This window comes from Aquifex pyrophilus, from assembly GCF_054656935.1.
Genome location: NZ_BAAHXJ010000003.1, coordinates 1 through 405,349, shown reverse-complemented (window position 1 = coordinate 405,349; position 405,349 = coordinate 1). Strand labels below are relative to the sequence as shown.

Sequence of the window (405,349 nt, the reverse complement as noted above, 5' to 3'; positions counted from 1 at the left end):
CCCCTGGCACCGACCTACTTTCCCGTGCCGCTGCCGGCACAGTATCATCGGCGCTGGGGGGCTTAACTGCCGGGTTCGGAATGGGACCGGGTGTTTCCCCCCCGCTATGGGCACCAGGGGCAATCGTCAACAGAATAAAGCCCATACCTCCACCCACCGGCGTGCAAGTCGAACGGGCGATTAGTACCGCTCGGCTTCACCCCTTGCGGGGCTTCCACCTGCGGCCTATCTACCTCCTAGTCTCGGAGGGCCCTTCAGGGAGCCCTTATCTTGGGGTGGGCTTCGCGCTTAGATGCTTTCAGCGCTTATCCCGTAGCAGGGTGGCTACCCGGCGCTGCCCCAGTCCAGGGACAACCGGTACACCAGAGCCTGCCCCGTCCCGGTCCTCTCGTACTAGGGACGGACCCCCTCAAGGCTCCTGCGCCCGCGGCGGATAGGGACCGAACTGTCTCGCGACGTTCTGAACCCAGCTCGCGTCCCCCTTTAATGGGCGAACAGCCCAACCCTTGGGACCTGCTTCAGCCCCAGGATGGGGGGAGCCGACATCGAGGTACCAAACCGCCCCGTCGATGTGGGCTCTCGGGGGCGATTAGCCTGTTATCCCCGGAGTAGCTTTTATCCGCTGATCACCCGCCCTCCCACGTGGAGCGGGTGGGTCACTAGGCCCCGCTTTCGCGGCTGCTCGGCCTGTCGGCCTCACAGTCAGGCCCCCTTCTGCCCTTGCACTCTTCGGCGGATTTCCGACCCGCCTGAGGGGACCTTTGGGCGCCTCCGTTACCTTTTAGGAGGCAGCCGCCCCAGCTAAACTGCCCACCTAGCACTGTCCCCGCGGGGGCTTCACCCCGCTGGGTTAGGACTCCAGCCTGTCCAGGGTGGTATCTCACCGGCGCCTCCACCCCCGCCGGAGCGGGGGCTTCCCAGGCTCCCACCTATCCTGCGCAGGACAGGCCAGAGCCCAATGCCAGGCTGCAGTGAAGCTTCACGGGGTCTTTCCGTCCTGCCGCGGGTAGCCGGCATCTTGACCGGCATTACAATTTCGGCGGGACTCCCCTCGAGACAGTGCGGCACTCGTTGGGCCATTCATGCAGGCCGGAACTTACCCGGCAAGGAATTTCGCTACCTTAGGACCGTCATAGTTACGGCCGGCGTTTACCCGGGCTTCAGCCCCCAGCTCATCACCGGGGGCCTTCACCTTCGGGCACTGGCCAGGCTTCAGACCACATACATCCCCTTTCGGGTTTGCGTAGTCCTGTGTTTTTGGTAAACAGTCGGCACCGCCCTGTCACTGCGACCCGCCTCGGCTTCGGCCGCTCGGGCCTACACCTAACGCGGGCACCCCTTCTTCCGAAGGTACGGGGCCAACTTGCCGAGTTCCTTGAGGGGAGTTCCCCCGACGCCTTAGGCTCCTAACCCAGCCCACCTGTGTCGGTTTCCGGTACGGGCAGCTCGGCCTCTCAGCCGGCGCCGTTGTTTCTTGGCAGTGTGGCGTCGGCCGGCTTACGGCATCGGCTCTCGGGGTTTGACGGAACGGATTTGCCTGTTCCGTCCCCCTACTACCTTACACCCGCATTCCATAGCGGGCCCGGCCTAGCCTCCTGCGTCACGACACCGGCTCCACCGAGCTGGCGGGGGAATGTTGACCCCCTTCCCATCGGCTACGCCTCTTCGGCCTCGCCTTAGGGTCCCGGCTAACCGGCGGCTGATTTCCATTGCCGCCGAACCCTTGGGCTTCCGGCGGGCCGGCTTCTCACCGGCCTTCGCTCCTACTCATGCCGGGATTCTCACTTCCCAGCGCTCCACCCCGCCTCGCGGCTTGGGCTTCAGCGCGCTGGGAACGCTCCCCTACCGCCACACGAGCCCGGAGGCTCGTGTGACCCGCGGCTTCGGCGCCGGGCTTGAGCCCCGCTAAATTTTCGGCGCCCCCGCCCTCGACCGGTCAGCTGTTACGCACTGTTTAAAGGATGGCTGCCTCTAAGCCAACCTCCCGGCTGTCTTAGGGCGGGGACCTCCTTTACCACTTAGCCCGGACTTTGGGGCCTTAGCCGGCGGTCTGGGTTGTTTCCCTCTTGTCCTCGGAGCTTATCCCCCGAGGACTCACTGCCGCCCTCCCTTTCCCGGCATTCGGAGTTTGCCAGGGTTCGGTACCCCTTTCGGGGCCCTAGCCCTAGCAGTGCTCTACCTCCGGGAAGGAGCGGGCGACGCTGCACTTCGATGCATTTCGGGGAGAACGAGCTATCCCCGGGCGCGATTGGCTTTTCACCGCTACCCTCACCTCACGGGACGGTTTTGCAGCACCGACCCCTTAGGGCCTCCAGCCGGTGTTACCCGGCCTTCACCCAGGGCAAGGGTAGATCGCCCGGCTTCGCGTCTGCCCCCAGGGACTTTGCGCCCTATTCGGACTCGCTTTCGCTACGGCTTCGCCTGTCGGCTTAGCCTCGCCCCTGAGGACAACTCCCCGGCTCATTCTGCAAAAGGCACGCAGTCGGGGATGGCAGAGCCACCCCCTTCCACTGGCTTGTGGACCCGGGGTTTCAGGTTCTATTTCACTCCCCGCCAGGGGTTCTTTTCACCTTTCCCTCACGGTACTATGCGCTATCGGTCTCCCGGGAGTACTTAGCCTTGGAGGGTGGTCCCCCCTGATTCCCGCGACCTTTCACGTGGGCCGCGGTACTCGGGATCGTGCCTCAGGGAGACCCCTACCCTTTCGCCTACGGGGCTTTCACCCTCTGTGGCGCCCCATTCCAGGGGACTTCGGCTAGGGTGGGGTTTTGTAACTCCCCGAGGGGCCGGCGGACCCCTCCAGGCACGTCCCGCTACCCCCTGTGGGCTAAGGCCGCCGCCATGGCACCCACAGGGTTTAGGCTCTGCCCCTTTCGCTCGCCGCTACTCGGGGCGTCTCGGTTGATTTCCTTTCCTCGGCCTACTAAAAGGTTTTGCTTCGGCCGGTTCCCCTCCCGCCAAAAGGCGGGATGGCAGGCTTGTCGCCTGCCGGGTTTCCCCATTCGGGCATCCGGGCCTCACAGGCTCTTGCGCCTCCGCCCGGCTTTTCGCAGCTTTGCACGCCCTTCGTCGGCTCCGGGAGCCGAGGCATCCACCCCGGGCCCTTACTAACTTGCACACCGGCAGGTGGAGGTACGGGCTTTATTCTGTTGACAAGAAGCCTTTTGTGGAGGTGGTGGGACTCGAACCCACGACCTCCTGCTTGCAAAGCAGGCGCTCTCCCAGCTGAGCTACACCCCCTTGCTGTGCCCCTAATATGGGCCTCCCAGGACTCGAACCTGGGACCTTGCCCTTATCAGGGGCACGCTCTAACCAGCTGAGCTAGAGGCCCTGCTTTGCAAGAGAGCAACTAAATAAAGGGTGAGCCTCCCCTCTTTTTATGCACTATACAGTTTTTGGCTCCCCCCCTTTTTGGGGAGGAGCTTTTTCTCCGTTTAAAGGAGGTGATCCAGCCGCAGGTTCCCCTACGGCTACCTTGTTACGACTTCGCCCCAGTCGCCGGCCCGGCCATCGGCCCCTGCCCCCGGCCCAAAAAGGGCCGGTTAGCTCGGGGACTTCCGGCCGGACCGACTTCCGTGGCGTGACGGGCGGTGTGTGCAAGGCCCGAGAACGTATTCACGGGGACATCGCTGATACCCCGTTACTACCGATTCCGGCTTCATGGGGGCGAGTTTCAGCCCCCAATCCGCACCATGACCGGGTTTCTGGGATTAGCTCCCCCTTGCGGGGTCGCTTCCCATTGTCCCGGCCACTGTAGCGCCTGTGTGGCCCCGGGCATAAAGGGCATACTGACCTGACGTCATCCCCCCCTTCCTCCGGCTTATCGCCGGCGGTCCCCCTAGAGTGCTCCCCTCTCGGGGTAGCAACTAGGGGCAGGGGTTGCGCTCGTTGCGGGACTTAACCCAACATCTCACGACACGAGCTGACGACGGCCATGCACCACCTGTGCCGGGGGGAAGTCAGAGACTTCCACAACTCCGCTTTCGCGGAGTCTCCCCGGCATGTCAAGCCCGGGTAAGGTTCTTCGGTTAGCATCGAATTGAACCAGACGCTCCACCGGTTGTGCGGGCCCCCGCCAATTCCTTTGAGTTTCAGGCTTGCGCCCGTACTCCCCAGGCGGGGCGCTTAACGCGTTAGCTGCGAGCCTGCCCCAAAGGGACAAGCCCTAGCGCCCATGGTTTACGGCCGGGACTACCCGGGTATCTAATCCGGTTCGCTCCCCCGGCTTTCGTCCCTGACCGTCAGGACAGCCCCAGCAGGCTGGCTTCCCCTTCGGTGTTCCTCCCGAGATCTACGCATTTCACCGCTACCCCGGGAATTCCGCCTGCCCGGGCGTGCCTCAAGTCGGGCAGTTCGGGATGCCATTCCACGGTTGAGCCGTGGGCTTTGACATCCCGCTTACCCGACCGGCTGCGGACGCTTTACGCCCAGTGACTTCGCGCAACGCTCGGGACCTACGTATTACCGCGGCTGCTGGCACGTAGTTAGCCGTCCCTTCCTCTGGGGGTACCGTCAAGACTGTGGGCTATTAACCCACAGTCCCTTCGTCCCCCCCGACAGGGGTTTACACCCCGCAGGGCTTCTTCCCCCACGCGGCGTCGCGGGGTCAGGCTTTCGCCCATTGCCCACGATTCCCCACTGCTGCCCCCCGTAGGGGTGCGGGCCGTGTCTCAGTCCCGCTGTGGCCGGCCACCCTCTCAGGCCGGCTACCCGTCATAGGCTTGGTGGGCCGTTACCCCACCAACTACCTGATGGGCCGCGGGCCCATCCCCAGGCGGGAGCTTGGGCAGAGCCCAGAGGCCCCCTTTGGCCGCCTCGCCTTAGTGGCGGGCGGCTTTATGGGGTATTAGCCCCGGTTTCCCGGGGTTATCCCCCTCCTGGGGGTAGGTTACCCACGTGTTACTCACCCGTTTGCCGCTCAGCACCCGCTCCCAGAGGGAGCGAGCCTGCGCACGACTTGCATGTGTTAGGCACGCCGCCAGCGTTCGCGCTGAGCCAGGATCAAACTCTTCAGGGAAATAGGCGCAAGCAATCTATTGGGGAACCACTTGGTCAGTCGGGACCACCTGATGCTGGACCCCACTGAGCCTTGAGGGGAGGCTCACCCTTTATTCAGTTGCCAAGAAGCCGGCGGGGCCTCATAGCCCCGAGCGTCCACATTATTCTTATTATATCCTTCCCTTCGCCTTTGTCAAGTCCTTCCTCACATCTCACGTGTGTATTTCTCCATTCTATTCACCTCCACTCCTTTTGTCAAGGGGTATAATACTCCCATGGAAACGCCTCTTTTTGAAACTCATAAAAAGCTCGGGGCAAAGTTTACGGAGTTTGCGGGCTGGAAGAAGCCCCTCAATTACGACACGATAATAAACGAGGTGAAAGCGGTAAGGGAGAGTGCGGGTGTTTTTGATATATCCCATATGGGAAGGCTTTTAGTTGAAGGAAAGGGGGTTAAGGATAAACTCCAGTATCTAACGACCAATAACCTTAATAAGCTCACTCCCGGGAGGGTTCAGTATAACCTGCTTACAAATGAAAGGGGAGGTGTTAAGGACGATATAACGGTTTATATGATTGATGAAGAAAGCTTTTTCATATGCGTGAACGCTGTAAATCGTAAAAAGGTTTACGAATGGCTTAAGAATTTCGTAAACGTTACAGATGTTTCTGATAAATACGTTCAGATTGCACTTCAGGGACCAAGGAGCGAGGAAATTTTAAATGAGTTTTTTGATGTAAAGGATATAAAGTATTATCGCTTTAAGATGTTCGGAGATACGATAATCTCCAGAACGGGATACACGGGTGAGGACGGGTTTGAAATATATATAAATCCGAAGGATGGAGTGGAGCTTTTTGAGAAACTTGTAAAGGAGGTAAAGCCCTGCGGTCTTGGGGCAAGGGATGTTTTGAGGATAGAGGCGGGATTTCCCCTTTACGGGAATGAGCTTTCTGAGGATATAACTCCTATTGAGGCTAACCTTGATAGGTTCGTTAATTTTTCAAAGGACTTTATAGGAAAGGAGGCAATTCTGAAAAAGGAAGTAAAGCGGAAGCTTTTCGGCCTTGAGATGCTTGAGAGAGGTATTCCGAGAAAGGGCTATAAAATTTTCAAGGGAGATAGAGAAATAGGTATCGTATCAAGCGGGACCTTTTCCCCGACGCTGAATAAGGGAATAGCCCTCTGCTTTGTTGATGTCGGAGAGAGAAAGGAAGGGAATGAGGTTGAAATTGATGTCAGGGGAAAGAGATTAAAGGCCTTTTTAAGAAGTTATCCCTTCGTGAGGAGGAGGTAGATGGAGGTTCTTCTCTTTATCTGGGGGATAGTTATAGGTGCTGTTTTCTCAACGGTCGGGGCTGCGGGAGGCATACTTGCGGGTTTCGGGCATATATCCCTCTTCGGGATAGCATCCGCAAACACCGTTAAAGTGATGAATCAGGTTCTCATTCTTCTCTCAACCTTTATCTCCGTTCCCAATTACTGGAGACAGGGAAGGGTTATCTTTATTCTGGGCGGACTTCTGGGGATAGGAAGCATACTGGGTGCACTTGCGGGCTCAACGCTTTCCTATAAATACCTTACAAATCTCAGGGATTACAAGTTTATATTCGGAATACTTACGCTTGTCGTAGCCCTAAAGATTTTTTACGACGTCTTTCATAAGGAAAAGGAGAGGATAAAGAAGATTGATACGGGAATAAGAGGAGAGGGGGAGAGAAAGGTAAAGATAGAATCCCGTTCTCTTAAAAAGGTTGTTTATAAATTCTTAGGTGAGGAGCACTCCTTTAATCCCCTTTATCCCTTAATTGCGGGTTTCGTCGTTGCGGTTATTTCCTCCGCACTCGGCGTTGGAGGGGGTTTCTTGCTCGTTCCCTTTATGGTTTCCGTTCTTAAAGTGCCCATGTACCTTGTTCCAGGAACGAGTGCCTTCTCAATTCTTATAACGTCTCTTGTGAGCATTCTTAATTACATTAACCTGGGTGTGTCTGTTAAGTGGTATTTCGTGTTTTACGAAGCACTCGGTGTTGTTATAGGCTCCTTTATGGGTCCCCATATCTCTCACATTCTCGGTGAAAAAAGGCTGAGAATAATCCTCGGGGTTATACTCTTTGGTATAGGCTTGAGGTATATCTTTATTTGAGATATGGAGGTTAGGATAAATAAGTTTCTTTCCGAAGCAGGAATAGCGTCAAGGAGAAAGGCGGAAAGGCTGATTCTTGAGGGTAGGGTAAAGGTAAACGGAGAGGTTGTGAGAAGTCTGGGGACGAAGGTAAATCCCGAGGTTGATATAGTAGAGGTTGACGGAAAGCCCGTAAAGCCCCAAAGGAAGAGATACATAATCCTTAACAAGCCCTGCTGTTATTTGACTCAGCTTGGAAAGTCAAGGGACGGAAGAAAAACGATAGAGGAGCTCATTAAGGATATTCCCGAAAGGGTTTTTCCCGTGGGGAGGCTTGATTACAATACCGAAGGTTTATTAATTCTCACAAATGACGGGGAGCTCGCAAACAGGATTTTACATCCGAGGTATAAACTTCCTAAGGTTTACTTTGCCCTCGTTGAGGGAAGGGTATCCCAGAAGACGTTAAGGGAGATGATGAGAGGGACCGAGCTTGAGGACGGCTTTGCGAAGCCAGACAGCGTGAGAATAGTGAGGTATGAGGGTAGGAATACACTCCTTGAGATAGTTTTTCACGAGGGGAGGAAGCACCTCGTAAAGAGGTTTCTCGCAAAATTCGGACATAAGGTAAAGAGATTAAAAAGGATAGCAATAGGTCCTATAAAGCTCGGTAAGCTATCTCCGGGAAAGTGGAGGGAGCTAAACAAAGGGGAACTTGCCCAGCTCTTTAGGGCGGTGGGGCTAAATTATAAATCCTATGGTAAGGGAAAGGGTAAAGGAAACACTGAAGGAGTTAATAGCCATTCCGAGCGTATCGGGAAAGGAAAGGGAGGTTCTTGAGTATATTGAGAGAAGGTTAAACTCCGTTGGGCTTGAGTTAAAGAAGCAGTTTGTTGAAGAAAACAGGTATAACCTCATTTACGATAATGGTTCTGACTTTCTCATATCCGTTCACGTTGATACGGTTCCCCCCGCGGGTTTTAAGAAGGCTTACAAGCCCGAAGAGAGAAACGGGAGGATTTACGGGAGGGGAGCGAGCGACGTTAAGGGAGCTGTTGCGAGTTTAATAACCGCGGTTGAGTGGTTCAAGAGGGATTTCCCCGATAGGGATATTCCCGTATCCCTTGCCTTTGTTGTGGACGAGGAGCAAAACACAGCCCTTGGTTCGGAAAAGCTCCCCGAGTTTCTTGAGGGTAAAAAGAGGTGTCTCGTTCTTGAGCCCACATACGGACTTCTTTGCACAAAGCAGATGGGAGCGGTTGAGTTCTCGGTAAAGGTGATGTGCAGGTCCGCTCACGGAGCAGAGTTTGAGAAAGTGGAAAATCCCACAAAGGTTTTTATAAACTTCCTGAAGGAGCTTGAGAAGGAACTCGGAAGGGAAGTTAACGTAATAATGATAAGGAGCGGTTCAAGGGTTTACACCGTTCCGAAGGAGTGCGAAGCTCTCCTTGAGTTTAAAGTTTTTGAAGGGGAAAGCCCTGAAGAGCTAATTGGGAAGATTGAGAAGGTTAAGGAAAGACTGAATACGGAATGTGATTTAAGCGTGAAGGTTGAGGATACGGAGGCTTTCCAGGTTTTTAATACGGACGGGCTTCTTCCCATCCTGAAGAGGGTTCTTGAAAAGGTTGAGGGGGAAGCAAAGGAAGGGGTTATGCCCTCCTGGACCGATGCGAGCAATTACCACAAGGCGGGCTATCACTGCGTGGTTTTCGGATACGGAAGCCTTCTTGACAGCCATACCGACAGGGAAAGCATATCCGTTGAGGAGCTTGAGAAGTTCACAAAATTCTTTTACGAGCTTTTTAAGGAACTTTCAGACTCTTAGGTTTTTTCTTCTTACCACCTGGAGGAGGTTGTGGGCGAGCCTTGTGGGTTCAGGTATGCGGTATATTGAGGTTTTTAAAACAAGCTCTATAGCGGTTTTAAGGCTTATGCGGTGTCCCACTGATACGTAAACGGGGGCGGTGTTGTCCTTCGTTCTCACGATAGCTCCTATAATCTTTGATTTATACCTGAGGTATGTATAGCTTCCCCTTTTCGGAGGGGGTTCTTTTCCGTATCCGAAGAGCTTTGATTTTGCAACACCAACGCTTACCTCTCCCGTCTCAACGCCGAAGTGGGAGGCTATCCCGCATCCCCTCGGATGGGCTATTCCCTGTCCGTCTATGAAGTAAGCGTCGGGCTTTACTTTTGCGGTTTCGTATAGCTTGAGAAGTAAAGGAAGCTCCCTGAAGGCAAGAAATGTGGGTATATACGGAAAATCAACGATATCCTCAACAACGTGTTCGTAAACGGGCTTTAAGGTTTTCAGGTCTATCACCACGAGAGAAGCCCATGCACGGGTGGGGTTTTCCTTAATATTCTCAAAGGTTAAGTCCATTCCACCTATGGTTTCTATCTTCTCAAAATCGTCCCTCGCTATTACCTTTTTTGCACACTCTATCTGAATTTTCTTGAGCCTTTCAAGGGTTTTTTCGTCTACTTTGATTTTACTCCCTCCGCTATCTCAAGGAAGTTCTTCAGTATATCCATTCCGTATTGGGAAAGAACCGACTCGGGGTGAAACTGAACGCCGAAGACGGGATAATCTACGTGCTGTATGCCCATAATCTCTTTATCGTCTGACTCCGCTGTTATCTTCAGAACTTCGGGCAAGCTTTCCTTTTCTATTACGAGAGAGTGATACCTTATCGCTTCAAAGGGTGAAGGTATGCCTCTGAAGACTCCTTCCCCCGTGTGGAAAATCTTTGAGCTTTTCCCGTGCATAAGCCTTTTCGCATTTACTATTTTTCCCCCGAAGGCATAACCGATGGATTGGTGTCCGAGACATACACCGAGAATGGGGTAATCCCTGTAATATTCCCTTATGAGGGGAACAGATATTCCCGCCTCCTTTGGGGTGCAGGGTCCAGGTGATATAACTATTGCGTCTGGGTCTATCTGTTTTACCTCTTCAAGCTTTATCTCGTCGTTCCTCCTTACAATCACCTCCGCACCGAGGGAACCGAGATACTGAACGAGGTTATAGGTGAAGCTGTCGTAGTTATCTATCATTAAAACCTTCATCTGTCCGTTTCTCCCACAACGGGGTCTATGCTTGCGAGAACCGTAACAGCGTCGGCTATATACCTGTCCTTCATGAGGTGGGGGTATATACACAGGTTGTAGAAGGAGGGCGGTCTTATCTTAACTCTGTAAGGTGTAGTTCCGCCGTTTGAGACCACGTAAAATCCGAGCTCTCCCCTCGGGTTTTCTCCGGAGGAGTATATCTCACCTACCGGTGCCTTTAATCCTATGCCGTCAAGAGAGAGTTTCAGCTTTCCTTCCCCTTCGTAAAAGAAGGGTTCGTTTTTTGACATCTTCTCAAGCTTTGCGACGCACTGCTCTATTATCCTAACGCTTTGCTTCATCTCTTCTATTCTCACGAGATACCTGTCGTAGCAGTCTCCAACCTCACCAACAGGTATGTCAAACTCAACCTCGTCGTAAGCGTCATAGGGCTCAAACTTCCTTATGTCGTAGGGTATGCCCGAACCTCTTATTACGGGTCCCGTAACGCCGTGGTAGTATGCCGCTTCTTTCGTTATAACTCCCACGTCCTTGTTTCTCCTTAGCCATATGCGGTTTCTCGTGAGTATGGTTTCCCAGTCCCTCAGCTCCTCGGGAAACTTCTTTATGAAAGCCTTTATAACCTCAAGGGCACCTTCGGGCAGGTCCATTCTCACACCGCCTATTCTGGGATATGAGATTGTGAGCCTCGCTCCCGTTATGCCCTCTATTATGTCCATTATCTTTTCCCTTTCCTTGAAGGCGTAAAGGAATATGGTGAGCGCTCCGAGGTCAAGGGCGTAGGTTCCGAGCCAGAGAAGGTGGGAGTTAATCCTCTGGAGCTCCGACATCATCGTTCTTATATACTTTGCCTTCGGGGGAACTTTATCGTGTATGCCCATAAGCCTTTCTATCGCAACCACCCATGCCTGATTTGAGCAGAGGGCTGAGAGATAATCCATCCTGTCGGTGTAAACGAGGAACTGGTTATACATCTCGTTTTCCGCAAGCTTTTCAACTCCCCTGTGGAGTTGTCCGAGAATTACGTCCGTTTGGACAATTCTTTCCCCCTCAAGGTCAAATAAGAACCACATGGTCCCGTGAGTTCCGGGGTGGAGGGGGCCCCAGTTGAGAACTATCTGGGCTTTCTTCTTTAACCTTTTCTTTTCCGTAACCTCAAGGTCCTCAAGGGTGGGAACGCGGGTATGCATACGCTCGTAATTCATCGTTCCCTCAAGGTTGTCCCCGAATATAACCTCGTTAAGGGAGGGAAGCTCCTGCTCGGGAATTCCCTCAAGGGGAAAGTCCTTTCTCAGGGGGAAGTAGGGGTATGTATCCCACATGAAGGCCCTAACGAGATTCTCGTGCCCCTCATACTGAATGCCGAACATATCATAGCATTCCCTTTCCGCCCACTTTCCCGCGAACCAGAGCTTCTCTATCGTCGGGAGTGTTCCGTTCGTCCTTGTTTTTACGATTACCCTCTTTTTCTCATCAACGTTGTAAAGTATATAGAAAGCCATAAACCTTGATTCTTTATCCTCGGGAAAGGCTATTATGTTTTCCTTCACAACCTTGTTGTATTCCTTCTCCTTCTCAAGTAGGTCCTTAAGGTCAACTACCGAGTGCTCAAGGAAGAGTTTAAAACCGAGCTTATCCTTTAGATACTTAAGTAGCTCTATGAGTTTATCCTTGGGGATGTGTATTGAGGTAGCGTTGCTCCCTTCCACCACCTTAGCTTCGGGGAAGAGCTTTAAGAGTTCCTGAAAATCGCTTTCCTTTGCCCAGGGCATACTTCTCCTCCGCTTAAAACTTTTTATTAATATAGCACCTCGGTGCTATCTTATATATGTAGTTATGCAGTTCCTGAAAGGGGATAAGGTCTTTAACTTTCTCCTTGGCCTCATATACGGATACAGAACCGTAAACATGGATATGAAGATAAGACCCCTCTCCGAGTTCAGAGAAGAAGAGTATAGGGATTTCACCCTTTATTACTTAAATAAGGAAAGGGGAGAGGTGAGCAAGGAAAAGCCCCTTGAGGATTGCAGTCATATAGTCGCCATAAAGGAGGACCACGAGGAGAAAAAAGTAAAGATTGTTATTTTTAAGAAATAGGTTTATAATAGAGCTTAGGGACTAAGAAGTCCCTTATGGCTTCTTGGCAAAGGAATAGGAAGTGTGCATCGGGATATAAAGATGCATTGATATTTTGATGATACGTTTATTTCCATTTTGAATAATGCGGAGAAGATAGGCCTGAATTTTTGAGCCTTTTCCCGCACTCCGAATTTCCGAAAATTAAGTGGAGTTTCTTGAATTCGGAGATTTCGTAAGTTATTGATAGAGCTTTATAATCTTTACAAAGGGTGCGGGGTTCCTAATTAACCGTGTGGAGCTCAAATAGAATGGAGATATGTCAGATTTCTGAAGCCATTTCAGTTAAAATAATTAATGGGAGGGGTTATGGAAAGGTTGAGATACAATTTAAAGTTTATAACGGAGGGATTTTTAGTAGGTGCGGATAAAAGTATTGCGGAGCTAAGAGCCCTTTCCCTCGTCGGAGTTCTTCGTTGGTGGTTTAGAAGCCTGCTTTATCCCCACGTTATTAATTCTTCTAAAGAACTTTATAAGTATGAGAGCGAACTTTTCGGAAACACGGAGAAAGCTTCCCCAGTGAGGGTAAGATTTAAAGAGAGAAACTTTAAACAGAAATCTGAAACAATAGATAAAGAAATAAAAGATTTAGATAGTTCAATATCTTATCTCGGATTTGGGAACTTTATGGGAAAAAGACAGAAGAAAGCCCACCTTCAGACGGGAGATTACAAACTTGAGTTTATTCTTACAAACGGTAATTTAAAGGAAAAGCTTGAGCCTTTGCTTTATATCTTTTCCCAGCTTGGTAGTATAGGAAGCAGGAACAGGCGAGGGTTTGGAAGCCTGGTCTTAATTCCTCAAGGAGAAAGCGTATATAAGGATTGGGGAAGATTCCATAAAGGAGAACTATTAAAGGCCTACAGGGATTTTTTAGAGCAATTTGAAAAGGAAAATAGCCACGATTTCCCCTTTGAGATTTATGAGTTCAGGAGATTCAACGAGCCTTTAGAAGCTCTTAAAACAATAGGTGAGTGTTACAGGCAATTCAGAAGGAAGCTTGATAAGCTTTCTAAAAATAACTTAAGAAATTATTTAAGGGAATACGGTCTGAAAAAGCCCTATTTTGGGCTTCCTATTATGTATAAGAGGGGAAAAATAAAAGCAAATCTGAAAATAGAAGAAAACAAAACCAGATTCCCGAGTCCTGTGAGGTTTAAGGTGATGCCCTCAATTCAAGGTTATACTGTTTTAATTATTCATCAGAAGTACTTATTTGAGCCTTCGGAAAATTGGGAAATTATTGTTGAGGGATACGGAAAACAAATTTATACGTTTAAGTCATTTAACAGAAGAGTTTTCTACGACTTCATAAAAAGCATAGGAGCAAGGGAGGTAATTAAGTGAATCTCCTTCTGTTTTCTTTCTCTCCCGTGCAGGGGTTCCTATCAACCTCAAGAAAAACAAAGGATTTATTTGCGGGCAGTTATATAATTTCTTACCTTACGGAGGAGGTTATAAATAGACTTAAACTAAAAGATAAAGTAATCTTTCCCGTATAAAGAAAACTTATAAGGCTCTTGCAAACTATCCCAACAGGTTTGTAGCTGAAGTGGCCTCCGAAGAAGTTAAAGAACTTGCGGAAAAAACATTCAGAGAAGTCTGGAAAGAGATTTACCAAAAGGTCTGGGAAGAGCTTATTAGAAAGGATTCTTCCCTTTCAAAGGTTGAAGGGCAGTTCAAGAAACAGATTGAAAGTTATTTCTCCACCTTTTCCGTCGTAATTGACATTAATGGAAGAGATTATTCATCCGCTTATGCTTCTCTTGAAAAGAAGCACGGGGCTTTAAAGTCTTTCAGGCCTTATATACCTCGCAGAGGAGTTTATTAAACTTTCTGAAGAATTCATAAAGGAAAGCCTAAAATACTTTAATGAGGAGAGTAAAGCCCTTAACAACTACATGAACATGCTATATGTAGCGAGATTTATAGCAAATAAACTGGGGGAGGAATATGAAAATATTTAAAGTTATTTCGAAAAATCCTTTATGGTTTGGCGGATTAAAACACTTTACAACTGAAGAACACTACATATCCGGTATAAATCCACCGAATATAATGAGGTTCTTTCATTTAATTCCAAAAAAACGAGGGTATACTTGGTGTGTTTCTATGGGATGAAAACGAGAAGGACCTCCTCTTTACAGCTCCTTCTGATATCCTTGAGAGGGGGATAGTAGGAGGTAGCTACAAACTGGCAAAATATGACGAAAATCTCGGATACCCTTACGCTCAAACGGAAGGGGCTTACGAAAGTGTAAAGGGAAAGCTAATTTACGGAGCTCCTTTCAAAAACTGGATTTTGGGAAAGGAAGAGGGACTACGTATTGAGAGCATAGATAGATTCATAAAAAAGGAACCGAGAGTTGGGATAGCCCTTGACCGAAAAAGCGGAACCGCAAGGGAAAAACATCTCTACTTTCACGAAAGGCTCAGATTCGGAGAGATAAATAAAGATATAAAGCTTTGCTTTATTTCGGAAAAAGTGGAAGTTTATGAGGGCTTTGTGGGAGGGGAAAGAAATCCATGTGAGATTCAGGAGGAATTACTGCTGGAGCATATAGAGGAAATACTTTTTCAGAATTTAGATATACTTCCGGAAATAACCTACAAGTTTTATATATTAACCCATACGTATATAAGCGATAATTTAAACTATCGCTCAAAACCGGTAATAAGTTTAAAGGATAAAGAAGGGAAGTTATGTAAATTTAAAATCCTGTGGCTTTTTTCCGCAGGAACTGAAATCGTATCGGGAAGAGGTAAACCTTTCATAAACACAATTAAACCGGGAAGCGTGTTTATTTTAAAGGCTCTTGAGGAATGTAATGATTTCCGTTCTCCCTGTCAGATTTACGACTATCCGAACGTTTTAAATACAGGTGAGCAATTTTTAAAAAGGGGGTGGAATACGGGCATTCTAATAAAAGAGGGAGGTGAAAAGAAATGAAAAACACTGAAACCTCCCTTCTCAGGGTTCTAACGCCACTGCATATAGGAACGGGGCAGGGAACGGGATACGTTGACCTTCCCATATACAGGGAAGTTCACACAGGGTTTCCCGCAATTCCCGCAAGCTCAATAAAGGGAAACGTAAGAACGGAAAAGATATACGAAGTTGCCCAAAAGCTTAAGAAGAAACCCGATGAGGTTGATAGGTTGGTTGAGAAAGGAGAGGATGAAAGCGTAAGAGAGCTTTCTAAGCTTTTCGGCTCAAAGAAAAACGAGGGCAAGGCGGTCTTTACCGACGGGAGAGTTCTTCTCTTTCCCGTGAAGTCCCTGAGGGGTATATTTGCCCTCATAACTTCTCCTTACGTTATAAACAGGTTCTTAAAGGATATAGAAAAGGGCGAATTTAGAATAAGCCTTGAAGATAACAGCTGTATAGCTCTCTCGGATACGGTTAAAGTGGATAACAGCGTAGTTCTTGAGGAGTTCGTATTCAGGTGCGTTAGGGGTGCTTTCCCCGAAGAATTGGAAAAACTCCCCCTTGAGGAGGAGTATAAAAACAGAATGGTTATAGTGAGCGATAACGTGTTTTCCCATATGGTTCGCAACTACACAGAGATACAGACCCACATAAAGGTAAACCCCGAAACGGGAACAGTGAGCGAGGGACACCTCTGGACAGAGGAATACGTCCCGTCGGAAACGGTTTTTTATTTCCAGTTAATCAACGGAGAAAATCTTCTTAAAGGCGTTAATACGCTCCAGCTTGGAGGAAATACCACGACGGGGAAAGGCGTTGTGGAGGTGCTGAAGTTATGAAGAACTTGGAACAGTTAAGGTGTAAAGTAGCTTACGAGTGCGTTAAAGAGATAAAAGATATGAATAACGATAAACTGGAGGAGAAATACAGCTCTCTTGCCAGAAGACTGCCCGCAATGATAGCCCAGAACGGTCTTCTCACCACAATAGCCTTCATACACTCAAAAGGAGAAGAAGAGCACGAAAAAGTATTAAATCACCTCTTAAAATACGTTGAAGAAAGATTTGGAAAGAAATACAATACCAATGAATTCATAACCGAGCTTTACAACATGAAAACCGAGATATATCTCTTTTACACCAACGATTTGTTAAACTTTGCGGTTTGGTTAAAAAGAATGGCAGAAGGGGAGTTAAAACATGAGGATAAAGAATATTAAAAATTTACTGGAAAGAAAAGTTTCAAACTCAGCTTTATTTTTTTATAAGCTCGGAACGATATATATGCTTTCTGAAGAAGATATGAAAAAAGGAAAGGAAATAGATAAAAAAAGTTTAAAAAGAAGTTTTTGAATGAATTTTTAAAGGTTCTGGACGATACAGAACTTGAAAATGGAAGAAAACTCCTGGAGAGAAGTATAAAACTGGCCTCTCAGAGGTATAAGAGCGTTTCCTTTAAAGGTGAGCTGGGCTTCAGGTTAGTCTCTGGAATGGGATACCCTTCCCCTATAGAGAACGGATTTCTTTTTCACCACACCTACGGAATTCCCTACATTTCCGCAAATGCTATAAGAGGCTTAACAAGATACGTTTATCTATTAAAAGAGCATAAAGAAGAGCCAACGGAGGAATTAATAAGAAAATATGAAAGCGGAAGAATTGAGGATGAAAAGTATGAGATTATTTTCGGAAACCAGAAAAAAGAGGGAAAAGTGGTTTTCTTTGACGCATATCCGGAAAGTTTAAAGAGAGAAAACTTCGTTATAGACGTTATGAATCCGCACCTTTTTAAGTATTATGAGTCAAAAGGGGAGAAAAATCCATCGGATTGGTATAATCCCGTTCCAATTCTTTTCCTTTCCCTTGAAGGTGTTTCCTTTGTGTTTACAATAGGCGTAAAAGAGGGAATTTACGAAGAATATCTGGAAGAGGTTAAAACTCTGCTGAAGGAAGGGCTTGAAACTTTTGGTGTAGGGGCAAAGACGAGGAGGGGATACGGATGGATGGAGGTAAAGGATTGAGGAAAGGGAACGGAAAGAAAAAATATATTTAAGAATCAGGGAAGATAGGCTGGGGGAAATTATCAATAACCTTACTTAGCTATATTTGAAAGCACGAACTTCGCTATGCCCACACCTCCTGCGGAAGCGAGCTTCTCGCTCACCCCTTCAAGGAATGCGTCGTAATACATTCTCGTCGTGAAACTTTTTTCGGAAAGCATGGATTCAAAGGCTACTTTTAATATTTCTTTTATAAAGATAGCCTCAAGCTCCTTTGAAAGCTCTTCGGGATTTTTCTCGACGAGCTCCCTGTACGTTAATGAGGAAGGAGGGAAGTAAACCTTACTCAACCTTTATCCTCTTTGACTTTGCAGGTTTTCTCTCTGTTTCCTTAATCCTCTCTTCAAGAACCTTTATCTCGTAATCAAGTATGGTCTTGAATATCTTCAGAACCGAGAGGGGTATCGCATAAAGGTTTTTCATAACCTCTTCCCTTACCTCTTTGGGCGGTATGCAGAACTCCATAATGTGGAAGAACTCCCTCCTCATCTCCTCAAGCTCTTTTTCCATCGTGGGGGTTTTTAGCTCTTCCGTTTGAACCGCTTCCTTTTTTTGCTCCATAGAATATAATTTAAGCACTTGGATAGAGGATAAAGCGATGATTGGAGCGGTATTTGAAAAGCTATGTCCCAACTGCGGTGGAGAGATTACTTCATATAGACTCCTTAGGGGTCTTCCCTGTGAGAAATGCATTCCGAATGAGGTTAAGAGGGAAAGGGTATGTTCGGAGATAAAAGAGGGGAAGTTTAAGGATTTTTGCAACCTTCTTGACGAGCTGAGGGAGTGGGAGGTGTTTTTCAAGGAAAGACTCGGAACTTCTCCTTGGAGTTTACAGAGGTCCTGGGCTCGGAAGGTTTTCCTTAACCGCTGTTTTGCGATGCTCGCACCGACGGGCGTAGGCAAGACCACCTTCGGGCTCTCAATGGCCTCATACCTTGCGGGTAAAGGTAAGCGTTCCTACATAATCCTTCCCACACAACTCCTCGTTGAGCAGGTTTCCGAAAGGCTGAAGAGGTTCGGGATAAAGGAAGAGGACCTAATAGTCTGGGGAAAGCTCACAGAAAAGAAGAAAAAGGAGTATAAGGAACGAATAGCGAGTGGGGATTTTAAAGTTCTCATATCAACCTCTATGTTTCTTTACAAGAACTACGACATACTTCCGAAGGATTTTGACTTCATATTCGTTGACGACGTTGACAGCTTTCTCAAGACCGCCAGGAACGTTGATAAGGTTTTATACCTCCTCGGGTTTTCGGAAGAGGATATAAATAAAGCCTTTGAGCTGATAAAACTTAAGGAAAAACCGAAAAAAACGGAGGAGGACTGGGAGGAGATAAGGAGAAGAACGGAAGAGTTAAAGGAGATAGCAAAGAAGAGAAAGGGGGTTATAGCGGTCTCCTCCGCTACGGGAAATCCCCGTTCAAACAGGATTAAGCTCTTCAGGGAGCTTCTTGGCTTTGAGGTAGGAAAGCCCGTTCTCTTCCTCAGGAATATCGTTGACCTTTACGAGGAAGTGAATAACCTTGATAGCGTTCTAGTTGAAAGGGTGAAGGAGCTCGGAAAGGGCGGGCTCGTTTTTGTATCTTCCGATTACGGAAAGGAGAAGGTTGAGGAGATTAAAAAGCTCCTTGAGGAGAACGGAATAAGGACACTCACTTACGAGGAAAAGTTAGAACCTTTTGAGAGGGGAGAGGTTGACGTAGTCATAGGTATTTCCTCTTATAGGAATCCCCTTGCGAGGGGTGTTGACCTTCCCCACGTTGTGAGGTATGCGGTATTTTACGGCGTTCCTAAGATAAAGGTTTCCCTCAAGGTTGAGACCTCCGTTTCCCATCTCCTCTGGGCGCTCCTTTCCCTCAGACCGCTCATAACCAAGGATAAGGAGCTTAAGGACTACGTTAAGAAGGTTGATAATTGGATACAGAGGCTGAGGAGATACTCCTTCCTGAGCGAGGAATTCGTGGAAAACAACGTTGAGTTAAAGGAAAGGATAGAAAACCTAACGAAGGAGATAAGGGAGTTCTTACTCAGCGAGAGCTTGATAAAGAAGATTAAGGAGTCGGACGAGATAACGCTCAGGATATCCGAGGGAGGGTATGAGCTTGTAGTTGCGGACGTGACCGGATACCTCCAGGCAAGCGGAAGAACCTCCCGCATGTATGCCGGTGGTCTCACGAAGGGGCTCAGCCTCGTTCTCGTTGACGATAAGAAAGCCTTTAGGAACCTTGAGAAGAAGGTAAGGTGGTTCAATCAGGATATAAGCTTTAAACCTTTATCCGAGGTAAACCTTGAGGAGATATTAAAGGAGATAGACGAAGACAGGAGAAAGGTGAGGGAGATACTTGAGGGAAAGGTAAAGCCCGAATACAAGGAACACGTAAAGCCCGTTCTCGTTGTTGTTGAAAGCCCGAACAAGGCAAGGACAATAGCCAACTTCTTCGGAAAGCCCGTAAGCAGGAAGTTGGGGGGCATAGACGTTCTTGAGGTCATGGTGGGAGACCTTTATTTGATGATTACAGCGTCCCTCGGGCATATACTTGACCTCATAAAAAACAGGGCGTTCCACGGGGTTATAGTTCAGGACGGGGAATACATTCCCGTGTATGAGATTATAGAAGGAAAGGAGAAGGTAATTGAGGGATTGAGGGAGGTAGCCCAGGAGGTTGATACCGTTCTCGTGGGAACTGACCCGGATACGGAAGGTGAGAAGATAGGGTGGGATATAGGGGCGCTTCTCAGCCCCTTTATGGAGAATATAGAGAGGATAGAGTTTCACGAGGTCACGAGGAAAGCCATAAGGAACGCTATATCAAATCCGAGGGATTTTAACGAGAACCTCGTAAAGGCTCAGCTCGTGAGGAGGATAGCGGACAGGTGGGTGGGCTTTGAGGTTTCCCGTATCCTTCAGCAGACCTTTGATAAGAGCTGGCTATCCGGGGGAAGGGTTCAGATTCCAGTTCTGGGATGGATAATAGAGAGGGAGAAGCTATACAGGAAGAAGAAACACGTCGTCCAGATAACCTTTAAGGAAAACGGAAGGTGGTTCAGGCTTGAGTATGAGTTTACAGACAAGAAATCCGCAAAGGAGTTTTACGAAAACCTTAAGGAGATAAATGTTGAACTTCTTGAGGAGTGGGAAGAGGAAAGAAAGCCCCTTCCCCCCTTCACAACGGACACGATGCTTAAAGAGGCCTCCGACAGATACAGGCTTCCCGTCCCCAAGGTTATGTCCCTTGCCCAGGAGCTCTTTGAATATGGCCTTATCACTTATCACAGAACGGACTCAACGAGGGTCTCGGACGTCGGTATAAACGTGGCAAGGGAGTGGATAAGCGAAGAGCTCGGGAGCGATTACTTCACACCGAGAACCTGGGGAGAAGGAGGAGCCCACGAGTGTATAAGACCAACAAAGCCCCTTGACGTTGAAGACATAAGGTCTATGATTTATGCGGGACAGCTCCAGAACCTGACGAGGGAGCACTTACTCCTTTACGAGCTCATATTCAAACGCTTCATGGCTTCCCAGATGAGACCTGCAAAGGTAAAGGTAAGGAAAGTGAGAATAAAAGCCCTTGATAAAGAAACGGAATATAAACTCAGCGTTGATATTACCCAGGACGGCTTTAACAGGGTTTACGGCATAGAGCTGAACCCCAACCTTGAGGGAAGGATATACGTTGAGGACAAGAAGGAGTTAAAGAGCGTTCCTATGGCTTACCTCTACACTCAGGGAAGTCTCGTTGAGGAGATGAAGAGAAGGGGTATAGGAAGACCCTCAACCTACGCAACGATAATATCAAAGCTCCTTGAGAGGGGATACGTTATAGAGCGGAACGGCTTCCTCATACCGACCAAGCTCGGAAAACAGGTTTACGAGTTCCTAAAAAGTAAGGAGAAGATAATTCCCTTCGTTTCTGAAGAGTTCACGAGAAGGCTTGAGAAGCTCATGGACATGGTTGAGGAGGGCAAGGAGGATTATAGGAATATACTAAGGGAACTGTATAATGAGGTTAGGGAGTTTGAGAAAGCGGTTGTGGAGTGAGGAGGTAAAAAAATGTTTGAGGTAAGGGAAGAGGAGATTGTTGCAAGGAGCGTAAGAATAGAGCCTATTGGAAAGCCCGAGCGTTGCAGGGATGCGGAAAACTCAAAGTTCTGGTGTATGAAGGTGAAAATAGTCTTTGACAACGGAGAGGAGAGGGAGTACACACTGAAGGGATACAGCGAGATAAAGGAGCTTGAGAACTTCCTAAACAACAAGAAGAACATACAGGACATACTTAACCACGGATACGTTCTCCTGAAGAACGGAGAGATAAGAGTTTACTATCCCACGGTTGAGGAACTTTCAAAGAAGTATGAGGAGCAAAGACCCAAGAGGAGAACCGCAAGGAAAAAAGAAGGCTCTTAAGGACCTATGTGTCTTATGAATGCGGGAATTTCTTCCGTCCTGAGCCATCCCGCACGCTCAAGCCTTTCGTCTATATACTCCTCGGGCTTTCCGAGTTTCTGAGCGAGATACTTAACGAAATCCGCCCTCCTTCCCTTGAACTTCTCTATTTCTTCTTCCGAAACCTCAGGGAATATGAAGGTTACCCTCCTCTTTATCTCGTTCCAAACTTTACTGCTGTCGTATATGGAGAAGGTCTTATCCCTCACTCCTGTAACAACCGTGAGCTCCTTGAGAAGCTTTATGTTTTCGGGGTCGTTTATGAGTATGGCTTCCGCCATCACGGGGTCAACGGTGTAATAAAGTCCAAACAGCTTTCCGAGGAGTCTTCTCTTGGTTCTCATAAAGAGGTGTAGCTTATCGTGAACTTCGGGAACCTTGTCGTGAACGAGCTCGTAGTAATTGAGAAGCTCAAGCTCCCTTCCGCCCAGATACCTTATATGGGATGCAAGACCGAGAATATCGTATTTTTCCGCGGTTATCTGGGGTTTCTTTTCCTCTTTTTTCTCCTCTTCGGGGTATTTGACCTCAACGTCCTCGTGTATGGGTGGAACTATATGCCATCCGGGGGCTTCCCATCCCGCCTTCCTGAGAATCTGCTCAGCTCCCGATTCGTCTATGTTATACCTCTCCATGAGGAGCTTCTTCAGTCCTTCCCTGTTTTTGTAATACTTGTCGAGCTCCTCGTCGGGTATATCAACCTCAACGTAAACGAGCTTTTCCTTTCCCGTATCGGGGTCCCTTATTATTATGTTTTTCCTACCTTTTAGGTTTCTCTTTATGAAGGACCACTCCTCGGGAGTCATCACGGGGTCGGGGTGAACGCCTGGAGAGAACTCGCTCTCAAGCTCAAGATAAGGAACGCTTTCATACCAGGTTGCGAGGTTAAGCTTGTCCTCTATCATCTCCTCGGGCTCTCCGAGCCTTTCCTTCACATATTCTATGAACTCCTTCCTCTTGAACTTGAACCTGTCTATCTCCTCAAAAGTGAGCTGTGGGAAAAGGATTTTTAGCTTATACCTTATGTAATCCCAGTTTCCGAAGAGGTTCTGGGGCTCAAGAACGTCCTCAAAGTAGGGATGCTTTTCCATAAACTCAAAGAAGTAGCTTACGAAGGTTCTAACCTTGGGGTCTGTTGACATCAGTATCTCTATAAACCTGGGGTCGTAAAACTTGAGAATGGTCAATAGCCTCGCTATGTTTATCTTCTTTATGTTGTGAAGATGGCAAAACTCAATTCTGTAATCCTTGGGAAACTTGTGGTTATTCTTGCAGTAATCGTTTAATAAATCCATCTCCCTCTTTATGAGCTCCCTGAAAATGACCGCCTTCTCGGTTCCGTTTATTTTTTCTTTTGTTACGAGTGTTCCAAGTAAATCCATCTTCTCCCACCTCCTTTAACTTTTACTTTATCCCTTCTTCCTTTCCCTTTCAATTCAGAATTCTTATAACTTGCTCAAAAATCTTTATAGGACTTATATCAAGACACTTGTAGTTTATCGGACACTTTCCCTTGCCGTGTATATCGCAGGGCTGGCAATCAATGCATTTGCAGAAAACTATCCCCTCATTGGGGTAAAGGGAAAAACCGAGGGTTGGATGAGTTCCCCCGTAAATCTGAACAGCCTTCGTCCTTACAGCCCTTGCACAGTGAAGAAGTCCGCTGTCGTTTCCTATAAAGAGCTTCGCCCCCTTTATTACCGCAAGAACGTCTATTAGCTCAAGCTTTCCGCAGAGGTTTATTCCGGGAAAATCCCTTGATAGCTCGTAATCCCTTTTATCCCCGACTATTACGACGTTAAAGCCTTCCTTTATAAGAAGCTCAGAAAGCTCCCAGTAATGGGGATACCTCTTTTTTTCATACTTCGCCCCCGGTGCTATAACCACGTAATCCCCGTAAAGCTCCCTGAACCTCTTTACCCTCTCCTCGGAAACCTTTATAAACGGTCTCGGGTTTTTTATCTCGGCTATTCCCTTTAAGCTCTTTGCGTATGCCTCTGGAACGTAGTAAGGCTTCCTGAAAAGCTTAAAGTGAACGGATAGCCTTCTCCTTATACTTTCCTTTGGGTAGCTTCTCCAGCTTCCGCCAAGAATTAGCCTCACGAGATAGCTTCTTAAGTTCTTATGAAGGTCTATCTTAAGCTCGTAAGATTTTTTTAGCTTCTTTAGGTCCTTCAATAAATTTTCTTTCGTCGTTTCTATAACGTTTACCCTGTCATCGTCAAGAAATAAATTTCCGTAAGGTTTGAATGTTAGAAGGTCAATTTCATACCCCTTTTCCCTGAGGGGCTCAAATAAGCAGGAGGTTAGAACGACGTCCCCCAAAGAAGAAAAACGGAGTATTAAAGCCCTCATAACACCCCACCGATAAAGGAAGCGACAATCGGTATTAACAGGTTATCGTCAAGGGGAAGCTTTAAGCTCTCAACAAAAGCGGACACAAGGGATATTAAAAATGCCTTTTCAAGCTCGGTGATGAAAAGGAGTGCTATAAAGCTTGAGAGGAAGAAGGCAAGACTCCCCTCAAGGCTCTTTTTAGGATTGTAAAAAAGTCTCCTCTTCCCGAAATAATGTCCGATTAGTCCCGAAAATCCGTCTCCCACAGCGAGGACGACAATCCCGTAAACCGCATCTTTCCCAAAAAGAAGGTAAGATATAAAGATACCGAGAAGAGCGTAAAGGGATTGAATTCCGGGCTTTTCAAGGTTCTCCTCCCTTTCAAATAGGTCTATAAAAAGCTTAAAAAGGGGGTAAATCTTTTCATTTTTTAAAACTAAAAGAAGGTTCAAAAGGATGCCTGAGGAAAAAATAAAAATGTTCAACCAGAAGGGAAAGTATAAAACGGGGATTATAAGGAGGAGGAGTGAACATATGTGAAAGAGCTTTCTCCTCAGCTCAAGCATTAAACTTAAAATTATGACACCCTGCGAGCGTTTAAACAACGTTCTTGAAAGGATAGAAAAGGCCTGTGAGAGAGCGGGAAGGGGAAAAAATTGTGCGAGACTGCTCGGAGCCTCAAAAACCGTTCCCCCCGAAAGAATTAAGGAGTTTTACGAGTGCGGGCTTAAGCTTTTCGGAGAAAACAGAGTTCAGGAGTTCCTCAAAAAATACGAGGCTCTCATGGAGCTTGATATTGAGTGGCACTTTATCGGACAGCTCCAGACGAATAAGGTTAAGTATTTAATGGGGAAGGTGAGGCTCATTCACTCCCTTGATAGAAAAAGCCTCGCGGACGAGATACAAAAAAGAGCGTTCAAGAACAACCTCGTTCAGGACGTCCTGATAGAGGTAAACGTGGGGGGTGAGGAAACAAAAGCGGGCGTCTCCCCCGAACACTTAAAAGAGCTTTTTGAGTATACCCTTGAGCTTCCCAACCTGAGGGTCCTCGGACTTATGACAATACCGCCCTACCTTGATAATCCAGAAGATGTAAGACCTTACTTCAGGAAGCTCCGTGAACTTAAAGAAGAGCTTGAGAGGGATTTTAACGTTTCCCTTCCCCACCTTTCCATGGGAATGTCTCACGACTTTGAGGTTGCCATAGAGGAAGGGGCTACAATAGTGAGAATAGGAACGCTTCTGTTCGGAGAGAGGAAATACTGATGGAGCTCAAATATAAAATTTGGTTTGAGGAAAAGGGAGAGCCCGTTCTTACCGAGCTGAAATACAGAATCCTGAAGGAGATTAAAAACACGGGTTCCATTAAAGAGGCTTCAAAAAGGCTTGGGATATCCTACAAGAAAACCCTTGAACACATAAAGGTTATGGAAAAGAGGCTCGGGAAGAAAATAGTTGAGAGGGAAAGGGGAAAAGGTGCCAGGATAACTCCCGAGGGAGAGAAACTCATAAAGGAATACGAGGAAGCCAAAAGGCTATTTGACAATATAGTTAAATCCTTATACAGGTGAGTTAAAATAGAACTAAAAATCCCGAAGGAGGTTCGTTAATGCAGATGGATTCCGACTTCAAGATAGGTTATGAGCTTCTTCAAAAGTTTAAGGAACAGCTTGAAGCCCTTGCAAACGCAAAGAACGAGATGGAACTTCTTGAGACTATAGAGGCTATTAAAGAACCAATTAGGAACGCTACATACAGGATTAAGGTCGGTAACGGTCCCCTGAAGGAAGAGCTTTTCTCAGCTTTATCCGTGATTGTGAGGGAGATAAGGGAGTTTAACAATCCCGAAGAGCTCAAAGAAAATGCTAAGAAAGTCCTTGAACTTTTAAATAACCTTGAAGCTCAGGTGTCCGCTTAAATAATTTTGGGAGGGGAGAACCCCCTCCCTTTTGAAAATTATTCGTTGAGAACCTCCCCAACTCTTCCGACGAGTTCTTCGGAAGGCTTGAGTGTCTTCTTTCCGGGTTCCCACTTTGCAGGGCAAGCTTCTTCGGGGTGAGACATGAGGTATACGTTTGCCTTCATCTTCCTTAAGAGCTCGTCCGCGTTCCTACCTACGTTGTAGTAGTTAACCTCGCTTCCTACGAGCATTCCTTCGGGGTTAATTATGAAGGTTCCCCTCAGTGCGAGTCCCGTGTTCTCGTCGTAAACACCGAAGAGTCTGGATATCTGTCCCGTGGGGTCAGCTCCCATGGGATACTTCACGTTCTTGAGAAGGGGTTCATCCCTGTGCCATGCGAGGTGAACGAACTTCGTGTCCGTGGATACGGATATAACCTCACATCCGAGTTCCTTGAGCTCGTCATACTTTTCCGCAAGGTCCGCAAGCTCCGTGGGGCACACAAAGGTGTAGTCAGCGGGATAGAAGAAGAGTATTACCCACTTCCTTTCCTTTAGGAGGTCCTCAAGAACTATCTTTCCGAACTTACCCGTGGAAGGGTCGTAAATCTCCATCTCAAAGTTGGGAACTCTGTCTCCTACCCTGAGAGGGCACTCGGTTATTATTTTCTTAGCTATCTCCTTTACATCCATGGCTCACACCTCCTTTGAAAATTATTTTCAATTAAATATTATACTCAGATTTCAAACTTAAACAAGTTCCTTAACCTTGTTTACAACCTCGTCGTAGTTGGGCTCCTGGGTTATCTCGGGAACGAGCTGTATGTAGGCTATCTTTCCTTCCCTGTCAACTATGAAAACAGCCCTTGCAAGAAGTCCCTTAAGGGCTCCCTCTCCTATGAGAACGCCGTATTTCTCCATATCCCTGTATCTGAAGTCGGAAGCTATGGTTACGTTCTGGATGTTAAAACTCTCACAGAACCTCTTCTGGGCAAAGGGTAAATCCATGGATACAACGGTGACGTCAACGCCCTGCATTCCTGCCATTATCTCGTTGAACTTCTTCGTTTCCGTTTCACAAACGGGTGTATCAAGGGATGGAACGGTGATTATAACCTGAACCTGGTCCTTTTTTCCGCCTATTGCCTTTTCCTCAAGGTCCTTGGTGACGACAATAGCCTCTGGAGCTCTATCCCCGACATTCAGGGTAGGTCCAACGAGTGTTACGGGATTTCCCTTTAAGTTAACCGTCTGTGCCATCTTTACAACCTCCCTTTAATCATTCTTTACTCAAGGATTATAAATTGAGAAAGATTTTTAATTAATGATTAAGGTCAAGGTCACTTGAATTTATTCGTAATGGGCATTCTCCAATCCTTGCCGAAAGCCCTCGGTGTTATCTTCGTTCCGATAGGTGCCTGCTTTCTCTTATACTCGCTCTTCCTTATCATCGCAATGGTTTTATAAACCGCATCTTTCGGAAGTCCCTTCTTTATTATCTCCTCTGGAGAAAGCCCTTCTTCTATGTAAAGTTTTAGAATTCTGTCAAGAACCTCGTAAGGGGGAAGTGTGTCCTGGTCCGTCTGGTTTGGTCTCAGCTCCGCGGAAGGGGGTTTTTTGAAAACCCTTTCGGGAATATCAGGGCTTTTCTCGTTCCTGAACCTTGCGAGTTTATAAACGAGGGTTTTATACACGTCCTTTATGGGGGCAAATCCCCCCGCCATATCTCCGTATATCGTTGTGTATCCGACCGCGGTTTCGCTCTTGTTTGAAGTAGCGAGGACTATATAACCGAACTTGTTTGAGAAGTAAAAGAGTATATTTGCCCTTATCCTCGCCTGTATGTTTTCGTCCGCAACGTCAAACCTAAGCTCACAAAGCTCCTTCTCAAACTCGGAAAAGTAAGTCTTATAAATACTTTCTATGGGTATTACGTGAAACTCTATACCAAGGTTTTCCGCAAGCTTTTTTGCGTCCTCATAACTCTCCCTTGAGGAGAACTGAGAGGGCATGTATATTCCGACGACCCTTTCCTTTCCGAGGGCGTCAACCGCAAGGCAGGCAACGAGGGAGCTATCTATACCTCCCGATAGCCCCAAAACAGCCCTCTTAAAGCGGTTTTTATTTACGTAATCCTTAAGACCGAGCTTTAATGCTTCGTATATCTCCTCAAGCCCCTCGGGTGAAGGCTCAACCCTCCCCTCAAGGTAAGGCCTTTCCTCAAGGTTTATCTTCGCTTTTACCTCAACCCTTTTAGCTTTTGAGCTTGCCTCTCTCCAACGCAGGTCCGTAAGTCTCTTTCTCCTCACCTTATCAAGCTCAAGGCTTACCGTGAGAATGTCCTCCTCAAAGGCTTTTGCCCTTGCAACAATCTCCCCGTCGGGAGAAACTACGAAGCTCCTTCCGTCAAAAACGAGCTCGTCCTGCCCTCCGACGAGGTTTACATAACAGACGAAAGAGAGGTTATCCTCCGCCCTCGCCTTTACAAAACTTTCCTTAAAGGAGTATTTACCCACGTGGTAGGGGGACGCGTTTATATTAACGATAAGCTCAGCCCCCGATAGGGCTGTTTCCCTCTCAACACCGTCCGGATACCATATATCCTCGCATACGGAGAAGGAAACCTTATAACCGTTTATATCTATCATTAAAGGCTCTTCCCCCTTCCTGAAGTATCTGTATTCGTCAAAAACGCTGTAGTTGGGAAGGTGGTGCTTCTTATAAACGCCGAGAACCTTTCCCTTATAAACAACCGCGAGAGCGTTGTAAAGGTCAAACTCGTAATAAGGAGTCCCGAAGACAATAACAACGTCGTAATGCATACTCTTGTTAACCACGTCCCTGAAGGCTTCCATACAAGCCCTTAAAAAATACTCCTGGTGGAGAAGGTCTTCGGGCGGATAGCCCGAAAGGGAAAGCTCGGGGAAAACTATGATGTGGGATTTCTCCGAATACTCCTCAATTACCTTAAAAATCTTCTTTTTATTTCCCTCTATATCACCTACGGTGAAATTCAGCTGTGCGAGGGTAAGGTTTAACATTCCTGTATTATATTTAACATGAGATTGAGGATATACGTTTACGGAATCGTTCAGGGAGTGGGCTTTCGGGCATACGCGAAAAGGATTGCGGACAGCTACGGGCTGAACGGATGGGTCAGAAACCTCCCCGACGGAAGGGTTGAGATACTCGTTGAGGGGGACGACGAACTCATAGGATACTTCCTGAAAGATATACTGAAAGGTCCTCCCGCTGCAAGGGTTGATAAGATAGAGGTAATAAAGGAGCAATCCGATGAACCTCTTTACGGTTTTGATATTAGGTATAGTTAGTCTGCTCAGCTGTAGCTTCTCCGCGGATTACTGCAGGACCTATTACGAAGTTAAGAAGGGGGATACCCTCTGGGAGATATCAAAGAAATACAAAATAAGCATTAAGAAGTTATACGAGCTGAATCCCAAGCTAAAAAAGAGGAAATACCTAATTCCCGGGGAAAAGATATGCTTAAAGGAAAGTGAGAGATACGTAATATACAGGGTAAAGAGGGGAGATACCTTAATTGAGATAGCCAAGAAATTCGGGGTAAGCGTTAATGAAATAAAAAAGGCGAACAACTTAAAGGGAAACGTTATAAGGGTAGGACAAAAACTCAAAATTCCTGTTAAAGGGAAAGTTAAAAAAGAAAGGAAAAAAACAAAGAAAAAGTTCATCATCTACCGCGTAAAGAAAGGCGACAGCCTCATAAAGATAGCGAAGAAGTTCGGGGTAAGCGTTAGGGAGATAAAGTTTTTAAACAATATAAAGGGAAACAGGATTTACGTGGGACAAAAGCTGAAGATTCCCACAAAAAGGGCTTACCTTTACGAAGAAATAAAGAAGAAGTATGAAGAAAAAAAGGGAAGAGTGGTTCTCGACAGGGTAAAAAAGGTCGTTTACCTGAGGTATAGAGTAAGAAAGGGGGACTCCCTCATAAAGATAGCGAAGAGGTTCAGGACGAGCGTGAAAGCCATAAAGAGGGCAAACAGACTTAAGGGGAATTTGATAAGGGTAGGTCAGGTTCTAAAGATTCCCGTTTATAAATATGTATTCATAGAAAGGGTTGCGAGGATTCCTAAGATTTCCTTAAAGGAACTTCCCGTTGATGGAAAGGTTGTTAAGAACGATAAGGGAGTTTACATATACACCGATTGCGGAAAGCCCGTAAAAGCTGTAGCGAGCGGTAAGGTGGTTTACAGCGGGAACGACCTTCACGCTTTAGGAAATATGATTATAATTGAGCATGAAAACTTCATAAGCGTTTACGCTCACAATGCAAGAAATACGGTGAGGCTCGGACAACGGGTAAGAAAGGGGGATATAATAGGATACGTAGGTATCGTTCCGACGGAAGGGAGATGTGCCCTTCACTTTGAGATAAGGAACCTAAACGGTGCAATTTTAAATCCCTCTTACTATCTTTCTGAAAAGAAATGATTTTAAAGGAAGAGGAAGTTCTCTTAAAGGCTAAGGAAGTTCTTGAAAAAGGTGGAATAGTTGTAGCCCCTACGGACACCATTTACGGAATGCTTGCGGACGCAACGAACGAGGAAGCGGTGAAAAGGTTGTATGAGATAAGGCGACCTTCGGGAAAGCCCTTCCTCGTTCTCATTCCCGATGAGAGCTGGATAGTAGAGCTGTGTTTAGACCTTCCCGAGGAGTATAAGCCCCTTCTCCATAAGGAAGGTATAACGCTCGTTCTTAAAAAGAGATGCGATAAGCTCTCGTATATAAGTAAAGACAGCTTGGCTGTGAGGATTCCGAAAAAGGGATTCGTTAGGAAGCTCCTTGATGTTTTTAAAAAGCCCCTTGTCGCTCCCAGCGTAAATCCCGAGGGAAAGAAGCCGGCGACAACAATTGAAGAGGCCTACAGATACTTCGGGGATAAGGTTGAGCTTTACGTTGATGGCGGAAAAATAGAGGGTGAGCCCTCAACGCTCGTTGATTTAAGGGAAGGCTTAAAAGTCTTGAGAGAGGGAAGGGTAAAGAAGGAAGAAATAGAAAGGATTATTGATAAACTTTAACAATGTTATAGAAGGTGTCCCGCTCAGCGGGTATCTTGCCCGCGTCTTTTATGAGTTTTACGAGCCTGTCTATGGAATGTCCGTAAGCGGACCTCGTTCCCGCAGCGTGGACTATCTTTTCTTCCTGTATTGTTCCGTCAAGGTCGTCCGCCCCGAAGTTCAGGGCTACCTGTGCAACCTTCTCGCCGAGGGTTACCCAGTAAGCCTTTATGTGGTCAAAGTTATCAAGGTATATGCGGGAGATGGCTATGGTTTTGAGGTCATCAACCGAGGAAGTTCTGTGCCCGCCGAGCCTCGTTCCTTCGGGCCAGTAAGCGAGGGGTATGAAAACCTGAAAACCTCCCGTCTCGTCCTGGAGTCTTCTGAGCATCTCCATGTGCTCTATCCTTTCCTCTAAGGTCTCCACATGTCCGTAAAGCATAGTTGCATTAGTGGGTATGCCGAGCCTGTGGGCTGTTCTGTGAACCTCAAGGTATTCCTCAGCATTCGCTTTGTAGGGGGCTATTATCTTCCTCACTCTCTCGGAGAATATCTCCGCTCCTCCCCCGGGAAGTGCGTCAAGTCCTGCATCCTTTAGCTCCTTTAAGACCTCTTCGTAGCTCTTTCCCGATATCTTTGACATGTGGTGAATCTCAACCGCGGTCCATGCCTTAACTATTACCTCGGGGAACCTTTTCTTTATCTCCCTTACTATCTCAATGTATTTCTCATAACCCCAGTATGAGGGAATACCCCCCACTATGTGAACCTCTCTCCCTCCCATTCTGTATAGCTCCTCAACCTTTCTCAGTATCTCCTCAAGGCTCATCTCGTAGGCTTTGGGGTCGGATTTCTTAACGCCGAAGGCACAAAAGTCGCATTGATACATGCACACGTTTGTGGGATTTATCTGTCTGTTTACTATAAAGTAGGCATACATGCTGTTTTTCTGTCTGTTTATGTGCTCCGCAAGGATTCCGAGAGCGGTAAGGTCTCCGTTTCTGTAGAGGTATATTCCCTCTTCCGGGGTTATCCTCTTCCCTTCAAGGACCTTTTCCGCAATCCTTAAAAACTCTTTATCGTCAACGGTCTCAAAAATCGTCTCTACGGGAAGCATAATAATAAACTATACCTCGGTAAACTCATTCCTTACAGGTTCTATCTCATTAACCTTGTCTATTATTCCCTTATCCGCAAAATAAACGCCGTATCTCTTATCGGTTTTCTCTATGTGTCCGTAAAGCCATCCTATTACTACCGCCTGGAAGTGCTTTATAACCTTGTCCTCCCCCGCCTCAAGGGGTTCCATAAAGCCCATAAAGAGCTTCTCAATAGCTTCGTGGGATTTGGTGTGAGTTTCCCCTTCGGGATAACCGAACTGCTTGAATACCTCTTCCTCATGCCTAAGGTGGTTTCTCAGGTAGGGTATGAGAACGTCAACGATAAAGGAAGAGGCCTCCTGCCTTCTTTTGTTCTGGAGGAGCTCCCTCATGAAGTTAAGCATATTCAAAATGGTTTTATGTTCCTCGTCAAAGCAAAAAACGCCTGTATTTAACCTTTCTTCCCACTTTAGCTCCATGGTCCGCTCCTTAAATAATTAATTACCTATATAGTAATACTCTAATACAATGGGCTTTAAGATTCTATTAATTTCTTCCTCCCCGCACCTGACGGAGCTTCCCGTAAGGATAATAGCCCTGGCGAGATTATCGCTGAGGTAAGAGAGATTCTTAATTTTAAGAGCTTTAAATCTCTTTTTCTCTTTGCTCCCTACGATAAAGCCCCACTCGCCCATTGAGGGAATGTTTACGACCAAAGGCATTGTGTAAAATCCCGCTTCCCTTATCGTTTTCAAAATTGCGCAGAAAACCTTTCTCCTGAAAAAAACATCCCCCGCCTGGGTTATAAAGACTCCATCCCTTTTTAGAACTCGTTTTAGTCTTTTGTAAAACTCAAGGGAGTAAACCCGTGCACTTGAGTAGGTTCTCGGGTCTATAAGGTCAATAACAACGAGGTCAAACTTTTCATTTGTTTTGAATACGAAGTTAAAGGCATCATTCAAAATTACTTTTACCCTCGGGTCTTTAAAACTATCTTCGTTTATCTTCCTCATTATCGGGTTTTTCCTTGAAAAATCAACGAATTTTCCGTCCAAATCAACAAGTGTTATGCTCCCGAAGGGATACTTCAAAACCTCCCTGAGGGCGAGCCCGTCCCCTCCTCCGAGTATGAGGGCTTTTTCGTAGCTTTTTATGAGGCTTGCAGGTATGTGAACGAGGGTTTCGTGATACCTTTTCTCGTCAAGGGTTGAGAACTGGATGTGTCCGTCAAGGTAAAGGGAGTAAATATTTTTATACTTCGTGAGAACGACCTTCTGGAAGGGCGTTTGGATGAAACTCACAATTTGCTCCCCGTAAAATCTTTGTTCCTCGTATAGGATAATTCGGGAAGCGAAGAATCCGTATAGGGCAAGGATTAGACCAACGAGTAAGGGAAGGACTTTTAAGGTCAAGCGAACGGGAAAGGAAAGGGAAAAGAGAATCGCTACCGAAAGGTTTAAAAGACCTGCGATAAGGGTCGTGTAAGGGAGTCCGAGCTTTGGAAGGAGAAAGTAAGCGTAAAGGAGTCCCGCTGGAAGGGAGCCGAGATAATCCTTCTCAAGTATAGAGGATAGGTTTACCTTTAGCTCTTCGTATCTGTTGTTTATCCTGACAGCGATAGGAATCTCAAGTCCTATGAGCGTTCCTATGAGTGCGGAGAGGGAGTAAATTACAACTCTTAGCTCAAAGGGGTAGCTCCCGAAGTGGTAAGCAATCAACGGGGAAAGGGATACGAGAAGGGAAAGGGAAACCTCAGCAATTACGAAGATATCAACGAGCTTATTGTCGGGTATGTATCTCGTAAGCCTTGAACCTATGCCCATAAAGAGGAGAAAGAGGGAGATTATAACGCTCCACTGAAAAACCGCATTTCCCAAAAGATAGGTTGCGAGGGTTGCTACCGAGTATTCCGCAACGAGCCCCGAAAAACCCGTAAAGAATATGCAGAGCTTTAAAACCGTTGATTTCCTCATCCAACGACGATTAAGGTAAGGAGCGCACTCGCAAGGAATACACCTCCCAGGGTAAGGGAAGCGCTGAGGTTATTCTCAAGAACTGCTGAAGAAAGGATAATCTTCCTGAATATCACATACTCAAACAAGAGGTAAAGTATAACCATAATTACCTGAGAGATGAGGAAGTAAAGAGAGGTTGTGAGTATATCCGAGAGTAGATTCCCTACAAACTCCCCGGAGATTGCGTTAAAAACGACTAAAGAAACGGAGAAGGATATCATTCCAAGAAGCAAGGAGGCGGACACGTTTCCCTTCCTTACCTCTTCCTGAAAATCAAGGGAAAGAATGCGGGAGAATATAAGGGTAGTTATGTATAAGAAGAGCATACCCAGGAAGGTGTAAATAACCGAGTATAAAAGGGTGAGGAGAATGCTATCAAGCATCCAGTAGGCTCCCGAAAGTATGAGTCCGACCGAGAGGAAATAAAATGCCTGTGTTATTCCCGCGGAAACATTTCCCTTGAGGATTTCTTCTTTTAAGTCAATCTTCCTGAGAAATAGAAGGTCAAAGAGATAAACCCCTGAGAAGAGGAGAAGAGTTATAAAAAGGAGCGTAAAAAGTTCTTTTAAAGGACTTTCCGGGGAATAGGTCATATAAAGGACGAAGGAGAGGGAAACAAAGAAGCCCGCGAAGGAAATACCCACCGCGTTGTTTCCCCTTGAGAATATTTCATCTTCCACCTTTACGTTTCTGAAAAATACGAGGTCGTAGATGTATTTAGAGAGTATTATCCAGAGGATTAAAAGAATCAGGCTCATGCTACTTACCTCCGTATCCTCCTCCGGGAAGGGTGTATCTCCCGTAGTCAGAACCTCCCCAGGGCATAGGCAGGAATATTATCCCTCCGCCACCTCCGCCTCCGCCAGAGGCTTTCACCCTTTCCGTAATCCACAGGTATAAACCATTTCTCAGTTTAACGCTATTCACAACCCTCAAGCCTGAGGGGGGGACGAACCTCTCTCCCGCAACCTCAAGGAAGCGATTTTCCGAAAATAGCTCACAATAAATCCTTTCCCCGAGAAGGTATCTCTCAATGTAGTGAAGCGTATAAAGTTCAAGCTTATACTCCTTTCCCTTTATTAAATCCTTGAGAACAACCTCACACCTCTCGTTTCCTTTTCCTTTAGTTTCCTCAACCTTATACCTGTATATGCCTTTTTCGTAGTTCTTTATAAAGAAATCTACGGGATTTTCCTTTACCTCAACGGGTCTTGAACAGGAAAGGAGTATTAAAAAGAGGCTAACGAGGAAAAACGCCCTCAATTTCCCACTCTTTTAGCTCCCTTCCTTTAAAGGCTTCTATCTCGTAATCGTCCCATATCTCAACGTCTATTATCTCTCCGTCCTCGGACCTGAACTCCCAAATGGTGACGGGATAGCTCTCAAAGTTCTTCCTGTATTTTGCCTTTCCCGCATACTTCAGTTTATACCTTTTTCCCTTATAGATTATCTCCTCGGGTGGCTTTCCGAACTTTCTGTAGTGCTCTCCAACGTCGGGCTGTATCTCTTCTGGGTCTATCTCGGTGAAGAAGTATATCTTCCCCTCCTCCAGGCTGAGAAAGCCCTTTCCCTTTGCGGACCTTATCTCCCACTCCTTTTCCTTCGTAGCCCCGTAGTCGTAAAGGGCTACATCCTCAACCTCCCAGGTTTCCCCTTCAAGCTCAATTATGTCTCCCTTTTTTAGCCTCTCAAGGGGATTCCCGAGAAGTTCAATCTCTTCCTTTTCTTCTTCTTGTTTAAAGAGCTTCTTTATCCTGTCAAGGAATCCCATCTTTAAGAGAGTCCCAGTCTCTTTTTGAGCTCCTCAAGCTTTTCCTTGCTCTCAAGGGTTTTCAGTTTTTTCTCAGCTTCTGTTTCCACATCTGTCGCTATCTCCTGTTTTGCGAGCTCCTCATAGGCTTCAGCCATTGCCTCCTCTTCCTCAACCTTTTCCTTCATCCTCTCAAGCATAGCTATCGTATCGGAGGGGTCAACCTTCGCTATCTCCTTGTTTACCTTTTTCACCGCCTTTGCAGTAGCCATTCTCGCCTTCAGGGTTTTCAGTTCCGCCTCGTATTTGGCTATTAAAAGCTTAAGCTCGTCAATCTTCGCCTGGAGCTTAAGAGCCATCTCTTTCTGCTTCTTTGCCTCCTCCTCAAGCCTTCTTGCGTTTTGCTCGTGAAGCTCTGCCTTTTGTATGAGTTCGGACGCAAGTTTTTCCGCCTCTTGCGGGGATATCTCCCCTTCCTGGGCACTCTTGAGGAGTGCCTCCGCCTTCCTTATAAGGGCTTTTGCCCTCTCCTTCTCGTTTCTCGCCTCCCTCTCAAATCTTATCTGGCTCGCCTTTACCTGTGCGAGGGATTCCATAGCCTCTTTTAGCTGTTTTTTTAGCTCCCTTATGCCCTCCTCGGTTATCTTTATGGGGTCCTCAAGCTTCTCAACAACCGAGTGGGCTTCCGCCTTAACAACTCTCAGAAGTCTCTTAAGTAGTCCCATTATCTTGCCTCCTTAAGGATATTTAAAAGCTCCCCTCCCCACTCCGCAAAGAAAAGCTCAAGAGAAGCTATACTCGCCTCAAGCTCTTCGTAATCAAGAGTTTCAAGGTTTAAGGTCTGTCTGTATAGGATTACCTTATCCTCCCCGTCAAGGGCAAAGGCACCAAAGGGGAGGTCCCTGTTTCTTTCAAGAAACCAGCCGTAATGTTTTTCCGAGACCTTTCCTATGGGCTGTTCAATGATAAGGAGGTCATCCTCGCAGTCAATTACCATGTTCTTTATTCCCCTGTCTTCGTCCTCAACGACAAGAAGCTCCTCCTCTTTATCTTCCTCCTTAATCTCAAGACCGAGGTCAAGAACCATCTTTTTCACTTCTTCAAAAGTAGCCATACTTTAAATTAAATAACATGAGAGTTTTAAGTAAAGAGGAAGTGGAAAAGGCTCTCTCCGAGCTTGAGGGCTGGAAGCTCGGGGATAACTTCATATACAGGGAGTTCAACACAAAGAACTGGAAGACGACCATATTCGTCGTTAACGCAATAGCGGGACTTGCGGAGGCAAGGTGGCACCACCCAGACCTTGAGGTAAGCTTCAAGAAGCTGAAGGTAAAACTAACAACCCACGAAGCGGGCGGGATAACCGAGAAGGATATAAACCTCGCAAGGGAGATAAACGGGCTCGTTGAGGAAATCATGAAGCACTAGGAACCATAAGTATCTCGCTGTACCTGTCCTCCTTTATATACCTCTCAAATATCTTCATAACGTCAACTCTCCTAACCCTTGAGAGGTTCTTCTCAAAGAACCTGTAAAAATCAAGGTCCTTCACAACCGTGTAGGAGTAACCTATGTCAAAGGCCTCGTTCTCAACCTTCTCCTCTTCAAATATACGGGAGTTTATTATCCTTTGCTTTGCCTTCTCAACTATTTCGTCATTTAAGTTCTCATAAGTTTCTTTAAGTAGCTCAAAGACCCTCTTTTTTACCTCTTCGTACCTTGAGGGGTCAAAGCTCGCACTTATAACGAAGAGGTTATCCCTGGGTCTTCCGAGGTCTCCGCACCAGTAGGAGTAAACGAGTCCCTTTTCTCTTAGCTCTTTGTAGAATACCGATACCCTTCCCCCGCAGAGAATCTCGCTAAGGACGAGAAGCCCCTTATACTCGTTCTTCCCGATGGCGGGAACCCTCCATCCTATAATCCAGTAAGCCTTCTCAATCCTTTTGTCCTCAAGCTTCTTAAACCTTATACCTATCTGCTCGGGCTCCGTGGGTATCTGAACCTTGGGAACGGGTCTTCCCTCCTCGCTACCGAAGGTTTTTAAAACTTCTTCCTCAACCTCCTTCGGGTTTACGTTTCCAACGACCACAACAGCCATATTCCTGGGCTGGTAGAAGGACCTGTAAAACCTCAGGAGCTTTTCCCTCGTGAACTTCCTTATGGTTTCCTCAAAGCCTATTATGGGAAACCTGTAGGGCGATACCTTGTAAACGAGCTTCTCAAACTCCTCCCACAAGACGGTTGTGGGGTTGTCCTTCCCCCTTCTCAGCTCCTCTATCACTATCTCCTTTTCCTTCTCTATCATCTTTTCCTCAAGGGTCGCCTTTAGTGTGAGCTGGTATAAAACCTCAAGAGCCTGTTTCCAGTATGGGGAAGCTATCTCAACGTGGTAATAGGTGTAATCCTTTGATGTTCCCGCGTTTATGTTCCCTCCGAGACTCTCTATTATCCTGTCTATCTCCCCGTATTTATACTTTTCCGTTCCGTTAAAAAGCATGTGCTCAAGGAAGTGAGCCATTCCCTTTTCATCGTATTTCTCGTAAACCGAGCCGACCCTGAACCAGACGTGTATGGCAACCGCCTTCGTGTCTTCTCTGGGCTTTATTATGAGCTTCCCACCGTTGGGGAGATTTCTTATTATAAGCTCCTGAGCAGTTAGAACCTGAACCATTATCAAGACCCCCAGAATGAGAAACCTAAGCATTTCTGAACCTTCCCAGTATTTTATCCCTGTACCAGTAAGCTACGTTCAGGGAAAAGATAAACAGGGTAAGCAGAAGGGAAAGGGGAAAGGCTAAGGGCTTTACAACTCTAAGGAATGTGTCGTAAAAGAACAAAAAGAGAAGGTAGTAGCCGTATAAAAGGAGAAGGTTTGAGAAAACGGTCCAGGTCTTTTTCAGAACTCTCTTCACCATAAGAGTTATACTAAATCATCTCTGTTTATGAATACCGCACCTCTTAATAGCATCTCCTCAATAGCCCTCTCAACGTCTCCTGGATTTACGTCCACACCTTTTATAGCATCCTCAAGGACTATTGCCTCAAACCCGAGGTTCAGTCCGCCTATCACCGTGTTCTTTACGCAGTAATCGGTCGCCACGCCTCCAACGAATATTCTCCTCACGCCCCTTTCCCTCAGAAGGGACTCAAGTATCGTTCCCTGAAATCCCGAGTAAGCGTCAAAGTCCTGAGATGTTCCCTTTGAGATGATAAACTTGTTATCCTTCGGGATGTATAGCTCCTCGTGAAACTTTGCGCCTTCTGTGTTCTGGACACAGTGGGGAGGCCATATACCCCCGTGTCCCTTAAAGGATATGTGGTTCGGCGGATGCCAGTCCCTCGTGAAGAAAACGGGAAGTCCTTTCTCCTCAAATAACTTTATGTATTCGTTAAGAACGGGAATTATCTTATCCCCGTCCGGAACGGGAAGGGCTCCTCCGGGCATGAAGTCCTTTTGCATATCAACGACTATAAGGGCGTCCCTGTCCGTTATCTTTACCTTCATCGTTCTACCTCCTTAAATAAATTTATCTTTATGAGCTTAATTCTAAAGTATCTTCCCAGATACACTATAAAGGATTACGAGAGCTGGGAAGGGAAGTGGGAGCTTGTGGAAGGCATACCCTACGCCCTTGCCTCTCCCACCTTTAAGCACCAGAGAATTGTGGGAAAGCTTTTCAGGTATATTGATGAACAGCTTGAATAGATTTCTCAAAAATCTGGGAGCCTTTTCCATAAAACGTAAGTTTCTATAAAGCTGAGGGAAAGCTTACACAGCTTGTAATCCGAGAGCCATTCCCTTTTTATTTCCCTTCCCTTCACAACGAATACGTATTCCCTTGAAAGTCTCTCCATAATTTCCTTTATCTCTTCAAACTCCCCGAGTGCCCTTGAGATGCTGACGTCAAACTTCTCCTCCACTTTTTCCGCTCTCGTGCATAAAACTCTGTAATCTTCCCCTATTTTCGTTTTCAAGTATTCAAGAAAGGCACACTTTTTTGAGACCGCTTCTATTAACGTAAGTCTTATACTCCCGAGGTAAATCTTTAGGGGAACGCCGGGAAAGCCCGCCCCGCTTCCAACATCAACGAAATGTTTTCCCTCCCATTTCAGCCCGGCCTCCTCAAAGCACCTCACGAGGCTCACGCTCTCTATGAAGTGCCGTTTTATTATCTCCTCCTCGTTTCTTATGGCTGTTAGGTTGTGAACCCTGTTCCACTTTTTAAGCTCCTTCAGGTATATCTCAAACTTTTCCGCCTTATCATCGGACAAGGGAAAGCCTTCCCTTTCAAAGAGTTCCTTAATCTTCTCTCGCATCTTTCAGCTTAAGATTTAGGCTTACCTTTCCCTCAATTAATATCTCTTTCGGAACACCTTTTCCGTAAAGGATAACCCTCTTCACTCTCTTGCTCTTTAAGGGTATAACGACAAGCCTACCTTTTTCCTCCTTCACTTTAAATAGTTCACTCTTCCTTACCTTTCCGTCTCTTAGATACTCAACAATCAGAGGAATCCAGGGCTTCTTTTCGTAAACCTTTTCTCCTTTTAAAACCTTCTCCTTTCTTCCCTCCCTCTCGTAAAGGGTTATCTCCTTTCCCCTTTGAATAAACTTGAAGTTGTAATCGTAAAGCCACCTCCAGGTCTCGTAAGTTTTGCCCTCCGCAAGAGCTTTGTCCTTCTCTACGTGAACTTTTATCTCTCCCACTTTAAAGAAAAAAAGATAAACCTCGTAGGTAGCTGTTAGAGGAAAGGTAAAGGAGATTAATAAAAGCAAAAGAAGAAGCCTCATATCTCACCCATCATCTTTAGAGCTCTTTCAACCACGTAAACGGGGTTCTTGCTCTCGGTTATCTCCCTTCCTATAACGATTATGTCCGCTCCCCTCTTTTTTGCCTCCGCGGGTGTTAAAACCCTCCTCTGGTCTCCCTTTTGCTTCTTTATCCTTATTCCGGGAACGACCGCTATGAAATCCCTATCCAGATTTTTCTTTAGAAACTCAACCTCCTCTCCCGAACACACTATTCCGTCTATCCCCTTATCCAGCCCTATCTTTACAAGGTGAAGAACGAACTCCTTTATATCCCCTATTGTGGTTTTAAGAAAACCGAGGTAGCTTTCGTCATGGGAGGTGAGGAGGGAAACTCCCAAAATTTTTGTATTTTCCTTCCTATTTACAGCCTCTTCAACCATAGCCTCACCGCCGAGGAGGTGAATAGTGGTGTAATCCGCACCGAGATTGCTTATCTCCTCAACCGCTAGGCCTACCACGGAAGGTATATCGTGGAGCTTAAGGTCAAGAAAGACCTCGTAGGGGAACTCCTCTTTCAGTTCCCTTACCGCATCTCCTCCCTTCTCAAGGTATATCTTGTGTCCTATCTTCATTATTAAGGGATAGTTCTCAAAGAAGTCGTATAAGTCCCTTACAATCTTTAAAGCTCTCTCCCAGGGAACGTCAAGGGCTACACATATTCTTGTCATACTAAAATTAAACTATATGAACGGATACTACGTCGTTTTTATTACCGCACCCGTTGATAAGGGAGAGGAGATAGCAAATTACATAGTTGAGAACAAGCTCGGGGCTTGTGTTAACGTGGTTCCAGAAGTGAGCTCCGTTTACTGGTGGAAGGGAAATATAGAGAAGGATAAGGAAGCTCTTCTTGTGGTGAAGACCTCTGCGGAGAAGTTCGGGGAGCTCGTATCAAAGGTGAAGGAGGTTCACCCTTACACCGTTCCCGAGATAATAGCCCTGCCGATAGTTGCGGGAAATCCCGACTACCTTAATTGGATTGACGAGAGCCTGAAATGAGACCCCTTAAGCTTGAGCTAAAGGGCTTCACTGTTTACAGAAAGCCTCAGGTGATAGACTTCTCAAACCTTTCCTTTTTCGTCATACAGGGAAAGACGGGAGCGGGAAAGACGAGCATAATAGACGCCATAACCTACGCCCTTTACGGGAAAGTTCCGAGATACGGAAGCAGTGTAGCGACTAAACATGTCCTCTCAAGGGGAGAAAAGGAGTTAAAAGTCTCCCTTGATTTCTCAATAAGGGGAAAGAAATACAGGGTTGAACGCTTTTACAGAGCCTTTCCCGAAGACTCCCAGGTAAGGGTTTACGAAGAGGGAAGAAGGCTGAACCTCAAGGGAAGGGACGCAACGGAAAAATGGCTCACCCAGATAGCGGGGCTTGATTACAAGACCTTCACAAAGGTTATTCTCCTTCCCCAGGGGGCTTTTGACACATTCCTGAAAGATGCTTCCGAGAGGAAGAAGATTCTGGTTAACCTTCTCGGACTTGAGGAACTTGAGAAGATAGCCCAGCTCGCGGGAGAGGAATACAGAAAGCTTGAAGGAATAAGGGAGACCCTAAAGAGGGAGCTCATAACCCTTAAGGATTACGACGAGAAAAAGGAAGAAAAATTAAAGGAAGAACTTAAAAGAAGCAGGGAAAAATTAACAAAGCTAAAAGAAGAAGAGGAAAGAGTAAGAGAGGAATACCAGAGAGCAAGGGAAAAATACGAGATTGAAAGGGAACTTTCGGAGGTTGAGGAAAGATTAAGAGCTTACGAAGAGAGAGAAAAGGAGATTGAGAAGCTCAAGGAGAAACTGAATCTCTCAAGGAGAGTAGCACCCTACGTTCCCGTGGCGAAAAGAATTGACGAGATAGACCTCAAGCTTTCCGAGCTCAGGCTTAAGAAGGAAAAGCTTATAAAAGAGATTAAAGGACTTACCGACGACCTGAACCTTTTAAAAAAGAAAGAAGCGGAGCTTGAAGCCAGAAAGGAAAGGGTTAAGGAATACATAGAAAAAGAAAAGGAGCTTGAGATAAAGCTCAGCAAATTAGAGGAGGTAAAAAATATTAAAAAAGAAGTTGAAAAACTGAAAAGCGAGCTGAAAAACATTCATGAGAACCTAAAAAAAGCGGAACTAAAGTATGAAGACCTAAAAGAAAGAGTTAATAAAGGAAAAAAACTTATAGAAGAAACCGAGAAAAGACTCAGAGGAATAAAGAAAAAATTTTCCGAGGAAAAATATACAGAGCTAAAATCAAAGGAGAGACTCGTTGAAGAGCTAAGGAAAAAGGAAAGGGAACTGAAAACTAAAAGGGATGAAAAAGAAAAAATAGAGGAAAGGTATAAAGATGCAATTTCTGAACTCAACAGGATAAGGGATGAGCTTACAAAGAAGGAAAGGGAGCTAAAGGAGAAGGAGCTTCTTTACCACGCTCATATGGTTGCCTCTTATCTTTCAAGGGGGGATAGGTGTCCCGTATGCGGTGGTATTTATAGAGGCTCCCATATACCTTCCGGGGATTTTTACGAGATAAGCGAGCTGAGTGCTCACGTTGAGAACCTCCAGAAGAAAGAGAGAGAACTTGATAAGTTAACCGCTCTCCTTAAAGAAAAGCTTGGGAACTTCACTCAGGACATAAGAAAGCTTGAAGTAGAGATAAAGGAGCTAAAAAGAGAGCTTCCCGAAAACCTCAAGGAGGAGATAAGGAAACTTGAAGCTTTAAAAAGTAAAAAGGAAGAACTTGAGGAAAAGCTTGAGAAATACAGGAAAGCCCTTGAGATACGCGTAAACGAAAAGGAAGAGGCATACAGAAATCTCGTTAACCTTCAGGAAAAACTAAACTACGTTAACACCGCTATAAAGGAAAAGAGTGAAAGGTTAAAAGATTACCTCTCACTTCTTGAGTGTGGGGATATAAACGAGTGTGAAAGGATAATTAAAGAGGAGATAGAAGCCATAAGGAAATACGTTAGGGATACAGAAGAGAAAGAAAAGATTCTGAGGAAAAAACTTGAGGAAGTTTCCATAAAAAAATCAAAGCTTGAGGGAGAGCTCGGGGAACTGAAAGAAAGCATAGAAACCCTTGAGAGGGAAAAGAAGGAAAAGCTTGAGAAGCTCGCGGAAATTTACGACATAGCTAAATCCCCTTCGGAGGTGTTAGGTGTTTACCTCGGTGAGAAGGAAAAGGAGGTTGAGGAAACCATAAGGGAGTACGAAGAAAATCTTAGAGAGTTGAGCTTTAAAAGAAAAGAACTGAGGGAGAAACTAAAAGAATACGAGGATACAAGGGATTTAAGGAAGACTGAGGATATATACCTGAAGGTAAAGGAAGAGATTGAGAGACTCACAAAAGCCATAGGTGAGCTTGAGACAGAGCTCCAGCATGTAAGGGAAAGGATAAAGAGAAAGGAGGAGATAACAGAAGAGCTTAAAGCCCTTGAGGAGAAACTGAGGGTTTACGGAGTGATAAAGAACGACTTCAGGGCGGACCGATTCCAGAAATACGTTGCGGATATAATGCTCTCGAAGGTAATAGACAGGGCCAGTGAATACTTCTACAAGCTTACCGGGAATTACTTCTTTGAGCTTGATGAGAGGAAGAATATAACAGTAAGGGATACCACGACAAACCAGCTCAGGCCCGTAAACAGCCTGAGCGGAGGAGAGACCTTCCTCGCGAGTCTCTCTTTGGCCTTCGGAGTGAGCGATATACTCTCGGGAAACGCCCACCTTGAGAGCCTTTTCATAGACGAGGGATTCGGAAGCCTTGACGAGGACACCAGAGAAAGGGTGGGAGAGATTCTTGAAGCCATAAAGACGAACGTAAACAGGATGATAGGTATTATCTCCCACATTCCAGACCTTGCGGAAAAGTTCTCCCAGAAAATAATTGTTGAGAAAAAGGGAGACTTCTCGGAGATAAAGGTTATTTATTAAGCCAGTAATTTTCAAGAAGGTCGTAGAACTTGTTTACAGCTTTCTTTACGAGGTGGTATGCCTCCCTCTTGTTCTGGAGGTTGAAGTCCCTTTTTACAGTATCAAGGGAAGCCTCGTAATAGCGTTTCTTTATCACGGTTCTGTAGGGCTCTTCCATTCTCTCAAGTATGTTTTCAAGGTCAACGATGAATATAACGTATCTCGTAAACTTTGCTTCTTTCCTAAAAAGCTTTAACCTTCTCGGGGGTGCTTTTATTACGCTTCCCTTTGAAAGCTCAGCCGTATTTTTACTCTCCCTTGAAATGTAATACCTGTCCATAATATCCCTTACAACGCTCAGCTTATACTCAAATAGGTTCATATCCTCCCTCCTATAAATTCTTGGTGTCCAGTATTATAGTCACGGGCCCCCAGTTTTCTATAAAAACGTCCATCATAGCCCCGAATATGCCCGTCTCAACCTTGAGCCCGCTCTTCCTGAACTCTTCTACCGCCTTCTCGTAAAGCTCTTTAGCCCTCTGGGGCTTTTCCGCCTCCTCAAAGCTCGGCCTTCTTCCCTTCTTCACGTTTGCGTAAAGGGTGAACTGGGAAACTATTAGGAGCTCCCCCTTTATATCCATAACCGAGTAATAAAACTTTCCCTCCTCGTTCTCAAATATCCTGAGGTTCAGAACCTTATCAACGAGCTTCTTTATATCTTCTTCGGTATCCCCCTTTCCTACACCGAGGAGTATGTTTAGCCCCTCTCCTATCTCTCCTACCACTTTACCATCTACAACAACCTTACTGCTCTTTACCCTTTGGACAACAGCCCTCATATCACCAGATAATTACTTTTTCCGCTTCCTCAATCATTTTAACTATATCGTCGTAGCTTTTCAAAACTTCTTCCTTAAACTTAAGCCCCCTCGCCTCCGCATCCTCCTTGCATACGTACCACCCTTCCCTTGAGGGATACCTGAGAACTCCGTCCTGAATAAGAACTACAATGTCCCCGTCGTCCAGGTAGTCGGAAGAGAAATCCCCCAGCTTTCTAACGAGCCATAAAGTTTTTATACCCATGAATTAAAATTTTATACGGGAGGGATATGCGATTAGCGTTGATAAGTACGTAATACTGCTGTTTGCGATAATTTACGCGGGATTGATGCTTGCGGTAAAAGATATTCTAGTAAAGTATCTCGCATCCCTCTACTCCGTATCCTTCTTGCTTTTCTTTACCTCTTTTCAATTGGAGGGAAAACTACCAGATGTATATATTTACGCCCTCAGGGTGTCCGGCATACTCTTTCTGGCTTACACTTTCTTTGAGAACTTGAAACTCGTAAAGCTTATAAGAAGACTTGAGAGTAAAGCCTATATAGACCCCCTTACAGGAGTTCACAACAGGAAGTATCTTGAGGAAGTTTTCAGATTTGAGATAGAAAAGTTTAAGAGAATTGGAAAACCATTCTGTATGCTGTTTCTTGACTTAAACAACTTCAAGTACATAAACGATAAGTACGGTCACGCGGAGGGAGATAAAATCCTTAGAAAAATTGCTCAGGCTATAAAAGAGAATGTGAGAAAAAGTGATTTCGTAATAAGATATGGGGGAGATGAGTTCATAATTCTTACAGATGCGGGACCGGAGGAGATACTTAAGCTCATAGAAAGGCTTAACAACGCTTTAAGGTTTACCTATAAGGATATAGAGATTTCGGTTTCTATAGGAAGCTCCTGTTACCCCTCAGATGGAAAAACGTTGGAGGAGCTTATAAAGGTGGCAGACGAAAGAATGTATAAGATAAAGAAACTCCAGAAGAAATTACTCCAGGCGGATAAAAGGTAGTATATCCTTGAGGTCTATATATCTGTCCGATGCGTTTACGAGTTCAAGGGAAGAACTCTCTTTCGTTGATACGCATATCACTTCCTTTCCGAAGTTTCTCAAGGTGTAAACAAGCCTCTCAAAATCGCTATCCCCCGAACACAGGATTGCGGTATCGTAGTTATCCTTTGTGAGGAGCATATCTATCGCTATGTCAACGTCAAGGTCTCCCTTTAAGGTTCCGTCCTTGAGCTGTTTTACGGGCTTTTTTACAACGGTAACACCGCTGAAAGCGAGGAGCTTTAAGAACTTCTCCTGCTTCTCGTCCTCCTCCTTATAAGCGAGGTAAAAGAAAACGTTGTATATGTCGTAATCTTTTTTAAAGTAGTCTATAAACTTTATTATGTCTATTTTTGCGTTTAAAAAATTCTTCTGAATGAAGTATAAATTCGTCCCGTCTATGAATATTCCCGCCCTTCTTCTCATTCCTCATCACCGACTATATACCATACCCTTATCCCCGCGGAAACGTGGGCGTTTCTCTGCCATATTGTCTCAACGTTTATAACCTTAACCCTGTTCAGCTTTATCCACTCGTTCACCTGTTTTTCCAGTAAATCCTCAAGAGTCTCGTCTATAAAGGGAGCGGTTTTTCTATAAAAATCCTTAAACCTTATCTCCATAACTTACCTCCTTCAGGTTATTTCCTCTCTTTCCTCTTCCTCTTCCTCGGGCGGAACCGCAACCGCAACCCTTGCGGGTCTCAGAACTTTGTCGTGTATGAAGTACCCCTTCCTTATCACCCTTACGACGGTGTTGGGAGGAGCTTCTTTCGTTTCCACTCTTTCAACCGCTTCCGCAACGTAGGGGTCAAACTCTTTGCCCTCTATCTGTATCTCCCTTATTCCGTATTTCTCAAATATCTTCTTCATTTCCGAGTAAATCATCTCAATTCCGAGAATAAGGGATTTAACATCTTGGGATTTCCTCGCAAACTCAAGAGCCCTCTCAAAGTTGTCCATAACCTCAAGGAGGTCGTAAGCGAACTTCTCGTAACAATACTTTCTCTGTTCTTCCAAATCCCTCCTGTATCTCTCCTTTAGATACTCAATCTCTCTCTGGAGCTCAGCAACCCTGAGGTTTGAGTTTTTTGCAACGTTTTCCAGTTTTTTCACCTTTTCCTCAAGTTCTTTTTCCCTTTTCTTTAACTCCTCAAGCTCCTTTTCAAGCTCCTTTCCCTCTTCCTTTTTAACTTCCTTTTCTTCCATTTCTTACCTCCTTCAGGATTTGTTAATGACTTCCCACTCGGTTATGAGCTGTTTACCCCTTACGAAGTGACTCCTTAATCTTAAATGTAATAAATTCTTCAGTTTTTTAAATCCTTCTCCTCCCACGAGGGTGGGAACGTTTTCACCTCCAACTATGACGGGAAGGTGTATGAGTCTAATCTCGTCAACGTATCCCCTCCTTACGAACTCCCAGTTTATTGAAGCTCCCCCCTCAACCATGAGCGACCTTATTCCCCTCCTGTATAGTTCGGGAAGAAGAAGGTCAAAATCAACGAGCTCGTCCCCCGCAATTATAATCTCAACGCCCTTCTCTTTAAGTTTCTCAAGCCTTTCCTTCGGAGCTCTCTGGGTCGTTGCTATTATCGTTTTTGCTTCCTTTACGTTCAAGACGTTTGCGTCTATGGGGACGTTTGCGGTTGAACAGGGTATCACCCTTACGGGATTTTTTCCCTTTGCATATCTTACTGTAAGGCTCGGGTTGTCCGTTCTCACCGTTTCGCAACCTACCATTATCCCGTCCACCTTTGCCCTTATCTCGTGGAGATACTTGTAAGCTTCCTCGTCCATTAGACTCATGAGCTCCTTGGAAGAGGCACCCCTGTAGAGGGTGAGTTTTCCGTCAACGCTCACTTCCGAGACGATTATCACGTAAGGTCTTTCCATAATGAAACATTTTAAACCGACAAAAATTTAAGACCTTTTGTGTTGATTTGTTAACATGTTTACAAAAATGTAAAACATTCTTAAAAAAGTCTTTAGAGAATGATGGAAAAATTTTTCGGCACACTTCTTGCATAATAGAGTTAGGAGGAGGTGTGATGAAGAAGATAGAGGCGATTATTAAACCTTTTAAGCTTGACGAGGTTAAAGATGCCCTCGTTGAGATAGGCATTGGCGGTATGACCGTAACAGAAGTCAAAGGTTTCGGTCAGCAAAAGGGACACACCGAGATTTACAGGGGAACGGAATACGTGATTGACTTCCTTCCCAAGGTAAAGATTGAGGTTGTCGTAAAGGACGAAGACGTTGAGAAAGTCGTTGAAACGATAATGAAGACAGCCCAGACGGGAAGGGTAGGGGACGGAAAGATATTCATAATTCCCGTTGAGGACGTTATAAGAATTAGGACCGGAGAGAGAGGTGAGCAAGCTATTTAAAAATTCCAATAAAGGAGGTGTAGTAATGCCTAAGTACACACCTGAGGAGGTTCTTGACCTCATTCAGAAGGAAGGCGTGCAGTACGTGGACCTAAGATTTTCCGACCCTTTTGGCCAGTGGCAACACCTTACCATTCCCGCTTACGAGATTTCAAAAGATACCTTTGAGAACGGAAGGGGATTTGATGGCTCTTCTATAAGGGGATGGCAGTCCATAAACGAGTCTGACATGCTCGCAAAGCCCGACCCAAACACCGCATTCATAGACCCCTTCATAGAACCCAAGACCCTCGTTATGATATGCGATATTTACGACCCCATTACAGGAGAGAGATACGGGAGGGATACCAGATACATAGCCCAGAAGGCGGAGCAGTATCTGAAGCAGACCGGAATAGGTGATACCGCATACTTCGGTCCCGAAGCGGAGTTCTTTATATTTGACTCCGTTGAGTTCGGAACATCCGCCAATTACGCATTCTGGAGGGTTGACTCTGAAGAGGGATGGTGGAACAGGGAAGTTCCCTCAACGGGATACAAGATACCCCACAAGAGAGGATACTTCCCGGCACCTCCCGTGGATAAGATGATGGAGCTAAGGAACGAGATGGTCTCCATAATGTCCGACCTCGGTATAATCGTTGAGCTCCATCACCACGAGGTTGCAACAGCGGGACAGGGAGAGATAGATATAAGGTATGACTCCCTCGTAAATCAAGCAGATAAGCTCTTCCTCTACAAGTACATAGTTAGAATGGTGGCGGCAAAGCACGGAAAGTATGCTACATTCATGGCTAAGGTTCTCCCCAACGACAACGGCTCGGGAATGCACACCCACTTCTCCATATGGAAGAACGGGGAAAACCTATTTGCAGGAAGCGAGTATGCGGGACTTTCAAAGACAGCACTTTACGCAATTGGTGGAATTCTCAAGCACGGACCCGCAATAGCAGCCTTCACGAACCCCACGGTTAACTCTTACCACAGACTCGTTCCCGGATACGAAGCTCCTGTAAGGCTCGCTTATTCTGCAAGAAACAGGTCCGCGGCAATAAGGATACCCATGTATTCCCAGAATCCCAAGGCAAAGAGAATTGAGGTAAGATTCCCCGACGCGACATCTAACCCCTACCTTGCCTTTGCGGCGATACTTATGGCCGCAATAGACGGAATAGAGAACGAGATAGACCCCGGAGAGCCCTTTGATAAGGACATATACTCACTTCCCCCTGAAGAACTTGAAGGAATACCCCAACTCCCAGGTTCCCTTGAGGAAGCCCTCAAAGCCCTTGAGAACGACTACGAATTCCTTCTGAAAGGAAACGTGTTTACCGAGGAGTTTCTCCAGCTCTGGATAGAAGCAAAGAGGGCTGAAATAGACGAGCTCAGGTTCATACCTCACCCCAAGGAGTTTGAACTTTACTGGGATATCTAATTCCCGGGGGCTTTTGCCCCTTTTAAAACTTTTTAAAAAAAGAAAAAAGGAGGAACAAAGATGAGGCTCGGTCTATTAGGTATTAGTATACCTCTTTTAGCAAGCATTCCCGCCTTTGCGGGAGAAGGAAAACTTGATACGGGAAACACAGCCTGGATGCTTACCGCTTCCGCGCTCGTTGTATTCATGACGGTTCCAGGTCTTGCACTTTTTTACGGAGGTCTTGATAAGGCCAAGGGCATTCTGAACACGATAGCGATGTCTTTCAGCGCTTTTGCGGTTGTCACGCTCACGTGGGTTATCGTAGGCTACTCCATAGCTTACGGGGACGACATAGCAGGATTTATGGGAAATCCCTTCCAGTACATTTTCGCTAAGGGAATAAGCGGATTAAACAATGCGGGATATCCCGCACTTCTTGACGTTATGTTCCAGCTCACCTTTGCAACCATAACGACCGCACTCATAAGCGGTTCATACGTTGGCAGGATGAAGTTCTCCGCATGGCTTCTATTTGCACTCCTCTGGAGCATAATCGTTTACCCTCCCGTCGCTCACTGGGTATGGGGAGGAGGTTTTCTTGCAAACGACGGAGCCCTTGACTTTGCAGGTGGAACGGTTGTTCACATAAACGCGGGAATAGCGGGACTCGTGGGTGCTTTAATCCTCGGAAGGAGAAAGGATACTGCTCTCATTCCCAACAACGTTCCACTCGTTGCCCTCGGTGCGGGAATACTCTGGTTCGGATGGTTCGGATTTAACGCAGGTTCCGCCCTTGCCGCTAACGAGACCGCCGCGTGGGCTATGCTGAACACGACCGTTGCAACATCAACCGGGGCACTCGCCTGGATGATTGTTGAGTGGATTCACGCAGGAAAACCTACGGTCGTAGGTATATCCTCCGGAATAGTAGCGGGGCTCGTTGCGATAACACCAGCTGCGGGATTCGTGAACTTAATAGGTAGCATATTCATAGGTTCTATAGCCTCAGTTCTCGCATACCTTGCGGTTGCGGTTCTCAAGCCGAAGTTCGGATACGACGATGCCCTTGACGTCTTTGGCATTCACGGCGTTGCGGGAATAGCTGGTGCCATACTAACAGGTGTTTTTGCAGACCCGAATGTTGGAGGTTCCGCGGGACTCCTTTACGGAAATCCCGGGCAGGTCATCGTTCAGATAAAGGGAGTTCTTGCAACGATGGTTTATTCGGGCATTCTTACAGCGATAATACTTCTCGTAATCAAGGCCATTGTAGGTCTCAGAGTATCCGAGGATGAGGAAATTGAAGGTATTGATTCAACACAGCACGGTGAGAAAGCCTACAACATTTAAAGGAGGTAGTAATATGAAAAGGTCTCTCTTGCTCCTTTCCCTCTTTTGTGTTTCCACACTTTCCTTCGGAGAGGAGAAGAAGTTTAACGTAGTTTCTTCAGTTCCCATTGAGCTCCACGGCGGTGCTTCCGGAGCATACTTCTGGACGAATAACACGGGAACGAGCAGTGACGAAGACGATAAGATACAGCTCTCAAACGGGATACTTCAGCTCAACGGAGAGTTCGGAAACAAAATAAAGCTCAGCTTTGACCTCGCTCTGGGAACCGTTCTCGTCCCGACACTCTGGGACGGGGGACAGAATGACCCAGTTAGTTACAGTTTCAGCGATGGCTCTGTAAGTAAAGACGGCTTTGGACTTATATGGGGATATGCGAGCTTCCAGCCCTTTAAGGGAATATCCGTTGATGCTGGTGTTCTGCCCACAAACGTCGGGTATGAAGTTGCAAACACATACGCCAATCCCAACATAACGCTCGGAACCATCTGGTATGCCCAGCCGGTAATATACGAAGGGATAAGGCTGAGCTTTGACCTAAACGAAATTGCTAACATTCCCTTCGGCTTTTACGCCGAGTATAACCAGGAATTCAATACCGATAACTACGCTTTGGGTGTAAACGGAGAGTTTTCCGGCGTTAGCTTCGCGCTAAATTACTACGATTACAGGGCTAACAAGAACCTTATTGACGTTGTTCTCGGATACACGATATCTAATGTTGACCTCGGATTGAACTTTGACTGGCAGTGGCTTGACGACAGTGCAAAACAACCCGGTCAGGACGATAACGCCTGGGGCGTAGCCCTTTACTTCATCCCAAAGTTTGAAACCGCAAGGGGTGAAGTAAGCGTTCCCGTAAGGCTTGAGTACTTTGACGAAGGAACGAGCGGTATATACAGCGGAAGCGAACAAGATAACAATGGATGGAGCATAACGGTAACTCCCACATATAGACCGACTCCCAACACCTTCGTGAGGGTTGAATACGCTTACCTCAATACAGACAAGAAGGTTATAAACGGAGAGGATAACAAGACAACCCTATCCGCGGAAATAGGCTTTACCTTCTGATACAGCCCCTGCACGCCTTCCTTCTTTTACGCTTTTTTCTTTAATCTTATACACGTAAACCCTGCGTTTTCAACAAATCCCGGAACAATTTCCTTGTTTTTTATCGGTTCAGTATCTTGAGGCTTTTCTATTACAGTACTCCTCATCTCCTCAAAGGAAAAAAGTTCTTTTGTAAGCTCCTTTATCTCAAAAAAGGAGTAAAACCTCGCGTGTTTATAAAGGGGATGTCCCATCTTTGCCTTTTCCCTGTAAAATCTTGCCCAGGAGCTTTCGGAAAGAACGAGTCCCAGGTATAGATTTCCATCTCTTTTAAGAACCCTGTGGCTTTCCTCAATCACCCTTTCGGGATTTTCCACAAAACACAGGGTTACAACTATAAAAACTCCATCAAAGACTTCAGACCTGAAGGGTATCTCTTCTCCCCTTGCGAGGGCAACCTTTATGCCCCTCTCCTTTGCAACCTTTAGCATGTTAAAGGAGGTATCTATCCCGAAATCTATTCCGAGCCTCTGGGCAAATCTTCCTGTTCCTACACCCACTTCAAGAAAGGTTCCCCTTTCCTTTATAAGTCTCTTTAAACACGCAACCTCAAGTTCGTAGGCACTTTTCCCGAAGGGTTTTTCATACCACTCGTCGTAGCGTTTGTAGTAGGCATCAAAGGGAGTCATATTAAAATTTTATTAGTAGCGGGTGTGGCGGAACTGGCAGACGCGCCGGACTCAGGATCCGGTGCCCGCAAGGGCGTGCGGGTTCGACTCCCGCCACCCGCACCAAAATTTTTACTTGACAAGCTGGTTTTGAGATTGTATCCTAATTTCAAAGGAGGATTAAAGATGGAAAGCCTAAAGGAACTGAAAGAGGGGACAGAGTTCGTAGTTCTCGGATTTGATAACGAAGAGGACCCCATAGTCTCAAAGCTAAAATCAATGGGTCTCAGGAAAGGAAAAAGGGTAAAGGTTCTTATGAAAAACGGTAGGGTTTACCTTCTCAAGCTTGACAACTCAAGGATAGTCCTTGATAGAAATCTCCTCTCAAGGATAAAGAGGGAAACCGCTTAATGCCGATTCCCCTTGAGAAGCCCCTCCAGGAGCATCTAACGAAGGATATTGAACATAAATTTCACCTCTTCTCAACGACCGTTTATCAGAGCTCCAATCTCGGAGGAGGAGCTTACAACGCAAACCACTTAGTTTTTGAGCTAAACAGTTCTAAAATAAAGCTCTTTACAAATCTTTCCCTCTCCTTCGGAAACGGCATAAATGACCTTTTTGAGGAAAAGGGATTTTCCTCCCTTCCCTCAGCGGACGACCTAGAGAGACAAACGAAAAACGTAAACGGCTCGGGAAGGAAGTATTTATTTGAGGCGGGAGTTGGCTATAAAGAGAAAAATCTTGAGCTGGTAACAGGACTCATAGATACAACGGGAACCTTTGATACCTCAAACTACGCAAACGATGAGCTTTCCCAGTTTATGAACACGGACCTCGTAAATAACCCTTTGAGTTTATTGCCCTCTTATAATCTAGGAATGATACTAAATCTCAATTATAAAGCTTTCAAATTTTCCTTTGGAGTATCCGAGGGAAAGCCCGATACTGAGAGCGTTTACCTCCTTCAGGGGGAAGTAAACGGAAAGGCCCTTCACCTTTCCCTTCACTACTTTTACGCTCCTCACGAAAACATAAGCGGTGTTGGTATCACGGGAGACTACACGTTAAAAACGCTGGGCTTTTTCTTCAGACTGGGCAAAAACTCGGAAGATAATTACGAATACTTTATTAGTTCGGGGCTTGTTTACTTTTTTGGAAAACAAGAAATTGGTTTAGGGGGGGCTTTCAGGAAGGGAGATAAGGAAAAGAGCGTTTCCGTTTGTGAGATTTACTACAAGTATGAACTTCCCTTCTCTTCCCATATCACCTTTGACCTTCAGTATGTTGACGATATCAGGAACGCTTACGTTATGGGGGTGAGATTCCACTATGAGTTCTAAGGTTATAAAGGTTGCTGTTGCGGGAAATCCAAACGTCGGGAAAACAACGATTCTAAATGCTATAGCCGGAACATCCCTCAAGGTGGGAAACTGGCCGGGCGTTACCGTTGAGAAAAAAGAAGCCTTCGTAAATTACGGGGGCTATAAGATACACTTCGTTGACCTTCCGGGCATATACACCCTTGAGCCCATATCCGAGGACGAGCAGATAGCGGTTGAGTTTCTGGAAAAGGGGGACGTTGACGTAATTCTTGACGTTATAGACTCAACGAATCTTGAAAGAAACCTTCTCCTCACCGTTCAGCTCCTTGAATTTGAAAAGCCCACCGTTCTTGCACTGAACCTTTACGACGAAGCCCAGAAGCTCGGAATAGAGATAGACGAAAAAAGACTTGAGGAGCTTCTCGGAGTAAGAGCGGTAAAGACCATAGGGAGAAAGGGAATAGGCGTTGATAAGCTCCTTAAGGCCATAGTTGAGGTTTACGAAAAAAGAATAATACCGAGGATTGAGTATTCCACCCAAATAGAGGAGTTTTTAAGGAAAGCGGGGGAAAAGTATAAGAGCCTGAAAGCGGAGCCCTTTACGAAGCACGAGCTCATAAAGCTCGTTATGAAGGATACGGAGCTCCTGAAGGAGTTTGAGGAGAAGTACAGGGAGAGCTTTAAGAAAGCCCTTGATGAGGAAAGATACGGATACGCTCACGGTGTTTACGAGGAGGTCGTAAGGGAAAGGGAAGCTCTTACGAGAAATCTAACCGACCTTTTTGATACCTTCTTACTCCATCCTGTCTTAGGTATCTTTGCGTTCATTTTTATTATCTTCATGCTCTTTAAGGTTGCCTTTGACTTCTCAAGCCCACTTATAGACTGGATAGACGGATTTTTTAACGACTTCCTAAATCCGCTGTTTCTGAACTTTTTTAACTCTCTCGGTGCTCCGGAGTGGCTGGGCAGGTTCTTTTCTGAAGCTGTTGTCGGGGGTGTTGGATTTGTTCTCACCTTCGTTCCCCTCATATTTGTTCTCTACCTTCTCATAACATTCCTTGAGATGTCTGGATACATACCGAGAGTTGCCTTCCTTATGGACAAGGTTCTCCACAGGTTCGGACTTCACGGAAAGAGCGTTATTCCACTTATTTTAGCCCTCGGTTGCAACGTCCCGGCCATAGTAGCGACGAGAACGATGGAGTCCTGGAGGGAGAAGTTAATCGTAATAGCGATGATACCTTTCATAAGCTGTCCCGCCCGTCTCGTCGTCTTCTCTTTCTTCACCCTCATATTCTTCCCTCAAAATGCGGCACTCGTTATAACGGCTCTTTACCTGCTCGGGCTGGTTGTTGCCCTCTTTACCGCTTTCCTTCTCAGGAAAACCCTCTTCAGGGGAGAGGCTCTCCACTTCGTTATAGAACTTCCCCCTTACAGGCTTCCCTCTCTCGGGACGCTCCTTAATATCTCCTGGCTTCACACAAAGGACTTTATATATAGGGCGGGAACACTCATATTCGGGGCTTCCATACTCGTCTGGTCCCTTTTAAACCTTCCTCCCGGTGTAAATAATCCCAAAGACAGCCTTGCGGGATATATAGGAAAAGCACTCGTTCCCGTCTTTGAACCTATGGGCATAGACGACTGGAGGGCGACAACCTCATTAATTCCCGCATTCCTCGCGAGGGAGATAGTGATAAGCTCAATGGGCGTGATATACTCAAGCACCGAAGAAGAGCCTAAAAAAGAGAGCTTTAACTTTAAAGAAGAACTGATAAACCAAGCTAAGGGACTTCTTCAAGCACTTGAGGACGGAATAAAGGCTGTATTTACCTTCAAGCTCCTTGCTCTGGAAGTGGAGGAAGAGGAAGGGAGCCTGAAGGAGATGATAAGGAAGAGCTTTACACCTGCTTCCGCCCTCTCCTTCATGGTTTTCATACTCATATACACCTCTTGTCTTGGGACCTACGCGACGATGGGAAGGGAGATAGGATACGGGAAGGCAACCCTCTTTCTCCTGTATAGCTTTGTTCTTGCGTGGTTTGTTGGAACAATAGTTTACAACCTCTTTTCTTAATCTTTCTTTTCCTCCTCTTTCTTCTTGTAATCGGGCTGGTAGGCAACTATAGCTTCCTTTGAGAAGGTTATTTTCGTGTTCGCATCAACCTTGAGAGTTATAGTTCTCTCTCCTATGTCCGCTACCGTTCCCCATATCCCCGATGAGGTTATAACCCTGTCCCCTTTCTTCAGGCTTTCAAGGAACTTCCTGTGCCTTTCTCTCTCCTTCTTCTGGGGCCTTATTATGAGGAAGTAAAACATAAGGAATATAGCGAGAAGGAATATTATCTGGAATAGCAGTGCTCCCATAGGACTCTGGTGCTCCATACAGCTTCACCTCCTTTAAGCTAAAAGTATTTTAGAATATTTAAGTATTATGAAAAGGCTTTTTACACTTCTCATTATTTTAATAGCCTTCGGTTTTTCCGCTCCGAAGATACTCGTTAAACACCCCTGGATAATGGAACCTCCCCCGGGACCAAACACAACGATGATGGGAATGGTGATTGAAAATCAGGGAGATGAACCCGACGAGCTTCTTAAGGTTGAAACGGACATAGCCGAAAGAGTTGAGCTTCACAAAACCGTGATGGAAAACGAGGTTGCTAAAATGGTTCACCAACATTCCGTAATCATTCCCCCTCGTTCAAAGGTTGAGTTCAAGCACCACGGCTATCACGTAATGCTGATAGGATTGAAGAAACCCATAAAGAACGGAGACAAGGTAAAGGTAAAGCTCATATTCAAGAAAAGCGGGGAGATAGAGCTTGAGGTTCCCGTCGTGAAGATGCACCACATGCACCATTGATGAGATACCTTTTTATCTTTTTTCTCTTACTTATTTCCTGTTCTCAGGAAACCATATACGATATAAACTTCTTTAACCTTTCGGGAAATCCCGTAAAGATTAAAAGGGAGAATAAGAAACTCCTCCTATACGTATGGAGCGGAACCTGCACCGGACACACCGAGGACCTAAGAATTTTAAACGAAGTTTATAAAAAGCTCTCCGAGAGGTATAACGTCGTTTCGGTTGCGGTCTTTATGACGCCAAAGGACGTGAGGGATTTCCTAAAGAAAGAAGGGATAAATCCGAGGTATCCCATACTTTCGGACCCAAAGGGAAAGCTGACGGAACAGGTTAAGCTCATATTCCTTCCCGCAACCCTCATATTTGACGAGAGCGGAAAGCTCCTCGGGAACTTCCCCCGTCTGCCTCTTGAAAAATTATAACGGTGTTTTAAAATTCTTATATTATATACCGATAAGGGAATATAATTGACTTCTTAAAGAAGTTTAATAACTTAATAAATGAAGTGTCGTTCAGTTTTGAGTTCTTCGTCCGCCTTTTAGGTCTTCGTGATGCTTATACGAGGGGGCATACCGAAAGGGGAGTTTTTTACGCCCTTGAGATTGGGAAGGCCCTCGGGCTGACGGAAAGGGAGTTAAAGTTTCTTGAGCTCGGTGGATACATACACGACATAGGAAAGATTGCAATTCCGGACGTAGTTCTTTTGAAACCCGGAAAGCTAACACCCGAAGAGTATGAGGTTATGAAACTCCACGTTGAGCTCGGCTACGAGATGGTGAAGGACCTGGATATCCCTCCCGAGAGCCTTGACGTTCTCCTATACCATCAGGAGAAATACGACGGTAGCGGTTATCCCTTCGGACTTAAAGGGAATGATATACCCCTCCTTGCGAGGATTTACACGATAGCGGACTCCTTTGAGGCTATGACCGCAAGGAGGATATACAAGAAGGCAAAAAGCTGGGATAAAGCCCTTCAGGAGCTTGTAGAACTGAAGGGAAAGCAGTTTGACCCGGACATAGTGGATTACGCTGTTAAGGCACTCTCAAGGATATCATACATTCCTCTGGAAAACGACTTTTTCCCTGAAAAGCTTGAGAAGATAAGGTGGAGCTTTTATTACCTTGATTTCACAGGTGCGATAAAGGGAGACCTCTTTCTTCCTGCCCTTGAGGGATTCATAGCGAGGGGAGAGCCCTTCTGTCTCACCTTCTTTGATATAGAGAACCTTTTTGAGATAAATAAGAGATACGGCTGGGAAGAGGGAAACAGGGTTCTGAAGAAGCTCGTTGAGCTTATAAACGTTCAGTGTTGCGGTATGCTGGATGTGAAGGAAATAATTATGAAGCTTATGAGAACGGATGTGAAGGAAATACTCCAGCCCGTTGTATTCAGAGTGGGAGGAGATGAGATAGCGGTTATAGCTCCCTACATACCCCCTGTTGAGAAGGTTCTCGGAGTTGTAAATGCAATGAAGGAGGAAGAGGTAAACGTGAAGTTCGTCCAGATGAGGTATCCAGAGAACTTCAGGAGCGTTTCCGAAGTGCTTGAGGTGATGAGGAACTTCTTCAAGAGGAACTTCCTCAAAGAGATTCGTAAAGCTCAAGAAGCTTAGCTCCCGTAAGTATAAGGGTGAAGTTAAAGTTAAGCCAGAGGAAGAAAAGGAAAATCCCGCTGAGAGAACCGTAAAGGACGCTTCCCTTAAATATGTAAATCGTGTAGTAAGTAAAGAGCTTCTGTAGGGTAAAGCTCCCGAGAAAGATAAACAGAAAGAGCAGTCCCAGATTTCTCTTCTTACCTATCCTTAAAAAGAACACGTAAAGGAGTATCACGAGACTTGAGAAGGAAAGGGCGGATAAAACTTCGGAGAACTTAACAATATTTTCGGGAAATAATCTCTTCAGAATAAGGAGTGCTGATACGAAAAGGGGGTAAACCACCGAGAAGATTACAAGGCCGAGGGGCAGGGCTACCCACATTAAGAGTTCCTTCGTTGACCTCGTTTTATCCGGAACGACCCACTTAAAGCTTCTGTGGAGCTTCTTCAGGAAGTTTACCGAGAAGTAGTAAGCGAGAACGACCGATACACCGGAGGCAACGGTTCCGTATTTTTTAGCCTTTAGGAGTTCGTCAACGAGAACGTGGGTTCTTTCGGGAAGTTCCTTCTTCAGGAACTCTTCCACAACGGAAACGTCAACGAAGGGAAGGTAAACGGATATTGCGGTAAAGAATACGAGCATGGGAGAGAGAACGAGGAGAAAGTTAAGGCTTAGTGCGGAAGCGTGATAGGAGTAATCCTCCTTAAAGGTGTAGTAAAGGGAAAGGAGAAAAGCCCTAAGAAACTTCATTAACTATGGATTTTATAAACTTCTCAAGCCTTTCCGCGTTCACTCCCGCAAGGGATACGTCCGCATCGGGGTGTCCGTAGAGGGTGCATAGAGTTATTATCTTTGTATCCGTGTATTTCCTTAGCATCCTTATGGTGAAGTCCGTCCTGTAGCAGTGAACCCCTATCATAAGCGTAACGTCGTGGTTTCCATGGAGAACCGAGAGGTGGGGATTCGGGGGGTCAACCTCCCTTGAGAAATCAACCCTCTTGTTTTTTGGCTTGTAGTCGGGAAGTATATGAACGTTTAAGTTCAGAAAGAGTTGTTTAAGCTCCCTTATGAGCTCTCCCTTCTTTTTGGCTTCCTCGTTCCAAGCCCAGAGAACGAGGGGACCAACTATAAGTGTCGGTCTTTCCGCATTCCTTAGAAGCTCAACCGCTTTTTCCATAGCCTCTTCAAGGGATACCTTCTCCCCGTTTATAAAGCCGATATCCTTAGAGGTTTCCTTCACTATGGGAAGCCTGGACATGTCCTCCTGGGGACCAGGTGCAACCTTCGGTATCTTATAGTGAGGGGGTATGAACTCCTTTAGGGTTTCGTTGGGAACGGGTTTCTGAGCGCTCTTTCTTTTCGGGATAGTTCCCGAGTTTTCCTTTATTGAGAGGAGCTTTTCGCTGTCCTCAACGTAGAGGTCAAGCTCAACCTGAAATTCGCCGTGGTAAGCCTTCTCCTCCTCCTCCACTCCCAAGGAGTAGCAGGTTATACCCTCTATGTCTATCAGAACGCCGTTAGCACCCCACTCTTTCGCTTTCCTGAATATCTCGTATCTCTTTTCGTAAAACTCATAACAGCAGTGTCCTATATAGGTGTATCCGTTCTCACCGCACCACTGGAGAACGTCCCTCAACATCTCAAAACTCGTTATCGTTATGGGTATCATTCCCTTCTCGTAGGCCATCCTGTATAGGTCTCCCACGGTGCAGCCCCCGCACTCCCCGCAGTCGTCGGTGTGCCTGTAATCGCACCAGGCGGGCTTAGCACAATAGGGGAGGAGCATAACCTTTGCCTTCTTTATGTTTTCCTTGAGGCCTCCTCCTATGCTTCCTATTACCCTATTCAGTTTTTTTTTATCTATACCGAGCTCTTCAGCCTCCAGTTTCCTTAAAGGGAACATTACCGCCTCAACAAAGTCGTCAACCGTGAGATTTACACTCTCAAACTCCCTGTTTCTGAAGAACTCCCTTATTCTCTTCTCAACCTCGTTGATGGGTGTGTGCTTGAGATAAGCCTCAAGGTCGTATATTAACCTTTTGGGGTTTATAAATAGGTCTCCGTTTATTATCACCTGTTGAAGGACCTTCGTCTGGGGGTCAACCTTTACCGAAACCCTGAAGGTTCCTCCGGGACACCTGTATATCCCGTATAAAACCTCATCTCCCGTTATAGTCTTCTTAACGTGGTAAACCCACTCATCGCTCTTGAAGTAATCCTTCTTCTCCTGAAGAAGCTCAAGCTCTTCCTTTGTCAGCTCTCCCCAGTAGGGCTTTATGCCGAGTTTTTCCTCAAAAGCCTCAAGGAGTGCGTTAAATACCTCCTCCTTTGAAGGCATTCTTCCGAGCTCCCTCTTTACCCAGGTTATCCTGTCTTCCGCGGACTTTATACCCTTTGATGTGAGCTTCTCAACGGGAATCTGCAGGGACTTTAGCATTCTCTCAATGTTTATATCCATTAAAACCGTTCCCTGATAGAGGAATGCATTCCCCTCAAAGACACCTCCCGTTCCCGAAATCTTCTTCCCGTTCACCTCTATGTCGTTTCTCGGCCTGAATGATGCATTTATCCCGAGCCTTCTCAGACCTTCCGCAGCGGCCTCGCATATAGCCCTTGTTATCTCCTCGTAGCTCATATTCCCGAAGCTTTCCCTGTCCGCTATTATCTCCCATCCTATCTGGGTCTCGTCAAAGTATATAGCTCCTCCTCCCGTTATCCTTCTGTTAACCTCTATGCCTTCCCTGTTTACGTACTCAAGCCTAACTTCCTGCTCAACCGCCTGGTGATAGCCTATTAGGACGCACTCGGGTTTAAACTGCAAAAACCTTATGGTATTGGGAATTCTGCCTTCAGCTTTTAACTCAAGCATGATGCTGTCAAGGGCTATATTCTCATAAGCTGGCCTCTGACCTGTATATATAACTCTCCACATGCTTCCACCTCTCAAAAGGTTTTTACTAAAATCTTTGTGTAAAAGTTCTTCTGCTCCATAAGAAATTTTTATCATAGAATAAGAGAAGGCTAACCCTAAAATCATCTCTATGAAAGAGGAGTTTGAATTTCCCCTTGACCTGGCCCAAAAATGCGTGAAGTGCGGGCTCTGTAAGTCCGTCTGCCCCACTTATCCCTTTAAGGAAGAGGAAGGTGCCTTTGCCCGCGGAAGGCTTGCCCTCGCGGAGATGGTAATAAAGGGGGAGCTTCCCCTTACAAAGGAAGTAGTTGCCCAGTGGAACGAGTGTGCTATGTGCAGAAGGTGCGAGTGGATATGCCCTAACGACGTCCAGTATAAGGAGATACTCACCCGTGCGAGGGAGATACAAAACAAAGAGATGGGCAAAGATTTCATCTCTGAAGCAGGGCTAAAAAGCCTTGAGCTTATGCAGTCAAAGGTGGGAAGGGTAGCCCTTAAGGTTGCGGGAATTTTATCAAAACCCCTTCCCAAGGAGATAAAAGTTCCCCTCCCGACAGGAGGCGTTAAGTTCTTCCCCAAGCCCTACGGAAAGCCTTTCGGCATAAGGGGAAAAACCTTTAAGGCTGAAAAGGAAAAGATGAGGCTCCTCTTCTTTACGGGATGCATGATAGACGTCTTTTACGGAAAGACGGGGGAAAACGTTATAAAGGTTTTAAATAAACTGGGGTACACGGTTATTGTCCCGAAAGATATTAAGTGTTGCGGTGCACCCCATCTTTACCACGGGAATACTGAGGCCTTTGAGAAGTTAAGGGAGCACAACCTTAAGGAGATGGAAAAATACGAGTACGACGCTATCGTCGTTGCCTGTCCGACCTGCGGGGGTGCCCTGAAAGAGGATTACCAAAAGGACTGGAAGGTTTACAGCTTTACCGAGCTTCTCTCCGACGAGAGGATAAAGTTCAAAGGAAAAGGTGAGAAGGTAACGGTTCACGTCCCCTGTCACTACTATACCGCCATGAAGCTCAACCCAAACAACTTTTATAAGGTTCTTGAAAAGGTTGAGAATGCCCAAACGGTAAAAGCGGAGAAAGCCCAGAGCTGTTGCGGATTTGCAGGACTCTTTTCTATAAAGAACCCCGAGCTTTCGGAGGAGATACAGAGGGAGAAGATGCTTGACTTCAAGAAAACGGAAGCGGACTACGTTGTTACCGAGTGTCCCGGATGTGTCCTTCAGCTCAGGGACGGAGCGAAGAAGTTCAAGAATAAACAGGAGGTCAAACATATAGCGGATTACCTTGCGGAGAGGATTTAATAAAGTTATGGCGGAGCTGATTATGATGTGGGGGAGAATCTCGGAAAAGGATTTCTCCCCCGAAAGGGTGTTCTTTCTCGTTTCCGAGCCTTATTACCACTGGGTTGAGACAACGAGGGAGAGGCCCAAATACGATTTTAGAGAGAGCGGTTTCAGGCAGTTCGTTGACCCTTCCTCCCAATACATAATAACCGATGCCCTTCTCATGTTCGGGCTTCAGTATGCTAACAACTACGAGGAGCTTATAGAAAGTCTAAATCCCGTAAGATTGATGGTAAGAATGGAGCCCGGAAGCTTCCTCGGTATGAGCCACCATTTCCTTGGTGCACCCTTTGAGATAGAAAAGGACGAGGTTCTCAGAGAGTTCCTGAACATGGCGAGAAGGAAGCTTGAGGAAAACGGATTTAAACTTGACGTTGTTGTGAACGCTTTTAACAAATCCCTCGGTGAGAAAGCCCTATCAAACCTGAGAAGGATAACAAACCTTGAGTTCAGGTTCTTTGAAGCCTTTTGAATTTATTTCTCTTTTTTTGTCTCTACTTCCAGAACTTTATAAAGAAGCTGTCTGAGTTCTCGGACGTCTTGTTCAAGTGCGGAAAACCTTCTGTCCATTTCCTTTTCAAGCTTTTCAAACCTCCTGTCCATGTCTTGTCTCAGGTCGTCAATTCTCTTGTTTACCATTTCAATTTGCCTGTTAATCAATAGCATAAAAATGGACATAAAACCAGCTATCCCGAAGATAATTGTGAGAACTTGTCCCCAGTCCATACTGTTTTAGATGGTAGGCGCGGGGGGACTTGAACCCCCGACCTCCGGCGTGTCGGGCCGGCGCTCTCCCACTGAGCTACGCGCCTTTACAAAAATAATATTATACAAGATATTAATTTCTATGCCAGAGGAGCATAAAACGGAAAGAGCAACACCTTACAAAAGGAGGAAGGTAAGGGAAGAGGGAAACGTCGCAAAGAGTCAGGAGATAGCCTCCTCGCTCGTCGTTTTATTTTCTGTAATACTCCTCTTCTTTCTCGGTGCTTACATTCTAAAGGAGATTGTTAAGGCCTTCCTGATAATAACGGGTTTTGTTCAGGGAGATATACCAAGCCTTGAGGGAATATTTAAGAACATTTACCTTGACCTTCTTAAGGTTTTACTTCCACTTTTTTTCTTATCTCTGCTTGTAGTTTTTCTCTCCCACGTTGCCCAGTTCGGTTTTATTTTCACATTAAAACCTTTATCTTTCAAAATTGAAAGGATAAACCCCTTTGAGGGTATTAAGAGGCTCTTTTCTCTTACCACCCTCTTTGAGGCGGTAAAGAGCACCCTGAAGGCTGTTCTACTCATAGGTATAGCCCTCTTTATTCTTAAGGGTAGTTTGTGGTTCTTTCTTGAGTCAGCGTCTGTTCCCGTTCTTGAGGCCATTAACAGGTTTCTCAACATTACGACGGGCGTCTTGATAGTTATGGGCGTCGTTGCTTTTTTCATAGCCCTTCTTGATTACGCCTTCAGAAGGTGGCAGTACGAGAGGAAAATAATGATGTCAAGGAGGGAGCTAAAGGAGGAGTATAAACAGCTTGAGGGACACCCCGAGGTAAAGGGGAGGCTAAGGGCACGCATGAGGGAGCTTGCAAAGAGCAGGATGATGGCGGAGGTTCCCAAATCAACGGTGATAATAACGAACCCCACGCACATAGCTATAGCCCTGAGATACGACCCCGAAAAGGATAAAGCTCCCGTTGTTGTCGCAAAGGGAAAGGGTGTTATAGCGGAAAAGATTGTTGAGATAGGGAGGGCTTACGGGGTTCCCGTTGTGAGAAAACCGGAGCTTGCAAGAGCCCTTTATCCTGCGGTTGAGGTTGGGAAAGAGATATCCCCGAAGTTTTACAAAGCGGTTGCTGAGGTTATAGCTTACGTAATGTTCAAAAGAAAAAAGGTTTACGCCTGAGAGCGGAGAAAACTCTCAACCTTTTTCGCAACCCCTTCCGATGCCTTTATAACACTGTTCATTGAGACTCCGTAAAGCCAGTTTCCCGTAAGGAAAAGTCCGGGATAATCCTTCTCCATTTCTTTTGCAAGCTCAAGGAACTTCCCGTATCCTACGTTATACTGGGGTATTGCCCTCTTCCACCTGTCTATCCTTATGTAGTGTATATCTTTTATGGGAAGTATCTCGTGAAGCTCCTTCTCAACGATTGCGGTTATCTCCTCGTCGGAAAGCTCTATTATCTCCCTGTCCGTTGCACCACCGAGGAAGACAGAGAGCAACTCCTTCCCTTCGGGTGCCCTTCCGGGGAATAGCTTTGACATGAACATGGCACCCAGAATCCTCTTTCCTTCAACCCTCGGAACGAGAAAGCCGAATCCGTCCGGGATATCTCCGTCAACACCTACGTTTACAACCACAACGGGTGGATAATCTATCTTGTCAAACTCCTCACTCGCACTGAAGGAAATCTCCTTAAGAAGGTAAGAAGAGGTGTAAGCGGGGGACGCAACAACTACGCTTTTAGTCTCTATTTTTTTACCCCTTACATCAAGCTTGAACTTATCCTCAAACTTCCTCATTCTGAGGACCACATTTTCAGTATGAACCTCAAGATTTTCGGAAAGTTTTTCAATTAGCTGGGAAAGACCTTCGGGAAAGGAAACGAGCTTTCCCTTTGGCATGAACTTTTTTTCCTTAAGGAATGCCTTTAACAGACTTCCGTATCTCTTCTGAATTTCGTAAAGTTTAGGCGTTGCATACTTGAGGGATAGCTTTTCGGGGTCCCCCGCATAAACGCCCGAGAGAAAGGGAGCAACGATGTAGTTTAAAAACTCCTCACCGAAGTGTTTCCTTATAAAATCCGCAACGGATACGTCCTCCTCTGTTCCTTCTTTAAAGAACTCGGTAAGGACCTTTAGCTTTGAACCGAAAGAAAGAAGGGGAGTTGTGATAAACTCAAGGGGAGACATGGGAAGAGGAATGAGCTCTCCGCCCTTGTAAATGTATCTGTATTTTGAGGAAGGGCTTGCCTCAACGGGTTCTAAGTTAAGCTCTTTGAGGAAGTTGAAAACCTCCTCATCCGCGAGGAGCGTCTGGGGACCCGCCTCCATCAGGTAGCCGTTTTCCTTTACCGTTTTTATGGTTCCCCCTATGCGGTCGTCCTTCTCGTAAACGACAACGTTAAAGCCCTTTTTCTTCAATCTATATGCAACGGAAAGCCCCGAAATTCCCGAACCGACAACAACAACCTCTCGCATATAGAAATTTTAAACGAGAAAAGGTAAGGAAAAATCACTCCACCCAGTAATTGGGGGCTTCCTTAGTTATCTGAACATCGTGGACGTGGGACTCCCTGTATCCCGCCCACGTTATCCTCACGAACTTTGCCTTTTCCTGTAGTTCCTTTATATTCCTTGCACCCACGTATCCCATACCTGAGCGAAGACCACCTACGAGCTGGTAAACAACATCTGCGAGCTTGCCCTTGTAGGGAACTCTTCCCTCTATCCCTTCAGGGACGAACTTCTCAAGCTTCTCCTGTCCGTATCTGTCTGAGGATATTCTTGAGCTCATAGCACCGAGGGAGCCCATTCCCCTGTAAACCTTGTAAGCCCTTCCCTGGTAGTAAATCGTCTCCCCGGGTGCCTCTTCCGTTCCGGCAAGGAGGTTTCCGAGCATAACCGCATTCGCTCCTGCTGCAAGAGCCTTAACTATATCTCCCGAATACCTTATTCCCCCGTCCGCTATAATGGGAATGCCGTATTCCCTTGCGACGCTTGCACACTCCATAATTGCTGTGAGCTGGGGAACGCCTACGCCCGCAACTATCCTCGTTGTGCATATGGAACCTGGACCCACACCGACCTTTACAGCATCCGCTCCGGCTTCTATTAACGCCCTCGTTCCCTCACCCGTTGCAACGTTTCCCGCTATAACGTCAAGGTCCGGGTACAGACTCTTAATCTTTTCAACGGTTTCTAAAACCCGCTTTGAGTGACCGTGAGCGGTATCAACGACTATGACATCCACACCCGCTTCAACGAGAGCGGATACCCTATCAAGGGTCTCCTCACCCGTTCCGACAGCAGCACCTACCCTTAGCCTTCCGAGCTCATCCTTGCAGGCGTTGGGATACTTCCTCCTCTTTACGATGTCCTTTATCGTTATGAGCCCCTTTATCCTTCCCTCGTCGTCAACTATCGGGAGCTTCTCTATCTTGTATTTCCTGAAAATCTCCTCCGCATCCTCAAGGGTTATACCCTCCTTTGCGGTTATGAGGTTCTCTTTCGTCATGAAGAGGGAAACCTCTTTTCCGTAATCCTCGGGTCTTATGAACCTGAGGTCCCTGTTTGTAAGTATTCCTACGAGCTTGCCTTCATCGTCAACGACAGGAACACCCGAGATTTTATACTTAGCCATTATATCGAGGGCTTCCTTCACCTTCGTGTTCGGTTTAACCACGACGGGGTTTACTATCATACCGCTTTCGGATTTCTTTACCTTCTCAACCTCTTCCGCCTGCTTCTTAACGGGAAGGTTCCTGTGGATTATACCAATTCCCCCTTCCCTTGCGAGTGCTATGGCGAGCCTTGCCTCCGTTACTGTATCCATAGCGGCGGAAACGATTGGAATGTTCAACTTAATACGCTTTGTCAGATAAGTGGATACATCTACCTCATGAGGTAAAACCTCAGAATACTGGGGAACGAGAAGAACGTCGTCAAAGGTTAAACCTTCCTTTATTAACTTCTCAACTTCTACCATAAATATATTATCTTACATTCTTTCCCTTCTGTGTATAAGCTTAAACACCTAAGAAATCAACAGCCTTCCACAAATCTTTTGAGAGCTCAAGAAACTCAGTTATGTTTTTAACGGATTTAAAGTTTTTCACCTCTTTTTCTTCTCCCTTCAAAGGCTCCTTAAAGAGGAGATTACCCTCCTCTGGATTAAAGATAAACTCAAGAATTTCCACCTTTTCGGTATACTCGGAAAGTTTATCCTCCTTTACGTGGATTAACGTATTTCTGAATATAGTTATACCTTCATCGGAAAAGGGTATCCCGAGGAGACTACACAGCTCTTTTATATCCTTAGGACGTTCATTCAACCTTTTTAGCTTTCCCCGTGAGGAACTTTTTCCTCTGTATATAGTTCCCTTTTCTATATATACCTGAAGCCCTTCTTCCGAAATTTTTACAGAAATTCCGAACTTTTTTATAAACTCAGGAACTCCGTTGAAAAGGATTACATTTACGTTTTTAAATACTTTTGAGAATTCCATAAGAGTAGTGGTGTGCCCGGCGGGACTCGAACCCGCGACCTCGAGATTAGGAATCTCGCGCTCTATCCACCTGAGCTACGGGCACTACCCTATAATTATTATAATAACTTTTTCCGAAAGGAGGTAATGAATGGCAAAGATATACTATGACTCCGATGCGAGCCTTGATATCCTGAAGGATAAAGTGATAGCCATTCTGGGATACGGAAGTCAGGGACACGCTCACGCTCTTAACCTCAGGGACAGCGGTCTTAACGTAATCATAGGCCTCCACGAGGGAAGCAGGTCAAGGAAGAAAGCTCAGGAGGACGGCTTTGAGGTTTACACCCCTTCGGAAGCTACTAAAAAAGCGGACATAATTATGTTCCTGATACCCGACACGGTTCAGCCCGAAGTTTACGAAAAGGAAGTAAAGCCTCATCTTGATTCCTCAAAGACCCTCGCCTTTGCCCACGGATTTAACATACACTTCAGACAGATTGTTCCCCCTAAGGACGTTGACGTCTTTATGGTCGCACCAAAGGGTCCCGGACACCTCGTAAGGTGGATGTATACGGAAGGGAAGGGTGTTCCCGCACTCGTTGCGATACACCAGGATGCTTCGGGAACGTGTAAGGAAAAGGCTCTTGCCTATGCAAAGGGAATAGGTGCTACAAGGGCGGGAGTTATAGAAACGACCTTCAAGGAGGAAACTGAAACGGACCTCTTCGGTGAGCAGATGGTTCTCTGCGGGGGAGTTACCGCACTCATAAAGGCGGGATTTGAGACCCTCGTAAATGCGGGATACCAGCCGGAAGTTGCATACTTTGAGTGCTTGCACGAACTTAAACTTATAGTTGACCTTATATACGAACATGGAATTTCGGGAATGAGATACTCAATCTCTGACACCGCAAAATACGGAGATGTAACGAGGGGAGAAAGGATATACGAGGTCGTAAAGCCCGTTATGGAAAAAACCCTTAAAGAGATACAGAAAGGTGAGTTCGCTAGGGAGTGGATACTTGAAAACAAGGCGGGAAGACCCGTATACCACGCACTCCTTGAGAGGGACAGAAACCACCTTATAGAAAAGGTTGGTGAAGAGTTAAGGAAGATGATGCCCTGGCTCGGAAAGAAGGAGCTTAAATGAACCTGACGAGCAAAAGGGATAGCTTAAAAAGGCTTTATCATCCCCTCGGGGAAAGCCTCGCAAGGACGGGGCTTCCCCCCAACTTCATAACCCTTATATCCCTTTTTCTCGGTAGCGTTTCCGCATACTTTTACTTCCACCACAAGGTTTTGAGCGGAGCTTTATTCTTAGCCCTCTCGGGCTTATTTGACCTCCTTGACGGAGTTGTAGCGAGAACAACGGGAAAGACGACCAAGTTCGGCGCGGTATTTGACTGGATTGCGGATAAGTGGGTTGACGGCTTTGTCTTGGGAGCGGTCGGATTTGCTTACGCTTCCCCCTTTGTAGCCATTACCGCTATAACCGTTTCCATGCTCCACTCCTTCATAAAGCCCGTTGCTTATGCGGAGATAGGATATTCGGAAAGACAAAAGGGCAAGATTATAGACCCCCTTGAGGGTGTCGGATTCTTCGGAAGGCCTGAGACCCACATAACCTTGATAATATTCTCGTTCCTTGAGAGGCTTCACTTTCCACTCGGGCTGGGCTTCGGTATAAAGCTCATAACTCTTTTAACCCTTGCCTCTCTCATAATGAGGGTCTTATACCTTTACAAGAGATACGGAAGGGAGTATGAGGATTAAAACTTCATGCCGAGGGCAAAGCCTACGGTGAAGCCTCCCAGGGAAGCAATAGGTGCTTTAATGCTGTCCATGAAGTTCTTAAATCCCTGGAACAGGTAGTTTACCCAGGACTGGAGACTCTGCCAGTCAACCTGAACTATTCCTTTATTGCTAAGATAAATAAGGCCTATAAGGTAGAGTCCGAGGAGTATAACGAAGAACTTAAATAGGTGCTTGAAGGTATAACCGAGTGTGAAACCGATAAGAACTCCCGTTCCGAACTCCTTTACCGCTTCGTTTTGAAGTAGCTGCTCAATACTCATACCTCAGCTCCTTCCAGAACTTTTTCGCACTCACATCCCCTTTCCTCTGGAAGTTTCTCTATGAAAGATATTAAGATATCCCTCACCTGGTCCTCCTTTTCCTTCATAAGACTTATAACCTCGTCGCTTGTGAGTCTATATCCCGCTATTCCCGCGGCGGGATTTGCAACAACACAAAGCCCTGCGTAGCACATGGTAAGCTCCCTCGCAAGAACAACCTCGGGATAACCCGTCATGCCTACGACGTCCGCCCCGAGCCTATCAAGCATCTTTATCTCGGAAGGAGTTTCAAACCTCGGACCCTCGGTGCAGGCGTAAACACCCTTTTCGTGAAATCTCAGTCCCTTTTCCTTTAAAACTTCCGAAAGAATACTTCTCATCTCGGGACAGTAAGGAGAAGAAACGTCTATATGGACGACCTTCTTTTCGTTAAGGAGCTTTGCCACTTTATCCTCTCCCTCAACGTCGGGCGAGTAAATTCCCTCGTAAAAGGTTGATTTCCTCATTTTTGTAAAATCCATAAAGTCATGAATTATTACAAAATCCCCGGGAAGAAGTAGTTTATTTATGCCCCCTACCGCAAAAATCCCGAGAACCCTGTTTACCCCAGCTTCCCTGAGAGCCCATAAATTAGCCCTGTAGGGAACGAGATGGGGAGGGTAGGAGTGTTTTTTCCCGTGCCTTGCTAAAAAAACTATTTTTTTTCCCTTTACCTCACCGATTATGAGGGGAGAGGAGGGCTTTCCGAAGGGCGTATCTATCTCTTTTTCTTCAATTACCTTCAGGCCGGGAAGTTTGTAAAGACCGCTACCACCTATAACTCCCAGCATAAGATAATCTTAACAGGATGGCTAAAGTAAGGGAGATGAGAAAGGAGGACCTGGATGAGGTTTACAGGATAAACAAGGAGAGCTTCACAACGGATGCGTGGAGCAGGTTTTCCTTTGAGAAGGAGTTTGAGAATAAACACTCCCGTAAGTTCGTTCTTGAAGAAGACGGAAAGGTAATAGGCTTCGTAATATTCTGGGTGATAAAAGATGAGGCAACGGTTATGACCTTTGCGATAGACAAAAGATACAGGGGAAGGGGATACGGAAAGCTTCTTCTGAGGGAAGGAATTAAAGCTCTCGGAAATAGGGTTAACAAGGTTCTCCTTGACGTCAGAAAGAGCAACATAAGGGCTATAAACCTCTACAAGGAGCTTGGCTTTAAGGTTGTAAGGGAAAGAAAGGGGTATTACTCGGACGGAGAGAACGCACTACTCATGGAGCTTGAGCTTAATTAATAAACAATGTTAAAAATAAAATAAAATAACGATAAATGTAAACGTTGAATTCACTTTATTACCAAATAGATTAAACAACAAAGGGTATAATAGGTCTTTATTGCTTTGGAGGTATAAATATGATTTCAAGAAGAGATTTTATTAAAGGTTCAATCACGTTAGGTGCTGCTTATAGTTTAGGGAATATGTTTTACTCTTTTGCATATCCTCCGAAAAGTGCCGATAAAGGCATAGAAATAGGTGATTATAAAAAGAAAAATGGAAAGATAATTTACGATTTTGTTATTAGAAAAAGTCCTATAGAATTTGATGGAAAGTTAGGATGGGGTATAGCGATAAACGATAACCTACCTGGTCCTCTTGTCAAGCTAAAGGAAGGATTGTGGGCGGAACTTAACATATACAACGAACTTAACGAGATAACGTCTATACATTGGCACGGCATACTCTTACCTTATCAAATGGACGGTGTTCCAGGAGTTACCTTTCCTGGCATAAAACCGGGTGAGAAGTTTACGGCTAAGTTTAAGGTAAAGCAATACGGAACTTACTGGTACCACTCCCACGCAGGACTCCAGGAGCAACTTGGACATTATGGCCCTCTAATTATAGAACCCGAAGAACCCGAGCCGTTTACCTACGATAGGGAATACGTAATAGTCTTATCAGACTGGTCCTTTAAAGACCCACATTGGATTCTTTCAAGGTTAAAAAAAGAGGATGGTTATTTCAACTATAACAAGAGAACCATTTTTGACTTTTTTAACGACATAAGAACGAAAGGTTTAGCTCAAGCCCTTAGGGAGCGTATGATGTGGGCTTCTATGAGAATGTCACCGAGAGACATAGCTGACGTAACTGGGGCTACATACATATTCCTTATGAACGGACACACACCCGAGGAAAACTGGACCGCTATTTTTAAACCCGGTGAAAAAATAAGGCTCAGGTTTATAAATGCATCAGCAATGACTTACTTTGACGTTAGAATCCCCGGTCTCAAGATGACCGTTGTCCAGGCTGACGGACAAAACATTCAACCCGTTGAAGTAGACGAATTCAGGATAGCGGTCGCCGAGCGTTACGACGTTATAGTTCAACCTACAGAGTATAAGGCATACACCATATTTGCTGAAGCTATGGATAGAAGCGGTTACGCAAGGGGAACACTGGCTCCAGAGCCGGGTATGGAAGGCCCTATACCTCCCAGGAGGAAGCCTCCGGAAAGAGGGATGGAAGCCCACGGCGGGGCTCATATGAAACATATGCAAGGAAAAATGCACCATGGTCATATGAAAGGTAGTAAATGTGGCATGTGTGAACCGAAGCTTAAAAATTTCGATTTCGGTCCGACGGCAGCTATGTTAAACACGGACCCATTATGCAGGATTGATGACCCAGGGGTTGGTTTGAAAGATGTGAAGCATAAGGTACTCACATACGCGGACCTAAAGAGCTATACACCTTGGGAGTTTCTCTATAAGAGAAAGCCCGATAGGATTATTGAGGTTCACTTTACGGGCAACATGGAAAGGTTCATATGGAGAATGTGGACCTACGACGGTAACAGGTGGACCTCTGATATAAGAGATTTCATAAAGTTACGTTACGGTGAGCTCGTGAGAATGGTTTGGGTAAACCACACCATGATGGACCATCCGATACACCTTCACGGTATGTGGATGTACCTTGACAATGGGTCCGGCGAGTATAAACCCAGGAAGGACACAATAAACCTAAAACCAGGAGAAAAATTATGCGTAGATGTTCTTGTAGACGCAAAGGGTTATTGGGCTTTTCATTGCCATCTTTTGTATCACATGCATACGGGAATGATAAGAGTTGTTGAAGTAACCTAAGGAGGTACAGTTATGAAAAATCTCTCAATAAAGCTAAAACTCCTGATAATACTCTATCTTCTATTTACATTTGGGACACAAGCTCAGGAGGAGGAACGTGTAAATTTACCTAACTACAGACCTGACCCGAATATAATAAGGAAAGTCCTTCTTCCCCCTGCGAGGTTTGGCAAGTTACTTTTTGACCTTTTTGAATACCGTCGTAATTCTGATGAAAAAGAATTTGTATACGATGTAGAGTTTTGGTATGGCGGAGACTTTAGGAGGCTTTGGATGGAAACGGAAGGTGAACATTCACTCAAGAATGGAAGTGGAACCGTTGAAAGGTTTGATATTTATTACTCTCAATTAATAACAGCTTTCTGGGATTTCAGGTTAGGAGGTGGTGTTGCTTCGGTTTATGGTGATAACTCAAAGAGTAGAACGTATGGAGTTGTTGGCTTTCAGGGCCTTGCCCCATATTGGTTTGAGGTGGACGCAAATGTCAGAATTGATACGGAAGGAAAAGTAAGTGCAGATATTGAAGTGGAGTATGACCTTCTTTTTACTCAGCGTCTTATACTGCAACCTAGACTTGAAACGGTTGTAGCCTTTTCGGATATAGAGGATGTCGGAATATGGAAGGGTGTGAACTACCTAGAGCTGGGTGCGAGGTTAAGATACGAGATAAGAAGGGAATTCGCCCCTTACATAGGTATTAGCTGGATTACATACCTCGGTAAAGCAAAAGATGTAATGGAAGCGAGCGGAGAGGATACGGATAGATTTGACCTTATTTTTGGTTTAAGGATGTGGTTCTAAAAATTGAGTTATTTATTGAGCACAGCAAGAAAGTTTAGATATATCCTTTTTAAAGCTTTGAGCACATAGCTTTATACACTCGGAAAGAGTTGGATAAACGTCAACCATATTAATAACATCGTTAATTGTCAAGCCGTACTTCACAACAGGAACAGCCCTGTGAATTATTTCCGCACCGTGAGGTGCAAGAACGTGAACACCTAAAACCCTTCCGCTACCTTTTTCAACTACCATTTTGACAGCACCATTCGTTCTGAAACTTATTTTTGCTCTTGGAACTTTAGATAATTCAAGGACGCGAACATCAACTTCAAATCCCTCTTTCTTTGCTTCTCCTTCTGTTAACCCTACAGAAGCAAGTTCAGGGTCCGTAAATATCGCTCTGGGAATAGAGTTGTAATCTATTTTCAGATTGTTTCCCTTAAGGGCATTTTCGGCTGCAACGCTACCCTCTAAGGCAGCAACTGTAACAAGGAAAGGAGTGTCTACACAATCACCTGCCGCGTAAACCCTTTCGTTACTCGTTTGGAGATACTCGTTTACTTTCACAAAACCTTTTTCGTCAAGCTCAACGTCCGCCTTTTCCGCTTTGATTTTATCGGTATTTGGGACCCTTCCGGTAGCTACAAGGAGGTGAGTTCCTTCAAGCTCAAGCTCTTTACCTTCTTTCTTAACTACAAGCTTTATCCTATTTGCTTTTCTCTTCACCGAAACCGCCTTTGTTCCCGTCAGCAATTCTATGCCTTCTTTTAGCAGATACTCTTTGAGGTAGTTTCTCAGTTCCGGTTCAGCGTTAAGAAGTATATCCTCTCTTGCTTCAACAATAACAACTTCTGAACCCATTCTCAGGAAGGCCTGTCCCAGTTCTAAACCTACAGCTCCTCCCCCTAAAATTATTAACCTCTCGGGAAGTTCTTTAATGTCAAATATATCGTCGCTGGTAAAGTAATCTGTTTCTTCAATACCCCGTACAGGTGGTATGAAGGGGCGGGAACCCGCTGCTATAACAGCACGGTAAAAGCTAACTTCCCTGCTTCCCACATAAGCTCTATCTTCAGCGGCAAAGCTTGCACTTCCTTGTATGTACTCTATTTGGGGATAAGCTTCAAGAACGTTCCAATACTTTTCCATTCTAAGTTCTTCAAGGAGTTTATCCTTTGCGGAGACAACCTCCTCAAGATTAATTTCTGCTCCCTTGATTTTAACCCCAGGCATTTCTGGATTTTTTGCCCGATAGAAGAGGTTTGCCACATCAATGAAGTACTTTGAGGGAATGCAACCCCTGTTCAGACACGTCCCACCTATAATATTGTCTTCGGCTATCAATACCTTTTCGGCACCCAGGTCAATAGCCCTTATTGCTGCGGCAAAGCCTGCAGAGCCTCCACCTATTATGAGGAGGTCATAAGAGTTCTTAGAAGGTATAAAAGCTTCCGGAGAAGTAATCTCCTCCGCTCCGTAACCGGCTTTTTCTACAGCTTCTATAAGTTTTTTAACGTCTGCCTCCCCTTCAACCTCTGCATAACCCTGCGGGAAATAGACTTCTGCTCTCTTAACACCTTCAACACTTTCCAAAGCTTTCTTAACTGTTAGGGCACAGTGATGACAGGTCATTCCAGTTATTTTTAACCTTATCATCTTGATACCCCCTATTTATCTTCAGGAGGAGAGTAAAGGAAACCTATTTTATAACCCAAACATCAGCCCCTCCTAAAGTTTAAAAAAAATTTAACTTTTGTAGTAAATTCTGCAAGTACTTACTTGGAAGTTATATACTATACTTTTTGATACTAATATTCCTAAAAGGAATTATTTACATCTCCTTAAGCTCAAATCACCCGATAGAAACTCCCTAATGCCTTCATCGGTATAGATTAGAGCACCTCCTCTCTGGGAGAGACCGACAAACTTCCCGTAAAAGCTCCTCTCCTCGTCAAAGAGCTTAACCTCTTCGTTTACGTAAAGAAGCCTTTTCTCAATCCTATCTTTAAAAGCTTTAAATCCTTTTTCTTCAAATTCCCTCAGGTTTTTGGAGATATTCCCGAGAATTTTGAGGAGGGCTTCCCTTCTCTCCGTTTCCCTTCCCGTTATGAGGTAAAGGGTTGTCGCCCTTTCCTTTATCTCCTCGGGAACATTTTTCTGGTTCAGGTTAACACCTATTCCCGCTATCAGCTTCTCCCTGTAAAGCTCACAGAGTATACCCGCAACCTTTTTGTTTTCGTAATAAACGTCGTTCGGCCACTTTATCTTAAAGGAAATACCTGTTAAATCCTCAAAGGCTTGAGAGAGGGCATACCCCAGAATTAGGGGAAGCTGTATTAGGTCCCTATACCTTTTGGGGTCCAGCAAGAAGCTGAAGTAGAGCCCCCCTTCCTGGGAGACCCACTTCCTTCCTTTCCTTCCCCTTCCTTCTTTTTGTATGTCCGCAACGATAACCGTTCCGTAGGGAAGATTCCATTCCTTTAACCTCTTCTGGGTTGAATCGGTCTCCTTCAGCCACAACAAGCGTTCAAACATCACAGAGCCCTCAAGAGCCTCTTTGTGTATTCATGCCTCGGATTATCAAATATACTGAATACGTCTCCCTCTTCAACTATCCTTCCATCTTTGAGGACTATAACCCTGTCCCCGACCTCAGCAACAACTCCAAAATCGTGGGTTATTATCACGATACCCTTTCCCTCTTCCCTGAACTTCCTGAAGAGGTGGAGAATTCTCTTCTGAAGAGAAACGTCAAGGGCGGTAGTTGGCTCATCCGCGAGAATGAGGGGAGGCTCGCACACAACGGCGACAGCTATACAGACCCTTTGTTTTAAACCTCCCGAGAGCTGGTGGGGATACATGCGGAACTTTTCTTCAGGCTCTGGTATGCCCGCCTTCACCATCGCCTTTATGGTTCTCTCGTATGCTCCTTTCTTTCCGAAGTGTTCCGTGTATGCCTCCATAATCTGAACTCCAACGGTGAAAAGGGGGTCAAGGTATAAGGAAGGCTCCTGAAAGACCATACCTATATCCTTTCCCCTTATACCTCTCATCTCCTTTTCGCTAAGCTCAAGTAAGTTCTTCCCTTTAAAGATTATTCTCCCCTCAACTCTGGCGTAAGGGGGTAGAAGCCCCATTACCGCGTGAAAGATTGAGCTCTTTCCCGAACCGCTTTCTCCCACTATACAGAGAACTTCCCCGCTTTTTACTGAAAAGCTAACATCGTGAAGAACCTTCTTATCTCTATACCATAGGTTAAGTCCCTCAACCTTAAGAAGCTCCATAAAAACATTATTAACTTCCTTTTACAGCTTATAAGAAATTCTTTAACCTTATATAAGCTATTTGTAATATCCTTACTCTGATGGAGCATATTATAAGGGACTTCCTTCTCACCTCCGAGATGCTCTCAAAGGAAGGACTCACTTACTCCTACACGGGAAATATGGGGAGAAAGAGGGGGGAAAGACTCTTCATAACCCGAACGGGTTCAAACCTACTTAATTTGAGCAAAGAGGACATAATATCTATTCCCCTGAAAGGGAAAAGTATCCTTGATGAAAGGGCTTCTTCCGAGCTGAGGGTTTACAGAGCTATTTTAAACGAGTTTCCTTACAGTTCCCTCCTCCACGTTCACGCTCCCTATACCCTTTGTGTTTCCTTCAAAAGAAAGGAGATAACTCCCCTTGACTCTGAAGGTAAAGAAGCTCTCGGAAGCGTTCCCGTCCTCTCACTAAGAAGCCCCTCCGCAAGCGAGGAGCTATCAGAAGCCTTAAAAGAGAGTTTTAAATCCCATAGGATAGCGGTTATAAGAGGGCACGGGGTTTTTTGTTTGGAAAACTCCCTTTATAGGGCTTACGAGCTCGTTTCTCTTTTAGAGAATTCCTGTAAAATTTTGTGGAGGTGTGAAGATGGCAAAGGTTGAGGAATACAGGGGTTGTGTAATACCGGCGGACCTTTACTACGATATTGAGAACCAGGTTTGGTTCAGGGTGAACGAGGACGGAACTGTTACGGTAGGCGTTACGGACATAGGTCAGGCAAGGGCGGGAAAGATAATAAACATAAGGATTAAGGCTCCCGGAAAATACGTGAAGAAGGGAAAGCCCGTTGCAAGTCTTGAGAGCGGAAAGTGGGCGGGCCCCGTTCCCGCGGATATAGAGGGTGAAGTTGTTGAGAGGAACGAGAAGCTCTTTGACAAGCCCGACCTCATAAACGAGGACCCATACGGCGAGGGATGGATAGCAAGGTTAAAGCCTGCAAACCTTGAGAGGGATTTAAAGGACCTCGTTACGGGAGAAGAGGCCATTCAGAAACAGAAGGAGTATATAGAGAGGGAAGATGTCAACTGCAGGGAGGAAAGGGCACAGATTAGTAAGAAGTATTACAAGTGAATTTTAACTGTTAAGATAATAATTACTTTCCCACTAAACCCGCGGAGGGCGTAATGCTGCGAAAAAAGACACTCAGGGATGTTGACGTAAAGGGAAAGAGGGTTATCGTAAGGGTTGATTACAACGTCCCTATAGACGACCAGGGAAACATAGTTGACGACACGAGGATAAAGGCCTCCCTCCCGACCGTTGAGTATCTCCTTGATGCAAATGCAAAGGTAATTTTAATGTCCCACCTCGGGAGGCCGAAGAACAGGGACCCAAGATACAGCCTCGCGCCCGTTGCAAAAAGGCTCTCAAGGTATGTGGGAAGGGAGGTTAAGCTCGCGCCCGACTGCGTGGGTGAAGAAGTCAAGGAGATGGTTTTCTCTATGAAAGAGGGGGATATAATCCTCCTTGAGAACCTTAGGTTTCACAAAGAGGAAACCGAATGCGACGAGAACTTCGCAAGGGAGCTTGCAGGCCTCGGAGAGGTTTACGTTGCGGACGCCTTCGGAACCTGCCACAGGAAGCACGCAAGCGTTTACCTCGTTCCCAAGTTTTTAAAGCCCGCTGTTATGGGCTTCTTACTTGAGAAGGAAATAAACTACTTTGAGAAGGCTATGGTCTCTCCCCAGAGGCCAGTCGTTGCCATTCTGGGGGGTGCAAAGGTATCCTCAAAGCTTGAGGTTATTAAGAACCTCATAAGAAGGGTTGATAAGCTCTTCATAGGCGGAGCCATGGCCTTCACCTTTTTAAAGGCTATGGGATACAGAGTGGGAAGCTCTCTCGTTGAGGAAGACCTTGAAGACGTTGCGAGGGACCTCATAGATGTTGCCAAGAAGCTTGATATAAAGCTTTACCTTCCCGTTGACTTCGTTATAGGAACTGAGGTCTCCGAAAACACGCCAACGAAAGTGGTCCCCTGGCAGGAGATACCCGACGGATGGATGGGACTTGATATAGGACCCGTTTCCGTTGAGCTTCTGAAGGAGATACTTTCGGATGCCCAGACTATAGTCTGGAACGGACCCATGGGGGTATTTGAGATAGACAAGTTCAAGCACGGAACGATAGAGCTTGCAAAACTCCTTGCCCAGTCCCCAGCCCTCACGATAGCGGGAGGAGGAGACACGGACCACGCCATACACAAAGCGGGCGTTTACCACGCCCTTGATTTCGTCTCAACGGGAGGAGGTGCATTCCTTGAGCTCCTTGCGGGCAAGGAGCTCCCCTGTCTCGTAAATCTTGACGATAAGGAGGCTTGAGTGCCATTGGTTCCCACCTCTAAACCCCTTACCGTTAAGGATTTTGATAAAGCGGTATGCGGTGTTTGTAGCGGGTGTTCCGCTTCCTGCGGTTATATAGCTTACCTGAAAGGGGAAAAGCTCGTTGACCTCTACGGACACCCCCACGACCCCAACGGGATAGGGAGCTTCTGCACAAAAGGGATAACCTACATACAGGAAATTCCCCAAAATCCCCTCAGGATAACAAAACCGCTCATAAGGGAAGGAGATAACTTCAAGGAGATAAGCCTTGAAACCGCAAAGAAGCTCCTCGGGGAGCTTATAAAGGGAAAGGTCGCCTTCTTCCTTGACAGGTTTTCGGGCATTGAGGAGTACCTGATAGCGAGGAGCATAACCGAAGAGATTTTCACCGATTCGGTTTACCTTCCCTTTCTCCAGACAAGCATTAGAGCTCAGGAATGGGTCAATAAAAAAGCCCTTTTCATATTTGAGGCTGAGCCTACATTCTCGGAAGTTATGCTTACCCGCTGGATAGTGGATGCCTTTGAGAAGGACGCCTTTATCTTCACCGCGGGAAGCCGTTACACAACGGTATTTCAGAAATCAACCCAGAAGGTTTTAACGAACCCCAAAGAGGTTATCAAGATTCTTGAAGCCATATCGGAAGAAGATTACGAGGAGAAGATTTTAAACTTCCTGAAGCTCCTCGGAAGGGATACGGTTCTGATAGTAGGGGAGACGCTCCTAAAGAGTCCCTTCAAAAACAGAGTATTAAGAGCGGTAAAGAAAATAAGGGAGAAGTTCGGCTCAGATTACTCCTTCGTAGGGAACATAACCCCCCTTCCCCACAAGAGCTTAAAGGAGTTCATAGAAAGGGCTGAGGAGTTTGATACCTTAATACTTTTCGGAAACCCCTTTATATACCTTCCCGACGAGAAGATAAAGCTCCTGAGGGAGAAAAACGTTATAAACTTCGCATACTTCCCTACGATTACCGCAAACAACAGCCTTTTAATCCTACCGAGAACACTTTTCTGTGAGAGGGAGTTTATAGGAAAAGGCTTCGGTTTCCTAACGTATTCTCCGAAAGTTCTTGAGGCTCCCTTCCCCAATCCCCACGAGTTTTTTGAGGGGAGTTATAACATTGAGGAGTTCTTAAAGGAATACGGGATAAAGCTTGAGGAGTTGAAGGAAAAAGAGGGAGGAGTTTCCCTTAAGATGAGGGATATAAAGGATTACGAGGTAGAGGATTGGGAAGAGAGGGAAGAGGGGGATTTATGGCTTGTTTGCGATAACACCCTCGTTGAGGAGCTCGGTCACTGGAATCCCTGGACGCACGCAATAGAGAGGGAGCAGTTCGCACAGGTAAACTCAAAAACTTTTGAAAAGGTTGGGGAAACCCTGAAGCTGGGAGAGGTAAGCCTTAAGGTCCAGATAAACGAGAATATAGCTGAGGGCGTTGTGTTTGTTCCCAACGCTTACGAGGAGTTTCAGCCCTTTGACCCGGGAGTTCGCGTAGGGAGAATAATGAGGAAGCCTTACCTTAAGGTTGAGCGGTTAAAATTATAAACCATGAGTGTTAAGGTCGGCTGGGACATAACCCATCAGGAGTTTACCATTACCGATTACTACTACTTTTCCATACTCCAGAGGGAAGCGGAAAAGGCGGGAATTGAGATAGATGAGGTGAATGACTGGGAGAGCTTAAATAAGTATGACGTTATAGTTTTCAACTACCCCGAGATTCCCTTTACAGAAAACGAGGTTAAGGACGTTGAGAGATGGGTGTGGAAGGACGGAAAGAAGGTAATCCTCGCGGGATACTACAAAAACGAGGACAGAATAGCGGACACCTGCAACACCCTCGCAAGGGCCTTCGGAATGGAGCTTAACCCCGATGAGGTCACGGACGAGGTTAACAATCACAACGGGGATAAATACTTCCTCGTCACATCAAAGATAAGGAGGTATAACAAGAACGAGAAGAACGAGGTAAATGTTGAAAAAATCGTTCTCGCCTGCACAGCATCCATAAAGCCCATAATGCCCGATACGAAGATAGTCGTAAGGGCGGAAGATACCGCAAAATCAAACATGGGATTTTACACCCTTCTCATAGCGGAACAGATAGCTCCCCCGAGCGGGGGATACTTCTGTCTTGCGGGGACGTGCGTCTTCTGGGATAACTACTCAATAACCCTTTACGATAACCTAAACTTCTCCCTGAACCTTTTAAGACACGTTCCCCCATCAAAGGGAACCAAGTTAACGATAGGTCCTTAAATGGTTCCCCCCTCCTGGCTTCATTCCGCAAAGCCCTTCCTGAAGGATATAGATAAAGCTTTCTCTTACTTTGAGGAGCTTCTCAAGAACCATCCCGAGCCCTCAAGCCTCCTCAATTACCTGAACGAGAGACGCTTCACCCTCCTTTTAATGATACTTGAGCAGTCAAGATGTTTGAGAAAGTTCCTTCTCAAGCACCCCACGGAGTTTCAGAACACTATCCCTAACCTCTGGTATCTAACAAAGGAAAAAGAAGACTACCTGAAGGAGATAGAGAGTCTCGTTTCCGGCGTTCACGAGGACGAGAAGTTTTCGGAAAGGCTTGCCTTTTACAGACACAGGGAGCTTATGAGGATATTCTCAAAGGAGCTCCTCGGAACGGCGTCTTACGAGGATATACTCAGGGAGTATTCATACCTTCCCGATGCACTCGTTGAGGCCTCCTTAAAGAGGGCTTGGGAGGAAAGCGTTGAAAGATACAGAGAGCCTAAAGAGGAAGAGGGAAAACTGGCAACCGCAACGGTTATAGGACTAGGGAAACTGGGAAGCGAGGAGCTCAATTACTACTCGGATATAGACCTCATCTTCCTCCACTCCTCGGATAAAGGCAATGCGGGAAGGCTCAGCCTGAACGAGTTCTTTACGAAGCTCTTTCAGAAGGTCGTAAAGCTTCTTACCACCCAGACGCCCGAGGGCATTCCCTACATCGTTGACCTTGACCTGAGACCCTTCGGGAAGTCCGGCCCCCTTTCCATGTCCCTGAGGAGTGCGGAACTTTATTACGAGAGCTACGGGAGGATATGGGAGCGTTTTGCCCTTTTGAGGGCAAGGCACGTTGCGGGAGACAGGGAGCTCGCGGAAAGGTTTATGAAGGAAGTCGTAAAACCCTTCGTTTTTGCCCCCTCGGACTATAAACTCATAGAAGAGATAAAGCTTATGAAAAAGAGAGTAGAGGCGGAGGCGAAGAAGAGGTTTATAAAGGGATACAACGTAAAGACGGGAGAGGGGGGAATAAGGGAGGTTGAGTTCAGCGTTCAGGCTCTCGTTATACTCCTCGGAGCCAAATCACCCCTTCTCAGGGAGAGCAACACCTACAGGGCGATATATAAGCTCATGCAGAAAGGCGTTTTCTCCTCCGAGGAAGCCCAAAAACTTGAGGAGGCATACACATTCCTGAGGAAACTTGAGCACAGGATACAGCTAAGGGAGTGCCTCCAGACACAGGTTCTAAGGGAGCAGGAAAAGGAGACAATAGCAAAATACCTCGGATACGAACCCGAGGCGTTTGATAAGGAGCTGAGTAAACACAGAAGCGTTGTGAGAAGCGTTTTTGAGGGCATACTTCCCGAGGAAAGGACCGAGGAGTATGAGGAGATTCAGGAGGCTGTTATATCCGAGGATACCGCTTGGGGAGAGGAGATACTGAAGAAAGAAGGCTTTAAGTTTCCGAGGAGGACCTTCCTCACGCTCACAGAACCCCTTTACGGCTCAGAAAACGTGAAGTTCACCGAAAGGGAAAAGAAGCTTTACATTAAGTTAATCCCTAAGATAATCGAGCTATCAAAAGAAACACCAAGCCCGGATGACACAATTAAGAACTTCTTCAAGTTTTTCCTTAATCCTACGGGAAGGAGAGTGATACTTTCCGAGGACAAGAGGGAGGAGTTCCTTGAGAAGCTCTTTAAGGTTTTTTCCCTATCGGGCTACCTCTCCCACATAATAGCAAGAAATCCGGACCTCGTTGAGGATGCCCTTACCCTCTACAGGGATTTCCCGAGCTTTGAGAACCTTGAGGAGGAGTTCAAGAAATACAGGGAAACCCTGAACCTCTCTCCCGAAAATCTATACAGAAGATTTAAGAACGTGTGGGAGGTAAGGATTGGGCTTTTATACCTTCTCAAAGAGGAGGATAAATATACGAAGCTGAAAAAGCTCCTTTCCTCGCTCTCACTCCTTGCGGAGTTCATACTCAAGAATCTCTGGAGGGATATCGGACTTTCGGAGAATAACGCTCTCCTTTACGCTCTCGGGAAGCTCGGAAGCAGGGAGCTGAGCATTGGCTCTGACCTTGACCTCGTTTTCTGCGTAAAGAGTCAGGAAGAAAAAGAAGAGGTTCACGAGAAGGCTAAGAAGCTCGTTGCGTTCCTCACCGCACACACACAGGAGGGATACCTGTACAGCGTTGATTTTCGTCTGAGACCTATGGGAAGCAAGGGAGAGCTCGTTCCCACTTATGAGTTTTATAAGACTTACTTTGATAGGGAAGCGAGAACCTGGGAGAGGCTCGCGTGGACCAGGGCAAGGGCTATTGAGGGAAAGGAGGAGCTTATAAACAGCTTTGAAAAGTTAATACGGGATTTCCTCTTTAAGAAGCCCTGGGGAGAGAAGGAGAGGAGGGAGGTTTACGATATGAGGATGAAGCTTGAGAGTGCGTCAAAAAGAGGGAGAAACCTCATAGACATAAAGCTCGGAAAAGGGGGGATAGTTGACGGGGAGTTCCTCGTTCAATACCTGCTGATAAAAGAAAAGATAAGGGAAAGCTCAATGATAAGGGGATTTGAGATTCTTAAAGAGAGATACGAGGACCTGAATGATGCTTACGAGAGCTTTATGTTCCTTCGGCTCGTTGAGACCCACCTGAGACTCATAAAAGAGAGGGGAACCTCAGTGATAAAGGAGGAGGACATACCCGCCCTCAGCCTCTCCGTCGGAATGAGGGAAGGGGAGTTCAGGGAGAAGCTCCGCGAGAGCATGAGAGTTTTGAGGGAAACCTTCAACAGATACCTATCACCTCAGAAGTCTTAAGGTATTCAGAACCACGCTCACCGAAGATAACGCCATCAAGAGACCCGCATACTCGGGCTTCAGGTATAAACCCTTATGGTGAAAGACACCCGACGCAACGGGAATAAATAGGGCATTGTAAATAAATGCCCAGAAGAGGTTTTCCTTTATCTTCCCGTAAACCTTCCTTGAGAGCTCGTAAGCCTGAAGTAGTGCGCGGAGTCTGTGAATTATCACGTCCCCCGAAATCTTAGCTATGTCCGAGCCCTCGGAGACCGCAACGCCGACGTCCGACCTCGCAAGTGCGGGGGCATCGTTAACCCCGTCCCCCACCATGCACACAACCCTTCCTTTCCTCTGGAGCTCTTCAATTACCTTCAGCTTCTCATCGGGCTTCACTTCCGCGATTACCCTATCAATGCCAAGCTCTTTCGCAAGACTAATCGCCTTTTCCCTTTTATCTCCCGTGAGGAGAACAATCTCAAGCCCCAACTCCTTCAGCTTACTTACCACTTCCCTGCTTTCTTCTCTCACCCTATCCCTAAGGTAGAAGACCGCTAAAGGCTTCTCATTCTTTGAAAGGGCAACGACGTTATACCCGTTTGAGGATATTCCCAAAACCTCTCCCTTCGTTATTTTATACTCCCCGCACTCAACCCCGACCCCCAGAACCTCTTTGCAGTTTTCAAGCCTTACCCTTTCCTTTACCTTATCCCTCAGGTAATCCCTTATCGCCTTTGCAACGGGATGGTTTGAGAACTCCTCAAGGCTGTAGGCTATATCAAAGGCACTATCCTCGTAAACCTCAACTTTCTCAACCTTAAACCTCCCCTCCGTGAGCGTTCCCGTCTTATCAAAGACAATCGTGTTAACCTTTGGGAAAACCTCAATTACGGAGCTCTTTTTGAGTATTATTCCCTTCCTCAGTGCCTTGAATATGCCAACGGATACCGCAAGGGGAACCGCTATCCCGAAAGCACAGGGACAGGATACGACAAGAACCGCAAGGGAGAACTGAACAGCCTTCTGTATATCCCCCGTCGCGTAATACCATAAAGTGAAAACGAGAACTGATAAAAGAACGACAAAGATAACGAAGTAATGGGCAACCCTGTCTGAAATCCTCTGTATCCTTGGCTTTTCCTTTAGGGCTTCCTCAACGAGCTTCCTCACCTTATTTATGAAGGAGCTCTCAAAACTCCTTTTGACTTCCGTTATCAGGAATCCCTCTTCAAGGATAGAGCCCGAGAGAACCTCATCTCCCTTTTTCTTCAGAACAGGCGTGCTCTCGCCCGTCAAAACCGATTCGTTTACGAGCGCCTCCCCCTCAAGGACAACGCCATCCAGGAGAATCTGGTCCCCCTTTCTGTAAACAACTTTCTCACCCCTCATAACCTCAAGGGCGTTCTTCTCAACCTCCCTGTTTCCTTCAAGAACCTTAACCTTCCCGAGGGAAGCGGTAAGGAGCTTTTTCAGTCCCGAGGTTGCCCTCTCCCTTGCCTTTTCCTCTATGAACTTACCGAGCCTTACGAAGGTTATTAGAAAGGCGTTCGTCTCAAAGAAGGGACTTGTGCCAAGAAATCCGAGATATGCGAGTAAGCTGTAGAGGTATGCACCGGTCGTTCCGAGGGCAACGAGCGTATCCATGCTCCCGACTCCCTGTCTCAGGGAAGAGAGGGCTCCCCTGTAGAACTTCAGTCCCGCTGTGAACTGAACAAGCGTTGAGAGAACCAAGGGAATTTCTAAGGGGAGTTTAAGGAACATTGATAGGGCTATTCCCGAGGAAGCGAAGAAGCTAAAAAGAAGAAGGTAAAGCTCTTTATTGCTCTTTCTCTCTTCAACCCCGTAGCCGAGCTCCCTTATCTTTGCGATAATCTCCTCTTCCGATATCAGGTTCTCGTCCCACTCAACGTAAACCCTTCCCAGCTCAAAGGAAACGTTAACCCCCTTCACACCCTTTGTTTTTTTGAGGGCTATCTCTATATTCCTCGCACAGTTTACGCAGGACATTCCCGATACCTTAAAGCTCTTCTTCATAGCTCTCTAATCTACACCTCGGTTAGCGTTAATTCACCGAAAAATTGAAGATAATATATAACCATGTTTACACTTCTCATAGATATGGACGGCGTCCTTACCAAGAATAAGGAGCTTGACCCCTTTGAAGATGCAAAGGCATTCATAAACTTCCTGAGGGAGAAGAGTATCCCTTTTCGTGTTGTATCAAACAACTCAACCCGTCCCCCCTCTCTTATAGTGGAGAAGCTGAAGGAAAAAGGGCTTGACCTGAAGGAGGAGGAGTTCATCTCTCCCGTTGCTGTTCTTCCGGACTACCTAAGGGAGAAGGGAATAAAAAAGGTATTCGTAATAGGAACGGATATGCTGAAGGATTATCTGAAATCCCAGGGATTTGAAGTGAGGGAGGACCACAAGGTTGAGGGAGTGGTTATAGGGCAGGACAAGAGCGTTAACTTTGAGAAGATAAAAAACGCCACTTCGGCGGTTTTCCTTGAAAAGGCAAGAATAGTGCCCGTAAACAGGAGCAAGATAGTGAAGGACAGCGACGGGCTTTACTTCCCGGGGGCCGGTTCTTACGCAGAGATGTTGAGGCACGCAACCAATTACGAGGGAGAACTTCCGAACCTCGGAAAGCCCTCAAGGGAATTCATAGAGCTCTCATTAAAAGGTCTACCCAGGGAAAAGGTTTACCTCATCAGCGACGATATATACACGGACCTGATGGGAGCAAAGGAGCTCGGAATAGGAACAATATTCATGACAACTGGAAAGTATAAAAAGGAGGAGCTTAAAAAAGCAAACTTTAAGCCCGACTACGTCTTCAACAGCCTGACGGAGCTTATGAAAGAGCTTGAGAAGTGGCTCTCTTCCTGATTTTTCTTCTTTTAATCGGCTTCCTCTTTTCCGAAGAGCTCGTGGTTTTATCGGAAAAACTTACAGCGGTTGGGAAAAAGATAATAGCGGAGGGGAATGCGGAGCTCTTTTACGGGGACTGGTATGTAAAGGCGGACAGGATTGAGTTCATAAGGGAGGAGAAAAAGCTATTTGCGAGCGGAAATGTAATTATAAAGAACCCAAAGAGAAACTTTGAGGTAAAGGGGAGTTATGCATACCTAAACCTTAAGAAGGATAAGGGATACTTCCTAAACGCTGAGGGAAAGTTCAGGGAGTTTAACTTTCAGGCTGAGAAAATTGAACAGCTTGATAAGGATACTTTTAAGGTTTACGAGGCAGAGTTAACAACCTGCCCCCTTGATAAAAAGGAGCTTTACCTTTGCATATTCAGGGCAAACGTGAATAAGGAGAGGGCGTTAGTTATTCATAACACCCTCAGGTTCTTCAAAGTTCCCATATTTTACCTTCCCATATACTCCTTTCCCCTCGGGGGAAGAAGGACGGGATTTCTGTTTCCGACGATAGGTTCAACGACCTACTCGGACCTCGTTTACATTCAGCCCTTCTTCTGGGCAATAAGCCAGGACAAGGACATGACCTTTTACTTTGATTACAGAAAGAACCAGATGAAGGGAATAGGGATTGAATACAGGCAGGCTTTTACGGAAAAAAACGGAATTGAGCTCTTAACACGCTTTTACAGGGAGGATAAAGAAAGGGGAAACTGGTGGGAAGGGAGAAAAATGCACAGGAAAAACAGATATAGCTTTATGCTAAAGCAAAGGCTTGAAAACCTCAGAATAAAGATAGAGGAAGTGTCAGACCCATACTTTTACGAAGATATCTCCCTCAAGGATAAGGAGAGAACTAAACCTTATACCGTGAGCTCAATAACCTATGAGAGGGAGGGAAGGCTTTTCAGAACATACCTCAGGCTGGCGAAATACAGGGACCTTACTTCCGAGGAGAACAACGCAACTCAGCTCTTTCCCGATATAAGTTTATTTCTCAAGCACCTAAACGTAAAAGGATTTGACCTTTCGGGAGATTTTTCCTATACAAACTTTTACAGGAATAAAGACGGAAGTTACCAGAGATTTGTTTTAAATCCCTTCTTAGGAAGGTATTTTGAGATATTCAGCATAAGAAATTATTCTTCGCTCACTCTAATAAACCATTACTATCCAGATAGTAAAGCGAAAAAACTTATAAACACCTACAGGTTTAACCACACAATTCCCCAGTATTTCTCCGTGAAGTACAGAGGCTTTAAAATGGAGAACTTCTTTGAGCTTGGATACAACTACTCACCGAGAAACTATACAATAGAGATTTACGACTACCAGGATGAGATAGTTAAGGAAAATAACGTAAACTTTACCTTAATAGGTAAGCTTAAAAAAGAGAGGGAGTTCCTTTCCCTTTATATGAATACGGGATACAACCTTCTGGGTTCTTACAGGTTTCCCACAGACGGCGAACTTATAAAGAAAAAACTTTTACCCTTTTATTACAATGTTTCTATTTATCCCTTTGAAAATGTAAAGCTATGGAATGACGGAATATACGACTTTAACCGGGGCGTTTGGGCAAGAAGCGTAACGGGAATAAACCTTCAGGTGTGGAAGGTTAATTTAGGAGCTTCAAACACACTCTTTAAAAACAGCAAAGGAGATAGGATACTGGACCAGCTATCGGGCTATCTAAATTACGAGAGTGATAGGTTAATATTTGGAATAACAACGAGTTATGACCGCATTGAGAAAAAAGAGCTATCAAGAGGGATAAATATGGGATTTAAGGGACCCTGCTGGAAGCTCACAATTTCCTACAGCAGGCGTTATTACTCGGATAAGGAGAAGTATCTATCCCAGATATTCCTGAGGTTTAACATCTTCTTCAAGGAAGAGATAGAGATACCCATAAAGCGTTAAACGGAAACAGCTTCAAGCATGAGGTTTTTTAGCTTTCTCGTCTGGGCTTCTATATCCTTTGCGGAAAAGATGCCCGAACCCACCACGACAACGTCCGCACCGGCAAGAACAACCTCTTTTATGTTGCTTTCCTTTATACCCCCGTCAATCTCAATGAGACATTCGGGGTTTATCGCGTCTCTCATCTCCTTTAAAGTTCTCAGCCTCTCAAGGGAGCGTTCTATGAACTTCTGACCGCTGAAGCCCGGATTTACCGACATTAGAAGAACGTAATCAACGTAATGGAGTATTTCCTCTATGAGTGAGAGGGATGTTCCCGGATTTACAACGACTCCCGCCTTCGCTCCGAGCTCCTTAATTAACTGAATCGTCCTGTGTATGTGGGGGTTGTTCTCTATGTGAACGCTTATCCAGTTGGCTCCGGCTTCAACGAACTTCGGAATGTATTTATCGGGATTCTCTATCATGAGATGTGCATCTATGGGAAGGGAAACCCTTTTCCTTATCTGGGATAGTATCTCGTAGCCCGCTGTTATGTTGGGAACGAAGTGCCCGTCCATGACGTCGTAATGGAGGAGGTCAGCTCCTCCCCTTATCGTTGCCTCTATCTGCTCTCCGATGTTCCACCAGTCTCCGGCGAGGATTGAAGGGGCAAGCAGTTTCATAATAGTTATATGTTAATCTCCTTTGAGGGAATTGATGGCTCGGGAAAGACGACACAGGCGAGAAAGCTTTGCGAGTTTTTGAAGTCAAAGGGGAAGAAGGTAAGTCTTTACAGGGAGCCCGGAGGAACAGAGGCGGGCGAGAGGATAAGGGATATTCTCCTTGGGGAGGATTTAACTCCCAGGTCGGAACTTCTCCTTTTTGAGGCATCAAGGGCGGAGCTTGTGGAAAAGAGAATAAAAAGAGAGCTAAAAGAGGGCTTCATCGTCATCCTTGACCGTTATACACTCTCAACACTTGCCTATCAGGGATACGGGAAAGGTATTGAGTTGAAAATTGTTGAGGAGCTGAACCGGTTCGCAACGGACAGCATAGAGCCGGACTTAATCTTCCTTCTTGACGTTCCCGTTGAGGTTGCTTTAAAGAGAAAAAAGGCGAGAAACCGCTTTGAGGACAGGGATTTCCTTGAGAGGGTTAGGAAAGGATTCCTTGAGCTTGCAAAAGAAAGAAAGAACGTTTTTGTTATAAACGGGGAAAGGAGCGAGGAGGAGGTTTTCAGGGATATATTGAAAGTTTTAAGTGGTGTACTCCGCATTTAGTTTTATATATTCATACCCTATGTCGGAGGAGTAGTAGGTCCACTCGTATTCTCCCTCGTTTAGCTCAACGGTTATCTCAACTTCCCTGTCTTCAACCATGTGTTTCTTTGCCTTTTCCAGGTTTTCGTTCCTCGGCTTTCCGTCGTAAAGGAGGTATCCCCCTATGTATATCTCCATTTTGAAGGGGTCTATGGGAAACTCGGTGCTTCCCGCGGCGGCGGCAACCCTTCCCCAGTTAGGGTCTCTCCCGAAAACCGCGGTCTTGACGAGGAGGGAGTTTGCTATAGCCTGGGCTATTGCTCTCGCCTTTACTTCGGTTATCGCACTTCTTACCTGAACCTTTATTATCTTTGTTGCACCTTCCCCATCTGCAACTATCTGCTTTGCGAGGCTTTCGGAAACCTTCGTAATCTCAAACTCAACGGTTTCAGGCTCCGCCTCCACCTCCCCCAGGGAAATAATACCGAAGGCGTCGTTTGTGCTCTCACAACCGTCAACGGTTATGGAGTTAAAGGTTCTCTCCGCCACCTTTTCGTGTATCCTTCTTAAAGTAAGATAATCAAGCTTAGCGTTTGTGAAAACGAAGGCGAGCATCGTAGCCATTGAGGGATTTATCATCCCCGCACCCTTTGCAAAACCGAAGGTCTCTATATCTCCCGCTTTCGCAAAGTCGTATTTTGGAAAGCGGTCCGTCGTTGATATGGTTTCGGAAGCCCTCTTGAGGTCTAAGGTCTCAAGGTTTGAACAAGCCTGCTCTATACCTTTGAGAACCTTCTCTATGGGCAGGTATCTCCCTATTATTCCCGTTGAGAATACGAGAACCTCCTCCTTCGGTATATCAAGGAGTTCGGCGGTTTTTTGTGCCATCATCTCCGCATGCTTTATTCCCTCCTCCCCCGTTCCGCAGTTTGCGTTCCCGCTGTTTATCACGAGTGCCCTGAAGGTCTCCCTTTCCTTCGCGAGACCTTCCGAATAAATTACAGAACCCGCCTTGAAGTAGTTATCGGTAAACAGGAATGAGGAGACGCAGGGATAAGGGAGGAAAACGACGAGTATATCGGGATTTCCCGACTCCTTCAGTCCCGCATTTCCTACGCCCATTAAAACTTCCGCCATAGCTCTATTTTAAAAGAACACTCCGTATCTCATTAAACGTCTTTTAGCGTCTTCATACCACGGCTCTTTCCCCGTGGCAAGCTTTACAGCCTTCCTGTAGTTTTCCACAGCCCTCTTTACGTATCCCAGCTCCTCGTAATTCCTCCCGAGGTAGTAATAAGTTCCCCCGTAGGTGCTTACCCTCCTTTTTGCCTCTTCAAGGGCTTTTATGCTCTCCCTATAACGCTTTAGCTCAAAGAGGGAAACTCCTTTAAGATACCATCCCCACAGGAGGTATGGGTCTATTTCCGTAATCCTTTGAGCGTAATTTAGGGCTTCCTTGGGCTTTCCCTTTTCAAGGTAAATGGCGGATATGTAAACCATCGCAACCTGATTTTTCGGGAAAATCTCAAGGGCTTTCTTGAACTTCTTTAGGGCTTCACCTTTAAATCCCTTTTTATATAGTTTCTTTCCCTCCTCGCATAAGTCGTATGAGGGCTTTGTGGCAAGGAGTTTGTTTTTTATCCTGTGAAAGGTCGGGGAGTCCTTCTTTAAGTTTTTCGGGAGGTTCATTTTTTTGATTATCTTGTTTACTTCCTTTATGCGGGTTTCAGGAAGAGGGTGTGTGGAGAGCCACTCGGGAGGTCTGTTTTTTTCAAGCTTCTTAAACTTTTCAAAGACCTTTATCAAACCCCTCGGGTCGTATCCCGTTGCAACCGCATATTTTATGCCGTAGAGGTCCGCCTCCCTTTCCTGGTCCCTGCTGAACTTGAGTGCCAGTAAAGTGGCACCTATTGATGCGAGCTGTAAAAGAGCCTTCTCTTTCAGGTCCTCCCCGCCTATGAGGAGTGCCCCGACCTGGAGCAGGAGACTGAGTCCCAGAACCTTTTCAAGATACTTGACGTGATGTCTTGCGTTAACGTGGCCGAGCTCGTGCCCCAGAACGCCGACGAGCTCGCTTTCACTTTCAAGCTCCAGAAGTAAACCCCTCGTTACGAATATCTTCCCACCGGGGAGGGCAAAGGCGTTAAGAACGCCCGAGTTAACCACGAAAAACTCGTAAGGAAGTTTTCTTTCCGCATGTTTTGCTATTTTGTTTCCGAGCTCTCTTACGTAGGATTGAACTTCCTCATCGGGATAAAGCCCTTCAAACTGGGTTATTGATTCGGGAACGAGCTTCTTCCCGAGAACAATCTCCTTATCCGTCGGTAGGAGGAAGGACTCACCAGTTAAATGGGCACAGGAAAGGAAGAATATAAAGAGAAAAGCAAAAAGCTTCTTCATCTTGCACTCATATAACAACTTAGTTTATTGTTCATTGCGTATCTCACCTTCTCCTCCGCAAGTATAAGAACGGGGATAAGCCTTTCTTTAAGCTCCATCAGCTTTCTTTTGTCAGGTTTTTCCTTCATTAACTCAATGGAAATAAGGTTAAACAAGGCCTCAACCTTTCCGTAATCCTTAGGGGCACAATACTTTGCGTTGTTTCTCCTGAGGAACTTAACTCTTTTTCGGAGGGAAAAGTAATCAAGTAGTTCTAAGAACTCCTCCTTTTCGTACTTCTCCTCATAAAAGCACTCGTCAAGGATGCCGTCACAGTATTCAGCGAAGAATATCCTCGGCTCAAAGGTGATAAGCTCGGTCATGGGTTCCCTGTTTGTGTATGCTCCCCTTACGGCTTTGTATGCTGTTTCCTCCATAAGTTTGTAAGCCCTCTTTGTTCCTTCTTTATCTCCGAACTTCGCGTAAAGCTTAATGCCCTCGTAATAGCCCACAGCTTTCCAGTAAAGGTAAGGGGTCTCTTCCTTCGCGTTTGCCTCTTTCATCTCCCTTATGAGGTGTTCTCCCTTTGTGAGGTAGTCGCTTATGTAAGCCCCGAATAGGAAAGAAGTAAAAACCAAAACTATAAAGACCATTACCTTCCCCCGATTATTAGTTTAACACTATAGCGTCAATACACTTCAGATACAGGCTCTCGGGAAAGGTTGGAAGGTAAGGGTGGTCAAGGGGCTGGAGGTTAACGCTTTTTATGAAAATCCTCCTCCCGACGTCCGTTGAGGCGAGCCTCAGCTGTCTTACCATCTCCTCAACGCTCATCTGGTAGGTGCAGGTGCATATGAAAAGTCTTCCGTATCTTTTCAGCTTCCTGAAGGAGTGGTAAGCGAGCTTCCACACAGCCCACTTTACGCTTTCCTTTTCCTTCTTCGTTTTCGCTATTGCTGGCGGGTCCGCTATTATGAGGTCATAAACTTCTTTTGTTTCCTCAATAAAGTTAAAGGCGTTGTATTTGAGGAACTCCGCACTCACCCCATTTATTCTTGCGTTTTCCCGTGCAAGCTCAAGGGCGTCCTCGTTCAGGTCAACCCCGAGAACTTCTGCTCCCTTACTCCCAGCGTAAAGGGAAAAACCACCCGTATAACAAAAGAGGTCAAGAACCTTCATGCCCTCTTTGACAATACTCTGTATATACCTTCTGTTTTCCCTCTGGTCAAGGTAAAAGCCCGTTTTGAGTCCCTTCACAACGTCAACGAGAAAACGAAACTCCCCTTCTCTTATCTCAATCGGGTTTTCAAGCTCCCCGTAAAGAAGTCCCTTAAAGGGTCTAAGCCCCTCTTCTTCCCTTCCCTTGAAATCGCTCCTCTCGTAAACGAAGGTAGGTTTTATAACCTCAAGAATGGCATTTAAGACTTTTTCTTTTAACGATTCCATGGGATAACTTCTTACCTGAATGACCACCCCTTTGGAATACTTGTCAATTATGAGACCGCTGAGTAGGTCGCTCTCGGAGAAGGCAACCCGAAAGGCGTCCGAGTCTATACCCCTTCTCAGGGAAAGGGCTTCCTCAATTCTCCTTTTAAAGAAGTTCTCGTTTATCTCCTCCTTTTCGTATGAAAGAACCCTGAAGGCTATGCGGGATTTTGGGGAATACGTTCCAAGGGCGAGGAAGTTTCCCTCCGAGTCGTAAAGCTCCGCTATTATTCCCGTACCTTCCTTTTTCTTTATCTCGTCCCTGAACACCCAGGGGTAAAAGTGTTTTATCTTCTTTTCCCTTCCCTCTTTCAGGTATATTCTCATCAGGAGAATACGAAGCTCCTCACGAGCTCTTCGGCCCTCTTCTGGCTGAACTTGTAATAGGTCTCAACGGTAGTTTTTACGCTTGAGTGTCCTGCAAACTCTTTAACAACCTCAACGGGAAAACCCGAGTTTATAAGGTTCGTTATGTATGTGTGCCTGAAGCTGTGAATGCTGAAGTCTATATTCAGCCTCTTTGATAACCTGTCGGTGTAAACCTGAAGGACTCCCCTCTTTACCTTAAAGTTCTCCTCAAAGTCCTCTATCCACTTCAATAGCTTCTCGGTAGCCCTGAGGGTCTCGTCCTTGTCCGAGGCAAGTATGGGAACGAGCCTCCCCTTTCTTCTCTTAGTCATCTCGGGGGTAAGCCTAATCCAGAGTATTCCGCTCTTATCAAGGTAAAAGTTTTCCTTCATGAGTTTTTCATACTCCCCGAGCCTTATACCGCTGTAGAGGAATAGGGAGTATATCTTTTCGTACTTCTTTCCCTTTACCTTTTCAAATATGGCTTTAATCTCCTCCTTCGTTAGAGCTCTCGGGTATCTGGGTGTTTTCTTTGCGTTCAGCTCCTCCCTTGCCTCCTCTATTGCGGACTCAAGACTCTCAAAGAGCTCCTTGTCCAGATATTCCCTTCTCAGGAGAAACTTGAGAAAGTATCTCAGTGCGGAAAGGGTTGTGAGAAGGGAGCTTGGGTTCAGCTCACTCTCGTCTATATACCTGTATATGAGCGAGGGCTTTATCTTATCAACAACTTCCTTTTCGGAAATATCGTGAAACTTTAAAAACTCCCTCACGAGCATTATGTAGGTTTCCTTAGTTCTTTCGCTTTTCGTTTTCTCAAGGTGCTTCTCCCAAGCCTTTATTATTCCCATCAATTCATAATTTTATAATCCTTACTTATTATGGAAATAGTTCAGGAAGGAAAGGCTAAGGTTCTCGTTCCCGAAATTCCCAAAACGGTAAGCTCCGATATGCCCGTTTTTTACAATCCGAGAATGCGTGTAAATAGAGACCTTGCGGTTCTCGGGCTTGAGTATCTGTGCAAAAAGCTGGGAAGACCCGTAAAGGTTGCGGACCCCCTCTCCGCAAGCGGAATAAGGGCTATAAGGTTTATCCTTGAAACCTCGTGCGTTGAGAAGGCTTACGCAAACGATATAAGCTCAAAAGCCGTGGAGATAATGAGGGAAAACTTCAAGCTCAACAACATTCCTGAGGACAGATACGAGATTCACAGAATGGAGGCGAACTTCTTCCTCAGGAAGGAGTGGGGCTTCGGTTTTGACTACGTTGATTTAGACCCCTTCGGGACTCCCGTCCCCTTCATAGAGAGCGTTGCCTTATCAATGAAAAGGGGAGGAATTCTCAGCCTAACCGCTACAGATACCGCTCCCCTTTCTGGAACCTATCCCAAAACCTGTATGAGGAGATACATGGCAAGACCCTTAAGGAACGAGTTTAAACACGAGGTTGGTATAAGGATACTTATAAAGAAGGTTATAGAGCTTGCGGCTCAATACGACATAGCGATGATTCCCATATTTGCATACTCCCACCTCCATTACTTTAAGCTCTTCTTCGTAAAGGAGAGGGGAGTTGAGAAAGTTGACAAGCTTATAGAAAACTTCGGATACATTCAGTACTGCTTTAACTGCATGAACAGGGAGGTCGTTAAGGACCTCTACAAGTTCAAGGAAAGATGTCCCCACTGCGGTTCAAAGTATCACATAGGGGGGCCCATGTGGGTGGGCAAGCTGTGGGACGAGGAGTTCACAAACTTCCTCTATGAGGAAGCACAAAAGAGGGAGGAAATAGAAAAGGAAACGAAGAGAATACTAAAGCTCATAAAAGAGGAGTCAACGCTCCAGACGGTCGGATTTTACGTTCTCTCAAAACTTGCGGAGAAGGTTAAGCTACCCGCTCAGCCCCCCATAAGGATAGCGGTTAAGTTCTTTGACGGGGTGAGAACCCACTTCGTTGGTGACGGATTCAGAACAAAACTATCCTTTGAAGAAGTTATGAAGAAGATGGAGGAGCTAAAGGAGAAGCGGATAGAGTTTTTAAAGACGAGGGGTCAGGGGTAAACCCTTTTATACTCCTTTCCCTCCTTCTTGTATATGGCTTCAACCGCAACGTCCTTTTCCTTTAAAAGCTCGTAAATCTTTCTTGCCTCTTTTTCTCCCTTTACTCCGAGAACAACTCCGCACCTCGGGTCTATCTCGTCGGGAATGGGAAGGAGAACCGCGTTGTCCTTGTTTTCTTCCTTGAGGAGCTTTTCCGCTCTCGTTCCCTCGGAGATTGCGGTAAAGGTTATGAAGTGGTCGGGCTTCTTTGAAAAGGGGTTAAGCATTATGCAGAACTGCCTTAGGTGTAGCTTAACACCCAAGGAGTGGAACTTTATCCAATACCAAAGAGAGGGCTCGTGGGCTTCTCCAGCCTTCTTTATGTATGCTATCGTCTTTCCGTCAACCTTCTCGGTTTTCAAGAGAATGTTTCCGCTCTGTTTTGCCCAGCTCCATATATCCCTCTCAAAACCCGGGTCCGTAGAAATAACCTTCAGAACTTCACCTTCCTTCATCTTTCTCATCGTTTCCGAGGTCATAACAACGGGAAGGGGACAGCTCAAACCCGATAAATCCAATACCTTATCTTCCTTAATTTTTTCCATAGAATTATATACTAAAGATGTTTATCCTGTTGTTAAGTCTTTTATTACTGGTGGGGGGATGCACGCCCAAAACCAAGGAAGTAGTCTTCAGGGAAAATTACGTTGTTCTTAAGAAAGGAAGTTTCGGACTCACGGAAGAAGACCTTTACTTTGTTAGGGTGAAGGCAAGAATCCTTCACGCAAACAGCGTAAAGAGGCGTGAGGTTGAGGAAGCACTAAACTACTGGCTATCAAGAAAGGAGAGTCTTACGTATGCCTTTTACCGTATGAAGAAGTATGAGAAATACATAGTATCTGTCCTGAGGAGGTTCGGGCTTCCCGAAGAGCTTAAATACCTGCCTATCGTTGAGAGTATGTATAACCCCTTTGCGGTCTCAAGGAGCGGTGCTGCGGGCATATGGCAACTCATGCCCTTCACCGCAAGGCGCTACGGCCTCAGGGTAGAGAGGCATTACGACGAGAGGTTTGACCCCTTAAGGTCAACGGTTGCCGCCGTAAGATACCTGAGGGATTTATACGAGGAGTTCGGAAATCTTGAGCTCGTCCTTGCAGCATACAACTGCGGTGAGGGCTGTGTAAGGAGAAAGGCAAGGGGAAGCTTCTGGAGCTCAAAGAATAACCTCCCTGAAGAGACGAGGAATTACGTTCCCCTCTTTCTGGCACTCCTACACGTTGCGAAAAACCCAGATAGATACGGCATTCACGTTCCCAAAAATGCCCAAACACTCCAAAGGGTAAAGGTTAAAACCACGCTCCCCGTAAAGACCTTTATAAAAATCTACGGGCTTAAGGAATCTGTCTTCAGGGATTTAAATCCCCACATAAAGGGAGAACTAATACCGAAAGGGGCATACGTTTATATAGAAGAGAAGTATGTTGCGGAAAGAAATCCCCTGCTACATACTGGCGGGAGGTAAAAGCAGACGCTTCGGAGAGGATAAACTCTTATACAAAATAAACGGAAAAAGCGTAATAGAGAGAGTCCTTGAAACCGCAAAAAAAGTTTTTAAGGAAGTATATATAGTTGCAAAGGAAAGGGAAAAGTTTTCCTTTTTAAAGGTTCCTGTAATTGAGGACGAAAGAAAGGAACAGGCTTCCATAATAGGGCTATATACAGCTTTAAAACATTCAAAAAGGGAGGAATGCTTCATACTTTCGGGAGACCTTCCCTTAATTTCGGAAAGAACCTTAAATTTTCTCCTAAAAAGATACAATCCACCTATAACGCTTGCAAAAACGGATAATGTTCACCCATTGGTAGGCATATACTCAAAAATTGTTCTTAAACTTCTTGAAGAGTTTATAGAGAAGAAGAACTTTAAAATTTACGAATTTATTAAAAACTTTAACTATAAAGCTGTTGAACTTCCTCCGGAACTGGAAAAAACGGTTACAAATCTGAACAGAAAGGAGGAACTGGAAAAAGTTATAATTTATTTAAGATGATATTACTGTTTTTGTTAGCTTTGTTCGTATTTTTATCTTGTGCTCCGAAGATAAATTTTGCGGAGTACACTATTACGCCCCAAGATACACTTATATCAAAATCTGAACTTCCCGATTTTGTAATTACTAAGAAGGAAATAAAAGTTGCCGTTTTAACACCAAAAGTAGATAGTACTCTGGGAAGCAATTGTGACTTGTCCCACACGGCAAAGGAAATTATTAAATCGGTTCTAAGCACACACAGCAGAAATTTAGTGAAAAATAATGACAATTTTAAAGATGTTGATTACATTATTACACCATACATATACCGCGCAGATGTCATTGCCAGCTTTAAAAGGGGTAAGGTTTATTACGATAAAAACAATAAATTGCGGGAGGAACCTTCATTATGCATTAGAAAAGCAACGGTAATGCTAACTATAAAGGTTATAAATCCGAAAAATGACTTAGTCATTTCCTCGGTAAATATATCTAAAACTTTACAAGAGAATCTAAAAAGTGTTTCCTACTGGTATTGTAAATACGAAGGTATTTGTGGATTTTTAAAAGAAGCTCTAACACAAGCTGTAGAGCAAAGAAGATATGCCCTAAGGAATATGTTTCCCGTTTACGGATACATATACAGACTCATGACTCATAAAAAGGAACCGGGGAAACGTATAGCATTCATAACGCTCGGAAGGGAAGACGGTATAAAACCGGGCGATACGCTCAAAATAGTGGAGTTTAAAAGGGTAAAGGACCCCGTAACGGGAAGGTATTTCTACGAGGAATACGAAATAGGTGAGTGTAAGGTAAGCTCCACAAAGTTTGAAGTGGATAAGTCCATCTGTGTTATAGACGATATGGAAACCGCAAAGAAGGTAAGGATTAAGCACGCTGTAAAGAGATGAAGGAGACGAGAATAATCAAATACATAAAGAGTCTCATAAGGAACCATAAGTATTTAACGACTGAGGATATAATGCTCTTGCTTGAGAAGTACTATAACCTTCCTATTAACGTTCCCTCCGTTTACTACAAGTATAAGAAGATAATAAGGCAGTGTAGACAGGAAGTATATAAGGAGAGGAGAAGGGCTAAGCGTAAAAAACGTGAAGGTGAAGGTTAAACTCCTTCCTCAACTTATCCGCAAGGCTAAGGGCAAACTCAACAGCGTTCTTTTTCTCCTCAAAGAAACCAATCCTGAACCTGTCAAGGCTTACCTCAAAAGGCCTTTCTTTGTTAACGGGATTTGCAAACTTCGGCTTGTTGTATTCATAAACGTCAGCCCATAGGTTCAGAGGACTTATGAGTATAACGTAGCCCCTTCCCTCAAGCTGGGTGCTCAGGTTATCCTTGACCTTCTTGAAAACCTTGAAGTCTTCTTCGTTGTAAAGTTCTTCTTTGCAGAAGTTTTTAAGCTCCGTTCCGTAGTAGTTCAGCTCTTTGTCCCCTTCAAGTATGTAAAGGCTAACTCCCTTTTCCTTTGAGAGCTCACAAAGGGCTTTCAGTATCTTTCCCCACGCTTTCATGTTTAAGATTATAAAGGAATATGAAGCTCATTAGGGAGTTAATAATAAACGGCGAAGAGGAGATGTTTAAGTTTGCCCAAGAGTTCGCAAAAAACTTAAAGGGAAAGGAGGTTATATGCCTAAGGGGGGAGCTGGGAGCGGGTAAAACGACCTTCGTTAAGGGACTTGCAAAGGCACTCGGAATAAAGGAAGGATACCAAGTAAGAAGTCCTACTTTCACACTCGTGAACGAGTATCCGACAAAAAGGGGAAAGCTAATTCACATAGACCTCTACAGGGTTAAGGATTTTGACTACTCGGAGTTTATAGGTGAAGGTATATTGGCGGTTGAGTGGGAGGAGAGAAAAGAAAACTGCGACTATGTTATAGAGATTGAACATCTGGGTGAAAACAAAAGGAAGGTTAGAGTATTCTCACGTGTAGAGGCGTGAGCACCTCTCTACTCCTTCAACACTCTTAATTCTTTCACACACTTCGTTGAGGTGCTTTCTGTCCTTTACGCTTATCGTGAAGTCCATAACCGCATACGTATCGTTTGTTCTCGTTGTTGAAAGGTGTATATTTGAGTTCGCCTGGGATATCGCGTTCGCTATATCCGAAAGGAGGCCTATCCTATCCCTGGCAACCACCCTTATATCCGTAAGGAACCTTCCCTTTCCTTTCCACTCAACTTTTCTAACTTTTTCCGGATTTACCTTTAGAACATTTTTTAGGTTAGGACAGCCCGCTTCGTGGAGAACAAGTCCCTTAACCCTCGTTATAACACCGTAAACCTCATCTCCCGGAACCGGCTTACAGCACTTTGCGACTTCATACTTAATGTTGTTGAGCTCCTCAAGGTAAACAACGCTCTCGTCTCTTTCCTCCTCATGTACGCTTTTCTCCTTAGGAGCTATAAGCTTAAGGAGATTAGTAAGGGATATCTTTCTCTTTCCAAGGGCGAGGAAGAGCTCCTCTTCCCTCTCAAATCTCACCTTTTCCCTTATCTTTTTAAGAAGTTCCTCATGGGATACGCCGAGCCTCTGTCTTAACTTTTCAAAAAGTCTCTTTCCTTCGCTTATATACCTTTCCTTTTCCTGCTGTTTTAGAAACTGCTTTATCCTATTGCGGGCTTTTGGCGTTTTTACAAAGGCGAGCCACTCGTAACTGGGTGTCTTATTCGGATTTGTTATTATCTCAACTACGTCCCCGTTCTGGAGCTCGTAATTCAGGGGAACTATCTTTCCGTTCACCTTTGCTCCTGCACAGTGGTTTCCAACTTCCGTGTGAATCTTGTATGCAAAATCAACGGGCGTTGAGCCCTTCGGGAGGACTATGAGGTCACCTTTGGGAGTGAATACAAATACTTCCTCAAAGAATAGATTGTTCTTTAGATTTTCAAGAAGGTCTGAAGGGTTAGAACTTCCCTGGATGCTCTCTACGAGCTCCCTCAGCCAAGCGTAAACCTGAGAGTCGTTTATTCCCTTTCCCTCCTTGTAAGCCCAGTGGGAGGCTATACCCTTTTCCGCACGCTCGTGCATCTCGTAGGTTCTTATCTGGAACTCAACCAGCTTCCCTTTATCAGCGACAACGGTAGTGTGGAGGGACTGGTAGAGGTTTGGCTTGGGAAGGGATATGTAATCCTTGAACCTCCCGGGAACAGGCTTAAAGAGGCTGTGAATTACACCGAGAACTGTATAACACTCGGGAATCGTATTTACGATTATCCTCACACCAAGTATATCGTGAACGTCCTCAAGTTTAATCCCCTTTCTCTTCGTCTTTTCCCATATGCTGTAGTAATGCTTCGTTCTGTACTGAATCTCCCCTTTAATGCCCTGCCTCTCAAGGGCTTCCTTTACCTTCGGAATTACGTATTTCTTCAGATACTCCTCAAGTTCCTTTCTTGACTGCTGAACGAAATTCTTTACCTTTTCATACTCCTCGGGATACAAATACTTAAAGGAGAGGTCTTCAAGCTCGTTCTTTATCTTCCATACACCGAGCCTGTGGGCGAGGGGCGCGAATATTTCAAGGGTTTCTTTCGCTATTCTCTTTCTCTTTTCCTCCCTGAAGACCCAGAGAGTTTTCATATTGTCAAGCCTGTCCGCCAACTTCAGAATTATCACACGGGGGTCCTTTGCGGTTGCGAGGATTAACTTCCTGTAGTTCTCCGCCTGGTCAGATTTATACTTTATCTTTCCTATCTTCGTCACGCCCTCAACAAGCTGTGCAACGTTCTCCCCGAACAGCTCCCTTATTTCCTCATAACTCGTCTGGGTATCCTCAATAAGGTCGTGAAGGAATCCCGCAATAACGGTTTCAGTATCCATACCCAGCTCCGCGAGAATTAGGGCAACGTTCAGGGGATGAACAATGTAAGGCTCTCCCGTTTTTCTCTTCTGTTCTCCGTGTCTCTCCTTTGCAAACTCGTAAGCCCTAACAATCTCCTCCCTTTTCTCCTCTGGCTGGAGGGATAATATTCGTTCCAGAGTTTCTTCAAGAACGGAGTGTTCAACTTTCTGCATCTACAGTTTAATATAGTTTCTTAAAGGAGTTTAAACATGGTATTGGGAAGGTTATTGGGTGCATTTTCGAGCAATATCGGAATTGATTTGGGGACCGCAAACACCGCGGTTTTCGTGGAGGGAAAGGGGATAGTCCTTTACGAGCCTTCAATTGTGGCAATTGATACGAAAACGGGAAAGATACTGGCGGTAGGAAAGGAAGCGAAGGATATGGTGGGAAAGACACCGGAGAACATTCAGGCCATAAGACCTCTCAGGGACGGTGTGATAACGGACTTTGAGGTAACACAGGCCATGCTCACATACTTCATCAAGAAGGTGATGGGGAGGATACTTTTCAGGCCAAAACCGATAACGGTTATCGGCGTTCCCACGGGCATAACGCCGGTTGAGAAGAGGGCGGTAATTGACGCAGCAAAGAGTGCGGGAGCAAGGGAGGTTTACCTGATAGCGGAGCCCATGGCCGCGGCAATAGGTGCGGACCTCCCCGTTGAGGAACCCGTCGGAAACATGATTGTGGACATAGGAGGGGGAACGACGGATATAGCGGTAATATCCCTCGCGGGAATAGTTGTATCAAACTCCCTCAGGATTGCAGGGGACGAGATGAACGAAGCGATAATCCAGTATATAAAGAGGAAGCTTCACCTCCTCATAGGGGAACAGACCGCGGAGAGGATAAAGATAGAGCTGGGGAGTGCCATGGCTGAAGAAGAGGAGAGGGAACTTGAGATAAGGGGAAGGGATATGACGGGACTACCGAGAACTGCGGTTATAACGAACCACATGATAACGGAAGCCCTTGAGGACACCGTAAACTCAATAATAAACGCCGTTAGAACAACCCTTGAGAGAACACCTCCCGAACTCGCCTCCGACATAGCGGAAAGGGGGATAGTCCTCGCGGGAGGTGGTGCACTTCTCAGAAACCTCGATAAGAAGATAGAACAGGAAACGGGAATAAAAGCGATTTATGCGGATGAGCCCCTAACTGCGGTTGCGAGAGGTCTCGGAAAGGTTCTTGAAAATATAGACCTCATAAGGAGAATATCTATGGAATGAACCTGAGGAGTTTAAACCTTTACTTCTTTTCGTTGCTCCTTCTAACTCTGTTTATAATACTCGTCCAGAAGTTTCACTCTCCCGTTGAGCCTCTCCTTCGTAAAATCTCATACATCATTTTTACACCCTTCTTGAAAACGGAGAGGGAGATAGAAGAGGAGGTGGAAAAGGCACTCCTTTACATAAGGGATTTGAAAAAAGCCATGAAGATGATAGGTTCTTACAAGAAGTTAAAGGAGGAACTCCAGGCCTACAGGGAGAGGGTAAGCCAGTACGAAGAAATTCTCACAAAACTTGAGGAAGACTTGGACTTTTACTTTCCCCCAAAAGCAAAATACGTTGTAAGTAAGATTATCTATTACGACCCTTCGGGTGAAGACAGATTTTTCATAATAAGGGACGGGAAGAATAAGGAGATAAAGAAGGGAGATATAGTAGTTTCAAAGGGTTACATAATCGGAATTGTAGATGAGGTTTACCCATCAACGAGTAAGGTGATAACCCTTTTTAACGAAAAGACCGCACTCCTCGTTTCCGTTGAAAATTTACCGAAGGCTTACATCTACAGGGGGGGCAGACCTTACGGAAAGCTTATGTATGTGGAGATAAAGGATAACGTAAAGGAGGGAGACAGAGTTCTCTACAAGGACCTCACGATGAGAATACCTCCCTTTCCCGTTGGTGAGGTAATTTATACGGGCTTCGGGGAGGACCCATTCTTTAAAGAAGTTATGGTAAAACCTTACGTATCTCCACGCTCCGTTGAGTTTGTTGTAGTTTTTAAAGAATGAAGAAAATAGTGGTTTTATTCAGCGGAGGTGTTGAGAGCACCGCACTTATCGTTCATTATGCCCTTAAAAACTACACCGTTTACCCCCTCTACGTTAAGTTCGGCTTTCCTTGGGAAAACTACGAAAAGGAGGTTGCAAAGAAGGTTTTAAATATCCTCAAAGGAAAGTTTAGGGGGATATTGAACCTAAAGGTTGATATTGCTAATGCGCCCTTAAAACGCTTTGAGAAATATCCATCTTCCGAAGGAGAGCTTGAGATTCCCCTCAGGAACCTCATACTCTGCACAAGGGGGGCGATTTACGCCTTTAAAAAAGGTATAGATAGGTGTGCTATCGGAAGCCTCGGAATATACCCCTTTCCCGACAACAAGAGGGATTACTTTGATAAACTTGAGGAGTTGATAAGTTCGGGACTCGGTAAACCTTTCGTTATAGAAACTCCCTTCTTCGGTATGGAAAAGGAAGAGGTGATAAAGAGATACGGAATGTACATTCCTCTGAGTATAACGCTTTCCTGTATAAACCCTGTTAACGGAAAGCCCTGCGGAAAATGTATAAAGTGTAAGGAAAGGGAGGAGGCTACGAAGCTCCTTTAATATCCCTTTTCTTTTCTATATACTCAAGGGATATAAATGCGAGTTCAAGAGAAAGTGTATAGGGAATCAGAAAAGCAAGGGGTATCGTTACAACAAATAAACTCAGAAAAATGATTCCCAGAAATCCTACGGTAAATAAAAAAGACCAAAGTATACCTACACTTACATAGTGACTTGAGAAGCTCTCTCTGACGAAATTGGGAGTTAGCATCTCAAGGGTGGACTTCAAAGTTTTAATAAAACTTCCCCTTCCTCTTTCCAGAACCCTTGAGAAAAGTAAAGGCATAACATACACTTCCCAAATAAGGAAAAGAATAACTAAGGCAAGCAGGACAAAAGCAAGCTTATTTGTGTGAACCATATTCCAGTTCGGAATGCTGTTTGCATATACAAGAAGAACAGCAATTAGAACGGAGAAAAATATTACGTTTACCAGGAAAATCCCGAGGGATACTCCCAATCCGCTCTTAAAGAACTTCGTAAAAGTTTCCTCAAACTTTATACCCTTGAATACCTTTTCCAGCTCTTTTTTATCGTTGTAGTCCGCATACTTTAGTTTATCAATCACATGGAGTATAAAGGCGTTTAAAAAGGCATTCAGGGAAAAACCGAAAAGCGTTCCGAGATAAGGAAGTGTGGAGAGTATTGATAGGACTAAAAGGGCAATGGACCAGGATATGAGAAGGCCCACGTTTGATTTTACCGCTGTGTAAATCCTTGAAAAAAGTTCCCCCACGGATTCCTTCTCAATTTTTATCTCAATTATAGAAGCGTATTTATCTGCGATTTCCTGTATCCTTCCCAGCAAAACCGGGTCCCTTATATAAACGGTTATTGAACCGTCATCTTTCCTTATTCTTTCGTAATCCCCTCTATCAATCCCCAGAACTTTGTTAAGAAGGTTAAACAAAAACTCTTCCGGGACTTCACTCTCCTTCAATCTTATGCGAACCCTTGCGAGCATTAAGAATATTAAAAATCACTTTGTCGCCTTCATATACTCCTGTATCTTCATTTCTATCATATCCTTGTAGCGGAGCTTTTCTTTTTTAAGCTTTTCTATCTCCATCTCAAGGTCGTGGGTCATGGGATGATGCTTCTCAAGCTTCCTTATTTTCTTATCAAGCTCCTCGTGCTTATCCTTAAGCTCCCTGAACTCGGGATCTTTCTCGTAAAGCTCCTTAATGATTTGTTCTCTATCCATTCATCACCTCCCTTTATTATTTGAATTTAGTAAAAAGCTCACCTTTTAACACCTCTCCGCCGAGGTCGTAATCCGCGGACTGGTTTATCCTCACCCTCACAACCTCCCTGGGCTTTATCTCATCAAGGGTTTCAAGGTAAATAACTCCATCAACCTCGGGAGCCTGGAAGTAAGCTCTTCCCCTGGGAACGAAGGAAAACTCCTCATCGTATCCGTCAACGATAACCTCAAGCTCCTTTCCTATAAACTCCTCGTTTTTCCTCTTCGTTATCTCCCTCTGAACCCTTAAGATTTCCTCTTTTCTTTCCTCTTTAACCTCTTCGGGAATCCTGTCTCCGAAGCTGTAAGCGTACGTTCCCTCCTCGTGGGAGTAAGTAAAGACACCCAGCCAGTGGAAGTGTCCCTCCTCAACAAAGGAAAGAAGCTCCTTAAAATCCTCTTCGGTTTCCGCTGGAAATCCGACTATGAGGGAGGTTCTGAAGACCGCCTGGGGTATCTTCTTTTTAATCCTCTCAAGGAGGTTTCTCACGAACTTTCCGTCATATCCTCTTCTCATGTCTTTTAAAACCTTGTCGGATATGTGTTGAACGGGGATATCAAAGTAAGGGACAACCTTCTCGGAGTCCGATACGAAATTTATGAGCTCCTCGCTCACCTCGGTGGGATAGAGGTATAAAAGCCTTATCCACTTTATACCTTCAACCTTCTCAAGCTCCCTGAGGAGCTCTATCAGTTTATACTCCCTGTATAAATCCTTACCGTAGTATGTGGTATCCTGAGAGACTACGCAGAGCTCTTTTATGCCAATTTCCGCAAGTTTTTTAGCCTCTTCAACGATTTCTTCAATTTTTCTTGAGCGGTGTCTCCCCCTTATTGAAGGGATTGAACAGAAGGAACAGAGTCTGTTGCACCCCTCCGCTATCTTCAGGTATGCGTAAGAGCGCGTTGTGAGAAGCCTGAAGCCCTTTTCTTTTTCCTTCAGGTTTAGGTATTTGAGAATTTCGTCCCAGCTCTCGGTTCCGAAATAGGCCTTTACTTCGGGGATTTCCTTTTTCAGCTCTTCCTTATACCTCTCAACGAGACAGCCCATAACGATTACTTCCTTCCCGCTCTCCGCAAACTCAAGTATAGTTTCTATACTTTCAAGCTTTGCGGGTTCTATAAAACCGCAGGTGTTTATTATTATCACGTCCGCCTCTTCGGGATTGGGGGTTATCTGGGCTCCCGCACTTTTCAGCTTTCCGAGGAGTATCTCACTGTCAACGAGGTTTTTAGCACATCCCAAGCTAACGAGTCCTACTTTCATAAAAGAACATTTTAGTTCTCAAAATCCCCGTATCCATGATGTTCGGAGTTTTTAATAGGGAACTTAAAAGTATCCCTTCTTTTATAAAGGGCATTTCAAGCATACATAATTAAAACTGTAAAACTTGATTACCACATGTTGCAATCCCTTCTTTTATTAAGGGCATTTCAAGTGTCAAAATCTACTCCTTGAAAATCAATAGGAAAAATTAAAGGATTGGCCTTCCGAAACCCCTCGTTGCGGGAAATCGTTGGAAATCAAGCCATTCCTCGCCAGCCCTACAAAGTCAAGGCCGAGAGCTGAATTTCTCTATTCAGTTGACAAGGAGCCAAAAAGGGCTATCCCTTAGCCCTTGATTTTCAAAGATATCATAAACTTCAGTTTTATTTTATGATTTTCGTCAGGGATTACGATTTTTCTTGCATTTTTATTAAGAATTCTTTAAATTAAATAGATTTAAATTATTTTCAGGGCTCCAGTAATCTTCGTAAACCTCAAGGGGGACTTTTTGAGCCTGTTCAAGGAGAGGCTCGGTTATTTTCCAGAGGAGTTCGGCTTCCTCTCCATCAAGGAATAGAGTTCTGTCCCCCTCTATAACGTCAAGGAGGAGGGACTCGTAAGCGTCGGGAATCTCACCGAGGGCTTCTTTGAGGTAAAGCTTCCATTCCTTGCTCTGGGCACAGCTCAGAAATCCGTAAGGTGAGATGAGGTTAACCGAGAAGGAAACCGCATTCTCGGGATATATATTGAACGTAAGTATATTCTCCTTAGGGACACATCCTATTATCCCTTCAAGGGATTTCAGGTTTTTAAAGCGAATGCTTATCTCGGTTCTTTTTTCCCTTAACTTTTTGCCCGTAATTATGTGGAAGGGAACGCCTTCCCACCTTTCGTTTTTCACCGAAAGTCTCACGTGAACGAAAGTCTCAACATCACCCCTGTAACTTTTATACTTTCCCCTTCTGAGGCTTTCCCTCACAAACTCAAAGAACTTGAGCGTTCGCTTTATCTCGTTGTGAAACTCCTCGGGAGAGCTCGGTAGCTCCATAGCGGTAAATGCCGAGAGCATTAACATATGGTTCTGGACCATATCCCTGATAGCTCCCACCCTATCGTAATAGGCTTCCCTTCCCTCAACGCCTTCCCTTTCAAGGGCTAAAACAAAAACCTCCTCAACGTAATGTCTGTTTAAAAGCCCGTAAAATACGGGATTTGAGAACTTGAAGGAGAGTATATTCTGAACCTGCGGTTTTCCGAGGAAGTGGTCTATCCTGTAAATCTCCTCTTCCCTGAAGTATCTTTTAACGATATCGTTTAACTCCCTTGCATCGTTCAGATTAAGGCCGTAAGGCTTCTCAATCACTATCCTTTTTAACGGAACGTTCAGAAACTTCCCTATCCCCTCAAGGGCTTCCCTGAATAAATAGGGTGGAAGTGCAAGGTAAAACACGTTCAGAACATCTTTGTTGAGGAGCTTTCCGAGCTTTTTATAGCTTTCTTCGTCGCTCACATTAAACTCAACAAAGTTCAATTTCTCCTTTAGATTCTCAGATACCTTACTCTTAATCTCCTCAAACTTCTTTTTCTTTCTTCCGAGAATGAAAACCCTTCCCAGATTAACCTTTTCCTTTATCCTGTCTATTGCGGGAAGGAGCTTCTTCCTTGATAAGTCTCCCGTTCCTCCGAAGATTATAAAATCAATCTTTCTTTCTGAAGGGATGCCTTCCGAACTCATACCTCAGGACCGCAAGGACTTTATTCCTGAATATATCCTTTTTCCTTGAGTCAAACCTTCCGAAGAGGGAGTTCGCAATAACGTTCAGGGAAACGCCCCTGTCAACCGCCTCCTTTACGCACCACCTTCCCTCTCCTGAGTCCTCAACGTACCCCTCAACCTCCTCAAGGTTTCCGAACTCCTGAAAGGCTTTCTCAAGAAGTTCCATAAGGAAAGAGCGAATTATACTCCCTTCCTTGTAAACCCTCGCAACCTCCTTCAGGTCGTAATCGTATGGGGACTCTTTCAGGAGCTCAAAGCCCTCTCCAATTGCCTCCATTATCCCGTATTCTATGCCGTTGTGAACCATCTTCGCGTAATGCCCAGCCCCGCTTTTTCCGAGATAGGCGTATCCCTTCCCTTCGTAAGCCAAGTCCCTGAACAGGTGCTCCCACTTTCTAAAGGCCTCCTCATCGCCCCCAATCATGAGGGAAAATCCCTTTCCCTTGCCAAGAACTCCCCCGCTCACTCCCACATCAAGGAAGTTAACGCCGAGTTTTGAGAGCTCCTCATACCTCCTTACTGAGTCTTTATAAAAGGAGTTTCCCCCGTCAACAACGGTATCCCCCTCTTTTAACAGGAGCTTCAAGCGGTTTAAAACCTCATCTACCGCAGTATGGGGAACCATAATCCAGAATAGCCTTTCCCCTTCAAATCTACCGAACTCCTCATAATCTTCAATAACTTCTATGCCGAGCTCTTTTCTTGCCCTCTCCCTTGACTCTTTTGTTTTTGCATAGCCTACAACCCTCCAGGAAAGGTTTTTAAGGCGGTGGGCAATAGCCCCTCCCATTCTCCCGAGGCCTATTAATAAAACTTCCTTCTTCACAGAGTTCCACCCTCGGCGGTTATACCCAGCTCTTCGGGAGTGAGGCTCTGTATGGCCTCTTTCAGGTTATCAAACACGGTGTAGAAATCCTCACCCAGGAACTTAACGCCCCTTCCGTATAGCTTCTGGAATGCGTAGGAAACCATTCTCTGCTTATCGTAGGACATCGTTACGCCGAGCTCTTCCGCCTTCTGGTTCAGAACTATCTTAACCTCCTCAAGCTTTCTTGCTCTGTTTTCCCTTTCCTTTTCCGCCTCCTTGAGGGGCATGTCAAGGAACTCATCAACCTTCTGGAGAATCCTCTCAAAGTATGAGCCCGGGAACTTTTTGTCTCCCAGTCTTTCTATAACGAAACCTATCGTTATGTAAAAGGGATACTGGATAAAGGGCTCAAGCTCATACTCCTTCATATCGGGATTTTGCTGAAGCTTTTCCATAAAGAGGTTGTAGGCCTGAACCGCTTTCTCCTTCAGCCCCGGTGCTTTTTCAATGTTGAAGCTGAGTATGTAGTTTCTCAAATCCTTCGGAAGAACAAATGCGGGTATCCTCTCAAGCCCCACTATCTTTGCCGCTTCCAGTCTGTGCTGTCCGTCTATCACCTCGTAGTATCCCTCGCCGTTTGCGGGAACGACCATTATGGGGTCTATGAAACCGAGGGTTTGTATTGAGTTTATCAACCTCTCTATCAGTGTGTTAGATAGAGGTCTCTCTATCGGGGGAATTATTACCTTATCCACATCTACTTCCTGAAAGATAATCTCATAACCCTTTACGGGTTCAGTGTACTTACATTTATCCATTTTTGCACCTCCCTTTTATAAAACATCTTATTAAGATTTTTGAGCTTCTTATTATAAATTTTAGTCTCTCTTCAGTTTATTTCAAGGCTTGAAAATCCTTCCCTCCGCAAAAACCCCGCTGAGACATCCCGTAAAATCCGCCCCTCCCCTGCACACCTTAAAGCGAATTTCCCTATCGTTTATAACCTCAAGGATACCCGTCGGCGTTTCCTTCGTTATCCCCTTTTTTCCGCTAACCGCGTAATCCTCTCCGTCGTAGCTTATGACCCCGAAAAAAGCCCCCCTACAGGAGGCAACAACTTTTAAACCTTCCTTTATACCGAACTTATTTCTGAAATAGCCCATAACTTCTTTCACCTCAACCCTGTGAACCTCACAGCAGAAGGGTTTTATTTCCCTTAAGCTCCCGTCGTAGTTTTTATAAACTCCCGTAATGCAAACTTCCTTTGCAGTTTTCCACCACTCGGTAAAGGGCTCACTCCCAAACAGAAAGCCGAGAAGTAAAAGAAGAACTATCAATCCCTCTTATACCTCCCCATAAGCTCACCGCTTCCGAGGATATGCCCCTTCATTCTCTCTTCAACTTCCCTTCTCGTTGCCTCCGGAGGAAGTCCTAAACTTTCAACGTCAAGGGCGTAAACCTTAAAGAAGTATCTGTGATACCCGTGCCCCCTCGGAGGGCAAGGTCCCCCGTATCCCACCCTTCCGAAATCGTTAACACCCTGTTTTATTCCGTTTACCTCTTTACTTTTGGGGAAGTTTTCGGGAAGCTCGTTAACGTTGGAAGGAATGTCGTAAACGACCCAGTGGGTAAAGGTTCCTATCGGAGCATCCGGGTCGTCCATTATAAGAACGAAGGACCTCGCTCCAGACACTCCCTCCCACCGAATAGGAGGAGAGATATCCTCTCCCTCACAGGTATACTTCTTGGGTATAACCTCTCCGTATTCAAAAGCTGAGCTAAACACCTTCATAACAGCCCCTCCCATTGATATTAAACCGAGGCCCAAAAAGAAGCCCAAAACTCTATTCATATAGTTTATTTTATTTTCGTATGAGAATTCTCTTTTTATGCTACAGGTTTAACTCCCTCTCCCAGAGGCTCTACTGCGAGCTCACCGAAAGGGGACACGAGGTATCTGTAGAGCTTGACGTTCACCCCGAACTCACAATAGAAGCCGCCGAACTCTACAAGCCCGACCTAATTATAGCCCCTTTCCTCAAAAGAAAGATTCCCCCAGAGGTCTGGAAAAAGTATCCCACCCTTATAGTTCATCCGGGACCTCCCGGGGATAGGGGACCTCACGCAATTGATTGGGCTATACTTAACAACGTAAAGGAGTGGGGCGTTATACTCCTTGAGGCTTCAGAGGAATACGATGCGGGAGATATATGGGCTTTCAGAACATTCCCCATAAGATTTGCGAGAAAATCAAGTCTATACAGAAATGAAATAACCGAGGGGGCGGTTGAGTGCGTTCTTGAGGCTATTGAGAGCCTTGAAAGGGGAAAGATAAGTAAAACACCTCAAGGTGAGAAATACAACTGGAACAAAATTGAAAAAGAAAGAAGAAGGATAAACTGGGAAGAAGACTCAACAGAGGATGTTCTAAGAAAGATTTACGCATCGGACAGCCAGCCGGGTGCAACCGCAACCCTTCAAGGGGAGGAGTATTACCTTTACAACGCATATCCCGAAGAGGAGCTTAAAGGAAAACCCGGGGAGATAATAGCCATAAGGGACGAAGCTATTTGTATAGGAACGGGGGACGGGGCTATATGGATTACCCATTTAAGGGAAAAAAGGAAGGACTCTATAAAGCTTCCCGCTGTCAGAGTTCTCAAAAATATAAAGGCTCCCGAAATCCCTTTAAAGCCCTGGGAAAAGGTTGATTTCAAAACTTACAGGGAGATAGTTTACGAAGAAGAAAAGGGAGTAGCTTACATTTACTTCAACTTTTACAACGGTGCTATGTCCACGGAGCAGTGTTACAGACTACTTGAGACTATAAGGTATGCCAAGAAAAGACCTGTAAAGGCTATAGTCCTCATGGGACAGGAAGATTTCTTCTCAAACGGAATGAACTTAAATACTATTGAGAATGCGGAAAGTCCGCCCGACGAGAGCTGGAGGAATATAAACGCAATAGACGACGTATGTGAGGAAATTCTTAAAACTCCTGACAAGCTCACCGTTGCGGGAATGCAGGGAAATGCGGGAGCGGGAGGAGTCTTTATGGCTCTCAACTGCGACTTCGTTTTTGCGAGGGAAGGGGTGGTTCTTAACCCCCACTACAAGAATATAGGAAACCTATACGGCTCGGAGTTCTGGACCTACATACTTCCCAGGAGAGTTGGATGGGAAATGGGAAAAGAGGTTATGGAAAACAGAATGCCCATAAGCTCAAGAAAGGCAAAGGAGATAGGTTTAATTGACGACGTTTTCGGGAAAACACCTAAGGAGTTCAGAAAGCTCCTTAAAGGAAAACTTGAGAAGTTTATAAACTCAAGGGAGTATTACGAGTTTATAGAGAGAAAGAAAAGGGAGAGAACCTCTCCCAAGTGGGAAGAGGAGATAAGGAAGGCAAGGGAGCACGAGCTTGAGAAGATGAAACTGAACTTTTACGGCTTTGACACGAGCTATCACATAGCCCGATACTACTTCGTCCACAGAAAGCCCCACTTCAGAACACCTCCTTATCTCGCAAAGCACAGGAGAAAGATAAAGCTTTAATAAATAATTTCTGGAATATAAATTATTAGTTATTGATTCATTAAATTAAGGAGGGGTAGTTATGAAACTTTTCAATGCTTTTCTTCTTCTATTAGGATTTTCTTTGTTTTTTTTTAGTTGTGCTCCCACTGCTCAACAAGCAAAGACTTCACAGGGGGAGTATGCGAAGGAAATGAAAACGAGAGAGCCCGAGTTACCTAAATGTGACAAACCCTTAGGTACAATTGTGGCAAAAGGCTTTAAGTGTAAAGCTGCAGCTTGTGTAGGAGATAGGCTTGTTTTCGGGCCTAACTATACGGTGGAAGTATCCCCTACAGTCCTCGGGGAAGGTCTTTCCGATATGCTCGTAACAGCACTTGTACAAACCGGATGTTTTAAAGTTCTTGAAAGGGAAACACTCCAAGAGATAAAAGAAGAGCTGGAACTTATGGGTGTACAACCAAAACAAACGCTAAAAGGTGCAGACTTTCTTCTGACGGGTGCGGTTACGGCTCTTGAAATGAACGCAGCCGGTATAGGTGGAGGTGGCGTTATCATTCCACTTCCCTTTATCGGTGGTGCGGGTGTAAAGGCGGGAAAGCAAAAAGCCCACATAGCTTTAGACTTAAGAGTTGTTAGGGTAAGGGATGCGGAGATACTTCTGGCTAAAGCTGTGGAAGGTAAGTCTGAAAGATGGAAGTTTGGTGTTGGAGGAGGTGGTATCTTTGGAACTACCATAGCAGGGGGATGGTTCGAAGCCTTTAAAAATACACCAATGGAAGAGGCAACAAGGGACTTAATCTATCATGCTGTTAAGCTTATAGTAAGCGAACTAAAGCAGTATGGGCCTGTATCACAAGAAGTATCGTATCCTGCTAAATCTGTTGAAAAAAAAGAAGTCGGAAGTGTTCCTTCGGCAACCGGATTGAAAAGGGCAACAGTTATATTTAGGCACGGAGATAGAATTCTGTGGGAGGAAAATTTTTCTTCTTGTGAGGTAGTTCCAAAAACCATCAGGATAATCCAGGGAACCGCTGAGTGTGTCGAGTTTCAAAATAAAATTTGGCTCGCATCCATAAAGGGATGGACTAAAGTTGAAAAACATATACACAATTGGAATCTTTCAAAAGATTGGTCCCTCGAATTTACAGTTCACCTAAGAAATGGGAATGAAGCAGTTTTACAAGAACTGCATCTATTTATAGGAAATGAAAAGTCTCCTTTATTTTTAATTTACAGAGCGGACAAACTTCTACAGGTAAACAAAAGAAACCTTCCCGCAGTGCAATCAAACGGTGTTACTCACACAATAGGATTAATGAAAATAGGAGATACCGTTCACGTATTCGTTGACGGAAATAGATGGAGTTCCGTTCCAGTTGAAACCGTTTCTCTTGCAAGACTGAAAGGCAGAGTTCTAATAGAACTTGGGCCTGGGGATATAGAAAAAGGTTCCTATGCATTCATAACGAACTTAAAGGTTTCTCAGTTTTCGAAATAAAGCTCCTTCAGGGCTTTTTCTTTTTCTTTCATCCCTTATAGTTGAAGCTAAAATAAATTCTCAATGAACCTTGAGGTAGAGCTTTTCGGAATAAGGTTTAAAAACCCCGTATGGGTGGCGAGCGGGACTTTCGGCTACGGGCTTGAGGCAACGGATATTTACGATGTATCAAAACTGGGCGCGGTTGTAACGAAAGGGCTTTCCCTAAAGCCGAGGCTCGGGAACGACCTTCCGAGAATAGTTGAGACCCCCTGCGGTATGCTAAACTCCATAGGTCTCCAGAACCCCGGCGTTGAGAAGTTCTTAAAGGAGCTTTATCCCAAGATAAAAAACATAGATACCCACTTTATAGCGAACGTTTTCGGGGAGAGCGAAGAGGAATACGTTGAGGTATGCATAGCCCTTGAAGATGCGGAAAAGATAGTTGCCTACGAGCTTAACGTTTCCTGTCCCAACGTAAAGAAGGGGGGCATAGTTTTCGGACACGACCCCCTAATACTCGGAAATCTCGTTGAGAGCATTAAAAAGAGGATAAAAAAGCCCCTTCTCGTTAAACTCTCCCCCAACGTTACCGATGTTACCGAGTTTGCAAAGGTATGCATAGAGAGCGGGGCGGACGGGCTCGTTCTTATAAACACCCTTCTCGGTATGAAGATAGATATAAGAAGAAAGAAGCCCGACCTCGCTACAAAAACGGGTGGACTCTCGGGTCCCGCAATTCTTCCCATAGCGGTGAGGATGATTTATCAGGTTTACGAGAAGTTCGGGAATGCTATTCCCATAATAGGTGTCGGGGGAATAACGACATACGAGGATGCCCTCGAACACGTAATGGCGGGAGCGAGTGCGGTTCAGGTTGGAACCGCAAATTTCTACGACCCCCTTGCACCCCTTAAGGTATTGGAGGGAATAGAGAACTATATGAAGGAAGAGGGAATTAAGGATTTTAAAGAGCTTGTAGGCGTTGCTCATAAAAATATTTAGGGAATTAATAACAATATTAAGAATTTCTTATATATGATAAATGTAAGGAATCCCTTATAATTTAATGCTATGAAAAAAGCCGAGGAGGTTCCCGCCATTACCATTTCCTTCAGCATAAAATTTCCCTTCATAATGTGGTTCAAAGACTATGACAAGAGTAAGTTCATAAGGGACCTGATAGCGGGAGTCACAGTTGCAGCGGTTTACGTTCCCCAGTCAATGGCTTACGCCATGCTCGCCGGAATGCCCCCCATCAACGGACTTTACGTCGCCTTTATAGCGACCATTGTTGCTGCAATCTTCGGAAGCTCAAGATACCTGAATACGGGTCCCGTTGCTATGACCTGTCTCCTTTCAGCGTCCGTTCTTTACGGTATAGGTCTTGAACCTCAAACCCCAGACTGGATTAAGTACATGTCCCTTCTCGCTTTAATGGTGGGATTGATAAGGCTAACGGTTGGTTTACTTAAGCTGGGTTTTATAGTTGACCTCATATCAAACAGCGTTGTTATCGGATTTACAGCCGCGGGTGCTATGGTAATAGCTCTGTCCCAGTTCGGACACCTTTTCGGATATAAAATAGAGCGTTCAACCCATATATTTGACGTTGTTACGGACCTCATAAGCAAGATAGAGATGACAAATCCATACACGCTCAGCATAGGGATACTTGCCTATCTCCTCATATGGATATCAAGGAAGATTAGCGTATACATTCCCGGAGCCCTTATAGCGGTTATAGTTACATCCCTTCTCGTTTACCACTTCAAGCTATACAACTTCGGTGTAGCTATAGTCGGTGATGTTCCCCAGGGTCTTCCCAATCCCGAACCTCCCCCTCTTGACTTTGCAACCATGAGCAAGATGTGGGGAGGTGCTTTTGTCGTAGCCTTCTTCGGTCTAATAGAAGCGGTAGCCATAGCAAAAACCCTTGCAGTGAGAGTAGGGGACAAGTGGGACCCAAATCAGGAGCTCATAGGTCAGGGGCTTGCAAATGTTGCGGTATCCTTCTTTAAAGGTTTTCCCGCCGGAGGTTCTTTCTCCCGTTCATCCCTCAACTATACGCTGGGGGCGGTTACACCCCTTGCAAGCGTAATATCTGGCGCACTCGTCGGACTCACCCTATTCCTCCTTGCACCAGCCTTTTATTACCTTCCGAAAGCAACCCTTGCATCAATAGTTCTCTCCGCGGTCATAAACCTCATAAGACCGCAAGACATAATAAAGCTTTACAGGATTAACAAGATTGACGGGGTGGTTGCAGGTCTTACCTTTGCGTCGGTCTTCTTTATGGATTTATGGGTTGCTATAACCCTCGGCGTTCTTTTATCACTTGGAAGCTTCGTTTACAAAACTATGTATCCCCGTATCGTCACCTTAACAAGGGACCCCGTAACGAGAACCTTTGTGAATGCGGAAAAGAGGGGCCTTCCCGAGTGTCCTCAGATAATGTTCATAAGGCCTAATATGTCTATATACTTCGGGAACGCTCAATACGTTTACGACTACATTATGGAAAAGGTTGAGGATGCCCTCTTTAACGGAAGACCCTTAAAGTTCGTCCTCATAGACATGGAAGCGGTGAACTACGTTGATGCAACGGGTGCCCAGACCATAGTAAGACTCGTTAAAGACATAAGAAGTAAGAATGTAGAAGTTGCCTTCGCGAATATAGGTTGCGATGTTTACCCCATTCTTGAGAATGCGGGATTTGATAAGGTTGTAAATCACGAACTTGTGTTTAACGCAAAAGGAGAGGCCATAGGGGAACTATTCAAACGCCTTGACCACGAATACTGCAGGGACCGGTGTCCTTATGCCGTATTTGATGAGTGCTTTACGGTAAAAACGCCGGAAAAAGCGGAAGAGCTGAGGAGAAAAGTTGAGGAGCTAAAGCGGAATGTCGCTTGACCGCTTCTTAAAAACCTTTTTTATATCACTTATAAGGTATATAGAACCTATAACGAGAATGTCTTCGTCCCTGTTTACGAGCTCTTCCGGGATTAACCTCTTTGTCCTTAGCCCAATATCTCTGGCAAAAGATTCAAGGTTTTCAGGATTTTCCGCCCTGTAGTAATCTATCGGGAGTATGTATATCTCTTCAAAGTAGTTCTTGATAAGCCTGAGGCTGAGCTCCCACTCCTTTCCTTTTAGGCTTGAGAATGCGAGCTTTAGACTCGGGAAATGCCTCTTTACCTCTTTAACAACCTTCGCAACAGCGTAAGGATTGTGGGATGCGTCAACCATGAGGAGTGGCTCTTTCCTCAAAACCTCCATTCTTCCCTCCCAGACGGTTTCCGAAAGGGCTTTCCTTACCTTATCCTCTTTAAGCTTTGTAAATAAAGAGCAAAGAGTTATGGCGGTAGATGCGTTATCTATCTGCCACTTTCCCCAGAGGGATAACTCAGCTCTATTGAGGGAAAAACGCTCTGAGATATATCTCTCAAGGGTTGTTTTTGAGCCATCAACTTTACCGAGGTATTCGTAATCAATCCCCGCAACGAACAGATTTCTAAAGCCGAGCTCCAGAGCCTTCGTATATAGGGGATAACGTGCGGTTCCGAGAACGAGGGGCTTACCTTCCCTGTATAGCTGAAGCTTCTCAAGGGCTATCTTCTCAACGGTATCACCGAGCCACTTTGTGTGGTCCCTTTCCACGTTCGTTATGCCTATCACTTCCGCATTTACCACCTTTGTGGCGTCCCACCTTCCCCCCATGCCCACCTCAAACACTCCAACGTCTACCTTCTCGTCCTCAAAGAACTTAACCGCTATGAGGGTCGCAGCCTCAAAGTATGTGAGATTAAACCTTTCAAAAACTTTTTTAAGCTCTTTAACGTAATACCTTAACCTCTCTTCTTCAATCTCCCTTCCGTTAATTCTCCACCTCTCGTTTTCCCTGATTAAATGAGGTGAGACGAACCATCCCGTTTTGTATCCGTGCTCTCTTAGTATCCTTTCGGTAAAGGCACAGGTTGAGCCCTTCCCGTTAGTCCCGCCTACGAGAATGGCGGGATAACTCCTCTGGGGATTTCCGATAAACTCACAGGCTTTTTTTATTCTCTCAAGGGTGGGTTTCACGTCAAAGTCCTTTCCCCTGTATAGCTCCCATAAGATAGCCATAAGAGTATTTTAAGGATACAATTAGAAACAAAGCCCTCTCGGAGGTAAGGGAATGGAATACGACTTGATAATACTCGGTGCGGGAAGCGGAGGATACGAAGCGGGACTTTACGCCTTCAGAAGGGGCATGAAGGTGGCCTTCGTTGAGCTATCCCCCGAAACGGTCGGCGGGAACTGCTTGAACAGGGGTTGTATTCCCTCAAAGTATATGAGGCACGGAGCCTACCTTCTTGACAAGTTTGAGAAGATGGAGAAATACGGGATACTTCCAAAAGGCTACGACCTTGACTATAAAAAGCTTAAAGAGGGAAGGGACGACGTAGTCGTAACAATTAGGGAGAACTTCAAGAAGTTTGCCCAGCAGTTGAGAATTCCCATATACTACGGAAGGGGCGTTCTGAAGGACCCCAATACCGTTTTCGTTGAAGGTGCGGAGAAAGAGCTCAAAGCCAAGTATATACTCGTCGCAACGGGCTCCTCTCCGACCTCAATAGGAAACCTCGTTCCCGACGGGAAATACGTTATAGACACAGACCAGATATGGGACATAGACTACATACCAAAAAAGGTTTTAATAGTGGGCGGTGGTGCGGTAGGTGTTGAGTTCGCATACATATTCCGAAAATACGGGAGCGAGGTTGTTCTCGTAGAGATAAAGGAAAGACTTCTTCCCTCTCCCGACATTCCCGAGGATAGCGGAAGGTATTTAGCGAGGAAGTTAAGGGAACTCGGCGTTGATATAAGAACGAGGACATCGGTTGAGAGCTGGGAGAAGAAGAACGGAGGTGTAAAGGCAAAGCTCACCGATGGAAGCGAGGTTGAGGCGGACTTCATACTGCTTGGTGTTGGAAGGAGACCAAATACAAAGGGAATAGGTCTTGAGGAAGTCGGTGTTGAGCTTGACGAGAGGGGATTCGTAAAGACGAACGAGTATTCTCAGACAAATGTTCCGAACATTTACGCCTGCGGTGATATAACCTCTCCCCTTATGCTCGCCCATAAATCCATGTATGAGGGGAAGATAGCGGTAGCTCACATGCTCGGAGAAAGGGACTGGAAGAAGAACGAGAGGATAATCCCAAAAATCATATACTCCGCCCTTGAGGTTGCGTCGGTGGGACTCACGGAAGAACAGGCGGAAGATGAGGACATAGAGGTGAGGGTAGGCGTTGCCTCTTTTGTATCCAATCCAAAGGCGATGGACGACGGGGAGAACGAGGGCTTTGTAAGGATAGTAGCGGACGACGAGACGGGAGAGATTCTCGGATGCCATATAGTTGGACCTCATGCGGGAGAGCTTATACACCAGGTTGTTCACATGATTAAGGACGCAAAAACCGTTGAGTTTGCATCAAAAACCATGTATTCCCATCCCTCCCTCTCGGAAAACATAGGAATAGCCTCCTCCGAGATTTATTACGGGCCCATATCTTGGGTAAAGAGAAGGTAAGAACTAAATTTAAAACAAGGAGGTAAAGAAATGGCGGTTCAGGATATCATAGAAGCCCTCAAAAAGGAAACCCTGCAGGATGTAGGTATAGATAAAAATCTCGCCCAGCTTGTTAAGGACATAAAGATGAGCGGGAACGTTTTAACCATAGTTATGGAGCCCCCGAGGGAGGGACTTGAGGACCTCATAAGGGCTAAGGCCATAGAGGTTTTGAGTGAGCTTCCGGAAGTTCAGAAGGTTGATATAAAGTTCTCAAAGCCACAAGGAACTCAGATTCCCGTAAAGCAAACACCTCCCCAAGGTCAGCCCCAGCACCCGCCCCAGCAACCCATGTTCACGAGAAAGCAGGTTCCCGGCGTAAAGCACATAATAGCTGTGGGAAGCGGAAAAGGCGGAGTGGGTAAATCAACGGTCGCCGCAAATCTCGCTTTAGCACTTGCGAAGCTCGGTTATAAGGTTGGTCTTCTTGACGCGGATGTATACGGTCCGAGCGTTCCCACCCTTTTCGGGCTCAAGGGGGAGAGGGTTACCGTTGACCAGTTCCAGAGACTCGTTCCCATAGAGAAATACGGCATAAAGGTCCTCTCCATAGGATTTATGCTTCCTTCGGAAGACACTCCCATAATCTGGAGAGGTCCCATGCTCATGAAGGCTATAACGGAGTTCCTCTTTAGTACCAAATGGGGAAATCTTGATTACCTCATAATGGACCTCCCGCCGGGAACGGGAGACGTTCAGATAACGCTCGCTCAGAACGTTGAGATGACGGGAGCGGTTGTAGTAACGACTCCCCAAGATGTGGCACTTGCGGACGTGAGAAAGGCGGTTTCTATGTTCAGGGAGGTTAACATACCTGTTCTCGGAGTTATTGAGAATATGGCTTACTTCATATGCCCCAGCGATAAACAGAAGTATTACATATTCGGAAAGGGCAAGGTTGCGGAGTTTGCGAGCGCTTATAATCTCAAGATACTCGGCTCAATACCGATAGACCCCGAGGTTGCGGAGAAGTCCGATAAGGGAGAACCCATAGTTGTATCCCATCCCGACTCGGAAGTCGCAAGGGCTTTTATAAGCATAGCGAAGATGCTCGCTCAGGTCGTCCACGAAAGGGCTTAAGTGAATCTTTATCAAGGTTTTTACGGAAGGGAGGCATATCATTAAGAGAATAGTAAGGAGGTAAAGGGATGTTTAAAACGAAAGCGGGAAAGAGAGTGGTTTATGCGGACCACATAGCTACCACACCTGTTGCGGAAGAAGTTCTTGAGGCTATGCTTCCCTACTTCAGGGAGATATTCGGAAACCCCACATCCCTTCACAGCTTCGGACAGGAGGCTAAGAAGGCGGTTGAGAAGGCAAGGGAGCAGGTAGCCCAGCTCATAAACGCAAACATTCCCGAGGAGATAATATTCACCTCGGGCGGTATAGAGGCAAACAACCTTGCGATAAAGGGAATAGCAAAGGCTTACCAAAGAAGGGGAAGACATATAGTCACAACCGAGATAGAGCACCACTCAATACTCCACCCCTGTAAAACCCTTGAGAGGGAAGGATGGGAAGTTACATACCTCAAGCCCGATAAGTACGGGCTTATAGACCCAGAACAGGTAAGGGAAGCGGTAAGGGAAGACACCGTTCTCGTATCCATAGGACACTCCAACAGGGAGATAGGAACGATACAGAATATAAAGGAGCTTGTAAAGGCTGCGAAGGAAAAGAACCCCAAGGTTATATTCCACACCGATGCAGCACCGAGCCTCGGACACTACCCCGTTGATGTTAAGGACTGGGGAGTGGATGCGGCATCTTTTACCGCTCACCTTATGTACGGACCAAAGGGTGTGGGAGCCCTATGGACCAGAAAGGGTGTTAAGGTAAAGCCCCTTATAGAAGGTGGAACGCAGGAAAGGGGAGTGAGAGCGGGAACGGAGAACGTCCCCGGCATAGTAGGTTTCGGAGCTGCCGCAGAACTCGCTATGAAAGAGCTTGACGACAGAATGAAGAGACTCTCCCACTACAGGGATAAGCTGAGAAAGGGACTTGAGGAAAAGGTTGATTACATTGAGTTTACGGGACACCCCACCCAGAGACTGCCTCACCACCTTTCTATAATCGTTCACTTCGTTGAAGGTGAGGCTATGCTCCTCAGACTTGACCTTATGGGCATAGAAACAGCTTCCGGCTCCGCATGCGTATCCCTCGCACTGAAGCAGTCCCACGTTCTCAGTGCAATAGGCGTTCCCAAGGAAGTTTCAAACGGCTCGGTCGTATTCTCCTTCGGAAGGGAAAACACGGAAGAGGACGTTGACTACATACTTGAGGAGTTCCCCAAGGTGATTAACTGGCTGAGAGAAGTTTCTCCCTTCAACCCCGAAAACTGGGAGAAATACGTAAAGTCAAGGGGATAAAATAAAGTAGGTGGCCGGTATACACTTCTTCGTATACCTCTTTTTCTTCCTCTCTTTACTTGTTCTGTTTTTATACACAATCTCGTCTTTTGTAAAGCCAATACTCTGGGCTGTCGTTTTCGGAATAGTTATATACCCCCTTCACGATATCCTAAGGAAAAAGATAAAGAACGATACCCTTTCTTCCCTTCTCCTCACAGCTCTGGTATTTTTCGTGGTTCTAATTCCCTTAACGATAATAGCCTTTATAACTACTCAGCAGATATTCCTTTTCTCGGTAAAGGTAATAAACTTCATTCAGAGCCACAACATTAATGATTACATAAGCATAGTAAAGGAACACCCATACGTTAAGAACAACAGGGAAACCTTAGAACCGATAATTAATTACATACAGAGCGAGGAGTTCAGGAGGGCTATCCTAAACACCGTGAATACTGTTATAACCTTCATAGGGGATAAGCTGAGGAATTACGTTTACACCGCGGGGACGAGTATCTTCAACGCCTTCGTATTTCTGCTTACCCTTTTCTTCATACTCAGGGAGGGAAACAGACTTCTCCACGAAGCTATAAAGCTCATTCCCATGAAAGAAGAGGACCTTGAGGTAATCCTGAAAACTATATATAAAACAGTTCTCGCGGTCATTTACGGAACCGTAGGAACAGCCATAGCTCAGGCCATAATGAGCTTTATTGGATACTCCCTTGCAGGTGTAAACTTTGCCCTTATATGGAGCATTCTCACCTTTCTTGCTGCATTTATCCCTCCCTTTGGTGCAGCCTTCATATGGGTTCCCATGGATATCTATCTTTTTATGACGAAGGGAATAAAGGAAGGACTTACACTCCTCATCTTTGGGACGCTCTTCATATCAACTATGGACAACATAGTGAGACCCCTCGTTATGAAACAAGGTATAAAACTCCCCTACGTTGCCCTTTTCTTTGCAACAATCGGAGGACTTATAAAGTTCGGTTTTATAGGTATATTCCTCGGGCCCATTATTCTCACGACCCTTCTCGTTTCAACGAAGATATACAAAAGGAGAGTGTTGGGGGATTAAGACTCCCCCTTTCTCTTTAGCTCCCTCTCGTGTTCTTCAATCTTCAGGACCACCTTCCACATACCGAAGGGTATGAATATGTAAACGAGTGTTGCTATCGCTATCAACCACTTCCAGAAGGGGTCAAATATGCCGTTTGTCGTGAGAATGTAGGAGGTGTATAACATGCCCGCGAGGAATGCAAATATTAACTGCTTGTAAATGTTCCTACCGCTCATCTTAAAAACGGTGTAAGAAAAGGCATAGGCACCGGCAAAGAGTATGTAAAAGAAGCCGGCACCCAGAACGAAAAGCACCTCGAAGGGATTATTCATCATGCCGGTTTCACCTCCGTGGCTTCAGCTTTCCTTCCTATTGTAAGCATATCGTAGACCAGGACGAAGTAGAAGAGGAAGAAGAGTATTCCGAATCCGAGCCTCCAGTACATGGGTATCTTTACCCAGGGGTGCATCTGGGTAACTATGTAGTCCTGCCAGGTAGCACCGCCTACAGCCCTTTCAAAGAAGGTTTGGGCAAATCCCGCAACGAGTAGGGCTCCCACCATACCGACCATCGTAACGATCATACCTACGTAGGCTATACGCCAGAGCTTGCTGTCAAGAATGGGACCCTGAGGAGCTCTAATGTACTGGAGCGCTATATACATTAGAACGAGGTTTGTAGCAACGTAAGCTCCGAAGAATGCGAGGTGTCCGTGAGAAGGTGCCAATTGTGTCCCGTGGGAATATAGGTTAATCTGGGGAAGGGTGTGCATAAATCCCCAAACACCGGCTCCGAAGAAGTTTCCGAATGCCTGGAGGAATATGAAGAATAAAGCGGGTCTGTTTACCGCCTGGAGCTTATGAACACCCGCATCGTAAACCGCGTGAACAATCATAGCAACCAGAGGTAGAGGTTCTAAAGATGAGAAGAATCCGCCTATACCGAGCCAGTATTCGGGCGTTCCAATCCAGTAGTAGTGGTGTCCCAGTCCAAGAATTCCCGTTCCGAATACGAGCAGAACCTCAAGGTATAGCCATCCCTCTATTATCTTTCTGGGCGTTCCGAGAACGTGCATCAAAGCCCATCCCATAAGGACGCCTACGAGAACTTCCCAGGTGGCCTCAACCCATAGGTGAACTACCCACCACCAGAAAAACTGGTCAACGGTTATGTTAGGGGTAAAGAACATACCCGCTATGTATAAACCCGCAAGGGCTATGAGGTCTATCAGGAGAACTCCGAGAAGCCCCGTTATCTTCCTTGCCTTCAGAACCGTTGCAAGGACGTTGTAGTATATAATGCCCATTACTGCAACTATGCCGAGGTCAGCCCACCGTGGAGCTTCTACGTATTCCCTTCCCTCGTTGATAAACCACATCGTGAAGAAGTTTCCCTTACCCATCTGGACCAAGATGTAAACGAGAACCACTATGCCTACCGCTCCCGTAAGGAGGTAAAAGCCTATCCTTCCGAGCTTTGCTCCAACGACGTCCCTTCCCGTCTCATCGGGAAGTAGCCAGTAAATACCTCCTATGAAGCCCATTATGAGCCATACGACCATGGCGTTTATGTGGAGCATTCTCGTTATGTTGAAGGGCATAACCGTGTAAAGGAAGTCAGGATTAATGTACTGGTAGGCTGCTATAACGCCGAAGAGGAGTTGAGCACCGAAAAGAACTATGGCAACGGTCCAGTACATAAGGGCTATCTTTTTACTCTCGGGGAGACCCGAGATATCTCCCCAGAGCCTGGTCAAGAGCTTCTCCATAGCTCACACCTCCCTTTATCAGAACTTCACAAGTTTTGACTCACCGAAGTGGTCGGGAAAGCCGTTCGTATTTATCGCGGCCATCCACTTCAGGTATGCGACAACCGCCTTCGCCTCTTCCTCGTCAAGTCCGAGGTTCGGCATTCTTCTGGTCCAGGTTGCGTATTTGTCGGGATACATGAGGAACTTAACCATAGCTTCCTCTTTCGTCTTTGACTCGGTTGCGGGAACCATTATCTTTTCCCACTTGGGGTCAAGCCAAGCCTTTGTGAGGTCTGGAGCGTAGTAAGCCCCGTTTCCGAGAAGAGTATGGCAGTTCATGCAGGCCCTGCTCTGAATGACGAGCTTTCCCTTAACTATGAGCTCCCTTGCCTCTTCTTCCGTGTACTCCTTTCCGAAGAGGAGCTCCTTCTCGGGGCCTATTACGGGCTTGTAATATCCCTTTTCAGGGTCAAACTTGTAGTCAATCTTGTAGTTAATCACCGCCGGAGATGGAACCCTTTCGCTTCCCATCTTCACCTGGGATAGGGTGTCAAAGGTGAGGACTATAAGGGCTATGAACATAATTGAAGAGCCTATAATGGCGTAGCGCTTCCAGAACTCGGGGTCAAGCCAGTTCCTTCCCCGGGTCCATATGGCCCCGAGAACGATGGTTAAGAAAAGAGTTGCAACGGTAACCTCAAGCCAGCCGAACTTCATCTTTCACCCCTCCTAACTATGAAAGTAAGCATTTATTTACAAAAAGTCAAGTTTTTAATAATGAACTCATAAAATTTGATAAAAAGGGGACTTAAACCCACTTTGGGACCCTCCCCTGATACTTTATGTCTTCCGCCTTAACGTTCTCGTCGTTCAGTATCTCGGGAACCCTTTCCTTATTCCTGTCGAGGTATTCCTTTGCCATTGCCCACTCGTCGCTGTAAGAGAATATGAGCTCCGCGGAAAGGACCTTAGGAAGGCTCTGGATGGCCTTCATCTTAAAGACCTCCTCCTTTACGTCCTCCGCTTCTATTACTACGACTATCTTTCCCGTCTCGTCGTGAAAGTAAACGTCGCACATTCCGGACTCCTCAAGGGAACGAAGGACCTCCTCCAAATCTTCGGGCTTACACCTTACAACTACGCTTGATATATTCATCTCTTCACCTCCAGTATTTTTAAACTTCCGTCTATACAACCGACCGCGAGCTTATCCTCACTTATAAACTCAAGGGCGTTTATAAAGCAATTGGCGTTCAGGGAAAACTCATAAAAGTCAGAAAGTCTAACAACCTTGACAGTTCCCCTGTCGTCGGGTGTATAAGCCGCGTAATGCTCTTCGGGAGATAGGGCTACCGCGAAAACCATAAAGTCCGTTTCAAAAACCTTTTCGGGAAGAAGTATGAACTCAATCTTCCTGTTTATGAAAGGAGTTTTCAGGTTCTTGAGGAGTGAGGGGGCGTCAAGCTTTTTCCTCCAGGTTTCCCTGTTAATTACCTTCTTTCCGAGGTCATAAAGAACCGCTCTCTTGTCCCTTCCTCCCGAGATTACTTTACTCCTTGAAAAGCTTACTTTAAAAATTTTGTCCTTATTCCCTTCCGTGGCAACACCTATTAACCTTCCGTCTTCAGGGTTTATAAAGAAGACCTTTCCCGATTCGTCCCCCCAGGCTATGAGATTTCTTTCCTCGTTCATATCAAAGTCCGAAAAAACGAACCTGAAGACGAGATACCTGTAAAGGGTTTTCCCCTCCTTCAGGTTGTATCTCCACACCTCGTTTGATATGGTTCCGACAATAATATCGTTATCTCCGTAAAACATGGCCTTTCTCGCATCGGTGAGCTTCAATACGGGTTTCAGATTGTTGTTTTCGTAAAGGTAGACGGTGCTCTTACCGAGGTTGTCCTCGCACACAGCGAGAGCCTTCCCCTTGTAGAGGTCCACGCTGAAGACCTTTGGCTTCTGTTTCTCTCCCATGAAGTCCGTGAACTCGGGAAAGCTTACTTCGGAGAGAACTTTAAGATTTTTGGAAAGAATGTATAGCTTTCCCGACTCCGTCCCGACCGCTATTTTCTCTTCGTAAACGGAAATGTCCGTTATTGCACCCTCAAGCTTAACGCTCAGGGAAAAGGCTATAAGGGGGATGAGGAGGAGGAGAATCATTTCTCTTTCCCCGTTCCTTCAAAGATTACCTCGTGAAGCCTTGAGCTTTCCTTTGCCTGAGGAACTCTGTATTCGGGTTTAAAGAGATTCTTTACGACGGGCTTTACGTTTGCCTGGGGTCTGTGGCAGAGGAGACAGTTCCACCTCGCTTTGTCAACGTCGCTCAGCTTGAGAATCTTTCCCTTGGGAAGGTGGTAAAAGTCTATGAAGTGAGAGGGCGGAAGGGGTGTCGCTCCTATCTGTTTTGCAACGTCGGGCATATGACAGCTGAGACATGCGTTGTTCTTGAGGGTTATGGGGAACATTCCCTCTATGCTGTGGGGTATTTGAGGGGGTGCGTTCTCGTAGGCTCTCTGGAACCTCTTGGAAGCTCCGGGGGGAGCTTTCGGATACTCCGCCTTCGGAGGGTTGACGACTTCCTTCTCAAGGGGTGCCTTCCTTATTCCCAGCTCCTCGGGAGAGATAGCCTCCTTTGCAAAGAGAACAAAGGAGGAAACAAGAACAAGGTAAGCAAACTTTTTAAGACGCATCTTTATCACCTCCCGACTTTTTGAACCTAAAGGTGTAGAAAAGGGCCTCCTCGGGGCAGACGTCTATACATCTTCCGCAGTTGGTGCACTCCCCGGAAAGGACGGGCTTGTTCTCCTTTCCTATCATCCAGAGGACCTGAACTTCGGGACAAACCCTCTTGCACTCCATACACTCGGTGCATTTCTTTAGGTCGTATCCCACCCTTACGAGGGAGGCGGGCTTTGAGAGGAGGGAGTAGAAGGCCCCGAGGGGGCAGACGTGCCCGCACCAACCGTTCTTAACGACAAAAAGGTCAAAAAGAAATATGGCAAGTATAACGCTCCAGCCGAGCCCCATTCCGAAGATTATTCCCCTATGGGTTATGGAAACAGGGCTTATAAACTCAAAGGCGGGAACACCGAGTATGGGAGAGAGCAAAAGTCCGAGTGCCAGAAACCAGTACCTTATGCTGCGGGGGAAGGGAATTCTCTTTTCCTCCCTGTGGAGTCCCGTCTTTACCCTGAGCCAGTTCGCTATATCGGTGAATATGTTAGCGGGACACACCCAGCTGCAGAAAGCCCTTCCCGCTATGAGTCCGTAAAATACCGCTATTATTATCGCCCCGATTATTACGTCCGTTCCTACGATTGTTCCCGCGAGGAACATCTGGAGGACAGCGTAAGGGTCCGAAAGGGGAACAATTTCAAAGAGCTTTGAGGTGCTCAGGTTCCCCTGGAGAATCTTCCATCCGAGGTAGTTTCCGCCGAGGTAAAGTCCCAGTATTGTGAGCTGGGATACCCTCCTGAGGATGAGGTATCTATACCTCAGGAGGAAAGCCTTTTCTTTCTCCCCTTCCTTTCTTAAAACAGCGGTGCTACTCATTTAAAAGGTCCTCCGTATTCAGGTATTCCTCGGGACTCTTTGGTTGCCAGCCTTTCAGCTCCCTTTCCCTTTCCTTTATTTTTTCTTCAATGTTTTCCTCGGTTTCCATCCATCCCCTTATGTAGTGCTTTCCTATCTTTCCGAGGGCTATATCCCTGGGAAGAACGTATATAGCCGCTTTATCCGTAGGACATGCGTGTTCACACAATCCGCAACCGGTGCAGTAGTCGGGGTCCACGACGGGAACGAGCATCGCGTGTTTTCCAGTTCTTCTGTTCCTCCTCAAATCCGCGTATATCGCCTTATGCATAAGGGGACAGGCCCTGATGCAGGCGTCGCACTGAAGACCCCAGTAAGCTATACAGCTGTTGTAGTCTATTACCGCAACGCCCATTCTTGCCTTGTTTACGTCCACCTCTCCCTTTTCGTTTTTCAGGAGTTCCGTATCAAGGGCTTTCGTGGGACAAGCGTAGGTGCAGGGAACGTCCTCGCACATATAACAAGGAACTTCCCGGGGAATGAAGTAAGGTGTTCCCAGAGGTTTCCCGTCTCCGGGCGTTGCGAGTCTGAGGGTTACGAGCTTGTTTCCCCTTTTGTCCTTCGGGACGTTTTCCCTGTTTGCACAGGCAACCACACAAAGCCCGCACTTTATGCATTTTTTTAAGAAATCCTCCTCCTTATGGGCCCCGGGAGGTCTCAGAACGAGAGGGTCGTTCTTATTCTCGTAAACTATAGCGGACCAGACGACACCCCCTATTAAGGAAAAGCCAAAACCCTGCAGGAAGCCCACGAGGAGCTTCCTGCGTTTGGAGTCGGGTTTTTTATCAGCCATAGCTTACCTCACACGGGGTAAATCTTTACCGCACACTTCTTGTAGTCGGTCTGTTTGGATATGGGACATCTCGCATCAAGGGTTACCTTGTTGATGTAAACCCTTTCGTCAAACCAGGGAACGAATACGAGTCCCTTGGGAGGTCTGTTCCTTCCGCGGGTTGATACCCTTGCCTTTATCCTTCCCCTTCTTGACTCTATCCATACGAGGTCTCCATCTTTTACGCCTATCTTCTTCGCATCTTCGGGGTGCATGTAGCAGAAGGCTTCGGGCATAGCCCTGTAAAGCTCAGGAACTCTCATGGTCATCGTTCCCGAGTGCCAGTGTTCAAGAACCCTTCCCGTGCAGAGCCAGAAGGGGTATTCTTTGTCGGGAACTTCGGGAGGCTCCATGTAGGGCCTGAAGAATATCTTCGCTCTGTTCGTGAGGTCAACGATTTCACCGAACTCCACCTTCCACTCCCCGTTCTCAAGTTTGGGAAGGGTTCCCTTAGGTATCTTCTTCAGAGCAGGGCCGTAGAAGGCGAACTCCTTACCTTTTCCGTACTTTCTTGCGTAGGGGTCGTACTTTGCGTTAAACCTCCAGGGTGTTTCCTTTCCGTCAACGACCGGCCACCTGAGTCCCCTTACCTTGTGGTAGGTGTCAAAGTCCGCAAGGTCGTGCCCGTGTCCGAGACCGAACAGCCTGTATTCCTCCCAAAGGGCTTTCTGAACGAAGAATCCGTATCCCTTCCAGGGTTTTCCGTCAACGCCTATTACTCTTCTTCCGTCTCCGGCAGCGGTAGTGTTGGGATGCAGTTTTCCGGTTTCGGGGTTGTAAGCGACGGGCTGGGGCCATCTCAGGTCAACGTGGGGTATCGTTCTCTTGAAGGCTTCTTCGGAGAACAGAACGTCGTAAAGGGTCATTTCGGGGTCGTATCCCATCTTCTTTGCCTCTTCAAGGACGTTCGGGAGAACCGTTCCGTCCCTGAGCCTCCACTCTTTCCATACCTCTTTCAGCTTGAAGAATTTTGAGAACTCAATAATCTGCCACTCGTCGGGCATAGCTTCCCCGGGAGGTGTGACCTGCTGTCTCCAGTGCTGGGTTCTCCTTTCGGAGTTTCCGTAAGCTCCCCACTTTTCGTATATCATCGCCGATGGAAGTATGAGGTCCGCAACCTTTGCGGATATGCCGGGGTATGCTTCCGAGACTACGATGAAGTTGTCCATCTCCCTCGCTGCCTTTATCCAGTGGTTTGCGTTTGCGGTGTCCTGCCAGGGGTTGCAGACGTGAACCCAAGCCCACTTAATTTTTCCGTCTTCCAGGTCCCTCATTATCTGGACTATGTCGGAACCCACCTTGGGGTTTATCGTCCCCTTGGGAATCTTCCATATCTTTTCAGCAATCTTCCTGTGCTTGGGATTGAATACAACCATATCCGCGGGGAGCCTGTGGGAGAACGTTCCCACTTCCCTTGCCGTTCCGCAGGCGGAGGGCTGTCCCGTTAAGCTGAAGGCTCCGCTTCCGGGCTTTGCGTGTTTCCCGAGGAGCAGGTGTATCGCGTAAACCTGTTCGTTTACCCACGTTCCCCTCGTGTGCTGGTTGAATCCCATTGTCCAGAAGGAGACTACCTTTCTTCCCTTTTCTATGTAGAGCTCAGCGAGGGTTTTTAGCTTCTTCTTGAACTCCTCAAGGGGTTCGTCGGGGTCTCCCTTTGCAACTTCCGCAACGTAATCAAGGGTGTAGGGTTCTAAGGCCTTCTTGAACTCCTCAAAGGTGATTACCCAGTGCTTGCCCGCCTGTTTTCTATGTTTCATCTCAAGTTTATCTCCCTCTTTGAGTCCGTAAATGCTAAGGGCCTTTGCCTCATCTTTGGAGATTACCTTCACAACTTCCTTTATCATCGTCTCCCTTTCCTTTTTGCTGTATTTGGGGTGGTTGGGGTTGTCCCTCATGCCGTAGCCTATGTCTATGTATCCCGTTGCGAAGGCGCAGTAATTGTTCACGAAGTCCCAGTCTATGGCCTCTGGATGGTTGTAAACTATCTCCCTGAGGATGTAGTTCTGTATGAGGAGGTCCGTCTGGGGTTTGAAAACTATGTCTATATCCGCTCCGTCCATCGTCATGTGTCTGAAGGTTGAGAGAACTACAATCTTAACCCTTTCGGGGTCAGAGAGCTTCCTGTCAAGAACCCTTGCCCACAGGACCGGGTGCATTTCCGCCATATTGGAGCCCCAAACGACGAAGGTATCCGTAAGCTCTATGTCGTCGTAACATCCCGCGGGCTCGTCTATACCGAAGGTCTGTATGAACGCTGCAACCGCGGATGCCATGCAGTGCCTTGCGTTAGGGTCTATGTTGTTGGAGCGGAATCCCGCTTTCATAAGCTTTGCGGCCGCGTAGCCTTCCATAACCGTGTATTGCCCGGAGGCGAATATAGCTACACCTTCGGGTCCGAGCTCGTTATAGGCTTCCTTGAACTTCTTCACCATAACTTCGTAAGCTTTCTGCCAGCTAACGGGTCTGAACTTTCCCTTCTTGTCAAACTCTCCCTTCTCGTTTACCCTGAGGAGGGGCTTAGTGAGCCTGTCCTCACCGTACATTATCTTTGCTGTAAAGTATCCCTTTATACAGTTGAGTCCCCTGTTTACAGGGTTGAGAGGGTCCCCCTTCACGGCGACTATTCTGTCGTTCTTCGTGGCAACCATTATTCCGCATCCCGTTCCGCAAAATCTGCAAACCGCCTTATCCCACTGCCATCCGCTCTGGGCTTCTCCCGCGGCCGCTACAACCTCTTCGGGAATGGGAATTCCCACCGCAGCCGCAGCGGTAGCTGCAGCGGTGAGCTTTAAAAACTCCCTTCTGCTCACCTGAACGCTTTTATCCTGCTTCATCTTCCACCTCCACTGACAAAGGTCATCTGACCTACCTCATATAACTAAATATTACGTTAAATTGACAAATAAATCAATTTTCATGAGTTCATTCAAATGACTCCTTCCTTTAGCAAAAGGGGGAGGAGAAGATATATTTATCTTTCATGGATATAGAGATAGTTTCCTCGGGAAAGCACACGCTCCACGGGCTCAACTTTTACCTCTCCTACTTTGACGATGTTGCCAAGGTTCTACCCAGAGAGGATTACTGCTTCATAGTGGGAGGCTGGGTGAGGGACAGGATACTGGGAGAGCCCGTCGGCTACAACATAGACGTTGATTTTTTAACAACCGCGGACCCAGTTGAGGTTGCCAAAAAACTCGCCGAAAGAATAGGGGGACACTTTTTTGTATTTGAAAAAAGAGGCTTTCTTATAAAGAGACCCGTAATAGCCACGGTTGTTCTCCACCTTCCACCTTACAGGTATCGTTTTGATTTCTCACCCCTCAAGGGGAAGGACCTTGAGAAGGCGTTAATTGAAGACCTAAAGGAGAGGGACTTTACCGCTAACGCTATAGCGGTTAACCTTGATGACGTTCTCAGCATAGGTGCAAAGCAGACGATAGTATTTGACCCTACGGGGGGAATTAAGGACCTTGAACAGGGACTCCTGAGACCCGTATCCCTTGAGAATTTAAAAAAGGACCCTGTGAGAATACTGAGGGGATTCAGGATAGCCGTTGAGAAAAACCTTAGACTTACGGAGGATTTTTACGCTTTCGTCAAGGAAAATCCCTCTCTCGTTCTTAAGTCCGCACCCGAGAGGATAACCCACGAGCTTTTTAAGATAATGAAGGAGAAAACCTCTTTTAAAGTCTTCAGGGAGCTTTACGATTACGGCGTCCTTCAGGCAATCATTCCCCAGTTTGGAAGGCTGAAGGAGATAAAGGACCAAGGGGAACACCACATATACCCCCTTGACGAGCATACTTTCAAGACCCTTGAGTTTCTTGAGAAGGTTATTGAAGAGAGGGCAAGGTATCTGAGCAGTGAACTTCTTAAGGATTTCGGGAGGAAACGCTACCTCGGTGAGTTCACGGACGTTGAGCTTCTAAAGTGGGGAGCACTCTTCCACGATATAGGAAAGCCCTACACCTTCAAGATAAGGGAGGGAAAGGTAACCTTTTACGAGCACGATAAGGTGGGGGCAAACATAGTAAGGGAAGTGGGAGAGAAGCTGAGGTGGGGAGACGAGGTAACGGAGTTCATAGCGAAGCTCGTGAGATACCACTTGAGACCCTTTTACCTCAGGGAAGCCTTCAAGAAGGGAGAGCTCAAAAGGAGAGGTATGGCAAACTTCTGGAGGGAGTGCGGAGATATAGCACCCCACTTATTCCTCCTTTCCATAGCGGACGCTTACGCAAGCGGGGACGAGGAGGAGGACATAAAAGCCCTTCTTGAGACCATCTCGGAGCTTGAGAGCTTCAAGCGAAACGAGTACGATAAGAACGTTTTAAAGCCCCTCCTTGACGGAAATGAGATTATGAAGATACTCGGCATAAAGCCCGGGAAACTCGTAGGGGAGTTAAAAAGAGCCCTTATAGATGCCCAGATAGAGGGAGAGGTGAAGACAAAAGAGGAAGCGGTTAATTTCGTTAAGAGAAAATATAAGGAGCTCAAGAATTTATAATTTTCTTACATGGCTAAATTTATCTTCGTAACGGGCGGTGTTCTCTCTTCCCTCGGAAAGGGAATAACCTCCGCATCAATAGCCACAATCCTTGAGGAGATGGGATACAGGATAACCCTCCAGAAGCTTGACCCCTACCTGAACGTTGACGCGGGAACGATGAGCCCCTACCAGCACGGAGAGGTTTACGTCACGGAAGACGGGGCTGAGACGGACCTTGACCTCGGACATTACGAGAGGTTTACGAATGCGGTTATGACGAGGGATAACAACGTAACCGCGGGCAGGATATACTACAGCGTTATAAATAAAGAGAGGAGGGGAGATTACCTCGGTGCTACCGTTCAGGTAATACCCCACATAACCGAAGAGATAAAGGAGTCCATTAGAAAGGTTGAGAAGGATAACGATATAGTCCTCGTGGAGATAGGCGGAACGGTCGGGGATATAGAGGGACTTCCCTTCCTTGAAGCGGTTCGTCAACTTTCCCTTGAGCTCGGAAAGGAGAATCACGTATTCATTCACTTAACTTACGTTCCCTATATAAAAGCTGTAGGTGAGCTTAAAACGAAACCAACCCAGCACTCTGTAAAGGAGCTGAGAGCTATAGGAATACAACCCGACATAATAATCTGCCGTTCCGACAGGGAGATACCCAAAGGTATAAAGTCAAAGATAGCCCTCTTTACGAACGTGAAGGAAGAGGCGGTAATATCCGCTCCCGACCTTGAGTCTCCTTACGAGGTTCCCCTAAAGCTGAAGGAACAGGGAATAGACAGGATAATCACCCAGAGACTCGGTTTAAAACATAGGGAGGTTAACCTCGGGAGGTGGAAGAAGGTCGTAAACATACTGAAGCACCCGAGAGACGAGGTGAATATAGCGCTCGTGGGCAAATACGTTGAACTGAAAGATTCCTACAAAAGCGTTATAGAGGCCCTCATACACGGAGGAATAGCTAACAAGGTTAAGGTTAACGTAATCCTGAAAAACTCTGAGACCCTTGACGTTAAAGAGCTTGAAAAGGATATCCACGGCATTATCGTTCCCGGAGGATTCGGGGAAAGGGGAGTTAAGGGGAAGATAGAAGCTCTCAAGTTCGGGAGGGAGAATAACGTCCCAACCTTCGGTATATGCCTCGGTATGCAGTTAATGGCTATAGAGTTTGCCAGAAACGTTCTTGGCCTTGAAGGTGCAAACTCAACGGAGTTTGACCCAAACACACCCCACCCCGTAATAGACATAATGGAGGAACAGAAGAATATAGACAAACTCGGTGGAACGATGAGACTCGGAGCCTACCCCTGCAGGATAAAGGAGGGGACACTTGCATACAGGATTTACAAGAAAGAGCTTGTTTACGAAAGGCACAGACACAGGTATGAGTTTAACAACGATTACAGGAAGCCCTTTGAAGAAAAAGGTGTTATTTTCTCGGGCCTTTCCCCCGACGGAAAGCTCGTTGAGATAATGGAACTTGAAAACCACAGGTGGTATCTGGGATGCCAGTTTCACCCCGAGTTCAAGAGCAAACCCTTTGAGCCCCATCCCCTCTTCACATCCTTCATAGGTGAAGCCTTGAGCTACAAAGAAGAACTATGAGCCTTAACATTGTTCAGATTTTTAAGGTATTTTTTTATTAATGCTGGAAAAAGTTAAGAAAGATATATTCTTCGTATCACGGCTTTTCGTCTCCCTTTACCTCTCACTCTTCTTAATTATCTCTTATAAGAATATAGATTACCTCTCCGCCTTCCTCCTCGGATTTTACTTCCTCACAAACGTTTACATATACATATTCACGAGACCGAGATTTCTCAAACTTGTTTCGCTCCTCTCAGACCTAATCTTGGTCCCCGCCTTTATATTCCTCTCGGGGAGTTTCCTCACTCTTTACGCCCTAAATATCCTCATAGCCCTGTATTCCTGGAGGAAGCCTTTAGTGGCCTTCCTTATCGCTCTATCCGCTTTTGGACTCTCCTTTTACTACTTTCTGTCTTTGCCCCTTATACTCACAGCCCATCTTCTCTTATTCCTGGGGGTTTTCTTCAGCTCCTACAACTTTGAGTATGCGACCGTAATAGGAAAGGAGAGGAGGAGAATACTGAAACTCAGAAAGGATTACAGAACATTACTTAATGAGTTTTCCCGATTTGAAAGGGAAAGGAGGATGTTCAACAATCTGAGAAAGGTCTTTAAGCTCCTCAGGGAGAGCAGGGAACCGAGGGATTACCTGACAGGGCTCAAAAAGGAGTTCAACCTAAGGGGCATAAAGGTTGTTCCCGTAAGGGAGATATCAAATGAGGTTGAGAAGGATTTTGATAAGGGAACGCTAAGCGTTAACGTTAAGCTTGAAGAGGGGTATGCAAAGGTTATATACGAGTTTCCCCTTCCCTTTATGCTGAGGGATGAGGTTCTAACCTACACGTTGGTTGAAGCTGCAAAGATGCTGAGCGTCCTCGTTGAGGGATTTGAAGAAGGTGAGGAAGGTAAGGAAGCGGTCGTTATAGCCTGATTAGTTGCTCTTTTCCTTTTGCTTTTTCCACTTTAAGTAGCTCTCTATAAACTCGTCAATCTCCCCGTCCATTACCGCATCAACGTTTCCCGTCTCGTATCCCGTCCTTAGGTCCTTAACGAGCTTGTAGGGGTGGAAAACGTAGGACCTTATCTGGTGTCCCCAGCCTATATCCGTCTTCTCACCCTCATACTGCTTCTTCTTTTCCTCAAGTTTTTGAAGCTCGAGTTGGTATAGCTTTGCCTTTAAAAGCTCAAGGGCTTTTCTCTTGTTCTGATACTGGGACCTTTCCTGCTGACAGCTTACCGTTATACCCGTCGGTATATGGGTTATTCTCACCGCTGTATCGGTCTTGTTAACGTATTGACCGCCCGCACCCGAAGCCCTAAAGGTTTCTATCTTTAAATCCTCAGGCTTTATCTCTATGTTTATCTCCTCGTCTATCTGGGGCATAACCGAAACCGCGGCAAATGAGGTGTGCCTCCTCGCGTTTGCGTCAAAGGGGGAAATTCTAACGAGTCGGTGAACGCCCTGTTCGCCCTTCAGGTATCCGTAAGCGTAGGGACCCTTTACGAGCATAGTGACGCTCTTTATTCCCGCAACATCGTCGGGTGTTATATCAACTATCTCAACCTCAAAGCCTTTTCTTTCAGCCCACCTCTTATACATCCTGAAGAGCATATCCGCCCAGTCGCACGCCTCCGTTCCTCCCGCTCCCGCCTGTATCATAAGGTAGGCATTCTTGTGGTCTACCTCTCCCGAAAGGTAGGTCTTCAGCTCAAGCTCCTTTAAATCCTTCTCTATCGTATTCACTTCTTCGTCTATCATTGCCCATGTTTCCGTATCCTCTTCGGGTGTTATCTCTCCGAGTTCTTCAACGTCCTTTATTGAGCTTTCAAGCCTTTCTATCTTCTCAAGGGTTTCCTCTACCCACTTTCTCCTCTGCACCGTTTCCTTTGCCTTATCCTGGTCGTTCCAGAAATCGGGAGCGGACATTCTCTCATCAAGTTTCTTGAGTTCCTCCCTTAGTTCCTCGGGTTTTAAGACTTTCTTTACGTCCTCAAAGCGTTCTCTAAGTTCCGAAATCTTACTCTTAAGCTCCAGCATGACCAATTTTAAAATTTATATCAATTGAGAATAATTTTCAATTACTCCACCACCTTATATCCCCACTCCTCTACAGCACTTTTCAGTGTCTCGTATGGAACTTCCTTTTCCAGCTTTACATGAGCTTTCTTTTCTTCCAGCGATACCTCAACCTCGGAAACCCCTTCAATGTTCTGGAGTGCCCTCTTTACCGTGTTTACACAGTGCATACAGGTCATTCCCTCTATCTTTATTTCAAGTTCTTTCATATGAATAAATTTAAGCAGATTTCTCCACCGCCAAACTGACGTTTTTAAAGCCAAGCCCGTTCAAGAGGTCAAGAACCTTTACTAGATTTTCTACCTTTGCGGACCTGTCCGCCCTTATTTCAACAGGAACGGAGTTTTTCAAGATTTTTAGCTTTTCCCTGAGTTCCTCATACGACACCTTTTCGGAGTTAAGGTAAATAGTACCTTCAAAAGTTATCGTTATAATAATTCCTTTTTCCTGAACCGCTTTCCCGCTTTCAGCCTTTGGAATCTCAACGGGAATATCACCCCTAACTATGAAGGTTGCGGTTGTAAGAACAATCGTAAGAAGAACTAGCATAATATCAACGAGGGGTATTACGTTTATCCCACTGAACTCTTTTTCTTCCATATTAAGTAAGTTTATTTTATAAAGCCCAATACCCTTAGGAGAAACTCAAGGGCATTCTGGTTTAGAAAGATAATCAAAAAGATAACTATAAGGAAAAGAACGGTGAACTTTTTATCAAGGCGGTGGATTTCTTCTCTTATAGATTTGTCTGTCTGTTCTATTTTTACATCAAGTTTGTAAATAGCCTCCCTGAGTTCCTTAACTTCCTGTCTTATCTCTCTTACTTCCTGCCAGAGTTCTTTATCCTCTTTTGTTTCCGCCATGCTTAATAATTTACCTCTTTTAAGCCCTTTCCACGATACTTCTCACGATTTCCTTCTCAAGGGGTGAACTTATTTTCGGAATTATCGTCTCTATTACAACCTTCTTTGCATCCCCGTATTTCTTCAGTCTTCTGGCGCACCTTATTGTATCCCTTATGGAGAATACGAACTCAACGGGCTCTTCCGATTGCTGAGTCTGGTATGCCCTGTATGCCTTTCTAATCTCGTTGGCAATCTTTAGAAGCTCAAAGAGAAGTCTCACATCCCTTTCCCTTTCGGGAGTTCTGAGTTTTTCTCCGAGTTCGGTCTTTACATCGTTCACCACGTAATACCAGAGGTATGTAAACTCCTCCTTGTTAAGGGGAGCGAGCGTATCCACGTAATCCCTGAGGATTAGGGCCTCGTCGGGATAGTAAAAGCCCTTCTCGTCCTCAAAGGGAGGGTAATCAACGTACATTATATCCGCCCTTGATTTTATGTCCTGGGGAAGCTCGGAAACACCGAGGTAGTTCTGGGGATTCATACCACCGACGAGTATAACGTCGGGTCTCGCCTTCACAACCTCCCCGTAAGAGAGAACCAAATACCTCCTGTAGTCAAAGAGGGGGTTGAATATCTTAACGAGTGAGGGGGGAAGGGTGTTTATCTCGTCCAGGTATATAACGGCTCCTGGGGTCTTGAGAGCCTTTACTAGGTCCGAGTAAACCCTCTTTGTTCCCCTTTTGGGGTCAAACTCGTAAACGAAGGTTATGTCCTCTTTTTCCATCTTTGAGTTGCAGGGGATTATAAATAGTGGTCTGTTCGTCAGGGCGGAGAAAACCTCAACGAGGAAGTTCTTACCTACTCCCGCATCACCCTCAAGTATGAGTATCCCTTCCTGATAGGTTAGCTGTTCCTTAACGAGGGAGGTAAACCTCTCGAGGTTCTGAACGAACCAGGGGGTTTCCTCAAAGGAAACGAAGTCGGGAACGCGGTAGGGTTCCGTTGAACAAAGTCCGTTCAGATGCTTTAAATACCTTCCCACCCATTCGGGGAAGTGTCTTACGCTATCCTGCTCAACTACGTTGTTATACCTTTTGGGCTCAACGAGGAGGCCATCTTCCCTCTCAAAGGCTATCTTCGCATAAACTTTTCCGTCCTGGACAAACTTGTCCTCAACCTTAAGGTGCCACCTATACCTTACAGGTTGAGGCCTGAACTTCTCTACCTCTTCCCTTCCAAAGATGACCTTATCCTCAAGGAGCTTTATGGAGAATGTCTTTAGCCTGTCCTCTATTATCCTTTCCTGAAGGGTTTTGAGAAGCTCTTCGTTTGCGTAGTTTGAGAACTCCCTCGGGAGGGTTGATATGAACTTTCTCGTTTCCTTTACCTCGGGGAGTCCCTCCATATCGGTGAAGCTTGTTACTTTTGCCTTCGTTATTGCCTCCCTTACCTTTTTGAGGTGTTCCCTCAGCTTTTCGTCAAAGAACCTTTCCGCTTCCTCCTTCAACTCCTGGAGCTTTTCCTTCCAGTCTTCGCTTACCTCTTCAAGCTTTTCCTTTAGCCTCGCGTAATCCTGACCCGTGAAGCTTCCTTCCCTCAGCTTTTCCCTAAGAGTATTTATGAATACTTCAAGCTTTCTCCTTGATAGCTCCTCCCTCGCCTTCAGGATTAGGCTTCTTACTTCTTTCAACGGGACGTTTATGCTTTCAAGCTCCTCAAGGGGCTTTACCCTTTCAAGCTCTTCCTCCCTTTTAGCTTCACTTATGTATTTTTTAAACTCCTTGTATATGTTTTGAGCGTTCTTTATTATCTGCTTTTGTCTCTCCTTCGGATAGACGAAGTCTATAAGGTTTGTCTCAAACTTCTCAAGGTAGTAATACCTTTTTCCCTCAGTGTCTTCATACCTTGAGGTGTATACGCTTCCGTCGGGTGCCACCCTAACGACGCTGTATCCGTATCCCTCCACGAAGTCAAGGAATGTATTTTCTTTCAGGTTATAAATTCCGAGTCTGTTTTCTTCCTCGTCCGCGGTGAAGAGATAACCTCCGTCGGGGGAAACGTCTATCCTTCCCACCCTGTGAACGAGGTCTATCTCTCCTTCAACCCTGTCAAGGGTTGAGTCGTAAACCGCTATCTTTTGCTTCTCGTTGTCCGCTATGTAAACCTTATCTTCGTAAAGGGCTACCGCCCTTCCTCCCGCATAGGGAATTTTCCTGAGGAGATTTCCCCCTATGGAGAAAACACCGCTTCCCTGAGTTCCGCTCAGGAAGAGCTTCCCGTTAGGAAGTATCTTTATAGCCCTCAGGTCTCCAATTTCCGCATCCCTGTATATGAAAGTGCTCTTAAAATCAACGGTCGTCTGGGTGAGGTCTCCTGTTAGGTCTATTACGTAAACTTTCTCTCCTACGACTCCAAAGGCGAGGGTTCCCTTCCTTATATCAAGTCCGCCGGTGGGTCTCAGTCCCTCCTGGGATATTCTTACGCTCTTCCAGGTTTTGGGGTCCTTTGGGTTTTCAAGGTAGTAGATAACGAGGTAAGGGGGTGCAACTATACCGAGGTATTTGCCCCTGAAAACGATATCGGTTACCGATTGAGCGGGGGGCTTTGAGGGAAGCCTGTGGAGGTTTCCTGCCCAGTCGTAGAGCTGAAAAACCCCGTGCCTCCTTCCAACGAGAACCCAGTAAGCGTCCTCGGATACGTCAAGGGTCTCTATCCAGTATTCCTCTATCTTTGCATCGGGGTCCCTCTTTACGGGAACGTGCTTGAGATGTATCTCACCTACGGTAAACTCTACGGAGCTTTCCTTTTCCTCCTCTTTCTTCTTCAGAATTTTGTCAAGAATACCCATTAGATAATGATATTAAAGGCAAAGAGAAGAGTTATCCGTTGATTAAGGTCATAAAGAGGTTATGGATTTCCCCTCCTTTATCATCTTTGCTATCTCTTCGTAGTTATCGTTAAGATGTCTGTCTATCTTCTCAACTACAAGTTCAACGTTTTCAGGTATGGATATCCAGAGCTTTCCCCTCTTTTCGGGGGCAAAAAGCTTAACGCACTTCTTCAGGAACTTGTAGTAATGCTTTGGAAGTCTATAAACCGCGTGATGAACTATATCGGGTGTCTGCCAGGGGCAGACTTTATACCCTTGATTTACTTTCTCAAGCAGTCCCTTCGTTCCGTGGAGTGCCCGGTTCAGAGCCATAAGGAAAGTTGGAACTCCTTTCAGGAAGGCATCGGTAAGCTCCTTGTTCTCATGAATGGTTGCGTCATACATTATCACCTTCTTCTCCTCAAGGAGGGCTTTTATGAGGTCAACGGGAACCGCAAACTCGGGAAAGTAAAGGGGCGTTCCCGCAGCGGTGTAGGAAGAGGGGAAGTAAACGATGTAGTCGTAGTCTGGATAGACGATGAGTCCGTTCGTCATGTTCGCAACGTGGAGAACTTCCTTCTCCTTCATCAGAATTAAATTTTATTCCTCAGAGAGCTTATGTATTCCTCCAGAATTACAACCGCGGAGATAACGTCCTTCAGCTCCTTCTTTTTCTTCGGGGATAACCCCTCAAGCCTTGAGAGGGCTTCCTTTGTGGTCCACCGCTCGTCCCATAGAATTATTTCAACGTTAGGAAGTTCTTTTTTCAGTTTTTCCACGAATTTCTTAACGAGCTTTGCCCTCTGGCCTTCCTTCCCCCTTAAAGTCAAAGGGTAGCCTACGATAACTTTCTTTATATTTCCCTTCTGAACGAGCTCCTTTATCCTCTCAACTGCCTTCTCGGTTTTTACCGCTTCCTTCGGTGAGACAATCCCGAGCTCCTCGTCCCCTACCGCTATGCCCACCCGTTTCGTTCCGTAATCAACCCCGAGTATCTTCAACCCGTTCTAAAGCCGAGTATCTTGTATAGGGGACAGAATCCTATAGCGGATGTCACTATAAACACTATTCCTATTATCCCCAGAATCCAGTAAAGTCCTCCGTTCGTAATGGCAAGGTAAAGGAAAACGATAGCAAGGATAACCCTTATTACCCTGTCCCAGAGTGCCATATTCTTTTCCATAACTTCCCACCTCCTAATATTTAATTTTCTCATATAAAATTCTTCCTTTAAACTCCGATTAAATATCTTGTATGGAGCTGAAGGAGAAGCTAAAGGCTTTAAAGGATAGGCTTAAAAATCCCTTTGATTACGAAGGACTTGAAAGGGAGTTTATGGAGCTTGAGAGCTTAATAAAGAATGCTAAACCTGAAGAGGTGAGGGAATCCCTAAAGGATTACGAGGAGGTTAAGAAACTCCTCAGGAGAAATCTTGAGCTGTTTGCGAGATTATATGGAGTGGGGTGATGTTTGCGGGAGCTTTTAACACAATAGCCCAGGCACTTGATGTTTATAAGAAGGCTGTTGAGGTAAGGGATAGAAACGTAGCAAACTCCCAGGATGAGAACTACGTAAGGGAAAGCCCCTTAATCCAGAGTGACCTTTACACGGGAATAACTCTGCAGGAAGTTAGAAGGATTCAGAACTTCAACTTTATAAATCTGAGGAATGAGAAGCTATCACTCGTTAGCTCCCTTGAGGAGAGGAAAGAGGTTCTTTCTCAGATTGAGTCCCTCTTTCAAGCGGGAAAAGGTCTTGAGGATTACGTAAACGATTTCTTCAAGGCCTACGAGGATTTTCTTAAAGAGCCTACAAACGAGGGGGCAAAGTCGGAACTCCTTTCCTCCGCAAATGCCCTCGTGAATGCGGTAAAGAGCAGGTATAAACAGCTCACGAACCTATCCCAGAGCCTTGATAACGTTCTTCAGAAATACGTAAGAAGGGTTAACGAACTGCTTAAAAAACTCTACAACGTAAACATGGAGATAACACTCGCTTACGCACAGAGCGGGGGAAAGGATTATAGGACACTCCTGAACCAGAGGGACGCATACCTGAAGGAGCTATCCCAATACCTTTACGTGAGGGCCCAAGAGGACGAGCTTGGCAGGGTAAAGGTTATAACCGATAAGGGCTTCGTCCTTGTTGATTTCGGAAATGCTTACTATACTCTCGGTGTTGAAAACGGAAGGGTAAAATACAAAAGGGACCAAAGTGATATAACCGAACTTTTGAGTGGTGGAAAGATAAAGGGATTGATAGATTCAAGGAATGATATAAACACCACCCTTAATAACCTTGAGAGCCTTGTAAATACCCTTTCGGGTCTCAAGATACCCCTAAACGGCGGGACGGAGAAGAACGTGTTTTCCGTGAATTCATCCCTTGATATAGATACCTTTAGTGTGAATATAACGAGGAATGACCTTGATAACGTTGATTTTGCAAGGGCTACCGATTACGCCGAAAACGGACTAAATGTATGGGAAAACGCAAAAAAAGACGTAATAAGACTTACCGACTACATAGGGAGCGAGAAGAAGAGTCTTGAGAGTGAATACGATACGGAGAAAGCCCTTTACGACTCCCTTGAGAGGAAAATCCTGGAAAGACAGGGTGTTTCCGTTGACGAGGAGTTTATGGAGATAATTAAGCTCCAGAGAACCTACGAAGCGGTAGCAAAAATACTTCCGAGAATAGACGAGCTTATGCAGACGACGATAAATATGATATGAGGTGAGAAGAATGAGAGTTCCCGACCTTATTTTTTACCTCTTCTTCCAGAAGGAAAACGAAAGGGTAAGGGAAAGTATTGAGGAAAAATACAGAGAGATAATAACGGGAAAGAGAATTGAGAAGCCTTCGGACGACCCCGTTTCCTTTGTGAAAATTCAGGAGCTGAAGAAAGAAATAAGCTCCCTTTCCCAGTTCGGTAGAAACAGGCTTTTTGCGGACACGGTTCTCACCTATGCGGACACGCTTCTATCTGGAATAGAGGACAGGCTAAAATCCCTTTACTCCTCTCTTTTAAGGGCTTCAAACGGGACGCTGAACCCCGACGAGCTAAAAGCAATAGGGAAGGAGTTTGAGGAAGCCCTGAAGGTGCTCCTAAACGTTGCAAACGAGAAGATAGGGGAGAGCTATCTCTTTTCCGGAGCTTCCCTGAATACGAAGCCTTTTGATGAGAACACTCTTAATTACAACGGAGGCAATACCGATTTTGAGGTTCTCGTGGAAGAAAATTACAGGGTGAAAACATTCATGAGAGGGGATTACGTTTTTGGGGTGACGACCTCTGACCCTACTATTAACAATATATTCAAGGTTATAAAGAGTATAGCGGATAAGCTGAAGGGCGGAAACAGCCCCGACCAAACCGACATAGAAAACCTGAAAAAATCCTACGACCAGATAGTAAAGGTGAGGAGCGAGATAGGGAGTGTTCTTAAGGAGCTAAGGAACGTTCAGGAATACCAGGAGGAGAGAAAGGATACCCTTGATAAGATTAAGTCGGATAACGAAGATGCGGACCTCGCAAAGTCCATAAGCGATTACGAAAGGTTCAGGCTAACATACGACGCGGTTATGAAGCTCTTTGTAAACCACAGAGGACTCAGCATACTTGAGTATATCTAAACGAGCATTCTCTCAACGAAGTTAACGTCGTGCTTTCCTTCTATAAACTCCTTCTGGTTCAGGACTCTCTTGTGAAACTCAATATTCGTTTTTAAGTTATGTCCCTCAATCTTGAACTCCTCAAGGGCTCTTTTACCCCTTGCTATGGCCTCCTCTCTCGTCCTTCCCCAGACTATCAGCTTGGCTATAAGGGAATCGTAATAGGGAGGGATTGCATACCCCTGGTATATATGGGTATCAACCCTTACACCGGGTCCCCCGGGAATTCTTAAGGTCTCAATGAGTCCGGGGGAGGGCATGAAGGTATCGGGGTCCTCCGCATTTATGCGGAACTCTATCGCAAAGCCGTTTATCTTTATCTCCGGAAGCTTAATCTCCTCACCCATTGCGGATATAATCTGGAGCTTAACTATATCGTATCCCGTAACCATTTCCGTAACGGGGTGTTCAACCTGTATCCTTCCGTTCATCTCCATAAAGTAAAAGTTTCCGTCTTCGTCCATTAAAAACTCAACCGTTCCCGCGGAAGTGTATCCGAGGGCTTTGCAAAACTCCGCAACCTTTTGGGATATTTCTTTCCTCTTTTCCTCGCTTACCGATACACTTGGGGCTTCCTCTATAAGCTTTTGGTGTCTTCTCTGGATTGAGCATTCCCTCTCCCCGAGAACGTAAACGTTTCCCCATTCGTCCGCAATTACCTGGAACTCTATGTGTTTTGGCTTCATAACGTACTTCTCAAGGTAGAGCCTCCCGTCCCCGAAGGAGGTCTCGGCCTCCTTTTTCGCGACGGGGAACTTCTCTCTCAGCTCCCTTTCGTCCCTTATTATCCTTATGCCCCTTCCTCCTCCTCCCGCGGCGGCTTTTATGACCACGGGATAACCTATTCTTGATGCGAGCTTCAGGGCATCGGTAAACTCAAGGGGTTCCTCACTTCCGGGAACGAGGGGAAGACCGACCTCCTTTGCAACCTTCTTTGCGAGAACCTTATCCCCTATCTTTGCAAGTACCTCCGAAGAAGGACCTATGAATTTTGCTCCGCTCCTCTCAACTATTTCCGCAAACTTGGGATTCTCCGATAAGAACCCGTATCCCGGATATACCGCGTCCGCCTTGCTAACCTCAAGGGCTGCCATTATCTTTGGAATATCAAGGTAGCTCTCCGAGGGATTGGGAGGGCCTATACATATGGCTTCGTCCGCAAGCTCAACGTGTAGGCTGTTTTTGTCCGCTTCCGAGTAAACCGCAACGGTTTTAAGACCGAGCTCCCTGCACGCCCTTATAGCCCTTACCGCTATCTCTCCTCTGTTTGCTATTAATACCTTTTTAAACATTAGAATAAATTTTAAATCTCGGAGAGGAGTTTATCCGCAAGCCTTACCAGCTCCCTGAGATACTCAGCGGACCTGAGAAACTCCCTCTTCTCATAACCGCTCAGGTTAACAAGCTCGTAATCCTCCACCCCATTCCTTCCCAGCACTACGGGAACGCCTATGCAAATGCCCTCCGCCTCGTAGTGCTTTGCTGCTTCACCCTCAAGGTAAACGGAACAGGGGAGAACCCTCTTCCTGTCGTTTAGTATAGCCTCAACCATGATGACCACGGAAGCGGCGGGGGCGTAATAGGCGGAGCTTCCCATAAGGGAAACTATCTGAGCCCCTCCCTTTCTCGTTTTTTCAATCAGCTCGTCTATCTCCTTAGCCTTGAAAACCTCCTCTATGGGCTTGTCACCTATGAAGCTATGGGACATTACGGGAACCATTAAATCCCCGTGGGTTCCCATAACGAGCGTCCTTATGTCCGCATTTGATACGTTGAGCTTTTCCTTTACAAAGCTTTTAAACCTTGCAGAATCAAGAACACCTGCCATACCTATTACTCTTCTCGGCTCAAAACCCGTAAGCCTTATCGTTGCATACGTGAGTGTATCAACGGGATTGGAAACCACTATAACTATGGCGTTTTGGGTATACTTCTTTATAGCATCGGTAAATCTCTTGAGTATTTTCAGGTTCTCAAGGAGTAAATCCTCCCTGCTCATTCCCTCCCTTCTTGGTATGCCCGCTGTTATGACAACAACGTCTGAATCCTTAAGCTCATCAAAGCCCTCCCTGTCGTAGGAAACACCCTTTACGTTTATGTCCAAATCCATAAGAACCGCCATCTGTTTAAGGTCCAAAGCCTTAGCCTTTGCGGGTTCAAGCCCCTCCTTATACCTCGCAAAGAGGTAAATGTCCGCTATGCCGAGTATCGTAAGGAGGTAGGCTACGTTCTCACCTACCCTTCCCGCACCTATTATGCTTACTTTAGGTTTTTTCATAAAAGAGATTTTACTCTTTCTTCAGGAACTCAAGCATATCCCTGACCCACTCGTAAAGCTCTTTCGTTATTTCCTCGTAGCTCTTTGCATCGGGATATACGGGCTTTCCGAACATAACCTTTATTTTTTTAGGTTTAGGAAACTTGTCGTATATGGACCATGCCTCATACGCCCCGTGTATGGCTACGGGAACCACGGGAACCTGTAGCTCCCTTGAGAGTATGGCAACACCCTTTTTAAACTCCATAAGCTCCCCTGTTCTCGTTCTCGCACCTTCGGGAAAGATAACGACCACCTTTCCGCTCTTTAACGCGTAAGCGGTCTTCTGCAGAGACTCCTTCAAACCCCTGTTTAGGTTTACCGTTATAACGTGGGCAAGCCTTCCGAAAAGTGCGGTTATGGGATTCCTGAAGTATGCCTCCTCACCGAGGAAGTAAGTTATTTCCGCTGTATCTCTTGGGAGAACGGAGGCTATGAGAAAGGCGTCAAGGTAGCTCTGATGGTTTGGCGCTATTATGAAAGGAGGATTCGGAAGGTTTTCAAGACCTCTTACGTCAACTCTGTGGTATAGCTTGAAGTAGAGCTTGAGCAAGAGCCTCCCGAGGTTATATATGAGGGGATAGTGGGGAAGCTCGTAGGGTTTTGCCTCCTCAAGTATATCCTTCCAGGAAATTTCCCTGTATTCCGCCTTTGCCCTTTTTTCCCTTACGAAGTTTATAAGCTCCCTCACAAGCATATTCTTTGCGAGCTCTTCCTCGGTTATGCTAACTCCGAAATTCTTTTCTATGAAACCTAATAGCTCAACCTTTGCGAGAGAATCAAGACCGAGGTCAACCTCAAGGTGGTCCGAAGGGAAAACTTCCTTTCCGCTTATCTTCTCAAGGAACTCCTTTATAATCCTTCCTTCCTCGGTATTGAATACCGAGAGGTCCTCTTCCCTTTTTCCGTATTCTTCCGCCTTTTCGTATATATCCGGAAGCAGGAATCTCCTTAGTTTTCCGAGTCTCGTTTTTGGAAGCTCCGTATGAACTATCTTGAAGCCCGTTATCCTCTTCCACTCGGGAAGGGTTCTGTTTACCTTGTCTATGACCTCCCACTTTATCGTCTCGTAAATGTTAACCGCTCCTATTTTCTTCAATTTTTCAAAGTCGGGGTATATTAATGCGTATAGCCTTCCGTTTTTTTCAAAAACTCCGACCTCCTTAACGAGGTCCGACACCTTTAAAATCTTCTCCTCAATCTCTTCCGGAAATACGTTCTTTCCGCTTCCGAGGACTATAATCTCCTTCTTCCTCCCCGTTATGTATATGTATCCCTCCTCGTCTATATATCCCAGGTCTCCCGTGTATAGCCACCCGTCTATTATCACCTTTGCGGTTTCCTCCGGTTTATTCCAGTATCCCTTCATTACGTTATCCCCCTTTACGACTATCTCACCCTCGGGGGTTGTGTTTACCCTTACCCCTTCTATGGGAACCCCTACAGAACCGAGCTTTATCCTATCCGGTGGATTGAAGGAGACTATCGGTGAGGTTTCGGTGAGCCCGTATCCCTCTATAACGGTAAAACCGAGTGTTGTCAAATCCCTTGCGACATTAAGGGGGAGTTTAGCCCCACCGCTCACCATATACTTAATCCTTCCCCCGAAGGCATCGTGAACTCTTTTAAAAACCTTTCTTCTTATACTTTTTGAGTTAATTCTTGTCATCACTTTAAACAAAACCTTAGCAGGTAGATTTTTCTCAATCTCCTCCATTATCCTTCTGTGGAAGAGCTGATAAAGCCTTGGAACACCAACGAGAATGGTTATCCGATATTTATTCATTTTCTCAAGGATATCCTCGGGGGTGAGCTTATCGAGGAAGACTATCTTAGCGCCCAGGTAAAGGGGAAGGAGAAGGGTGGTCATCAAGGGATACATGTGGTGAAAGGGAAGTATCGCAAGGGTTGAGTCCTCTTCGGTCGCTATTCCCACCGATACAACACCTTTTATATTTGAGATGATGTTTTTATAGGTGAGCATAACCCCTTTCGGGTTTCCGGTTGTCCCCGAGGTGTAGGGGAGAAGGGCTATATCCTCCTCGGAACGTTTTACCTCCCCTTTCCAGGGAGTGGGGAGAACAAGGTTTTCAACGTTTATGAGTTCTATATCCGTGTCTTTTACAGCGTTTCTTACCTTTTCTTCCGTTTCCTTTGAGCAAAAAACGAGGGAGGGTTTTGAGTCGTTGAGTATGTATTTAATCTCCTCTGGTGTTGACATAAAGTCTATGGGAACGAGTATTCCTCCCCTTTTCCACGTTCCGAAGAGGGTGTAAACCCACTCTGGTCTGTTTTCCATTACAACTGCTACCCTTTCGTCGGGAATTATATCTATAAGACTTGCAAAGGAGTTGACGTTTTCTATTAGTTCTCTATAGCTTATCTCTTTTCCCCTATAAATTAGCGCAGTTTTATCTCTTTCCTTCAGAAACTCCATTCTCCTTTTTAAAGTAAATCACAATCTCAACCCTGTTGTTCCTTTCCATAAGGATATTCTGTCTCCATCTGTAAAGGGGCCTTGTATCTCCGTAGGCTACCGCTGTTAACTTTGTATGGGGAAATCCCCTGTTTTTAAGGTATCTCAATACTTCCGTTGACCTTCTTCCCGAAAGCTCCCACCTGTCTTTAATCAATGGATTTTTCACCTCAACGGTGGGGCTAACGTGCCCCTCAATTCTCACAGAACTTATCCTTTCCTCAATCTCTATTAATGAGGGTGCTATCTTCTCAAGGGTTTGTATTCCCTTGGGAGTTAACTTGTAGTCTCCGTTTTCAAAAAATATCTTGTCAAATATGCGGAGCTTAAGGTACTCTTCGGAAACGACTATCTGGTAAGCCCAGGGAGGTAACACCCTGCTTATTTTTTTCTTTATCTTTACCGCGTAATCCTTTGGGTGGGTTATAGGTTCAACCACAGAGGTTCTTTTCGGGTAAAACTCGGGATTTTTCCTGAAGTAAGAGAGAAATTTCTCAAGGGCGGGAATCTCAAGGGTGCTCATTGCGTAAAGAAGTATGAAGAAGGTAAGAAGAAGGGACATCAAATCGGAGAAAGACGTGAGCCATGCGGGCGGTTTGGGACATTCCTCCTTTTTCTTGAAGGCCATAGCTTCACCTCACGGGGTTAGCTTTATACAGAACTCAACCCTTCTGTTCTTTCTTCTACCCTCCGGTGTTCCGTTATCCGCTATGGGTTTTGTGTCAGCGTATCCTACCGCGGAAAGCCTATCGGAGGGGTATCCGCAGGTCTGTGTGAAAATCCTAACAACGCTTATGGCTCTGCTTATTGAGAGTTCCCAGTTGCTCGGATATCGGGGCGTTGATATGGGTCTGTTATCGGTATGCCCTTCCACATCAACGGGAAGGGAAAAGGGAAGCAGTCTCTCACAAAAGGAGAGAATTAAAGCTCTTGCCTCGGGGTAAAGCTCCGCGCTCCCCGGAGGAAAGAACCTGTCGGTGTTTACTCTGACTCTGAGACACTCCCCCGTTATGGCGTAATCGCTCCATATTCCTCTTTTTGATAATTCATTCTTAAACTCTTGAAGAACTTCCTTTAACTCTTTGTGTTTTATCTTTCTGAAGTAGAAGTTCTCCATGGGGATGTTTATCCTTCTTCCCTCCGGGAGATTTCCCTGTTCAAAAACAACGGATTGGGCCCCGAAGGCTGAAACTATCCCCTTAAGAACCTGGTAAAACTTCTCAAGGGAGATGATGCTCATTGAGTAGAGGAGAATGAAGAATGTGAGAAGCAGGGACATCAGGTCTCCGAAGGACGTAAGCCATGCGGGCGGTTTCGGACATTCTTCCTTTTTCTTGAAGGCCATAGCTTACACCTCTTCGGGTAGCTCCACACCGAGCATAATCGCAACTTCCTGTTTTATGACATTCGGATTTTCCCCTTTCTGAATCTTTTCTATTGCTTCAACGTATATGCTCTTTACGAGGAGTTCCATATCCTTTGCCTTCTTCAGCTTGTTCGCGACGGGTATAGCGAAAGCGTTCGCAAGAATAGCCCCGTAAAGGGTCGTTATGAGTGCAACCGCCATACCGGGGCCCAGGGCGGAGGGGTCGTTTAAGTTCCTAAGCATCTGAATGAGACCTATGAGCGTTCCAATCATACCGAAGGCGGGGAAGAGGTCCGCAAGCTTTTCCCAAACCGCGACTTCCGTTGAGAGCTGTTCGTCAAGCTGGGCGAGGGCTGTTTCCGCGGTTGCCTTTATATCGTTAATGTCTATGCCGTCCACAAGCATTCTTATCATATCCCCGAGAAGGGGGTCCTTCTGGTAGTAAAGCTCTATATCCCCCTCAAGGGAGAGAATTCCCTCCTTCCTTACCTTTGTAGCTATCTCGCCTATGGTCTCTATAACATCGTTCAGGTCGGGAGGCTTCCAGAGGAACGCCTTTTTTATTGCAAGAACTCCCCTTATGAAGTCCTTGAGGGGAAAGGCTCCCATAGCGGAAGCCATACCGCCGCCGACAACGATGAATATTGAGGGAATGTTAATAAACGCCGTTACGCTTCCCCCTATGAGTATGGATATGAGTATCAACAGGAATGCGGCAACTATACCAATAATCGTTCCAACATCCATTTCTTTTATAGTTTATCGGTTGGTATGGTCTTTTTTGAAGAGCTTAAAGCTTCTTTCTCACAAGAAATATACCATCTCTAACCGTTAGAAGAACCTTATCAACCCTCGGGTCCTCCTTTATCATCTCGTTCATACGCGCTATCGCCCTGCTTCTGCTATCTTTCGGAGCAAGAACTTTTCCCTCCCAGAGGGCGTTATCAATTGCCATAATCCCCCCCTTCTTCAAAAGCTCCAAGCACTTCTCGTAATAGTAAGGGTAGGAGGATTTATCCGCATCTATGAAAACGAAGTCAAAGCTTTCTTTATTAAACTCTTCGAGAACTTCCTTCGCATCTCCTACAACAACTTTAATTTTCCTGCCCCAGGATGCACGCTCTATAAAGCTCTTTGCCATCTCCGCATATTTCGGATTTATCTCTATCGTTATCAGCTCCCCCTCCTCGGGAAGTCCCATAGCCATCATTAATGCGGAAAATCCCGTAAACGTTCCTATCTCCAGAACCCTTTTGGCTCCCGATATTTCAACGAGCATCTTTAAAAAGTTTCCCTCAACCCTTCCCGTAAGCATCTGGGGAAGGTCTGTATTTTTGTAGGTAAACTCTATCAACTCCTCAAGTAAGGGATGAAGCTCAGAAGAGTGCTCCTCAACATAGGCCTCTATCTCGTCGGGACAAATATAACCCATTACTTACAGTATAACTTAAGGATTTTCTCTATTATCTTCGTGGTTGATACGTCATATGTGAAAGGTATCGTTAAAACCTTCCCCCCGTAGCTCTCAACGAAATCCTTTCCCACAATCTTTTCAAGGGGCCAGTCCCCTCCCTTTACGAGAACGTCGGGCTTTATGGCCTTTATAAGCTTTTCGGGAGTATCCTCTTCAAAGATGACAACGTAGTCAACGGGCTTTAACGAAGAAAGAACCTTAGCCCTGTGTTCCTGAGTATTTACGGGTCTCTTCTCTCCCTTTATGCGTCTTATTGAGTCGTCCGAGTTAAGTCCTACGACGAGTATATCCCCGAGCTTTTTTGCCTTCTCAAGATAATCAACGTGACCTGCGTGGATAATATCAAAACACCCATTCGTGAAAACGACTTTTTTCCCCTTTTTCCTTTCCTCTTCAAGAATTCTTAAGAGCTCTTTGAGGCTTACGAGCATCAGGTAAGGTCAAATATAACGGTCTTTATCTCCGTGTAGTCCTCTATGGCAAACTTCGGTCCTTCCCTTCCTATGCCCGAGTACTTCACTCCTCCGTAAGGCATATGGTCCGCCCTGAAGGTTGGACCTTCGTTTATGAGAACTCCTCCCGCTTCTATCTCCCTTATACACTTCCAGGCCACGTTTATGTCTTTTGTGAACACTCCTACCTGAAGTCCGTAATCGGAGGTGTTAACCCACCTTATCGCTTCCTCTATATCCTTATAGGGATTTACCGCAACTACGGGAGCGAAGGCCTCCTCTTTAAAGAGTTTTGTATCTTCAGGAACTAAGGAAATTATAGTCGGCGAGAATACGGTCTCGTCCTCAGCACACCTGAGACCTCCCGCCTCAATTCTTGCCCCCTTCTGAACCGCCTCGGATATCCACTCCTGTATTCTCTCGAGCTCGGAAGGTGCTATCATAGGACCAAGGTCCGTACTCTCGTCCATCGGGTCCCCGACCTTAAGCTTACTTACTCTTTCCTTTAACCTTTCCATAAACTCTTCGTAAAGTTCTTCGTGAACGAATACCCTCTGGACGGATATACAAACCTGCCCTGCTATCGCATACCCGCCCTGAACCGTTTTCTCAACCGCTTTATCTATATCCCCGTCCCTGTGGAGTATAATTGCGGAGTTTGAACCAAGTTCAAGAACGAGCTTCTTTATACCAACTTGACGGGCTATTATGTCTCCCACCTTTCTGCTTCCCGTAAAGGAAACAACCCTAACATCGGGGTGGGTGGTCATGGCTTTCCCTACATCACCGAATCCCGGGATTATGGATAAAGCCTTCGGGGGAAGACCCGCCTCAAGGAGTATCTCTCCGAGCATAAGGGGAGTAAGAGGAGTCCTCTCGGAAGGCTTTAAGATTACAGCGTTCCCTGCCGCAAGTGCGGGACCTACCTTATGCATTGATAAGTTCAGTGGAAAGTTAAAAGGAGTAATTGCGGAAACTATACCCACGGGAACCCTTATGTAAAAGCCAACCTTTCCCCTTCCGTTGGGATGTGCATCTATGGGGAAGGTCTCTCCGTTTATTCTCTTTGCCTCTTCTGCGGAAAATATGAGCGTTTGTATGGCCCTCTGAACTTCCGTTCTCGCTTCCCTTATGGTTTTTCCAACCTCAAGAACGAGGGTTTTTGCAAAATCTTCAGCCCTTTCCTTCAGGAGCTGGGCAGCCCTCATTAAAATTTCGTATCTCTCGTAAGCGGTGAGAGAGGATATTTCCTTAAAACCTTCTTTTGCCCTCTCAATAGCCCTTTCAACGTCCTTCTCATCTCCCTTCGGAACCCTTCCTATTACCTTTCTCGTGTAAGGGTATATGACCTCTATCTTTTCCTCCTTATCAACCCACTCACCGCCTATGAGCATCTTCTTTTCTATCATCCTTCCCACCTCAAAGTATGTATCTGCTTAGCTCTTCGTCTTTTACTAGCTCTCCCAGTTTAGCCCTTACGAACTTAGCGTCTATTATTATAGTTTGACCCTGCATATCGGGAGCGTTAAAGGATATATCCTCAAGGAGCTTTTCCATAACGGTGTGAAGCCTCCTCGCACCTATGTTTTCCGTCTTCGTGTTTATCTCTTCCGCTATTCTCGCTATCTCCTCTATCGCATCTTCGGTAAACTCAAGGTAAACGTTTTCCGTCTTCAGGAGTTCTATATACTGCTTCGTTAACGCATTTTCGGGTTCTACGAGAATTCTCTTGAAGTCTTCCTTCGTCAGAGGTCTTAGCTCAACCCTTATGGGAAACCTTCCCTGGAGCTCGGGAATGAGGTCCGAGGGCTTTGCCATGTGAAAGGCACCGGCACCTATAAAGAGAATGTGGTCCGTTCTGACCGGGCCGTATTTCGTGTTAACGGTTGTTCCCTCAAGTATGGGAAGGAGGTCCCTCTGAACTCCCTCCCTTGATACACCTGGTCCGTGCCCGGGAGTCTTTACCGCTATCTTGTCTATCTCGTCTATGAAGATAATCCCGAAGTTCTCCGCCCTGTATATAGCCTCCCTTGCCACTTCCTCCATATCTATAAGCTTTTCAGCCTCCTCCTGTTCAAGTATCTGGAGAGCTTCCTTCACTTTCACCCTTCTTCTCTTCCGTGAGGGAATGAGTCCCGAGAGCATCTCCTTGATCTGGTTCTCAAGCTCTTCAAGGCCGGGAGGCCCCGCTATCCCCACCATGGGGACAACTTTTTCTTTTACCTCTATCTCAACAGTTCTGTCGTCAAGCTCCCCCTTTCTGAGCTTCTCCCTGAGCTCCTCCCTCTTTGCGGTATCCTGAAACTCCCTTATCCCGAAGCTCGTGAACTGCCTCGGTATTAAGTAGTCAAGAATTCTCTCTTCCGCCAACTTTCTCGCCTTCTCCCTCACCTCCTCCATTTTTTCCTTTTTAACCATCTGGAAGGAGACTTCCACGAGCTCCCTTACCATACTCTCTACGTCCCTTCCCACGTATCCTATCTCGGTGTATTTCGTTGCCTCAACCTTTATGAAAGGCGCGTTTATAAGGTTTGCGAGCCTGCGGGCTATCTCGGTTTTACCCACACCCGTCGGTCCTATCATCAGTATGTTCCTCGGTATTACCTCGTTTCTGAGCTTTTCGGGGAGCTTCTGCCTTCTCCAGCGGTTTCTAAGGGCTATGGCAACAGCCTTTTTTGCCTCTTCCTGTCCTACAACGTATTTATTCAGTTCCTCAACGATTCTTTTCGGTGTTAGCTCCTCAAGGAGCTCAGAAAGGGATTTCGTCGTCATCTCTGCCCTCTTTTGTGGGTTCCATAAAGGTCTCCTTAACTATCCTGTCCAGGAACGCATCAAGGTCCTCGGGAAACTTCTCAAACTCATACTTCTCGGGGTAAACCCTCTCAACAACTTCGGGAGGTGGATTCCCGAAGCCTATTGCGGGAACTATTCTCTTTGCTCCCCTTCTTACCGCCTCTCCTATAGCGGTTCTGTAGGCTTCCCTAAGAGCGGTCTCAATATCCTTAAACCTATCTATCTCCTCACCAAGCTCGTAAAGGGTTATGTCGTAAGCCTCTTCTTTAAACTTTTCCCAGTCCTTTACCTTTCTTATGTAATACTTTCCTTTCTCTCCCGTCACCTCAACGGACTTAAGGGAATCAAGCCTGAAGGTTAAGATATAGTAATCTACAAGCTCCCTGTCCGCGTAAACGTCAATAAAAAAGAAAAACTCCATATTAAGAATTTATAATATCCTCCACAGGGGAAAAAGCAAAGTATACTTAAAATTAATAGCTTATCCTATGAGCGGGGCTTACATAGAAAAACTTGTGGTTGAGGGGTTCAAATCTTACGGAACTAAGAGGAAGGAAATACCAATAGGTGAGGGATTCGTAGCGGTTGTAGGTCCCAACGGAGCGGGAAAAAGCAATATAGGAGACGCCATTTCCTTCGCTCTCGGCTTGAGCACCGCAAAAACCTTGAGGGCAAAGAATCTCTCTTACCTGATATTTTCAAAAAACGGAAAAAAGGGGGAATTTGCGGAGGTTGAGGTTCACTTCAGAAATCTCGGGGCTTTTCCCGTTGAAGAGGAATACGTAGTAATTTCAAGGAGGGTAAACAAAGAGGGAAGAAGCGTCTTTAAAGTAAACGGAAACGTTGTGAGGGAGAGGGATTTAAAGGACTTTCTCGCAAAAGCGGGCATATACGAGAACGCCTACAACGTGGTTTATCAAGGGGATATAGTAAAGTTCCTCAAGCTCACTCCCCTTGAGAGGAGAAGGATAATAGAGGAAGTTGCGGGCATAGGGGAATACGAAAGGAAGAAAGAAAAAGCTTTAAACGAGCTTGCGGAAGTTGAGATAAAAATAAAGGAGCTTGATATAATCCTTGAGGAGATAGAAGCCCATCTCTCAAAGCTAAAAGAAGAAAGGGATAAACTCCTGAAGTTCAGGGAATTAAATAAAAAGAAAAGGGAGTATGAAGCAAAAATCCTTATAAAGGAAAGGGAAAAACTCCTTAAAGAGAGGGAAAAACTAACAAGCGAGCTTGAGAGCTTAAAAAAAGGGCTTCAAGAAGTTTTAAGCGAAATAAATAAAAATAAAAATAAACTCAACCTTAAAGAGAAAGAACTTAAAGGTTTAAACGATAGAATTCTCCCCTATAAGGAAAACAGGGGAAAACTCCTCTCGGATATAGAACACATAACGAAAAGCATAAAAGAAAAGGAGAGGGAGAAAAGGGAGCTTGAAGAGAAACTAAGAGAAACGGAAAATCTGGTTTCGGATTTAAAAAAGGACCTTGACAAGCAAGAAAAAGAACTAAAAGAGTTAAGAAATTCTTATGAAAAACTCCTCGGGGAGTATGAATCCTTAAAGAAACTTGAGGAAGAGAAGCTGAAAGAGCTTGAGAGGGAAGAGGAAAACCTTAAGATAACGATAAACGAGGTTAAAAAACTTGAAGAGGAAAAGGAGTTAATCCTTAAGAAACTGGAAGAATTAAAGGAAAAAAGGGAAAAGCTCCTTAACGAGCTAAGGGATTATAACTATAAAATTGAAAAAACCGAAGAGGAAATAAAGAAACTGGAAGAAGAATTTAGATTAAAACTGGAAGAAGCAAAGACAAAGGAAGAAGAGCTCTTAAGGTTAATAGAAATAAAAAGGAGAGAAGAAAAGGAGTTAAAACACTTAAATGAAGAGTTGAGAATTTACGAAAAAAGACTCAAAGAAGTAAGAACAAAAATTGAGGACGTCATTAAGAAAAGGGGAGCTATTGAGGGAGAATTAAGCGAACACGTCAATCCCTCTGACGTATTTAAGGATATTAAAGGGGTTCACGGAAGCGTTTCGGAGCTGATAAGCGTGAAAAATCCCGAGCACATTACCGCAATAGAGGTTGCAGCCGGGGGGAGGCTGAGATACATAGTCGTTGATAACGAAGAGGTGGCAAAGGAGTGCATACAGCTCTCAAAGAGATTAAACCTCGGAAGGTTCAGCTTCATTCCCCTGAACAGGATAAACCCGGAGAGGAAAACGCTAAGATATCCCAGAACAAGGGGAGCTGTTGACTTTGCGGTTAACCTTGTTGAGTATGACCCCATTTACGAAAAGGTTGTGTGGTTTGTTTTCGGGGACACGCTAATCGTTGAAGACTTTGAGAGTGCAAAGGCTATAGGTATAGGAAATTATAGAATGGTAACCCTTGATGGTGAGCTCTTTGAAAAGAGCGGTGTAATAACGGGCGGGAGCTACAGAGTTAGGGGAGAACTGGGGAGGAAAATAAAGGAAGAAAAGTTAAGGGAACTTAAGGAACTGGAGGAAAAACTTAAAGGGGAGGAGGAAATAATCCAGAAGAAGATAAGGAATATACGCTCCCTCTCCTCAGAGAAGTTTGCCATTCTTAAGGTGAGTGAGAAAAAGATAGAAGAACTTAAAAGTTTTTCTATAGAAAACCTTGAGAAGAAATACAGAGAAAATATAAATAAAGCTAAAGAATACATAAAATTTATATCCGAAAAAGCGGAAAAGGTCAGAAAAAATATAAACGAGATTGAAAGGGAGATAAAATACTACGAGGAAAAACTTAATAACCTGAAACTTAAAGAGGAAGATGTAAAGAGACATTACACGAGGAGCGGTATAGAGGAAAAGAGAAGGGAATACAGCAAGGTAAGGAAGAAACTTCTTGAGTGCGAGATAAAGCTTAAGGAGGCGGAAAAGGAGCTAAATACGAAGGAAAATGAGATAAACTATCTGAAGAAAGAGTTAAACGCAAAGGAAAAGGAAATCCTTTACCTTAGGGATAAGATAAAGGAAGTTGAGAGGGAGTTAATTAATCTTACAAAGGATAAAGAGAAGAAAGAGGAGGAGATAAGGAGAAAAGACAGGGAGTTTTACGAATTAATGGAGGAAAAAGAAAGGACCGATAGGGAAATAAAAGAGATAAAGAGCAAGCTCGGAAGCTTAACTATAAAAAAGGAGGAAATTGAAAACAGCATTCACGAGATTGATAAAAAACTTTACGGAGTGAATGAGGAAATAAATCGTATAACTGACTCTTTGAGAGAATACGAGGATTTACAAATAGAAAATGTAGAAGGAACTATAAACAAAATTAAGGAAAAACTTAAAAAAATTAACAGAGAAATAGAGCTTCTCGGGAATGTAAACTTTAGTGCGGAGGAGGACTATAACGAGGAATTGAAGAGGTATAACGACTACAGGGAAAAGAGGGATAAGCTAAGGCGGGAAAGCAAGGTAATAAAGGAGATGATTGAGGAGCTTGAGAAGAAAAAGAAAAAGGTATTTATGGACGCTTTCAGGAGTATAAACAAAAATCTTAAGGAGATTTTTTCCTTTCTCTCCCCGGGCGGAAAGGCAAGCATGAAGCTTGAGAACGAGGAGGACCCCTTTAACGGTGGCATACAGCTCACGGTAAAGCCCCGCGGAAAGGACGTTCAATATCTTGAAGCCATGTCGGGAGGTGAAAAAACCCTCGCTGCTTTGTCCTTAATATTTGCAATTCAGGAATATAGGCCTTCTCCCTTTTACTACTTTGACGAGGTTGATGCCCATCTTGATGAGGCTAACGCCAGAAAGATAGGAGAGCTCATAAAGGAAAAATCAAAAAAGGCCCAGTTTATAGTTGTCACTCTAAGGGAGGTTGTCGCCTCCTTTGCGGACAGGATAATAGGGGTAAGCTCAAGGGGTGGAGTTTCTGAAGTTTTCTTCCTTGATAGAGAAAAAATAGCTTAACCGCCCGCGATAGCGGGCACAATGGAGAGCGTATCCCCGTCCTTTAGCTCCGTATCAAGACCTTTTAGGAAGCGAATATCCTCGTCGTTAACGTACAGATTTACGAACTTCCTAAGCTCTCCGTTTTCGTCTATCAGCCTTTCCTTAAATCCGGGGAACTGCTCTTCCAACTTCTCTATAGCTTCTCTTACGCTCCTCGCTTCTACCTCAACCTCACCTTGCCCGTTTGTAAGCCTCCTTAGGGGTGTGGGTACCCTAACTATAACAGCCATCTTCTACCTCCATACAAAATTTTAAACACCTTAAAACGAATAAAGGGAAGAATAAAAATAATACTATATTCTAAAGTCATTATATAAGCGGAAATCAAAGGAAAATAAGGAAAAACTATGAAAAATAAGCGGTAAAGAATTTTTAATAAGCCTTAGGAGGTGAAAGGGGATGAAAAAAAGTCTGTTAGCTCTCGGTTCAATTTTAGCTATATCCCCACTTGTATTTGCTACCAACGGTGATAACCTCATAGGAATAGGGCCCGCATCAAGGGGAATGGGAGGAATAGGAACGGGAATGCCCGTAGGCCCTATAGACTCCATATTCAGAAACCCAGCCTGGATACCCTACTACAATACGAAAAAGTTTTTCCTTAGCTTCGGCGGAATACTCTTTATGCCTAATGTTAAGGTAAGCTCTAAAGGACCAATGTCCACAGATGGAAGGGTAAAAAGCGATGCGGACACCTTTATAGTTCCCGAGGTTGGAATAGTTCACAAGATTAACGAAAGGCTTGCTGTAGGTATAGGTGCTTTTGGTGTCTCGGGTATGGGTGTGGATTTCAGGGACAAACAGCTTATAAATATAAGTCCTGACCCTAACAATCCCCACTATGCAAACGCTCTCGGAAAGATGCACACTACATTCCAGTTTATGAGAATTACACCGACAATAGCCTATAAAGTGAACGAAATGATATCGGTGGGCGGAGCTCTTCACATAGCTTGGGGTTCACTTGATGTAGGTGCGGAGCTTTGCTATCCTCCCACTTCTCCAAACTGCTGGAACGCAAGCGGGGGACAAGCTCAGGACTTCGGAATAGGATTTAGCGTAGGTGTTGCTTTAAATCTCGGAGACTTCATATATGGCGGTCTTTATTACCAGTCTCCCGTATCCATGAAGTATAAGAACGTTTTTGACAGTAACGGAGATGGTAAGTTTGAGGATATGAAACTCCAGCAACCTCAGGAAGTGGCTGTTGGTGTAGGTGTAAAGCCTCTTGAAAACCTTAAGGTTGGTATTGACGTGAGGTGGATTGATTGGTCAGGGGCGGACGGATACGGGGATTTTGATTGGGAGGACCAATGGGTCTTCGGAATAGGTGGTGAGTATAAACCCGTAAAGAATCTTGCTCTAAGAATTGGTTGGAACTACGGAAAATCTCCGATAAGGAGCAAGGATAACCTTGACGCGACAAATCCCAAAAATAGAGTTCCAGATTTTGATGCTAAATTCTCGGACTACCAGTTATACTGGTTTAACCTCGTAGGATTTCCCGCTATAGCGGAGCACCACTTAACCCTCGGTCTTAACTGGAAGGTAACGAATAACTTTGACATAGACTTATCCTACGTTTACGCACTTCCGAATACGGAAACTGCAAAAATGGCTGGAGGTGGGGCGGAGGTTTCCGCAAAAATGGTTCAGCACTCCATAGGCATAGGGCTCAACTGGTCCTTCTGAGCCCTTCCTCTTTTCCTAAAACTTTTTCCAAAGCTTCTTTAAGGAATTTTAAATCTTGTTCTGTGTAGTTCAAAGAAGCTGTAAGCCTTAATCTCGCTTTACCTTTAGGAACAGTCGGATACCTTATAGCCTGAAGGAAAATTCCTTCCTTTAGCAATTCATTCCTGATTTTAAGGGCTTCCCCTTCATCGTAAACAAAGATGGGAATTATAGGCGTGCCGTGATATCTGAAATCCAGATTCAGGCTTTTAAAAATCTCTGTAAGCTTTTTCTCTATAGTTCTTAATTCCTTTATAAGTGATTGGTTTTCTTCAACTATTTCTATAGCCTTTTTAACGCCCGCACATACGGAGGGAGGAAGAGAGGTGGAAAATATAAGACTTCTTGCTTTGTTAATTATGTATTCAATAAGCTTTTCAGAACCGCATATAAATGCTCCATATCCCCCCAACGCCTTTGATAGTGTTCCCATAACTATTACGTAATCCTTAAAGGGAATCCCAAAATAATCAAGGCCTCCCCTTCCTATCGTTGCGGTTGCGTGTGCTTCGTCTATGTATAACATGCAGTCGTATCTCTCGCATATCTCCGTAAGTCTTTTCAGGTTTGCTATATCCCCATCCATGCTGAAAACGGTATCGGTGACTATTAAGGCTTTTTTGTATTTCCCCCGGTTTTTACTTAAAAACTCTTCAAGTTCTTCATAATTAAGGTGTTTGAATACGTATTTATCCGCTTTAGATAAACGAATTCCGTCTATAATTGAGGCGTGGTTTAGCTCATCGCTCAGAATTATGTCTCCCTTTTCCACTAAAGAAGGTATAACTCCAACGTTTGCAAGAAAACCACTCCCAAAAAGAACGCACCTCGGAACCCTTTTAAAATCCGAGAGCTTTTCCTCAAGCTCCCTGTGATACTTTGTATAACCAGAAACGAGCTGAGATGCGCCCGAACCGATACCCGTTTCTCTTAAGACCTTTACGCTCTCCTCTATAACCTCCGGATTTCTTCTGAGACCGAGGTAATCGTTAGAACAGAAATCCCTTAATCCTTCTAAAACTATCCTTTCCCTGTATAGGTTTTCCCTTTTTAACTTTTCAAGTTCTTCGTCAATCCATCTCATTTTAAGCCTATGATACTCCTTAAGTCGGAACAGGTTGTATGGGGTTCCGTTCCCTTGACAAAAACCATATCAACCCCTTCGCATGTCTCGTCCGCGAGCACCAAGTCCTCCGGATTAATCTTAACAACTATGTTCTCAGGGGGAAGATTAAAGTCCTCGTCGGGATAAAGCTCGGTGACGAAACGCATATAGTTTATCCATATTGGTAATGCCACCCTTGCCCCGCTCATGTGCTCTCCCAGGGACTTTTTAACGTCGTAACCGACCCAAACCCCTGTAACGATGTGGGGGGAGAAACCCACGAACCAGGCATCCTGGTAATCATCCGTAGTTCCTGTTTTTCCCGCGACAACCTTCCTTAAAATTTTTGCCCTCCTGGCGGTTCCCTCAAGGACAACAGCTCTTAACATATCAACGAGAACCCGCGTCTCGGGAGCGGGAAGAACCTCCTCACACTCGGGTTTGTTCTCCTCAAGGATGTTCCCGTTTTTATCCTCAATTCTCTTTATGAGAAAAGGCCTGCACCTCACACCCAGATTTGCAAAAACCTGGTATGCGGATGTAAGCTCAAGGGGTGTCACCTCAACCGTCCCGAGTGCCAAGGAGTAGTAAGGCTTTAGTTTATCAAGTCCCACTTTTCTTCCAACGTCAAGGACGACCTTGAATCCGACCTCATCAAGAAGATTTACGGAAGCGGTGTTTATGCTGTGTGCCAGGGCAAACCTCAATGTAACCCTTCCGTACTCTTCGTTATTATAGTTTTTTGGTATCCAGTCCTCTCCCTTTGAGGGGTCGTAGTAAGGTTTTGGACTTGCGTCCACTATGGATATCTGGGTCATACCTTTAAGAAGTGCCCCAAGGTATATAACGGGCTTTATTGCGGAACCCGGTTGTCTCAGGGCTTTAGTAGCCCTGTTGAACTGGGAGTATAGATAACTCCTTCCTCCCACGAGTGCCTTTATCTCCCCGGTCTTTACATCTATGCTTACAATACTCCCTTCAAGGTCGGGGATTATCTCAACCTCCTTACCTCCGAGATAGCGAACGAAGATGTATTTATGTCCCTTTATTGGAAGGTTCTTTATCTCTCCGTAAAATTTTCTTCCGTGAATTTCAACCTCCATCTTCTTTCCGTCGTAAGAAAGGATTTTCGCAACGTAAATCTTATTTACCCTAAGGTTTTTAAGCTCTTTTTCCTTTTCGTAGGCTTTTTTCATATCCTCCTCGCTTTCGGGCAGGAACGGAATGCCTATCGTTTTTGCGACGTTCAGCAGTCCCTCCTTTAAACTCTTTACCGCAAGGTTCTGAAAATCCTTATCAACGGTTATGTAAATCTTTAGGTTTCCCTTATAGGCGAGCTCCCCGTATTTTTTGAATACGTATTCCTTAACGGTATCAAGGACGTAGTCCGAAAACCTGTATTTGTTGTGTGTATTTACGTTCAGTGGCTTGTTTACAGCCTCCTCAAACTGCTCCCGGGTTATGTAGCCCTCCTCAAGCATTGCGGATAAAACCAGGTTTCTCCTCTCAAGGGCTCTTTCGGGATGGTAAAAGGGGTTGTAGTATGCCGGGGCCTTGGGAAGAGAGGCAAGGAGTGCACCTTCCTCAAGAGTAAGCTCCCATACGTGTTTCCCGAAGTAAACCTGCGAGGCAGCTTCAACTCCGTAAGCACCGCTACCCAGATAAATCTGGTTAAGGTATAGCTCAAGAATCTTCTCTTTACTGAAAGTTCTCTCAATCTTTACCGCAAGGAGTATTTCTTTTATCTTCCTCCACACGGTTCTCTCGGGAGTTAAGAATAGGTTCTTTGCGAGCTGTTGGGTTATCGTGCTCCCCCCCTGAACTATCCTCCCTGCTTTGTAGTTAACATAGGCTGCCCTCAGGATTGCTGCAAGGTCAAAACCTTTATGCTTCCAGAAATTCCTGTCCTCTATCGCTATAAAGGCATCTATAACGTGCTTCGGAATTTTATCAAGGGGAACGTAAAACCTCTTCTGGAAGCCTATCGTTCCGTATAATCTTCCTTTTACATCGTAAACCTCGGAGGCCTGAGGGGGTGTCCACTCTTCAAGAAGCTTTGGGTCGGGGAGGTTTCTGTAAACCGAATACAGAAAACCTCCGATAAATAAAAAAAAGAGAAGGCTTAAACCCACAAGGGTGATAAAAATCTTTTTAACCATCGTAAATTTTAAATATAATAAACCCTTACAGGAGGTAAGGAGATGGCAAGCAAAGCGAGCGGTGGTTCAACAAAAAACGGAAGGGATAGCATATCTAAAAGGTTAGGTGTTAAGAGATACGACGGTCAGTTCGTAAAGGCTGGAAACATTATCGTAAGACAGAGGGGAACGAGGATATACCCCGGAAGGAATGTAGGAATGGGTTCCGATTATACACTTTTTGCCCTAAAGGACGGATACGTCCATTTTGAAACGAGAAGGAAGAAGAAATTCGTAAGCGTCCTCTCCCCCGAGGAGTGGGAAAAGCTAATGGAGCAGAAAAACGGAAAGGTTCATTAATCCACTCTCTTTTTAATCATCTCAAGGAGTTTTCTCAGCTCTTCGCTCTTCCTTAAAATTTCCTTCTCAAGTATTACCCCGTATAGTTCTTCTATATCTTTTTTTAACTCCTCTCCTTTCAAGGTATAAAAACCGTCCTTATCAAGGTAGTCGTCAACCATCTGGAAAAGGAGTCCTACCTTTCTTCCCGTCTCTTCAAGTTCTCCGAGTATATCCCTTCTCCCTGCAACTATCCCACCGCACACAAAACATGCCTCAAATAAAGCACCCGTCTTTTTTATGCTCACTTCATATAGATTCTCGTAGCCTTCTATGTCAAGAACCTGACCTCCCACCATACCGTCAGAGCCCGATTTTTTAGAAATGACGTTTATTATCTCAAGTATCTCCCCCTCTCCGAGGGTTTTGAAGTTATTTTTATCGGATAAAACCTCAAAAGTGTAAGTAAGGAGAGCGTCTCCCGCGAGTAGTGCGAGGGCTTCTCCGAACTTTATGTGGCAGGTTGGCTGTCCCCTTCTCCAAGCGTCGTTATCCATGCAGGGAAGGTCGTCGTGAATGAGTGAGTAGTTGTGAATTAGTTCTATCGCACAGCCAACGGTTATGGCGTCCTCCTCGTTTCCCCCGAGCGTGCTCGCAACCGCTACGGTAAAAAGGGGTCTTATCCTCTTTCCCTTCTGGAGGGGGTAGTATTTTACCGCTTCCTTTAGCGAAGGGGGTCCCTGAAGCTTTTCCAGTATATCAGAAAGTCTTTCCTCAACTCTTTCCTTCCATAGGGAGAGCTTATCCATAATCTTTTAGGATATTAAAATCCTTCCCAGACCTCTTCAATTTCATACTCAACCACCTCTCCCGTAAAGCTCTCAAACCAGAACTTATTTCCCTCCCTTTTTCTTACGTAATTGGGAAGGAGAGGAACTTTCCCCTTTCCTCCCGGGAGGTCAACCGCGTAGGTCGGTATCCCGAAACCGCTTATCCTTCCCCTTAAATACCTCATAATCTCAAGTCCTTTATCCACCGTTGTTCTGAAGTGAACCGCTCCCTTTATGGGGTCGCAGTGAAAGAGATACTGGGGCTTTACCTTTATCTTTAGTAGCTCCCTGAAAAGCTTTAACATGGTCTCGGGGTTGTCGTTCACTCCTTTCAGGAGAACGGTCTGGTTGTTTACGGGTATGCCCCTTCTGAGAAGTCTATCAACCGCTTCCGCTGAGTACTCGGTTATCTCGTTTGGGTGGTTAAAGTGGGTGTTTATCCAGATGGGGGAGTATTTCTCAAGAATGTCAAGGAGTTTATCGTCGTAAAAGCGCTGGGGTGCGAGAACGGGAAGTCGGGTCCCGAAACGTATTATCTCAACGTGCTTTATCTCCCTGAGCTTCTTAAGTATATACTCAATCTTTTCGTTTGAGAGGGAAAGGGGTTCACCTCCCGATATGAGGACGTCCCTTATCTCCTCGTGTCTCCTTATGTAATCAACCATTCGGTCTATCTCTTCTTTCGTTCTCGCTCTTTCCCCTTGGGAGAATATCCTCTTTCTCATACAATGCCTGCAGTAAACCGCACAAAAGGTCGTGACGCTCAGAAGAACTCTATCTGGATACCTGTGGGTGAGTCCGGGAATTTCCCCCTCTTCTTTCAGGGCATCGGGCTCTCCGTGGGCCTGAACTTTTGGGTCAACTTCCACTGCCCTCGGTATGGCTTGGAGTCTTACGGGGTCCTTTGGGTCCTCCGGGTTTATAAGGGAAAGGTAGTAAGGGGTTACCGCAAAGGGGTAAAGCCCCGCGGTTCTCTTTATGCCTTCCTCCTCTTCTGGAAGGAGTTTTATATACCTCTTTATCTCCTCAAGGCTCTTTATCCTGTTCTGTATCTGCCATCTGTAACTTCTCCAGAGATTTTCGGGAACCTCTTTGAAGAAGTATCTCATATAGATTTATTATTTCTTCCGTTCCTCCTGAAACGCTTAATTCTCTCGTAATTCCTCCTCTCTTCGGGGGATACGAGGTTTAGGGCTATTCCGCTTCTTCCCATTCTTCCCGTTCTACCTATGCGGTGCAGGTAAACCTTGGGGTCCTCCGGAAGGTGGAAGTTAATTACCGCTTCAACTTCCCTTATGTCAAGCCCCCTTGACGCTACATCTGTTGCCACGAGAACCTTTATCCTCCCTTCCCTGAAACGCTTCAGAACCTCTTCCCTTCTCCTCTGGGGAAGGTCTCCGTGTATCGCGTTCGCGCTTATCCTCATATTCCTAAGGTATTCCTCAAGGAACTTTGCGTCCCTCTTCCTGTTTACGAAAACGATTACCTTATCAAGTCTCTTTAATACCTCTACGAGGTTGTCAAGCTTCTCTTCATGGGAAAAAACCTTAAGAACCTTTTCCTCTATCTTTGGTTCAAGCTCCTTCGTCTCAACCTTTATAAACTCCGCGTCCTTTGTATACTCCTCGGAGAGCTCAACGACTTCCGGCGGGAAGGTTGCGGATACGAAGAAAACCTGTTTTTCCTCAGGGAGCCTTGAGTATATAAAGTCTATGTCCTCCTTGAAGTTCATATCAAGCATAACGTCCACTTCGTCAAGGACGAAATACCTCACGTTATCAAGTCGGAGAGCCTGCCTCTCTATGAGGTCCCTTATCCTCCCGGGAGTTCCTATCACAACGTCAACTTCCTGAGAGGATAAAACCTTCAGGTTTGAGAAAACCTTCATTCCTCCATAAAAGGCGTAAATTCTCTTTCTCAGATACTTTCCGTAATCCCTGAGGTTATCCCTTATCTGGAGTGCGAGCTCCCTCGTTGGCGCGAGTATGAGGGCTCTCTCCCCTCTTGATAGGTTGTTCAGAATGGAAAGTCCGAAGGCTCCCGTCTTTCCCGTTCCCGTTCTTGCCTGAATAAGGCAGTCCTTTCCTTCAAGGGCTACGGGTATCGTCTTTTCCTGAACGGGTGTAGGCTTTTCGTAGTTAAGCTCCTCAAGAGCTTTTCTTATCTCTTCTCTCAGCAGTGAAAACATCATTCCTCCTTAATCTTTTTTCCCTCGGAAGAACGCAAGCCCTCCCGATGGGTCTATCTTTATTCTAAAGATTTTTCGGAAAAAGGCAATATAATATTAATTAGTTAGGCGACGTGGCCGAGCGGTTAGGCGGGGGACTGCAAATCCCCTTTACGGCGGTTCGAATCCGCCCGTCGCCTCCACTTAAACCTTTTCCCCTACAACGAGGTAAACAAGTCCCATAAATGCAGTCTCAACCTTCAAAGTTTTAAAGCCATTTTTCTCAAGAATTTCCTTCGTTTCCTCAATCGTGAAGCTCTTCTCAAGGGAGTGGATAAAGAAATCCCACTTATCCTTCCCGAAAATAAGTATCCCGAAGGGCAGAAAAATCGTTCTCATAAGGAGGGATAAAACTCTATTTCCCCAGAACTTCCTCAGGTCAAGAATGCCTATCCTCCCCCCTTTTTTCATAACTCTGTATGCTTCCTTGAGGAAATTATCCTGACTCGGGAGGTGTCTGAAAACGAGGGAGAGGGATATTCTCTCAAAGCTCTCGTTCTTAAAGGGCGTATTTTCCGCATCCGCCAGAATGAAATGACAATCTCCGCACTTCTCCTTTGCCTTTTTAAGCATACCGAAGGCTATATCTATTCCTACCTTTAGCCTTGAGCTTTTCAGCTTCAGAAGGACCTCTCCCGTTCCCGTTCCCACGTCAAGCCACGCACTTTCTTCCCCCATAAGCTCTATTAACCTTCCCTGCCACCTGTGTATTCCTCCTAAGGTTATCCCCGAAAGAAATGTATCGTAAACCTTCGCAACGCCCGAAAACACTTGAGCCATTATCCTCTTTTCGTCCATAAGATAATTATCCTAAAGATGGATATAAGGATTAAGGAAAAGCCCGAGGACTTTTACGTTAAGGAGATAAAAAGTCTTGAGCTAAAAGAAAAGGGAAGGTATGCCTACTTCCTTTTAAGGAAGGTAAACAGGACGACGATAGAGGCACTCAGGGAGATATCAAGGAGATTCGGAATTCCGCTGAGAAATATAAGCTTTGCGGGACTCAAAGACAAAAAAGCGATAACGGAGCAGTATATAGCGATTGAGAACCTGAGTGGGAAAATCCTTGAAAGGATGCAGGATTACGAGGGGGAAGGCATATCCCTTAAGTTCCTCGGTTTTTCAGACGAGCCCCTGAGCCTCGGGGATATTGAGGGAAATTACTTTGAGGTGAGAATAAGGGGAATTACGAAGAGACACAGGAAAGTCTTTGAAAACATGCTTGAACTCGTAAAGGAATACGGATGTGAAAACTACTTCGGAGAACAGCGGTTCGGTTCCGTAAAGCATGCGGAAGAGTTCGTTATAAAGCATCTCATCAGGCATAATTACGAAGAAGCCTTAAAGGAGTATTTAACGTCCTTAAAGGATAAAAGGCTGAGGAGAATGTTGAGGAAGGCCTGGAGGGACTGGGATAGGTTTCTCAAACTGATGCCAAAAGGCTCTGAACCGGAGGTGGAAGTGGTTAAAGCCCTGAGGAGGGGAGAGAGCTTCAGGAACGCCTTTATGGTTCTCCCCAAAAATGTGAGACTGATGTTCGTCTTTGCATACCAGAGTTATCTCTGGAATAGGTATCTTTACACCTTTGTGGTTCGCTACCTTAAACACTGTAAAACTCCCTTCCTGAAGTGGGAGCTCGCCTTTTTCAACGAGATGAGCAGAAGCGTATGGGAAGAGATAAAGGAGCTTGAGATTCCCTACCTCGGAGTTGATTATCCCCCAAAAAACAAGAAGGTGGAGCTCATTATAAAGGAAGTTCTCCAAGACGAAGGCATAACGCCAAAAATGCTTATGGCGGAAAGGATAGGGATAAGGCTTTTCTCCGACGGAGTAAGAAAGACCTTTTTTAAACCTAGGGACTTGAAGGTTCTAGAGGATAAAGGAAGAAGCATGAAGCTCTCCTTCGTTCTTCCCCCGGGAAGCTATGCAACAATACTTTTGAGGAAGCTTTACTGCTCGGATATAAAAGATTAAAGGAAAGAAAGGGCTACATGCCCAGGTCCGAAGCCTGTTCGTCGGTAAAGGTGTGGCCCTCTTTAACTTGCTCCTGCTCTTCTAATGACTTTGATTGGCATTTATCAAGGAGCTCCTTGAGTCTTACGGGAGCTTCCGTTAAGGGAAGTGCGGAGTCGTAAATCTCTCCCTTTATTCCGCACTCTTTGAATGCCTCATAAAGCATTCTCAGCCCCTTTTCCGCTTCGGGTCCGTTTCTCCTCACGACGAATATCCAGTTGGGGTCAAGCTTTCCTTCCTTCTTCAGGTCCCTTAGAGCATTTGCAACTCCTTCTCCTAAGGTTACGTCTATTCTCGTGTTGTTTGCGGTTCCTCCCGCTATGAGAACCGCTCTTATGCCCGGCTTTGAGAGTATTATCCTCGTTATCTTATACATCTTTTCCGCGGGTGGATTACCGCCTATGTCCGTTAGGTTTGCGGGCTTCAGTCCGAGCTCGTAACAGGTTTCTATAGTAACCGTTGAACCACCTCCTCCGAAGGTCATCATGGCTATATCGCCGTCAAGCTCAACGTATGAACCCGCCTTACCTCTGTGGTCGTCCTTATCTATTTCCGCAGCGGCTATCTCCCTTTCCGTTGGAGGTCTCTTCATAGCGGTTCTGACGCCGTATATCTTTGCGGGAGGTATTGAAGCGTCGTCGTCTATCTTCGTGACCGCGTCAAGGGCCATAACGTCAAGCTTTCCGCCCCTATCAACTATCGCAAGGGGGTTTATCTCAAGGAGTCTTGCCTCCGCTCCCCAGAAGGCTTCCCACATCTTTGCTATAACTTCGGAGAGCTTCCTCAGGACCGACATATACTCGTGGGGGAATCCGAGCTCAAGGAGGTAGTTACGAACCATATGGGGATAGAGTCCCTTCAAGGGATTTATGGGCCACGTCTTTACTTTTTCGGGGGGAACTTCCTCTATGTCCATTCCGCCCTCAAGGCTTAAGGTAAGAACGGGTGCCCTGTAGTCGGTTGAGTACATAATGGAAGCGTAAAGCTCCTTAACGATATTTGCCTTTTCAACGACGAGAACGCCTACGGGCATCTCCCCGTAAACGGGCATCCTGAGGAGCGTTTCTATCTCTTCCAGAGCCTCTTCGGGGGAGGAGCATACCCTTACGGCTCCTGCCTTTCCTCTCTTTCCGACGAGAACCTGAGACTTTACGACGCACTCACCAAGCTGGTTTACAAACTCAACAACGTCGTCCGTTATGTGCTCAACGAACATATACTTAGGGGTCGGAATCCCGTACTTCTTAAAAATCTTATCGTAAGCCTCGTACTCGTATAGGTCCATCCTCTTTCCTCCTTAAAGGATTATTTTAAAACAGTATTTTAATAGGTTTTATCGTTAAAATTTAAGTGAGTATGGGACTCGTTGAGGACCTTTATGCGGAGATACTTGAGAACACCTACATATCCGGAAGGCTGTACAAACTCGTCTTAAGGGTCCCGGACAAGATAATAGACAGGATACAGCCGGGGCATTTTGCTATGGTAAAGCCCTCCGATACCTACGACCCTATGGGAAGGAGAGCCCTCGCGGTGGCGGACATAGAGGAACACAGACTCATTTTTTATTACGAAGTTTTCGGAAGGGGAACTGCACTCCTCAGCAGGAGAAAGGTCGGGGAAAAAATAAAGGTTTTGCTTCCCCTTGGGAAGAGACTCTTTAATTACGAGGGGGATAAACACCTTCTCGTGGGAGGCGGTGTAGGACTTGCGGGCTTAACGCTCCTCGCAAAGAAGTTAAGGGATATGGGAAAGAAAGTTTTCATAGCATACGGAGGGAGGAGCAGGGAATACCTCGGCATGGTTGAGTGGCTTGAAAAGGAAGGATTTCCTTACGAGCTTTTTACGGACGACGGAAGCCTCGGAAGGAAGGGATACGTGACGGAGATTTTAAAGGAGTTTCCGAAGGACTGGGTCGTTCAGGCATGCGGACCAAAGCCCATGCTAAAAACTATAAAGCGTATGGGAACGGGTCATAAAGTTTACTTTTCCCTTGAAGAAAGAATGGCCTGTGGCTGGGGCGTATGTCTCGGTTGCGTTGTAAAAACCGCAGGCGGAATGTTCAAGAGGGTCTGCGTAGAGGGACCCGTCATGCCCATGGAGGAGGTAGTTATTTGAGTTTAAAGAGCTTTGTAATTCCCGCAATTGACCTTATGAAAGGCAAAGCTGTAAGGCTTTATAAGGGAGATTTCTCAAAGGTTAAGGTTTACTCGGAAAATCCTCCCGAGCTCGCAAGAAGGTTTGAAGAACTCGGATTTAAGAAGCTTCACATTGTTGACCTTGAAGGTGCGAAAGAGGGAAAGCCAAAAAACCTGACAACCATAAGGGAAATCCGTAAAGTCTTTTCCGGTGAAATTGAAGTGGGGGGAGGCATAAGGGATTACGAAACAGCAAAAACGCTTTTTGAAGAGGGAATTAACTACGTCGTTATAGGAACTCTCGCGTATAAAAATCCGAAGGAATTTGAGAAAATTCTCGGGGATTTTCCCAACAGAGTTATACTTGCCATAGACTCAAAAGGCGGAAAGGTGGCTATAGGAGGATGGAAGGAGGAGGTTGCTCTAAGTCCCGAGAAGTTTGCGAAAAGGTATGAGGAATACCCCCTCTGGGGCTATCTATACACGGTTATAGAGAGGGACGGAAGCCTTGAAGGTGTGGATGTAAAGCCCTACGAGGAGATTAAAAAGGTTTTAAAAAAGTCCCTCCTCGCATCGGGAGGGGTTTCCTCGGTTGAGGATATAAAAAAACTTTACGGCATTGTTGAGGGCGTGGTTGTAGGAAAGGCGATATACGAGGGAAGGATAAGGCCGGAGGAGCTATGAAAGAGTGGCAGGCAGCACTTCTGGGAGTTGTTGAGGGACTTACGGAATTCTTACCCGTCTCATCAACGGGGCACCTCATACTCACGGCCCACATACTCGGAATAAAACACACCGAGTTTGTCAAAAGCTTTGAGATAGCTATACAATTAGGCTCAATTCTTGCGGTTGTATTTCTCTATTTTGAAAGATTTTTGAAAGACGCTGAAACCTGGAAAAGGATTGTTGTCGCCTTTATACCTACAGGTGCTGTCGGCTTTCTGCTATACAAGCTCATAAAGGGATACCTCATAGGTAATGATAAGGTAGTCGTTTTCACCTTGATTCTGGGAGGAGTTATTCTCATTCTCCTTGACAGGTATTACGACGCAAAGGAACACATAGACGATATAAGGGAACTCCCCCTTTCAAAGGCTTTTATGATAGGAGTTTTTCAGAGTTTTGCGGTAATTCCGGGAGTTTCCCGTTCGGGTGCAACTATATCTGGGGGTTTAATAGCAGGACTTACGAGAGAGAAAGCCGCGGAGTTTTCCTTTTTGCTCGCAGTTCCGACGATGCTCATGGCAACAGCCTACGACCTCATAAAGAGCGGCGGAAATTTTGAAAAGGGAGAGTGGGGAGTTTTGGGGATAGGTTTTATAACCTCCTTTATAACCGCTTTAATTGTTGTTAAACTCTTTCTTTCTTACCTTAAGAAGCACGGACTCTGGATTTTCGGCGTTTACAGAATATTCGTGGGAATCCTTTACGCAGCCTTTTTCCTCTTTTGAAGAATTCTGTTTATCAGATAAAGGAGGTAAACGCTCGTTCCAGCAACCCCTACCATTCCCACTATAAAGAGGTAGGACCTGAACTTCTCTGGAAGTGCAAGCTCTCCCCTTGCTATCCTGAGGGCATTTGCAAGCTCAAGGTAGCTGTAATTAACCCCGTAAAGGTAGTCCTTTATCTGAAGTTCCGGAGATAAAACGACTATTAAGTTGGGATGGATAAACTCCTCTCCTGCGGTCATAAACCTGAAGTCTATTGCATCAAGAAGTTTAAAGAGGTCTTCCGTCGTCTTTGCCTTCACAACCTTCCAGCCCCTTCCGTCAATATTGTATTTCTCCCTGTATCTCCTTATGTCTTCAAGGGTATCCTTAGGGTCAAAGGTGAGTGTGAGAACCCAGAAGTCCTTTCCCGGCTCTCCTACCTTCGGAATAACCTTGAGCAAGTTCTTCGTTATAAGGGGACAGGCGGCTTTACACCTCGTATATATGGGGCTTATTATTATGGGCTTTCCCTTCAGGTCCTTAAGCTGAAACTTATTCCCAAAGGAGTCAACTAATCTGATATCACCGGGAACGTATGTGTCTATTGTTTTTGATTCGTTCGGGGGAATGCCGGTACTACCCGTTTGGGCAAATAAAAGGGTTATAAAAAAGAAAAGAAGGGAAAGAATCACTTTTTGGCAACCTCCTTCTCAGCTTTGGAAATTTCTTTCTTCTCCTTCTTTTCAGCTCCCTGAAGCTGTTTCAGGGGCATCGGGAACTTCTCGTTGTATGCGGGAGAGTTGAAGAATATACCCCTTACTGATGCATCGTATAGAGGCGGTATGTAGGACAGAACCGCGAGTATTATCGCTGCAACGGTCCAGGTCTTGAGGTTATTGAGAACTGGAATGTTTTCATCGTGGTAAGCGTCCGCTATGGGGAACTCAAGGGTGCTTTCCCTGACCTTAGGTGCCAGGAGTGTTCCTATCAGGGATATGAAGAAGAGGATAAATCCTATTCCGAGGAGAACTCCTCCTACAACCGAGAGCTGAGCGTATCCTACCCATTCAGGCCTGTAGAGTGGAGAATCGGGGTTTAGGTATGTGAGTCCCGCGTTCGTCCTTCTGGGGAATCCCTCAAGTATTCCGCCCACCATCATAGCGTATGAGAACATGAACATTCCCTGCATCCAGAAGTAAGGTGCGAGAACCGCAAGTCCCTTAAACTTAACGTCCGTTCCCCTCAGCTTGGATACCATGTATAGGGCAAGTGCGAAGAATACGAGGAGAACGAGTCCTCCAACGGTTGTGTGGAAGTGTCCGGGGACGTATGCGGTATTGTGAACCGCAAGGTTTACGTTGTAAGAAGCGTTAACAATTCCAGTAATTCCGCCTATGAAGAACAGAACGAGTCCTGCAAAGAAGTAGGAGAACATCCACTTATTACCCTCAAGCCTCATGTAGGGGAGGAAGGTCCACCAGTAGAACTTGGAGTTCTTAAGCTCGGGGTGTTCCGCCTTCACGCTGTATTCAAGGGATGCAGCAACCGTGAAAGCGGTAATCATACTGGGGAGAGCAACACCGAAGGTGAAAAGTGCATGTATAAGCTTCCAGGTGTTCGTTATACCGGGGTCGGTGAACTGGTGGTGGAGTCCAACGGGAAGTGAGAATATCAGGAAGAGTATGAATGCGAGCCTTGCAGCAGCATCGGAGTAGAGCTTTCCTTTTTCAGAAACTATCTTGGGAAGAATCGTGTAGAGTGCAACGTATGCGGGAAGTAGCCAGAAGTAAACTACGGGGTGTCCGAAGAACCAGAAAAGCGTTCTTGCAAGCAAGGGGTTAATCTCATCAACCCATCCCAGAGAAAGGGGAAGAAGCTGGAACAGAATCTCAACAGCTACGGGGATAATCATTATGGTCCAGAGTATGAAGTTTACGAAGGTTCCGAAAACCGCAAGGGGGAGTTTCTGGTCTGGATTTTCCCTCTTCCACTCTATTGCGGAGGGAATCCAGTCAAAGAAGAATGGCACCAGTGAACCGAGAACCAGCAGAACCGCACCCAGGTAGAAGGTCCAGTGAGCTATCAGGGGAGGATAGAAGGTGTATAGAACCGTAGCCCTTCCCGTGAACATCGCCCAAGCGGCCATAAGAGTTCCCACAACCATCATTCCGAGGGCTATCCATTGAACCTTTTCCCTGAGGGGTTTCTTGAGCGTGTACATAACTATTGCGTTTGAGAATCCGACTATGAATATCGTCGTGAATACGATTACGTTTATAACGCCGTGGAGCGTCAATCCTTGGTAGTAGTCAATTCCGAGGAAGCTTTCCGCCTTTATAATTCCAGCCCTGTAGAGAACCTGCATTACGCCGTGGTAAATTCCGAACGTAAGGAGTAAAATAGGAAAGACTATTTCAGTCAGGATTATAAACCTCAGTGCTCCGCTCACCTGCATTTTTTCACCTCCTTTTTTTATTCAACGATTATTTTTCCTTGCATAGCGTGGTGACCTACACCGCAAAACTCGTGGCAAACAACGTGGTATTCACCGGGCTTCTCAAACTTAACCCTCATGTAACCAACGGTTCCGGGAATAGCCATAACGTTAAAGTTCGTATTGTTGATGTGAACTCCGTGAACAACGTCCTTTGAGGTTACGAAGATGTCAACGGTTGAGCCTGCAGGTATCTTTATCTCGGTAGCCCCCTTGTTGAAGTCAAAAAACCACATCCTTGCGAGTATGTGTAGCTCGTATCTTTTGTCTCCGTGTTTTATTAGCTTCCCTTCTTGGAAAGGTTCTACATCCGTTACGCACGTGGGAACGTCAATCTTTAAGCCCTTAGCCGCGTAAACTATCAGGCTGAAGAACGTAAGAAGCATTATTAATGCTAAGGTAAGTCCGGTTTTTTCAGCTTTGTCCATCTCTCCTACCCCCTTTCAAGTAATACCGCATAAGCTAAAAACCATATGAGTGCGTAAAAAGCTATCATGAAAAGGAAAAAGTAAATTGACCCCGTCGGGAAAAAGTCAGTGTGTTTTTCCTGCATCTTCCTCACCTCCACAAGTTTTTAACCACACTAATAAATTTTCAACCTGAAAAATTTTATTGTCAAGTAGTGCTTACTCACTCACACCAATAAAATGCTTGATTTTCAAGTAGAAAGCATGCTTTATGTTATAAATCAAATTACAATAAAATTAATAAAATGATAAAAAAATCATAAATTTGGTTTAAGAAAAAAAAATTAAAGAGGAGAAAGAGAGAAAACTACCTGAGTATCTCTTCTTTGTCGTATCTGTAAGGATGCCAGTCGGGCTCTACCTTGGGAGGATGGTCTCCGTGGCCGTGTGCCCTTGCGGGAACACCTACCTTCCACTCAAGAGAGGGAGATTTCCAGGGGTTTTCGGGAGCCTTTTCACCGCTCATGAGTCCTTTGATTATTCCATATGCGAAGATTACCACTCCGACACCGAGTATAAGAGCACCTATCGTTTGGAGAACGTGAAGAGTTGTCCATTCGGGTATGGGAGGATAGTCAGGATACCTTCTGGGATTACCGAGCATACCAACAACCATTTGGAGGAAGTAGAAGATGTTAGCACCTATGAATATAAGCCAGAAGCTGAGTCTTCCTATGTTTTCGGGATAGAGCTTTCCTGTAGCGAGGGGGAACCAGTGTATTACAGCTCCGAGAATTCCGAGAGTTATAGCCATTCCGAGAACGTAGTGGAAGTGTCCCACTACGAAGAGAGAGTCGGATACTCCGAGGTCAATCGCAACCATACCGAGGGGAATTCCCGTAAGACCACCTATGAGGAACATGAATATACCACCGAGTGCGTAGAGCATTTGAGACCTGAAGTGTATAGCACCCCTGTAGAGGGTAAACATCCAGTTGAATATCTTTATTCCCGTGGGAACAGCTATAAGGAGCGTCGTGTAGGAGAAGAGAACTCTTACCCAGTTGGGAACTCCGGAAACGAACATGTGGTGTATCCACAGGAAGAAGCTAACAGCGGTAATTCCCCATATTGCAAAAACCATTGTGTGGTATCCGAATATGGGTCTTCTTGCAAATACGGGAACTATCTCGGAGTAGAAACCGAATACAGGCAGAACCTGAACGTAAACAACGGGGTGGGAGTAGAACCAGAATATGTTTTGGTAGATGAGAGGGTCTCCACCCTTTGCGGGATTGAAGAAGTTCGTTCCGAGATACTTGTCAAGGAAGAGCATCGTAACAGCGCCAGCAAGGGAGGGAACTCCTACGAGCTGTATTACGTTTGCGGCTATAAGGGTATGAACGAAGAGGTTTGTCTTGAAGAACGTAACACCGGGAGCCCTCATCGTGATGTAAGTAACGAGGAAGTTAACCGCCGTAGCTATAGATGATGCTCCGAGGAGATGTATTACGAATACGTAAAGAGCTGTTATTCCAGCGTCGTTGTTAAGTGAGAAGGGAGGATATCCGGTCCACATCGTCATTATGTGGTTTCCGGGTATGAGGGTCATAAGGAATAATACGTTTGCTGCGAAGAATGCCCACCAGCTGAGTGCGTTCAATCTGGGAAATGCAACGTCCTTTGCCCCTATCATCAGGGGAAGAAGGAAGTTACCGAATCCACCTATGTGAGCTGCTATAGCCCACCAGAACAGCATTCCTACACCGTGCCCGGTGAGTAAGTAGTTATAAGTCTTGAAGTCAACAACCTGCATTCCGGGCACGGACTGCTCAAACCTTACGAGGAGTCCGAAGACTCCCGCTATTAGGAATACGAGGAAGCTGGTAACAAAGTATAGAATTCCAATCTTCTTGTGGTCCGTTGTAAAGAGCCACTCCCTTAAAGTCCCAAGGAAGTATGGCTTCTCTACGTGAATAGCTTCCCTCATTGCACTACCTCCTTAGTTTTCAGATTTTATAGCAACAGCGTTATTTTTACCATAGAGCCAAGCTGTAAATTGGTCGGGAGGAACAACCTTAAGTATGCTGAACATGTGAGAGTGTCCCGTTCCGCAGTACTCCCTGCAGAATACCCAGTACTCCCCAGGCTCGTTAATCTGGAACCAGAGGTATGTCGTTCTTCCGGGGACTGCGTCCTCGGTTATCCTCGCAGGTAAAACGAAGAAGGAGTGTATAACGTCCATAGAGGTTAGGAGAACCCTAATAGGCTTTCCTGCGGGTATTACAGGCTTTTCAAACTCCTGGAGTTTGTAGTCGTTTGCGTGATATCCAGTAACAACAGTTTTTATGACCTTTCCGTTTTCATCAAGGTAATCAAACTGCCATCCCCACATGAATGCGGTTACCTTTATCGTCATAGCGTTATCGGGAACAGTCCTAATCTTCCTGAATATCGTGAAGGAGTAAGTTGCGAGGAATATAACCGTAAGTAGGGGGATTATCGTAAGGAGTGCTTCAAGTCCCGCGTGGCTTTCAAAGTCGTGGTCTCCCACTTCCCTTTCTCCGGGCTTGTAGCGATACTTGTAGATGAAATACAGCCCCGGGACAGCTACAACCAAGTAAATGATTACGGCAACTATTAACCAGACGGTGACCGCCTCGGACCACCACTTATAAGGCAGTGCGATGGTATCCATGACGCCTTCCATAGCTTACACCTCCTTTGACCTAAGTTTATTGAGTAAGATAGCTGAAGATACCACCAAGAAAAGAGCGGAAAAACCTATTCCTCCAAAGAGAAGTGTTGGATTTACAACATACCTACTCCTTGAGGGGTCGTATGTGAAGCAGACGAGCAAGGCAAGGTCAACCACAGAGTTAAGGGATATCTTGTTCTGGGTGCTTTCGGCGAGGGCTATTCTTATGTCCATCTCTGAGGGCTTAACGCCGTAAAGATACCTCGTTATCCTTCCTTCCGGTGAGAGGAATATGTAAACGTTAGGATGGACGAATGTTTTATCCCTCTCTACAAAGAAAAACCTGAATCCTACCGAATCTGTTAGCTTCCTTATCTCTTCCTTTTTTATGAGACCGAAAACCCACTGCTTCGTAAAGGGACCGTGAATCTCCTTGAACTTTTTGAGGGTCTCAAGGTTATCCTTCTCGTCAAAGGATAAATTTAAAACGATAAAATCCCTATCTTTTAACCCCGTTTCCTTTATTAGCTTGTTGAGGTTATCAACCCTTACGGGACACGTCCCACCGCAGGTGTAGTAAGAGAGGAGAAGTATCGTAGGCTTTCCCTTAATCAGGCTGTATAGATTTGTGTTTTTACCGTTTTCAAGTATTACGTTTACGTCGGGAACGAAGTTTCCTAAATACTTTTTCTCGTCAATTTTCAGTATTTCAGGGTTAAACATATCGTTATCGTCAAAGGCCTTATTTGAAGGCCCCATCACACCGCTTCCAAAAACAAAAGTAAGTAAGAAGAGCAAGGAAAAAAGCAGCCTCATCTTATATACCCATAGTTCCTATTACGTATACCGAACCTGCTACGAGAAGCCACATGAAGTCAACGAAGTGCCAGTACGCGGACGTTGCCCTCAGAACGGTAGGCCTTTGCTGGGAAAGTTTTCCGGTCGCGAGTAGCCACATGCTGTAAAGATGCATGAGAAGTCCGAGAAGAACGTGTGAGGTGTGGAGTCCCGTTAATGCGTAAAAGCCCGTTCCATACATGTTGGAACTGAGGGTGAATCCTTCATGCCAGAGGTGCATCCACTCATTAACGTGGAGCACTACGAACAGTGCGCCAAGGACAAAGGTCATAAACACCCACTTGAGGGCTTTTCCATTATCCCCTTCGTTTTCAAGTATCTCCTCCGCTCTCCATATCGTATAACTTGATGCCCACAGGATTAAGGTTAGCAGTCCCGCCATGGGAAGGCTTATTCCTTCGGGGACCCAGTTAGCCCATTCGTGTGCGTGGCCTACTCTTGCGGTGTAATAGGCTGCGAACATCGTTCCGAATATGACCGCTTCGGTGATGATGAAGAAGTATGTTCCCATTGCACCAAGTCCGTATTCGGGGTCCTTGGAGAAGTGTTCGTTAGCCCATCCCGCGGCACCGAACAGAATAAAGAGGAGAGCAAGTCCTCCCGTTACGAGTCCTACCATCTGGTTCTGCCACGCAAAGTAAGCGGTAAGAGAAATAGGAGTAAGTAGCATACCTATACCTATCACAAAGGGCCATACGCTTACTTCCTCGTGGTGGTGGTGAGTTCCTTCAACATTCGCCATTCTTTCACCTCCTTACCTTTTATAAGCCTTCTAAATATTTTGAGAACTCCTATTTTCAGTGGTTATAAGTAGAGCTAATAAAAGTATTAATAAATGTTAATAATAAGCAGGCTTTATACTTCCTTCACAACTTATAATAGTATGTTTGTAGGTTAGTATTAACAAATGGAGGTTGGAAATATGGCAAAGCATGTTGTAGTAATAGGAGGAGGAATAGGAGGTATAGCAACCGCTTACAACCTCAGGCACCTAATGCCCGAGCTGAAAATTACCCTCATCTCGGACAGGCCCTACTTCGGATTTACCCCTTCATTCCCTCACCTCGCGATGGGATGGAGGAGGTTTGAAGATATCTCAATACCCCTCGCACCCCTTCTTCCAAAGTTCAACATTGAGTTCATTAACGAGAAAGCCGAAAGCATAGACCCTGACAGGAACGAGGTTACAACCCAATCGGGGAAAAAGATTGAGTACGACTATCTCGTTATAGCAACCGGGCCTAAGCTCGTTTTCGGTGCCGAAGGACAAGAAGAGAACTCAACCTCCATCTGTACCGCGGAACACGCTCTTGAAACCCAAAAGAAACTCCAAGAACTTTACGCAAATCCTGGACCCGTTGTAATAGGTGCTATTCCCGGTGTGAGCTGTTTCGGTCCAGCTTACGAGTTTGCTTTAATGCTTCACTACGAGCTGAAGAAGAGGGGAATAAGGTATAAAGTTCCCATAACCTTCATAACATCCGAACCCTACATAGGACACTTCGGTGTTGGCGGAATTGGACCTTCAAAGAGGTTTGTGGAGGACCTCTTCGCGGAAAGGAATATTGATTGGATTGCGAACGTTGCGGTTAAGGCAATAGAACCCAATAAGGTTATATACGAGGACCTGAACGGAAATACCCACGAGGTTCCCGCAAGCTTTACGATGTTCATGCCCAGATTCCAGGGACCAGAGGTTGTAGCCTCCGCAGGGGACAAAGTGGCAAACCCGGCAAACAAGATGGTTATAGTAAACAGGTGCTTCCAGAACCCCACCTATAAGAACATATTCGGTGTCGGAGTTGTAACCGCGATACCTCCCATAGAAAAGACTCCCATACCCACGGGAGGACCGAAAACGGGAATGATGATTGAACAGATGGCTATGGCCGTGGCCCACAACATAGTTAACGACATAAGAAACAACCCTGACAGGTTCGCACCGAGACTTTCCGCGATATGTATAGCTGACTTCGGAGAGGATGCGGGATTCTTCTTTGCGGACCCCGTAATACCTCCGAGGGAAAGGGTGATAGCGAAGAAAGGAAAGTGGGCTCACTGGTTAAAGAGCGCCTTTGAGAAATACTTCCTCTGGAAGGTAAGGAACGGAAACATAGCTCCTTCCTTTGAAGAAAAGGCCCTTGAGATATTCCTTAAGGTTCACCCCATAGAGCTGTGTAAGGATTGCGAAGGGGCACCCGGAAGCAGGTGCTAAGCCCCTTCCCTTTCTATTACTTTTTCTTATAACTTAGGTAAGTTAGTAAATATTTAATTTCCACAATTTTTCATTAATATTATTCCTATGGTAAAGACGAGGGATAAGATACTAAAGGTTGGGGCGGAAATAATAGCTCAGGAAGGTTTGAGAAAATTTACCGCAAAGAATCTTGCCCAGAGGATAGGAATAAGCGATGCCGCTATCTTTAAACACTTCTCATCAATGGACGAGATAGCGGAGGAGATAATAAGGCGTTACACAAACGAGTGCATACTCAGAACGAAAGAAGCTGTAAGCCTTGGAAAGACGCCTACCGAGAAGGTTGAGAGAATACTTGAGGGGCATATGGAGCTTCTTGAGAAAACGAGGGGAATAATTCCGGTTATATGCTTTGAGTTCTCGCGAAGCGACAAAAGAAGCATAAAGAGGAGGATTCAGCTCTTCCTTGAGGAGTATGCAAACATTCTCAAAGAAGTTATAAAGGAAGGAATGGAAAAGGGAGAGTTCAGGGAAGATATAGACCTTGATGAGGTTGCCTTTTCTTTAATAGGCTTTATGCAGGCGAAAGCCTTCCAGTGGTTTCTAAAGGGAAGAAAGGGGAAGATAATAAAGGACCCGGAAACCGTTAAAAAGATAATCCTTAACGGCTTAAGAAAGTGTTAACCTCCGACTTTAAACATCTCTACTTTTTTACTCTTTCTTAACTCATTCCTGAGCTCCGAGTATCTGTCTTCTCTGTTTTTCCATATATCCCTTAAAAGCTCTTCGGGATTTTCCGAATTCCTTATATCGTATCCCTCTTCAGCAAAAAGACAGGTGTAAACCTTCCCGTCCGCGGAAAGCCTAATTCTGTCACAGCCCTTGCAGAAGGGCTTCGTCACGGAAGCTATTATCCCGAACTCTCCCCCATCGTCGTAAACAAATCTTAAAGCAGTCTCGTTCGGTTTTCTAGGAAGAGGTCTGAAACTGAAGTATTTAGCAATGTCCCTTAGTATTTCATTCGCTGTATACACCTTATCGTAATCCCACCCGTTTAGGGTTCCTACATCCATATACTCAATAAACCTTATCGTTATCTTTCTCTCCTTAAAGTATGAAGCAAGGGGGATTACCTGGTCCTCGTTTACCCCCCTTATTATTACGCTATTCACCTTAACCTTAAAACCGAGTGTTTTTGCCTCTTCCACAGCTTCAAGAACCTCTTTGAGGTTTACGTTTCTGTTTGTTATTCTTCTGTTTACTTCTTGGTCAAGGGCGTGAACACTTACCGTTATCCTTTTGAGCCCGGCTTCTTTCAGTCCCCTTAATTTCTTCCCGAGAAAAACTCCGTTTGTTGTTAGGGCTATATCCTCTATTCCTTCTACATTTTTAATTCTTTTTATTATTTCTACGATATCCTTCCTTAAGAGTGGTTCTCCGCCCGTGAGTCTTACCTTCCTGACGCCGAGTTTTGAAAATATCTTTACCGTTTTTTCTATCTCCTCCGGTGTCATCAGGTTATCGGTAAAGTTATAGGTCCTGTCTGGGGGCATGCAAAAACTGCACCTGAGATTGCACCTGTCGGTAAGGGATATTCGCAAAACCCTTAAGGGTCTTCCGAGTTTATCCAGTAGCATCTTTCTTCTCTCCTAAAACCCATTCTCCCTTACCATCTTTGAATATCTCCTTTTTCCATATGGGAACGCGCTTCTTTGTTTCGTCAACCGCATACCTGCAGGCCTTAAAGGTCTCTTCCCTGTGTCCCCCAACAGCAAGAACCAGGAAGGAAGGTTCTCCGACCTTTACGAGCCCCAATCTGTGGTGAATAAAAACTTCCTTTACGCCGAACTTTTCTATCGTCTCTTTTCTTATCTTTTCCATCTCCTTTATTGCCATCTCGGGGTATGCTTCATACTCAAGGGCTTCTATATCCCCGTCTTCGGGAGCACTTCTCGGGATACCCAGGAATAAAACCTGAGCACCGCAGTCGGGAGGAACTTGATACTCAGAAAGGATTTTCTCAGCCCCGAACCACTCGTAGCCTACATAGACTTTAGGTATCATGTTTCCCTCCATATGACAAACTTGTCATATTTAAATTTAGTTAAAAAGCTCCTAAAGTAAAGCCCTCTTTAATGCTTGAGTAAGCTCCCTCTTTATCTCGGGTGTTTTATACTTTAGAAACTTCCTCTCTTTAAAGATGAATACCCTCTCAACGCTTCCCGTTATCATCGCAAGGGCTATCTCTGGATAGGTCTTGAGCTTTCCTTTGGCTTTCAAGTTGTTCAAGAACTTAAGAATGAGCTCTCCGGGGAGGTTCGTAACCTTAGGTGAATCCTTTAGAAGATGGTAAAGGTTGAGAAACCTGAAGGATTCGGGCTTTGAGAATGCGTAATCTATCAGACTGTTAATTATATTCTCAAGGATTTCCTCCTCTTTATCCGAAGAAGAAAGGGCTTCGGAAATAATCTCCCTCATTTCCTTCGTTATACTCGTCAGAAGTTCCTGTATTATCTCATCCTTACTCGTAAAGTGTCTGTAAATGGCTCCCTCCGTAATACCTACATCTTTAGCTATATCTTTTATCGTAGTTTCCCTAAAACCCTTTTTGGAAAAAAGCTTTAAAGCAGATTCAAGTATTTTCTCCTTGGTATCCGACCTCTTCTCTCCCATATAAGCAAATATATACTTATACCTCTTGTTTTTCTAAAACTTTGATAATTGAGCTTTCACACGGTTAATTAGGAACAGAATACGAGAAGGGGATACTGGAACGGAGGTATTCCCCCTAACTTTCAACTCCACACGGTTAATTAGGAACCCCCGCACCCTTTTGTAAAGATTATAGAGCTCTATGAATAATTTACGGAATTTCCAAACTCAAGAAACTCCACATAATTTTCGGAAATTCGGAGTGCGGGAAAAGGCTCAAAAATTTAGCCTCATTTTCTTCGCTTTACTCAAGGTGTAAATAAACCTATCATCAAAACATCAATGCACCTTTATATCCCGATGCACACTCTCTATTCCTTTGCCAAGGAGCCTTAAAGGGCTTTTTAGCCTCGTTCTTAAATAAATTATACTACTTAATTATGAAAAAGGTAGGTTTCGTTTACGATGATATTTACTTAAAACATGACTGGCCCGACCATCCCGAGAATAAGAACAGATTTATCTCAATACTTGAACATATTGATAAATCGGGAATAAGGAAGGAACTTGTTGAAATAAGGCCGAGAAGAGCGACAATTGATGAAGTAGCACTTAACCACGACAGGAACTACATACAGGAGATACACGATTTTTGCAAATCGGGTGGGGGCTACTTGGACCCGGATACTTACGCAACGCCTGAGAGCTACGACGTCGCCCTTTATGCGGTAGGCGGTGTTCTTGAGGGAATAGACAGAATTCTGAGCGGTGAGGTTGATAGGGTTTTCTGTGCGGTGAGGCCTCCGGGACATCATGCGGAATACGCAAAGGCCATGGGCTTCTGCATATTTAACAACGTTGCCATAGGAGCTCATTACCTCAGGAAGGTCAAGGGCTTAAACAGGGTGTTCATAATAGATTTTGACGCTCACCACGGGAACGGAACCCAGAAGAGCTTTTATGAAGACGACACAGTTTTTTACTTCTCAACCCACGAGTATCCCTTTTATCCCGGAACGGGCAGTGCGGACGAGAGGGGAGCGGGTAAGGGATACGGCTACACGGTAAACGTCCCGATGGATGCGGGAGCGGGGGATGAAGAGTATAAACCCGTTTACGGAAAACTTCTTCCAGAGTTAATTGAAAGGTTCAAGCCCGATTTTGTCCTCGTATCCGCGGGCTACGACCTACACAGGGACGACCCTCTCACATACCTGAATGTATCAAACGAAGGGGTTAGATTTATCGTAAGAAGCATACTTGACGCTTCCGAAAGGGTGAAGGCGCCGGTTCTGTTTGCCCTTGAGGGCGGGTATAACTTGAGGGCTCTCGGGGAGTGTGTGTTAATAACCCTTGAGGAGATGTTGAAGGATGGCGAGGTTTAAATACAGGGAAGGGAAGGTAAAGGTTGAACACCATCTCCTTGAGGGTCTGGAGGATTACCTTAGGGAAATTGAGAAGTGGGAGTGTGTTGAGAGCATAATTCCCGGAAGGATAATAAGACAGAACAGGGGAAGGGGCTCAAAGGGGCTTTTCCTGAAATACAGAACGATAACGGGGTATAAGCTCCTTTACAAAACGGGAACCTCCGTTCAGGAGGTATTCGTGGTTTGTAAGGATTACGAAGAATTTGAAAAGAGGTTTAAAGAAACCTTCGGATAACTACTCAAGGGCTTTCGTTATCTCTTCAGGCTTAAATACTCCTTTCTCCGTTATTATCGCGGTTATAAGTTCCGAAGGCGTCACATCAAAGGCAAGGTGGTAGGCGTCGGAACCTTCGGGCGCTATGGGACACTCACCGCAGGTTTTTACCTCTTGGGGCGAACGCTCTTCTATGATAATTTCATCACCGCTCTTTATATTGGGGTCAATCGTGGAGGTAGGAGCAGCAACGTAAAAGGGTATGTTGTGCTCCTTGCATAGAACGGCGAGGGTGTAAGTTCCTATCTTGTTTGCAACGTCTCCCTTTACGGTTATTCGGTCCGCACCGACTATTACGAGGTCAACAAGCCCCTTCTTCATGAGAAATCCCGCAGTGCTGTCCGTTATTATCTTGTGGGGTATGCCCTCTTTGAGAAGCTCCCAGGCGGTAAGTCTTGAGCCTTGAAGGTAAGGCCTCGTCTCATCAACCCAGACGAAAACATTCTTACCGCTGTAGTGGGCACTCCTTATAACACCGAGAGCTGTTCCCCATCTGGCGGTTGCGAGGGCACCCGTGTTGCAGTGGGTAAGTATCTTCGCACCTTCCGGTATTAGCTCGTTCCCGTGTTCCCCCATCTTCCTATTTGCCTCGTAGTCCTCCCTCTCTATAAGCTTTGCCTCTTCTTCAATGTCCTTTCCCTCATTGAGGGCCTTTAACATCCTGTCAAGCGCCCAGAAGAGGTTATAGGCTGTTGGTCTTGTGTTTTTCAGGGTTTCGTAAACAAGCTTGGGATTCTCCTTCTGTATCTTCACTCCGAGAACGAAGCCGTAGGCTGCGGTGCAACCAATTGCGGGAGCACCCCTTACCGCCATATCCTTTATAGCACTCGCAACATCTTCGTAAGTTTTGAGCTCCAGCCACTCCTCCTTATGGGGTAGCTTTCTCTGGTCAAGGAGAAGGAGCCTGTCCCCCTTCCATATAAAGGGCTTTACCTCCATACCTTTACCTCTCAAGAACGTGTTTCTCGGGAACTACCGTGTAAAAAGTCCCCTCAAAAACCTTCTCGCTGTTTACAAATCCCTCAACCTTTACGGTCTTCTTCTTTCCCTTATTCTCAATAACTCTTGCCTCGCAAAGAAGCTCATCTCCGAGCTTTACGGGTTTAAGAAACTTAACATCAGCACCAGCGAGGACAACGTTCGGGTGGTTTACCGCAAGCATTGCAGCGTAATCCCCACAGGAGAATATGAAACCCCCGTGAATGAGACCCTTCTCATCGCAAACCATGTTTTCTGAGGTTCTCAATAAAACCTTTGCGTATCCTTTTCCCAGCTCCACGGGTTCTCCGCTTAAGCTTCGGTCTATCTTCAGGTGTGTTTTCGCTTCCATAGTTTTAGATTTTAAGGGCTTGCTTATCTCTTAGGGACTTTATGTAGCTCTCTGAGAGCTCAACCATTACCGCTTCCTCGTCGCAGTTGGGAAACTTTACGCAGTTTATACACTCGCCCCATACCTTGTGGGGAAGAACGGACTTGTCTATCTCCCTGAAACCGAACTTCTTTATAAAGAACTCCTTAACGTAGGTTAGGGAAAACACCTTGCTTACACCGAGCTCCCATGCTTCCTCAAGGGCTTTCTTTACAAGGAGGTATCCTATCCCCTCGCCTTTGTGTTCTTCCTTAACCGCGAGGCTTCTTATCTCCGCGAGGTCCTCCCACATTACGTGAAGGGCAACGCATCCTATAACTTCACCTTCCCTCTCGTAAACCCAGAAATCCCTTATGTTTTCGTATATGGAGTTTAAGCTTCTCGGAAGTAAAACCCCCCTCTTTGCGTAATCGGTGAGGAGGTTGTATATGGCTTTAGCGTCCCTTACCGTCGCTTTCCTTATCATAGTAGGTTTAATTTACTCCCAGAAGTCTGAGAATGTCGTTTAAAAGGACGAAAGCCATGAGGGTGAGTATTATTGCAAGTCCCGCTTTCTGCCAGTATTCCTTGAATTTTTCGGGAAGGGGTCTTCCCCTTATCCATTCAAGGGCAAAGAGAACGATAAGTCCCCCGTCAAGTATGGGGAGAGGAAGTAGGTTGAATATGGCAAGCTGAAGGGAGATAAAGGCCATCATTGAGAGGAAGGGGATTAAACCGCTCTGGGCCGCCTGACCTGCAAACTGGGCTATAGCTATGGGTCCCCCAAGGGTTTTGAAGGAAACGCTTCCCGTTATCAATCCCCATATGGTTTTAAAGGTTAAGACTGTGAGCTCGTAAGTTCTTGAGATAGCAAGGGAGATAGCTTCACCTATTGAATGCTTCTCAAGAACAAATTCCGTTTTCGGCTGGATGCCTATGAAGGGTGTTTTCGTCCTAGGGTCAATTGCGGGAACGATAACCTTTTCAATAATCTCGTTTCCCCTTTTTATGGTGAGCTTAAGGGGCTTGCCTTTGCTCTTTCTCACCTTCTCAACGAGCTCATACCAGGTTCTTATCTCCTCTCCGTTTACTTTGAGAATTACGTCTCCGGGCTTTAGCCCTATCTGGTGTGCGGGTGTTCCTTCCTTTACACTTCCTACCACAGGGGGTATGTAGGGGGCTATGCCAAGTCTTCCTTCACCTGTTGTAACATCAGGAACGGGAACCTTAAGCTCTATAAATTTTCCGTTCCTCTCAACGATTAGCGTTGTTTCCTTTACCCCTTTTACCGAAAGGTTTATAAGTGCATCTCTCAGGTCCTCCCAGCTTTTTATCTCGTATCCGTCAACCTTAACTATCCTGTCCCCGGGTTTTATTCCTGCTTTTTGAGCTACAGAGTCCTTCTCAACATATCCCACGACAACTGGCTCTTTCAGATATTTGGGAACTTCCACACCCGCGGTGAATATTAGGGTGAAGGCGAAAAGGGTGAATATAACGTTAAAAAGAGGTCCTCCGAAGGCTATGAGTATCTTCTGCCAGGGCTTTTTTGAGGAAAAGGCGTAAGGGTCATTAACGTTTTCTTCTTCCCCGTAGAGCTTTACAAAGCCTCCGAGGGGAACAGCCGCTATCTGGTAAACGGTTTCGCCCCATCTCTTCCTCACTATGGGGGGGCCGAAGCCTATTGAGAATATCTCAACCCTTACCTTAAAGAGCTTTGCCATTAAGAAGTGTCCAAACTCGTGAACCCATACGAGGACACCTATTAATACTAAAAAGGCTATTAACGTCATCACTTCTCTCCTATAACAACAACTATAACCTTTCTCTCACGGGGACCGTCAAAGTCCCCGAGAAATACCGACTCCCACGTTCCAAGGGCAAGCTCTCCGTTTATCACGGGAATAACCCTTGAGTTTCCTATGACCGCACTCCTTATGTGGGCTGCGGAGTTCCCTTCCATATGGGCGTATGAGGGGTCGTTCCAAGGGATTAACTTCTCAAGGGAGTAAACGATATCCTTCACAACGTCAGGGTCCGCCCCCTCGTTGACGAACACACAGGCGGTCGTGTGGGGCGTGTAAACTACGCATAACCCCTCTTTCACCCCCGACCTCTTCACAACTTCCGAAACCTGGTGGGTTATATTAACTATGCTCGTGTGTTTTGTCGTTCTAATCCTTAGAACTTCGTGCATGCCTTAAATTATAATATCCTTAGTCCGAGCTATGGATAAATGGGAAGGAATCATAAAGCATTACAGAAAGTACCTGCCCGTTGACGAAAAAACACCTATAGTAACCCTATACGAGGGAAACACACCCCTGATAGAGGCCGACAACCTCGCAAAAGCTATAGGCTTCAAGGGAAAGATATACCTAAAGTATGAAGGTCTTAATCCTACGGGCTCTTTTAAGGACAGGGGAATGACTCTCGCAATATCAAAAGCGGTTGAAGAGGGAAAGAAGGCGGTTATATGTGCGTCAACGGGAAACACTTCGGCATCAGCGGCGGCATACGCGGCAAGGGCCGGTCTGAAAGCCTACGTCCTCCTTCCGAAGGGTGCAGTTGCTATAGGGAAGCTCTCCCAAGCTATGATTTACGGGGCTAAGGTTCTCGCCATCCAGGGAACCTTTGACGATGCCCTTTATATAGTAAGGAAGATAGGTGAGTTATTCCCTGTTGAGATTGTGAACTCGGTAAATCCTTACAGGATAGAGGGGCAGAAAACCGCGGCCTTTGAGATATGCGACGTTCTGGGGGACGCACCCGATTACCACTTCATACCCGTGGGCAACGCGGGGAACATAACCGCATACTGGAAGGGCTTTAAGACTTACTACGAGGAGGGAAAGATTACGAAGCTCCCCAGAATGATGGGATGGCAGGCTGAGGGAGCAGCACCTATAGTTAAGGGATACCCCATAAAGAACCCCCAGACGATAGCGACCGCTATAAAGATAGGAAATCCCTACAGCTGGAAGTCCGCACTCAAGGCTGCACAGGAGAGCGGCGGGAAGATTGACGCGGTGAGCGATAGTGAGATTTTATACGCTTACAAGCTTGTCGCATCAACCGAAGGTGTTTTCTGTGAGCCTGCTTCCGCTGCAAGCGTTGCCGGACTCATAAAGCTCGTTAGGGAAGGCTTCTTTAAGGGGGGCGAGGTCGTCACCTGTACCCTTACGGGAAACGGCCTAAAGGACCCCGATACCGCAATAAAGGTTTGCGAAGAGCCCGTATCCGTTCCTCCGAAGCTTGAAAAGGTAATAGAGATATTAGGCTTCTAAGATTTCTATCTCTATATCCCCGAAAGGTCTTTCCTGATAAATCCTTATCTTATTCTCATAATCAAGGTATAAGAGTGCCATAAACTGGGGAACGATATCCCTTTCCCTAAGGAACGTTAAAAAACTCACCCTCGTTCCCACGTCAAGGCTTTTCAGGAGCTCCCATATCTCTTTTAGGACATCCTCAAACTTAGCAACATGAACGGGAACTTCCTCTTCCTTTTTCTCCTTTTTATTTGGGCTTTTTCTCCTTCTCACGACCCTTTTTATTTTCTTCACGTTTTCCTTCAGCTCCTCCTCAACCTCTCCGTATTCCTCCTCAAACATGCCCACTATTTCCTGTAGAGAGTACTTTCTCTTTCTCGGTTTTCTCGGGGGCTTCGGAAAGAGAACCTCTATCTTCTTCTTGAGCAAGAAGGATGCGGCAACTATTGCCCTTGCGGGTATTCTAAGGTCAAGAACTTCCCTCTTTTTTAACTCCTCAAGGTAAAGGTTTGCGAGCTCTACTATATCAACCTCCCAGGGGTCAAGCTTCCCCTCCTCTATCAGGGGAAGAATGAGGGAGAAGGGATGTTCCTCTTCAAAGCGGAAGTATCTCAACTGAGCTTTGCACCCTCTTTAACGTCCCTATCGGGAACTATGAGGGAGAGGTTCTCCCCGTCCGAGGCTGCAAGGAGCATACCTTGAGATTCTATGCCGAATATCTTCCTCGGCTTTAGGTTCGCAACTATTACTATCTTCTTTCCGACAATCTCTTCGGGCTTGTAGAACTTCGCTATTCCCGCAACAATCGTTCTCTCTTCATCGCCCAGGCTTACCCTGAGCTTGAGGAGCTTTTCGGAGCCCTCAACACTCTCAGCTTCCAATACCTTTGCAACCCTCAAATCAACCTGTAGGAAATCCTCTATGCCTATTATTACCTTTTCTTCCATGATAAAACTATTTTAAACGATGGATGGGATAGAGCTTTTCCTATCAAAGCTTCCCGTTCCGAAGAGCAACAGGTATGTGAGAAGAAAAGGGGGGAAGGTTTTCAAGCACCCGAGGGTGGTAAACTGGGAAGCAAGAGCCTTATGGGAGCTGAGGGAGCAGTATAAGGGAGAGCCCATAGATTACGAGATATCCGTTGATATAACAATTATCCTTCCAAACAGGCGGAAGAGGGACATAGACAACATGTTAAAAACACTCTGGGACGTTATGGAGAAAGCTGGAATTATAAAGAACGATAACCTCATATACGAGGTTCACACGGTAAAGAAGGTGGAGAAGGGAAAGGAAGGTGTTTACATAAGGATAAAGCCTTTTCAATCCCCGTAAAGGGCTTTTACCAGGTCCTCTGCTTCAACACCCGGAAAGTCCGCACCCTTCAGGAACTCCTGCGAAACCCTTTTTATCTCCTCCCTATCAAACTTAACACCTCTCAAACGTTCTTCAAGTTCCCTTATCTTATCCCTCGGATAAAGGGTGAAGTCCCCGTATATCCTCGCCTCAAGTATTTTCTCTCCATCGGTGTAAACTTCCGTTCTTATGAGTCCTCCCTTTGCCTTGTGGAGACCGGTTCTGAGGTGAACCCCTTCCTTTATCTTTATCGCCCTGTGTTTCCTTCCCGTGTCCTCAAGGAGAACCTCATCGGAGGTGAACTCGTCCTTCAGTCTGTCTGCGAGCTCAAGGGCTTCCTTAGGAATTTCCTCTTCACCTTCAAAGGGGATTATCTTTGAAAACTCCTCAACGAGAAGTTCCTCAACCTCTTCGTAGGAGGGAAGCCTTCCCGTTTCCCTCTCAACCCAGCTTATGTTTTCCTCAAGGCTCTTGTATAGCTTATCCCTGAACTTCTCCTCGGGAACCCTGAAAAGCTCGGACATAAGTTTCGTGTTAAACCTCAGAAGTATTCCCCCGACAAAGACGAAAGAGTCCTCTATATCCGCTGCACCCTGACCGCTTATCTTCTTCTTATTCCTTTTAACGACTATATCGTTAATGGGTTTGTATTCAACTTCAACGCCGAGTCTTTCGTAAACCCTTAAGACGGGCTCGGAAAACCTTCTGTAGGCTTCCATTACCCTAAAGGGAACCCTTTTCTTGTTTAGTATTAGCTGGTAGAAAACCTGGTTTTCGTGGAGGAGAACAGCACCCCCTCCTATCTCACGTCTTATGACGGGAATTCCGAGCTCTCTACATTTTCTCAGGTCTATTATCTCCTCCGTCTTGTCAAAGTATCCGACGCTTACGTAGGTATCCGAGGGGGAAGTTATTATTAACCCTTCATACCCAAGCCGAGCCATTGCGTGGAAAAGTGTTATTGACCTCAAGTTTCCCTGAATGCCTGCCCTGTATATTTTCATTAAAATTAATTTAATGAAAAGCATAGTTTACGCTTCTCGGAAGCCAGTTCTTTATCAGGCCCTTGAGGAGATAAAGAGGAAGTTCACCGAGGATAGAATCTTATCGGACTTTGACTTTATGTTCATAGCCCTGAACTATAAGTATCCCTACGAGCATCTTGATAGGGACATAAAAAGAGTCTTTGACGTAAACGGAAAGGACTACGTTGCCTTTCATGCAACGGAAGCAATAGCAAACACGGACATATTTGAGGGTATAGCTGTATGCTTCATAAAGTTTGAAAATAGGGGGAAGGTAAACGTTTACGCGGACGAGGGAATTAAAAATTATACGAAAAACGGAACTATAACCAAGTTAATTGATTATCTTGAAGAAAACAAAAATAACCTAAACATATTCATATCCTCTTGGGAAGATGAAAGCTTAGGTTTATTCATTGAAGATTTGGGAAGGCTTTTATCCTCAAGGAATTTTTACCCTAACCTTGTGGGAGGCGTTTCCTCGGGAAGGAGGTATAACAACGAGCTCAGGACCTTCCAGTTTTACGATGGAAAAATTATTAAGAACGGTTTTGTCGTTGTTACCTTTGAAAATGTTGAGTTTTCCATGGGGATATCTTCAGGCTTCAAGCCTATAAGTCCCGTTTACACCGTTTCAAGAGCGGAAGGTTACAAGATTTACGAGGTTGACGGGAAAACACCTTTTAAGGAGATAGTTGAGAGATTCTTAAAGGGACTTGAGAAAAAGGTTGAATATCTCTGGTATTGCCCTATAGTAATTTTAGAGGACGAGGAAGGATACGTAAGGATTCAGAGGACTTTTAAGGAGATAGGAGAAGATTACGTTGAGTTTTTCGCACCCGTTTACGAAGGAGGCAAGTTTATGCTCTCCTTTGGAACTCCTGAGCAGATAATAGAAAATACAAAGAAAGAAGTTGAAAAGGTAAAGAGAAATATAGAATGCCCGGAACTTATACTGAATTTCTCCTGTATAGCACGTCAATACGTTCTTGAAAATATGAAAGAAGAGGAAAACAAGGTAATAGCGGGAGAGCTTGACGCACCCCTATTTGGTTTTGCAACCTACGGGGAAGTTGGTCCGGACAGGTTTTTCAAAAAAGTTAAACTATACAACGAGACCGCTACCTTTGTTGCCCTAAAGGAGGCCTGATATGAGAGAAGGTGTGAAGCTGAAGCTCCTTCTCAACATAATAGACGAGGTTACGAGGAAGTACGAGGAACTCCTCAAAAGCTACGAGAGCTTAACCCACAGGCTTGAGTTTGAAGCTTCCCACGACCCCCTTACGGGACTCTTTAACAGGAAAAGCCTTGAGACACTTTTAAGGATGGAGCTGAACAGAAATAAGATTTTAAACAACGGAAACCTTGAGGTTCTTTTTATAGACCTTGACAGATTTAAAGAGGTTAACGACAGATACGGGCATAAGGTAGGGGACGAGGTTCTCAAAAAGATAGCTCAGATAATTAGGGATAGCATAAGGAGCGAGGATATACCCGTAAGATACGGAGGGGATGAGTTCGTTATAATCCTTAAGGGGAAGGAAAGGGGAATAGGAAAAGTGGTCGGGGAGAGAATAAGGAGGAAAATAGAGGAAAGCTTTAAGGAGTTCGGCATTTCCGCAAGCTACGGGATAGCTGTCTATCCAGAGGATGGAGAAACACCCGAAGAGTTAATAGAAGTTGCGGACAAGAGAATGTATGAAATGAAGTTAAAGAAGAAGAAAACTAAAGAGCAGGCGGTATCTTGAAGGGAATGTTTGCGAGCGGATTATGCTGTTCTTCCTTTACTATAACCGCATAAACACCGAAGCAGTATTTACCCACCTCAACAACCCTTCCCACCCTTATACCTGCATCTTCAAGTATTAAGCCCACTTCCCACTCGGAGTAAACCTCCTCAGGAGGTGGCCCCTTATCCCTTTCTTCCTTCTTCCAGTCAATTATCGCAAGGTATGCGAAGTTCTTCGCGACCCTTTTGAGCTCCTCAAGGAACTTAAGGGGTTCGGAAAGCTCGTGAAAGGTGAAGGCCATGTATATGAAATCAACGGTGTTATCGGGGAGGGGAATTTTGTTCTCCTCTGACTTTAAAACCTCAACGTTTTTGAGACCCAGCTTTTCCACCTTCTCCCTTGCGTAGTTGACCATCTCCTCCTGAACGTCTATCGCGTAGACTTTTCCCTTTTCACCGACGAGCTTTGAAAGGTATGGGAGGTAAAATCCCGCACCCGTTCCCACGTCGAGGACCGTCATTCCCTCCTTTATGCCGAACTCCTTTAAAACCTTCTCTGGGTCAAAGAGCTCAAGTCTTGATGGGTCATCAAGTTTCTTAATCTTCGCAGGGTCAAACTTGTGAGCCATAAGTATATTATCAACCTGCAGGTGGATTTAAGCCCTTTAAAAATCAGCTTTTAGGATTTAATCATCAATTATTGACTTTTATGATTTTAAGCATAAAATTAAAAGTGGGAGGTGAAAAATGAAAAAATTACTCTTTCTCATGCCTTTTGTATCTATATCCCTTCTCTTTTCCGGTGATATAAATACCCTCCTGAAGGAAAAAGGCTGTTTAACGTGTCACGATACCGAGAAAAGTAAAATAGGTCCCCCCTTTAAGGTCATAGCAAAGGAGTACAAAGGGAAGAAGGATGCGGTTGAAGTTCTTGTCAAAAGCATAACCTCCGGAAGTGTTGGGAAGTGGCAAGGACTTGCGAGTAAATACGGCATTAAGGTAACGGCTTTCTACATGCCGAGGCAATCAGTTACGGAAGAAGAGGCAAAAAAGATAGTTGAGTGGATTCTTTCCCTCGAGAAGTAAAAAATTTTGGAGGTAATAAATATGAAGGGGAGTAAGTTGAAAAAAATCTCCCTTGTCATTGTAGCCCTTACGGGGTTGGGAGTTGTGTTTTCTCAGACAAAGCACCTCCCAAAGGAGTGGCAGGAAGCCGCTCTAAAGGTTTACGTGCCTCCCGGTGAGTATGACGAGTTTTACGTATTCTTCTCGGGAGGATTTAACGGTCAGATAGGTGTCCACGGCATTCCCTCGGGCAGGAACCTTAGAACGATTCCCGTATTCTCGGTTAACCCGGAAAACGGATACGGATACTCGGAAGAGACGAGGGCCCTTCTGATGACCTCCCACGGATTTATCCCCTGGGATGATACCCACCATCCGGAGCTTTCCCAAACAAACGGAGTGCCCGACGGAAGATGGCTCTTTATAAACGCGAACAACACCCCGAGGGTTGCGAGAATAGACCTCTCGGAATTCAGAACGGTTGAAATTATTGAGATACCGAATTCAGCGGGAAATCACCCCTCTTCCTTTATAACCCAGAACACCGAATACGTAGTTGCCGGCACGAGGTTCAGCGTCCCCATCCCCCAGAAGGATTATCCAATAAGCGAATATAAGAAATGGGCTAAGGGAACAATCACATTTATAAAGGTTGATAATTCTGAAGGGGAAAAGAACGATAGAATGGATATAGCCTTCCAGCTGTTGGTTCCCGGATTTGACTACGACCTCGCCCACTGTGGTAAGGGACCTTCCCATGGATGGTGTTTCTTCACGAGCTACAACACGGAACAGGCACACACCTTGCTTGAGATAAACGCATCGAGAAAGGATAAGGACTTTATCCTGGCGGTTAACTGGAAGAGGGCCGAAGAATGCCTCGCGGAAGGAAAAGGAAAGAAGATGAAAACCCTCTACTACCATAACTATGTTGACCCGAAAACGGGAATAGCCAAATCCGAAAAGAAAACCGAAGTTACAGTTCTTTTACCGAAGGACTGCCCGGGAGTTGCGTACTACCTTCCCACCCCCAAATCCCCCCACGGAGTTGACGTATCTCCAGACGGACTTTACATCGTCGGTAACGGAAAGCTATCCATAAACCAGCCTATACACTCCTTTGAGAAAATGATAAATGCCATAAAGAATAAAGATTTCGTAGGTGAAATAGAGGGAATACCGGTTCTCAGATATGAGTCAATACTCCACTGCGAAGTTAAGAATATATGTCTCGGCCCCCTCCACACGGAGTTTGACGATAAGGGATACGCTTACACGTCCTGCTTTATATCCTCCGAAGTCGTAAAGTACGATTACAAGACCTGTAAGGTTGTTGATAGAATTCCCGTTTACTACTCCATCGGTCACCTTGTTATACCCGGAGGGGACTCCGCAAAACCCTGGGGCAAGTATCTAATAGCCATGAACAAGATAACGAAGGACAGATACCTGCCTACGGGACCCGAACTGCCTCACGCGGCACAGCTTATAGATATTTCGGGTATGAAGATGAAGATGCTCCTTGACTTCCCCACTCACGGAGAGCCCCACTACGCCCAGATGATACCCGCGGAACTCGTTACGAAACGCCAGAAAAAGATATACAGGCTCGAAGAGAATAAGCACCCCTATGCGGTTAAATCTGAAGCAGAAGCAATGGAAAAAGGCGTTGTAAGAAAGGGAAACGAGGTTCACATATACATGACCGCAATAAGGTCACACTTCACCCCTGACAACATAGAGGGTATAAAAGTGGGTGATACCGTTTACTTCCACGTTACAAACCTCGAACAGGACTGGGACATTCCCCACGGATTTGCCATATTCGGTGCAAAAACTTCAAACATTCTCATAATGCCCGGTGAGACCCTGACGCTAAAATGGAAGCCCGAAAAGCCCGGTGTTTATCCCTTCTACTGCACCGACTTCTGTTCCGCACTTCACCAGGAAATGCAGGGATACATAAGGGTTTCCCCTAAAGATGCAAACGTTAAGCTCTGTTGGCAAATGGGAAACGAGAGGAAGTGCGCTGATTGAGGAGGGAAGTTATGAACAAAATTTCACGGGGGCTTCTCGCCCTCGCTTCTATACTTCTCATAGGTGTTTACTTCTTTCCACTCTGGAGGATAACGCTAACAGCGCCCCAGTATCCCGAAGGTCTCGGTATGCTAATATGGGTAAACACGATAACGGGGGAAAAACCGAACGACCTTTATAACATAAACATACTAAACCACTATATAGGAATGCAACCCATAGAACCCGAAAAGGTTATTGAGCTTAAAATTCTTCCATTTGTATTTGCTTTTTTTATTCTTTTCGGTTTATACGGTGCCTTTACGGGTAAAAGAAGCCTTTTAAAAGCGTGGGTTATACTCTTCGTAATATTCGGAATACTTGCCATAGCGGACTTCTGGTGGTGGGAATACAAATACGGGCATAACCTCGACCCAAACGCTCCCATAAAAGTTCCGGGACTTGCATATCAACCTCCTCTAATAGGCTGTAAGACACTCCTCAACTTCCACGCCTGTTCTTGGCCCCATATAGGTGCTTTTATAGCCTTTGCCTCCTTAGTTCTCGGATTTATAGCCCTTCTCCTCGACAGGTATTACAGGGGAGTCTCTCAAGGGGTTAGGGCATGATAAGGGTTCTTTTCCTCCTTCTATTAATTCTTTTTTCCTGTGAAACTAAGCCCGTTCCCGAGCCGATAAGATACGGTAAGGATGCCTGTGCCTTTTGCAGAATGATAACAGCGGACGCGGGATTTGCGGCGGAGTTAAAAACGAAGAAGGGAAAGGTATACAAATTTGACTCTATAGAGTGTATGGCCGCATTTATACTTAAAGGTGAGGTAAAAAGGGAAGATATTCTCGCCATGTGGGTTGCGGATTTCGCAAAAAAGAAACTCATTCCCGTGGGCAGGGCAAAGTTTATCATAAGTGAGAAATTGAGAAGCCCTATGGGGCTTAATATAGTAGCCTTTGAGAGTGAGGAAGACCTAAAGGAAGCTCTGAGGAATTTCGGCGGGAAGGTAGTTACGTGGGAGGAGATACTTAAATACGTAAAAGAAAAATGGAAGGAAAAATTAAAAGCTTAGTTCTTCTTTTATTAATCCCCTTTCTGTTATTCGGTAAAGAGATTTTAGTTTGTGAACGTTGCAAGGTTAAGAGCATAAAAAGGGCGATATCCATGGCGAGAAACGGGGATACGATAAAGGTAAAAGGAGGAGTTTACAGGGAGGGAACTGTAATTCTGAACAAAAGCGTGAAATTAATAGGTATTAACTTTCCTGTAATTGACGGGGAGAAAAAGCACGAAGTTGTAAAGATAGTTGCGAATGATGTTGAAATAAGGGGGTTTGAAATCATAAACTCGGGAGTGAGCGAGCTTGAGGATATAGCAGGAATAAAGGTAGAAGGTGCAAAAAGATGCGTTATAAGGAATAACAGGCTTATTAATAACTTCTGGGCGGTATACCTAGCAAACGTTAGCGAGTGCATAGTTGAGGGAAACTACATAAAAGGGCCCTTTAGAGTTGGGGAAGTTGCCTCCGGAAACGGAATACACGCCTGGCACTCATCACGTATCTTAATAAGAGATAATTACATAACGGGACACAGGGACGGCATATACTTTGAGTTCGTTAAAGATAGCCTAATAGAGGGGAATATCTCGGAGGGAAACTGGAGATACGGACTCCACTTTATGTTTTCCCACAGAGATGTTTACAGGAAGAATACATTCAGGAGAAATGGGGCTGGTGTTGCCGTAATGTATTCAAAAAGGATAAAGATGTTAGAAAACAGGTTTGAGTTTAACTGGGGGGAAAGTTCTTACGGTTTACTTCTGAAGGCTATAGACGACAGCCTCATAGAGAGGAACATTTTTTTTAAAAACACAGCGGGAATATATATGGACGAGTGCCAGAGAAGCGTTATAAGGATGAACGACTTTATGGAAAACGGATGGGCTATGCGTGTGTGGGCTAACTCCTTTAATAACTTAATAACTAAAAATAACTTCTTTTCAAATACATTTTACCTCTCCACAAACGGAAAGAATTTTCAAAATAAGCTGGAGGAAAATTACTGGAGTGCTTACAAGGGGTTTGACCTGAACGGGGACGGATATGGGGATATTCCCTTCAAGCCAATAAGTTTCTTTTCCTACGTAGTTGAGAACAATCCCGTTGCATCGCTTTTATTGAGGAGTACTTTTGTTAAGATTTTAGACTTAATTGAACAAACATTTCCCGCATTATTTTTCATCAACGTTCAAGATTCAAAGCCCCTCATGGAGCCCGTAAGATGGAGAAAATAAAGGTAAAAAACTTAAGCAAAAGATTCGGAAAGGTTACGGTTCTTAAGAATGTTAATCTTGAGATAAAAAAGGGGGAAATTACCGCAATACTCGGTCCAAACGCCGCGGGAAAAACCACACTTCTGAAATGCATCTTGGGACTCGTTATACCTACGGAAGGGGAAGTTTATGTAGACGGAAAAAGTATAAGGGAAAGTGAGGAATATAAAGCTAAGGTCGGTTACATGCCCCAAGAACCTTCCTTTCCCCAGAACCTAACACCAAAGGATGTAATCTCCCTTGTGGGGAAATTGAAAGGAAAAAAAACGGGAGAATACTACGAGTACCTCGTTAAGCTTTTCAAACTTTCGGAGCATATGGAAAAACCAATAGGTAATCTTTCAGGGGGAACAAAGCAAAAGGTGAACGCCCTGGTGGCCCTTTCCTTTAATCCGGATATTCTTATCCTCGATGAACCGACGGTTGGTCTTGACCCGGTTGCGAGTACAAAAATGAAAATGGAGATAATGAGAATGAAATCAAATGGAAAAACGATAGTTTTAACCTCCCACATAATGTCAGAAGTTGAAGCCCTTGCGGACAGAGTCGTTTTACTCATAGACGGTGTGATAAGGATAAACTCAACGGTTGAGGAGATAAAGAGAAAAACTAAATCCAAGAACCTTGAAGAGGCGGTAGCAAAAATTCTGGAGGAGGGAATGTGAAAACCCTTTTCGTATATAACGTAAAAAACCTTATAAAGGTAAAGTGGCTTTGGGCTTACTTTTTATTTCTTTTTTTGCTAACCTCTGCCTTCTTTTACCTCAGCGAGGATATAACGAAGGTAAGCGTAAGCATACTGAACCTAAATCTCCTCATCGTTCCCCTCATATCTTCTGTGTTTACAACGACTTACTTTTACGATTCCCAGGAATTTATAAAGTTTTTACTCACTCAACCCATTTCACGGAGAGCGGTCTTGCTTTCCAACTTCTTGTCCCTCTACTTCCTACTTGCGGTGTTCTATCTTGCCGGAACTATTCCCGTTGGATTGTTAGGGAGTAGAGGATACGAAGGCCTCAAGATTTTTCTAATAACAATTCTATCGGGTGTTCTTTTAACGGGAGTATTTGTATCCCTTTCACTTTTGGTGAGCGTTTTCTTTAACGATAGAGTAAAAGGTATGAGTTTTATCCTTGCCCTTTGGACCTACTTAACCATACTGCATGACGGTTTAATTCTATTATTAATATACATTTTTAAAGATTATCCCCTAGAAAAACCCGTTTCCGTACTAATATTCCTGAATCCCGTTGATGTTGCAAGACTTCTCGTTGTTTTGAACCTTGATATAGCTGCACTTCTCGGCATTTCCGGCTTATTAATTAAAAACTTTCTCGGAAGTGCTTTAGGATTAACCTTTTCTCTTTTGACTTTGATACTCTGGATTCTTGTACCTCTCGTTTTTGGAATATTTATTTTCAATAAAAAAGACCTGTAGGAGGATAAGTATGCCTTTACTCCTGATTTTAGTGGTTATTTTTACACTCAGTTGTGAAGAAAGGGAAAAAGTAAAAGTAAAGGTTGACGTTAAGGAACTTGTGGGGAGAAGAGGATGTCCCTTCTGTCATGATATGAAGAGAAAGCTTCTTGGTCCCTCCTTTTACGAAATAAGCAAAAGATACTCGGAAAAGGATAGGGATAAGATAGTTGAGAGTATTCTTAAGGGAAGTAAGAACAAGTGGGGAGATGTTCCTATGCCTCCCCAGAAGGTAAGTAAAGAAGAGGCGGAGCTAATAGCTGAATGGATTTTTAACCTAAAAAGGGAATTGTCCGAAGGTAAAAAGTGATTAATTTTTTATTTCGTGAGACTTGACAAGTATATAGCGAAAGCCATAAACGTAACGAGGAAGGAGGCAAAGGAGCTCATAAGGGAAGGAAGGGTGAGGGTAGGAGGAAGAGTTGTAAAGATACCGGAGTATAAGGTGAAAGAGGGGGAAAGGGTTGAGGTTGAAGGCGTAAGCGTAAAACCGAAGGACTTCGTTTACATTATGCTTTACAAACCCAAAGGCTATATCTCAACTACGGAAGAAGAGGCTAAATATCCCTCCTTCCTTGAACTGATTAAGGAGAGTTTCGGAAACAGAAAGCTTTTCTCCGCTGGAAGGCTTGACGTTGACGCGGAGGGACTTCTTCTCGTGACAGACGACGGTGAGTTTGCCCACAGAGTAACCCATCCCAAGTGGAAGGTTGAAAAGGAATACGTGGTTAAGCTGGATAAACCTTTTATAGATTTTGAGAGATTGAAAAGCGTTGAGCTCGATGGAAAGCCTGTAAGCCTTGTTGGAGCGGAAAAACTTTCGGAGGACACTTTAAAGGTTGTTCTCACCGAAGGTCGTCATCATATAGTAAAAAGACTGTTTAAAGCTCTCGGGTACAAAGTAAAGGAGCTTAAGAGGACGAGGATAGGAAGCCTCAGGCTTGATGAGGATATGGAACCCGGAGAATGGAGGGAGCTCAAAGAGGAAGAGGAAAAAAGCCTAAAGAAACTTGTAAAACTTATCCGATGAGCGAGCTAAACGAATACCAGAAGGAAGCGGTAAGAAAGGCGGTTGAGGCGGAAAAGGTATTCCTGATACACGGCCCTCCGGGGACGGGAAAAACAACAACGCTCGTAGCCTGTATAGAGGAGCTGGTAAGAAGGGGAAATAAAGTTTTGGCCGTTGCGGACTCAAATATTGCGGTTGATAACTTGGTTGAGAGGCTTGTTCAAAAAGGTGTAAAGGCTGTGAGGGTGGGAAACCCCGTGAGGGTTTTAAAAACAATAAGAATGCACACCCTTGATTACCTTCTTGAGCTTGAACCCGAGTTTGAGAGGGCTAAAAAGCTTTACGAGGAGATAGAAAAGATAAAGGAGGAACAAAAGAGGTATGTAAGGCCGGAACCGAGATACAGGAGGGGGCTAAGCGACGAGGAGATACTAAAGAGAGCTAAAACGGGAACACCCGTGAGGGGACTCTCCCCTAAAATTCTCAGGAGCATGGCAAAATGGATAAAGCTTCAGGAGAAAGTAAAGGAGCTTTACGAAAAGGCTAAAAAGGAAGAGGAAAAAGCTGTAAATAAAATCCTCAAAAGGAGTGAGGTCGTTTGCACTACAAACTCAACAGCGGGAAGTGAAATTCTTGAAGGTTACACCTTTGACGTCGTTGTTATAGACGAAGCGACACAGGCAACCGAACCTTCATGCTTGATACCCCTCGTCAAGGGAAAGAAGCTAATAATGGCGGGAGACCACAAACAGCTTCCTCCTACAGTCCTGAGCGAGGAAGCTAAAGAAGGATTAAGTTATACACTCTTTGAGAGGTTAATAGACCTTTACGGTGAGAAGTTTTACGCACTCCTCAGGATTCAATACAGAATGAACAGAAAGATAATGGATTTCTCAAACAGAATGTTTTACGGGGGAAAGCTGATAGCCCACACGAGTGTAGCCGACCAGACTTTGAAGGAAATCATAAATGAGGAAAGATTAAGAGAAGTTCCGTCCCCATATAGAGAGGCACTCCTCCCCGAGAATGTAATCGTATTCATGGATACGGAAGGGAAAGAAAGACAGAGAAAGGGAAGCAGCTCCTTTTACAACGAGGAAGAGGCAAAGGTGTGCAAGAAACTTGCTGAGTACCTTGTAAAAGCTGGATTAAAACCGGAAAACGTTGGGATAATCTCCCCTTACGAGGACCAGGTAAATCTCCTTGAGGAACTTATAAAGATTGAAAACCTTGAGATAAAAACCGTTGACGGATTTCAGGGAAGGGAGAAGGAGGTGATAGTAATCTCCTTTGTTAGGGCAAACCCATATGGGGATATAGGATTTTTAAAGGATTACAGAAGGCTGAACGTTGCCATTACCAGGGCAAAAAGGAAGCTCATAATGGTGGGAAACGGAGAAACTTTGAGCAAGGATAAGGTTTACGAAGAATTAATAAGATACGTAGAAAAAGAAGGAGTTATATTAAAAGTTAGAAAGCCATAAAAAGGAGGTGGCGGAATGGTTGTAGAGGTAAAACCCGTAGAGGTTGACGTTGAAGCGCTGGTTACCAGAGTTTTCCTCAAAGCGATAGACCTCCTGGGAGGTCTTCACAAACTTGCGGAGTACAGAACCCTTACATGGCTCCCTTCACTTGCAAGAGCTTCCTTCGTTATCGTTTACAGGGAGGAGTTTCTGAAAACGGAAGAGGAGATAGCGGAACTTGTAGGACTTACGAGGCAAACCGTAAGAAACATACTCAGGGCTGACCCCGAACTTGCACTTTACAAGATTCAGCACCTTGAGGAGCTTACTAAGGAAGAAAAGAAGGAGCTTAGGGTTCACACCGCTGGCGGTATAGCAAAGCTCGCTTATAAGAAAGTGAAAGAGGGAGAAGAACCCAAGATATTCCACGAGTACTGCACGATGGTTGCAGAAGTCCTCGAAGTACCCTGGGCTTACCTGCTTCTCAAGAGAATTAAGGGAACCCACTTCCCCGTTAACTCACCCGATGAGCTGAAGGAAAAGGTTAAGGGAGTTGTAATAAAGGGCTTCAACGCGGAAGAGGTAGTTGAAAAGATAGAGTATCCCGTTAAGAACCCCGCAGACCTCCTCCACAAGATAAAACTCCACCTCAAGATGATGGGGGTAGAATAAAACTTAAATGCGTTTCCTTTTCCTTCTTTTTCTGTTTCTTTTATCCATTTACATCTACTTTGTTGCTCCTTTTTTAAAGGAAAAACAAGTATATATGGACTTCAGTTTAGATTTTAAAGAAAAAGAAATCAGAGATTTAACGATTAACGTAACGGACCTTTTTAAAAAGAATATTTACATACATTTCGAAAAAATAAAGCTCTCAAAAATCGTCTCAATAAGCGGTGGGAAGATTGTATTCGTCAACTTAGAAAAAGAGGAAGGTAAAAAAAAACTTTTAAAGGTATAAAACTATTCAGAATTCCAATAGATATGTATATAGAAAATTTAACTATCCTATTCGGCTCGAAAGAAAAAATAAGCAGAGTAAATATATTGAGGGCTTCGCTCGTTAAAGGGAGATTAAAAGCTTTTGTAAAATACGATAACTTTAAAAATTTCTATATAAGTTTTTATGGGGAAGGTGTTTTAGAAAAAGACAATTTAAATCTGAATTTTCTAACCATGAACTCCCATTACTTTTCCGCTTACATAAAAGGAAGTGTACAAAACAATACCTTAAATGCAAGGTATAAAGTATTCATAAATCCGATAAAGGAAAAAAGATTTTATATGAAATTGATTAAAATTGAAGGAAAAGCTTACGGAAAGTTTCCGAAAATAAACCTGGAAGGAGAGGGATACATACCTGAAATTAGTGTAAATAGAAGAAGTTATAGGGATATTTTTGTAAATATAAATGGATTTGCAGAACTTTTCTCAAACATCACTTTAGTTTTTAATGGGAAAGGGGAGGAAAATCTTCAAGTTTGGGGAAAGTATGATGTAATTCCCGAGGGAATACTTGAATTTACATTCGAAAATCTGCCCGTAGATAGTTATGCGCTAAATGTTCCTCTTAAATTGAATGCTATTTTCAAAGGAAACGGAAAACTCAATTTGAAAAAGAAGGAAATTTATCTATTTGCAAGGAGTAAAAAGTTCAGCTTTGAAGATAACATATTTAACGTTTATTTGAGTTTAAACTACAAGATTAAAAGCAAAGGAGTATTGTTGTTTCTTGGAGAAAACAAAGGAAAACTTATGGGATTTTTAGAGTTTGGTAAAAAAATAAATGGATATGTAAAGCTTATAGATTTGGAACACCGATTTAAGGGATTAAATTTCCAAATTTCTGGCGATTTTACCTTTAAGAAAAAAGATATTTTTAGCTCAGATTTAAACTTTAGAGTAAAAAATATTGAGTATTCCCATTTATATTTCCCGGACTTAAGGATTTATGGACATGTTTATGGAAAGAATATTAATTTAAGTTTAAAAAGCGAAGAAACTTACGGAAGAGTTATAGGTTCGCCGGAAAATTTAAAGGGATTTATATCGATAAAGGATTACGAAGTATCCGGTATTGAAAAAAAACTTTTTATCAAAAGGGGATTTCTTAACCTGTCCTTTAAGAGGGATACAATTCTCGTAAAGGGAAGCAAAATAAGTTCCGAATTCTCTTTTAAGCAAATTAAGGCGGTTACGGAAACGTCATTTGATTTCCTGAAAAATAATCAGAAGATTAATCTAAGTGGTGGTGGCGTATCCCATGTATATATATCTGGTAAGGAGATTTTAAGGAATTTTAAAAACGAATACTCATTAAAAGAAGGAATTTTTAGCCTCTTAGGAAATTCAAAAGAAGCTAAAATTAAAGTTGTTTACGATTTAGAAAAGAAATTAGGGAAGTTTGAGGGAAGATATTTAAAGGAAAAATTAAGGATTTTTACAAAAGGTGATTTTAGAGATAAAAAAATAAGTTTAAAAATAAGAAGCTCTTACATACTCCTTGACGAAAAAATTGAGCTTGAAGCGAGTCTCAAAGGAGATGAAGATGTAATAAACTTTGAGGTACTGCCCTACACTTACAGGGGGAAGAAATTAGATGTAGAACTTAAAGGTGTTAAAGGAAGCCTTATAAACGGAGACCTATCTATATCCTTTAAGGGGCTTTATGTGCGCCTACTGGACAGAAATCTGCTCTCCCTACATCCCGTAAAAGCAAAAGGTAGTATCAGGAATTTTCTCATTCCGATAAAGATTTCGGGTGTTTATAGGGGTGTCCTCAATATAGGTTTCCTCAATGAACCGATTTTGGTATCTTCAGGATTCTTGGACTTAGACCTCCTTTCAGCGTATGTGGGCTCCCTTATGAGGAGTAAGTTAAGAGGTGAGTTGCTATGTTCAATAGTTTTAAAAGGTAAGGAGTTTAGCTTTGTTGCCACAACCGAAAAGCCGGTTAAAGGGGTTTCAAGGTTCTTTTACCAACCTTTTAACTCCGCCATTCACGTAGAGCTTGATAACGGAGGAATAAGGTTTTCACAGGTATCTCTATTCAGAGAAGGTTACTTAAACCTTTATGCCTTTTCAAAGGATTTTAAAAACTTCGAAGTGAAGGGAGATTTTAAAAATCTTCCAATAGGTTACAGGGATAGTGTAAAGCTCAGACTTGAGGCTGATGGAAAGATAAATGTAGGAATAAAGAACTTCAAAAGAATTAATATTGTTTTGAAATCGGATTTTGACGGCTACGCCCGTATAGAGAAAATGGTCCAAAAGAAAGGAGAAAAGAAAAAAATTCCCTTAGATATTTTCATAGATGCCGAATTCAAAACGAGGAATAACTTCGTTGTTTATCTGCCCGAGGGAAGAGTTTACACCAACGTTAATGGAAAGGTATACGGAAAGCTTCCGGATATTTTTTACAACGTGAATGTACTACTTAGAGCAGGCATACTCAATTACTTCGGGAAGACCTTTTTCCTCAGAGAGGGAAGGATAAATGCTATGAAAAGTGAAGAAGGGGAGATTACAAAGTTTAATTTGGAGCTTCACACCGTTGAGGATAATTACAAGATATTCTTAAGCCTTAAAGGAACTCCGGAAAATCCCGAGGTATTTTACTTCTCCGAGCCCCCCCTTAGCAGGAGGGAGATTCTACTCAGGCTTATAGGAGGAAGTGTTCAGGAGAGTGTCCTTCCAGTTGACAAAATTCTTCAAAATGAGCTGAGAACGGTAGGCTTTGTAAAGTCGGAAATAGAAAGATTGCTCGACGTTAAACTGGATTTCGGTCTAATAACCTCAAGCACAGGTGAGGTGGGAGCTGTTCTTAAGCTTAAAAAAGATATAGGGAGGTTTCTCTCGGTTTACTATCAGACAAGTTCTTCAGAGGACAAGAGGGATACGTATCTCGGCGGTGAGGTACGCTTTCCGACCGATATGAACCTGGGCTTTAGGTTTTACCTCTATTCGGATAATACGAGGGAGTATAGATTAAGATATATTAAAGAGTTTGATTTCTGATTATGGAAGCGACATTCCTTAAGGAGTTCATAGACAACCTTCTTGCAAACGACGGCCTTAAGTTAAGAAGAGCAATAGGTATCGGTTTATTCCTGTATAACAAATTAAAGGGGAAGGCTCCCCTCTACATCGCTGAAAGCCTAAAGGAGTTTGATAAGTTATCGGTAGAGAAGAAGAAGGTAATACTGAAGGAGCTAAAAAAGTTTATAGAGGAAAGTGAGAAGAGGAAAGAAGAGGCCCAGCCCCTTCCAAAGGAAAGGAGAAAAAGTATAGAGGTATTTTTCAAAGAGATTGATAAACTGAAGCTTGATAAAACGAGCTTAAAAACCCTGAAAGCCCTTGGTATAAAAACCGTTTACGATGCCCTCTTTTACTTCCCCGAAAAATACGAGGACAGGAGGCTCATATACACGATAAAGACCGCAAAGGTTGGGGAGAAAGTAGCCCTCAAGGTGAGGATTAAGGAGGTCAGGAAGCTTGAGAACGATAAATACACCTTTGAGGTTATATGTTCCGATGGGACAGGAACGCTGAGCCTGAAATACAGGTATAAAAACACCTCCTTTATAAAAAGAGCCTTCAGGAAGGGAATGGAGATAATTGTTTTCGGGAAGCTGAAGAGCTTCCGCGGTGAGAAGTACATGGTTCACCCGGAGGTAAAAACCTCAAAGAGTGAGGAGTTCGGAAGGATACTTCCCGTTTATTACGTAAGGAAAAAGGGGGAGCTTAAGGAGATATCCTCAAAAACGAGACAAAAAAGGCTAAGGAAAATTCTCGGAACTTTATCGGATAAGCTTTATAAATTTTTCCCCGAATACCTCCCTGAGCTTATAATAAAGAAATACAGCTTTCCCGATATAGCCCTTTGTATAAAGGAGCTCCATGCCCCTGAGGATATTCCCGTAAAGGCTTTAAATAGCTTTTCGGACCTATACCACAAAAGAGTTATATACGACGAGTTATTCACCTTTCAGCTTGCACTTCTCCTCAAGAGACTTGAACTTGAGAGGGAAGAAGCACCGAGAATAGAGGTAAACAAAGAAAAGCTTGAGGCTTTTCTTAAAAAGCTACCTTTTAAGCTAACAAGAGCCCAGAAGAGGGTAATAAAAGAGATACTCGAGGATATGAAAAGGAATAAACCCATGAACAGACTCCTTCAGGGGGATGTGGGAAGTGGTAAGACGGTTGTTGCGATAATAACCGCATTAATGGCGGTGAGAAGCGGTTATCAGGTTGCGGTTATGGTTCCCACGGAAATACTCGCCCACCAGCACTACAGGAAGTTCTCCGAGCTCCTTGAAAGCGAAGGAGTAAAGGTTGGACTCCTTACGGGAAGTCTTACACCTTCTCAGAAAAACAGTATTTACAAGCTCGTTAGGGAGGGTATGATAGACATTCTCGTTGGAACTCACGCCCTTATACAGGATAAGGTTGAGTTCAAGAGGCTCGGATACGTGATAATAGACGAACAGCACCGGTTCGGTGTTATGCAGAGGAAGGTTCTCCTTGAGAAGGGAAAGGGACTTTATCCCCACTGTCTCGTTATGAGTGCCACACCAATTCCGAGAACCCTCGCCCTATCCCTCTATGGGGACCTTGACCTCTCGGTGATAGACGAGCTCCCACCGGGAAGGAAGGAGGTGAGAACCTACCTCTACTTTGAGAGCGAGAAGGAAAAGGTTTATAAAAAGGTTCTTGAGGAGATAGAAAAGGGGAACAAGGTTTACGTGATATACCCACTCATAGAGGAAAGTGAGAAGCTAAACCTAAAAGCCGCAACGGAGGAATACGAGCGGTGGAAGAAGGCCTTTCCCGATAAGCGTATATACCTACTCCACGGGAGAATGCCCGACAGGGAGAAGCTTAAAGTTATGGAGGAGTTCAAGGAAAAGGGAGATATACTCGTTTCAACAACGGTGATAGAAGTCGGTATAGACGTTCCCGAGGCCACCGTTATGGTTATAGAGGATGCCCACAGGTTCGGGCTTTCCCAACTTCACCAGCTGAGGGGTAGGGTGGGAAGGTCTGACAGGGAGGCTTACTGTTTCTTAGTCGTTCCTGACGAGCTGAAACATGAGAAAAACGATTCCCTAAAAAGATTAAGGATTTTTGTAAAAACTACGGACGGTTTTAAGATTGCGGAAGAGGATATGAAGCTGAGGGGCCCCGGTGAGCTCATCGGGGTATCCCAATCGGGGTATTTCGGATTTAACGTTGCAAACCTCGCCCGCTCTCAGGACAGGGCACTCCTCACGGTCGCGAGGAAGGACGCTCAGGAACTTTTGAATAATAATCCTAACCTTGAAGGGCTTGAAGATTTAAAGAAGTTAATCCTTTACAAATACGGGGAAAAGCTTGAACTGAGCTTTGTCGCTTAAACGCTTTCGTTGAACCTTCCAAGCACTTCATCGTTCATTCTTATCAATTTTGAGAAAATCTCGTTAGCCCTTACGGTCTCTATTATCTTTACCATCTCTTTTATCGCGTTAACATTTGAAGCCTCGTAAAATCCCTGATACACTCTGAAGTTTTCGGAAGGTGTGGGATTTCCCGTAAAGAAGTCCTCCCCTAACTTTCTCGGATTTTGAAGGTTAAAAATACCGAGTCTTCCCGAAGGAACTCCGTTTACGTAATAGGTTCCGTCTCCTATCACCTTAAACTCACCCTCAACCCTTATTGGGCTGAGGTTTTCGTCAAGAACTTGATATCCTTCTTCGGTTGTAAGAAGTCCTTCCTCGTTTAGCCTGAAAATGCCTTTCCTCGTGTAGGCAACACTTCCGTCGGGCATCCTTACCGCAAAAAATCCTTCGCCTTCAATTGCAAGGTCAAGGGGATTACCCGTCTTTACAAGGCTTCCCTGAGAAATAATGTGCTGAACTCTTTCAACGATGGGGTAAACGTAGTTATTTGAGGGTTCATAAGGACTCGTAGTGGGAGCTTTATCACCAGCCGGAACGTAATAAGAGAGGGATGTCAGAAAATCCTTCTTAAATGCCGGGGTGTTTACGTTTGCGAGGTTGTTTGAACTCACCTCAAGCTTTCTCTCCTGGAGAAGCATACCTGAGGCGAGTATGTAAATTGTCTGGTAATCGGTAGCCATTATAGACTTAAATATACCCTTCTTCCGAGGCTCATCAATCGGTGTAGCTCCTCAAGGGCTTCCTCAAATCCCAGAACCTTACCCCCGAATCCCTTTGAGAACCTCTCCGCCATAAGCTTATCCACAAAGGCAAAGGCGGAAGGACTACAGCAGGGAGCTATATCAGAACCTACCACGTACCAGCAACCGAAGCCGTTTACGGGGTTGCAGGTTATGAAGTCCTTCATAAGAATGGACTCAACCTTATCCGAGAACTTCCTGAAGGCCATAAGTCCGCAGTGGGGACAACAAGCTTGAACCCTCTTCCCCTCCTTTAAAAAGAGTATTACGTTAAACCTTCCGTCTATATCCTTTGAACATATAACGCACTCCCTTTGGTTCTCATCTTCTTCTTTCAACCTTATAACGCCGTGTTTTCTCTCAACGAGTCCCTCCTTTTCAAGCTCCTTTATATCCCTGTATATGGTCATGAGGGATACGTTAAAGAGGGATGCAAGCTCCTTGGGGGTTCTCTCCCTCTCCTTCAGAAGCTCAAGGATTTTCTCCTTCCTTTCTTTACCCATAGGTTAAAAGTTCTTAAAAGTTTTCATGTTTTTCAAGTTTTTCAATCAGCTCAAACTCAACCCTTGCCCTTTCCTCGTCAACCGCTATACATCTAACCCTTACGTGGTCCCCGAGCCTGAACACCTTACCCGTTCTAACACCGACAATCCTGTGGGCGGGCTCGTCGTAAACGTACTCGTCATCGGTTAGGGTGTTTATCTTTACAAGCCCTTCAACGAGGTTCTCCTCAAGCTCAACGAAGAAACCGAAGTTAACGACTCCCGTAATTATTCCTATGAACTCCTCGCCGATTCTTCCCTTCATATAGCGGGCTTTCAGGTTATCTATGGCTTCCATCTCGGCTTCGTCCGCCAACCTCTCTTGCTTTGAGAGGTGATTTCCCGCTTCCTCAAGGTAAGCGACGGTTTTCTCGTAGTCTATCGGCTCACCTTTCAGGGCTTTCTTTAAAAGTCTGTGGACGATTATGTCGGGATACCTCCTTATAGGAGATGTGAAGTGGGCGTAATGCTCAAGTGCAAGGCCGAAGTGTCCAACATTGTGGGGGCTGTATTTTGCCCTCGCCATAGCCCTGAGGGTTAAGAACCTTATGAGGTTTTCCTCGGGTCTTCCCTCAAAGTCCTCTATTATCTTCTGGAAGAACTTCGGAGTGTATTCGTTCGGTCTCTTTACCTTGTATCCCAATCCCTCAAGTATCTCAAGGAGGTTTTCAACCTTCTCCTCGTCGGGGGGTTCGTGAACTCTGTAGAGGCAGGGGTATCCTACGTTTTCAAGGTGAAGGGCAACGGTCTCGTTTGCGGATATCATAAAGTGCTCTATTATTCTGTGGGCGACGTGCCTCTCGTAGGGATATATGGCTGTAGGCTCCCCGTATTCGTCTATGATAACCTCGGCCTCCGGGAGGTCAAAGTCTATGCTTCCCATCTCCCAACGTTTCCTGCTCAAAATCCTGTAAAGGGTTTCCATTAACCTCAGGGGCTCAACGAGTTCGGGATATTTCTTCTCAAGGGCGGGGTCTCCCACTATAAGTCCGAGGGCTTCGTTGTATGTGAGCCTTGCTTTACTCCTTATTACGCTTTCGTATATATCATAAGCTTTAAGGTTTCCGCTCTCGTCAAAAACCATCTCAACGGTGAAAGAGAGCTTATCCTCGTTGGGTCTTAAACTGCACAGTTTTGCGGAAAGCTTCTCGGGAAGCATGTGTATTGCCCTGTCGGGGAAGTAAAAGGTGAATCCCCTCTTGTAGGCCTCCTTATCCGTTTCCATCCCCTCCCTTACGTAGTAACTCACGTCCGCTATGTGAACGTAGAGCTTGTAGTATCCCTCGGGGGTAAGCTCTATGGCGACCGCATCGTCAAAGTCCCTCGCCCTTTCGGGGTCTATCGTGAAACAGAGCTGTTTCCTTAAATCCTTTCTTCTTTCTATCTCCTCTTGTGGTATCTCTTCGGGTATTTCTTCAACCTCTTTCAGGACCTTTTCGGGGTAAGTTGTGGGTATGTTATACTTCCTTATTATCACGTCTATGGCTATGAACTTCTTCGTAGGGTCTCCTAGAACCTCTATTACCTTACCCCTCGGGGGGGAATTCTTGCTCGGATACTGGGTTATCTTCACTACAACGACGTTATTCTCCTCAAGCTTTGCACAATCCTTTTTCGGTAGGAGTATCTTGTGGTGGCTGTTTTCATCCATAGGGATAACGTAGCATGTATCATCTTCTTTAAATATTTTTCCAACAATTTCCTTTTTAGCTCTCTTTAATACTCTTAAAATTCTTACCTCTTTCTTTCCTTTGAACTCAACGATTTTAGCTTTTACCTCGTCACCGCTGAATACCTTTACCATTTCAAAGGGAGGTATGTATATATCCTTTTGTCCCTCCACCTCTAGGAAACCGAAACCTCCCGGATAAGCTATCACTCTTCCCGTAACCACCTCTTCCCCCGTGTACTCATATTTTCCCTTAACAACCCTTACTTTCCCCTCTTTCTTCAGCTTTCTCATAATTTTCTTAAGGATTTTCCTTTCCTTTTTGTCAAGATTAAGAGCCTTAGCTATCTGGAGGAAATGGAGAGGTTTCTTCTTTCTTGATAGGATTTTTAAAACTTCTTTTTCAAGTATCTCCTTATCCATTACGTTTTTAATTATAAATAGAATGAGTGTTATTTATAGGTATCCAATACTTGACGGGAACGGAGAGGTTTTTGCCTATGAGCTAATTCCAAGAGACGGAAATATTAACCTAAACGGTAAATTGAGTCCCATAGTTATAAATTACCTCCTTGAGGAGGACCCTATTTCCGTTTTTGGGGATAAAAAGGTTTTCGTAGAGCTGTCCCAAGAGCTTATTGAGTCCGCGGTTTACGAACTTCTGCCTTCTTCTCACGTTATTATCAAGATTAGCAAGGTTAAAGGGCTAACCGATAAGTTTATAGGTGATATAAAGGAGATAAAACTGAGGGGCTTTTCCCTGTGTCTCTCCGACTTCAGGTTTGAGAGAGTGGAGATGCTTCCTTTAATTCCCGTATCGGATTACGTAATGATTTCCTGGAAGCGCTCAAAGGAAAAGGATTTTGAGGAGGAGATAAATACATTAAAGTCAATAGGGGTGAAGATTATCTTTAAGGATATAGAAAAGGAGGAAGATTTTAAAAGAGCAATTGAACTTGGGGATTACTTTCAAGGGAATTTTCTCTCTTCCCCCTCGCTTTTGAAGGATGTAAGAAGCGTTCTCTTTTTGAAGGATACGATAGTTAAACTCTTTCACGCCCTTGAAGCTAAGAACCTTGGGGAGATAGTCAGGATTATAGAGTCGGATGTGGGACTTACTTACAAACTCCTCAAGTGGGTGAAGAACTTCTATCCGGGAAAAGCGGAGGATATCCAAACGGTAAGCGATGCTGTTTTATTCCTAAGCATAAACGATATAACGAACTTCGTTTTAGCCCTTGCGATGGCGGAGTTATTTGCGGGAAAGAGGGAGGAGGAGATAATAAAGCGCTCCCTCTTCAGGGCACACCTTTCCCAAGAACTTGCAAGGATTTACATTCCCGAGTTTGAGAGGGAGGGATACTTCATAGGTCTTTTTTCCCTGATGGACGAGTTAATAGGTGAAGAGCCGGCATCCCTCGCGAAGGAGCTTAACCTGGGACAGGAAATTGTTGAGGCTTACGAGAAGCGTTATAACGAGTTCGGACTTCTCCTCTCACTCGTTGAGCTTTTAGAATTTCACCACGAAGATGAGGAGATAATAAGACATGTCGGGAAAATGCTGAAGGTCCCACCGGAGAGAATAAGGGAAGCAATTAAAAGGGCAAAGGAAAAGGCCTTTGAGTTTACTCGGTAGCGTAAGAGTGGAGTCCTGGGAAGTAGAGGTTTATGGCAAAGAAGCATATAAGGACCGTTATGAATCCGAAAACAACCATCCAGGCAACCTTTTTACCCTTCCATCCCATCAACTGCCTCGCGTGTAGGTATGCACCGAAAAAGAGCCAGACTATAAGGGACCATACCTCTTTCGGGTCCCAGCTCCAGTATCCGCCCCAGGCCTCGTTAGCCCATGCGGCCCCCAGTATTATGGAAGCGGTCCATATGGGAAAAACTATAGCTATTGACTTGTAGGTTATCTCGTCAAGAACTTCCTTTCTCGGGAGGTAGTTCTTAATGAACTTGTTCTCCCCGAAATACTCCTTAAGAAGGTAAGCAACAGCACCCCCGAAACCTACCGTAAATCCCGCATAACCTATGAAAGCGGTCACAACGTGTATGTAAAGCCAGTAGCTCCTGAGTGCGGGCATGAGGGGGGTAATCTCGTGGTTCGCCTTAAATATTGCAAAGGCGGAAACTCCTGCAAGAACGGGAAGAACAAAAGCCCCAAGTATCTTAAAGCCGTATTTCCTCTCAAGGAAGAGGTATATAGCTCCCGCTATGAAGCTCCAGAAGGTAAGGGCTTCAAAGAGATTACTCCAGGGCGGGTGGAAAACACCCATCAGGTAGCTCTCGTAAGCCCTTCTTATCATTCCCGTAAGGTTAAGGAGTAGAGCCAGATAGAGGGTGAGGGTAGCTATGCTTCCGACTATGCCTTCCCTTATGAAGAGATAAGCGATGTAAAGAACCGATGCGAGAACGTATGTAAGGAATGCGGATTTATACCAAAATACGTTTTCTATCGGGAGAAGGAAAGCGAGAAGGAGAGAGAGAGATACACCACCTATGAAGAAAATAAAATCCTTACCGACGTGAAAACTCTTCTCACTTACACTTACTTCTTTCATGGCTCATAATCTACTTCTCCTCGGGCTTTACGTCAACTTTAATATCAACCGCTACATCCTTGTGGAGCCTAATCTTTACGGGAAATACTCCAACCTCTTTAATGGGGTGGTAAAAGACGACGTGTTTCCTTTCTATCTCTATTCCCTTTTCCTTCAGGGCCTCAACTATGTCGTTTGCTGTCACCGAACCGAAGAGCTTTCCTCCTTCTCCCGCAGCCTTTCTTATTTCCACGACCATACCATCGAGCTTCTTTGCAAGCTCTTCCGCCTTCTTCTTCTCCCTCAGGAGTTTTCTCTCCTTCTGGGCGAGTATCGTTTTTATGTGTTTTACATTTCCCTCGGTTGCGGGGAGTGCGAGTCCCCTCGGAATTAGGTAGTTCATCGCATACCCGTCCTTTACGTTAACGATATCTCCGAAAAATCCCAATCCCTCAACGTCCTTCGTAAGGATAACCTTCATTTCCCTTTACCTCCTTGAGCGTAAAATGAAATTATACTCGGTATTTATTTAGTTTATAATATGAAGCGTTATGGCTAAACTCTCTCCGAGGGATATAAGGAGAAAGATACAGGGTATAAAGAACACGAAAAGGATAACGAACGCTATGAAAGTTGTTTCCGCCGCAAAGTTGAGAAAAGCCCAGGAACTCGTTTACGCATCCCGTCCCTACTCGGAGAAGATATACGAGCTCGTATCCCACCTCGCAAAGCACGTTGATACGGAAGACCACCCCCTCTTTGATTACAGGGATGAGAAGAGGGTTGACGTAATTCTCATAACCGCAGACAGGGGTCTCGCGGGAGCCTTTAACTCAAACGCCATAAAGGAAGCGGAAAAGCTCATAGAAGAGAAGGAGAAGAAGGGTGCTGAGATTGCCCTCTTCCTCATAGGGAGAAAGGGTTATCAATACTTCTCAAAGCGGGGATACAAGATAATAAAGGGATACGATGAGGTCTTTAGAAAAACGATAAACTTCTCAGTTGCGAAAGAGGTCGCGGAGACCGTAAGGGAGAGGTTTCTGAACGGAGAGACGGATAGGGTTTACCTGATAAACAACGAAATGATAACGAGGGCAAGCTACAAGCCCATAGTGAGAACTTTCCTTCCTTTCTCCGTTTCCGAGGAGGAGAAGGAGGAAATCTCGGGCGTTTACGAGTTTGAGGTTTCCCAGGAGGAGTTTTTTGATTACGTCGTTAACCTCTACCTCAATTACCAGATATACAGAGCTATGGTTGAGTCAAACGCTGCAGAACACTTTGCCCGTATGATAGCTATGGATAACGCTACGAAGAATGCGGACGACCTCATAAGGCAGTGGACTCTCATCTTCAACAAGGCAAGGCAGGAAGCCATTACAACCGAGCTTATAGATATATCTAACGCTGTTGAAGCACTAAAAGCTCAGTAAGGAGGTTTCATAGATGGCGGAAGTTATAAAGGGAAGAATCGTTCAGGTGATAGGTCCCGTCGTTGACGTTGAGTTTGAAGGAGTTAAGGAGCTTCCCCGTATCAAGGACGGACTAAAGACGATAAGAAGGGCGATAGACGACAGGGGAAACTGGTTTGAGGAAGTCCTCTTTATGGAAGTTGCTCAGCACATAGGGGAACACAGGGTAAGGGCTATAGCTATGGGACCCACGGACGGACTCGTGAGGGGTCAGGAAGTTGAGTATCTGGGGGGACCCATAAAGATACCCGTGGGTAAGGAAGTTCTCGGAAGAATATTCAACGTTGCGGGACAGCCCATAGACGAGCAGGGTCCCGTTGAGGCAAAGGAATACTGGCCTATGTTCAGGAATCCTCCCGAACTCGTTGAGCAGTCCACAAAGGTTGAGATACTTGAGACGGGAATTAAGGTTATAGACCTCCTCCAGCCCATTATAAAGGGTGGTAAGGTCGGGCTCTTCGGCGGTGCGGGAGTCGGTAAGACGGTTCTCATGCAGGAGCTTATCCACAACATAGCCCGTTTCCACGAGGGATACTCGGTAGTCGTCGGTGTCGGGGAGAGAACGAGAGAAGGAAACGACCTCTGGCTTGAGATGAAGGAGTCGGGAGTTCTCCCCTACACGGTTATGGTTTACGGACAGATGAACGAGCCCCCCGGAGTTAGGTTCAGGGTTGCCCACACGGGTCTCACGATGGCTGAATACTTCAGAGACGTTGAGGGACAGGACGTTCTCATATTCATAGACAACATTTTCAGGTTTGTTCAGGCGGGTTCAGAGGTTTCAACGCTCCTCGGAAGACTTCCCTCCGCGGTCGGATACCAGCCAACCCTTAACACCGACGTCGGTGAGGTTCAGGAAAGGATTACATCAACCAAGAAGGGTTCTATTACCGCTATACAGGCGGTTTACGTTCCCGCGGACGACATAACGGACCCCGCACCCTGGTCCATATTTGCACACCTTGACGCTACGACCGTTCTCACGAGAAGACTCGCGGAACTCGGAATATACCCCGCGATTGACCCCCTTGAATCAACATCAAAGTATCTCGCACCCGAATACGTCGGAGAAGAGCACTACGAAGTTGCTATGGAAGTGAAGAGGATACTCCAGAGGTATAAGGAGCTCCAGGAAATCATAGCAATCCTCGGTATGGAGGAGCTCTCGGAAGAGGACAAGGCGATAGTCAACAGGGCGAGGAGAATTCAGAAGTTCCTATCTCAGCCCTTCCACGTTGCGGAACAGTTCACGGGTATGCCCGGTAAATACGTAAAGCTTGAGGACACGATAAGGTCCTTCAAGGAAGTCCTCACCGGAAAGTATGACCACCTTCCCGAAAACGCTTTCTACATGGTCGGAACGATAGAGGACGCAATAGAGAAGGCAAAACAGATGGGGGCTAAGGTTTAAGCCCCCTCTTCTTCCACACCATTCCCGCTACAGCGACAAGCAATCCGAACAAAAAACTAAGAAAGGCAACGAATAACGTAGCGTCATACCAAAACTTCAGGGGATAAATTCTTATCAACGTATCCGAATACTTGAACTTCCAGGAGTAGGGGTCAAAAACAATGTTGTGAAATATCTCAAAAGCCCTTTTGTAGTTCGTAAACGTGAGAATTCCCAAGAAAACCAACAAAAACGTGTTGAACAATCCCGAAAGTATTAATATGTCGGGCTTTCTTAAAATAATTACTCCGAGAATCCATAAAGCTGTGGCTATATAAACCGAAGGGAAGTAAAAGGAAAGGAATTTCTTCACATCTTCCATATGTTTTACTTCCCTTTTCGTGAAGGCTTTTCTTCCGTTCCTTAATCTTTTTTTCTTAAACTCCTCCATTCCTTCATCGGATAAGACCGCTTTCAGGCCGAGTTTTGCAAGCTCAAGCCTTTCCTCTTTCTTCATTCCCCACCTGTCGGGAGGAAAATCCCTTTTTGAGTATTCCCACTCAACGAACTTCTCCGTAAAGGCTATCCTTGTCGCTACCCCGATGGAGACGTAAGGGAATATAAGAACGAGAATTAATGGGATAAGTTTCCTCATTTCAGGTCAAAGCATTTGTGAATTTGGGGTATAACTCTTACTATAAATCCTTTTTTCAAAAGCTCCCTCTGGAGCTTTAAGGCCTTTTCCATCATATCTTTTCTGTTGCTCTCGGGCTGGAGAACAACCCTTTTTTCTTCAAGGAAAGGGAGAAACTCCTTTCTCAAAAGGATTTCCGGAGTTAGCTCCTCATCAACCACGAACTTTAATTCCTTAGCGTATTTAAGTATGTTGGGGTTCACGTAATACCTTGCCACGCCTTTGGGAGAACAGGTTATATGTATATCTTTTGCAAACCTCTCCATTCCTTCAACCCACAGGGTTCCGTTTGTCTCTATCTGAACGGAGAAATTTTCCTCAAGGAGAAGTTCAACGAGCTTCGGAAGCTCCTTATGGGCAAAGGGCTCACCGCCCGTTATTACCGCATGCCTTGCGGTAAGCTTCTCAAGCTCTTTCTTTATATCCGATAACTTTACGAGGTTTCCTTTAAAAGAGAGGGCTTCCGGCTGGTCGCACCAAGGACATCTGAGGTTGCATCCCTGAAGCCTTATGAAGACGGAAGGCGTGCCAACAAGAAGACCCTCGCCCTGTATGCTTTCGTATATCTCGTTCAGCGGTATCAGAGTGTCGGTTTTTCGTATCTTATCTCGTAGCATTCTATCTGGTCACCTACCTTAACGTCGTTGTAATCTTTTAATTTAACTCCGCACTCGTAACCCGCACTGACCTCCTGCACGTCTTCCTTGTAACGCTTTAAGCTCTCAATCTCCCCGTCGTATATGACAACACCGTCCCTTATGAGTCTCGCTTTCGCTCCCCTCACGAGCTTTCCGTTTATAACGTAACAACCCGCAACCGTTCCCACCTTCTTTATCTTGAAGGTAGCCCTCACCTCTGCCGTTCCGAGGACCTCTTCCTTCTTAATGGGCTCTAAGAGACCAACGAGCGCCTTCTTAACGTCGTCTATCACGTCGTATATGATTCCGTAGAGCCTAACATCAACCTTTTCCTCCTCCATTAATTCCCTTGCCTTGGGGTCCGGTCTCGTGTTGAAGCCTATCACTATGGCTCCGGAGGCCTTCGCAAGCATTATGTCGTTTTCCGTTATCCCTCCAACAGCCCCGTGTATTATTCTCACCTGAACCTTCTCGTTTGATAGCTCTTCAAGGGACTTCTTCAACGCCTCAAGGGAGCCCATGGTATCCGCTTTCAGGACTATCCTAAGCTCCTTTGTCTCTCCCGATTGTATTTTCTTGTATATGTCCTCAAGCCTTATGGTCTGGAGCTTTTCCTCCCTCTCCTTCTTTTCCTTCCTCTTTTCCGCTATTTCCCTTGCTGTTCTCTCATCGTCTACGACTATGAGCTCGTCCCCAGCTTCGGGAAGCTCTTCAAAACCGAGAACTTCAACGGGTGTTGAGGGCGGGGCTTCCTTTAGCTGCCTTCCCTTGTCGTCAAACATAGCCCTCACCCTTCCGTAGGTCGTTCCCGCAACGAAGTGGTCCCCTATCCTCAGGGTTCCGTCCTCAACGATAACCGTTGCGACGGGTCCCCTCTTCCTGTCAAGCTTTGACTCTATAATCGTTCCCCTCGCCTTCTTGTTCGGGTTAGCCTTGAGCTCAAGTATGTCCGCAAGGAGGAGTATCATCTCAAGGAGCTGGTCCACATTCTGACCGGTCTTTGCGGATATATCAACGAATATGGTATCTCCTCCCCACTCCTCGGGAATGAGTCCGTGTTCGGAAAGCTCCCTTCTCACCTTCATGGGGTCCGCGTTGGGTTTGTCTATCTTGTTTACCGCGACGATTATGGGAACGTCAAAGGCCTTCGCGTGGTTTATTGCCTCCACTGTCTGGGGCATAACGCCGTCATCAGCGGCGACGACGAGAACTGCTATATCGGTGACCTTTGCTCCCCTGGCCCTCAGCGTGGTGAAGGCTTCGTGTCCAGGTGTATCAAGGAATGTTATCTTTCTTCCGTCGGGGAGCTCAACCTGCGAAGCACCTATGTGCTGGGTTATTCCTCCCTTCTCCCTTTCCGCAACGTTTGTCTTCCTTATTCTGTCAAGAAGTGTCGTCTTTCCGTGGTCAACGTGCCCCATAACAACCACTATGGGTGGTCTGGGCTGGAGCTCTTCTTCCCTTTCTTCTTCCTTTAAGAGAACTTCCTCCTCTACCTCTTCCTCTTCCTTCTTTACCTCCGCGAGGTATCCAAAGGACTCGGCTACTTCGACCGCAACCTCGGGTGGGACCGGCTGGTTAATAGTTGCGAGAACTCCTTTCTTCATAAGCTCCGCTATAACTTTATTCGCAGGAACATCAAGGAGTTCCGAGAGCTCCCTTACCGTTATGACCTCGGGAATCTGGATTATCTTCACTTCTTCTTCCTTCTTTTTCCTTTCTTTTTCCTTCTTTTCCTGTTTCTTCTTTTCCTTCTCTACCGCGTGTTCAAGCTTTCTGAGAATCTCCCTCTCCTGCTTTGACATCCTTACCTTCGGTTTCTCTTCTTTCTTTTCTTCTTTCTTCTTCTCCTCTTCCTTCTTGGGCTTTTCTTCCTTCGTCAGGTCCCTGACCTCAACTCTTGGTTTTTGGAACTTTTCCTTTTCTTTCTTTTTCCTTTCCTTCTCCTTTTCCTTTTTCTCAAGTATTTCCTTTATGAGTTCCTCAACGCTCTTCTTTGGTTTCTCTTCTTCTTTCTCTTCCTTAACCTTTACCTCTTCCTTCTTTTCTTCCTCTTTTTCTTCCTTTATCTCTTCAACTATAACTTCCTCCTTCACCTTTTCTTTTTTCTCTTCTTTGACCTCTTCAACAGCGGGTGTTTCCTCTACTGTTTCTTCTTCCTTAACTTGTTCTTCTGTCTTGAAGGCGTCGTATATAATCTCAAGGGCTTGTTCGTCAAGTCCGTGAGAAGCCTTCCAGGGTTTTCCGTCGGGTCTCGGATAATACTCGTTCAGTAGCTCTATAATATCCTTAGATTTAACGCCGAGCTCCTTTGCCACTTCGGAAACTCTCTTCGTTTTGGTCAAACTCATACCTCCTAAAAGGTATATTATAAGCCTCGTGTATCAATATGAAAGATGCTGGTAAAAATCAGTGCTCATACCTTACACCGTTTTTAGAATATTCTTTTACTATGAAGGTGATAATCAACGGGAAGGAATTTGATATACCGAAGGGTGTAAGGTTCGGGGAGCTCAGCCACGAGATTGAGAAGGCGGGTATAGAGTTCGGTTGCACGGACGGGCAGTGCGGTGTATGCGTTGCGAGGGTTATAAAGGGTATGGAGTGTCTGAACGAGCCTTCGGAAGACGAGGAAGATACACTCTGGAGAGTGGGAGCTGTTGACGAGGACCAGAGGCTTACCTGCCAGCTTGTAATAGAGAAGGAGGACTGCGATGAGATAGTAATAGAGAGTGAGGACTGAGGTTAAAATGAAACTTAATGGAATTACTTCGGGAGTTTCTCAGAAATTACGAGAATAAGTTTTACGAGAGTATAAGGAGATACTCAAAGGAGTATCTTGAAGAAGATGAGGAGCTCTTAAAACTTCGTGAGGTCTTCTTCAACCAGCTCTTTAAGGAAACTCTTCATAAGGACTTTTTTTACAACCTCGCCTTTAGTTATGCGAAGAAGGGACTTAATCTAAAGCCCGTAATATCAAAAGTTCTCCTTGAACTCCTGAGGGATTTCGTCGATTATATAATCACAGAAAAGGAAGAGGTAACTAAGGAAGAGCTGAAGGCTTTAAAAACCCTTTTTTCGTTAATAGACCAGATTTTTGAGATAATAGAAAAAGCCTATTCCGACTATCTGAAAAGTGTAAGTGAACATATAAAGAAAATAGAAGAACTTAAGAAGAAGGAAGAAAATTTCTTGCTTAAAGAAGTAGAACTTCTTAAGCATAAAAAAACGAAGGTTTTATTCGTATTTTCCTACAAGGAAATTCCCGTTTACTGCAAGGGAAGAATAAGTGACCTGATAGAGGATATAGTTGAGATTGAGTTCACGGAAAAGTGTTTAATCTTTCCCCTTCTTAACGTTGGAGACAGCTTTTATATGAAAGGGGAAGGTCTAACGGAACCTGTAAAGCTTGAGGTTATGCAGAAAAAGGAAGAGAACATTCTCGCAAGGGTCGTAGGTTATGAGGAAATCTTCATAGAAAAAAGGGAGTTTATAAGGGTAAAGCCCGAAAAACCCGTTCCCGTTTACATACTTGAAAAGAACGCTGTTGGGGATATGCTCGATATATCCGTGGGAGGAGTTGGCGTATTCCTGAAGGAGAAGGTTGTTGAGAAAGGCGAGGTAGTAACACTTGGGTTCACCATAAAGGGTGAGGAGATAAGGGTTAAGGGCGAGTGCAGGTATGTAATTGAGTATAACGGGGGATACAGGGCGGGTTTTAAGTTCGTTGAACTGCATCCGAGGATAGAATCCCTTATAGGACAGTATGTTATGGAGAGACAGCTCCAGATACTTAAGGAGCTAAAAGAGATGATGGTATGAGGGGAAGGGAAGCCTGGGTAATCCTTGCGGTTGTTTTAATCCTAACAGCAATAATAATACCCATTCCCGCCCTTCTTCTTGACCTCCTTCTTACCCTTTCCATAACCTTTTCCCTGAGCGTTCTTCTCCTTACCTTCTTCATAAAAAACCCCCTTGAGTTTTCCTCCTTTCCCTCAATACTCCTCCTCGGAACTTTGATGAGGCTTTCGTTAAACATAGCTGCGGCGAGGAGAATTCTCCTCCACGGACACGAGGGAACCCACGCTGCGGGAAGGGTGATTGAGTCCTTCGGAAAGCTCGTTGCGGGCGGGGACGTTGTCGTAGGGCTCATAGTTTTCCTCATTTTCATAGTTATCAACTTCATAGTAATAACCAAGGGTGCGGAGAGGATTTCGGAGGTAGCGGCACGCTTCACCCTTGACGCCCTTCCCGGCAAGCAGATGGCGATAGACGCGGACCTAAACGCGGGACTCATTACGGAAGAGGAGGCAAAGAGGAGGAGAAAGGAGCTTGAAAAGGAGTCCTCCTTTTACGCAGCTATGGACGGAGCGAGCAAGTTCATAAGGGGGGACGCGATAGCAGCCCTCATAATTCTCTTCCTGAGTTTGGTAGGGGGACTCATAATAGGGATAGTCATAAGGGGAATGGACTTCCAGACCGCATTAAAGACCTATACTATACTCTCAATAGGTGAGGGACTTGCTTCTCAGGTTCCTGCCCTTCTCCTCTCAACCGCCGCGGGTGTTCTCACGACGAAAATGTCCTCCCAGGAAAACCTCGGCGTTTCTATAAGCGAGGAGTTCACAAAGCAACCGAAAGCCCTCCTTTTTTCCGCGGGAGTTCTCGGATTTCTCGGCCTCATTCCGGGCATACCCACCCTTCCCTTTCTATTTATGGCTGGGGCCCTGGCTTCCGCTTACTACTTCTTAATGAGAACGATAAAGGAGCAGGAGCTTAAAAAGCTTGAAGAGCTTGCAAAGGAAAAGGTTAAGGAAAAGAAGGAAGAGGAGGAGGAACTAATCCCTCAACCGGACCCCATAACCCTGGAAGTCGGATACGCCCTTATTCCCCTTGTTGACGAGAGCCAGGGAGGAAAGATTCCCGAAAAGATAAGGAGCTTGAGAAAGCAGTTCGCCAAGGAATACGGAGTGATAATTCCCCTCGTTCACATAAGGGATAACCTGAGGCTCAAGCCAAACGAATACAGGATACTCCTCAAGGGGATAGAGCTTGACAGGTATGAGCTTATGCCGGGCCACTACCTTGCGGTTGACCTTGGGAATGCGAGGGGAAAGCTTGAAGGTATAGAGACCTACGACCCTGCATTCAAGATAAAGGCTTACTGGATTACCGAGGATAAAAAGGGGGAAGCCCAGAAGCTCGGATACATGGTCGTTGACCCCGAAACCGTTTTAATAACCCACCTCTCTGAGGTTATAAAGAGAAACTTACACGAGCTCCTTACGAGAAACGAGGTTATGGAGCTCGTTGACCTTCTCTCGAAGAAGTATCCGAAAGTTGTGAAGGAGCTCGTTCCGGAGCAGGTTCCCATATCCGTCCTCCACAGGGTATTACAAAACCTTTTGAGGGAGGGAATACCCGTCAACGACCTTCTCACGATACTTGAGACGATAGCGGACTACATAGAACAGGTGAAGGACCCCGACCTCCTCACCGAATACGTAAGGCAGGCTCTCTCAAAGAGAATAACCCGAATGTATCTAACGAACGGAACCCTTTACGCGATAGCCCTATCACCAAAGGTTGAGGCAAAGCTTATCCACTTTTTAAAAGAGAACAGGGAAGACGAGTTCATAGACTTCGTTCTCAATAAACTCCTTCCAAAGATAAAGAACGAGATTGTTAAGTTCACCCAGTATCAGGCAATGCCCGTTTTACTAACATCGGGGGAAGTAAGACGCTACGTAAGGAAAACGATAGAGCCTTACCTTCCCGAGCTTGCGGTTCTTTCCTACAACGAGCTTGAAAAACAGGTTAACATAAAAATATTAGGTATTATAGATGAAGATTGAGAAGCTGGAGGTTCAGTCTATACAGGAGGCCATAGAGATACTTGAGAAAAAATATGGGGAGAATGCGGTTATACTGTCCTCAAGGATTGTAAAAAAGAAACGTTTTGGATTCCTCCCCCTTTTCCCCGTAAAGAGGCTTGAGGTAACCGTGGGCATACAGGAAGAGGAGGACTTTAAAAAGGAGTTTGAAAAGGAAAAGGAACTAATAAAGGAGATTGAGAACCTTAAGAAGATAGTTAACGAGCTCGTTTCCTCAAACAGCCAGCCTGTGAAGGAAGCGAAAACTTCTGAAGAAGAAGAGAAATACTCCGAAAGGGTGAGAAGGGTTTACGAAAAATTAATTCTGAAAAACGTAAATAAGGATATAGCGAAAAAAATTATAGAAGACGCCTGCGGATACGATATAGACAGGAAGGTTTACGACTTTAAAGAGGATTTATACACATCAATGAGAGAAAGCCTTGAGAAAAACATAAAGTTAGAAGAGGACTTTCTTGAAAATCCCCCTAAGGTTGTCGCACTCGTCGGCCCAACGGGTGTGGGAAAGACTACAACGATAGCAAAGCTCGCATACCTATTTAAGAAAAACAGGAAAAAGGTAGGAATAATCTCCCTTGACAGCTTCAGGGTGGGTGCCTTTGAGCAGTTAAAGTCCTTTGCGGAAATCCTTGAGATTCCCTTCAAGCTTTCCGACTCTCCGAAGAGCTTTAACGTTCACCTTCTTGAGATGGAGGACAGGGACGTTATACTCGTTGATACCGCGGGAAGGAGCCATTATGACGTTGTAAGATTAAAGGAACTTGAATCCTACTTCAAGGTATCCGATATAAGCGTATATTTAACGCTTGCGGCGAACCTTGCGGAGCTTGTTATGTATGAGGCGGTTATGCAGTTCGGCATCTTTTCCGTGAGGGGGCTTATCTTCACAAAGCTTGATGAGACGCCTTTTCCGGGAAGTATAATAAACGTTGCCTACAGAACCCAGTATCCCATTCTCTGTTTCACAACGGGCCAATCTCTGCCAGAGGACATTGTTATTGCAAACTACGACTATATCATCCGATTAATTTTAGAGGATGAAAATGAAGTTAAACCAGCAGCTCAACTTGCTTAAAGTAAAGGAAGGGAAGGATAAAAAGACGAGGTATATTTCGGTATCAAGCGGGAAAGGTGGAGTAGGGAAAACGCTTGTTGTTATAAACCTCGGCGAGATTCTCTCGGAGGAAGGAAAAAGGGTTCTAATATTTGACGGGGATTTGGGACTCAGCAACATACACCTTATGTACGGCATAACACCATCAAAGGACTTATCGGATATGCTGAAAGGCTTTGCAAGTATAGAGGAGCTTCCCGTAAAGGTCAACGAGAACCTTTACTTCATATCGGGCGGAAGCGGTTTTCAAAGCCTTGCGGATATGCCTAAAACTCAGCTCAGCACGATTATAAACAAGCTCCACAGCTTCGCGGAGGAGAACTTTCACTACGTCATACTTGATACTCCTCCCGGGATACACAGAACTACGCTTATGCTCGCTTCCTGTGCGGACATTCCCATAATACTCACAACTCCGGAACCTACAGCAATAATGGACGCTTACGCTCTCATAAAGGTCTTGAACAAAGAAGAGGGGGTTGAGGACTTCTACCTCATAGTAAACAAAGCGGACAACGAAGCGGAGGCAAGAAATGTAACCGAAAGCATAGAGATACTCACCTCAAAATACACGACCGCTAAGGTTCATTACATAGGATTTCTCCACTACAGAAAGAACCTCATAAGGAGAGTTATAGACCAGAACCCTGTTGATAAGGGATTTAAAGAGGAGCTGAGGGAAGTCGTATCAAACATAGACCTTGCAACCAAACCCAGGGAAAGCTTTTGGGGTAAAATACTTAAAAAACTGGGAGTATGAAAAAACCTTATGCGGAACAGAGGGAAGAGCTTATTCTAAAATATCTGCCCCTTGTGAAGGGCATAGCCTACAACATAAAGAAGCACCTTCCCGAGGATGTTGACGTAAGGGACCTTATAGGCTACGGAATAATCGGACTCATTAAGGGAATAGATAACCTGAAAACTACCGACGAAAAAGCAATTGAGAGATACCTGAAGATAAGGATAAAGGGAGCCATATACGATTACCTGAGGAGTCTTGATTTCGGAAGCAGGGAGATAAGGAACAAGGAAAGGAGGATAAAGGAAACTCTTGAAAAACTGAAGGAGAAACTGGGAAGGGAGCCGACGGATGAGGAACTGGCAAGGGAGCTTGGAATTTCCACGGAGGAGCTTGTGAATACCTTAAAGAGAATTTCCTTCTCCTACATCCTTAACCTTGAAGAGGTCTTCAGGGAGAACGTGAGGGATTACTCCGAGTTAATCTCCTCCGGGGAAGACGTTGAAGAGAAGGTAATAAGGAAGGAGTTCGAGGAAAGGCTAAAAAAAGCAGTGAGCGAGCTTCCCGAAAGGGAAAAACTCGTTATACAGCTCGTTTTTTACGAGGGTCTTCCCTTAAAGGAAGTAGCAAAGGTCTTGAACACCTCCATATCAAGGGTTGCCCAGATAAAGGCAAGGGCATTAGAAAGGCTGAAAGAAAAGCTCAATCCTCAACAAACTCCATAAACCTCTCTTTATGTCTCTCAAACCACTCCTCAAGGGACCGCGTATCGTATCCCCCGTTTTTACCGAAGGTGAGCTCAAACTCTTCAAATCCCATTCCCTCAAGTATCGCGAGGATGTAATACCTCACACCTACTGGGTCCCCGGGAACGAGCTTGTAGAGCATCTTCAGAACCTTTAGGGCCTCGTCTATCTCTCCTACTTCCCACAGGGTTATTCCCGCCTCAAGGATAGCCCTTATTATGTGCCTGTTCGTTTCATATTCCCACGGAACGCTTTCGGGAAGTTCCCCTTCCTCACCTTTGAGTAGCTCCATAGCCCTCTCGTAAGCCTGAAGAATTATCTCTTCAGCTTCCTTAATATAGCCCTCGTTCTCCATTATCTCCGAAAGCTTTATGTAAGTCTCAAGGTAGTAGGGGTCCTCCTCCATGAGTTTTTTTAGGTCGGAAATGAGCTTCGGGATATCGTTTCGGTCCTCCTCAAGAATTCTCTTTAACTTTTCCGAAACCGGTCTCTCAATGTCTACAAACTGACTCATATTCACTAAAATAATTTACCAGCTCGGTATAAAATAAAGCTATGATTCCTATAAAGGATGTAAATCCGTCAAGAAGTTTCCCGATAGTTAACCTGACAATAATCCTCCTTTGTTCCGCAATATGGCTCTACGAGTGGAGTCTCACCGACGATATTATTTACACCCTTCAGGGGCAGATAACCGTCTTTGAGCTCTTTTTGAGAGAGTGGGGACTCGTTCCCGCGGAGCTTCCCCAAAAGCCCTACACCCTCATCACCCATATGTTTCTCCACGGGAGCTGGGGGCACATCTTGGGCAATATGTGGTTTTTATGGATTTTCGGGGATAACGTTGAGGACAGGCTCGGAAAATTTAGGTACATCATTTTTTACATACTCTGTGGGCTCGGTGCGGCACTCAGCCAGACCTTTATAAGCCTTGCCTTCGGGGGAGCTAACGTTCCTATGGTCGGGGCAAGCGGTGCTATTAGCGGAGTTCTCGGGGCTTACATGAAGCTCTTTCCCCACGCAAGAGTTCTTGCCCTCGTTCCCGTGTTTATATTTCTCACCCTTATGGAACTCCCCGCTGTAATCTTCATAGGCATGTGGTTCTTCATTCAAATTGTAAACGGCATAGTTACCCTCCCCTTTATAGGATACGGGGGTGTCGCCTGGTATGCCCACATAGGTGGATTCATAACGGGATACCTCCTCGTTGACTTCTTCTACAGAAAGCGCTACTACGTCTAACTACATCCTTTCGGGGGCACTCACACCCATGAGTCCGAGCCCCAGCCTTATTACTTCCTTTACTCCTATTGCGAGGGCAAGCCTTGATAGCATAACTTTTTCCTCCATTCCCAGTATCCTGTGGTGGTTGTAGTAGTGGTGGAAATCCCCCGCAAGGTCTATCAGGTAGTAGGTAAGGAGATGGGGCTCCCTCCTCTGAACAATGTCTATTAGCTCATCTTTGAAAAAGAGGAGCTTCTTTATGAGCTTCTCTTCCGCCTCTTCCGAGAGATAATCAACGTAGTTTAAGAGCTCTTCCTTCGTTATCTCTCTGTTATACCTCTCTTTAAACTCCCTCAGAATTCCCGCTATTCTTGCGTGAGCATACTGGACGTAGTAAACGGGGTTTTCCGAGCTCTTTTCCTTTGCCCTGTCAACGTCGAAGTCAAGGGGTGTGTCGCTTCTCTTTGTGAGGAATATAAACCTTACCGCGTCCGGTCCGACTTCTTCAAGGAGCTCCCTTAAGGTTACGAAGGTCCCCGCCCTTTTTGACATCTTTACCTCTTTCCCGCCCCTGAAGAGCTTTACCATCTGGACGAGGAGTAGCTCAAGCCAGTCCTCTTTTATACCCAGCATCTTTATCGCAGCTTTTACCCTCGGTATGTATCCGTGGTGGTCCGCACCCCATACGTTTATCACCTTCTCAAATCCTCTCTTGAACTTGTTGTAGTGGTAGGCTATGTCCGAGGCGAAGTAGGTATAGGTTCCGTCGGAGCGTCTAATAACCCTGTCCTTGTCGTCCCCGAACTCCGAGGTTTTAAGCCAGAGGGCTCCATCCTTCTCGTAAACGTATCCCTTTTCCTTTAAGAGGTTTATGAGCTCCTCAACGAGTCCCTCGTCGTATAAACTCCTTTCGCTGAACCAGACGTCAAACTCTATCCCTATAAGGGAGAGGTCTTCCTTTATCTCCTTCAGCATAAGGTCAAGCCCGTAAAGGGCTAAAAGCTCAGCGACATCTTTGGGTTCATATCTCCTTAGGTAGTTAATCTCCTTTTCTTTTGAGAGTATTAACTCCCTGAGTTTATTTAAATCCCTTTCTTTGCAGAGTTCCTCACCGATTAAGCTCCTAACCCTGTCCGCAATTTCCTTTATATACTCTCCCCTGTATCCGTCCTTTTCAAAGATTTCCTTTATCTCCTTAAAAAGCTTCTCGTCCCTTTCCTTGCAATCCTCAAGGTATCTGTAAAGGATTGACACACCAAGAAGGTAAACCTGTCTTCCCGCATCGTTTATGTAATACTCCCTCGTAACCTCGTAATTGAAAAACTTAAGAAGTCTTGAGAGGGTATCCCCTACGACCGCACCCCTCCCGTGTCCCAAATGAAGGGGGCCCGTCGGGTTCGCACTCACATACTCAACCTGAACCCTCATTTTATTTCCGAGGTTCTCCCTGAAGTACTCCTCCCCCATTGAGAGGAGCTTCTTGAACTCTTCTTTCAGAAAATCAAAAGAGAAACGGAAGTTTATAAAGCCCTTTACCGCCTCAACGTTCTTAAAGGTTTTGTCCTTTCTTAACTCTTCCGAAAGCTCCTCGGCTATCTTTACGGGGGGTTTTTTGAGCTCCCTTGCGAGGAGAAAGGCAACGTTTGTGGCGAGGTCTCCTAAGTTTTCTTCCTTGGGTTTTTCTACCTTAAACTCCTTCTTCTCAATCCCGTAAATCTCCTTTAGGGCTTTTTCTACCTTTTCCCTTACGAGTTCTTTCATAGAGGATTTATTTTACCTGAGGGGAGGTCCTATCTTTACGAGTCCCGTCTCGGTAATCTCCATAAAGTGGGTTTTCGTGTCGTGTCCGCATAAACGACACCCGTCTATCCTGAAGAGCCTTACTATATCCCCGATTTCCTTTTTATAAATCTGAGCTTGATACTTGGTCATTATAAGCTCCTTTGCGAGAACCATCGTACAGTCAACTATGTGGCTTATAGCGAAACCTCCCGCAGCCTCTGCGGATAGCTCCTCGTGGGAGCTTCTCTTCTGGGAAACGAAAAGGGCTGTTTGATACCACTTCTTCATGAAGTTAAAGAGCTGTCTGACAATCGTTCTTGCGAGCATCTCCTTTGCTTCGTAGAGTCCAGTTATTGAGTCTATTATCGTGTGCCTTACCTTGTAGGTCTTTATGACGTGGGCGAGGGTTGCGAGAAGGTTCGGTATATTTTCCCTGAGGGTTGCGTGGCTTGCCGCATCTATGAGTATTATCTTGTCCTTTATCTTTTCAAAGTCTATTCCCATGGCGGTTGCCCTTTCCCTGAGTCCCATGGTGACGAAGGGTGCTGGACTCTCAACGGTTATGAAAGCTACAGGCTCTCCCCTTTCCGCCTGCTTTACCGTATACTGTTCAACCATAAGGGACTTTCCCGTGTCGGAAACACCCGTTATGTTAACAACCGCATACCTCGGTATTCCCCCAAGGGGCTTCTTCACAACCTTTCCGTCCTGGAGCTCCGTTTTAAAGAAAAGGTCATCAAGTCCTTCAACGCCCGTGGGAACGCCCTCAAGCTTGGGAGCCTTCTTTATGGCCTCTTCCGCAACCCATATACCTTCCTCTATTACCCTCGGTTTTTCGTGTTCCTCTTCGTGGTAGCGTTTGTATTCCCTGTCCATATTCCACCTCCCTAAGGGGTCTTAGGCTTTATTTTACAACTTGTGTATCTTTGCATCGGGAAAGGCTTTTTTAAGTTCTTCCGTTAGAATTCCGTCCCTCCTTCCCACTTCCTCTTCACACTCAAGACATCTGTAAACCTTAGCGTCTCCAACACCGCAACTCGGGGACTTGCTTTTTAAATACGCCTCGTCAATCCTTCCTATGGAACTTAAAAACTCCCTTACCTTCTTCCTCAGTTCTTCGGTTAAATCCTTCCCTTCGTCCTCCTTAAGGAGTCTAACTCCTTCCTTTGTTGGAACGAACTTGAGCCTCGGTCTTGGAACGGGAAGGGATAAAAGCTCAACCTCGGGACATATTGTTATAACCTCGCAATCCTTCAGTTTTTCTTCCAGTTCCCTTACTCTCACGTCCCTTGAGTCGTATCTGTAGCAACACTCAAGAAGGCATTTGCTCACGAGAACTCTCTTCATTTCATATACTGGGCTATCAGCCTTCTTATGAGGGACTGGCTTCCGAGCCTGTGTCTCAGGAATGTTTCAAGGTATTTTATTGGTATAAGGTTCTGGGGAGCTCTTCTTTCGTTGAACTCCCTTGATGAGAACTTAGGAATGAGGTATGCGGTTAGGTCCGCGAGCTTTATAGCTTTATCTATTCCTATCTCCGCCGGAACCTCAAGTCTTGCGAGGCTCGTTATTCCCTCCCCTTCGCTCAGTTTAACATACCAAGTGAACTTATCAAGGTTTGAGGTGTTGTTCCCGTTCATCGTGGGCTGGGAGTGAATGAGGATAATGGGCGTTCTCTCACCAACCTTCATTTTTCTTAAAACCTCAACGTGTTCGGGATAAACGTAAATCCTCTTATGCTTCTTTATGTATCCAACGAAGGGGTAGTTTCTTATCTTCGCTATGTAGTGTAGTGTTCCGTCCGTTATTATCAAATCCGCCATTTTACCCTCGTAAACCTTCCTTGCAACTTCAAGCTCCATGGCCGCCATGAGCTCGTTTACGTAGGGGGATAGCTCCTTATTTGCTGTCTCAACCTCAAACTCAATAACTCCCCCTTGGGAGGAAAACCTTATTTTCGGGCTCCCTATCTCAACCTTTTCCCTCAGGAGAAAGTATCGTTTTATTGTGCACTCTTTGAGGGAGCTTTCAAGCTCGTTTATCCTTCCGTAATTTAATACGAGTGCGCCCGCACCCAAGGAAACAAAAGCTCCTTCAACAACAACGGGCTGGCTTGTGTCCTCTATATAAACGACGTTTTCCGTTCTTCTTACTCCATCTACAAAGGCTATATTTAAACTTTTCTCGTTAAATTCCTCGGGAATTCCACCTTTTATGGGCCCCCATTTATCGGTTTCTACCTTTACGTCCCCTATCTCGTTTGATTCCTCCAATACGTGGTTATCCAGAGAGAGGAGCTTCCAGCTATCAAATGAAATTCTAAATTTTCCCCATCTTGGCATAATATCCTCCTATATGTATTAAATTATGAGGGATAAAAAGAGGTATACATTTGAAGATTTGATAAAGGTTATGGAAGAGCTGAGGAAAAAGTGTCCGTGGGATAGGGAGCAGACTCACGAGAGCCTGAAGAAGTATCTCATAGAGGAGGCTTACGAGGTTCTTGATGCCATAGACAGCAAGGATGACGAGAAGTTAAAGGAGGAGCTGGGAGACCTCCTCCTTCAGGTTGTTTTCCACTCTCAGATAGCAAAGGAAAGGGGAGCTTTTGATATAAACGATGTTATAGACACACTTGTGAGAAAGCTTATAGAGAGACATCCCCACGTTTTCGGAAACGAGAAGCCGGAAGAGGTTCTTAAAAACTGGGAGAAAAAGAAGATGGAGAAGAGGAAGAGCATATTTGAGGGAGTTCCCAAGCACCTTCCCGCATTAATGCGTTCCCAGAAGCTCCAGGACAGGGCTTCCCAGGTAGGTTTTGACTTTGAAAACATAAACCAGGTTTTTGAGAAGATTGAGGAAGAGATACAGGAGCTAAAAGAGTCCCTTGAGAAGAACGACAGAGAGAATATAAAGCACGAAATTGGGGACATACTCACCGCTGTGGTTGAGCTTGCCCGTTTCGTGGGCGTTGACGCAGAAGAAGCCCTCCAGGAAGCCAACGAAAGGTTCATAAGACGATTCTCTTACATAGAGAAGAAGGCTAAGGAGATGGGGAAGAGGCTTGAGGATATGAGTCTTGAGGAGATGGACAGGCTCTGGCTTGAGGCAAAATCCTTAGAAGAGAAGGGATGATAATTTTTTCAGCTCTTCGTATCCCACGATATCCGTCTCCCTGAGGGGTATGTAAATCCTCTCAAGTTTTTTAAACCTCTCCTCAATCTCCTTTATATACCTCTCCTGGTTCTCCCTTCTTTTCCTTGAGAACTCATCTTTAAGGTTTTGGGGAAGAACCTTGTTGACTATAATTCTCCTAACCTTTATGCCTTTGTGCTCAAGGGATTTTATGAGTCTCGTCGTCTCTTCTATGGGGAGCTTTTCGGGGGTGAGAACGGGAATAAACTCGGAAGAGGTGTAAACTATTTTTGAAAACTTTTCAAACCTCTTTTTCCTCTCTTCTATGTATTCAAGACTTCTTGATACGTATTCCTTTCCCGAAGCCTTTTTTAGCTCTTCAAGTTTTGCCTTCATTTTTATCACTTCTTCAAAAAAGGAAGAGAGTCTCCCGACCGTTTTCAGAAGTCCCAGGGTGTGCCCCGTGGGTGCGGTATCAATAACAAAAGCGTCATAATCCTCATATTTATAAACGATTTCCTTTGTAAGCTCCTCAAGGATTACCGTATCCTCTATTCCCGGGCTTTCTTCAAGGGAGTGGAGTATGCCCTCAAGCTGTTTTAGGGATTCGGGCTTAAGAAGGGCTCTTGATAGTTCAAAAACTCTATTCGTGTAATCTTTAAGGCTTTTCTGAATATCTATCTCCTTAAGGGTTAGTTTCTCGTTTATCTTTGCCTCTCCATCTATGGGGATATTAAACACGTCCGAGAGGGAGTGGGCGGGGTCCGTGGAAATTAGGAGAACTTTCTTCCCTTCTTCTGATAGCTTCACAGCGTAAGCGGAAGAGAGGGTCGTCTTCCCTACTCCTCCTTTTCCCCCGAAAAAGTAAACCTTCATCTCTTTACCTTTGAACGTATATAGGGAAGGTAGTCCTTTATGCCTTCCTCAAGGGAATAGGTAGGCTCATATCCGAGGGCTTCCCTAATCTTCGTGAGGTCCGCTTCCGTAAACTCCTGGTAAAAGTCGTAGGGGCAGTCAAAATACTCAACCTCGTAATTAGTTCCGAGCTCCCTGTTCAGTATTTTCACAATCTCGTTAAAGCTCCTTGCCCTTCCTGTTCCCACGTTGAATATGCCCGAAACGTTCCTCTCAAGGGCGAGAAGGTTTGCCTTTATCACGTCCTTTATGTAAACGAAGTCCCTTCTCTGCTCTCCCCACTTAAAGAGTCTCGGTTTTTCTCCCTTTAACATCTTTACCGCAAGCTGGTAAATCATACTTGCGGTCTTTCCCTTATACTCCTCGCGGGGTCCGTAAACGTTGAAATACCTGAAGCCAACTATGTTTATCTCGGGGTGCTTTTCCATATACTCCTTAGCTATGTGGTCCATCATGAGCTTTGAAAATCCGTAAATATTTTCGGGTTCAAGCCCGTAATCCTCCCTCATAGGGGGGGGCGTGTTTCCGTAAACGCCTGCGGAAGAGGCGTATATTACCTTCGCCCCCCATTTTACCGCAAGGTCAAGTATATACCTGAAGGAGTCCGCGTTCGTCCTCATCATGAGGAACTGGTCCATAACCGTCGTATCCGTTATAGCAGCCTCGTGGAATATGACGTCAAACCTGAATTTCTTTCCTATGTAGTCCCAGAGCTCCCTGTCTGTTATGTCTCCCGTTATAACCTCGCCTTTAAATCCTATAAGGTTCTTAAAGTGCCCCGAGGAGAAGTTATCAAGAACGTAAATCTTTGCCCGGGGATACTTCTCCTGAAGGGCAAAGGCGAGATTTGAACCGATAAATCCCGCACCGCCGGTTATGAGAATGTTCATAAGTGTAATACTATAATTTATTTAGGGAGCCGGTGTGGCGGAACTGGCAGACGCGGGGGATTCAAAATCCCCTGCCCTTCACGGGCGTGCGGGTTCGACTCCCGCCACCGGCACCAATCCCTTAAAATAATCCCATGCCCAAAAACGACCTTCTTCTCAGGAGCTTAAGAAAAGAACCGATAGAGCGGTATCCCGTTTGGCTCATGAGACAGGCGGGAAGATACATGCCCCAATACAGGGAGATAAGAAAACGTGTGAGGAACTTCCTTGAGCTGTGTAAGAACGTTGAGCTTGCAACCGAGATATCCCTTCTTCCCTTGAGGCTTCTCGGGGTTGATGCGGTAATCATATTCTCCGATATACTCGTTCCCCTGGAAGCTATGGGGGTTGAGGTGAGCTTTCAGGAGGGAGAGGGACCCAAGCTCCGATGGAGCGGAAGGTATGAGGACCTGAAGCCCTACAGCCCCGAAGAAAACGCATACGTTTACGAGGTAATAAAGAGGGTTAAAAGCCTGCAGGATGAGGTTCCCGTGATAGGCTTCTCGGGCGCTCCCTTCACGCTCTTTTCCTACCTCATAGAGGGGGGAGCTTCAAGGGAGTTCAGGAAGACGAAGCTCTTTATGTGGGAAAATCCGAAGGAGTTCAAAAGGATAATGGAGCTCCTCACGGAAGCGTTAATATCTTACCTCAAGGAACAGATAAAGGCAGGAGCGGACGTTATTCAGGTCTTTGACAGCTGGGTGAATAACCTTAGTGCGGAGGATTACGACGAGTACGTTTATCCATTCACGAATTACTTATTATCTGAGATAAAATCCTTCTCGGACGTCCCCGTTATATACTTCTTCAGGGGCTCTTCTTCCTTCTTTGATACCGCGGTTGATTATCCCGCGGATGCCCTTTCTCTTGACTGGAGCATTGATATAGCGGAAGCTTTCAACTACACCGATAAAGCCCTTCAGGGAAATTTAGAACCGACGATTCTTTACGCAAGGGAAGAGGTGATAAAGGAAAGGACCTTATACCTACTAAAGCGAGTTCCCGTAAAGACGGGATACGTTTTTAACCTAGGGCACGGACTCCAGCCCGATATGGAGTTCAAAAAGGTAAAACTCCTCGTTGATACGGTCAAGAGCTTTCCCTTAACCTGAGCCTTCCCACGTAATCCTTGACGAACTGGTATGCAACTCTTCCCGAGAAGCTTCCCCTCTCCGTTGCCCACATCAATGCGGACCTTTCAATCTCTTCGTTCAGGGAAATGTTGTAATCCCTGAGGTATAGGCTTACCGCCTTAAGGTAAAGCCTCTTATCCATTGGGGGGAACTGGAGTCTTATCCCGAATCGTTCAACAAGGGATATCCTTTCCTGAAGGGACTCCTCCGGGAACTTCTCTTCCTCTCCTTTTTCGGGAATCAGATTTCTTCTGTTTGAGGTTGCGTAAACGAGAACGTTGGGAGGTCTTTCCTCTATATCCCCCTCCATCAGGGATTTGAGGAGCTTGAAAGACTCCTCTTCAGGCTCAAAGGAAAGGTCATCAAAGAAGAGTATGAACCTCTTTTTTCTCCCCCTCAAAAGCTCGTATAGGTGAGCTATTTCGGGAATTTCGCTCTTTGTTATCTGAATCAACCTCAGACCTTCAGAGGCGAATATCCCGAGAAGAGCTTTAACGAGTGAAGACTTTCCCGTTCCCCTTGCTCCCCAAAGTAAAACGTCGTTTGCGGGAAAACCTTTGACGAACTGCTCCGTATTCCTGAGGAGAATACTTTTCTGCCTTTCTATGCCAACGAACTTATCAAGCTGTGGAATGTGGGGATACCTCACGGGCTCAAGTCTTCCCTTAATCCTGAAAGCGTAGTATTTATCAAAAAACTCCTCGGTATAGTTCTCCACAGATACGTATTCGGAAAGCTCCTTTAAAAGCTCCCTCAGTATGCTCATAAGGAAATGATACTAAAGAGTTTTTTTCAATATCTTCAATACCTTTTCCATTAAGGGGATGTATTCCTTAATGTTCCTATATATGCTTTCAGCAATCTCTTGGTGATACGTATGGGAAGTTCTGTTTCTATCATCTATCATTTTCAAAAGTTTGACCGCTTCCTCTTCGGAAATGAAGCCTGCGGTGAAAAAAGCCCTTATACAGGACTTTGGAGACCTGCAGGTAATTCCTTCAGAAGTTTCAAGAAATCTTTTTACAGATTTCCACATTATTTCAACGGTAAATTCAAACCTCTGTATTGTGCTGTCCCGAAAAAACTCGTAATCCGTACTTCCTTTTAATTCTTCCGCCCTTTTATGGGCTTCTTTCAATCTACTTAAAGCTTTATTAAAATCTCCAACAAACCTCTCTAAATCCATCTTTCTCCTTCCCTTTTTACAATCTCCTTAAGGTAGCCTGCCTCCCTCAGGTCAACTATATCAACCTCATAGGGTAAATTACTTTCCTCAAGTATTTCCCTCAGAACAGTTATCCTATCCGAAAGGTCTTTTTCCGAGAAGATTGCTATATCCACGTCCGAATGCTTTCCGTGTGTTCCCTTTGCCCTTGAACCGAAAAGGTAAACCTCAACCTCTTCATCTTTAAAGAACTCCCTCAGGAAGTTTTTTAGCTCCTCAAGAGTTTCCAGGTTCTTGTATTCTTTCATGAGATTGTTATAATATATACTTTGTAAGCGGGCGTAGCTCAGTGGTAGAGCGGCTGCTTGCCATGCAGCAGGTCGCGGGTTCGAGTCCCGTCGCCCGCTCCATGAATTAAAATAAGCATATGAAACCTTACCTCATATCGGGAGAAAGGTTTTACAGCCTCGGCGAGTCAAACCTTATAAAAAACTTTTTTCTGAAGGCGAGTAAGGTTTTTGAGTCTTACGGATACGACTACATAAATCTTTCTTACTTTGAGCCTTACGAGTATCAGGAGCTTGCCTTCGGGGAAAAGGCGAGGGAAGCCATAACCTTTAAGGAGAGCGGGAGCAAGGAGATTTTTAGCCTTCGGCTTGATTTTACCACTCAGGTTGTGAGAACCGTTTCAAGCTTTAAAAATGTCCATTTTCCTCAAAAGCTTTACTACTTCGGCAGTTTATTTTCTCTTGATAAGAAGGGATTTGAGAGGCTTCAGACGGGTGTTGAGCTGATAGGCGTTGAAAGTCTTGAGGCGGACGTTGAGGTTATAAATGTATTAATAGAGTATTTAAAGGAAATAGGACTTAAAAACCTGAAGGTAATCCTTAGCCATGCGGGTATAGTTAAAAAGCTGAGCGGAGAAAGGGAAGAGCTTATTAAGGGATTCTCAGAGAGGAATCTTGAGGAGCTTAAGAAAGTTCTCGGTGAGAATCTACTTGAAGTTTTAAGGATTTCCGATAAAGAAGAAGTTTTAACTTCCCTTGACAGGTGTTCTTTGAAGAAAGAAAAGGAATCTCTTATAAGGGTCGGAAGGGAGCTGAGAGAAAGGGGAATATCCTTCGCTTACGATATATTTGAGGTGAGGGAATTCCCCTACTACACGGGCATAATCTTTGAGATATACGACCTTGATACGCATCAGGCTGTTGCGGGAGGAGGGAGATACGATAACCTTTCGAGTTTATTCGGGAAGGATTTTCCCGCAACGGGAGGAGCGGTATACCTTGAAAAGCTTATAGACTATCTCCCGAAGGAGATTGAAAAAAAGGATTACTACATAATTGATAACTCCAAGAAGGGGACGGGAAAGAGGCTTGCGGACATACTGAGGGATAGGGGTAAGAAGGTATCCATTGAGCTTATAGAAAGGGAGCTTAAAAAATCAATAAGCTACGCTTTTGAGAAGGGCTTTAAAGAGGTTCTCGTTGTTGAGGAAGAAAACTTAAGGGTTTTTTCAACTCCCGAGGAGTGTGTAAGTATGAAGATAAGGGAGTTCCTTGAGTTAATCAAGTAGCTCTTTCAGTTTGTCAAGGTGGGTTAACTTCTCCCATGGAAGGTTTTCCTTTCCGAAGTGTCCGTAAACCGACGTCTGCCTATATATGGGTTTCCTGAGGTCCAGAAACTCTATAATCTCAGCGGGCTTTAAGGGGAATACCTTTTTAACCGCTTCGGTGAGTTTTTCTTTATCAACCTTGTTCGTTCCGAAAAGCTCAATATCAAAGGCTACGGGCTCCGAAAGACCGAAGGCATAACCTATCTGAACGAGGCATCTTTCCGCCCATCCGCCCGCAACGATGTGTTTAGCTATCATTCTCGCAAGGTATGAGCCCGAGCGGTCCGTTTTTGTCGGGTCCTTCCCCGAGAAGGCACTCCCCCCGGAAAGCCCTATGTCCCCGTATGCGTCCGAGACAATCTTTCTTCCCGTTAATCCCGTATCCGCAACGGGTCCGCCTATAACGAACCTTCCCGTTGGATTTACTCTGAAAAGGGTTTTCTCGTTTATAAACTCCTCAGGTATCTCCTTCCTTAAAACCTCTTCAATAATCATCTCCCTTAAATTGTTAAGGGATATGTCCGGGTCGTGGTGAACGTATGCTATTACGCTGTGAACATAGGAGGGTCTTCCGTCCTCGTAAATCATGGCTATGAGAACCTTTCCGTCCGGTCTCAGGAATGGAAACTTTCCTATCTTCCTGTATTCGGAGATTCTCTTTGATATCTTGTGGGCAAGAGTTATGGGCCAGGGCATAAGGTTGGGTGCTTCCCTCGTTGCATAACCTACCACTATTGCTGTATCCCCCGCACCTTCCGAAGATATACCGAGGGCTATCTCGGGACTTTGTTCGTCTATGGACTGGACAACCGCACAGGTATCCGCATCAAAACCGAGTTCGGGACGGGTGTATCCGATATCCTTTATAACGTTTCTGACCACTCGGGGAATATCAACGTAGCTCTCCGTGGATAGCTCCCCCCCGACCATAACGAGCCCAGTCGTGACCATTATCTCAAGGGAAACCTTACTGAAGGGGTCCTTCTTTATGAACTCGTCAAGGAGCGCGTCCGCTATCTGGTCCGCTACCTTGTCGGGATGTCCTTCCGTCGGAGACTCAGCCATCCTGAGGGTATACATTTAGAAGAAATTATAATCTATCCTGATGAGCCTATACAGATTTATACTCTTTATTGCCCTTGGAACTTCATTAATTATAGCCATTATAACCTCGTTCCTCTTCCTTTACTTTGGAAATAAGCTTATAGACCACTATTCCATGTCCCTTTCAAGAAGTATAGCAAGGCAGACCTTCAGGGACATGTTCAACCTAATGAGTAGGGGATGGACCAGGGAGGATTTAATAAACTTCCTAAAAGGACTTGAAGAGACTCATAAGGATGCACCTACAAAGGTTTTTATATTTAGGGGAGAGAAAGTAAAGGCCCTTTTCGGGACCGTTAAGGAACCTCCTCCTTCTCCTCAGGTCATAAAGGCATTCCTCACAAAAGAGGAGGTTTATAAAAAACAGGGTAATTACTTTGTTTACACTTATCCCGTTCTCGCTAAAAAGCTCTGTTTAAGGTGTCACGTTAACGCTAAGGAGAGAGATGTCCTCGGTGTAGTAGAGGTAAGGATAGATACGAATAAATTAATGGCTGAAGCAAAGAGGAACATCCTTTTATACGGAGGTTTAGCATCTGTTTTTCCTTTAATAGGTGCCCTTTTCTTCGCACACGTTATGAAAAAACGATTAAGTAAGGGAATAAAGGCCCTTGAAAGCAGTATAAAAAGTGTAAACACTCTTGACGACCTATCTCTAATAGAGTATAAAGCCATAGACTTCGGTTTTAAGGAGCTTAATGAAATAAGGGACGATTACAGAAAACTTATAGAAAAGGTGAGAGAAACGGCAATTGATAAGAAGGTATTGGAGTTTGAGGTAAAGCTTCTGGAAAAGTTTTTAATAACCTCGGAAGCCGTTGTTGACTGGAAGGGTTTTCTATCAAGCATTTTAAAGGATATATCAAAAATCCTTGATTTTATATTCTTCTTTGTTGTCTTCAGGGAATCCGCTAACGTTTTTTCAGCCGTTGTTTTCTGGAACCGCGTACCTTCTACGAAGCTAAGAGAGAAGGTTGTTGAGGAAATAAAATCTGAACTCAAGAGAAGGGACATGGTAAACAACTCTCCAAACGTAAACGTTGAGAACATAATCCTGTGGAGGAACGGAAAGGTTAAAGAGATAAGCGATTTCAGGACCATAACTAAAAAGCTATTCCTGAGGAAACCTCTTATAGGTGGAATAGTGGGAATAGGCGTGGACCTACTAGAAACGGAAAAGGAGACTAAGATTATAGCGATAGAAGGTCTGCTCTCAACGCTTCTTAACTTTGTTGGTTCTATTAAAGCGATAAATATTTATACACAGGAGCTTGAGTATTACGCAACCAGGGACCCCCTTACGGGGCTATACAACCAGAGGGTATTTTGGGAGCTTCTCACTTACGAAATAGAAAGGGCAAAGAGACACAATTACAAATTCACCTTGCTTGTTCTGGATATTGATAACTTCAAGATGTTGAACGACAGATACGGCCACGAATTTGGAGATAACGTTATCCTTAAATTTGCGGAAATACTCAGGAAAACCTTTAGGAGGGAGGATTTACTTGCGAGATACGGAGGTGATGAGTTCGTTGTAATAATGCCTTATACGGATGCGGAAAGCGCAAGGAGTGCTGTCCAGAGACTATTAACCAACCTAAACGAGCTTAAGATACTTGCTCCTGACGGGAATGTAATTACATTAAGCGTCTCGGTGGGAGGTGCCGTTTACCCGGAACACGGCTCTTCCCCAAAGGAGCTCTTCGTAGTAGCTGATAACATGATGTATAAGGTAAAAACGCTTGGAAAAGGAGGTTACAGATTCCCCGAGGAAGAAGACATAAGGGAATACGCCCAAATAACTACTCAAAAGGGGTTTGTAATCCTCAACGCTATAGAATCCGATAAGGTAATTCCCTACTTCCAGCCCATTCTTGACCTGAAAACGAATGATATATTCGCCTTTGAGGTGCTTATGAGGATAAAAGATAAAGATAAGGTTTTCTCGGCAGGTGAGTTTATAGAAGTAGCGGAAAGTTTAGGCATAATCCACAAGCTTGATTACAAAGTAATAAAGAAAGCTCTAAAGCAGTGTAAAGCTTCTGGAAAAGAACCCATACTCTTCTTCAATATATCTCCCAAGGAGCTACTCATAAGGGATTTCTTCAAGGAGATAAAGAGAATTGTTGACGAGGCGGGGTATAAGAGGGAGAAAATTGTTTTTGAAATTACTGAAAGGGAAACTGTTAGGAATTTAAAGAGAATTGAGGAGTTTATAAAGGAGTTGAAGAAGGAGGGCTTCAGGTTTGCCCTTGACGATTTCGGTTCCGGTTTCGCTTCCTTTACATACGTAAAGCTTTTCCCGATTGATTTTATAAAAATAGAAGGTGAGTTTATAAGGTCAATGGTTAAGAGTAAGCTTGACAGGGCTTTCGTGATAGGTGCGGTAACGCTTGCAAAAACGGCCGGGATAAAAACGATAGCGGAATTTGTTGAAAACGAGGAGATATACAAACTGCTTAAGGAAATAGGGGTGGATTACGCACAGGGATACTTCATAGGTGAGCCCAGGGATACCTGTTCTTAATCCCAATACCCCAGCTTAAGGGAAAGTTCAAGGGCAACCTCCTTTAAAAGGGGCTCTATTTCGTTTTTCAGTCTATCAAGGGATAGTCTGTATATGGGTGCGAGAACCTCTATAGCTCCTATGGGTTTTCCGAGGTAATCCCTGACTATGCAGGCTCCTCCCGAGAGTTCCGTCTCGGTGCTGTATTCGTAATCAAATATGAAACCGCTTTCCCCAAGGACAGCTTTCCTCAAGGCTTTTGCGGAGGCTGTTGTCGCATCAAGGGTGAAGCGTTTCCCGAGTCTTGATTTTACCTTTACGGGTTTAATGGTTTCCTCTTCCGCAACGTAAACGATGTATTCCTTCTTATCGTCAAGAACCGCAAGGTTAACGGTCTCGTTCAATTGAAACCTCAGGTTCTTTAAAACGGGTTCCGAAAGCTTTATAAAGGAGTTCTTCTGAGTAAAGCCGTATCCGAGCCTAACAGCGTTTGCGGAAAGTTTATACTTCTCCGTTTCCTCGTCCTTCTCAACGAGTCCGTGCTCCTCAAAGGTTATGAGTGCCCTGAATACGTTATTCTTGCTGAGGTTCAGTTTCTGGCTTATTTCCGTTACTCCCGCTTCTCCCTTTTCCATAAGGTATTCAAGAACCTTAAATGCCTTCTCAAGGGTTCGCATAAAAAGGATTTTAATACGTAAGTATTTATAACAGTTTTAACACTTTGTTTTAAAAATCTTGACAGGTCTTGAGCTTCTTATTAAAATTACCAATTAACTTTTCGGAGGTAGGGCATGAATAAAACAGCGTTTGATAATGTTTTCTACTGGGAAGGAAAGGCAAGAATTCCCCAGGAAGGAGAGTTTATAAAGCTGAGAGAGGACAAGACCCTTGAAGTGCCTGACAATCCCATAATCCCCTTCATAGAGGGGGACGGAATAGGTCCCGAGATAACGGAAGCTATGCTCCTTATAGTTAATACCGCTGTTGATAAAACCTATAACGGTTCCAAGAAGATATACTGGGTTGAGCTCCTTGCGGGGGACAAGGCAGAGGAAAAAACGGGGGAAAGATTACCGCAGGAAACCCTTGACGTTCTGAAAGAATCAATAGTGGGCATTAAGGGACCCCTAGGAACACCCGTGGGGAAGGGAGTCCGCTCTATAAATTCCGCACTCAGGAGGGCTTTTGATTACTACTCCGCTGTAAGACCCGTTTACTGGATGGGACAGGCCACTCCCATACCCAACCCCGAAAGGGTTGACCTCGTTGTATTCAGGGAAAACACCGATGACGTATATGCGGGCATAGAGTTTTTCGCAGGAACGGAAGAGGCGAAAAAGGTGAGGGAGTTCCTCATAAAGGAGATGGGGGCAAAGGAAGAAGGCTTCCCCGAAGATGCGGGCATAACCGTAAAGCCGATGAGTGAGTTCAAAACGAAGAGACACGTAAGGAAGGCGCTCAGGTATGCCCTTGAGAATGGAAAGAAGATGGTAGCGGTAATAGGAAAGGGAAACATAATGAAGGCAACGGAGGGAGCCTTTATAAACTGGGCTTTTGAGGTTGCGGAGGAACCGGAGTTCAAAGGAAAGGTTGTAACGGACCCTGAAGCTGAGCCCTCGGAAGGACAGGTTAAGCTCGTTAAGGTGATAACGGACCAGATGTTAATGCAGCTCGTTTTAAAGCCAGAGGCTTACGACGTAATAATAGCCCAAAACCTAAACGGGGACTACGTTTCTGACCTTGCCGCTTCCCTTATAGGTGGTCCCGGTTTCGTTCCCAGCGGAAACATAGGGGACGGTTACGCTCTCTTTGAAAGCACCCACGGAACAGCCTGGGACATAGCGGGCAAGGGAATAGCAAATCCCCTCTCCCTCACCCTTTCGGGAGCTATGATGCTTGAATACATAGGCTGGAAGGAAGCAGCCCAAAAGATTTACGAAGCTGTAAGGAGAACTCTCGCGGAACACATAGGGACTCCTGATATAGCGAACGGCTTCAGGAAACAGGGCATAGACGCAAAGGAAGTGGGAACAATGGAGTTCGCACAGGAGATAGCAAACAGGATTTCTTAGCCTTTTTCTTTCTTAATAAACCTTTCTTAAATTATGGTTATGAAGGTAAAAGAAACCTCTTTAAGCGAAGCTGAAAAGAAGAAACTCCTCAAACTCCTCACATACGAGAAGGTAAGGGGAAAGCCCATATACTACAGGGGGTACGAGAAGGTCCTGAAGGGCGAACTCCCCCCGGAGGCGGTTATGGGTAGTAGTGAACTGCAAGCTATAATCATTTCCTTAATACTTAAGTATCTCTTCAAAAACCTACCAAAGGATTTTATACCCTTAACGAATGAACTCGGTTTTATGCTTTCTCCCCAAAACTTTAGAAGCCTTGATATAGCTATTTACAAGAAGGATGAAGTTTCAACTCCTTCCGATAAATACACGAAAAAGCCACCTATTGTGGTAATAGAGATAGACACGAAAGCAGACCTATCAAAATACGGAAGCTTTGAGGAATACATGTATGAGAAGACAAATGACTTATTAAACGGAGGTGTTCAAAAGGTAATATGGTTCATAACAAAGGTTAAAAAAGTTCTTATTGCGGAAAAGGGAAAGGACTGGATAACAACGGACTGGAACAAAGCCATTGAAGTTGTTGAGGGTGTGAGCTTGAACCTTGAAAAGCTTTTAAAAGATGAGGGAATAAAACTCTGAGGAGGTGCGTTATGAAGATTAAGGTAAAGCAGAAAGAAGACTTTCACTTTGTCGGCGTTGGTCCTGCGGGAAGGGAAGTTCCCATTGATGCTGCGGATTATGTAGGAGGAAAAGGAAGGGGAATAAGACCCCCCGAGCTTCTTTTCCACTCGGTAGCGGGATGCGTGGGCATACACCTATATGAAGCACTTCACAAGGAAGGAAAACACGTTGAGGACATAGAAATAGAAACGGACGCGGAAAGGATAACGGACAGGTATCCGAAAGTTTTCACAAAGATTTACCTCTTCGTTAAGGTTAAAGGAGATGTAAGCGAGGAGGACGTAAAGAAAGCCCTTGATAAGGTTATATACAACCCTGGAACCTGTTCAATAGCTTACATGGTTAATCAGGTTGCCCCCATTGAGTATAAGGTTGAGCTCCTTTGAGGGGCTCTTTATATACCTTTTTACGGGAGTAAAAGCATGGAAAGAACGCTGAAAAAGAAGCTATCCAAAGAAGAAAAGAAAGAGCTCCTTAAACTTCTCACGTATGAAAAAGTAAAAGGAAAACCCATATACTACCGAGGATACGAGAAGGTCCTGAAGGGCGAACTCCCCCCGGAGGCGGTTATGGGTAGTAGTGGACTGCAGGCTTTTTTGATAAGACTTATAGTTGAGTTTTTATTAAAAACGCTTGATTTAAGGAAGTATGAAATTTTATTTAACGAACTCGGTTTCTTATACCAGAAAGGTTCTTGGAGAAATCTTGATATAGCTATCTTTGAAAAAGAAAAGGTAAAACCTTATTTACTTGAGGATAAACTCATACCCGTCCCCCCTAAAATCGTAATAGAAGTTGATACAAAAGCGGATTTAACAAGATACAAAAGCTTTGAATCTTATATGTATGAAAAAACGCAGGATTTACTTGATGCGGGTGTGGAAAAAGTGATATGGATAACAACGAAACCCAGAAAGGTAATGGTAGCGGAAAAAGGAAAACCGTGGCTTGTACAGGATTGGAATAAGGATATTGAGGTTATGAATGGAATAAGAATTAACTTAAACGAAATCGTAAAAGATTACTTAAAGGAGGTAGGAGATGTTTAATAAAGTCCTTGTGGCGAACAGGGGTGAGATAGCGGTAAGGATAATAAGGGCTTGTAAGGAGCTCGGAATTCCCACGGTTGCCATTTATAACGAGGTTGAGAGTACCGCAAGACATGTGAAGCTTGCGGATGAGGCTTATATGATAGGTGTTGACCCCCTTGATACGTACCTGAACAAACAAAGGATTATAGACCTTGCCCTTGAGGTCGGTGCGGATGCTATACACCCTGGATACGGATTCCTTGCGGAGAATGCGGAATTCGCAAAGATGTGCGAAGAGGCGGGAATAACATTTATAGGTCCCCACTGGAAGGTTATAGAGCTTATGGGAGATAAAGCCCGTTCAAAGGAGGTTATGAAAAAAGCGGGCGTTCCCGTAGTTCCCGGTTCGGACGGAATTCTAAAAAGCCTTGAGGAAGCTAAAGCCCTCGCGAGGGAGATAGGCTATCCCGTTCTCCTTAAGGCTACAGCGGGCGGTGGAGGAAGAGGAATAAGGATATGCAGAAACGAGGAGGAGCTCGTCAAGAATTACGAACAGGCTTCAAGGGAAGCTGAGAAGGCCTTCGGAAGGGGAGACCTCCTCCTTGAGAAGTTTATAGAAAATCCAAAGCATATAGAGTATCAGATTCTCGGGGATAAATACGGAAACGTGATACACCTCGGTGAGAGGGATTGTTCCATACAGAGGAGAAACCAGAAGCTCGTTGAGATAGCCCCTTCCCTCATACTTACACCCGAAAAGAGGGAGTATTATGGAAACGTAGTTACAAAAGCGGCAAAGGAGATAGGCTACTACAACGCGGGAACGATGGAGTTCATAGCGGACCAGGAAGGAAATCTCTACTTCATTGAGATGAACACCCGTATACAGGTTGAGCACCCCGTGAGTGAGATGATAACCGGTATAGACATAGTGAAGTGGCAGATAAAGATTGCCGCGGGAGAAAAGCTAACGATAAAACAGGAGGATGTGAAGTTTAACGGTTATGCAATAGAGTGCAGAATAAATGCGGAAGACCCAAAGAATAACTTTGCTCCCTCCACGGGAGTAATAGAGAGGTATTACGTTCCCGGAGGATTTGGAATAAGAGTTGAGCACGCGGCGGCAAGGGGATTTGAGGTAACGCCTTACTACGACTCAATGATAGCGAAGCTGATAACGTGGGCTCCCACTTGGGAGGAAGCGGTTGAGAGGATGAGGGCAGCCCTTGAGACTTACGAAATAACGGGAGTTAAGACAACCATACCTCTTCTCATAAACATAATGAAGGAAAAGGACTTCAAGAGCGGAAAGTTCACAACTAAATACCTTGAAGAACACCCAGAAGTGTTTGATTACTCAGAGCACAGGGATAAGGAAGACTTTGTCGCTTTCATATCCGCGGCAATAGCCGCATATCACGGGTTGTAAAACGATGTTTTACGTATAGAATAAAACATACTCAAGGAGGTGTTTTAAATGGTGGTGAACCCGGAGGTTATAGAGGAAATTAGGGAGAAGCTGAAGGAAGTAAAGAATAAAGGCTTTAAGAAGAAGATACTCATAACCGACCTCACCCCCAGGGACGGCCAGCAGTGTAAGCTCGCAACCCGTGTGAGAACCGACGACCTCCTCCCCCTATGTGAGGCCCTTGACAAGTGCGGATTTTACGCGGTTGAGGTATGGGGAGGAGCTACCTACGACGTCTGCCTGAGATACCTCAAGGAAGACCCCTGGGAAAGGCTCAGGAGGATAAAGGAAGTAATGCCAAACACAAAACTCCAAATGCTCTTCAGGGGACAGAACATAGTCGGATACAAGCCAAGGAGCGACTACGTCGTTAAGAAGTTCGTTGAGAAGGCAATAGAGAACGGAATAACCGTGTTCAGAGTCTTTGACTCCTTAAACGACAACAGGAACATAGAAACCGCGGTTAAGGCTATAAAGGAGTTCGGCGGAGAGGTTCACGCCGAGATATCCTACACGAGAAGCCCCATACACACCTACGAGCTCTGGATGCAGTATGCCCAAGAGCTTGCGGAAATGGAGCCCGACTGGATATCCTTCAAGGACGCTACCGGAATAATGCAACCCTTTGAGTGCTATCAGATAATCAAGGGAATTAAAGAGGTTACGGGAGGAAAGATACCCGTTCTTCTCCATAACCACGACATGAGCGGAATGGCTACGATGAACCACATAATGGCGGTTCTCGCAGGCGTTGACATGCTTGACACGGTCCTATCACCCCTGGCATTCGGTTCATCTCACCCCGCAACCGAGACTATTGTCGCAGCCCTTGAGGGAACACCCTACGATACGGAGCTTGACCTCCAGAAGATATCAGAAGCGGCCGAGATTGCGAAGAAGATAAAGAAGAAGTACAAGAAGTATGAAACCGAGTATGCCGGCGTCAACGCCAAGGTTCTCATACACAAGATACCCGGCGGAATGATATCCAATATGGTTGCCCAGCTGATGGAGGCAAACGCCCTTGATAAGATAGAGGAAGCCCTTGAAGAAGTTCCGAGAGTTGAAAAAGACCTCGGATACCCACCGCTTCTAACGCCCTCCTCCCAGATTGTTGGTGTTCAGGCTGTTCTCAACGTTATAACCGGAGAGAGGTATAAGGTTATAACCAAGGAAGTCAGAGACTACGTTGAAGGAAAATACGGAAAGCCCCCCGGACCCATATCCAAGGAGCTCGTTGAAAAGATACTCGGTCCCGGAAAAGAACCCGACTTCTCCACAAGGGCTGCCGACTACGCGGACCCCCACGAGTGGGATAAGGCTAAAAAGGAACTTGAAGAGCTCTTCGGAAGAGAGCCCACCGATGAGGAAGTTCTCCTTTACATACTCTTCCCGATGCAAGCTAAAGAGTTCTTTGAGCTCAGGGAGAAGGGAGAGCTTCACCCCGAACCCGTTGACGCTGAGCTTCCCGAAGTTGCGGAAACGAAACCTGGAGAAGTTCCCGGTGCTGCACCCATAGAGTTTGAGGTCACATACCACGGTGAGAAGTTTAAGGTTAAGATAGAAGGCGTATCCGTGGATGCGGAAAGCGGAAAGCCGAGGAAGTATTACGTAAGGATAAACAACAGACTTGAGGAAATACAGCTAAAGCCCTTCAAGGAAGCTATTCCCCAGGGCGGTGGAGCATCAGTCCAAACCGCTGCGGAAGAGGAGGGAATACCCAAGGCAACGGAACCCGGAGACGTTACGCCTCCCATGCCCGGAAAGGTGGTAAAGGTTCTTGTAAAGGAAGGTGAACCCGTTCAACAGGGTCAGACGGTCGCAACTGTTGAGGCTATGAAGATGGAAAACGAGGTTCACGCACCAATAGACGGAATCGTTAAGAAGATATTCGTAAAACCCGGAGACCAAGTAAATCCCGACCAGGCCTTAATGAGAATAGTTCCCCACAAAGAAGACAAAAGCTATCAGTGATTTTTTCCCCTTTCCTTCTTTTTACCTATTTTGAACCACAGATATAACGAACTCCCTTTTCGGTTTTAGCCCAGTGAGGAGTTCCGGGCTCAAGCTCTATCATATCCCCCTCTTTTAAGGTTATCTCTTTTCCCTCCGTTCCTATAACGACCTCTCCTTCAATAACCCACCTTACCTCTCTGTCAGGGTGAGTATGAGTGGGGTAGTAAGTTCCGGGAGGGTCGTACCACTCGTAAACGCTGTATCCCTTTTCTTTCAAAATTCTGTATATCTCCGATTTATCCTTAATTCCCGTTCGCTCAACCCTCACCCTTTCCATCTCTTATATAGATTATGCTCTATCCTGAGGACGTCCAAAAGCTTGCCCACAACGAAGTTAATCATATCCTCAAGGTTTTTAGGCTTATGGTAAAAGGCGGGACTTGCCGGAACTATTATTCCTCCCGCTTCCGTTATTTTCAGCATATTCTCAAGGTGTATCTTGCTGTAGGGAGCTTCTCTGACGAGTAAAACGAGGGGAACCCTCTCCTTCAGTGCAACCTCCCCTATCCTGTGAATCAGGTTTTTATTTATTCCGTTTGCTATGCATGCGAGGGTGCTCGTTGAGCAGGGAGCTATATAAACACCCTCATACTTTACGAGAACGGAACCACTCGCAAGGGGAGAGGTAAAATCTTTTTCATCGTGAAGGAAAACGTTTTTTAAACCACTCAGGTAGTCCTCAAAGGTTTTTCCGTGTTCCTCCTTTAAAACAACCCTTGCGTTTCCCGATATAACAAGGTCAACCCTGTAGGAAAGTTCCGAAAGGGCTTTTACGAGGCTTACCCCGTAAATTACACCGCTCGCACCCGTTATGCAGACCGCTACCTTCCGCATACGAGGTGTCCGATAATACCCCCGAACGTTTCAAAGAAGAACCTTATCTTCCTCTCGTTCTCGGGAAGGATTATCACAACATATGTGTCCGTCTTACCAATCCTTATTTCTTGGGCTACCTCTTTGGGATTCTGGGTAAAGTCGTAAAAAGCAACGATGGACTCAAGGCCGTTTAAAAATCTGTCGTAGGGAATGTTTTCTCCCACCGATACGTATAACTCCGCATTTTCCGAGAACTCCGCTCCGAGCTCCCTCAGGTAATCCTTTATAATTTCCTTCAGGTGTTCGTTATCCGCATTAACCTTTACCTTTACACCTTTAAGGTCCTTGAACCAGTCGCTCTTTCCTCCTCTCTTTTCAAGGAGCTTTATCTCTTCTATTACCATACTGTCGTCAATGCCTTTACACATATCGTAAACGTTGAGGAGTGCGACGCTCACCGCGGTTAAGGCTTCCATCTCGTAACCTGTCCGTGCTATACCCCTTACCGTTGAAAATACCTCAAGGCTTGTCTCGTTTACCTTAACTTCCAGCGATATGTGGTCCACAGGAATGGGATGACAGAAAGGGAGGAGTTCCCCCGTCCTTTTAGCCCCGAATATACCGCTCAGTTTTGTCGCCTCTATAAGGTTTCCCTTAGGTATTTGATTGTTCTTAATTCTCTCTATCGTTTCCCTCTTTAGCCTAATTCTTCCGTAAGCCTTCGCTTCCCTTAGGGTTTCTATTTTTGAGGATATATCAACCGTCCTCATATATTACCCTTTTTCTTTCTTCTCAAAATTGAGGGGATTTCCTCAACAATATCTGATGGTTCTGCCTTTTTCTGCACAACTTCCTCAGGTTGTTCCTCCTTAGGTTTCTCGTTCTTTATAACTTTAAAGGATATCTCCTTACCTTCTACTGAGAACTTCTCCTCGGGAAAATCCGTCGCAACAATCGCAACTCTTATGAAATCGCTTTTATCGCTCTCAAGAACAGCACCGAATATTATCTGAGCATCTTCGTGAAGTCTACCGCTTATCCTCTCCATTATGTCTTCAATTACCGAGTAAGGTATATCTTCCGAGGTCCAGAGCGTTACGAGGGCCCTCTGAGCCCCTTCTATGGAGTTTCCTTCCAGGAGAGGGTTTGTTAAAGCCTTTTCTATTGCGGATTCCTCCTTTCCTTCTCCCTCTCCTTCTCCCATACCGATTATAGAGAGTCCTCCGTTTTCAAGGGTTGTCCTTATGTCCGCAAAGTCAACGTTAATAACCGCTTCCGTGACAACTATACTCGTTATTCCCCTCACAGCCCTTGAGAGAACAGCGTCAACCTCTTTAAAAGCGTCTTTTATGCTGAGCATCTTGTTTGAAAGCTCGCTCACCTTTTGGTTATGAATAACTATGTACGCATCCGCGGACTCCTTTAGCCTCTCAAGTCCCTTTAGGGCTATCTCCATCTTCCTTTTTCCTTCAAACTTAAAGGGGAGAGTTGCAACGGCTACCGTTAATATTCCCATATCTCTTGCGGTTTTAGCTATTACGGGAGCGGCACCAGTTCCCGTTCCACCTCCGAGTCCCGATGCTATAAACACCATATCCGCATCGGAAAGCATCTCTTTAATCTTATCTATATCCTCAAGGGCCGCTTCCTCTCCTATTTCTGGTCTCGCTCCCGCGCCCAGACCTCTCGTTACCTTTTCCCCTATCTGAATTTTATTTGGAACCTTCAGACTGTTTAGGTGTTGGATATCCGTATTTACCGCAAAGAGCTCAACGCCCTCTATTCCGTCCTCATACATCCTGTTTACCGCGTTACTTCCTCCTCCTCCCACACCGATAACCTTTATCCTGCAGGGGTTATTCAAAACTTCCATATTTATAACCTCCCTTACAGAAGTTCCTCAAAAAGGTTCTTAAGCTTTGCCTTTATACTTTCTAAGAATCCGTTCTGCTTGGAATTTGTATTTGAACTCACACTCGTTGCACGGGAAAGAAGCCCCTGCTTCAGTAGACCTACAGCAGTAGAATACTTAGGGTCGTTAATCTTTTCCTTTAGCCCTATGATTCCATGGGGAGAGGCTATTCTCACTGGAAGCCCGGTTATGTGTTCAACCGCTTCCCTGAGTCCTTTCAGCTTGGCGCTTCCCCCCGTTATAACTATGCCGTTGTTAAGAAGCTCCAGCCTTCCTCCCTTTTCCTTTATATCTTTTATGACGTAGTCTATTATTTCCTCAACACGGCTGTATATAATCTCAACAATCTCCCTTTTACTCTTAGGTATCTCTATATCCTCACCTTTCGGCTTTATGTTTACGGTCTCGTCGCCTTCATCTTTCAGGAAGGCCTCACCAACTTCCTTTTTTAACTTTTCCGCGGTTTCTATATTAATCTTGAGCATAAAGCTTAGGTCCTTCGTTATATTCATTCCCCCGAAGGGAACAACTCCCGTTATGTAGGGGCTTCCCTCTATATAGAGGGTGTAGTCTGTAAGTCCCGCTCCCATATCTATAAGGAGAACGCCCTCCTCCTTTTCCTCACGGGTTAAAACCGCTTCAGCGGAAGCAATGGCGTTTGAAGACCTCATTACGGGATTTAATCCGACTTCCATTATGGCTTTCTCAAGGTTTCTGAGTATTGTAAGGCTTGCCTTTACCACATGAACTTCTACTGATAGCTTTGAACCTTCAAGCCCTAAAGGACTTTCCACTTCCATGTGTTCATCGAGTACGTATTTCCTCGGGGTGTAGTATACGATTTCGTATCCGTCCTCTTTACTCTTCATTAGACATCTGTCTATAAGCCTGCTTATGTGGGTCTCGTCTATATCCTTAGCGGTTGATGGAATACTTATCGTATCTTTTACGTTCTGACTTTTAATTCCCGCTCCCCTCGTAGTCCCTCCCGATACTCCGTAAATAATATCCCTTACCTTTACACCAGCCATTTCCTCAGCTTCCTTTAGCGCCTCAAGGATACTTTTCTTTGCTTCCGCTAAATCGTTTATTATTCCCTTTTTTATCCCCCTTGATGGAACCTCTCCAAAGCCTATTATGTGTATGTCTCCGTAACTATCCCTCTCTCCGATTAGGTAAACAACTTTTTCGGAACCTACATCTAAAGCCGCCAATCTATTCATAGCTTCTTCCTTAAAAGTATAAATCTTTTATACCTTAAATCCACCTCCTTATAACTATTTTCCTTATTATTCATTCTTATAACGCTTTCAAGTAGGTTTAATTCCTTTAGGGAAAAATTAAATGGGAGGAGCACTCTTCTATCACCAAGATTCAGCTTTAGGCTGTTTTGATAAACGTATATCCTATCTGAATACTTCAGAAGCTTAATAAATCTTTTGTCAAGATTATTTATTCCTTTCAAGTAAATTACTTTCTCAACTTTCTGGTTCTCGTCCCGAAATAGTTTTCCGTTTTCACTCACCAGATAAACCTTGTCTCCTATAAAAACCTTTGCTACAGCTTTCCTCCTTATGAAATGTATATTCAGGTTTACGCCCTCCTTTGTGAATTTCCTATCCACCTCAAGTCTCTCAAATCTGTCTCCGAGACGTTCATTTATCTCCGCGAGAAGCTTTTCCTCATTTAAGAAGATAAGGTTCCTTCCGAGTGAGCGGAAAAGGGGCTTTATTCTTGTCGCTTCATTCGGTTTTAGCCCTTCGAGTATTACGGAGTTTACCCTCAAAAAGGGCAGTTTAAGTATGCCTATTGATAATATGTATATGAGAATGAGCGTTCCTAAGATACCGCCCACCAAGTTTCTCAAATTCCCCCCTCAGAGATAATTATATTTATCAATTCCCGAAAGTCTATACCTTTTGCTTTTGCTGACATGGGCAGTAAACTAAGTTCGGTCATTCCCGGTATGGTGTTTACCTCGAGAAAGTAAATTTCTCCATCTTCGGAAAGGCGAAAATCAATGCGTGCAAAATCCTTTAAGGATAAAACTTTGTATATTTTTTTTGAAATTTCGTGAAGTTTTTCGGTTAAAGTTTCATCTTCAATTACTACGTATTCGCTCATCCCCTTTGTATACTTACTCTCGTAGTCATATACACCTTTTTTAGGCCTTATCTCTATCACGGGAAGGGGTTCACCTTTAAGCATTCCGACCGTTAGTTCCCTTCCCTTTATGAACTCCTCAATCATTACCTTCTCCGTTTTTTTGAGTAGTTCCTCAACGTGTCCCTTTAGCTCATCAAAGCTACTCACAACTTTCAGCCCGATGCTTGAACCTTCCCTTGCGGGCTTCACAACAGCGGGAAAGGTATCCCAGTTTAAGTTTTCTAAATCCTCCCTCTCGTATATAACCTCCCACTTTGGAGTTTTTATGCCTTCCCTCTGGAGAATTCTCTTCGTGAAATCCTTGTCTATGCACACAGCGGAAGCTATCGTGTCTGAGCCCGTGTAGGGTATTCCGAGAATCTCAAGCATTCCCTGAACGGTTCCGTCCTCCCCGGGCCTCCCGTGAAGGGCTATAAAAACCTTATCTGGTTTTAACTCAAGGAGTTTGCAAGGAAGCTCGGGAGTAAGGTCAAAGGTGTAAACCTCGTGTCCAAGCTCCCTCAGGGCTTTTGCCACCGCCTCGCCCGTCTTGAGGGATATCTCCCTCTCAGAGGATTTCCCACCCATTATTACCGCTACTCTCAACCAGCTTCACCTCCTCAACGAGATTTATCCCGCAATTCTCGTAAACCTTCTCCTTCGCAATATCTATTAACTCCCTAATCTCCGAAAAGCTGGCATTCCCGTAATTTATTAGAAAATTGGCATGCTTCTCGGAAAATCCCGCATTTTTCAGTTTAAAGCCCTTAAGTCCCGATTCTTCAAGGAGCTTTCCCGCATAACTTCCCTTTGGATTCTTGAAGGTTGAACCGCTTGTCGGAAGATTAACAGGTTGCTTTTTTCTTCTTTCTTCCCTTATGCGTGTGTATTCTTCTTTGACGTTTTTTTCGGACTTTTTTAAGCGAAAAACCGCCTTAAATACTATTCCCTCTTTAGGAAAAGGAGAACTTCTGTAGGAAAAATTTATCTCCTCTTTTTTATACCTTATGAGCTCCCCCTCCCAGTTCAGGACGTAAACCTCTTCAAGAAAGTCCGATATCTCAACTCCGAAGGCTCCCGCATTCATGGATACCGCACCACCGACGCTTGCGGGAAATCCGAGGAGCCTGTAAATGCCCTCAAGGTTTTCCGAGAGGGAAATCCTTATAATCTCTTTGAGAGGTGTTCCGCAAAGGACTTCAATAAAAAAGGTATCCCCCTCCTTTCTCACCTTCATTCCCTTTAGCCTTGGTGTGCTAAGAACAACTCCCCGAATATCCCCGAATATGGTATTTGAGCCGTTTCCAAGGATGAAAAGGGGGAGCTCCTTAATTTTTGAAAAATTTATCGCGTCCTTTATTTCTTTAAGCGTTCTCGGTTCCACGTAGTAAAGGGCTTTCCCCCCTACCTTTATCGTTGTTAAATCCCTTAAGGGAAAATCCTTATAAACTTCCATGTTAACCTTTAATATTATGGTTAAATTCGGAACGGACGGGTGGAGGGCGAGGATAGCGGAAGAGTTTAACTTTGAAAACGTAAGAAAAGTTGCAAAAGCCCACGCGGAAGTCCTAAAAGAGAAAGGTTTGAATAAAGTTCTCGTGGGATACGACTGGCGTTTCCGCTCGGAGGACTTTGCTAAGGCGGTTTACGACGTTATGAAAACGGAGGGGCTTGAGGTAAAGCTCGTTGGAAGTGCTTGCACAACACCTATGGTTTCCTTCGGTGTGAAGTATATGGGATACAACGGGGGAGTGATGATAACCGCTTCCCATAATCCTCCCGTTTACAACGGGTATAAGATTAAGGAAAGTTTCGGAGGTTCCGCAACTCCCGAGTTCGTGAAAGAAGTTGAATCAAGGGTAAGAGAGGAAAAGATTGAGTTCAAAGAATACGAGCCCGAGTTTCAGGAGGTGAGGAAGCATTACGTTGAGAAGTTGAGAAGTTTAATAAACCTTGACCTTTTGAGGGAAAGGGAAACCTTAATCGTTCACGACTCAATGCACGGAACCACCTCGGGACTCCTTGAGTATGTCCTGAGGGATACAAAGGTGAGCGTTGTGAATATAAGGAAGAACAGGGACCCACTCTTTGGCGGAAATCCCCCGGAACCCATAGAGAAGTATATGGAGATAACGAAGGAGAAGGTGAGAAGCCTTAAGGCGGATTTGGGAATTGCGAACGACGGGGACGGGGACCGCGTAGCCCTCGTTGACGAAAAAGGAAATTACGTTAACACCCAGCTCATATACGCCATGCTCCTCCTTCACATACTTGAGAACAAGGGAAAAAGGGGAAAGGTTGTGAAAACGGTGTCAACAACATACCTTGCGGACCGCATATGTAAGGAGTTCGGTGTTCCCCTGATAGAGGTCGGCGTCGGCTTTAAGAACATAAACGAGATAATCCTGAAGGAAGGAGGAGTTATTTTCGGAGGCGAGGAGTCCGGAGGCTACGGCATACCCGCGTACCTTCCCGAAAGGGACGGCATATTTTCCGCCCTGAACATCCTTGAGCTTATCTACCTTAAGGATAAAACCCTTTCGGGTGTGATAGAGGAGATATTCAAACGCTTCGGAACAGCCCACTACAAAAGAATAGACCTGAGGGTTGAGGAAAAGGTAAAGAAAAAGATTGAGGAACTGAGGGAGAATCCACCCGAGAAGGTTGGGGGTGTGAAGGTGAGGGAGGTAAAGAGGATAGACGGGGTTAAGTTCGTGTTTGAGGACGATTCCTGGCTCTTGATGAGGCCGTCGGGAACGGAGCCCCTTATAAGGGTTTACGCGGAAGCTCCCTCGGAGGATGAGGTTCAGAAGCTACTTGATGCGGGTGTTGAGCTTTTAAAATAATTTAGCTGGAGGTGGAAGATGGGATACAAGGACTTACCCCCGGGGAAGAATCCTCCCGAGGATATATACGTCGTTATAGAAATTCCCCAGGGTAGCGGTATTAAGTACGAGCTTGACAAGGACACCGGCGTTATATTCGTGGACCGCTTTCTCTTTACCGCGATGTATTACCCCTTTAACTACGGCTTCATTCCCCAGACACTCGCGGACGACGGGGACCCCGTTGACGTCCTCGTCATATCAAGGGAACCCGTAGCTCCCGGAAGCGTTATGAGGTGCAGACCCATAGGTATGCTTGAGATGAGGGACGAGGAGGGAATAGATACCAAGCTGATAGCGGTTCCCCACGAAAAGCTTGACCCCACCTACAGCGATATAAAGACCGTTGACCAGCTTCCCGAGATTATCAGGGAGAGGATTAAGCACTTCTTTGAGCATTACAAGGAGCTTGAGCCCGGAAAATGGGTGAAGGTTGAAAACTGGAGAGGGCTTCAGGACGCAATAGAGGAGATAAAGAAGGGAATTGAGAACTACAAAAAAGGTGGAAAGTAAAAAGATATTGGAGCTCGGAAAAAAGGTTATATCTGAGGAGATAAGGGGACTTGAGCGTCTCCTCTCCTCCCTTGACGAAAACTTTTCCAAGGCGGTGGAGCTTATCCTTTCCTGCGAGGGCAAGGTGATACTCACCGGGATAGGAAAATCGGGACACATAGCCCGTAAGATAGCCTCAACATTCTCAAGCACGGGAACGCCTTCGGTTTTTCTCCATCCCGGGGAGGCCCTTCACGGGGACCTCGGCATAGTTGATAAGAAGGATATAGTCATAGCAATATCAAACAGCGGGGAGAGCGGAGAGGTTCTCGCCTTAATTCCATACATAAAGCTCCAGGGAGTTCCTATAATAGCCATAACCAATAATCCCCGTTCAACCCTTGCAAAGCACAGCGAGGTCGTTCTTAACCTTAACGTTGAAAGGGAAGCCTGTCCCCTTGAACTCGCACCGACGACGAGCTCAACCGCAACACTTGTTCTGGGAGACGCCCTCGCTATGACAGTTATGGAGCTGAGGGGTTTCACTAAAGAGGATTTTGCCCTGAGGCATCCCGCGGGAGCCCTCGGGAGGAAGTTGAGACTTGTTAAGGATTTATACCACACTGGTGAGGAACTACCCGTCGTGAGGGAAGATACGCCTATGAAGGAGGCGATAATAGAGATGACCGCGAAGGGGTTTGGTGCAACCGCTGTTGTGAACGAAGAGGGAAGGCTCGTCGGCATAATAACGGACGGGGACCTCAGACGCTTTGTAAACAAAGGGGGAAGTTTTGAAAACACAAGAGCGAAGGACGTTATGACAAAAAACCCGAAAACCATCTCCCCCGATGAGCTCGCCCTTTCCGCGCTTAAGAAGATGGAGGATTACAACATAACCGTGCTCATTGTCGTTGACGAGGAGAACAAACCAATAGGTATAATACATATGCACGACATCCTTAAGGCTGAAATCGTTTAAAATTGAAGAAAAACAGGAGGTAGAAGATGCCTTACAAGCTTCAGGAGAGTTTTCTTAACACGGCGAGGAAGAGAAGGGTAAAGGTTTCCATATACCTCGTGAACGGTGTAAGGCTTCAGGGAAGGATAAGGTCTTTTGATTTATTTACGATTCTTCTGGAAGATGGAAAGCAACAAACTTTAGTTTATAAACACGCAATTACAACTATCGTTCCCCACGAAAGGCTTGAGATAGAGTTTGAAGAAGCGGGGGTGCCGGGACAGGGTTAAAGCATTCCCGGCGGTTTCCCCTTTGATATAACCAACCTTTCAACGGGTTCACCGCCCTTCAGATGCTTCTCAACTATCTCGTCAACGTCTTCGGGCTTCACCTGTCCGTACCAAACGCCGTCGGGATAAACAACTACCACGGGCCCCATCATGCACGCGTTCATACAACCCGTAGGTGTTATTATCGTTGACATAAAAAGCTGAGGGTCGGTCTGAATCTTTTCCATAAAGGCCTGAAAAACTTCCCTTGAACCCCTTTGAGCACAGGAACCCTGAGGGTGTCCGGGTGGTCTATCCTGCACGCATACGAATACGTGTTTGAACTCCGCCATTTCCTTTACCTCCTTTCAAGGTTTTATCCACAATCATACAAAATCTTTCGGAGGCTTAAAATGAAGTATATCAAGAATGGAGAGGAGTGATTGTAAAAAGCTCGTGGTTCTGTCGGAAGGTGCGGACCTGGACAGCCTTTCCTCCGCCTTCGGGGTTCTTAAGCTTTTCCCGGACGCGTACCTGTTAAAGCCGAGATACCTCTCAAAGAAGGCAGGTGAGGTTTTCAAAGAGTTCAGGAAACTTTTCAGGATAACGGAAGAGCTTCCCGAGTGCTTTGACTTAATCCTCGTTGATACCCATTACATGCCAGAAAACATACCGAAAGAAAAAGTAAGGGAGATTATCGTTTACGACCACCATCCCTCGGGAGACGTAGAAAACTTCAAGGGAAAGGTTGAGAAGGTGGGTGCGGCAACAACGCTTGTGGTTGAGGAGCTTATGAAGAAAAACGTTTCCCTCACCTCCGAGGAGGCAACCCTTCTCGCCTTCGGGATATACGAGGATACGGGAAACTTAACCTACGAGGGAACAACACCGAGAGATGCTAAAGCGGTTGCCTGGCTTCTTGAGAAGGGGGCAAACCTCAGGAAGATAAGAGAGGTCGTTATGGAAACATACACTCCGGAGCAGATAGAAGCGGTGAGCAGAATAGTAAACTCAATAGAGAAGTTATTCTTAAACGGAAAGAAAATAAGCATAGCCACCGCGGTTCTTGAGAAGTACCAGCCCGATATAAACACGCTCCTTTACGAGATAAAGGACCTGAAGGAATCCGATGCCTTCTTCGTAATCCTTGAGGCGGAGGGAAAGACTTACGTCTTCGGACGCTCCCAGAGTGAGGATATAGATACCGGTGAGATTCTCTCCAAAATAGGAGGTGGAGGACACAGGGAAGCGGGGGCGGTGAAGCTTGAGAACGTTCCCGCGGAAAGGGTAAAGGAAATACTCAAAGGCATCCTTACAGAGCGTTTCGTTAAACTCAGAGTGAGGGAGATTATGAGCACACCGCCTTTCGTTCTATCGGAACGCCTGAGTGTAAAGGACGCCCTTTACGAGATGAGCCAGAGAGGCATAGCCAACGCACCCGTCATAAACAAGGAGGGAAAGCTCGTAGGTATAGTATCAAAAAAGGCTTTGCTGAAGGTTGTGAGACATTTCCCCGATAGACCAATAGAGGACTTTATGAACAGGGACTTCCGAACCCTCTCCCCAGATGCCTTTGTCTGGGAAGCGGAGGAGATACTCACGAAGTTCGGACAGAAACTCATACCAGTGGTTGAGGACGGAACGGTGATGGGTGTAGTCACGAGGCTTGACCTCATTCAGGCATTGAGAGAGGACCTGACAAAGATAAAGGAAAAAAGGAGAAAGCTGGAGCTTCCCGAAAACATAAAAGGGCTTGCTCTGAAGGTAGGCGAGATTGCGAAAAGCCTCGGATACAGGGCCTACATAGTGGGAGGGGTTGTGAGGGACATACTTCTCGGCAAGGAGGTTTGGGACGTTGATTTCGTAATTGAGGGGAACGCCATAAAGCTGGGAGAGGAGCTCGCAAGGAGGCACGGGGTAAACCTCCACCCCTTTCCCGAGTTCGGAACAGCACACCTGAAGATAGGTAAGATAAAGGTTGAGCTCGCAACCGCGAGAAGGGAAACCTACCCCAAGCCCGGAGCCTATCCAAAGGTTGAGCCCGCAAGCCTGAAGGAGGACCTCGTAAGGAGGGACTTTACCATAAACGCCATGGCCATATCGGTAAACCCTGAGGATTTCGGAACCCTTATAGACTACTTCGGCGGTCTAAGAGACCTCAAGGAGGGAATAATAAGGGTTCTCCATCCCGTAAGCTTCATAGAGGACCCCGTAAGGATACTGAGGGCTCTCAGATTTGCGGGAAGACTCGGCTTCAAGCTTTCAAGGAGTACTGAGAAGCTCCTCAAACAGGCTGTGAATATGGGCGTTCTCTCGGAAGCACCGCGGGGAAGGCTCGTAAACGAGGTTAAGTTGGCCCTAAGAGAAGAAAAATTCCTTGAGATACTTGAGCTGTACAGGAAGTACAGAATCCTTGAGGAACTGATTCACGGATTCAGGTGGAGCGAGAAGCTATACCAGAAGCTTGAGGAGCTCAGGAAGGTGGTAAACTGGCACTCCCTTGAGTTCAAAGAGGAAAAGATTGATTACGGATGGCTCTACCTCCTCGTTATACTTTCCACCCTTGATTACGAAACGGGAAGGAAGTTCCTTGAGGAGATATCCGCACCCTCTTGGGTGAGGGAGGCCTTCAAGTTCTTGTTCTTCAAGAAAAACAGCGTAGTGAAAGCCCTGAAGGAGGCAAGGACCAATTACAAGGTTTACAAAACTTTGAAAGGCTTTCACCCTTCCCTCTTGCTCCTCCTTATGCTTGATGAAGAGGTGAGGGAGAAGGTGAGAATTTTTATGGAGAGGCTGAGGCATTTCAAGGTTCCCAAGGAGAAGATTGAGGAGCTTAAGGCCAAGGGATACACGGGAAAGGAACTTGGAAAGAAGATAGAGGAGCTAAAAAAAGAGCTTATGGGGTGAAGGATGCTGGAGGTTAGGGAGGTTTTCAAGAGCTTTAAAGGGAGGCAAATCCTTAAAGGTGTATCCCTTGAGGTGGATAAGGGGGAGGTTGTGGGTCTTCTCGGGCCTAACGGTGCGGGAAAGACCACGCTCTTTAACGCGATTATAGGGTTCGTGAGCACGGACCGGGGAAGCATAAGGATAGACGGGGAGGACGTTACACACCTTCCCCCCTTCAGGAGGGCTAAAAAGGGGCTTTCCTTCCTTCCCCAGGAACACTCCCTTTTTGAGGACCTAACGGTTCTTGAGAACCTTCTCATATTTCTTGAGTTCTTCACCAAAGACAGAAACGAAGCCTTAGCGAAGGCGGAAACGCTCCTTGAGGACTTCGGACTTATAGAGCTAAAGGACCAGAAGGCTTACGCACTCTCGGGAGGACAGAAGAGGAGGCTTGAGATAGCCCGTTCCCTTATAACGAATCCGAGGTATATACTCCTTGATGAGCCCTTTGCAGGCCTTGACCCCATAATCGTATCCGAGATAAGGAAGCTCATATTAAGACTCAAGGGAAACAACATAGGCATACTCATAACGGACCACAACGTAAGGGAGACAATAAGAATGGTTGACAGAGTTTACATAATTTCTGAGGGCAGGATAATAGCTAAGGGCTACCCGGAGGATGTCGTTAAGGTTGAAGCGGTTAAAAAGAACTACCTCGGGGAGGATTTTGAGCTTTAAAACCTTGTTATAATATCCAAATTATGGAAAAGAACTGGAGCGTAGGGACAAAGTACCTGAACGATAAAACCCGTATAATTGTCGTTGGTATTACGGGAAGGGAAGCCTCTCAGGTTGTTGCGGAAAGCGAAGCCCTCTACCCCGGGTTCATAAAGGTCGGTGTCACACCCGGGAAGGGCGGTATGGAAGTAGCGGGCATTCCCGTATTCAACACCGTAAAGGAAGCCCTATCCTCCCCAGAAGGGAAGGACGTTAACACGGGGCTCGTTTACGTTCCCCCCGCATCGGTTAAGGATGCGGTAATAGAGCTTATTGACGCGGGCATTAAGCTCATCTACATAGTTACGGAGCACGTTCCCATAAGGGACACCGTTTACTTCTACCATTACGCAAAGGAGAGGGGTGTTACAATCGTCGGACCCACATCCCTCGGATGCATAGTTCCGAGGATTCCCGCAAGAATTGGAGCGATAGGTGGTAAGAACCCCTCAATAGCTTACGCGGACGGGGGACTCGTGATACTCTCAAAGTCGGGAGGTCTTACAACGACCACCGCTGAGATGTTCAAGAGAAGGGGATGGGGCGTTTACATGGCCCTTGCCCTCGGCGGAGACGTTATATCCTGCACGACCTTTGCTGACGTTCTTGAGGAAATAGCGGATGACCCCAACGTTAAGGGAGTTGTAATACAGGGAGAGGTCGGCGGAACTTACGAGGAGCAGGCTGCGGAAACAATCCTGAGACTGTATAAGGAAGGAAGGTGGAACAAGCCCGTTGCGGCTTTCGTTGCGGGTAAGTTCCAGGAGAAGATGGAAGGGGTTTCCTTCGGACACGCGGGTGCGATAGTTGAGAGAGGTAAGGGTAAGGCAACGGATAAGATAAGGATGTTTAACGAGGTTGGGAAGGAAACGGGTCTCGTGAAGGTTGCGGAGTTTTACCACGACCTCGTCAACTGTATAGAGGAGCTCGGAGTTCCGAGGGACTTTGAGGACACGACTCCCGGCGGAAAGGTTGAGCCCCTATACAGAACGATTGACCCCGAAACCTGCGAGTTCAAGCCCCAAGAATAATACAGAGCTTCTTTCCCTTCCTCCTCACAATCTTTCCCTTTCCCAGGTTCACCTCCCCACCTTTATAGAGAAGCCTCCTCACAAGCTCAACCTTTTTAAAGTCCTTCTCCTGTATAAACTTTCTCAGGACCCTTCTCTGAATAGCAACGCTCTCCCTTATTAGAACTTCAACCCTCAAGCAGTTCCCCTCAAGGGCGGAAGAAAGAACCCTATCGCTTAACTCATCAAAGTATTCACTCTCCTCCCTCAAAATCTTAACGGTTGTAAGAACGTTCTCCTCAAGGTTGGGGTTTATCTTTTTTAGTTCGGGAATGACCCTGTGTCTTATTCTGTTTCTCGGTATGCTAACGTCGTAATTCGTCTCGTCCTCAACCCAGGATAGATTCTTAAATCTCGCGTAGTTTATTATCTCTTCCTTCTTGACGTAGTAAAGGGGTCTTACGATATCCCCTTCCCTTGGAAGGAAGCCTATTAGCCCCTCCGTTCCCGTTCCCCTCGTCAGGAATAGGATAATTGTCTCAACGAGGTCGTTGAGGTGGTGTGCGGTAGCTATAGCGTCGTAGCCCTCCCTCTCCTTTACACTCCTCAGAAATTCATACCTTAGAATTCTCCCCGCTTCCTCAAGGCTGAGGCCTTCCCTCTTTGCAAAATCCTTAACATTTCCCTTTTCAACGAAAATCTTCAATCCCCTTTTTCTCGCAAACTCCCTTGCAAATTCTTCGTCCCTTTTTGCGGTTTCCCTAAGCATATGGTTAAAGTGGGCGAGGGCTACCTCCTCAAAACCGAAGTAATTTCTCAGCTTCAGGAGTATATCCGTTAAAACTACCGAGTCAACTCCTCCCGAAAAGGCCACGAGAACTTTCTTCTCCCCCCTGAATATTCTTTCTTCATTCTGGAGCTTTAAAACCTTCCTTACGACGAGCGTTTCGGGACTCATTCCCCGTTGTGAACGAGGTTGTAGAGCTCGGTAAGGGTCTTTAAAACCTCCTCAGGAACCTCCTTTCTGTAGTTTTCCTTAAAGTAGCTCTTGTAGAGCTCAAGTATGTTAAGGGTTTCGCTTTTTTCGTTTTCTTCTCTTTTTCTTTGCTGGGAGCTTTCAAGGAGCTCCATCTTTATGAGCTTATCCCCGAGAACCTCCCTCACCCTTTCCATAACGAAGTTTAACCTCGTTTTGTCGCTTACCCTTATCCTTACCTTCAGGTATCCCTGTAGCTTCTTAATTTCTTCAAGGCTCTTCAGGTAATCCCTCTGGTCTATCTCAACCTCGTGAAGGGGATTCTTAAGGCTTAGCTTTATAGCTTCAACGTGGGGAGGGGAGTCCTCCTTCAGTTCAACGAAGTTAAAAAACTTGTCGCTTCCCGCTTCCGAGAAATCAAGCTGGAAGAGAGAGCCCGTGTAGTATGCGGGTGAGGGAACTCTCTCAAGCCTCTGGTACCTATGGACGTGCCCGAGGGCTACGTAATCAAAACCTTCGGGAATGGAGGTTGGCTCAATAGCGTAATACTGGGATATGCTCGCTTCCCTTTCCGTTCTCGTGAACTTTGAGCCCGCTATGAAGAGGTGGGAGAGGAGAACTTTAAACCTTGCGTCCTCAACCTTTTTGTATAAATACTTTATCGCCTTCTCAACAGCAAGGGCGTAAGAGAGCTTTGACTCGCTTCCCGCACCCGTTATAACCCTCTCGGAGGGGTAAGGGAGGCATGCCACCTTCAGCTCTCCGAACTCAAAGACTCCGTTCTCAAGGTCAGGTTTGTGAAAAACGTGAACGTTTATAACTTTGAGGAGTTTTCCTATACTTTTCATAAACTCGTAGCTGTCGTGATTTCCCGCGATGACCACGGAAGGGATGTTCAGGGAGCGGAGTCTCAGGAAGAAATCAAAAACAACCTCCTTAGCCTCGTTGTCGGGATTAGCCTTATCAAAGAGGTCCCCCGCTACGAGAACAAGGTCAGGCCTGCTTTCCTTACAAAAATCTATTACCTGGGAGAGGGCATAAGATACGTCTTCGTTCCTTGATACCCTCCCCAGGCTTTTCCCGGCGTGAACGTCAGAGAGATGCAACAGCCTCATATCTCTTAATTATTTTCTCAAGTTTGTGAAGGAAAGGTGTCTCTCCGAACCTTTTAAGGATGTTGTATTTCTCCCTTGCCTTCTCCATCACGTGTCTTATAACATCCTTCGGTTCGTCAACGAGAACCATGAGGTTCAGGTCCTCCTCGTCTATGGTTCCGTGCTTTACCATAACCTCCTTCATGAACTCAAGGAGTTTTGAGTAATACTCGCTTCCGAAGAGTATGAGGGGAAATTTATGGCTTTTCCCCGTCTGTATAAGGGTGAGGGCTTCAAAGAGCTCGTCAAAGGTCCCGAAACCTCCCGGAAATATAACGTAAGCCATCGCGTACTTGAGGAGCATAACCTTTCTAACGAAGAAGTATTTAAACTTTAGGTTCTTTGTCTGGTACTTATTGGGAACCTGTTCCCGCGGTATGTCTATGTTAAGTCCTATGCTTTCGGTTCCGCTGTCGTATGCCCCCCTGTTTGCGGCCTCCATTATTCCGGGTCCTCCCCCCGTTATTATCGTAAAACCCAGCTTCCCGAGATTAAAAGCCGTTTCATAGGCGAGTTTATAATATTTGTCCGTTTCCTTTGCCCTTGAGCTTCCGAAAAAGGTTATTGCGGGACCAACATCCGCGAGCTCGTCAAATCCGTAAACGAACTCGCTCATTATCTTGAAAACTCTCCAGGTATCCCCTTGCCTTATCTTCAGCTCTTCTATAATCCTTAGACTGTCTTTATCCATACTCTCTTAAAATAACTCTTCCAGCATCTCTTTTAGCTTCAGTTTTTCCGCGTTAACTCTTATGTTAGCCTTGTAGGGATACCTCCTTATGCGGTACTTCCTCTTATACTTCTTATAATACTTACTCTTGTAAGCGTAGTATTTTTTCTTCTTTGGCTTTGCCTCCGAAAAGAGGGGAAGCATTAATACACCAATAAGAAGTAATGAAACCCACCTCCTCATACTTATACCCTCATCGGCATAATTATACATTTGTAAGGGTCCTTTTCGTAATCCTCCGCCTCAATCAAGGTTGCGGTATCGGGTGATGTGAACTTAAACCAGACCCTCTCGCTGTCAAAGGCATCAAGGGCTTCCATTAGGTATCTTCCGTTAAAACCTATCTCAAAGGGCTCACCCGTATACTCAATGTCAATCTCTTCCTTCGCTTCTCCAAACTCGGGGTCCGCAAACTCAAAGATGGCGAGGTTATCGGTAAGGGTTATCTTCACGGGAAAGGCCTTCCCTTCCGAAAGGGATTTTAACCTCTTCAAGACCTTTAAAACCTCTTCAGCGACGAATAAAACCTCAGCGGTGAACTCCTGAGGAATTACGCTTATGTAATCGGGAAACTCACCCTCAAGGAGTCTTACCGCAAGTTTCCACTCGGAGGTTATGAAGTATCCGAAACTCTCGTCCTCTGACTTGGAAACCTTAACGTCCTCTATGCCCGTTACGAGCTTTTTCAAAACTTTTAGGCTTTTCTTCGGAATAAGAAGCTCTAAAGAAAGATTTCCTTCGGGCTCGTACAGGGCGAGTCTGTGCCCGTCGGAGCCGACGAAGTGAATCCTGTCCTCGTATCCCCTCATATACATGCCCTGGAGGGCTATATTCCCCTCCTCCTTTGATATCGCGTATTCAACCTTTTCTATGCCGTTTAGGAGAAAGGTTCCCGAAAGGCTCTCCTCACCTTCCATAAACTCGGGAAACTCGGGAAAGTCCTCCGCGGGAGCTACGGGGAGCTTGTAAAGGCTCCTTCCCCCTTCTACGACGAGCTTCTCCCCCTCGGTTCTAAGGTATACGTAAGCGGAGCTTAAGTTCTTAACTATGTCGTAAAGCTTCTGGGAGTGGACGCAGACGACACCTTCCTCCTCTACTTCCGCCTTCAGGGAAACGACGAGGTAGTTTTCAAGGTCCGTCGCCTTTATCGTGAGCTTATCCCCGGAGGCTTCTATCAGGAAGTTGGCGAGTATCGGGAGGGCACTCTTTTTTTCGGTGCTTTCCCTTGCTTTTTTGAGTATATCCTCAAGCTCCTCCCTGTCCACCTTAACTTTCATGTTGATAATTTAGTATATCATCCTAGGGAAATAAAGGGGTGTAGAAGAGTCCTGCATCTTCTTCAAATCCGAACATAACGTTCATATTCTGAACTGCCTGAAGGGAAGCACCTTTCCCGAGGTTATCTATGCAGGAAATTATCACGTAAGTGTCCGTTCTCCCATCGTAATGGGGGTATATAAGGCAGTAGTTTGTCCCGAGGACCCACTTGGTATGGGGAGGGTTTTCCAGAACTCTTACGAATATCTCATTTCTGTAAGTTTCCTCAAAAAGCTCCCTTACGTTTACCTTATCCGTTTTTAAGTAAACGGTTGATATCATCCCCCTTGATGCGGGAACAACGGTAGGTGTAAAGCGAATCTTTATATCCTCTCCTCTTATCTTCCTTATAACGTCCTCCATCTCGGGTGTATGCCTGTGTTTCTCCACCCCGTAGTTAAAGAAGTTTTCGGTCATCTCTGGGAAGTGAAAGTGTTGTTTGGTTTTTCTTCCAGCACCGCTTACCCCGGAAAGGGCGTGAACGATTGCGTTTTCAACCTTCAGTTTTTCCTTCAAAAAGGGATAAATCGCTAAAAGGGTTGCGGTCGGATAACAACCGGGGTTTGCAATGAGCTCTGCCCCCTTTATCTCTTCCCTGAATATCTCGGGAAGTCCGTAAACCGCTTTCTTTAAAATTTCTTCTTTCTCATGCTCAAATCCGTAAAACTCCTTATAAACCTCCCTTCTCCTTATCCTGTACGCACCCGAGAGGTCTATTACCCTTTTTCCCTGTGATAAAAGCTCAGGAACTAATTCGTAGGAAACTTCGTGGGGCAGGCATAAAAAGGCAAGGTCGTAATCCTCAGAAGGTTTATCGGTAAACTCAAGCTCTGATATATAAGTGTCCCCCAGAAAAGGAAGAACTTCCCTTACCTTCTTTCCCTTGTAGGTTTGGGAAATGAGAGATTTTATCTCAACGTAGGGATGGAAGAGGAGGGAGCGAAGGAGCTCTATACCGGTATAACCGGTGGCACCGAAAACCGCAACTCTTAACGCTTGCTCCATCTGTATTTCGCTCTTGCACCCATCTGACCGTATTTCTTCCTTTCTTTTTCCCTTGCGTCCCTCGTGAGAAGTCCCGCTTTCTTTAAGGTCGGTCTGAGGTCGGGGTTATGTTGGAGGAGTGCCTTTGCGACGCCATACATTATAGCTTCCGCCTGGGCGGATATTCCTCCTCCTCTCACCGTTGCGTATATTCCGAACTTCCCTTCGTGTCCCGTGAGCTTGAAGGGATACATAATCTTGTTAAAGAGCGTCTCCCTCTGGACGTAATCCCTGAGGTTATACTCCTTCTTGGTTTTGTCCGAACGAACTATAAAGGTGTTGGGATGGTCCCTCAGAAGCCACACCCTCGCTATGGCTTCTTTTCTCTTTCCTGTGGCGTAATAAGAGTTCTCGGGCGTTATCTTAAAGTCCTTCAACTTTTCCATCATGCCTCAACCTCCAGAGGTTCGGGTTTTTGAGCCTGGTGGGGATGCTCCGGTCCCCTGTAAACCTTTAACTTCTTGAGCATCCTGTGACCCAGCCTGTTCTTGGGAAGCATTCTCTTGACCGCAAGTCTTATAACCTCTTCGGGCTTGTTCTCAAGCATCCATTTTAAGGTTCTCTCTTTCAGTCCTCCCGGATACCTGCTGTGCCAGTAATACTTTTTCTGTTCCAACTTCTTGCCCGTTACCCTTATCTTTTCCGCGTTAATCACTATAACGAAATCTCCGCAATCTACATCGGGCTGGTAATAGGGCTTGTGCTTTCCCCTTAAAATTTTTGCTATCTCGCTTGCGAGCCTTCCCAGGGTCTTGCCCGTTGCGTCAACAACCCACCACTTTCGCTCTACCTCGTTGGGCTTAATCCTGTAAGTCTTCATCCCTTTCACCTCTCCGTATTAGCGAATAAGTAATTATACTATAAAATATTTTCAACGTTCCCGAACAAGGAGGTTGAGGAATGAAATTCACCGAGGGAAAGGTAAAGGTTCTCACAAACGACGTTAAAAACCTTACCCAGGCGCTTGAGGGCTACATAAACAAAGCCTTTTATGAAGGGAAGGATATATGTGCGAGCGGGGGACTTGTTCTGAAGACCACGAACAAGTTAAAAGAAAAGATTGAGGAGCTCAAAGAAGTTCTTCCCAACGTAAAGAGGCTATCCGATGAGGTAAAAGCAAGGGCGGAAGAGGCATTAAAAAAGGCGGAAGAAACCCTCTCAAAGGGCCTGGAGATAAAGAAAAGAGTCAAGGAGTTTGAAGCTGCAACGAACATATACAAGAAGTTCCCCTCAGAGGAGAGCAAGAAGAGACTTGAGAGTGCCCTTAACAACCTGAAGTACCCCGAGGACGGAAAGCTCACCCTTGAGGACTACGTGAAGAGCTGCAATCCCTACAAGAAGTACCTTGAGAGGAGGGTGAAGGAGAAAGTGGGTTAAGTTCTGTTGACTTTTCTTATTTGAGAATTATTTTCAATCCATTATGGAGGAAAGAATGGGAGAGAAAGTCTATATCTTTGATACCACACTGAGGGACGGAGAACAGGCACCCGGCTTTTCCATGACGACAGAGGAAAAGCTCCAGATGGCACACCAGCTCGCAAAACTCCGCGTTGACATAATAGAGGCGGGATTTGCCGCGGCTTCAAAGGGAGACTTTGAGGCGGTAAGGAGAATAGCAAGCGAGGTAAAGGGACCGATTATATGCTCCCTTGCGAGGGCCCTTGAGAGCGATATAGAGATAGCTGCAAAGGCACTTGAGCCCGCGGAGAGAAAGAGGATTCACACCTTCATAGCGACATCTCCCATACACATGGAGTATAAGCTCAGGATGACCCCCGACCAGGTTCTTGAGAAAATCAGGAAAGCGGTCTCCTTTGCGAGGAACTTCACCGATGACGTTGAGTTCTCCTGTGAAGATGCAACGAGAAGCGAGAGGGAGTTTCTCTACAGGGCTATAGAAACCGCTATTAAGCACGGGGCTACCGTTATAAACATACCCGATACTGTGGGCTATGCCATACCCGAGGAGTTCGGACAGCTCATAGAAGACATAATGAACAACGTCCCAAATATAGACAAGGTTATACTCAGCGTTCACTGCCACGACGACCTCGGACTTGCAACCGCAAACTCCTTAACCGCGGTAAAGCACGGAGCAAGACAGGTTGAGTGCACGATAAACGGAATAGGTGAGAGGGCGGGAAACGCAGCCCTTGAAGAGGTTGTTATGGCACTTAAGGTTAGAAAAGACTTCTTCGGGGACCTATACACCGAGGTAAATACAAAGGAGATTTACAAGACTTCAAGGCTTCTCTGCAGGATTACGGGGAACTTCGTCCAGCCCAATAAGGCAATCGTTGGGGATAACGCCTTTGCTCACGAGAGTGGAATACACCAGCACGGAGTTCTCAGCCATAGGATGACTTACGAGATTATGAACCCCGAGGACGTAGGATTTCCCATGAGCAGGATTGTTCTCGGAAAGCACAGCGGAAGACACGCTCTCAAGAGAAGACTTGAGGAGCTCGGGTTTAAGTTCACTAAGGAGGAGCTTGACAGGATATTTGAGAAGTTCAAAGAGCTTGCGGACAGAAAGAAGGAGGTTTACGACGAGGACCTTGAGGCCCTCATATACCAGGAGTTTATGAAGATTGAGGACCAGGAACCCTTAAAAATTCTCCACTTCCAGGTCCAGAGCGGTGATAACATGATACCGACGGCAACGGTGAAGCTCCTCTTTAAAGGGGAAGAAAGGGAGGCAACCTCAACGGGAAACGGACCCGTTGACGCAACCATAAAGGCTATACAGAAAGCCCTCGGCATAGAGCCGAAGCTCCTTGATTACTCCATAAAAGCTTTAACACCCAACACAGACGCACAGGCGGAGGCAAGAGTTGTTCTTGAGCTTGACGGGGTGAAGGCTTCGGGAAGGGGAGTTGACACGGACATTATAAAGGCGAGCGTAAAGGCCTTCACAGATGCCCTAAACAGGGCTATAGTGAGAAAGGAATACATACTCCAGAGGGAGGAGATTAGGGAAGAAGGAACCGTTTAATGTGGAGAATTCTCATAACCCGTTTTTTCTGGCGTTTCATCTTCATTCCCCTTCTCGCTCTGGTTTTCGGATTTTTCGTTCTCTGGGTTTTATTTGGCATAACCTACACGTGGGTTTTTGTAAACACCCTAAAGCTGATAAAGGAAAATCCCCTTTTAGGTATCCCCCTCGTTCTTTTAGAAATTTTTATATTAATCCTTATAGGTATACTTATGGGTAAGGCTTTTGAAAAATTAAAGGCTTCTTTAAGGAGGGTAATATGAAAAAGTTTATTATTTTGGGAATTATCGGAGGCTTAGCTTTTGCAACCTGTCCCCCGGAAAAAGATGTAAAGGACCTCGTTGACAAAATATTCAGGGGAAAGCCCGAAATTGCTAACGTTTCTCCCGTAAAAGAGCTGAACCTCTGTCAGGTAGTTGTTAAAAACGGATTAAGACCCGTTGTTTTATACGTCAACAAAGATATGAGCCACTTAATTGTTGGAAATGTTATTGACCTTAAAGAGGGGAAGAACCTCACAGCGGAAGCTCGGGATAAGTTCGCAAAGGTTGACGAGGAAACACTTAAGGAACTTGAGAAGTTAACGGACCTCACATACGGAGAGGGGAATAAATACGTTTACTTTATATCGGACCCCGATTGTCCCTTCTGCAGGAGGCTTGAGCCTGTTCTGAAGGACTGGGCAAAAAAGAACAAGGTTCAGATAAGGCACATATTCTACCCCCTTCCGATACACCCCAAGGCAAAGGATAAAGCTGTTGATATAATCTGCAGCGGTAAGGGTTACGAATACGTTCACAAGGACTTTGAGCCTAAAAACCTATGTGAAAAGGGAAAGGAAAAGGTTGAGAAGAATATAGAGTTCCTCTCTAAGCTCGGGGTGAGCGGAACACCCACCCTCATAGGTATGAACGGGAAGGTTCAGGTCGGACTTCCGAGGAGTGAGGAGGAGTTAGACAGGCTCATAAAGTAAGCAAACCTTAAAATTTTCTTTATGGGAAAGAACCGCGCCGACAGGCTCTCCCCCTTTATCGTTATGGATATCTTATCGGAGGCGAGAAAGTATGAGGACGTAATACACATGGAGATAGGGGAGCCGGACCTTGACCCATCGCCGAGGGTGATTGAGGAGCTTGAGAGGGCTGTAAAGGAGAGAAAGTTTTTTTACACGCCCGCTCTGGGACTCTGGGAGCTAAGGGAAAAGGTAAGCGAGTTTTACTTTAGAAAATACGGAGTTGATATATCTCCGGAGAGGGTTGCGATAACGACGGGAACCTCGAGTGCCTTTCTGGTAGCTTACGCGCTTTTGTTAAACGAGGGGGACAGGATAATACTTCCGGACCCCTCCTATCCCTGTTATAAGAACTTTGCCCACCTCCTTGACGTGAACCCCCTTTTCGTAAACGTTGATGAGGAAACCAATTACGAGATAAGACCCGAAATGATAGAGGGTTTAAACGCACAGGCGGTTCACATCTCCTCTCCTCAGAATCCTACGGGAACCCTTTACTCCGAAGAAGGATTAAAAAAACTCGTGGAGTTCTGCGAGGAAAGGGGCATATCCCTCATCTCGGACGAGATATATCACGGCCTCGTTTACGAAGGGAAAGAACATACAGCCCTTGAGTTTTCGGATAACGTGATAGTTATAAACGGCTTTTCCAAGTTCTTCTGTATGCCTGGATTCCGTATAGGCTGGATGATACTCCCGAAAAATCTCGTGAGGAAGGCGGAAATAATCATTCAAAATGTTTTCATATCCGCTCCCACGCTCAGCCAGTATGCCGCTCTCGGGGCTTTTGATTACGAATACCTTGAGGACGTTAAAAGGGTATTCAAAGAGAGAAGGGACTTCCTTTACGGGGAGCTTAAAAAACTCTTCAAGATAAGGGCAAAGCCCGAGGGTGCCTTTTACATATGGGCGGATATAAGCGATTACTCGCAAGATTCCTACGCTTTTTCCCTTGAGCTTCTCAGGAAGGCGAGAGTTGCTGTAACCCCGGGCGTTGATTTCGGTAAAAACAAAACGGAAAAGTATATAAGGTTTGCATACACGAGGAGCATTGAAGAACTGAAGGAAGGGGTAGAGAGGATAAGGAAGTTCCTTGAGAGTATTTCCTAAACGACGGGGGTGGGATTCGAACCCACGGGCGGGCGTAAACCCGCCAGGGGATTTCGAGTCCCCCGCCTTAGTCCGCTCGGCCACCCCGTCTAATTAATTAATTTTAGCCTCAAGCTCTCTGTAAGCTTCGGGAATACACTCAACCACATCAAGGGCCTTAACGCTCTCCCTGTGAAACTTCCTTTCCGCTATCCTTCCCGTAACTCCGTGAAGAAAGACACCAAGCTTTAAGGCATAAAGGGTTTCCATCTTTGGGATTAAGGCGGAAAGAACTCCCGATAGAACGTCTCCTGTTCCTCCCTTTGCGAGTGCAGGCGTTCCTTCAGTAAATACGTAAGCATTCCCCGAAGGGGTAGCTATAACGGTTCTCCCTCCTTTCAGAACTACGTAGCAGTTATTATTAATGGCAAACTCCGAAGCGAGGTCTATCTGGTTATAGGTTATGGTTTTCGTGTCGTATCCCATAAGCCTTGAGAACTCTCCTATATGGGGCGTCAGTACCGCGGGAACCTTCCTCTCCTTTAAAGGTGTATAGTCCCCGTAATCCGCGAGGTTGTTTATCCCGTCCGCATCAAGGAGGAGTGGCTTTTCCCACCTCTCAAGGAGCGTTATCACTATATCCTGCCCTTCCTCATACCTGTCCATACCCATACCGAGAGCGAGTATGTGGTGTCTGTCCTGAAGTTCAAGAATTTGTTTTACCGAGAAAACGGAAAGCCTTTCCTTCCCCTTAAGGGGAATGCTCATCTCCTCAATTATCAAGCTCTCAACTATGGGGTTCAAACCTTCGGGTATGCCTACGCTCACGAGTCCCGCTCCCGTCCTCGTTGCGGCTTTTGCGGACATAACGACCGCTCCCGTCTTTCCCGCACTCCCCCCTACTATCAATACGTGTCCCTCTCTCGTCTTGTAGGTGTCTTCTTCCCTTCTATATAGCTTGAGGTCCTTCTCAAGGAGCAGGTTCCTTTTTATATCCTTTGCGAGAAACTCCGGGATTGATATATCCTTAACCACAACCTTCCCGCACAGTTTTGCGGATGGGAAAAGGACGTGGCAAACCTTTGGAAACTGGAAGGTTATCGTCAGGTTTGCCCTAACGGAAGGTTCAAAAACCTCTCCCGTATCCGCACTTAAACCCGAAGGGATATCAACACTCACAACCTTTGCACCGCTTCCGTTTATCTCCCTAATTATCTCCTCCGCTATTCCCTTCACGGGAGGCTTAAATCCAGTTCCGAAAATTCCGTCAATTATGAGGTCGTATCTACCGAAATCGGGCTTTTCTTTCAGAACCTTTATCCCGAGCCTTCGGGCTATATCAAGCTGAACCTTAGCATCTCCCTTTATCTCTCCGAAAACGGGAAAAATGTAAACCTCATACCCCTTTAAAAAGAGGTGTCTTCCCGCAACAATTCCGTCCCCTCCGTTGTTCCCCTTTCCCGCAACGATTAAAACTCTCCTAACGTCAGGAAAGTGCTTGATTATCTCCTCGTAAACACCCCTTCCCGCGTTCTCCATAAGGACCAAGGAGGGAATGCCTATCTCCTCTATCGTTATTCTGTCTATTCTCGCCATTTCTTCAGCTTTTAGAACCTTCATACTTACATTCTAGTTTTTTCCGTGTTGAAACAACCGATGCAACAATGTTGCAACATGCAACACTCCCTTTTTTATAACCCCCTTGATTAACATACAGGTATTTTTGGCACGAAGTTTGCAATAAGTTTTTACGAAAAACCTTTGAGGAGGTGAGAAGATGGCTACACTGAGCAAGCTTAAAGAGCTTATGTCCATACCCGGTGCTGTTGCGGCAGGGGAATTTTCGGACGACGGGAGACTCCTTGCTTACTACGGGGATATTGACGAGAAGTCCGCGGAGATAGCGGCTATGATGTGTGCTGCTAATAAGCTCATGGGGAACATGCAGGCGAAGGGGTGGAGTGCTTACACGGGTAAGGGAGGTTTTTACCCCGTTGTGGGCTTTGCGGTTGCAGGCGGTAAATACGCAGCGTGCATAATGGGGAACGTTGGGGTTTTCGTAGAGCTTGATAAGGCGGACTTTGACAAGATTTTTGAAACCCTTTCCAAGTACATCTAAGAGGAGGTGGTGAGATGGCGAACCTTGACAGACTTTTACAAATCAAGGGAGTTTTTGCAGCAGGTGAGTTTTCTGAGGACGGAAAGCTCGTAGCCTGCAAAGGGGACATAACGGAAGAGCAAGCGGCGATGGCGGCCGAAATGTGTGCGGCAAACAACGCAATGGCGAAGATGCAGTGCGACGGTTATACCGCATTCTCGGGACAGGAGTGGACCCCCTTGATAGGATGGGCTCTTACGGGACCAAAGTTCTCGGTGTGCGTCGTCGGGAACGTGGGCGTTTTCGTCAACAACGACGAGGTATCCTTCAACGAGGTTTTTAAGGCTCTGAGAGAAGAAGCGGGGCTTTAAGCCCCCCTTTTACCTTTTTTCGGGAGTGGGTTATGGGATACAAGTTCCTTTCGGAAGAGTGGATTAAGGAGTACGCAAGGCTCTGGAACGAAAACGAGAAGCTGAGGAAGAAACTCAAAGATTTTTCCGCTTCTATAAAGTATTACGTTGAGGGAAAGCCCGAGGAGACTGTTGAGCTTGTAGTTAAGAACGGGGAGGCTGTATCCGCGGGAAGGGCGGACGGAAAAAAATACGAATTTGAGCTCTGGGCTACCCTTGAGAATTGGAAGAAGCTTGCAAGCGGTGAGATGGGTCCCAGAGCTGCAATGCTCACCAAAAAGCTGAAGTTTAAAGGTTCAATGATAACCGCTATGAGGTATATGGGAGCTTTTGAGGAATCCTTAAGGCTTATGGAAAAGGTTCCGACCGAGTGGGATTAACTTAATTACAGAAATGGATTTCAGCATCTTTGATAACTTCTTTGACGGCGTTCTCGTAATAAGCAAAGAGAGAAGAATACTTTACGCAAATGAGAAAGCCCGTGAGATTCTCGGGGAAGGGGTAAAGGAGGGGTTTTCCTGTTTCGGTCTTTTTTCCATATGTAAGAACTGCCCTCTTGAGCTTGTTGAGGAAGAAGAGAGGGGCGTTCAGGTATACGACGTTATTACGAGAAGCGGAAAACACGTATGCCTCAGTATGTCCCCTAATTCCGAAGGAGGGGCTTTTTCGGGTGTAATTGAGATATTCAGGGACGTGAGCAGGGTAATCCATTACATGGAGGAGGTTAAAAGACAGAAGGAGTTCGTAGAGGTAATTCTCAACTCCATAGTTGAGGCGGTTATCGTTACCGATGAGAATGGAAAGGTTCTTGAGCACAACAGTTCCGCAAAGAAAGTTTTATGCAGTGAGCTGGGCGAGATTAAGGGAAAGAATATAAAGGAGATAATCGGGCTTTCCATATCGGAGCTTCCCTCCGAAGGGGAGAGGGTTGACCTATATGTGAGGACACCCTGCGGTAAACAAAAGGCTTCCGTTCTCGTCTCAAGGCTTTCGGTAGGAAAGGGATACGTTCTCTCTTTTTACGTCGTTCCCGAGCTCTTTATAACCGAAAAAGAGGACTTCAAGATTATAACAAAGAGTCCGAAGTTTATAAGGGTTCTCGAGAAGATAAAGAGCGTTGCGGAGCTTGATGTAAACATTCTAATAACGGGTGAAACGGGAACGGGAAAAACCCTCCTCGCGAGATATATTCATCTTCTTTCACCCAGAAGGGAGAACCCTTTCGTAAAGATAAACTGCGGTGCGATACCCGAGAACCTCCTTGAGGCGGAACTTTTTGGCTATAACAAGGGGGCTTTTACGGGAGCGGTAAAGGACAAACCGGGTAAGGTTGAGCTCGCGGACGGGGGAACGCTCTTCCTTGACGAGATTGGGGAGCTTCCCCTTCACCTTCAGGTAAAACTCCTCCACTTCATACAGGAGAAGGCGTTTGAGAGGATAGGAGACCTAAAGCCGAGAAAGGTTGACGTGAGAATAATCGCAGCGACCAATAAGAACCTGAAAAAACTCGTTGGGGAAGGAAAGTTCAGGGAGGACCTATACTACAGGCTTAACGTTGTAAACGTTGAAATTCCCCCACTTAGGGAGAGGAAGGAGGACATTCCCCATCTCGTTGATTACTTTTTAAAGAAGTTTACAAAAAAATACGGAAAGAAGGTAGAAGGAATAACCCCCGGTACTATGAGATTTCTCCTTTCATACGATTACCCCGGGAACGTGAGGGAGCTTGAGAACATAATAGAGAGCTGTGTTGTTACCTGCGAAGGGAAGTTTATAACGGAGGAGGATTTACCCGAGGACGTAAAAAGGTGTAAGATAAGGAGTGAGGCAATCGGTGAGAAGGAAAGGATTCTTGAAGCACTGAGGAAGGCGAAGGGAAACAAGAGTCTGGCCGCAAAACTCCTCGGCATGCACAGGACCACCCTCTGGAGAAAGCTGAAGGAATACGGGATTTCGTGAATATGATTTAAATCCTATTTCCCCGTGAAGGATATAATAATATAATTATAAAGAAACGGGGATGGAGGAAAAAAGGAAAGGAGTTGAGAAAGCCCCTCCCTCCCCCCACCTCCCTCCACCGATTTTTGGCCTCCCGCCCGGGAGGCCCTTTCTAAAAAAATTTAAGAAATAACCCTAACCTTCCTCTGCATCTTATACATCTCTATTATCTCCTGCTCCGTTGTAGCGTCTTCGGGCCTTTTATCAAACCTATACCTTCCCGTAAAGCGGGGAAACCTCAGGCCTATTCCCCTACTTGGTGCTACCTTCCCCCAACCGCAGGTATGAACGGGGCTCAAAGTAAGCTCCGCCCCCGCTATCTCAAGGACGAGGTAAGGCTCAAACCACATATCCGCCTCAAGAATGGAGTTCACTCTCGGGTGCCTATGGTCAAGTTTTCTCGGCATCAATATCTCTTCAAGCTTTTTGAAGTCGTCTTCCGTGAAGCCCGTTCCCACTTTCGTGACCGTCTTAAAGGTATCGCTCTCCGGGTCGTAGCAGGCCATAAGGAGGGCACCGAAGGTTCCCTTTCTCTGTCCCTTACCCCAGAATCCCCCGACGACCACGAGGTCAAGGGTGTCCGCAAGGACGGACTTGTAATCCCTCTTATACTTTATCCAGAGAAATCCCCTCTTACCCGCCTGGTATATGGAGTCTGGAGCGAGGGACTTACAGACGAGACCTTCACAACCTTCCTCAATGGCTCTATAAAAGAAATCTTCAAGCTCCTCGGGTGTCTGGACTATCTTCCTCGGAACGAGGTCTATACGTTCCGTTCTCTTTACAACTTCTTCCAGTATCTTTCGCCTTTCGGGGTAGGGCTTGAGAGTTAGGTCTTCGCCGTCAAGGTAGATTATGTCAAAGAGGTAGCCCGCAACGGGATACTTCTGGAGGTGATACCTCGTCACGTATTTCACCTTTCTGTGCATCAGCTCCTGGAAGGGCTTTATCTCACCACTTGCGGGGTCTATAACAACCGCCTCAAGCTCAACTATAAAGTCGTGGTCTATAGCCTCTTTAAGGAACTCTATAAGGTCGGGATACTGGTGGGTTATGTTCTCAAGCCTTCTTGAGAATAGGTAAAAGTTTTCACCCTTCCTGTGAGCCTGTATCCTCTCCCCGTCGTACTTATACTCCGCCCCGCACTTTCCCCCGAGCTTTCGCAGAATTAGGACGGGGCTTGACATTCTTTCGGCGAGCATCGGCCTTACGGGTCTTCCCACCTCTATCCTTATAGCCTTTACCCCTTCAAGCCCCTTCTCCGCAAGAACCTTTGCGACGTATCCGAGGTCCGAACAGAGGTTGTAAGCCCTCTCAAGAACTTCCCTGTTGAGGGAGCTTCCCGTAAAGGCCTGAGCGAGGGCATCAAGAATGGTGTTATCCCCTATACCGAGCCTCAGCCTCTCGGTTATCGTTCTTAGAAGATACTTAACCTCAAGGGGTGTCGCTTTTTTTAGAAGCTCCGTGAATATCCTTATCTTCCTCTCCTGAGAGCCTATTCCTACCGCTTTCGCGATATTGAGAAGTCCGTTGTAAACCTCTTCAACGGTGAGCTTACCTTCGGGCTTAAAGCCAAGCTCCTCGTAAAGCTCCTTTCCCGCCTCCCCCAGGTCTCCTTTCTCCCTTACCTTTTTCTCTATCTCGGTTGCGGGAATTTTTAAAACCCTTGAGAGGGCACGTATTGCGAGCTTCTCGCCGAAGTTATACTCAAGACCCGTATATTCGGGGGCTATCTTACCTATTGAGAGGTAAACGACCTTATCTATTAACTCCTTTGGAGTGTTACGGAATAGCTCAACGAGGTGTTTAATCATTTCAAGTCTGGAAGTAGTTTTCTCTATCCTTTCGTAAAACTCTGCGAGTAGTCTGTATTCCATATTACTTCTTAGCGAGTTTTTCCTTTGCGTAGGCCATGAGTCCGCCCGCTTTGAGAATGTTCTGTAGCGTTTCGGGAAACTTTGTCGCCTTGTACTCTTTACCCGTTCTCAGGTTCTTGACAATACCTTTCTCAAGGTCAACCTCTATCTCGTCCCCGTGTTGAATCTCGTCAACCGCCTCGGGTGCTTCAACTATGGGAAGACCTATGTTTATCGCATTCCTGAAGAATATCCTCGCGAAGGATTTAGCAACTACTACGGGAACGCCCGCATACTTTATAGCTATGGGTGCGTGCTCCCTTGAGGAACCCGAACCGAAGTTCCTTCCCGCAACGATTATGTCCCCTTCCTTGTGCTCCTTTGCGAAGTTGGGGTGTTCGCTGTCCTCCATAACGTGTTTCGCAAGCTCGTAGGGGTCTGAGGTGTTTAAATACCTCGCGGGGATTATCTGGTCCGTGTCAACGTTATCTCCGAACTTCCAAACCCTTCCTCTTATCTTCATCTGCATAATATTTAATATTAACCTCTAAGAGGAGGTATTAGAATGAAAACTTTATCCATAGATGAGATAAAAACGAAAATCCTCAGGGGAGAAAGGATTTACCCCGAGGAGGCCCTTTATCTGTGGGAGAATGGGGATTTTGTCCTTCTCGGAAATCTCGCAAACTTTATAAGGAAAAAGTTTCATCCCGATAACATAGTCACCTTTGTTATAGACAGGAACGTTAACTACACAAATGTGTGTATAGCGGGATGCAAGTTCTGTGCCTTCTACAGGAGGAAGTCCGACGAGGACGCCTACGTCCTTGATATGGACACAATTCTTGAAAAAGTAAGTGAGCTTGTTGAGTGGGGAGGGACAACCCTCCTCATGCAGGGGGGAATAAATCCCGACCTTCCTTTAGAGTTTTACGAGGATATGATATCCCGTATAAAGAAGGCATTCCCTCAGGTTCAGATTCACTGCTTCTCCGCTCCCGAGATAGTTTACATAGCGAAAAAGGAAAAACTGAGTATTGAGGAGGTTTTAAGGAGGCTTAAAAAAGCAGGTCTTATGTCTGTTCCCGGTGGTGGTGCTGAGATACTCTCCCAAGAGGTGAGGGATGTAATCTCTCCGGGTAAGTGCACCGTTGAGGAGTGGGAGGAGGTTCACAGAACCGCCCATAAACTCGGCATGACGACGACCGCGACGATGATGTTCGGACACGTTGAGAGTATTGAACACATAATTGAGCACCTGGAGAGGGTGAGGAGAATTCAGGACGAGACGGGAGGCTTTACCGCGTTCATCCCTTGGACCTTCAAGAAGGGAAATACGGAGCTTGACCACGTTGAGGAGGCAACCACAACTTACTACCTTAAGGTTCTCGCCCTCTCAAGAATTTACCTTGATAACTTTAAAAACATTCAGTCCTCACATGTGACCCAGACTATGCCCGTAGGTCTTATAGGGCTTCACTTCGGTGCCAACGACCTTGGGAGCGTTATGATTGAGGAAAACGTTATATCCTCAACGAGCTTTAAAGTGAGAATTCCGAAGGTTGAGGACATGGTGAGGGCTATAAGGTCCGCGGGATTTATCCCCGCCCAGAGGGATACATACTATAACATCGTTAAGATATTCAACTGAATGTTATTAGAGAAAACCCTCTTTATACTCCTCGTTCTCTTTTTCGCCTACTTTCTTAAACGCTTTAGCGTTTTTAAAGAGGAAGACTCAGGAACCTTAATAAACTACGTTATATACTTTGCCCTCCCCTCAGCGGTTCTCCAGAACCTCAGGTTTACAGAGATAAACAGGGATACCCTCGTTATACCTCTAATTGCCTGGTTCTCAATAATCACAGCTCTTTTTATGGCTTTTTTCGTGGGAAGACTTCTCAGTCTTGATGAGAAAAGCTTTAAGGCTTTCCTTCTTGTCTCAACCTTCGGGAATACCGCCTTTATGGGGTATCCCTTCGTTTTCGTATTTGAGGGAAAAGAGGGACTCAAATACGCTATTATTTACGACCAGCTCGGCTCTTTCCTTCTCGTCATAACCCTCGGTCTATTCATAGCGATAGGAAGGATGAGCTTAAAGGAGCTGATAACCTTTCCCCCCTTTATAGCCCTCATATTCTCCCTTCTCTTCCACGGAAAGCATTTCCCGAACTTTCTCGAATACAGCATAAATGTTGTTTCCCTCTCACTTATTCCCGTAATACTTTTCTCCTTAGGGCTTAGGCTTGATTTCGGAAGTATATCCTACGACATTAAACCCGTTCTTTTCTCCCTCCTCATAAAGATGGTTATGACGCCCATAATCCTCCTTGTTCTCTTAAAGGCTCTTGACCTTAAGGGTCTTCCCTACAGGGTCGCGCTTATGGAGACCGCTATGCCCCCTATGGTTTTTGCGGGTGTGCTGGCACTTAAATACGAGCTTAACTACAAACTCGCCTTTTCTTCAATAACCCTCGGTATAATACTCAGTTTCCTTACCGTTCCCTTCTTCTTAAAGTTTTTAAACTGAAAATCTTTACACTCCAGGGGAAAATTAAGGAAGATAAGGCGGCGGCAATGAATAAGGAGAGGGACCGTTCTTCACTTATAAGTCCTGAAGAACGGGCAATCTCGGTTGCTGCAATCATTAAGGTAAAGGGATAAGAAAGGGAGAGAGAAGAAATAAATATCTCTTTCGGGGAAAATCCTGCAAGAAGAAGAACGGGAGAAGGTAAAAGTCTAAGTAAGAAAATCAGGAAAGTTAGTAGGAGAACTTCAAAAAGTATGTTTGAACTAACTCCCGCAAGATTCATTCCCATTCCCGTCTTTATGAAGAAAATCGGTATGAAAAGGCCGTATCCTATTGAGGAAAATTTAAGTTCTATATCGTGTTTCTTTCTTATAAAAAAGGAGAAAAGGGCTCCTGCAAGGAAAGAACCGAGAACGCTCTCTATTTCCGCTATATGCGCAATTATTGAGGCGGAAAATATGAGGAAAAAGCTTAACCTTATGTCTATTGCGGATGGGTCCTCTTCGTAGGTTAGAGTTTTTACTATTTCTGGGTACCACCAAATTAGGAGTTTTATTGCGTGAAAAACGAGGAAGAAACCAAAAAGAAAAAGCATTACCGTACCCACATCAAGAAAAAAGCTTTTCCAATCCCTGAACTCACCGAGCTTTTCCAGCAGAGTTAGGGCGAAAAGGCTCATGAGCTCCCCTATAACTCCGAGTATTAACACTTTTTTCCCGAGGGGAGTTGCAGATAATCCCGTATCTCTCAATGTTGCAATCATAAGGCCAACGGATATGAGGGAAAGGATAATTAAAGCGGTAAGTTCAATTCCGGTAATGAGGGAAATAAAAAATCCCGAAAGGAATATGAGGATGGTATAGACCAGATATATCCCGAGGGAAAGCCCGCTCGTTCTCTCAAGCAGGTTGAAATCAATCTCAAGACCCGCCAAAAACATAAGTATCAGGAATCCTATTTCCGAGAGGAAGGAGAGAATTTCGGGAACACCTCCACCCTCTCCCAGCAGATGGCCAAGGGTAAGTCCAAAAATCAACTCCCCTACGGGAACGGGCATCCTCAGAATTCTTGCAAAAACGGGGGAGAAAAAGGCCCCCGCGAAAACTACAAGTAAGAGCACCTCATCGCTCAAAGGTTACCTCCGGAATAAGGAGTGTTGTTAGATTTGATTTCTTTGCAAGGAGATAAGGCACGTAAGGACTCCAGAACCTGCTTTTCCTGCCCGGCGTATATCCCACGGCAAGTAGGTTAAACTTTCCCTCCATAAGTTTTAAGGTTTCCCTTACGGGATTGCCTTCCTTTCTTATAAGCTTTATATCCAATCCCGTTGCACTAGCAGTTCTTTCTACAAATACTTTCAGGCTATCTAAAACTTCCTTCTCCTCCTTTGTAAGCATTTTCTCAATGCTCGTTACAAAAAGAATAAAAAGTTTGCTTTTAAAGAGTCTCGCAAAATCAAGGACATTCGCTAAAAGAAAGCTTAAAGCTTCCGTATTTGCGGAAACCAGAATATTTTCATAGGGAAAACTTCCCCTCAAAAGAAGTGAAGGAACTTTTAGGTTTCCAAAGGCAAAATCAACGTTCGGATTTCCAAAAAAGCCCTTCTTCCTTCCGTCAAGCAAAACTATACCGATGTCCTCCTGAGGAAGTCCCTTGAAACAATCCTCTTCTATCCACTCCCTTACCTTGAGCTTTTCCTTAACGTACTCTACTTCATTTCCCTTTACATCGCATATAAATCCCTTTGGCCCCCACTTCAGTGGAAAGTTAGGCTCTCCCCTTATAACCATGTTAAGAAATAACTCCAACCTGTTCGGTTCCCCTACAACGAGAAGTCTATCTCCCGGCTGAATTCTTAAATCCGTTCTGGGAAGTATGATATTCTCGCCTCTGTATATTAACGCAATTCTCACGTTTCTCATTCTCAGTTCGCTCAACCTGAGATAGGCTGCTGGGGAACCGCTCGTTATCAGCACTTCCGATATCTCTCCCTTTCCCAAGCCTATTCCTACGGGATACCTAACAAGCCCCTTACTCTTCAGAATATTCTTCAAAACCGCACCGAGAATGTCGGGAACCGATACGATTTCTATTGATAGTTCTTTAAATTCCCTGTTCTCCGGTCTTTTCTTTGCAACGAATACAATAATCTCTTTAAATCCGAAGGCTTTTCTTAACACTTTTGCAACGGTGAGGGTGGTTTCCTTATCAAGGAATGAAATTACCGCCTCAACGGAATCCAATTTTATTTTTTCGCTCCAGAGCTTTAGGTCCGTTGCACTTCCGGGTATTACGCTTAAATTGTCTATATTTTTTTCCTTTTCAATAAAGTTTCTAAGCTTTTCCCCTTCCTTTTCAACAACGATAACCTCGGAAAAAGAGGCCACGATTTCGGTTATCTCCTCAACATACCTCCCCAGACCGAGAATAACTATGCTCATAAACTTATACTAACCTTACACTCCCAATATCAGGTTATCTTTAGCGGGAATAACCTCAACTCCCGTTTTATCCGAGAGCTCCTTTGCCACCTTTTCGGGGTCCTTTTCAAGCATCTCCATGGAGTAATGGGTTATTATGGCCTTTTTTGGTTTTAACTCCCTTATCAGGACTTCAGCATCTTCCGCGGAAAGATGTTCTATGTGGTTTCTCTTTTTATAAAAGGTTGTGTTTATTATCATAACTTGAGGTTCTTTAGGGTATAGCTCAAGCATCCTTTCCTCAAATCCCGCACAAGAGACGTAAACGACCTTATCGTTTATGAAAAGTCCGTAAGTTTCTGTTCCGTGGTGTTTATGCCTTATTACCGCTTTCACCTTCCAGCCCTTGTAGGTGTGCTCCGAACCTTCCGAGAAGAACTCCTCCTTTACGAGTCTCTTTCTCAGATAAGGGAGAAGGACCCTGTTTTCCCCTACAACCGCACTCTTTGGTGCAAACAGGGAGACGTTTTTATACTTTCCCCCGTTTGTCGCAGCCTCAAGAACGGTGTTGAGGTCCGCGGAGTGGTCAAGGTGGTAGTGAGACAAAACAACGAGGTCTATCTTTTTGTAGTCTATACCGAGTTGGTAAAGGTATACGAAAGCTCCCGGCCCGGGGTCCACGTGAATGTAATTCCCTTCTTTTTCTATCAGAAATCCGCCTGAGCGTCTTATAAGGTTAAAGGTTACAATCCTTCCGCCCGCAGTTCCGAGAAAGATAAGCTTTTCAGCCAAGGCAAAAAAATTTATGAAAAAGGGGAAGGGAGGGGATTACTCTTCCTCTACGATGATAGAACCGCTGGGGCATTCGTCCGCGACTTCCTGAACCTCCTCTTCCAGTCCTTCGGGAACCCTCATCCAGCATCCCTCTTCGTCCTCTATGTCGCATCTTACGACGTCCGCTATGCCGTCTCCGGCATTCTTGAAGACTTCGGGAATTCTATCGTAACAGAGCTCGCAAGCGGTGCAGGTATCCTGGTCTACCCTAACCTTCAGTCCCATGGCACTTACCTCCTTTAGAGTTTTTCTTAAAGATAATGCGAATAAGAAAATATTAATATAATCTTACTCAGCTTCGTATGTTCTTTCTTCCTCCTCAAGCTCAACAACCTTCAGAATCTTCGCAACGGTTTCCCCAATCTTTGCGGGGTTCTCTATTACGTAAGCCCCGGCTTTTTCAAGAGCTTCCATCTTCGCCTTAGCGGTTCCCTTTCCTCCCGTGATTATCGCTCCAGCGTGTCCCATTCTCTTTCCGGGAGGAGCGGTAATTCCCGCAATGTAGGCGAATACGGGCTTATCAACCTCCTTCTCTATGTATTCCGCCGCTTCCTCCTCTTCCGTTCCCCCAATCTCACCAATCATGAGTATTGCTTCGGTCTCGGGGTCCTTGTTGAACATCTCTATAACGTCCCTGTGGGTGAGTCCGTGAACGGGGTCTCCTCCTATCCCTACAGCGGTTGATTGCCCGAGTCCGTACTTTGTGAGCTGGTGTGCAGCCTCGTACGTTAGTGTTCCGCTCCTTGAGACTATGCCTATCCTTCCCCTCTTGAATATGTGTCCGGGCATGATGCCGACCTTTGCCTCTCCAGGTGTTATCACTCCGGGGCAGTTGGGTCCTATGAGTTTTGCGTTGGGGTAGTTCTTAACCATGTAGTCCTTCACCATCATCATATCCTTAACGGGTATCCCCTCGGTTATGCACACGACGAGCTCTATACCGCTGTCAAGGGCCTCAACTATAGCGTCCGCTGCGAAGGGAGCGGGAACGAATATGAGTGAGCAGTTCGCCCCCGTTTCCCTTACCGCCTCCTTTACAGTGTTGAAAACGGGTATACCTTCAACTTCCATGCCTCCCTTTCCGGGTGTGACTCCCGCAACGACCTTTGTTCCATATTCCTTACACTGCTTTGCGTGAAATGACCCCTCTTTTCCCGTAATACCCTGAACCACAACCTTGGTATCTTTATTCACAAGTATAGCCATAACAGACCTCCCTTACTGTTTATTAGCAAGCTCAACAGCCTTTTTGGCCCCGTCCCACATATCCTCAGCGGTTATGAAGTTAAGTCCGGATTCCTGGAGCATCCTTTTTCCTTCCTCTACGTTCGTTCCCTCAAGTCTTACCACGACGGGAACTTTGAGCTCAACCATCTTTGAGGCCTCTATGAGTCCCTGAGCAAGTCTGTCAACCCTCAGTATCCCTCCGAATATGTTTATGAATACTGCCTTCACATCGGGGTCCGCCATGAGAATTCTGAAAGCGTTCGCTATCTGCTCTACGTTCGCACCTCCACCAACGTCCAGGAAGTTTGCGGGCTCTCCCCCCGCGAGCTTTATTATGTCCATCGTTGCCATCGCAAGCCCTGCTCCGTTTACCATGCAACCTATATTTCCGTTTAGCTTTATGTAGTTGAGCCCGTATTTCTTTGCTTCCGCTTCAAGCTCGGGAATCTGGCTTTCGTCTTCCATCTCTTCAAGGTCCTTATGTCTGAAGAGGGCGTTGTCGTCTATATCAACCTTTGCGTCAAGGGCTATGAGATTTCCCTCTTTGGTGAGGACGAGGGGGTTTATCTCAACGAGGGAAGCGTCAAGCTCCGAGTAAATTTTATAAAGCTTTAGGGCTATGTTTGCAAACTCATTAACGGGAAGGTTTAACCTGAAGGCGAGCTCCCTTGCCTGATAGGGCATAAGACCGAGTTCAGGGTCTATAGTTTCTATAATTATCGCATCGGGGTTTTCCTTGACTATCTCCTCTATCTCCATTCCCCCAGCAGCGGAAACCATTATCACGGGCTTTGACTTTGAGCGGTCAAGGGTTATGGCGAGATAATACTCCTTATCTATGTTTGTTGCCTTTTCTATGAGGACTCTGTTTACGGGCTTTCCGTCGGGGCACTGGAAGGTTTTTAGGACCTTCCCGAGCATTCCCTCAACCGCTTTCTCAAGCTCGTCCATATCCTTTACGACCTTCACGCCTCCCGCTTTACCCCTTCCTCCGCAGTGAATCTGGGCTTTCACAACGAGGGGGAACTCCCCGAGCTCTTCCGCAACATCTTTTGCCTCTTTAAGGGAAAAGGCTACCTTTCCTTCGGGAACGGGAATGCCGTATTTCGCAAATATCTCTTTTGCCTGATGCTCGTGCAGTTTCATAGAGCACCTCCTGTGCTTATGAATAAAACAACGGTTTATTTTATTTTAAATAAAGAAAAAAGAGAAGGAATTAGAGGGCGTACTTTTCTTCCACTTCCGTTATCTTCCTCTCAAGGAGCTGCATAAGCCCCCTGAGCTCGTTGAGGAGGGCCCTGTACTCCTTTCTTAGTCTGTATATCTCCCTCTCAAGCTCCTGCTCCCTTCTGAAGAGCTCTATCTCCTCCCCCTTTACCTTCTCGTATTCACTCCTCAGGTTGTTTATCTCCTCGCTCAGCTTGAAGGCCTTCTCAACGAGCTTGTTCCTTTCCTCAATGAGTCTCTCGTATTCCCTCGGGGAGTCAGCCCTTCTTAAATACTTGTCATGGTATGCTATCTTTTGCTTCACCTCCGTAAACTCGTGCTCCTTCTCCCTTATCTTCCTTGCAAGGGCAAGGGCTTCCTCTTCCTTCCTGGCCAGTTCATGCCTTACCTTTTCAAGTTCCCTTTCAAGCTCTCCAAGCTCCCTCGGTATATGCCTGAGGCCTTCCTCAATCTTCTCTATTCTCTCCCTCAGCTTTTCTATCTCTCCGCTTAAGAACTTTATTCCTTCCATACCTTTTATTCTAAAGGCTTTTAACAAGAAGGTATAAATTCAAGAGAATTAGGGGAATAAGCCTGTAGGAGCCCCTCGTAAGGAATAAACCTGCTGCTCCCGCAGTGCTGAGAAGGAAAGCCTCCTCCCTGCTCAGATTCGTAAGTATTAGGGGCGAGAATTCGGAGAAACTCTTAACTACAATCAGCGTTATTTTCCCGCTCAGCTCCATGAATATCACGCTCGGCGGAAAGCCGAAAAGGGTTATCAGGGATAATACTGAAAACAACGCGTAGGAGAGAATGAGAGGGGAAAGGATGGGGGTGAGAATTACGGAAAGGGGGGTTATGAAGGAAAAGCTCCCGATGAGCGGAGCGGTTCCCGTAAAAGCGGAAAAGGAAACGAGAAATCCCTTAATTGTGTTTGTGGCTTCAAGTTCCCTCAAAATGAGGAGTATGTAGAGAACCGCAAAGAAGGAAAGCCAGAAGGAGTAGGAAAATACAAAATGGGGAAAGAAAAGCAAAAGGAAGGTTGAGACTAAAAATAGGGAGCAAAGGGAGCAGTGTTTTCTGAAAGAAATAAGGGAAAAGACGTAAAATGCAAGCATAAACGTAGCCCTTAAAACGGGAGGGTTGTGGGGAACGAGAAAGTAAGAGTAGAGCAAAACGCCGAGGAGTCCCAGGAACTCCCCCTTTAACTTGGGCAAAAGCCTTGAGAGTATGAGGAAGATGAGGCCAACGTGAAGCCCCGAGACTACGAGAACGTGAATTAATCCCGTGTGAAGGAATACTCTTTCAAGCTCAAGGGGCAGGTTTCTCTTGCTCTCACCGAATATAAAGGCAAGCCCCAGGGCCCTTAACTCCTCGTCTTTTACTGCTTCCTCAAAACGCTTTATGAAGAGCTCCCTCACCTTATTTTTAGGGGGAAGTTCTTCAACCTCCCACGAAAAGGTTTTTATGAATATGCTGTTATTCTTAACGCTAACATTTCCGAAGATTTCTATTCTCCTTGACTCCGGTATGTAAAAGGGCTTTCTCAATACGAGAACCCCGTTCCTTCCCTCTAATTCTTCAATCTCAGACTCCTCAACCTTTGCGGTTGCTACCGCTTTATCCTCCTGGACTTCCCACTGGCCCGTTATCTCAAGCCTGAGAAAAACCGTATACTCTCTGAAATCGGGAAGGTAGGCCTTTTTATAGGCGTAGGTGAGGGCGAAGAGGAATAAAAGGAAGTGTATAATTACTTTCCCTCTTAGCATGCTTCCGAAAAAGGCTTCGTTATTATATTATTAAGTTTTTTAGGAAGCGAGGTGAAAAGTATGAAAGAGATTAAAGTTACGGACGTGTCCCTCAGGGACGGAATTCAGAGTCTCCTCGCTACGAGGGTTAGAACGGAGGATATGCTCGACGCTATAGAAATACTTGATAAGTGCGGATTCTGGTCTTTGGAGGTCTGGGGAGGGGCAACCTTTGACGTCTGTCTGAGATACCTCAAAGAGGACCCATGGGAGAGGCTGAGGAAGTTCAAGGAAAGGGCTAAGAACACAAAGCTTGAGATGCTCCTGAGGGGTCAGAACGTTGTAGGATACAGGCACTATCCCGACGACGTAGTTGAAGCATTCGTTAAAAAGGCTTACGACAACGGCATAGAGGTTTTCAGGATTTTTGACGCCCTTAACGATACCCGTAATATGAGAAAGGCTATAGAAACCGCAAAGAAGGTGGGAGCGATAGTTAAGGGAGTTCTCTCATACACCATAAGTCCCGTTCACACCGTTGAGTATTACGTAAATGTTGCAAGGGAACTCGTTGATATGGGAATAGATATCATCTCCATAAAGGACCAGGCGGGTATTCTATCACCGAAGGTGTGTTATGAGCTTGTCTCAGCCTTAAAATCCGAGTTTCCCGACCATCCCGTTCACCTTCACACCCAGACAACGGCGGACCTCGCTGAGATGGCACAGCTGAAAGGCATAGAAGCTGGAGCTGAGATGATAGATACCGCCTGTTATTCCCTTTCGGGACAGACCTCCCACCCTCCCGGGGAGACGATGATATACGTCCTCAGGGAGTTCGGGTATCAGGTCAACGTAAACACAGAGCTGTATAAGAAGGCCGGGGATATAATGAGGGAGGTAAGGAAAAAGTACAAAAAGTATGACGTTCTTCCCCCCTATCCCGACGTTGAGGTTCTCATACATCAGATTCCGGGCGGAATGATATCTAACTTCATCTCCCAGCTCAGGGAACAAAATCTTGAGGACAAACTTGAGGAAGTTCTTGAGGAGGTGAAGAGAGTAAGGGAGGACCTCGGTTATCCTCCCCTCGTCACCCCTACGAGCCAGATTGTCGGAACGCAGGCATTTTTAAACGTCCTTCACGGGGAGCGTTATAAGGTAGTTACAAAGGAAACGAAGGACTACGTTAAGGGGCTCTACGGAAGACCACCCGCACCGATAAAGGAGGAGATAATAAGGAAGATTCTTGGGGACGAAAAACCCATCTACGATATAAGGCCTGCGGACCTCCTTGAGCCCGAGCTTAACAAGATTAGGGAAGAGGCAATAGAAGCGGGAGCGAGAAGCGAGGAGGACATACTCTCTTACGCACTCTTTCCCGTGGTTGCCAAGGAGTTCTTTGAGTGGAGGGAGAAGGCGGAGAAAGGGGAAGTCCCTCCCGTTCCGCTGGAAGAACCCGTTGAAAGCGGCGAGTGCAAGGCTCCCGTTGAGTTTTACATAACCGTTCACGGAGAGCAGTATCACGTCCAGATAGCAGGTAAGGGAGAAGAAGAGCCCAACAAGAGAACCTTCTTCATAAGGCTCGACGGACAGCTTGAGGAAGTTCAACTCCAGCCAATTAGGGAAGCTGTTGTATCCGAGGAGTTCACGACTGAGGCAACGGAAGGGGGAACCGTTGTAAGCAGGAGACCCAAACCCAAGGGAGTAGGAGACGTTACATCACCGATAACCGGTAAGGTTGTGAACATAAAGGTAAATGTAGGGGACGAGGTGAAGGAAGGGGACGTCCTCCTCGTGGTTGAGGCAATGAAGATGGAAAACGAGATACACAGCCCCGTTGACGGAGTAGTTGAGGAGATATTCGTAAGAGTTGGTGAGACCGTTAATCCAGACGAGGTTCTCATAAGGATAAAGCCCAAAAAGTCAAGAAAGAAGAAAAAGTGATGCTGAAGATTGCACTTCCCAAGGGCAGACTCTTTGAGGAAAGCGTAAAGCTCCTTATGGAGAAGGGAATTATAGGGAAAGAGCTCAAGGAGGGGAGGAAGTTAATCCTTGAGGAGAATGGTTACACCTTTTACCTCGTTAAACCCTCTGACATTCCCGTTTACGTGGAAAGGGGCGTTGCGGACCTCGGTATATGCGGTTATGACGTTTACCTTGAGAGGAAACCCAACGTGTATAAACTCGTTAATCTGGGGATAGGATACTGCAGGATAGCTATCGCGGGGAAGCCCGAGAGCGAGGAGAGGTATTTCTCCTCAACCCGCATAAGCGTAGCAACCAAATACCCGAATATAGCCTACGATTTTTTTAAGAAAAAGGGAATAAAGGCAGAGATATATTACCTGAGCGGTTCGGTTGAGCTCGCTCCCCTCGTCGGGCTTTCGGAGTTCATTCTTGACCTCGTTCAGACGGGAAGAACACTGAAAGAGAACGGACTCGTTGTTATAGAAGAGGTGGACGAGTCAACCGCATGGCTCATATCCAATAAGGACAGCTACAGAGTGAAGAATAGGGAGGTCCTCGGTTTCCTAGAAAAGCTTTTATAAGAATATCATTAAATCTTTATAAGAAATTTATATTGCAAATGATACTAAGTCTTAATAGTTTCAAACTACGTGAAGGAGAAGTGGAAAGCGATAGCAAACTTATTGGAAGAGGAGTTTGATATAGAGGTTAGTCCCTCTTACGAAGGATGGGGAGCGGGATACGACCCCAAATACCTCCCCCTCCTTGAGATGTGGTCAAAGGGAGAGGTTGAGGAAGTTCCCCCAGGTGTAAGAAAACCGAGAGGCATTCTATACAACGTAGTTGATTTTATGAGAAAAAGCGAGGACTACACGGTAAATAGCGTAAGACACGAGATAGCACTGCTCCTGCACACCTACTTTCCCCACTGGAGGTTTGGACAGAGGGAGGTATTCAGGGCGGGATACGTTCCGACCGCATTCCTCGTTCTATTTGCGGTTCTTGAGAACCTGAAAGTTGATAATTACATAGTTGAGGAAAACCCCTCCGCACTACTTTCCTTAAAGAAACGCTACAAGGAGATACTCTCGGATATAAATCCTCCCTATCCCTACCACGAGCTTGCCCTTTCCTTCATATACACTTGGATAAACGAGGAGTTTGAGGCGGACGAGGAAGTGAAACATTACCACACGACGATGGAAAAGAGCTTTTACGAATACCTCAGGGAGAAGAACCCCCAGAGTGCCTACGACATAGTTATGGAGGACCTATGGCAGAAGTTCCGTGTCCTCGTTGATTACTCAAAGGAGCTTAACTACGTTGACCTCCTCATAGAAGAAGCAAAGGGAAGGAGAAGGGAAGACGGGCATAAGGCTCGCATAATGACGGACATACTCTCGAAGCTCCCCGAGAATATAAGGAGCTACATAATTGAGAATAAGGATAAAAGGGCTTCCGAACTTCCCAAAGAAGCCATAAAGAACATACTCAAAGCCCTTGACGCCATCCCCGACTGGATGAAGGACTACATGAAACAGATGAGCTATATAGACCTCCTTGAAAAGGACATAGCCTTCCTGAATTACTTCCTTCCCAAAACCCTTGAGGTTGACGTGGAGCACAGGGGATTCGTAAGCTTTATATTCAAGGCTTGGGAGGAAGTATCCGCAAGAAGCAGTCTAAAATCAAAGAAGCAGAAGGAAGAGGAAGAGCTATCCGAGCTTGATAAGAAGTTCAAAAAGGAACACGGATTAACCCAGAAGGAGTTCCAGAAATACAGGCTTATATTAAAGAGCGTTCTCCCTTACGTTGAGCACTTCAAGAGAAAGTTTGATAACTTCCTCCCGAGGGAAGAGGAGCTCTGGGACGGAAAGCACTACAGGGGAAAGAGGATAAACGTAAGGAGAATAGCGACGGAAGTTCCCATAGGAAGGGGAAGAATATTTATGAAGAGGGAAGTTCCCGAAAGGAAGGAGCTCGTCTTTGAGCTTCTTATGGATATATCCTCTTCAATGAAGAAGGAGGAAAAGATACTTAACGCCCTTAAGTCTCTCATACTCTTTTCCGAGGTTCTTGATAAACTGGGAATGGAGTTTTCCATAAAGGCCTTTAACGAGAACGTTTACACGATAAAGGATTTTGAGGAGGACTACAGAGTTGCCAAGGGAAGGATATTTGAGCTTCTGAACAACCTCGGGGGAAGCACCGATTTGAGTAAGGCCATAAGCGTAGGTGTTGAAAGCCTGGAAACGATAACGAAAAAGGAACACAAGAAGGGCGTTTTAATCCTGTTCACGGACGGACAGCCCACGAAGGGACTGAAAGGAGAAGAGTTAAGGTATATGATTTCCCAGATGAAACTCAGGATTCCGATAGTTGCCATAGGCGTCGGAGAAGCTACAAAGATGGTTAAGGAGTATTTTGACAAGACAGGCATAAGCGTTGAGGATATTAAGAAGCTCCCCTCAACCTTCTCCTTCGTAATGGAGAACCAGTTTAAGAGACTCGTTTCTGTAAAGTGAACTCACAAAAGCCCGTATTTTCTCAGGATATCCTCAAGCTCTTTATCTGTCTTTGCCTTTTCCCTGAGAACTTCTATGAGCTTTCTAAGTTTTCCTTCCCTCTCAAGATAATCAACCGTTTCTTCTCTTGCCTTTCTTATTATCGTTTTCCTGTCCCACCAAGCAAAGGCTATAACGCTGGCTGTTAATGTAGTAAATACACCTGTTATTATCCATAAAAATGTATATAGCTGGTCAAAGCGTTTATTTATTAGCTCAAAGCGCTTGTTCATATCCTCCCTAAGCTCAGAAAATCTCTTATCTACCTGATCAAAGCGTTTATCTGTCTCTCTCATAAATGCCTTTAGGGTCGCTTTAATTTCCACAATATCCCTGAAAAGCTGTTTCTCTTCCTGAGGACTCAAGGAAAAAGAGAGACAAATCGTGAAAAGGAACAAGGCTAAAAGCTTCACCATACTTATAAGTTTATTGCTTGTTTCCTAAAATAATCCCTATGGAACTCGTTCTCCTCAGGATTTACTCCTCAAGGGAGGAACATATAAAGGATTACCTTGATATCCTGAGAAGGGAAGGAATATATACAGGTGCGGTTCTTCAGGGTATAGCGGGGTTCGGGAAGGGAAGGGAGTTCCACGCGGAGGATATAGAGGTTCTCTCCTACGAGCTTCCCGCTGTCCTTGAAGCGGTTGGTGAAAGGGAAAAGCTCCTGAAAATCCTTGAGAACAATTCCGAACTCTTTAAAGAGTGCTATATAACCTTTGAGAAGGTAAAGATTTATGAGGATAGCCTTTTATCTTAATTATCTTTGGGGTGTCGGTTCAGGTCCGAAAATAGCGGAAATGCTGGCAAGGAAATTCAAGAAAAGGGGGCACGAGGTATTTTTCATAATCCAGAAAGATTTAGTGGAGAGGGCAAATGAGTTTCCAATAATCCTCCTGAAGGAGAAAAACGAGATAACGAGAGCCTATGAACTCGGAAAGGTTCTCAAAGAGATAAATGCGGATATTTGCTTTGGCTTTATGAGACCAATGTCCGTGGTAATGGGTATAACTAAGCTCCTTTACCCCTCTCACAAAACCCTTTTCATAGGTTCCATTCACAATAACGATAACTACATTAAATACGGGAAAGCTTTATACATTCCCTACAGGGTTTTGCTGAAGTTCGTTCTTGAAATGCTTGACGGGATTGTTGCGGTTTCAAGGGGAGTTAAGGAGGACATAGAGAGGACCTACTTCATAAAGAAAAAAGTAAGGGTGTTTTACAATCCGGTGGATGTGGAAAATCTTATTGAGCTATCAAGGGAGGAAATTCCCGAAGAAGAGGAAAGGATATTTGAAAAGCCCGTAATAATTAACCTCTCAAGGTTCGTAAAGCAGAAAGGTCTTCCTCATCTCATAAGGATTTTCAAAAAAGTAAGTGAAGAGCTTGACGCGAGGCTCGTTATCCTCGGAGACGGGGAAATGAGAGAAGAAGTTGAAAAAATGATAAGGGATTTAAAACTTGAGGACAGCGTTTTTCTTCTCGGTTGGAAAAAGAATCCCTACCCTTACATAAGGAGGGCAAAGGTTCTCGCCATGACCTCCCTCTGGGAAGGATACGGGCTCGTTCTTAACGAGGCTATGGCTCTTGGAACACCACCCGTTGCCTTTAACGTAAAAGGGGGACCTTCCGAAATACTTCCGGGGTGCTGTCCCCTTATAGATTATCCCGACGAGGAGACCTACGCAAGGGAAGTTATAAAACTCCTTACGGATAAAGAGTATTACGAAACCATAAAGCAAAATGCTATAAAAAAAGCTTCGGAGTTTTCAGTGGAAAAGGTAGCGGACAGGCTTTTAAAATACTTTGAAGAACTGATAGAGGAAAGGAAGAGGTGAAAAGCGTTTTAGCGGTAGCTCTGGGCGGGGCTGTGGGCTCAGCTTTGAGGTATCTTATTTCAAAATTCGTTCAGGTGCATCTCGGCCTTGGCTTTCCCCTCGGAACGATGCTGGTGAATGTCATCGGAGCTTTCCTAATAGGCTTTTCCTTCTCCTTTTTCGTTGAGAGGCTCGGTATTCACCCCATCTACAGACTGCTTTTTATAACGGGTTTCCTGGGAGGGTTTACAACTTTCTCAACCTTTACATACGAGAGCTTAACACTCCTCAGGGAAGGGGAAAGCTTGAAGTTTCTTATTTACTTCCTGGGAACGAACATCATTGGTATGCTTGCGGTCTTTATCGGCTACAAACTGGGGGAAGTATTATGAAAATAGTTAAAAAGAAGCTTCTGAGGATATTCACCTCCGAGGATAAGAAAAAGGAAGGGAAACCTTACTACAAGTATGTCCTTGAAAGAGCTAAGGAAAAGGGGCTTGAAGGCGCTACCGTTTTCAGGGGAATAATGGGATACGGAAAGGGAAATCTGAGGGAGGAAAGTTTTTTCAAACTCCGCTCAAACCTTCCTATCGTAATAGAGATAATAGACGAGGAAGAGAAAATAAGAAGATTTTTAGAGGAGGTAAAGGAGGAGGAGCTGATAACCTTGGAGGATGTTGAGGTTATCTACCTTTAACCGACGAGGTACATGGTTTCCGCGTCGTGCTTGCCCTTTCCGTCCTCAAGAATCATATCTCTGTAAGACTTTCCTGCGGGAACCATTGGAAGAACGTTCTCTTCCCTGTCAACCCAGAAGTCTATAATAACAGGTCTGTCTTCAACCTTTCTCGCTTCTTCAATAACCTCCCTTACTTCTTTGGGCTTCTTAGCTCTGAGCCCTACAGCTCCCATAGCTTCTGCGAGCTTTACAAAGTCGGGCTGAACGCTGAGGTCAACCTCGGAATACCTCTTGTCGTAAAAGAGCTCCTGCCACTGCCTTACCATACCTAAATAAGCGTTGTTTATTATCGCAACCTTTACGGGAACCTTATATTGAACCGCGGTTATAATCTCTTGCATCGTCATAACGAAAGAGCCATCTCCATCAACGACCCAGACCTCCCTGTCTGGCCTTCCTATCTTTGCACCTATTCCCGCGGGAAGGCCGAATCCCATCGTCCCGAGTCCCCCCGAGTTTATGAACTGCCTCGGATACTTAAACTTGTAAAACATTGCTGCCCACATCTGGTGCTGTCCTACTCCGGGAACGATTATCGCATCCCCGTTTGTCGCCTCCCATAGCTGTTCTATAACGTATTGGGGCTTTATTACCTTGTCCGAGTTCCTGTATGTAAGGGGGTGGAGCTTCTTCCACTTCTCAATCTGTTCGAGCCACTTCTTTCTCTCCTCCGGGTAAAGTATCTTTGCCCCCCTCTTCTTTATCTCGTTTATAAGCTTCCTGAGAACTACCTTAACGTCTCCCACTATTGGAACGTCAACGGTGATATTCTTTGATATGGAAGCAGGGTCTATATCTATGTGGATTATCTTTGCCTCGGGAGCAAACTCGTCTATCTTGCCCGTAACCCTGTCGTCAAACCTCGCACCTACCGCTATGAGTAGGTCCGAGTTGTAAACAGCCATATTTGCGTAATAGGTTCCGTGCATACCGAGCATTCTCAGGGAAAGGGGGTGCGTTTCGGGGAATGCTCCCTTTCCTTGGGTTGTCGTCGTTACGGGAATCTTCATGAGTTCCGCAAGCTCTATTAACTCTTCCTGGGCTTCCGCGTTTACCGCACCGCCACCAACGTAAAGAACGGGCCTCTTTGCGGACATTATGAGCTCCGCGGCCTTCTTTATCTGAACGGGATTTCCCTCGGTGTGGGGATTGTATCCCGGAAGGGCCTTCTTTACTTCTTCATCCGAGGGAATGCTTACTTCAGCAATCTGCTGGGTTATGTCTTTGGGAAGGTCAACGAGAACGGGTCCCGGTCTTCCCGTTCTCGCTATATAAAAGGCCTCCCTCAGGATAAGGGGAAGCTCCTTTATATCCTTAACGAGGAAGTTATGCTTTGTAATCGGCCTCGTTATGCCTACTATATCAACCTCCTGGAAGGCATCGTTTCCTATGAGGTGGGTGGGGACCTGTCCCGTTATGGCGACGAGGGGAACGGAGTCCATATACGCGTCCGCTATGGGTGTGACGAGGTTCGTCGCTCCCGGTCCCGATGTTACCATAACGACTCCTACCTTTCCCGTTGCCTTTGCGTATCCTTCCGCCATATGCCCCGCGCCCTGTTCGTGTCTTGCGAGAATGTGTTTTATCTCGCCTATTCTATAGAGGGCATCGTACACTTCCATTATGGCTCCGCCGGGGAGACCGAATATTACCTCAACACCCTCCTCTTTTAAAACCTCAATTACGATATCAGCTCCCTTTTTTGCAGCCATTTTTCCTTAAAACCTCCTGAATAATGTAAATAATAAATTTGTTAAATTTTATTTAAACTTCAATAGTTTAGGGCATCTTTGTGATACAATACTGAGTGATTACAGGGTAGGAGGTAAGGTATGGCTACACTGACCTATGAGGAAGCCCTTGAGATACTAAGGCAACAGATAAAGGACTTTGAACCCGAAGCCAAAATGGAAGAGGTCGGAGTCGTTTACTACGTCGGTGATGGAGTTGCAAGGGCTTACGGACTTGAAAACGTAATGGCAATGGAAGTAGTTGAGTTCCAGGGAGGCCAACAGGGAATAGCTTTTAACCTTGAGGAGGACAACGTAGGTATAATTATCCTCGGCTCGGAAACGGGTATTGAAGAAGGGCATATAGTAAAGAGAACGGGGAGAATTCTTGACGCTCCTGTCGGTGAAGGATTGATAGGAAGGGTGATAGACCCCCTCGGAAATCCCCTTGACGGGAAGGGTCCCATTCAGTACGAATACCGTTCCCCCGTTGAGAAGATAGCTCCGGGCGTTGTAAAGAGGAAGCCCGTTCACGAACCCCTTCAAACGGGTATTAAGGCCATAGATGCAATGATTCCCATAGGAAGGGGACAGAGAGAGCTCATCATAGGTGATAGGGCGACGGGTAAAACAACGGTAGCGATAGACACCATTCTCGCTCAGAAGAACAGCGACGTTTACTGTATATACGTAGCGGTAGGACAGAAGAGGGCAGCAATAGCGAGACTCGTTGAGCTCCTTGAAAGGGAAGGGGCTATGGAATACACCTGTGTGGTCGTTGCTTCCGCATCGGACCCAGCATCACTCCAGTATCTCGCACCCTTCGTGGGATGCACAATAGGGGAGTACTTCAGGGATAACGGAAAGCATGCGCTCATCATTTACGACGACCTTTCAAAGCACGCGGAAGCCTACAGACAGCTCTCACTCCTCATGAGAAGACCTCCCGGAAGAGAAGCATACCCCGGTGACGTCTTCTACCTCCACTCAAGACTCCTTGAAAGAGCTGCAAAGCTCAACGATGACTTAGGAGCCGGTTCACTTACCGCACTTCCTATAATTGAGACGAAAGCGGGAGACGTTGCTGCATACATTCCCACAAACGTTATCTCAATTACGGACGGACAGATATACCTTGAGACGGACCTCTTTAACAAAGGTATAAGGCCTGCAATTAACGTGGGACTTTCCGTTTCCCGTGTCGGTGGTGCAGCACAGATTAAGGCTATGAAACAGGTTGCGGGAACGCTCAGACTTGAACTCGCCCAATTCAGAGAGCTTGAGGCATTCGTTCAGTTCGCTTCAGAGCTTGACAAGGCAACCCAGCAACAGATAAACAGAGGTCTCAGACTCGTTGAGCTTCTAAAGCAGGAACCCTATAACCCCATACCCGTTGAAAAGCAGATAGTCCTCATATACGCCGGAACTCACGGATACCTTGACGATATTCCCGTTGAGGCGGTAAGGAAGTTTGAGAAGGAGCTTTACGCATTCCTTGACAACGAAAGGCCCGACATTCTCAAGGAAATAAGCGAGAAGAAGAAGCTTGACGAAGAGCTTGAAAAGAAGATAAAGGAAGCCCTTGACGCCTTCAAGCAAAGGTTCGTTCCCTAACCTTCTCCCTCTTAAAATTCCTTTTTATGAAAAGGTTTAAAAACATATACATAGGTTGTAGCGGATTTTCCTATAAGGACTGGAAGGGAACCTTTTATCCTTCCCACATACCCGATAACGAGATGATTATTTATTACGAGAAGTTTTTTGACGTGGTTGAGATAAACTACACCTACTACACTATGCCCCACCCCTTTACTTTCAAAAGCTTCCTTGAGAAAACAAAGAAGTTAAGATTCTCCGTAAAAGCTAACCAGGTATTTACCCACGAAAGAAATTACACGAAGGAGGATTTAAAAGCCTTTATAGAGGGTATAAAGCCCCTTCTTGAGAATGAGGAAAGGTTTATAGCTATTCTCTTCCAGTTTCCCGAAAGCTTCAGATACACTCAGGAAAACCTTGATTACTTGAAAAAGCTCTCCTCGGACTTCACGGGTATTGAGAGAGTTGTAGAGGTGAGACACAGGAGTTTTGCAAATCAGGAGTTTTACGCGTTTGTTGAAGAAATAGGCTTTTCCGCACTTGTTAACATAGACGCCCCGAAGGTAAAAGGACTTCTTATAGGCCCGTGGGTTTCCGTCGGAACAATAAACTACGTCAGACTCCACGGGAGGAATAAGGAGAAGTGGCATAACCATAAAGAGCCCTACGAGAGGTATGACTACCTTTACTCAATGGAAGAGCTTGAGAAGCTGAAGGAGAAGATACTGAAGATATATGAGGGAAAGGACACCTATGTATTCTTTAATAATCACTACAGGGGAAAGGGAGCGTTAAACGCCCTTCAGATGAAGGAACTATTTGGCGAAGAGGTTAAGATACCGAAGGGGCTTCTCTCAACCTTTGCCCCGAAGCTATGGGAGTAATCAGAGGCCGTAGTGAGCTGCTATAGCGGCTGAGAGTGCAAGAACTATATCCTCCATGGGCTTTTCACCCTCAATCTTTAGGTCATACTCACCCCTTGCGAGCTTCTCTTCAAGGAACTTAACGCCGAAATCTCCTTTCAAGAAATCGGGGTCTCTCACTATCTCTCTGTAAAGGGGGATGTTTGTGGGAACGCCCCTCACGACGAACTCGTCAAGTGCCCTCCTTGAACGGGCTACAACCTTATCCCACGTGAGTGCCCATACGGTCATCTTCGCTATCATTGAGTCGTAATAAGGGGGGATAATGTAGTCCTTGTAAACGGATGCGTCTATTCTTACTCCGGGCCCTCCCGGCGAGTAGTAGGAGGTTATCTTTCCGGGTGCGGGTGCAAAGTTTCTCTTTGGGTCCTCCGCGTTTATACGGAACTCTATTGCGTATCCCCTGAAGGTTATATCGCTCTGGAGGAAGGGAAGGGGCTCTCCCGCCGCAATTCTTATCATCATCTCAACTATGTCTATTCCCGTTATGGTTTCGGTAATTGTATGCTCAACCTGGAGTCTCGTGTTCATCTCTATGAAGTAATACTCTCCCGTCTTGAGGTCAACCAGAAACTCAAGGGTTCCCGCGTTCTCATAACCGACCTTTGTTAAAGCCCTCACCGCGTTTCCGAGAATCTTCATCCTGAGTTCCTTCGGAAGGGCCGGGGAGGGGGCTATCTCTATCAGTTTCTGGTGCCTTCTCTGGATTGAGCAGTCCCTCTCACCAAGGTGTATTATGTTTCCGTATTTGTCCCCGAGAACTTGAACCTCTATATGTTTGGGATTGTCAAGGTATTTCTCTATAAATAGATCTCCTTTTCCGAAGAAGGTTTCCGCTTCCCTGTATGCACTCTCAAAGGATTTCTCAAGCTCCTCCTCGCTTCTCACGACCCTCATTCCCCTTCCTCCTCCCCCGTATGCAGCCTTAAGCATTATGGGGTATCCTATCTCCCTTGCGTAGTGCTTTGCGTCTTCAAGACTTGTAACGGGCTCTTCCGTTCCCGGTATTGTGGGAAGTCCCGCCTCCTTCATAACCTTTTTTGCCTTTACTTTGTCCCCGAACATCTCAATCTGTTCGGGGGTAGGACCTATAAAGGTTATTCCCCTTCTTATGCAATACCTTGCAAACTCGGGGTTCTCCGCAAGAAATCCGTATCCGGGGTGTATAGCATCCGCTCCTACCTGTTTTGCGAGGTCAACAATTCTCACGTAATCAAGGTAAGCCCTCACTGGGTCTCCCGTAATCATATAGGCTTCGTCCGCCTTCTTAACGTGGAGGGAGCGAACGTCAGCCTCAGAGTATATCGCAACCGTTTTAATCCCGAGCTCTTTGCAAGCCCTTATTATCCTTACAGCTACCTCTCCCCTGTTGGCTATTAAAACCTTCTTGAACATAATGTTTCATTTTAAAATTAAAACCCATGAAGAAGGTTCTCATATTCCTTGAGGAACTCGTTGAAGATGTTGAGTTTATATACCCCTACTTAAGACTGAAGGAAGCGGGGCACAGCGTAGTCTCCGCCGCACCAAAGATAAGGGAGTATAAGGGAAAGAAGGGGATGAGCTTTAAGCCTGATAAAACCATAAAGGAGGTTTACCACGAGGAGTTTGACTGCGTTTTCATTCCGGGGGGCTACGCACCCGACAGGCTGAGAAGGTATCCCGAAGTTCTTCACATAGTTAAGAAACATTACGATAAGGGAAAGCTCGTTTGTGCGGTATGCCACGGTCCCTGGGTTCTCATATCCGCAAAGATAGTAAAGGGAAAGAAGGTTACGGGATTTTTCGCGATAAAGGATGACCTTGTGAATGCGGGAGCAAACTACACGGGCAATCCCGTTGAGGTGGACGGAAACCTTATAACCGCGACCGACCCGAATTCCATGCTTGAGATGATGAGGATAATAGTGGAGAAACTGAGATGAGAAAGTTTTTTATTTTGCTCTTTATTCTTTCCTTTACCTTCGGTAAGGATTTAATACTCGTCTCAATCTTCCCTTTTTACGATGTTGTTAAGGATATAAGCGGAAGGGATTTTAGGGTTGACACCCTCGTTCCTCCTAAGGCGGATTATCACACCTACGAGCTATCCCCGAGGGAACTGATTAAGTTATACGTAGCTAAGGTATTTTTTGTAAGCGGTGTTCCCCTCGGGGAGTGGGAGGTAAAGGCCTCAAAGATTACAAAGGCAAGGGTTTTCAGCCTCTCCGAAGGGATAGAGCTCCTCTATTACGGACATGAGGAGCTCGGGAAGGACCCCCACTTCTGGGTTTCTCCAAAGAGAATGATAAAGGTTGCGGAAAATGTGAGGAATGCTTTAAAGAGCGTCTATCCCGAAAAAAATTTTGAGGATAACTATAAAGCGGTTTACGAAAAGCTTTTAAAAATCCACGAGAGTTATGAAAAAACTCTCTCAAGATGTGAGATAAAAACCTTTGGTGCGGTTCATCCCGCATTTGGTTATCTCGCAAAGGACTACGGATTAAAACAGATTGTTCTGAAAGAGGAGCACGGACACGGGGAAATATCCCCGAGGGAACTGAAGAAACTTCTGAGGGAGGTAAGAAAAAAAAGGATAAAAGTTATTCTCATTCCCGAGGGAGCACACTCAAAACTCGCCGATATACTGAAAAGGGAATACGGAGTAGAAGTTTACGAAGTTAACGTGAAGATAATTCCGAAGGAGGATAAAGATAACTACTACGAAATTATGGAGGAAAACCTGAAGGTTCTGAGGAAAGCCCTGAGATGCGGATAGTGGAAGTTGAAAAGGTAAGTTTTTCCTACGACGGGAAGTTTTACGTCCTTGAGGACATATCCTTTTCGGTAGAAAAGGGGGACTTTGTAGGGATAGTGGGACCGAACGGTGCGGGAAAATCAACACTTTTTAAGCTAATCCTTGGCTTTTTAAAACCAAACAAAGGAAGTATAAAGCTCTTCGGGAAAAAAGTTGAGGATTTTAAGGATTGGGAAAAGGTCGGATACGTTCCCCAGAGGATAAACGTTGAACACACCTTTCCCGGAAAAGTGATAGAGTTGCTAAGTAGTGTATCTCACAATAAAAAGAATATAGAGTTCGTTGTTGAGTATCTAAAGATAAAGGATATACTGAACAAGCAGTTCACGAAGCTATCGGGAGGTCAACAGCAGAGGGTTTTACTCGCCCTTGCACTCTCAACGAACCCCGACTTACTGCTTCTTGATGAACCCTCAACGGGACTTGACGTTCACGCACTCACCCATTTCACGAACATACTCATAGACCTGAACACGAACCACGGAAAGACTATACTCATGATATCCCACGATATAGGTAGTCTCCTGAACCACGCAAATAAGATACTCTGTATAAACAGGAAGGTGTGTTACTTTGGACCGCCCGAGAATGCGATTGAGTATATAGAGGAAGCCTTCGGACTTAAGGGAGTTCTCCATGGAATTTCTTGAGTACGATTTCGTCCAGAGAGGCCTGATAGCGGGAACACTTATAGCCCTTTCTACCGCTTTAATAGGCGTTTTCCTTATACTCAGGCGTCTTGCCTTTCTGGGTGCCGGACTCTCCCACTCCGCCTTTGCGGGAATAGCTCTCGGCTTTCTCCTGAATGCGGATATACACCTCTCAACGGTTATCTTTACGCTTCTTATAGCAAACCTCGTTGAGTTTCTCACGAGAACCAAAAAGGTTCCCGGGGATACCGCGGTTGCGGTTATATTCTCAAGCGGTATGGCTGTGGCGGTTATAATCCTCGGCATAGTAAAGGGATTTGGGGAGAACTTATTTTCTTACCTCTTCGGTAATATACTCATGGTTGACAATAAGGACCTCATATACTCTTTCGGCGTTTTTCTGCTTACTCTTTTGTTTCTTGTTTTCTTTTATAAGAAGCTTATTCTCCTCACCTTTTCCGAGGAGATAGCGCGGGTAAAGGGGATTAACATAACGCTAATAAATCATCTCTTTGTCTCTTTAACCGCTCTTGTTATAGTTGCAAGCATAAAAGCGGTCGGGGTGATACTCGCATCATCAATGGTCGTAATACCCGCTATGACGGGTCTTATACTCGCAAACTCCTTTTTAAAGAGCCTTCTTTTTTCTTCCTTCGCTTCTGTTTTTTCGGTTATCTTCGGAATTTACGTATCCTTTAATTACGACCTTCCCCCGAGCGGAACAATTGTCGGTATATCCCTTCTTTTATTCGTCCTTTCCTTTCTCTTAAGAAGACTTCCTCTGAAGTAAGACCTTGAACTTGTCCCCCATTGATACGAGCATAGTCTTCAATCTTGACATCCTCTCTATACCCTCGGGCGTCTCCTCCCAGCTGAGTTTTTCAAGTTCGTTTAAGAATGTGGGTATGTGCATCAAGAAATCCCTCTGGGATTGAAAGAGAATAGTCTCAAGTCCGAAATCCTTTCCGTATTCCATGAGTGCGGAAAAGTTAACGTGTGCGGTTATGTCCGCGTTTCCCGCTTCCTTCAGGAAGTCCTTAACAACTTTATGTTCCTTGTATGCCAGAACGGTTCCCTCGGGAAAACGGCTTATCTCCTCAGAAGTGTATCCGTAATCTATAACGACGTGGTATCCCGAAACGAGACTTTCCGATATCCTTTTAAGCATATCTATGCAGTCCAGGCATACCTCTACAACCTGGTTCAGGTTCTCGTATCCCATTCTTTTCAGGAATTCCTTTACCCTCTCGTTTTCAAGGCTAAGCCATACCTCGTTCCCGTTCTCGTCAACGTATAACTCCTTTCCCTCCTTCACGACGTGAACGGGAAGGGCATCAAAGAACTCGTTTGAGAATATTACCCCCTCAACCTTCGGAAGCTCGCTCACCCACTCAACGTTCTCAAACTCCGAGAGAACCTTTCTCTGTTTCTCTATAAGGCTCGGGCTGAACTCGTATATGTAATAACGGATATTCTTAAAAAGTTCCGGATAGTTCTCCCTGTAGTAGTTCAGGATATCCCTCGCAAGGATACCCGTTCCAGCACCGAGTTCTACGAGTGAAGGCTTCTCAAACTCGGAAAGGTGTTGAGAGAAGAACTCGGCGAGGGCTTCACCGAAAGCCCTGTCAAGTTGGGGAGCGGTGAAGAAGTCCTTTAGTGCCCTCTCCGAGCTGTAATACCTCCTTACCGCATCTTCCATAAAATTCCTAAAGCTTTTGAATGCCATAAATCTATTTTACTTGGCTTCCGCGGTCTCCTTTGCCTCCCTTGCCTTCTTTGCAAGCTCGGGGTCGTAAGCCTTACCCTGCCAGAGCATCTTGTAAACAACCTCGTAGGTGCTTTCCGCAAGCTCCGTGAGCTCCTTAAAGAGCTTGTTGAACTTCTCAGACCTGTGAGACTTTTCGTGGCTTTCGAGGTCCTTCCAGAAGGTTATTATGAGTATTTCCCTATCTTTTAGGGGGTGTTCGGTAGCCTGTCCAGCGGTAGAACCCTCAAGGGATACCCCTCCGGTGTTAAGGACGACAAATCCTCCGTAAAATCCGTCGTCGGAGTGGTAGGTCTTTACGTGTTCGCAGAGGTATGCGGCCTTTTCCATAACCTCGTCTATATCAACACCCTCCTTAAGAACAACGTAATTTATATTTACAATCGCATCGTCAGGTATTCCAGGTATCAGCGGATTTCCATACATCTCACTCACCTCCTATCAGGTTTTCTTATCAATATATTAGAATATTCTAATATTTTTATGATATAAAACATAAGGGGATTGTAGTAAATTAAACTCTATGGTTTTTTTCTGGAGAAAGTCCGACGTAGAAAAGAAGGCGGAAAAAGGGGATAAGAACGCGATACTTGAGCTCATAAAACAGGGAAAGAGGGAAAAGGCGGAGAAGATACTGAAAAAATACGCTGACGAGAACGAGGAGTTTGCGGAGCTGTTATTTGAGCTTTACGTGAGTGAGGGGAAGTTCGTTCAGGCTTACCCCTACCTTAAGAAGTTCGGAGACAGGCTCGGAACCGCAAAGGAGAGGGCAAAGGTTTACCAGGCACTCGGAAAGTATGAGGACGCTGTAAGGGAATTTCTGAAAGTGGGGGATTTTGAGAGCCTTTACAACGTGGCAAAGATTTACTACCAGCTTGAGAAACCGAAAGAGGCTTACAAGTATGCGAAGAGGGCGGAAAAGATAGTTCCCTACGAGAAAAAACAGGAGCTTGAGGAGTTCATAAGAAAGCTTGAGATTGAGCTCGGACTCGTAAAGGAAGAGAAGGAGAGCGTCCTTGAGAAGCTTAAGAAGGGGCTTAAGAAAACGAAAGAGGCGGTAGAGTTCAGTCTCCTCTTCAGGGGAAGGAGCGTAGACGAAGAGTTTTTTGAAGAACTTGAGGAGCTTCTCGTCAAGGCGGACGTGGGCGTAAAAACCGCTGTTGAGATAACCGAGAGGCTGAGGAAAGAAGCCATAAGGAAGAACATAAAGAGCTCTGAGGAGATAAAGGAGCTTTTGAAAAGGGAGCTCCTTTCAATACTTAAGAACTGCGAGGGAAAGTTAAAAATAAGGGATAAGAAGGCTTCCGTTATACTCTTCGTGGGCGTTAACGGCTCGGGAAAGACGACAACAATAGGGAAGCTCGCACATAAATTGAAAAGCGAAGGGAAGAAGGTTCTCCTCGTTGCAGGGGATACCTTCAGGGCTGCTGCTGTTGAACAGCTTGAGGTTTGGGCAAAGCGTGCGGGTGTTGATATAGTTAAGAAGGAAGAGGGAGCGGACCCGGGAGCGGTCGTTTACGAAGGTGTGAAGAAGGCAAAGGAGGAAGGATACGACGTCGTTCTTATAGATACCGCGGGAAGGCTTCACACGAAAGAGCCCCTGATAAAAGAGCTCAGAAAGATTGTTAAGGTCATTAAAAAGTTTGACGAGGAAGAACCTACCGAGACTCTTCTCGTTATGGACGCTACGACGGGACAGAACGCTATACAGCAGGCAAAGGTTTTTAAGGAAGCTGTTGATATAACGGGGATAGTGGTCACAAAGCTTGACGGGAGCGCGAAAGGAGGTTTCATCGTTGCGGTTTGTAAGGAGTTCAAGATTCCCATAAAGCTTGTGGGTGTAGGAGAAGGTATAGACGACCTACAGCCCTTTGATGCTGAGGCTTACGTAAATGCACTCCTGGATTAATTTAATCTTATGAAGCTTCCCATAGTTCTCGGAACGGACCCCGAAAACACCATAAGGATAGATAAGCTTCCCCCTCTGAAGGGGGAGTTTGCGGTTCACATTCACACCTCGGAAAACGAGAACAACGCCCACCTAAAGCTTGAATACGGGGACACCGATTACTGCCTCTCCCTTTACGTATTCAATTACCCTAAGTTCCTGAAGAACGAGACCGTTAGGGTGAGGAATTACGACCTGTGGCCCAAGTGGATTATGTTTGCTGCAAAACTACCCGACGGAAAGTTACATCCCCGTTCGGGCGGAAAGGTTTACAGGGAAGATGCGGTAATCGTGGGAGAGGGGAGATACAGCCTTGAGAATCCCTTTATATCCTTTGAGTTCAGGGACGGGACAAAGCTCAGCTTCAGGGTGGAGTTTTACAGATACGTAAGGTATTACTCACCCAAATACGGGAAGAGCTTCAGGAGCGAATACTGGTTTATAGGTATAGATTGACTTACCTAACTTTTTTCAATAAGCTCAAGCTTTGCCTCGCATCTACCCAATTTATAACTTAGCTCCTCAACTTTGTTTATTATCTCAAGAAAGTTTTTGGAAATTGCCTTTAAATCTTCAAAAATCTCACTTTTTCCTCGTATGTAATCGTAATAATAATTTAGAGCCTCCTCAATAATTTGGGTTTCTTTCTTATTTGTAGATTTTTTAAGCTCTTCAAGGATGCCTACGGTTTTGTCATTAAACACATAAGTTTTCTTTTTCATAACAAACACCTCGAGAATATTTTCATTTTTAAATTTATTTCATCAGTATTTTTGTGGCAATGTTTTATTGGGGTAAGTAATTGTAAACCTTTAGAAGGTATTCTATAAGTATTTCTAAAGGTTCTTTACTCAGGTTTTCATCTCTCATGGGTTTAGCAAAGGGGGATAATGCTAACTTTCTCAATTCCTCTTCCTCCATAGGAGGGACAGGAGCCTTTAGACTTGCAACCGTTCCCTTTCTCTTCCTTCCAACCTCCTTAGAAGAGCCCACCTTAAAACCCAGAAGTATAAGGCTTTTTCTTACGGAAAGGGAAGAACTGTAAGATACCCAGTATCCCTTCTCGTCAATTCTTTCTTTAATTAACTTTAAAAAGTCGCAGGTCCAAAGTTCTGGATTTTTATAGGGGGAAAAGGCATCGTGAAAAACTGCATCCGCATTAAACTCAACCTTCTTTATCTCTTTCCTTGCATCCCCTATGTAAACCTTTATTTTTAGCCTCTCATCTTCGTGCTCCGGAACGGCGGATATAATTCTTTTATGTATCTCGCGGTAGGGTTCCGGAAGAATAGGGATATCCTTTATGAGTTCTTTCTCAAAGGAGATTATCTCAACCTTTAAACTCGGATTTATATCCCAGAGGTGTTTTAAAGCAACGGCTAAGTTATATCCGAGTCCGAAACCGATATCCAGAATTTTTATAACTTCCTTCTTCTTTGCCTTTTCAAGTATGCGGGAAGGTTTTACAAACTTCCAGTAAGCTTCCCTTATAGCTCCCGCGGTTTGACTGTGGTAAGGCTCTCCGTATTTATTGTGAATAAGCGTATAAGAGCCGTCCGCCGTGGGAGCGGGATTAACACCTTCACCAAAGGGGTTGTATGCAAACCTTTTAAGTTCCCTCAGTATGGTATTAAAAGCCTCTTCGTTAAGTTTTATTTCTTTCCTTTTTAAGAAGTTTTTAAGGTATTTTTCTAAAAAAGTCTCACGATTCATCTCTGAGAATTTCCTCTATGTTGTAAATTTCGTAAACCGGCCTGTGGTTTGTGAGTCCTATAGACTCCCTGTAAACTATAAGGTAATACCTGTATTTATAGGCTTCCCTTTTGTAAGCCTCAAAACGCTTCCTCATGGATACTATAAGCCTTATGGTAAGCTTCGGTGTTCTTCCCTTCTCCCTTTCAAGCCTTACCTTCAGATAATTTATCGCCCTTTTTATCCTTTTCATATTTTCTATGCATACCTCTATCTTCCTTCCGTATCCCCCGCCTACGCTTGCTATTTCCCTTAAGACCTCGTCATCAAGGCTCTCCTTCTGTATCATGTCCAATAATAAAAATTAAAATCTTCTGGCAAGATATTATTATGGCTCTCGAAATTATAGAAAGGGGATGTCCCAACTGCGGGGGAGCTATAAGCTCCGACAGGCTTGAGAAAGGCCTTCCCTGTTCAAGGTGCCTCCCGAAGCCAACCGAGGAAGAGGTTTGCCCTGCCCTTGAGAGGGAAAACACCTTAAAGCTCCTTAAACCTTTCTGCGAAACGGATAAAAAACTTGAGGAGTTTATAAACTTCTTTGAGAGGGGAATAGGTGCAAAGCCTTGGAGTCTCCAGAGGGTATGGGCAAAGCGGGTTTTTATGAACCAGTCCTTTGCGATAGTAGCCCCCACGGGTGTAGGTAAAACCACCTTCGGCCTCGTTATGTCCCTCTTCCTGAAGGGAAGGGTTTTAATGATATTCCCCACGAGGCTTTTAGCAAATCAAGCAGGGGAAAAACTTGAGGAGCTTTCCCGAAAGCTAAACGTTAAAAAGAGAATTCTCGTTTACCAGTCAAAGAAGAAGGTGAAGGAGCAGTTCCTTAACGGAGATTGGGATATCCTTCTCGGGACGAATATGTTCCTCCACAAGAACTTTGAAAACCTTATAAACTTTAAGTTTAATCTCATCTTTATAGACGACATAGACAGCTTTCTAAAAAGGGGAAAGAATGTAGATTACCTCTTTAAGCTCCTCGGCTTTACCGACGATGAGATAAGGCTCGCACTTAAAGAAGAGAAAAGTCAGAGGGATTACGACAGGCTCGCAAGGATAAGGAAGAGGAAGAGGGAAACCGTTTTAATAGTATCCTCCGCAACACTAAAACCTAGAGGTAAAAGGGCATACCTTTTCAGAAACCTTCTCGGTTTTGATATACAGAAAGCGATATCAACTTTAAGAAACATAGTTGACGTTGCGGAACCCGTTAAAGATTTAGATGAAGCCCTTGAGAAATCCGTTGAGCTTATAAAGAAGCTCGGAAAGGGGGGACTCGTTTATCTCTCGGTATTTTACGGAAAGGAGAAGGTTGAAGAAGTCACCGAGTATTACAGAAAAAAGGGCCTTAGAGCCCTCTCATACCTTGAGTATAAACCCGAGGAGTTAATACAGATTCTTGAAAAGGGAGATTTTGACGTTGCGGTTGGAATTTCCCACATAACGAACCCCCTCGTTAGGGGCATAGACCTTCCCCACATAATAAGGTATGCGGTATTCTTGGACCCCCCTAAGCACGTATTTCCAACAAAGCTGAGTTTAAACCCGCCCCTTCTCCACTCGCTCCTCCTTACTCTCCTGAACCTCTTTGAAGAGAACGACAGACTCCAGGCCATTCAATACGCCATGTATCTCAAGAGATACCTCACCCTCAGGGAGGAACAGCTTGACCAGTACCCGAGGATAAAGGAGAGAGTTGAAGAAATAAAGAACTTCCTTGAGAAGTTTTTAAAGGACGAAAAATTCCTCAAAAAGATTGAAGAGAGCGAGGATATATCCCTCATTCCCAAGGACGGGGAGCTTTACATAGTCGTTGGTGATGCAAACTCCTACATACAGGCGAGCGGAAGAACCTCCCGTTTCATAGCGGGGGGAATGACAAAGGGGCTTTCCGTCGTTTACTACTCGGACCCGAAGGCTTTTTACTCCCTGAAGAAGCGACTCTCCCTCTACTACATGACTCAGGAGATAGAGTTCAAGCGTCTTGAGGAGATAGACCTTGATAAGTTGATAAAGGAGATAGACGAGGACAGGAAGAGGGCTAAAGCCATTCTTGAAGGAAAAGGTGTAGCCCAGATAAAGGATTTATTTAAAACGACGCTCGTCGTAGTTGAAAGCCCCAACAAAGCGAGAACTATAGCCTCCTTCTTCGGGAAGCCCCAGATGAGACTCGTTGAGGACTCAATAGCCTACGAGGTTCCCTTAGGGGACAGGCTTCTCGTAATAACCGCTTCCCTCGGACACGTTCTTGACCTCGTTACCGATAAAGGCTTCTTCGGAGTCCTTGACGACACGTATCCCTACCTTCCCGTTTACGACACCATAAAGATATGCAGGGATACCCACGAACAGCACACCGATTATAAGTATTTGAAAAATAGGTGCAGAGGAAAAATTGAGGACAAGATGGAGATAATTAAGGGGATAAGGGAGGTGGGATACGAGGTTGACGAGGTTTACATAGCGACGGACCCAGACGCGGAGGGTGAAAAGATAGGATACGACCTTTACCTCCTCACGAAACCCTTTAACCTCAACATAAAAAGGGCTGAGTTTCACGAGGTAACTCCGAAGGCCTTCAGGGAAGCTATAGAAAATCCCAGAGATGTTGACCTAAATATGGTAAAAGCCCAGCTCGTAAGGAGAATTCTTGACAGATGGGTCGGCTTCACCCTCTCCCATATCCTCTGGGATGTCTTTAAAAAGAAGTGGCTTTCCGCGGGAAGGGTGCAAACACCAGTCCTCGGATGGGTCATAAAGAGGTATGAGGAGTCAAAGCAAAAGAAAGGGGAGATAATCCTCGTAATAAACGGATACAGGCTAAAGATAGATATAGAGGATTTAAGATTCGCAAGGGAAGTGTTCAGAGACCTTGATATAGCGGAACTTTCCCTAGAAAATCCAAGGGAGGAGGAGAAGAGACCCCTTCCCCCTTATACCACGGACACAATCCTTGAGGATGCAAACGAGAAGCTCCACCTATCCGCAAAGAAGACGATGTCAATACTCCAGGAGCTCTTTGAAAGCGGATACATTACTTACCACAGAACGGACTCAACGAGGGTTTCCGACGCGGGTAAATACCTCGTTGCGAAGCCTTACATAATGAAACGTTTCGGAGAGGAGTATTTCTACCCGAGAAGCTGGGGAGAAGGCGGAGCCCACGAGTGCATAAGACCGACAAGACCCTTAGAGCCAAGGGACCTTGAGTTTATGATAACCGCGGGCATTGCGGAGTTTGAGGACCCCGAGAATACCGTAAAGGTTTACGAGCTAATATTCAAGAGATTTATGGCTTCCCAGATGAGACCCGCAAAGGTGGTTATTGAGGAGCTAAAGATAAAACTACCCTATTACGAGTTTAAAGAGGACGTTGTGGTTGACGTGAAAGAACACGGCTTTGACCTAATGTATCCCACATTCACCTTATTCCCGAAGGGTGATAAACTCACAATTCAGGATAAGGAGTTCAGGGAGGTTCCTAAGGTTTACCCCTACACCCAGGGAACCCTCATACAGGAGATGAAGAGAAGGGGGCTCGGAAGACCCTCAACCTACGCCCAGATAGTTCAGACACTCCTTGAAAGGCATTACGTTGTTGAAGAAAAAGGCTTTTTAATCCCGACTGAGCTCGGTGTAAAGGTTTACGAATACCTTACAAAGCACTTCCCCGATTGGACCAGCGAAGAGCTAACGAGAAAGCTTGAAGAGGCTATGGACAAAATAGAAAGGGGAGAACTTGACTATATGGAAGTTCTTAAAGAAGTTCACGGAATAAAGAAGCTTCTCAAGGAAGCGAGGGAGAGGGTGTAATCACTCTCCCCCGTATTCCACGCTGTCTATTTCCTCCATAAACTGTTCAACCGCAAAGGTAAGAAACTCCTTTATCTCCTTTACGTCTTTCTTTAGTATATCGGGGGATATCTCTATCTTCTTCTCAAATACGTCCCCATCACCGCTCTTGTAGATGACCTTTATATAAGGGTATTTAGGTTGATACCCGGGTGTGAGGTCAACCTCACACCCCTCTTCCTTCTCAACATCGTCAAAGCATACTTCAATATCAATGTCGGGGTCAACCATTAAGTCCTGAACCTCTTTCGCAAGCTTCTTTAGCTTTTCAATCTCTTCGTTGCTCAGAGTCATACCTACCTCCCTGAAAAAATTATACCACCTACTTTTTCCGCAGAGGTCAATACGTGTTTACTTACTTAAAAGGTTAATAAAAAAAAGAGAAAAAGGCTTATGACTTTGCGGTAGCCTTCGGTGTAACCATTACCATCTCTACGCAGTGTCTCTTAAGGAGGTCCGAGCATACGTAAACACAGATTTCACAACCCTTGCACCTGTCGTACCAGACCCATGCGCTGTTTGTGCTTGCACGGAAGTTAAGACAGTTGGGCTCAGGACAGAAGAGAACGCACTGTTTACAGTTGTACTGGGCACATTCTTTTTCTTTAACGTCCGCAACAAAATACATCTATCTTTACCTCCTCAAGTTTTTACTTCTTCCGTTTCCGTTTCTACCCAGCCGTTCTCTTCCGCAAGCTTCATCGTGTACTTTATAACTTCCATGTTCTTTGCAAGGAGTTCTTGCTTCTTCTTGAACTTCTTTTCTATAGCGGAGTCAAGGGCTGTCGTTCCACCGGATGCTACGAAGGTTCCTCCGAGGAATCTCTCTATCAGTGCCTTTTCTATGTGTTCAAGGTTTACGAGTCTCGTAATACCGAAGAAGAGTCCTACCATAGCCATGTTCGTTGCAAGCTCCGTTCCCGCTATGTCTCTCGCTATCTGTGTCGCGGGTATCATGTATATCCTTGCGTTAAGTTCTTCAAGAACCTTTCTGTCTTCCTCGGGAATTATATCAACGTCGGAGTTTATTATTACCATTCCATTCTCTTTCAGTCCAGAGTAGAAGGGCATCGTGTAGGACTTACCGTGGGTGATAACCTGAGGGTGGTAAATCATGATAACGTTGGGGTAAACAACCTCACCGACTTCGTATATGGGCTGGTCTGAAACACGAACGTAAGCCTCAACGGGAGCCATTCTCTTTTCGGAACCGAAGAAGGGAACGAGGGATGCGTACTTTCCGGCAGCAGCCATAGCGTTACCGAGAATGTGGGCAGAGGTAACGACCCCCTGCCCGCCAACTCCCGCAATCCTTATATTGTATCTCTTCATTTCTTGACCTCCTCCTTCTCCTTCCTTTCAACCTCTTCAAGGAACTCCTTAACCTCGTCCGTCATCCATTCATAGAACTTAAAGTCTTGCTTTTCTCTCTTCCTTGCGTCCGCGAGAACTTCCCTTGTGGGTATTGAGTACTCAATGTTACAGGAGGTGTAAGCGTGTATGAATGTGGGTCCGAAGTGCCTTGCTGCCAGGATTGCCCTTCTTACGGTCTTTGCTATTCTCTTGGGGTTCGTAGGTGATATTCTTGCGACGTATACACATCCCGCGGTCTTTGCAAGCTCAACGGCGTTTATCTTGTCAAACTTCTTTCCGAGGGGTGCCATTTTGAGCTGAACGCCCTTGGGGGACATTCCGCTTTCCTGTCCACCGGTGTTTCCGTAAACCTCGTTATCAACCATTATGGTTGTGAACTTCTCCCTTCTGAACCAGGAGTGCATTGTCATTCCGAAACCGATATCTATAAGCCCACCGTCACCCGCTATAACTACAACGTCCTTAACTTTGTCGGGGAATCTTATAGAAAGTGCCCTCTTTAGACCGGAAGCAACCGCATTTGTATCTCCGTAGTTTCCGTAGATGAAGGGAACTGCAGCCTGTGAGAGTGCAAGTCTTGCACATCCCGCAGTTCCGAGAACTATCGTATCCTCGGGATTGGGGAGTGCCGCGTAGAACACTCTTATGAAGTAAGCCATGTAGCACCCTGCACACATGGGGTGCTCTTCAACGAGCTCCTTGAACTGCCCGAGTTGCATTACGTCAACTTTCTTACCGAAGGGACCGTATTTTACGAGGTCAACGTAGTCCCTGGGCATGTATTTTTCAAAGCCGGGAGAAATTCTTACGTATTCCAGACCCATATCAACACCTCCTTAAGGTTTTTTAAACAACGGTCTTCTTTTCCTTCTTAATACCAAAGGCCTTGTAAATTTCGTCCATAATAAGCTCAACGGGAAGGGTCATTCCTCCGTAAACCCTGGGTCCGTCAACAACTATACCGCTGTTGGGTATAGCTGCCTTAACCTCTTTTGCAAGCCATCCCACTATGTTGTGTTCGGGAACTATTACCGCCTTGGCGTTCTTGAGAACTTCCCTTATCTCCTGGGCGGGGAAGGGTCTCAGGGATTTTACCTTAACAAGTCCAACGTTTAGTCCTTCCATCGTTGCGTATCTTTGGGCTTCTCTTCCCTGTGCTGCTGCACAACCGGAAGCAACTACGAAAACTTCCGCATCGGGGTTTACAACTTCTATGAGACCGCCGAGGTAGTGCTTAATCCACTTTGCAGCCCTTCTGTTTGCAGACCATACTTCCTGCTGCCATACCGCGTGGATGAGGTAGCTCATGAAGTTTGACTTTTGAACGGGTGCGTCCCTCTGAATTCTTGCGGGTGGTATTTCACAATCCGTAGGCGGAACGGGTGCCTTGTAGGGGTCTCTGGGAGGTAGCTTCATATCTTCGGGAGGAAGGTCAACATATCCCTTAGCGTGGGTTACGAAGAATCCTTCCGTGGCGACTACAACGGGAAGGTAAACGTCAACCTTTTCGGAAATTACGAATCCAGCGAGGGTGAAATCAAAAACGTCCTGCTGGTTTTCAGCGTGAAGAACTACAAGACCCGAATTAAGGAGATAAGATATCTCAACGTTGTCGGGCTGTATGGATAGGGGAGCGTTTACGACTCTCGTCATTACACCGAGAACCGCGGGAATTCTGTGTCCGGGCCAGGATACTATGGCCTCAAGACCCCTCAGGAGTCCGGGTCCCGAAGTTGCGGTGAAGGCTCTCGCTCCGCCCCTTACCGCTCCCGCTATAGCGGACATAGCTCCGTATTCCTCTTCCGCTCTATAGTAATCCTTAACGTATCCCTGTGCGTAAAGGTCTCCAACGAGGTGCATCGTCTCGGATTGGGGAGTTATGGGATAGGCTATAGCGACGTCAACGTTTGCCCTTTTAACGGCTTCCGCAAAAGCCTGAGAACCCGTGATAAACTTTCTCTCCCTGGGAGCTTCTAAAATAAGGTATTCGGGGTCAACAACTCTTTGCTCAGGCATACCACACCTCCTTCAAAATTACTCGGTTTCTTCTACAATCTCGCCCCTTCTCGGGATAAGAAGGTATGCATACTCTCCGAAGTCCAGGGGAGATATCTTGACCCACTCTTCCTTCGGGAGTGAAGGGTTTTCGGGCGGTAGCTTGGGTTCCCACTCTATTCCCATCTCCTTCCTTACCTCTACGAGAACGTCCCTGAACTTCCTTATCTCATCCGCGTGAACGTCCCTGAGGGACACCATCGCGTCCTCGTGTCCCATCTCACCGCAGAGGGCTATCGTGTAGCAGTTCGTTCCCGCCCTTATCATCCTGAGGGAGAGATTTGCGTAGTGACAGTGAACTCCTACGAATATGCACACCTCAATTCTGTTGTGAAGTATCGTGAGGTTGGGGTGATTGGGATTTATCTCCGCTTCGGGGTCAATCTTGGGGTATTTTGGTCTGTAGTCGGGCATGGGAATTATCCTGCAGTTGGGAATTTCCATAGCGAGTTCAAGAACCGCCTTAGCCTTTTCCATCGCGTCTGCGTTCCATCCCCAGAGGACTAGAGGACCGGGGAATATGGTGGGGTTTTTGCGGGTAAGAAGCGCTTTTGCGGCCTCCCTCATTGCGGTTTCTTCGTCAACTATCTCACCGTAAAGTAAAGCTTTACCGGGAGGTGGCAGGTCACACCCTTGAAATGCCGCAGGGGTAGGTATGTAACCTTCAGGGCCCGGTTGTATTGGGTTCTTCTCAGCCATACATAACCTCCGCGCCTTGTTTTAGATGTGGTAAGTAAAAATACAATATAAACAAAAAGATAGTATGAGCAAGGTCAAAAACAAAACGGAGTTTTAAGTGTATATAACGTCAAACTTAAGGTCGTAAAGTTCCCTTATCTTCTTTGATATCTTCAGGAAGAAGTCGTAAGCCTCCTCCTTTGAGCCGAAAAAGCCTATGCGGAAGCGGGTTTCGTTAATGTCATAAGGCCTTTCGGGGTTCCACCTGTTTCTGTATCTCGGCTTATCGGAGGGGTAGATATCCGCAAAGTTGTTAAAGGGGTCAACGTATACGACCCAACCTTCCCCTTCTACGGGCTGGAGGGATACCTTAACGGTCTGGGCTATCTCGGAGTTCTTCATATCGGGGTTTACCTTTTGACATACTTCTCTAACGGGGGCCCCGAACCACTTAAGGTTCTCGTCAGCTTCCAAAAAGAAAAGGTTTCTGTCTCCTGCCTCTTCACATATTAACTTCAGCACTCTTCCCCACATGAAATTTATTATTTCACAAATTCCAAAAAGTGTTTTATTATTTTAATGAGGTTGTATTTACTAACTTAAAGTGTTAAAATTTGACCTTGGTAAGGAGGTGGAAAAATGGGAGATGTGTTAATATCCATTATAGCTATAGCCTTACTCTTAGGGCTCATACCTTTGTTTTCCGCACTCCTTAAGTTTTAAATTTTCTTTATGCCCCGGGGCTTACTTGCCATTTTTATTTTTATACTTTTACTGAGCGGTTGTGCCCCTAAGGTAAAGGTTAAGGGAAAGCATAAGGCGAAGTGTCCGAGATACGCATACGTAAAGGTTCGGTACTGCCCCACAAAATACGCCTATTCAAACCTATTCCAGCACCTCAGTAAGATTAAAGTTGTAAATCCGAGAAACGGGAAATCAATAAGGATTGCGGTAAGGTATAACAGAAAGGTTAATGGCTTATGTCTTCCGAGGAAGTATAAGAAAATTTTGGGGAAGCCTTTTAAAGTAAAGGTTTACGTCTTGAGGTGCGGGGAGAATAACGTAAAAAGCTGTCCCTCCGTTATAAGGGGATATGCATCATGGTATGGAAAAGAGTTTCACGGAAGGAGAACCGCATCGGGCATAAGGTTCAACTCCTACGGGCTTTACGCTGCTCACAGATATCTTCCCTTTGGAACCATACTTGAGGTGAAGAATTTGAAAAACGGAAGGAAGGTGAGGGTGAAGGTTATAGACCGGGGGCCCTACGTGAGGGGCAGGCATCTTGACCTTTCTTACGGGGCTGCAAAGAGGCTTGGAATGATTAAGGACGGGGTTATCCCTTTTGAGGCGAAAGTCATACGGTGCGGATACTGAAAATAGCATATATTTAAATCTGTTAAGATGTGCGGGATAGCCGGTGTCTTTAATTCCCCATACGCTTCGGAATACGTTTTCTTAATGATTTACTCCCTTCAGCACAGGGGCCAGGAGAGTGTGGGAATAAGTTCCTCCGACGGAGAGAAGATACACACCGTAAAGAAGGCGGGAAGGGTTCTTGAAGCCATAAGACAGGAGGACCTGAACTCCCTAAAGGGGGATATGGCAATAGCCCACGTGAGATACTCAACCGCGGGAAACGCGGGAGGATTTAACGCCCAGCCCATAGTGAGGGAGACGCCTCTCGGAGAGGTTGCCCTCGTTCACAACGGAAACCTCGTTAACTTCCTCACGTTAAGAAAAGAGCTAGAGGCAAAGGGGATAAAGTTTAACTACAACTCAGATACGGAGGTTTTCCTGGCACTCCTTGAGGAAGGAAAGGAGATAAAACCCCAAGGGTTTGACATACATCCCCTTGACAGGGATATTATCCCGAAGCTCCTTTACGTTTTTAGCAGGGTGAAGGGTGCTTACAGCCTTCTCTTTCTCTTTAAAGATAAGATTGTTGCGGTAAGGGACCCTTACGGGTTCAGACCCCTCGTTATGGGGAGAAAGGGGAAGAGCATACTCTTTGCTTCCGAGAGCTGTGCCTTTGACATTCTCGAGGGTGAGTTCTGGAGGGAGGTAAAACCCGGGGAGATATTAGTCGTTGACCAGAAGGGTATAAGGAGCTACAGAATTCTGAACGCAGACAGGAAGGCCCAGTGTATATTTGAGTTCGTTTACTTTGCAAGACCCGACAGCTATATATTCAACGACTGGGTTTACAACGTGAGAAAAGAGATGGGAAGACAGCTCGCAAGGGAGGACGACGTAGAGGCGGACGTGGTCATTCCCGTTCCCGACTCGGGTATAGTTCCGGCCCTCGGATATGCCGAAGAGAAGAAGCTTCCCTTTGAATACGGGCTCATAAGAAACCACTACGTTGGAAGGAGCTTTATAGAACCCACGCCCGAGCTGAGAAACCTGAGGGTTCTTATGAAGCTATCCCCAAACAGGGCGGTTCTTCAGGGTAAGAGAATAGTCGTTATAGACGACTCCCTTGTGAGGGGAACAACCTCAAAGAGAATCGTAAGCATGCTGAGGCGTGCGGGAGCTAAAGAGATACACATGAGGATAGCTTCCCCTCCCGTTGTGGGGCCCTGCTACTACGGAATTGACACGCCGACGAGGGAAGAGCTCATAGCCAACAGGATGCCCCTTGAGGACATAGCGAAGTTTATAGGTGTTGACAGCCTGAGGTATTTATCCCTTGAGGGATTGAGGAGGTCCGTAAAGAACGCTGGGGATTTCTGCGATGCCTGCTTCAGCCTGAACTACCCCGTTGAGGTTGAGGACCTTAAACTTTCTAAACTTAAGTCTTGAGTTCCTCAAGCTCCTTAAGGAAGCTTCTCTTGAACTCTTCTTTAAACTTGTGGGAGTAAAAGGCTATCTTTGCCCTGCTTCCCTCAACCCTTATCCATACCTTTCTGTGAACGGTGTAAAAGGCGGTTGCCATACCGAGAACGAGGATTATTGAGCCGAGCCATATAAGGGGGGTGCCGGGCTGGTAGGATACCTCAAATCCCGAGAAGAAGAGAGGCTCAAAGCCGTTCATAAAGAACATGTAGGGAAAGTCCTTAAGCTCATCCATCTGGGAAAAGACGAGTGCGGTAAGTCGGGGGTCGTATATAACGGGAACGTTGTAGGGCTTCCTGTCAAGGAGAACCTTTAAAACAACCCCGGGTGCGAGCTCGTTCTGGTTGTTGGGGTCGTGTATGTTCAGGATTACCCTATCTATGGATATGAGCATATTTTTAAACTCAACTACCTGACCGCTTCTTATGTTAAACATGCCTATAACCGCGTTTTCGGGGTCCTCATGGGCCTTCTTTCTGTCAACGACTATAACGCCCATGTTACTCGTTCCCTCAAGGAGTCCATACGTTGCCTGAAAGAGTCTGTATCTTCCGAAATCAAAGGGCTCGTTAACCTTAACAGTTCCCTTTGCGACAACCTTCCCAGAGTTTATTACCTCTATATCGCTCTCGTAAGAGCTAACAGCCTGGGCGAAACGCTCGTCAACCCTGGGGTTTTCCTCGCCGTACGTTTTTATTCTGAAATCTATCAGGTGAACCGCAAAGGGAAGCTTATAACTCTTCTGTTCGGGACCTACGAACATAACGTCGTTTGTATCTCCTTCAGCAACTATCAGGCTTCCCCTGACCCCGACTATGGCGTCTATTAAAGCACCCGCCATTATCACGAGGAGGGCTATGTGGGTTATATAAACGCCGAGTCTTGAGAACCTTCCCTTTTCCGCAAATATGTAAGTTCTCTCTCCTTCCCTTTCCATAAATACCTTAAATCCCTTCTTTGCGAGGAACTTAACGAGCTTCTCAACATCCCCTATGTTTGCGGTTATGGGCTTTAGGTGCTTTTCCGCCTTCTCGTCAAGCTTTGTTATCCTCTCCTTACTGAAGGCCTGCTTCCAGACCCTCGGAAGCCTCTTTATTGAGCAAACGATTAGGTTAACCGCGAGAAGAACTATGAATAGTATGTAATACCAGGAGTGGAAGACGTCGTTCAGGTAAAGCTTCCATACCCATATACCCACAGTATAACCGAACTGGTCCAGATACCACTCAAAGGGCTGGTTCTGCTTTATGTAGGTTGAACCGAGCATAGAGAGTATGCCGAGAACGAGCATTATGAATATAGCGAGCTTAAGCGAGGCAAAGAAGTCGTATAAGAAAGAGAAAAAGTTCCCGTGCTTCCTGTAGTCTTTTATTAAAGCCTTTATCCAGCCAGCAAGGTTAAGGAAAAAGGAGACCGCAAATATAATAGAAGAAAGGGAAAAGACAAACCAGTATAAGACGTTTACCTCCTCAAGGTGAAAGAGTCCTGCTATCACTACCGCTGTGAAGAGAATAAAGCCTAAGATTAATCCTCCGAAGCCCGAAAGAAACTCAAGAACCTTCTTCATACTCTAACTCCTGAACCTTCTCCTTGTAAAAATCAACGAGCTTTCTCCTAATCTCCTCGTTAAGCTCCTTTGAGAGTATCTCTACTACGGGCACGTTCCTGTCCTTCACCTGAAAGGAGGGCATGGCTACGAACATACCTCCGTAAACGTTTCGGATAAGCTTAACATTTCTTATTAATATTTCCCCGTATAGGAGTATGTCAAAGTATGCGAGAAGCTTTCCCCGCTTGTATGGAACCTCAAAGGGGTAAAACTTAACTATCTTCACCCTTTCCATCAAAACTCCGCAAGGTAAAACAGAGGCGTGTATGCGTTTATAACCTTCAGCTCCTCAAGGTCCGCACCCACGAGCCTCTTAAGAAAAGATTTCTCCTCCTGAATGAATAAGGGCTTTGCCTCGGGATAACCGGAGAGCTCTTTAGCCTTTTCTATGGCATCGTAAAGGGAACCTATCCCGTCAACGAGTCCGAGCTTCAGGGCTTCCTCTCCTGTGAAAACCCTCCCGTCCGCTATGGTCCTCAGCTTCTCCTCGTTAATCTTTTCTTTTCTGTATTTCAGTATCGCCTGTATGAACTGCTCTAAGGCGGTATTTACGAGCTCTTGGAGGTATTTCCTCTCCTCCTCCGAAAGCTCCTTAAAGGGGCTCAGAGTGTCCTTGAACTTTCCCGTTTTTATTGAGGTCGCCTTTATACCGAGCTTGTTTAAAAGCTCCCTGTAAGTCATGTGCTGGATAATCACACCTATGCTTCCCGTTATCGTTCCGGGATTTGCGTATATATACGTTCCCGCGGAGGCAACGTAATAACCGCCTGAAGCGGCTATGTTTCCCATAGATATTACAACGGGTTTCCCGCTTTCCCTGAACCTTTCAAGCGCCCTGTATATCTCCTGGGAAGCCCCAACCGAACCGCCGGGGGAGTCAACCCTCAGAACCAGAGCAACGACGTTTTTTGACTTTCTCAGCTTCTCTATCCTGCTTACGAGAGGGTAAGGGTTCACTATAACGCCCATGAGCTTTAGGACTGCTATCTTTTTTCCGAGGGGGATTTTCGTTATCACAGCTTGGAACATCGTAAGAAAAATTATAAGGAGGATTAAAAATAGAACCGTCCTCTTAAGCCACTTCATGGTTTTTTCTCCTTTCCGCCAGATAGACGAGGAAGACGAGGAACAAGAAGAGCCCAATCATGTAAAATCTCGTAACCCATACGGTCCAGTGGGTTTCGGAAACGACCTTCGGTATGTATTCCTTTGCCCAAACTATAAGGAGAATAGCAAGGAATGCGGGAGTTATGAACCTCATAACGTAGTAGTAAAACCTCGGAACTTTTATTATTCCTCCCCTGTTTATCTCCTCCCAGGCCTTGTCCGCTCCGAAAATCCAGAAGAATATGAGAATCTCAACGAGTCCGAAGAACACAACCCCTATAGTTCCAGCCCAGAAATCCATCTCGTCAAGGGATTTATTCAGAAATATAACGAGGTGGGCACTGAAGAAAACGATTCCCGCCGTGAGTAAAACCGCCTGTTTTCTCGTAAATTTAAGTTCGTCCTCAAAGAAAGCTATAAGGGGCTGCATGAGGGCCAAGGATGAAGTGAGTCCAGCAAAGAAGAGAAGGAAGAACCATAGAAATCCCAGGAAAACGCCCCCCGCGGTCTGGGAAAATATTGCGGGCAGGGTTATGAAACCGAGGTTAAAAGCTCCTCCCTTCGCTATCGCAACTGCGTTAGCAACCCCGAAGAAGGCAACCGCTGCGGGTATGGCTATTGAACCACCGAGAATTACCTCCGCCTTCTCGTTAAGGGTTGACGCGGTAAGACCGCTGAGAACTATATCGTCATCCTTCCTTATGTATGAAGCGTAAGTGATTATCGCACCAAATCCCAGGCTCAAGGTAAAGAATATCTGACCTACCGCCGCTATCCAGACGCTCGGGTCCTTTAGTTTCTCAAAATCGGGGGTCCAGAGGAAACTCAGGCCTTCCACCGCGGAGCCATTGGGAGTTTCAAGGAGAAAAACCCTTATAACGAGAAATACCGCGAGAATAAAGAGGGTTGGCATCGCTATCTTTGCGAACTTTTCTATACCTTCTGATATTCCCCTTATGAGTATGCCCACGTTTATAGCCATAGTTATGAGGAAGACGAGGTATGCGAACAGGGAGGGCTTTAATATGGGTTCATCTCCTTCGGGAAAACCTACGTATTTAAATAGAAACTCTTTGAAAGGATGGAGAACCGCGTCGGGACTTGTTGCACCGGGAGGGGGTTCGGGAACGAGTCCAACGAGGAACTTTATCGCAAATCCTAAGGTCCAGCTTTCTATGTATATGTAGTAAATTATCACGACAAGGGGTATCCATAAGCCGAACACCCCGAGGATTTTTGCAAACCTATTTCTCCACATAAGGTAAAAGATTGATGGAGTTGTGCCGTGCCCGTGTGCTCCCCCGTATCTACCCATAGCCCACTCTATCCACATAAGGGGGATACCTACGAGGAGAAAGGCTATTATGTATGGAATCATAAAAGCCCCGCCCCCGTTTTCCGCGGCCTGAACGGGGAACCTGAGGAAGTTCCCTAGCCCTACCGCATTACCCGCCATAGCGAGGATTAGACCTATACGGGTAGCCCAGTGTTCCCTTTTCACTTCCATAGGAGAATATTTTAAAGAGATGGTTAAGGTTAAAATCTGCGGATTAACAAACGCAGAAGACGCACTTCACGTGGCAAGAAGCGGAGCGGACTATGTAGGAGTAATAACCTACCCCAAAAGCCCGAGGTTTACTCCAAAAGAGAGAAGGCTTGAGATAATAAAAGCTCTGGAAGATTATCCCGTAAAAAAGGTGGCTGTTGTAGTTAACGAAGGGTATGAATTTTTAAAAGAGCTCCTTGATGAGGGATTTGACCTCATTCAGCTCCACGGAGACGAGGACATAAGCCTCGGAAGAAAAATCGGACTCGGAAGGGTGATAAAGGTATTCAGGGTAAAAGATAACGTTCCCGAGGTGGGGGAGTGGAAAGAGGCTTACGCTCTTTTGCTTGACACTTACTCCGAGAAGGCTTACGGAGGGACCGGAAAAACCTTTAACTGGGATATAGCGAAAAGGCTCGTTGAGGAAGGATACAGGATGTTCCTCTCGGGAGGGCTTAATCCGGAGAACGTAAAAAGAGCGGTTGAGTACGTTAAACCTTACGGGGTAGATGTTTCCTCAGGTGTTGAGAAAAGTAAGGGAAAGAAGGATAGGGAGAAGGTTGAGAGGTTCATAAGTGAGGCAAAAGGCTAATCTTGATAAGGTCAAGCGATAAATTTATAAGTATGGATTTAGCTTTAAAATATCCGCCCAAATATACGCTTAAAGATTACACAACTTGGGAAGGGGACTGGGAGCTTATAGAAGGAGTTCCCTACGCCCTTGCCTCTCCCACCTTTGAACACCAGAGAGTCGTATTGAAAATATCAAGATTTCTTGACGAAGAACTTGAAAAAAACTGTCAAAATTGCTCCGTAGGTATAGATACCGATTATGTGATAGATGAACATACCGTTGTGAGACCTGATGTATTCATTGTTTGCGGAAAGGTTGAAAAAAGGATTTATAAAACCCCTAAGGTAATCTTTGAGGTAGTTTCTGAAAACACCGCGGAGAAAGACGAAAAACTGAAGTATGAACTCTATGAGAGGGAAGGTGTGGAGTATTACATTATAGTTTTTCCGTCAATTAGAAAAGCGAAAGTTTATAAAATCCAAGAAGGAAGATATAGAAAGCTTACAGATATAATAGACGAAACTCTTGAACTGAAAGTAGAAGATTGCCTGATTCGTTTAGATTTCTCAAAGGTATGGCCCTGAAGGCTTAAGAGTTTTTTAGTAATTAACAGCATTTTAAGCATCGGGGCGGCGGGACTTGAACCCGCGACCTTCGGCTCCCAAAGCCGACGCGCTACCACCTGCGCTACGCCCCGTCGGTATATAAGATATTATAGAATCCTTTAGGGAGGTTAGGAAATGGTGAGAAAGTGGCTACTTACCGGCTTGATATTGAGCGGATTGGGCTTTGGAATGCCAATAAAGATGGATTTTAAGGAGGTTAAGAAGTTTCCTTACATAAAGTACACAACCGCCTGGAAGGGAACGCCCGCGGAAACCAAGGATGTTGCGGTTCCGAACGTTTACATAGTTGTAGGCAAAGAGGAAGGTAAGGAAATACTTTCCTCCGCGGTTAAGATAGCCTTTTATCTCGGGCAGTGGACCGACGGAATAGGTCTTAACCCCAGTCTTGTGAAGGCGGGAAGAATTCCCAAAATTCTCATTAACGACGATGAAATTGAGAAGTTTAAGGACAGGCACTTAATCGTTGTGGGAACGAATAACAAAATAGTTAAAGCTCTCGGTGTGAAGTTTGATGGACCTTCCCTCAAGGTTTTTGAAAGGGACGGAAGGAAGATACTCGTCGTTGGGGGAAGGAATACGAAGGAGATTGTAAAGGCTGCACGCTTTCTCGCGGACAGGGTTTTAGCCTTCAAAGCGGGCGCTTACGCAACCTTCTTCAGCTGGGTAAAGGTAAGGGGCATGATTGAGCACAGGGAGTTCGTTTCCGCCCTTGATACACTCAGGGACTCAAGAGGTGTTCACGCGTGCGGTAGGAATATGTCCTTAGCAGCGCCCATGATGGCAAAATTTCCGCCCGAAGTCAAGAAGGTTGTGAAGAAGCGAAACAAGATAATGTACGTTGAACTTCCCAAAGCCCTTGAGGAAAAGGATAAAGAGAAGGCAAAGAAGCTCTGGAGGGAAGCTATGATAACCTGCTTCCAGTGCCACCAGGGAATAGGCATTCCGAGGCTAAGGAAGTTTGAACCCCTTGCGGATATACACTCAAAGCACCAGAGAATAGCAGAAAGATACGGACTCAGCTGTAAAGACTGCCACTACGGAATTACGGAATACAGGGGATACGAAGAGGGAACGGTTGAGAGATGAGAATATATCTCGTCGGTTTTATGTGCAGCGGAAAGAGCACGGTCGGGAGGCTTCTTTCCTCCTGCCTTGATGTTCCCTTTTACGACGTTGACGAGGAGATAGTAAAAAGGGAGAGGATGAGCATTCCAGAGATATTTGAGAAAAGGGGAGAAGAATACTTCAGGGAGATTGAGTTCAGCGTTTTGAGGGAGCTCTCGGAAAATGAAAACTTTGTTATATCAACGGGAGGAGGGCTCGGAGCAAACGAAAGGGCTATGGAGTTTATGAAAGAGAAGGGAAAGGTTATATACATTAATGTGAACTTTGAAACATTTCTTGAAAGATGCGGTAAGGACCCAAACAGACCACTCCTTAAAAGACCCCTTTCAGAGATAAAGGAGCTTTTTAAAAAGAGAAAAAAGGTTTACGAAAAAGCCCACATAAAGGTGGAGGGGGAAAAAGCCCCCGAGGAAGTTGTTAATGAGATTTTATCAGCCCTTGAAGGGGACACCTTTCGTAGGTGAGGAGGGAACTGCGTAAGTTCTTTTGGGCATTCTTCCCGCAAGGTATGCAAGCCTTCCCGCTATAGTTGCGTACTTCATGGCAACAGCCATCTTTATGGGGTCCTTTGCTTCCGCAAGTGCTGTATTTGTGAGAACTCCGTCAACACCGAGCTCCATAACGGGGGGTATATCGGTAGCACTTCCTATGCCCGCATCAACTATAACGGGAACCGAAACCGCTTCCTTTATGAATATGAGGTTATAAGGGTTCTGGAGACCGAGTCCCGAGCCTATTGGTGCCGCGAGGGGCATCACCGCAGCACACCCTATATCCTCAAACTTCTTGGCATAGACGGGGTCGTCAAAAATGTAGGGAAGAACTACAAATCCTTCCTTTACAAGAACCTTTGCGGCTTTATAGGTCTCCTCCATATCGGGAAGGAGTGTCTTCTGGTCTCCTATTACCTCCAGTTTAACCCAGTTTATGCCGGTTGCCTCCCTTGCCATCATGGCTGTCTTTATGGCTTCTTCCGCGGTATAGCATCCCGCGGTATTGGGAAGTATGAGGTATTTATTGGGGTCTATGTAATCAAGGAGGTTCTCCTTCGTGGGGTCCGTTATGTTAACCCTTCTCACCGCAACGGTTATTATTTCCGCTCCGGAGGCCTCAAGGACCTCCTTAGTCTGCTGGAAGTCCTTAAACTTTCCGGAGCCTATTATGAGCCTTGATTTGAATTTCCTTCCAGCTATCTCAAGGTAGTCGTCCTGAAGGAGTTTTTCCCAGTCCTGCATAAAGCTTACCTCCGAAGGATTTATTAAAACTTTTAGCCTCCTCCTACAAGCTGAACAACCTCAACCTTATCCCCTTCCTTTACCTTTCTCGTGTTGTATTCGGACTTCGGAACCACTTCCTCGTTTATCGCCACCGCGAGACCTATCTCCCTGAACTTTATGCCGAGCTCGTTCAGAAGCTCCATAACGGTAAGCTCACGGGGTATCTCTTTTTCCTCTCCGTTAAGGATTATCCTCGGCATCGTAATTTTTTAATATATGAAAATCACTTTATACCTGCCACCGCTCACTCCCACTCAATGGTTGAGGGAGGCTTTGAGGACACATCGTAAACGACCCTGTTCACTCCTTCAACCTCGTTTATTATCCTCCTCATCACTCTGTCAAGGAAGTCGTAAGGGAGTCTATACCAGTCCGCTGTCATCCCGTCAACGCTCTCAACAGCCCTGAGGGCTATAACCTTTTCGTAAGTTCTCACATCTCCCATTACCCCGACGCTTTTTACGGGAAGTAGAACCGCAAAAGCCTGCCATATCCTGTCGTAAAGCCCTTCCTTTTTAAGCTCTTCTATAAATATGTAATCCGCTTTTCTGAGGATTTCTAAATCCCTCTCGTTTACCTCGCCTATAATCCTTATGGCAAGCCCGGGACCGGGGAAGGGGTGTCTCTTTAGTATTTCCTCGGGAATGCCGAGAAGCCTTCCTATCTGCCTTACCTCGTCCTTAAAGAGCTCCCTGAAGGGCTCAAGGAGTTTGAGGTTCATCCTCTCGGGAAGTCCACCGACGTTGTGGTGGGTCTTTATCTTCGCACTCCCCTTTATCCCCGCACTCTCAACAACGTCCGGGTAGAGGGTTCCCTGAAGGAGATACTCCGCTCCCTCTATCTTCTTGGCTTCCTTCTCAAATACTTCTATGAAGGTTCTCCCTATTATCTTTCTCTTTTCCTCGGGGTCCTCAACACCTTTCAGCCTCTCAAGGAATAATTTGCTCGCGTCAACAACGGTAAGGGGAAGCCCTAAAGCCCTGAGATTTCTCTCAACCTCCTCCCTTTCCCCAAGCCTTAAAAGGCCATGGTCTATAAAAAAGCAGTGGAGCTTATCCCCTATAGCTCTGTGGGTTAAAACTGCGGCAACCGTTGAGTCAACACCCCCCGAGAGTGCAGCTATAACCTTTGCGTTTCCCACCGTTTTCCTTATTTCTTCAATCTTCTCCTTTATGAAGTCTCCCATCTCCCAGTTTCTTTCCGCCTTGCACACTCCGTAAACGAAGTTTGCGAGCATCTCCCTTCCGTAAACGGTGTGGGTGACCTCGGGGTGAAACTGAAAGCCGTAAATCTTCTTTTCCCTGTTCGCTATAACCGCGTAAGGGGAGTTTTCGGAAACCGCAAGAACTTCAAAACCTTCCGGAAGCTCAACAACCTTGTCAGCGTGGGACATCCAGACATCGCTCTCCTTAGGAATACCTTCAAATATCACATCTTCCTTAACTATTCTCAGCCTTGCCCTTCCGTATTCCTGCTTTTCGGACCTTGCGACCTTCCCGCCGAGCTGGTGTGTGATTACCTGAAGCCCGTAGCATATGCCGAGAATAGGAATGCCGAGCTCATAAATGCGGGGGTCGGGAAGGGGTGCTCCTTCCGCGTAAACAGAGGCAGGACCTCCCGAGAAAATTATCCCGTAAGGCTCTCTCTCTTTAATTTCCTCAAGGGGAGTATCCCAGTGGACAATCTCGCTGTAAACGCCGAGCTCCCTTATCCTTCTCGCTATGAGCTGAACGTATTGGGAGCCGAAGTTAACGACGATGATAGGTCTCTTCCGCATAAGATTTAATAATATATGAGCTAAATAATTACTTTATAAGGGACCATTCCGTAAAATCTCTCTTATGGCTATAGACAAGGAGAAGATAAAGCAGGCTGTAAGGCTTTTCCTTGAAGGAATAGGCGAGGACCCGGACCGCGAAGGCTTGAGGGAAACCCCCGAGAGAGTTGCGCGCATGTGGGAAGAGTTTGAGAGAATGAGAAGCTTTGATATGAAGCTATTTGAGGAGTTCGGGGGATACAACGAGATGGTTCTCGTTAAAGATATACGTTTCTACAGTTTATGTGAGCATCATCTCCTTCCCTTCTTCGGGAAGGTTCATATAGCTTACATTCCCGATAAAAAGATATCGGGACTCTCAAAGCTCGTGAGGACCGTAAGGGCTTTCGCGTTAAGACCCCAGGTTCAGGAAAGACTCACGGAGGAGATAGCGGACTTCCTTGAGAGGGAGCTTGAACCAAGAGGCGTAGGTGTGGTTATAGAGGCTGAACACCTCTGTATGTCCATGAGGGGTGTTATGTCCCCGGGACACATAACGGTAACCTCAGCCCTCAGGGGTGTGTTCCTCAAAGACTTGAGAACGCGGGAGGAGTTTTTAAAGCTCGTGAGGGGTGGCTGAGTTAGGGAACTTTAACAGCATCAAGGCACTCTTTTATAACCCTCTGGGCTTGAGCCCCTTCTCTTAATATCAGTCTGTGGGGAACGACGTAGGGTATGTTATCAAGGATGTCCTCGGGAACGACGAAGTCCCTTCCCCTGGCGTAAGCCTGGGCACGGGCAACCTGAACGAGGTGAATTAATCCTCTCGTTGATATGCCGAGGAGAACATCTGGATGATTTCTCAGGACGTTTGCAAAATCCACAATAAACTCGGCAATTTCCTCCGATATGTAAACTCCTTTAATTTCCTCCATAGTCCTTAAGATTTCCTGAGGATTGGAGAGAACGGATAAGCTGTTTATCCTTTCCATAGGATTTATGCCCCTAACAATCTCAGCCTCGTATTCCTTGGGAGGGTATCCCACGCTTAACCTCATAGTGAAGCGGTCCAGCTGTGCCTCGGGAAGGGGATAGGTTCCGTAATGTTCAACGGGGTTCTGGGTAGCTATAACGAAGAAGGGTTGCGGGAGCTTGTATGTTTTTCCATCAACGCTTACCTGCCTTTCCGCCATCGCTTCAAGGAGAGCACTTTGGGTTTTTGGAGTTCCCCTGTTTATCTCGTCCGCGAGAACGACGTTGTGAAATATGGGACCTTTTTTAAACTCAAACTCCCTACTTTTTGGATTGAAAACGTTCACACCCGTTATGTCCGACGGCATTAGGTCGCTCGTAAACTGAATACGGGCAAAGGATAAGCCGAGAACCCTTGCAAGGGTGAGGGCAAGGGTTGTTTTCCCCGTTCCGGGAACGTCTTCTATGAGTAGGTGTCCACCCGAAAGGAGACAGAGAAGGGCTTTCTCTATTACCTTCTCCTTTCCTTTTAATACCCTTGATGCCTCGGAAAGTACACCTTCAATATCCATTGGTATAATTTTAAAAAGCAAGGAGGATGAGCGTGAACGAGCTATACCAAGTGCCCCAAATACCCCAGGGATTCGTTGAGTATCCTTTAATGCCTTTAAGGGACATAGTTATCTTTCCCACCATGGTTCAGCCTCTCTTTGTTGGAAGACGCTTCTCCATAAGGGCTATTGAAGAGGCAAATAAAAAGGATAAACTTATATTCCTCGTTCTTCAGAAGGATAAAGATATAGAGGAGCCTAAGGAAGAAGATATATACAAGGTTGGTGTCGTTGCCCACATACTCAGAACCGTTCCCATAGAGGACGGAAGGGTAAAGATTCTCGTTCAGGGATTAAAAAGGGCTGTTTTAAAGAAGCTTGAATGGAAGGAGGACCACTGGGTCGCAACCGTTGAGGTTGTTGAAGAGAAAGACATTCCTCCCTCGGACCAGACGATAGAGGATAAGGCACTCATAAAAGCAGTTAAAGAGTCCGTTGATAAACTTGTAAGCCTCGGAAAGCAGATAATTCCCGACTTTTTAGTTCTCATAAAGGAGATAGAGGAACCCGGAAAGCTCGCGGATATGGTCGCTTCCATACTGGACATAAAGGCCTCCCAGGCACAGGAGATACTTGAGACCTTTGACCCGAGAGTAAGACTCCAAAAAGTCCACAAGCTCCTCCAGGACGAGATAGGTCTTCTTGAGGTAAAACAGAGGATAAGCGAGCTCGCAAGGGAGAAAATGGAAAAGGAACAGAGGGAGTACTTCCTACGCCAGCAGTTAAAGGCCATACAGGAGGAACTGGGAGAAGCGGGGGGAATAAAAGCGGAAATAGAGGAATATACGAAGAAGTTTGAGAAGATTAAGGACTGCCTCCCCGAGGAGGGCGTTAAGGAAATAGAAAAGAACATTAAGAGGCTTGAGAGACTTCACCCCGATTCGGCAGAAGCGGGTGTGATAAGGACGTGGCTTGACTGGGTTCTTGACCTTCCCTGGTGTGAGAGAACGGAGGATAACTACGACCTTGAAAGGGCAAGGGAAATACTCGACAGGGACCACTACGACCTTGAGAAGGTAAAGGACAGAATTATAGAGTATCTGGCTATAAGGAAGTTAACTCAGGGTAAAGAGGCACCGACCCAGATTCTCGCCTTTGTAGGTCCTCCCGGTGTCGGTAAGACATCTCTCGGAAGGTCCATAGCGGAAGCCCTCGGAAGGAAGTTCGTGAGGATAGCCCTGGGAGGTATAAGGGACGAAGCGGAGATAAGGGGACACAGGAGAACATACGTCGGTGCTATGCCCGGAAGGATAATACAGGCCATAAAACAGGCGGGAACGAAGAATCCCGTCATAATGCTGGACGAGATAGATAAGCTCGCAATATCCTTCCAAGGAGACCCCGCCGCAGCGCTCCTTGAGGTTTTAGACCCCGAGCAGAATAAGAAGTTTACGGACCTCTACATAGGAATTCCCTTTGACCTCTCCGAGGTGATATTCATATGCACCGGAAACAGGGCGGACACCATTCCCACACCCCTTCTTGACAGGATGGAATTAATACTCCTTTCGGGATATTCTGAAGAGGAGAAGCTATTCATAGCTAAAAAGCACCTTATTCCCAAGCTCATACCCTTGCACGGACTGAAGCCCGAAGAGGTTGAGTTTACCGATGAGGCAATCCTTGAAATAATAAGGGGATACACCAGGGAAGCGGGTGTAAGAAATCTCCAGAGACAGATTTCCGCGGTTCTGAGAAAGCTTGCCGTTAAAAAACTCCAAGGTGAGCGTGGACCATTCAAGGTTGATAAGGAGCTTGTGAGGAAGCTTCTCGGTGTTCCGAGATACAGGCCCGAAAGGGAGAAAAAGCCCCTCGTGGGTGTTGCAACGGGTCTTGCCTGGACAGAGGTCGGCGGGGAGATAATGTTCATAGAAGCGACTAAGATGAAAGGAAAGGGTTCCCTTGTTCTTACGGGTTCCCTCGGGGACATTATGAAAGAGAGCGCTCAGGCCGCCCTTTCCTTTATACGCTCAAAGGCGGAGGAATACGGAATAGACCCCGACATATTCTCCCAGGTTGACGTTCACGTTCACGTTCCCGAAGGTGCGGTTCCGAAAGATGGTCCTTCGGCAGGTGTTGCGATAGCTACGGCCCTTCTTTCGCTATTTACGGATATACCCGTGAGAATGGACGTAGCTATGACCGGAGAAATCACCCTAAGGGGAAGAGTTCTTCCCGTCGGAGGCTTAAAGGAAAAGATACTCGCCGCGAAAAGGGCGGAGATTTACGAGGTTATACTTCCGGCAAAGAACAAGGACGAGGTTCTTGAAGAGCTTCCCGAATACGTCAGGGAAAAGATGACCCTTCACTTCGTTGAGAACCTGGACGAAGTGTTTAAGATAGCTCTCGTGAGGGAGCCCAAGCCCATTAAAGAGGTCTGAGCTCCACCAGGTATATATCTCCCCTGTTCTGTATCGGGAGTGTTCCCTTTCTCCCGGTTATTACAAAAACCCTTCCCTCGGAGTCCCTCACTACGGCCTGAATGGCCTCCTCAAACTTCCTTCCCCTGAGCTTTACAGCTTCAAAAACTCCTTTTTTCTTCTCTATAACGCCCCAGAGCTCTCCTTCTATAAACTTCGTAAAGCCCACTATGGAGAAAACTGCGGAACTCTTATTTTTAGGAATCAAAGGAATAACCTTTCGGAATACCTCCGTAAAGGAGGGCTTTGCGTAAAAGATATACTTATTGCCGTCCGCATAGCTGTATTCTTCGGGCAGTTCCGCGGTTGTGTAAGAGGCTCCGAAACCATCCTCCGAAAGAACCTCGTTTCCTCTGTAGTAAATCCTTAACCTTCTATCGCTATCAACAAAGATGAGAAGGTCATCAAGGACTAAAGCTCCGTCAATTCTGAAATCTTCCGGAAGATTCAACCTGTCAGATTTAATGAGCTTATCACCCCTCAATTCAAACCTGTAAACCTCTCCCCAGTAATCCCTTTCGTTGAACTCCTGTCCTACGAGAACTTTTTTTCCCTTCTTCAGAAGGTAGCCGAATATATAGGGAATGTCTTTCTCAACCAGTATAAAAGAATCTCCTATCGGCTTTAGCATAACGCTTGAGGCCCTTCCGTTTGTAATTACGTTCACGAAAATGTGTTTTTCATAGCAGACAACACCAACGGGATATCCGGGGGGTAGTGCGTAAGAGTTAACCTCAACAAAGTCGCTCTTTAGAACCTCGTAAACCTTTATACCGCTTTCATAAAGAACAACGAGATAATCCTTCTTGCCGAAGAGCTTGCATATATCCGCTGAAAGGGGTAAGTAACCTAAGCTCCTCACATACCTCGCTTTAACTACAAAATCCTCGGGATACTTTTCCTTTTCCGCGTAAATTTTTCTCTCAACGGGGAAAAAGGCTATAGGCCTTCCGAGGTAAGAAACTCCGTAGCCGTTCTCAAGCTCCTTAACGAGATAAGTACAGTTATCAATCCCTCTTTTGAGATTCTTGACTATACCGCTGAGAGCGTAAAAGCCCTCATCGCTCCCTTCGTAACAAACGGTTCCCGTTATCAGTCTTACCTTATCCCCCTCCTTTATGCCCATATCCTCAACAATTTTTGCGTAGGAGTAATTCTCTTTAGGCTCCGTTACCTCAACCTCTCCCGTTTTCTTCTCCTCATATCCGAGAACTTTCTTTGTAACGGGGTGAACTATTGGCTCTCCTTTCGTTATTACCTCAAATCTCTCCCCGGGGAAAGCTTTTCCCTTCGGAAGGTCAATTATTACACTATTTCCCTCCCTTTTCACTACGTAACCTTCCCTCTGGAAGAACTTAATAAGCTCTTGGGGGACCTGAGAAAAAGAAAAGGTTATCAAGAGGAAGAAAAGACTAAGTATAAGCATCTTTTAACCTCTCCATGTTTTCTATAATTTTATCGGTAATTTCCTTAGTTCCCACTTTCTTGCATCCCTCGCTCCATATATCGGGAGTTCTGTATCCCTGATTCAATGTTTCCTCAACCGCCTTTTCTACAAGGTCGTGGGCTTTATCCATTCCGAAGGAGTATTTAAGCATCATGGCTGCGGAAAGTATCGTTGCTATCGGGTTTGCTATTCCCTTTCCAGCTATGTCCGGAGCGGAGCCGTGAACGGGCTCGTAAAGGGCATACCTGTCTCCCACGCTCGCGGAAGGTAGCATTCCGAGGCTTCCCACGACAACCCCCGCCTCGTCCGATAGTATATCCCCGAATATGTTTCCCGTAACTATGACGTCAAAGGTTGTTGGTCTTCTGACAAGTTGCATAGCGCAGTTATCAACGTAAAGGTGTTCAAGCTCAACATCGGGGTAATTCTTCTTTTCCTCCTCTACTATCTCCCTCCATAGGGCACTTACCTCAAGAACGTTTGCCTTATCAACGCTCGTTAACTTCTTCCTCCTCTTTCTCGCTATCTCAAATCCCTTCCTTACGACTCTTCTTATCTCGTCTTCCGTATACTTCATAGTGTTTATCGCATATCTTTTTCCGTTCTCCGTAAAAATACCTCTTGGCTCTCCGTAGTATATGCCCGAGGTAAGCTCCCTTATCACGAGCATATCGGTTCCCTTAACGACTTCCTCCTTCAGGGGAGATGCGGATACGAGGGCATCCCAAACTTTAGCGGGTCTAAGGTTCGCGTAAAGGTCAAGCTCCTTCCTTATCCTTAGAAGACCCTTCTCTGGTCTCTTATCGGTTGGAAGGTTGTCCCACTTTGGCCCTCCCACTGCTCCAAGAAGTATGGCATCGGATTCTTTGCAGAGTTCAAGTGTTTCATCGGGAAGAGGTGTTCCCATTCTGTCTATTGCTTCTCCCCCTATCAATCCCTCCCTGTATTCAAACTCAACTCCGTATATCTCTGCTACCTTGTTGAGAACTCTGAGGGCCTGCTCAACTATCTCTGGACCTATTCCGTCTCCCTTCAGAACCGCTATTTTGAACTTCTTCATAAGGAAGTATTTTAAACGATAAAACTCTTGACATCTTTTTCGGGAATCTCTATAATAAGATTTCGTCAAGGTTAGATGTAAGGAGAAAAGGGGTGGTAGCCCCCGTCGTCTAGCCTGGCCTAGGACGCCGGCCTTTCACGCCGGAAACGCGGGTTCAAATCCCGCCGGGGGTGCCACCTTTTTTTTATAAACTCAAAGGCGGGTAGCTCAGTTGGGAGAGCGCCGCCCTTACAAGGCGGAGGTCGCGGGTTCGAGTCCCGCCCCGCCTACCATATGAATTATCTCTATTCTTTCCTTTACGAAAAACTACCTATTTACAAGGAGGGTTTAGAAAAAGCAAAGAGAGAAGACGCTATAAACCTCTACAGGGAATTGGGACTTCCCCCTGAAAGGATAGCAAAAATCCTGAATGTCCCGAAAGATAAAGCTGTAAAGTGGCTGAAAGAAGAAAAGCTTATTGATTAACAAAGAAGAGAAAAATAAAATTTACCTAAACAGCTGTGAGGGGGATACTTTGGGGAACTCCTTACACTCCACCGTTAGCTTTTTCGTTATCTCGCAAGAGTAAAAATAGCTTCTGCGGTCGGAGAGTTCAACGCTTACTTTCAACCTTCTTATATCCCTGAGGTCTATCGTTATTGGCGTGGTTAAATAGCCCTTTCCGTAAGGGGTAAACTCCACTTCCTCGCCTTCCAAGAGGACACGGTTAACCTCCCCACCAGTTGCCCCAAAGAGAATAAACTCAACGTAAGGAAGGTTTACCGAGGTTATAAATCCCGCAACGGGAGGAAGGGCTTCCACCTTTAGCTTTTCTAAAAGAGGTGTTTCTAAAACTCAATTGTATTCTTCGGGAAAAATCTTATATTCACTTCCAGACCTTACCGCAAAAATAAACTTTCTTCCCTCGGGAATTATGAAGGTCTTACCTCTGTAGGTATATGTAATTCTCTCGGGAGCTACCAAGTAATTCAGGGAAGGAACTTCAATAGATTTCTCTTTAATTAAAGGTTCAATTGGTGAATAATAAATTCTTCCCATAGTATTCCCATAAAAGCTTGACCAGACCACTTTTCCGTGCTCCCTCGTAGCTTCAAAAACGTAAAGGTATCCATCTTGAGAAGCTACCACAAGGTCAAGATATCCGTCTTTGTCAAGGTCCCCGAGTGCGGGGGACGAAACAATTGCACCGCCCGTTTTGAATGTCCAGAGAGGTACCCCGCTTTTCCCCGAAATTACATAAACGTTGAAATCTCCACTTCCAACTATTACATCAGGAATATTGTCATTATCAAGGTCCGCAAGCACAGGAGAAGAATCAACACCATCATCCGTTTTAAATTTCCATATAAGCTCCCCAGTTTTGCCAGATATTGCATATATATTATCGTCCCAGCTTCCTACAACTACATCAGGGGTTCCATCTCCATCAAGGTCTCCGAGTGCGGGAGAAGAGCCTATTCCATTCCCTGTCTCGAACTTCCATATAAGCTTTCCATTTTTGCCTGAAATCGCATATATGTTTTTGTCCCAGCTTCCCACAACCACATCAGGAGTTCCGTCCCCATCAAGGTCTCCAAGTGCGGGGGAAGAACGCGTAAAAAAACTAGTTTTAAATTTCCAGATAAACCTTCCACCTTTACCAGAAATTGCATAAATGTAGTCGCTATCACTACCTATAACCACATCAAGATATCCATCATCATCAAGGTTTCCAAGTGCAGGGGAAGAGAGAATCCAATAACCTATTTCAAACCTCCACAAAAGCTTTCCACTTTTGCCCGAAATCGCATATATGTTTTTGTCCCAGCTTCCCACTACAGCATCGGGTGTTCCGTCATTATCTATATCCCCTAAGGAAAGTGCAGTAATTCCTTTACTTGCTTTGAACCTCCAAATGAGTTTTCCATCCCAAGAAAGGGCATAGACGTAACCATTATCGTCCGCGGTGAGTATATATTCCGAGCAGGCTATAACACCTTGCATATCACTTGTTCCCTCAAAGCTCCAAAGGAGCTTTCCATTCTCATTAAAGACATAAAGCTTGTCGTATTCGTCTTTCCCATTTTCATCCCCATTCGTAGCGTGCAGGACATAACTTCCGAATATGATGGGGTTATTGTTTATAAAGTTCTCCTTCCCCACATAGGCTTTCCACTTTAGCTTAAACAGCTCTTCCGAGAAGGAGAGGGACAAAAGGAGCAGAAAAATAAACCAGAGTCTTTTCATTTCTTCCTCCCTCTTTGCATATTATAAAGAATTTATTGTTTTACCGCTTTTTCCCTTGTAAATTTCTTATTATGGGGGGTAGGTTCTTACTGGTTTCCCTCGCCGGTGCGTTAATATTTCTCTCACCGGGGGTAGGGGTCGGGTTTCCTCCTCCGAGCGGTATGGAAGGTGTTCAGGTAAACACTAAGCAGGTAAGCGGTGAGATTACCGAGCGGTTTATTCATAAAATCCTTTCCTCGGAAGGCTGGGAACAGATTGAAGCGAAATACAGCTCGGGAAAGGGTATAGACCTGCTTTATGTGAAGCGGGGCCCCCGGGGAGAAATTAAGGAGGTTTTAGTCGTAGAAAGTAAGTATAACACTTCCACCTTGGGGAGAGCGTCCTACGGAAAGCAGATGTCAAAGGAATGGATTCTCGGCTCTCTGGATAAGAAACTTGAAGAAATAGAAAAGGAAATAAAAACGACAAAGGACCCCTACCGAAAGCGGGAGCTTGAAAAACTAAAAAAAGACCTAACGAAGGTTAAGAAACTAATTCAAGAGAACCGATACAGAGCACGTATATATAAACTTGAAAAGTTAAGCGAGAATAGATACGTCCTTAAAAGGAAGATTATCCCTCCCGGTGCTACAGAAGAAGCGATGAAAACTTTAAATAATTCCTTTGAAGTAGTTAAGGAAATTGACTTAAAAAGGAATGATAAGCTTTCAAAAATTCTGAAGGAAACTATAGAAGAAACCTACTCGGAAAGACTCCTCAAAGCTATAAACCAGCCAAGACACTTAAGGTATATAACCGTAGAAATGCCGGTAAAAGGATTTAAGACCGAAACAACAGAAAAAGTAGTTCGCTCCCTTCGCACCCTAAAGGTGGCTTCCGTAGGAAAAGGCGTTCTGGAAGCCATACCCATAATAGGCGGTTTTCTGGCAGCAGGGGCTCAGGTAGCTTATGATATAGCCCTCGCTAATACGATAGAACGACTGGCAAAAGAACAGGAAATTCTCGGAAAGAAAGTAGCCCTTTTAGAAGAACAGCAGTATGCTACACAGATATTCCTGAAAGCAATAAAGGTGCGCCAGGACGAGATAATAACAAAGGTTAACACTCTGAGCAACGGTCTGAACATGGTAAGAAACCAGATAGAGGAGATAAAAAAGGGAATTTTCATAAGCGGTCTTGAACTATTGAGAGACTATTACATAACCGGGAATAAGGATTATCTTTCTCAGGCTATCGGTCAACTTGTAACCGCAAGGAATGTAAAAAATCCGAAGCTTGAACCTTTTATCGCTTTTTACCTAACAAATGCCCGTGCGGAAACGTATAAATTAACAGGAAACGATAAAGAACTCCTTCTTTTAAGGGAAGAGTTTAAGAAATTAGCATATGTTACCGACAAAAATAACATAAATCTCCTGTTCACAGCATACAGACTCCTTGGAGATATACCCCTGGAAGGAAAAGAAGAGATATTAAGAACCGCAACCACTAAAGTTGTTAACAACCTGATAAAGGAAAAAAGATTTGAAACCGCTTTAAACATAGCCAAAGCCTATTTCTCCTTCACGGGAGATAAATCCTTGGTAAGCTTTGCGGAAGAAGAAAGAAAGAAAAACTATCTGGCTTATAAAAACTTCCGTTCTCCCGAGGAAGCCCTTAAAGTAATTGAGGGAAACGAGAACAGCCTTCTCGTAAAAGAAGCCTTTAATTACCTGTTTAGGAATAACTATTTCAGACTTGCCCTTGAAGTTTTAAGTAAATACCCCCTGGATGAAAGCTTTAGAATAACGGGCTACTTAGCGGTTTTCTACGCTACGGGTGAGTTTCAAAGGGCAGAAGCTTTAATTAAACTTGTCAAAGAAAATCCTACCTATTCCTTCAGAACTAAAAAAGCGGTTATGGAATTTGAAAATCATATTAAGCAAAAACTTCTCTTTGAAGAGGTAGAAGAGCGTAAAGGGAATAATTTCTTCTCCTTGTAAAACATTACCCTTATCCACTTCCCTCAAACTTGACACAGGTCAGTGAGATAATAAATTCTTTTGAGTGATGTCTTCAGACATAGAGGAGCTTCGGCGGGAACTTGATATAGTTGATGTAATCTCCGAATACGTAAGCCTTGAAAGGGTAGGTTCTAATTACAGGACCAACTGCCCCTTTCATCCGGACAGAACTCCTTCCTTTTACGTTTCTCCGTCAAAGCAGATATTCAAGTGTTTTGGTTGCGGAGTCGGGGGAGATGCGATAAAGTTCGTTTCCCTGTATGAAGGCATATCCTACCTTGAGGCTGCGGTTGAGCTTGCAAAGAAATATGGAATTAAGTTTGATGTAAAGAGCATCTCAAGAAACGAAAAGGTTTTAATAGCCCTTGATAAGGTTTCGGACTTCTACAGGGAAAAGCTTTTAAAAAATAACGAAGCAACGAGGTATCTTTTGGAAAGGGGGATAGACGGAAAGGTCGTTAAGAAGTTCGGCCTCGGTTTTTCTCCTTCAAGCGAGGAGCTTATAGATTTTCTCAAGAAAAACGAAATACTTGAGGATTACCTCAAGACTCAAAACCTTATAAAGGGAGGAGGAAACAGCTACAGAGATTTATTCGTCGGAAGGATTGTAATACCCATAAGAAATATGCAGGGAAGGGTAATAGGCTTCGGTGGAAGGAGAATAAGGGAGGATAAAAGTCCAAAGTATATAAACTCACCCGATAGCGAGGTTTTCAAAAAGGGGAAAAACCTGTTCGGACTTTACGAGGCAAAGGATTACATAAAAGAAGAAGGTTACGCGGTTCTCGTGGAGGGATACTTTGACGTCATAAAGCTCTTTTCGGATGGGATAAGGAACGTAGTCGCACCCCTTGGGACCGCACTCACGGAAGAACAGGCAAAGCTCCTCTCAAAATACACAAAGAAAGTTTACATACTCTATGACGGGGACGAAGCGGGAAGGAAAGCAACCAGAAAAGCAATCTCCCTTCTCCTTGATGCGGGAATAGAGGTTTACCCCGTAGAACTTCCCGAGGGATACGACCCCGACGAATTTGTAAAATCTTACGGAGTAAAAGCCTTAAAGGAATTGATACTCAATACTAAAGAGCTATTCAGGGGATTGATAGAAGCGGGAAGGGATAACCTGGAAGAAAACCTTAAACTCTTCAAAGAATACATACAGCACGTCAAGGATACCGCACTCAGAACGGCCCTCATAGCGGATTTTGCGACTAAAAACAAAGTTCCTATGGAGAGGCTAATAATACCTCCTAAATCTCAAAATGAGTATCAAAAAATTGAGTTAAAGTTCAGAGATAAGGTATTAATAAAGGGATTTTTGGAGTTTAAACCGAATATATCCCCTGATAATCTTCCGATTGATGAAGAGGTAAAGGAGCTTTGCAGGAAAGCCCTTCTCGGATATGAGGACGAAATACCGAAAGAAGCCTTAGAGGTGGAGGCACAAGACTTCAAAGCGCTATTTGAAAACACTCTGAAAGAAGTAATAGAAGGAAAAGTCGGTAAAAAATTAAGAAAAAGGGGATTGAAAAATGCGTACAAATAATTATTTTAATAAATTTTTATGTCAGGAGGTAAGGAATGCTGGAGAAGGACGGTGTGAAACAGCTCATTGAGATGGGAAAGGAAAAGGGATACCTCACCTACGACGAGATTAACGAAGTTCTTGACGAAGACTTCGTATCCTCGGATATGTTTGAGGACCTCATGGACCTTCTCCACAGGATGAACATTCAGGTTGTTGAGAAGAAGGAGGACCTTGAAGAGGAGGAGGAAGAGGAAGAAGTTGTAGTCTCCAGCACCTTCACCGTATCCGCAAGGGATGGGGACCCCGTAAAGCTTTACCTCAGGGAGATGGGGAAGATTCCCCTCCTGAAGAGGGAGGAGGAGATTTACTACGCCCGGCAGATAGAGATAGGAAGAAAGATAATGAGAAGGGGGCTCACGAGAACCTCTTTCCTCGTTGAGAAGATACTCGACGACTGGGCAAAGCTCTGCAACGGAAAACTGAAGATTCACGAAGTTATGGACCTCGTTGAGCATGAAAACGACGATGACTTTGAGGACAGGTTTGACGAGTTTAAACGGTACTTCATAAGGAAGGGATACGAGCTCGCAAAGGCTTACAGAAATCTCCTTGAGGTAAGGGAAGAGTATATAAAGAATCCAACACCCGAAAACAGAAAGAGATATCTCTACACGCACGCAAGAATGAACAAGGTAATAAAGGATATGAAGATTAAATACGCAAAGTTTGAGAGAGTTACCGAGGAGATAATAAAGCTCTTCAAGGAGTATGCGAGGAAGAAGAAGGATTTAAACGCAAGGATAAGGAAGATAAAGGCCCTTCACAGGGACCCCGATTACTTTGCTAAAAACTACCTCACGGACCCCGAAATTCAAAAAACCATTAAGGAAAAGGGAATACCCTTTGAGAAAATTACGAACCTCGTAAACGAGTATATATCCCTAAAAAGGGAAGTGGAGAGATTCCAGAGAACGATAGGCGTTTACCCCGAAGAGGAGATTCCCAAGGTTATGAAGATAATTGAACAGGGAAGGAAGAAGGTCGTTGAGGCAAAGCAGATAATGATACAGTCTAACCTCAGGTTAGTTGTATCAATAGCGAAGAAATACGTAAACAGGGGACTCCACTTCCTTGACCTCATACAGGAAGGAAACATAGGGCTAATGAAAGCGGTTGATAAATATGACTACAGGAAGGGATACAAGTTCTCAACTTACGCTACCTGGTGGATAAGACAGGCAATAACGAGGGCAATAGCGGACCAGGCGAGAACCATAAGAATTCCCGTTCACATGATAGAAACGATAAACAAGATAATAAAGGCCTCAAAGAAACTATTCCAGGAAAACGGAAGGGAGCCCACTCCCGAGGAGATAGCGGAATACCTTGACATTCCCGTTGAAAAGGTCATAAAGGTTATGAAGTTCTCCCAGGAGCCCATATCCCTTGAAACACCCATAGGAGACGACGAAGACACATTCCTAAAGGACTTCATAGAGGACAAATCCATACCAAACCCCGAAGAGCAGGTTACGAGAAAACTCCTCAGGGAACAGCTTGAGAAGGTCTTACAGACCCTTTCCGAAAAGGAGAGGGAAATCCTTATGTATCGCTACGGACTCGTTGACGGAACGGAATACACCCTTGAACAGGTAGGAAAGATGTTTAACGTGACGAGGGAAAGGATTAGACAGATAGAGAACAAGGCATTGAGGAAGTTAAGACACCCCTCAAGGGCAAAGTATCTCAAGGACTTTGAGCTCTAACCCCCTCCTCTTCTTCGTCCTCACAATATTCCCCCGCATAATAGAGTGTTACACCGAATACGGCATAGTAAGGCAGGCTATCAAAAAGAAAAAGGTTGAGATACACACAATAGACCTCAGGGAGTTCGCACCGAAGGGACAGGTTGACGACGTTCCTTACGGCGGACTTCCCGGTATGGTTTTAAAGCCTGAACCCATTTTTAAGGCTTACGACAACGTTGTTGAAAAATTCGGAAAGCCCTACGTCCTTCTAACCGAGCCCTGGGGGGAGAGAATAAACCAGAAGCTTTTAGAAGAGCTTACGAAGAAGGAAAGGATAATGATTATATGCGGGAGGTATGAGGGGGTTGACGAGAGGGTGAAGACAATAGTTGATAAGGAGATATCCCTTGGGGACTTTATACTCTCGGGCGGGGAGCTTGTAGCCCTTGCCGTTATAGACGGGGTGAGCAGGCTACTTCCGGGCGTTCTTAGCGAACCAAAAAGCCTTGAGGAGGATAGCTTCTCAAACAGGTGGCTCGGGTATCCCGTTTATACACGGCCCAGGGAGTTCAGGGGTATGAAGGTTCCCGAAGAGCTCCTTTCGGGAAATCACAAGCTTATAGAACTATGGAAACTCTGGCATAGGATTGAGAACACGTTAAAGAAAAGACCCGACTTAATACCTGAGGACTTGACAGAACTTGAAAAAGATATTTTAAATAGTATATTGTCCGGTAAGTCATTTAAGGAATGGTTAAGGGAGAGAAAAAAACTTCTTTGAAGTCTTCTTTGTTTGAAACCTCTTTGAAAATTCCTTATAATAAAAATCTTCTGGAGGAAGTTTATGAACGAGTTTGAGAAGCTCCTGGAAGAGTCTTTAACCGCTCCGGAGGAATTAAAAAAGGGGCAGATAGTAAAGGGTAAGGTTGTAAAGGTAAGCGGTGATACAGCATTTGTTGATATAGGCTACAAAACCGAAGCGGTAATTTCGAGGGAAGAGATACCCGAAGCTAAGGAAGGTGAGGAGATAGAAGCGGTTATAGTAAGATTCTCACCGAGAATGACTAACCCCGTCCTCTCCGTAAAGCCCCTAAAGGAGCAGGAAGAACTGAACAAGATAAAGGAAGCTTACCTGAATAAAGAGGATATTGTAGGAAGGATAGAGAATAAGGTAAGGGGTGGTTTTATAGTTGACATAGAAGGAATAAAGGCTTTCCTTCCCTTCTCGGAAGCGGGAAAGAAGCTAAAGGAAGGACAGGTTTTAACCTTTAAGGTTATTGATTTCAAGCTTGATACAAAAAGACCAAAGATAATAGTTTCCCATAAAGCTTACTTGGAGGAGCAGAGGGAAAAGAGAAAACAGGAGCTTCTCAACTCCTTAAAGCCCGGAGATGTTGTTGAAGGAAAAGTTGTAAAGGTTGACCCCAACAAGGGTGTAACACTTCTCATAGAGGGCGTCTTAAGGGCTTTCCTCCCGAAGGAAGAGCTATCCTGGGGAAGGGATAAGAACCCCTATAACTACACGGATGTCGGAGAAACACTGAAGGTAAAAGTAAAGAGAGTGGACAAAGCAAAAGGTTTCATAATAGTAAGCCTCAGAGAGCTTAAAGGAAATCCCTGGGAAAAATTTGTCAAGGAGCACAAAGAGGGTGATATCGTTGAAGGTAAGGTAGTAGCGGTAATACCCAAGGGTGTAATCCTTGAGCTCGCTGAAGGGGTTGAAGGATTTGTCCCCGAAGATGAACTCGCGTGGGAAGGAAAGCCCGAGTTCAAGAAGGGAGATGTGGTAAAGGCAAAGATTCTCAAGATTGAACCGAAGAGAAGAAGAATACTCCTTTCCATCAAGCGCGCACAACCGAGACCCTGGGAAGAGTTCCTCCAAAAACACCCTGTTGGTTCTAAGGTAAAGGGTAAGGTTATAAAAATTGAAGGAAGCCGCGCAATTGTGGACCTCGGGGAAGGAATTAAGGGAGTCATTCACAGAAGCGACCTCTCCTGGACAAGGCCCAAGAGAGTTGAGGAAGTTCTTAAGGAAGGTGAGGAAAGGGAGTTTGCGGTTCTCGGGCTTGAAGGCAGGTATGTTAAGCTCGGTATAAAACAGCTCACCGAAAACCCATGGGAAAAGGTAAAACAGAAGTACAAGGTTGGAGACGTTGTAAAACTCCCCGTAAAAGAGCTTGCACCCTTCGGTGCCTTCCTTGAGCTTCCCGAGGGTGTTGAGGGACTCCTTCCCTTCTCGGAAGTTCCGAAGCATATACGCCTAAAGAAGGGGCAGGAGTACGAGGTTAAGATAATAGACATAAATCCGAAGGAAGGAAAGATAACCTTCAGCATAAACGCTCTTATGGAGGAAAGGCCGAAGGAAGAGGAAAAAGAAGAGGCCGCGGTTGCAACAACTTCACCATCAAGCGGCTTCAAGCTGGGAGAGATACTGAAGAAGAAGTGGAAGATGTAATCTCTCCCCTTCCCTTTATAATATCCCTTTATGACCACAAAGAGGGATATTGTAAACATACTTTATGAAAGGCTTCCCCAAAACTCCTTCAAGAAAAAGGAGCTTTACTCTATTGTATCCGAGATATTCTGTATAATAGAAGAGAAGCTTATTGAGGGGGAAAAGGTAAAGATTTCGGGATTCGGAACCTTTACGGTGAAAACGAGAAAACCCAAAAAGGGAATGAACCTAAAAGAAATGAAGCCGGTGGAAATCCCCGAAAGGAAAGTTATACTCTTTAAGCCAAGCAGAAAGTTTATAAAGTTATGAGAAAGCTCGTAGTTGTTATGGGACTCTCGGGCTCGGGAAAATCCTTTCTGAGCTCTATTTTAAATGAGGAGTTTGGCTATAAATGGCTCAGGAGCGACGTAATAAGAAAGGAGATTATGGGTATAAAGCCCGAAAAAAGCGCTAAGGCGGTGTTCGGTAAGGGAATATACACCGAAGATATTACAAGAAAAGTTTACGAGGAGATGGTGAGAAGGGCTAAAGAGCTTTACGAAAGGTGTGAGAAGGTGGTTCTTGATGCCACTTTCCTAAAAAAGTGGCAAAGGGAACTCGTCCTTAAAAATTTCAAGGACCCTTTATTTATATGGGCTTACGCTCCCGAGGAAGTTATAAAGAAAAGGCTGGAAAAAAGGAAAGACGTATCTGATGCGGACTTCAACATATATCTTAAACAAAAAGAAGTGTTTGAAATTCCGGAGGAAGTGATTTACATAAAGGTAAATACGGATAAAACATACGAGGAGCTGAAAGAAGAGCTAAAAAGGATTATCGGAGGAGCGTAATGGGCTCGTGTCCTCTCTCACCCTTGGGGAGGTATTTCTTCCTTCCCGCTTGGAGGGTTCTAACTCCTCTTTTAAAAGCTATTCTCAGACTGGAGGTGATAGGAAGGGAGAATATCCCGACGGGGCCCTGCATAGTTGCCTCAAACCACAGGAGCCACCTGGACCCCCCCGTTCTTAACCTCGTATTTTCAGACCCTCTCGTCTTTCTCGCAAAAGAAGAACTTTTTAAGCCTCCTCTCGGTTATTTGCTCAAGCATATGAGGGCCATTCCCGTCAGGAGAAGTGCGGAAGATTTGAGCGTTCTTGAAAAGAGTGTTGAGCTTCTTAGGTCAGGTTGTAAGGTTTGCATATTCCCAGAAGGAACGAGGGCAAATCCCGGGGAGTTCAGAAGGCCTAAGCCGGGCGTGGGATACATGGCGGTAAAAAGCGGTTTTCCCGTCCTGCCCGTTTACATAGAGGGAACGGACCGCATACTCCCGAGGGGTGCAAAGCTCCCAAAACCCGGAAAGGTTAAGGTGGTTATAGGTAAGCCAGTAAGTTATGGGGGTTTAGAACCTTCGGTTAAGAACTTTAAGAAGGTATCTCTGGACATCATGGAGAGGATTAAGGAGCTCAGCTACTCCTTTGCAAGAAAGTAAAAGTGAACCTCCTTAGCTCCCTTTTCCTTCAATAGGAAAGCTACGTTCTTCGCGGTCGTTCCCGTCGTCAGTATATCGTCGTAAACGAGAATAACCTTTCCCTTTACGTCCCCCTTTAACGTATACGCATCTTTCAGGATTTTCTCCCTTTCACTCTTTCCGTATCCCGCAAGGGGCTTTGCGTATTTTCTCCTCCTCAGGAGCTTCTCAAATCTCATTCCCGTATGCTTTAAGACCTCTTCGTTGTGGTCGTATCCCCTTCCCCAGTATCTTAAAAAGTGAACGGGAACAAATGTGAGTATATCCGCGTTAATCTCTTCCTTATATCTTTTAATCTCATTCTTTATGAGATTTGCGAAAAACCTTGAAAAGGGCTTTACACTCTTGAACTTGTATAAAAGTATACACTCCCTAAGAACACCCTCATACCTTCCGAAGTAATCGTAAGAATCAACGTAAGGTATATCCTCTTTATCCTCAAAGTTTGCGGGCTTTACGCTCTTTAGGCACTCATCGCATACAAAGCCCTGTTCCTCGGGCTTGAAATTCTGATTACACACAACGCAAAGGTTTTCCGAAATGCCCATAAAATCAAGGATTTTACCCAACAACCTCATAGGTTCTGGGTTTCCACTTTGCTCCCAAGCTTTTAACGAGCTTCTCGGTCTTCTTCATATCAACCCCGTCGTAATCAACAGCGGAGACTATAACCTCAAATCCGAGCCTTCTTGCCTCCTTGATGAACTCAATAACCTTATTAAAGGCTTCCGGCTGTGCGGGTCTGCATACCTTGTTATACGTCTCATCGTCGGGTGCGTTCAGGCTCACGGAAAAGGTATCAACGAGACCTTTTAGCTCCTTCAGTTTTTCCTTAGGAAGGAATGTGAACATGAGGCCGTTTGTGTCAACCCTTACCCTTCCTCCCCTCTCCTTTACCCACTTTGCTATCTCCTTTAGGGCTGAAAACCTCAAAGTAGGCTCTCCGTATCCGCAGAAAACGACTTCATCATACCTTTTTGGGTCCCCTATCTCCCTTATCACCTCCTCAACGCTTGGGTCCCTATCAACCCATACCCAGTATCCCTTCACCCAGAAGTTCCTCTCCCTCTCCCTCTGACAAAAGACGCAGTGAAGATTGCACTTATTGGTCAGGTTTATATAAAGCTTGTTGTTTATCACGTAGGTTATCGTGTTTTTTTTTACCTCTCCGTTAAGGTTAAAGGCCTGTTTCGCGTTCTGTGTGGTCATTCTATCAACGTCTTCCAAGGAAGTATTGGGGAGGAGCTTTGCGAGAACCTCAGCGGTGTAAAAGATGTTTTTTGGTTTGTTCGGCTTTCCCCTTACGGGCTGGGGAGCCAAGAAAGGTGAGTCCGTCTCAAGAAGTATTCTGCTGGTGGGCGTTTTCTTTACAATCTCCCTCAGGTTTTCCGCATTCTTGTAGGTTATTATTCCCGAGTAGGAGATAAAGAATCCCATATCAACCGCCTTCTTCATAGTCTCGTAGCTTCCCGTAAAGCAGTGCATAACTCCCCCTACCTCATAAGCTCTCTCCTCCCTGAGTATCCTTATTGTTTCCTTTTCCGCATCTCTCATATGAATGACTATCGGGAGGCCGAGCTCCCTCGCTATCCCTATCTGCTTCCTGAAAATATCCTCCTGCTTTTTGGGGTCCGAGTAGTTCTTATAAAAGTCAAGACCTATCTCTCCTATGGCTCTCACCTTAGGGTTGCTCTCGGCGAGTTTTTTTAGCCAAGAGAGGTCCTCATCGCTTACCCTGTCCGCCTCATGGGGATGAAAACCTATAGCTATGTAAACCTTATCGTATTTGCTTGCAAACTCAATGGCGTTCTTTATCGTTTTCTTATCAAAACCTACATTTATGAGATACTCAAGCCTCTCGTCTTTTAGGGCTTCTTCCCTGTCCTTTTCTTTGAGAAGGTCAAGGTGGCAGTGGGTATCAATCATAAGGATATTAATATAAGCCTATTTATGAGCTTTGTATGAGCTCAAAAAATCAAAGGATATATCTTAATCCCTGAGGGAGGTGAAGCCATGAGAAGGTTAGTTCTTGCCCTTTTAGCTCTCGTTTTCTTTGTTTTCGGTGAGGAGCAGGCAAAGTTCGTTCAAACCCCTTACGAAGCCCCCTTCAAGGTAGTTGTAGAGTTTTACTTTGACGAGCCCGAGAAGATAAGACCGGCACTCCTCTGGGTTTCAAACATCATATACGTTCTCTCAAACGAGCCCTATAACTTCATACCCGGTGAGGATATAGACATCGTTGTGATAATTCACGGAACGGAGATAGTTACCCTCGTCAAGAAGAACAGGGAGAAGTATAAGGACATATGGGAAAGGATTGAGGGAATGACCATGTACGGGGTCAAGTTCAAGGTTTGTAAGATGGCAGCGGAACAGCTTTACGGATATACGGAAAAGGATTTTCCTCCCTTTGTTGAGCTCGTTCCTTCCGCAATTACGGAGCTTCTCCACTGGCAACAAAAAGGTTATGCACTCTTAATTCCCCGCATAATGGAGATGAAGAAAACCAGGGAAGAGATAAGGTGATATAATAGTTTTTTCGCAAAATCCCTGCGGAGGTGAAGGATTGAACGTCCTTGAGAGAATAGCTAAGGAGGTACAGGAGAAAACGAAGGTAAGGCTCCACGCAAGAAACGTTGAAAGGGTTCTTCAGGCACTTTTAAAGACGGGAGATTTTTGGAAGATTATTGACCTATCGGATATCCCCGTTCCCGCCGCTGCGGGCATCGTAAAGAAGCTCATAAGCGAGGGATACGCTTTCGTTGACGATAACGAGAACATACTCCTCACTCAGAAGGGATACGACCTTATTGCGGAGCTTGGAATTGAGCCGTACGAGGAGCACACCTGCAGGGCTTGTGAAGGAAGGGGAATTCCCTTTTACGACGACAAGGAGCTTTACAGAACCTTCGTTGAGATAGCAAAGGACAGACCAAAGCCCGTTCAGCAGTACGACCAGGGTAGCGTAACACCCGAGACAACGGTATCAAGGGTTCTCTTCCTTGACAGCAGGGGAGACCTGAGGGGTAAGGAGATAATAGTTATGGGTGCGGAAGACGACCTCACGGGTCTCGCCATAGCCCTAACGAGAAAGGCAAAGAGGGTTCTAATTATAGACATTGACGAAAGGTTAATAGACTTTGATAACAGGATAATTAGGGAGCTCGGCATAGACAACGCGGAAGCTATGGTCTGGGACCTCAGAAATCCCTATACGGAAGATTTCCTCGGAAAGTTTGACGTTTTTATAACGGACCCTCCCGAGACCTTCGCAGCCTTCAGGGCCTTCATAGGAAGGGGAATAGCAACTCTTAAAGATGCAGGGTGTGCGGGATACTTCGGGCTAACACTAAGGGACAGCTCCATATTCAGGTGGAAGGAGTTTCAGGAGATACTCATAAACGAGTACGGAGTCGTTATAACGGACATAATACAGGACTTTAACCACTATATGAACTGGGAGTATCACCCCGAAACAAGAGCGGCACAGATAGCCCCTGTGAAGAAAAACCCGACGGATATATGGTACAGGTCCGCCTGGTACAGGATAGAAACTCTTCCCGGATTCAAGAGGTGGAACGAGCCCATATCCGACGAGGTATTCTACCTTGATGAGGAAGGCTCTACTACTTAGTTTCCTCCTCTTCTTCCTTTCCCTTCCCATATCCGGATATATACCCGCGGAAGGAAAGTATTTTGAAATCTCCTACCAAGACCTAAACTTCTTCATAAGTGCTCCCGAAGCGCATAAGGAATTAATTGAAAACTTAAAAACACCCGAGGAAGCAAGGCCAAGTATATGGCCTGTTGTAGGCGTTGTCACTTCAAAATACGGATGGAGAAGGAGAGGAAGGTACAGGGAGTTTCACGCAGGTATAGACATAGCCGCACCTACGGGAACGCCGATAGTCGCAACGGCGGACGGGATAGTGATATTCAGCGGGTACGTAAGGGGATACGGATACGTCGTCGTACTATACCACGGATACGGATACACGACCCTTTACGCCCATATGTCGGGAAGGGAAGTTAATGTAGGGGAAAGGGTTGTTAAGGGAAAAGTTATCGGATACGTGGGAAGAACGGGAAGAACAACGGGACCTCATCTACACTACGAGGTCCTGAAATACGGGATAAGACAGAACCCGATACTTTACCTTCCCTAAGCAAGTCCCCTCTTCTTTAGTTCGTCCTCGTATATCCTCCTCCAAAGTATGTTCCACTCGGGACTTCCCTCCAGTATATCCCTTGAGTACTTCCTTATCCTCTTTCTCACCTCCTTTTCTATCTCTTCCTCTATCTTCAGCGCTCCCATAACTATCTCCCTTATCTTTCTCCTTATAACGGGTGGGTCCTCGTAAATCTCAACGGTTTCGTCTTTCATTATCAGTTCCATAATCTTGTTTATTATCTGGTTTAGCCTTTCCCTTTTCCCCACGTTTACGTTCATCTCTTCAGCCAGCTTTCTCTTCACCGCAAGAAAGGCTGTTCTGTAGTCAATGTTTTCCTTCTCAAGAAGCTCAAGGTTTTGCCTCAATACCGCCTTTGCCTTTTCCTCCAGCTCCTTTTCCTCCTCCTCAGCCTCCTTAAAGATTTTTATTATCTTCTTCTTAAATGTTGAGGGGTCATCAAGCTCAAGTATTTTTTCTTTATTCGCAAGCTCCTCAACTATGGATTCCGCTATAGCCTCTACGAGCCTCTCAGGTAACTTCATTTTAAATCATTATACAAAAGCCTATCTTTATTAATAAGGAGGTGGGAGATATGCCCCTTTACGTAATGCTTACAAAGATATCACCTTACGCCGTTAAGAATCTTGAAAAACTGAAGGAGATTGAGAAAGAGGCCGAGCGTCTTATAGAGGAGAACTGCCCGAGCGTTAAGTGGGTTATGAACCTTGTTGTTTTCGGCCCCTACGATTACCTTGATATATTTGAAGCTGCAAACGACGAGGAGGCGGCGAAGGTTGCAATGATTATACGATCCTTCGGACACGCAACCACGGAAACCTGGCCTGCAATCCAGTGGAAAGACTTCAAGGAAATTATAGGAACGATAAAAGGGGTCCCCGGAGGGAAGTCATAAGAAGTTGTCAAGAAGCTCCCTCACGAAGGGGGTGTATCCCTTTTCTTCGTTTATAATGAGGGGCTCCTCGCACTCAAGGGGGCCCTTGACGTTTCTTATACCTACAATTATTGAAAGTCTCGCCTTTTTAAAAAGGGTCGGATAAATAAGTGCCAGATATCTCGGGGGCAGGTTATACGTTTCCATCAAGCTGAAGGCTTCCGAGGTTCTGAAACAGGGGAGAAGAATATTTAAGTATCCCCCGTCCCTGAGGAGGTAGGAAGAGGCCCTTATAAAGTCCTTCAGGCTTCCCCTTAGCTCAAAGTGGTAGGGGTCGGGTTTCGGTGAGAAATGGGGAGGGTAAAAGGGGGGATTGGTTATAACCACATCAAAAGAAGCCCTTTTAAAAACCTTTTCAACCTCCCTCACGTCCCCTTTTACGACCTCAACGAGGTTCTCAACATTGTTTATCTCAACGTTCTTTTTTAAAAGCTCAAGCATGAGGTCCTCTATCTCAAGGGCTACAACCTTAACGCCGAACTTTTTAGCAAGTGTTATTGAGAGAAAGCCGAAGCCCGCACCGAGGTCTATAACGCGGGAGCTTCTCTTTATGCCCCTTACCTTTGATAAGAATACGAGAAGGTCAACGGATATCTTATGGTTCTCAGGCTGGTAGAACCTGAGCTTTCCCCCGAAAAAGGGAACGGGCTTATCCGTACTTTTCAATTATTTCAAGGAGCGTTCTTGCCTTTTCCGCAGCCTTTTCCCACTCTTTTAGCTCTTCCATAGTTTGAGCTGTTGCCTGCTGTTTTACCGCCTTTTCAAACTCTTCTCTTACCTTTGATTCGGGAGGAAGCTCTCCGAGCTTGTATCCCTCCTCTGTGAGGATTAAAACCTTCTTCGGTGTTACATCAAGTATTCCATAAGTTACAACTATCCCGTTTTTATCGTCCCCGTTGAAGTAAACGAGTCCGGGCTTTAAGAGGGTCATAAGGTACATATGGTTCTCCAGAATTCCGACTTCCCCTTCAACCGTGGGAACGTTTACGCTCTCAACCTCTCCGGTGTAAAGGAGTCCTTGCGGGGAAACAACCTCAACCTGTATCATGTCTCTGTATTATCCAACAATTTTCCTGTTTATGCAAGGTGGAGCCCAGGACCGGACTCGAACCGGCGCCCTCACCCTTACCAAGGGTGCGCTCTACCGACTGAGCTACCTGGGCTATTTATGGTAATTTATCATTCAAAAGGAAAAAATTCAAGGTGCGAGCCCGAAAACGGGGATGCGGTATTCCCTTGATTTATTTATAAACTCCTCCTTCTCAGTTATGAAAACCTTACCCGCTTCCAGAAAAAGGGCAAAAGAACCCACCTTTCTCATAACCTCAAGGGTTTTTGGTCCGACAGTGGGAACGTCTATCCTGAAGTCCTGATTTTTCCTCGCAACCTTTATAACGACCGTTCCCCTTCCGGCGAGTTTTCCTCCCCTCCTTATGGTTTCCTGGGTTCCCTCCATCGCTTCAACCGCAACGACCGCCTTATCCTTCACAACAACCGTCTGGCCTATGTCCATAGACGCGAGCTCCTTCGCTATCCGAAAGCCCCACAATCCGTTTTCAAGAAGCTCATCATTTGGAACAAGCCCGTTTATGCTTCCCCTTTCCGCTAATATGTGGGAGAGGTAGGGTTTTGGGTCTATAAACTCAAATCCCTTCTTCTCAAGGAAGCTCATAAAAACTTTTATCAGTGTTTCGGGTCTTTTGTCTTTTGCTTTCCTGAGGAGGTTAAAAGCTGTCAGGTCCATCTTTAAAAAATCGGTGTATATGAGCCTGTGTTCAAACTTTCCGAGCATAACTATTTTCCGAATATTTTCTCTTTCAAGTATTTTTAGGAGTTTTCCAACTTTTCCCAGCGGAAGCAGGTAGTTCGTTTTAAAATCCGTTATCCTTTCAACTCCTATCGTTATAACCTCTTCTCCCTTTTCCTGTGCGGACCTCTTGAACTCAATCGGAAGGCTACCCGCACCCGCAATAAGTCCAATCTTATCCATGCCTACGTATTAAAAAGTTTAAAATATCTATCTGGTGTTTAGCGAGGTTGAGGTATTTATCAGCGGAAGCGAGCATCTCGTTTTCACATTAGTTCTATCCGAGGGAAGTATAGTAGATTTTCTTGCGGAGAAAAGGGATTCGAGTCGGCTTATAGGTTCCGTTTTCAAAGGCATTGTGAAGAGGGAGTGTAAAAGTCTTGACGGATACTTTGTGGATATAGGCCTTCATAAGGAAGCATTCCTTCAGGAAAAAAATACGTGTGGTAAGAAACTGAAGATAGGTGATAGCGTTATAGTCCAGTTGAAAAGGGAGGAAACGGAACTAAAGGGTGCTAAGGTAACCTGTAAGATAAACCTGCCCGGTAAGTATATCGTTTACTTTCCGACGGTAAAGAAACTGAAGATATCTTCAAAGATAAAAAAGTATCCTTACTCAAGGGAGCTCGCACAGTTCGTAAAGGAGCACTTAAGGGATAATGAGGGCGTGATAATAAGGGCTTCCGCTTTGAAGGCGAGTAAAGAGGATATTCTTAAAGAACTTCAGGAGCTAAGGAATCTCTGGAATGAGATTCTTAAAAAGAGCGGTAAGGTTAGTAAAGGTTTACTCCATGAGGAAATTCCGGGATTTGCAAAGGTAATAAGAGATTACTGGGGGTATATAAAGGAGATATGCGTAGATAACGCAGATGTATGGAAAGAAATAAGCGGTATATTTGGAGAGGAAATCAGGGAAAAACTAAGGTTCAGCAAGGATTTTGAAAAGCTTTTAAAGAATTTTTCCTTTTATCAGTTAATATCACGGCTTTTTTCAAAACAGGTGTGGCTTAAAAACGGGGGCTTTATAGTTATTGAGGAAACAGAGGCTATGGTCGTTGTAGACGTAAACAGCGGGGAGGGATGCGGTGAGTCCTTTGAGGAAAATGCCTTGAGAACGAACCTGGAGGCTGTAGAGGAGGTTGCAAGGCAGATAAAATTGAGGAACTTGGCGGGAATAATAGTAATTGACCTGATAGAGATGAGAAAGGAAGAGACTAAGGATTACTTCCTGAGAGAGGTGAAGAAGATATTTGAAAGGGAAGGGCTAAAGGTAAAGGTTCACGGCATTACGAGCACGGGACTTCTTGAGCTCACGAGAAAGAGGGAGGGAAACAGTATAACGGAAATTTTAGGAGAGGAATGTCCCTGTTGCAGGGGAAGGGGAAAGGTGAAGAGCTCGGAGTTTATTCTCTACACAATAGAAAAGGAAATAGAGAGGCATGTAGGCAGAAAAGTAGAGATTAGGGCTCACCCGAGGATTGTTAGGAACTTGAGGGAGTTTTTAAGAAGGAAAAAACTGAACGGATTGGTTAGTATAAAAGAGGTATGGGAAGAAGAACCCGATTACTACCGCTTATTCTTTTCGGACTACTCCTGATAAGCCTCGCTTGTGCTCCCAAGTCCGAGGAGAGGAGAAGGGGATACGCCTTAGAGTTTTACAGAAAGGGACTAAAGGAGTACAGGAAGGGGGATTACGGGGATGCAAAGAAGGCCTTTGAGAACGCCCTTAACTACCTTGAACACCTATCACCGGAGCAGATAAAGAAGGCAAAGTATTTACTTGTTAAGTCCGCTTTTAAGGATAAGGACTACATAGACGCCGCGGTTTATGCTGAGGACTTTCTTTCCAACTACCCGGGAAGTCCAGAAGCGGAAGAGGTTTTTTATATACTCGTTGAGAGTCTTGTAAAGGTTGCACCCGACCCCTACAGGGACCAGAGCTACACAATTAAGGCCATTCAGAAGGCTAAGGAGTTTCTCTCAAGGTATCCGGAAAGCAGGTTCAGGACTAAGGTTGAGGAAGTCCTTGAGGAAGCAAACAGAAAGCTCGCATATCACGAGTATTACATAGCGGAATTTTACGAGGAATACGGATATCCCTACAACGCAGCTCTAAGATACAGGGAGGTTCTTATAAACTTCCCCACATACTTCTCGGAAGAGAGACTTGCATACAAGTATATAAAGAACCTTATAATGACGCCAGAGCAGGCAAAAAGGGAGAAGGAGAAGATACTTGAGCTCATAAAAGAGGCAAGGGAGAGCCTTGAGGAGGTGAAAAATCCCGAAGAGGTAAAGGCCATAAGGAACAGAATTCGCTTTCTAAAAGGCGAGATAGAAAGGTGGAACGAGATTGAGAAAAGGGCAAGGGAAGAGACAAAAAAGGCTTTAAAGAGTTATAAGGAAGTTTACGGGGAAAACTATTATTACAGGAAGTTGCTAAAATTAATTGAAAAATGGAAAAGCTAAAGCTCATAAAGGAACTCCTTGAGAATAAGAAAGCGGAAAATATAGTAATCCTTGACGTGTCAAACCTCACCAACCTTGCGGACTACTTCGTTATAGCGACCGCAAACTCCCCAACTCACGCACGGGCACTTGCGGATTACCTTGAGGAGGAACTTGAAAAAAGAGGCTATACCGTGGACCACGTTGAGGGAAAGGAATACGGAAACTGGATTCTCCTTGACCTGATAGACACTATAGTTCACATATTCACCCCCGAAACGAGAGAGTATTACGGGCTTGAATGGATATGGGCGGACGCAAAAAGAGTTGAGCTTTAAGTGTTTACCCTCTCTTCTACAACTTTGCCGTCCCTGAGTATCAAGGTTCTGTGGGTTTGTTTTGCCAGTTCCTCTTCGTGAGTTACCATCACAATGGTTGTTCCCTCTCCGTTTATCTCCTTGAATATGTTCATAACATTTTGGGTATTTACGGAGTCAAGGTTTCCCGTGGGTTCGTCCGCAAGGAGTAAAACCGGTTCGTTTGCAAGGGCCCGTGCTATGGCCACCCTTTGTTGTTCTCCTCCCGAGAGTTGATAAGGCTTTCTGTTTAGCTTGTCTCCAAGTCCAAGCCTTTCTAATATCTCTTTTCCCTTTTCCCTTGCCCTTGAAAAGGGAAGACCCTTTTTTAGAAGGGGAATAATCACGTTCTCAAGGGCTGTAAGCTCGGGAATGAGGTAGTGAAACTGAAAGACAAAACCGAGGTAGTTATTCCTCAGGAAGCTAAGCTCCTTTTCCATTGAGAAATTAACCTTCTTTCCCAGGAGGAAAAGCTCCCCATCGTCCGGTGCGTCGAGGAGTCCAAGAATGTATAAAAGGGTGCTCTTCCCAGAGCCCGAGGGTCCCATCACGCTTAAGAACTCTCCCCTTTTCACCTCAAGGTCTATCCCTTTAAGGATTTCGTAATTCCTTATGAACTTTTTTATTCCCTTTGCCCTAAGTATAGTTTTATCCACCGCTTCTGAACACCTCCACAGGGTGAAAGGTTGAAGCCCTGTAAGAGGGGTAGTAGGAAGCTACAAAGGAAACGAGAAGTGCGAACAGGAAGCCGAAAAGGTGATAATAAAGGCTCCTGTCAAGGATAAAGCCCTTAGCCCTTATTATTCCCTCAACTTCTATTCTAACGGTCTCAAGCCACTCAAGGGTTATATACGCGCCCACGTTCCCTATAATTCCCCCAAGAACGCCGATTATTACACCCTGAAGGGCGAAAACGAGGATTATATCCCTCTTCTCGTATCCCATCGCCTTCAGAATAGCTATCTCCCTTCTCTTCTCCATAACGGTCATCATTATTATGTTGAATATCCCGAAGCCCGAAACGAGGAGTATTGCAAAGACGACCGAACGGGTTATTATCTTCTGAATTTTGAAGATAGATAAAAAGTTCTTAAAGGACTCCTGCCAGCTTTCCGCTTTGTATCCCGTTTCTTTTTTCAGCTTCTGGGCAAATTGGGGAGCCTTATCAGGGTCCTTCAGCTTTAAGACGACTTCATTCACCTCTCCCTGTCTTCCGAGTATATCCTGGAGTTTCTTTATATGTAGGTAGACGCGGGACTTGTCTATCTCGGTTATGCCCGTATTTAAAAGGTCCACAACCTTTAAGACGTGAAGGCTTCCCGTTGGGGATACGAGTGTTATTTTCTTTCCCGCCTCCCTTATCCCGAGCTCTTCCGCCAGTTTTATGCCGAGAATAACGCCGTTCTTGTTCCTTTCAATCTCCTCAAGATTTCCCTCAACGAGGTAAGAGGATACGCTCAGCGTTCTGTCCTCAAGTTTCGGAACTATTCCTACAAAGGTAGCTGGCTTTTCCTTAACCCCGTAGGTCACAACTCCGTTCCCGACGAGGTGTATCGTTATACCGACCACTTCGGGATTCTTCTGGTATTTCTGAAGTATGAACCTGTAGTTTGATATCTTGTCCTTTTTTGGCTGGGGCTTTGCACCCAGAACCTCAAAAGCTCCCCCTTTGTAAACATTCCTCAGAATTTTTCCCTCGTCCACGGGACTCTCCACGAAGACTTTGACATGTCCGTTTATATTGAGGGCTTCCTCAAGGAAGTATTTTTGAAATCCGTTAACCATAGAGCTCATAACTATGAATGCTGCGGTTCCTATAGCCACACCGAGGGTCGCTATTATACTCTGCCTCTTCCTCTCAAGGAAGAACTTGTAAGCGAGGAAGAGTATTCCTCTCATCTCAGAACCACTTTATCCCCTTCTTCTAATCCTCTGAGAACTTCAACGAGATTTCCGTATCTCTCCCCTAAAACAACGTCCTTTTCAAAAATCTTTCCCTCTTTCAGGACCTTTACCTTATTCTCTTCAATAGCCTCCTCGGGAACCGCTATACCCTCTTTTTCCGATAGGATTATGTTCGCCTCAACGGTAGTTCCCGAAAGGATATCACTTCCGTAATCAGCCCTCACTTCAACCTCAAAGGTTTTCCTGCCCTTATCAACGAATCGGTAAACCTTAACGACTTTTCCCTCAAATACTTTACCTTTCAGGGCTTCAACGTATATGTAAACCTTCTGACGTTCCTTGACAAGACCGCCATACTCCTCATCAACCTCAAGAATGGTTTTTACCTCTCCTTTCTTTCCCACTATGAAGAGGGGCTTTGTCTCCATAAAGGTGTTGACGTAATCCCCCTCCTCAACGTTTCTCTTGAGAATTACTCCGTCCACGGGACTCCTTACGTAGTGTTCAAAAAGCTTAGATTCAAGCTCTTCAAGTCTCTTCTTTAAGGTTCTTAGCTTTCTTCTCACCTCTCTTACGCTCTCCTCGTAATCGCTTTTTAGGGCTCTCAGGGTGCTCAGTTCAGCCTTATACTTCCTTTCAAGTTCAAGGTAGCTCTCTCTGGATATGAGTTCCCTCTCGTAAAGCTTTTTTCTTCTTTTGAGTTTCTCCTCAAGGATTTTTATTCTCTCCTCTTGTGCTTTAATCCTTTCCTCATAACTTTTTCTAAAGGGAGAGCCCTTTCTTATCTTTTCCTTCAGGTTTTCTATCTCCGTTTTTACCCTCTCAATTTCCTTCTCAAGGGGCTTATTCTCTATAAAAGCTAATACCTCCCCCTTTCTCACCTCATCTCCCGTATCCTTAAATATCCTCACGACGTATCCCGATACCTTTGCCTTTACCTCTACCTCGTTCTCGGTCTTTACGTATCCCGTTGCGTAAACAGCTTTAACGAGGGGCATTTTCCTGACCACATAAACCTCGTAATCCTTGTGAAATAAGAGCTTGTAAAGGGGAATGATTGAAAGTAGCAGGAGAAATAGAAAAAATGAAGCCTTCTTCATGTTCCCTCTAACTTATACTTCATATAAAGGAACCTTAGTATTCCCAGAACTCCGAGTATTAAAGCGTAAGATAAACCTACATCTAACTCAAGCTTCTTGTATGTGAATATTATTATAAGAAGCTCCCTTATGGAAAATATCATCGCGGTATCTATTATGAGGTTGAGCTTTATCCTGTTTTCCTCAAAGGCGGTCAGAAGGGTTGTAAAAAGCTCGTATATTATGAGAATGTTGAGAACCTTTATGATTATCTCGTGGGTATCAAAGAGTGTAAGGTTCTGAATGCTTTTTAATATTTTTACAACGAGGCTCACGAATTCAAAGCCTATAGTTATCCACATAAAGGACTGTATCAACACCGAAAAGAGTTTATGGAGCCTTTCCCTTAAGTTTCCCATTAATGGTATAAGTATATTAAATGTTTGCGGATTTCATACTTCTCGCTGTAGGGATAGCCTTTCTTGTAAAGGGTGCGGACCTCCTCATAGACGGCTCAAGCTCTCTCGCAAGAAGCCTTGGCATTCCCCAGTTCGTAATAGGGCTTACGGTTGTTGCCTTTGGGACTTCCCTCCCCGAGCTTACGGTAAACGTTGCCGCTGCGTTAAAGGGGGCCTCCGGCATATCCTTGGGAAACGTGATAGGTTCAAATATAGCGAATATTCTCCTGATACTCGGAGTTGCGTCCCTCATAACTCCCCTCTCAATACACGCAACCTTCGTAAAGAAAGAGATTCCCGTAAACTTCTTCCTCACCTTAACACTTATGGCTATGGCAAACGATAGAATTCTGAACGGAGACAGCGTATCTTCGATATCAAGAACGGACGGAATAGTTCTCATAATCACCTTCATAGGCTATATGTATTTTCTCGTTGCCTACCTTGAGAGAGAAGCCTTATCGGAAGAGGAGGAGGATAAGCTTTTATCCCCCTTAAAGGCTCTGGTCTTTACGATTTTGGGTCTTATCGGTCTTGTTTTGGGAGCGGACTGGACTGTAAATGGAGCTGTGGGCGTCGCTAAAGCTCTCGGAGTGAGCGAGGCTATTATAGGTCTTTTTATGGTTGCGATAGGAACGTCACTTCCCGAGCTTTTTGCCTCAGCGGTTGCAGCGAGGAAGGGAAACCCCGATATAGCCCTCGGGAACGTTGCGGGGTCAAATATCTTTAACGTTACACTCGTTCTGGGTGCGAGCTCCGTTATAAGGAGCGTTCCCGTTCCAGAAAGAACGAATGTAGACCTTGGTGTTCTCTTTGTTGCTACGCTCGTTCTACTTCTTTCCGCATTCTGGGGAAGAAGCAAATACGTCATAGACAAATGGGAAGGGGCTTTATTTCTGCTTATTTACACGGTTTACGCTTTCCTTTCTTGGTTCCTTGAACTCAGGTAAAGACCTCTTTATAAAGCTTTTCGTCTATTCTTCTCAGTTTGTGTCTCTCTTTCGGAACCTCTTCAACTTCAACAAAGTAAAGACAGTTCGTAACGCACTTCTCAACGCAGGAGGGTAGGAGTCCCTGTTCTACTCTTTTATAACAGTAATCGCACTTCTCAACCTTCTGGGTTGAGGGGTTAAAGGTTATCGCCCCGTAAGGGCATGCTATTATACATGCCTTACACCCTATACAGAGGGTCTGCTCAACGTAAACTATCCTGTCCTCTTCCCTCTTCCTCATTGCGGAAGTGGGACATGCGAGGACACAGGGAGCAGGTTCGCAGTGAAAGCAGTTCATCGGGTAATAAAAGGCTCCCGGCTCCTTTCCCACACCCTCAACCCTTAAAACCCTCATGGGTCTTATATGGAGCTGTTCAAGTCCCTTTTCCTGAACGCACGCAACTTCACAGGAGAGGCATCCTATACATCTGTCAAGGTCTATGAGCATTACTGGTCGCTTCATCGGAATAACCTCAGAAGGAGTGTGAGGATAAGTATAAGAATGAGGGGAGAAAAGTCAATGCCGTTAACGGGTTTTATGACGCTCCTTATGGGCCTGAGAAGGGGCTCAACAATCCAGTCTATATACCAGTAAAGCTTGCTCCTCCTTACGGAGGGAAACCAGGAGCCGAGGGCGTGGATAAAAACGAGAATAATAAGGAGCTGGAGGAAGAGCTTAACGAGCTTTATTATCACTACTCAACCCACTCAATTATAGCCATCTCCGCGCCGTCACCCCTTCTCCTGAAGGGGAGCTTTATTATCCTTACGTATCCCCCGTTTCTTCCTTCAAACCTCGGTGCTATTTCCTCAAAGAGCTTCTTTATTGCGGGTTTGTCGGGTAGCCTGCTGAGTGCCTGTCTCCTTGCGTGGAGCGTTCCCTCCTTTGCAAGCTCAACGAGAGGTTCTATAAAGCTCCTTAGTGCCTTTGCCCTCTCAACTGTAGTTTCTATTCTCTCATCAAATATTAAAGCCCTTGCAAGAGACCTGTAAAGGGCGAGCCTCTGCTCCTTAGTTCTGTCAAAATGCTTCTTCTTAACCCTGTGCCTCATCTCACCTACCTCTGAACGTCAATATTCATTCCGAGATGCAAGCCCATCTTCTCAAGGGCTTCCTTTATCTCAGCGAGAGCTTTCCTACCTATATTCTTAGTGTTTTTAAGCTCTTCTTCGGTCATCTTAACGAGGTCACCAATCGTGTTTATACCTATCCTCTTGAGGGAGTTAAGAGCCCTCTGGGATATATCAAGCTCCTCAATGGAGAGGGAGAGCTTCTCGGTGAGTTCATCGGAAACGACTTTCTGTTCCACAACGGGCTTCTTCTCGGAAACGTTCTCAAGGAGCTCGTAATGTTTCTTGAGTATCTCAAGGGCCTCTTTAAGGGAGTCGCTCGGGGACTTAACGCCGTTTGTGAATATCTCCATAATCAACCTTTCGTAGGTTGATTTCTTACCGACACGGACGTTTTCTATCCTGAAACCAACCTTTTTTACGGGAGAGAAATCCGCATCAACGAGAATCCATCCCACTTCCCCTATCGTTTCCATTTCCTCCGTGGGAACGTATCCCCTTCCCCTCTCAAGCCTTATCTCAATGTTTAACTCCTTGTTGGGGTCCGTTATCGTGGCTATATACTGGTCGGGGTTCAGTATCTCAACACTCGGGGGAGCTTTTATATCAGAGGCCTTCACCTCACCCTCTCCCTTTTTCTGTATGTAGAGAATCTCAACGTCGCTCTCACCTTTCATAACGAACTTAACCTTTTTGAGGTTCGCTATGAGCTCTATAGCGTCCTCCTGAACGCCCTCAATTGCGGAAAACTCGTGGTAAATTCCCTCTACCTTTACCGCGGTTATCGCGGTTCCCGTAATGGAGGAGAGGAGAACCCTCCTAAGGGAGTTTCCAACGGTAGTTCCGAATCCCCTCTCAAGGGGTTCAACAACGAGCCTTCCGTAGGTATCCGATAACTCCTCCCAGAATATTTTATTGGGATATACAAACTCGTTAAGCATACAAGCCCTCCGTTATACCTTAGAGTAGAACTCAATTATGTACTGGAGGTTTACGGGTATCTCCAGATACTCCTGAACGTTTTCGGGAAGCCTTATCACCCTTCCCCTGAAGTTGTCCTTATCAAGCTCAAGCCAGGAGGGTATTGAACGGGGGTCAACGTTTTCAAGGTTTTCCTTTATGAAGGGAATATCCCTTGACTTTTCCTTAATCTCAATAACGTCACCGGGCTCAACGAGGTAGGAGGGGATGTTTACCTTCTTTCCGTTTACGAGGACGTGCCCGTGGGCTACGAGCTGTCTTGCCTGCCTCCTCGTTGATGCGAATCCCAGCCTGTAAACTACGTTATCAAGCCTCCTCTCAAGGTATTGGAGAAGCATCTCTCCCGTGTTTTCCTTTGACTTTGAAGCCATATCAAAGTATCTCTTGAACTGCTTTTCCCTCAGTCCTCCGTATAGGAACTTGAGCTTCTGCTTTTCCATAAGGCGGAGTCCGTACTCGGTAAGCTTCTTCCTTCTTCCGTACTTCCTTCCGTGCTGTCCAGGGGGATAATTCCTCTTTGCGAGAATCTTGGGAGCGGATTTCTTGCCCGAAACTACAACTCCGAACCTTCTGTCAAGTTTTACCCAAGGTCCTATATACCTACCCATTTACACTCTCCTCCTCGCAGGGGGTCTGCAACCGTTGTGGGGAATGGGAGTAACGTCCCTTATCGCGGTAACCTTAACGCCCGAGGCGAAAACCGCCCTTACCGCGGACTCCCTTCCCGCGCCGGGTCCCTTTACCCATATCTCAACTTCCTGGAGTCCGTGTTCCTTTGCCATCTTCATCGCCTTCTGGGCTGCGAGTTGTGCAGCGTAGGGTGTTGACTTCCTCGTTCCCTTAAACCCTACGGTCCCACCGCTTGCCCAAGCTATAGTATTTCCCTGCATATCGGTAACGTTCACTATGGTGTTGTTAAAGGTTGTGTATATGTGAACTATTCCCTTTGTTACCTGTCTCTTTTGCTTCTTCTTCTTCGCCATTTTACCTACCTCCCTTACTTGGCCTTACCCTTTCTCGTGGTTCCTCCGACGGTTCTTCTCTTACCCTTTCTCGTTCTCGCGTTTGTTCTCGTCTGCTGTCCCCTTACGGGGAGTCCTCTCGCGTGCCTTATTCCCCTGTAACATCCCATATCCCTGAGCTTCTTAATGTTCAGCTGAACCTCCCTTCTCAAATCACCCTCAACCTTGTAGTTCTCGTCTATGAACTTTCTGAGTGTGTTTAGCTCGTCAGGGGTCAGGTCTCCTACCCTCTTCGTGCAGGGAATACCCGTCTTTTCGCATATCTCCCTTGCCCTTGACCATCCTATACCGTATATGTAGGTAAGGGCTACCTCAAGCTTCTTGTGGTTGGGAAGGTCAACGCCCGCTATTCTCGCCATCTCTTACCTCCGTTATCCCTGTCTCTGCTTGTGGCTGGGTATCTCACATATAACCATAACCCTTCCTTTTCTCCTTATAATCTTACACTTAGCACACCTTTTTCTTACGGAAGACCTTACCTTCATAAGCTACCTCCGAGTCGGAATACTTTAGTTTAACCTAACTCTTTGTAAATTGCAAGTTCAGAGCCTGTAGATTATCCTTCCCCTCGTGAGGTCGTAAGGGGAGAGCTCAACTTTCACCCTGTCTCCAGGCAGTATCCTTATGAAGTTGACCCTGAGCTTGCCCGCTATGTGGGCAAGAACTTCCTGCCCCGTATCAAGCTTAACCCTGAACATACCATTAGGAAGGGCTTCAACCACCTCACCTTCCAGAACTATGCCCCTCTCCTTTTCGTGCTCCTGCTTTCTCTTCTTCTTACCCATCTTACAACTCCGTTAAAATTATAGGCCCTTTTTTCGTTATAGCGACCGTGTGTTCAAAGTGAGCGGCAAGACTTCCGTCCTTTGTCTTTACGGTCCATCCGTCCCCGTCCTCAACGGTTTCCTCTGTACCGAGGGAAAGCATAGGCTCAATGGCTATAACCATTCCCTGCCTAAGCCTCGGGTTTTTCTTCCCGACGTCCTTTAAATTGTTAGGAATGAAAGGCTCTTCGTGAACCCTTCTTCCCACTCCATGCCCCCCGTATCGCTGTATCGTCTTAAATCCGTATCTTTCAGCCGTTTCCTGTATCGCCCTCGTTATATCTCCCACCTTTTTCCCGGGAATTGCCTTCTCTATTGCGTTGTAAAGGGCTTCCTTTGTTGCCTTGAGGAGCTTTTCTGCTTCGGGTGAGCCCTTTCCCGCTATTACCGTTATCGCGGAGTCTCCCGCATACCCATCAAGTATAGCCCCGAAGTCTATGCTTACCACGTCCCCCTCTTTTATTACCTTCTCCTTCTTCGGAAGCCCGTGAACAACCTCATCGTTTACGGATATACAAAGGGCGGCAGGATAGCTGACGTCCGAAAAGGGAGGTTTATAACCTAAAAAGGCGGGCTTTGCTCCCCTTTTCTTAGTCTCCTCCCTCGCTATCATCTCAAGATCCCAGGTTGAGACCCCGGGCTTCACGTTTTCCGCAACTATATGAAGGACCTCAGCAACAACCTTTGCCGCCCTCTTTATCTTCTCAATCTCCCTGTTTGAGTAAAGCTCAATTGCCATTTCCTATAACCTCTAAGATTTCCTTATAAACCTCATCTATGGGCTTGGTAGCGTCCAGTTTCTTTAATATATTTTTCCTCTCGTAATATTCAATGAGGGGAGCTGTCTGCTTCCTGTAAACCTCCAGTCTCTTTTTTATTACCTCGGGTTTATCGTCCTCCCTCTGGATGACCTCAACGCCGGGAGGCGGAGGGTTGTATTTAATATGGTAAACCTTTCCGGTTTTCGGGTCTATCCTCCTTCCCGAAAGCCTTTCTATTACGACCTCGTCGGGGACGTCAAAGAGAAAGACGTATTCAACCTTAAGTCCCCTTTTTTGGAGCATCTCGTCAAGGGCCTTTGCCTGTGCAACGGTTCTCGGAAATCCGTCAAATATAACCTTCCCGTGCTGGGGGAAAACTTCCTCTATGAGGGCTATTATGAGCTCGTCGGGAACGAGCTCCCCCCTGTCCATATACTCCTTTGCCTTCCTGCCGAGGGGCGTTCCCTTCTGAACCGCTTCCCTGAGAAGGTCTCCCGTTGATATATGGACAAAACCCTTCTCCTCCGCGAGTTTCTTTGCCTGGGTTCCCTTCCCCGCACCGGGAGGGCCCAAGAATACGAGTATCATTCCTTACCTCCTTACGTAGCTTTTATACTTTTTCTGTATCAGATAGGTCTCTATCTGCCTGAAGGTATCAAGGGCCACACCGACGACTATCAGAGCAGTAGTCCCTCCGAAGTAAAAGGGAATGTTCAGCCACACGCTCACGAGTATGGGAATGAGGGCTATTACCGAAAGAAAGAGTGCTCCGAAGAAGACAAGCCTGTTTATTATTCTCTCAAGGTATTTAACCGTGTCCTGACCTGGTCTAACGCCTGGTATGAATGCACCCGCTTTGTGGAGGTTTTCGGCAACCTCAACGGGGTTTATGAGAACAGCGGTGTAAAAGTAAGTGAAGAACACTATAAAGACAACGTAAAGGAAGTTATAAAAGATTGAGCCGGGCGCGAACATATCCGCAAACACCTTAACGAAGGGGTTCTCTATAACGTTGAGAATGGTTGAGGGAATGAGAAGGAGAGCCTGGGCAAAGATTATGGGTATAACACCGGCGGGGTTAATCTTAATGGGGAGGTATGTCCTTCTTCCCGCGTATAGCTGTCTTCCGACCTGCCTTCCGGGGTATTGTATGGGTATCCTTCTTTCCGCCTCCTGAACGTAAACTATTCCCACTATTATCCCTATAACGAGGGCGACTATCAGGAGAAGTGTAAGGGGTCCCACGTCCCCCGTTTTTACCTTTTCCCAGAACTGAATTAAGGCATTCGGAAATCCCGCAACTATTCCCGCAAAGATTATGAGAGAAGCACCGTTTCCTATTCCCCTCTCGGTTATTCGGTCCGCAATCCAGACGAGAAACATCGTTCCTGTAACGAGGGTTAAAACCGCTATGAGAATGAATCCTATGCCCGGATTTTCAACAACGGGAATTCCCTTTGGGGATACCTGTCCCCTCACCCAGAGGACTATACCTATGGACTGGACAATCGCGACGAAGAGTGTTAGGTATCGGGTGTACTCGTTTATCTTATACCTTCCGTAGTCTCCCTCTTCCTTTGCGAGTCTTTGGAGGTGGGGAATGGCTACCGTGAGGAGTTGCATCATTATGGAGGCGGATATGTAGGGCATAACGCCGAGGGCGAAAACCGTGAGCCTGCTCAAGTTTCCCCCAGAGAATATGTCGTAAAGGGCAAATATGGACCCCTCAAGGGATTTAAGAAAGTCCTGAAGGGCGTCGGGATTTATCCCGGGAATGGGTATGTGGCTTCCGAGCCTGTAAATGGCGAACATAAGGAGAGTAAATATGAACTTGTCCCTTAGCTCTTTTAACTCAAAAATGGCCTTCAGGTATTCCGACATGTAAAAAGATTTTATAATAGGCTTCTCTTGAAAAAGGGACAAGCGGAGAGATATTTTAATCTTTATGCTGGAACTCTTAACGGAAAAGTTTAGCGGAGCCCTTGATAAGCTCACGAAGGCGAGAAAGATAACCGAGAAAAACGTAAACCAGACCTTAAGGGAGATAAGGCTCGCACTCCTTGAGGCGGATGTTGATTACGAGGTTGCTAAGAACTTCGTAAAGAGGATAAGGGAAAAGGTTGTGGGAAGGGAGGTTCCCAAGAACTTAAGCCCTGCGGAGTTCGTTATAAAGACCGTATATGAGGAGCTTGTAAACATACTGGGAGGGGAAAGGGAAGAGCTTAAAGAGGGAACGGTTTTATTCGTAGGTCTTCAGGGAACGGGTAAGACTACGACCATAGGAAAGCTCGCAAACCTTTTGAAGAAGGAAGGAAAGAAGGTTGCGGTTTCTTCAACGGACGTGAGAAGACCCGCGGCTATGCTCCAGCTTGAGAGACTTGCGGAAAGGGTTGGTGTTCCCTACTATGGATTTGAGGAAGGTCTTAGTGCTGTTGACATAGCTAAAAGGGCGGTATCAAAGGCGAAGGAAGAAGGGGTTGATTACCTGCTCCTTGATACCGCGGGAAGGCTTCACGTTGACGAGGAACTTATGACGGAGCTTGAGGAGATTAAGAGTGTGACGAATCCCTCGGAGATTATTTACGTTGCGGACGCCATGCAGGGTCAGACCGCCCTTGAGACCGCAAAGACCTTCCACGAAAGGTTAGGACTCACGGGTGTGATACTCACGAAGATGGACGGCGACGCGAGGGGAGGTGTAGCCCTCTCGGTAAAGGAAGTCCTCGGAGTTCCCATAAAGTTCATAGGTGTAGGGGAGAAGATAGAGGATTTAGAGCCCTTCTATCCCGACAGGATAGCCCAGAGAATTCTCGGACTCGGAGATATCCAGAGCCTCGTTGAGAGGGCACAGGAGGTAATAACAGAGGATAAGGCTCAGGTAATGGCGACGAAGGTAATGACGGGGGAGTTTGACCTTGAGGACCTAAGAGACATGCTCAGAATGATTCAACAGATGGGACCCCTTGATAAGCTCCTCTCAATGATTCCGGGTGTTGCTCCCCAGTTGAAGCATATAAAGGTTGACGAGAAGCAGTTTAAGAAGATTGAGGCGATTATAAACTCCATGACTCCCGAGGAGAGGAGAAATCCCAAAATCATAAACATGAGCAGGAAGAAGAGAATAGCGAAGGGTAGCGGGACAACGGTTTCGGACGTGAACAAACTCTTGAAGCGTTACGAGGAGATGAAGAAGATGATGAAGAAGCTCCAAAAGGCCGGCGGAATTCCCCATATGCCGAAGATGCCCAAATTCCCCTTCGGAGGTTTCAGGTTCTAAAAAATTTTTTTGTGATACAATATTCCTTCCGAGTTCTGAAAACGGAGGTAATGGGAATTGGCGGTAAGGATTAGACTCGCTAAGTTCGGGAGAAGGCACCACCCCATATACAGGATTGTTGTGATGGACGCGAAGTCCCCAAGAGAGGGAAGATATCTTGATATCCTTGGAACCTATGACCCCAAGAGGAAGGTCTTAATCAACGTTTACCCCGAGAAGGTAAAGGAGTGGGTTTTAAAAGGTGTTGAGCTTTCTCATAGAGCAAAAGCTATTTTATGGAACCATGGTATACTAAAGGAGGTCGTTCCCGAAGATTACGAGATGAAAAGGGTAGGTGATTACTACGTTTTTGAAAAGCGTAAATCCAAAAAATCCAAAGGAGGTGAAGCGGCATGAGCGCACTTAAGGACATCGTGGAAATAACCGCAAAAGAGCTTGTGGACAACAAGGATAAGGTAAGGGTTACTGAGATTGAGGGAGAGAAGACTGTTGTAATTGAGCTCAGGGTTGACCCCGCTGAGCTCGGAAAGGTGATAGGTAAGCAGGGCAGAATCGCAAGAGCCCTCAGAACCATCCTCACAGCAATAGGAAGAAAGATAGGAAAGAGGGTGGTTCTGGAGATACTTGAGTAATAAAGCCCCTCTCTGGGGCTTCCCCCTTTAATTATGAAAGAGAAATTAGTTATTTCTTTACTTTCTTTTTTCCTCGGATTAGGTAGTTTTTTCAGTTTTTATGTAGCTCCCACCCTTTTCAGGGTTCTTGAGCGTCAGCAGGCGGGTGCGGTAGTAGAGAAGGTTTTCCCCGTTTATTTCGGTATAGGAATTCTCTTAGTTTTAATTTCCCTGATTATCGGATACAGCTTCGGTAAGCTTTTTACCGCCTTAGCCCTCGCAAATTTGCTCCTCCTTTTCCTTGAGGAGTTTTACATAGTTCCCACAATGCACAGCCTTAAACAAACGGATTACAATCTCTTTATGAAGTATCACGGCATATCCATGCTCATAAATCTCCTCATACTTCTCCTCACTTTTGTGAAAATCGTTATACTAATACTAAAGAGGTAAAGTATGAGTGCAAAGGATACGGTTCGTTCAATGGTGATAGAGTTCGCAAAAAACATAAACGAGACTGAGCCCTTTAATACAAAGCTTACGGAGTTTAAGCTAAAGCTAAAGTCAACCATAACGATGCTCCTCTTCCAGATTCCCGACCAGGAGGTTAAACAGGAGCAGTTTAAGGACGTTGTTGAGGGCATAAACGAGGCTATCGTTGAGATAAGCAAGGAGATTAAATACGACAACGAAAAGCTCCTTGAAAGGTATGCCCTCTTTTTTGAGACCTTAAATGGCGTTCTTAAGGAGTATCTTGAGAGGGAAGACCTCAACGACAAGCACGAGCTTTCACAGCTGAGCAGTAAGATATCAAAGATACTTGAGAGGATAAGGCTTGAACTCAAGGAGAAGAAGGGAGGAATACTTAAACTTATAAAGAGAATGATTTTCAGGTCTTAATGTTTCTTCCCCTTATCGTTTACACAGCCGGGTGGTTTTTTCAGGCCTTCACGGGTTTCGGTGCGGGTATATTCATAGTCGGAATACTATCCCTCATATACGACCCGAAGGAGGTAATAGTCTCCTCAACGGTTGTTAATCTCCTCGGAATAATCTTTATGTTCCTTTTTCTGAAAAGAAGGCCCGCTTTTTCCTTGCTTTATCCCCTTATTCTCGGTTCCTTTTTCGGCATAGCCATAAGCTCAAAGCTGTTAATCCTGATAAACAAAGAAGCCCTTAAAGTCTTAATAGGTTTGTTCATTCTGTTCCTCGGCTTTTACGATTACCTCGTTCAGAGCAAAAAGCTGAGGTTCTCTTTAAAACCTTCGCCATTTAACGGATTCGTTGCCGGTTTCCTGAGCGGTATATTTGCGGGATTAATAGGGATGGGTGGACCTCCTCCGGTCGTTTACCTGAACCAGGTCTGCAAGGATATAGAGAGGTTCAAGGCAACCCTTACCTTCTTCTTCGGAACCAATGTCCTAATGAGGATATTCTTTTATACTTTTTACGGCTCTGATTACTGGAATGCGGAGCTTATAATTCCCGCCTTCCTTTCCGTTCCCCTCGGTGTTTTTTCGGGTCTCCTTTTATCGCGATACGTGAGTGCTCCCTTCCTTAAGCGGTTTATCGCCCTCAGCATACTCCTCCTCGGTGTGTTTCTCACCTTCAGCGGTTTTGAAGAGTTTCTCGGTCTCCCTTTTAAACATTAGGTAGTAAAAAACAGCCCTAACGAAGGTCTCAAAGGTCATGTATCCCCAGGGAACGAGTGGAGAGTGAATTACCTTGAGGGTGAAGTAAGAGGGGATAATTCGGAAAATCCAGAAGGAGGATATGTTAACGATAAGGGGAATGGTAGTTCTTCCCATTCCCTTTAAGGCTCCTGAGAATATGGCTGCGTATGCCATCGCGGGCTGGGATATAGCAACTATCCTGAGGTAGTAGGAAGCCCACTCTATAACTTCATTATCCCTGCTGAAGGGATAAACGAAGATGTGGGGAAAAAGGAAGAGAATAAGCCCGAGGATGCTCATAACGAGTGCTGTGAAGTTCGCGGCAACCCTTACCGCGTGAACCATACCCCTGTAGTTCTTTGCACCGAAGTTCTGGCCCGCAAGGGTTGTGCTCGCAACCATAACACCGAAACCCACCATAAAGGATATGCTCTCAACCCTCAAGCCTATCTGGTGAGCCGCGAGAACTTTATCCCCGAACTTTGCGAGAAATCCGACAAACACGTTAAAGGAAAGGGTTGTGATAGCCCTCTCAAGGGCGGTCGGTGTTCCGAGCCTAATCATTCTGAGGAGAATTCCCGGTTCGTATTCCGGCTTAATGGGAAAGGGCTTCTTATAAAAGAGTAAAAGAAAACTGTATATGAAAAAGGCGAGGGTTTCCGAGACAGCTATACCCCAGCCCGCTCCCTGAACTCCGAGAGCGGGAAAACCGAACTTTCCGTTTATTAAGGTGTATGCGGTGAGTATGTGGGTTATGTTCATAAGTATGGCAACCTTCATGGGTGTTTTCGTATCTCCCGCACCGTTATAAGCTCCGTAAAAGGTGTTAGTTAGGAAACCTATCGGTATGAACCAGAAAATCGGTTTCAGATATTCCCCTGCGAGTTCTCTTACCGTCTTGCTCGCTCCGAGCAGTTCCATAAGCTGAAGAACGAGCTCCCTCCCGTAGAAGAAGAGGGGAAGGGATATGAGAAAGGAGAGGAGAAGGCCGTTTATTAGAACGGGGGAAGGGTTTTTTTTCGCTCCCACAAACTGGGCTATCAGTATATTCGTACCCGAGTAGGATATGGCCATAAAAGAGTAAACGAACCAGAGGAGTGAGAGAGAGAATCCCGTTGCGGCAACTGCCGACGGAGATATGGAAGAGACGAGAACCATTGATATCATATTCTCAATCGTGTAGAGGAGGTTAACGACTATTATGGGAACCGAAAGCTTTATTACCTTTTTTACAATGCTCGTAAAGGGCTCATCGGGGCTGACGATAATTCTCTGCATGGAAACTTTTTAATTTTAACTAAAATAAAGGCAATGGAAAACTTAAAGGCTGTGATGTACGCTCTCCTTTCCGCGTTAATATGGGGAAGTGCACCTATACTTTTCAAGCTCGGACTAAAGGGAGATATCCCACCCCTTGCGGGTATCTTTATACACAACCTTACCGCAACAATCTTTGCATTGATTTTACTCCTTCTCTTGAGGGAAAATCCCTTTTCCTACCCATACAAGGAAGTTCTGACGGTAGCTCTCGGGGGTTTCGTTTCGGGATTTTTGGGACTCCTCGTTTATTACAAGGCTGTGAAGGTGGGGGAGGTCTCAATCGTTGCCCCCATAGCCTCCAGCTCCCCGTTATTTTCCGTTCTCTTTGCGGTAATCTTTCTCGGTGAGAGCTTTTCCCTTGTAAAGCTTCTGGGAACGCTCCTTGTTGTGAGCGGTATAATTCTTTTAACAACCGCGAAGTAGAAATAGAATAAATTATATTGAATTCCTCAAAGCCTTTCGGAGGAGGTAAATGGCAAAGGTAAAGGGACTAAAATGCAGAGAGTGCGGAAGGGAGTATCCCGCGGAACCCATACACGTATGTGAGTTCTGCTTCGGACCCCTTGAAGTTGTATACGATTACGATGAGATAAAGCGAAATATCTCAAGGGAGAAGATTGAGAAGGGACCAAAGAGCCTATGGAGATACGTTGACCTTCTTCCCGTTGAAAACCCGACAGTGGGATTGACCGCAGGTTTTACTCCCCTGAAGAGGGCGGAAAAGCTGGGGGAGGTTCTCGGTCTGAAGAACCTTTATATAAAGGACGACAGCGTTAATCATCCAACCCTCTCTTTTAAGGATAGAGTTGTCTCGGTTGCCCTTTCAAAGGCAAAGGAGTTCGGATTTGATACAGCGGCCTGTGCCTCTACGGGAAACCTCGCAAACTCCGTGGCAGCTCACTCCGCTCAGGCGGGCATGAATTGCTTCGTTTTCATTCCCGCAAACCTTGAATCCCAGAAGATAATTGGCTCACTCGTATTTAATCCGACGGTTGTAGCGGTTGAGGGGAATTACGATGACGTTAACAGGCTCTGTTCGGAGATAGCGAACGACCTGGGGTGGGCATTCGTAAACATAAACATAAGACCTTACTACGCTGAAGGTTCAAAGACCCTTGCCTTTGAGGTTGCGGAACAGCTCGGCTGGAGGGCTCCCGACGTTGTTGTTGCTCCCGCAGCTTCTGGCTCCCTCTACACGAAGATATGGAAGGGCTTTAACGAGCTCAAGAAGGTTGGCCTCATAGACGAAGTGAGAACGAGGATGTACGGGGCACAGGCTGAAGGATGCTCCCCAATAGCCCAGGCCTGGAGGGAAGGCAGGGACTTTATAAAACCAGTAAAGCCAAATACGATAGCGAAATCCATAGCCATCGGAAACCCTGCAGACGGGATATACGCACTCCAGGTTGCCAAAGAGAGCAACGGAGCGTGGGAAACCGCAACGGACGAGGAAATCATAGAGGGCATTAAGCTCCTTGCGGAGACAGAGGGCATATTCACAGAAACCGCCGGGGGAACGACGATAGCGGTTCTCAAAAAATACGTAGAGAAGGGAATGATATCTCCGGAGGAGACGGTGGTCGTTTACATAACGGGAAACGGCTACAAGACTATGGAAGTCCTTGAAGGAAAGCTCAAAGCCCCCGTAAGGATAAAGCCCACACTTAAGGACTTTAAAGAAAAGGTTTTAGCGAGGGTGTAGTTATGAAAGAGCTTTTTCTCTTTCTTCACGTTGTTCTTGCGACCTTCTGGGTCGGCGGTATGCTTTTCCTCTCCCTCGTTGTAGCCCCTTACCTCAAGGATAAGCCCCAGATAAGGAATGAGGCCTTCCAGGAAGTCGGGAAGAGGTTTTCCCTTTACGGAACGTTCCTATCCCTTCTTTTACTTTTGATAACTGGTTTAGTAAATGCTTACTTATTACACGGAGGTTTTAGAAGAAGCATATACGAAAAGCTCTTTTTATTCTTTATCGTCGTAATCGTCTCCCTTTTCCACGACCTCTGGGCGGGAAAGAAGGCCTTATACTCGGAAAAGCACAGAAAGATAGCCAAGTGGCTCGGGATAATTAACCTCATTTTGAGCCTCCTGCTTGTTTACATGGGTGTAAGGATAAGGTTGGGTTTATAATTCTCTTTAAATGGTTTTCCTGCTTCTTATCTTATTTACCTTTGTTTACGGGGAAGTTGTCGCGGAGTTAAACGGTAGAAAAATAACTGAAAAAGAATTTAACGTAATCTTTAATACGTTCTGGAAAAGGGTGGTTCACCTATCTTCGGTAAAGCCTACGTTAAAAGAGAAAAGGGTTTTCCTGATGGATTACGTTTCAAAGTTAATCGTCTTAGAAGAAGCCCAAAAAATGGGATTAAAAGTTTCGGAAAAGGAAGTTAAAAACTTTATAAGAACAAAGGTGGGGGTAAATATTAAGGAGAAACCGGTTCTTGATATGATAAAGGCGGAAATATTAACGGAAAAGCTTATAGATAGATTAATGGATAAAGAGAAAGTAGATTTTTCCGAGGACAAGCTAAGGGCTTACTACGAGTATTACAGGAGGGAGTTTTACTATCCTACAAGCGTAAAGCTTTTGGGTATTTGGGCAAAAGACAGAAAAACGGCTTTAAAAGTTAGGGAAAACTTGTTAAAGGGTGAGGAAATTTTTGAAGAAGAAGGTGTTAAAGTCGGTAAATCTTCGTGGTTTTCGTTGTCTTCCCTTCCCAGAAAGGTGAAAAGAAATTTCCCAAGTATAAGTAAAGGCTCTGTATCCAGACCTATAAGAATAAATGGAGGATACCTCGTATTTAAGATTCTCGACAAGAGGGAAGGGGGAATCATTCCCTTTGAGAGGGCAAAACCCCTAATAAAGAAAAGGATTCTTAAAGAAAAGAGAAAGGAGGTTTTTAAAAGATGGTTTATGAACGTTTTAAAGGATTACAGGGTAAAGTTCTACTGGGAAAACTTATAGGTCTTCTTTTATTCTCTTTAGTATTCGGATACTTGATAGACAAGGTTGTCGCTTCAGTAAACGGAGAGCCAATACTTGAGAGCGATGTAAAGATGGCGGAGCTTTACTACGGCATGAAGGATAGAAAAAGCATACTTGAGAGGCTGATAGAGGTTAACCTCATATACCAGTATATGGTGTCACGGGGTATTAGCATTCCGGATAACAAAATAGACGAGATACTTAAGGATATAGCGAGGAGAAACGGTTTAAGCGTTGAGGAGCTTGCAAAGGAATTAAAAAAATACGGACTTACCTTAAAGGACTTTAAGGACTTCCTGAGGAAGGATTTGATAGCTACGGTAGGACTCAGGGAGTACCTTCTTAAGCAGGTTTCCGTTACCGATGTTGAACTGGAACTTGCAAAGCTAAAGAAGGGAAAGGTAAAGGTAAAAAAGGAGATAGAGCTTCTAATTCTTCCCAAGGAGAAGGGGAAGGAACTTTTAAACCTCCTCGGTTCTGAAGTTAACCTTAAAGGACTTTCCGAGAAGCTGGGGGGAGCGTATCAGAGGCTAATGGTGGAAAAGGGAGAGCTTATAAAGGAGCTTGATAAACAGGTTTGGAAAGCAAAGAAAGGGGAACTGGTATTTGCGGAAGATGATAAGAATATTTATGTTGTAAAAATCCTGAAGACACATACGGAGGTTGAAGGTGTTGATACCGAAAAGCTGAAAGAGGAAATACTTCAAAAAAAGCTTGAGGAGGCTTACAGGAAGCTTCTTCGGGAGCTTAAAGAGAACAGCGTTATAACTATTGTTGAGAGATGAGTTCCTTAAGTTTTTGGAAGTCCTTTATGAGCGTTTCTTCTTCTCTCGGGTTTCTTAGAACGTAAGCGGGGTGGTAGGTGAGGAATACCTTTATCTTGGGGTTGAAGGGGTATAGGAAGACCTGTCCCCGCACTTTTGTGATTTTTAGACTCTTTCCGAGGATACCTTCTCCTGCGGTTGCACCGAGACAGCATATAACTTTGGGCTGTATAACCTCTATTTCCTTCTTAAGGTAAGGGAAGCATGCCCTCATCTCAAGGGGGGTAGGCTTCCTGTTGTTGGGAGGTCTGCACTTGCACACGTTCGTTATGTAAACCTCTTTCCTTTCCATACCGAGGACTTCCCTGATGAGCCTATTTAGGAGCTGTCCCGCCCTTCCAACGAAAGGTTTCCCCTGTCTGTCTTCTTCCTCTCCGGGTGCCTCACCAACAAACATAAGAGGAGAGTAGGGATTTCCATCCCCGGGAACAACCTGGGTTCTTGATTTGTGAAGGTCACATTTTTTACAGTCCTTCCACTCTTCGTAAAGTTTCCTCAGTATTTCTTCCCTATCCTCTTTTTTATCCTTCGTTTCACTCATCATATAAATCTCCGTTATGCCTATCTGCTCAAGAGCCTTTAAGGTTTCCTTTATGCCCATTACTCTATTACCTCAACCTCTTCCTCTTCAAACTTATCACCTATTAGCTCCCAGCTTCTGTAGGAAGAAACCTTTCCCTTCTGAACCGAGAGAATTATGTAAGAGAGGTCGGGAAAGGCTCTCTGCCTGTCAAACTCCGAGGGTCTGTCGGGATGGTCGGGATGGGAGTGGTAAACTCCGATTATCTCAAGTCCCTTTGATATGGCGTAATCCTCCGCCCTCATGTAATCCTTCGGGGCTATCTCATACCTGTCGTGCTTTCTATCGGGGTTTGCATTCGGGGTTTCAAAGGCCTCAAGGGCTATCCTTTTATTCCCCTCGGTCCTTCCAAGGAGAAGTCCACACGTCTCGTAGGGGTAATCCCTCTCCGCCTGCTCCTTTATCTTCTCAATAACGTCTCTTTTTATCACCAGCATACTTTTATACTAAACTAATATGCTCTGCTACATTAACTACAAGAGGGTTGATAAACCCCTTGAAATTCCTAACCTTGAGGTTGAGATAGGTTTCGGAAGGGGGGACTTTATCGTTAAACTCGCAAAGGAAAGACCAGAGAAAAACTACCTCGGGATAGAACTTTCCCAGATATCCGTTGAGAAATTGATGAAGAGAGTGGAGAGGGAGAAACTTAAGAACGTTTACTGCACCCGCATAGACGCTTATTGGGGCTTTTTTCTTTTATTTGAAGACGAACAGGTTGAGAACATTTACATGAACTACCCCGACCCCTGGTTCAAGAAAAGACACCACAAAAGGAGGCTAACTACTCCCGAAAGGCTTTACATCTTTGCGAGAAGGCTAAAGACGGGAGGGGAGATAAGGATACGCTCCGATAACAGGGAATTTATAGACTTCACGATAGAAACCGCAAAGTTTTTGGAATGCTTTGAGATAAAGGAGGGCATACTTGACGTGAAAGAGCCTTTAACAAAGTATGAGGAAAAGTGGCTCTCCATGGGGAGAACCCTTTACAGGCTTAATTTAAAGAAGTTAAGAAAGCCCAAAGAAGTCCCGCATCCTACTATTGAGGAGGTAAGGGAGTTGTTCCCCGTAAAGGTAAAGGCAAAGGAGTTAAAAGCGGAGTTCATTGAGAACAGGGAGTTTAAACTGGGTGAGGAGGTTTACTTCAAAACCTTCAAGCTCTGGGAGAAGGATGGAAGCTATCTCATTGAGTCCCTTCTATCGGAAAAGGGATACTACCAGAAATTCTTTATACAGCTGAAGAGAAAAGGAGAAGAATTCGTTATTGATGTCTCACCTTTTAGCGAAGTGTTAAGAACGAGAAATCTGCAAAGGGCTATAAATAAGGTGGCGGAGCTTGTTGAAAGTCTTTAAGCCTTAACTTCTTGCTTTTCTTCCTTCTTTTCCTTTTCCTCTTCCTTCAGGTCCTCCGCCTTCACCTCTTTAACGTTTTCCATTTCACCTGATAGGGCTTTCCTGAAGTTCCTTATTCCTTCTCCGAGAGCCTTCCCCGCCTCGGGAAGCCTTCCCGCTCCGAAAAGGAGAAGTATTACCGCAAGGATGATTATCAACTCGGTCATGGATATACCACCGGGAAGCATTTATCCTTCCTCCTTCTTAATGTCCTTTTTTTCTTCTTGCTCTCCCGATAGGGCTTTCTTGAAGTTCCTTATCCCTTCTCCGAGACCCCTTCCAACCTCGGGGAGTTTACTGGCACCGAAGAGAACAAGTATAACGAGAAGTATGAGTATTAACTGCCAAGGTAAAGGGAAATGCATATCACCCTCCTTACGGAGTTAATTTAAAGCGGAGGGAAGGAAAAAGCAAGTTAGTAAACGACGTAAGGAAGAAGCCCAAGCTGTCTTGCCCTCTTTATCTGAACCGCAAGCCTTCTCTGGTGTTTAGCACATAACCCTGTCTGCTTTCTTCCCTTTATCCTTCCCCTCTCGGTCATAAAGTTCCTAAGCTCCTCGTAGTTCTTATAATCGGGTTCTCTCTTCTCTTCACAATACATACAAACCTTCTTCTTAGCAGCCCTTACAACCATACTTTCACCTCCATATTAAAAGGGGATTTCGTCCTCTTCATCAAAAGGTGTCTCTTCCTCAATAGTTTTCTTTATCTCCTCTTCAATGCTTTTAGCGGTTTCTTCCTCTTCGGAAACTGCTTCCTCTTCCGCACCCTTAGGCTTACTTATAATCTTCACGTTTTCCGCCATAATTCTTACCTTTGAGAACTTCCTCCCTTCCCTTTCCCACTTTTCCTGAATCAGCCTTCCTTCAACGAGAACGAGGTATCCCTTTGAGAGCCTCGTGGTGAAGTCCTCGGCCGGTTTTCCGTAAGCTTTAACCTCAAAGAAATGGGTCTCCTCCCTCCAGTCCTCGTTCACTTTAAACCTTCTGTTGTAAGCAACGGTGAACTCAACAACGGGTGTTCCGCTGGGAAGGTAAGTTAGAACAGGGTCGTTTGTAAGTCTTCCTATTAGCAGAACCTTATTTAGCATTTCCCCTTACTTCGCTCTCCTTAATCTGAAAATTTAACCACCTTATAACGTCCTCGTCAATCTTTAACTGGAAATCAAGCTCGTTGGGAAGCTGGGGATTTTCGGTCTTGAACTGAATGAGGAAATACCTTGCGTTGTTAAACTTTTGAATGGGGTATGCAAGGGTCTTCATTCCCCAGTCCTCTTCGTAAAGAAGCTCTCCTCCTTTTTGTTTGATAAATTCTTTCACCTGCTCAAACTTCTTCTTCACCTCTTCCTCGGAAAGGGTGGGTTTGAGTGCGAACACGGTCTCGTAATACCTTAAAGTTTTGTAATGCCTTGTTCTCGGCATGCTCACACCTCCTGGACCTTTTAGGGTCTCCCCGCAAAGCGGGGAAACGAGGCTAAAAACTTTATTCTAATACTTATACTCGCCGTTTACAAGTTTGTTGTAGAAACTCTCGGGAAGAAAGGCATACTCGTGCATATCCGCATCGTATATTTTTGTCTCAACCTTTACCTCCCTCACGGGGGAACGGACGGGGTATTTCTTTGACGCTATGGAGAAGGTCCACCAGTATCCCGCATATATGGGAATAACAGATGTGTAGAGGTCAACTATCGGGAAAACCTTTTTTAGTCTTTGCTGAATGGTTCTCACCATCTCAAGGTGGTAATGTATGGATTCGGTCTGAGCAACGAATATACCGTCCTCCTTCAGGGCCTTATATACATACCTGAAGAAATCTTCCGTTGTTAGGACGTGGGCAAATCCAACTGGGTCCGTTGAATCAACGATTATCACGTCAAACTCGTTTTCGTAGTCCTGTATATACCTGTATCCGTCCTCGTTCACAACTATAGCCCTGGGGTCATTGAAGCCAACAGAGAGAGTAGGAAGGTATTTCTTTGATACCTCTATAACTTCCTTGTCTATATCAACGAGAACAGCTCTCTCAACGACGTCGTGTTTTAAAACTTCCCTTAGTGTTCCGCCGTCTCCCCCTCCTATTATGAGGACATTTCTGGGGTTCGGGTGTGCGTGCAGGGGAACGTGGGCTAAATACTCGTGATAAAGGAACTCATACTTTTCGTCCAGCTGAACAACGCCGTCAAGTATGAGCATCCTTCCGAACTCGGGACTTTCTATTACCTGTATCTCCTGATAGGGACTCTTTCCCTGATATAGTATCTTTGAAACGGTATAACAGTGTCTTATGGGAGCGTAGGGGTCCCTCTCTATGAAAACAATATCCCTCATACCACTATTTTAAACTAAAGTCTTAGAATTTAGTTTTATGGCGGAAAAGAAGGCTGTTATAGGAGTTGTTACGGTTTCCGACAGGGCGAGCAGGGGCATTTACGAGGACATAAGCGGTAAAGCTATCATAGATTACTTAAAAGATGTAATAATCACGCCCTTTGAGATAGAGTATCGCGTAATTCCCGATGAGAGGGAACTTATAGAAAAGACGTTAATTGAGCTTGCGGACCAAAAGGGCTGTAGCCTAATACTCACAACGGGGGGAACGGGACCAGCTCCGAGGGATGTAACGCCTGAGGCAACGGAAGCGGTGTGTGAGAAGATGCTTCCGGGATTTGGGGAGCTCATGAGACAGGTATCCCTGAAACAGGTTCCGACAGCGATATTATCAAGGCAGACCGCGGGAATAAGGGGGAGCTGTTTAATTGTGAACCTTCCCGGAAAGCCCCAGTCAATAAAGGTGTGCCTTGATGCGGTAATGCCCGCAATTCCCTACTGCATAGACCTGATAGGAGGTGCTTACATAGATACGGACCCGTCAAAGGTTAAGGCCTTCAGACCGAAGAAGTGAGTTTATAAATTTGCTATGTTTTTTATAATTTATAAAATTGATATAATAGCTGATATAATAGTTGGAAAAAAAATGGGGGGTGTTTGAAATGATGCGTTTTGGTGCTCTTAGCTTAAGCGGTCTGCTCCTCGTTGCCCTCTCGTGCGGAGGAGGTGGAGGAGGCAGTAGTACAGGTGGAACGACAGGCGGAAGCACCCAGATAACCTCACCCGAGGAAGCCCAAGCTGTGACAGCAGTTGGTTTAAGGTTGATTAAGTCCGGAATTGGTCTGGGGCAAATGTCAAACAACCTACTTAATTCTCAATCCGTAAAGAAGAGGGGATGGCTGATGTACATAATGAGTATGTATCCACATTTAAAGGGCTTAAAAGCTCAAGGAACTCAAACGGAGAATTGTCCTGGCGGAGGTACGGTCACGCTTACCACGGATGAATCGGACAGCACGGTAAGTATAAGCGTTAATTTTGACAATTGCGTAACGGAAGATAGTTCAACAATTAACGGTTCCGTATCTATGAGCGGAACGGATGCAGATGGAAATGGTATGCCCGAATATCTCAGTATAAGTATAAAAGGTGGGTTTAGTGTGTATGCCACGGATGGAAACCTATACGTTCAAAAAGACCTTAATATGTCAATAAGGGGTAATAACGGCGATATATACGATAATAATGAGAATACAGACGCCACTATGACAATAGACGGTGGTCCCGCGGAGATGGAAGCCGAAGGAAAGAAATTTGTTGTGTCCTACGATAAGCTCTCGGTTTACATCAAAACACAGGGTGAGTGGTATGAACTTGCGGTGAATGGAGGTATAGCTTATAAAGACAATTTCTGTGTAACCGATGGTGTAAGTCTTTCTATAAAGACTGTGGAGCACTTTGAAGGCTACGCTTACTACTGCGAATACAAAGGAAAAATGTCCATAAATAACGATGCAATAGTTGTTGAAGCTTACGATAACGATAATAACCCGTACTTTTCTAATTACATTAAGGTTACTTATAATGGTGAAGTAATTTACAATGGTCTATGCGAAGAGTTTACTCTTCCCGAGACGTGCCAATAACCTAAGGCTCCAGAAGTCCTTCCTCCTCCGCCTTTCTTAAATACTCCTTTGCCTCTTCGTCGGAAAGCTGGTGAAAGTCCTGGTAAAACATACCGACCGCAAAGCTCGGTGTATCCGCTGGATAGTAGCATACAAATTTGTCCGCGTATCTCAGGAGTCTTGGTTCCGCATCCGAGGGGCATACGGGAACCGCTATTATAACCTCGGAAGCTCCCTTTTTCTTCGCGTATCCTGCCGCGGCTATTGCGGTGTATCCCGTCGCGACGCCGTCATCAATTATTATCACCTGCCTTCCTTCAAGGTTAGGGTATCCTTTGGGAACAAACTTCCTCTCCCTTTCCCTCAGTTCCTTTAGCTCCTTTTCTATTACGCTTTTTATTTCTTCTTCGGAGAGATAGCTTAGAACGTTTCTGTCGTAATATGGAGTCCCGTCGGGGTCTATAGCTCCGAATCCCGCCTCTTCGTTCCACGGAAGTCCCAGCTTCCTAACAACTATAACGGACATAGGGATTCTCAGCTTTTTTGCAACTTTGTAGGCAACGGGAATACCGCCCCTCGGTATGGCGAGGATTATGGGGTTCTTGCTCCTGTCTATGTGTTCTTCCAAAACTCCGGCGAGAAGCTCTCCCGCCTCTTCCCTATCCCTGAACATTTACCTTAGTTTACTTATAAGGCTGTCTATGTTGTCAAGTTTCCTGTATGCCTGCAGGAGAACGTAGCTTATCTGTTCGTTCGTGGCTATTGAAAGGTCGTAAAGTATTGAGCTTATATCCTTGAGTATGTTGTAAAGGGTTGTGTAGGAATTCTGGTCAAGCTTCTTTTCGGGGTTCGGTATCTCCTTGAAGACCTCCTCAACTATACGGGCGAGCCTCATGAGTTTCTCAGCAATCCCCCTTATCTCGTAATCGTATCTGTAGATTGTTATAACGTCCTCATATCTCTCCTCTATCTCCCTCAAAACACTTTTGAATAGCATCTCCTCAAGGAAGTTCAGGTCCTTCATTAATTTTAAAGATTACCTCCTTCCCTTTTATTTTCAAACATTATTTTAATACTCTATGAGTGAGGTAAAGGAGAAAAAGTACGGAGAGATTGAGATTGAAAGGGCTGAGCTTGAGGCTTGGCCAAACCCCTCACCCGAGAGGGATTACATGATAGAGATAACCTTTCCCGAGTTTACCTGTCTCTGTCCCCGCTCGGGTTATCCCGACTTTGCGACGATTAAGATAAGATACATTCCCGATAAGTATATCGTTGAGCTGAAATCCCTGAAGCTATGGCTTAATAAGTTCAGAAACAGGTATATATCCCACGAGGCTGCGACCAACGAGATTTATAAAGCCCTTTACGAACTTCTGAAACCGAGATTCCTTGAGGTTATAGGGGACTTCCACCCGAGGGGTAACGTCCACACGGTTGTGAAAGTAAGGAGTGATGAAAAATACGATTGATTTCTGGCGGAGGGGGAGGGATTCGAACCCTCGGAGGGGTTTTAGCCCCTCTGCCGCTTAGCAAGCGGCCGCCTTCGGCCTCTCGGCCACCCCTCCTTCTCAATAAAACTTTATTATAAGCTAAAATCTCCCTTTTTCCAGCCTCTTAAGGGAGTAGTAATCACCTATCCCGTAGTTATTCCATAGCTCCTCAAGCATTCTTATGAAAATTTCAGCGGTAAGAGTTGCATCCTTCAGAGCCCTGTGAACGCCGTTCGTCTCAAATCCGAGGTTTTCCGCAAGGGCCTTTAAGGAATACTTCTCAAGACCCGGGTAAAGCTTTCTCGCAAGCTTCAAAGTGCAGAGAGTAGGGTTGTTAAACCTCTTGTTCAGAAGGGAACGGGTATACTTGTTTATGAACTTCATATCCTGTTCTATAAAGTGTCCAACAACCACGCTGTCCTTAACAAAATCAAGAAATTCGGGAAGAACCTTATCAATGGTGGGCTGTCCCACAAGCATAGCGTTCGTTATGCCCGTAAGCTCCTTTATCCTCTCGGGAATGAAGTATCCTGGATAAACGAGTGTGGAGAACTTCTCGGTGATTATCCCCCCTTCCACCCTCACCGCCGCTATATCTATTATGTCCGCGGTTTCTACGTTAAAACCCGTGGCCTCAAGGTCTACGACAACGAAGGTGCCGTCAAGGAGGTTGTCCCGCATTTTTTATTCCTTTACCGAAAGCTCCTCTATCTCGTAATCCTCTATAAGGGGATTTATGAGATACTTCTCAACGAGCTTCTTCATGTCTGTATCTTCCGGAACACTTAGCTCAACAACCTTTCCAACCTTGACGTCCGATACGTTAAAGCCGTTTTCCTTTAACATCTCCTCAACGGCCCTTCCCTGGGGGTCAAGGAGTCCCTCTTTGGGCAGAATTATCACCCTTATTCTTTTCATAACTTCCTCCTTGATTTAATTATAATTTTTCCGCATGGAGCTCCTCGTTAAGAACACTGATGAGGATACCCTTTATAAGCTCGTTCTCGGACTCGTAGTTCCGAGACCAATAGGGTGGGTATCAACCGTAAGCAGAGAAGGAGTTTACAATATAGCACCCTTTAGCTTCTTTAACGCGGTGAACGATGCCCCTCCCGTTCTCATGATTTCGGTAAGCAACAGGGACGAGGGGAGCTTAAAGGATACGGTAAAAAACATCCTTGAGACAAAGGAGTTCGTAGTAAACACGGTGAGCGAGGAGCTCTTTGAGAAGATGCTCATAACCGGCGAGGAGTTCCCTCCCGAGGTTAACGAGTTTGAGAAGGCAGGGCTCACTCCCGAGCCTTCAAAAACTATAACCGCTCCCAGAATAAAGGAGGCGAAGGTCTCTTTTGAGTGTAAGCTCTTTAAATACGTTCCTGTTTACGATATGCACGTTATATTCGGTGAGGTTTTACTCATAAAGGTTGACGATAGTATTATTACGGAAAACTTTTCCGTTAACTACGAAGCCTATAAACCTATAGGTAGATTGGGTGGAAGGTATTACGTAAGGGCTTTCGGGGATTGCAAATTAGAAAAGTGATACAATACTCCTATGGCTGCGGCACCTGTTGAGGGAAGTGGGGCAGGAATAGACATTCACACCTTATTTTTACACCTCGCAATACTCCTGTTTTCCGCAAAGCTCTTCGGAACGATATTCAAGAGACTCGGTGTTCCTCCGGTTCTCGGCGAGGTTACCGCGGGGGTAATACTCGGACAGAGTTTACTGGGGCTCATTCCCCTTTCGGAAGCTATAAAGGTTCTTGCGGAGCTCGGGGTTATCCTCCTCCTCTTTGAGGTCGGGCTTGAAGCGGACATTCACATGTTAATGAGGGTGGGGCTTTGGGCCTCCCTCGTTGCTACTGTTGGAGCTGCCCTTCCCTTTGCGGGCGGCTTCGTTGTATCCTACTACCTCTTCGGCCTTGACCTTGTTGCATCCCTTTTCATGGGAGGGGCTCTTACCGCTACGAGTATAGGTATAACGGTTAGGGTTCTTACGGACCTGGGCAAACATAAAGAGCGGTTTGCTCAGATAGTTCTGGGTGCTGCGGTCCTTGACGACATAATGGGTGTTATTATCCTTGCCGCCCTTTACGAGTTTGCTAAAACTAAATCCGTTCACTTAGACACTACCGTTAACCTCGTCATCCACATAGCGATGTTCTTCGTTATAGCTCCCTTCGTTGCGAATATAGTAGCAAAGCTCCTTTCCTTTATAGCTAAAAAGGCACAGGATACGGACATAATTCCAGCCTCGGTTATGGCGTTAATACTCCTCGCAGCTTACTCTGCCCATAAGTTCGGTTCTCCTTCCATTCTCGGTTCCTTTACAGCGGGGCTTGCCCTATCAAGGAGGTTCGTAATCCCCTTTGCCGCAGCTCTCAAGCTTGAAGAAGGTATGATTCACAAGGTTGAGGAGTCAATAAAGCCCCTCGTATGGGTTCTAGCCCCCGTTTTCTTCGTATCTGTGGGACTTGCCCTCAATCTGAAAGCAATAGACTTCTCATCTACCGAGTTCTGGACCTTCTCTGGCGCTCTGATACTCGTGGCAATCGTTGGGAAGGTTCTTTCGGGTTTTGTAGTGCCGGGAAGTTTAAAGGAGAAGGCAAGTATCGGTTTTTCAATGCTTCCCCGTGGTGAGGTGGGGCTCATATTTGCGGAGTTCGGGAGGAGCTTTCACGCAATAAACGAGGTTGAGTATGCGGTCATAGTGTTTGTTGTAGCAATAACAACGCTATTGGCTCCCATAGTTCTCAATCTACTTCTAAAAGAATGAGGCTGACATTGTCCTTGCTGTTCTCAAGCGCCAAAGAGTAAAGGCACTCTCCTTTTTCTTTAATATCTTCCTTCTTCATGCACGAAACCTTTTCGTTAAAAGATAGAACCTCCCAAAGGCCATCGGAGCATATGAGAAAGTTATCCCCCTCCCTTATATCGGTCTCCCTTACGAATACCTCGGGTATATCTGGATATCCTCCCATTACCGCTGTCTCAAGGAGGTTCCTTTCGGGGTGATGCCTCAGCTCGTCGTAGGTTATCCTCCCCTCCTTATAAAGCCTGAAAACATAGGTGTGGTCCTCCGTAAGGAGCTCAAGCTCTCCCTCCCTGAACCTGTAAACCCTGCAATCTCCAACGTTAAAGACGAAAGCCCTGTTGGGAAAAAGGTAGAGGCCTGCGAGAGCGGTTCCCATCCCGTAGCAAAACTCGTGCTCTTCTATGAACTCGTCAAGCCTCTTTTTAGCCCTGAGAATGATATCTTTTATATCTTCCGGTTTTTCAGGAATACACTCCTTTAAAACCTCAAGGGTGAGTCTGCTTGCCTTCTCTCCGCAGGAATGCCCGCCAAGCCCGTCCGCAACCGCAAAGGGGAGAACGTTTTTTAACTCAAACTCCTCATACCTCAGCGTATCAAAGGCGGTCTCACCAAAAACTTTTCCGTCAACGAGAAGGGCATCCTCGTTGTTCGGCCTCACCCTTCCCGTGTTTGTTATGCAAAGTGACTTTACCCTCATTGACCTTTTATAACCTCAAGGAGGCACTCCCTCATAAAGTCCTCGGAAGGGGAGCCTATATCCCTTATAACCTCAAAGTCCTTTCCGTATCCCTGTTCCCTCAAGCGGTTCATAAGTATCTTAAGAACATTTTTAAGCCCCTCCTTCATGGATATACCTTCTCTGAAGATGTATAGCTCGTCGTCCTCGCTGAAAAACTCAAGGCCGTAATCCTTCATATTCTTTATCTCAAAGTCAACACCGACCGCATAAGCCTGCCCGTGCTTTATCGCGTTTTCCTCGGGAATGTAGTGTTCCGAAAAGCAGTTGTATTTAATATCCCTGAAAAGCTCCTCGTTCTGAGGTGTTGCAACAACGTAAAGGGCTTCCTCCTTAAGAACCTCTCCCTTTTCGTTCACACCGGCGAGCTGTATGTAATAACTCCAGGATTTCATCTCTTACCTCCTTAAACTAATATAAACTTTTCAGAAGAGGCTTTTTGTGAGTATCTCAAGAATCCAGGGAAATCTTTCGGTGAGATAAAAGAGAAACATGTTCATGGAAAAGTGGGCTATTACGGGTGCAAGGATTGAACCGCTTCTTATGTATAGCCAGCCGAGGACTAGAGAGGGAAAGAAGGTAAGAAGGGAGTTCAGGTTAAACCAGTAAAGAACGTGTCCGAGGGAAAACATAAGGGAAACCGAAAGATTAGAAAATCTCTGCATGAGAAAGCCCCTGAAGAATATCTCCTCCGCAAAGGCTACACCGAGCTGGTTCAGAACAAAAGCGTAGCATTCGGCGTTAAGAATATAGGGAATAGCGAGGGGTAAGAAGGGCATTCCCCAGAGGAGTCCCCTTTTATACTCCTTAAATCCGAGCTCTTTATCCTTCTGAAAAAGGAGTGGTGAGAGTAATACGAGCTGTGGGATAACGCCAAGGTTGTAATACTTTGAGAGAAGGAGCGAAGCCAGGAAGGTAAGATAAAGGAGAACGTGAATCATAGTATTGAACCAAGAATCTCAAGGGCTTCGTCTATATGCTCCCTCTTCACTATAAGAGGGGGAAGGAATCTGAGGACCCTTCCCGCCGTGCAGTTTATAAGGAGTCCCCTATTTAGGGCTTCCTTCACTATTTCCCTGCAATCCCTTTCAAGCTCAAGACCGAGCATTAAGCCCCTTCCCTTTACCTTTCCGAAGGCTTTGAGTCTCTCCTTGAAGTAATTCCCAGTCTCGTTTACGTGGGGAAGGAGCTTCTTAACCTCATCTATAACCACGCTCGCCACCGAGCAGGCGAGGGGATTTCCTCCGAAGGTTGAGCCGTGGGAACCGGGGGTGAAGCTTTCCGCGACCTCGTTGACCGCAACAGTCGCACCTATCGGGACGCCACCTCCCAGTCCCTTGGCAAGGGTGATTATGTGGGGCCTGAGTTCAAAGTGCCGGTAAGCGTAAAACTTCCCCGTTCTCCCGACACCCGTCTGAACTTCGTCAATTATGAGCAATAACTTCTTATCCTCAACAAGATTCTGAAGCTCCTTAAGGAAGTTTTCTTCCGCCTCGTTAACACCTCCCTCTCCCTGTATAACCTCAATTATTACACCCGCGGTCTCTTCGTCTATGAGCTTATAAACGGAGTTTATATCGTTGAGCTTTGCGTAAGAGAATCCGGGAACCAAGGGTTCAAAGCCCCTGTGGAACTTCTCCTGCCCCGTTGCGGACAGACTCCCGTAGGTCCTCCCGTGGAAGGAGTTAAGGAAGCTCACAAACTTCCACTTATTCTTCCCCCTGTCCCTCCAGTACTTCCTTGCGAGTTTTATAGCCGCTTCCACGCTTTCGGTTCCGCTGTTTGAGAAAAAAACCTTCCCTTCCGCATGAAATTCTCTTACGAGCTTTCGGGCAACCTCCTCCTGCCAGGGATTTTCGTAAAGGTTTGATACGTGGAGAAGCTTTTCGGATTGTTCCTTAATCGTTTTTACAACCTTCGGGTGGGAATGTCCGAGGGAGTTTACGCCTATTCCCGAGATGAAGTCAAGGTATCTCTTTCCATTTTCGTCGTACAGGTAAACACCTTCTCCTTTTGCGAAGCTTACGGGAAGTCTTGCGTAGTTGTTCATAAGGTAGCTCATGGCCTTCCCATGCTTTCGTATATAAATCCGAGCTCCCTTACCCTCTGGGGCTCGTATATGTTCCTTCCGTCTATTATAACGGGTAGCTTCATCAGGCTCTTTACCTTTTCAAGGTTCGCTCTCCTGAACTCATCCCACTCGGTGAGAATGAGGAGGGCTTCAGCACCCTTCAGGGCTTCGTATTTATTCTCGCAGTATTTTAGGTCCTCCCCTTCAACGAAAAGTTTTTTGAAGTTTTCCATCGCTTTGGGGTCATAAGCCCTCACCTTTGCCCCCTCCTTGAGGAGCCTCGTTATCACCTTTATTGATGGGGCCTCCCTTATATCGTCGGTATTTGGTTTAAAAGATAATCCCCACACCGCTATCCTCTTTCCTTTGAGTATCCAGAGAACCTTTTTTAACTTTTCAATTAATTTATCAACCCTGTTCTCGTTTATCCTTATTGAGGACTCAACTATTCCCCCATCAACCCCATATTCCTCACACATCTTGACGAAAGCCTTTGTATCCTTCGGAAGACAGCTTCCTCCCCATCCGAGACCCGCCTTGAGGAACTCCTTACCTATTCTCTTGTCGTATCCCATACCAATGGCTACGTCCTCAACGTTTGCACCCACCTTTTCGCAGAGGTCCGCAACCATATTTATAAAGGAAATCTTTGTAGCGAGGAATGTATTTGAGGCATACTTGATTATTTCCGCGGTTTCCGGCGTTGTAACGAGAAGGGGGAATCCCTTATCGGTTATCGGTTTGTATATCTCTGTGAGGATTTCCTTAGCCCTTTCCGAGTCAACGCCTATCACTATTCTGTCGGGTTCAAGGAAGTCCTTAACCGCAAAGCCCTCCCTCAAGAATTCGGGATTTGACGCAACGTCATAATTAACCTCTCTCCCGTTCAGGTAAAGCTTTATCGTTTCCTTCACCCTCTTCTGGGTTCCCACTGGAACGGTTGATTTGTTAACTACGAGTTTATAGCCCTCCATATACTCAGCGGTGAGCCTTGCCACCTCTTCAACCTGGGAAAGATCCGCCGAGCCATCCACGTTTGGTGGTGTTCCCACGCACACGAAGAGAACGTCTGAGAACTCAATTCCCGCCCTTATGTCCGTTGTGAAGTCAAGCCTTCCCTCTTTTAGGCCTTCGTTAAGAAGCTCCTCAAGCCCCGGCTCGTATATGGGGCTTATTCCCTTTCTCAGTAGCTCAACTTTTTCGGGAATTTTCTCAACGACCAGGACCTCGTGCCCTATGTGGGAAAAGCAGGCTGCGGAAACGAGACCTACGTATCCTCCTCCTATCACCGTAAGCTTCATCAAAAGGTATTCTACTCGTAAACGGGCTCCTTATCCAACCTCATGTATGGGTTCCTATACTTCTTGTATATATTCTGGAGAAGACCAATAGCTATTGAGAGGCTAATCATTGAGCTCCCCCCTACGCTCACGAAGGGAAGGGGTATGCCTACAACGGGAAATAAACCCATGGTCATGAGCGTGTTCACCGTAAACTGGAAGAGAATTAGGGAAAAAACGCCCGCAACGAATAGTTTTTCGTAGCTCCTCTGGAATAGCTCGTGATAGTAAATGAGCCTTAAAAAGAATAGGAAAAATAAAGTGCTCAAGGTGAAGGCTCCCAGAAATCCGAATTCTTCACCTATTACAGCAAATATGAAGTCTGTGTGCTTTTCGGGAAGGAACATAAGGTGAGTCTGTGTTCCCTTTAGGAGTCCCTTTCCCGTAAGCATTCCCGAGCCTATAGCTATCTTTGACTGTATGAGCTGGTATCCGCTCCCGTAGTAATCGCTCATGGGGTCTATGACTGCTAGTATCCTCTTTTTCTGGTAGGGCTTCAGAAAGTATTTCCAGAGGAAAGGAGTAAGGGAGAGAAGAAAGATACCGAAGAGAAGGAAATACCTAAGGGGGACTCCTCTCACGAGGAGCATAAAGAAGAGGGGAATGAAGTAGGCAACCGTTGTTCCGAGGTCGGGCTGTTTCAAGGTTATCACCGAAGGTATGGCGTATATGAGGAGAAGGAGGATAACCCTCCTGTCCTTAACTCCCTTTATGAGGGGAAGGAGGTAAGCGGTTATGAGTATAAGGGATATCTTCATAAACTCCGAGGGCTGAATGTTTATAAATCCTAAGCCGAGCCACCTCTTAGAGCCGTAAACTTCCTTTCCGCCAACGAGAACCAGGATTAGTAAAAAGAGATTGAGGAGATAAATGTAAAGGGAAAGGTCAAGGACGTTCTCAAACTTCTCAAAGGAGAAAAGGAAGATGAGAAGCCAGCCTATTCCTATATAAACAAGGTGCTTGTAAACGAAGAGGGACACTCCACCGCTGTAGGTTGCGCTGTAAACCGCCACAACTCCGAAGGCCTGTATGAGGAGTATTAAGAGAAAAAGGAGGTAATCAAGGTTTTTAAGCTCCTCCAGAAATCGCATTAACCACCCTTACCTCGTCTCCCTCTTCAACGTATTCCTCCTCGGATATAACTTCTCCGTTCTTAACAACCAGAGAGGAAAGGGGGGAGAGCCCCAGGCGTTTCAGGAGCTCCCTCGCCTTTATCTTCTTTTCGGGAATCTCTATCTCTTTTCCTCTGTAAATAACCTTTATGGGCATATCTCGGTATCAGATTCTATCTCATCTATTAAATCAAGGAAAGCCTCAAAGGGACCCATGTTCTTCATCGCTACGAAACGGGGACCCTCAAACTTCAACCTCCCGAACAGCATCGCCTTCATCGGTCCGTATTCCTTCATTCCCATCTCAAGCCATCTCTTTGTGTCCGCATACATTAAAAAGTCATCGTCTGTCTTTTCATCCTTCTTCCATCCCCCGTAAACGCATATCGCCTTCCCGTTCTCGTTCTTTATGGTTAGCTGAATCTGTTTATCGGTACCGCAGTCCTTCCTGTAAAGGAACAGCTTTCTCACGGGCTTTTCCGCCCAGCTCTCACTCTTCCCCAGCTTCTCGGAAAGCTCAGGGGTCTTATTCCAAAGTTCACAGAACTTCTTTGCCCATTCGGCATCCATGAATACGGGCTTTCCGAATGCAACTCCAGCAAGAAGAACTCCCGCTAAAACCTTTTTCATCTTTCCACCTCCCCAGAATTTTTATTTAAGATACCCTTTTACCTTAAGGAGTTCTATAAGTTTTTCGTATGGGAGGGGCTTTGAAAAGTAATAACCCTGAGCCTCATCGCAACCGAGCTTTTTTAGCTCCCTCACCTGCTCTTTTGTCTCAACGCCTTCCGCTAAAGATAGAGCTCCTACATTATGGGAAAGGTTTATCACACTTTTTACTATTGTCCACGACTTTTTATCGTCCAGAATTCCATCTATAAACTTTTTATCAATCTTTATTCTATCAACGTTAAATTCAACGAGATACTCCATAGAGGAGAATCCCGTTCCGAAATCGTCTATAGCAATCTTTACCCCAAGTGCTTTCAATTCGTCTATTATGATTTTCGCCTTTTTAGGGTTCTCCATCATAGTCCTTTCCGTTATTTCCAGAACAAGTTTATGTGCAGGGAAATTGTATTTACATAGAAACTTTCTTATTTCTGAAGGTAAGTTTTCATCTTTAAACTGCCTCGCGGAGAAATTTATAAAAAGGGAAAAATTCCTATCCAGTTGTGCAATATCCCTGATAGCATGTCTAAGAACAAAGTAGCTTAAATTCTTTATAAGTTTGTCGTATTTTTCCGCAACTTCTATAAACAAATCTGTGGATATGTAAACTTTCCCGTTTTTTATCCACCTCAGCAGAGCTTCAAATCCTATTATTTTCTCATCGTATAACCTAACAATAGGCTGGTAATAAAGAGTTATTTCACCTTTTTTTAATGCTTCCTCAAGCTTTGTTCTTATCTCTATGTTTCTTTTTATAAATTTTTCACATTTTTCTGAATATACGTATATATTTCCATCACTTTCTCCACATAGAACCATATAAAGGGCAAGCTCTGCCTTTCTCATAAGCTCTTCAACATCCTTTCCATGGGCGGGAAATAGGGAAACACCGATTTTTACATCGGGAGTAAAGATATCACTTTTAACGGGTATAGGCTTTGCAAGTTCCTTTAAAAGTTTTTCAAGAAAAGTCCTTACGTGTTTCTGTGAAAAGCAACAACCGAAAATAGTTCCGTAAATTCTCCCAACAACCGAGTTATTACCACATTTTTCCTGCAACCTACGAGCAATTTCCTTTATTACATTATCTCCCTCTTTAAATCCGTAAAGGGTATTTACCTGCCATATATTTTCTACCTTTATAAGAGCAATTGCTAACTCTTTCCCCTCTTGTAGAAACTCCCTTACTTTCTCCCTAAAGTATATATTTGAAAACAATCCCGTTAAGTTGTCATAGGGATTGCATACCTTTTCCATTTTAAATATTAATTTAGTAGGTTTTCTGTAAATACCATTATAAGGAGGTAAAAATATGGCGGAACTGACACCTTTGGAGGAAGCCTTAAAGGTTGTTATAGAAAGTGCCAAGCCCCTTGATACGGAAAGGGTTTTCATACACGAAGCCCTCGGGAGAGTTCTCGCGGAGGACGTTTTATCGGACTCGGACAAACCCCCCTTTGATAACTCCGCTATGGACGGATACGCGGTAAGACATGAGGATATACAAAACGTTCCCGCAAAGCTGAAGATAATCGGTGAGTATGCAGCTGGAACGGGAGAGAAACTAAGGGTTGAGAAGGGGACAGCAGTAAGGATTTTTACGGGTGCCCCTATTCCCGAGGGTGCGGATACCGTCGTTCCCGTTGAGTTCACAGAAGTATCGGACGGGTACGTAATCATTAAGAAAAGCTTTAAGAAGGGAGCAAACATAAGGAGAAAGGGTGAGGATGTGAGAAAGGGAGAGGTGGTAATACCAAAGGGAAAGGAGATTAGGCCTTACGAGATGGGTATGCTTGCTTCTGTAAACAAAGCGGTTGTGAGCGTATACAGAAGGCCGAACGTAGGAATACTCTCAACGGGTGATGAGATACTTGACCTGTGCGAGGAGATGACGAACCCCTCCCAAATAAGAACCTCAAACAACTATATGCTTTATGGACAGGTTCTCGGTGCGGGTGGTATTCCCCACAATCTCGGCATAGCTCCAGATGACCCAGAGGAACTAAAAAAGGTTTTGAGGAACATCCATAAATACGATGTTTTTATAACCACGGGCGGTGTATCAATGGGGGAGAAGGATTATGTTAAATACCTCGTTCAGGAGCTCGGTATAGACGTCAAGTTTCACAAGCTCAGGATTAAGCCCGCAAAACCCGTTTTATTCGGCGTTTACGGGGATAACAAGCTCTTCTTCGGTCTTCCGGGAAATCCCGTATCTACCGCGGTAGCTTTTGACCTCCTCGTTTACCCCGCCCTGAGGATAATGCAGGGCTACAAGAATATATTTAAAGAAAAGGTAAAGGCGGTTCTTGAGAGGGGATACAGGAGAAAGAACGCGGACAGAAGGGAGTTCGCAAGGTGCAAAGTGTGGTATGAAGACGGAATGTACAAGTGTGAACCTTACCCCAAGCAGGACAGCCATATGCTTACATCCCTCGTAAATGCAAACGCATACATGGTTGTTTACGAGGGTGTAAATGAATTAAAGGAAGGCGAGGAGGTGGAGGTAATCCTATTTTGAGGAGGGAGAGTTATGGGTTTCAAAAACGCCTCTCTTCTTTTGGGAATATTTCTCTTCCTATACTTCCTTTTTTTGTCTCCCTTTGATGAGGGTGTGAGGAAAGGGCTATCCATTTTATCCCTTGCTGCGGTTCTCTGGATTACCGAGGCAATACCTTTAAGCGTTACCGCCTTGCTCATTCCCATTCTCGGGGTTCTGCTGGGTGTTTTTGATGTAAAGACGGGACTTTCCTACTTTGCCCATCCCCTCATATTCCTCTTCTTCGGTGGATTCGTTCTCGCAACCGCCCTCTCAAAATACGAGATAGACAGGTATATAGCCCACAGGATAGTGAGCACCGCACGGGGAAGCTTTATAGTTTCGGTGTTCTTCCTTATGCTCGCAACATCATTAATCTCCATGTGGATAAGCAACACATCAACGACTGCGATGATGCTACCCCTCGCCCTCGGAATACTCTCAACAGCTGGGAGGGAAATCCCCGAAAGGGTTTACACTTTCACCCTTCTGGGTGTTGCATACGCGGCAAGCGTAGGGGGTATAGGAACGCTCGTGGGAAGCCCCCCAAACGGTATAGCCGCAAGCCTTCTTGAGCTTTCCTTTTCCGACTGGCTCAAGTTCGGCCTTCCCGTTTTCGTAATTCTCTTCCCGCTCCTGTTTATAGTTCTATTCCTCGTCTTCAGGCCTCCCGTTAACATTGAAGTAAAAGCCCTTGAGGGATTAAGCTTCAGCTTTACGAGAGAGAGGGTTCTCGTTCTACTTATATTCCTTTTTACAGCCCTTGCTTGGATATTCAGCAAACAGATAGCACCGATTTTCGGAGTGAAGAAGTATTTTGACACCGTTATAGCCCTTCTTGCTGTAATTGCCCTCGTTGTTTTCAGACTTCTTGACTGGAAGGATATAAACAGAGGTGTTTCTTGGGGAACGCTTCTCCTATTCGGTGGTGGTTTGGCCTTGAGCGGGATAATGAAGAAAACGGGAACCGCTAAGTTCATCTCCCAGAAACTCATAAACGTTCTTGACGGGCTTCCGACCTTTTTCTTTATACTCGCGGTCGTTCTGTTCGTTATATTCCTGACGGAGCTTATGAGCAACACCGCGACAACAGCACTTTTAGCCCCCATACTCCTCTCAACCGCTCAGGGGCTGGGAAAGCCTCCGGAGCTTCTCGTTATCCCTGCAGCGGTTGCAGCATCCTGTGCCTTTATGCTTCCCGTTGCAACCCCTCCGAACGCGATAGTTTACGGAACGGGCTACATTAAGCAGACTGATATGATGAGAGTAGGGTTTATACTTAACTTAGTGTTCAGCTTGGTTCTCGCTTTATTCTTTACAGTTTACGTGGGGGTTGAGAGATGAGTCTGAAGGAGAAGCTTATCAGAAGGGATAAATACATATGGGAGCTCCCCGAGGGAACGATTGAGGGACAAAAAGTTCCCGTAATTCTTTACCTGAGCGACCTCTTATTTGAACAGCTTGAGGAGGACGCAATAAGGCAGGCCGCGAATGCAGCAACGCTTCCCGGCGTTCAGAAGGCCATATATGTTATGCCTGACGTTCACGTCGGATACGGATTTCCCGTAGGGGGAGTGATGGCAACTCATACAAAGACGGGTATAATAAGCCCCGGCTCAATAGGATACGACATAAACTGCGGTGTTAGATTGATTGCCACTAACCTGAAAGCGGTTGATATAGTCCCGAGGATAAAGGAGATAATGAACGAGGTTTTAAGGAACGTTCCCGCGGGTGTTGGCTCAACGAGCGAGATAAAGCTCTCAAAGTCCCAGATGAAGGAGGTTCTCGTAAGGGGAGCGGGATGGGCTATTGATTACGGATTCGGATTTCCGGAGGACCTCCAGCACATAGAGGGCTTCGGAGCGCTCCCAAATGCGGACCCGGATAAAGCCTCTAACGAGGCATACGCAAGGGGTTCGGATGAACTCGGAACGGTAGGGAGCGGTAATCACTTCGTTGAGATACAGGCTGTTGAGGCTATTTACGACGAGGATGCCGCCCAGAAGCTCGGTATATGGGAGGGGCAGGTTGTAATAATGGTTCACTCGGGTTCAAGGGGATTCGGACACCAGGTATGCACCGATTACCTGAGAGTAGCCCTGAAGGTTAGGGATAAGTATAAGATAAAGCTGCCGGACCCTCAGCTCGCCTGCATGCCCTTTTCCTCCCCCGAAGGTCAGGACTACTTTAAGGCTATGAATGCAGCCGCAAATTACGCCTTTGCCAACAGGCAGATTCTCGGCTTTAAAACCGCAAACACCGTGAGGAAGTTCCTCGGAATATCTTGGGAGGAGTTCGGATACAGACTCATATACGACCACGCCCACAACATAGGAAAGGTTGAGAAGCACAGGGTAAACGGTCAGGAGGTTGAGGTCGTTGTTCACAGAAAGGGAGCAACAAGGGCGTTCCCCCCTCACAACCCTGAAGTTCCCCCAGCCTACAGGGATATAGGACAGCCCGTTATTATTCCCGGGGATATGGGAAGGGCTTCCTTCCTCCTCGTGGGTCAGCCAAAATCCATGGAGATGTCCTTCGGAAGCGCCTGCCACGGAGCTGGAAGGGTTATGTCAAGGAGACAGGCGAAGAAGTTCGTCAAAGAGGTCGGGCTTGAGAAGGTTATAGGAAACCTCGTAGTTGTTGCAAGGGGAAAGGGAACGATAATGGAGGAAATACCTCAGGCCTACAAAGACGTTACGGAGGTCGTTAGGGTAATAGACGAGCTCGGAATAGCGAAAGCTGTTGCAAAGCTCAAACCCCTCGGAACGCTGAAAGGATGAAGGTTCTCCACATACTTGACGGCTCTTCTTTCGTTTACAGGAGTTTCTTTGCACTTCCCAAACTCTCAACGAGTAAGGGATTTCCCACAAACGCCATATACGGCTTTCTCAGGATGCTTTTTGCCCTTATGAAGAGGGAAAAACCCGAGTATCTCGTCGTCGTATTTGACGCTCCCGCAAAGACAAAGAGGGAGAAGATTTACTCGGAGTATAAGAAGCAAAGACCGAAGACCCCGGACCCCTTAAAGGTTCAAATACCCGTTATAAAGGAAATACTCAGGATTGCGGGCATACCCGTTATTGAGGTTCCCGGATACGAGGCGGACGACGTTATAGCATACCTCGCCAGGAAGTTTTCCCAGAAGGGCTTTAAGGTAAAGATATACTCCCCCGATAAGGACCTCCTCCAGCTCGTTTCGGAAAAGGTAATAGTTATAAACCCTATGAACAACGAAGTGTTTAACAAAGAGAAAGTAATAAAGAAGTTCGGAGTGCCTCCCAAAA

Annotated in this window: 442 protein-coding genes, 14 tRNA genes, 3 rRNA genes and 1 pseudogene; 211 read left to right on the top strand and 249 right to left on the bottom strand. The window is 45.6% G+C overall.

Annotated elements, in window-relative coordinates:
- Position 1: 1 nt before the first annotated feature.
- From rrf to ACYQZ0_RS02740, 5 genes are all read right to left on the bottom strand, one after another.
- A 5S ribosomal RNA gene (gene rrf / locus ACYQZ0_RS02760) occupies positions 2-118 on the bottom strand.
- 41 nt (positions 119-159) lie between these two features.
- A 23S ribosomal RNA gene (locus ACYQZ0_RS02755) occupies positions 160-3,118 on the bottom strand.
- 49 nt (positions 3,119-3,167) lie between these two features.
- A tRNA-Ala gene (locus ACYQZ0_RS02750) sits at positions 3,168-3,240 on the bottom strand.
- 17 nt (positions 3,241-3,257) lie between these two features.
- A tRNA-Ile gene (locus ACYQZ0_RS02745) sits at positions 3,258-3,331 on the bottom strand.
- Positions 3,332-3,436: 105 nt separating this feature from the next.
- Positions 3,437-5,017 (bottom strand): 16S ribosomal RNA (locus tag ACYQZ0_RS02740).
- The 16S, 23S and 5S rRNA genes sit together here with 2 tRNA genes alongside, the layout of an rRNA operon.
- Before the next feature lie 256 nt (positions 5,018-5,273).
- On the opposite strand from ACYQZ0_RS02740, the gene gcvT reads away from it, so the two are divergent.
- From gcvT to ACYQZ0_RS02720, 4 genes are read left to right on the top strand one after another with little or no spacing between them, the layout of a single operon-like run.
- Positions 5,274-6,296: a glycine cleavage system aminomethyltransferase GcvT gene (gene gcvT, locus ACYQZ0_RS02735; protein WP_459774986.1), complete on the top strand. Its 1,023-nt coding sequence runs from the start codon at positions 5,274-5,276 to the stop codon at positions 6,294-6,296.
- Positions 6,297-7,142, top strand: a complete 846-nt coding sequence (locus ACYQZ0_RS02730; RefSeq protein WP_459774984.1) for a sulfite exporter TauE/SafE family protein — start codon at positions 6,297-6,299, stop codon at positions 7,140-7,142.
- Between the two features lie 3 nt (positions 7,143-7,145).
- Positions 7,146-7,961, top strand: a complete 816-nt coding sequence (locus ACYQZ0_RS02725; protein WP_459774983.1) for a pseudouridine synthase — start codon at positions 7,146-7,148, stop codon at positions 7,959-7,961.
- The gene (locus ACYQZ0_RS02720) at positions 7,879-8,946 is read left to right on the top strand and encodes a M20 family metallopeptidase (protein WP_459774981.1); all 1,068 of its coding nucleotides are present in this window, start codon (positions 7,879-7,881) and stop codon (positions 8,944-8,946) included. Before ACYQZ0_RS02725 ends, ACYQZ0_RS02720 begins: the two co-directional genes overlap by 83 nt.
- Here the strand turns inward: ACYQZ0_RS02720 and ACYQZ0_RS02715 are convergent.
- The 3 genes from ACYQZ0_RS02715 to ACYQZ0_RS02705 are packed head-to-tail and all read right to left on the bottom strand — an operon-like array spanning position 8,935 to position 11,962.
- The gene (locus ACYQZ0_RS02715; RefSeq protein ID WP_459774990.1) at positions 8,935-9,609 is read right to left on the bottom strand and encodes an endonuclease V; all 675 of its coding nucleotides are present in this window, start codon (positions 9,607-9,609) and stop codon (positions 8,935-8,937) included. The genes ACYQZ0_RS02720 and ACYQZ0_RS02715 overlap by 12 nt on opposite strands.
- Positions 9,600-10,187: an anthranilate synthase component II gene (locus ACYQZ0_RS02710; RefSeq protein ID WP_459774980.1), complete on the bottom strand. Its 588-nt coding sequence runs from the start codon at positions 10,185-10,187 to the stop codon at positions 9,600-9,602. The genes ACYQZ0_RS02715 and ACYQZ0_RS02710 overlap by 10 nt, the downstream gene beginning before the upstream one ends.
- The gene (locus ACYQZ0_RS02705; protein WP_459774978.1) at positions 10,184-11,962 is read right to left on the bottom strand and encodes an NADH-quinone oxidoreductase subunit D; all 1,779 of its coding nucleotides are present in this window, start codon (positions 11,960-11,962) and stop codon (positions 10,184-10,186) included. The genes ACYQZ0_RS02710 and ACYQZ0_RS02705 overlap by 4 nt, the downstream gene beginning before the upstream one ends.
- A gap of 64 nt (positions 11,963-12,026) precedes the next feature.
- On the opposite strand from ACYQZ0_RS02705, the gene ACYQZ0_RS02700 reads away from it, so the two are divergent.
- The 9 genes from ACYQZ0_RS02700 (at position 12,027) to cmr6 (ending at position 17,275) form a co-directional block, all read left to right on the top strand.
- Positions 12,027-12,287 (top strand): hypothetical protein, encoded by a 261-nt coding sequence (locus tag ACYQZ0_RS02700; RefSeq protein ID WP_459774977.1) that lies wholly within the window; start codon positions 12,027-12,029, stop codon positions 12,285-12,287.
- 336 nt (positions 12,288-12,623) lie between these two features.
- Positions 12,624-13,673 carry a type III-B CRISPR module RAMP protein Cmr1 gene (cmr1, locus tag ACYQZ0_RS02695; RefSeq protein WP_459774975.1) on the top strand — a complete coding sequence of 350 codons (1,050 nt, stop codon included), beginning with the start codon at positions 12,624-12,626 and terminating at the stop codon, positions 13,671-13,673.
- Positions 13,670-13,828 (top strand): type III-B CRISPR-associated protein Cas10/Cmr2, encoded by a 159-nt coding sequence (locus ACYQZ0_RS02690; protein ID WP_459774973.1) that lies wholly within the window; start codon positions 13,670-13,672, stop codon positions 13,826-13,828. Before cmr1 ends, ACYQZ0_RS02690 begins: the two co-directional genes overlap by 4 nt.
- Positions 13,829-13,878: 50 nt before the next feature.
- A complete protein-coding gene (locus ACYQZ0_RS02685; protein ID WP_459774972.1) occupies positions 13,879-14,157 on the top strand; it encodes a hypothetical protein in 279 nt (92 codons plus the stop codon).
- A 273-nt stretch (positions 14,158-14,430) separates the two neighbouring features.
- Positions 14,431-15,276, top strand: coding sequence for a type III-B CRISPR module-associated Cmr3 family protein (locus ACYQZ0_RS02680; RefSeq protein WP_459774970.1), 846 nt, complete (start codon positions 14,431-14,433; stop codon positions 15,274-15,276).
- Complete coding sequence (gene cmr4, locus ACYQZ0_RS02675) at positions 15,273-16,094, top strand: type III-B CRISPR module RAMP protein Cmr4 (RefSeq protein ID WP_459774968.1); 822 nt, start codon at positions 15,273-15,275, stop codon at positions 16,092-16,094. The genes ACYQZ0_RS02680 and cmr4 overlap by 4 nt, the downstream gene beginning before the upstream one ends.
- A complete protein-coding gene (gene cmr5, locus ACYQZ0_RS02670) occupies positions 16,091-16,474 on the top strand; it encodes a type III-B CRISPR module-associated protein Cmr5 (protein ID WP_459774967.1) in 384 nt (127 codons plus the stop codon). Before cmr4 ends, cmr5 begins: the two co-directional genes overlap by 4 nt.
- Positions 16,455-16,607, top strand: a complete 153-nt coding sequence (locus ACYQZ0_RS02665) for a hypothetical protein (RefSeq protein ID WP_459774966.1) — start codon at positions 16,455-16,457, stop codon at positions 16,605-16,607. Before cmr5 ends, ACYQZ0_RS02665 begins: the two co-directional genes overlap by 20 nt.
- Entirely contained in the window at positions 16,604-17,275 is a 672-nt protein-coding gene (gene cmr6, locus ACYQZ0_RS02660) for a type III-B CRISPR module RAMP protein Cmr6 (protein ID WP_459774964.1), read from the top strand. Before ACYQZ0_RS02665 ends, cmr6 begins: the two co-directional genes overlap by 4 nt.
- Positions 17,276-17,346: 71 nt before the next feature.
- On the opposite strand, the gene ACYQZ0_RS02655 is transcribed toward cmr6, so the two are convergent.
- Positions 17,347-17,604 (bottom strand): hypothetical protein, encoded by a 258-nt coding sequence (locus ACYQZ0_RS02655; RefSeq protein WP_459774963.1) that lies wholly within the window; start codon positions 17,602-17,604, stop codon positions 17,347-17,349.
- The gene (locus ACYQZ0_RS02650; RefSeq protein ID WP_459774961.1) at positions 17,597-17,875 is read right to left on the bottom strand and encodes a hypothetical protein; all 279 of its coding nucleotides are present in this window, start codon (positions 17,873-17,875) and stop codon (positions 17,597-17,599) included. Before ACYQZ0_RS02650 ends, ACYQZ0_RS02655 begins: the two co-directional genes overlap by 8 nt.
- Before the next feature lie 37 nt (positions 17,876-17,912).
- On the opposite strand from ACYQZ0_RS02650, the gene rgy (ACYQZ0_RS02645) reads away from it, so the two are divergent.
- The gene (rgy, locus tag ACYQZ0_RS02645; RefSeq protein ID WP_459774960.1) at positions 17,913-21,356 is read left to right on the top strand and encodes a reverse gyrase; all 3,444 of its coding nucleotides are present in this window, start codon (positions 17,913-17,915) and stop codon (positions 21,354-21,356) included.
- Between the two features lie 12 nt (positions 21,357-21,368).
- On the top strand, positions 21,369-21,722 hold the full coding sequence (locus ACYQZ0_RS02640) for a hypothetical protein (protein WP_459774958.1): 354 nt from the start codon (positions 21,369-21,371) through the stop codon (positions 21,720-21,722).
- Here ACYQZ0_RS02640 and ACYQZ0_RS02635 read toward each other — a convergent pair.
- The 3 genes from ACYQZ0_RS02635 to ACYQZ0_RS02625 are packed head-to-tail and all read right to left on the bottom strand — an operon-like array spanning position 21,719 to position 24,664.
- A complete protein-coding gene (locus ACYQZ0_RS02635; protein WP_459774957.1) occupies positions 21,719-23,143 on the bottom strand; it encodes a hypothetical protein in 1,425 nt (474 codons plus the stop codon). The two genes, ACYQZ0_RS02640 and ACYQZ0_RS02635, sit on opposite strands and share 4 nt — an antisense overlap.
- A 49-nt stretch (positions 23,144-23,192) precedes the next feature.
- Positions 23,193-24,116 carry a glycosyltransferase family 9 protein gene (locus ACYQZ0_RS02630; protein ID WP_459774956.1) on the bottom strand — a complete coding sequence of 308 codons (924 nt, stop codon included), beginning with the start codon at positions 24,114-24,116 and terminating at the stop codon, positions 23,193-23,195.
- Positions 24,113-24,664 carry a diacylglycerol/polyprenol kinase family protein gene (locus tag ACYQZ0_RS02625; protein WP_459774954.1) on the bottom strand — a complete coding sequence of 184 codons (552 nt, stop codon included), beginning with the start codon at positions 24,662-24,664 and terminating at the stop codon, positions 24,113-24,115. Before ACYQZ0_RS02625 ends, ACYQZ0_RS02630 begins: the two co-directional genes overlap by 4 nt.
- Before the next feature lie 13 nt (positions 24,665-24,677).
- On the opposite strand from ACYQZ0_RS02625, the gene ACYQZ0_RS02620 reads away from it, so the two are divergent.
- Genes ACYQZ0_RS02620 through ACYQZ0_RS02610 form a run of 3 tightly spaced genes read left to right on the top strand, consistent with a single transcriptional unit; the run spans position 24,678 to position 26,016 of the window.
- Positions 24,678-25,364: a YggS family pyridoxal phosphate-dependent enzyme gene (locus ACYQZ0_RS02620; RefSeq protein ID WP_459774953.1), complete on the top strand. Its 687-nt coding sequence runs from the start codon at positions 24,678-24,680 to the stop codon at positions 25,362-25,364.
- On the top strand, positions 25,364-25,669 hold the full coding sequence (locus tag ACYQZ0_RS02615; protein ID WP_459774951.1) for a winged helix-turn-helix domain-containing protein: 306 nt from the start codon (positions 25,364-25,366) through the stop codon (positions 25,667-25,669). The genes ACYQZ0_RS02620 and ACYQZ0_RS02615 overlap by 1 nt, the downstream gene beginning before the upstream one ends.
- 38 nt (positions 25,670-25,707) lie before the next feature.
- The gene (locus tag ACYQZ0_RS02610) at positions 25,708-26,016 is read left to right on the top strand and encodes a hypothetical protein (protein ID WP_459774950.1); all 309 of its coding nucleotides are present in this window, start codon (positions 25,708-25,710) and stop codon (positions 26,014-26,016) included.
- 38 nt (positions 26,017-26,054) lie between these two features.
- Here the strand turns inward: ACYQZ0_RS02610 and ACYQZ0_RS02605 are convergent, their stop codons facing one another.
- The 3 genes from ACYQZ0_RS02605 to ACYQZ0_RS02595 form a co-directional block, all read right to left on the bottom strand.
- Positions 26,055-26,690, bottom strand: a complete 636-nt coding sequence (locus ACYQZ0_RS02605; RefSeq protein WP_459774949.1) for a peroxiredoxin — start codon at positions 26,688-26,690, stop codon at positions 26,055-26,057.
- A 57-nt stretch (positions 26,691-26,747) separates the two neighbouring features.
- Positions 26,748-27,257 (bottom strand): thiol peroxidase, encoded by a 510-nt coding sequence (tpx, locus tag ACYQZ0_RS02600; RefSeq protein WP_459774948.1) that lies wholly within the window; start codon positions 27,255-27,257, stop codon positions 26,748-26,750.
- A gap of 80 nt (positions 27,258-27,337) precedes the next feature.
- Positions 27,338-29,038, bottom strand: a complete 1,701-nt coding sequence (locus ACYQZ0_RS02595) for an NAD+ synthase (RefSeq protein WP_459774947.1) — start codon at positions 29,036-29,038, stop codon at positions 27,338-27,340.
- 18 nt (positions 29,039-29,056) lie between these two features.
- Here ACYQZ0_RS02595 and ACYQZ0_RS02590 point away from each other — a divergent pair, with 18 nt between their 5' ends.
- Genes ACYQZ0_RS02590 through ACYQZ0_RS02580 form a run of 3 tightly spaced genes read left to right on the top strand, consistent with a single transcriptional unit; the run spans position 29,057 to position 31,057 of the window.
- The gene (locus tag ACYQZ0_RS02590) at positions 29,057-29,329 is read left to right on the top strand and encodes an acylphosphatase (protein ID WP_459774946.1); all 273 of its coding nucleotides are present in this window, start codon (positions 29,057-29,059) and stop codon (positions 29,327-29,329) included.
- A complete protein-coding gene (locus tag ACYQZ0_RS02585; RefSeq protein WP_459774945.1) occupies positions 29,292-30,470 on the top strand; it encodes a LysM peptidoglycan-binding domain-containing protein in 1,179 nt (392 codons plus the stop codon). Before ACYQZ0_RS02590 ends, ACYQZ0_RS02585 begins: the two co-directional genes overlap by 38 nt.
- A complete protein-coding gene (locus tag ACYQZ0_RS02580) occupies positions 30,467-31,057 on the top strand; it encodes an L-threonylcarbamoyladenylate synthase (RefSeq protein WP_459774943.1) in 591 nt (196 codons plus the stop codon). The genes ACYQZ0_RS02585 and ACYQZ0_RS02580 overlap by 4 nt, the downstream gene beginning before the upstream one ends.
- On the opposite strand, the gene mqnE is transcribed toward ACYQZ0_RS02580, so the two are convergent.
- From mqnE to ACYQZ0_RS02540, 8 genes are read right to left on the bottom strand one after another with little or no spacing between them, the layout of a single operon-like run.
- On the bottom strand, positions 31,041-32,153 hold the full coding sequence (gene mqnE, locus ACYQZ0_RS02575; protein ID WP_459774941.1) for an aminofutalosine synthase MqnE: 1,113 nt from the start codon (positions 32,151-32,153) through the stop codon (positions 31,041-31,043). The two genes, ACYQZ0_RS02580 and mqnE, sit on opposite strands and share 17 nt — an antisense overlap.
- Positions 32,154-32,162: 9 nt before the next feature.
- Positions 32,163-32,615 (bottom strand): bacteriohemerythrin, encoded by a 453-nt coding sequence (locus ACYQZ0_RS02570; RefSeq protein ID WP_459774940.1) that lies wholly within the window; start codon positions 32,613-32,615, stop codon positions 32,163-32,165.
- 18 nt (positions 32,616-32,633) lie between these two features.
- Entirely contained in the window at positions 32,634-34,109 is a 1,476-nt protein-coding gene (locus tag ACYQZ0_RS02565) for a polyamine aminopropyltransferase (protein ID WP_459774938.1), read from the bottom strand.
- Positions 34,106-34,909, bottom strand: coding sequence for a DUF350 domain-containing protein (locus ACYQZ0_RS02560; protein WP_459774937.1), 804 nt, complete (start codon positions 34,907-34,909; stop codon positions 34,106-34,108). Before ACYQZ0_RS02560 ends, ACYQZ0_RS02565 begins: the two co-directional genes overlap by 4 nt.
- A 1-nt stretch (position 34,910) precedes the next feature.
- Entirely contained in the window at positions 34,911-35,414 is a 504-nt protein-coding gene (locus ACYQZ0_RS02555; RefSeq protein ID WP_459774935.1) for a hypothetical protein, read from the bottom strand.
- Positions 35,392-35,922 (bottom strand): DUF4178 domain-containing protein, encoded by a 531-nt coding sequence (locus ACYQZ0_RS02550; protein WP_459774934.1) that lies wholly within the window; start codon positions 35,920-35,922, stop codon positions 35,392-35,394. Before ACYQZ0_RS02550 ends, ACYQZ0_RS02555 begins: the two co-directional genes overlap by 23 nt.
- Before the next feature lie 2 nt (positions 35,923-35,924).
- On the bottom strand, positions 35,925-36,626 hold the full coding sequence (locus tag ACYQZ0_RS02545; RefSeq protein ID WP_459774932.1) for a PspA/IM30 family protein: 702 nt from the start codon (positions 36,624-36,626) through the stop codon (positions 35,925-35,927).
- Positions 36,626-37,015, bottom strand: coding sequence for a YbjN domain-containing protein (locus tag ACYQZ0_RS02540; protein ID WP_459774931.1), 390 nt, complete (start codon positions 37,013-37,015; stop codon positions 36,626-36,628). The genes ACYQZ0_RS02545 and ACYQZ0_RS02540 overlap by 1 nt, the downstream gene beginning before the upstream one ends.
- 17 nt (positions 37,016-37,032) lie before the next feature.
- Between ACYQZ0_RS02540 and ACYQZ0_RS02535 the strand changes: the two genes are divergently transcribed.
- Complete coding sequence (locus ACYQZ0_RS02535; RefSeq protein ID WP_459774930.1) at positions 37,033-37,329, top strand: 4a-hydroxytetrahydrobiopterin dehydratase; 297 nt, start codon at positions 37,033-37,035, stop codon at positions 37,327-37,329.
- Here the strand turns inward: ACYQZ0_RS02535 and ACYQZ0_RS02530 are convergent.
- From ACYQZ0_RS02530 to ACYQZ0_RS02520, 3 genes are read right to left on the bottom strand one after another with little or no spacing between them, the layout of a single operon-like run.
- Entirely contained in the window at positions 37,316-38,605 is a 1,290-nt protein-coding gene (locus tag ACYQZ0_RS02530; protein ID WP_459774929.1) for a M16 family metallopeptidase, read from the bottom strand. The two genes, ACYQZ0_RS02535 and ACYQZ0_RS02530, sit on opposite strands and share 14 nt — an antisense overlap.
- Positions 38,598-38,816, bottom strand: coding sequence for a hypothetical protein (locus tag ACYQZ0_RS02525; RefSeq protein ID WP_459774928.1), 219 nt, complete (start codon positions 38,814-38,816; stop codon positions 38,598-38,600). Before ACYQZ0_RS02525 ends, ACYQZ0_RS02530 begins: the two co-directional genes overlap by 8 nt.
- A gap of 5 nt (positions 38,817-38,821) precedes the next feature.
- Positions 38,822-39,406 carry a nicotinamidase gene (locus ACYQZ0_RS02520; protein WP_459774927.1) on the bottom strand — a complete coding sequence of 195 codons (585 nt, stop codon included), beginning with the start codon at positions 39,404-39,406 and terminating at the stop codon, positions 38,822-38,824.
- Between the two features lie 30 nt (positions 39,407-39,436).
- On the opposite strand from ACYQZ0_RS02520, the gene ACYQZ0_RS02515 reads away from it, so the two are divergent.
- A complete protein-coding gene (locus tag ACYQZ0_RS02515) occupies positions 39,437-39,607 on the top strand; it encodes a hypothetical protein (RefSeq protein ID WP_459774926.1) in 171 nt (56 codons plus the stop codon).
- Between the two features lie 5 nt (positions 39,608-39,612).
- Here the strand turns inward: ACYQZ0_RS02515 and rsmG are convergent, their stop codons facing one another.
- The 3 genes from rsmG to pyrF are packed head-to-tail and all read right to left on the bottom strand — an operon-like array spanning position 39,613 to position 41,379.
- Positions 39,613-40,218, bottom strand: a complete 606-nt coding sequence (gene rsmG, locus ACYQZ0_RS02510) for a 16S rRNA (guanine(527)-N(7))-methyltransferase RsmG (RefSeq protein WP_459774924.1) — start codon at positions 40,216-40,218, stop codon at positions 39,613-39,615.
- The gene (locus ACYQZ0_RS02505; RefSeq protein WP_459774923.1) at positions 40,202-40,690 is read right to left on the bottom strand and encodes a hypothetical protein; all 489 of its coding nucleotides are present in this window, start codon (positions 40,688-40,690) and stop codon (positions 40,202-40,204) included. Before ACYQZ0_RS02505 ends, rsmG begins: the two co-directional genes overlap by 17 nt.
- Positions 40,687-41,379, bottom strand: a complete 693-nt coding sequence (gene pyrF, locus ACYQZ0_RS02500) for an orotidine-5'-phosphate decarboxylase (RefSeq protein ID WP_459774922.1) — start codon at positions 41,377-41,379, stop codon at positions 40,687-40,689. Before pyrF ends, ACYQZ0_RS02505 begins: the two co-directional genes overlap by 4 nt.
- 16 nt (positions 41,380-41,395) lie before the next feature.
- Between pyrF and cutA the strand changes: the two genes are divergently transcribed.
- Complete coding sequence (cutA, locus tag ACYQZ0_RS02495; RefSeq protein ID WP_459774921.1) at positions 41,396-41,710, top strand: divalent-cation tolerance protein CutA; 315 nt, start codon at positions 41,396-41,398, stop codon at positions 41,708-41,710.
- Entirely contained in the window at positions 41,707-44,631 is a 2,925-nt protein-coding gene (gene sbcC / locus ACYQZ0_RS02490) for an exonuclease subunit SbcC (RefSeq protein WP_459774920.1), read from the top strand. Before cutA ends, sbcC begins: the two co-directional genes overlap by 4 nt.
- Here the strand turns inward: sbcC and ACYQZ0_RS02485 are convergent.
- The 3 genes from ACYQZ0_RS02485 to ACYQZ0_RS02475 are packed head-to-tail and all read right to left on the bottom strand — an operon-like array spanning position 44,621 to position 45,693.
- Complete coding sequence (locus ACYQZ0_RS02485) at positions 44,621-44,992, bottom strand: hypothetical protein (protein ID WP_459774919.1); 372 nt, start codon at positions 44,990-44,992, stop codon at positions 44,621-44,623. The two genes, sbcC and ACYQZ0_RS02485, sit on opposite strands and share 11 nt — an antisense overlap.
- 10 nt (positions 44,993-45,002) lie before the next feature.
- A complete protein-coding gene (gene dtd / locus ACYQZ0_RS02480; protein WP_459774918.1) occupies positions 45,003-45,449 on the bottom strand; it encodes a D-aminoacyl-tRNA deacylase in 447 nt (148 codons plus the stop codon).
- Position 45,450: 1 nt separating this feature from the next.
- Entirely contained in the window at positions 45,451-45,693 is a 243-nt protein-coding gene (locus ACYQZ0_RS02475; protein WP_459774917.1) for a sulfurtransferase TusB, read from the bottom strand.
- 85 nt (positions 45,694-45,778) lie between these two features.
- On the opposite strand from ACYQZ0_RS02475, the gene ACYQZ0_RS02470 reads away from it, so the two are divergent.
- Positions 45,779-46,462, top strand: a complete 684-nt coding sequence (locus ACYQZ0_RS02470; RefSeq protein WP_459774916.1) for a GGDEF domain-containing protein — start codon at positions 45,779-45,781, stop codon at positions 46,460-46,462.
- Here ACYQZ0_RS02470 and ACYQZ0_RS02465 read toward each other — a convergent pair.
- From ACYQZ0_RS02465 to ACYQZ0_RS02450, 4 genes are read right to left on the bottom strand one after another with little or no spacing between them, the layout of a single operon-like run.
- Positions 46,439-46,927, bottom strand: a complete 489-nt coding sequence (locus tag ACYQZ0_RS02465) for a LabA-like NYN domain-containing protein (RefSeq protein WP_459774915.1) — start codon at positions 46,925-46,927, stop codon at positions 46,439-46,441. The genes ACYQZ0_RS02470 and ACYQZ0_RS02465 overlap by 24 nt on opposite strands.
- The gene (locus ACYQZ0_RS02460; protein ID WP_459774914.1) at positions 46,924-47,124 is read right to left on the bottom strand and encodes a hypothetical protein; all 201 of its coding nucleotides are present in this window, start codon (positions 47,122-47,124) and stop codon (positions 46,924-46,926) included. The genes ACYQZ0_RS02465 and ACYQZ0_RS02460 overlap by 4 nt, the downstream gene beginning before the upstream one ends.
- Before the next feature lie 12 nt (positions 47,125-47,136).
- Positions 47,137-47,709: a nucleotide exchange factor GrpE gene (locus ACYQZ0_RS02455; RefSeq protein ID WP_459774913.1), complete on the bottom strand. Its 573-nt coding sequence runs from the start codon at positions 47,707-47,709 to the stop codon at positions 47,137-47,139.
- 12 nt (positions 47,710-47,721) lie between these two features.
- Positions 47,722-48,393: a 2,5-diamino-6-(ribosylamino)-4(3H)-pyrimidinone 5'-phosphate reductase gene (locus ACYQZ0_RS02450; protein WP_459774912.1), complete on the bottom strand. Its 672-nt coding sequence runs from the start codon at positions 48,391-48,393 to the stop codon at positions 47,722-47,724.
- Positions 48,394-48,548: 155 nt separating this feature from the next.
- On the opposite strand from ACYQZ0_RS02450, the gene glnB reads away from it, so the two are divergent.
- The 4 genes from glnB to ACYQZ0_RS02430 are packed head-to-tail and all read left to right on the top strand — an operon-like array spanning position 48,549 to position 52,726.
- Positions 48,549-48,887, top strand: a complete 339-nt coding sequence (gene glnB / locus ACYQZ0_RS02445) for a nitrogen regulator P-II GlnB (protein WP_459774911.1) — start codon at positions 48,549-48,551, stop codon at positions 48,885-48,887.
- Between the two features lie 25 nt (positions 48,888-48,912).
- Positions 48,913-50,322 (top strand): glutamine synthetase GlnA, encoded by a 1,410-nt coding sequence (gene glnA / locus ACYQZ0_RS02440; protein WP_459774910.1) that lies wholly within the window; start codon positions 48,913-48,915, stop codon positions 50,320-50,322.
- A 60-nt stretch (positions 50,323-50,382) separates the two neighbouring features.
- Complete coding sequence (locus tag ACYQZ0_RS02435) at positions 50,383-51,654, top strand: ammonium transporter (protein WP_459774909.1); 1,272 nt, start codon at positions 50,383-50,385, stop codon at positions 51,652-51,654.
- Positions 51,655-51,667: 13 nt separating this feature from the next.
- Positions 51,668-52,726 carry an outer membrane beta-barrel protein gene (locus ACYQZ0_RS02430; protein ID WP_459774908.1) on the top strand — a complete coding sequence of 353 codons (1,059 nt, stop codon included), beginning with the start codon at positions 51,668-51,670 and terminating at the stop codon, positions 52,724-52,726.
- A 26-nt stretch (positions 52,727-52,752) separates the two neighbouring features.
- On the opposite strand, the gene ACYQZ0_RS02425 is transcribed toward ACYQZ0_RS02430, so the two are convergent.
- Positions 52,753-53,394 (bottom strand): class I SAM-dependent methyltransferase, encoded by a 642-nt coding sequence (locus ACYQZ0_RS02425; RefSeq protein ID WP_459774907.1) that lies wholly within the window; start codon positions 53,392-53,394, stop codon positions 52,753-52,755.
- An 18-nt stretch (positions 53,395-53,412) separates the two neighbouring features.
- Here ACYQZ0_RS02425 and ACYQZ0_RS02420 point away from each other — a divergent pair.
- From ACYQZ0_RS02420 to feoB, 4 genes are all read left to right on the top strand, one after another.
- Positions 53,413-53,499: transfer RNA gene (locus tag ACYQZ0_RS02420), tRNA-Leu, on the top strand.
- A 60-nt stretch (positions 53,500-53,559) separates the two neighbouring features.
- Positions 53,560-53,784 carry a FeoA family protein gene (locus tag ACYQZ0_RS02415; protein WP_459774906.1) on the top strand — a complete coding sequence of 75 codons (225 nt, stop codon included), beginning with the start codon at positions 53,560-53,562 and terminating at the stop codon, positions 53,782-53,784.
- The gene (locus ACYQZ0_RS02410) at positions 53,784-54,716 is read left to right on the top strand and encodes a hypothetical protein (RefSeq protein ID WP_459774904.1); all 933 of its coding nucleotides are present in this window, start codon (positions 53,784-53,786) and stop codon (positions 54,714-54,716) included. The genes ACYQZ0_RS02415 and ACYQZ0_RS02410 overlap by 1 nt, the downstream gene beginning before the upstream one ends.
- Positions 54,706-56,778 carry a ferrous iron transport protein B gene (gene feoB, locus ACYQZ0_RS02405; RefSeq protein WP_459774903.1) on the top strand — a complete coding sequence of 691 codons (2,073 nt, stop codon included), beginning with the start codon at positions 54,706-54,708 and terminating at the stop codon, positions 56,776-56,778. Before ACYQZ0_RS02410 ends, feoB begins: the two co-directional genes overlap by 11 nt.
- Here feoB and yajC read toward each other — a convergent pair.
- Positions 56,775-57,086 (bottom strand): preprotein translocase subunit YajC, encoded by a 312-nt coding sequence (gene yajC / locus ACYQZ0_RS02400; protein WP_459774902.1) that lies wholly within the window; start codon positions 57,084-57,086, stop codon positions 56,775-56,777. The two genes, feoB and yajC, sit on opposite strands and share 4 nt — an antisense overlap.
- Positions 57,087-57,135: 49 nt before the next feature.
- Here yajC and ACYQZ0_RS02395 point away from each other — a divergent pair, with 49 nt between their 5' ends.
- The 3 genes from ACYQZ0_RS02395 (at position 57,136) to ACYQZ0_RS02385 (ending at position 59,185) form a co-directional block, all read left to right on the top strand.
- Positions 57,136-57,567, top strand: a complete 432-nt coding sequence (locus tag ACYQZ0_RS02395) for a copper chaperone PCu(A)C (protein ID WP_459774901.1) — start codon at positions 57,136-57,138, stop codon at positions 57,565-57,567.
- Positions 57,567-57,992: a peroxiredoxin family protein gene (locus tag ACYQZ0_RS02390; RefSeq protein WP_459774989.1), complete on the top strand. Its 426-nt coding sequence runs from the start codon at positions 57,567-57,569 to the stop codon at positions 57,990-57,992. Before ACYQZ0_RS02395 ends, ACYQZ0_RS02390 begins: the two co-directional genes overlap by 1 nt.
- Before the next feature lie 83 nt (positions 57,993-58,075).
- Positions 58,076-59,185 carry a bifunctional diguanylate cyclase/phosphohydrolase gene (locus tag ACYQZ0_RS02385; protein WP_459774900.1) on the top strand — a complete coding sequence of 370 codons (1,110 nt, stop codon included), beginning with the start codon at positions 58,076-58,078 and terminating at the stop codon, positions 59,183-59,185.
- On the opposite strand, the gene ACYQZ0_RS02380 is transcribed toward ACYQZ0_RS02385, so the two are convergent.
- Both ACYQZ0_RS02380 and ACYQZ0_RS02375 read right to left on the bottom strand, forming a co-directional pair.
- Positions 59,154-59,918 carry a YhjD/YihY/BrkB family envelope integrity protein gene (locus ACYQZ0_RS02380; protein ID WP_459774899.1) on the bottom strand — a complete coding sequence of 255 codons (765 nt, stop codon included), beginning with the start codon at positions 59,916-59,918 and terminating at the stop codon, positions 59,154-59,156. The two genes, ACYQZ0_RS02385 and ACYQZ0_RS02380, sit on opposite strands and share 32 nt — an antisense overlap.
- On the bottom strand, positions 59,905-62,100 hold the full coding sequence (locus ACYQZ0_RS02375; RefSeq protein WP_459774897.1) for a carbon monoxide dehydrogenase beta subunit family protein: 2,196 nt from the start codon (positions 62,098-62,100) through the stop codon (positions 59,905-59,907). The genes ACYQZ0_RS02380 and ACYQZ0_RS02375 overlap by 14 nt, the downstream gene beginning before the upstream one ends.
- A gap of 109 nt (positions 62,101-62,209) precedes the next feature.
- On the opposite strand from ACYQZ0_RS02375, the gene ACYQZ0_RS02370 reads away from it, so the two are divergent.
- Complete coding sequence (locus ACYQZ0_RS02370; protein ID WP_459774896.1) at positions 62,210-63,394, top strand: (Fe-S)-binding protein; 1,185 nt, start codon at positions 62,210-62,212, stop codon at positions 63,392-63,394.
- A gap of 7 nt (positions 63,395-63,401) precedes the next feature.
- A complete protein-coding gene (locus tag ACYQZ0_RS02365; RefSeq protein ID WP_459774895.1) occupies positions 63,402-63,908 on the top strand; it encodes a hypothetical protein in 507 nt (168 codons plus the stop codon).
- A gap of 2 nt (positions 63,909-63,910) precedes the next feature.
- Here the strand turns inward: ACYQZ0_RS02365 and ACYQZ0_RS02360 are convergent, their stop codons facing one another.
- Positions 63,911-64,162, bottom strand: a complete 252-nt coding sequence (locus ACYQZ0_RS02360) for a hypothetical protein (RefSeq protein WP_459774894.1) — start codon at positions 64,160-64,162, stop codon at positions 63,911-63,913.
- 11 nt (positions 64,163-64,173) lie between these two features.
- A tRNA-Val gene (locus ACYQZ0_RS02355) sits at positions 64,174-64,248 on the bottom strand.
- Positions 64,249-64,283: 35 nt separating this feature from the next.
- Between ACYQZ0_RS02355 and flhB the strand changes: the two genes are divergently transcribed.
- Positions 64,284-65,336, top strand: a complete 1,053-nt coding sequence (flhB, locus tag ACYQZ0_RS02350; protein WP_459774892.1) for a flagellar biosynthesis protein FlhB — start codon at positions 64,284-64,286, stop codon at positions 65,334-65,336.
- On the opposite strand, the gene hemG is transcribed toward flhB, so the two are convergent.
- The 4 genes from hemG to ACYQZ0_RS02330 form a co-directional block, all read right to left on the bottom strand.
- Positions 65,327-66,634 (bottom strand): protoporphyrinogen oxidase, encoded by a 1,308-nt coding sequence (gene hemG / locus ACYQZ0_RS02345; RefSeq protein ID WP_459774890.1) that lies wholly within the window; start codon positions 66,632-66,634, stop codon positions 65,327-65,329. The genes flhB and hemG overlap by 10 nt on opposite strands.
- A 34-nt stretch (positions 66,635-66,668) precedes the next feature.
- On the bottom strand, positions 66,669-68,141 hold the full coding sequence (guaB, locus tag ACYQZ0_RS02340) for an IMP dehydrogenase (protein WP_459774889.1): 1,473 nt from the start codon (positions 68,139-68,141) through the stop codon (positions 66,669-66,671).
- A gap of 40 nt (positions 68,142-68,181) precedes the next feature.
- On the bottom strand, positions 68,182-68,661 hold the full coding sequence (locus ACYQZ0_RS02335) for a hypothetical protein (RefSeq protein ID WP_459774888.1): 480 nt from the start codon (positions 68,659-68,661) through the stop codon (positions 68,182-68,184).
- A gap of 8 nt (positions 68,662-68,669) precedes the next feature.
- Positions 68,670-68,746: transfer RNA gene (locus tag ACYQZ0_RS02330), tRNA-Arg, on the bottom strand.
- A gap of 45 nt (positions 68,747-68,791) precedes the next feature.
- On the opposite strand from ACYQZ0_RS02330, the gene ilvC reads away from it, so the two are divergent.
- Both ilvC and ACYQZ0_RS02320 read left to right on the top strand, forming a co-directional pair.
- Complete coding sequence (gene ilvC, locus ACYQZ0_RS02325) at positions 68,792-69,793, top strand: ketol-acid reductoisomerase (protein ID WP_459774887.1); 1,002 nt, start codon at positions 68,792-68,794, stop codon at positions 69,791-69,793.
- Positions 69,790-70,416, top strand: coding sequence for a CDP-alcohol phosphatidyltransferase family protein (locus ACYQZ0_RS02320; RefSeq protein WP_459774885.1), 627 nt, complete (start codon positions 69,790-69,792; stop codon positions 70,414-70,416). The genes ilvC and ACYQZ0_RS02320 overlap by 4 nt, the downstream gene beginning before the upstream one ends.
- On the opposite strand, the gene ACYQZ0_RS02315 is transcribed toward ACYQZ0_RS02320, so the two are convergent.
- Both ACYQZ0_RS02315 and mtnP read right to left on the bottom strand, forming a co-directional pair.
- Positions 70,413-70,718: an FUN14 domain-containing protein gene (locus tag ACYQZ0_RS02315; protein ID WP_459774883.1), complete on the bottom strand. Its 306-nt coding sequence runs from the start codon at positions 70,716-70,718 to the stop codon at positions 70,413-70,415. The two genes, ACYQZ0_RS02320 and ACYQZ0_RS02315, sit on opposite strands and share 4 nt — an antisense overlap.
- Positions 70,715-71,548 (bottom strand): S-methyl-5'-thioadenosine phosphorylase, encoded by an 834-nt coding sequence (gene mtnP, locus ACYQZ0_RS02310; RefSeq protein ID WP_459774882.1) that lies wholly within the window; start codon positions 71,546-71,548, stop codon positions 70,715-70,717. Before mtnP ends, ACYQZ0_RS02315 begins: the two co-directional genes overlap by 4 nt.
- A 17-nt stretch (positions 71,549-71,565) precedes the next feature.
- Between mtnP and rimI the strand changes: the two genes are divergently transcribed.
- The 3 genes from rimI to ACYQZ0_RS02295 all read left to right on the top strand — a co-directional run bounded on the left by rimI (position 71,566) and on the right by ACYQZ0_RS02295 (position 74,663).
- Positions 71,566-72,003 (top strand): ribosomal protein S18-alanine N-acetyltransferase, encoded by a 438-nt coding sequence (rimI, locus tag ACYQZ0_RS02305; protein ID WP_459774881.1) that lies wholly within the window; start codon positions 71,566-71,568, stop codon positions 72,001-72,003.
- A 119-nt stretch (positions 72,004-72,122) separates the two neighbouring features.
- Positions 72,123-73,862, top strand: coding sequence for a copper resistance system multicopper oxidase (locus ACYQZ0_RS02300; RefSeq protein ID WP_459774880.1), 1,740 nt, complete (start codon positions 72,123-72,125; stop codon positions 73,860-73,862).
- Between the two features lie 12 nt (positions 73,863-73,874).
- On the top strand, positions 73,875-74,663 hold the full coding sequence (locus tag ACYQZ0_RS02295) for a copper resistance protein B (protein WP_459774879.1): 789 nt from the start codon (positions 73,875-73,877) through the stop codon (positions 74,661-74,663).
- A gap of 12 nt (positions 74,664-74,675) precedes the next feature.
- Here the strand turns inward: ACYQZ0_RS02295 and merA are convergent, their stop codons facing one another.
- From merA to ACYQZ0_RS02280, 3 genes are all read right to left on the bottom strand, one after another.
- Positions 74,676-76,301, bottom strand: a complete 1,626-nt coding sequence (gene merA, locus ACYQZ0_RS02290; RefSeq protein ID WP_459774877.1) for a mercury(II) reductase — start codon at positions 76,299-76,301, stop codon at positions 74,676-74,678.
- A 171-nt stretch (positions 76,302-76,472) separates the two neighbouring features.
- Positions 76,473-77,180 carry a biotin--[acetyl-CoA-carboxylase] ligase gene (locus tag ACYQZ0_RS02285; RefSeq protein ID WP_459774876.1) on the bottom strand — a complete coding sequence of 236 codons (708 nt, stop codon included), beginning with the start codon at positions 77,178-77,180 and terminating at the stop codon, positions 76,473-76,475.
- The gene (locus ACYQZ0_RS02280; protein WP_459774875.1) at positions 77,180-77,929 is read right to left on the bottom strand and encodes an ABC transporter ATP-binding protein; all 750 of its coding nucleotides are present in this window, start codon (positions 77,927-77,929) and stop codon (positions 77,180-77,182) included. Before ACYQZ0_RS02280 ends, ACYQZ0_RS02285 begins: the two co-directional genes overlap by 1 nt.
- Before the next feature lie 80 nt (positions 77,930-78,009).
- Between ACYQZ0_RS02280 and ACYQZ0_RS02275 the strand changes: the two genes are divergently transcribed.
- Genes ACYQZ0_RS02275 through ACYQZ0_RS02250 form a run of 6 tightly spaced genes read left to right on the top strand, consistent with a single transcriptional unit; the run spans position 78,010 to position 85,356 of the window.
- Entirely contained in the window at positions 78,010-78,570 is a 561-nt protein-coding gene (locus ACYQZ0_RS02275) for a class II aldolase/adducin family protein (RefSeq protein ID WP_459774874.1), read from the top strand.
- Entirely contained in the window at positions 78,557-79,039 is a 483-nt protein-coding gene (gene gcvH / locus ACYQZ0_RS02270; protein ID WP_459774873.1) for a glycine cleavage system protein H, read from the top strand. The genes ACYQZ0_RS02275 and gcvH overlap by 14 nt, the downstream gene beginning before the upstream one ends.
- A 53-nt stretch (positions 79,040-79,092) precedes the next feature.
- On the top strand, positions 79,093-80,286 hold the full coding sequence (locus ACYQZ0_RS02265; RefSeq protein ID WP_459774872.1) for a phosphoglycerate kinase: 1,194 nt from the start codon (positions 79,093-79,095) through the stop codon (positions 80,284-80,286).
- Positions 80,287-81,837 carry a molybdopterin-dependent oxidoreductase family protein gene (locus tag ACYQZ0_RS02260; RefSeq protein WP_459774871.1) on the top strand — a complete coding sequence of 517 codons (1,551 nt, stop codon included), beginning with the start codon at positions 80,287-80,289 and terminating at the stop codon, positions 81,835-81,837.
- A 3-nt stretch (positions 81,838-81,840) separates the two neighbouring features.
- The gene (locus ACYQZ0_RS02255) at positions 81,841-82,551 is read left to right on the top strand and encodes a hypothetical protein (protein ID WP_459774870.1); all 711 of its coding nucleotides are present in this window, start codon (positions 81,841-81,843) and stop codon (positions 82,549-82,551) included.
- Complete coding sequence (locus ACYQZ0_RS02250; protein WP_459774869.1) at positions 82,552-85,356, top strand: [protein-PII] uridylyltransferase family protein; 2,805 nt, start codon at positions 82,552-82,554, stop codon at positions 85,354-85,356.
- Here ACYQZ0_RS02250 and ACYQZ0_RS02245 read toward each other — a convergent pair.
- Positions 85,339-87,372, bottom strand: coding sequence for a heavy metal translocating P-type ATPase (locus ACYQZ0_RS02245; RefSeq protein WP_459774867.1), 2,034 nt, complete (start codon positions 87,370-87,372; stop codon positions 85,339-85,341). The genes ACYQZ0_RS02250 and ACYQZ0_RS02245 overlap by 18 nt on opposite strands.
- A 63-nt stretch (positions 87,373-87,435) precedes the next feature.
- On the opposite strand from ACYQZ0_RS02245, the gene ACYQZ0_RS02240 reads away from it, so the two are divergent.
- Both ACYQZ0_RS02240 and ACYQZ0_RS02235 read left to right on the top strand, forming a co-directional pair.
- On the top strand, positions 87,436-88,227 hold the full coding sequence (locus ACYQZ0_RS02240; RefSeq protein ID WP_459774866.1) for an HAD-IIA family hydrolase: 792 nt from the start codon (positions 87,436-87,438) through the stop codon (positions 88,225-88,227).
- Positions 88,212-90,182 (top strand): LPS-assembly protein LptD, encoded by a 1,971-nt coding sequence (locus tag ACYQZ0_RS02235; RefSeq protein ID WP_459774865.1) that lies wholly within the window; start codon positions 88,212-88,214, stop codon positions 90,180-90,182. The genes ACYQZ0_RS02240 and ACYQZ0_RS02235 overlap by 16 nt, the downstream gene beginning before the upstream one ends.
- Here ACYQZ0_RS02235 and rpe read toward each other — a convergent pair.
- Positions 90,179-90,847 (bottom strand): ribulose-phosphate 3-epimerase, encoded by a 669-nt coding sequence (gene rpe / locus ACYQZ0_RS02230; protein ID WP_459774864.1) that lies wholly within the window; start codon positions 90,845-90,847, stop codon positions 90,179-90,181. The genes ACYQZ0_RS02235 and rpe overlap by 4 nt on opposite strands.
- 9 nt (positions 90,848-90,856) lie before the next feature.
- Here rpe and tmk point away from each other — a divergent pair, with 9 nt between their 5' ends.
- Entirely contained in the window at positions 90,857-91,444 is a 588-nt protein-coding gene (gene tmk / locus ACYQZ0_RS02225) for a dTMP kinase (protein WP_459774863.1), read from the top strand.
- Here tmk and argJ read toward each other — a convergent pair.
- Genes argJ through ACYQZ0_RS02200 form a run of 5 tightly spaced genes read right to left on the bottom strand, consistent with a single transcriptional unit; the run spans position 91,421 to position 96,483 of the window.
- Positions 91,421-92,560, bottom strand: coding sequence for a bifunctional glutamate N-acetyltransferase/amino-acid acetyltransferase ArgJ (argJ, locus tag ACYQZ0_RS02220; RefSeq protein WP_459774862.1), 1,140 nt, complete (start codon positions 92,558-92,560; stop codon positions 91,421-91,423). The two genes, tmk and argJ, sit on opposite strands and share 24 nt — an antisense overlap.
- A gap of 9 nt (positions 92,561-92,569) precedes the next feature.
- A complete protein-coding gene (locus ACYQZ0_RS02215; protein WP_459774860.1) occupies positions 92,570-93,823 on the bottom strand; it encodes a M48 family metalloprotease in 1,254 nt (417 codons plus the stop codon).
- Complete coding sequence (locus ACYQZ0_RS02210) at positions 93,820-94,455, bottom strand: hypothetical protein (RefSeq protein WP_459774859.1); 636 nt, start codon at positions 94,453-94,455, stop codon at positions 93,820-93,822. Before ACYQZ0_RS02210 ends, ACYQZ0_RS02215 begins: the two co-directional genes overlap by 4 nt.
- 16 nt (positions 94,456-94,471) lie before the next feature.
- Positions 94,472-95,614, bottom strand: a complete 1,143-nt coding sequence (locus ACYQZ0_RS02205; RefSeq protein ID WP_459774858.1) for a class I SAM-dependent rRNA methyltransferase — start codon at positions 95,612-95,614, stop codon at positions 94,472-94,474.
- Complete coding sequence (locus ACYQZ0_RS02200; protein WP_459774857.1) at positions 95,614-96,483, bottom strand: tyrosine-type recombinase/integrase; 870 nt, start codon at positions 96,481-96,483, stop codon at positions 95,614-95,616. The genes ACYQZ0_RS02205 and ACYQZ0_RS02200 overlap by 1 nt, the downstream gene beginning before the upstream one ends.
- Positions 96,484-96,513: 30 nt before the next feature.
- Here ACYQZ0_RS02200 and ACYQZ0_RS02195 point away from each other — a divergent pair, with 30 nt between their 5' ends.
- Positions 96,514-97,692: a tRNA (guanine(10)-N(2))-dimethyltransferase gene (locus ACYQZ0_RS02195; RefSeq protein ID WP_459774856.1), complete on the top strand. Its 1,179-nt coding sequence runs from the start codon at positions 96,514-96,516 to the stop codon at positions 97,690-97,692.
- Here ACYQZ0_RS02195 and ACYQZ0_RS02190 read toward each other — a convergent pair.
- Positions 97,683-98,276 (bottom strand): sulfurtransferase TusA family protein, encoded by a 594-nt coding sequence (locus tag ACYQZ0_RS02190; protein WP_459774855.1) that lies wholly within the window; start codon positions 98,274-98,276, stop codon positions 97,683-97,685. The genes ACYQZ0_RS02195 and ACYQZ0_RS02190 overlap by 10 nt on opposite strands.
- Positions 98,277-98,305: 29 nt before the next feature.
- On the opposite strand from ACYQZ0_RS02190, the gene ACYQZ0_RS02185 reads away from it, so the two are divergent.
- From ACYQZ0_RS02185 to ACYQZ0_RS02170, 4 genes are all read left to right on the top strand, one after another.
- A complete protein-coding gene (locus ACYQZ0_RS02185) occupies positions 98,306-99,193 on the top strand; it encodes a lytic transglycosylase domain-containing protein (RefSeq protein WP_459774854.1) in 888 nt (295 codons plus the stop codon).
- Positions 99,150-99,722, top strand: a complete 573-nt coding sequence (gene mobA, locus ACYQZ0_RS02180; RefSeq protein ID WP_459774853.1) for a molybdenum cofactor guanylyltransferase MobA — start codon at positions 99,150-99,152, stop codon at positions 99,720-99,722. Before ACYQZ0_RS02185 ends, mobA begins: the two co-directional genes overlap by 44 nt.
- Before the next feature lie 413 nt (positions 99,723-100,135).
- The gene (locus ACYQZ0_RS02175) at positions 100,136-100,618 is read left to right on the top strand and encodes a hypothetical protein (protein ID WP_459774852.1); all 483 of its coding nucleotides are present in this window, start codon (positions 100,136-100,138) and stop codon (positions 100,616-100,618) included.
- On the top strand, positions 100,615-100,836 hold the full coding sequence (locus tag ACYQZ0_RS02170) for a hypothetical protein (RefSeq protein ID WP_459774851.1): 222 nt from the start codon (positions 100,615-100,617) through the stop codon (positions 100,834-100,836). The genes ACYQZ0_RS02175 and ACYQZ0_RS02170 overlap by 4 nt, the downstream gene beginning before the upstream one ends.
- On the opposite strand, the gene ACYQZ0_RS02165 is transcribed toward ACYQZ0_RS02170, so the two are convergent.
- Positions 100,805-101,239, bottom strand: coding sequence for a hypothetical protein (locus tag ACYQZ0_RS02165; RefSeq protein WP_459774850.1), 435 nt, complete (start codon positions 101,237-101,239; stop codon positions 100,805-100,807). The two genes, ACYQZ0_RS02170 and ACYQZ0_RS02165, sit on opposite strands and share 32 nt — an antisense overlap.
- Before the next feature lie 20 nt (positions 101,240-101,259).
- Here ACYQZ0_RS02165 and tsaE point away from each other — a divergent pair, with 20 nt between their 5' ends.
- Positions 101,260-101,670: a tRNA (adenosine(37)-N6)-threonylcarbamoyltransferase complex ATPase subunit type 1 TsaE gene (gene tsaE, locus ACYQZ0_RS02160; RefSeq protein WP_459774849.1), complete on the top strand. Its 411-nt coding sequence runs from the start codon at positions 101,260-101,262 to the stop codon at positions 101,668-101,670.
- Here tsaE and ACYQZ0_RS02155 read toward each other — a convergent pair.
- Positions 101,653-103,746, bottom strand: coding sequence for a RelA/SpoT family protein (locus ACYQZ0_RS02155; RefSeq protein ID WP_459774848.1), 2,094 nt, complete (start codon positions 103,744-103,746; stop codon positions 101,653-101,655). The two genes, tsaE and ACYQZ0_RS02155, sit on opposite strands and share 18 nt — an antisense overlap.
- 36 nt (positions 103,747-103,782) lie before the next feature.
- Here ACYQZ0_RS02155 and ACYQZ0_RS02150 point away from each other — a divergent pair, with 36 nt between their 5' ends.
- Genes ACYQZ0_RS02150 through ACYQZ0_RS02140 form a run of 3 tightly spaced genes read left to right on the top strand, consistent with a single transcriptional unit; the run spans position 103,783 to position 106,195 of the window.
- Positions 103,783-104,808, top strand: a complete 1,026-nt coding sequence (locus tag ACYQZ0_RS02150; protein ID WP_459774847.1) for a rod shape-determining protein — start codon at positions 103,783-103,785, stop codon at positions 104,806-104,808.
- Positions 104,805-105,599 (top strand): rod shape-determining protein MreC, encoded by a 795-nt coding sequence (gene mreC, locus ACYQZ0_RS02145; protein WP_459774846.1) that lies wholly within the window; start codon positions 104,805-104,807, stop codon positions 105,597-105,599. Before ACYQZ0_RS02150 ends, mreC begins: the two co-directional genes overlap by 4 nt.
- Positions 105,596-106,195 carry a 7-cyano-7-deazaguanine synthase gene (locus ACYQZ0_RS02140; protein ID WP_459774845.1) on the top strand — a complete coding sequence of 200 codons (600 nt, stop codon included), beginning with the start codon at positions 105,596-105,598 and terminating at the stop codon, positions 106,193-106,195. The genes mreC and ACYQZ0_RS02140 overlap by 4 nt, the downstream gene beginning before the upstream one ends.
- Here the strand turns inward: ACYQZ0_RS02140 and ACYQZ0_RS02135 are convergent.
- The 8 genes from ACYQZ0_RS02135 to ACYQZ0_RS02100 form a co-directional block, all read right to left on the bottom strand.
- Entirely contained in the window at positions 106,179-107,159 is a 981-nt protein-coding gene (locus ACYQZ0_RS02135; protein ID WP_459774843.1) for a hypothetical protein, read from the bottom strand. The genes ACYQZ0_RS02140 and ACYQZ0_RS02135 overlap by 17 nt on opposite strands.
- A gap of 15 nt (positions 107,160-107,174) precedes the next feature.
- Positions 107,175-107,399 carry an HP1242/YdcH family protein gene (locus ACYQZ0_RS02130; protein ID WP_459774842.1) on the bottom strand — a complete coding sequence of 75 codons (225 nt, stop codon included), beginning with the start codon at positions 107,397-107,399 and terminating at the stop codon, positions 107,175-107,177.
- Between the two features lie 16 nt (positions 107,400-107,415).
- Positions 107,416-108,705, bottom strand: coding sequence for a 30S ribosomal protein S12 methylthiotransferase RimO (gene rimO / locus ACYQZ0_RS02125; protein ID WP_459774841.1), 1,290 nt, complete (start codon positions 108,703-108,705; stop codon positions 107,416-107,418).
- 430 nt (positions 108,706-109,135) lie between these two features.
- On the bottom strand, positions 109,136-110,440 hold the full coding sequence (locus ACYQZ0_RS02120; protein WP_459774840.1) for a glucose-6-phosphate dehydrogenase: 1,305 nt from the start codon (positions 110,438-110,440) through the stop codon (positions 109,136-109,138).
- The gene (gnd, locus tag ACYQZ0_RS02115; RefSeq protein ID WP_459774839.1) at positions 110,403-111,308 is read right to left on the bottom strand and encodes a phosphogluconate dehydrogenase (NAD(+)-dependent, decarboxylating); all 906 of its coding nucleotides are present in this window, start codon (positions 111,306-111,308) and stop codon (positions 110,403-110,405) included. The genes ACYQZ0_RS02120 and gnd overlap by 38 nt, the downstream gene beginning before the upstream one ends.
- Positions 111,305-112,108, bottom strand: a complete 804-nt coding sequence (locus ACYQZ0_RS02110) for a ParB/RepB/Spo0J family partition protein (RefSeq protein ID WP_459774838.1) — start codon at positions 112,106-112,108, stop codon at positions 111,305-111,307. The genes gnd and ACYQZ0_RS02110 overlap by 4 nt, the downstream gene beginning before the upstream one ends.
- Before the next feature lie 81 nt (positions 112,109-112,189).
- Positions 112,190-112,627: a hypothetical protein gene (locus ACYQZ0_RS02105; RefSeq protein ID WP_459774837.1), complete on the bottom strand. Its 438-nt coding sequence runs from the start codon at positions 112,625-112,627 to the stop codon at positions 112,190-112,192.
- Positions 112,624-113,082: a YbhB/YbcL family Raf kinase inhibitor-like protein gene (locus ACYQZ0_RS02100; RefSeq protein WP_459774836.1), complete on the bottom strand. Its 459-nt coding sequence runs from the start codon at positions 113,080-113,082 to the stop codon at positions 112,624-112,626. The genes ACYQZ0_RS02105 and ACYQZ0_RS02100 overlap by 4 nt, the downstream gene beginning before the upstream one ends.
- An 80-nt stretch (positions 113,083-113,162) precedes the next feature.
- On the opposite strand from ACYQZ0_RS02100, the gene ACYQZ0_RS02095 reads away from it, so the two are divergent.
- The 4 genes from ACYQZ0_RS02095 (at position 113,163) to ACYQZ0_RS02080 (ending at position 119,217) form a co-directional block, all read left to right on the top strand.
- On the top strand, positions 113,163-114,842 hold the full coding sequence (locus tag ACYQZ0_RS02095) for a hydrogenase maturation protein (RefSeq protein ID WP_459774834.1): 1,680 nt from the start codon (positions 113,163-113,165) through the stop codon (positions 114,840-114,842).
- 61 nt (positions 114,843-114,903) lie between these two features.
- Entirely contained in the window at positions 114,904-116,322 is a 1,419-nt protein-coding gene (locus ACYQZ0_RS02090; RefSeq protein ID WP_459774832.1) for a CsgG/HfaB family protein, read from the top strand.
- Positions 116,323-116,385: 63 nt separating this feature from the next.
- Entirely contained in the window at positions 116,386-117,306 is a 921-nt protein-coding gene (locus ACYQZ0_RS02085) for a dihydroorotate dehydrogenase (RefSeq protein ID WP_459774831.1), read from the top strand.
- A gap of 69 nt (positions 117,307-117,375) precedes the next feature.
- On the top strand, positions 117,376-119,217 hold the full coding sequence (locus tag ACYQZ0_RS02080; RefSeq protein ID WP_459774829.1) for a SulP family inorganic anion transporter: 1,842 nt from the start codon (positions 117,376-117,378) through the stop codon (positions 119,215-119,217).
- Here ACYQZ0_RS02080 and ACYQZ0_RS02075 read toward each other — a convergent pair.
- The gene (locus tag ACYQZ0_RS02075) at positions 119,197-120,429 is read right to left on the bottom strand and encodes a bifunctional folylpolyglutamate synthase/dihydrofolate synthase (RefSeq protein WP_459774828.1); all 1,233 of its coding nucleotides are present in this window, start codon (positions 120,427-120,429) and stop codon (positions 119,197-119,199) included. The genes ACYQZ0_RS02080 and ACYQZ0_RS02075 overlap by 21 nt on opposite strands.
- A gap of 52 nt (positions 120,430-120,481) precedes the next feature.
- Here ACYQZ0_RS02075 and lpdA point away from each other — a divergent pair, with 52 nt between their 5' ends.
- The 4 genes from lpdA to ACYQZ0_RS02055 all read left to right on the top strand — a co-directional run bounded on the left by lpdA (position 120,482) and on the right by ACYQZ0_RS02055 (position 125,353).
- Positions 120,482-121,879, top strand: coding sequence for a dihydrolipoyl dehydrogenase (lpdA, locus tag ACYQZ0_RS02070; RefSeq protein WP_459774826.1), 1,398 nt, complete (start codon positions 120,482-120,484; stop codon positions 121,877-121,879).
- Between the two features lie 30 nt (positions 121,880-121,909).
- Complete coding sequence (locus ACYQZ0_RS02065) at positions 121,910-122,998, top strand: Mrp/NBP35 family ATP-binding protein (protein WP_459774825.1); 1,089 nt, start codon at positions 121,910-121,912, stop codon at positions 122,996-122,998.
- A gap of 68 nt (positions 122,999-123,066) precedes the next feature.
- Positions 123,067-124,287 (top strand): cysteine desulfurase family protein, encoded by a 1,221-nt coding sequence (locus ACYQZ0_RS02060; RefSeq protein ID WP_459774824.1) that lies wholly within the window; start codon positions 123,067-123,069, stop codon positions 124,285-124,287.
- A 10-nt stretch (positions 124,288-124,297) separates the two neighbouring features.
- Positions 124,298-125,353, top strand: coding sequence for an AI-2E family transporter (locus tag ACYQZ0_RS02055; protein WP_459774822.1), 1,056 nt, complete (start codon positions 124,298-124,300; stop codon positions 125,351-125,353).
- Here the strand turns inward: ACYQZ0_RS02055 and ACYQZ0_RS02050 are convergent.
- The 9 genes from ACYQZ0_RS02050 to napA form a co-directional block, all read right to left on the bottom strand.
- The gene (locus ACYQZ0_RS02050; protein ID WP_459774821.1) at positions 125,350-125,667 is read right to left on the bottom strand and encodes a hypothetical protein; all 318 of its coding nucleotides are present in this window, start codon (positions 125,665-125,667) and stop codon (positions 125,350-125,352) included. The two genes, ACYQZ0_RS02055 and ACYQZ0_RS02050, sit on opposite strands and share 4 nt — an antisense overlap.
- A complete protein-coding gene (locus tag ACYQZ0_RS02045) occupies positions 125,667-127,103 on the bottom strand; it encodes a cbb3-type cytochrome c oxidase subunit I (protein ID WP_459774820.1) in 1,437 nt (478 codons plus the stop codon). Before ACYQZ0_RS02045 ends, ACYQZ0_RS02050 begins: the two co-directional genes overlap by 1 nt.
- A gap of 18 nt (positions 127,104-127,121) precedes the next feature.
- A complete protein-coding gene (locus ACYQZ0_RS02040) occupies positions 127,122-127,802 on the bottom strand; it encodes a c-type cytochrome (RefSeq protein WP_459774819.1) in 681 nt (226 codons plus the stop codon).
- A 91-nt stretch (positions 127,803-127,893) separates the two neighbouring features.
- Entirely contained in the window at positions 127,894-128,241 is a 348-nt protein-coding gene (locus ACYQZ0_RS02035) for a chaperone NapD (RefSeq protein ID WP_459774817.1), read from the bottom strand.
- The gene (locus ACYQZ0_RS02030) at positions 128,238-129,245 is read right to left on the bottom strand and encodes a WD40 repeat domain-containing protein (RefSeq protein ID WP_459774816.1); all 1,008 of its coding nucleotides are present in this window, start codon (positions 129,243-129,245) and stop codon (positions 128,238-128,240) included. Before ACYQZ0_RS02030 ends, ACYQZ0_RS02035 begins: the two co-directional genes overlap by 4 nt.
- The gene (locus tag ACYQZ0_RS02025) at positions 129,242-129,775 is read right to left on the bottom strand and encodes a nitrate reductase cytochrome c-type subunit (protein ID WP_459774814.1); all 534 of its coding nucleotides are present in this window, start codon (positions 129,773-129,775) and stop codon (positions 129,242-129,244) included. Before ACYQZ0_RS02025 ends, ACYQZ0_RS02030 begins: the two co-directional genes overlap by 4 nt.
- Positions 129,765-130,637 carry a quinol dehydrogenase ferredoxin subunit NapH gene (gene napH / locus ACYQZ0_RS02020; RefSeq protein WP_459774813.1) on the bottom strand — a complete coding sequence of 291 codons (873 nt, stop codon included), beginning with the start codon at positions 130,635-130,637 and terminating at the stop codon, positions 129,765-129,767. The genes ACYQZ0_RS02025 and napH overlap by 11 nt, the downstream gene beginning before the upstream one ends.
- The gene (gene napG, locus ACYQZ0_RS02015) at positions 130,630-131,469 is read right to left on the bottom strand and encodes a ferredoxin-type protein NapG (RefSeq protein ID WP_459774811.1); all 840 of its coding nucleotides are present in this window, start codon (positions 131,467-131,469) and stop codon (positions 130,630-130,632) included. The genes napH and napG overlap by 8 nt, the downstream gene beginning before the upstream one ends.
- Before the next feature lie 8 nt (positions 131,470-131,477).
- The gene (gene napA / locus ACYQZ0_RS02010) at positions 131,478-134,342 is read right to left on the bottom strand and encodes a nitrate reductase catalytic subunit NapA (RefSeq protein WP_459774810.1); all 2,865 of its coding nucleotides are present in this window, start codon (positions 134,340-134,342) and stop codon (positions 131,478-131,480) included.
- Between the two features lie 146 nt (positions 134,343-134,488).
- Between napA and ACYQZ0_RS02005 the strand changes: the two genes are divergently transcribed.
- The 3 genes from ACYQZ0_RS02005 to ACYQZ0_RS01995 are packed head-to-tail and all read left to right on the top strand — an operon-like array spanning position 134,489 to position 138,530.
- Positions 134,489-136,015, top strand: a complete 1,527-nt coding sequence (locus ACYQZ0_RS02005) for an HDIG domain-containing metalloprotein (protein WP_459774808.1) — start codon at positions 134,489-134,491, stop codon at positions 136,013-136,015.
- Between the two features lie 9 nt (positions 136,016-136,024).
- Positions 136,025-137,617 (top strand): CTP synthase, encoded by a 1,593-nt coding sequence (gene pyrG, locus ACYQZ0_RS02000; protein WP_459774806.1) that lies wholly within the window; start codon positions 136,025-136,027, stop codon positions 137,615-137,617.
- A gap of 40 nt (positions 137,618-137,657) precedes the next feature.
- Complete coding sequence (locus tag ACYQZ0_RS01995; protein WP_459774805.1) at positions 137,658-138,530, top strand: hypothetical protein; 873 nt, start codon at positions 137,658-137,660, stop codon at positions 138,528-138,530.
- Here the strand turns inward: ACYQZ0_RS01995 and prfB are convergent, their stop codons facing one another.
- From prfB to ACYQZ0_RS01955, 8 genes are read right to left on the bottom strand one after another with little or no spacing between them, the layout of a single operon-like run.
- A complete protein-coding gene (prfB, locus tag ACYQZ0_RS01990; RefSeq protein WP_459774804.1) occupies positions 138,531-139,637 on the bottom strand; it encodes a peptide chain release factor 2 in 1,107 nt (368 codons plus the stop codon).
- 41 nt (positions 139,638-139,678) lie between these two features.
- Positions 139,679-139,885: a heavy-metal-associated domain-containing protein gene (locus ACYQZ0_RS01985; protein WP_459774802.1), complete on the bottom strand. Its 207-nt coding sequence runs from the start codon at positions 139,883-139,885 to the stop codon at positions 139,679-139,681.
- 10 nt (positions 139,886-139,895) lie between these two features.
- On the bottom strand, positions 139,896-140,276 hold the full coding sequence (locus ACYQZ0_RS01980) for an ExbD/TolR family protein (RefSeq protein WP_459774801.1): 381 nt from the start codon (positions 140,274-140,276) through the stop codon (positions 139,896-139,898).
- 11 nt (positions 140,277-140,287) lie between these two features.
- The gene (locus ACYQZ0_RS01975; protein ID WP_459774799.1) at positions 140,288-140,539 is read right to left on the bottom strand and encodes a hypothetical protein; all 252 of its coding nucleotides are present in this window, start codon (positions 140,537-140,539) and stop codon (positions 140,288-140,290) included.
- Between the two features lie 19 nt (positions 140,540-140,558).
- Entirely contained in the window at positions 140,559-143,369 is a 2,811-nt protein-coding gene (locus ACYQZ0_RS01970) for an AAA family ATPase (RefSeq protein WP_459774797.1), read from the bottom strand.
- Between the two features lie 48 nt (positions 143,370-143,417).
- Entirely contained in the window at positions 143,418-143,978 is a 561-nt protein-coding gene (locus ACYQZ0_RS01965; protein ID WP_459774796.1) for a hypothetical protein, read from the bottom strand.
- A gap of 5 nt (positions 143,979-143,983) precedes the next feature.
- Positions 143,984-144,391 (bottom strand): Holliday junction resolvase RuvX, encoded by a 408-nt coding sequence (ruvX, locus tag ACYQZ0_RS01960; protein ID WP_459774794.1) that lies wholly within the window; start codon positions 144,389-144,391, stop codon positions 143,984-143,986.
- Positions 144,388-144,573, bottom strand: coding sequence for a YgaP family membrane protein (locus ACYQZ0_RS01955; RefSeq protein WP_459774793.1), 186 nt, complete (start codon positions 144,571-144,573; stop codon positions 144,388-144,390). Before ACYQZ0_RS01955 ends, ruvX begins: the two co-directional genes overlap by 4 nt.
- Positions 144,574-144,644: 71 nt before the next feature.
- Between ACYQZ0_RS01955 and ACYQZ0_RS01950 the strand changes: the two genes are divergently transcribed.
- From ACYQZ0_RS01950 to flgL, 3 genes are read left to right on the top strand one after another with little or no spacing between them, the layout of a single operon-like run.
- Entirely contained in the window at positions 144,645-144,857 is a 213-nt protein-coding gene (locus ACYQZ0_RS01950) for a hypothetical protein (protein ID WP_459774792.1), read from the top strand.
- Complete coding sequence (gene flgK, locus ACYQZ0_RS01945; protein ID WP_459774791.1) at positions 144,857-146,125, top strand: flagellar hook-associated protein FlgK; 1,269 nt, start codon at positions 144,857-144,859, stop codon at positions 146,123-146,125. The genes ACYQZ0_RS01950 and flgK overlap by 1 nt, the downstream gene beginning before the upstream one ends.
- A gap of 10 nt (positions 146,126-146,135) precedes the next feature.
- Complete coding sequence (flgL, locus tag ACYQZ0_RS01940) at positions 146,136-147,026, top strand: flagellar hook-associated protein FlgL (protein WP_459774790.1); 891 nt, start codon at positions 146,136-146,138, stop codon at positions 147,024-147,026.
- Here the strand turns inward: flgL and accC (ACYQZ0_RS01935) are convergent.
- Genes accC (ACYQZ0_RS01935) through ACYQZ0_RS01885 form a run of 11 tightly spaced genes read right to left on the bottom strand, consistent with a single transcriptional unit; the run spans position 147,023 to position 158,364 of the window.
- Entirely contained in the window at positions 147,023-148,357 is a 1,335-nt protein-coding gene (accC, locus tag ACYQZ0_RS01935) for an acetyl-CoA carboxylase biotin carboxylase subunit (RefSeq protein ID WP_459774789.1), read from the bottom strand. The genes flgL and accC (ACYQZ0_RS01935) overlap by 4 nt on opposite strands.
- 11 nt (positions 148,358-148,368) lie before the next feature.
- Positions 148,369-149,343, bottom strand: coding sequence for a malate dehydrogenase (locus tag ACYQZ0_RS01930; protein ID WP_459774787.1), 975 nt, complete (start codon positions 149,341-149,343; stop codon positions 148,369-148,371).
- A gap of 10 nt (positions 149,344-149,353) precedes the next feature.
- Positions 149,354-151,819: an AMP-binding protein gene (locus ACYQZ0_RS01925; protein ID WP_459774786.1), complete on the bottom strand. Its 2,466-nt coding sequence runs from the start codon at positions 151,817-151,819 to the stop codon at positions 149,354-149,356.
- A complete protein-coding gene (locus tag ACYQZ0_RS01920; RefSeq protein ID WP_459774785.1) occupies positions 151,794-152,486 on the bottom strand; it encodes an OmpA/MotB family protein in 693 nt (230 codons plus the stop codon). The genes ACYQZ0_RS01925 and ACYQZ0_RS01920 overlap by 26 nt, the downstream gene beginning before the upstream one ends.
- A 9-nt stretch (positions 152,487-152,495) precedes the next feature.
- The gene (locus ACYQZ0_RS01915) at positions 152,496-153,203 is read right to left on the bottom strand and encodes an OmpA/MotB family protein (protein ID WP_459774783.1); all 708 of its coding nucleotides are present in this window, start codon (positions 153,201-153,203) and stop codon (positions 152,496-152,498) included.
- Between the two features lie 3 nt (positions 153,204-153,206).
- On the bottom strand, positions 153,207-153,971 hold the full coding sequence (locus ACYQZ0_RS01910) for a motility protein A (RefSeq protein WP_459774782.1): 765 nt from the start codon (positions 153,969-153,971) through the stop codon (positions 153,207-153,209).
- A 43-nt stretch (positions 153,972-154,014) separates the two neighbouring features.
- Positions 154,015-154,656, bottom strand: a complete 642-nt coding sequence (locus ACYQZ0_RS01905) for a class I SAM-dependent methyltransferase (protein WP_459774781.1) — start codon at positions 154,654-154,656, stop codon at positions 154,015-154,017.
- Entirely contained in the window at positions 154,656-155,129 is a 474-nt protein-coding gene (gene rfaE2, locus ACYQZ0_RS01900) for a D-glycero-beta-D-manno-heptose 1-phosphate adenylyltransferase (RefSeq protein ID WP_459774780.1), read from the bottom strand. Before rfaE2 ends, ACYQZ0_RS01905 begins: the two co-directional genes overlap by 1 nt.
- The gene (locus ACYQZ0_RS01895; RefSeq protein ID WP_459774779.1) at positions 155,129-156,559 is read right to left on the bottom strand and encodes an aldehyde dehydrogenase family protein; all 1,431 of its coding nucleotides are present in this window, start codon (positions 156,557-156,559) and stop codon (positions 155,129-155,131) included. The genes rfaE2 and ACYQZ0_RS01895 overlap by 1 nt, the downstream gene beginning before the upstream one ends.
- A gap of 10 nt (positions 156,560-156,569) precedes the next feature.
- Positions 156,570-157,922 (bottom strand): ATP-dependent protease ATPase subunit HslU, encoded by a 1,353-nt coding sequence (gene hslU, locus ACYQZ0_RS01890; RefSeq protein WP_459774777.1) that lies wholly within the window; start codon positions 157,920-157,922, stop codon positions 156,570-156,572.
- Positions 157,900-158,364: a hypothetical protein gene (locus tag ACYQZ0_RS01885; protein ID WP_459774776.1), complete on the bottom strand. Its 465-nt coding sequence runs from the start codon at positions 158,362-158,364 to the stop codon at positions 157,900-157,902. Before ACYQZ0_RS01885 ends, hslU begins: the two co-directional genes overlap by 23 nt.
- A 67-nt stretch (positions 158,365-158,431) precedes the next feature.
- On the opposite strand from ACYQZ0_RS01885, the gene smc reads away from it, so the two are divergent.
- Entirely contained in the window at positions 158,432-161,881 is a 3,450-nt protein-coding gene (gene smc / locus ACYQZ0_RS01880; protein WP_459774775.1) for a chromosome segregation protein SMC, read from the top strand.
- Here the strand turns inward: smc and ACYQZ0_RS01875 are convergent.
- On the bottom strand, positions 161,878-162,153 hold the full coding sequence (locus ACYQZ0_RS01875) for a ubiquitin-like small modifier protein 1 (RefSeq protein WP_459774774.1): 276 nt from the start codon (positions 162,151-162,153) through the stop codon (positions 161,878-161,880). The genes smc and ACYQZ0_RS01875 overlap by 4 nt on opposite strands.
- A 169-nt stretch (positions 162,154-162,322) precedes the next feature.
- Here ACYQZ0_RS01875 and ACYQZ0_RS01870 point away from each other — a divergent pair, with 169 nt between their 5' ends.
- Positions 162,323-163,615: an OmpP1/FadL family transporter gene (locus ACYQZ0_RS01870; protein ID WP_459774773.1), complete on the top strand. Its 1,293-nt coding sequence runs from the start codon at positions 162,323-162,325 to the stop codon at positions 163,613-163,615.
- Here ACYQZ0_RS01870 and bioF read toward each other — a convergent pair.
- Together bioF and ACYQZ0_RS01860 are read right to left on the bottom strand one after the other, a co-directional pair.
- Positions 163,599-164,738, bottom strand: coding sequence for an 8-amino-7-oxononanoate synthase (bioF, locus tag ACYQZ0_RS01865; RefSeq protein WP_459774772.1), 1,140 nt, complete (start codon positions 164,736-164,738; stop codon positions 163,599-163,601). The genes ACYQZ0_RS01870 and bioF overlap by 17 nt on opposite strands.
- Positions 164,735-166,918 (bottom strand): penicillin-binding protein 1A, encoded by a 2,184-nt coding sequence (locus ACYQZ0_RS01860; protein WP_459774771.1) that lies wholly within the window; start codon positions 166,916-166,918, stop codon positions 164,735-164,737. The genes bioF and ACYQZ0_RS01860 overlap by 4 nt, the downstream gene beginning before the upstream one ends.
- Positions 166,919-166,960: 42 nt before the next feature.
- On the opposite strand from ACYQZ0_RS01860, the gene rpmA reads away from it, so the two are divergent.
- The gene (rpmA, locus tag ACYQZ0_RS01855; RefSeq protein WP_459774770.1) at positions 166,961-167,257 is read left to right on the top strand and encodes a 50S ribosomal protein L27; all 297 of its coding nucleotides are present in this window, start codon (positions 166,961-166,963) and stop codon (positions 167,255-167,257) included.
- On the opposite strand, the gene ACYQZ0_RS01850 is transcribed toward rpmA, so the two are convergent.
- From ACYQZ0_RS01850 to ACYQZ0_RS01840, 3 genes are read right to left on the bottom strand one after another with little or no spacing between them, the layout of a single operon-like run.
- The gene (locus ACYQZ0_RS01850; protein WP_459774769.1) at positions 167,254-168,045 is read right to left on the bottom strand and encodes a polyprenyl synthetase family protein; all 792 of its coding nucleotides are present in this window, start codon (positions 168,043-168,045) and stop codon (positions 167,254-167,256) included. The genes rpmA and ACYQZ0_RS01850 overlap by 4 nt on opposite strands.
- Before the next feature lie 14 nt (positions 168,046-168,059).
- Positions 168,060-169,175 (bottom strand): KamA family radical SAM protein, encoded by a 1,116-nt coding sequence (locus ACYQZ0_RS01845; protein ID WP_459774768.1) that lies wholly within the window; start codon positions 169,173-169,175, stop codon positions 168,060-168,062.
- Complete coding sequence (locus tag ACYQZ0_RS01840; protein ID WP_459774767.1) at positions 169,172-170,254, bottom strand: DEAD/DEAH box helicase; 1,083 nt, start codon at positions 170,252-170,254, stop codon at positions 169,172-169,174. Before ACYQZ0_RS01840 ends, ACYQZ0_RS01845 begins: the two co-directional genes overlap by 4 nt.
- A 107-nt stretch (positions 170,255-170,361) precedes the next feature.
- On the opposite strand from ACYQZ0_RS01840, the gene ACYQZ0_RS01835 reads away from it, so the two are divergent.
- Positions 170,362-170,436, top strand: a tRNA-Cys gene (locus tag ACYQZ0_RS01835).
- A gap of 1 nt (position 170,437) precedes the next feature.
- Here the strand turns inward: ACYQZ0_RS01835 and ACYQZ0_RS01830 are convergent.
- On the bottom strand, positions 170,438-171,091 hold the full coding sequence (locus tag ACYQZ0_RS01830; protein ID WP_459774766.1) for a class I SAM-dependent methyltransferase: 654 nt from the start codon (positions 171,089-171,091) through the stop codon (positions 170,438-170,440).
- 18 nt (positions 171,092-171,109) lie between these two features.
- Here ACYQZ0_RS01830 and truD point away from each other — a divergent pair, with 18 nt between their 5' ends.
- A complete protein-coding gene (truD, locus tag ACYQZ0_RS01825; protein ID WP_459774765.1) occupies positions 171,110-172,267 on the top strand; it encodes a tRNA pseudouridine(13) synthase TruD in 1,158 nt (385 codons plus the stop codon).
- A 13-nt stretch (positions 172,268-172,280) separates the two neighbouring features.
- Here the strand turns inward: truD and ACYQZ0_RS01820 are convergent, their stop codons facing one another.
- Positions 172,281-173,591 carry an ATP-grasp domain-containing protein gene (locus ACYQZ0_RS01820; RefSeq protein ID WP_459774764.1) on the bottom strand — a complete coding sequence of 437 codons (1,311 nt, stop codon included), beginning with the start codon at positions 173,589-173,591 and terminating at the stop codon, positions 172,281-172,283.
- A 71-nt stretch (positions 173,592-173,662) separates the two neighbouring features.
- On the opposite strand from ACYQZ0_RS01820, the gene ACYQZ0_RS01815 reads away from it, so the two are divergent.
- The 3 genes from ACYQZ0_RS01815 to uppP are packed head-to-tail and all read left to right on the top strand — an operon-like array spanning position 173,663 to position 175,895.
- Positions 173,663-174,424 (top strand): dihydroorotate dehydrogenase electron transfer subunit, encoded by a 762-nt coding sequence (locus ACYQZ0_RS01815; protein ID WP_459774763.1) that lies wholly within the window; start codon positions 173,663-173,665, stop codon positions 174,422-174,424.
- On the top strand, positions 174,421-175,128 hold the full coding sequence (gene hisA / locus ACYQZ0_RS01810) for a 1-(5-phosphoribosyl)-5-[(5-phosphoribosylamino)methylideneamino]imidazole-4-carboxamide isomerase (RefSeq protein WP_459774762.1): 708 nt from the start codon (positions 174,421-174,423) through the stop codon (positions 175,126-175,128). The genes ACYQZ0_RS01815 and hisA overlap by 4 nt, the downstream gene beginning before the upstream one ends.
- A complete protein-coding gene (gene uppP, locus ACYQZ0_RS01805) occupies positions 175,125-175,895 on the top strand; it encodes an undecaprenyl-diphosphatase UppP (RefSeq protein ID WP_459774761.1) in 771 nt (256 codons plus the stop codon). Before hisA ends, uppP begins: the two co-directional genes overlap by 4 nt.
- Here the strand turns inward: uppP and ACYQZ0_RS01800 are convergent.
- From ACYQZ0_RS01800 to ACYQZ0_RS01770, 7 genes are all read right to left on the bottom strand, one after another.
- The gene (locus ACYQZ0_RS01800) at positions 175,871-176,566 is read right to left on the bottom strand and encodes an SCO family protein (protein WP_459774760.1); all 696 of its coding nucleotides are present in this window, start codon (positions 176,564-176,566) and stop codon (positions 175,871-175,873) included. The genes uppP and ACYQZ0_RS01800 overlap by 25 nt on opposite strands.
- The gene (locus tag ACYQZ0_RS01795; protein WP_459774759.1) at positions 176,563-178,329 is read right to left on the bottom strand and encodes a b(o/a)3-type cytochrome-c oxidase subunit 1; all 1,767 of its coding nucleotides are present in this window, start codon (positions 178,327-178,329) and stop codon (positions 176,563-176,565) included. Before ACYQZ0_RS01795 ends, ACYQZ0_RS01800 begins: the two co-directional genes overlap by 4 nt.
- Before the next feature lie 17 nt (positions 178,330-178,346).
- Positions 178,347-178,796 (bottom strand): cytochrome c oxidase subunit II, encoded by a 450-nt coding sequence (locus ACYQZ0_RS01790; protein ID WP_459774758.1) that lies wholly within the window; start codon positions 178,794-178,796, stop codon positions 178,347-178,349.
- Between the two features lie 346 nt (positions 178,797-179,142).
- On the bottom strand, positions 179,143-180,765 hold the full coding sequence (locus tag ACYQZ0_RS01785; protein ID WP_459774757.1) for a cytochrome c oxidase subunit I: 1,623 nt from the start codon (positions 180,763-180,765) through the stop codon (positions 179,143-179,145).
- 12 nt (positions 180,766-180,777) lie between these two features.
- Complete coding sequence (coxB, locus tag ACYQZ0_RS01780; RefSeq protein ID WP_459774756.1) at positions 180,778-181,485, bottom strand: cytochrome c oxidase subunit II; 708 nt, start codon at positions 181,483-181,485, stop codon at positions 180,778-180,780.
- Positions 181,486-181,488: 3 nt separating this feature from the next.
- Entirely contained in the window at positions 181,489-182,289 is an 801-nt protein-coding gene (locus tag ACYQZ0_RS01775; protein WP_459774755.1) for an SCO family protein, read from the bottom strand.
- Between the two features lies 1 nt (position 182,290).
- Positions 182,291-183,073, bottom strand: a complete 783-nt coding sequence (locus ACYQZ0_RS01770; protein ID WP_459774754.1) for a cytochrome c oxidase subunit 3 — start codon at positions 183,071-183,073, stop codon at positions 182,291-182,293.
- Between the two features lie 180 nt (positions 183,074-183,253).
- Between ACYQZ0_RS01770 and ACYQZ0_RS01765 the strand changes: the two genes are divergently transcribed.
- A complete protein-coding gene (locus tag ACYQZ0_RS01765) occupies positions 183,254-184,546 on the top strand; it encodes an NAD(P)/FAD-dependent oxidoreductase (protein WP_459774753.1) in 1,293 nt (430 codons plus the stop codon).
- 87 nt (positions 184,547-184,633) lie between these two features.
- The gene (locus ACYQZ0_RS01760; protein WP_459774752.1) at positions 184,634-185,212 is read left to right on the top strand and encodes a TetR/AcrR family transcriptional regulator; all 579 of its coding nucleotides are present in this window, start codon (positions 184,634-184,636) and stop codon (positions 185,210-185,212) included.
- Here ACYQZ0_RS01760 and moaA read toward each other — a convergent pair.
- From moaA to ACYQZ0_RS01745, 3 genes are read right to left on the bottom strand one after another with little or no spacing between them, the layout of a single operon-like run.
- The gene (moaA, locus tag ACYQZ0_RS01755; RefSeq protein WP_459774751.1) at positions 185,209-186,165 is read right to left on the bottom strand and encodes a GTP 3',8-cyclase MoaA; all 957 of its coding nucleotides are present in this window, start codon (positions 186,163-186,165) and stop codon (positions 185,209-185,211) included. The genes ACYQZ0_RS01760 and moaA overlap by 4 nt on opposite strands.
- Positions 186,152-186,592 (bottom strand): molybdenum cofactor biosynthesis protein MoaE, encoded by a 441-nt coding sequence (locus ACYQZ0_RS01750; RefSeq protein ID WP_459774750.1) that lies wholly within the window; start codon positions 186,590-186,592, stop codon positions 186,152-186,154. Before ACYQZ0_RS01750 ends, moaA begins: the two co-directional genes overlap by 14 nt.
- A gap of 51 nt (positions 186,593-186,643) precedes the next feature.
- Positions 186,644-187,201, bottom strand: a complete 558-nt coding sequence (locus ACYQZ0_RS01745) for a TetR/AcrR family transcriptional regulator (protein WP_459774749.1) — start codon at positions 187,199-187,201, stop codon at positions 186,644-186,646.
- A 419-nt stretch (positions 187,202-187,620) separates the two neighbouring features.
- Here ACYQZ0_RS01745 and ACYQZ0_RS01740 point away from each other — a divergent pair, with 419 nt between their 5' ends.
- The gene (locus ACYQZ0_RS01740) at positions 187,621-188,565 is read left to right on the top strand and encodes a histone deacetylase family protein (protein WP_459774748.1); all 945 of its coding nucleotides are present in this window, start codon (positions 187,621-187,623) and stop codon (positions 188,563-188,565) included.
- On the top strand, positions 188,552-188,842 hold the full coding sequence (locus ACYQZ0_RS01735) for a DUF2103 domain-containing protein (protein WP_459774747.1): 291 nt from the start codon (positions 188,552-188,554) through the stop codon (positions 188,840-188,842). Before ACYQZ0_RS01740 ends, ACYQZ0_RS01735 begins: the two co-directional genes overlap by 14 nt.
- On the opposite strand, the gene mtnA is transcribed toward ACYQZ0_RS01735, so the two are convergent.
- The 5 genes from mtnA to ACYQZ0_RS01710 are packed head-to-tail and all read right to left on the bottom strand — an operon-like array spanning position 188,843 to position 192,426.
- The gene (gene mtnA / locus ACYQZ0_RS01730; protein ID WP_459774746.1) at positions 188,843-189,820 is read right to left on the bottom strand and encodes an S-methyl-5-thioribose-1-phosphate isomerase; all 978 of its coding nucleotides are present in this window, start codon (positions 189,818-189,820) and stop codon (positions 188,843-188,845) included.
- Positions 189,821-189,824: 4 nt separating this feature from the next.
- Positions 189,825-190,211: a hotdog domain-containing protein gene (locus tag ACYQZ0_RS01725; RefSeq protein ID WP_459774745.1), complete on the bottom strand. Its 387-nt coding sequence runs from the start codon at positions 190,209-190,211 to the stop codon at positions 189,825-189,827.
- Between the two features lie 4 nt (positions 190,212-190,215).
- Positions 190,216-190,716: an N-acetyltransferase gene (locus ACYQZ0_RS01720; protein ID WP_459774744.1), complete on the bottom strand. Its 501-nt coding sequence runs from the start codon at positions 190,714-190,716 to the stop codon at positions 190,216-190,218.
- 7 nt (positions 190,717-190,723) lie between these two features.
- Entirely contained in the window at positions 190,724-192,022 is a 1,299-nt protein-coding gene (rseP, locus tag ACYQZ0_RS01715; protein ID WP_459774743.1) for an RIP metalloprotease RseP, read from the bottom strand.
- Entirely contained in the window at positions 192,022-192,426 is a 405-nt protein-coding gene (locus tag ACYQZ0_RS01710) for a secondary thiamine-phosphate synthase enzyme YjbQ (protein WP_459774742.1), read from the bottom strand. Before ACYQZ0_RS01710 ends, rseP begins: the two co-directional genes overlap by 1 nt.
- A gap of 31 nt (positions 192,427-192,457) precedes the next feature.
- On the opposite strand from ACYQZ0_RS01710, the gene thrC (ACYQZ0_RS01705) reads away from it, so the two are divergent.
- Positions 192,458-193,516, top strand: a complete 1,059-nt coding sequence (gene thrC, locus ACYQZ0_RS01705) for a threonine synthase (protein ID WP_459774741.1) — start codon at positions 192,458-192,460, stop codon at positions 193,514-193,516.
- Here the strand turns inward: thrC (ACYQZ0_RS01705) and ACYQZ0_RS01700 are convergent.
- A complete protein-coding gene (locus tag ACYQZ0_RS01700; RefSeq protein ID WP_459774740.1) occupies positions 193,505-194,116 on the bottom strand; it encodes a segregation/condensation protein A in 612 nt (203 codons plus the stop codon). The genes thrC (ACYQZ0_RS01705) and ACYQZ0_RS01700 overlap by 12 nt on opposite strands.
- A complete protein-coding gene (gene metG, locus ACYQZ0_RS01695) occupies positions 194,113-194,448 on the bottom strand; it encodes a methionine--tRNA ligase subunit beta (protein WP_459774739.1) in 336 nt (111 codons plus the stop codon). The genes ACYQZ0_RS01700 and metG overlap by 4 nt, the downstream gene beginning before the upstream one ends.
- A gap of 19 nt (positions 194,449-194,467) precedes the next feature.
- Between metG and ACYQZ0_RS01690 the strand changes: the two genes are divergently transcribed.
- Entirely contained in the window at positions 194,468-194,836 is a 369-nt protein-coding gene (locus ACYQZ0_RS01690; protein ID WP_459774738.1) for a RusA family crossover junction endodeoxyribonuclease, read from the top strand.
- Here the strand turns inward: ACYQZ0_RS01690 and ACYQZ0_RS01685 are convergent.
- Positions 194,824-195,861 (bottom strand): lipoate--protein ligase, encoded by a 1,038-nt coding sequence (locus tag ACYQZ0_RS01685; protein WP_459774737.1) that lies wholly within the window; start codon positions 195,859-195,861, stop codon positions 194,824-194,826. The genes ACYQZ0_RS01690 and ACYQZ0_RS01685 overlap by 13 nt on opposite strands.
- A 13-nt stretch (positions 195,862-195,874) precedes the next feature.
- Between ACYQZ0_RS01685 and ACYQZ0_RS01680 the strand changes: the two genes are divergently transcribed.
- Together ACYQZ0_RS01680 and ACYQZ0_RS01675 are read left to right on the top strand one after the other, a co-directional pair.
- Positions 195,875-197,032 (top strand): FIST N-terminal domain-containing protein, encoded by a 1,158-nt coding sequence (locus ACYQZ0_RS01680; protein WP_459774736.1) that lies wholly within the window; start codon positions 195,875-195,877, stop codon positions 197,030-197,032.
- Position 197,033: 1 nt separating this feature from the next.
- Complete coding sequence (locus ACYQZ0_RS01675; protein ID WP_459774735.1) at positions 197,034-197,630, top strand: GGDEF domain-containing protein; 597 nt, start codon at positions 197,034-197,036, stop codon at positions 197,628-197,630.
- On the opposite strand, the gene ACYQZ0_RS01670 is transcribed toward ACYQZ0_RS01675, so the two are convergent.
- Entirely contained in the window at positions 197,608-198,240 is a 633-nt protein-coding gene (locus ACYQZ0_RS01670) for a class I SAM-dependent methyltransferase (protein ID WP_459774734.1), read from the bottom strand. The two genes, ACYQZ0_RS01675 and ACYQZ0_RS01670, sit on opposite strands and share 23 nt — an antisense overlap.
- A 118-nt stretch (positions 198,241-198,358) precedes the next feature.
- Between ACYQZ0_RS01670 and ACYQZ0_RS01665 the strand changes: the two genes are divergently transcribed.
- From ACYQZ0_RS01665 to recG, 14 genes are all read left to right on the top strand, one after another.
- Positions 198,359-198,697: a c-type cytochrome gene (locus ACYQZ0_RS01665; protein WP_459774733.1), complete on the top strand. Its 339-nt coding sequence runs from the start codon at positions 198,359-198,361 to the stop codon at positions 198,695-198,697.
- 21 nt (positions 198,698-198,718) lie between these two features.
- Positions 198,719-200,713 (top strand): Sec-dependent nitrous-oxide reductase, encoded by a 1,995-nt coding sequence (gene nosZ / locus ACYQZ0_RS01660; protein ID WP_459774732.1) that lies wholly within the window; start codon positions 198,719-198,721, stop codon positions 200,711-200,713.
- An 11-nt stretch (positions 200,714-200,724) separates the two neighbouring features.
- A complete protein-coding gene (locus ACYQZ0_RS01655; protein ID WP_459774731.1) occupies positions 200,725-201,321 on the top strand; it encodes a hypothetical protein in 597 nt (198 codons plus the stop codon).
- Entirely contained in the window at positions 201,318-201,776 is a 459-nt protein-coding gene (locus tag ACYQZ0_RS01650) for a nitrous oxide reductase accessory protein NosL (RefSeq protein WP_459774729.1), read from the top strand. The genes ACYQZ0_RS01655 and ACYQZ0_RS01650 overlap by 4 nt, the downstream gene beginning before the upstream one ends.
- The gene (locus tag ACYQZ0_RS01645; protein WP_459774728.1) at positions 201,752-202,999 is read left to right on the top strand and encodes a nitrous oxide reductase family maturation protein NosD; all 1,248 of its coding nucleotides are present in this window, start codon (positions 201,752-201,754) and stop codon (positions 202,997-202,999) included. The genes ACYQZ0_RS01650 and ACYQZ0_RS01645 overlap by 25 nt, the downstream gene beginning before the upstream one ends.
- Positions 202,987-203,703 (top strand): ABC transporter ATP-binding protein, encoded by a 717-nt coding sequence (locus ACYQZ0_RS01640; RefSeq protein WP_459774727.1) that lies wholly within the window; start codon positions 202,987-202,989, stop codon positions 203,701-203,703. The genes ACYQZ0_RS01645 and ACYQZ0_RS01640 overlap by 13 nt, the downstream gene beginning before the upstream one ends.
- Complete coding sequence (locus ACYQZ0_RS01635; protein ID WP_459774726.1) at positions 203,700-204,479, top strand: ABC transporter permease subunit; 780 nt, start codon at positions 203,700-203,702, stop codon at positions 204,477-204,479. The genes ACYQZ0_RS01640 and ACYQZ0_RS01635 overlap by 4 nt, the downstream gene beginning before the upstream one ends.
- A gap of 10 nt (positions 204,480-204,489) precedes the next feature.
- Positions 204,490-204,828 carry a c-type cytochrome gene (locus ACYQZ0_RS01630; RefSeq protein WP_459774725.1) on the top strand — a complete coding sequence of 113 codons (339 nt, stop codon included), beginning with the start codon at positions 204,490-204,492 and terminating at the stop codon, positions 204,826-204,828.
- 15 nt (positions 204,829-204,843) lie between these two features.
- Positions 204,844-205,548, top strand: coding sequence for a pseudouridine synthase (locus tag ACYQZ0_RS01625; RefSeq protein WP_459774724.1), 705 nt, complete (start codon positions 204,844-204,846; stop codon positions 205,546-205,548).
- Entirely contained in the window at positions 205,545-207,011 is a 1,467-nt protein-coding gene (locus ACYQZ0_RS01620; protein WP_459774723.1) for an IGHMBP2 family helicase, read from the top strand. Before ACYQZ0_RS01625 ends, ACYQZ0_RS01620 begins: the two co-directional genes overlap by 4 nt.
- A 15-nt stretch (positions 207,012-207,026) precedes the next feature.
- Positions 207,027-207,662: a bacterio-opsin activator gene (locus ACYQZ0_RS01615; protein WP_459774722.1), complete on the top strand. Its 636-nt coding sequence runs from the start codon at positions 207,027-207,029 to the stop codon at positions 207,660-207,662.
- Positions 207,663-207,756: 94 nt separating this feature from the next.
- Positions 207,757-207,951: a hypothetical protein gene (locus tag ACYQZ0_RS01610; protein ID WP_459774721.1), complete on the top strand. Its 195-nt coding sequence runs from the start codon at positions 207,757-207,759 to the stop codon at positions 207,949-207,951.
- A gap of 23 nt (positions 207,952-207,974) precedes the next feature.
- Positions 207,975-211,007 carry a translocation/assembly module TamB domain-containing protein gene (locus ACYQZ0_RS01605; RefSeq protein WP_459774720.1) on the top strand — a complete coding sequence of 1,011 codons (3,033 nt, stop codon included), beginning with the start codon at positions 207,975-207,977 and terminating at the stop codon, positions 211,005-211,007.
- A 2-nt stretch (positions 211,008-211,009) separates the two neighbouring features.
- Positions 211,010-213,385, top strand: coding sequence for an ATP-dependent DNA helicase RecG (gene recG / locus ACYQZ0_RS01600; RefSeq protein ID WP_459774719.1), 2,376 nt, complete (start codon positions 211,010-211,012; stop codon positions 213,383-213,385).
- Here recG and ACYQZ0_RS01595 read toward each other — a convergent pair.
- Genes ACYQZ0_RS01595 through rnr form a run of 3 tightly spaced genes read right to left on the bottom strand, consistent with a single transcriptional unit; the run spans position 213,382 to position 216,801 of the window.
- On the bottom strand, positions 213,382-214,107 hold the full coding sequence (locus tag ACYQZ0_RS01595; protein ID WP_459774718.1) for a flagellar hook-basal body protein: 726 nt from the start codon (positions 214,105-214,107) through the stop codon (positions 213,382-213,384). The genes recG and ACYQZ0_RS01595 overlap by 4 nt on opposite strands.
- Positions 214,107-214,670, bottom strand: a complete 564-nt coding sequence (locus tag ACYQZ0_RS01590) for a DeoR family transcriptional regulator (RefSeq protein WP_459774717.1) — start codon at positions 214,668-214,670, stop codon at positions 214,107-214,109. Before ACYQZ0_RS01590 ends, ACYQZ0_RS01595 begins: the two co-directional genes overlap by 1 nt.
- Before the next feature lie 13 nt (positions 214,671-214,683).
- The gene (gene rnr, locus ACYQZ0_RS01585; RefSeq protein ID WP_459774716.1) at positions 214,684-216,801 is read right to left on the bottom strand and encodes a ribonuclease R; all 2,118 of its coding nucleotides are present in this window, start codon (positions 216,799-216,801) and stop codon (positions 214,684-214,686) included.
- A 22-nt stretch (positions 216,802-216,823) separates the two neighbouring features.
- Here rnr and ACYQZ0_RS01580 point away from each other — a divergent pair, with 22 nt between their 5' ends.
- A complete protein-coding gene (locus ACYQZ0_RS01580; protein WP_459774715.1) occupies positions 216,824-218,014 on the top strand; it encodes an EAL and HDOD domain-containing protein in 1,191 nt (396 codons plus the stop codon).
- On the opposite strand, the gene ccsB is transcribed toward ACYQZ0_RS01580, so the two are convergent.
- Positions 218,004-218,942 (bottom strand): c-type cytochrome biogenesis protein CcsB, encoded by a 939-nt coding sequence (ccsB, locus tag ACYQZ0_RS01575; RefSeq protein ID WP_459774713.1) that lies wholly within the window; start codon positions 218,940-218,942, stop codon positions 218,004-218,006. The two genes, ACYQZ0_RS01580 and ccsB, sit on opposite strands and share 11 nt — an antisense overlap.
- A 10-nt stretch (positions 218,943-218,952) precedes the next feature.
- Positions 218,953-219,402, bottom strand: coding sequence for a 50S ribosomal protein L9 (gene rplI, locus ACYQZ0_RS01570; protein WP_459774711.1), 450 nt, complete (start codon positions 219,400-219,402; stop codon positions 218,953-218,955).
- Positions 219,403-219,472: 70 nt separating this feature from the next.
- Here rplI and ACYQZ0_RS01565 point away from each other — a divergent pair, with 70 nt between their 5' ends.
- Positions 219,473-220,351 carry a F0F1 ATP synthase subunit gamma gene (locus ACYQZ0_RS01565; RefSeq protein ID WP_459774709.1) on the top strand — a complete coding sequence of 293 codons (879 nt, stop codon included), beginning with the start codon at positions 219,473-219,475 and terminating at the stop codon, positions 220,349-220,351.
- A 13-nt stretch (positions 220,352-220,364) separates the two neighbouring features.
- Positions 220,365-221,801, top strand: coding sequence for a F0F1 ATP synthase subunit beta (gene atpD / locus ACYQZ0_RS01560; protein WP_459774708.1), 1,437 nt, complete (start codon positions 220,365-220,367; stop codon positions 221,799-221,801).
- On the opposite strand, the gene ACYQZ0_RS01555 is transcribed toward atpD, so the two are convergent.
- The 3 genes from ACYQZ0_RS01555 to infB are packed head-to-tail and all read right to left on the bottom strand — an operon-like array spanning position 221,791 to position 225,463.
- Entirely contained in the window at positions 221,791-222,435 is a 645-nt protein-coding gene (locus ACYQZ0_RS01555) for a TIGR01906 family membrane protein (RefSeq protein ID WP_459774707.1), read from the bottom strand. The two genes, atpD and ACYQZ0_RS01555, sit on opposite strands and share 11 nt — an antisense overlap.
- Positions 222,432-223,091, bottom strand: a complete 660-nt coding sequence (locus ACYQZ0_RS01550) for a 7-carboxy-7-deazaguanine synthase QueE (RefSeq protein ID WP_459774706.1) — start codon at positions 223,089-223,091, stop codon at positions 222,432-222,434. Before ACYQZ0_RS01550 ends, ACYQZ0_RS01555 begins: the two co-directional genes overlap by 4 nt.
- The gene (gene infB, locus ACYQZ0_RS01545; RefSeq protein WP_459774705.1) at positions 223,055-225,463 is read right to left on the bottom strand and encodes a translation initiation factor IF-2; all 2,409 of its coding nucleotides are present in this window, start codon (positions 225,461-225,463) and stop codon (positions 223,055-223,057) included. The genes ACYQZ0_RS01550 and infB overlap by 37 nt, the downstream gene beginning before the upstream one ends.
- Before the next feature lie 101 nt (positions 225,464-225,564).
- On the opposite strand from infB, the gene fdx reads away from it, so the two are divergent.
- Genes fdx through ACYQZ0_RS01515 form a run of 6 tightly spaced genes read left to right on the top strand, consistent with a single transcriptional unit; the run spans position 225,565 to position 231,587 of the window.
- Complete coding sequence (fdx, locus tag ACYQZ0_RS01540; RefSeq protein WP_459774703.1) at positions 225,565-225,855, top strand: ferredoxin; 291 nt, start codon at positions 225,565-225,567, stop codon at positions 225,853-225,855.
- 17 nt (positions 225,856-225,872) lie between these two features.
- On the top strand, positions 225,873-226,934 hold the full coding sequence (locus ACYQZ0_RS01535) for a PilZ domain-containing protein (protein ID WP_459774701.1): 1,062 nt from the start codon (positions 225,873-225,875) through the stop codon (positions 226,932-226,934).
- Positions 226,931-228,967 carry a flagellar biosynthesis protein FlhA gene (gene flhA, locus ACYQZ0_RS01530; RefSeq protein ID WP_459774700.1) on the top strand — a complete coding sequence of 679 codons (2,037 nt, stop codon included), beginning with the start codon at positions 226,931-226,933 and terminating at the stop codon, positions 228,965-228,967. Before ACYQZ0_RS01535 ends, flhA begins: the two co-directional genes overlap by 4 nt.
- Positions 228,957-230,081 carry a flagellar biosynthesis protein FlhF gene (locus ACYQZ0_RS01525; RefSeq protein ID WP_459774699.1) on the top strand — a complete coding sequence of 375 codons (1,125 nt, stop codon included), beginning with the start codon at positions 228,957-228,959 and terminating at the stop codon, positions 230,079-230,081. Before flhA ends, ACYQZ0_RS01525 begins: the two co-directional genes overlap by 11 nt.
- The gene (locus ACYQZ0_RS01520) at positions 230,050-230,880 is read left to right on the top strand and encodes a MinD/ParA family protein (protein WP_459774698.1); all 831 of its coding nucleotides are present in this window, start codon (positions 230,050-230,052) and stop codon (positions 230,878-230,880) included. The genes ACYQZ0_RS01525 and ACYQZ0_RS01520 overlap by 32 nt, the downstream gene beginning before the upstream one ends.
- Entirely contained in the window at positions 230,877-231,587 is a 711-nt protein-coding gene (locus ACYQZ0_RS01515; protein WP_459774697.1) for a sigma-70 family RNA polymerase sigma factor, read from the top strand. The genes ACYQZ0_RS01520 and ACYQZ0_RS01515 overlap by 4 nt, the downstream gene beginning before the upstream one ends.
- Here ACYQZ0_RS01515 and ACYQZ0_RS01510 read toward each other — a convergent pair.
- Positions 231,565-232,122, bottom strand: coding sequence for a tetratricopeptide repeat protein (locus tag ACYQZ0_RS01510; protein ID WP_459774696.1), 558 nt, complete (start codon positions 232,120-232,122; stop codon positions 231,565-231,567). The genes ACYQZ0_RS01515 and ACYQZ0_RS01510 overlap by 23 nt on opposite strands.
- A 41-nt stretch (positions 232,123-232,163) precedes the next feature.
- Between ACYQZ0_RS01510 and ACYQZ0_RS01505 the strand changes: the two genes are divergently transcribed.
- On the top strand, positions 232,164-232,850 hold the full coding sequence (locus ACYQZ0_RS01505) for a rhomboid family intramembrane serine protease (protein WP_459774695.1): 687 nt from the start codon (positions 232,164-232,166) through the stop codon (positions 232,848-232,850).
- On the opposite strand, the gene argS is transcribed toward ACYQZ0_RS01505, so the two are convergent.
- From argS to ACYQZ0_RS01485, 4 genes are read right to left on the bottom strand one after another with little or no spacing between them, the layout of a single operon-like run.
- Positions 232,851-234,593, bottom strand: coding sequence for an arginine--tRNA ligase (gene argS, locus ACYQZ0_RS01500; RefSeq protein WP_459774694.1), 1,743 nt, complete (start codon positions 234,591-234,593; stop codon positions 232,851-232,853).
- A 12-nt stretch (positions 234,594-234,605) separates the two neighbouring features.
- Complete coding sequence (locus tag ACYQZ0_RS01495) at positions 234,606-235,490, bottom strand: KaiC domain-containing protein (protein ID WP_459774693.1); 885 nt, start codon at positions 235,488-235,490, stop codon at positions 234,606-234,608.
- A 33-nt stretch (positions 235,491-235,523) separates the two neighbouring features.
- A complete protein-coding gene (locus ACYQZ0_RS01490) occupies positions 235,524-235,961 on the bottom strand; it encodes a 2-thiouracil desulfurase family protein (protein WP_459774692.1) in 438 nt (145 codons plus the stop codon).
- Positions 235,958-236,956, bottom strand: a complete 999-nt coding sequence (locus tag ACYQZ0_RS01485) for a DNA double-strand break repair nuclease NurA (RefSeq protein WP_459774691.1) — start codon at positions 236,954-236,956, stop codon at positions 235,958-235,960. Before ACYQZ0_RS01485 ends, ACYQZ0_RS01490 begins: the two co-directional genes overlap by 4 nt.
- 25 nt (positions 236,957-236,981) lie before the next feature.
- On the opposite strand from ACYQZ0_RS01485, the gene mazG reads away from it, so the two are divergent.
- Complete coding sequence (gene mazG, locus ACYQZ0_RS01480) at positions 236,982-237,749, top strand: nucleoside triphosphate pyrophosphohydrolase (protein WP_459774689.1); 768 nt, start codon at positions 236,982-236,984, stop codon at positions 237,747-237,749.
- On the opposite strand, the gene ACYQZ0_RS01475 is transcribed toward mazG, so the two are convergent.
- A complete protein-coding gene (locus ACYQZ0_RS01475; protein WP_459774688.1) occupies positions 237,732-238,625 on the bottom strand; it encodes a TRC40/GET3/ArsA family transport-energizing ATPase in 894 nt (297 codons plus the stop codon). The genes mazG and ACYQZ0_RS01475 overlap by 18 nt on opposite strands.
- Positions 238,622-239,554 carry an ADP-glyceromanno-heptose 6-epimerase gene (gene rfaD, locus ACYQZ0_RS01470; RefSeq protein ID WP_459774687.1) on the bottom strand — a complete coding sequence of 311 codons (933 nt, stop codon included), beginning with the start codon at positions 239,552-239,554 and terminating at the stop codon, positions 238,622-238,624. Before rfaD ends, ACYQZ0_RS01475 begins: the two co-directional genes overlap by 4 nt.
- Before the next feature lie 28 nt (positions 239,555-239,582).
- Between rfaD and ACYQZ0_RS01465 the strand changes: the two genes are divergently transcribed.
- Positions 239,583-239,670, top strand: a tRNA-Leu gene (locus ACYQZ0_RS01465).
- Positions 239,671-239,688: 18 nt separating this feature from the next.
- Entirely contained in the window at positions 239,689-240,705 is a 1,017-nt protein-coding gene (hemE, locus tag ACYQZ0_RS01460; protein WP_459774686.1) for a uroporphyrinogen decarboxylase, read from the top strand.
- Here hemE and ACYQZ0_RS01455 read toward each other — a convergent pair.
- From ACYQZ0_RS01455 to ACYQZ0_RS01445, 3 genes are read right to left on the bottom strand one after another with little or no spacing between them, the layout of a single operon-like run.
- Positions 240,683-241,492: an ATP-binding protein gene (locus tag ACYQZ0_RS01455; RefSeq protein WP_459774685.1), complete on the bottom strand. Its 810-nt coding sequence runs from the start codon at positions 241,490-241,492 to the stop codon at positions 240,683-240,685. The two genes, hemE and ACYQZ0_RS01455, sit on opposite strands and share 23 nt — an antisense overlap.
- Before the next feature lie 12 nt (positions 241,493-241,504).
- Positions 241,505-241,912: an HI0074 family nucleotidyltransferase substrate-binding subunit gene (locus tag ACYQZ0_RS01450; protein ID WP_459774684.1), complete on the bottom strand. Its 408-nt coding sequence runs from the start codon at positions 241,910-241,912 to the stop codon at positions 241,505-241,507.
- Positions 241,903-242,199, bottom strand: a complete 297-nt coding sequence (locus ACYQZ0_RS01445) for a nucleotidyltransferase family protein (protein WP_459774683.1) — start codon at positions 242,197-242,199, stop codon at positions 241,903-241,905. The genes ACYQZ0_RS01450 and ACYQZ0_RS01445 overlap by 10 nt, the downstream gene beginning before the upstream one ends.
- A gap of 27 nt (positions 242,200-242,226) precedes the next feature.
- Between ACYQZ0_RS01445 and ACYQZ0_RS01440 the strand changes: the two genes are divergently transcribed.
- Together ACYQZ0_RS01440 and ACYQZ0_RS01435 are read left to right on the top strand one after the other, a co-directional pair.
- Positions 242,227-242,301 (top strand) — tRNA-Gly (locus ACYQZ0_RS01440).
- A 17-nt stretch (positions 242,302-242,318) separates the two neighbouring features.
- Entirely contained in the window at positions 242,319-243,467 is a 1,149-nt protein-coding gene (locus ACYQZ0_RS01435; protein WP_459774681.1) for an ATP phosphoribosyltransferase regulatory subunit, read from the top strand.
- Here the strand turns inward: ACYQZ0_RS01435 and metK are convergent.
- Positions 243,456-244,586 carry a methionine adenosyltransferase gene (gene metK / locus ACYQZ0_RS01430; RefSeq protein WP_459774680.1) on the bottom strand — a complete coding sequence of 377 codons (1,131 nt, stop codon included), beginning with the start codon at positions 244,584-244,586 and terminating at the stop codon, positions 243,456-243,458. The two genes, ACYQZ0_RS01435 and metK, sit on opposite strands and share 12 nt — an antisense overlap.
- 25 nt (positions 244,587-244,611) lie before the next feature.
- Here metK and ACYQZ0_RS01425 point away from each other — a divergent pair, with 25 nt between their 5' ends.
- Positions 244,612-247,140, top strand: coding sequence for a putative bifunctional diguanylate cyclase/phosphodiesterase (locus ACYQZ0_RS01425; protein ID WP_459774678.1), 2,529 nt, complete (start codon positions 244,612-244,614; stop codon positions 247,138-247,140).
- Here the strand turns inward: ACYQZ0_RS01425 and ACYQZ0_RS01420 are convergent.
- Entirely contained in the window at positions 247,137-247,796 is a 660-nt protein-coding gene (locus tag ACYQZ0_RS01420) for an IclR family transcriptional regulator (RefSeq protein WP_459774676.1), read from the bottom strand. The two genes, ACYQZ0_RS01425 and ACYQZ0_RS01420, sit on opposite strands and share 4 nt — an antisense overlap.
- A 114-nt stretch (positions 247,797-247,910) precedes the next feature.
- On the opposite strand from ACYQZ0_RS01420, the gene ACYQZ0_RS01415 reads away from it, so the two are divergent.
- Genes ACYQZ0_RS01415 through ACYQZ0_RS01390 form a run of 6 tightly spaced genes read left to right on the top strand, consistent with a single transcriptional unit; the run spans position 247,911 to position 254,351 of the window.
- Entirely contained in the window at positions 247,911-249,191 is a 1,281-nt protein-coding gene (locus ACYQZ0_RS01415) for an NADP-dependent isocitrate dehydrogenase (protein WP_459774674.1), read from the top strand.
- Positions 249,192-249,230: 39 nt separating this feature from the next.
- The gene (locus ACYQZ0_RS01410) at positions 249,231-249,836 is read left to right on the top strand and encodes a Uma2 family endonuclease (protein WP_459774672.1); all 606 of its coding nucleotides are present in this window, start codon (positions 249,231-249,233) and stop codon (positions 249,834-249,836) included.
- Between the two features lie 11 nt (positions 249,837-249,847).
- Positions 249,848-250,264 (top strand): OsmC family protein, encoded by a 417-nt coding sequence (locus ACYQZ0_RS01405; RefSeq protein ID WP_459774670.1) that lies wholly within the window; start codon positions 249,848-249,850, stop codon positions 250,262-250,264.
- 36 nt (positions 250,265-250,300) lie between these two features.
- The gene (locus ACYQZ0_RS01400) at positions 250,301-250,927 is read left to right on the top strand and encodes a Uma2 family endonuclease (RefSeq protein ID WP_459774668.1); all 627 of its coding nucleotides are present in this window, start codon (positions 250,301-250,303) and stop codon (positions 250,925-250,927) included.
- Complete coding sequence (gene accC / locus ACYQZ0_RS01395; RefSeq protein ID WP_459774666.1) at positions 250,920-252,338, top strand: acetyl-CoA carboxylase biotin carboxylase subunit; 1,419 nt, start codon at positions 250,920-250,922, stop codon at positions 252,336-252,338. The genes ACYQZ0_RS01400 and accC (ACYQZ0_RS01395) overlap by 8 nt, the downstream gene beginning before the upstream one ends.
- Positions 252,339-252,386: 48 nt before the next feature.
- Positions 252,387-254,351, top strand: a complete 1,965-nt coding sequence (locus tag ACYQZ0_RS01390) for a pyruvate/oxaloacetate carboxyltransferase (RefSeq protein WP_459774664.1) — start codon at positions 252,387-252,389, stop codon at positions 254,349-254,351.
- Between the two features lie 25 nt (positions 254,352-254,376).
- On the opposite strand, the gene ACYQZ0_RS01385 is transcribed toward ACYQZ0_RS01390, so the two are convergent.
- From ACYQZ0_RS01385 to murB, 8 genes are read right to left on the bottom strand one after another with little or no spacing between them, the layout of a single operon-like run.
- The gene (locus ACYQZ0_RS01385; protein WP_459774662.1) at positions 254,377-254,670 is read right to left on the bottom strand and encodes a cupin domain-containing protein; all 294 of its coding nucleotides are present in this window, start codon (positions 254,668-254,670) and stop codon (positions 254,377-254,379) included.
- The gene (locus tag ACYQZ0_RS01380) at positions 254,658-255,227 is read right to left on the bottom strand and encodes a UbiX family flavin prenyltransferase (RefSeq protein WP_459774660.1); all 570 of its coding nucleotides are present in this window, start codon (positions 255,225-255,227) and stop codon (positions 254,658-254,660) included. Before ACYQZ0_RS01380 ends, ACYQZ0_RS01385 begins: the two co-directional genes overlap by 13 nt.
- The gene (gene moaC, locus ACYQZ0_RS01375) at positions 255,215-255,979 is read right to left on the bottom strand and encodes a cyclic pyranopterin monophosphate synthase MoaC (protein ID WP_459774658.1); all 765 of its coding nucleotides are present in this window, start codon (positions 255,977-255,979) and stop codon (positions 255,215-255,217) included. The genes ACYQZ0_RS01380 and moaC overlap by 13 nt, the downstream gene beginning before the upstream one ends.
- The gene (gene ftsZ, locus ACYQZ0_RS01370; protein ID WP_459774656.1) at positions 255,976-257,082 is read right to left on the bottom strand and encodes a cell division protein FtsZ; all 1,107 of its coding nucleotides are present in this window, start codon (positions 257,080-257,082) and stop codon (positions 255,976-255,978) included. The genes moaC and ftsZ overlap by 4 nt, the downstream gene beginning before the upstream one ends.
- Positions 257,083-257,096: 14 nt before the next feature.
- Positions 257,097-258,344, bottom strand: coding sequence for a cell division protein FtsA (gene ftsA, locus ACYQZ0_RS01365; protein WP_459774654.1), 1,248 nt, complete (start codon positions 258,342-258,344; stop codon positions 257,097-257,099).
- Positions 258,341-258,988, bottom strand: a complete 648-nt coding sequence (locus ACYQZ0_RS01360; protein ID WP_459774652.1) for a cell division protein FtsQ/DivIB — start codon at positions 258,986-258,988, stop codon at positions 258,341-258,343. Before ACYQZ0_RS01360 ends, ftsA begins: the two co-directional genes overlap by 4 nt.
- On the bottom strand, positions 258,985-259,854 hold the full coding sequence (locus tag ACYQZ0_RS01355; protein WP_459774650.1) for a D-alanine--D-alanine ligase family protein: 870 nt from the start codon (positions 259,852-259,854) through the stop codon (positions 258,985-258,987). Before ACYQZ0_RS01355 ends, ACYQZ0_RS01360 begins: the two co-directional genes overlap by 4 nt.
- On the bottom strand, positions 259,835-260,722 hold the full coding sequence (gene murB / locus ACYQZ0_RS01350; protein WP_459774648.1) for a UDP-N-acetylmuramate dehydrogenase: 888 nt from the start codon (positions 260,720-260,722) through the stop codon (positions 259,835-259,837). The genes ACYQZ0_RS01355 and murB overlap by 20 nt, the downstream gene beginning before the upstream one ends.
- Before the next feature lie 16 nt (positions 260,723-260,738).
- Here murB and ACYQZ0_RS01345 point away from each other — a divergent pair, with 16 nt between their 5' ends.
- Genes ACYQZ0_RS01345 through hfq form a run of 4 tightly spaced genes read left to right on the top strand, consistent with a single transcriptional unit; the run spans position 260,739 to position 263,891 of the window.
- A complete protein-coding gene (locus ACYQZ0_RS01345) occupies positions 260,739-262,112 on the top strand; it encodes a phosphoglucomutase/phosphomannomutase family protein (protein ID WP_459774646.1) in 1,374 nt (457 codons plus the stop codon).
- An 18-nt stretch (positions 262,113-262,130) separates the two neighbouring features.
- Entirely contained in the window at positions 262,131-262,664 is a 534-nt protein-coding gene (gene ppa / locus ACYQZ0_RS01340; RefSeq protein ID WP_459774644.1) for an inorganic diphosphatase, read from the top strand.
- A gap of 4 nt (positions 262,665-262,668) precedes the next feature.
- The gene (locus ACYQZ0_RS01335) at positions 262,669-263,622 is read left to right on the top strand and encodes a KpsF/GutQ family sugar-phosphate isomerase (RefSeq protein ID WP_459774987.1); all 954 of its coding nucleotides are present in this window, start codon (positions 262,669-262,671) and stop codon (positions 263,620-263,622) included.
- A gap of 26 nt (positions 263,623-263,648) precedes the next feature.
- Complete coding sequence (gene hfq / locus ACYQZ0_RS01330) at positions 263,649-263,891, top strand: RNA chaperone Hfq (protein ID WP_459774642.1); 243 nt, start codon at positions 263,649-263,651, stop codon at positions 263,889-263,891.
- Here the strand turns inward: hfq and ACYQZ0_RS01325 are convergent.
- A complete protein-coding gene (locus tag ACYQZ0_RS01325; RefSeq protein WP_459774640.1) occupies positions 263,888-264,223 on the bottom strand; it encodes a (2Fe-2S) ferredoxin domain-containing protein in 336 nt (111 codons plus the stop codon). The two genes, hfq and ACYQZ0_RS01325, sit on opposite strands and share 4 nt — an antisense overlap.
- A 76-nt stretch (positions 264,224-264,299) precedes the next feature.
- On the opposite strand from ACYQZ0_RS01325, the gene ACYQZ0_RS01320 reads away from it, so the two are divergent.
- Genes ACYQZ0_RS01320 through ACYQZ0_RS01310 form a run of 3 tightly spaced genes read left to right on the top strand, consistent with a single transcriptional unit; the run spans position 264,300 to position 268,567 of the window.
- Positions 264,300-266,777 (top strand): CBS domain-containing protein, encoded by a 2,478-nt coding sequence (locus ACYQZ0_RS01320; protein ID WP_459774638.1) that lies wholly within the window; start codon positions 264,300-264,302, stop codon positions 266,775-266,777.
- 3 nt (positions 266,778-266,780) lie between these two features.
- Entirely contained in the window at positions 266,781-267,497 is a 717-nt protein-coding gene (gene lptB, locus ACYQZ0_RS01315; RefSeq protein WP_459774636.1) for an LPS export ABC transporter ATP-binding protein, read from the top strand.
- A 23-nt stretch (positions 267,498-267,520) separates the two neighbouring features.
- The gene (locus tag ACYQZ0_RS01310) at positions 267,521-268,567 is read left to right on the top strand and encodes a succinate--CoA ligase subunit alpha (protein ID WP_459774634.1); all 1,047 of its coding nucleotides are present in this window, start codon (positions 267,521-267,523) and stop codon (positions 268,565-268,567) included.
- Here ACYQZ0_RS01310 and tilS read toward each other — a convergent pair.
- The 8 genes from tilS to rplM are packed head-to-tail and all read right to left on the bottom strand — an operon-like array spanning position 268,551 to position 274,587.
- Positions 268,551-269,504 carry a tRNA lysidine(34) synthetase TilS gene (tilS, locus tag ACYQZ0_RS01305; protein WP_459774632.1) on the bottom strand — a complete coding sequence of 318 codons (954 nt, stop codon included), beginning with the start codon at positions 269,502-269,504 and terminating at the stop codon, positions 268,551-268,553. The genes ACYQZ0_RS01310 and tilS overlap by 17 nt on opposite strands.
- Positions 269,501-270,637, bottom strand: coding sequence for an exonuclease subunit SbcD (gene sbcD, locus ACYQZ0_RS01300; protein ID WP_459774630.1), 1,137 nt, complete (start codon positions 270,635-270,637; stop codon positions 269,501-269,503). Before sbcD ends, tilS begins: the two co-directional genes overlap by 4 nt.
- Positions 270,615-271,367, bottom strand: a complete 753-nt coding sequence (locus tag ACYQZ0_RS01295) for an LOG family protein (RefSeq protein WP_459774628.1) — start codon at positions 271,365-271,367, stop codon at positions 270,615-270,617. The genes sbcD and ACYQZ0_RS01295 overlap by 23 nt, the downstream gene beginning before the upstream one ends.
- A 6-nt stretch (positions 271,368-271,373) precedes the next feature.
- Positions 271,374-271,589 carry a hypothetical protein gene (locus tag ACYQZ0_RS01290; RefSeq protein ID WP_459774626.1) on the bottom strand — a complete coding sequence of 72 codons (216 nt, stop codon included), beginning with the start codon at positions 271,587-271,589 and terminating at the stop codon, positions 271,374-271,376.
- Between the two features lie 2 nt (positions 271,590-271,591).
- On the bottom strand, positions 271,592-272,683 hold the full coding sequence (gene dnaN, locus ACYQZ0_RS01285; RefSeq protein WP_459774624.1) for a DNA polymerase III subunit beta: 1,092 nt from the start codon (positions 272,681-272,683) through the stop codon (positions 271,592-271,594).
- Positions 272,684-272,705: 22 nt separating this feature from the next.
- Positions 272,706-273,728 (bottom strand): N-acetyl-gamma-glutamyl-phosphate reductase, encoded by a 1,023-nt coding sequence (gene argC, locus ACYQZ0_RS01280; protein WP_459774622.1) that lies wholly within the window; start codon positions 273,726-273,728, stop codon positions 272,706-272,708.
- Positions 273,713-274,156 (bottom strand): 30S ribosomal protein S9, encoded by a 444-nt coding sequence (gene rpsI / locus ACYQZ0_RS01275; RefSeq protein ID WP_459774620.1) that lies wholly within the window; start codon positions 274,154-274,156, stop codon positions 273,713-273,715. The genes argC and rpsI overlap by 16 nt, the downstream gene beginning before the upstream one ends.
- The gene (gene rplM / locus ACYQZ0_RS01270) at positions 274,153-274,587 is read right to left on the bottom strand and encodes a 50S ribosomal protein L13 (RefSeq protein ID WP_459774618.1); all 435 of its coding nucleotides are present in this window, start codon (positions 274,585-274,587) and stop codon (positions 274,153-274,155) included. Before rplM ends, rpsI begins: the two co-directional genes overlap by 4 nt.
- An 80-nt stretch (positions 274,588-274,667) precedes the next feature.
- Between rplM and ACYQZ0_RS01265 the strand changes: the two genes are divergently transcribed.
- From ACYQZ0_RS01265 to ACYQZ0_RS01245, 5 genes are read left to right on the top strand one after another with little or no spacing between them, the layout of a single operon-like run.
- Positions 274,668-275,144, top strand: a complete 477-nt coding sequence (locus tag ACYQZ0_RS01265) for a hypothetical protein (RefSeq protein ID WP_459774616.1) — start codon at positions 274,668-274,670, stop codon at positions 275,142-275,144.
- Positions 275,145-275,187: 43 nt separating this feature from the next.
- The gene (gene leuA, locus ACYQZ0_RS01260) at positions 275,188-276,762 is read left to right on the top strand and encodes a 2-isopropylmalate synthase (RefSeq protein ID WP_459774615.1); all 1,575 of its coding nucleotides are present in this window, start codon (positions 275,188-275,190) and stop codon (positions 276,760-276,762) included.
- Positions 276,762-277,025: a hypothetical protein gene (locus ACYQZ0_RS01255; RefSeq protein ID WP_459774613.1), complete on the top strand. Its 264-nt coding sequence runs from the start codon at positions 276,762-276,764 to the stop codon at positions 277,023-277,025. The genes leuA and ACYQZ0_RS01255 overlap by 1 nt, the downstream gene beginning before the upstream one ends.
- A complete protein-coding gene (locus tag ACYQZ0_RS01250; RefSeq protein WP_459774611.1) occupies positions 277,022-277,735 on the top strand; it encodes a DsbC family protein in 714 nt (237 codons plus the stop codon). The genes ACYQZ0_RS01255 and ACYQZ0_RS01250 overlap by 4 nt, the downstream gene beginning before the upstream one ends.
- Before the next feature lie 21 nt (positions 277,736-277,756).
- A complete protein-coding gene (locus tag ACYQZ0_RS01245; protein ID WP_459774610.1) occupies positions 277,757-278,884 on the top strand; it encodes a pyridoxal phosphate-dependent aminotransferase in 1,128 nt (375 codons plus the stop codon).
- A 1-nt stretch (position 278,885) separates the two neighbouring features.
- On the opposite strand, the gene ACYQZ0_RS01240 is transcribed toward ACYQZ0_RS01245, so the two are convergent.
- Both ACYQZ0_RS01240 and ACYQZ0_RS01235 read right to left on the bottom strand, forming a co-directional pair.
- Positions 278,886-278,974: transfer RNA gene (locus tag ACYQZ0_RS01240), tRNA-Ser, on the bottom strand.
- 3 nt (positions 278,975-278,977) lie between these two features.
- Positions 278,978-280,483, bottom strand: coding sequence for an NAD(P)H-hydrate dehydratase (locus ACYQZ0_RS01235; protein ID WP_459774609.1), 1,506 nt, complete (start codon positions 280,481-280,483; stop codon positions 278,978-278,980).
- Positions 280,484-280,640: 157 nt separating this feature from the next.
- On the opposite strand from ACYQZ0_RS01235, the gene ACYQZ0_RS01230 reads away from it, so the two are divergent.
- From ACYQZ0_RS01230 to ACYQZ0_RS01215, 4 genes are read left to right on the top strand one after another with little or no spacing between them, the layout of a single operon-like run.
- The gene (locus ACYQZ0_RS01230; protein ID WP_459774607.1) at positions 280,641-280,982 is read left to right on the top strand and encodes a DUF2173 family protein; all 342 of its coding nucleotides are present in this window, start codon (positions 280,641-280,643) and stop codon (positions 280,980-280,982) included.
- Between the two features lie 14 nt (positions 280,983-280,996).
- Positions 280,997-281,332: a DUF2173 family protein gene (locus ACYQZ0_RS01225; RefSeq protein ID WP_459774605.1), complete on the top strand. Its 336-nt coding sequence runs from the start codon at positions 280,997-280,999 to the stop codon at positions 281,330-281,332.
- Between the two features lie 32 nt (positions 281,333-281,364).
- Positions 281,365-281,751, top strand: a complete 387-nt coding sequence (locus tag ACYQZ0_RS01220) for an SCP2 sterol-binding domain-containing protein (protein WP_459774604.1) — start codon at positions 281,365-281,367, stop codon at positions 281,749-281,751.
- A 13-nt stretch (positions 281,752-281,764) separates the two neighbouring features.
- Entirely contained in the window at positions 281,765-283,330 is a 1,566-nt protein-coding gene (locus tag ACYQZ0_RS01215; RefSeq protein ID WP_459774602.1) for a sigma 54-interacting transcriptional regulator, read from the top strand.
- Between the two features lie 161 nt (positions 283,331-283,491).
- On the opposite strand, the gene ACYQZ0_RS01210 is transcribed toward ACYQZ0_RS01215, so the two are convergent.
- Together ACYQZ0_RS01210 and leuD are read right to left on the bottom strand one after the other, a co-directional pair.
- The gene (locus tag ACYQZ0_RS01210; protein WP_459774601.1) at positions 283,492-285,246 is read right to left on the bottom strand and encodes an ATP-dependent DNA ligase; all 1,755 of its coding nucleotides are present in this window, start codon (positions 285,244-285,246) and stop codon (positions 283,492-283,494) included.
- Between the two features lies 1 nt (position 285,247).
- Entirely contained in the window at positions 285,248-285,748 is a 501-nt protein-coding gene (gene leuD / locus ACYQZ0_RS01205; protein ID WP_459774599.1) for a 3-isopropylmalate dehydratase small subunit, read from the bottom strand.
- 42 nt (positions 285,749-285,790) lie between these two features.
- On the opposite strand from leuD, the gene mqnC reads away from it, so the two are divergent.
- Both mqnC and ACYQZ0_RS01195 read left to right on the top strand, forming a co-directional pair.
- Complete coding sequence (gene mqnC, locus ACYQZ0_RS01200; RefSeq protein WP_459774597.1) at positions 285,791-286,876, top strand: cyclic dehypoxanthinyl futalosine synthase; 1,086 nt, start codon at positions 285,791-285,793, stop codon at positions 286,874-286,876.
- Complete coding sequence (locus ACYQZ0_RS01195; protein WP_459774596.1) at positions 286,877-287,755, top strand: AEC family transporter; 879 nt, start codon at positions 286,877-286,879, stop codon at positions 287,753-287,755. It abuts the gene before it with no gap.
- Here ACYQZ0_RS01195 and ACYQZ0_RS01190 read toward each other — a convergent pair.
- The 8 genes from ACYQZ0_RS01190 to ACYQZ0_RS01155 form a co-directional block, all read right to left on the bottom strand.
- Positions 287,721-288,887 carry a cation:proton antiporter domain-containing protein gene (locus tag ACYQZ0_RS01190; RefSeq protein WP_459774595.1) on the bottom strand — a complete coding sequence of 389 codons (1,167 nt, stop codon included), beginning with the start codon at positions 288,885-288,887 and terminating at the stop codon, positions 287,721-287,723. The genes ACYQZ0_RS01195 and ACYQZ0_RS01190 overlap by 35 nt on opposite strands.
- Entirely contained in the window at positions 288,877-290,196 is a 1,320-nt protein-coding gene (locus ACYQZ0_RS01185; RefSeq protein ID WP_459774593.1) for a TrkA C-terminal domain-containing protein, read from the bottom strand. Before ACYQZ0_RS01185 ends, ACYQZ0_RS01190 begins: the two co-directional genes overlap by 11 nt.
- Positions 290,197-290,211: 15 nt before the next feature.
- Positions 290,212-290,967, bottom strand: coding sequence for an MBL fold metallo-hydrolase (locus ACYQZ0_RS01180; protein WP_459774591.1), 756 nt, complete (start codon positions 290,965-290,967; stop codon positions 290,212-290,214).
- Positions 290,968-291,003: 36 nt separating this feature from the next.
- The gene (locus tag ACYQZ0_RS01175; RefSeq protein ID WP_459774590.1) at positions 291,004-291,234 is read right to left on the bottom strand and encodes a ferredoxin; all 231 of its coding nucleotides are present in this window, start codon (positions 291,232-291,234) and stop codon (positions 291,004-291,006) included.
- 63 nt (positions 291,235-291,297) lie between these two features.
- Positions 291,298-292,215: a succinate--CoA ligase subunit alpha gene (gene sucD, locus ACYQZ0_RS01170; RefSeq protein ID WP_459774589.1), complete on the bottom strand. Its 918-nt coding sequence runs from the start codon at positions 292,213-292,215 to the stop codon at positions 291,298-291,300.
- Between the two features lie 12 nt (positions 292,216-292,227).
- Entirely contained in the window at positions 292,228-293,382 is a 1,155-nt protein-coding gene (gene sucC / locus ACYQZ0_RS01165; RefSeq protein ID WP_459774588.1) for an ADP-forming succinate--CoA ligase subunit beta, read from the bottom strand.
- A 70-nt stretch (positions 293,383-293,452) separates the two neighbouring features.
- Positions 293,453-293,974: a hypothetical protein gene (locus ACYQZ0_RS01160; protein ID WP_459774587.1), complete on the bottom strand. Its 522-nt coding sequence runs from the start codon at positions 293,972-293,974 to the stop codon at positions 293,453-293,455.
- A 10-nt stretch (positions 293,975-293,984) separates the two neighbouring features.
- Positions 293,985-295,211, bottom strand: coding sequence for a ComEC/Rec2 family competence protein (locus tag ACYQZ0_RS01155; protein ID WP_459774586.1), 1,227 nt, complete (start codon positions 295,209-295,211; stop codon positions 293,985-293,987).
- Between the two features lie 60 nt (positions 295,212-295,271).
- Here ACYQZ0_RS01155 and oadA point away from each other — a divergent pair, with 60 nt between their 5' ends.
- The 3 genes from oadA to ACYQZ0_RS01140 all read left to right on the top strand — a co-directional run bounded on the left by oadA (position 295,272) and on the right by ACYQZ0_RS01140 (position 299,686).
- Entirely contained in the window at positions 295,272-297,137 is a 1,866-nt protein-coding gene (gene oadA / locus ACYQZ0_RS01150) for a sodium-extruding oxaloacetate decarboxylase subunit alpha (protein ID WP_459774585.1), read from the top strand.
- Positions 297,137-297,742: an ATP phosphoribosyltransferase gene (hisG, locus tag ACYQZ0_RS01145; protein WP_459774584.1), complete on the top strand. Its 606-nt coding sequence runs from the start codon at positions 297,137-297,139 to the stop codon at positions 297,740-297,742. The genes oadA and hisG overlap by 1 nt, the downstream gene beginning before the upstream one ends.
- A 69-nt stretch (positions 297,743-297,811) precedes the next feature.
- On the top strand, positions 297,812-299,686 hold the full coding sequence (locus ACYQZ0_RS01140) for a vWA domain-containing protein (protein WP_459774583.1): 1,875 nt from the start codon (positions 297,812-297,814) through the stop codon (positions 299,684-299,686).
- 2 nt (positions 299,687-299,688) lie between these two features.
- Here ACYQZ0_RS01140 and ACYQZ0_RS01135 read toward each other — a convergent pair whose 3' ends face one another.
- A complete protein-coding gene (locus ACYQZ0_RS01135) occupies positions 299,689-300,021 on the bottom strand; it encodes a hypothetical protein (protein WP_459774582.1) in 333 nt (110 codons plus the stop codon).
- A 158-nt stretch (positions 300,022-300,179) separates the two neighbouring features.
- Here ACYQZ0_RS01135 and ACYQZ0_RS01130 point away from each other — a divergent pair, with 158 nt between their 5' ends.
- Genes ACYQZ0_RS01130 through ACYQZ0_RS01115 form a run of 4 tightly spaced genes read left to right on the top strand, consistent with a single transcriptional unit; the run spans position 300,180 to position 302,242 of the window.
- Positions 300,180-300,485, top strand: a complete 306-nt coding sequence (locus ACYQZ0_RS01130; RefSeq protein ID WP_459774581.1) for a DUF190 domain-containing protein — start codon at positions 300,180-300,182, stop codon at positions 300,483-300,485.
- Positions 300,463-301,566 (top strand): glycosyltransferase, encoded by a 1,104-nt coding sequence (locus ACYQZ0_RS01125; RefSeq protein WP_459774580.1) that lies wholly within the window; start codon positions 300,463-300,465, stop codon positions 301,564-301,566. Before ACYQZ0_RS01130 ends, ACYQZ0_RS01125 begins: the two co-directional genes overlap by 23 nt.
- The gene (gene crcB / locus ACYQZ0_RS01120) at positions 301,563-301,937 is read left to right on the top strand and encodes a fluoride efflux transporter CrcB (RefSeq protein WP_459774579.1); all 375 of its coding nucleotides are present in this window, start codon (positions 301,563-301,565) and stop codon (positions 301,935-301,937) included. Before ACYQZ0_RS01125 ends, crcB begins: the two co-directional genes overlap by 4 nt.
- Positions 301,934-302,242 (top strand): DUF190 domain-containing protein, encoded by a 309-nt coding sequence (locus ACYQZ0_RS01115; RefSeq protein WP_459774577.1) that lies wholly within the window; start codon positions 301,934-301,936, stop codon positions 302,240-302,242. The genes crcB and ACYQZ0_RS01115 overlap by 4 nt, the downstream gene beginning before the upstream one ends.
- On the opposite strand, the gene ilvB is transcribed toward ACYQZ0_RS01115, so the two are convergent.
- Positions 302,239-303,996 (bottom strand): biosynthetic-type acetolactate synthase large subunit, encoded by a 1,758-nt coding sequence (ilvB, locus tag ACYQZ0_RS01110; RefSeq protein ID WP_459774576.1) that lies wholly within the window; start codon positions 303,994-303,996, stop codon positions 302,239-302,241. The genes ACYQZ0_RS01115 and ilvB overlap by 4 nt on opposite strands.
- A gap of 120 nt (positions 303,997-304,116) precedes the next feature.
- Between ilvB and atpA the strand changes: the two genes are divergently transcribed.
- Positions 304,117-305,628: a F0F1 ATP synthase subunit alpha gene (gene atpA, locus ACYQZ0_RS01105; RefSeq protein WP_459774575.1), complete on the top strand. Its 1,512-nt coding sequence runs from the start codon at positions 304,117-304,119 to the stop codon at positions 305,626-305,628.
- A 26-nt stretch (positions 305,629-305,654) separates the two neighbouring features.
- Positions 305,655-306,494 (top strand): DUF72 domain-containing protein, encoded by an 840-nt coding sequence (locus ACYQZ0_RS01100; RefSeq protein WP_459774574.1) that lies wholly within the window; start codon positions 305,655-305,657, stop codon positions 306,492-306,494.
- Here the strand turns inward: ACYQZ0_RS01100 and accC (ACYQZ0_RS01095) are convergent, their stop codons facing one another.
- Positions 306,495-307,928, bottom strand: a complete 1,434-nt coding sequence (gene accC, locus ACYQZ0_RS01095) for an acetyl-CoA carboxylase biotin carboxylase subunit (protein WP_459774573.1) — start codon at positions 307,926-307,928, stop codon at positions 306,495-306,497.
- Positions 307,929-307,954: 26 nt separating this feature from the next.
- Between accC (ACYQZ0_RS01095) and ACYQZ0_RS01090 the strand changes: the two genes are divergently transcribed.
- From ACYQZ0_RS01090 to ACYQZ0_RS01075, 4 genes are read left to right on the top strand one after another with little or no spacing between them, the layout of a single operon-like run.
- Complete coding sequence (locus tag ACYQZ0_RS01090) at positions 307,955-308,458, top strand: type 1 glutamine amidotransferase domain-containing protein (protein ID WP_459774572.1); 504 nt, start codon at positions 307,955-307,957, stop codon at positions 308,456-308,458.
- Positions 308,455-309,291 (top strand): metal ABC transporter substrate-binding protein, encoded by an 837-nt coding sequence (locus ACYQZ0_RS01085; RefSeq protein ID WP_459774571.1) that lies wholly within the window; start codon positions 308,455-308,457, stop codon positions 309,289-309,291. The genes ACYQZ0_RS01090 and ACYQZ0_RS01085 overlap by 4 nt, the downstream gene beginning before the upstream one ends.
- Complete coding sequence (locus tag ACYQZ0_RS01080) at positions 309,282-309,980, top strand: metal ABC transporter ATP-binding protein (protein ID WP_459774570.1); 699 nt, start codon at positions 309,282-309,284, stop codon at positions 309,978-309,980. The genes ACYQZ0_RS01085 and ACYQZ0_RS01080 overlap by 10 nt, the downstream gene beginning before the upstream one ends.
- The gene (locus tag ACYQZ0_RS01075; RefSeq protein WP_459774569.1) at positions 309,967-310,770 is read left to right on the top strand and encodes a metal ABC transporter permease; all 804 of its coding nucleotides are present in this window, start codon (positions 309,967-309,969) and stop codon (positions 310,768-310,770) included. The genes ACYQZ0_RS01080 and ACYQZ0_RS01075 overlap by 14 nt, the downstream gene beginning before the upstream one ends.
- On the opposite strand, the gene ACYQZ0_RS01070 is transcribed toward ACYQZ0_RS01075, so the two are convergent.
- Together ACYQZ0_RS01070 and ACYQZ0_RS01065 are read right to left on the bottom strand one after the other, a co-directional pair.
- The gene (locus ACYQZ0_RS01070) at positions 310,747-311,706 is read right to left on the bottom strand and encodes an SAM-dependent methyltransferase (protein ID WP_459774567.1); all 960 of its coding nucleotides are present in this window, start codon (positions 311,704-311,706) and stop codon (positions 310,747-310,749) included. The genes ACYQZ0_RS01075 and ACYQZ0_RS01070 overlap by 24 nt on opposite strands.
- Before the next feature lie 9 nt (positions 311,707-311,715).
- Positions 311,716-312,171: a ligand-binding protein SH3 gene (locus tag ACYQZ0_RS01065; protein ID WP_459774566.1), complete on the bottom strand. Its 456-nt coding sequence runs from the start codon at positions 312,169-312,171 to the stop codon at positions 311,716-311,718.
- A gap of 97 nt (positions 312,172-312,268) precedes the next feature.
- On the opposite strand from ACYQZ0_RS01065, the gene ftsY reads away from it, so the two are divergent.
- Both ftsY and ACYQZ0_RS01055 read left to right on the top strand, forming a co-directional pair.
- The gene (gene ftsY, locus ACYQZ0_RS01060; protein ID WP_459774565.1) at positions 312,269-313,654 is read left to right on the top strand and encodes a signal recognition particle-docking protein FtsY; all 1,386 of its coding nucleotides are present in this window, start codon (positions 312,269-312,271) and stop codon (positions 313,652-313,654) included.
- Between the two features lie 9 nt (positions 313,655-313,663).
- Positions 313,664-314,149 carry a hypothetical protein gene (locus ACYQZ0_RS01055; RefSeq protein ID WP_459774564.1) on the top strand — a complete coding sequence of 162 codons (486 nt, stop codon included), beginning with the start codon at positions 313,664-313,666 and terminating at the stop codon, positions 314,147-314,149.
- 5 nt (positions 314,150-314,154) lie between these two features.
- On the opposite strand, the gene ACYQZ0_RS01050 is transcribed toward ACYQZ0_RS01055, so the two are convergent.
- From ACYQZ0_RS01050 to ACYQZ0_RS01040, 3 genes are all read right to left on the bottom strand, one after another.
- Entirely contained in the window at positions 314,155-314,415 is a 261-nt protein-coding gene (locus ACYQZ0_RS01050; protein WP_459774563.1) for a ribbon-helix-helix domain-containing protein, read from the bottom strand.
- Positions 314,416-314,479: 64 nt separating this feature from the next.
- On the bottom strand, positions 314,480-315,406 hold the full coding sequence (locus ACYQZ0_RS01045; protein ID WP_459774562.1) for an MnmC family methyltransferase: 927 nt from the start codon (positions 315,404-315,406) through the stop codon (positions 314,480-314,482).
- Positions 315,396-315,734: a hypothetical protein gene (locus tag ACYQZ0_RS01040; protein WP_459774561.1), complete on the bottom strand. Its 339-nt coding sequence runs from the start codon at positions 315,732-315,734 to the stop codon at positions 315,396-315,398. The genes ACYQZ0_RS01045 and ACYQZ0_RS01040 overlap by 11 nt, the downstream gene beginning before the upstream one ends.
- A 41-nt stretch (positions 315,735-315,775) precedes the next feature.
- Between ACYQZ0_RS01040 and rgy (ACYQZ0_RS01035) the strand changes: the two genes are divergently transcribed.
- The gene (gene rgy, locus ACYQZ0_RS01035) at positions 315,776-319,252 is read left to right on the top strand and encodes a reverse gyrase (RefSeq protein ID WP_459774560.1); all 3,477 of its coding nucleotides are present in this window, start codon (positions 315,776-315,778) and stop codon (positions 319,250-319,252) included.
- Here the strand turns inward: rgy (ACYQZ0_RS01035) and ACYQZ0_RS01030 are convergent, their stop codons facing one another.
- The 7 genes from ACYQZ0_RS01030 to ACYQZ0_RS01000 all read right to left on the bottom strand — a co-directional run bounded on the left by ACYQZ0_RS01030 (position 319,253) and on the right by ACYQZ0_RS01000 (position 323,920).
- A complete protein-coding gene (locus tag ACYQZ0_RS01030; protein WP_459774558.1) occupies positions 319,253-319,585 on the bottom strand; it encodes a hypothetical protein in 333 nt (110 codons plus the stop codon). It abuts the gene before it with no gap.
- 97 nt (positions 319,586-319,682) lie between these two features.
- On the bottom strand, positions 319,683-319,919 hold the full coding sequence (locus ACYQZ0_RS01025; protein WP_459774557.1) for a ferredoxin oxidoreductase: 237 nt from the start codon (positions 319,917-319,919) through the stop codon (positions 319,683-319,685).
- A 14-nt stretch (positions 319,920-319,933) separates the two neighbouring features.
- Positions 319,934-320,623 carry a 2-oxoacid:ferredoxin oxidoreductase subunit gamma family protein gene (locus ACYQZ0_RS01020; protein WP_459774555.1) on the bottom strand — a complete coding sequence of 230 codons (690 nt, stop codon included), beginning with the start codon at positions 320,621-320,623 and terminating at the stop codon, positions 319,934-319,936.
- Entirely contained in the window at positions 320,620-321,489 is an 870-nt protein-coding gene (locus ACYQZ0_RS01015; protein ID WP_459774553.1) for a thiamine pyrophosphate-dependent enzyme, read from the bottom strand. Before ACYQZ0_RS01015 ends, ACYQZ0_RS01020 begins: the two co-directional genes overlap by 4 nt.
- Before the next feature lie 22 nt (positions 321,490-321,511).
- Positions 321,512-322,681 carry a transketolase C-terminal domain-containing protein gene (locus ACYQZ0_RS01010; RefSeq protein WP_459774552.1) on the bottom strand — a complete coding sequence of 390 codons (1,170 nt, stop codon included), beginning with the start codon at positions 322,679-322,681 and terminating at the stop codon, positions 321,512-321,514.
- An 18-nt stretch (positions 322,682-322,699) separates the two neighbouring features.
- Entirely contained in the window at positions 322,700-323,419 is a 720-nt protein-coding gene (locus ACYQZ0_RS01005) for a carbon monoxide dehydrogenase beta subunit family protein (RefSeq protein ID WP_459774551.1), read from the bottom strand.
- A 93-nt stretch (positions 323,420-323,512) separates the two neighbouring features.
- Positions 323,513-323,920, bottom strand: coding sequence for a hypothetical protein (locus tag ACYQZ0_RS01000; RefSeq protein ID WP_459774550.1), 408 nt, complete (start codon positions 323,918-323,920; stop codon positions 323,513-323,515).
- Between the two features lie 210 nt (positions 323,921-324,130).
- Between ACYQZ0_RS01000 and ACYQZ0_RS00995 the strand changes: the two genes are divergently transcribed.
- Together ACYQZ0_RS00995 and purF are read left to right on the top strand one after the other, a co-directional pair.
- A complete protein-coding gene (locus ACYQZ0_RS00995) occupies positions 324,131-324,775 on the top strand; it encodes a septal ring lytic transglycosylase RlpA family protein (protein WP_459774549.1) in 645 nt (214 codons plus the stop codon).
- A 27-nt stretch (positions 324,776-324,802) separates the two neighbouring features.
- Entirely contained in the window at positions 324,803-326,203 is a 1,401-nt protein-coding gene (purF, locus tag ACYQZ0_RS00990; RefSeq protein ID WP_459774548.1) for an amidophosphoribosyltransferase, read from the top strand.
- On the opposite strand, the gene resB is transcribed toward purF, so the two are convergent.
- From resB to ACYQZ0_RS00970, 4 genes are read right to left on the bottom strand one after another with little or no spacing between them, the layout of a single operon-like run.
- Complete coding sequence (gene resB / locus ACYQZ0_RS00985; protein ID WP_459774546.1) at positions 326,193-327,803, bottom strand: cytochrome c biogenesis protein ResB; 1,611 nt, start codon at positions 327,801-327,803, stop codon at positions 326,193-326,195. The two genes, purF and resB, sit on opposite strands and share 11 nt — an antisense overlap.
- The gene (locus ACYQZ0_RS00980) at positions 327,787-328,080 is read right to left on the bottom strand and encodes a septation protein SpoVG family protein (RefSeq protein WP_459774544.1); all 294 of its coding nucleotides are present in this window, start codon (positions 328,078-328,080) and stop codon (positions 327,787-327,789) included. The genes resB and ACYQZ0_RS00980 overlap by 17 nt, the downstream gene beginning before the upstream one ends.
- Complete coding sequence (gene sppA / locus ACYQZ0_RS00975) at positions 328,080-328,931, bottom strand: signal peptide peptidase SppA (protein WP_459774542.1); 852 nt, start codon at positions 328,929-328,931, stop codon at positions 328,080-328,082. The genes ACYQZ0_RS00980 and sppA overlap by 1 nt, the downstream gene beginning before the upstream one ends.
- Complete coding sequence (locus ACYQZ0_RS00970) at positions 328,918-330,459, bottom strand: sodium:neurotransmitter symporter family protein (RefSeq protein WP_459774540.1); 1,542 nt, start codon at positions 330,457-330,459, stop codon at positions 328,918-328,920. Before ACYQZ0_RS00970 ends, sppA begins: the two co-directional genes overlap by 14 nt.
- Positions 330,460-330,478: 19 nt before the next feature.
- On the opposite strand from ACYQZ0_RS00970, the gene ACYQZ0_RS00965 reads away from it, so the two are divergent.
- A complete protein-coding gene (locus ACYQZ0_RS00965) occupies positions 330,479-331,090 on the top strand; it encodes a phosphoribosylanthranilate isomerase (RefSeq protein WP_459774538.1) in 612 nt (203 codons plus the stop codon).
- Between the two features lie 32 nt (positions 331,091-331,122).
- On the top strand, positions 331,123-331,656 hold the full coding sequence (locus ACYQZ0_RS00960; protein ID WP_459774536.1) for a Uma2 family endonuclease: 534 nt from the start codon (positions 331,123-331,125) through the stop codon (positions 331,654-331,656).
- A gap of 40 nt (positions 331,657-331,696) precedes the next feature.
- On the opposite strand, the gene ACYQZ0_RS00955 is transcribed toward ACYQZ0_RS00960, so the two are convergent.
- Positions 331,697-331,769, bottom strand: a tRNA-Pro gene (locus ACYQZ0_RS00955).
- 109 nt (positions 331,770-331,878) lie between these two features.
- Between ACYQZ0_RS00955 and ACYQZ0_RS00950 the strand changes: the two genes are divergently transcribed.
- Both ACYQZ0_RS00950 and ACYQZ0_RS00945 read left to right on the top strand, forming a co-directional pair.
- Positions 331,879-332,784: a cellulose biosynthesis cyclic di-GMP-binding regulatory protein BcsB gene (locus tag ACYQZ0_RS00950; protein ID WP_459774534.1), complete on the top strand. Its 906-nt coding sequence runs from the start codon at positions 331,879-331,881 to the stop codon at positions 332,782-332,784.
- Positions 332,781-333,287 (top strand): shikimate kinase, encoded by a 507-nt coding sequence (locus tag ACYQZ0_RS00945; RefSeq protein ID WP_459774532.1) that lies wholly within the window; start codon positions 332,781-332,783, stop codon positions 333,285-333,287. The genes ACYQZ0_RS00950 and ACYQZ0_RS00945 overlap by 4 nt, the downstream gene beginning before the upstream one ends.
- On the opposite strand, the gene ACYQZ0_RS00940 is transcribed toward ACYQZ0_RS00945, so the two are convergent.
- From ACYQZ0_RS00940 to guaA, 3 genes are read right to left on the bottom strand one after another with little or no spacing between them, the layout of a single operon-like run.
- Positions 333,255-334,058, bottom strand: coding sequence for a thiazole synthase (locus tag ACYQZ0_RS00940; protein ID WP_459774530.1), 804 nt, complete (start codon positions 334,056-334,058; stop codon positions 333,255-333,257). The genes ACYQZ0_RS00945 and ACYQZ0_RS00940 overlap by 33 nt on opposite strands.
- A 32-nt stretch (positions 334,059-334,090) precedes the next feature.
- Complete coding sequence (thiS, locus tag ACYQZ0_RS00935; protein ID WP_459774528.1) at positions 334,091-334,300, bottom strand: sulfur carrier protein ThiS; 210 nt, start codon at positions 334,298-334,300, stop codon at positions 334,091-334,093.
- A gap of 44 nt (positions 334,301-334,344) precedes the next feature.
- Entirely contained in the window at positions 334,345-335,877 is a 1,533-nt protein-coding gene (gene guaA, locus ACYQZ0_RS00930) for a glutamine-hydrolyzing GMP synthase (protein ID WP_459774527.1), read from the bottom strand.
- Positions 335,878-335,941: 64 nt separating this feature from the next.
- On the opposite strand from guaA, the gene folE reads away from it, so the two are divergent.
- On the top strand, positions 335,942-336,496 hold the full coding sequence (gene folE / locus ACYQZ0_RS00925) for a GTP cyclohydrolase I FolE (RefSeq protein ID WP_459774526.1): 555 nt from the start codon (positions 335,942-335,944) through the stop codon (positions 336,494-336,496).
- Between the two features lies 1 nt (position 336,497).
- Here the strand turns inward: folE and ACYQZ0_RS00920 are convergent, their stop codons facing one another.
- Positions 336,498-337,400: an AAA family ATPase gene (locus tag ACYQZ0_RS00920; RefSeq protein WP_459774524.1), complete on the bottom strand. Its 903-nt coding sequence runs from the start codon at positions 337,398-337,400 to the stop codon at positions 336,498-336,500.
- Between the two features lie 26 nt (positions 337,401-337,426).
- Between ACYQZ0_RS00920 and lon the strand changes: the two genes are divergently transcribed.
- Positions 337,427-339,820: an endopeptidase La gene (gene lon, locus ACYQZ0_RS00915; RefSeq protein ID WP_459774523.1), complete on the top strand. Its 2,394-nt coding sequence runs from the start codon at positions 337,427-337,429 to the stop codon at positions 339,818-339,820.
- Here the strand turns inward: lon and ACYQZ0_RS00910 are convergent.
- Together ACYQZ0_RS00910 and leuB are read right to left on the bottom strand one after the other, a co-directional pair.
- The gene (locus ACYQZ0_RS00910) at positions 339,807-341,285 is read right to left on the bottom strand and encodes a hypothetical protein (protein ID WP_459774521.1); all 1,479 of its coding nucleotides are present in this window, start codon (positions 341,283-341,285) and stop codon (positions 339,807-339,809) included. The two genes, lon and ACYQZ0_RS00910, sit on opposite strands and share 14 nt — an antisense overlap.
- The gene (gene leuB / locus ACYQZ0_RS00905; RefSeq protein ID WP_459774520.1) at positions 341,272-342,366 is read right to left on the bottom strand and encodes a 3-isopropylmalate dehydrogenase; all 1,095 of its coding nucleotides are present in this window, start codon (positions 342,364-342,366) and stop codon (positions 341,272-341,274) included. The genes ACYQZ0_RS00910 and leuB overlap by 14 nt, the downstream gene beginning before the upstream one ends.
- Before the next feature lie 98 nt (positions 342,367-342,464).
- Between leuB and ACYQZ0_RS00900 the strand changes: the two genes are divergently transcribed.
- From ACYQZ0_RS00900 to ACYQZ0_RS00890, 3 genes are all read left to right on the top strand, one after another.
- Positions 342,465-342,542, top strand: a tRNA-Glu gene (locus ACYQZ0_RS00900).
- Positions 342,543-342,562: 20 nt separating this feature from the next.
- A tRNA-Val gene (locus tag ACYQZ0_RS00895) sits at positions 342,563-342,638 on the top strand.
- Position 342,639: 1 nt separating this feature from the next.
- A complete protein-coding gene (locus ACYQZ0_RS00890; protein ID WP_459774518.1) occupies positions 342,640-342,831 on the top strand; it encodes a hypothetical protein in 192 nt (63 codons plus the stop codon).
- Between the two features lie 21 nt (positions 342,832-342,852).
- On the opposite strand, the gene ACYQZ0_RS00885 is transcribed toward ACYQZ0_RS00890, so the two are convergent.
- Entirely contained in the window at positions 342,853-343,167 is a 315-nt protein-coding gene (locus tag ACYQZ0_RS00885; RefSeq protein ID WP_459774516.1) for a hypothetical protein, read from the bottom strand.
- Between the two features lie 33 nt (positions 343,168-343,200).
- Entirely contained in the window at positions 343,201-344,592 is a 1,392-nt protein-coding gene (locus ACYQZ0_RS00880) for an FG-GAP-like repeat-containing protein (protein WP_459774515.1), read from the bottom strand.
- Positions 344,593-344,753: 161 nt separating this feature from the next.
- Here ACYQZ0_RS00880 and ACYQZ0_RS00875 point away from each other — a divergent pair, with 161 nt between their 5' ends.
- The 8 genes from ACYQZ0_RS00875 (at position 344,754) to ACYQZ0_RS00840 (ending at position 353,797) form a co-directional block, all read left to right on the top strand.
- Positions 344,754-346,574: a hypothetical protein gene (locus ACYQZ0_RS00875; RefSeq protein WP_459774513.1), complete on the top strand. Its 1,821-nt coding sequence runs from the start codon at positions 344,754-344,756 to the stop codon at positions 346,572-346,574.
- Between the two features lie 67 nt (positions 346,575-346,641).
- On the top strand, positions 346,642-348,144 hold the full coding sequence (dnaG, locus tag ACYQZ0_RS00870; RefSeq protein ID WP_459774511.1) for a DNA primase: 1,503 nt from the start codon (positions 346,642-346,644) through the stop codon (positions 348,142-348,144).
- A 35-nt stretch (positions 348,145-348,179) separates the two neighbouring features.
- Positions 348,180-349,892, top strand: coding sequence for an RNA polymerase sigma factor RpoD (gene rpoD, locus ACYQZ0_RS00865; protein ID WP_459774510.1), 1,713 nt, complete (start codon positions 348,180-348,182; stop codon positions 349,890-349,892).
- Complete coding sequence (trmD, locus tag ACYQZ0_RS00860; protein WP_459774508.1) at positions 349,882-350,655, top strand: tRNA (guanosine(37)-N1)-methyltransferase TrmD; 774 nt, start codon at positions 349,882-349,884, stop codon at positions 350,653-350,655. Before rpoD ends, trmD begins: the two co-directional genes overlap by 11 nt.
- A gap of 63 nt (positions 350,656-350,718) precedes the next feature.
- Complete coding sequence (gene rpsA, locus ACYQZ0_RS00855; RefSeq protein WP_459774507.1) at positions 350,719-352,329, top strand: 30S ribosomal protein S1; 1,611 nt, start codon at positions 350,719-350,721, stop codon at positions 352,327-352,329.
- Positions 352,330-352,359: 30 nt separating this feature from the next.
- Positions 352,360-352,638: an HU family DNA-binding protein gene (locus tag ACYQZ0_RS00850; RefSeq protein WP_459774505.1), complete on the top strand. Its 279-nt coding sequence runs from the start codon at positions 352,360-352,362 to the stop codon at positions 352,636-352,638.
- A complete protein-coding gene (locus ACYQZ0_RS00845) occupies positions 352,635-353,159 on the top strand; it encodes a P-loop nucleotide/nucleoside kinase family protein (RefSeq protein WP_459774503.1) in 525 nt (174 codons plus the stop codon). The genes ACYQZ0_RS00850 and ACYQZ0_RS00845 overlap by 4 nt, the downstream gene beginning before the upstream one ends.
- Positions 353,159-353,797: a lysophospholipid acyltransferase family protein gene (locus tag ACYQZ0_RS00840; RefSeq protein ID WP_459774502.1), complete on the top strand. Its 639-nt coding sequence runs from the start codon at positions 353,159-353,161 to the stop codon at positions 353,795-353,797. The genes ACYQZ0_RS00845 and ACYQZ0_RS00840 overlap by 1 nt, the downstream gene beginning before the upstream one ends.
- On the opposite strand, the gene ACYQZ0_RS00835 is transcribed toward ACYQZ0_RS00840, so the two are convergent.
- A complete protein-coding gene (locus ACYQZ0_RS00835) occupies positions 353,776-354,414 on the bottom strand; it encodes a ComF family protein (RefSeq protein ID WP_459774500.1) in 639 nt (212 codons plus the stop codon). The genes ACYQZ0_RS00840 and ACYQZ0_RS00835 overlap by 22 nt on opposite strands.
- Positions 354,398-355,762, bottom strand: coding sequence for a TatD family hydrolase (locus ACYQZ0_RS00830; RefSeq protein ID WP_459774499.1), 1,365 nt, complete (start codon positions 355,760-355,762; stop codon positions 354,398-354,400). Before ACYQZ0_RS00830 ends, ACYQZ0_RS00835 begins: the two co-directional genes overlap by 17 nt.
- Positions 355,763-355,849: 87 nt before the next feature.
- On the opposite strand from ACYQZ0_RS00830, the gene ACYQZ0_RS00825 reads away from it, so the two are divergent.
- Genes ACYQZ0_RS00825 through ACYQZ0_RS00815 form a run of 3 tightly spaced genes read left to right on the top strand, consistent with a single transcriptional unit; the run spans position 355,850 to position 358,002 of the window.
- Positions 355,850-356,362: a DsrE family protein gene (locus tag ACYQZ0_RS00825; protein ID WP_459774497.1), complete on the top strand. Its 513-nt coding sequence runs from the start codon at positions 355,850-355,852 to the stop codon at positions 356,360-356,362.
- Positions 356,363-356,402: 40 nt separating this feature from the next.
- Positions 356,403-357,470, top strand: a complete 1,068-nt coding sequence (locus ACYQZ0_RS00820; RefSeq protein WP_459774496.1) for a bis-aminopropyl spermidine synthase family protein — start codon at positions 356,403-356,405, stop codon at positions 357,468-357,470.
- Positions 357,448-358,002, top strand: coding sequence for a M23 family metallopeptidase (locus ACYQZ0_RS00815; protein WP_459774495.1), 555 nt, complete (start codon positions 357,448-357,450; stop codon positions 358,000-358,002). The genes ACYQZ0_RS00820 and ACYQZ0_RS00815 overlap by 23 nt, the downstream gene beginning before the upstream one ends.
- On the opposite strand, the gene ACYQZ0_RS00810 is transcribed toward ACYQZ0_RS00815, so the two are convergent.
- Positions 357,999-358,550, bottom strand: a complete 552-nt coding sequence (locus tag ACYQZ0_RS00810; RefSeq protein ID WP_459774493.1) for a DUF507 family protein — start codon at positions 358,548-358,550, stop codon at positions 357,999-358,001. The two genes, ACYQZ0_RS00815 and ACYQZ0_RS00810, sit on opposite strands and share 4 nt — an antisense overlap.
- 50 nt (positions 358,551-358,600) lie before the next feature.
- Here ACYQZ0_RS00810 and ACYQZ0_RS00805 point away from each other — a divergent pair, with 50 nt between their 5' ends.
- Positions 358,601-358,921 (top strand): GYD domain-containing protein, encoded by a 321-nt coding sequence (locus tag ACYQZ0_RS00805; protein WP_459774492.1) that lies wholly within the window; start codon positions 358,601-358,603, stop codon positions 358,919-358,921.
- On the opposite strand, the gene ACYQZ0_RS00800 is transcribed toward ACYQZ0_RS00805, so the two are convergent.
- The 4 genes from ACYQZ0_RS00800 to ACYQZ0_RS00785 all read right to left on the bottom strand — a co-directional run bounded on the left by ACYQZ0_RS00800 (position 358,916) and on the right by ACYQZ0_RS00785 (position 360,950).
- Positions 358,916-359,626 (bottom strand): tRNA1(Val) (adenine(37)-N6)-methyltransferase, encoded by a 711-nt coding sequence (locus ACYQZ0_RS00800; protein WP_459774490.1) that lies wholly within the window; start codon positions 359,624-359,626, stop codon positions 358,916-358,918. The two genes, ACYQZ0_RS00805 and ACYQZ0_RS00800, sit on opposite strands and share 6 nt — an antisense overlap.
- Entirely contained in the window at positions 359,610-360,008 is a 399-nt protein-coding gene (gene atpC, locus ACYQZ0_RS00795; protein ID WP_459774488.1) for an ATP synthase F1 subunit epsilon, read from the bottom strand. The genes ACYQZ0_RS00800 and atpC overlap by 17 nt, the downstream gene beginning before the upstream one ends.
- A 39-nt stretch (positions 360,009-360,047) precedes the next feature.
- A tRNA-Thr gene (locus tag ACYQZ0_RS00790) sits at positions 360,048-360,123 on the bottom strand.
- A 35-nt stretch (positions 360,124-360,158) separates the two neighbouring features.
- Positions 360,159-360,950: an LpxI family protein gene (locus ACYQZ0_RS00785; protein WP_459774487.1), complete on the bottom strand. Its 792-nt coding sequence runs from the start codon at positions 360,948-360,950 to the stop codon at positions 360,159-360,161.
- A gap of 34 nt (positions 360,951-360,984) precedes the next feature.
- Here ACYQZ0_RS00785 and ACYQZ0_RS00780 point away from each other — a divergent pair, with 34 nt between their 5' ends.
- The 3 genes from ACYQZ0_RS00780 to rsfS are packed head-to-tail and all read left to right on the top strand — an operon-like array spanning position 360,985 to position 363,553.
- Positions 360,985-362,364 (top strand): Rne/Rng family ribonuclease, encoded by a 1,380-nt coding sequence (locus ACYQZ0_RS00780; RefSeq protein ID WP_459774485.1) that lies wholly within the window; start codon positions 360,985-360,987, stop codon positions 362,362-362,364.
- Positions 362,313-363,236 carry an outer membrane protein assembly factor BamD gene (bamD, locus tag ACYQZ0_RS00775; RefSeq protein ID WP_459774483.1) on the top strand — a complete coding sequence of 308 codons (924 nt, stop codon included), beginning with the start codon at positions 362,313-362,315 and terminating at the stop codon, positions 363,234-363,236. Before ACYQZ0_RS00780 ends, bamD begins: the two co-directional genes overlap by 52 nt.
- On the top strand, positions 363,224-363,553 hold the full coding sequence (gene rsfS, locus ACYQZ0_RS00770) for a ribosome silencing factor (RefSeq protein WP_459774481.1): 330 nt from the start codon (positions 363,224-363,226) through the stop codon (positions 363,551-363,553). Before bamD ends, rsfS begins: the two co-directional genes overlap by 13 nt.
- Here the strand turns inward: rsfS and ACYQZ0_RS00765 are convergent.
- The 4 genes from ACYQZ0_RS00765 to ACYQZ0_RS00750 are packed head-to-tail and all read right to left on the bottom strand — an operon-like array spanning position 363,550 to position 366,974.
- Positions 363,550-364,227: an ABC transporter ATP-binding protein gene (locus ACYQZ0_RS00765; RefSeq protein ID WP_459774479.1), complete on the bottom strand. Its 678-nt coding sequence runs from the start codon at positions 364,225-364,227 to the stop codon at positions 363,550-363,552. The two genes, rsfS and ACYQZ0_RS00765, sit on opposite strands and share 4 nt — an antisense overlap.
- Entirely contained in the window at positions 364,220-365,470 is a 1,251-nt protein-coding gene (locus ACYQZ0_RS00760; protein ID WP_459774478.1) for an ABC transporter permease, read from the bottom strand. Before ACYQZ0_RS00760 ends, ACYQZ0_RS00765 begins: the two co-directional genes overlap by 8 nt.
- Positions 365,467-366,576: an efflux RND transporter periplasmic adaptor subunit gene (locus ACYQZ0_RS00755; protein ID WP_459774476.1), complete on the bottom strand. Its 1,110-nt coding sequence runs from the start codon at positions 366,574-366,576 to the stop codon at positions 365,467-365,469. Before ACYQZ0_RS00755 ends, ACYQZ0_RS00760 begins: the two co-directional genes overlap by 4 nt.
- On the bottom strand, positions 366,573-366,974 hold the full coding sequence (locus ACYQZ0_RS00750) for a phosphate-starvation-inducible PsiE family protein (protein WP_459774474.1): 402 nt from the start codon (positions 366,972-366,974) through the stop codon (positions 366,573-366,575). The genes ACYQZ0_RS00755 and ACYQZ0_RS00750 overlap by 4 nt, the downstream gene beginning before the upstream one ends.
- 20 nt (positions 366,975-366,994) lie before the next feature.
- On the opposite strand from ACYQZ0_RS00750, the gene ACYQZ0_RS00745 reads away from it, so the two are divergent.
- On the top strand, positions 366,995-367,963 hold the full coding sequence (locus tag ACYQZ0_RS00745) for a calcium/sodium antiporter (RefSeq protein ID WP_459774472.1): 969 nt from the start codon (positions 366,995-366,997) through the stop codon (positions 367,961-367,963).
- Here ACYQZ0_RS00745 and ACYQZ0_RS00740 read toward each other — a convergent pair.
- The 12 genes from ACYQZ0_RS00740 to secY are packed head-to-tail and all read right to left on the bottom strand — an operon-like array spanning position 367,956 to position 374,544.
- The gene (locus ACYQZ0_RS00740; protein WP_459774470.1) at positions 367,956-368,468 is read right to left on the bottom strand and encodes a 4Fe-4S dicluster domain-containing protein; all 513 of its coding nucleotides are present in this window, start codon (positions 368,466-368,468) and stop codon (positions 367,956-367,958) included. The two genes, ACYQZ0_RS00745 and ACYQZ0_RS00740, sit on opposite strands and share 8 nt — an antisense overlap.
- Positions 368,465-368,701: a YggT family protein gene (locus ACYQZ0_RS00735; protein WP_459774468.1), complete on the bottom strand. Its 237-nt coding sequence runs from the start codon at positions 368,699-368,701 to the stop codon at positions 368,465-368,467. The genes ACYQZ0_RS00740 and ACYQZ0_RS00735 overlap by 4 nt, the downstream gene beginning before the upstream one ends.
- The gene (gene rplQ, locus ACYQZ0_RS00730) at positions 368,701-369,057 is read right to left on the bottom strand and encodes a 50S ribosomal protein L17 (protein WP_459774466.1); all 357 of its coding nucleotides are present in this window, start codon (positions 369,055-369,057) and stop codon (positions 368,701-368,703) included. The genes ACYQZ0_RS00735 and rplQ overlap by 1 nt, the downstream gene beginning before the upstream one ends.
- 5 nt (positions 369,058-369,062) lie before the next feature.
- Positions 369,063-370,016 (bottom strand): DNA-directed RNA polymerase subunit alpha, encoded by a 954-nt coding sequence (locus ACYQZ0_RS00725; RefSeq protein ID WP_459774464.1) that lies wholly within the window; start codon positions 370,014-370,016, stop codon positions 369,063-369,065.
- Positions 370,017-370,028: 12 nt separating this feature from the next.
- Positions 370,029-370,664, bottom strand: a complete 636-nt coding sequence (gene rpsD, locus ACYQZ0_RS00720; RefSeq protein WP_459774462.1) for a 30S ribosomal protein S4 — start codon at positions 370,662-370,664, stop codon at positions 370,029-370,031.
- A complete protein-coding gene (gene rpsK / locus ACYQZ0_RS00715; RefSeq protein WP_459774460.1) occupies positions 370,665-371,039 on the bottom strand; it encodes a 30S ribosomal protein S11 in 375 nt (124 codons plus the stop codon).
- Between the two features lie 14 nt (positions 371,040-371,053).
- Positions 371,054-371,437 carry a 30S ribosomal protein S13 gene (rpsM, locus tag ACYQZ0_RS00710; protein WP_459774458.1) on the bottom strand — a complete coding sequence of 128 codons (384 nt, stop codon included), beginning with the start codon at positions 371,435-371,437 and terminating at the stop codon, positions 371,054-371,056.
- 12 nt (positions 371,438-371,449) lie between these two features.
- Entirely contained in the window at positions 371,450-371,563 is a 114-nt protein-coding gene (gene rpmJ / locus ACYQZ0_RS00705; RefSeq protein ID WP_459774456.1) for a 50S ribosomal protein L36, read from the bottom strand.
- 57 nt (positions 371,564-371,620) lie between these two features.
- Positions 371,621-371,863 (bottom strand): translation initiation factor IF-1, encoded by a 243-nt coding sequence (gene infA / locus ACYQZ0_RS00700; RefSeq protein WP_459774455.1) that lies wholly within the window; start codon positions 371,861-371,863, stop codon positions 371,621-371,623.
- Between the two features lies 1 nt (position 371,864).
- Complete coding sequence (map, locus tag ACYQZ0_RS00695; RefSeq protein ID WP_459774454.1) at positions 371,865-372,641, bottom strand: type I methionyl aminopeptidase; 777 nt, start codon at positions 372,639-372,641, stop codon at positions 371,865-371,867.
- Positions 372,631-373,251: an adenylate kinase gene (locus ACYQZ0_RS00690; RefSeq protein ID WP_459774453.1), complete on the bottom strand. Its 621-nt coding sequence runs from the start codon at positions 373,249-373,251 to the stop codon at positions 372,631-372,633. The genes map and ACYQZ0_RS00690 overlap by 11 nt, the downstream gene beginning before the upstream one ends.
- A gap of 3 nt (positions 373,252-373,254) precedes the next feature.
- Positions 373,255-374,544, bottom strand: coding sequence for a preprotein translocase subunit SecY (gene secY / locus ACYQZ0_RS00685; RefSeq protein WP_459774452.1), 1,290 nt, complete (start codon positions 374,542-374,544; stop codon positions 373,255-373,257).
- Positions 374,545-374,608: 64 nt separating this feature from the next.
- Between secY and ffh the strand changes: the two genes are divergently transcribed.
- From ffh to ACYQZ0_RS00655, 6 genes and pseudogenes are all read left to right on the top strand, one after another.
- Positions 374,609-375,940: a signal recognition particle protein gene (gene ffh, locus ACYQZ0_RS00680; RefSeq protein WP_459774451.1), complete on the top strand. Its 1,332-nt coding sequence runs from the start codon at positions 374,609-374,611 to the stop codon at positions 375,938-375,940.
- A gap of 57 nt (positions 375,941-375,997) precedes the next feature.
- The gene (gene rpsP / locus ACYQZ0_RS00675) at positions 375,998-376,336 is read left to right on the top strand and encodes a 30S ribosomal protein S16 (RefSeq protein WP_459774450.1); all 339 of its coding nucleotides are present in this window, start codon (positions 375,998-376,000) and stop codon (positions 376,334-376,336) included.
- Positions 376,333-376,572: a KH domain-containing protein gene (locus tag ACYQZ0_RS00670; RefSeq protein WP_459774449.1), complete on the top strand. Its 240-nt coding sequence runs from the start codon at positions 376,333-376,335 to the stop codon at positions 376,570-376,572. The genes rpsP and ACYQZ0_RS00670 overlap by 4 nt, the downstream gene beginning before the upstream one ends.
- A 33-nt stretch (positions 376,573-376,605) precedes the next feature.
- Positions 376,606-377,004, top strand: coding sequence for a DUF4149 domain-containing protein (locus ACYQZ0_RS00665; RefSeq protein ID WP_459774448.1), 399 nt, complete (start codon positions 376,606-376,608; stop codon positions 377,002-377,004).
- A gap of 3 nt (positions 377,005-377,007) precedes the next feature.
- The gene (locus ACYQZ0_RS00660; RefSeq protein ID WP_459774447.1) at positions 377,008-377,451 is read left to right on the top strand and encodes a hypothetical protein; all 444 of its coding nucleotides are present in this window, start codon (positions 377,008-377,010) and stop codon (positions 377,449-377,451) included.
- Positions 377,451-378,095, top strand: a pseudogene (locus ACYQZ0_RS00655) (sulfite exporter TauE/SafE family protein); the annotation flags it as partial. The gene ACYQZ0_RS00660 and the pseudogene ACYQZ0_RS00655, both read left to right, overlap by 1 nt.
- Here ACYQZ0_RS00655 and ACYQZ0_RS00650 read toward each other — a convergent pair.
- A complete protein-coding gene (locus ACYQZ0_RS00650) occupies positions 378,081-379,502 on the bottom strand; it encodes an MATE family efflux transporter (RefSeq protein ID WP_459774446.1) in 1,422 nt (473 codons plus the stop codon). The pseudogene ACYQZ0_RS00655 and the gene ACYQZ0_RS00650 overlap by 15 nt on opposite strands.
- A gap of 33 nt (positions 379,503-379,535) precedes the next feature.
- Between ACYQZ0_RS00650 and ACYQZ0_RS00645 the strand changes: the two genes are divergently transcribed.
- Genes ACYQZ0_RS00645 through ACYQZ0_RS00625 form a run of 5 tightly spaced genes read left to right on the top strand, consistent with a single transcriptional unit; the run spans position 379,536 to position 383,312 of the window.
- Positions 379,536-379,967 (top strand): EamA family transporter, encoded by a 432-nt coding sequence (locus ACYQZ0_RS00645; RefSeq protein WP_459774445.1) that lies wholly within the window; start codon positions 379,536-379,538, stop codon positions 379,965-379,967.
- 49 nt (positions 379,968-380,016) lie between these two features.
- Positions 380,017-381,246, top strand: coding sequence for a threonine synthase (thrC, locus tag ACYQZ0_RS00640; protein WP_459774444.1), 1,230 nt, complete (start codon positions 380,017-380,019; stop codon positions 381,244-381,246).
- Between the two features lie 2 nt (positions 381,247-381,248).
- A complete protein-coding gene (locus ACYQZ0_RS00635; protein WP_459774443.1) occupies positions 381,249-381,671 on the top strand; it encodes a DUF4149 domain-containing protein in 423 nt (140 codons plus the stop codon).
- A 10-nt stretch (positions 381,672-381,681) separates the two neighbouring features.
- Positions 381,682-382,506: a peptidyl-prolyl cis-trans isomerase gene (locus tag ACYQZ0_RS00630; RefSeq protein WP_459774442.1), complete on the top strand. Its 825-nt coding sequence runs from the start codon at positions 381,682-381,684 to the stop codon at positions 382,504-382,506.
- Positions 382,449-383,312, top strand: coding sequence for a peptidylprolyl isomerase (locus ACYQZ0_RS00625; protein ID WP_459774441.1), 864 nt, complete (start codon positions 382,449-382,451; stop codon positions 383,310-383,312). The genes ACYQZ0_RS00630 and ACYQZ0_RS00625 overlap by 58 nt, the downstream gene beginning before the upstream one ends.
- Here ACYQZ0_RS00625 and ACYQZ0_RS00620 read toward each other — a convergent pair.
- Complete coding sequence (locus ACYQZ0_RS00620; RefSeq protein WP_459774440.1) at positions 383,296-383,952, bottom strand: uracil-DNA glycosylase family protein; 657 nt, start codon at positions 383,950-383,952, stop codon at positions 383,296-383,298. The genes ACYQZ0_RS00625 and ACYQZ0_RS00620 overlap by 17 nt on opposite strands.
- Entirely contained in the window at positions 383,952-384,368 is a 417-nt protein-coding gene (locus ACYQZ0_RS00615; protein ID WP_459774439.1) for a M67 family metallopeptidase, read from the bottom strand. Before ACYQZ0_RS00615 ends, ACYQZ0_RS00620 begins: the two co-directional genes overlap by 1 nt.
- 19 nt (positions 384,369-384,387) lie before the next feature.
- On the opposite strand from ACYQZ0_RS00615, the gene trmB reads away from it, so the two are divergent.
- Complete coding sequence (gene trmB, locus ACYQZ0_RS00610; protein ID WP_459774438.1) at positions 384,388-385,287, top strand: tRNA (guanosine(46)-N7)-methyltransferase TrmB; 900 nt, start codon at positions 384,388-384,390, stop codon at positions 385,285-385,287.
- Here the strand turns inward: trmB and tatA (ACYQZ0_RS00605) are convergent.
- The 6 genes from tatA (ACYQZ0_RS00605) to speE form a co-directional block, all read right to left on the bottom strand.
- On the bottom strand, positions 385,284-385,514 hold the full coding sequence (gene tatA, locus ACYQZ0_RS00605; RefSeq protein ID WP_459774437.1) for a twin-arginine translocase TatA/TatE family subunit: 231 nt from the start codon (positions 385,512-385,514) through the stop codon (positions 385,284-385,286). The genes trmB and tatA (ACYQZ0_RS00605) overlap by 4 nt on opposite strands.
- Positions 385,515-385,691, bottom strand: coding sequence for a twin-arginine translocase TatA/TatE family subunit (gene tatA, locus ACYQZ0_RS00600; RefSeq protein WP_459774436.1), 177 nt, complete (start codon positions 385,689-385,691; stop codon positions 385,515-385,517).
- Between the two features lie 50 nt (positions 385,692-385,741).
- Complete coding sequence (gene rpsR, locus ACYQZ0_RS00595) at positions 385,742-385,960, bottom strand: 30S ribosomal protein S18 (protein WP_459774435.1); 219 nt, start codon at positions 385,958-385,960, stop codon at positions 385,742-385,744.
- A 15-nt stretch (positions 385,961-385,975) separates the two neighbouring features.
- Positions 385,976-386,416 carry a single-stranded DNA-binding protein gene (ssb, locus tag ACYQZ0_RS00590; RefSeq protein ID WP_459774434.1) on the bottom strand — a complete coding sequence of 147 codons (441 nt, stop codon included), beginning with the start codon at positions 386,414-386,416 and terminating at the stop codon, positions 385,976-385,978.
- Positions 386,406-386,747, bottom strand: a complete 342-nt coding sequence (gene rpsF / locus ACYQZ0_RS00585; protein ID WP_459774433.1) for a 30S ribosomal protein S6 — start codon at positions 386,745-386,747, stop codon at positions 386,406-386,408. The genes ssb and rpsF overlap by 11 nt, the downstream gene beginning before the upstream one ends.
- A 66-nt stretch (positions 386,748-386,813) precedes the next feature.
- Positions 386,814-387,656 (bottom strand): polyamine aminopropyltransferase, encoded by an 843-nt coding sequence (gene speE, locus ACYQZ0_RS00580; protein WP_459774432.1) that lies wholly within the window; start codon positions 387,654-387,656, stop codon positions 386,814-386,816.
- Positions 387,657-387,693: 37 nt separating this feature from the next.
- Between speE and mog the strand changes: the two genes are divergently transcribed.
- Positions 387,694-388,230 (top strand): molybdopterin adenylyltransferase, encoded by a 537-nt coding sequence (gene mog / locus ACYQZ0_RS00575; RefSeq protein WP_459774431.1) that lies wholly within the window; start codon positions 387,694-387,696, stop codon positions 388,228-388,230.
- 61 nt (positions 388,231-388,291) lie between these two features.
- The gene (locus ACYQZ0_RS00570) at positions 388,292-389,302 is read left to right on the top strand and encodes a hypothetical protein (RefSeq protein ID WP_459774430.1); all 1,011 of its coding nucleotides are present in this window, start codon (positions 388,292-388,294) and stop codon (positions 389,300-389,302) included.
- 1 nt (position 389,303) lies between these two features.
- On the opposite strand, the gene ACYQZ0_RS00565 is transcribed toward ACYQZ0_RS00570, so the two are convergent.
- A complete protein-coding gene (locus ACYQZ0_RS00565) occupies positions 389,304-389,954 on the bottom strand; it encodes a phosphoribosyltransferase (RefSeq protein WP_459774429.1) in 651 nt (216 codons plus the stop codon).
- Positions 389,955-390,305, bottom strand: coding sequence for a hypothetical protein (locus tag ACYQZ0_RS00560; RefSeq protein ID WP_459774428.1), 351 nt, complete (start codon positions 390,303-390,305; stop codon positions 389,955-389,957).
- A 55-nt stretch (positions 390,306-390,360) separates the two neighbouring features.
- On the opposite strand from ACYQZ0_RS00560, the gene queF reads away from it, so the two are divergent.
- Complete coding sequence (gene queF, locus ACYQZ0_RS00555; RefSeq protein WP_459774427.1) at positions 390,361-390,753, top strand: preQ(1) synthase; 393 nt, start codon at positions 390,361-390,363, stop codon at positions 390,751-390,753.
- A 4-nt stretch (positions 390,754-390,757) separates the two neighbouring features.
- Here the strand turns inward: queF and ACYQZ0_RS00550 are convergent.
- The 3 genes from ACYQZ0_RS00550 to purS all read right to left on the bottom strand — a co-directional run bounded on the left by ACYQZ0_RS00550 (position 390,758) and on the right by purS (position 391,692).
- Positions 390,758-390,849 (bottom strand) — tRNA-Ser (locus tag ACYQZ0_RS00550).
- Positions 390,850-390,873: 24 nt separating this feature from the next.
- A complete protein-coding gene (locus ACYQZ0_RS00545; RefSeq protein WP_459774426.1) occupies positions 390,874-391,455 on the bottom strand; it encodes a 3'-5' exonuclease in 582 nt (193 codons plus the stop codon).
- Between the two features lie 3 nt (positions 391,456-391,458).
- Positions 391,459-391,692, bottom strand: a complete 234-nt coding sequence (gene purS / locus ACYQZ0_RS00540) for a phosphoribosylformylglycinamidine synthase subunit PurS (RefSeq protein WP_459774425.1) — start codon at positions 391,690-391,692, stop codon at positions 391,459-391,461.
- Positions 391,693-391,726: 34 nt separating this feature from the next.
- Between purS and ACYQZ0_RS00535 the strand changes: the two genes are divergently transcribed.
- Together ACYQZ0_RS00535 and ACYQZ0_RS00530 are read left to right on the top strand one after the other, a co-directional pair.
- Complete coding sequence (locus ACYQZ0_RS00535) at positions 391,727-392,317, top strand: flavin reductase family protein (protein ID WP_459774424.1); 591 nt, start codon at positions 391,727-391,729, stop codon at positions 392,315-392,317.
- A gap of 12 nt (positions 392,318-392,329) precedes the next feature.
- A complete protein-coding gene (locus ACYQZ0_RS00530) occupies positions 392,330-393,553 on the top strand; it encodes a cation:proton antiporter (protein WP_459774423.1) in 1,224 nt (407 codons plus the stop codon).
- On the opposite strand, the gene ACYQZ0_RS00525 is transcribed toward ACYQZ0_RS00530, so the two are convergent.
- Genes ACYQZ0_RS00525 through ACYQZ0_RS00485 form a run of 9 tightly spaced genes read right to left on the bottom strand, consistent with a single transcriptional unit; the run spans position 393,531 to position 400,780 of the window.
- Positions 393,531-394,289 carry a PP2C family protein-serine/threonine phosphatase gene (locus ACYQZ0_RS00525; protein WP_459774422.1) on the bottom strand — a complete coding sequence of 253 codons (759 nt, stop codon included), beginning with the start codon at positions 394,287-394,289 and terminating at the stop codon, positions 393,531-393,533. The genes ACYQZ0_RS00530 and ACYQZ0_RS00525 overlap by 23 nt on opposite strands.
- Complete coding sequence (locus ACYQZ0_RS00520; RefSeq protein ID WP_459774421.1) at positions 394,286-394,723, bottom strand: hypothetical protein; 438 nt, start codon at positions 394,721-394,723, stop codon at positions 394,286-394,288. The genes ACYQZ0_RS00525 and ACYQZ0_RS00520 overlap by 4 nt, the downstream gene beginning before the upstream one ends.
- A 30-nt stretch (positions 394,724-394,753) precedes the next feature.
- Entirely contained in the window at positions 394,754-395,269 is a 516-nt protein-coding gene (locus tag ACYQZ0_RS00515; RefSeq protein ID WP_459774420.1) for a CPBP family glutamic-type intramembrane protease, read from the bottom strand.
- Positions 395,266-396,390, bottom strand: coding sequence for an aspartate aminotransferase family protein (locus ACYQZ0_RS00510; protein WP_459774419.1), 1,125 nt, complete (start codon positions 396,388-396,390; stop codon positions 395,266-395,268). The genes ACYQZ0_RS00515 and ACYQZ0_RS00510 overlap by 4 nt, the downstream gene beginning before the upstream one ends.
- On the bottom strand, positions 396,387-397,700 hold the full coding sequence (locus ACYQZ0_RS00505; protein WP_459774418.1) for a UDP-glucose dehydrogenase family protein: 1,314 nt from the start codon (positions 397,698-397,700) through the stop codon (positions 396,387-396,389). Before ACYQZ0_RS00505 ends, ACYQZ0_RS00510 begins: the two co-directional genes overlap by 4 nt.
- Before the next feature lie 11 nt (positions 397,701-397,711).
- Entirely contained in the window at positions 397,712-398,830 is a 1,119-nt protein-coding gene (rodA, locus tag ACYQZ0_RS00500; protein WP_459774417.1) for a rod shape-determining protein RodA, read from the bottom strand.
- Complete coding sequence (locus tag ACYQZ0_RS00495; RefSeq protein ID WP_459774416.1) at positions 398,808-399,008, bottom strand: MoaD/ThiS family protein; 201 nt, start codon at positions 399,006-399,008, stop codon at positions 398,808-398,810. Before ACYQZ0_RS00495 ends, rodA begins: the two co-directional genes overlap by 23 nt.
- Complete coding sequence (locus ACYQZ0_RS00490; RefSeq protein WP_459774415.1) at positions 398,999-399,481, bottom strand: SCP2 sterol-binding domain-containing protein; 483 nt, start codon at positions 399,479-399,481, stop codon at positions 398,999-399,001. The genes ACYQZ0_RS00495 and ACYQZ0_RS00490 overlap by 10 nt, the downstream gene beginning before the upstream one ends.
- 21 nt (positions 399,482-399,502) lie before the next feature.
- On the bottom strand, positions 399,503-400,780 hold the full coding sequence (locus ACYQZ0_RS00485; RefSeq protein ID WP_459774414.1) for a putative bifunctional diguanylate cyclase/phosphodiesterase: 1,278 nt from the start codon (positions 400,778-400,780) through the stop codon (positions 399,503-399,505).
- 55 nt (positions 400,781-400,835) lie between these two features.
- Between ACYQZ0_RS00485 and ACYQZ0_RS00480 the strand changes: the two genes are divergently transcribed.
- The 4 genes from ACYQZ0_RS00480 to ACYQZ0_RS00465 form a co-directional block, all read left to right on the top strand.
- On the top strand, positions 400,836-402,044 hold the full coding sequence (locus ACYQZ0_RS00480) for a molybdopterin molybdotransferase MoeA (RefSeq protein WP_459774413.1): 1,209 nt from the start codon (positions 400,836-400,838) through the stop codon (positions 402,042-402,044).
- Positions 402,045-402,056: 12 nt separating this feature from the next.
- Positions 402,057-403,406: a DASS family sodium-coupled anion symporter gene (locus ACYQZ0_RS00475; RefSeq protein WP_459774412.1), complete on the top strand. Its 1,350-nt coding sequence runs from the start codon at positions 402,057-402,059 to the stop codon at positions 403,404-403,406.
- A complete protein-coding gene (locus tag ACYQZ0_RS00470; protein ID WP_459774411.1) occupies positions 403,403-404,845 on the top strand; it encodes an RtcB family protein in 1,443 nt (480 codons plus the stop codon). Before ACYQZ0_RS00475 ends, ACYQZ0_RS00470 begins: the two co-directional genes overlap by 4 nt.
- Positions 404,842-405,349, top strand: a 508-nt coding sequence (locus tag ACYQZ0_RS00465; RefSeq protein WP_459774410.1) for a 5'-3' exonuclease, incomplete at its 3' end; no start/stop codon positions are given. The genes ACYQZ0_RS00470 and ACYQZ0_RS00465, both read left to right, overlap by 4 nt.

Excerpts from the sequence above, each read along its gene's own strand:
- gcvT (WP_459774986.1), top strand. The coding sequence starts at position 5,274 with ATGGAAACGCCTCTTTTTGAAACTCATAAAAAGCTCGGGGCAAAGTTT.
- ACYQZ0_RS02730 (WP_459774984.1), top strand. The coding sequence starts at position 6,297 with ATGGAGGTTCTTCTCTTTATCTGGGGGATAGTTATAGGTGCTGTTTTC.
- ACYQZ0_RS02725 (WP_459774983.1), top strand. The coding sequence starts at position 7,146 with ATGGAGGTTAGGATAAATAAGTTTCTTTCCGAAGCAGGAATAGCGTCA.
- ACYQZ0_RS02720 (WP_459774981.1), top strand. The coding sequence starts at position 7,879 with ATGGTAAGGGAAAGGGTAAAGGAAACACTGAAGGAGTTAATAGCCATT.
- ACYQZ0_RS02710 (WP_459774980.1), bottom strand. The coding sequence starts at position 10,187 with ATGAAGGTTTTAATGATAGATAACTACGACAGCTTCACCTATAACCTC.
- ACYQZ0_RS02705 (WP_459774978.1), bottom strand. The coding sequence starts at position 11,962 with ATGCCCTGGGCAAAGGAAAGCGATTTTCAGGAACTCTTAAAGCTCTTC.
- ACYQZ0_RS02700 (WP_459774977.1), top strand. The coding sequence starts at position 12,027 with ATGCAGTTCCTGAAAGGGGATAAGGTCTTTAACTTTCTCCTTGGCCTC.
- cmr1 (WP_459774975.1), top strand. The coding sequence starts at position 12,624 with ATGGGAGGGGTTATGGAAAGGTTGAGATACAATTTAAAGTTTATAACG.
- cmr4 (WP_459774968.1), top strand. The coding sequence starts at position 15,273 with ATGAAAAACACTGAAACCTCCCTTCTCAGGGTTCTAACGCCACTGCAT.
- cmr5 (WP_459774967.1), top strand. The coding sequence starts at position 16,091 with ATGAAGAACTTGGAACAGTTAAGGTGTAAAGTAGCTTACGAGTGCGTT.
- ACYQZ0_RS02665 (WP_459774966.1), top strand. The coding sequence starts at position 16,455 with ATGAGGATAAAGAATATTAAAAATTTACTGGAAAGAAAAGTTTCAAAC.
- ACYQZ0_RS02650 (WP_459774961.1), bottom strand. The coding sequence starts at position 17,875 with ATGGAGCAAAAAAAGGAAGCGGTTCAAACGGAAGAGCTAAAAACCCCC.
- rgy (WP_459774960.1), top strand. The coding sequence starts at position 17,913 with ATGATTGGAGCGGTATTTGAAAAGCTATGTCCCAACTGCGGTGGAGAG.
- ACYQZ0_RS02640 (WP_459774958.1), top strand. The coding sequence starts at position 21,369 with ATGTTTGAGGTAAGGGAAGAGGAGATTGTTGCAAGGAGCGTAAGAATA.
- ACYQZ0_RS02635 (WP_459774957.1), bottom strand. The coding sequence starts at position 23,143 with ATGGATTTACTTGGAACACTCGTAACAAAAGAAAAAATAAACGGAACC.
- ACYQZ0_RS02630 (WP_459774956.1), bottom strand. The coding sequence starts at position 24,116 with ATGAGGGCTTTAATACTCCGTTTTTCTTCTTTGGGGGACGTCGTTCTA.
- ACYQZ0_RS02625 (WP_459774954.1), bottom strand. The coding sequence starts at position 24,664 with ATGCTTGAGCTGAGGAGAAAGCTCTTTCACATATGTTCACTCCTCCTC.
- ACYQZ0_RS02620 (WP_459774953.1), top strand. The coding sequence starts at position 24,678 with ATGACACCCTGCGAGCGTTTAAACAACGTTCTTGAAAGGATAGAAAAG.
- ACYQZ0_RS02615 (WP_459774951.1), top strand. The coding sequence starts at position 25,364 with ATGGAGCTCAAATATAAAATTTGGTTTGAGGAAAAGGGAGAGCCCGTT.
- ACYQZ0_RS02610 (WP_459774950.1), top strand. The coding sequence starts at position 25,708 with ATGCAGATGGATTCCGACTTCAAGATAGGTTATGAGCTTCTTCAAAAG.
- ACYQZ0_RS02605 (WP_459774949.1), bottom strand. The coding sequence starts at position 26,690 with ATGGATGTAAAGGAGATAGCTAAGAAAATAATAACCGAGTGCCCTCTC.
- tpx (WP_459774948.1), bottom strand. The coding sequence starts at position 27,257 with ATGGCACAGACGGTTAACTTAAAGGGAAATCCCGTAACACTCGTTGGA.
- ACYQZ0_RS02595 (WP_459774947.1), bottom strand. The coding sequence starts at position 29,038 with ATGTTAAACCTTACCCTCGCACAGCTGAATTTCACCGTAGGTGATATA.
- ACYQZ0_RS02590 (WP_459774946.1), top strand. The coding sequence starts at position 29,057 with ATGAGATTGAGGATATACGTTTACGGAATCGTTCAGGGAGTGGGCTTT.
- ACYQZ0_RS02585 (WP_459774945.1), top strand. The coding sequence starts at position 29,292 with ATGAACCTCTTTACGGTTTTGATATTAGGTATAGTTAGTCTGCTCAGC.
- ACYQZ0_RS02580 (WP_459774943.1), top strand. The coding sequence starts at position 30,467 with ATGATTTTAAAGGAAGAGGAAGTTCTCTTAAAGGCTAAGGAAGTTCTT.
- mqnE (WP_459774941.1), bottom strand. The coding sequence starts at position 32,153 with ATGCTTCCCGTAGAGACGATTTTTGAGACCGTTGACGATAAAGAGTTT.
- ACYQZ0_RS02570 (WP_459774940.1), bottom strand. The coding sequence starts at position 32,615 with ATGGAGCTAAAGTGGGAAGAAAGGTTAAATACAGGCGTTTTTTGCTTT.
- ACYQZ0_RS02565 (WP_459774938.1), bottom strand. The coding sequence starts at position 34,109 with ATGAGGAAATCAACGGTTTTAAAGCTCTGCATATTCTTTACGGGTTTT.
- ACYQZ0_RS02560 (WP_459774937.1), bottom strand. The coding sequence starts at position 34,909 with ATGAGCCTGATTCTTTTAATCCTCTGGATAATACTCTCTAAATACATC.
- ACYQZ0_RS02550 (WP_459774934.1), bottom strand. The coding sequence starts at position 35,922 with ATGGGATTCCTTGACAGGATAAAGAAGCTCTTTAAACAAGAAGAAGAA.
- ACYQZ0_RS02545 (WP_459774932.1), bottom strand. The coding sequence starts at position 36,626 with ATGGGACTACTTAAGAGACTTCTGAGAGTTGTTAAGGCGGAAGCCCAC.
- ACYQZ0_RS02540 (WP_459774931.1), bottom strand. The coding sequence starts at position 37,015 with ATGGCTACTTTTGAAGAAGTGAAAAAGATGGTTCTTGACCTCGGTCTT.
- ACYQZ0_RS02535 (WP_459774930.1), top strand. The coding sequence starts at position 37,033 with ATGAGAGTTTTAAGTAAAGAGGAAGTGGAAAAGGCTCTCTCCGAGCTT.
- ACYQZ0_RS02530 (WP_459774929.1), bottom strand. The coding sequence starts at position 38,605 with ATGCTTAGGTTTCTCATTCTGGGGGTCTTGATAATGGTTCAGGTTCTA.
- ACYQZ0_RS02525 (WP_459774928.1), bottom strand. The coding sequence starts at position 38,816 with ATGGTGAAGAGAGTTCTGAAAAAGACCTGGACCGTTTTCTCAAACCTT.
- ACYQZ0_RS02520 (WP_459774927.1), bottom strand. The coding sequence starts at position 39,406 with ATGAAGGTAAAGATAACGGACAGGGACGCCCTTATAGTCGTTGATATG.
- ACYQZ0_RS02515 (WP_459774926.1), top strand. The coding sequence starts at position 39,437 with ATGAGCTTAATTCTAAAGTATCTTCCCAGATACACTATAAAGGATTAC.
- rsmG (WP_459774924.1), bottom strand. The coding sequence starts at position 40,218 with ATGCGAGAGAAGATTAAGGAACTCTTTGAAAGGGAAGGCTTTCCCTTG.
- ACYQZ0_RS02505 (WP_459774923.1), bottom strand. The coding sequence starts at position 40,690 with ATGAGGCTTCTTCTTTTGCTTTTATTAATCTCCTTTACCTTTCCTCTA.
- pyrF (WP_459774922.1), bottom strand. The coding sequence starts at position 41,379 with ATGACAAGAATATGTGTAGCCCTTGACGTTCCCTGGGAGAGAGCTTTA.
- cutA (WP_459774921.1), top strand. The coding sequence starts at position 41,396 with ATGAACGGATACTACGTCGTTTTTATTACCGCACCCGTTGATAAGGGA.
- sbcC (WP_459774920.1), top strand. The coding sequence starts at position 41,707 with ATGAGACCCCTTAAGCTTGAGCTAAAGGGCTTCACTGTTTACAGAAAG.
- ACYQZ0_RS02485 (WP_459774919.1), bottom strand. The coding sequence starts at position 44,992 with ATGAACCTATTTGAGTATAAGCTGAGCGTTGTAAGGGATATTATGGAC.
- dtd (WP_459774918.1), bottom strand. The coding sequence starts at position 45,449 with ATGAGGGCTGTTGTCCAAAGGGTAAAGAGCAGTAAGGTTGTTGTAGAT.
- ACYQZ0_RS02475 (WP_459774917.1), bottom strand. The coding sequence starts at position 45,693 with ATGGGTATAAAAACTTTATGGCTCGTTAGAAAGCTGGGGGATTTCTCT.
- ACYQZ0_RS02470 (WP_459774916.1), top strand. The coding sequence starts at position 45,779 with ATGCTTGCGGTAAAAGATATTCTAGTAAAGTATCTCGCATCCCTCTAC.
- ACYQZ0_RS02465 (WP_459774915.1), bottom strand. The coding sequence starts at position 46,927 with ATGAGAAGAAGGGCGGGAATATTCATAGACGGGACGAATTTATACTTC.
- ACYQZ0_RS02460 (WP_459774914.1), bottom strand. The coding sequence starts at position 47,124 with ATGGAGATAAGGTTTAAGGATTTTTATAGAAAAACCGCTCCCTTTATA.
- ACYQZ0_RS02455 (WP_459774913.1), bottom strand. The coding sequence starts at position 47,709 with ATGGAAGAAAAGGAAGTTAAAAAGGAAGAGGGAAAGGAGCTTGAAAAG.
- ACYQZ0_RS02450 (WP_459774912.1), bottom strand. The coding sequence starts at position 48,393 with ATGGAAAGACCTTACGTGATAATCGTCTCGGAAGTGAGCGTTGACGGA.
- glnB (WP_459774911.1), top strand. The coding sequence starts at position 48,549 with ATGAAGAAGATAGAGGCGATTATTAAACCTTTTAAGCTTGACGAGGTT.
- glnA (WP_459774910.1), top strand. The coding sequence starts at position 48,913 with ATGCCTAAGTACACACCTGAGGAGGTTCTTGACCTCATTCAGAAGGAA.
- ACYQZ0_RS02435 (WP_459774909.1), top strand. The coding sequence starts at position 50,383 with ATGAGGCTCGGTCTATTAGGTATTAGTATACCTCTTTTAGCAAGCATT.
- ACYQZ0_RS02430 (WP_459774908.1), top strand. The coding sequence starts at position 51,668 with ATGAAAAGGTCTCTCTTGCTCCTTTCCCTCTTTTGTGTTTCCACACTT.
- ACYQZ0_RS02425 (WP_459774907.1), bottom strand. The coding sequence starts at position 53,394 with ATGACTCCCTTTGATGCCTACTACAAACGCTACGACGAGTGGTATGAA.
- ACYQZ0_RS02415 (WP_459774906.1), top strand. The coding sequence starts at position 53,560 with ATGGAAAGCCTAAAGGAACTGAAAGAGGGGACAGAGTTCGTAGTTCTC.
- ACYQZ0_RS02410 (WP_459774904.1), top strand. The coding sequence starts at position 53,784 with ATGCCGATTCCCCTTGAGAAGCCCCTCCAGGAGCATCTAACGAAGGAT.
- feoB (WP_459774903.1), top strand. The coding sequence starts at position 54,706 with ATGAGTTCTAAGGTTATAAAGGTTGCTGTTGCGGGAAATCCAAACGTC.
- yajC (WP_459774902.1), bottom strand. The coding sequence starts at position 57,086 with ATGGAGCACCAGAGTCCTATGGGAGCACTGCTATTCCAGATAATATTC.
- ACYQZ0_RS02395 (WP_459774901.1), top strand. The coding sequence starts at position 57,136 with ATGAAAAGGCTTTTTACACTTCTCATTATTTTAATAGCCTTCGGTTTT.
- ACYQZ0_RS02390 (WP_459774989.1), top strand. The coding sequence starts at position 57,567 with ATGAGATACCTTTTTATCTTTTTTCTCTTACTTATTTCCTGTTCTCAG.
- ACYQZ0_RS02380 (WP_459774899.1), bottom strand. The coding sequence starts at position 59,918 with ATGAAGTTTCTTAGGGCTTTTCTCCTTTCCCTTTACTACACCTTTAAG.
- ACYQZ0_RS02375 (WP_459774897.1), bottom strand. The coding sequence starts at position 62,100 with ATGTGGAGAGTTATATATACAGGTCAGAGGCCAGCTTATGAGAATATA.
- ACYQZ0_RS02370 (WP_459774896.1), top strand. The coding sequence starts at position 62,210 with ATGAAAGAGGAGTTTGAATTTCCCCTTGACCTGGCCCAAAAATGCGTG.
- ACYQZ0_RS02365 (WP_459774895.1), top strand. The coding sequence starts at position 63,402 with ATGGCGGAGCTGATTATGATGTGGGGGAGAATCTCGGAAAAGGATTTC.
- ACYQZ0_RS02360 (WP_459774894.1), bottom strand. The coding sequence starts at position 64,162 with ATGGACTGGGGACAAGTTCTCACAATTATCTTCGGGATAGCTGGTTTT.
- flhB (WP_459774892.1), top strand. The coding sequence starts at position 64,284 with ATGCCAGAGGAGCATAAAACGGAAAGAGCAACACCTTACAAAAGGAGG.
- hemG (WP_459774890.1), bottom strand. The coding sequence starts at position 66,634 with ATGCGAGAGGTTGTTGTTGTCGGTTCGGGAATTTCGGGGCTTTCCGTT.
- guaB (WP_459774889.1), bottom strand. The coding sequence starts at position 68,141 with ATGGTAGAAGTTGAGAAGTTAATAAAGGAAGGTTTAACCTTTGACGAC.
- ACYQZ0_RS02335 (WP_459774888.1), bottom strand. The coding sequence starts at position 68,661 with ATGGAATTCTCAAAAGTATTTAAAAACGTAAATGTAATCCTTTTCAAC.
- ilvC (WP_459774887.1), top strand. The coding sequence starts at position 68,792 with ATGGCAAAGATATACTATGACTCCGATGCGAGCCTTGATATCCTGAAG.
- ACYQZ0_RS02320 (WP_459774885.1), top strand. The coding sequence starts at position 69,790 with ATGAACCTGACGAGCAAAAGGGATAGCTTAAAAAGGCTTTATCATCCC.
- ACYQZ0_RS02315 (WP_459774883.1), bottom strand. The coding sequence starts at position 70,718 with ATGAGTATTGAGCAGCTACTTCAAAACGAAGCGGTAAAGGAGTTCGGA.
- mtnP (WP_459774882.1), bottom strand. The coding sequence starts at position 71,548 with ATGCTGGGAGTTATAGGTGGTAGCGGTCTTTACAAACTTCCCGGCCTG.
- rimI (WP_459774881.1), top strand. The coding sequence starts at position 71,566 with ATGGCTAAAGTAAGGGAGATGAGAAAGGAGGACCTGGATGAGGTTTAC.
- ACYQZ0_RS02300 (WP_459774880.1), top strand. The coding sequence starts at position 72,123 with ATGATTTCAAGAAGAGATTTTATTAAAGGTTCAATCACGTTAGGTGCT.
- ACYQZ0_RS02295 (WP_459774879.1), top strand. The coding sequence starts at position 73,875 with ATGAAAAATCTCTCAATAAAGCTAAAACTCCTGATAATACTCTATCTT.
- merA (WP_459774877.1), bottom strand. The coding sequence starts at position 76,301 with ATGATAAGGTTAAAAATAACTGGAATGACCTGTCATCACTGTGCCCTA.
- ACYQZ0_RS02285 (WP_459774876.1), bottom strand. The coding sequence starts at position 77,180 with ATGTTTGAACGCTTGTTGTGGCTGAAGGAGACCGATTCAACCCAGAAG.
- ACYQZ0_RS02280 (WP_459774875.1), bottom strand. The coding sequence starts at position 77,929 with ATGGAGCTTCTTAAGGTTGAGGGACTTAACCTATGGTATAGAGATAAG.
- ACYQZ0_RS02275 (WP_459774874.1), top strand. The coding sequence starts at position 78,010 with ATGGAGCATATTATAAGGGACTTCCTTCTCACCTCCGAGATGCTCTCA.
- gcvH (WP_459774873.1), top strand. The coding sequence starts at position 78,557 with ATGGCAAAGGTTGAGGAATACAGGGGTTGTGTAATACCGGCGGACCTT.
- ACYQZ0_RS02265 (WP_459774872.1), top strand. The coding sequence starts at position 79,093 with ATGCTGCGAAAAAAGACACTCAGGGATGTTGACGTAAAGGGAAAGAGG.
- ACYQZ0_RS02255 (WP_459774870.1), top strand. The coding sequence starts at position 81,841 with ATGAGTGTTAAGGTCGGCTGGGACATAACCCATCAGGAGTTTACCATT.
- ACYQZ0_RS02250 (WP_459774869.1), top strand. The coding sequence starts at position 82,552 with ATGGTTCCCCCCTCCTGGCTTCATTCCGCAAAGCCCTTCCTGAAGGAT.
- ACYQZ0_RS02245 (WP_459774867.1), bottom strand. The coding sequence starts at position 87,372 with ATGAAGAAGAGCTTTAAGGTATCGGGAATGTCCTGCGTAAACTGTGCG.
- ACYQZ0_RS02240 (WP_459774866.1), top strand. The coding sequence starts at position 87,436 with ATGTTTACACTTCTCATAGATATGGACGGCGTCCTTACCAAGAATAAG.
- rpe (WP_459774864.1), bottom strand. The coding sequence starts at position 90,847 with ATGAAACTGCTTGCCCCTTCAATCCTCGCCGGAGACTGGTGGAACATC.
- tmk (WP_459774863.1), top strand. The coding sequence starts at position 90,857 with ATGTTAATCTCCTTTGAGGGAATTGATGGCTCGGGAAAGACGACACAG.
- argJ (WP_459774862.1), bottom strand. The coding sequence starts at position 92,560 with ATGGCGGAAGTTTTAATGGGCGTAGGAAATGCGGGACTGAAGGAGTCG.
- ACYQZ0_RS02215 (WP_459774860.1), bottom strand. The coding sequence starts at position 93,823 with ATGAAGAAGCTTTTTGCTTTTCTCTTTATATTCTTCCTTTCCTGTGCC.
- ACYQZ0_RS02210 (WP_459774859.1), bottom strand. The coding sequence starts at position 94,455 with ATGGTCTTTATAGTTTTGGTTTTTACTTCTTTCCTATTCGGGGCTTAC.
- ACYQZ0_RS02205 (WP_459774858.1), bottom strand. The coding sequence starts at position 95,614 with ATGAGAATATACCTGAAAGAGGGAAGGGAAAAGAAGATAAAACACTTT.
- ACYQZ0_RS02200 (WP_459774857.1), bottom strand. The coding sequence starts at position 96,483 with ATGGGAATAATAAAGGCTTGGGAGAAGCACCTTGAGAAAACGAAAAGC.
- ACYQZ0_RS02195 (WP_459774856.1), top strand. The coding sequence starts at position 96,514 with ATGGAAATAGTTCAGGAAGGAAAGGCTAAGGTTCTCGTTCCCGAAATT.
- ACYQZ0_RS02190 (WP_459774855.1), bottom strand. The coding sequence starts at position 98,276 with ATGGAAAAAATTAAGGAAGATAAGGTATTGGATTTATCGGGTTTGAGC.
- mobA (WP_459774853.1), top strand. The coding sequence starts at position 99,150 with ATGTTGCGGAAAGAAATCCCCTGCTACATACTGGCGGGAGGTAAAAGC.
- ACYQZ0_RS02175 (WP_459774852.1), top strand. The coding sequence starts at position 100,136 with ATGCTAACTATAAAGGTTATAAATCCGAAAAATGACTTAGTCATTTCC.
- ACYQZ0_RS02170 (WP_459774851.1), top strand. The coding sequence starts at position 100,615 with ATGAAGGAGACGAGAATAATCAAATACATAAAGAGTCTCATAAGGAAC.
- ACYQZ0_RS02165 (WP_459774850.1), bottom strand. The coding sequence starts at position 101,239 with ATGAAAGCGTGGGGAAAGATACTGAAAGCCCTTTGTGAGCTCTCAAAG.
- tsaE (WP_459774849.1), top strand. The coding sequence starts at position 101,260 with ATGAAGCTCATTAGGGAGTTAATAATAAACGGCGAAGAGGAGATGTTT.
- ACYQZ0_RS02155 (WP_459774848.1), bottom strand. The coding sequence starts at position 103,746 with ATGCAGAAAGTTGAACACTCCGTTCTTGAAGAAACTCTGGAACGAATA.
- ACYQZ0_RS02150 (WP_459774847.1), top strand. The coding sequence starts at position 103,783 with ATGGTATTGGGAAGGTTATTGGGTGCATTTTCGAGCAATATCGGAATT.
- mreC (WP_459774846.1), top strand. The coding sequence starts at position 104,805 with ATGAACCTGAGGAGTTTAAACCTTTACTTCTTTTCGTTGCTCCTTCTA.
- ACYQZ0_RS02140 (WP_459774845.1), top strand. The coding sequence starts at position 105,596 with ATGAAGAAAATAGTGGTTTTATTCAGCGGAGGTGTTGAGAGCACCGCA.
- ACYQZ0_RS02135 (WP_459774843.1), bottom strand. The coding sequence starts at position 107,159 with ATGCTCGCAAGGGTTCGCATAAGATTGAAGGAGAGTGAAGTCCCGGAA.
- ACYQZ0_RS02130 (WP_459774842.1), bottom strand. The coding sequence starts at position 107,399 with ATGGATAGAGAACAAATCATTAAGGAGCTTTACGAGAAAGATCCCGAG.
- rimO (WP_459774841.1), bottom strand. The coding sequence starts at position 108,705 with ATGAAAGTAGGACTCGTTAGCTTGGGATGTGCTAAAAACCTCGTTGAC.
- ACYQZ0_RS02120 (WP_459774840.1), bottom strand. The coding sequence starts at position 110,440 with ATGAGTTCGGAAGGCATCCCTTCAGAAAGAAAGATTGATTTTATAATC.
- ACYQZ0_RS02110 (WP_459774838.1), bottom strand. The coding sequence starts at position 112,108 with ATGGATAAATGTAAGTACACTGAACCCGTAAAGGGTTATGAGATTATC.
- ACYQZ0_RS02100 (WP_459774836.1), bottom strand. The coding sequence starts at position 113,082 with ATGAAGGTGTTTAGCTCAGCTTTTGAATACGGAGAGGTTATACCCAAG.
- ACYQZ0_RS02095 (WP_459774834.1), top strand. The coding sequence starts at position 113,163 with ATGAGAATTCTCTTTTTATGCTACAGGTTTAACTCCCTCTCCCAGAGG.
- ACYQZ0_RS02090 (WP_459774832.1), top strand. The coding sequence starts at position 114,904 with ATGAAACTTTTCAATGCTTTTCTTCTTCTATTAGGATTTTCTTTGTTT.
- ACYQZ0_RS02085 (WP_459774831.1), top strand. The coding sequence starts at position 116,386 with ATGAACCTTGAGGTAGAGCTTTTCGGAATAAGGTTTAAAAACCCCGTA.
- ACYQZ0_RS02080 (WP_459774829.1), top strand. The coding sequence starts at position 117,376 with ATGAAAAAAGCCGAGGAGGTTCCCGCCATTACCATTTCCTTCAGCATA.
- ACYQZ0_RS02075 (WP_459774828.1), bottom strand. The coding sequence starts at position 120,429 with ATGGCTATCTTATGGGAGCTATACAGGGGAAAGGACTTTGACGTGAAA.
- lpdA (WP_459774826.1), top strand. The coding sequence starts at position 120,482 with ATGGAATACGACTTGATAATACTCGGTGCGGGAAGCGGAGGATACGAA.
- ACYQZ0_RS02065 (WP_459774825.1), top strand. The coding sequence starts at position 121,910 with ATGGCGGTTCAGGATATCATAGAAGCCCTCAAAAAGGAAACCCTGCAG.
- ACYQZ0_RS02060 (WP_459774824.1), top strand. The coding sequence starts at position 123,067 with ATGTTTAAAACGAAAGCGGGAAAGAGAGTGGTTTATGCGGACCACATA.
- ACYQZ0_RS02050 (WP_459774821.1), bottom strand. The coding sequence starts at position 125,667 with ATGAATAATCCCTTCGAGGTGCTTTTCGTTCTGGGTGCCGGCTTCTTT.
- ACYQZ0_RS02045 (WP_459774820.1), bottom strand. The coding sequence starts at position 127,103 with ATGGAGAAGCTCTTGACCAGGCTCTGGGGAGATATCTCGGGTCTCCCC.
- ACYQZ0_RS02040 (WP_459774819.1), bottom strand. The coding sequence starts at position 127,802 with ATGAAGTTCGGCTGGCTTGAGGTTACCGTTGCAACTCTTTTCTTAACC.
- ACYQZ0_RS02035 (WP_459774817.1), bottom strand. The coding sequence starts at position 128,241 with ATGAATATATCAAGCGTAGTTGTAAGGTGTAAGCCCGAAGATTTGGAG.
- ACYQZ0_RS02030 (WP_459774816.1), bottom strand. The coding sequence starts at position 129,245 with ATGATTCTCCTCCTCCTCATCCCCCTTATAGCCTTTTCCCTGAGCGTT.
- ACYQZ0_RS02025 (WP_459774814.1), bottom strand. The coding sequence starts at position 129,775 with ATGCGTCTTAAAAAGTTTGCTTACCTTGTTCTTGTTTCCTCCTTTGTT.
- napH (WP_459774813.1), bottom strand. The coding sequence starts at position 130,637 with ATGAGTAGCACCGCTGTTTTAAGAAAGGAAGGGGAGAAAGAAAAGGCT.
- napG (WP_459774811.1), bottom strand. The coding sequence starts at position 131,469 with ATGGCTGATAAAAAACCCGACTCCAAACGCAGGAAGCTCCTCGTGGGC.
- napA (WP_459774810.1), bottom strand. The coding sequence starts at position 134,342 with ATGAAGCAGGATAAAAGCGTTCAGGTGAGCAGAAGGGAGTTTTTAAAG.
- ACYQZ0_RS02005 (WP_459774808.1), top strand. The coding sequence starts at position 134,489 with ATGGATATAGAGATAGTTTCCTCGGGAAAGCACACGCTCCACGGGCTC.
- pyrG (WP_459774806.1), top strand. The coding sequence starts at position 136,025 with ATGGCTAAATTTATCTTCGTAACGGGCGGTGTTCTCTCTTCCCTCGGA.
- ACYQZ0_RS01995 (WP_459774805.1), top strand. The coding sequence starts at position 137,658 with ATGCTGGAAAAAGTTAAGAAAGATATATTCTTCGTATCACGGCTTTTC.
- prfB (WP_459774804.1), bottom strand. The coding sequence starts at position 139,637 with ATGCTGGAGCTTAAGAGTAAGATTTCGGAACTTAGAGAACGCTTTGAG.
- ACYQZ0_RS01985 (WP_459774802.1), bottom strand. The coding sequence starts at position 139,885 with ATGAAAGAACTTGAAATAAAGATAGAGGGAATGACCTGTATGCACTGT.
- ACYQZ0_RS01980 (WP_459774801.1), bottom strand. The coding sequence starts at position 140,276 with ATGGAAGAAAAAGAGTTCAGTGGGATAAACGTAATACCCCTCGTTGAT.
- ACYQZ0_RS01975 (WP_459774799.1), bottom strand. The coding sequence starts at position 140,539 with ATGGCGGAAACAAAAGAGGATAAAGAACTCTGGCAGGAAGTAAGAGAG.
- ACYQZ0_RS01970 (WP_459774797.1), bottom strand. The coding sequence starts at position 143,369 with ATGGGTATTCTTGACAAAATTCTGAAGAAGAAAGAGGAGGAAAAGGAA.
- ACYQZ0_RS01965 (WP_459774796.1), bottom strand. The coding sequence starts at position 143,978 with ATGAAGGAGAAGGAAGTTCTCCACGTTGCGAACATGACGAACGGACTC.
- ACYQZ0_RS01955 (WP_459774793.1), bottom strand. The coding sequence starts at position 144,573 with ATGGAAAAGAATATGGCACTCTGGGACAGGGTAATAAGGGTTATCCTT.
- ACYQZ0_RS01950 (WP_459774792.1), top strand. The coding sequence starts at position 144,645 with ATGGAGCTGAAGGAGAAGCTAAAGGCTTTAAAGGATAGGCTTAAAAAT.
- flgK (WP_459774791.1), top strand. The coding sequence starts at position 144,857 with ATGTTTGCGGGAGCTTTTAACACAATAGCCCAGGCACTTGATGTTTAT.
- flgL (WP_459774790.1), top strand. The coding sequence starts at position 146,136 with ATGAGAGTTCCCGACCTTATTTTTTACCTCTTCTTCCAGAAGGAAAAC.
- accC (WP_459774789.1), bottom strand. The coding sequence starts at position 148,357 with ATGTTTAAAAAGGTATTAATAGCAAACAGAGGAGAGATAGCGGTAAGG.
- ACYQZ0_RS01930 (WP_459774787.1), bottom strand. The coding sequence starts at position 149,343 with ATGAAAAAACCTAAAGTAAGCATAATAGGTGCGGGAAGGGTAGGTGAG.
- ACYQZ0_RS01925 (WP_459774786.1), bottom strand. The coding sequence starts at position 151,819 with ATGGAGTTTCTGAAGGAAAGAGATAAAACTGCGCTAATTTATAGGGGA.
- ACYQZ0_RS01920 (WP_459774785.1), bottom strand. The coding sequence starts at position 152,486 with ATGGCCTTCAAGAAAAAGGAGGAATGTCCCAAACCGCCCGCATGGCTC.
- ACYQZ0_RS01915 (WP_459774783.1), bottom strand. The coding sequence starts at position 153,203 with ATGGCCTTCAAGAAAAAGGAAGAATGTCCGAAACCGCCCGCATGGCTT.
- ACYQZ0_RS01910 (WP_459774782.1), bottom strand. The coding sequence starts at position 153,971 with ATGGATGTTGGAACGATTATTGGTATAGTTGCCGCATTCCTGTTGATA.
- ACYQZ0_RS01905 (WP_459774781.1), bottom strand. The coding sequence starts at position 154,656 with ATGGGTTATATTTGTCCCGACGAGATAGAGGCCTATGTTGAGGAGCAC.
- rfaE2 (WP_459774780.1), bottom strand. The coding sequence starts at position 155,129 with ATGCTCGTAAGCCTCAAAGAGCTCTTAAGAATTCTTGAAGAGGAAAGG.
- ACYQZ0_RS01895 (WP_459774779.1), bottom strand. The coding sequence starts at position 156,559 with ATGATAGAAAAGAAGATGCTCATAGGCGGTGAGTGGGTTGATAAGGAG.
- hslU (WP_459774777.1), bottom strand. The coding sequence starts at position 157,922 with ATGACGACGAAATCCCTTTCTGAGCTCCTTGAGGAGCTAACACCGAAA.
- ACYQZ0_RS01885 (WP_459774776.1), bottom strand. The coding sequence starts at position 158,364 with ATGGAGTTTTTCTTTTTTATTGACGTTTACGCGGACAGGGAGCTTGTA.
- smc (WP_459774775.1), top strand. The coding sequence starts at position 158,432 with ATGAGCGGGGCTTACATAGAAAAACTTGTGGTTGAGGGGTTCAAATCT.
- ACYQZ0_RS01875 (WP_459774774.1), bottom strand. The coding sequence starts at position 162,153 with ATGGCTGTTATAGTTAGGGTACCCACACCCCTAAGGAGGCTTACAAAC.
- ACYQZ0_RS01870 (WP_459774773.1), top strand. The coding sequence starts at position 162,323 with ATGAAAAAAAGTCTGTTAGCTCTCGGTTCAATTTTAGCTATATCCCCA.
- bioF (WP_459774772.1), bottom strand. The coding sequence starts at position 164,738 with ATGAGATGGATTGACGAAGAACTTGAAAAGTTAAAAAGGGAAAACCTA.
- ACYQZ0_RS01860 (WP_459774771.1), bottom strand. The coding sequence starts at position 166,918 with ATGGTTAAAAAGATTTTTATCACCCTTGTGGGTTTAAGCCTTCTCTTT.
- rpmA (WP_459774770.1), top strand. The coding sequence starts at position 166,961 with ATGGCAAGCAAAGCGAGCGGTGGTTCAACAAAAAACGGAAGGGATAGC.
- ACYQZ0_RS01850 (WP_459774769.1), bottom strand. The coding sequence starts at position 168,045 with ATGGATAAGCTCTCCCTATGGAAGGAAAGAGTTGAGGAAAGACTTTCT.
- ACYQZ0_RS01845 (WP_459774768.1), bottom strand. The coding sequence starts at position 169,175 with ATGAGATACTTCTTCAAAGAGGTTCCCGAAAATCTCTGGAGAAGTTAC.
- ACYQZ0_RS01840 (WP_459774767.1), bottom strand. The coding sequence starts at position 170,254 with ATGTTTTCACTGCTGAGAGAAGAGATAAGAAAAGCTCTTGAGGAGCTT.
- ACYQZ0_RS01830 (WP_459774766.1), bottom strand. The coding sequence starts at position 171,091 with ATGGACGAAAAGAGGATAATGGCTCAAGTGTTTTCGGGCGTTGCGAAG.
- truD (WP_459774765.1), top strand. The coding sequence starts at position 171,110 with ATGGATATAAGGATTAAGGAAAAGCCCGAGGACTTTTACGTTAAGGAG.
- ACYQZ0_RS01820 (WP_459774764.1), bottom strand. The coding sequence starts at position 173,591 with ATGGACCTATACGAGTACGAGGCTTACGATAAGATTTTTAAGAAGTAC.
- ACYQZ0_RS01815 (WP_459774763.1), top strand. The coding sequence starts at position 173,663 with ATGGGACTCGTTGAGGACCTTTATGCGGAGATACTTGAGAACACCTAC.
- uppP (WP_459774761.1), top strand. The coding sequence starts at position 175,125 with ATGAAAGAGTGGCAGGCAGCACTTCTGGGAGTTGTTGAGGGACTTACG.
- ACYQZ0_RS01795 (WP_459774759.1), bottom strand. The coding sequence starts at position 178,329 with ATGCAGGTGAGCGGAGCACTGAGGTTTATAATCCTGACTGAAATAGTC.
- ACYQZ0_RS01790 (WP_459774758.1), bottom strand. The coding sequence starts at position 178,796 with ATGGACAAAGCTGAAAAAACCGGACTTACCTTAGCATTAATAATGCTT.
- ACYQZ0_RS01785 (WP_459774757.1), bottom strand. The coding sequence starts at position 180,765 with ATGAGGGAAGCTATTCACGTAGAGAAGCCATACTTCCTTGGGACTTTA.
- coxB (WP_459774756.1), bottom strand. The coding sequence starts at position 181,485 with ATGGAAGGCGTCATGGATACCATCGCACTGCCTTATAAGTGGTGGTCC.
- ACYQZ0_RS01775 (WP_459774755.1), bottom strand. The coding sequence starts at position 182,289 with ATGAGGCTGCTTTTTTCCTTGCTCTTCTTACTTACTTTTGTTTTTGGA.
- ACYQZ0_RS01770 (WP_459774754.1), bottom strand. The coding sequence starts at position 183,073 with ATGGCGAATGTTGAAGGAACTCACCACCACCACGAGGAAGTAAGCGTA.
- ACYQZ0_RS01765 (WP_459774753.1), top strand. The coding sequence starts at position 183,254 with ATGGCAAAGCATGTTGTAGTAATAGGAGGAGGAATAGGAGGTATAGCA.
- ACYQZ0_RS01760 (WP_459774752.1), top strand. The coding sequence starts at position 184,634 with ATGGTAAAGACGAGGGATAAGATACTAAAGGTTGGGGCGGAAATAATA.
- moaA (WP_459774751.1), bottom strand. The coding sequence starts at position 186,165 with ATGCTACTGGATAAACTCGGAAGACCCTTAAGGGTTTTGCGAATATCC.
- ACYQZ0_RS01750 (WP_459774750.1), bottom strand. The coding sequence starts at position 186,592 with ATGATACCTAAAGTCTATGTAGGCTACGAGTGGTTCGGGGCTGAGAAA.
- ACYQZ0_RS01745 (WP_459774749.1), bottom strand. The coding sequence starts at position 187,201 with ATGGGAGAGAAGAGGTCGGATACCAAGGAGAAAATACTTGAATCTGCT.
- ACYQZ0_RS01740 (WP_459774748.1), top strand. The coding sequence starts at position 187,621 with ATGAAAAAGGTAGGTTTCGTTTACGATGATATTTACTTAAAACATGAC.
- ACYQZ0_RS01735 (WP_459774747.1), top strand. The coding sequence starts at position 188,552 with ATGGCGAGGTTTAAATACAGGGAAGGGAAGGTAAAGGTTGAACACCAT.
- mtnA (WP_459774746.1), bottom strand. The coding sequence starts at position 189,820 with ATGGAGGTAAAGCCCTTTATATGGAAGGGGGACAGGCTCCTTCTCCTT.
- ACYQZ0_RS01725 (WP_459774745.1), bottom strand. The coding sequence starts at position 190,211 with ATGGAAGCGAAAACACACCTGAAGATAGACCGAAGCTTAAGCGGAGAA.
- ACYQZ0_RS01720 (WP_459774744.1), bottom strand. The coding sequence starts at position 190,716 with ATGATAAGGAAAGCGACGGTAAGGGACGCTAAAGCCATATACAACCTC.
- rseP (WP_459774743.1), bottom strand. The coding sequence starts at position 192,022 with ATGACGTTAATAGCCTTTTTAGTATTAATAGGTGTCCTCGTATGGGTT.
- ACYQZ0_RS01710 (WP_459774742.1), bottom strand. The coding sequence starts at position 192,426 with ATGCACGAAGTTCTAAGGATTAGAACGACAAAACACACGAGCATAGTT.
- thrC (WP_459774741.1), top strand. The coding sequence starts at position 192,458 with ATGGATAAATGGGAAGGAATCATAAAGCATTACAGAAAGTACCTGCCC.
- metG (WP_459774739.1), bottom strand. The coding sequence starts at position 194,448 with ATGGAAGAAAAGGTAATAATAGGCATAGAGGATTTCCTACAGGTTGAT.
- ACYQZ0_RS01690 (WP_459774738.1), top strand. The coding sequence starts at position 194,468 with ATGGATGGGATAGAGCTTTTCCTATCAAAGCTTCCCGTTCCGAAGAGC.
- ACYQZ0_RS01685 (WP_459774737.1), bottom strand. The coding sequence starts at position 195,861 with ATGAAAATATACAGGGCAGGCATTCAGGGAAACTTGAGGTCAATAACA.
- ACYQZ0_RS01680 (WP_459774736.1), top strand. The coding sequence starts at position 195,875 with ATGAAAAGCATAGTTTACGCTTCTCGGAAGCCAGTTCTTTATCAGGCC.
- ACYQZ0_RS01675 (WP_459774735.1), top strand. The coding sequence starts at position 197,034 with ATGAGAGAAGGTGTGAAGCTGAAGCTCCTTCTCAACATAATAGACGAG.
- ACYQZ0_RS01670 (WP_459774734.1), bottom strand. The coding sequence starts at position 198,240 with ATGGCTCACAAGTTTGACCCTGCGAAGATTAAGAAACTTGATGACCCA.
- ACYQZ0_RS01665 (WP_459774733.1), top strand. The coding sequence starts at position 198,359 with ATGAAAAAATTACTCTTTCTCATGCCTTTTGTATCTATATCCCTTCTC.
- nosZ (WP_459774732.1), top strand. The coding sequence starts at position 198,719 with ATGAAGGGGAGTAAGTTGAAAAAAATCTCCCTTGTCATTGTAGCCCTT.
- ACYQZ0_RS01655 (WP_459774731.1), top strand. The coding sequence starts at position 200,725 with ATGAACAAAATTTCACGGGGGCTTCTCGCCCTCGCTTCTATACTTCTC.
- ACYQZ0_RS01650 (WP_459774729.1), top strand. The coding sequence starts at position 201,318 with ATGATAAGGGTTCTTTTCCTCCTTCTATTAATTCTTTTTTCCTGTGAA.
- ACYQZ0_RS01645 (WP_459774728.1), top strand. The coding sequence starts at position 201,752 with ATGGAAGGAAAAATTAAAAGCTTAGTTCTTCTTTTATTAATCCCCTTT.
- ACYQZ0_RS01640 (WP_459774727.1), top strand. The coding sequence starts at position 202,987 with ATGGAGAAAATAAAGGTAAAAAACTTAAGCAAAAGATTCGGAAAGGTT.
- ACYQZ0_RS01630 (WP_459774725.1), top strand. The coding sequence starts at position 204,490 with ATGCCTTTACTCCTGATTTTAGTGGTTATTTTTACACTCAGTTGTGAA.
- ACYQZ0_RS01620 (WP_459774723.1), top strand. The coding sequence starts at position 205,545 with ATGAGCGAGCTAAACGAATACCAGAAGGAAGCGGTAAGAAAGGCGGTT.
- ACYQZ0_RS01615 (WP_459774722.1), top strand. The coding sequence starts at position 207,027 with ATGGTTGTAGAGGTAAAACCCGTAGAGGTTGACGTTGAAGCGCTGGTT.
- ACYQZ0_RS01610 (WP_459774721.1), top strand. The coding sequence starts at position 207,757 with ATGGACTTCAGTTTAGATTTTAAAGAAAAAGAAATCAGAGATTTAACG.
- ACYQZ0_RS01605 (WP_459774720.1), top strand. The coding sequence starts at position 207,975 with ATGTATATAGAAAATTTAACTATCCTATTCGGCTCGAAAGAAAAAATA.
- recG (WP_459774719.1), top strand. The coding sequence starts at position 211,010 with ATGGAAGCGACATTCCTTAAGGAGTTCATAGACAACCTTCTTGCAAAC.
- ACYQZ0_RS01595 (WP_459774718.1), bottom strand. The coding sequence starts at position 214,107 with ATGGCTACCGATTACCAGACAATTTACATACTCGCCTCAGGTATGCTT.
- ACYQZ0_RS01590 (WP_459774717.1), bottom strand. The coding sequence starts at position 214,670 with ATGGGTAAAGAAAGGAAGGAGAAAATCCTTGAGCTTCTGAAGGAGAGG.
- rnr (WP_459774716.1), bottom strand. The coding sequence starts at position 216,801 with ATGGATAAGGAGATACTTGAAAAAGAAGTTTTAAAAATCCTATCAAGA.
- ACYQZ0_RS01580 (WP_459774715.1), top strand. The coding sequence starts at position 216,824 with ATGAGTGTTATTTATAGGTATCCAATACTTGACGGGAACGGAGAGGTT.
- ccsB (WP_459774713.1), bottom strand. The coding sequence starts at position 218,942 with ATGAAAGAAGTAAGTGTAAGTGAGAAGAGTTTTCACGTCGGTAAGGAT.
- rplI (WP_459774711.1), bottom strand. The coding sequence starts at position 219,402 with ATGAAGGTTATCCTTACGAAGGACGTTGAGGGATTGGGATTTTTCGGA.
- ACYQZ0_RS01565 (WP_459774709.1), top strand. The coding sequence starts at position 219,473 with ATGGCTAAACTCTCTCCGAGGGATATAAGGAGAAAGATACAGGGTATA.
- atpD (WP_459774708.1), top strand. The coding sequence starts at position 220,365 with ATGGCGGAAGTTATAAAGGGAAGAATCGTTCAGGTGATAGGTCCCGTC.
- ACYQZ0_RS01555 (WP_459774707.1), bottom strand. The coding sequence starts at position 222,435 with ATGAGGAAACTTATCCCATTAATTCTCGTTCTTATATTCCCTTACGTC.
- ACYQZ0_RS01550 (WP_459774706.1), bottom strand. The coding sequence starts at position 223,091 with ATGCTACGAGATAAGATACGAAAAACCGACACTCTGATACCGCTGAAC.
- infB (WP_459774705.1), bottom strand. The coding sequence starts at position 225,463 with ATGAGTTTGACCAAAACGAAGAGAGTTTCCGAAGTGGCAAAGGAGCTC.
- fdx (WP_459774703.1), top strand. The coding sequence starts at position 225,565 with ATGAAGGTGATAATCAACGGGAAGGAATTTGATATACCGAAGGGTGTA.
- ACYQZ0_RS01535 (WP_459774701.1), top strand. The coding sequence starts at position 225,873 with ATGGAATTACTTCGGGAGTTTCTCAGAAATTACGAGAATAAGTTTTAC.
- flhA (WP_459774700.1), top strand. The coding sequence starts at position 226,931 with ATGAGGGGAAGGGAAGCCTGGGTAATCCTTGCGGTTGTTTTAATCCTA.
- ACYQZ0_RS01525 (WP_459774699.1), top strand. The coding sequence starts at position 228,957 with ATGAAGATTGAGAAGCTGGAGGTTCAGTCTATACAGGAGGCCATAGAG.
- ACYQZ0_RS01520 (WP_459774698.1), top strand. The coding sequence starts at position 230,050 with ATGAAGTTAAACCAGCAGCTCAACTTGCTTAAAGTAAAGGAAGGGAAG.
- ACYQZ0_RS01515 (WP_459774697.1), top strand. The coding sequence starts at position 230,877 with ATGAAAAAACCTTATGCGGAACAGAGGGAAGAGCTTATTCTAAAATAT.
- ACYQZ0_RS01510 (WP_459774696.1), bottom strand. The coding sequence starts at position 232,122 with ATGAGTCAGTTTGTAGACATTGAGAGACCGGTTTCGGAAAAGTTAAAG.
- ACYQZ0_RS01505 (WP_459774695.1), top strand. The coding sequence starts at position 232,164 with ATGATTCCTATAAAGGATGTAAATCCGTCAAGAAGTTTCCCGATAGTT.
- argS (WP_459774694.1), bottom strand. The coding sequence starts at position 234,593 with ATGAAAGAACTCGTAAGGGAAAAGGTAGAAAAAGCCCTAAAGGAGATT.
- ACYQZ0_RS01495 (WP_459774693.1), bottom strand. The coding sequence starts at position 235,490 with ATGGACAGGGAATACAAACGCTACCACGAAGAGGAACACGAAAAACCG.
- ACYQZ0_RS01490 (WP_459774692.1), bottom strand. The coding sequence starts at position 235,961 with ATGAAGAGAGTTCTCGTGAGCAAATGCCTTCTTGAGTGTTGCTACAGA.
- ACYQZ0_RS01485 (WP_459774691.1), bottom strand. The coding sequence starts at position 236,956 with ATGCCAAGATGGGGAAAATTTAGAATTTCATTTGATAGCTGGAAGCTC.
- mazG (WP_459774689.1), top strand. The coding sequence starts at position 236,982 with ATGAGGGATAAAAAGAGGTATACATTTGAAGATTTGATAAAGGTTATG.
- ACYQZ0_RS01475 (WP_459774688.1), bottom strand. The coding sequence starts at position 238,625 with ATGAAGGTTTACTTTTTCGGGGGAAAAGGAGGAGTAGGGAAGACGACC.
- rfaD (WP_459774687.1), bottom strand. The coding sequence starts at position 239,554 with ATGAACATTCTCATAACCGGCGGTGCGGGATTTATCGGTTCAAATCTC.
- hemE (WP_459774686.1), top strand. The coding sequence starts at position 239,689 with ATGCCCAAAAACGACCTTCTTCTCAGGAGCTTAAGAAAAGAACCGATA.
- ACYQZ0_RS01455 (WP_459774685.1), bottom strand. The coding sequence starts at position 241,492 with ATGAGCATACTGAGGGAGCTTTTAAAGGAGCTTTCCGAATACGTATCT.
- ACYQZ0_RS01450 (WP_459774684.1), bottom strand. The coding sequence starts at position 241,912 with ATGGATTTAGAGAGGTTTGTTGGAGATTTTAATAAAGCTTTAAGTAGA.
- ACYQZ0_RS01445 (WP_459774683.1), bottom strand. The coding sequence starts at position 242,199 with ATGAAAGAATACAAGAACCTGGAAACTCTTGAGGAGCTAAAAAACTTC.
- ACYQZ0_RS01435 (WP_459774681.1), top strand. The coding sequence starts at position 242,319 with ATGAAACCTTACCTCATATCGGGAGAAAGGTTTTACAGCCTCGGCGAG.
- metK (WP_459774680.1), bottom strand. The coding sequence starts at position 244,586 with ATGTATACCCTCAGGATGGCTGAGTCTCCGACGGAAGGACATCCCGAC.
- ACYQZ0_RS01425 (WP_459774678.1), top strand. The coding sequence starts at position 244,612 with ATGAGCCTATACAGATTTATACTCTTTATTGCCCTTGGAACTTCATTA.
- ACYQZ0_RS01420 (WP_459774676.1), bottom strand. The coding sequence starts at position 247,796 with ATGCGAACCCTTGAGAAGGCATTTAAGGTTCTTGAATACCTTATGGAA.
- ACYQZ0_RS01415 (WP_459774674.1), top strand. The coding sequence starts at position 247,911 with ATGAATAAAACAGCGTTTGATAATGTTTTCTACTGGGAAGGAAAGGCA.
- ACYQZ0_RS01410 (WP_459774672.1), top strand. The coding sequence starts at position 249,231 with ATGAAGGTAAAAGAAACCTCTTTAAGCGAAGCTGAAAAGAAGAAACTC.
- ACYQZ0_RS01405 (WP_459774670.1), top strand. The coding sequence starts at position 249,848 with ATGAAGATTAAGGTAAAGCAGAAAGAAGACTTTCACTTTGTCGGCGTT.
- ACYQZ0_RS01400 (WP_459774668.1), top strand. The coding sequence starts at position 250,301 with ATGGAAAGAACGCTGAAAAAGAAGCTATCCAAAGAAGAAAAGAAAGAG.
- accC (WP_459774666.1), top strand. The coding sequence starts at position 250,920 with ATGTTTAATAAAGTCCTTGTGGCGAACAGGGGTGAGATAGCGGTAAGG.
- ACYQZ0_RS01390 (WP_459774664.1), top strand. The coding sequence starts at position 252,387 with ATGGTGGTGAACCCGGAGGTTATAGAGGAAATTAGGGAGAAGCTGAAG.
- ACYQZ0_RS01385 (WP_459774662.1), bottom strand. The coding sequence starts at position 254,670 with ATGGAAAGGGTGAGGGTTGAGCGAACGGGAATTAAGGATAAATCGGAG.
- ACYQZ0_RS01380 (WP_459774660.1), bottom strand. The coding sequence starts at position 255,227 with ATGCGGAAGGTAGCGGTCTGCATAACGGGTGCGAGCGGTGTAATTTAC.
- moaC (WP_459774658.1), bottom strand. The coding sequence starts at position 255,979 with ATGAGGACGGTTGATATATCCTCAAAAATAGAAACCCTAAGGGAAGCG.
- ftsZ (WP_459774656.1), bottom strand. The coding sequence starts at position 257,082 with ATGGAAGTTTTGAATAACCCCTGCAGGATAAAGGTTATCGGTGTGGGA.
- ftsA (WP_459774654.1), bottom strand. The coding sequence starts at position 258,344 with ATGAATAGATTGGCGGCTTTAGATGTAGGTTCCGAAAAAGTTGTTTAC.
- ACYQZ0_RS01355 (WP_459774650.1), bottom strand. The coding sequence starts at position 259,854 with ATGGGTGGGAAATCCTCTGAGAGGGAGATATCCCTCAAGACGGGCGAG.
- murB (WP_459774648.1), bottom strand. The coding sequence starts at position 260,722 with ATGGAAGTTTATAAGGATTTTCCCTTAAGGGATTTAACAACGATAAAG.
- ACYQZ0_RS01345 (WP_459774646.1), top strand. The coding sequence starts at position 260,739 with ATGGTTAAATTCGGAACGGACGGGTGGAGGGCGAGGATAGCGGAAGAG.
- ppa (WP_459774644.1), top strand. The coding sequence starts at position 262,131 with ATGGGATACAAGGACTTACCCCCGGGGAAGAATCCTCCCGAGGATATA.
- hfq (WP_459774642.1), top strand. The coding sequence starts at position 263,649 with ATGCCTTACAAGCTTCAGGAGAGTTTTCTTAACACGGCGAGGAAGAGA.
- ACYQZ0_RS01325 (WP_459774640.1), bottom strand. The coding sequence starts at position 264,223 with ATGGCGGAGTTCAAACACGTATTCGTATGCGTGCAGGATAGACCACCC.
- ACYQZ0_RS01320 (WP_459774638.1), top strand. The coding sequence starts at position 264,300 with ATGGAGAGGAGTGATTGTAAAAAGCTCGTGGTTCTGTCGGAAGGTGCG.
- lptB (WP_459774636.1), top strand. The coding sequence starts at position 266,781 with ATGCTGGAGGTTAGGGAGGTTTTCAAGAGCTTTAAAGGGAGGCAAATC.
- ACYQZ0_RS01310 (WP_459774634.1), top strand. The coding sequence starts at position 267,521 with ATGGAAAAGAACTGGAGCGTAGGGACAAAGTACCTGAACGATAAAACC.
- tilS (WP_459774632.1), bottom strand. The coding sequence starts at position 269,504 with ATGAGTCCCGAAACGCTCGTCGTAAGGAAGGTTTTAAAGCTCCAGAAT.
- sbcD (WP_459774630.1), bottom strand. The coding sequence starts at position 270,637 with ATGAGGCTGTTGCATCTCTCTGACGTTCACGCCGGGAAAAGCCTGGGG.
- ACYQZ0_RS01295 (WP_459774628.1), bottom strand. The coding sequence starts at position 271,367 with ATGGATAAAGACAGTCTAAGGATTATAGAAGAGCTGAAGATAAGGCAA.
- ACYQZ0_RS01290 (WP_459774626.1), bottom strand. The coding sequence starts at position 271,589 with ATGAGGAGGTGGGTTTCATTACTTCTTATTGGTGTATTAATGCTTCCC.
- dnaN (WP_459774624.1), bottom strand. The coding sequence starts at position 272,683 with ATGAAAGTTAAGGTGGACAGGGAGGAGCTTGAGGATATACTCAAAAAA.
- argC (WP_459774622.1), bottom strand. The coding sequence starts at position 273,728 with ATGGAGCAAGCGTTAAGAGTTGCGGTTTTCGGTGCCACCGGTTATACC.
- rpsI (WP_459774620.1), bottom strand. The coding sequence starts at position 274,156 with ATGATGGAAAAGTTGAAGGACTTTAAGATAACGCCCGAGAACTCTTAT.
- rplM (WP_459774618.1), bottom strand. The coding sequence starts at position 274,587 with ATGAAGACTTACAGGATTAAGCCCAACGAGGTAGAGCGAAAGTGGTGG.
- ACYQZ0_RS01265 (WP_459774616.1), top strand. The coding sequence starts at position 274,668 with ATGAAATTCACCGAGGGAAAGGTAAAGGTTCTCACAAACGACGTTAAA.
- leuA (WP_459774615.1), top strand. The coding sequence starts at position 275,188 with ATGGAGGAAAGAATGGGAGAGAAAGTCTATATCTTTGATACCACACTG.
- ACYQZ0_RS01255 (WP_459774613.1), top strand. The coding sequence starts at position 276,762 with ATGTGGAGAATTCTCATAACCCGTTTTTTCTGGCGTTTCATCTTCATT.
- ACYQZ0_RS01250 (WP_459774611.1), top strand. The coding sequence starts at position 277,022 with ATGAAAAAGTTTATTATTTTGGGAATTATCGGAGGCTTAGCTTTTGCA.
- ACYQZ0_RS01245 (WP_459774610.1), top strand. The coding sequence starts at position 277,757 with ATGGGAAAGAACCGCGCCGACAGGCTCTCCCCCTTTATCGTTATGGAT.
- ACYQZ0_RS01235 (WP_459774609.1), bottom strand. The coding sequence starts at position 280,483 with ATGAAGGTTCTAAAAGCTGAAGAAATGGCGAGAATAGACAGAATAACG.
- ACYQZ0_RS01230 (WP_459774607.1), top strand. The coding sequence starts at position 280,641 with ATGGCTACACTGAGCAAGCTTAAAGAGCTTATGTCCATACCCGGTGCT.
- ACYQZ0_RS01225 (WP_459774605.1), top strand. The coding sequence starts at position 280,997 with ATGGCGAACCTTGACAGACTTTTACAAATCAAGGGAGTTTTTGCAGCA.
- ACYQZ0_RS01220 (WP_459774604.1), top strand. The coding sequence starts at position 281,365 with ATGGGATACAAGTTCCTTTCGGAAGAGTGGATTAAGGAGTACGCAAGG.
- ACYQZ0_RS01215 (WP_459774602.1), top strand. The coding sequence starts at position 281,765 with ATGGATTTCAGCATCTTTGATAACTTCTTTGACGGCGTTCTCGTAATA.
- ACYQZ0_RS01210 (WP_459774601.1), bottom strand. The coding sequence starts at position 285,246 with ATGGAATACAGACTACTCGCAGAGTTTTACGAAAGGATAGAGAAAACT.
- leuD (WP_459774599.1), bottom strand. The coding sequence starts at position 285,748 with ATGAAGATAAGAGGAAGGGTTTGGAAGTTCGGAGATAACGTTGACACG.
- mqnC (WP_459774597.1), top strand. The coding sequence starts at position 285,791 with ATGAAAACTTTATCCATAGATGAGATAAAAACGAAAATCCTCAGGGGA.
- ACYQZ0_RS01195 (WP_459774596.1), top strand. The coding sequence starts at position 286,877 with ATGTTATTAGAGAAAACCCTCTTTATACTCCTCGTTCTCTTTTTCGCC.
- ACYQZ0_RS01185 (WP_459774593.1), bottom strand. The coding sequence starts at position 290,196 with ATGAGCATAGTTATTCTCGGTCTGGGGAGGTATGTTGAGGAGATAACC.
- ACYQZ0_RS01175 (WP_459774590.1), bottom strand. The coding sequence starts at position 291,234 with ATGGGACTGAAGGTTAGGGTAGACCAGGATACCTGCACCGCTTGCGAG.
- sucD (WP_459774589.1), bottom strand. The coding sequence starts at position 292,215 with ATGGCTATACTTGTGAATAAAGATACCAAGGTTGTGGTTCAGGGTATT.
- sucC (WP_459774588.1), bottom strand. The coding sequence starts at position 293,382 with ATGAAACTGCACGAGCATCAGGCAAAAGAGATATTTGCGAAATACGGC.
- ACYQZ0_RS01160 (WP_459774587.1), bottom strand. The coding sequence starts at position 293,974 with ATGGAAGGAATAAAGTTCTTAAGCGGAGAGATAGAAAAGCTGAGGGAG.
- ACYQZ0_RS01155 (WP_459774586.1), bottom strand. The coding sequence starts at position 295,211 with ATGCTAAGAGGGAAAGTAATTATACACTTCCTTTTATTCCTCTTCGCC.
- oadA (WP_459774585.1), top strand. The coding sequence starts at position 295,272 with ATGAAAGAGATTAAAGTTACGGACGTGTCCCTCAGGGACGGAATTCAG.
- hisG (WP_459774584.1), top strand. The coding sequence starts at position 297,137 with ATGCTGAAGATTGCACTTCCCAAGGGCAGACTCTTTGAGGAAAGCGTA.
- ACYQZ0_RS01135 (WP_459774582.1), bottom strand. The coding sequence starts at position 300,021 with ATGAGAGAGACAGATAAACGCTTTGATCAGGTAGATAAGAGATTTTCT.
- ACYQZ0_RS01130 (WP_459774581.1), top strand. The coding sequence starts at position 300,180 with ATGGAACTCGTTCTCCTCAGGATTTACTCCTCAAGGGAGGAACATATA.
- ACYQZ0_RS01125 (WP_459774580.1), top strand. The coding sequence starts at position 300,463 with ATGAGGATAGCCTTTTATCTTAATTATCTTTGGGGTGTCGGTTCAGGT.
- ACYQZ0_RS01115 (WP_459774577.1), top strand. The coding sequence starts at position 301,934 with ATGAAAATAGTTAAAAAGAAGCTTCTGAGGATATTCACCTCCGAGGAT.
- ilvB (WP_459774576.1), bottom strand. The coding sequence starts at position 303,996 with ATGGCTGCAAAAAAGGGAGCTGATATCGTAATTGAGGTTTTAAAAGAG.
- atpA (WP_459774575.1), top strand. The coding sequence starts at position 304,117 with ATGGCTACACTGACCTATGAGGAAGCCCTTGAGATACTAAGGCAACAG.
- ACYQZ0_RS01100 (WP_459774574.1), top strand. The coding sequence starts at position 305,655 with ATGAAAAGGTTTAAAAACATATACATAGGTTGTAGCGGATTTTCCTAT.
- accC (WP_459774573.1), bottom strand. The coding sequence starts at position 307,928 with ATGTTCAAGAAGGTTTTAATAGCCAACAGGGGAGAGGTAGCTGTAAGG.
- ACYQZ0_RS01090 (WP_459774572.1), top strand. The coding sequence starts at position 307,955 with ATGAAGAAGGTTCTCATATTCCTTGAGGAACTCGTTGAAGATGTTGAG.
- ACYQZ0_RS01085 (WP_459774571.1), top strand. The coding sequence starts at position 308,455 with ATGAGAAAGTTTTTTATTTTGCTCTTTATTCTTTCCTTTACCTTCGGT.
- ACYQZ0_RS01080 (WP_459774570.1), top strand. The coding sequence starts at position 309,282 with ATGCGGATAGTGGAAGTTGAAAAGGTAAGTTTTTCCTACGACGGGAAG.
- ACYQZ0_RS01075 (WP_459774569.1), top strand. The coding sequence starts at position 309,967 with ATGGAATTTCTTGAGTACGATTTCGTCCAGAGAGGCCTGATAGCGGGA.
- ACYQZ0_RS01070 (WP_459774567.1), bottom strand. The coding sequence starts at position 311,706 with ATGGCATTCAAAAGCTTTAGGAATTTTATGGAAGATGCGGTAAGGAGG.
- ACYQZ0_RS01065 (WP_459774566.1), bottom strand. The coding sequence starts at position 312,171 with ATGTATGGAAATCCGCTGATACCTGGAATACCTGACGATGCGATTGTA.
- ftsY (WP_459774565.1), top strand. The coding sequence starts at position 312,269 with ATGGTTTTTTTCTGGAGAAAGTCCGACGTAGAAAAGAAGGCGGAAAAA.
- ACYQZ0_RS01055 (WP_459774564.1), top strand. The coding sequence starts at position 313,664 with ATGAAGCTTCCCATAGTTCTCGGAACGGACCCCGAAAACACCATAAGG.
- ACYQZ0_RS01050 (WP_459774563.1), bottom strand. The coding sequence starts at position 314,415 with ATGAAAAAGAAAACTTATGTGTTTAATGACAAAACCGTAGGCATCCTT.
- ACYQZ0_RS01045 (WP_459774562.1), bottom strand. The coding sequence starts at position 315,406 with ATGAATCGTGAGACTTTTTTAGAAAAATACCTTAAAAACTTCTTAAAA.
- ACYQZ0_RS01040 (WP_459774561.1), bottom strand. The coding sequence starts at position 315,734 with ATGATACAGAAGGAGAGCCTTGATGACGAGGTCTTAAGGGAAATAGCA.
- rgy (WP_459774560.1), top strand. The coding sequence starts at position 315,776 with ATGGCTCTCGAAATTATAGAAAGGGGATGTCCCAACTGCGGGGGAGCT.
- ACYQZ0_RS01030 (WP_459774558.1), bottom strand. The coding sequence starts at position 319,585 with ATGACTCTGAGCAACGAAGAGATTGAAAAGCTAAAGAAGCTTGCGAAA.
- ACYQZ0_RS01025 (WP_459774557.1), bottom strand. The coding sequence starts at position 319,919 with ATGTATTTTGTTGCGGACGTTAAAGAAAAAGAATGTGCCCAGTACAAC.
- ACYQZ0_RS01020 (WP_459774555.1), bottom strand. The coding sequence starts at position 320,623 with ATGAAGAGATACAATATAAGGATTGCGGGAGTTGGCGGGCAGGGGGTC.
- ACYQZ0_RS01015 (WP_459774553.1), bottom strand. The coding sequence starts at position 321,489 with ATGGGTCTGGAATACGTAAGAATTTCTCCCGGCTTTGAAAAATACATG.
- ACYQZ0_RS01010 (WP_459774552.1), bottom strand. The coding sequence starts at position 322,681 with ATGCCTGAGCAAAGAGTTGTTGACCCCGAATACCTTATTTTAGAAGCT.
- ACYQZ0_RS01005 (WP_459774551.1), bottom strand. The coding sequence starts at position 323,419 with ATGGCTGAGAAGAACCCAATACAACCGGGCCCTGAAGGTTACATACCT.
- ACYQZ0_RS00995 (WP_459774549.1), top strand. The coding sequence starts at position 324,131 with ATGCCCCGGGGCTTACTTGCCATTTTTATTTTTATACTTTTACTGAGC.
- purF (WP_459774548.1), top strand. The coding sequence starts at position 324,803 with ATGTGCGGGATAGCCGGTGTCTTTAATTCCCCATACGCTTCGGAATAC.
- resB (WP_459774546.1), bottom strand. The coding sequence starts at position 327,803 with ATGAAGAAGGTTCTTGAGTTTCTTTCGGGCTTCGGAGGATTAATCTTA.
- ACYQZ0_RS00980 (WP_459774544.1), bottom strand. The coding sequence starts at position 328,080 with ATGGAAAGGGTGAAGATAGTTAAGTTTTACCCCTTTGAGGTTCCATAC.
- sppA (WP_459774542.1), bottom strand. The coding sequence starts at position 328,931 with ATGAAGTGGCTTAAGAGGACGGTTCTATTTTTAATCCTCCTTATAATT.
- ACYQZ0_RS00970 (WP_459774540.1), bottom strand. The coding sequence starts at position 330,459 with ATGGAAGTGAAAAGGGAACACTGGGCTACCCGTATAGGTCTAATCCTC.
- ACYQZ0_RS00965 (WP_459774538.1), top strand. The coding sequence starts at position 330,479 with ATGGTTAAGGTTAAAATCTGCGGATTAACAAACGCAGAAGACGCACTT.
- ACYQZ0_RS00960 (WP_459774536.1), top strand. The coding sequence starts at position 331,123 with ATGGATTTAGCTTTAAAATATCCGCCCAAATATACGCTTAAAGATTAC.
- ACYQZ0_RS00950 (WP_459774534.1), top strand. The coding sequence starts at position 331,879 with ATGGATTTTAAGGAGGTTAAGAAGTTTCCTTACATAAAGTACACAACC.
- ACYQZ0_RS00945 (WP_459774532.1), top strand. The coding sequence starts at position 332,781 with ATGAGAATATATCTCGTCGGTTTTATGTGCAGCGGAAAGAGCACGGTC.
- ACYQZ0_RS00940 (WP_459774530.1), bottom strand. The coding sequence starts at position 334,058 with ATGCAGGACTGGGAAAAACTCCTTCAGGACGACTACCTTGAGATAGCT.
- thiS (WP_459774528.1), bottom strand. The coding sequence starts at position 334,300 with ATGCCGAGGATAATCCTTAACGGAGAGGAAAAAGAGATACCCCGTGAG.
- guaA (WP_459774527.1), bottom strand. The coding sequence starts at position 335,877 with ATGCGGAAGAGACCTATCATCGTCGTTAACTTCGGCTCCCAATACGTT.
- folE (WP_459774526.1), top strand. The coding sequence starts at position 335,942 with ATGGCTATAGACAAGGAGAAGATAAAGCAGGCTGTAAGGCTTTTCCTT.
- ACYQZ0_RS00920 (WP_459774524.1), bottom strand. The coding sequence starts at position 337,400 with ATGGATATTGAAGGTGTACTTTCCGAGGCATCAAGGGTATTAAAAGGA.
- lon (WP_459774523.1), top strand. The coding sequence starts at position 337,427 with ATGAGCGTGAACGAGCTATACCAAGTGCCCCAAATACCCCAGGGATTC.
- ACYQZ0_RS00910 (WP_459774521.1), bottom strand. The coding sequence starts at position 341,285 with ATGCTTATACTTAGTCTTTTCTTCCTCTTGATAACCTTTTCTTTTTCT.
- leuB (WP_459774520.1), bottom strand. The coding sequence starts at position 342,366 with ATGAAGAAGTTCAAAATAGCGGTTCTGAAGGGAGACGGAATAGGTCCA.
- ACYQZ0_RS00890 (WP_459774518.1), top strand. The coding sequence starts at position 342,640 with ATGAATTATCTCTATTCTTTCCTTTACGAAAAACTACCTATTTACAAG.
- ACYQZ0_RS00880 (WP_459774515.1), bottom strand. The coding sequence starts at position 344,592 with ATGAAAAGACTCTGGTTTATTTTTCTGCTCCTTTTGTCCCTCTCCTTC.
- ACYQZ0_RS00875 (WP_459774513.1), top strand. The coding sequence starts at position 344,754 with ATGGAAGGTGTTCAGGTAAACACTAAGCAGGTAAGCGGTGAGATTACC.
- dnaG (WP_459774511.1), top strand. The coding sequence starts at position 346,642 with ATGTCTTCAGACATAGAGGAGCTTCGGCGGGAACTTGATATAGTTGAT.
- rpoD (WP_459774510.1), top strand. The coding sequence starts at position 348,180 with ATGCTGGAGAAGGACGGTGTGAAACAGCTCATTGAGATGGGAAAGGAA.
- rpsA (WP_459774507.1), top strand. The coding sequence starts at position 350,719 with ATGAACGAGTTTGAGAAGCTCCTGGAAGAGTCTTTAACCGCTCCGGAG.
- ACYQZ0_RS00850 (WP_459774505.1), top strand. The coding sequence starts at position 352,360 with ATGACCACAAAGAGGGATATTGTAAACATACTTTATGAAAGGCTTCCC.
- ACYQZ0_RS00845 (WP_459774503.1), top strand. The coding sequence starts at position 352,635 with ATGAGAAAGCTCGTAGTTGTTATGGGACTCTCGGGCTCGGGAAAATCC.
- ACYQZ0_RS00840 (WP_459774502.1), top strand. The coding sequence starts at position 353,159 with ATGGGCTCGTGTCCTCTCTCACCCTTGGGGAGGTATTTCTTCCTTCCC.
- ACYQZ0_RS00835 (WP_459774500.1), bottom strand. The coding sequence starts at position 354,414 with ATGAGGTTGTTGGGTAAAATCCTTGATTTTATGGGCATTTCGGAAAAC.
- ACYQZ0_RS00830 (WP_459774499.1), bottom strand. The coding sequence starts at position 355,762 with ATGATTGATACCCACTGCCACCTTGACCTTCTCAAAGAAAAGGACAGG.
- ACYQZ0_RS00825 (WP_459774497.1), top strand. The coding sequence starts at position 355,850 with ATGAGAAGGTTAGTTCTTGCCCTTTTAGCTCTCGTTTTCTTTGTTTTC.
- ACYQZ0_RS00815 (WP_459774495.1), top strand. The coding sequence starts at position 357,448 with ATGAGGAAGGCTCTACTACTTAGTTTCCTCCTCTTCTTCCTTTCCCTT.
- ACYQZ0_RS00810 (WP_459774493.1), bottom strand. The coding sequence starts at position 358,550 with ATGAAGTTACCTGAGAGGCTCGTAGAGGCTATAGCGGAATCCATAGTT.
- ACYQZ0_RS00805 (WP_459774492.1), top strand. The coding sequence starts at position 358,601 with ATGCCCCTTTACGTAATGCTTACAAAGATATCACCTTACGCCGTTAAG.
- atpC (WP_459774488.1), bottom strand. The coding sequence starts at position 360,008 with ATGATACAGGTTGAGGTTGTTTCCCCGCAAGGACTCCTTTACACCGGA.
- ACYQZ0_RS00785 (WP_459774487.1), bottom strand. The coding sequence starts at position 360,950 with ATGGATAAGATTGGACTTATTGCGGGTGCGGGTAGCCTTCCGATTGAG.
- bamD (WP_459774483.1), top strand. The coding sequence starts at position 362,313 with ATGGGAAGAAGAACCCGATTACTACCGCTTATTCTTTTCGGACTACTC.
- rsfS (WP_459774481.1), top strand. The coding sequence starts at position 363,224 with ATGGAAAAGCTAAAGCTCATAAAGGAACTCCTTGAGAATAAGAAAGCG.
- ACYQZ0_RS00760 (WP_459774478.1), bottom strand. The coding sequence starts at position 365,470 with ATGAGAGGAATACTCTTCCTCGCTTACAAGTTCTTCCTTGAGAGGAAG.
- ACYQZ0_RS00755 (WP_459774476.1), bottom strand. The coding sequence starts at position 366,576 with ATGAAGAAGGCTTCATTTTTTCTATTTCTCCTGCTACTTTCAATCATT.
- ACYQZ0_RS00750 (WP_459774474.1), bottom strand. The coding sequence starts at position 366,974 with ATGGGAAACTTAAGGGAAAGGCTCCATAAACTCTTTTCGGTGTTGATA.
- ACYQZ0_RS00745 (WP_459774472.1), top strand. The coding sequence starts at position 366,995 with ATGTTTGCGGATTTCATACTTCTCGCTGTAGGGATAGCCTTTCTTGTA.
- ACYQZ0_RS00740 (WP_459774470.1), bottom strand. The coding sequence starts at position 368,468 with ATGAAGCGACCAGTAATGCTCATAGACCTTGACAGATGTATAGGATGC.
- rplQ (WP_459774466.1), bottom strand. The coding sequence starts at position 369,057 with ATGAGGCACAGGGTTAAGAAGAAGCATTTTGACAGAACTAAGGAGCAG.
- ACYQZ0_RS00725 (WP_459774464.1), bottom strand. The coding sequence starts at position 370,016 with ATGCTTAACGAGTTTGTATATCCCAATAAAATATTCTGGGAGGAGTTA.
- rpsD (WP_459774462.1), bottom strand. The coding sequence starts at position 370,664 with ATGGGTAGGTATATAGGACCTTGGGTAAAACTTGACAGAAGGTTCGGA.
- rpsK (WP_459774460.1), bottom strand. The coding sequence starts at position 371,039 with ATGGCGAAGAAGAAGAAGCAAAAGAGACAGGTAACAAAGGGAATAGTT.
- rpsM (WP_459774458.1), bottom strand. The coding sequence starts at position 371,437 with ATGGCGAGAATAGCGGGCGTTGACCTTCCCAACCACAAGAAGCTTGAG.
- rpmJ (WP_459774456.1), bottom strand. The coding sequence starts at position 371,563 with ATGAAGGTAAGGTCTTCCGTAAGAAAAAGGTGTGCTAAGTGTAAGATT.
- infA (WP_459774455.1), bottom strand. The coding sequence starts at position 371,863 with ATGGGTAAGAAGAAGAGAAAGCAGGAGCACGAAAAGGAGAGGGGCATA.
- map (WP_459774454.1), bottom strand. The coding sequence starts at position 372,641 with ATGGCAATTGAGCTTTACTCAAACAGGGAGATTGAGAAGATAAAGAGG.
- ACYQZ0_RS00690 (WP_459774453.1), bottom strand. The coding sequence starts at position 373,251 with ATGATACTCGTATTCTTGGGCCCTCCCGGTGCGGGGAAGGGAACCCAG.
- secY (WP_459774452.1), bottom strand. The coding sequence starts at position 374,544 with ATGTCGGAATACCTGAAGGCCATTTTTGAGTTAAAAGAGCTAAGGGAC.
- ffh (WP_459774451.1), top strand. The coding sequence starts at position 374,609 with ATGCTGGAACTCTTAACGGAAAAGTTTAGCGGAGCCCTTGATAAGCTC.
- ACYQZ0_RS00670 (WP_459774449.1), top strand. The coding sequence starts at position 376,333 with ATGAGCGCACTTAAGGACATCGTGGAAATAACCGCAAAAGAGCTTGTG.
- ACYQZ0_RS00665 (WP_459774448.1), top strand. The coding sequence starts at position 376,606 with ATGAAAGAGAAATTAGTTATTTCTTTACTTTCTTTTTTCCTCGGATTA.
- ACYQZ0_RS00660 (WP_459774447.1), top strand. The coding sequence starts at position 377,008 with ATGAGTGCAAAGGATACGGTTCGTTCAATGGTGATAGAGTTCGCAAAA.
- ACYQZ0_RS00650 (WP_459774446.1), bottom strand. The coding sequence starts at position 379,502 with ATGCAGAGAATTATCGTCAGCCCCGATGAGCCCTTTACGAGCATTGTA.
- ACYQZ0_RS00645 (WP_459774445.1), top strand. The coding sequence starts at position 379,536 with ATGGAAAACTTAAAGGCTGTGATGTACGCTCTCCTTTCCGCGTTAATA.
- thrC (WP_459774444.1), top strand. The coding sequence starts at position 380,017 with ATGGCAAAGGTAAAGGGACTAAAATGCAGAGAGTGCGGAAGGGAGTAT.
- ACYQZ0_RS00635 (WP_459774443.1), top strand. The coding sequence starts at position 381,249 with ATGAAAGAGCTTTTTCTCTTTCTTCACGTTGTTCTTGCGACCTTCTGG.
- ACYQZ0_RS00630 (WP_459774442.1), top strand. The coding sequence starts at position 381,682 with ATGGTTTTCCTGCTTCTTATCTTATTTACCTTTGTTTACGGGGAAGTT.
- ACYQZ0_RS00625 (WP_459774441.1), top strand. The coding sequence starts at position 382,449 with ATGGTTTATGAACGTTTTAAAGGATTACAGGGTAAAGTTCTACTGGGA.
- ACYQZ0_RS00620 (WP_459774440.1), bottom strand. The coding sequence starts at position 383,952 with ATGGGCATAAAGGAAACCTTAAAGGCTCTTGAGCAGATAGGCATAACG.
- ACYQZ0_RS00615 (WP_459774439.1), bottom strand. The coding sequence starts at position 384,368 with ATGCTGGTGATAAAAAGAGACGTTATTGAGAAGATAAAGGAGCAGGCG.
- trmB (WP_459774438.1), top strand. The coding sequence starts at position 384,388 with ATGCTCTGCTACATTAACTACAAGAGGGTTGATAAACCCCTTGAAATT.
- tatA (WP_459774437.1), bottom strand. The coding sequence starts at position 385,514 with ATGCTTCCCGGTGGTATATCCATGACCGAGTTGATAATCATCCTTGCG.
- tatA (WP_459774436.1), bottom strand. The coding sequence starts at position 385,691 with ATGCATTTCCCTTTACCTTGGCAGTTAATACTCATACTTCTCGTTATA.
- rpsR (WP_459774435.1), bottom strand. The coding sequence starts at position 385,960 with ATGGTTGTAAGGGCTGCTAAGAAGAAGGTTTGTATGTATTGTGAAGAG.
- ssb (WP_459774434.1), bottom strand. The coding sequence starts at position 386,416 with ATGCTAAATAAGGTTCTGCTAATAGGAAGACTTACAAACGACCCTGTT.
- rpsF (WP_459774433.1), bottom strand. The coding sequence starts at position 386,747 with ATGCCGAGAACAAGGCATTACAAAACTTTAAGGTATTACGAGACCGTG.
- speE (WP_459774432.1), bottom strand. The coding sequence starts at position 387,656 with ATGAGGGATATTGTTTTCATAGAGAGGGACCCCTACGCTCCCATAAGA.
- mog (WP_459774431.1), top strand. The coding sequence starts at position 387,694 with ATGGCGGAAAAGAAGGCTGTTATAGGAGTTGTTACGGTTTCCGACAGG.
- ACYQZ0_RS00565 (WP_459774429.1), bottom strand. The coding sequence starts at position 389,954 with ATGTTCAGGGATAGGGAAGAGGCGGGAGAGCTTCTCGCCGGAGTTTTG.
- ACYQZ0_RS00560 (WP_459774428.1), bottom strand. The coding sequence starts at position 390,305 with ATGAAGGACCTGAACTTCCTTGAGGAGATGCTATTCAAAAGTGTTTTG.
- queF (WP_459774427.1), top strand. The coding sequence starts at position 390,361 with ATGAGTGAGGTAAAGGAGAAAAAGTACGGAGAGATTGAGATTGAAAGG.
- ACYQZ0_RS00545 (WP_459774426.1), bottom strand. The coding sequence starts at position 391,455 with ATGCGGGACAACCTCCTTGACGGCACCTTCGTTGTCGTAGACCTTGAG.
- purS (WP_459774425.1), bottom strand. The coding sequence starts at position 391,692 with ATGAAAAGAATAAGGGTGATAATTCTGCCCAAAGAGGGACTCCTTGAC.
- ACYQZ0_RS00535 (WP_459774424.1), top strand. The coding sequence starts at position 391,727 with ATGGAGCTCCTCGTTAAGAACACTGATGAGGATACCCTTTATAAGCTC.
- ACYQZ0_RS00530 (WP_459774423.1), top strand. The coding sequence starts at position 392,330 with ATGGCTGCGGCACCTGTTGAGGGAAGTGGGGCAGGAATAGACATTCAC.
- ACYQZ0_RS00525 (WP_459774422.1), bottom strand. The coding sequence starts at position 394,289 with ATGAGGGTAAAGTCACTTTGCATAACAAACACGGGAAGGGTGAGGCCG.
- ACYQZ0_RS00520 (WP_459774421.1), bottom strand. The coding sequence starts at position 394,723 with ATGAAATCCTGGAGTTATTACATACAGCTCGCCGGTGTGAACGAAAAG.
- ACYQZ0_RS00515 (WP_459774420.1), bottom strand. The coding sequence starts at position 395,269 with ATGATTCACGTTCTCCTTTATCTTACCTTCCTGGCTTCGCTCCTTCTC.
- ACYQZ0_RS00510 (WP_459774419.1), bottom strand. The coding sequence starts at position 396,390 with ATGAGCTACCTTATGAACAACTACGCAAGACTTCCCGTAAGCTTCGCA.
- ACYQZ0_RS00505 (WP_459774418.1), bottom strand. The coding sequence starts at position 397,700 with ATGAAGCTTACGGTGATAGGAGGAGGATACGTAGGTCTCGTTTCCGCA.
- rodA (WP_459774417.1), bottom strand. The coding sequence starts at position 398,830 with ATGCGATTTCTGGAGGAGCTTAAAAACCTTGATTACCTCCTTTTTCTC.
- ACYQZ0_RS00495 (WP_459774416.1), bottom strand. The coding sequence starts at position 399,008 with ATGCCCATAAAGGTTATTTACAGAGGAAAAGAGATAGAGATTCCCGAA.
- ACYQZ0_RS00490 (WP_459774415.1), bottom strand. The coding sequence starts at position 399,481 with ATGAAAAAGGTTTTAGCGGGAGTTCTTCTTGCTGGAGTTGCATTCGGA.
- ACYQZ0_RS00485 (WP_459774414.1), bottom strand. The coding sequence starts at position 400,780 with ATGGAAAAGGTATGCAATCCCTATGACAACTTAACGGGATTGTTTTCA.
- ACYQZ0_RS00480 (WP_459774413.1), top strand. The coding sequence starts at position 400,836 with ATGGCGGAACTGACACCTTTGGAGGAAGCCTTAAAGGTTGTTATAGAA.
- ACYQZ0_RS00475 (WP_459774412.1), top strand. The coding sequence starts at position 402,057 with ATGGGTTTCAAAAACGCCTCTCTTCTTTTGGGAATATTTCTCTTCCTA.
- ACYQZ0_RS00470 (WP_459774411.1), top strand. The coding sequence starts at position 403,403 with ATGAGTCTGAAGGAGAAGCTTATCAGAAGGGATAAATACATATGGGAG.